This window comes from Acidisarcina sp. (assembly GCA_035539175.1).
Classification (GTDB): Bacteria; Acidobacteriota; Terriglobia; order Terriglobales; family Acidobacteriaceae; genus JANXZS01.
Genome location: DATLIY010000007.1, coordinates 346,029 through 807,401, shown reverse-complemented (window position 1 = coordinate 807,401; position 461,373 = coordinate 346,029). Strand labels below are relative to the sequence as shown.

The window sequence follows — 461,373 nt, the reverse complement described above, 5'->3', positions numbered from 1 at the left end:
ACCCGTGACCAGGCCGACTTCGCTCTTCTCGTGAACCTGCGAGTCGCGGAATTTAGCCACTCCGAGAAACGACGAGACATTTTCCGCGGTGATCTCTTCCTTATGCTTCAGTCCGTTCTTGATGACCCGGCGAACCACTTTGCGGCAGATGTTGCCGATCTCGCGCTCCAGATTTCGCACGCCCGCCTCGCGAGTGTAGGAGCGAATGACCTCCACGATGGCATCGTCGGTGAAGACGATGTTCTTGTCGCTGAGGCCAGTAGCTTCGCGCTGCTTTTTCACCAGGTACTGCTTGGCGATCTCCAGCTTCTCCGCCTCCGTGTAGCCATGCAGGCGCAGGATCTCCATGCGGTCCTGCAGCGGGCCGGGGATCGTGTGCAGCACATTTGCCGTTGCCACGAAGAGAACCTGCGACAGATCGTACTCCACGTCGAGGTAGTGATCCTGGAAGCTGGTGTTCTGCTCCGGATCAAGGACTTCCAGCAATGCCGATGCGGGGTCGCCACGAAAATCGGAGGCCATCTTATCGACTTCGTCGAGCATGAAGACGGGATTCCGCGTGCCAGCCTTCTTCATGGACTGGATAATCTGGCCGGGGAGCGCCCCGATATAGGTGCGGCGATGACCACGGATTTCGGCTTCGTCGCGCACTCCACCGAGCGACATACGGACAAATTTGCGTCCAGTGGCCTTGGCGATGGACATGCCGAGCGAGGTTTTTCCGACGCCTGGAGGGCCAACGAAGCAGAGGATGGAACCCTTGGGATTCTTGACCAACTGCCGCACGGCGAGGAACTCCAGGATGCGCTCCTTGATCTTCTCCAGGCCGTAGTGATCCTCATTCAGGACCTTTTCCGCATGATCGATGCTGCGCGTCTCTTTGGACTTCTTTTTCCACGGCACGGCGAGGAGCCAGTCGAGGTAATTGCGCGAGACAGTCGATTCCGCGGACATGGGCGGCATGGCTTCGAGCTTCTTCAGCTCAAGGATGGCTTTTTCAAAGACGTCCTTCGGCATGCCGGCGAGCTCGATCTTCTTCTTCAGTTCGTCGAATTCGCTCTTTTCGCCGCGGCCCAGTTCCTTCTGGATGGCCTTGATCTTTTCGTTGAGGTAGTACTCTTTTTGCGCGCGCTCCATTTGCCGCTTCACGCGGGACTGGATGCTGCGGTCCATGTTGAGCTTTTCGATCTCCATGTCGAGCACGTCGGCAACTCGCGCGAGCCGCTCGGCGGGGTCGAAGATATCGAGCAGTTCCTGCTTCTCTTCAATCGAGAGCTGGAGATTGGCCGCGATGGTATCCGAGAGCTTCGCCGGCTCGTCCATGCGAACGGCGGCAATCATGGTCTCGTAGTTCAGGGACTGCTGCAGCTTGACGTACTGCTCAAAAAGAGAGGTGACGCGCTGCATTAACTGCTCGACCTGCGGAGTCATCTCCAACTGGACAGTGCTCACGCGCACCGTAGCCACGAAGAAGCCATCGGAGTCGGAGATGTTCAGCGCCTTGGCGCGCTCCAGACCCTCCACCAGAACCTTGATGTTTCCATCAGGCATCTTGACGCTCTGCACGATGTTTCCGATGGTGCCTACGTTGTAGATGTCTTCGGGGTGGGGATCATCGACGCCGGCATCATGCTGGGTCGCGAGAAAAATCTTGCGATCTCCGGCGAGAGCTTCTTCGAGCGCGCGAACGCTGGATTCCCGGCCAACCACGAAGGGCGGCATCATATAGGGAAAGATCACCATGTCCCGAATGGGCATCATGGGAAGCTTTCGAATGTCGTTTTTCTCTCGTGCTTCTTTGGCCTGTGTCACGCCGTTTCCCTTTCGCTTTCCATTTTAGATGTATCAGGGGCTATCTCGATGCGGGGTCCTCGGCACGAAACGTAACTCATAAAGAAAGAAGTATTTCATACGCTACTCCGCTCTCGCTCGCTGTCATAGAGGGAGAGTGGAGAAACAAAACATGAATCCCAGGCTTGGCGAACAATGCCGGTGCTGAACCAGACTTTTTTGAACCAGTCTTTTCCTAACCAGCCTTCTCCAGAACGGTAACGGAAAGGTCACGTTTGGCCACCATCTCAGCGGTGATCTCGAGTTCCTTGACCTTCTTGCTGCTCGGCAAGTTGTACATCAGGTCGAGCATCAGTTCTTCCAGGATCATGCGCAACCCGCGTGCTCCTACCTTGCGGGCCAGGGCCTCGCGGGCGATGGCTCGCGCAGCCTCTTCGGTAAAGGTAAGCTGCACATCTTCGTATTCGAAGAGCCGCTGGTACTGCTTGATGATTGCATTACGCGGTTTGGTCAGGATTTCAACCAGGGCCACTTCGTCCAGCTCGTCGAGGATGCCGATCACGGGCAGACGGCCTACAAATTCGGGGATCAAACCGAACTTGATGAGGTCCTGGGGCTGCGCCTGGCGGAGCAGCTCCGCGTCGCGCTGATTGCGGGCCGAAGCGGCCTCCACTGTCTCCTTCTCGGAGAGAGCCTTGAAGCCGAGGGCCTTCTTGCCGATGCGGCGGGCGATGGCCTTCTCCAGCCCCACGAATGCTCCTCCGCAGATGAAGAGGATGTTGGTGGTATCGACCGGCGTAAATTCCTGATGGGGGTGCTTTCGTCCGCCTTGCGGGGGAACGTTGGCGACGGTGCCTTCGAGAATCTTCAGAAGAGCCTGCTGCACTCCTTCGCCGGAGACGTCGCGGGTGATCGAAGGATTCTCGTCCTTGCGGCCGATCTTGTCGATTTCGTCGATGTAGATGATGCCTGTCTGGGCGCGTGCCACATCGCCGTCGGCTGCCTGCAGCAGCTTGAGGATGATGTTTTCCACGTCTTCGCCTACATAGCCTGCCTCAGTCAGGGTAGTGGCGTCGACGATGGCAAAGGGCACATCGAGCATCTTGGCCAGCGTGTGGGCGAGAAGGGTCTTTCCGCTGCCCGTAGGGCCGACCAGCAGGATGTTGGACTTGGAAAGCTCCACATCGTTGCCGCGTGTGCGGTTCATCTGGATGCGCTTGTAATGGTTGTAAACAGCGACCGCCAGCTTCTTCTTGGTCTGCTCCTGGCCAATGACGTACTCGTCGAGAAACGCTTTTACCTCCTGCGGCTTGGGCAGGTGGGTGGGCGCAGCGCCCGGCTGCGTCTCGGTGCGATCATCTTCCAAAATGGAGTTGCAGACGGCGACGCACTCATCGCAGATGTAGGCACGTGGATAATCGCTGGGCGATGAGATTAATTTGGCTACGGCGTCCTGCGATTTATGGCAGAACGAGCACCGTAGTGTGTCGTCAGATCCCGTGCGCGTTTTCATGCTGCAACTCCTTTGGTCCCATTTGTTCTTTTCTTTAAGATCAGGTGCGGGGCCGGTCGATGATTTCGTCGATGATGCCGTATTCCTTGGCTTGCGGGGCATTCATGATGAAATCGCGCTCCACGTCCCGTTCAATTCTTTCGAGCGATTGCCCGGTGTGCTTGGACATCAGGCGGTTGGTGATTTCGCGAATGCGAAGAATCTCGCGAGCATGGATATCGATGTCTGTCGCCTGACCGGAGAGTCCTCCCATCGAGGGCTGGTGGATCAGGATGCGGGAATTAGGGAGAGCAAAGCGCTTTCCCTGCGTTCCCGACATCAACAGGAAGGCTCCCATGCTGGCCGCCTGACCGATGCAGTAGGTCACAACGTCGTTCTTGATGAACTGCATGGTATCGTAAATCGCCAGGCCCGCCGTGATGGATCCGCCTGGCGAGTTGATGTAGAGCTGAAGATCCTTTTCCGGATCTTCGCCGGAGAGAAACAGCATTTGAGCAATGATGAGATTGGCGACCTGATCGTCAATCGGGGTGCCCAGAAAAATGATGTTATCGCGGAGCAGGCGGGAGTAAATGTCGTAGGCGCGTTCGCCTCGGCTCGTCTGCTCAATCACCATGGGGACTAATGCCATCTTCTCTTACTCTCGCTCTCCGGAGCCGACCGCCCCGGCGGATAACGTGGAGTCAGGAGCAGGCCGTAATTCTGGGCCTGCTCAGGCAAATACGCGCTTCTGCAACCCTAAGACACCAACCTGTCGTAGAGTGTGTTTCCTGTCTTTTCTCTTCGTAGTTGTTCCCGGATTCTAGCGAGGCTGCCGTCTTCCGTCAAACGCGTGCGCAGGCTTTCCACGGGTTCGCGCGTCTGCAAGGAGAGGATCTGCAACTCCTGCTCGACATCTTCGGGGGTAACCTCAATCTTTTCTTCGTCCGCAATGCGATCCAGGACCATTGAGCCCTTGACCTCGTTGCGGGCGGAGTCATGCTGAGCCTCCCGCAGGCGGTTGAAGTCAAGCTTGCGCATGTCCTCGGCGCGCATTCCCTGCTGGGCAAGGGCGCGAAGACCACGATCGAGCCGCGCGTCCACCTGCTGCTGGATGAGGGTCTCGGGAACCGGAAAGTCGAATTTGGCGATGAGCGCTTCGATCATCTTGTCCTTCGCTTCGGCTTCCAGGCGGCGACGCTTCTCATTTGCCATGTGCTCGCGGAACTTCTCGGCGAAGGCATCCCAGGTCTCATACTCGCCGAGTTCCTTGGCGAAATCATCATTCAACTCGGGGAGAATCCGCTTCTTGATTGCCTTCACCTCGACGTCGTAGGCAACGGTCTTGCCCGCCAGGTTCTGCTCTCCGAAGTCCTCGGGGTAGGTAACCTCGAACTTCAGCTCCTGTCCGGGCTTGGCTCCGCGGAGCGCGTCGTTGAAGGACGGAAGCGTATTCTTGCCGCCAACCTCAATTACGACGTCCTCGCCCTTGACCGGCTCGGCCGGGGTTGCAGGCTGTTCATCGCCCGCCGGCTTGAAGTCTCCGTGGAAGGAGATCTGGGTCCAATCGCCATCGACCAGGGCGCGGTCCTCGGATACCGGTTCCATGGTGGCGCGTGAGTCACGCAGCCGCTCGAGCTCCGTCTGATACTCCTCTTCGGTCAACTCCGTCTCCGGCTTGGCAATCTTCACATCCTGATAGCCCTCGACGGAGAAGGTTGGCAATACCTCAAAAGCAGCCTTGCAGTGGATGGGCTCGCCATCGACCACGGTTAGCGAGGTAACCTGCGGCTGCGAGACGGGCTGAAATTTTTCCTTCTCGACGATTGCGCGGAAGCGATCCGGTACCAGGGCTTCCATGACGTCCTGCCGGATCTGATCGGCAAAGCGGGTGCGAATCAGCGACTCCGGAACCTTGCCGGCGCGAAAGCCGGGGATGCGTGCCATCTTCTGATAGCGCTTGGTCACGCTGCGGAAGGTCTTGCTGACTTCGTCCGCGGGGACTTCGATATCGACTTCGCGGGTGCAATCGGGGTTGAGCACCGGACCATGCGAGTGCTGGTGGTCATGGCCTTCGTGCTCGTGACCCTCATGAGAGTGAGCAGCCTGGTGCTCCGCTTCAGCATTGGGGGTAGGTTCGGGATTTGGTGTTGTATCGAGAGTTTCAGTTGAGCTCAACGTGTGCCTTCCAGATGCGCGCGCCCAACCTTTTGAGAATTTGCATCGCGGCGCGTGGGCCGCATCACGAGAGAGATGCGGGTTGGGCGGTCTATTACCCATGGTAAGTGGCTTTGGGAAGAGGGTCAAACCGCAGCCTGAGGGAAACCGGGGTGAAACCGCGCATTTCAAAGGAGAACCCGCCCGGAATGTATCTGCCCATCGATGGGGGAATGGATGGGTTGCCGGAGGGAGCGGCTGGAAGATCGAAGGATGGAGCGAATGGCAGGGGGAGGAGCCGATCGACCGGCTTGCCTCCCCGCTGTCCGAGAGGTTACTTCGCCGGAGTGAAGAGTTGCAGGCGAACCTTCCAACTGGTGGATTGGCCGGGCTTAAGTGTAACCATGCCGGTGTCCATTCCCTTCCAGACCTTGCTGAACGGGTCGCCGAAGTTGTACTGCTCCTCGACCGCGATGAAGGATTTCTCCTTCGGTGCATAGACCTGGATGGTCTTGATCTCTTTCGAGAGCCCTTGAATGTGGATGCCATAGCTGGCAGCCGGATCGATAACATCCACAGTCGCCTGACCGTTGGCCCACTTCAGATGAGCAAAGTTGTCGTCGAGAAACTGATCATCCAGAGCTTTGCCGTCGGGGGCGTTGAAGTCATAGGGAGTGCCTTTGACGGGGATCAGCTTTCCGGTAGGAAAGACGTCGTCGTAGTTGTTGACCTGTGCATAAACGTCGGCGGGAATATGCAGGCGAGCCTGCTTGCGGTCTCCGCTGGGCAGGTTGAAGTAGGGATGCCAGCCAATGGCCATCGGCTCCGGCTCCTTGCCAACGTTCTTCGCCGTGATGGTGGTCTCGACCGTATCGTCTTTGAGCACGATGGAGAAGTTCAGATCCGTCTCCGAGAGCCAGTGCCCACCAAAGTTGCCGGCATGGATGACGCCGGTAACAGTGGAGCCATCCGGGCTGATCTGCACGTCCTCTGTCTTGTCGGCAAGGATCAGGCCATGCATGGCATGCGGCTCCGCACCGGGGAGCTTGCCCTTCCAGTTGGCAGGCAGAGTGATTGTCTTGCCGTGCCAGGAGGTGGTTATCGTCTTGCCGTCTGCCGAGAGCGGTCCGCGAATACGGTTGGGGTAGGGGACAAGAAAGGCTCCCCCAAGACTGAAGCTCTTGTTGCCATTTTCGTCGGCTTCATTTCCGTTCAGGATGGTGGCAGCTTCCGCCAGGGAAGGCGAGGTAAAGACCTCGACCTCTCCTTTGCCAGGGATGCTCGCCTTGATCTGGTAGAGGTTCATGCCTCGTCCGGGCAGGATCGTCGCACTCAGAAATTCGGGCTTGGTGCCATTCGAGGTAGGCTTGCGCTCTAACTTCACGATCTTCTGGCCGCCCATCTCCATGGGCTCGGCGAGGGCAAGGGGAGAAGTTGCCGGTTTCGTGGGAGGTGGGGTTTGTGTGCAGCCGACGGTGAACAGGGTGGCTGCTGCCAGGGCAACAACAATTTGTGTGCGGATGAAGCTCATGCGCATGGTTCTTGTCCTTCGTGTGTGAGGTATATCCCGTAATGCGGGACGTTTACCCGGAGAACAAAAAGTAGCTCCCGGGAAGCAGCGCTGGAAAATCGACCTAATTCTACGCGTCAGAACGGAATGCCGCATCTGCTGGGAAGGGAACGATAGAATCAGCCCATGGCCGCAAAATCCCGGGGTACTGTCAACGCCGCTCCGCGCACATTGGAGGAGTTGAACCAGCACATTATCGCCTGCGAACGTTGCCCCCGCCTGCGTGAGTACTGCCAGCACATCGCCGCGGTAAAGAAGAAGGCCTACAGGGACTGGGACTATTGGGGACGTCCGGTTCCTTCGTTCGGAGACACGCGGGCGCGAGTGATGATTCTGGGCCTCGCGCCGGGGGCACATGGTTCCAACCGCACCGGCCGGCCCTTTACCGGGGATGGCTCAGGAGACTTCCTGTATCCGGTGCTCTATGAGACGGGCTATGCTTCGCAGCCGAAGGCTACATCCCGCGACGATGGAATGAAGCTGCGCGACCTCTGGATCAGCGCCACGGTTCGCTGCGCACCCCCTGGAAACAAGCCTTTGCCGGAAGAGATCGCCAATTGCTCCAGTTACCTGGACGAGGAGATTGCTCTGCTCTCCACACTGCGCGTAGTGGTTTGCCTGGGGCAAATCGCCTTCCATGCCTACCTGAAGTTTCTGGTTCGAGCCGGAGAGATTGCGCGGCGCTCCGCCTTCACCTTTTCGCATGGAGCCGAGTATGTGTTTCCCGATGGCAGGTGGCTCTTGGCCAGTTATCACCCCTCGCTGCAAAACACGAACACAGGCCGGTTGACACGGCCGATGTTCGCAGCAATCTTCAACCGGGCTCGAGAGTTATCCGCCAAGTGAGGCAGGGAATTGCCTGCGTCGATGCGGAATGAGGGCATCTTGTGGCAGTGGGAACGGCATCCACTCAAGGGAGTGTGTAGCCGGAGTGCGGAGGAAGACGAATGATAACGATTTTGATTGTCGTGCTGCTGCTGGTGCTGATCGGGGCCTTTCCATCATGGCCGTATAGCCGCAACTGGGGATATTACCCGAGTGGTGGAATTGGACTGATCCTGGTCATCGTGGTTCTGCTGTTACTCCTCCACGTCATCTAAGAAGTCTGAGTCTCCGAGATTATGACCCTCTGAAGGTGAGGAAGAATCTTTGTAAATTTCTGATTCTATGGAGCGGGAGACCGGGATTGAACCGGCGACATCCAGCTTGGGAAGCTGGCGTTCTACCACTGAACTACTCCCGCCCAAAATCGCTGAGCTTTAGAAAGTATCGCTCGCACGACTCGAAATGGCAATTCCCCCGGTCTGCGGAGGTCGGCTTGCAGAGTTTAGTCTGCAGGATTCAGTCTGCGGAGTTCGAGATTGCCTACAGCTTCATGCCTCGTAGTGGGGAGGCACAATCCTCAGCGGACACCTATACTGATCCAGAGGAAAATCTGGGCGGCATGCTGCATGCTATGGGGTGGCAATCGGTTTTGAGGTCAGGACAGAGGAAGCGTACTCTTCGGTGGCGGCTCTCATGGCCGCTCGGCATAGTTCTCTCCATTCCCTGCATCTTCTTTGCGCCGCAGGGCGTTGCCATGGCGAATGCGCAACCGTCGCCAACTTTAGATGCTGGCCTGCTGAACATCCGCACGCTTATTTCTGGCGGGAAGTATTCGAACGCAGAGGGAGCGTTACACGAATACCTGGTGCAGAAGCCGGATTCGCCAGAGGCGCACACGCTGCTCGCCTTTGTTCTGTTTCATGAGGCAAAGGCGCAAGCCTCCCTGGACGAGTACACCAAGTCAGCCAGGCTGCGCACGCCAACAGCGGATGACCTGAGGATTGTCGCCCTCGACTATGTACTGCTGAACGACTACGAGGACGCCTCCAAATGGATGGCGCAATCGCTGGCCTGGAAGGGAAGCGATCCCGAGTCGTGGTACGAAATGGGGCGCATCAAATACACGCAAAACCGTTTTCAGGAATCGATCGAATGCTTTCAGAAGTCGCTTCAATTATTGCCGCGCAGCGTGAAGGCAGAGAATAATCTTGGCTTGGCGCTGGAGGGTTTGAATCGTAACGACGATGCCATTGCTGCCTACCGTCAAGCGATTGCGTGGCAGGAGAACTCCGACAACCCCAGCGAACAACCCCTCATCAATCTTGCGATTGTTCTGGTGAATCGCGATCAACTGGCAGAAGCGCTGCCCTTGCTCGTACGGGCCCAGGTGCTCGCACCCAAAGAGACGAAGGTGCATGAGCAGCTGGGGCGTCTCTATCTCAAGCAGGAGCAGCTGGACAAGGCTCGTGCGGAGATGGAGACGGCGGTGGAGCTTTCTCCGGGCACGGCGGGACTGCACTTTCAACTGGGGCAGATCTATAAGAGATTGGGCTTAACCGATAAGGCTCGCGCGGAGTTTGCCAAGGTGGGGCAGCTTAGCGGCGGCCACTCCTCCCCTGATCCTAAGGAGTAAGCGATGCTCGAGGAGACAAGCCAGCTCGATCTGGTAACGACTCTGCTGCGAACGGAAAGCACGCTGGCGCTTGCCACGGCGGATGAGTCTGGTGGCGCAAGCATCGCTCCGTTGTTCTACATCGCGGATGAAGCGCTTGCTCTCTACTGGATCTCGTCCGGCACAACCGTACACAGCAGGAATCTGGAGAGGGATTCCAGGGCCTCGATCACGATCTATCACTCGACCGAGCATTGGGAAGAGATTCGCGGCGTGCAGATGCGCGGCTGCGCCATTCCCGTGCGCGACGAGGAGCATAGGGAGTCGGTGATCGACTTGTACGTCAATCGTTTCCATTTAGAGGCGAGCTTTCGGGAAGCGATCGCGCAAAGCACTCTCTACAAATTTTGTCCTGAATTCCTGCGGTATATCGACAACGCAAAGGGATTTGGTTACAAGTTCGAACTGATGCCTGGCAGCGATGCACAGGGCACACCATGCAAATAACTCATCCGGGAGGCTCATGTCTGCAATTCGAAAGGTGCTGAAGTTAGATCCGCGTGACAACGTGCTGGTAGCACTGACTCCGCTGATGGCGGGCGAAGCTGTGAGTTTCGCAGACAAGGAATATTTTCCGGCATCCGCGATTCCGGCAAAGTTCAAGTTTGTTGAGCGCGACATACCTGCGGGTGGAGAGATTGTCATGTACGGCGTTGTGGTGGGTCGAGCGAGAGAGCCTATCCCCGCGGGAGGCTTGCTCACCACACAGAACCTGCAGCATGATTCCGGAAAACATTCGCTGCGGAGCGCAGCGTACAAGTGGAATGCGCCGGATGTGTCGCGATGGGCGGCGCAAAAGTTTTATGGATATCGGCGCACCGATGGCCAGGTAGGCACGCGGAATTACTGGCTGGTGATTCCCCTGGTATTTTGCGAGAACCGGAACGTCGAGTTGCTGCGCGAAGCCTTCGAAGAAGAGCTGGGCTATGGCAAGGCGAATCCTTATCGCCTGCAGGTGAGGGAACTGATTCAGCGCCGCAACCGCTTCGCCGGGGAGATGCGACAGGAGGCAGCATCGAGTCCTCTCTTTCCCCATCTGGATGGAATCAAATTTCTGTTTCACCAGGGAGGCTGTGGCGGGACGCGGGAAGATGCGCGTGCGTTGTGTGGCTTGCTGGCCGGATACATCCATCATCCCAATGTTGCAGGGGCAACGGTACTGAGCCTGGGTTGCCAGAACGCGGAGGTCTCCATCCTGCAGGAGGAACTGCAACGGCGCGACCCGCAATCCACAAAGCCGGTGTTGATCTTCGATCAACAGGCGACGGGCCTTGAATCGACGATGCTCACGCGCGCGATTGAGAAGACCTTCGGGGCACTGGAAGAGGCAAATGCCGTTGAGCGCTCAGCGGCCCCGCTCGCGGCTCTCACGCTTGGCCTGAAGTGTGGCGGGTCGGATGGCTTCTCCGGCATTTCTGCAAATCCTGCGATCGGACACACATCAGATCTGCTTGTGGCTCTTGGCGGAAAGACGATTCTTTCGGAGTTTCCGGAACTCTGTGGCATGGAGCAGAACATCATCGATCGCTCGGTGAATGAGCAGGTCGCGAGCCGTTTTGTTGCATTGATGACCAGCTACGCCGCACGTGCCAAGGCCGTACATTCCGGGTTCGACATGAATCCGTCGCCGGGAAATATTCAGGATGGGCTGATCACGGATGCGATGAAGTCCGCCGGGGCAGCACGCAAAAGCGGAACCTCTCCGGTCATGGATGTGCGGGATTTCCCCGAATATGTAACTACCGCTGGATTAAATCTTCTCTGCACCCCAGGCAATGATGTGGAGTGCGTGACGGCGCAGGTAGGTGCAGGCGCGAACATGGTTCTTTTCACAACCGGGCTTGGTACGCCGACCGGGAATCCAATTGCCCCGGTGATCAAGGTCTCGACCAACAAGAACCTGGCGACGCGCATGAGCGATATCATCGATCTGGATGCGGGAAGCATTCTCTCGGGAGAGAGCACGGTCGAAGATATCGGTGCTGCGCTGCTGGATACTGTGCTCGAAGTGGCCAGCGGACGCCAGCATACCAAGGCAGAAATGCTGGGGCAGAACGACTTCATCCCCTGGAAGCGCGGCATCTCGCTTTAATCGCGGCATCTCGCTTTAATCTAAGCGGCGCGAGGTCCGTGAAGACCTCGCGCCGCTGGACGCATGTTTCCTTTCAAGCGGATCGTGCCAGCTAAAGGGTTTCCTGCGTTGCGCTCTCAAAGGTCGTGTCTTTTACACCCTTCGTCTGGAGAACGCTGAAGTTCCGAACATCCTTGAGGGCGAACTTCGGTACCGACGCAGCCTCTGTACTGCGGATGCGGAAGAACTCCGCTCCATCGACGTCCTGAAGCACAAATGCCGGGCGCTCATCGAGCGAGGCCGCCACGATGCGAACGTTTGAGATGTCGATATTTTTTGCGTGGCGAATGTAGAACCCTTGCGAGGGCATGTCCCCAAACATTTCGGGGTCAGGATAGGCCGCTTCTTTCTCTGGCGGATTGAGCGCAGCCTGCGCCTTTGTGCCTCCACCGCGATGCTGCAAATAAATATTCGAGATGGTTACGTCTTCAATCGGATGCCCGGGAATGCCGCTGATGATGCAGCCGAACTGGGAAGCCGCATTGGAGCAGACGATATTGCTGATGAGAACTCTGCGCAGAGCGCCGACCTGTGTGCCCTTTGGCCCGCGCAGCCTGCTGCCGAGACGCAGGAAGATGGGAGCCGAGTTGATGTCGCGCATGGTGATGTTGGTAATGGACATATCTTCCAGCAGCGCACCGTCCTCGCTCTCCAGTGCCAGCCCCTGGCAGCCTTCGAAGACGCAGTTGGAGACGACGATGTTCTTGAAGCCGCCATTCGATTCGGTTCCGAACTTGATGCGTCCGGTACGAAAAACTTTAGCTGCCGGGTCCAGGCGCTTCCATGTGCCGTCCAACATGCTTCCCAACTCATAAGCCGCGGTTACATAGCAATTTGTAATTGACACGTTTTCCGTAGCCCGGTTGTAGCCCAGCGCAAAGCTGCTCTTGGGGACGATGGCGTCGTCCCAGGGAGAGTTAACGGAACAGTTGGAGACACGCACATTGCGGCAGCAATCGATGTCCATTCCATCGCGATTGGTATCGATGGTGAGGCCATCGATGGTGAGATTATCGACGCCGGTGGCCAGAATGCCGAACCACCCTCCCTGGAGAATCTGGAAATCCTTCAACAGTACGTTGTGGCAAAGCTTCAGGCTGATGGCCTTGTTGCCCACTCCAGGCTGGCCTGAGACCGGGCCAGGGCCGTAGCCTTTGCTTAAACCGCGGCCCCAGATTCTGCCGGGACCGAGGATGGATATATCGTGCAGATTCTCGCCCCAGATCAAGCTATCGTGCCAGTGATTGTGGCCCGAATCCTGATACTCCTCCCATGGCTGGCGAGGTTCCGCGAGATCGTATCCCCCGGCTTGCCCGGCAGCAGGAGGCTCCGCGGCGATGAGGACCGCACCCTGATCGAGATACAAGGAAATATTGCTGCGCAGACGAATCGAGTAGCAGAGGTAGTTGCCTGCAGGGAAGAAGACGGTTCCGCCGCCACTCTTCTCCGCAGCCTCAATCGCAGCGTTGACGGCGGTGGAGTCGATCGCATGGCCATCGCCTGCCGCGCCAAAGCTGCGCACATTCAAGAAGGATGCATGCTGAGAAGCTGTGCCTGCTGGAGCTTGTCGAGGCATCGCGTGAGTCATCTGGGGGCTGGCGGCATCGATGGCCGCTCCTGCTACCCCTGCTCCAACCATACCGATGAATCTTCTGCGGTCACTCGACAACATCCTCTTGCTCCTTGGCTAGTTTTTATGTGCAGCGTGATTCCAGATGCGGCCTTCGCGGTAAGAAGAACGAAGGGCCAGTTGCGGTCTACTTCTGATCTGAGTTGGTTCAGGGAAAGAAGTTACGCGTGAGGGAATGATAGATGGCGAGCATCGTAACCGCAACAGCAGCAGGGAGATCGCAGCGGGATGCATTCTCTTTCATTCCCGGTCACGGCATGTTTCCGGTTAGCGTCTGCAGGCTTGCCAGTGCCAGATGGTAGCGAACCACGCCGTCGGCACGCGAAGTCTCGGCAAGGATCACGGCGTTTTGCGCGTCCACGACCTCAAGCGCGGTAGCTTCGCCGGCGCTGTACCTCAGGTTGGTCAGCCGCAGGCTCTCCCGCGCGGTATCTACGCTCTTCTGCAGGGAGACGAGGGCGTCTCCCGAGGTCCGCATCTCCGCGTAGAACTCCTCCAACTGCGCCAGCAGCCGGCGCTGGGTAAAGTTGAGGGCGGTCCTGGCCGCATTGCGCCGCAGCTCTCCCTGCTTGACGCGGTCATGGGTTGCCAGCCAATCCCATACCGGGATATCGAGAGTCGCGGTTGCGGAGTAGCCAAGGTTCCGAACGCCGTCAGGGCCATTTACCGCGAATTGCGGAGCGTCGATGCCATAACTGTAGTTCAGCGACAACTCTGGCAGGTACGCGGCTCGTGCGAGCATTACCTCCTGATCGGCAGCGTGAGCCGCTGCGATTGCGCTCTTCAGTTCAGGATTGTTTCGCGAGGCCGCAGCCTCCACTTCTTCGCGGAGCGGCGCGGGCGGAGGCTGATCGGTGTCATCCGCCAGTTTGTAGGGAGTGCGGGGATCGGGGAAGAGCAGCACTCCAAGATCGAGGCGCGCCTTCTGTGCAGCCAGCGTGGCATCGGCGAGGTCCCGCTCTCGCTGCTGCGTCTGCAGGCTGGCCTTGACCACGTCCGCGTGCGCCACTTCGCGTCCTGCCTCCAGTTGTTGCGACAGCGTCAGGAAGTGCTGTGCCTCGGCGGCTGCTAACGTCGCGATCTTCTGCTTCTGATCTGCCGCCAGCAGCGTGTAGTACGCATTGACAACATTGGCAATCAATCCTCGCCGCGCAACTTCCAACTGTGCTGCCGCCTGGGCAGAGAGAGCTCCAGCTTTCCGGAATCCTGCGATTCCCTGCAGACCGAAGGTTTCGTTGACCTGTGCCTGGCTGACGTACTCGTGCGCAGCGTTGTTGGCGATGAACCTGGGGGTAGTCGGCGTGTTGGCCTGAGTGCTGCTCTGGGCCGTGGATGGAGTGTTGGCGGACAGGGAACTCGGCTGGGTATAGATGTATTGATTGTGATAGACGACCGAAGGGAGAAGCGCGGCGCGGGCTATCGAGCGGTCCAGCGCTGCGACGCCGTGATCGGCAACGGAGGTAGCAAACGCCGGATCATTCGCCTGGGCTCGGCGGATGACTTCTCCAAGCGTGAGGACGGCCGGTGAAGCATCGACTGTGGGGGCGCGTAATGGAGCGGTCTCTTGTCCCAGGCCACGCGAGAGCGGCATCAAGAGCAGAAGGGCCACGGCAAGCCAGCGATTCTTGTCCAAATGGATGGTTCCCTCAGTGCTGCTCCTCCAATGTACAACGGGATGCCAGACAAGCTTGTCCATGGAAGACAAGCCGGCGGAAGGCGAAGACGGAAGAAACCCTCGGGAGCGGGAAAGAGTGCTGCACCAGACGACCGTAACAGGCGACCGTAAAGGGAGAATTCTGCGGCCCTGAATCTGCAATCCTGAAAATCTGCAACTCCAAAATCTGCAACCCCCGGGAAGGAAACCGTCATCTCAATTTAGAGATCAGCAAAAAAGGACGCACTCCGAGGAGGAATGGATGAATACGTTCAAATTCTGGGCAGTCTTTGCAGTCGGTGTCGCTGCGGGCGCTACCGTGGCGCTCATCTATGCTCCGCAATCCGGAGCGAGAACCCGCAAGCAGTTGAAACGCAAGCTCGATGATGCCGCCGATTACGTGAAAGGCGTGGGAGAGGACTTCGGCGATCGGGCTGGCGACGCGGTGAGTCGCGGCAGAGATGTCGTAGATGACTTGGTAAGCTCTGCACAGAAGGCAGCGCAGCAAGCTGCCAGGCGGGTTACGGACTTCTCTTTGTAGCGCCTATCCTGGTAAACGCATATTTTCGCAATCAAATAAGGAAAGGCCCTGCCATCTCGACAGGGCCTTTCCTTTTGCGCATCCGCACTCTAATTGCTGAAAAGCAGGATGCCGGTTGGTTTCTCCTCGCCCACATTCGTGACGGAGCGATAGAAGAGCTGGTTGTTTTCGAGGTAAACCTCAAGGAACGCCGGGCGCTCCGAGATGCCGCCCGCGATGAGGGCCTCGGAGAGCGGATCTTCCACGTAGCGCTGTAACGCGCGACGCAAAGGACGAGCCCCATAGGTGCGATCCACCAGAGTCTTTTCCAGGATCCACTTCTTGGCTTCCTCCGTTACCGAAATGGTAATGGCCTTCTGCGCAAGATTCGTATTGAGCTGCTGTACCAGCAGTTCGAGAATCTGGATCAGGTCCGCATCCGACAGCGACATGAAGATGATGACTTCATCGAGGCGGTTGAGGAACTCGGGGTTGAAGGTTCGCTTCACCTCGCTCTTGACCATCTCCTCGATCTTGTCCATCACCAGGTCTTCGCGGTCGGACTGGAAGCCCAGGCCCTGCTTCTTCTGCAGGTGCCGGGCGCCGATGTTCGAGGTCATGATGATGATGGTGTTCTTGAAGTCAACCGTATTTCCCAGACCATCGGTAAGCTGCCCATCCTCAAAGACCTGCAACAGGATGTTGAAGACATCCGGGTGCGCCTTCTCGATTTCGTCGAGCAGCACGACAGAGTACGGCGACCGCTTGACGCGTTCGGTCAACTGACCGCCCTCCTCGTAGCCCACATATCCCGGAGGCGAGCCAATCAGCTTGGAGACAGAGTGCTTCTCCATGAACTCCGACATATCGAAGCGGATCAGGGCCTTCTCGCTGCCAAACAGGAACTGGGCAAGCGTGCGCGCCATCTCCGTCTTGCCCACACCGGTGGGGCCAAGGAAGAGGAAGGAGCCGATCGGCCTTGCGGGGCTCTTGAGTCCGGCACGCGAACGCCGGATGGCCCTGGCCAATGCCGAGATTGCCTTGTCCTGCGAGATAACGCGCTTGTGCAGCTCTTCTTCCACGCGCAGCAGCTTCTGCGTCTCCTCCTCTTTGATGGAGGTAATGGGAACGCCAGTCCAGCGGCTCACCACATCTTCAATGTCCTCGCGGCCGACAATTCCGGCGGTCGAGTCATCGAGGTGGTACTTGTCGCGCAGTGCGCGCAGGTTCTCGCGCTCCTTGCGCTCTTCGTCGGAGTAGAAGCGTGCCTTCTCGAATTCGTGGTTCGCAATGGCGTTCTCCATGCGGTGGACGATGAACTTGATCCGCTTCTGGACCTCGGTAATCTCCTCCGGCAGGGAAGTCTGGCGCAGCTTGACGCGAGCGCCTGCTTCGTCGATCAGATCGATCGCTTTATCCGGCAGGAAGCGATCCGGGATATAGCGGTTCGAGTGCGAGACGGCAAAGGTAATGGAGTCATCGGTATAGCTGACCGCATGAAACTTCTCATACCGGTCCTTGATGCCCATGATGATCTGCACCGCATCTTCCTCGTTGGGCGGTGGCACCTTGACGGCCTGGAAACGCCGTTCGAGGGAGCGATCCTTCTCAATAGATTTGCGATACTCCGCCGGAGTCGTGGCGCCGATGCACTGGATTTCGCCACGCGACAGCGCAGGTTTAAGAATGTTGGCGGCGTCGAGCGAGCCCTCCGCCGAGCCGGCGCCGACCAGCGTATGCAGTTCGTCGATGAAGATGATGGAGTTCTGATTCTCCATCAGCTCCTTCATGATCGTCTTCAGCCTTTCCTCAAACTGGCCGCGATATTTGGTGCCGGCGACGATGAGCGAGAGGTCGAGTGCCAGCACGCGCTTATCCGCGAGGAAGCTGGGAACCTCTCCATCGGCGATCTTCTGCGCCAGTCCTTCTACGATGGCCGTCTTGCCCACGCCTGGCTCCCCTATGAGCACAGGATTGTTCTTGGTGCGGCGGCATAGAATCTGAATCACGCGCTCCAGCTCCAGATCGCGCCCTACCAGCGGATCAAGCTGGTTATCCATGGCCGCTTGCGTCAGATCGCGGGAGAACTCGGCCAGCAGGCTGGACTCGCGATTCCGCGCCGACGGAGGAGCTTTCTCCTGCGTAGCGCGTGCAAGTTCCTCGCGAATGGCCAGCAGCTTCAGCCCGCGCTCGTGCAGGATCTCGGCGGCAAAGCACTTCTCTTCGCGCAGCAGGCCCAGAAGCAGATGTTCGGTTCCAATGTGCTTGTGGGAGAGCCGCTCCGCCTCTTCCGCCGCATAGGCGAGCACACGCTTGCACTCATTCGACAGCGGCAGGTCTACCGAAGTAGAGACCTTCTCGCGAATCGTCGTGTGACCCTCGATCTGCTTGCGGATGGACTCGACCGACGCATGGGAGCGGAGAAAGCGGTTGGTCAGCGCCTTATCCTCGCGCAGCAGGCCGAGGAGCAGGTGCTCGGTCTCAATGTATGGGGAGCCAAACTGGCTGGCCTCATACCGGGCGAAGAATATGACGCGACGGGCCTTTTCTGTATACCGTTCGAACATGTTTTCCCTTCACTGAGAGCTAACCCCACTGCCGCTACCGTTTCGGGCGCAGATCCGAATGGCAGCGTATACAGCAGCGAAAGCTCCAATTTCCTGCCTGTCTCTTTGCGAACAGCTATTTCGCTCAAAAGAGACGATTTAGGTTGGCTGCCGGTAGCCTGGTTTGGCATTTCCGGTCGCCTGTCCCAGGAGAGATTTCCCCTGGATCAGGCGGTTTTAGCCTTCCTGCCTGCCCTGCATCCTTCTGTTCTTTAAGACGCAGTTCGAACAAAAACGGTTCAAAGCCGACTTTGCTCCGCATTAAACCTCGAGCGGAGACACTTCTTCCATCTGGCCCTTTTCCAGCCGTAAAACCCTGGAACATCGCCGCGCCAGGGCCAGATTGTGAGTGACGATCAACGACGTCAGGCCGTGGCTGTGGTGCAGCCGCTCAATCAGGTTAAACACCGTTTCCGCGGTTTGGATGTCCAGATCTCCGGTTGGCTCGTCGGCAAGGAGGAGTTTTGGACCCGTAACCAGGGCCCGGGCGAGCGAAACCCTCTGCTGCTCGCCACCGGAGAGCTCTCCGGCCCGGTGACTCGCCCTATCTCCAAGATCGACCTCATCCAACCATTTCTCCGCGCTTCTGAAGGCATTTGCCTTCGATTCTCCCCGGGCCAGCAGCGGCATGGCTACGTTCTCCAGCGCTGTGAACTCGGGCAACAGGTAGTGAAATTGCCAAACGTAGCCAATTTCGCGGTTGCGGAATATCGCTGCCTCTTTGGCGGACAGTGACGCCAAATGATTTGAGGCGCAGTATACGTTACCGCTGGAAGGGGTATCAAGCGCTCCGAGCATGTGCAGAAGCGTGCTCTTGCCGGCGCCGGACTGCCCCACAATGGCGAGCAGGTCGCCTTTCCGCACCTCAAAGCTAACGCCATCAAACAGAACCAGCCGGCCGCGGCCCGTGATGTACTCCTTGTGCAATGCCTCCACGCGCACCAATGGAACCAGATCGGTTATCAGGCCAGGGGCCAGTGGAAGGCCGGATTGCGAGGCATTGACAGAGGATGAAGCGTCCATACTCTCTATTCTAATCGGCAGAAATCGAGAGGGGACCGTCCGGATGGTGAACTATCGTGCTATTCGTAATTCTTATTCGGGCCATTGCTATTCGTAGCGGAGCGCTTCCGCGGGTGCAATTCGCGCTGCGGAGGCCGAGGGGTAGAGCGTGGCCAGCAGCGATACGGAGAGCGAGACGACGGCAACAATCAAGCCATCGATCCAGCGCGCAGCGAAGGGAAGATAGTCGATGGAATAGACCTCGGCAGAGAGATGGATGAAGCGGTAGTGCCCGCCGATCCAGGACAGGGAGTATCCCAGGGCCAGGCCAATCGCGGTTCCCAGCACGCTGATCAGCAATCCCTGCAACAGGAAGATGCGCCGGATCTGCGCCGGCTGAACGCCAAAGGACATCAGGACAGCGATGTCGCGCGTCTTCTCCATCACCATCATGGTCAGGGCGATGAGGATATTGAGCGCAGCCACGCAGACAATCAGGCCGATGACGATAAAGGTGACAATCTGCTCCAGACGCAGGGCACGGAAGAGCTCGCGGTTCTGCTCCATCCAGTTGGTCGTCAGGAAGCCGGGGCCCGCCGCTGCCTCGATCTCTTTGCCAACACGGTCGGCGTGGTACAGATCATCCACCTTAAAGGAGATAACGGATACGAGGTCTGGCTCTCCAAAGAGAGCCTGCGCGTCTTTTAAGCGCAGAAACGCCATACTGGAGTCGTATTGGTAGAAGCCGGAGTGAAAGATGCCCACCACGCGAAAACGCTGGTACTTCGGCACGATGCCTAATGGCGTGAGCTCGCCCTGAGGGCTGGTCACCATCACCGACGAGCCCACCTTTACATCGAGAGTATCGGCCAGATCGTAGCCGATCACCAGCGGCGGTTCGCTGCGGTTGCCGGGCTGGTCTTCGGCTGTCAGGGGTGCGTCTGCCTGCTCCAGCGGCTGGGTGCTGCCTGCCGTCACCTTGTCGAGCAGGTCGCTGACCGTGCGTTCCTGCTCGGGCAGAATGCCCTTGACCAGCACGCCTCCCGAGCGGGCTCCGCGGGAGATGAGAACCTGGCCATAGAGTCCGGGTGCGGCGGCGGTGACATGCTTCAATTGCCGGAGCCGCTCGGTCAGTGGCCGCCAGTCGCGGATGCCATCGCTCTGCACGCGCATCAGTTCAACGTGGGCGGTGGAACCGAGCAGGCGGGCCTGCAGATCGCGGCGCATTCCATTGGTGATGGCGAGAGCGATGATGAGCGAGGCGACTCCCGCCGCTACTCCCAGGATGGAGATGACGGTGATGACTCCGACCACCGCCTGCCGCCGCTTGGCTCGCAGATATCGCGCCGCAATAAAGAGTTCAAAAGACATTCTTGCTCAGACCAGTTTCCAGACAGCGTTCTCAAAAAAATCAGGCAGCACTTTCTAAACCTTACGATAGCCGCTTAACGCACCACAATCTTTGCTGCTGTTCCATTCTCTCTCCGGTCATAGACGCGAACCGTGAGGATGTGTTCGTGAGCAGCGCCGCTGGATTTGTCGTCCGTCAGCTTCTTGTCGGATGAGGCCAGATCGGCGAGCGAAGGCACGTTGGCGCGGAAGTCGTAGTGTTCGCGAAGCGAGTCGGACAGAGCCCCCACCGGCTCCAGATACTGCCAGGGCCCCGCATCTACAGAGTACTCTGCGTGTCCGATGGCGGTGGTTGTGTCGGCTGCGTCCAAAGTGGCATGGATGGTGTTGCCCTCAAGCTTTGCCGCGAATCCTGAAACTACCGGTGGCGCCGTGTCGACCAGGAACAGGTCGCTCTCCCGCTCGCCGCGCAGGTCTTCGCCGGGGTTGTGCGAGGGGGTGTCCCGGGCCACGACTTTGATCCGGTACGCGCCATCTGGCACCGTCGCTGTGTCAAATGAGAGATAGCGGTCGGTCACGTTCCGCTTCAGCAGCAGCCATCGCTGTTCCTGCTCTCCGCGATAGTAGACATCAAAGACCATGTCATCGCCGTTGTCGTCGTGTGCTGCCCATCTGGCGGTGATGGCCGTGCGATCCTTGACCGCGGCAAGAGGCGCCGTGCCGGGATCCGGGGAGAAGCTGACGATGTTGCTCTGCACCGAAGGAAAGGTAATCGAGACGGTGGTCGAAGGCTGGGCCTGGGCCTGCGGATTGACGCGTGCTCCTTGCTGCACAACGATTTCGTCCACCACCGGCGCGACGTTCACTGGCAGGTAGTTGAGGGTGACCCTTCCAAGATGCGCCCCGGGACGCATTATCGCCTTCCACTGCACAAAGCGCGCCGAAGGCACTCCGATCGTAGCCTGGTCCGGGGCCACTCTCTGCCACGGGCTCCAGCCGCGCTCGGGGTTTTCCACGTTGCCGCTCCGCGCGTACAGGTCGAACTTGCCGGGTGTAGCGTCTTCTGTCTCCGCGCGTCCCCAGCGAGAGAAGAGAGCAGCGTCGAAGACATCGCTCTGGTAGGTGGCCTCGGCTGCCGGCGCTTTGTCGATGCGGTACAGCTTGCCGATGTTGCTGGTGGCGACAAAGAGGCCGCCGGGCGCATCTGCGAATCCGACTGCCTGCGATGCCTTCAGATGCGCGATATCGGCGTACTTGCCGCGATCTTCTATGCGATAGATCCGTCCGCGATTCCCGCTCGCGGCCAACAGGCCCTGGGGCGTCGAGCGGACCGCGTAGACGATGTCGTCGCGGCTCGACCACAGGGAGCGTGGGGCTCCGGAGACAGGCACTTCGAAGATCTCTGTGCCATCGGGAATGATGGTGTTGCCGTTGAAGGTCTGAATGGATCCCGGCTGCACCAGGGTGATGGTGGTGCTGACGACGGCATTCCCCTGGACGGGTAGCGGAGGCAGGCTGCTGCGGTTCTTATCGCCAACGTTCGCGGCATAAATGGTGCCAGAGGGGCTGACAGCCAGCGCGGTAATCTCCCGGCGGGGAGCATCGAAGAGTACGAAGCCCTGACCGGCCTTGTCGACGCGGTAGATGAGTCCGCTGCCGTCCGAACCGGCGATCAGGCTGCCGTCGGGCGCGAAGGCCAGGCAGCGGATGTGCGGCTCGTCACTCTTGAAAAAGAGCTCCGCCTTGGCAGATGGTTTCGCAGGATCCCAGCGGTAGATCGCGCCGGGTCCGCCCGTGGCGATGTAGAGCCTGCCCTGGGCATCGAAGGCCATATCCCAGATATAGCGGGGTTTCTCCTGCGTTGTCTCCGGATCAAAGATGACCTTGGCGGTTTCATCGTTCGCGGCTTTGCCTTGTCCCGCCTGGAGCCGATAGATGCGGCCTTTGGGCAGTGTCGCTGCATAGACCGCGCCATCCGGCCCTACGCGCACGGATTGCACCGAGAGGTCCTTGGTCTCGAAGAGGGTGGTGAGCTTTCCGCCGGGGCTGATCTCAAGAACGGTAGCGGGTGCGCCGGTGCCCAGATAGGCATTGCCGAGAGGGTCGGAGCTGATCGACCAGATGTAGGTCGAGGGCGTCGTCAGCAGTTCGTGCGCCTCGTTTCCGGCTTCCAGGACGCCATCGTTGCGGATCGTCACCGATTGCGGCGTGCCCTTCTGAAACTCCTCAAAGCGGGATTGGGTCCATTGCTTCGTCCCCTGAGCCAGCGAGCGGCAGGGAGCGGAGAACAAGGGTGCAAGGAGAAGCAGGGCGACGGAAGGGACCAGCGAATTTCGCATCATGCTGATTGGAGTCTACTAGAGCGGCGAGCCCGCAAGTGGCGGAGTCAGCCGGAACGGGTAATCCCGCTGCCTGCTGACTCGCTGCCCTGCATGCGTCAGCTGTTTATCAGAACGGCACGATAGCGTACCTGATTCTTTTTCACCCGGGCGATGGCGTCGTTGACCTTGGCCATGGCAAAGCGCTCTGTTTTGGCCTGGATGCCGTGACGTGCGGCTACATCCAGCATTTCGCGCAGCATCAGGGGGCTGCCGATATTGCTGCCGGCGACGCTCTTTTGCCCCGAGATGAGGGGGAATATCGGCAGAGATGCCGGCTTTTCCGGAGCGCCGACAAAGCAGAACGTGCCGGTGGGGCGAAGAGCCGTTACATATGCGGACCAGTCCTGATCGGCATTGGTCGTGGACAGAATGAAGTCGAAGGACCCGGCCAGGGCCTTGAGCGACTTGGTCTCCCGCGTGTTCACAAAGTGATGCGCGCCGAGTTCCAGCGCCTCTGCTTCCTTTGAAGCGGAGGTGGAGAGAGCGGTGACCGCAGCACCGAATGCGCGGGCAAACTGGATGGCCAGATGGCCCAGGCCGCCAATTCCAATCACTCCAACTCTGGAAGAAGGGTTGACGCCATGAGTCCGAAGCGGATTGTAGACAGTGATCCCGGCACACAGCAGCGGCGCGGCGTTTTCACTCTGCAGCTTTTCCGGCATAGGAATGACGAAGCGGCTGTTGATGCGGATAGCGTCCGCATAGCCACCGTTGCGGTGGACGCAGGTAGCCTGGCTCTCTAAGCAGAGATTTTCCTTGCCCTGCAGGCACCACTCGCAGATGCCGCAGGAACCCGACTGCCAGCCAACGCCGACACGTTGCCCGACGGAGAGCGTCTTGACGTCCGCGCCTATGGCGGAGACAGAGCCGACAATCTCGTGGCCGGGGATGAACGGGTATTCACTCATCCCCCAATCGTTGTCAATCAGATGGATGTCGCTATGACAGACCCCGCAGTGGGTTATCTGAATCTCAACTTCGTGCGCCTTCAAAGTACCAGGCGAATATTTATAAGGCAGTAGTTCAGCGCCGGCAGCGTGTGCGGCAAATCCATTTATAGAACCCATGTCAATTCTTCCAGCCCTCAGTGAGTGGAGCGCTCTTTAGCAACCCCTGAAATTATCCTAATAGCCATTGTGAGAGAGCCGGTGCTCAGTTAATCAATATGCAAAGAAATAACTTGCTGACCGGTGAGCACGGCATCCACTGGTATTGATGTTACCGGAATTGCGGATTCTCCGTTAAGCGTCATTTCATGGGCGGATCGGAGGGGTTCCAGCACATTCGCCATGGAGATCGGGAGTTCCGGAAGGGTTCGCCCTTCCAGCAGAGCCTGCGCGCCGGGCATCAGCAGGGTGACGTAGAGACGGTCATTGGCACGTATGCCCTCGATCTGGGCAATGGTCGCGTTCATATCGAGGGGGTGGCTTCCGGTGAGAGCTGGCTGGGTGATGCGGTCGAGAGCGGCGCTATCGCTCACCAGTAAGCGTAGCGGTCCGCCAGGCAGCGACACGGGCAGCTTGACGGGAATCCGAATGTTCCGCGCGGGCCCACGATAGGGGCGCACGGTCGCCTCTACCGTGATCGTATCTCCAGCGTGAACCTCCTGGGTTGAGGTGCGCGCGGCTTCCAGCTGCAGAGTCCGCCGCTCGGGAACAGCTTCGACGTTCAGGGTTACGCCGCGAATTTTGGCTTGCCGGGTGGAGTTGCTGTAGATCTCGCTAAAGCGCTCGCCCACCATAACGGCCGCGCTCAGGTTGGCAGGCCGGTTCTCAGCGGGCGCTATCCAGCTATCCAGCGGAACCGGGGCGTAGCCGTCCAGATCGACATTGCCCCGGAGATGGAAGCTGGTGTCTCCGCCAACGCTGTTGGAGTCCAGCAATGCCTGGTAGACGGAAACCATCAGCGCGGAGGGCGTAATCTGCGGCTGATCGATCACCTCGAAGTGCAGCTCGCGCGGCCGGTCCGTACCGTGAATGGAGACGGTGACCGGAACCATGCTGGCGTTGCGGTGAAAGACTCCGCGGATGGCCGAGTGCCGGTCGTCCGTGAATGCGCCGACCGTCTCCGTGGTGTTCACAATCTTGAATGCGTTGAGGGGCGAGGGAAGAGTCGCCAATACCACGGCCTTGGTCATGGGAATGGAGACGGAGCCGAATTGCGTGATGGGATGTCCGCACGCCAGCAGTTGATCTTTATCGACATAGGTAACGGTGCAGGTCGCGGCTATCTGCAGGTCGCCTTGCACCAGCAGGGCGCTGACGGCCGAGCCGGGGACGATAGGCTCCGGTTGCGGCTGCGTGGAGGCACCGCCTCCCACTCCGGCGACCGGCATCATGCCGGTTCCGGAAAAGCGATCCTGCCAGAGCTTGATGGCCTGCGGGCTGAAGCCGGAGAGGACCAGCGGAGTTTCAATCGGAACAAATCCCTGCGACGCCACAACCGGGCTGGCGGCGTCGGGATGCGAGGCGCTGGAATCGTCGCGCACCTCCAGCATTTGTGCGATTGGGGTAATGCCGGCAATGGGTTCCTTGCTGAATTCTCCGATACGATACGAGAGTGCCCCGAGCAGTTTGCCATCCACGTAGACCGGGCTGCCGCTCATCCCCGCTACCACGCCGGTGTACTCTGGTTTGGTGCCGTGGAGTCGCGCCAGGATCATATCCTTGCCGGGTCCCAGTGCTGCTTTCAACACTCCGAGGATCTCGACATCCATTGCTTCCGGTTGCGTCCCCTCAAAAACCGTGTACGCTACTCCTCGCAGACCACGATGCACCTGGTCCAGGGGATAAATGCCTGCATTCGAAGGCGGTGGAGCGGAGGGTGTCTGCGCCAGCAAGGCAGCAGATTGCAGGAGGCCTGCGGCAAGAATCAGTCGGCATGTTTCCTTAATACGGTTTCGCACGTCTACAGAGTAGCTGTTACCGCGTCTGCCGCATAGGGCAGCGCCTTCCAATGCATCCTGGGGTTGTTTATGACATCGATTATCTGCTGCCGTTCCTGGACCTTACGCAACCGTCGCCCAGCCGTATCGCGCCAGGTCATCTTGCTGGTGCTGGTAGCTCTGCTGCTCCTGCCATTCGGGCTGCTTCCCGGCCGTGTCGCGGCACAGACTGGCCCGGCCAGCCAGCAGCCGCAAAAGCCGGAAGATCAATCGAGTCCGGAAGCGGGCGGCCCAGGCGGCGATTCGGGATCGATTGCCATTCCGAAGAAGAGGCCGGCCCCCGAGGAGGCTCCCGCACCCGTTGAGCCTAAGGTGAAGAATCCTCCGGGCATGGGCGCGTATTCGCTGCACGTCGATGTTCCCGTTGTCACGGTCGACGTCGGAGTAATCCTGCAGAAGACACACCAGTTCGTTCCCAATCTGAAAGAAGAGAACTTCCGCGTTTATGAGGATGGTGTGGCGCAACCCCTGGTAGGTTTCCAGCGGACACAGGCGCCCATTACCGCCTTGCTGCTCTGCGAGTTCGCGGCGAACAGCTACTACTTCATCTGGGATATGCGGAACGCAGCTTACAGCTTTGCCGAGCAATTGAAGCCCGACGACTATGTCGCGGTGATGACCTATGACATGCACACCCAGATCCTGACCGACTTTACCCAGGACAAGAGGGTGGTCTACAACTCCTTGAACTCTCTCCAGATTCCCGGATTCAGCGAGACGAACATGTTTGACGCGCTCTATGAGTCGCTGGACCGTTTGAGCCGCATTGAGGGGCGCAAGTACATCGTCCTCATCGCCACCGGCAGGGACACCTTCAGCAAGATCAATCTCGACAAGGTCCTGCAGAAGATCAAGGCGACTCCGAACGTCACCATCTTTACCGTGGGCACAGGGCAGGCGGCTCGTCTTATGGCGGAATCCCGCGGAATGATGGGGCCGATGGGCCAGCTGGATTTCCTGCAGGCCGACAACCAGATGACCACCTTTGCCCGGATGACCGGTGGCATGTCGTTCTTTCCCCGCTTTACCGGCGAGATGCCGGATATTTTCCACACCATCAACGACACGATTCGCAACCAGTACCAGTTGACCTATAAGCCGACGAACTCGAAGCAGGATGGAACCTACCGCAAATTGCGGGTGGAACTGATCGATGGCGAGGGACAGCCGCTGCGCATTCAGGACGAGAAACACCATCCGCTGAAGTACGACGTCATTGCCCGCGATGGCTACCGCGCCAAGCCCAAAGTCGATTAAGCTGTCTCGTTCAACGCGTCCCGTCGAGCCGCAGGATGGTGATCTTTTCTGGGGGATTCGTCTCATGCGCACTACGCTTTGCTCTGTCTTGTTGACCGCGCTCTCGCTGGGGAGCATGCCGGCAATCGCGGCCGCCGCGACGCCTCACACCACCGATCCGAATCAGTGGCAGGCGAGGATGGAATCGGCGCTGCCTCTGATGGGACATCGCAACTGGATCCTGATTGTGGATTCCGCATATCCTCTGCAGACCTCGCCGGGGATCGAGACCATAGAGACGAATGCGGATCAGATGGAAGTGATCCGCGCGGTGATGAGCGCACTGGGCAAGTCCCCGCACGTCCGATCCAATATCTACATGGATGCAGAGTTGCCTTTCGTCCCGGAGAAAAGCGCTCCTGGTGTGACGGAGTACCGGACACAGATCACACAGCTTTTCCATGGGCAAAACATTCAGACGCTTCCGCATGACCAGATCATCGGGAGAGTCGCGGAGGCAGGAAAGTCGTTCAAGATCCTGGTGCTGAAGTCGAAGATGACTATTCCCTATACGTCGGTATTTCTGCAACTGGACTGCAAATACTGGAGCGCGGAATCGGAAAAAGAATTGCGCGGGAAGATGATCGACGCTGGTTTGAAGTAAGCCGCAACTGGACCTGCCCTTGCATCGGTGCGCCCAGCATGGCAGCATGAGGATTCGCTCGGAGCGCGATACACGCCATGCCGCAGCGTTGGAAAGAGGAGCAGGAGATGGTACGAGGAACAACCATGGGACGAAACATGCGGAGACTTGGAACAGGCGCGGCTGCCTGCGTATTGCTGCTGCTTGCGGCAGGATGCCAGTCCAAGACGGCTGCCACCAAGGAAAACTTTACTGCAGCACTCAACACTTACTATGCGAGCCACGACGACTGCCTGTTTCCGGGTGGGCTGCGCTTTCCTTACGAAGTGAGTTCCAAGGGTGGAACCACGGACGGGCCGGTGACCGCGAAGCAATTGGATGCTTTGACGGCTGCGGGAATGCTGGAGAAATCCGATGACAAGGAACTGCATGTGAATCGCTACACGCTGAGCGTTGCGGGGGCCCGTGCAACCGCCCGCTTCTGCTATGGCCATCGGGTGCTGACAAGCATCGACAGCTCGACCGAGCCGGTCAAGGTAAACGGCTTTCCTGAGACGCAGGTGGAGTACCACTACACCCTGATGGACGTGCCAATGTGGGCAAAGGCGGAAAGCATCCAGAGCGTGTTCCCGGAGCTGGGCAAGGCAGTGAAGGGAGAGGGCCAGGGCAAGGCGAGGCTCTCCCAGACCATGGCTGGCTGGCAGGTACCGGAGTAGGGCCGGCACAAACCTCGGCGGCTGTGAGGGGCTAATCCAAGAGGGCGCGGCTTTTCTTTCCAAAGAAAGGAAGGCCGCGCCCTTGCTGTTCTAAAGGGTGTGTTGCGCGGTGCTGTTGCGCGGATGCTGTGCGGTCTAACTATCGCGCAGGCTGCGCAGTGCCGGATACAGTCGCTGGTAGATCCGATAGCCTGCGTCGTAAGCACGGACGGCATCAGCATCGGGCTCGACGCGCTCTGCTACCTGCAGAGTGGTGGTGCAGGCAGCATCTGCCGTTGGCCAGACCCCAATCCCGACACCAGCGAGCAGCGCCGCTCCGAAGGCTCCGCCCTCCTCGGCAGCAAGGATCTCTGCGGCGTGGTTGTAGACGCTGGCCTGGATACTGCGCCAGAGCGGACTGCGCGCTCCGCCCCCTCCAAGCCGCACTCCCTTTACCGGAATGCCCAGGTCCGCAAAGAGCGTGAAGCTGTCACGCAGCGAGTAGGCGACGCCCTCGAGCACAGCTCGTGCAAAATGTGCCAGCGTGTGACTGGCGGTAACGCCGATGAAAGCCGCGGTTGCCTGTGAGTCCAGATGCGGGGTTCGCTCGCCCAGCAGATAGGGTGCCCACAGCAGGCCGTTGCTGCCCGCGGCAACCGTGGCAGCCATCGCCGTGAGTGTGTCGTAATCCGTGTCCGACGCAAAGGTATCGCGAAACCAACGCAACGACAGCCCTGCGGATTGCGTCACTCCCATGACGTGCCAGCGCCCGGGAACAGCATGGCAGAAGGTGTGCAGCCGACCCCGGGGATCGCGCACGGGACGATCCGTTGCGGCGAAGACCACGCCCGAGGTGCCGATGGTTGCCGAAACCGAGCCCGGCATCAGAATGCCCATGCCGACAGCGCCTGCCCCCTGGTCCCCTGCGCCGGCGACCACTGGCGTTCCTTGAGCCAGCCCGAGCGTCGAAGCGGCTTCCGGGGTTACATGGGCGCATACCTCCGTGGACTCGAAGAGCTGTGGCAGCCACGCCTCCGGGATGCCGGCAGCCCTGGCCACAGTGGAAGACCACTTCCTGTTGGCAACGTCGAGCAGCAGGGTGCCGGAAGCTTCCTGCACATCCATGGCAAAGGCTCCGGTGAGGCGATAGCGCACGAAGTCCTTGGGGCAGAGGACGTGGCGAATCGAGGCGAAGACTTGGGGCTCGTGGTCCTTGATCCAAAGCAACTTCGTGAGGGTAAAGTTGGGGAGCGCAGGATTGCAGGTCAACTCAATCAGGTGTTCGCGTCCCAGTTGCTGGTGCAGCCAATCGCATTGGGCTTCGGTGCGCTGGTCACACCAGATGAGCGCTGGCCGCAGCACCTTGCCATCGCTGTCCAGCACCACGGCACCGTGCATCTGGCCAGTCAGGCCGATGGCGTCGATCTGCTGATTGGAGTTGCCGCTGGCAACGCGCGCTGCCGCGAGAGCGCCGGAGATAGCTTCCTGCGCCGCATGCCACCAGTCCTCCGGGTCCTGCTCTGCCCATCCCGGCTGCGGCGAGCGGAAGGGGGCATGCTCGCAGGCCGCAGCGGCGATTACCTTTCCCCGCTCGTCTACGATGAGCGCCCGAGTGCCGCCTGTGCCGACGTCAATTCCGAGTAGCCACACCCTGATTCTCCTAAATGGTTGTCATAAATCGGTTTTCTATTGCCAGCAAGCATACCATCGGTGGGGAAACTCTCGATGCTGGAGGGAGTTAGCAATTCGTTATACCCCAAAAGTATTACCGTGCGTACATCAGGTTGTATAGACCGGCGAGATAATATCGACGAGTGTAATTGCTACCTGGGCGGACACGTAAAAGTTACCAGATAGTAATCAAGGTAATATTTCGAGGCTCTGCATGCGACGCATTTTAATCATCGACGATGAAGCGGATATACGGGAAGTGGCTGCGCTTTGCATGGAACTATTTGCGCAATGGGAGGTAATCAAGGCCTGTGATGCCTGCGAGGGAATGGAGCGGGCGTTGCAAGAGCAGCCCGATGCGATTCTCCTCGATATGAAGATGCCTCACACGGATGGGCGTGCGACTCTGGCCATGCTCAAGGGCAATACGGTCACGGCCCATATCCCGGTCTTACTGCTTACGGCTCAGGCCTTGACCTCGGAACGGCGGCAATTGGAGGCGCTCCCCGTCGTGGCTGTGCTGACCAAACCATTCGATCCCCAGACGCTTGCGGAGGAGATCGCCAGTGCCCTGGGATGGAACCGCCAGAAGCCAGTGCAGCACTGTGCGATCCCTGCGAATAGTTTGCTTATCGCGAATTAGGGTCCAGGCGTACTCCTCTATCCACTGTATTCTCAACTCAATAGAAGCGGATTGCCACCCTTCACTTTAGATGGAGGGGGCTAGCAGGCGGAGCAGGAAGAAGATAGCTACACCCGCGAAGAAGATCAGCGCCATTCGAATACCAGGTTCGCGGTTCACCTCGGGAACCAGGTCTGTAGCCGCCACGTAGATAGCAACTCCCGCCGAAAGCGGCAACCCGGCGCGCACCCATGCAGGGAAGAAGTTGATCAGCAGAACTCCGGCGATAGTAGTGAGCGCCAGCAGCACGGAGGAGTAGAGCGCCATGGGCCGGCTGCGCCCGCTGGCCAGCATGACAGACGCCACGGTGAACCCCTCCGGTACCTTGTGCAGGAAGACAGCAAAGAAAAGAATCCAGCCCAGCCAGGACGAGAGCGCGAAGCCGGAGCCGATGGCAACTCCGTCGAAGAGCGCGTGGATTGCCAGCCCGCCTGCAACCGAATAGCTGGTGCGCTGGGAGAGGAATTCGCCGGGATGGGTCTCCTCTCCAAAGTGAAAATGCGGCGTAATCGTGTGCTCAAGAAAGTGGATGGCGCAGTAACCGCCCAGCACCAGCACCGGGGCCCATCGCTCCGAGAGATGAAAGCTCTCGGGAATCATCTCCAGGAATGCCGCCGCGATCATAAATCCTGCGCCAAGTGCAACAAAATAGCGCAGGTAGCTCTTCTCCATGTTGGCGCGGACCAGCACCACACCGCCGAAGATATCGGCGAGTGCGGCGCAGGCTCCGAGAGTGAGAGAGAGCAGAAAGTTGGACATGAGACGCGAGACTTTCAGTGACCGGGGTTAGTGACTTGGGTTGAGCGACATGGTTTCGGGGTCAGCATTCCGGGTCCGGACGCTATCCGCTGTGCCGGATGTGCATTACGTCGCCATCCTGAACCAGGTAGTCCTTTCCTTCAAGGCGCAGCGTGCCATGCGAGCGTGCCGTGGCTTCTGAGCCTTCCGCCAGCAGCGTGTCCCAGTGGATGGTTTCCGCGCGGATAAAGTGCTTTTCCAGGTCGGAGTGAATCGCCCCGGCAGCCTCCTGCGCGCGTGAGTTTACGGGCACGGTCCAGGCACGGCACTCGTCCTCGCCGACGGTGAAGAAGCTGATGAGGCCCAGCAGTTCATACGACTTGCGAATGAGCCTGCGCAGGCCGCTTTCCTTCAATCCATAGCCTTCGAGGAAGTCCGCGGCCTCCTCGTCTTCCATCTCCGCCAGCTCGGCTTCCACCTTGCCGCAGATGGCGGTGGCGCCAGCCGAGGGCCGCGAGGCGACTTCGTCCAGTTTGTACTTGGTGACGGCGGCATCGAGGTCCGCGCCGAGGGTGGTGCTCTCGGAGATATTCAGCACGTAGAGAATGGGCTTCTGCGAGAGGAAGGTGAAGCCGCGAATGAGCTTCTTCTCTTCGGAGGTCATTTCCAGCTCGCGCAGGGGCTTTTCCTCCTCTAACGCAGCCTTGGCGCGCAGCAGCAGGGCCTGCTCCTTCATGAGCTCGTCGGTCTTCTGCTTCTTGAGGTCCTTTTCCAGTCGCTCCAGGCGCTTCTCGATCTGCGTCAGATCGCTGACCATCAGATCGAACTCGACGTTTTTAATGTCGCGCAGGGGATCGATCTCGCCGACGTGAGGAATGGAGTCATCCTCAAAAGCGCGGAGGACGTGGATCAATGCATCCACACTGCGCAGGTTTGCGAGCAGAGCGGTCTCCTTGAGGGCCTCTTGGCCGATGGCGGCCACGTCGGCGTACTCGACCGTCGCGTAGATCGTTCGCTTAGGGTCGTAGAGCTCGGCGAGTTTTGCCAGCCGATCGTCGGGGACGGTTGCAATGCCGATATGCGCTTCGCGCGAGAATGCCTTCTCCTCGACCTTGGCGCGGGTGAGGATCTTAAAGAGGGAGGTCTTGCCCACCTGGGGCAGACCGATGATGCCAGTTTTCATGGTCTTCCTGGAAGAGGTTCAAGTGCTTAGTTCCATTCACCATGATACAGGGATATGGCGCCGGGACTCTCTCTCCGATCCAGTGTGTCCGCTTGCGCAGGGTGACTATGCCTTCTTGCAAGCGGTAGGATCCGCCGCAAGCACGCCAACCAGTACCAGGCCTAAGAAGAGAACGGCTTCCTCAACATGCTCGGAGGTCTTGTGCAGGTGCTGGAAGGCGACGCGCGCGGGATCGTCGAGAGCCGCTGCATTCACGCTGCCGCCCGCTTCCACGCGATATGTCTCCATGCGCGGGATGATGCCGAACTGCGATACGGCGGTGAGCGAGAGCATCACCACAAGCAGCGTCAGCGCGATGCGCAGGCTTCTGCGAGAGAGCATCGCGAGCCGGCTGGCGGCCACGGTGAGAACCAGCAGCAGCACCCCGGCGACCAGGCCCTCCCAATGCAGGATACGCAGGCAGGTGCCAACGATGCGTCCGGCTGTGTGGGTATCTGGCGAGAGTGTCGTAAAGGTGACGGCGGCCAGCCCAGGAAAGAAAAGCTCCGCCCCGATCCAGACAGTGAGACAAAGAGAGATGAGCGTACGAACCAAAGTCTTCATGCAGGGCTGATTGTACTGCGATCTTGCCAGAAACACTTGAACCCTGCCGGTTCCGGTGCAACGGAGGCGACAGGGTTCAGGAACGAGGATCAGGGATGGGGTTTACTGAGGTCCGGGGCCGCCCAGAACCGAGTCTCTGCCGATCAGCCGATGGATGCGCTGAGGAATTGGCGGATGGGTGGAGAACAGGCTGGCGAAGCTCACACCGCTCAGCAGCGGGGCGACGATAAACATATGCGCGTTGGAAGGCGATGCCTGCAGTGGCAGGCGTTTGGAGTACAAATCCAGCTTCTCCAGCGCGCTGGCCAGGGCATAGGGATTCTCGGTAATGTGGGCTCCGGTCGCGTCGGCCTCATATTCGCGGGAGCGCGAGACGGCGAGTTGGATCAAAGTGGCGGCGATGGGCGCCAGGATGAGCATGAGGAGAGCACTCATGCCGCCGCCGCGATCGCGGTCGTCGCGGCCACCGCCTCCGCCAAAGAGCGTGGCGAAGTAGCCCATCCTGGAGAGCATGGTGATGGCTCCGGCAAGCGCCGCTACGATGGAGCTGGTGAGAATGTCGCGGTTGCGCACATGGCCCAGTTCGTGGGCCAGAACGCCCTCCAGCTCATCATCGTTGAGCAGGGTGAGAATGCCATGCGTGACGGCCACGGCAGCATGGTTGGGGTTGCGTCCGGTAGCGAAGGCGTTCGGCGATTCGCTCGGGATCACGTAGATCTTCGGCATAGGCAGGTTGACGCGCTGCGTCATACGCTCGACTACCTGGTATACGCGAGGCAGCTCTTCGCGCGTGACCGGCTGTGCGCGATACATGGCGAGCGCCAGCTTGTCCGAGTAGAAGTAGCTGAAGAAGTTCATACCCAGTGAGACCGCGAAGGCAAGAATCATGCCGTTGCGGCCTCCATAACGGGCACCAACCAGCACCAGCACTACGGTCATCAACGTCAAAAGAAAAACTGTCTTGAGTGTATTCATAAACTTCGGGTCTTACCCCTGACTTTCCTTACTTGCTACGTTAGACGAGTCTGCGCCGGGAAAGATGCGGCGGCAAGTTCGCCTTGCAAAAAGAGGAGCCCGAAGGCTCCTCAGAATGGAACTGCCTATACTCAGGCCTTAGTCTCCCTGGCGAGCCAGAGCGCGGCGCAGGACCGTCTCCAGAGCACCTTTGAGCTTGGCGTAATCCGCGTCGGAGAGGTGTCCTTCCAGTCGCTCCGTTTCGAGAGCGAATAATTCGTCCTTCAGCGCTGCCAGCGTGGAGTTCTGGGATGCCGCAGCTGCGCCCGCTGGTGTGCTGGCTGAAGCAGTGGTAACCCGGGCAGATGTGGCCGAAGGAGCCGGCACCGGCAAAGTGGAGGGCCTGCGCAGCAGAAATCCTGCGGCGATCGCCAGGACCATCGAAAGACCTCCGAGAATCCACCAGCGATATTTGTTGATGGGGTCTTCGCCACCTACGGGAACACCCAGGCCGCCGCCTGGACGATTATCTCCACTGGCGGCGCCGGGAGCAGGCATCGATGCTCCGGTGCCGTCGGCGCTGCCGCCACCCGCCTGCGAGTCCGCACCTTGCGCTTCGCGGGGCATCGAACCCGTTCCAGAGACAGTGAATTCAAGCGGCTGCCCGGGAGCGACGTTTTTTGCGAGGAAAGTCTGCGCGGTTACATCGTCGTTGACGGGTTGGAAGGCAGCGGCATTGGCCGGGGTGAACTTCATGCTCTTGGGGAGCATGATCGCGACATTATCGGCCGCCATCGACTGCCGGACTGTGAACTTATAGCTGCCGGTATAGGGCAGGCTGTAGCTGAGCTGGAAGCGCGTCTCGCCGGGCCGAATCGGAAAGGCAAAGGCATAGTGGCCCTTATCTCCGAGAGGCACGGGAGAGGAGGAAACCGGCATGCCGTTGGGCGCCATCGCCGCCGAGCCCTCAATCTTCGCGTCCGCCGGCAGATAGATCTCGTAGGCGTGATCGCTGAACTGCGTGCGGGGGGGGGAAGACTGGTTCTTTACGAAGTAGTTCTCCGTGATTTTCAAGCCGGAGTTATCGGCCTCCACGCGCACGACATCGGCCTCCGTGGAGATGCCCTCGACCTTGGGGGCGACGTCGAAAACATCGATCTCCACAGACTGCGTCCCTGGAGGGGCCTGCTTGAAGTAGGAGCCCTTCTGATGCTCGACGCGGATGAGGTGCGGGCCAGCGTCCGGCAACTCGAAAGTGAAGTGACCCTTGGCGTCGGTCTTCGTCCGGCTGGTCTCTGTCATGCCGCCCTGAAGCTGCATCAGGACGACGTCATCGCCGACAGCAGGCTTATTCAACGTCTGGTTGGTCACCGTTCCGGTGAGAGAGGCCGCGAGAGAGGACAGCGGGCTGGCGAGGAAGAGAGCAACCGCAAGGGCGGGAAAGAGGGATCGAAGAGGCTTCATGGTTTCCGTTGATTCTAAATGGTTGAGTGACTAGTATCGCGCGGCAAAACCGCCAAATTGAGATGCTGCCTTTCCCTTAGAGGGGCTGCGCCATCCGGATGGCATCGATCTCGGCGAGGATTCCAGCAGCCTCGTTTTCCAGGGTGGCACGCTGAGCGGCATAGTCCTCTTCCGGGTACTTGCCCGCGTGATACTCAAAGTTCAGATCTCGCAGGTTGTCGTAGACTACGTCGCGCCGCTCCTCCAGAAAGTCGAGCCGGCTCTTTTGGACCTGTGCCTCCACATGCCGTTCCGGCCAGAAGACATAGCCGAAGAGGGCGATGAGCAGAAGTCCGCATGCAATGGTGCTCATGGGCGGGAATCTCCTTGGAACTCGTCAGTGTCGTGGCGAATGCGGTCGCGCACGCGTTCAAAGCCCGGCGTGGCAGGCACGTGCGGCATATCGACGGTGCGCAGCTTCCACTTGCGAACCAGCAGCACGGTGGCAAACATGCCGAGCAACAGCACCGCAAAGGGCATGATCCAGGCGACGCGGTTGAAACCCTGCGAGCTGGGTGCGGCCAGCACGGTTGGACCGTACTTCTGCACAAAGGACTGGAGGATGAGGTTGTCGCTATCCCCCCGATCGATGCCGGCCATCAGCTCGTTGCGCATGCCTTCGGAGGCCGGGCAGCCAACGTGATTGCACTCCAGCAGCACCTGGTTGCAGCCGCAGCTGCAGATCATCCTGTGCCCGAGATCGTTGAAGCGGCTCCCGGGATTGGACGCTCCCATGGAAAAGATGACCAGCACAGAGAGCAGGACCACCTGAACAACGCGCAGCGCCGGGCTGGAGAAACAGCTCGATTTCTTCATTAGTCCGCTCCTCGCAAGGCGGCTGCAGCTTCCGCCGGTGCGGCCGCCGTTGCGCGGCTTCTCTGGGACGCGAGCGCCGCGGTCAGGTTGGGCATGAGGGCGACTGCCGTGCCGAAGACCACGATGGCTACGCCGATCCAGATCCACATAATCAGCGGATTCAGAAACGCCTTGATGATGGGAAGCCCGCTATCGGGATTCTTGCCCTCGTAGACGAGATAGAGATCCCACATGGGCGTGGAGTGATTTGCCACCATCGTCTGCGTCTGCTGGCTCGCCTGGTAGAATCGCTTTTCCGGCGCAAGCTGGAACTGCTTCTTACCGTTGCGGTAGACATCCATCAACGAGTATTCGGTGTCGTAATTCGCATTCGTTTCCTGCGTAAAGCTTTGGCAGACAAGGTGGTAGGGGCCAAGATCCATACTCTGACCGAAACCGAGCTCCTTTTCCACGCTGCGATTGAAGGCCGAGCCTGCCAGGCCAATGAACATCACGACAATGCCGAAGTGAACGATATAGCCGCCGTACCTGCGTGTATTGCGGCGGGTGAGCTGCACCATGGAGGCGATGAGGTTCTGTCCCGTGTGCCGCTGAATGACGGCGGCTCCGCGGACAAACTCCGCCGCGATTGCAGTGATGACCAGCGCCGACAGCGAGAAGCAGACCAGGGAGTAGAAGGAGCCTTGATCCTCCCAGAAATGCACACCGCACAGGGTGAGGACGATGGCCGTGACGATTGCGGCGATGCCGGGCACAACGAAGTTCTTGCGAAGGCTCTTAAACGAGGAGCTGCGCCAGGCCAGCAGGGGACCGACGCCGGTCAGGAAGAGCAGAAACATTCCAATGGGAACAGCGACACGGTTGTAAAAGGGAGCGCCGACCGTGACCTTGGAACCTTGCACATACTCCGACAGAACCGGAAAGAGCGTGCCCCACAGGACGGTGAAGCAGGCGGCGAGCAGCACCAGGTTGTTGAAGAGGAAGCTTGACTCGCGGGAAACCAGCGACTCCAGCTTATGCTCGGTCTTCAGGTGGTCTCGCTGCAGCACAAACGTGAAGGTGCAGACAACCAGCGTGAGCACCAGGAAGCCGACAAACCAGTTGCCGATGGAGGATTGCGCAAAGGCGTGAACGGAGCTGACGATACCGGAACGGGTCAGCAGTGTTCCGAGAATCGAGAGCAGGAAGGTGGAGAAGATCAGCCACACATTCCAGTTCTTCATCATGCCGCGCTTTTCCTGCATCATGACCGAGTGGAGGAAGGCGGTGCCGGTAAGCCATGGCATCAGCGAAGCATTCTCCACTGGATCCCAGCCCCAGTAGCCACCCCAGCCCAGTACGGCATAGGCCCAGTGCATTCCGAGCACGATGCCACAGGTGAGGAAGACCCAGGTGACCATGGTCCAGCGCCGGGTGATGTGGATCCACTTTTCGCCGGGATAGCGCATCATCAACGCTCCCAGTGCAAAGGCGAAGGGCACGCTGAAGCCGACGTATCCGAGATAGAGCATTGGCGGATGGATGACCATCTCGGGATATTGCAGCAGCGGGTTCAGGCCAAAGCCGTCTGCGGGAATCTCTCCGGGAACCAGGGCAAAGGGAAGCGCCGCAAAGTTCAGCAGGAGCAGGAAAAATACCTGAATGCCCGCGAGAATCGTAGACGCATAGGCGGTAAGGCGGACGTCCACCTTATGCCGCAGGCGCAGTACGAATCCATAACCAGCCAGCAACCAGGCCCATAGAAGCAGGGAGCCTTCCTGACCAGACCAGAGCGCGGCAAATTTGTAGGCACCGGGCAGCGCGCGGTTGGAGTGATGCAGGATGTAAGCGATGGAGAAATCGTCGGTGAATACTGCGTAGAGGAGTGCCACGGCTGCGCCAGTGATGGCGATGAAGCCGGCGATTCCTGCGCGACGGGCGGTTTCTGCCAGTCTTTCCGGCGAAATGCGACCCTCGGTGCCCGTGGAGAGTTGGCGCAGAGCGATCGTCCCCGCGATCAGGTTATAAGCGCAGAGCACCAGTGCGAGCAGAAGAGCGAAACTACCAAATGCCGCCATAGGTTTCGATTTCCAAATGAGTATCGCTTCCGATTGTCGCATTCCCGGACGGGCACCGCAATCCTACCAAGGTTGGAGGCTCGAGGGAGAAACGGCGCAGTGGCGAGGGGAACGCGGAGGAGACCAGTTTAACTCAATGCTGAGAAGGATTTAGGCAGTGCGGCTCATTGGCTCGTCGAGCAACTCTCGGGAGAGAGAGATCAGCGCATCCGGAGGGAAGGGTTTATTGCGAAAGACCACGTTCATGCCTCGGTACTCCTCTTCCGCATTGGGTAAGCCACTCAGAATCAGGATCGGAATAGTGGAGTAGGCCTCGCGGATTCTGCGCACCAGTTCGGGGCCATTCATGCCCGGCATCAGATGATCGCTGATGATGAGCCCCAATCGTTGCAGGATCTCGGGATTTTCCAGTAAAGACAGCGCCTCGAATCCATCTGTGGCGACGGCGACTCGCTGGCCTGCTCGTTCCAGAATCGCTTTGCGAGTCGCGGCCTGGACCGCGTTGTCATCTACCAGGAGAGTGATACGTTTCATCGGCAAGGCTTCAACTACTTCCTAAGGGAAAGATGCGTCCTGCAGAAATCGGTTGCATTTACGGCTAAGAATTTTTACTGAAATTTTAGCTGAAATGCAATGTCAACGTAATCTTCGCAATGCGGCGGATTGCTCCTGCGAAACCGCTTGAATACATCTCTCCCTATGGAATTCCCAGTTTGTGCTGCATCTGCTCGAGGGTGTAGCCCTTTGTTTCCGGGTAGATAAAGAGCACAACGAAGAATTGGACTACCATCATGGCCGCGAAAAAGATAAAGGGGTATGCACCGGAAGTGCTAGCCATGCGGGGAAATTCAAAGGCTATCAGGGCATTCATGATCCAGTGGGCAGAGCTTCCGATGCTCTGACCCTTGGCGCGAACACGGTTGGGAAAGACCTCTCCTATATAAACCCAGATCACCGCCCCCTGGGACACGGCGAAGAACCCGATGTAGGCGATGAGCAGCCACAGCAGGGCGCCAGCATGCTGATGCGTAGCAAAAACATAGGCGACACCAGAAAGACAGATGCCGGTTCCAGCCGCCCCGATCAGCAGGAGAGTTTTGCGCCCCACTTTATCGATTACGGACATGCCGACGAAGGTGAAGATCAGGTTTGTGAAGCCGATCGCTACTGCCTGCAGATCGCCGGAGAGCTTACTGAATCCAGCCTGCTCGAATATCTGGTTCAGGTAATAGAGAATCGCGTTGATTCCCGCGAGCTGGTTGAACATGCCAATGGTGATGGCGAGAAAGAGCGGCAGCTTGTACCTGGCGGCGAAGACTGGCTCGGATTTGGCCTCCCGCTCCAGGTGGATCGAGTCCACGATCTCGCGGAGTTCGGCCTCGGATTCCGGAGAGCCCATCATCTGCAGCACGGAGCGGGCCTCATCGATGCGTCCCTGGGTGACCAGCCAACGGGAGCTGCGCGGGATGCCAAAGAGCAGGACGAGGAAGAAGAAAGCCGGTATGGCAGCAACGCCCAACTGCCAGCGCCATTCGTTGGCCCCAAGGTTCAGGGTTCCGATGACATAGTTCGAAAAATAGGCCAGCAGAATGCCGATGACGATATTGATCTGGAACATTCCTACGAGGCGGCCGCGCAATTTTGCGGGGGCCAGCTCCGCGATGTAGACAGGGCCCAGAACCGAGGAGCCTCCGACGCCAAGACCGCCAATAAATCGGAAGATAACCAGTGCCGGCCAGTTCCACGCGAAGGCGCAGCCAAGAGCCGATATCACATAGAGGATGGCTGTGATGCGCAGGGTTTCGCGCCCACCCAATCGCTGGCCGATGGCACCGGCGCTCATAGCGCCAACAACGGTGCCCCAGAGTGCGATGGAGACGGTAAGACCAAGGCTTTTGGGCGTGAGGTGGTAGACCTGCGTGAGGGAATGAATGGTGCCGGAGATAACAGCGGTGTCAAAACCAAAAAGAAGGCCACCGAGAGCACCTACAAGGGTGCTCTTGATTAGATACCGATTCAACATGTCTTGAGACTCCGCAAATGAATGTAACAGAACGGTTCAGCGGGCCCTGACAAATAACGGCAGAAAAGGTGGTCTCTTAATCGGCAGAAGCAGTGTTTTTTCTCAGCTGAAGAGGAATTCCCTGGTGCGCAGATCCTTGATGGTGTCGCGAAGACGAGCGGCCTTTTCGAACTCGAATTTCTTGGCGGCTTCGCGCATATCGGACTCCAGCTTGTTGATGTAGGTATCCAGCTCCTCCTGCGTTTCGAAGTCAGGCAGGTCGGCGTTTTCTTCGGTCAGGTCGGCGTATTCGGTCTTCAGGATGTTGACCAGCGACATATCGATGGGGCGCAGGATGGAGGTGGGCGTAATGCCGTGCTCCTCGTTATAGGCTCGCTGCACTTCGCGGCGGCGATTGGTTTCGCCGATGGCCTGGCGCATGGAGTCGGTCATCTTGTCGGCATACAGGATCGCTCGCCCGCGGATATGGCGGGCAGCGCGGCCGATGGTCTGGATGAGAGATCCGGAGCTGCGCAGGAAGCCCTCTTTGTCGGCATCCAGAATGGCGACAAGCGAGACCTCGGGAAGATCCAGGCCCTCGCGCAGAAGATTGATGCCAACGAGCACGTCGTACTCGCCCTTGCGCAGATCGCGCAGCAGACGGATGCGTTCCAGCGTCTCAATCTCCGAGTGCATGTAGCGGCAGCGCACGCCCACCTCGGAGTAGTAGCTGGAAAGATCCTCGGCCATGCGCTTGGTCAGCGTGGTGACCAGCACGCGCTCCTTCCTGGCCACGCGGTCGCGGATCTCGGCGAGCAGATCATCGATCTGGCCGCGGACAGGGCGAATCTCGACCTCGGGATCGACGAGGCCCGTGGGCCGGATGATCTGCTCCACGACGACACCGGCGGACTTCGTCAGCTCGTAGGGGCCGGGCGTTGCCGAAACATAGATCACCTGATTAGTGCGGGTGTCGAACTCCTCAAACCGCAGGGGGCGGTTGTCCATTGCCGAAGGCAGACGGAAACCGTAATCCACAAGGTTCTGCTTACGGGAGCGGTCGCCATGCCACATTCCATGAAGCTGAGGAACGGTGACGTGGGATTCGTCAATAAAGAGCAGGTAGTCGCGTGGGAAGTAGTCCAGCAGTGTCGGAGGCGGCTCGCCGGGCAGACGGCCGGAGAAGTGCCGGGAGTAGTTTTCGATGCCATGGCAGTAGCCGACGGACTTGATCATCTCCAGGTCAAAGCGCGTGCGCTGGTGGATACGCTGCGACTCGACCAGGCGGCCTTGTGACTCCAGCTCTTTTTCCCACCAGGCGAGTTCCTCAAGGATGGAGGAGACTGCCTCGCCCTTGCGCTCCGGCTGAACCACATAGTGCGACTTGGGGTAGATGGGCAGGCGCGCGTATTTCTGCCGAACCGTACCGAAGAGGGGATCGATCTGCGACAGGGAGTCGATCTCGTCGCCAAAGAGCTCAATGCGGTAGGCGTTCTCGTCGTAGGTGGGGAAGACTTCAATGACGTCTCCCCGAACGCGAAAGGTTCCGCGGCGGAAGTCGTTGTCGTTGCGTTCGTAGAGGATCTCGACCAGTCGCCGGGTAATGTCTTCGCGGCGGATCTTCTGGCCTTTTTCCAGCAGCAGCAGCATTCCGAAGTAGGCCTCCGGCGATCCCAGTCCGTAGATGCAGCTTACCGAGGCGACAATGATGGCGTCGCGGCGTTCAAAGAGGGAGCGGGTGGCGGAGAGGCGCAGCTTGTCCAACTCCTCGTTGATCGTCGCCTCTTTCTCAATATAGAGATCGCCTGCGGGGATGTAGGCCTCGGGCTGGTAATAGTCATAGTAGGAGACGAAGTACTCGACTGCGTTCGAGGGGAAGAACTGTTTGAATTCGTGGAAGAGCTGGGCGGCGAGCGTCTTGTTATGCGCCAGGATGAGAGCCGGACGGTTGAGCCGCTCAATCATCTTGGCCATGGTGAATGTTTTGCCCGAGCCGGTAACGCCGAGCAACACCTGGTGTTTTTCGCCCGCCGCCACGCCGGAGGTGAGTTCTTCGATGGCGCGGCCCTGATCCCCGCGGGGCTGGTAATCACTGACGAGCTGAAAGTCCATGTCTGTCTATGTTAGATGCTCCCCGGCAGGGAAGGGCGCAAAGGGGATCTCTTCTTCAGCGGGGAGGGGTGGGGTAGTAGACCTGGCGTCCCCGGATGAGCCAACGTGCGAATAGATAGAAGACCCAGATGATCCCCGCGATGACCAGCAAAATCGGCAGGAAGATGACGGGCGGGAAGATAACCCTGTCGCCGCCGATGGCGTGACTCTCTTCGCCGTGAAGGCTGCCGCCAAAGATGACGAGGTCGTGGGCGATGGAGGAATCGCCGTCGAGCGATACGTCACCGGCGAATACAACGACGTCTCCCCCGGCGCGCTCTTTGAGATGGAGATTGCCGCCAAACACGACGATGTCGCCATGAACCGGGCTTTTGGCGTCTACCGAACACAGGAAGCAGACCAGGTCGCCTGCCGATTCTCCCTCGGAGATGACGATGCTGTTTCCGAAATGAACGATGTCGGCTTCCGCCGAGGCGGGCAAAGTGCAGGCGGCAAACAGAAAGACGACGGCCAACCAGCGCTGAAGCATGGCGCGGATCTCCTTGTGACAATGCAGCACACTGGTTATACGCCAGCCAGGGGCGTTGAGTTCCACAAAGAAAGCTGGTAGCCGAAGAAATTACTACTTCGACGAATCGCCTGTCAGCGCCGGAACCCAGTCGAAGGCGCTGTCCACGAGGCAGTCCGGTGGATCAATCTCCAAAGTGTGCGGCGACAGGCCGAATTTGCAGCCCAGCACCCAGGCATCAGCATTGCGGCCGGTGAGCACATCCACGTTGGAGTCACCGATCATGAGCGTTTGCTGCGGCGTAACGTTCGCTTCTTGCATCAGGGCGAGCAGTCCGGTTGCGTCGGGCTTCTTGGTGGAGAAGCTGTTGCCGCCGTAGATCCGGAAGAAGTAGGGGCCGAGCCCGAGAGCTTCGCAGATCGCCTGGGCAGGTCCGACGGGCTTATTCGTCAATACGGCCATCGCGCGCGGCGCTCCGTTGGGAGCGATCTTAAGAGCCTCAAGGGATTCGAGCACCCCGGGGTAGGCGTAGGTATTGTCCAGCTTGTGCTCGCGGTAATAGTCCAGGAAGAAAGTGATCGCTTTCTCCAGGAAGATGGCGTCGTCTGGATCGCCCAGCGCGCGGCGTACCAGCATGGAAACACCGTCGCCGATGTAGCTGGAAATTACGGAATCAGGCAGCGGGTGCCTGCCGAAATGCCGCAGCATCCCGTTGATCGAATTGCATAGATCGGTACCCGAGTCTACCAGGGTTCCGTCCAGATCGAAGACGAGAAGGCGGAGGGAATCCGTGGGTACGGGGCGCAGGAAATGAACCATGTACCCAGTCTAAAGGATTGCGGTCCACTCCAAGGCGAGAACCGCGGAGCACGCCACTTCCGCTTCGGAAGGGATGAGACAGGGCCCCGATGCGCCGGGACCTCAATGAATATGAATGCTGCCGGAGCCGGTCTCTACGCGGACAACCGGGCCGCCGCCGTTGACCTTGCCGGTGACGTGGTGCCGGTTGGGGCTGCCTTCGGCGGCGAGCGATACATCTGCTCGGATATCGCCGGAGCCGCTGGATGCATCCAGGTTGAACGCGGCATTGCCGGTTGAGAGCGTCACGTCTCCGGAGCCGGTTCCGACCTTCCAGCCTGAGGAGGGCTTTCCGCTGACCTCGATGCTGCCGGAACCCGTCTCGGCTTTCAGGCCGCCATCAATATTTTGCAGATGAATGTCACCGCTGCCGGTGCCCGCCTTTACGTCTCCGCTGCCACTCTGGCTGGCGGTGATGTTGCCGGAGCCGGTTTCGAGCGAGAGAGTTCCGCTGATGCCATGGGCCTCAATGTTGCCGGAACCGGTGCTGAATTTTACGTTCTTTCCGACATCGGTGATCCGGAGATCGCCGGAGCCGCTGTTGGCGCTCAGCGCCGTTCCGCGCGGAGCGGTGACGTCGTAATCGATGGAGACATTGTTGAGAGAGTGGGATTCCTTGCCAACGCGAATGATGTTGCCGGTCTGGTCGATAGGCGGATGGCCGACGACCTCGTTCACCCGGTCTTCCGCGCTGCGGCTTGAGCCAAACAAGCTCCAGTTCCCGCTGGATTTAACGTGGCCGATGATGTGGACCTGATTATCCGAGCCGGGCGTGACATGGATGTATCCCGAACCCGTGGAGATCTCGAGGAAGACGTTCCCGTTTACGTTCAGGGTCTTGTCGAAGGTGCCGTCTGCTGCGAATACGCAAGCGGGCACCAGGAGCAGCGCGGCTGCGGTGATCGCCGGGATTGCAAGGGAAATCGAGGGACGCATGGTCTTCCTTTCTCTTCGAACCAGTACAACCAAAGAATTGGTGAAGCTAAGAATCGGGTTTATTGCTGCAACACGACCGAGTCGCCTTCCTTCAGCCCCTCCAGAATCTCCGTCCTGCTGCCGTTCGAGATTCCTGCCTTCACCGGGACGCGTTTCTTGCCTTCCTTGGCTGCCGGGTCCGGCACCTCGACGGAGGCTCGCTTCTGGTTGTCGTAGACAATGGCGTTCTCCGGTACGGTGAGGACGTTCTTGTGCTCTTCGATCAGGATCTCGGCATTCGCGGTCATCAGGGCCTTCAACTCTCCGCCGGGGTTGTCGATGGAGACGCGCACTTCAAACGTGGTTACGTTGTCCTTTTCAACGCCGAGTGGCGCGATCTTTGTCACCTTGCCGTTAAAGACCTTGTCGCGGAAAGATTCGACCTTGATGCGCGCAGGCTGGCCCAGGTAGACGTGAGCGATGTCCGCCTCATCGACCTTGCCCTGCACGTAGACCTGCTGGGTGTCGCCGATGGTCATCACCAGGGTCGCCGTCGAGCCCAGCACCAGGATGGAGCTGACGGCATCGCCAATCTCCACGTCACGGGAGAGGATCACGCCATCCATGGGAGAGGTGATGGTGGTGTAGCTGAGCTGCTCTTCGAGTTGCTTCAGGCTTGCCTCGCTCTGGGCCACCTGTGCTTTTGCCTGCTTCAGGCGCGCCGTGTCGACCGAGATTTGGGCATGGGCAGCATCCCGTTTGTTCAAGGCAGCTAGGTAGTCGCGGTTGGCATTGTCCAGCACCTGCTGCGAGACGACGCCTTCTTTGGCCATCTGCTGGTTTCGGTCGAGGGTGCTTTTGTAGAGCGGAAGATCGGGGGCGGCGGCATTGACCTTGTCCTGCTCAATGTTCGCTTCATAGGTGGAGACGTTGGCCTCTGCTGCCTGCAACTGCGCCCGCTGCGCCGCTACCTGCGCCAGAATCTCCTGCTGGTCCAACTGGGCCAGCAGGTCGCCTTTCTTCACCACCTGGTTGATGTCCACGTAGAGCCGGGTCACAATGCCGCTGGCCTTGGACTTGACCTCTACCTTGGTAATGGGCTGGATCTTGCCGGTAGCGACGACGCTCCGGGCGATATCTCCGCGGGTAACTTTGCCGAGGCGGTTGGGATCGATCTTTGTCCCATGGCCACGCGCCACCAGCACTCCGCCAATGACTGTTATGAGCACGACTCCGAGTCCAATCCAGAGCCAACGTCTTTTTGGTTTGCGTGCAGCCACTTCAGCCCCCACCCGGATCATAGTCTGCCGCCAGGATCGAAATACACCCAGCGGGGCATTGGCAGATAGTACGCACATCCCGCGCGGGTGGTTCCCGGCTGACTGCACTTTTCCGGCTCAGGAGCGGGCACGCCGCGCAGGGCTGGGAATCCGTTTGCCGTCAGGATGCTAGACTCGGAGGCGAAATGCTTGGATTCCTGCTCTTCCGCGTCTTCTCCGTGGCCGTGTTGATTCTGGCCAATGGATTCTTTGTGGCGGCGGAGTTCGCGCTGGTCAGCGTCCGGGAAACCCGCATTGAGCAATTGATCGCTCAAGGCAGGCCGGGGGCCAGGGCCGTCCGCCGCCTGCAGGACAATCTGGATGACTTCTTGCCGACGGTGCAGTTTGGCGTCACCCTCTGCAGCCTGGCGCTGGGCTGGGTTGGCGAGCCGGTGGTGGCAGACATTTTTGTTCACTGGATGCGAGGGATCCCGCATTCCGGTGTCTACGCCCACGCCGTGGCTGTACCCCTGGCCTTTGGACTGATTACCTACCTCCACGTTCTGCTGGGCGAGCTGGTACCCAAGTCGCTGGCGCTGCGCAAGGCGGAGGATCTGGCGGTTGCCGTCTCCGGACCGATGGAATTCTTCATCGAAATGACGCGCCCGGCGGTGCAGTTCATGAAGCGTTCGGCGCATATCGTGTTGACGCTGTTTCGCGCTCCCATGATGCAGGAGGGCGGAGTACACTCGCCCGACGAACTGAAGCTGATTGCGACCGCGGCGCGTCGCATGGGCCTGTTGCCCGAGTTTCAGGAGGCGATCATCCATCGCGCCGTGGAGCTGAACCAGATACCCACGCGCGAGATCATGACGCCGCGCCAGCAGATTTTTTCTCTCCCCGCCGATATGCTGATTGAAGAGGCAAGCGCGCGCGTGGTGGACGATCAGCACTCGCGCATCCCGGTGTATGACCCGACGCGAGGGCCGGAGTACATCATCGGCGTCGTCTACTCCAAAGATATTGCACGGCTGATGCATTTCCGAATGTCTGCACAAACACGATTCGCGCGAGCACCCTTTAGCGACCTGACCCTGCGGCAGGTGATGCGTGACGTGCTGGTGGTTCCGGAGACCAAGCCGGTGGTGGACCTGCTGAAGGAGTTTCAGGAGCGGCGCCGCCATCTCGCGATCGTGGTGGATGAATACGGCTCGACCGTTGGGCTGGTGACGGTGGAAGACGCGATTGAGCAGGTGATTGGCGAAGTGGAAGACGAGTTTGACGAAGCGGCCAAAACCGTACTGACCTCGGCTTCCGGAGCCCTGCTGCTGGATGGCGGCGTGAACCTGCGCGATCTGGAGACACAGATGCACTGGCACTTGCCGCGAGAGGGCGGAGTAGAGACTCTCGCCGGATTTATGCTGACCCGCCTGGGCAAGATTCCGCGCGGCGGGGAGAAGGTCGATTTTGAGGGGCGCAGGCTGACCGTTGTCGAGATGAAGGGAAACCGCATCAGCAAAATTCGAGTGGAACGCCTTGTGCCGGAGAAGGAATCCGTTGCGAAGGATGCTGCCGGGGAGAGCGAAGGTTGATGGCTGCCTTGCGCTCGATGCTGGCGCGAATCCTGTACACGATCCCGGTGATATGGCTGGTGGTGTCGATGGTCTTTCTGCTCATCCACCTGGTGCCGGGCGATCCAGTTCAGCAGATGCTCGGCGAGGGCGCTACCGCCTCCGACCTGGCGACGCTGCGCCATCAATATGGCCTGGATGTGCCGCTTGGTCAGCAGTATCTGCACTACTGGCATGGTGTGCTGCATGGAGATCTCGGTCGATCGCTGCGCTTGAACGACTCAGTGACGCATCTGATCGTCGCGCGCTATCCGTACACATTGCAATTGACGTTGCTGGCACTGATCCTGGCGCTGCTGCTCGCCGTACCAGCGGGCGTGATGGCCGCTCTGCATCGTGGAGAGTGGCGCGACAACGCAATCGGAGTGGTCAGCCTGCTGGGGCTCTCCTTTCCCGGCTTCGCGCTGGGGCCAATTCTTATTTTGCTGGTGAGTATTCGCCTGGGCTGGCTGCCCGTCTCGGGATCGGGGTCGCTGGCGCATCTGGTCTTGCCGGCGTTCACCATGGGCGCAAGTCTGGCCGCGATTCTGACCCGCATGGTCCGGACGGCGATGCTGGAAGAGCTGGGACAGGATTACATTCGCACTGCGCGGGCCAAGGGGCTCCCGGAACGGACAGTGGTCTATAAGCACGCGCTGCGCAACGCCATGATTCCGGTATTAACGCTGGTGGGGTTGCAGTTTGGCGCTTTGTTAGCGGGAGCCATTGTGACGGAGACGATCTTCAGTTGGCCGGGGTTGGGGCGGCTCACCGTATCCGCAATTTCGAATCGCGACTACGCACTGGTGCAGGGATGCATCCTGGCCATCGGGCTCACATACGTGCTGGTGAATCTGCTAACCGATGCGCTGTACGTCGTCGTCAATCCTCGCATCCGCTCTTAGACGCCAGCGATCCGCGGCTAGAGCAGCGTGACCAGTTCGGGCTGGATGGTATTGTCGCGGATGATCAGGAAGCCCATGGATACGGGGAGCGAGAACCGGCGTGGGCCGCAACTTCCGGGGTTGAAGTAGAGGACCTTTCTGCGATACTCCGCTGCCGGGCTGTGCGAGTGCCCGTAGACGACGGCAGCAAAGCCCGCCGTTGCGGGATTCAGATCCAGCGTGTTGATCTCATGCAGCATGTAGACATTTTGGCCGTTGAGCTCGCGGATCTGGATGAGAGGAAGCGTGCCACAAGGGCCGCGTCGATCGATGTTGCCGCGCACGGCGGTGACCGGAGCAATGTATTGCAGGCGCGAGATAATTTCAGCGTCGCCCACATCTCCTGCGTGCAGAATGTGGTCGCAGCCCGCTAAAGCCGAAAGCACCTCGGGCCGCAACAGGCCATGTGTATCCGAGATGACGCCGACCTTCATGGTTGAGCTCTCTCTCATTTTTCAGCCTGTGATGTGGCTCGCGCAAAAAACTTGCGAGATCATAGTCCGATGCTCAAGCGTGTCCTGGGGTCGAGATAGTCGCGGAGCGCATCCCCGATGAAGTTGAAGCTCAGCACGCAAAGCATAACGGCAATCGCCGGAAAGACGATCATGTGCGGGGAATCGAAGAGGTGCGAGCGCGCGTCGTTGAGCATGGATCCCCAGCTTGCGGCGGGAGGCGGAACTCCCAATCCCAGAAAGCTGAGGGTGGCCTCGGCGAGCACCGCTCCCGCCATGCCAATGGCCGATTGGACGATGATCGGCTGCAGGATGTTGGGGAAAATGTGCCGCGAGAAGATGCGCAGATCACTGGCACCGAGGGCGCGCGCCGCTTCCACAAATTCACGTTCCTTGACCGCGAGCACCTGTGCCCGCACCAGCCGGGCGTAGCCCACCCATCCACCGATGGAGAGCGCCAGCACGAGGTTCAGCAGTCCCGGTCCCAGGAACGCCACAAACGCGATGGCGAGCAGAATCCCGGGGAGGGCGAGAAACGCGTTCATCAGGAAGATGTTGATGATCGTGTCCAGCAATCCACCGTAATAGCCTGCCAACCCGCCAAAAATAAGCCCCAGGAAGAGAGAGCAGCTCACGACCGAGATGGCGACTACCAGAGAAATCCGCGAACCGTAAACGACCCGCGAAAGAATGTCCCGTCCCAGTTCATCCGTGCCGAACCAGTGCGTGTGCGAAGGAGGCGCCAGCCGCGCGTTGAGGTCAAGCGCCGCAGGATCCGCAGGGGCCAGCCAGGGAGCGAAGAGAGCGCACATGACGAAGAGCACGAGCAGGAGAAGACCGGCGATTGCCAGCGGCTGGTGTCGCAGGGTGCGGGTGATATCGCTCGTAGCCAATTCGAGACGTCCTTTAGGGTCCAGGCAATGCCACTTCCGAAGTATCCAAAGCAGGCCCGGGACACGGTAAAAGTGGAATTGTTCTAAGAATAGCGCGCCGCTGAATTCCTGCGAGACAAAGTTCCTGTCTCAGTGTTCGATCGATAGACAGGCTGCAAGGTATTCCATCGATAATTCTTTGAGAAACGGTGAAAATTTTGAAATCACGATTCCTGGTCTTTGCGTGCATTGCGGCGTTTGTGCTGGTGGCTGGCGGCTGCGCTGTGGCGCTCGGGCAGATGAGCGCAGAGCGGCGACTGCTGGAGCTTACGAACCAGTCGCGCGCGGAGCAGGGGCTGGGACCGTTGCGCTGGGACCGGAATCTGGCAGCAGCAGCGCAGCAGCATGCGCAGTGGGTGGCGCGCTCATCCGAGTTGTCTCACCAATATCGTGGTGAGCCTGAGCTTGCATCTCGCGCATCGAGGGTCGGTGCACGGTTCCAGGAGATTGCCGAGAACATAGCCGAGGGCCAGAGCGCGGACTCGCTGCACGACCAGTGGATGCACTCTCCTCATCACCGTGCCAATATTCTCGATCCCAGGCTGGATGCGATGGGGGTCGCCATCGTCAGGCGAGGCGGAATTCTGTATGCCGTCGAAGATTTTTCCCGCAGAGTGGAGAATCTCGGATCGCAACAGGTTGAGGAGCGAGTCGCAGCCCTTATCGCCAATCGCGGAATTTCGCCCAGCGGATCTCGCGAAGCTGCGCGGGCCACCTGCGCCATGGAGCATGGAAACGCGGGCGGGACTCGGCCCGGCTTCGTGATGCGCTGGGAGGGTGCGGACCTGAGCCGTTTACCGGGAGTGCTGGAACAGCGCATTCGGACCGGGAGGTATCACCGCGCAGCCGTGGGCTCATGCTCCGGCGGCCAACAGGCTTTTGCCAGCTATCGCGTCGCCGTGCTGCTGTATTAGTGAGCGGCCAGCCTTACTTTGTAGGTTCCATTTGCAGCGCGTTATTAAAACGATTGAAGTAGTTGAAGAGGCCAATTGCGGCCATCAGCTCCACGACTTCTCCTTCTTCATAAAACTCGCGTACCTGTGCAAATTCAGCGTCGCTGATGTGGGTTGAATCCAGCGTCATCTTTTCGGCCAGTCGCAATGCGGCTTTCTCTGCGGGAGTAAAGTCGCTTCGCTGTTCGAAGTTTGCCAGGTCCTCGACCTGCTCCGGCGTCCATCCGAGCTTTTTCGCGATGATCGAGTGGGAGGCGAGGCAATATTCGCATGCGTTGAGCTGCGAGGTTCGCACGATCACCAACTCCTTTAGCTTGGTGGAGAGCGTGCCTGTAGTCAGAATCGCCTCAAAATGCGCAATCATCGTCTCCAAGATCTGCGGCCGATGCGCCATGGTGCGAAACATATTCGGAACGTTGCCGCGGGTTCGCATGTAACGGTCGTAGATGGCTCCGGTTGTTTCCGATACATCGTTTCTACCCAGGCGTGAGATTCGTGGCATCTTCCGTCCTTTCTGTTGCAGGGATCAATGAGAGGAATGCATCTCCGCAGCGGCGAGAATGGCATCGAGCGCGGAGCTCTGATTTGCGGCATTTGCCGCATCGAATGGGCCAGCCCAGTGCTGGCCAAAGTGATAGCTTGCATCGCGCGCGTTGTTCCAGATGCTCTGCGCATTGGTGTCTACGAACGAGCGGTACGTGCTATTTGGGAACGCGTCGTTGAGCGCCATCAGGTTCCGCACGAAGATGCCTTTGAACTGGGGAACGTCGCCTCCGCCATGTGGGCCGCCCGGCTCCCGGAGAACACCATTGGCATCCGGAAGCTGCGCCAGTGTCGCGCCGGCGATCTCCTGTGCAATCCGGGGCAATGCCGGGTCTCCATGAGCTCGATTCAACTCCACTAACCCGCCGAGGACCACGCCCTGGTTGTAAGACCAGGTGTTTTGCCGGTTGTTCACGCAGGCATTTGGATGGGTTGAGTCCAGCCCATCATTGACGAGGTGCTGTGCGTTGATCATGCCCGAGCGCTGGAACCAGTCCCATTCCTTGACGGCCCACGCCAGGTAGTGGGAGCGATCCTTTGCGCTGGCCGCGCGGTTGGCCAGATGCGCGGCGACCGAGAGAAACAGCTCATTGGCGATGGCATTCTTGTAGTGCTTCTCTTTGCTCCACCAGATGCCGCCTCCGCAGGTGTTGGTTTCCCATCCGCCTGCCATATCGGTAAAGATCGTCGCGGCCATCTCCAGGTATTGTGGATTCCTGGTCAGGTCGTAGGCATCGATCCAGGCAAGCGCCCACCAGCCTTCATCGTCGTAGTAATCGTTCAGGAAGTTTTTGCTGGTTGTTTGTGCCGCCGTAAAGGTGTTGGCAATCGCAGGCAGATACTTTTGCGACCCACTGACTCGCGAGTAATTCACCAGGACGGTGATTGCATTGGCGGAGTTCCACCACCCCGTCGTCTGATACAAGCCCGTACCCTGGACATACCAGACCTCGAGTGCCTGCATCCCAAGAGTGGCCTGCTCCGTATAGTTTGGTTTTGAGGAAGAGGCAGATGTCTGTGCCGGGACCATCGGCGAACAGAAAAGAGCAACCAGGCAGACTAGCAAGATAGAGATGAGTTTCATGGGCACTGTCCATATTGACATGATTCGCCGCCGAGGAACGGGAGAGAGTTATGCTGACGAAGTTTCGGTGTGGCTTCCGAGCCGGCGCAGTGCGTTTGAGAGTGGGGGAAGATGAAGGATGTAGCGGTAATTGGCGCGGGGTTAGCGGGCCTGGAGTGCGCACGGCTGCTCGAAGAGGCTGAACTGGACGTCACTCTGCTGGAAGCTGCGGATGCTCCCGGTGGGCGCGTGCGCACGGATGTTGTCGATGGCTTTCGGCTTGATCGCGGATTTCAGGTTCTGCTCACGTCGTATCCTGAGGCGAAGCGGTCCCTCGATTATTCGGCTCTCTCGTTGAAGGCGTTTCGCCCTGGCGCCATGGTGTGGCAAGGAGGCCGTTTCCACCGTTTTGCAGATCCTTTGCGAGAGCCCGTAGCAGCGCTTGGCTCTCTCTTTGACCCGGTGGTTCCCATGATGGACAAGATCGGCATCATGCGACTGCGCCGCGACATGGCGCGGTGGAAAAACATGGAATACTTCGAACACCCCGAGCGCACAACCCGGGCGTTCCTGCGGGACTTCGGCTTTTCCGATCTCGCAATTGAGCGCTTCTTTCAGCCGCTCTTTGGGGGAATGTTTCTGGAGCACGAGTTGGTGACCTCCAGCCACTTTTTCGAGTTTCTGTTTCGCATGCTTTCCTCGGGTTCCGCGTGCGTGCCTTCTCTGGGGATGGAGGAGATTCCGCGGCAACTGGCTGCGACCCTGTCGCCGGGCACACTCATTACTGGTGCCTGCGTAAAGACGCTGAAGCGGTCCAAGGGACGGTTTACCGTGGAGGTGGAAGGAAAGGCTCCGGTGGAAGCGCGCGCCATCGTGCTGGCGGTGGATGAGCGCGCCGCAAGGCTGCTTCTATCGCAGGGCAATGGAGAAGGCAAGCTAGGGGCGCCGCGCGAGTGGAATGCGACCACCACGTTCTACTATGCCGCGGGGCAGGCTCCTGTTGATGAGCCGATGCTGATGCTGAACGGTGAGGGATCGGCTGCGGGTCCAGTGAACCACCTTGCCGTGATGACGGCAGTCTCTAAATCCTATGCTCCCAGCGGTACGCATCTGCTTGCCGCGAACGTCGTGGGCGTCGCGCCGGATACCGACGCGGAGATTGCAGCGCTGGAGCAGGAGGTGCGTGCACACATGACGCGCTGGTTTGGGCAACAGGTAGGGAACTGGCAGATTGTCGGCGGCTATCCAATTCGCTACGCAGTGCCACGGCAGCAGATGGCAAGGTGGGAGAAGGCCGATACTTCCGTGCAGTTCGGAAGTGGAACGGATCGAGGCGCCAGGATTTACCTATGCGGGGACTACCGCGAAACCTCGTCGATTCAAGGCTCAATTGCCTCGGGGAGGCGCGTGGCGGACGCCCTCATTTCCGCACTGAAGAAGCGCACCACATCTCAATAGCATCGGCACCCGTACCGCACAAGGAGCACAGGACGCAGAGTAGGGCACGCAAGTATCGGGCAAGGGCGTCTTCGAATCACAGGATGGGAGAATGAGCGGGAACCCTTCCTGCGTGCGCCACCTCTGCGTGAGGAGCTGGATATCGTCGATCAGCAGTCGATTAATTGTATTGAGAGATATGTGTCGCGGACGCTCACCTTTGCGATAGCGCAGGAACAACGGGCGGATGGAGCAGCGGCGCTTTTCGCTCATCGCGCTTTTGCTCTTTTTTGACTCACTTTTCTCCCACCCTTGACTTGTTTTTTGAAGCAGGACTTTTGACGCGGAACTGGGGTTTTGATATAACCTCTTAAGACAACTGCGCAATTCCCGCCAGACACTCCTCAGTAGCTCAATGGCAGAGCATTCGGCTGTTAACCGAAGGGTTGTAGGTTCGAGTCCTACCTGAGGAGCCAATAAATCAAGCACTTACAGCCTCCCTCCCAATCGACTTCGCCGAACTTCGCCGAATTTCATTCAGACCTTTCAGATTCCTCCCCTTCAAGCCCAAACGATCTTCCGGCATGCTCCAATCGCCGAGCACCGCTGACGTGCGCGAGTTGACCGCCGCAAGAACGCTATGTTCGATTGTTTGAACGTAGACATCCCCCGTGGTTTTGATGCTCGCGTGCCGCAACATGCCCTGCGTGTCCTTTAGCGTGCCGTGCTGCTGCATGTCTGTTCCCAGTGTCCGCCGCATCACCTGAAAGGTGACGAGCCGGTCTGGGATACCCAGCTTCCGGGCGATTGGACGGACACGCCAGCGGAGGAAATTCTTCCCCCAGCGCGGTACCGCCTGCCCCTTCCGTTCCCCGCGTCCGAATGTTGGGAACATCAGAGCCTCCGGCGAGGAGTCTTTCGAGAGCCGTCGCCAAGCCTCGATCACAGGCCGAACTTGCTCGGGAACCGGGATCGGAGCCTTGCTCTGCTTCGTCTTCAGACGACCGGCGAAGAACTGTCCCTCGTAGGCCGTCCCGTAGGGCAACAGCGCTTCACCCGTCCAGGACTTCCATTGCAGCCCCATTACCTCGCTCGCGCGAGGGCCACAAAAGATCCCTATCTGAAGCAGACATAGATCGTGCATATCCTCAACAGCGTTGACCAGGCCCAAAATCTGTTCCTGCGTCATCACTGGTTTTTCGACCGTTTTGGTCTGAGGCATGTTCACGTCTTCTCCGGGGTCTTCCGCGAGGAACTTTTGCTTGCGGGCCATCGCCGTAATCGCGCGAATGTTCGAAAAGCAGGATCGAACGACAGATTCGGAATACTTCTCCGCCATGCCGTTCAACCAGATCTGAATCTGAAAGGAATCCAGCTTGGCGAGCGGAACGTCCCCAAACCTCTTGATCACGTACCGTTCAAGTTGATCGGTGTTGGTTTGCTTGTATGCCGGGCTCCATTTGCCCTGGCGCATTGGGATGTATCGTTCCTTCACGAACCAACGGAACGTCACAGCTTCCTCTTGCTGAACGCGAGGTATTTCAGAGAGAATCCCGCATTCTTTCAGAATCATCTCTCGCAAGAGCTGCTCTGCCTTCCATTTCGGATTGCCGGCTTTGGGGCAGATTGCAACGTTGCGATGCTTGCGGACCTCCTTCCCTTCGTTGTCCTGTCCGTAGATCAGGTACTTCCCGTACCACATCTTCACCTTCTTGCCGCTGGGGTAGACGGTGCCCTTCTGGTACTTCATTGCCATGTGGTTCTCCGATTTCTGCTTCTGGTCCTGGTCGTGGAGAACAATTCAATTGTTCACCAAACTAGGAGCGACGGGAAGAGGGTTGCGTATTTAGTTCGGCCATAAAGATTGCGACATCGGCGGCACGATAGCGAAGGAGCTTTCCGAGCTTTACGCCGGGAATCCGCGGAGACCGTCTCGTTGTGTGGTCGCGGATGAACCGTTCCGATACGCCCAGCTTGGCGGCCACCTGGCGCGCATCGAGCAGACGATCATCTTCTCGATCTGACGTGGCAACTTCTTCCAACTCGGGTTCGGATGTGGTCGATTGCATTGCGGTTCGGGCCGTGGCAGTTGCCATGGTTCACCTCAGGCAAGTCAGCAGATTTGCGTCCATCGGCATATCGAAAGCTGTAACTCTTCCAGCCCTGATATCCGACTCTGCAACAAGCCTCCTGTGATCTCGATTCTTTGTCCAAGACTTTGCACCAATAGCACCATTGGTTTTCTCTATAGCGCTCGCTACTCAGCCGACAACAAGTGGGTACCTGAAGGTGCCCGATTGACAGTCTTGATTCATCCAAGGGACTCTGATTACGTCGCTGATTTCCACAGGGGCCTGCGCGATGTGCTTCTGCCAAACCCTCAGCCCAGGAGATCAAACCCGTGTCGGACCTTCTTGAATTCAGGCTTCTCAAGTTCATAGTCGCGATTGCGGAAACGGCCAACTTTACGCGGGCTTCCGAGCGCCTGTTCCTGGCCCAACCAACACTCAGTCAGCAGGTCATCGCTCTCGAAGAAGGGATCGGAGTTCAGATCTTTGTTCGACGGCGAGAAGGGGTCAGTCTGACGCCCGCAGGGCAGATGCTCTTCGCCTATGCGCAGGAAGCGCTGGAACTGCGAGACGAAGTTGTGAGCGCCGCTCGCGCGATGGATCGCGGCGAAATACCGGTCCTACGCGTCGGCTTGTCGAGCTTTATCAATCCAGACTCCGTGCAATCATTGCGGCAGGCGTATGCCCGCCTTTTTCCTGACAGTCCGATCCAGATGGCGGGTGGCCATCCAGTCCAACTACTTCACAGAATGGAGGAGAGATCGCTTGACGCAGCGATTATGCCGTTGCCCGTGACGGGTGCGAATTGGGTCGTCTCGCATGTCGCATCCGATCCTCTCGTAGTCTGCATGAGGGCAGATGATTCCTTGGCGTCAAGCCGAGAGGTGCAACCATCTGAACTTGCCGGTCGGCTGAAGGTATTTCGCGATCCGGAGACTCATCCTGCTGCACACCATCGACTGATGGAGATGCTGCTGGAAATCGGGATTCGCCCGGAAGCGTCCTGCCTCGCGGCCACGCCAGCAGACATTCAGATGATGGTTCAAAGCCGGTGCGGTTTGGCTCTCATTGATGAAAGAACTGCGTTGCCTTCTGACCTCACTTCCAGACCAATTGCAGGAGCACGGTGGACGGCCGACACGGCGTTCGTACATCACGGGAGCGCCAATCATATTGCGCTCTCAATTCTTCTTCGGCACCTTCCCAAAGCTAAACGGATACCGCTACGAAAAATGCCGGTTCAGCAACGTGCATTGAAATCGATTCAACTGGAACTGCTAGCGTAATGTTCTGCCGAGGGTCGTTGTGCCGATCCGTGAGAGGCAAGGAAGCGATTATGTCAAAAGTGATTGGGCCTGATGTAATCAGCCGAGGTTCGACTTCCTTGATCAGAACACCAGCCGATCCTTCTTCAATATTCTGCACGATGATATGACGGATCAGAGATCACGGCGCTCATTCAGGTCCACACAGCCCAGGGGCACACGGACCTTTCGAAGACGAACTTTGTGCTAAGGATTCAAGGTGTTGAGCATGAGCACCATTTGTGCTTCGATCTCGTCTCGCCTCTCTCCAAAGTGAGCTTCCCTGTGATCGTTGGGACAGAGCGCCATCACGTTCGTGACCCTGTCTTCACCCTCATTGGCCAATGCAATCACGTGATGCGATTCCAGGTAGCGTGTTCCGTCGGGCTTCACGAAACCGAGCTTTCCACAAAATTCACATCTTCCATTGGCCCGCAGCAAGACTGCTTCACGCACCCCGGGATCACGCGAATACGTCCACACTTCCGATATTGATCGATCTGGTGTGACCGAACCGAGATCGTCGATTGCATTTGACTTGCTCTCGGCGTAATCACCTATAAGTCTGAGATATAGGAGATTGCCCGGATATAGATTCTCTACAAATTGCCATGCCCTTACGGCTCCTTTGTCTCCCAGATCTTCTAGCCCCGTTGCTATGGCTTGAAAGTCAGCCGCCGTAAATTTATGGTTCTGAGACCTCTGAATTATGTTCTGCCGTTGAGCTTCATCGAATTCTCTCGCGAAGGCGGCCGGATTGACCTCGCCTGTTTGCGAGCGAACAGCCACAATGGCGACAAGCGGAACATCTGCGAGACACGCCGCGGCATCAAGAAGATTGCATGTGGATGCCATGGCGCGGGAGTTGTCAGCAGGACGGCCCATGGTCACTGCCAATCCTGAATAGGTCAGCAATTCATTTTTGGCTTGGCTACTGGCGATAATCTTGAGTATCTTCCGCGCGTCCTGACGCTGTATACCTGCCATTGGCCACCTAATTACGTTTCGCAGAACTACTGCCTTGGGACCCTAGAATTGGAGCTTTTTCGCCACTTCGACGATTCACCTTTGATTTGTGCTGATATAGTTCTACTTCTTCTCCTGAGACGAGAATGGCGTCTCCTGGCGTTCGGCCTAGTAAGAGGTCATCAAAGCTGCTCCCCCTAAACCGTGCGGTTGGGGTTTTGAACGTGATATCTTCGCATATCACATGGGCATATCGGGCTAAACCGGCTCCGTATAAGCCGTTCTTCCCGCGTGGGAATGTTTTGAATCTGACGGTATTATATTCCGGCTGCAACAGCTTGCTAAATGCCTTTTCAGCATCCGCAGATGCCTGCTTCTCTGTGAAAGGCATCGGTGCGCCAAAACTTGAGAAATCGTCTACTTCGTCGAAGGCGCGAATAAAAAGCGGGTCGGACTGAAAGAAAAACAGGTAGATTTCATCAGTCAATCGAGCGTCTGGGACATACTGAGTTTCATTCGAGAGAATCGCTACCCGTTTGTGATGGGCGTTCGCTAGAAGGCGATCGTAACTATCCTGATCCGTGGATATTCCCACATAATGCAGATCGTATTCGGTGAACTCTCTGTAGTTGTCCAATCCTTTAATTCGCGGATCGCCCCGCCACTTGGACCAGAGCAATGATTCGGTTGAATACCACCAGACCACCTCTCCGATCTCTTCACCCTTTTGGGGCTTGAGGGAGCAGCGCACGTGTTTGTCACCGACGTCGTAATATAGGGTCTTGCTACTTCGAAGATCTTTTTCTATCGAGAGTTCTACCTCGGATGTCGCCACCCCTGGAATTTCGAACTTGAAACGAATTCCTTGCCCGCCGAACACTCCGAATCCTAGAACATTTTGCTTGTCCCAAACGAATTTGGCTTCTCGGCGTTGACCGATCATATAGAGATCACTGCGCCTGAGCATTTCTTCCACTTCGCTATCCTTCTTTAACCATTCGCCTTCTTGATTTGAAACAGGCGGGTACACAAGGCGCAGTGCATTCAATGCGGATTTCATGCTCCCATACTATCGAGAGGCAATTAATCCAGCCAAACGGGCTCTGCTCCAGCAAAAACGTCAACCAGAACCACAAGTCTTCGGTCTATGCCAAATCCCTAGTCTCTGAGCGGGAAGAGACAAACAGCTGAGTGCCTATGGAACACCGGAAGGATTCCCACTTTGCTGTTGCCAGATCGGCATACAGCATCGGTCATTGGCTAGAGCAATAGCACTATAGATAAGAAGTCTTGGACGGAATTTCCCAGTGGCATTACCTTCCGAAACATGACGGCCAACACCAGTGCCGTCCGGAGGAGCAAATGCCCCAAACATCCCACCCCGTTCTCCCGATACAAAAACAGAGTGAACGCTTCATCTCCAAGCCAATTCCGTACCGTCTCGCACGCCTATTCGCCCCCTACCTGTTTGCGGTGGCGATCGCCACCGCAGCCCAAGCCCAGGGAACTATGGACTTCTCTGGCGCGCAAACACTCATGTCAACCTTCAAAACGTTCGCGATGTACGCTGGCGCTGTCATCTGTCTCGGCGGCCTCATTTTTGCGGGAATCCGCATGATGAGCGGTCGGTTCCAAGACGCAATTCCTGGTCTCTTCGGCGCGCTGTTCGGCGCCGGAGTGCTCGGATGGGGCGCAGGATGGATCGGGTCTTTGACCGGTCAGTCCATGTGAGGTGCGCCCATGACCAAGCGGGGAGAGCCGTTACCGATCAATCAGGCGCTTAACCGGCCACGAGCCAAGCTCGGATTGGACCTCAGCGCATGGATGGCGATTGTTTTCGTCTGCGTAACGGTTTTCCTCCTTGGGTTTCGTCTTCTGGCGATGATGGCGTTCCCCACACTAGCAATAGCAGCGTGGCTCATCGTCCGCAAACACCCAAAGATGTTTCAACTCTGGGGCCTGAGCCTCAGCCAGAAATCCTACTATGACCCGCGCAAATACTGAACGCGCCAAATTCGTTCCGTGGTTCGCAAAGGCCGGTGCCGCTTGCAGCATCGTTCCGATTGCGCGCTTCATTGGCCCGAATATGTTCGCCCTTAAGGGCGGGGGCTACGGATGCCTGTTTAAGCTCACAGGCATCGACGAAGAGAGCTTGACCGATCAGGAACTCGAATCTCGGATGCGTTCAATTGAAGGCGCGTTGCGGGGACTCCTGCAGGATTCGTGCCTGTATCAGTACACGCGCGTGATGTCCGGCTACGAATTGCCACGACAGAAGGCGTATGGCAATCCCGTCACGCAGGCGTTCGTCGATGATCGCCTCACTTTTCTTGAGAAGAACGCTGGATTTAGACGCATTGACCTTCACTGGTGCCTCACGCTGGAGCCGTCCAAACTGAAAGCCTTCGAGCGCAAGCCGCAGGAGAACTCCGCGGTCACTTCGCGGATGCTTGCAGAGCTTCAAAAAGCGGCAACGACCTTGGAGGCGCACCTCGGCAGCCTATTGGGGCTGCGGATGCTGGACAAGGTCAGAGCGTTTCAGTTCTTTTCCTATCTCTTCAACCTTGAACAATGGACGACGCAGGCACAGCTCCGCGACGATACAGGTGTAGACCGCCAGATCGTCAGCAATCCCGTCGCATGGCACAGCGATCATCTGCGCGTAGGCAAACGGCACGTACAGATGTTCTCGCTCAAGACAACTCCGGAGGCGTCGAGGCCATGTCTCTTCTCCGGTCTGTTGACGCTCGATTGCGACAGTGTGCTGTGCTCGACCTGGCGGCCGAAGTCAACAGCCGCCGCACGGCACGAGATAGACGCACAGGAGAAGTTCATCTCGTTTTTTAAGGTTGGTGTCTTGGCGCGTGTGATGAGCGGGCGGGATACGGCTTCGCTTGAAACGGGTGCCGGAGCGAAGGCCGCCAACAGCAGTGTCGATGATTTGAGCCTTGTCATCCGCGAACTGGATAAGAAGGCGCATGGCGAATATTCGCTGCGCCTGTTGCTTGCCGCCGATAGCCCGGAACAACTTCGCAATGCCGCGCCGGCCGTACATCGGATCTTCGTCGATGCACGAGCGCAGGTGATCGAAGAGACGCTTGGCAACCTCTGTGCCTTCTATGCCATGTTCCCCGGCAACGGGAAGTTCAACGTCTTTCCGATGTGGCTTTCCGAGGAGCATCATGCGCGGCTGTCGTCGGTGTTTGCGCCACACATCGGCCATCTGCACTCGGACGATCTCGACTCCGAATACCTCAATGTGTTCGAGACACGTACACGGACGCCGTTTTTTCAGGATGTGTACGTGGACGGAGTGCGCGTGATGCTCATCATCGGCCCGACCGGCTCGGGGAAGAGCGTGATAGGGAACGCGACCGTCGCGCTGGAGCAGAAGTACGGCGGCTTTACGTACATCTTCGACATCGGAGGCAGCTACGAAAGCGTAGTCGACCTGTATGGTGGGCGTGTAGACCGCATCGGCAAAGACGGGCCTCGCGTTGCCCCTTTCGCTTTGGAGCCGACTGAGGCCAATGTCAGATTTCTCTTCAGCTTCATCAAGCTCTTGTTGACGAATGGCGGCGCGGAGTTGGAGCCGGAGGACGACGACGTAGTCCACAAGGCGGTTCAGGACATCTACCTGCTCGCCCCAGAGAACCGCCGACTCTCTAACCTCTTCCTCCCGAAGAAGCTCGACCGCTACTTGTCGAAATGGGTCGGCAAGGGCGTCTACGGTGCAGTCTTCGACAACGTTGAAGACAGTCTGTCACTGTCCCGCGTGCAGTGCTTCGACTTCCAGGGAGTGAACAACGAGCAGAATGCGGACCTCATTGAGCCGGTGATGGTCTGGCTGCTCCATCGCATCAACGATGTGCTCTACGATCCCGCGAACCTCGGAGTGCCCAAGCACGTCCTGATCGAGGAAATCTTCTCGTCGATGAAGAATCGCCAGCTGCTGGAAGCTGCTCTCGCGTCCATCAAAACCGTCCGTAAGAACCTTGGCGGCGTCACGATGATCGGACAATCCGCAGAAGATCTCGGTGAGAACGCCGACAGCATTGTGAACTCCTGCACGTCGTTCCTGTTTCTGAAAGACGCGACGTTCAATCGTAAGCGGTACGCCGATCTGTTCAAGATGACGGAACAGCAGCTCGCTCTCTTCGAGAGCTTGCAGGAGCGCGAAGCGCTCTACATGCGCCGCGATAGGCTCACAAAAGTGTTTGTTTTCAATCTCGACTCGCGCAGCTATGCGACCTTCACCACCAAGCCAAAGGACCGGGTCCGCCGGTCGAAGCTGATCGCAAAGTACGGACTCACCGAAGGGATTGCAAGATTCGCTCAGGGTGAGTCTGCCTAACCGAAAGGACCACAGGGAAATGAGACCACCGATCATCATCTTCATCGCTTGCGGACTCGGGTTTTCTGCAACCGCCGCCTTTGCCTCCGGCCCCGGCGCTCCAGATGCCAAGCACCTCCAGCCCAATGCGCCGCGCACGATCACCGTATCCGAGGCGGACACGCCCCCTGTGATTCGCGCTGGGATGCTCCAATCGACGCTGATCCTGCTCCCGGCGGAGGAGAAGGTGGCTAACGTCTTTGCCGGCGACACAGTGGATTGGGTGTTTGACGGCGGCCATGTCGCAAGCCGGTTTGTCAGCATCAAGCCGAAAATCGCGGGGAGCACGACGGACGTTCATATCGTCTCGGACCACGGCAACGAATATACGCTCCAGTTGCGGGAGGTGTCCGGCGACGACGATCCACACTTCGACTCCAAAATCTTCATTACACCCGGTGACAAGGCTGCGAAGGACAGGCTAGCCGAGATGCCTGTTTTTGTGCCCGCCGCTGAACTGGAGAAGGTGAAGCAGGAGACAGCCGCAGCGCAGGCGGCTCTGGACGCCACGCTGAAAGCGGAAAAGACACAAGAGGAGGCGTACCGCAGCAGATACCCCGGATCGCTCCACTTCGACTACACGTGGGACAAAGCAAAAGGCAAAGAGCTTGGTTTGCAGACGATTTGGCGCGATGACAAATTCACCTATTTGCGTGGTCAGTTTCAGGAGACACCCGCCCTGTATGAGGTGAAAGACAAGAAACCGTCGCTCATCAACTTCGATTTCTCGAACGGGCTGTACACGATTCCGAAAGAACTGGATAACGGCTATCTCGCCATCGGCAAACAGAAGGTCGAGTTTCATCGCACCGAGGAGGCGAGGTAGCCATGTCGGAGCTGAATCAGAACATCCCTGCAACTGTCCCCCAACAGCCGGAGTCGAAGCCTCCGCTGCGACGGAGTATGCCGGTCATAATCGCCCTGGTCGTCATCATCGGGCTGATCGGCATCGCGAATCTTTCAAGTCTGTTGAGCGGCAACAAGAAGAGTGCTCCCACGAGCGCGTTGCCCATGCGCCCGACAGCTCCGAACGCGCAGCAGGTCAGCAGCTTTGAATCACAACAGCAGTTGCAGGCGCAGCGCGATGCCGAGGCGCGGCAGCATCAGCAAGAACTCAATGCAGCCCTGCGGCAACTTCAGGAAACCGAAGGCGTTCCCGGCCCAGAGGCCGGCGGTGCGCCGCCGATGACCGCCGCACAGCGCTCAGCCATTTATGGTGACAGTCCGAATGCTCCTCAGCACACGTCGAACATGTCTCAGGCGCAGGCCGAAGCCAAGCAGAAGCAGCTTGCCAAGGAAAAGCAGCAACAGGATGCAATCAATAGTGACACGCTGGCGATTGATTTCGAGCGCACTGGCCCAGCGACAGCGACGGTAGATACCGATCAAGGAACGGCTCCGCTCGGCGCTGGCAGCCCAGGGAATGAGAAGCCTGTCAGTGATGGAAGCAAGGCTGACAACAAGGGCAAGGCGATGGCCGGGTACGACTTCGACACCTATGAAGGTCGCCTTTATCGCATCTTCGAGGGGACAGTGCTTGAGGGAGTGGTGACCAACCACATCGACGGAGGCTTCAGCGGCCCCATCATGGTCTCGCTCACGACGGATCTCTACTCCCACGACCATCAGCAGCTTCTTTTGCCGCAAGGCACGCGGCTGCTTGGCGACGTGCAAAGCGTCGGGAATGCACAACAGCGCAAGATGTTCGTGACCTTCCACCGGGCAATCTGTCCCGATGGCTTTTCGCTGGAGTTTGCCAAATACATCGGCCTCGATCAGATCGGCACGACGGGACTCGCCACAAAAGTGGACCACGGCTATTTGCAGGCGTTCGCCGCTGCCGCCGCTATCGGTGGCTTGGGCGGGTTGGCGCAGATCGGTAACGGCGGCAGCGTTCTTGATCCTTCAGTGCAGATTCGGAATGGAATCTCAGAACAATCGGCCGTCGAAGGCGAGCAAGTGTTGAATCAGTTCCTCAACCGCCTGCCGATCATCACGCTCAAAGAAGGCTCACGTGCTCGCGTCTACATCGGCACGGACCTGCTAATTCCATCTTACGCAGAGCACCGCGTCGATCCGACCCTTTAGGGAGGGATCTGCAATGAAGGACCGCCACGTACACATGATTCAGTTTGATCGCGCCTACAAAGTCTCCGGGATTATCAGTGCGATCATTCTCTCCCTGTTGTTCCTTGGGACAGGTACTGGAAGGAACACCCTCGCGTGGATCTGCATCCGGTCCACCGAGGCTGTCACGAACGCGCAACATATCCGCGCACTTTCCCTGGACAGGTTCGACCCGACCTGCCCGCAGTGCATGTAGTTCAACTCAACCACAGGAGGCTCTATGAAAGTCACACTGACAAACCGGCGCAAATGGCTTATCGGGGCGAGTGCAGCTCTGCTCTTCACCGCCACACCCGGCTTTGCTCTGTTTGGAATGGGAGACATCGTCTTCGACCCCACCAGCTACGGAAGTCTCGTCTCCCAACTCACCACATTGCGGACGCAGTACACCATGCTGAAGAACAACATCACCCATTTCTCAGTAAAGCGACAGTGGCAGACAACGCTCCATGCTCTCGAAAATGTGAATGTCGCGAACATGTTTGGTGAAACCTCGGGTATGAGCGTCGCACTCAACACCAACTCACCGTCGGCGTCGAGTACGGCATGGAAAGCCGCGACTGTGGTCCTGAATGGCGGTGCTCCAGCGTACCTTGCTATCCATTCCCTTGGCGGCTCTCGCACCTCACAGCTTGCCTTGATTGAAACCTCGGATTCGGTCTCTCCCGACTGCCTCACTTCTGTGGGGCAGTACCGCAGCGAGAGAAGCGGCAACCTCGCAGCCAACAACGCGCTGCTCTCGCAACAATTTGACGGCGGCGACAGCTCAAACAGCGAGGTCCAACAGCTCAACCTTCTGAACGCTGCGGAAGCGCAGAAAGCCGCTGAAATGCAGGCCCAAGGGAGACTGCAAGCCTGCCTGGCCTCACAGATGACGCTTACGAATATGGAGCGTCGCAACGCCCACGTCGAAGACCTAAACACCGCTGTCTTCGTGCAGCAGCAGCGTTCAGTCAATGACACCAGCGCATCCAACGAAGGTAGGACCTGGAGTACCTATCTTCCATAAGGGAGGCGCTCATGCTGAAAGCGATCAACACCAAAATCCTGCTTGCGATCCTTGCGGCTCTTACCGCTATTGGGGGCGCAATCACCTATCAGCGGCATGAGGCGGCGAAAGCCGCCGCCGCTGCCGCGAAAGCCGCAGCTATCCTTCAGCAACAGCAGAAGGAGTCCGAAGAACGGAAGGCCGAAGATGAAGCGTTTCGTCGGCGCGTAGAGGCGGACAAGAAAAAGCACAATTCTGCGGCCGCAAAAGAGGGCAAGACTTGGCAGAAATACATTCCCTGATTGTCATCGAGGGGAGGGGCGATATGGTTTCCGTGGCTCTATTGGCGCAGGCGCTTCCAAGCGCGAGTTCCGGCGTAGATTGGCTCTATCAATTCACCAACAATCTGACCAATCTGACGACGCAGAACGGTGGTGCGCTTACGCAGCTTGGACTCACGGAGCTGGCTTGCATTTCGCTCTTCACCCTCATCAGCATGGTCGTGAATTGGAATACCCAGACCATGACATTGCGTTTTCACGCGCAGCCTATCCATGCGGGTGACCTGGTGAACTTCTTGGTTCGCCTCACCGTTTGCTGCCTGCTCGAAAATTACTGGGTGAATCCGTTCCCGGGCGCGAGTTTCGGTATCAATCACTTCTTTTCGTACATCGCGCAGGCGATGGTTGCGGCGTTCGATCAGAACTCGCTCGACAACCTGCTCCAGCTACTCAAGACCGCTGGCGACAATACCGCGATGCCATCGCTGATGGCCCCGGTTCAAATCCTCTGTTATTTCGTCGTGCAGGGACTACTCGGCATCGCATCCGCCATCCTATTTGTGATCAATTGCAGCGCGTTCATCCTTTATGGAGTCACGGCGCTATTCGGTCCGATCTTTGTTCCATTGTTGATGACGAAGACCTTCCGCGCGAAGTTCTTCCACTTCCTCGATGTCCTGATTAGCTTTGCCATGATTCGCGCTGTGGCAGCCGCCTTTATCTTCGTGTGGGGCGGGTTCATGAATGCTTTCATCCAACAGACATTCAACGGAAATTACTCGATTGAGATGTGGCTCGCCAATCTCATTCCGTGCATCATGGTATTCATCGCCTTCATCATCAACATGCTCTACATCCCGAGCATGACGCAGGCGATCTTCGGCGGGGCCGCCGGCCTTTCCGAGAACATTACCAAGCTGGCCGGAAGCGTAGCGTCTACGGCAGTCATGAGCGGAGGCGGATAAACGTGTTCACTTTTCTTCTTCGTGTAAAGGCGATGCACCGGCTGGGCCTTGCCCGGCCATTCAGATACATCCTGTTGGCGGTGCTTGTCGGCTGTCTCGTCGCCGGGGCAATCTACGCCTATGTCGTCCTAAACGCAGTGCAGGAAAGGAGCCATCATCCCCATGTCCACGAGCCAAGCAGCCCATGAACGCGCCACGTTGACACCAGAGCACGCACTGCTCACGGATCAGATCGGCAACGAGGTTTATTCCTCACATTATGCCGAGCGCAAAGCCTACCGCCTCATCCTTACTTGTGGAACGGTTCTGCTTTGCGGTTCAATGTGGTTCAACTTCTCTCTCGCCCACCGTCCTCTCGTGAATCGTTACATCCGCATCGACGAGATGGGCCGCGCCCAGGCGATTCAGTACAGCGATTTGAACTACAGTCCTCGTGAGGGAGAGGTTCGCACGTACGTCACCGATTGGGCGAATTATCGCTATACGATCAACCGCGACACTATCGCGAAGAAATACCCGCTCAACTATTACTTTCTGTCCGGCAGTCTTGCCTCGCAGTTGATGGCCGACGACAACCAGAATCACCTTGTCTCGCAAGTAGCAGGCGGTCAGATTGAGCAAAGTGATGTTGAGGTGAAGAACGTAACCATCACCTCCATGTCGCAGGAGACGATACAGGGCGCAATCCTGGCGCGCGGCACGGCTCTGTTGGCACTGGATAAGCTCTACTCCCCGAGCCATTCGAGGGAGCCCAGGACCGAGCATTGGATGCTCAGCCTAACCTACTACCTGAACCCAAAACAGGTCAGCGATCAGGCCAAGATCTACCCGCAATACGAGTTCATCAACCCGCTCGGTTTGACGATCACTGAGTTCCATGAGAACCGAGTCTCAGTCGATCCGCTTGCGCCGGGTGCCTTGTCCTCGGCCACAGCAAGGATTACCTCGCCAACGGCAGGAGCACCGCGATGAGCTATGAGCTGATATTGCCGTTCTTTCCCGAGGAGCTGCGGACACTCTTGCTGGACCCGTCCATCTCGGACTTGATGATTAACGGAACGACAGGAATCTATGCGGATCGGGGTGGCGTGATCGAGAAGATTACCCTTTCCACGCCCTACACAAATGACCGTCTGCAGGCTGCGATTGAGCGTGTTGCCCGCATCCTTGGACAGGACCTGACCAGTCAGAATCCGATCCTCAATACACGCCTGCCGGACGGCTCCCGGGTAGCAGTCGTGGGCTCTCCATCTTCCATCAATGGCCCAACCCTGACGGTCAGAAAATTCAATCGGTGGTTCACTTCGGACGAACTCATCAAATCCGGCAGTTTGCCGGAGCAGATTCGTGACTCCGTAGCCGGCATGATCGCAGAGCGGAAGAATGGCATCATCAGCGGCGGGACGGGTTCAGGTAAGACGACTTTGATGAAAGCGCTGCTGGATCATGTCCCCTTGCATGAACGGCTCATCGTTATCGAGCAACCTGCCGAATTGAAACTGACACATCCGAATGCGGTTCGCTGGGAAGCGGTCGAGGCAATTCCTGGCCAGGTTGCCGTGACTCCGAGCCAGCTCGTCGCCGCTGCCATGCGCCATCGTCCCGACCGGATCATCATGGGCGAGATCCGGGATGAATGCGGCTATGACCTCCTGCAAGCGATGAATACGGGACATGGCGGAACGCTCTCGACCATCCATGCAAAGAGCGCATGGGATGCTTTGAATCGGCTCTCCGATCTTGCCCTGAGTGCTCACCCCAACCTAAACCACTCGTTCATCCGTTCGGAGACGGCAGAAGCGATCGATTTCGTCCTGTACTGTGAGCGCGATCATCTAGGCCAGCGCCGTGTGCGAGAGCTTATCGCTGTCAGAGGGTACAGCCATGCGGAACAGTCCTTTGAGACAGATGAACTCTATCGTGCTCCCTCGGCGGCAGCGGCGGCATGAGGTGAGGATTGGACCCGAATCGTCATGGTACTTCTCACAGACAAATCGCAGCCGAATCTCTCGACCGGAGTGGGGGTGCTTGAGCATGACGAAGGCCAGCTGAAGACATCCGCATTCGGGGTCCACTTGCGGCTCTCTGCGGGAACCTTGGCGAAAGTGAGCGGGCCGCATTTGCCGGTTTGCAGCATCACCATAAAGCGCATGAGCAGGATTGTTCAGGCGGGTGTCTCCCGTATGTATCCCGCTTTCTGCGCGGTCACTGCTTCGGGGTCAATCCGACGCCCGGCGGCAGGCTTGTTCTTCTGCTTCGGCTTCCACCCAACCGCGCAACAAACGCGCGCAGGGGCCCGGCATTGCGCCGCCTACGGTTACGGTTTCCGGCTGTGCCGGACCCTCCGTAAATGCAGAACTTCGGCCTTGGGAGTCGGACCCACTCGCTAGGCTTCGCCAGGTGTGACCCGAGCAGATCGGGAATCTCAAAACGGAGACACAATTATGTACCTGAACAAAGTAATCCTCATGGGCTTTCTCGGCGGCGATGCAGTTGTTCGCACCGGCAAACACGACAAGCAGTTCAGCACGCTCTCCCTTGCAACCAAGGAGTCCCGCAAGGACAGAGAGACCGGCACGTACAACGAGCGCACCGAATGGCATAGCCTCATCGTCTTCGGCAAGTTGGCCGAGTTCGCCGGCAAGCTCAAGAAGGGCGCCCACATCCAGATCGAGGGCAAGATTCAGCACTCGGAATACAAGGGCGTGAAGACCGACACGATCCGGGTGACATCCATCCTCAAGCTGGACCGCGCGGAACGGTCTGCCGCAGAGGAAGAGTTCGATGAAGCTCCCGACGAGGACGCGGCCGCATAGGCCGCTCCCTCACGTGAGAAGCCCGGCCTGCGCCGGGCTTCTCTACTGCCCAAGCCCAACACAATCTTTCTCATGAGAAGTGCCACTATGAGTCAAATCGCTGCCGGTTTCCTAAGACGCTGTTTTGGCCCCGATGAGACCGTTGCGATCCTGATTAGAAATCAGAATTGCGCGGCTCCGATGCAACGTGTCGTGCGAGTGGAGCGTGTCTTGGAGACCCGCTATATGGCATGGCTCTCGTACGAAAACCAGCATGGCCGCAACAACATCTATGTCACGGCGAACCCGCTGCGGCCTGGCAGCCGGAGGCGCACCAAAGCGTGCATCTCTTCTGTCCGGCATTTGTACCTCGATATTGACGAGGATGGGGACGTGCGCCTCGCTGCGCTTCGGGCATCCGAACTGGTGCCGCCGCCCACCTCAATTCTCTCAACATCGCCTAACAAGTATCAGGTGCTTTGGCGGGTCGAGGGCTTCGACTTTGCGGGGCAAGAACAGATGCTCAAACTGCTCTCTATCGCCTTCGGTGGCGATCCCGCTTGCACCGATTGCAACCGCGTTCTACGCGTCCCTGGATTTCTGAACCGTAAGTATGATCCGGCGTGCCGAGTCGAAGTTGAATACCCGGACGATTCCGTCTGGACTCCAAAGGATTTCAGGCTAGAAGCCGGCACTGTCAATGCGTTGCTGATCGCGCGGGAGAATCCACCCAGCAATGCACAATCGAGGCACAGCAACTCGGAGAACGATTGGGCATGGGTTTCTCGCGAGCTTGCCCACGGCAAAGATGCAGCAAAGCTGACCCGAGAACTGGCCTCACGCCGCCTAGATAAGCCAAATCCTCTGTACTACGCCCAACGCACCGTCGATGTCGCTTCGGCTCAACTATGGATCATTGAAGGCATCCGATTTGGCGACGTCATCACGATGCTCGAATCACGCCGACGCTTCGAACTTCCCGCTGCCATTTGCTCAGCTCGTGCGCGGGAGATTGCGACTACGGCAGAACGCATGATTGTCCGCAGAAAATCCGCTTGATTTCAGACCCAAAGGAGAACCCAATGCCACTACTAGAAGTAACCCAAACTCGCCACGTTTGCGCTTCGATTCGCCTCACTGATTCGACGGCTTTGCTCGTCGATCAGTACGCGGCTTTTATCAAGGCCCCGGCAGACAATGTTGTTGAGGAATCGCTGAAGCATGTGTTTGCCAAGGATCGCGATTTTCAGGACTACCTGAAGTCGCCTCAAGCGCAGAGGATCACGCCCACGCTTCGAGTGCGCCGAGCCAACGCCAACGACGGCGCGGAAGCGACTACGAAGAAGCCGGTTTCTGCGGCTCCATTGGCACCCCAAACTACGGCGGTTGTGGCGGGATCGAAGGCATGACCCTCCATCTACATCTGTGGCGATATGGAAGCGGTGCTGCGCACCGGGTGTATCTCGACACTCCACCCCTCACAGGGTCATGCAGGGTGCACTTGGGTGCACCTGTTTAGAACCAGCCACATAGCAAATTCAGGTGCACCTGGGTGCACCTGAGATTTCGAGGTAATTTATGGCAATTCTCGACCCGGAAAATGTCGCAATTTCCGAGGACGACAGCGCGGCCAATCGCGTATGTCCAGTGACGGTGAAGCTCACCCAGGATGAGCATCGGGAGGTTACAGACCACGCGGAAGGATTGGGGCAGGCCCGCAGTGAATGGATGCGGGATGTGATCCTCCGCGAGTTGCGGAGTGCCTCTGCCGATCCACTCTTGGAGGAAATCGTAGGCATACGCCTTCTGCTCATCAATGTCCTCCGCCCGCTCGCAAATGGACAGCAGATGTCTCCCGAAGCATTCGACAAGCTGCTCGAACATATCGGCACTCGCAAAGTGGAGATCATTCAGAAGATGGTCTCGGCGCGGAGGAGGTAGCCATGCCAAAGACAATTTGGGGTCGCAAAGAGACGATCATCTGGCCGCAGAACAAGCCCATCTATACCTATACTGCGATCTTTGTGGCGGTCGTTCTCACCGTGCTTTTGGTGTTTGGATGGCTCCGGTTTTTCTCCGCGCCATTGCAGTGGTTCTACATGCCGGTATATGCGCGTACCTCGGTCCTTGGAGCTTTCAGCCGGACGCATCGTAGCCAGTACCGGATGCTATTTCTTAGCGGCCACGGACTGAAGCCAGGGCCGGTGATGAATGGGGATGTGGTACACGGAAAGACACCGGAACCAGATGGTCGCGACCTCCCGCTGGCGCTCTCGACCACGGCACTTCAGCGTGGTAACGACCTGCTCTTTCGCGGGCCGATCCGGAGCTACCAGGATGCCAAGCTGCATGAGTACCTGAAGGCCGCCGTCTTTAACGGACGGGAGCTTTCGGCTCTTGTCAAACCGCCTGCGTTTCTCGGTGCCGGAGTCTTTCTTCTCCTGCTGCCGTTCGCTGTCGCACTCGATTTGAAACGGCAGAAAGCACTGAAGTACGGCCGGCGTTTGAAAGGCCCGGAGCGACTGACGCCCCAGGAATTCAACAAGACTGTGAAGGGCAGCGGGATCGGCTTCAAGACCGACGGGATGAAAGAGATGATTCGGATTCCGGCCAAGGCCGAAGCACAGCACATGCAGATCATTGGCGATACCGGAGCGGGTAAGTCCGCGATGCTCTTTCAGGTGCTCCGGCAGGTACGTGGAAGGGGTGATTCGGCTATCGTGTATGACCCGGCACGGGAGTTCGTGAAGCGATTCTACGACCCATCGCGGGGAGACGTGATCCTGAATCCGCTCGATAAACGGTGCCCCTATTGGGGACCGGCCGAGGAACTGCGCAGCCGCTCCGAAGCAAAGGCGTTGGCGGCCTCGCTCTTCCAACCGCCGCAGGATCGGAAGGGCGAGTTCTTTATCGAATCGCCGCAGAAGATCTTCGCTTTTCTCATGGCCTATGGGCCGACTCCGGACGAGCTAGTCCAGTGGATGTCGAACCCCGATGAGATAGACCGCAGGCTCAAGGGTACCGAGCACGCGCATCTGATCGATCCCAAGGCCCACCAGCAGAGGGCTGGTGTTCTCGGCTCTCTCGGCCTTGTTGCGGACAGTCTGCGATTGCTACCCAAAAGAGAGGAAGCTAATGGTGCATGGACGGCTACCGAATGGGCGGAGAAGCGGCAGGGGTGGATCTTTATTACATCGCTTCCAGCCGAGCGCGAAGCCTTGCGGCCTTTGCAGAGCTTGTGGATTGACTGGTTGGTTTTGCGATTGCTGAATGAACCCACCAAAGACCAGAAACGGGTCTGGTTCGTCATTGATGAGCTGGCGAGCTTGCAGAAGTTGCCGCAGCTTCACACGGCAATTACCGAAGGGAGAAAGGGGCGCAACCCGGTCGTGCTTGGCTTTCAGGGCAAGGCGCAGCTGGAGTACTTGTATGGGCATTTGGCGGAAGTGATGCTGTCGCAACCCGCGACGAGCGTTTGGCTCACGACGAAGGAGCCAAATGCCGGAGAGTGGGTCTCGAAATTCATAGGTAAGGTCGAAATCGAGCGGCTGCGCGAGACGCACTTCGACGGCACAAGAGCAGGGCGCAATTTCACCATTGATAGACAGGTTGAGCCGCTGGTACTGGAATCCGAAATCTCCGGTCTCCCCGACTTGCACGCATTTATGAAGTATCAAAACTATGTGACATATTTCTCTTTCCCGTACTTCGATATGCCGGAGGTGGCCGAACCCTTTGAGCTACGCGAACGCCAGGACGACAAGCTGCCATACGATCCCAAGGCAGTGCGCAGCACTAGACCGGAGTCGGAATTGAAGCAGGAGCCGGAAACCGCTACGCCCGCGCCTGAGCCAAATGAGCCTTCGACCGCGAAGTCAATTCAACCCGACCTCATAGCGATTCCCGATACCCATGAGGAACACGTCGCAGTTCAGGACGGATGGAGTCTCTAATGCTGAACATCTCGAAGCCGCTCTCTGCAAGCCAGGCTCAGACCTACCATGCCAAGGAGTTCACCGCCGCCGAGCAGAACTACTGGAAGCAGGGCGACACCATTCAGGGGGAATGGCACGGCAAGCTCTCGGAGGAGTTCGCGCTGGCGGGGGCCGTTGGCGCGGAGGAGTTCGCTCGTCTCTCCCAAGGCCAACATCCACAAACCGGCCATCAGGTGGTCCTCCATCGGACTGTCCATGAATATAAGAATACGGACGGCAAGATGGTTTCTCCAGTCGAGCACCGCGCCGGTTGGGACGCGACATTCTCAGCGCCGAAGTCCATTTCACTGACAGCCCTGGTCGGCGGCGACGAGCGTGTGCGCGAGGCACATCGGGAGGCTGTCAACGTCGCACTGAACGAATTGGAGAAGTACACACAGGCGCGGATCGGCGGCAATAATCCCGCCGAAACCACCGGGAAGTTTGCCGCTGCCAAATTCGAGCACGATACCGCTCGTCCCGTCGATGGATACGCCGCGCCGCAGCTCCATACGCATGTCGTCATCTTCAATATGACCGAGCGTGAGAACGGCAAAATGCGGGCGTTACAGCCACACTCCTTATTTGAGAGCCAGCAGTTCGCCACCGCTGTTTACCAGTCCCATCTCACATACAAGCTCCGCGCACTCGGTTATGAAATCGAGCCGGGAAAGAGCGGAGCACCAGACATCAAGGGCTACACGCAGGAATACCTTGATGCCTCTAGTCCGCGTCGCCAGCAGATCGAGGAAGCTCTCTCTCGCAGTGGTTTCACAGGCCCCGAGGCCGCGCAGATTGCCGCCCATAACACACGCGACAAGAAAGTCATCCTCTCGCCGGATCAGATCCTGGCCGCGCATAGACAGATCGCCGAGGAGTTCGGCAATCAGGCCGCAAGGGTTGTCGCCGTAGCCAAGGAGCGCACGATGGAACAGGCCCAGGAGCGACCGGAGCCGGTGCGCCATCAGCAGGTGCGTGAAGCCATCACCTTTGCCCGCGATAAGAGCTTTGAGCGCGAAGCCGTCATCGACGAACGCGCTCTTTATGTCGATGCTTTGCGTCGGGGGATGGGCGAGATGACTTACCCTCAGGTCCGCGCCAATTTCGAGGCGCGTGTTGCCTCCGGTGAGTTCAAGCAAGTTCCTGCAAACGCGCATGAGGCCGGGCGCAGGTTCACCACTGCGGCAACTATCAAGGCAGAGAATGAAATCGTCGAACGGATACAGGATGGACAAGGGCGCATGTCGCAGATCATGCCAATTGAGAGCGCGGTCCCTCTCGTAGACTCACATCCCCATTTCAATGCTGCGCAGAAGAGAGTTGTCGAGGAAGTTCTCACCTCGTATGACCGCATACAGGGATTGCAGGGGCGAGCAGGCTCAGGCAAAACGTCGGTTTTGGAGACCATACGTCAGGGAGCCGAGCAGAACGGCTACTCCGTGGAAGGTCTTGCGCCGACATCGCGGGCTGCCAAGCAACTTCGCGACGCCGGTATTATGGCGGCTACATTGCAACGCTTCTTAGCAGGCGGCGGTCCGCAGGCCGCCGGCGATCCTGGGAACAGGCATCTCTACATGGTCGATGAATCCTCTCTGGCATCGACGCAACAGATGCGCGACCTCCTGAACAAGATCGAACCGCAGGATAGAGTCCTGCTAATTGGGGATTCGCGCCAGCATCAGGGAGTCGATGCGGGAAAGCCTTTCGAGCAGTTGCAGCAGGCAGGCATGAAGACTGTACAGCTTGACCAAATCATGCGCCAAAAAGATCCTGAATTGCTGAAAGCCGTCGAGCATCTGTCCAACCACAAAACCGCTATCGGTGTCGAACTCCTAGCGCAGCAAGGACGCATCACAGAAATTGTTGACCCAGAGCAGCGTGTTGCGGCGATCGCAAAACAGTACGCGGCGCACCCTGGAAAGACTCTGGTCGTTTCCCCCGACAATGCTTCGCGACGGGCCATCAATCAGGCGGTGCGGCAAGAATTGCAAACGCTTGGCATCGTTGACGGAACTGATCATTCTGTACGCGTTCTCGTTCCCCGCAACGATATGACCGGGGCTGATCGCGAATGGGCCGCAAGTTATCAGCCCGGAGACGTCCTGCATTACGTGCGCGGCAGCAAGGAGCACGGCATCGAGGCCAGAAGCTACGCCCAGGTTGTCACCACGAACCCGGCAGAAAATCTGATTGCCGTGCGAAAGCAAGACGGCAAGCAAGTGACCTATAACCCATCACGGCTTCGCGGCATCGCCGCTTACCGTGAAATTGAGCGAGAGTTTGCCGTAGGAGACAAAATTCAGTTCACTGCACCATCGAAAGAGTTGCAGGTTGCCAATCGTGATCTCGGCACCATTCAGAGTATCGGAGAAAATGACGATATAAGCGTCCGAATGGAAGGTCCGAAAGGCGGGGTTATACGGTTCGACGCCAGCGAAATGCGTCACTTCGATCACGGCTATGCCGTGACATCACACAGCTCGCAAGGACTCACCGCAGAGCGTGTCTTGGTCAATATGGACACGGAGGTTCACCCCGAATTGATAAATTCGCGCTTCGCGTATGTCTCTGTCTCACGCGCCTCGCACGACGCACAGATTTATACCAACAATGCGGCCAATCTCGCTGAGAGTCTGAACCGCGATGTGTCCAAGGCCTCTGCTATTCATTTTGGCACGAGCCAAGTTTCAGTTGCGGGCGCACGGAAGGCGGCGTTAACAGAAACGCGATCTGTTGGCCTTGGATTAGCTCTATAAGGTTAAGACAAATAGTCTCTCGATGACCGGGTAAATGTGATCTATCTTTTTATTCCTGGCGACGCGAACTCAGGGAAAACCGAAACGATTTCCCAATGCCCCTGAGCCCCGTTCGAGCCATCGATCAACTTGTCGCTCAGGTGGCCGAATTATACTGTGGAGGCCAATACTCATCCACCACCGACGGAGTCATCGCGGCATTCTCCCACTTTATTTTTCTGCGCAGGCCGAAGGTTACTCGGTGTTCTCGGTCATAAACGTCCAGGTAACGCGCATAGCCGTAAATGTGAATAGTGAATTCGCCCGACACCATTCGCTGAGAAAGCTCGCTCATGTTGTAGTCAGTTTCTATTTGCACGAAGTGACCTATCGAATCATTGGGGACGAGCAAGCGAGTAGCAGGAGCCTGCTCCTCCCCATACTTAGGCTCTTCTCTAGCGGGAGATCCATACTCCTGCAATACAGCTCTTGCTGATATTGCCTGGAGCTGAGCTGGTGTGACCCCAACATTTTTAATGGCGAGCTTAAGCTCTCGCACTGCCCGCTCACCCTCGATCTTGATTCTGTTTCGATAAGAGTTCACGTCCAAGGGTTCAGGTTTCACGAGAAGCCATGCTCGTTGTCCCTTTAGCACAGCTTCTGCATTCAGCGTAGCCGCCTTCGTTTGCCGGTAGAGGAAGAACACCGATGCGAAGCCACCACATGCGACAAGCACGTTAAACACAAAAGGCAGCCAGAAGTGCCATGAGTTGTCGTTGAGGAGCGAAACTGAATAGACCGGTGCGCTTGCCTGACTCGCCCCAATTGTGGGTTCAGGCGCAGCCATATCCTTCCGCACAGAACTCGATTGAGCAACTGCCAGAACTACCCCGAAGGCCAACAAACAGAGCAGCGCAACACGCTTCATTATTTCCATCCAGAACAGATCAGATGTGTGCCATATTGTCCTCTTGAAGCATAACCGGAACCGCCTCCATTTCTCCATTGGCGATACGAGGCTATTCAGCTGCCACATTCAATTGGCCGCGGTTCGCAAAATACCTGCCTGTTTGCCTTTAGTACGCGATCTATGGAGGCTGTCATGCTATCACGAGTATTCGTCAGTTCATTGCGTAGTTCGCTGGACCGTACAGCGTAACCAACAGTTTTCCATCGTCGCCGGTCATTGCTTCTGTGTGCCACCCAGTACAGTCGAACGGCATCGATATCCGACCCACTGGCCATAAGTTACTGTTGCAGACCATTCCTGTGCTGTCCGCCTTAGGAATGACTCTCACGAATGTCTTTGGCGGTAGAGGGACTCCATTCCATTGAACATCGAGAGACATTTGCAGGTGCTTCCACTCCCGCGGCGAATCGATATCCTCTCGCGTTACAAACCGATTCCACAACAAGTGCTGGTCGTTGCTATCCCAGAAGTCCCTTTGTGCCAACAGTTGTTCATTTTTCGAAAGCCAAAGCTTCGCTCCGAGTATGTCCTTGAACTGAGCCGTCGCCCTCTCGGTCGCCCAGATAGCGGCGGTCCGCGAAGCCAATCCAAGCTGGCAAAGAAGCGCCGCAGAGTGACTGCTTACGCCATAGGTCAATGCAAGTGCGGGGCCTTCCCCAAGCTCGGTGAACCGGGGATGCGCCATCGCAATTGCCTGCACGCGCACGGCCTCTGCGGCCCATACCAACTTGAAGGATATGGCATCTTGCAGGAAGACCTGTATTCGATTGGCGTCATGCCCCGTCCGATCCTTCAGAATCTCTGCCGCCGGGACTCCAGCGATCCATTCTTGAAGGGCAGTTTCCCAGGATTCCGGCAACGTCCTTACGCCGAAAAACGCGTGCCTCAGCACAACTTGCGCAAAATGGACGGCAGCTTCGCCTGCCAACTGCGCGTCACCGGCTACAAAGGCTGAGTGCAAATCTGCCAGACTGTCAATCAATCTATCGCGATGGTTGTCAAGAAACAGACCTGGTTCCATGCCAAGTCCCGAAGCGTACAGTGCCGATCGCTGTTGGGCCGAGGTCCGATTCCATAGCCACGTCGCCCGCGAAATCAACACATTCCGTTCAACCGACTGCGTCGGCTCATTATGCCGATTGAGCGTCCTCCTCCAAAGAGATCCGTTGAGCGTTTCGTCCAGAAGAGTGGCGATCTGAGTAACATCGGCACCGAGTTGATCGATGGTGGATAGGATTGCTACATCCAAGTCGGCAAGATCAGCGGATAAACGCTGCGTCGTCGCCTCCGACTCATCCTCCTCTTCGTCATTCGACTCAGAAAGACGCGGGTCATCCCAAAGTGCCGGATTGTTCAGAATGTACTCTGAGAAATTATTCGGATGGACCCCAAGCAAGGAAGCAATTCGATGAACCAAATTCATAACAAGACGCGCGAGTCCGCTTACAAGGCGCTGTCCAGTCGATTCCTTGATGAGGTGGGAAAAATCCCTATGCAGGCTCTCTCTCTTGCTCGCGTCAAAACTCGGAAGTACCGCAATCCCATCGAGATCGACGAACGCTCTCCCAACTCTCCCGAGCACATTGGAGAACTCAGCCTCCGGGATACATTTCCACTGCCCCTGCTCGTATCGTTGAAGAGATCGGAACACAAGAACACTGCACGACAGATCGAGGCCTTGAGCGAGCGTTGGCGACGCGATCACAACGCGGAGCTTTCGTTGATGGAGAAGCTGTTCGATAACACTCAGAAACGGCCTGGGAAGTGCTCCGTGATGGATTCCAATGCCCGCCTGAAGCGCACTGTATGCACAATGAGACTCGCCAAGCCATTCACGCCCAATCGCAGCGGCGAACTCAAAATCGGACGCCGCCAATGGATGAACGTGGTCCAAATAGCCTTGTTTCGATGCCTGAAGAAATGCCTTCGCCAAACTCTCGGTCTGTTTGCGGACGGGACAGTACACGAGAACGGAATGGCCATCTCCCGCGAACGCATCTACTGTCGCGACATGAAACTCCGCTTCGTCGTTCGGAAACTTCTTGCGCCGACGTCCTTTCGCTGCACGGATCTTTACGAAATTCGGTACGAATGCATCTTCTTCCCGGAAGTTCAACCATGCCGACTCAGATGATGTCGCCCAATCTAGCGTCGCAATACGCTGGCGGGTGGGACGCCACGAGACCTGAACCGGAGCGCCGGGCTCATCGCTGCGTAGCCACTTCGTGAAATCTTCGAAATACGGGTCTTCTGCGTTGAACATTGCGGACAGACAAACAATGCGCCTCTGCTGGGCGTCGCCCCTGCGCAGCAGCTTTTGAACTAACGCCTCGTACCGGAGTTCGCGACTTCCAAGGCCAATCATATGACCTTCATCGAAGACAATCAGACCAACATCGTTTAGTACATCTGGATCTTGACGCATCGCGAAATCGAGTTTTTCTGGCGTTGCAACGACGATACTTGCACTTGCCAGGGTTTGTGAGTCCGCTATCGTTGCGCCGGCCGCGCCGTACAACGAGGTTACAGTAAATCCAAGCGGCACGAAGGAACGAGCCAATACGCGTTCAACCTGAGCCGAAAGAGCGCGTAGAGGCGTCACATAAACCACGCGCTTTCGGCTCGCTAGGGTACACAGGATGCAAAGTTCGGCGATCCGCGTTTTGCCAGCACTCGTCGGAAGAGCAATCACCAAATCGTCGGTTAGATCGATCGCTCGTTTTGCTGCATCGAGCTGGGACGGCCACAATTCCATTTGAGGCGGACGCCTTACGCTCATCTGAGCGATGAAATTCGAGCGTAGTCTCGGCCAATCCTCCTGCCCAGCGCTTGGGCCTTCCAGCGGCAAACGTTGATGCAGGTTCGAATCCCAAAGATCTTCCAGAAGATGCAAAGTGAGCGTTGCGACCCACCAGGTCGACAGTTGGCCGCTCTGAGCAGACGCGGCGACAAGCCGCCTCAGCAAATCTATCGCGCTCTCGAATAGCTCTCTGTTCCCGAAGAGCAATCCCGAGTCCGCTGTCCCAATTGCCCAAACGTAGGCATTCGTCGCAGCAATAACAACTGCCTCATCCGTATCGAACGCGTCGTCCGCGTTCAATAGACGCGCCGCGATCTGGTCGTCGCTCCTGGTTGCGTCGGAGAACCAGCCGATCACCTGCTCCCGAAGGATGCTCATATCCTTCCGCAGAATCAAGGCCAGACAACGTTCCTGAGTAGACAGGTTCGCCTCTAGCGCCGGGACTGGCAGCATGGAGTACGAACGGGCAGCATAGCCTGCCAAGTAAAATGCGGTCGCGCTGACCACCAGATGCCTGCCTCTGTCTCGACTCTCGCCCGTATCCCTGCGCACCGCCGACTCGATCGCTTCCGCCGCGACACGAAAAGCATCCGATGTCAGGAATGCGGTGCCCGGTTCGCGTGTTCGATTTGCGTCGCGCAATTCGAGAGCGAGGACCAGCACCCCATAGCCGAAATCCAATAGATCAAGAGTAAGTGAAGGAGCGAACGCGGGAGCCCCAAACGGCAACACTCCGTCGCGCCAGAGAAGCCCGCGGGCCAGGCCCTTAGCCAAGAGTCGTCCCCGAGCCGTCGGGGCAATCAACTCGTTCAATCGTTCGACAATCGTCTCGACGTTATTTGCCATCTACGGTGTAGACCGCCTTCATGAAGTCTGCATAAGCCGATAACCTAATAGCCGCGTGTTGTCGCTGTATGCCATTGACCTTTGCCTTAGGGCATTTTGCGAGAGATGGAGTCGGATCGTTGCCGCCAAGCGCGAAAACCATCTGGATGAGATTCTTGGCTGGGAGCGGGTCCTTGGTCTGAAGCTCGCTCCACATCTTTGCTTCATCGTCCCTATTATCTTCAAACAATCGCTTCGTGATGAATGCTAGAGTAGATGGGTTAGGTCGCCCGTCGAAGCCATCAAGGCCATTGCTGGCTTCGGTGACGGCACTGTCACCGAATTGATTCCGGCTCTTGCATTCACATTTGAGAATCCTGCGCGGACTGCTTGTGTAGTTGAGACCGAGTACATCATTCCCATGCATCGGCATCTGTCGGTCGCTCTTCCATTTCAGCTTCTTAATCGGGGCAGTGAATTCCGTCTGCGAGTTTACGTATTCCGTAGCCAGCAGTTCTCCCAGATCGCCAGATTGTGTGCGCTTGTTCGTGGGGAGACTATTTTTGAGGACGGTGGAGGCTTTCTCATAGCCGCCTAACTTTAGGACGGTCACTTCTCCAACGAAGTGGTCCGCCATAAGAGGTCTCAGTAATTCTAGACCGATCTCCTGGCCGTCCTTCTTTTCGACAAAGTAGTCGATCCCCGTGCCAGACGGGGAACCAGGCTCCAACCATTTTGAGAATAGGTCGCTTGGCACAGGCACATCCTGCTTAGCATAATAGATGCGTTGCCGTCCATCTTATTGTAATCAGGGTAGATATGCCAAGTTTTCGTGCGGTGCGATACGAATAGTCGCTCTACCCGGAACCTGGGAAGTCTGAGAATGAGGTATAGAGACAGTGACCGACTCAACAAATCCTGATAAGGTCTATATCCCTTCAGTGTTTGGTTAGATGATGAGAATGCGATTCATCCTCGAACTCACCGACAACTGACTTCCCGAACTTGGCCCATCGATCATTCTCAATCAATGTGGATCGAACGACCTCGATGTCCTCTGTGTCACCGAGTTCCCTTAGCGCAGATTTAACCGACTCGGCAACTGACCGCGGCATCCATGGACTCAGATACACACGATCGATACAAGAGAGCGGAATGTCGATATCGACATAGGATCTAGGTTTGCCCTGATCCTCAAAGATCACACGGTATTCCGATTCTGGCTTGAACGGAGCTCTTTTCATAAAGGGAAGGTTAGTGATACCTTTCGAAGTTTGCGCGAGTTCACTCAGGGGAATGTATGAAACTCGCCTCCCTCTGATCCCGCCGTATTGATTCAACTCTGCCAAGAGCTCTTCTTTGTGGAAGCTGATGCATACGCCACTCGAACCAGCAGCGAACACGCTCCAATGGTGATAAGTCTCGGTCTCCTGAGAGAAGCAGACTGCTAATAGGGTATCGAGCTGCTTCTTCTCCTTATACAGGCGCATAAACAGTGAGTCGTTCCTATCATCCCAAGTTTCTGGATCAAGAAAGGTCAGCGCCTTCGTAGAGAGGAGGTGTATGAGAGACGGCAGATTACTATAGCGTCGCAAGAATTTCTTAGTCAGTGTCATTCGACTCACATGTAGAAACTGTAGCGCGGTTCGATCCGCTGATTATCCTGGCAGTGTTTGAGGACATTACCTACACTCTGTGCTGCCGTGAGAGTTAGAGGCATACCGCCGTCGAACTGGGTGCTATTCCAATTCATCTTCGTCAACGCCAGAATCTCTCTTGCATGACCCAGCGGCGTCTGGTCTCCTGCGGCGATCTTGATAGAGACTGGTTTGGGAACGTACATGCCAGGATATGTTTCAAAGAACGGCACACTCCCTTTGGTATAAAGCACTCCGCTCCGGCCGCTTGTCTGGAGAAAGGTGCCGCGCAGTGGCGGGTAGACCCCGTCTCGGTATAGACGGATCTCCGAGTCATTAACATGGATGAGGTCGTAGATGTCGATGCGCGCCTCCTTGATAGCCTTCCTGGCTCCGGCTTCCTCCTCCTGAGAAAAAGGGGAACTCTTGTGGATGACCACGCGAGCCGGCAAAGTGCGATGAACATCACGGTACTTTGCTAGGGCATCGGTGATCAATGCCTGACAATCGTCTCCAGACAGGTGCGGCTGCCTGTCGTCCTTCGAGAGCGAGGCAGACCCGCCGCGGACGACAACACCCTCTCCAAGTTCATTAAAGACCTGGGCCATGCTGGTGGTGAGCCGCGATCGGTCCAGACTTTCAAAAAAACTAATGCCGACGAAGCAAGCGGAGAACTGGGAAGGGTCGCGTACCAGACGCCACGGCGTGCCCCCAGCTTTGTAATACAAGGCTGAAAAGATATTCCAAGCACGGGTTGCTTCATCCTGTAGGGGGCGGGGTATGCCAGTCCGCTTGAGTTTCCGGGCTTTTGATTCATCGTAGGTGCTGGGCAGAATCAGTTGGATGGGAATCCGCCATTGCATCGTTCTCGCCTTAAGCAGATGATGAAGGTCTTTCCGCCCCGGACTCTTCCTCTCTTCATAGAGCATTTCCAGAAGCTCTACTGGGAGCGCGCACATGATGACATTGGGATTGCTGTTTTCCGCCAAGAATTCCACTTCTTTGATGAAAAGATCGACCGCTCTTTCGACTCGGTCTGCGATAGTAGCCTCATCGGAGACTGTCTCCAAAGAGGTGTTGGTAAGCGTCCGCGCGAGCGAGGCATCCGTAACGAAGGCGCAGCAGAACGAGCTTGTCGAAGAAATGGGCGGAAATGGAGGAAATAAATTGGGCTGCTTCGTTTGTTTCTGTGTCACGCCTTGAGAGCACTTTTCGATCCAGCGAGTGGTTCCTTCAACGGTCTCCGTCGTGCCGATCAGTCCTATTCTGACTTCCTTCGGCGCGCGCGAAGACTGAAGATCAAAAGGGCCATAGTCGCGGATGCCGAAGCGGATATCGACATGACGATTGCCGCCACCGAATTCGAGTTCCGGTTCTTCGAGAATCGTAAGATTCATAGTTCTAGCTCTGCCTGCTCCTCTTGATCTTCGGCAAAAACGGTCTCTTGGCGATCTTTCTCTTCCCGTTTTACCCAGTCCGCATCCTCGAAGCCGCTATCGGCGGTGAACTGCATCAAGGGATAAAACTTGAGCAAGTTGTGGCGGCTGAACAACGTGTCTTTTTGGAGAAAGTCGGCCCACATGAACACCTGGCCGTGTACTGCCTGGTTGTTCTCCAATCGCTTGATGCCGCTCAGAGCGTCCGCGCTGAATCGACTATCTCGGTAACCGTCTTTAGTGAATCGATAGGTTGGCGTGATTTGCAGAAACCAGTTTCCATCCAACTCCAGAAAATGCCCAAAGAAGGCCACATGCCGGAAGTACGAGGTGCGCTCAGGATCGAGTTTGGATTGATACCGCTTGAACACCTCACGGCTGGCGTTCTTGCGTCTGCTGCGGTACTTCCGCTTGCGGTCGCTCAGATCATCGCTGGCCCGGTGAAAGTAAAACTTGTCCATATTGGAAAAGTGGATGTCATCTTCACGCAGTTGGTCCTGCAACGTGACGTTCAGCAACTCAACGAAGAGCTTTTTTCTGTCCGCGTCGTGCGTCATCGACCATTCGAAGGTAAGATCGCTTTCGACTGTGCCGACATCGACGATATCCTGCCACTGCGTAGCGGAAAGATCATGAAACGAATACACGACGGAGCCATGAATGGTGAATCCTCGACAAACATCTCGCCCAGATGGCTTGGCGAGACTAAAGAGATGGTCTAAGGCTTGCTTCCGGGCTGGGAACGTTGTGCGGGCATGGTAATACCGCTCCGGAAACTGGGCCACCGGCAACAAGTCCGTGAAAATGGTCTCCTGTTTTGGGGTCGTTCCCAAATATAGGCCGCCATCGTCGGGGAGAGCCAGCTTGCGGAGGTCGTGCTCGGCAGTTTGGTCGAAGCCGTGTTGAGCTTTCACGAAGCGCATCTTGCGCGAGGCCCTGCGAATCGGATCGGAGAAGTAATCCTTTACCGAGAGCCAGTACGCTTCATCCGTTCTTGGCCGCGAATAGACCAGGATTACGGGGAGATTTCCTTTGAGCCAATAGCGAAGGTCCCGTTCACTACATGTGTAGGTCAACTCAGTTGCGGTCTCACCCTCAAAAGCGCCATCGGTAGCTTTGCTTTGCACGGAGAGGATCAGATTCGTGACCTCGGCGTTTTCATTTCGAATCTCTAAGCGGCCGTCAATGCCCGCTTCAACGCCTCCACTCGGGTACCAGAGATAGCCCATTTCCAAGATGCGCCGCTCGATGAGGTTAACTCCTCGCGCGCCGATCATGTCTGAATTCCCGATCTTCTTTGGGAGAGTCCGAATCGGTTTTACCATCTCTGCCTCCGATTTAGTTCATTTTATTGCACAAGTTTTGTTGCAGCTCTAAAAATCCAACTAGTTGTGATCTTTACTTGAGCAGACAATGCCGGGAGGAGGTCTCCTCCCGCACTGCGACTAATGTTGCGTTCTACGCTCCCCACCTCTGCGGGCCTGTTCCTGCCCGCAACGCCGGCCCTCAAATCCATGCGGAGAAATTCCTAAATTTCTTCTTTCATCGAGTGCCCCCGCTTCATGCGGCTTTATGGCAAAGCCGGTCGGAACCCGTCAAGGGTCTTCGCTGACGCTCGATGAACGGCAACAAACGCCGCCCTTGACCGAACCCGCCTCGCCCCTGCCCGCCGCGCAAGACATGAAGCGGGGGCACTCAACAAAAGAAATTTGGTTGAGAGCCAGAGGCGAAATGCCCTCCTTCAGAATCTTGCCCCACGCGGGCACCACAGGAGAGCGAACATCATGTCCATCACCAACAGCGCAGCCACCCACCACGCGCCGCACAGGAAAAATGCGGCGCAGCCTATCCGCAGCGATTCGCCCTATCAGGGGCGCACGGCGCAGAAAGATAACCCCACGCAGGCCATCATCCGGCAGGCCGTGGACTTCCTCATTCAGCAAGTGCAGGAGGGCAAGAGCGAAACCTTGACCGTGTATCTGGCGGCAATGTCGCGTTTCCGCAATTACAGCTTTGGCAACATCCTCGCCATTGCACGGCAGAGGCCCACCGCAACCCGCGTCGCCGGTTACGGCGCATGGAAGGAGCTTGGCCGGTTTGTGAAACGCGGCGAGAAGGGCATCCAGATTCTCGCGCCCATGACCGGATACCGTCGCAGGAAAGACGGTGCGGAGCGGGAGAACGACGAGAAGCCGCACCCCGTTCTTATTGGGTTCCGCGCGGTTCACGTTTTCGATGTTTCGCAGACCGAAGGCGCAGACCTGCCAGAGTTTGAAATCGCCGTCACTGGAGAAGTGGGCGATTATCGTGACCGTCTGCGGAATTTCCTCGCAGAACGGGCTATCGAGCTTGTTTACAGCGAAAACATCGCCCCAGCGTTCGGCGTCAGCTACGGCGGCAAAATCGCCCTGCTACACGGCCAATCCCAAGCGCAGGAGTTCGTGACGCTGGTACATGAGGCGGCGCATGAGCTCTTGCACCGGGCCGAGCGGCGCACCTTCACCACGCCCACAGTGCGCGAAACGGAAGCAGAGGCCGTGGCCTTTGTTGTCGGCCAAGCAATCGGCTTGGAGATGGGAACCACGTCAAGCGACTACATCCAGATGTATAGCGGCAATGCCGCGCTCTTAGCCGAGAGTCTTGAGGTCATCCAGCGCACGTCCGCTGTGATTCTCAGCGCCTTGCAGCCGCCTGTAAGCAACGAGACGCAGTCAACCGCGCCCGCCACCGATGCACTAGAGGAGGTGGCGTGATGCAGACCTTGCTTCGCATCCTAGAGCGGGCCGGAGGCTACCGGCCTTCGCTCTACCTCAAGATCGAGAACGCGCCCTATATGGCCCTTGTGATCGAGGCCGCAGGAGAGCCGGGGCCGCTCGGACTGCCCTCAATCTCCGTTGCCCACTACGGCGAACAGAACGGCGACCTGATGCGCGACCCGGAGATGTGTTTCGAGCTAGTCAAGCCTCTTGGCTGTGATTTGTCTCTTGACCCGTATTACTGGCGCAACGACTACGTCGGCGTTGAGCAGTGGTCTCGCAATCTCGTGCGCGGGAACTATGTTGCTCTTGTTGAATTGCACGACCAGCATCAACGCTTTGCCGCCGGGTGGGACAAGAACCTCAAGTTGCAGGGGTTTGCTGACGCCTTCATGGACAAATCTATTCGCGGCTAGTCCTCTCCATGTGCGGAGCGGAACAGCTAGCGTGTCTTCGCTCCGCGTGTCCTCATCCTTCAACCGCTCGAAAGGAGCTTGTCACCATGACCACTACGGCTATCAACACTCCCGAATACCGCGATGTGCCTCTCGCGTTGCTCGTTCCATCTACCACCAACCCCCGCCGCCGTTTCGACGAGGCGTTTCTAAGAGAACTGGCCGCCAGCATTCAAGCGAATGGCGTTCTGACTCCGCTGCTGGTTCGGCCCAAGGACGAACATCTCGAAATCGTCTTTGGCGAACAGCGTTACCGCGCCGCGCAGATTGCTGGAGCCGCAACCATTCCGGTCCGCATCCGCGAGATGACCGACGCGCAGGTGTTAGAAGCACAGCTTGTCGAGAACCTTCAGCGGCGCGATGTTCACCCGATGGAGGAGGCGCAGGGTTTTAAGGCGCTTCTCGATTTGGAGGAACCGAAGTACAGCATCGAACTCATCGCCTCTCGCACGGGTAAGTCGGCGGTGTTTGTGGCAACCCGCCTCAAGCTGGTTGACCTCATCTCGACTGTGGTCGACGCGTTTTACAGGGACGAGATCGGCGTGGGACACGCGCTGCTTTTGGCACGGCTCCAGCTCGGCCAACAGGAACAGGCCCTTGCCGCCTGCTTCCGCGAGGATTGGGCGGGCGGCGGCAAGGCCAAACGCATCCTGCTTCCGGTCCGTCAACTGCAAAGCTGGATTGAGCAGAATGTCTTGCTCCTCCTTAAAGACGCGCCCTTCAACAAACGTGACGCGCAGCTTGTCCCGGCGGCGGGCAGTTGCCTCGAATGCCCGAAGAGCACCGGGCATAGCAAACTGCTATTTTCGGATTTCGGTAAGCAGGATGCTTGTAGCGATCCTGCCTGCCATCAAGCCAAAGTCAGTGCCCACATCGCAAAGACGATTGCTGCGAAGCCTGAATTAGTACAGATCAGCACGGCCTACGGCGGCCAGAAGGAAGGCAGTCCGGTACTCCCACGCAACAAGTACACCGAGCTTCACAAGCCGACCAGCAAGGAAGACGCCAAGCGTTCTGAGTTCAAGGTGTGTAAGTACACCGCCGACGCCATCATCACGGAAGGAACCGGCATCGGCACCTTGCAGAAGGTGTGTGCCAATCCTTCCTGCCCGGTGCATCATCCGAAGCAGCAGCGCAGCCGCGAAGACGAGAAATGGAAGGCCGAGCAGGAGAAGCAACGGAAAGAGCAAGCCATCGCCAATGCGACGGGCCTCCGCGTACTCGCCGCTGTGAGCGCTGCTGTTCCTGTCCGTCTGATGAAGCGTGACCTGCTTTTCATTCTTGAGAAGCTGGTCAGTGTGATGGATGAGCGCCGCGTCGAGTCCCTTGCCCGGCAGCACGGCATCCGACAGAAACGTGATGACGGAGGCATTGCAAAAACGTTCAGTGCCTTCCTTCGCCGCGCCGACGAAGGGACACTTTCACGGATGCTGGTAGAGGGGGCCATCATGCTTGCCGCGACGAAAGCGAATCCGGCAGTGGTTCTGCGTGATGCCGCCGCCGCTTATAAGGTGGATACTGATGCCATTGCAGCCAAGGTCAAGCTGGAGTTCGCCGCGAAAATGAAGAAGCAGGCTGCGCGAAAGGAAATACAGAAGCCGCCCGCCAAGATCGCCAAGAATGCCGCAGCGGCTTAACAGGAACCAATTGAAGCAACTCGCGGAGCCTGAAACCCCAGGCTCCGTTATTTTCTCCTCGTTACCCGTCTTCCCGCCCTCATTTGCGCTCCATAATAGCCGGAGGCCATGTTTTTCCCACCCGACGGGCAGGCACCTTCCCACGCCACGGCTCAAGGTGACGCGAAGCCAATTGCAGATCGATCATCCGGTTGCCTCCAAGCCACCTTTACACGAGAAAGCTGGATGAGCGACACTTTGACCTGTAATTCATTTGAAATCTTGGCTCGAAGACTGTGCGCTAGCTACATGAAACCCCACGGATGACGACGTAAGAGCCAAAGGGACTCAGCTCGGGTCGCGCCTTGAGGAAGAATTTTGTCGAACTTCAGTGAGCGAGTCTCCTTTATCTGGTCGGTTGCCGACCTGCTTCGTGGCCCTTATAAGCCTGCACAATATGGCAAGGTGATCCTGCCTCTAACGGTTCTGCGCAGGCTTGATTGCGTCCTGGAGCCTACCAAACAGAAAGTCTTGGACAAGGCGGCATCTCTCAAGGCAAGCGGAATCAAGGACATTGAGCCTATTTTGAATAAGGCTGCTGGGCAGAAATTTCACAATACCAGTAAATGGGACTTCCAGAGGCTCAAGGGCGATCCGGATAAGATTTCAACCAATCTGGCCCACTACATCAAGACCTTTTCCTCAAAGGCGCGCCAGATCTTCGAGTTTTTTGAATTTGAGAAGGAAATCGCCAAGCTGGCAGAGGCCAACCGGCTCTACCTTGTCGTTTCCAAATTCGCCGAGATTGATCTTCACCCGTCCGTCGTTCCCAACTACGAGATGGGTTTGATCTTCGAGGATCTGATTCGGCGTTTCAATGAAGCTTCGAATGAAACAGCCGGCGATCACTTCACTCCGCGCGAAGTGATCCGTCTTATGGTCAACCTGCTCTTTACTCCAGATTCCCAGGTTTTGCGGACTCCAGGCACCATCCGGACGCTGTACGATCCGGCCTGCGGAACCGGCGGCATGCTCAGTGTGGCGGAAGAGTTCCTTCGCGAGTTAAATCCGGACGCCAAGCTGGAAGTCTTCGGCCAGGACTACAACAACGAAGCCTTCGCCATTTGCTGTTCCGACATGATGATCAAGGGGCAGCATTCGGACAACATCAAATTTGGGGACAGCTTTACTCAGGACGGACTCGCCGGAAAGAAGTTCGACTACCTGCTTGCTAATCCTCCCTTTGGTGTCGAGTGGAAGCCGCAGGCGGATAAGATCGTTGCCGAGCATGAGGAGAAGGGATTCGATGGCCGGTTCGGTCCCGGCCTTCCCCGCATCAACGATGGTTCTCTCCTCTTCATCATGCACATGATTGCGAAGATGAAGCCGGAAGGGTCGCGCCTAGCCATTGTCTTCAATGGCTCGCCGCTCTTCACCGGCGACGCCGGATCGGGTGAAAGCGAGATTCGCAAATGGATCATCGAGTCGGATTGGCTTGAGGCCATCGTCGCGTTGCCGACCGAGATGTTCTACAACACGGGCATCGCCACCTATATATGGATACTCACCAACCGCAAACGCCGCGAGCGCCGCGGCAAGGTTCAGCTCATCAACGCAACCGATCTTTATGTGAAGATGCGCAAGAACCTCGGCAATAAGCGTAACGAACTCTCTAGCGAGAACATCGCGGAGATTGTCGATTTATATGGCGACCTCACGAAAAATGGCCGCTCAAAGCTCTTCGACAATCGAGACTTCGGCTTTCACCAGATTACGGTTGAGCGTCCGCTCAAGCTGGCATTCCAGGTTACGCCGGAGCGCATCGAGGCACTCAAGGAAGAGAGCGCCTTCCAGAAGCTGGCAACCACCAAGAAGAAAGGCCGTGAAGGCAAGAGCGAGATCGAGGTCGGGCAAGCCCTCCAGCGTGAAATTGAGCAAATGTTGAAAACGATGGACGCTTCCGTCGTGGACAAGAGCCGTTCCGTGTTCGAAGAGCGTCTGGTTTCTGCTATCGACGAAGCCGGGATCAAGATTCCCGCGCCGTTGCGCAAGGCCATCTTCAATGTCATGTCGGAGCGCGATGAATCTGCCGAGATTTGCCGCGACACGGACGGTAACCCAGAACCCGACACCGAACTGCGCGACCACGAGAACGTCCCGTTGAAAGAGAACATCCACGCCTACTTCAAGCGTGAGGTTCTGCCGCATGTGCCAGACGCTTGGATCGATGAGTCGAAGACCCGCGTCGGTTACGAGATTCCCTTTAATCGCCACTTCTATGTGTTCAAGCCGCCGCGCCCGCTCGATGAGATCGACGCCGAGCTGAAGGCCGTCGCCGGCCGCATCATGACTATGCTGGAGGGACTAGCCGAATGAGCAAAATCCTCGATCCCCGTAACGGCGCTCCCGAAGAGCAGGGATTCGTCGAGATTCTTCGTTTGATCGATGCTAGTAGAGGCCGTGTGATGCAGGCCGTCAATACGGCGCTCATTGACCTTTACTGGCAGGTGGGTGAGTCCATCAGTCGCCGTCTGGCCACTGCCGAATGGGGCGAAGGCACCGTGGACCGGTTGGCTACGTTTATCGCCATTCAGATTCCTGGCCTGCGTGGATTCTCTCGAAGTAACCTCCTTAGAATGAAGCAGTTTTACGAGACCTACCGGAATGATCAAATTGTCGCACCACTGGTGCGACAATTGCCGTGGTCCCTTCACCTCATCATTCTGGGCCAGAGCAAGCGGCCGGAAGAGCGCGAGTTCTACCTTCGCATGGCCGTTCAGGAGCATTGGTCAAAGCGTCAGCTCGAACGCCAGTTCAAAGCCGCGCTCTTCGAGCAAGCGGTTCTCAATCCGCCAAAAGTGTCGCCAGTGGTGGCACAAATTCATCCCGAGGCGATCTCCATCTTCCGCGACAGCTACACCCTTGAGTTTCTCGGCTTGCCGCCGGAGCACTCAGAGGCCGATCTGCATCGCGGTCTGATTGCCCGCATGAAAGACTTTCTGCTCGAACTCGGGCGCGACTTCTGCTTTGCAGGTTCGGAGTATCCCCTGCAGGTAGGCGGTCAGGACTTCGCTCTCGACTTGCTCTTCTATCACCGGGGCTTGAATGCGCTCGTCGCAATCGAACTCAAGGTGGGCCGCTTTGAGCCTGAGTACTTGGGCAAGCTCAACTTCTATCTGGAAGCCTTGGACCGCGACGTGCGCAAGCCGCACGAGCGGCCCTCCATTGGCGTCTTGCTCTGCGCCAGCAAGGACGATGAAGTGGTCGAGTACGCGCTCAGTCGAAGCCTTAGCCCGACGCTGGTCGCCGAATACCAGACCATGTTGCCGGATAAACAACTTCTCCAGGCCAAACTCCACGAGTTCTACAGGCTCAATGCCGCGGAAGGAGAAGAGGCATGAAGCTGCCACGCTACCCGAAATACAAAGACAGCGGCGTGAAGTGGCTGGGGCAGGTGCCGGAGCACTGGGAGATTAAGCGCCTAAAGCGCTGTGTTCGATTGGTGACTAAGCGGGCGACAGAGCAGACAAACCCAATTGCGCTTGAGAACCTTGAAAGTTGGACTGGCAAGTACGTTCCTAGCGACGCCACCTATGAAGCAGAAGGAATTGCCTTCGGGGCTGGCGACATTCTCTTTGGCAAGCTGCGCCCTTACCTAGCCAAGGCATATTTGGCCACTACGGCAGGTGAAGCGGTCGGAGACTTCTTCGTCATGCGGCCTAATAAGTCCGTTCGAAGTGACTTCCTGAAGCACTTCATCTTGACGAAGAATTCTATCGATATCATTGACGGTTCAACCTATGGCGCGAAGATGCCAAGAGCAAGCTGGGATTTTCTCGGAGGTATTCCAATCCCTGTGCCTTCTTCCGATGAACAGGAGTCAATCTCTGAATTCGTGCGTATTGAGACTGCCAAGATCGATGAGCTGATCCTCGAACAGCAACAACTTATTGAACTGCTGACGGAGAAGCGGCATGCCGTCACCTCCCAGGCCGTTACCAAGGGCCTCGATCCCGACGCGCCCATGAAGCCATCCGGCGTCAAATGGCTAGACGAAGTACCAGCACACTGGGAAGTCTACCGACTTACAACTCTCTATAGAGAAATCATTGAAGCCGGAAACGATGAACTTCCGATTCTCAGCGTATCGATTCACAGTGGCGTATCGGACCGGCAGCTCGATGAAGACGAAATGGACCGAAAGGTCAATCGCAGCGAGGATACTGCAAAGTACAAGAAGGTTCTGCCGGGCGATCTCGTCTACAACATGATGCGCGCGTGGCAAGGGGGATTTGGCACGGTGACAGTGCCCGGGCAGATAAGCCCGGCCTACGTGGTAGCGTGTCCCAAAAGCGATTTCCATACTCGATTCATTGAACTGCTTTTGCGCACACCGCAGGCCATTGAGGAGATCAGGTGCAATTCATATGGCGTGACTGATTTTCGTCTACGCCTTTACTGGGACAACTTCAAGATCATTCGTGTTGCATTGCCTCCGAAAGAGGAGCAAGAGAAGATTCTTGCCCGCATTGAAAAGATGCACCAGAAGTTTGACCAGCTCATTGAAGCATCGAACTCGTCTATCGCATCGCTACAAGAGCGCCGTTCTGTCCTTATCTCCGCCGCCGTCACCGGCCAAATCGATGTGCGCAACTATTATCCCGAGGAGGTTGCCACCGTATGCCAGTAGACCACAAGGAAAAAGCCTTCGAGTCTGCAATTGAGCATCATCTGGTTACCAGCGCCGGCTACGTCAAAGCCGAGCAGGGCAACTTCCATCAGGAGCGCGCGCTCGACCCGACGCAGTTCCTTCCCTTCGTCCAAGAGACGCAGCCAAAGACCTGGGAGCGGCTGCGCAAGCTCTTGGCCGAGCGTACTGACGAAACACTGCTCGATGATCTAGCCAAAGCAATGGACACGCGCGGCTCGCTCGATGTGCTGCGCCATGGTTTCAAGTGTTATGGCGAGCCGGTCAAGGCCGCCTACTTCAAGCCAGCCACGCGCATGAATCCGGACGACCTGGCACTTTACCAGAAGAACCGCCTCACCGTAGTCCGCCAACTTCTCTTCAAAGCCACGAGTTCGCAGGCGCTCGACCTGGCGCTTTGCTTGAATGGAATCCCCGTGGTTACCGCTGAGTTGAAGAACCCGATGACCGGGCAGAGCGTTCAGAACGCAATGTGGCAGTACCGAAACGACCGCGACCCGAATGACCTGATCTTCCAGTTCAAGAAACGCGCGCTGGTTCACTTCGCAGTCGATCCCGACCTCGTTTATATGACCACGCGGCTCGCAGGCAAATCGACTTACTTTCTGCCCTTCAACAAGGGCGACGGCATGGGCGCTGGCAACCCTCCTGCGGCAGAGGGCAAGTACAAGACTTCGTACCTGTGGGAGGAAGTCTGGCAACGCGATAGCCTGCTCGACATTTTGGGCCGCTTCATGCACTTGGAGGTCACGCAAGCGGAAGTCGGCGGCAAGAAGATCAAGAAAGAGACAATGATCTTCCCGCGCTATCACCAGCTCGACGCCGTACGCAAGCTGGAAAGCACTGCTCGTGTGGAAGGCGTAGGTGCAAATTACCTGATTATGCACTCCGCCGGCAGCGGCAAGAGCAATAGCATCGCGTGGCTGGCGCACCGCCTCTCGAATCTGCACGGCGAAAATGATGAGCGCGTCTTCGATTCGGTGATTGTCGTAACGGATCGCCGCGTTCTTGACCAGCAGTTGCAGAACACGATCTATCAGTTCGAGCATCAGAGCGGCGTCGTGCAGAAGATCGACGAGGACTCGACGCAGTTGGCGGAAGCGCTCAAGTCTGGCGTGCCCATCATCATCACCACGCTTCAGAAGTTCCCCTTTGTTACAGACAAGGTTGTGGACCTACCTAACCGCAAATATGCGGTCATCGTGGATGAAGCGCACAGCTCGCAAACCGGCGAAGCTGCGGCGGAATTGAAGGGCGCGCTGGCGGGAAATGCCCTCAGGGAGAAAGCCAAACAGGAGGCAGAGGAAAGAGGGCTCGCCGATTACGAAGAAGAAATCGTTAAAGCGATGGTGAAGCGTGGCCGTCAGCCGAATCTGAGCTTCTTCGCCTTTACAGCTACACCGAAGTACAAAACGCTGGAGACCTTTGGCCGCAAAGACGAGAGCGGCAAACCGCAGCCATTTCATGTTTACTCCATGCGGCAAGCCATCGAGGAGAAATTCATTCTCGATGTGCTCCGGTATTACACGACCTACAAGACGTACTTCCGGTTGATCAAATCCATTGAGGACGATCCAAAGCTGGACAAGAAGAAGGCTGCCCGTGCGCTCGCGCGCTTCGTCAGCTTTCACCCATACAATCTGGCTCAGAAGACGGAAGTGATGATTGAGCATTTCCGCACGTTCACCAAGGCAAAGATTGGCGGACGCGCAAAGGCCATGGTGGTGACCGGCTCTCGGGAGCACGCTGTCCGCTACAAGCAGGAATTCGACAAATACATCGCAGAGAAGGGCTACCACGATATCAAGACTCTGGTCGCATTCTCGGGAACGGTGGAGCTCGACACCGGAGACGAGTACTCCGAAGTGGCGATGAACAACGGAATTCGTGAAAGCCAGTTGCCCAAGGAGTTCGCGAAGGATTCGTACCAGGTCTTGATTGTTGCAGAGAAATACCAGACCGGTTTCGACCAGCCGTTGTTGCACACGATGTACGTAGATAAGCGCCTGGACGGCGTGCAGGCCGTACAGACTCTATCGCGCCTGAACCGCACGCACGCCGGCAAGGAAGACACGTTCATCCTCGATTTCGTCAACGAGGCGGAGGACATCAGGCAAGCGTTCAAGCCGTACTACGAGATTCCGGCAATCGACCAACAGGTTGATGTGCAGCAGCTGTATGGGCTCCAGAAGAGCCTAGCCGATGAGCAGATTTACTGGGCGAACGAAGTCGAGGAGTTCGCAAAGGTCTTCTTCAGACCAAAGCAATTCCATTCGCAGACCGACCACGCGGCGATGCATCGCATTCTGAACGGCCCTGTAGAGCGGTTTGAAGCACTGACCGAAGAGAAGCAGGAGCAGTTCCGTAGCAACTTGGTAGCGTTCCGGAACCTGTACTCGTTCATGTCGCAGATCATCCCATTCCAAGACGCCGATCTTGAGAAGCTCTACGCGTTCGTTAGGTTGCTTGTGCCACGGTTGCCCAAGCGTGGCATTGGGCCGGCCGTGGTGCTTGAGGATGAGGTGGCCCTTCGGTTTTATCGTTTACAGCAGACGAGTGACGGCTCCATTGCTCTTGCGGCCGGCGAGCGGGGAACCGTTCCCGCGCCTACGGCAGTCGGCACGGGCAAAGATCGTCATGAACAGGTCGAGTTGTCTCGATTGATTGATGTCGTTAACGAGCGATTCGGGACTGACTTCAAGCCGGCTGATCAATTGTTCTTTGAACAGATCAGAGAGGAAGCCATATCCGACACCTCAATCCAGCAGGCCGCTATGGTCAATTCGCTGGAGAACTTCGGATACGTCTTCGACAAGGCGCTCGAAGATAAGTTCATCGATCGCATGGACCAGAATCAGGAGATCTTTGCTCGCTATATGAACGACAAAGACTTCCAACGTGTGGTGGCCGATTGGATGCGGAGACAGGTTTACGACGAAGTGCGTGCTCAGACATCAGAGGGTGTACCCGCAGCGGAACTGCGTCCTTAAATCAACGCTGAACTGGCACTGGGCTGGCCGACTCTTCAGTCTGTAGACCTTTCAAATCAATGATGTGGCTGCGATTGTACCGCGAGCAGTTGTCTGGATTTGAACTTTCTGACATGATTGACAGCAAGTGAACGGGTTCTGCTATGCGAGTTGCTCTTCCCCCAAGCCTTCGCATCGCTTCCGGTTTGCTTTTGGCCGCCCTGCTGAGCATTGCCGGGTATCAAGTCTTCCTGCGCACTTCTCATTCTCCAGAGGCGCTGCTGAAGCGAGCCGACGATTTGTCATGGCTCAATAGCTGGATTGTAGCGGCTCCACTCTATCATCAAGCCGAGCTTGAATTCGTCAAAAAGGGCGATACGTCACGGGCTCTCTATGCGCATGTCAGCCAGGTAATGGCGCAGAGCGAATCTTCCAGGACAATTCCAAGCCAAATTGCGGAATTACGAGGCGACCTGAACCGCCCCGAAGCGAGCGATCCGGAAACCCGTCTGCGCATTCTTACAATTCTGGGGATGCTGGAAACGAATTACGACGCCGGCATGGCCCGCGATACCTGGTCGCAGGTTGAGTCGATCTCAATTCGGCGGCAGCATTATCTTCTCGCCTCGCGCGCGATAGGTGAACAGGGAATCGCGGCGTTCTTGCTTGGCGATCTTGCGATGGCGAAGAAGGATGTTGAGAAGGCATGGATGGTGGCGAAAGTCGCAGATCCAGCAGCCCACATCCGTTATGCGAGCATGTACGGCACCGGCCTCGTTGAACTTCATAAATACAAAGAAGCGCTCGGCCCGCTGAATGAAGCGATCGACGTCGCCAGCAAAACTCGTGATGCCGCTTATCCGTCGATTGCCGTCAATGCCAGAATCGAGGCGCTCAGCGGCACCGGGCAAAATGACGAGGCACTTGCGCTCGCAGGTGACGCGATGAAGAAGATTTCGGAGCTTCACTTGGCAGGTCACCTGTATGAGCTTTATCAAGTGCGGGCACGTGTCTACGAGGAGAAGAACGAATGGAACGAAGCGATATCGGACCTCAATCAGTCAGTTCAGTATGCAAAACAACTCTCATATTGGCGTGGGATCACCCAGGCGGGCGGCTTGCTTGCGGAAGCATATCTGCACCAAGGCAATCTCCAGTCCGCTTTAGCAGCCATCAACGAAGCCATCGATGCAAACAGGCAAATCCCAGATGAGCTGTACCAGGTCCCCAAGAATCTGGCGATCAAAGCACAAATCCTTGCGCGGCTAGGCGATATCCGAACCTCCAACGACCTCTATGAAAAGAGCGCAGATTTGCTCGATGCGCTTCTCGGCAAAGTTCCAACTCCCACAATCGAGCGGCAACTCTTGAGTGACCTCAGCACCGTGTATTCCGGTTATTTTGCCTCGCTGTGCAATCAAGACAGGATTGCCGGCGCATTTCGAGTCATCGAGCGAGCCCGTGGCCGCGTCGAAGCGCAGGGCCTTTCGGAGCACGCGCCCGTTGTTCCACAGCAACCGACGCCGGCTGATCTTCGACTAACCGCGCTTAACCTCCAGTTGCTCAACGCGGATGACCCGGTTAAAAGGTCGAGTTTGCTTGAAGAGATATACACCGCTGAGCAACAGCTCGGTGGGCAAGTCAGCCAGAGCATCCCCACTCCAGTTTCTCTGAGTACGCTGCAGAAAGATTTATCGTCGTCCGATCTCTTCATCGAATATGTCTTGGATAATCCAGCGTCATACGCATTGGCGGTGACGAATGCTACGGTTCACCGCTACGAATTGCCAGCCAAAGATCAGATCGAGCGGGATTCAGGACAGTACCGTTCTGAGATCATCAAACGAGGAGTTGACCCCGCACTTGGCGCGAAGCTGTTTGGAGAACTGCTTGCCCCAATCGAGGAATACAAGCAGAAAGCCCATCTCATAGTGGTTCCGGACGGGAAGTTGCATCTGCTTCCGATCTCAGCCCTGAAGGATTCGGGCCAATATGTTCTGGCTTCGCATGTGGTCAGCGTGGTGCCATCTGGTTCGGTGCTGGATAAGCTGCAGCACCGCAGAATTCGAACGGAGCGAAGGGAACTCCCATATGTCGGAGTGGCAGCTTGGATATCCAAGCCGCCACCGACGACTCTACTTGCCACCATTCGTCGTGCGGTCTCGGGACCAGAGAGGCGAGAGCTGGTCGCACTGCCCGAAAGTCGCAATGAAGTGGAGACCATTGCAGGCGATCTTCCGAAGCCCAGCACCGTTCTCCTTGGAGATGACGCGACAAAAACGGCATTCGAACGGCTACCGCTCAATCAGTATGCGGTCATTCACCTTGCGCTACACGGCTATGCCGATCCTGAGTTCCCCGACCGCTCAGCCCTCGTCTTTGCGCCGCGTTCCTCACCCGCGGACGACGGCCTGCTCCAAGTACGGGAGATTCGTACTCTGTCACTGAACACCGACCTCGTGACATTATCGGCTTGCGATACAGGAGTTGGTCCGGTAGGCGAAGAGGGCGTGGCGAACATCGTCAACGCGTTCATTGAGGCGGGCGCTCAGAGCGTGGTTTCGACCCTGTGGGAAATGGAAGACCATTCCACTGCGCAACTCATGATCGCCTTCTATGGAAACCTCAGCCGTCGAGAGACGAAAGCAGAAGCGCTGCGAGATGCGCAACTCCGGTCCCTGAAGTCAGGAGACGCACCATACTTCTGGGCGGGTTTCGAACTGGATGGCGAACCAAGAGCAACCCTCTTTGCCGATTCGATATCAACATCCTCGTTCAGGAGTGGTCAATGACAACAAATGTCGCTGCCGTCGCGCAGGTGCCAATCGAGCTTTCGGTTGAAAAGAAGCACAACATTCTCGAGAATGTCCTCAGCGCTTTGCAGAAGCGGTTTTACTCGCCCGAGAAGTTGAATGCAGACTGGCAGGCAGCAGTACAAAGGCACCGGGCCACGATAGAGTCCGCTCCTACCGCTGATGCGTTCGAGCAAGCTGTGGGCGACCTACTGAAAGAACTAAATGCCTCTCACCTTGGATTCTTCCATCAGAGCGCTCGGCGGGCATCGAGTCGCGCTGCGCTCAGTGCTACCTACTTGGCCGACGAAACGGGTTACGGAAAGCGGTGGATTTTTCAAGATGTTCACAGTGGAGGGGCGGCGGCCATTGCGGGCATTGAGCCAGGCAATATTCTCCTGACTGTGGAAAGGCAAGAAATCATTCCCCCGGAGCACCCGGTATTCCCAATGGGCAGGCAAACGAATGTCGAGCTAATCGACAATCAGGAAAACCGGCGGACGGTGATGGTGGACGTAGCCAAACCGAAAGGCAAGAAACTCCATTTCATCGAACCAACGCTCGTCGAAGCGCGCGTGATCGGAAAGGGCATCGGCTACCTGAAGGTAGCCATGTTCCCCGGCATGGTGGGGGTCGTCGTCGCCAATCAGATATCCAGCGCAATCGTAGATTTGGGTATGATCGACCGACTCATCATCGATCTTCGGGGGAACACAGGCGGCGGCATCGGTGCGCTCCGCGTGATGGGCCTTCTAACACCCGACAAGATTCCGGTCGGTTTCGCTCTCAACCGCCGTCGAAAATCCGCCCACATCGAATCCGAGAAGTTAGGATTCCCTCGCTTCTCTCGCATCCCTGACTCTACAAAGAAGCTCTGGCCACTTGCGCTACGTTTCGCGGGTCCGATGCTGGCAAAGAAGCCTATCGTCCTAGAAACCGAAGGACTAGGCGTGAAGCCATTCCATGGAAAGATCAATCTGCTCGTCAATCGCCATACAGCCAGCGCGGCTGAAATGGTTGTCGCCTTTGCACGAGAAAACAAGCTCGCAACCATCATTGGAGAAAGGACAGCTGGCCGCCTGCTCTCGGCTACATCTGTCAAGGTGGGGAGTGGCTTCCGTCTCGCAATGCCAACAGGTGCCTACCACACATGGAAAGGCTGCATCCTCGAAGGAACTCCTATCGAACCGGACTATCTGATTGAATTCGACTGGCAAGGGCGACGAACCGGCAATGACCGGCAACTTTGCTACTCTACTGAGAGCTTTCAAAACGCACAGAGCCGGAGAGTCAGACAAGAGCTTGGTGACGCTGGGGCATCGAGCAACTAGATTGTACGAATTGCCAGCGTAATGTGCAGGATGACATCTTTAACCTTCACGTTCTGCGAATATTTCATTTTGGTAGCGATGGTTGGTGTAGACGATGGCGTAAATGACAGGGGTTGAGCGCTTGATCCCACCGCAATTGCCCACTCTCCAATAGGGCTAACATTATGAAGTGACAAAGAGCCTACAGTGTCGGGCGCACGTTGGCTATCCAAACGCTGTACTCGTCCTATTCTTGTCGCTGGAGCTGCGCTCTGATCGAGTGTTGCGCTCGATCCATCTAGATGGACGACAGTTCCTCTCTGCGGAACTTTGACTAATGACTGAAAAAGAGCATTCGCGTCGTCAGAGTCAACCGTTACACTGATCCCCCTCAAGCGGACGTGTGCTTGAGAAGGAAATTGGCCGAGAGGTATGGTGAGATTCCATTTTCCACCCTGTTGATCGGTATCGAGGCCATCCGCCCACTTCGAACCCACTAGGCTGCGTACGGAAAGTGGAAGAATATAGTTTTGCTCTTGGGCACTAAAACGCAGCAGCCATTCCATTGCCGCCCGAACCGATATCAAGGTGGAATCGAAAATGGAATTCGAATCAATCGCAGGAAAACTGTAACCGTAGAGTTGATCCAATCCCTGCTTGATTGCTGGTATACGGGCTAATGCATTCTGAAAATCTTGCTTGAATCGGTCTTGTAAGACAGTGCGTCGCTCTTCGAAATTGATCAGGCCACCCTGATCTGTGAAAGCTTTGAATCTCATCGCGTTTATTCTTCTCGCCGCTTCGGTTCGGCTACGCCGAAAACCGATATCGACGTTATCGTAAGCAGCTTTGGAACATGCGGCAGTTGCTCGATCCCACGAGGCCCACTGATTGGCTTCTGCAATTGCAGCCTGCATTCGGGCTCCTGCATTGGGAAGATCACTGGGAAGGGCGTTTCCGGACAGCCCCTTGCTTGCGATCTCGGCGACATTATCAATTATCCGTTGCTGCGGATCAGGATCAGTTTCGCATTGAGCGATATATTCTCCGGTCGACTGAATTGATGGAAATGCATAATAGCCGCTTGTAACTTCGGCGGCGTGGACATCATCGAGATCAGAGAACTGTTGCAATTGAAGCTGAGTTGCAAGGCTCTTCTCACCGAGCCCTTGCCATTCGGCACGTGTAGCAATGCCTCTTTCAAGCAAGACAGCCACTTGGCCCAGCAACTGCTCGACTTGGTGGTAACGAAACTCGGTATTGGGGGTTGAAAGTGGTTTAATGCCATCGTCGATCCTTAGGCTGCGAATCCCTAATTCTCTGATCTTCTTTTTATGCTGTGCTAACGAATAGTCCGGATCCAGATTCTCTAGGGGGGCAAAAGGATCGACGGGTGCTCCAACAGGAACGAATGAAACTGGGCCGGCCCAGTCTTGGTTGACCCAGGGAGTGAAATTCTGGGGTGTTGGAACGCCGCTAGGAATCTTCGTCTTTAGGAGCTGACTCTTGCGATTCGGGGCCGCCTGCGCAGCCGCGATCATTGCTAAAAAACCTCTGCGAGAGATGCCATTCGACATTCTTTTCCTCCTCTATTTCAATGTGTTCAGTTGCTGCCGATCGTCATTCGCCATATTGGGAGACGGACTCGGAAATCCCGTGGGTGTATGGCTTGCATCCTCGGAATCGATCGCGTTTTCGATTCCCATCACTGAACTGGATCTGGTTAGTAGATCGTCGAGAGCTTCGCCTACCTGGAATCCAAACACGAAGCCCGGCTCAAGAAGGGAGTCTGCTCCGGCGATGGCTCCAGGTATCCCTCCCACCATCCCTCCTGCGACAAAACCTACCAATCCGCCGACTGCGGCTCCTGCTACCCCGGCCCTAAGGCTGTTCATGTCTGGCACGAACACACTTGGAATATCGGTGTGGCCCGTAGTTAATCCTGCAATCGATTGGGTCAATGGGTAGAAACCCAGCGCATCAGGCGCAAATTGCTTGTCGAAACCTCCGAACGCACCTGCAAATTCAGGATCCTGTCGATCTATTAGATGGAATCCTTGTGGGGTTTCGGAGAACTCATCGCCAATCTTCGGCAATGTAAGAGGTCCATGACTGGAATCATCGTCTCCTGAGCTTTGCTGGTTTACAGAAACATCTGTGTCATCTTGGCACGCCACCGGAGTGTTGTTGCCAGACACACTCGTGTCGTCAATGAAGGGATCGAAAGTTGAATCATCTGGATGGGACGAAGATTGGTTTGAGGAGCCTGAAAGTCCTAGCCAAAAACCATCGTCGTCATACTCATCGTCGTCGAAGAGCATTGATAAGAGATTCATACCCAACTCCCTTTAACTTTAGAAGCCCGCGATGGGTGTACCCCGCGGAATTGCTGCAGACGCGGAGATGCCTGCTCCGCGCGGTAGATCGTGCAATTTGGTAATAGGCTCCTCGTGAGAGGCAGTGACTCGGCTATAAGAATCTAGCTGCGAGATTTATAGAACTATCGACATGTATGCAGGATTGTCAACTCGAAGAGCAGTTCTACAATTTTAGAAACGACAGCGAACGTCATTTGATCTGAAGCGGGTAATAGTATGCGGCCTGATCCTGTTCGTGCGTGGTCGAAAGGAAGTATTGGCCAGCCTGGGCTTTGCTCAAGTCGATGCGGGTTGTAATTTGCTGCTTGTCGCCCGTTGTCGCGGTGGGAGCAAGACCCTCCGCGAGGAGACCATTGCCGCTCTGGTCGCGAGTGATCGCGACCAGATACTGCCCAGGAGCGCTATGCCGCGGCAGCACAATAGTGAGATTGATGTGGGCGGCGGGCAACGATACAGCTTGCAATTGGCCTGGCTGTTCGCCGCGAACGGTTCCAGCGTCCCAGAGATCCACTGTTTGAGAAACGGCTATCGCATTATCCGTCGTCGGCGTGTGACGGGTTGTGTATATTCCAACGAGCGCTGCGGTCACGAGAATGGCGCAGGAAGCGGCAACTGCGGCAATCATGACTTTCCGCCGACGCGAGCGCTGCTCTTGTCGAAGTGCCAGAAGCCGGCTCATGCATGTGGGGCAGGTTGCCGCGTGGTCGACACGAGGATCAGAAAGCAATATTTTGGGGGATCTTCGTGCCAAGTCCCGGAGAAACTCCTCGCCAGGACATGGGCCTGAGGGAGTCGTTTCCCCTGCGAGTACTCTTCGCTGATGTTGCTGCGCAATCCATTGCTCAAACCGGCCCTCAGCGTCTGAAGACCGGCGCCAACTCAGTCGCATTTCGGGGATTCTCCGGGTCGGGATAAATTTTCAAGCAGCAACCCCAACTCACGGAAGTATGCCTTGCGGACCTCCGAGTAGTCCATTTCCAAGTCACTACCTATCTCTCGCCACGAATAACCGAGCCAGCGCCGATTGATAATGCCTTGAGCAAATGGCGACAGTTTGGCGAAAATCTCGCTCGCGTAGATGCGTTGCTCGATTTCTGGCTGAGCCGCACAAACCGCTTCGAAGTCCGATGCCGAGCCGCTTGGGCGTTCGCGCCTTTGCTTGAAAGCCAGGTGTTTCGCTTCGCGGCGAATCTCGCTTTTTACCCGAGCGTTTACCTTAGCCGAGCTGGCATCGGGATGACGGGAAATGTACTCGGTCGCGTTTCGGATGGCATGCTCCATCAGATCATGGGCGACATGGGCGTCATTGAGGAATGTCCAGGCACACAGCAGAGCGTAGGGCCAGGCTGCGTTAGCAGCGGCCTCCAAAACCTGATCAGAAGCAGGGTGTCCGGTCGTGCAGGCCCAACTCCACGTCAGCACTTGCCAGCTGCGACCATTAGGCGGCATTCGGGAGCATTTGCCCGGAGGGGGAGGAACCACCAGGTACCCGTAGTATAGGCCAGATTCTCGCAAAAAACTTCAATTTCGCCCCCACACTCGGCCCTCGAAAATGCCTTTAGTAGCCGCAGGGCTTCTGGCGTGCAGCGGACAGCGACATCACGAGCAAGCGAAGATCTTCTTCGGGAAGATGACCGCGTTTTGCCTGAGCGTCTCCTAATTGGCACTCAGACTCCGACGGTGTTCGTGATCGATCAAAGGGGAAGGCAAGCGAACAAATTCTCGCTGTGCGAGGAGTTGGCCGCCCGGTCCGCGATCACCTTGGTTGAAGGGAAGTGGAGGGTGCCGATCCTTCGACATCTTCAGAATGGCCCTACACATTTCGGCGAACTTAAGAGACGGCTTTCGCCGGTCTCAAAGAAAGTGCTCAATCAGCATCTTCGGCAGATGGTGAATCACGGACTGATCATTCGGACTGAGTACGCCGGAAAAGTGCCGCGGGTAGAATATGCCCTGGCGAATCCTCTTGGATATGCGCTTTTGGACCTGCTCCAGACAGTAGCCAACTGGACGGAGCTGGTTCTGAGTGGCCGAGATCGATAGTAAGAGGTCCCTTAGCCAAGGAGATTGGATTTGCGGCAGCACCTCGATTTCAAACCGTTCTGTCCACGACCAGGTTTCCAGAAGCGGTTAGGCTGGCATTTTGACCGTTGGCCAAGTTGTTATGAGGGGCAGCTTCGCCGAATTATTCGCCGAATTGCGCGCCGTGGAGGCTCCAATCACTCCGATCGCTCCTCTGTACTCCATTGAAAACACGTGTACTCCGACGTTTATCATTCGGCTGTTAACCGAAGGGTTGTAGGTTCGAGTCCTACCTGAGGAGCCAATAAATCAAGCGCTTACAGCCACCCTTCCTTCAGTGCTTGGTCCAAGCTGGTCCAATTGAGTTTCGACCTTGACGGTTCTCCTGTTCGGAGCTGCGTCGCTGATCAGTGTCTCCTTCCCATCCAAAATTGCAGGTTTCCAGTCCGCGAGGATTTGACCTTGTGGCAGAACTAGAACGATCAAACGAGGAATGAACGGATCTTTATTGTGACCTGAAGAAGAATCGTATCGCTCCACTACAGGGAATGGACCGTCTTAAACGCGCGTGTGCAAGCCTCAAGAATATGGAAACCCTCTTGCAGCGTCCCGGTATCGAACTGCTCACCTTCGTGATCCACAGCGTTACTCACCATCGCGATAGAGGTGACCGCAATGCCTCTGGCGGTGCCAAACGCGAACAGTGAAGCGGCCTGCATTTCGACTGCAAGAACGCCTTCAGCGGCCCAATGGTCCAACTGAGCCTGTGTTTCTCTATATGGAGCATCTGTCGTCCAGACTTTGCCCGCACGGACAGGCCATCCTGTTGTATTCAATTCTCGCTCGATTACGGCTGCAACATCCTTAGCTGGGCAGGCGATCTCCTTACCTGCCGGCACGTAGTGAAGCGATGTCCCCTCATCACGGATTGCGCTGGTCGCAACCACTAGACATGGCACCGGCAATTCGCGTGAGACGCGACCGGCTGAGGTCAACCCTATGATCAACTTCGCACCGGCCGTTGCCAGTTGTTCAGCAATCAGTACCGCGTAAGGTCCGCCAATTGTGCGCGGGATGATTCCGCACGTTACCCCTTCAACGGCGAGCGAGTACATTGTGGTGTGAAAACAGGGCCAGGAAGGGAATGGCTTCGCCAGACCCTGAGCGATAAGCCAGTCGGTCAGATCACCGTCAAATTCCAGTAAACACAGCTCTGGAATTGGTCCTTCAGGAATCTGCCGGGAACGGCGGACGCTCTCAATCAGGTTGTCCGGCGTAAACACGCTCGGTTGATCGACCGGATGGTTCAGCAGAGGTAGTTTGTCCATTCGCTTCCTTCTCTCTTGACAATCTTACCAATACTATTCAAGTATTTCATTGAATACTCATGAAGAGATCTAAGCAGCTTTACGAGCAGCTTGCACGCCTCGGCAAGGCAGTTGCCAGTCCTGCTCGACTCGAATTACTTGACCTGCTCTGTCAGGGGCCGAGGTCTGTAGAGATCCTGGCCAAAGAAGCAGGGTTAAGCATTGCCAACACATCGCAGCATCTACGCGTTTTGCATGGTGCGCGGCTGGTGGAAAGCGAAAAGGCAGGGCTGTTCGTGACCTATCGGTTAGCGGATCCCGCGGTGTGCGACTTTTTTCAATCGCTCCGATCATTGGGAGAGAAGCGGCTTGCTGAGGTTGACGCGATTCTTCGGCGGTTCAGGGAAGCCCCAGAGACTCTTGAGCCCGTCGAAAAGGACACGCTGCTCGATCGAATCCGGAGCGGAGAGGTCATTCTGCTGGACGTGCGTCCAGAGGAGGAATACCGCGCAGCACACTTGCCCTTTGCGATTTCCGCGCCCCTCAGGGATCTCGACTCTGTTCTGGGCAAGTTGCGCCGCCGCAAACCAATTGTGGCCTATTGCCGGGGGCCGTATTGCGTTCTCGCAAAAGAGGCCGTCAAGATTCTGCGAGCCAAGGGGTTCCGTGCATTCCGTCTTGAAGACGGTGTCCCGGAATGGCGTGCGCAGGGACTTCCGGTTGTTATTGGAGAGGCTTCACGATGAACAACAATCGGAAGCAGACTGTCGTGATCGGCGGCTCATTCGGTGGCATCAATGCCGCGTACTACCTGGCACCGATTCGCTACGATTTGCCTCCGCTCGATTTTGGATGGTGAGTGGGAACAAGAGAAAGAAAGGAAAGCGGCCATGAATTATCTCGTCATTTTGAATGATGCACCATACGGAACGGAACGCAGCTATAACGGACTTCGTCTCGCGGGATCACTAGCAAAACAGGAAGGTGAAGCAGTGTCCATATTCCTGATCGGCGATGCCGCAAGTTGCGCAATCGGGGGACAGACCACACCAAACGGGTACTACAACATCGAGCGCATGTTGAAGGCCCTTGCGGCCAAGGGCTCGCAGATTGGCATATGCGGAACCTGCATGGATGCGAGAGGGATTCGCCAGGAGATGATCGTCGAAGGGACGAAACGAAGCACCATGGATGAACTCACACAATGGACCATGAAGGCAGACAAGGTCCTCGTTTTTTGAAACAGCCTGTGGCCCGAGAAGCGGACCATTCTGATGCCAAGACATTAAGACCGGACTCCTACGCACGCTGGCGATCTTCTCTTCTTGGCAGCATAACGGAGCGAATCGAGCAGGAAGCGATTTTAGCTACCGCCGGCGAACTCAGAGGTCTCTCTGTTCTCGATGCCTGTTGTGGAGGCGGAGCATATTCGCTACTGGCTTGGAGACATGTTGCGAGAGTCACTGCGATCGACACGTCGGATGCAATGCTTGAAGCCGCTCGCGTTAGTGCACTCGTTGAAGGAGCTACGATTTCTTCTGCTCACGCGTCCGCGGAGAGTCTGCCCTTCGCGGGCGAATCATTTGATGCTGTCTTTATGGTGACGTTGCTATGCCTGGTCAATGATGCATCGCTTGCGCTCGGAGAAGCTCACCGTGTTTTGCGGTCCGGAGGCAGGCTCATCGTCGAACTCGGAGCATACAGTCTATGGGCACTGAAGAGGCGGCTCAGTGGCTGGCTCGGCAATTCATTTTGGAGGAAAGCTCACTTTTGGACTGCGCACGAACTGCATGGGCTGATCGCCAAGGAAGGTTTCAAAGTTGAATCAACGAGAGGCAGCATCTACTATCCACCCATTGGCTCTGCCGCTCGGACGATGCGCGGCGCTGAACATGTATTGAGCCATCTAGGGGCATTGGGTGCCGCATTCCTGACCGTAAGAGCAGACAAGGTGTAATCCATATGAGTGACGGCATGAGCAGAATCTATCTCGACTTCAATGCAAGCACACCGTTGGCGCCTGAAGTGCGTGCAGCGATGGCTCGAATCCTTGAGGAGCCTTACGGGAACCCATCCAGCAACCACTGGGCCGGCAGACCGGCGCGACAGGCAGTGGAAGACGCCCGCGCCCAGGTCGCCCATTTGCTGGCTTGCAAGCCGAGCGAGATTGTTTTTACGAGCGGGGGCAGCGAAGCCAACAATCACGCCCTCAAGGGCGCGTTCTTCGCGGCGGCCCGGCGTGATGTTCACATCATTACGACGCAAGTCGAGCACCCGGCAATCATCAATCCCTGCCGATTCCTGGAGAGGCTCGGGGCCAGCGTGACCTATCTTTCGGTTGATGGATATGGCCGCGTAAACCCGGACGATGTCCGCAGGGGATTACGGCCTGAAACCATTCTGGTTTCAGTGATGCATGCCAACAATGAAGTGGGCACTATTCAACCCATAGCGGAGATTTCGCAACTCATTCGCGACACCGGGATTCTGCTGCATACGGACGCTGCTCAATCGGTAGGCAAGATTGCATGCAATGTCACGGAATTAGGTGTCGATTTGTTATCCGTGGCAGGGCACAAGCTGTATGGTCCCAAGGGAGTTGGTGCGCTTTATATTCGCGAAGGGGTTTCCATCGAGCCACTCATCCACGGCGCAGGCCATGAGAGCGGCCGGAGAGCCGGAACCGAAAATGTGTTGTTGAACGCAGCTCTAGGCGTCGCCTGCGAAGTGGCAGGAAACTGGATAGGTATGGAGCCGGTGAGGATTCTCCGCGACTACTTCTGGGAACGGCTTCAATCGGCATTTGGCGAAAGAGTGGTGATGATTGGCCATCCGACTGAGCGTTTGCCGAACACGCTGAACGTTGGCTTCGTCGGGTATGCCGGCGCTGACATTCTCAGCCGGATGCCGCGGGTTGCCGCCTCGACCGGATCAGCCTGCCATTCTGGTTCAGTCGAATTGTCACCTGTATTGCAGGCGATGAGGGTTCCACCGGAAATCGGAATGGGGGCAATTCGTTTCAGCCTTGGTCGCGGAACGACTCAGACGGAAATTGATGCAGTCATGAATGATCTCGTTGGAGTTGTACAGCGTTAAGGAATTGAAGCCGGTTTAACCGCAGTGGTTGCGGATATGAATCGAGGGCAACACCAAGGCCGTCACGATGATGGGGTGCCACTGCGAATCTAATAATTATGCCAACTGAGCGAGCCCTTGATAGGTGTATGTCATGGGACGTGGCCCGACAGTGTAGAAAGTATTCAAGGCCGTTACGCGGAACCCCGCTGCTGAAATGAGGTCGTCAACCTTGCGGTTCAGATGGCATCCACCCGCAATGAGCCTCCATGCGGGAGTGAGCCGGTCCTGCCAAGCCACTATGCCGGAATCGCGAGATAGGCCGTGCTCCATAAAGAGAAGCTGGCCGTCCGGCTTGAGGACTCGTTTCATCTGGCGGAGTGCCTCATCGGGGTTCGGAATGGAACAGAGAGTCCATGTCATGACAATCGTGTCGATACTCGCGTCCGGCAGCGGCAATTCCTGTTCGGCTGATTGGCTGAGGAATTCAACATCCACGTGGCCGCTTACTCTCTTCTTCGCTATATGCTGCAGTTCAACAGAAGGTTCAACGCCGAACACGCGCTTTACCTGCGCTGAATAGAATGGCAAGTTCAAACCGGAACCGATGCCAATCTCTAGCACGTCCCCCTTTGCTTGAGGAATCCAGGCCGCACGAAGACGTGTGGCCTCCCCATTTCTCATCGCGAGGTCGATCAAATGCGGCAGAACGTATCGAGAGTAAAGGACCACAGAATCACCTAAAAGAAAATCCTAACTTATCGAATCCAATGGCCGACCAAAGCACGTATACCGAGTATGTGGCCAGAAGATGCAAGCAGGCCCAAATGATATAGAAAACCGCGCCGATCTTTGAAGCTGCTATGGAACTCTTTGTTTGTTTGTGCCGGATCCCTCGAAATCCGACTCGGGCGGCCACAAAGCCGCCGTCGACCGGCAAATCGATTCCAGTAATGTAGCTGCTCTCGTCCGAAGCCAGGAGCACCGTTGCGGAAGCAATCTCCTCAGGCTTCCAGGGGGCACTCGCATGCAGCACAGATGCGGAACCTGTAAAGCAGATGCTTTCAGGCAGCTGGACGTCGCGATCGTGCCCCACGTCTCAAGACATGGGGCACGATCGCGACCTTAGCTCTTGTTACTCTTTGAACAAGTGAGACGCGTGCGTGACCGCTGCGCCCGCACGCATTGCAGCGGCAACCATGGCTGTTTCTGTGAGCATCGCGTCATTTGCGCCGGCCTGGCGCGCTGCTTTTACATGCAACTCAATGCAGTAGGGGCACTGCGTAGTCAGCGCAACAGCCACCGCCGTCAACTGCTTGTGCAGAAGATCGATGGCGCCGTCTTTGAACGCCTCTTTATCAAAAGCCCAAAAGGCCTTCATCGTTTCAGGTGCATTCTCATCGAGTTTCTTCAGCCGAGTGAGATTTTTCATATCAAACATGCGAGTAGCTCCATTCTTGGTTTTGGGCGCTCCCGACGTTGAGAGGTGTGGGGAGCGCGGCTGGTTACACGCTTCAGGGCATCAATGTGACCCCAAAACGCACGGGAATGGCGAGATTTGATCCGACAAAATTCCCATTTAGAAATGTCATCGCTTCGGCAGAGGTTGATAGCCACCACACTGGGTGTGCCCCTGTGTCCTCCGCTTCATTCACTCGCCTCTGTTTTCCAAAGGGAGAGCCTTGTAGCCGAAATAGCAGATCAGGTAGAGCGATACCCCGAGCGAGATGACATCCTTGTAGAGGAACAGGATCCGGCCCAAAGAAGCATAACGATCATGCCAAGGCTGGTCACAAGGAAAGGAGCGTTATGGTCGTATATCCATGCGGCCAATCCGGTTAGGCTACGTTGAGTTGATTTAAAAGGCGCGGTCGAGGAATCCTGAGAAGGCGCGGCGGCAACCTGGTTGTCGATGTTGAGTGCGATAACGGGATCGATACGGGACATATTCTTCTCCAATCTTGGGTGGCGCTTCTGCGCGCTGCGCAGGAAAGCTTTTTCTGAACGTGAGATGAGACGCATGGTCGGCATAGAGCGGCATTGAGATATCTTGTAGTCTCAAATGGATTGATTTAACTCAGTCGACCGATTCCGCCGAAGTCAAGCAAGCGAAACGGGCGTTGAGTCGCAACATCTCAAATCCCGCATCAGGAGACCGACGGAGGGTAGCTGCGATTTCAACCCGTGGCTACCCGGACGGTTATGCGTTCCAGCCGCCGTCCACGGTCAGGTTCTCGCCGTTGATGAAAGCTGACTCCGGATGAGCGAGGAATGCGACAGCAGAAGCAATCTCTTCCACGTGACCGTAGCGCCCAACGCTGGTCCGCTTTTTCGCGACCTCCGAATTGGGGCCGTCGGCGGGGCTCAATTCAGTGTCAATCGGGCCAGGTTGTACGCCGTTGACGGTAATTCCGCTAGCTCCCAACTCTCTCGAGAGTCCGCGCGTGAAGCCATGAACTGCAAATTTCGTTGCGACGTACATGGTTGCGCCCGCGAACGGTGCGGCCTCCCCGACGCAAGATCCGATGTTGATAATTCGCCCCCACTTTTGCGGAATCATCCGGCGTGCAGCGTCCTTCGACAACGCGATGAGCGACCGAACGTTGAGATTGAAACGCTTGTCGTAGAAGTCTTCGGCACCCTCCACGAACGGCCCGAAGATCACCGATCCTGCATTATTTACGAGAATGTCGAGTCGACCGCCGAAAGAGCCGCCGAAAGCCCGGTCGATCGACGCGGCTAGCGCGTTGACCCCCTCAGGAGTGCTCAGATCTGCGCCACGGCTTCTGCTTTACCGCCGGCATCGCGGATTTCCTTGACGACCTTCTCCGCACGATCGCGACTGGCCGCGTAATTGACGATTACGGACGCGCCCTCGGCGGCCAAACGGATAGCGATGGCAGCTCCGATTCCGCGCGATGACCCTGTGACGAGTGCAATTCTGTTTTCTAATGGTTTTGACATCCCTATTCTCCTGTCCTGGTTCAATCGTTAGAATTGTCTTTCTAGCGATGAGATGGGACGGATTGTCACATGGAGTCTCGTTGGGATACCTTATAGTCTCATATGGATCGGCTCGCACCCTTCTTCGAACGGTTCTCCCTCACGGCTCGGATGTTTTATTCGGGACTCTTGTGCGGAAGCTCCGCGGATCAAAGCGAACATGCCGCATATCTTCATGTGCTCAAAAAAGGAAGACTGAAGGTCACACGGCAAGACGCTCGTCAGATCGTCATTGATACACCGAGCATCCTGTTTTTTCCCCGTCCTCGCTTTCATCGTCTTCACGGGCCAGAGCAAGAAGGAGTCGAGCTCGTATGCGCGACGATCGAATTCGGCGCAGGGATGCTGAATCCTGTCCTCGCGTCGTTTCCAGAACCGCTTGTGCTTCCGCTCGACGCTCTTCCTGAACTTGGACCGACGCTGCAGCTTTTGTTTTCGGAGGCTTTCTCTAAATTGCCGGGCCGCCAAACTGCCTTAGATCGATTATTCGAATATCTCTTCGTGCTACTCATCCGATCGGCAATGAATGCACATCTAGTCGACAGCGGAGTTTTGATGGGACTCACCGATCTGCGTTTGAGCAAGGCGATAGAATGCATGCATAGGCATCCTGAAACTTCCTGGTCGCTGGAAGAACTTGCTCAACGCGCCGGTATGTCCCGGGCGCGTTTTGCCGCTTATTTTCGGGAAGTCATCGGCATGACACCGTTTGATTACCTGACAAATTGGCGGCTGGGGGTTGCCCAGACAATGCTGCGTAAGGGCAACTCGCTAAAGCTGATCGCATCCGCCGTGGGATATACCAATGCGACCGCTCTGACGCGAGTCTTTACGCAACGCATAGGAATTTCTCCTTCTGAATGGCTCGCTCGGAACCGGGAACACAAAGAAGAACCTTCTCCGGCTTAGTACTGGCGAACGCGGTTCAGTCCAGCGATCTCCCGCTGCTCGTCAACAAGTGCGTTATCGTGCCATCTGTCGATATAAAGATTGCAGTAGCGACAGCGGAGGAGAAGATATTGAGGACTTTTGTCATGGCAATCGCTTCGCGGAAGGACGATCGAAATAATCCTCAAGAGGATGAGCAGCGTTCCCGCCTGTCCTGACCAGGCCTGACTTGGATCCATCCCTTCTCGATCATGAGAGAAAGGGTCCGCGTCAGCATCGTCCTATCTATTGCAAAGCCAACTCAGCCGTTTCGGATTGGTTTCTCCGGTCCTTCCAATCGCCGTAAGGGGGCCGAATTGAGTGGTTTCAAGTCCCGTCTTCTGTAGTTCGCGGTCATAGATGCGCGTTGTGACGCGGGTGAGACGGTGCAGATTCTGGCATGCTTGTGCTACAGACGCTTACAAAGCGTGTGCCATTGTGCGATGTGGGAAGCACCACCCATCTTCACGCTTGCAGTGTCGGAGTGAGCGTCCTGGCTTCTAACACGTGCACCACCTTTGCTGCCGAGACTGGCTGCGAGAATAAGTAGCCCTGCAGGATGTCGCACCCGCCTTTGCACAGGGCTTCCATCTGGCTCAGGGTCTCGACGCCCTCGCCCACTACGCGGAGCCCAAGCACCTGAGCCATCGAGATAATGGCCTCTATGATTGGCAGGGTGCCCTCCGATTGGTCGATCATTTCAACAAACGAGCGGTCGATTTTCAATACGTCGATGGGGAGTCGATGCAGATAGCTGAGGGATGAATAGCCGGTTCCGAAATCGTCGATCGCGATGCGGACTCCCAACTTCTTCAGTTTCTTCATCTGGCGCGCCGATTCGGCAAAGTCCTTCATGACGATGCTTTCCGTCAGTTCCAGTTCCAACAGCGACGGCATAACACCTGCATGGGCCAAAATCTCCGCCACTTCCTTAGAAAAGCCTTCGCGGACGAATTGAAGTGAAGAAATATTAACCGCTACGGGCACAACCGGGTAGCCAGCATCCTGCCAAAGGCGTATCTGGCGGCATGCCTGCTCCAATACCCACCGGCCGAGCGGCAGAATCAACTGCGTTTCTTCGGCAATGGGAATAAAGCGCGACGGCGGGATGCTTCCTAACTCGGAATGCTCGAGCCGCAGCAGCGCTTCCAATTTGATGACTTCACCTGTGGCCAGGCACTGCGGTTGATAAGCGAGGCTGAATCCGCCGTGTTCGAGGGCGCGCGCCATCTCGGTTTCGAGCGCCAGCCGCTCGACACGCTCCTCGTTTAGCACGGGTGTGAACGAGCGCACACCAACACCGCCGAACTTGGCCTTATACATGGCTACATCGGCTCGCTGCTCGAGAGTGTCGGCCGAATCACCATCCTCGGGATAGAACGAGATACCGACGCTGGCGGTCACGCTGAGTTGAAGGTCGTTTATAACGACGGGTTCGGATAGAAGGGTCAGCAGTTCATTTGCGACCTGTTCAGCCGCCTTCCGGTTCTCCATTCGTTCCATCACGATCATGAACTCGTCCCCGCCCATCCGTGCCACGGTGTCACAGGAGCGTATACCAGAGGTCAGGCGTCGGGCGACCTCTTGTAATACTTGGTCGCCGGCGGTGTGGCCGTATGTGTCATTGATCTGCTTGAACTTGTTGAGATCCATCCAGAACACGCCCAAGCCTTCGCCGCTGCGCCGAGACCGCCGAATTCCATCCTCCAGACCTTCCTTGCCCAATCGCCGGTTCCCCAATCCGGTCAATGGATCGTGGTAGGCGCGATGAATCAACTCCTCATTCATGCGTTGCCGTTCCAGAATCAACGACGCCATCTGGCAGCTCATCTTCAAGAGCTCAATGTCGGCTTCCCTGGGAGGATAGCGGAGCAGGGTGTAGATCGTCATTGTGCCCACGGGCTTACCTTCACGCAGAAAGGGGGCCGACCAAGCCGATTGAGCGCCATTGGCCCGCAGAAGTTCGATCCAAGGTCTATGCTCCTGGTTAAGATCGGGAAGCACGAAGACTTCCTCTCCGTTCAGCACCGCGATCTCGGGAGCATCCGTGATCTTCGCAGCGATACGATCCAGCCTTGCTGCCAAGGTTGAGGGCAGACGGGATTGCGCAGTCAGCTTCAGAGTCTCCCCATCGAGCAGGTGCAATGCGCAGGCCCAGGTCGAGCGGTGGGTGGCCACTGTTTCGACCAGGGTTTCGAGTATCGTTTGCGTCGGCTCATCGCAGGCCAACATCTCGAGTACCTGGTTCCGTCCGCGGTTCAACTGCTCGGCCCGGCGCCGCTCCTGTACTTCGGTTTGCAGTTCCGCCGTGCGCTCCTTCACGCGCTGTTCCAGCGTATTGCGCTCCCGGCGCAGTTCTCGTTCGGTCTCTTCGCGAGTCGTCACTTGAGACTGTATGGCGCGTTGCAACCATGCGACATAAATCACGGTCAACAGGATCAGCAGGAGCGTGGTCGTTTCCAGAACCTCGGTCCAGCCGCCATAGCGCGCTTCCAGTTGAAGCTGCTCAAATTCGTGCGCTTCGAGCGTATCCGCTTCTTCGCCGAGTCGCCGCATCGCGGCTAACAAATGCGCTTGCGCCTGTCGCAACTTCCGCTGGCCAGCATCTTCCGGATGAGGGACGCTTGCCTCCTGAGCCAGTTGTTGCGCTTCGATCGCGACGGTCTGCAAACTTGCTTGCGTCAGATCCGTATCCGAGCCGTCAGTAGCCGGACCAAGCGGCCACTGGGCCGTAACGGCCTGCGCGTCCTGAGCCAACTGGACAAGCACTTTGGAAGTATTCCCATCTTGAGGTGCTATGCCCTCGATGGATTGCAGCTTCTTCGCGATCGCTTCCACTCGCTGGCGATACGCGCGTAACTCCTGATGCCGAGCCAGTGAGTTTCTGTACACGCGATGGACCGAAGAGGTCATCCATAGCGCGCTTATCGCTACCAGGATCTGTACCACTACCAAGGTGCGAAACACGCGAATATGGAAATTGCCAGGCAAAGCTCCCCCAATGGAGATGGTTATTTAGTGAGCGGTTGAATGTGCGGGTGATTCCACTTTGTCTATCGGCAGATGATCAGCGGTGAAATGTTAATATTACGTTTTTTTAGGTTTGGAATACTGCTGCTGAATGTCGGCGTTAGACATCATCCGGCGACAGAGTTCTGCTTGACTCCAAGGGAACGCGATTTTATAGTCCAAACATCTGGTGTTCGGGAAGGCGGTGCGAGTCCGCCACTACCCCGTAACTGTAAGCACCGAGAACTGAGCAGGGAAGAACCCAGCCACTGGAAGTAGAGCTTTCGGGAAGGCGCTCGAGTTCGCTTGAGGTGTAAGTCAGGAGACCGGCCAGATCATTTCCGGGCGAATCCAGCTTCGATGGGAGAGTTGGAGAGCAATCCTCGCGGTCTGTTCACCGCATTGAAAGCTGCCTGTTAATCCCGCTTCGCCGAGGCACAAACGTGTCCGGTCAGAGGCTACATATGCAGGAATCTCACCGAAATTCGGTGACGCTCGTACTCGGTGGAGTACGCAGCGGCAAAAGCAGCTTTGCGCTTCAAATTGCATTGAGCGCAGCGAGTGTGACGTTTGTGGCGACGGCTCGCGTCTCGGACGACGAGATGCGTCGCAAGATCGAACGCCATCGCGGTGAAAGGCCTTCACATTGGCGCACGCTGGAAGTACCGGTGAATTTGGCTGGCGCGATCGCGGCTGAGGAAGATGCCACCGAACTGCTGGTGATCGATTGCCTCACGCTGTTTGTCGCGAACCTGATGGAAGCCTACGGCGACGACATAGACGCTATTTCAGCTGCCATGGATGTATTGTGCTCCGCGTTGCGCAAAACAAAGTGCCGCATCGTACTGGTTTCGAATGAAGTAGGCAGCGGTATTGTTCCGGCATATGCTGCGGGGCGTCAGTTTCGCGATCTGCTCGGCGAGTTGAATCAGCGCGTGGCCGCTGTTGCCGATGCTGTCGTGCTAATGATTGCAGGCTTGCCATTGCCGGTTAAAGGACGCATCGAGGGATTGCAATGAGAGGCTTTCTCATCGCCGGTCCGGCAAGCGGAGTGGGGAAGACAACGATATCGCTGGCCATCGCCGCAGGCCTGGACGCTCGCGGATTCTGCGTGCAGGCGTTCAAATGCGGTCCGGACTTTCTGGATACTGGGCACTTGAGTGCGGTCACAGGCCGCCCGGCCCTGAACCTGGATGGCTGGATGCTCGATCGCGACGGCATTTGCGAAGCGTTTGCTGAGGGCAGTGCGGATGCGGAGATCGCGATAGTCGAGGGCATGATGGGCCTTTTCGATGGCATCTCCAGGGAGGGTGAAAGTGGCAGTTCGGCAGAGATTGCGAAGATCCTCTCGCTGCCGGTGATCCTGGTCGTGGATGCTTCAAAGAGCGCGCGCAGCATCGCCGCCGTGATTCGCGGATTCGAAGGGTTCGATTCGGAACTTCGCTTTGCCGGCGTCGTCCTGAATGGCGTCGCTTCCGATGGGCACTATCGCTTGCTGGCGGATGCCGTTGTCCGGAACTGCACAACGCCTGTTCTTGGCTGGGTGCCACAGCAGCAATCGGTGCACATTCCGGAGCGTCACCTGGGATTGCATACGGCTGCTGAAATCGACTGGAACGAGAAACGACGTGCGCTCGAGATTCTTGCAAAAGAGCGATTGAACCTCGATCTCCTGTTGGGGCCCGAATTTCAGTTGGAAGCACACAAGGTTTCTGTGAGTACGGCGAATGCAGCACGCAGTGCAGCCAGCAATATAACCATCGGAGTGGCTCGCGATGCCGCGTTCTGCTTTTACTACCAGGACAACCTGAATCTGCTGGAACGTGCAGGCGCGAGACTTTTCGAGTTCAGCCCGTTGCAGGATGCACACCTGCCGCCAGCGTTGGACGCGCTTTATCTTGGCGGCGGCTACCCTGAGCTCCACGCAGAGCAACTGAGTTCGAACGCGGCTCTCCTAGAGGAAATTCGAAAGTTCGCTGTTTCGGGCCGTCCTGTATATGCGGAGTGCGGCGGAATGATGTATCTGGGCGAGCGGCTGCGCACGTCCGACGGGCAGGTGCATACGATGGCCGGCGTGCTTCCTCTCGAAACGGAGATGACCGAAAAGCTGGTGCGCTTTGGCTACGTTGAGATCAATCTGCTGCAGGACTGCCTGCTCGGAGCGCGTGGCACAGTTCTGCGGGGCCACAGCTTCCATCATTCACGATGCACGAACACCCGCGACATTGGCCCAGCTTTTCAGGCCCGGTACACGCTTGCCAATGCGACAGACGAGGAGGGATATGCCCGCGCGAACATATTTGCGAGTTACATCCATTTGCACTTTCGCGGTGCTCCTGAGATTGCGAAACGTTTTGTTGTCTTAGCGAAGCAGGCGGCAAGCCGCATAGCGGAGGTGCGATGAAGCGTCTGCTGTTACTACTATTGCTGCTGGTGTTCTTGAGTCCTGCAACGTGCGTGGCTTCGCGAACGCTGACGGACGAACTCGGACGTACCGTGGTGGTTCCTGACCATCCTCACAAGCTGGTTTGTCTTGCGCCCAGCATCGTGGACGACGTGTATAGCCTTGGAGCGGGATCGGATGTAATTGCCGTTTCTGAGTACACCACCTACCCGGCCGAAGCTGCGAAGAAGCAGACCATCGGCGCTCCGCTCAATCCTTCGCTCGAAAAAATTATCGCGCTGCACCCGGACCTGATCCTGGGCACGGGAGGCATGAACCGAATCCCTGCGATCGATCAGCTTGCCCGTTATGGGATTCCGGTGTTCATGGTCAATCCTCACGGGATCGATGGTATTCACAAATCGATTGCGAGTCTTGGAAATGCGTTGAACAGGCAATCGGAAGCGGCAGCTCTATTGCGTGACCTGGGAGCGCGCGAACAGGCGGTGCGCGTACGCATTCACGGCAAGCCGCTCGTCCGGATATTCATGCCTGTTTGGTATGACCCGATAGTGACAATCGGCAGACATGCATTCCTCACAGAGCTGATAGAGGTGGCAGGCGGAAGTTCGATTACAGACGATATCGCGCAGGAGTGGCCGCAGGTAAGTCTCGAAGTAATTCTCGCTCGCCAGCCCGATGCTTTGCTCTTGATCAGGAATTCGAAGTTCTCGCTTGCCGAACTAGCAAACAAGCCGGGATGGCAGGCGCTGAAACCCGTGAGAGAGGGGCGCGTTTTTTACGTGGATCAACGCATTGAGCTGCCAAGTCCGGCCGCGATCTATGCGATGGAGGACTTAGCCAAACAGCTTCACCCATAGGACGGTTAGTGATCCGTCTGAAACCAATAACATTCAACTCGCAGAATGTCGGGAAGCGCGGTGCAAATCCGCCACTACCCCGTAACTGTAAGCGTGGAGAATCTGTCCGGAATGCCACTGGAGACACACTCCGGGAAGGTGGACAGGTTCGAGGAAGCGCAAGTCAGGAGACCGGTTCTGCGCAATACATTCCGAGGGGAATTTATGATTCGTGTTCGACGATTTTCGTGTTTGTCTTTCGCTCTCTGCCTCAGCATGAAGCTGGCCGCACTCGGTGGCAGTGCGTCGATCTCCGGCACCGTAGTCGATCCCACTGGCGCCGTTGTCCGCGGAGCAACCGTCGACGTGTTGGCGCACAACACCACAGTGGTGGCGGTGACAACAGATGAGAGCGGGCACTACACCGCCGCCGTTCCGTCTGCGGGAACCTACGAGGTTCGCGTTCTTGCGCCCGGTTTTAACGCGAGTGAATCCGAGGCTGTTGTTTCTGCGAGCTCCGAAACAACCGTCCGCAATATCATGCTGCGCCTGAATCGCTTGTCTCAGGAGGTGACCGTTACGGCTACGGCCATTCCCACGCTCGAATCGCATCTGGGGGCCGCCGTAACCGTGCTGGGTGAGAACCAGATTGGCGGCACGGATGAGGTTCAGGAGCCATTGCGTTGGATTCCCGGCGTACAGATGGCGCAATCCGGGCGGGTCGGTGGAACCACGGCACTCTACATTCGCGGTGGAAACAGCGATGCCAACAAGGTGCTCATCGATGGCATTCCGATGAATAACATCGGCGGCTCGGTGGAGTTCGCCGATATCTCCTCCGCAGCTCTGAGCCGGGTGGAAGTCCTGCGCGGCCCCAACAGCTCCGCTTATGGCGCCGATGCCATGGCAGGCGTCGTGAGCCTGACAACGCGCTCGGGTTCCACTCCTCTCCCGGAGATCACGTATATCGGAGACGGCGGCAATTTTGCGAGCTTCCGTAATGAAGCCAGCGTGGGAGGGAAGTGGAAAACGGCAGATTACTTTGCCGACTTCTCGCGGCTCGACACTTCGAACGATCTTCCGAATGACCGCTTCCACATTGCTACCGCCAGCGGAAACGTCGGCTGGAACCTGTTCTCGAACTCCAGCCTTCGCGCCACGCTGCGCCACGATCAGCTTGCGGGAGGCCAGCCCAACGCGGTTCTCCTGTATGGCATTCCCGACGATGCCAAGCAGGTGAACGAAGACTCCTACTTCGGCGCTACATTCGAAACCCAAACCACCGCGGCGTGGCACAGTCTGGTCCGTTACGGAGGACTGCGGCTCCGGTCCAATTACACCGACTTTGCGCCAACAGGAATTCCCCAGTATCAGGACAGCGTTACCTACGCCAGCTGCACTCCCCAGACAGATCCTAACTGTGCTGTGGCGGACTATCTCGGCGCGCCCGTGACGATTCATGGTGCGAATGGCTACACCGTATCGGGACAGGCCATCTTCCAGTATCCGATGCAGTATCCGTACAGCTATCCGATTTCAACGGATCGGGACCTCGTGCAGGCGCAGTCGGACTATCGCGTTCGTCCTCATCTGCTGGCGCTGGTCGGGTTTGAATATGAAGATGAACGGGGCTACTCGGGAGGACGTTCCAACTCGATCGAGCGGAGAAACTCGAACTACACGCTCTTGTTTCAGGGCGACATCAAGGGCAGGCTCTTCTACACGATGGGTACCGGTGTTGAGAACAACGCATTGTTCGGCGTGGTACCGACCCCGCGCGCTTCGCTCTCGTATATGTTGAGACAGCCGATCCAATCCGCACTACTGGGTGGAACCCGCCTGCGTGCCAGCTTTGGCAAAGGCATTAAAGAGCCGAGCATCTTTGAGCAGACCGATTCGCTGCACGACCAACTGGCAGCGCTGCCGAATGGTTCGCAGATTATCTCGCAATATCACGTGGGGAAGATCGGACCGGAGTGGTCGCGTACATACGATGGCGGTGTTGACCAGGAACTCTTTCACGGACGAGCCAAAATAGGAATCACCTACTTCCATAACCAATTCACAAACGGTATCGAGTACATTCCCAGCGAGGGGCTCATCCAGCTAGGTGTCCCGTCGTCTGTGGCTAAAGCCGCAGCATACGGGGCAACTGTCAATTCGCAGGCATTCCGCGCACAGGGCGTTGAATCCGAGGCACAAGTTCAGATTCTTCGGGACCTGTTTGTGCGCGGCGGCTACACATACCTGGATGCGGTGGTCGAGCGTTCGTTCAGCTCCGACGCCATCGGACCAACCTACAACCCGAGCTTCCCGACCATTGCCATCGGCGCCTACTCACCTTTGATTGGATCGCGTCCGTTTCGCCGCGCACCGCACTCCGGCTACTTCGGCGTCAGCTATGCGCATGGAAGGTTTTCCTCGCAGATGACCGGAACGCTGGTGGGCAAGCGTGACGATAGTGACTTTCTTGCGTACGACGCAAACTACATGCCTACCATGCTGCTGCCGAATCGCAACCTGGATGGCGCGTACCAACGCGTCGATCTGAGTGCAAGCTACACGGTGACCTCGCATCTTCAGATGACCAGTCAACTCCAGAACCTGCTCGCGGAGCATTACAGCGAGTCGTTCGGCTATCCGGCTTTGCCGTTTACATTCCGCTCGGGTGTGAAGGTTACGTTCGGAGGTGAGTCCTGGAAACTGAGGTAGTCCGTTCAGAACAGGAGATAGACGAGCATCCGTCGAGCGTGCGTACGGGGGCAGTTTTGGCTGCCCTCGTGCTCGCCTTGCTGGCTACGATTGTGTTGGGAATTACCTGCGGAGCAGTTCGCGTCCCATTGCACAGCATCGTCCTCGCATTTCTGCACTCGCGTGCGCTGTCGCCGGATGACCACGTCATCCTGATGGAGATCCGGCTGCCTCGCATTCTTGCTGCTGCCATGGTGGGAGCAGCTTTGTCCGCGGCGGGACTGCTCTTTCAGGGACTCTTTCGGAATCCGCTGGCCGATCCTTACGTGATCGGCTCATCGGGTGGAGCGGTGCTGGGTGCGACGATTGGGATGGTGCTGCTGCCCCAGGTCACATGGCTCGGATTCAGTGCCATCGCGCTGTTAGCGTTTGCCGGTTCTGTGGCGACCATTGCAGTGGTGTATAGCCTGGCAAGAGTCGGCGGTACAACACAGGTGGTCACACTGTTGCTTGCCGGTTTTGCCGTCAGCACAATGCTGAGTTACTCGTCGTACTTCGTTGAGGTGCTGGATCGGGATTATGGCTTGGGATTGCGTGTGCTGGCGTCCTGGCTGCGCGGATCCGTGGGTGTTCCCCGATGGACGCAGCTTGGATTTATGGCGCTGCTGCTGGCAAGCTCGCTGGCTGCTGCGGCTATCCTTTCGCGACGGCTGAATACCCTGGCACTCGGAGACGAGTATGCGCAACAACTCGGGATCGATGTGGAGCGCATTCGGATCGGCATCATTCTTACAGGCTCATTGCTGGCGGCGGTGGCTGTCTCGCTGGGAGGGCTGATTGGTTTCGTCGGGCTCATCGTCCCGCATCTGGCACGCCTGGTCGCAGGGCCAGATCATGTGCGCCTCCTCCCTATCACGGTATTTACCGGAGCCGCATTTCTGGTTCTTACGGACACGCTGGCTCGCACTCTCCTGGCTCCTTCAGAAATTCCCGTCGGCATCCTGACGGCATTCCTGGGCGGCCCGTTTTTCCTCTATTTGCTGCGGCGAACGAAACGAGGATACAGCGTATGAAAGCTCTCCTCCGCTTCGAGCGCGTTTCGTTTCTCTACGGCCATCGGCGGGTGATTGCGGGCGCGGACTTCAGCCTGGAGCAGGGTGTATGTGCGGCGCTCATCGGGCCCAATGGAGGTGGTAAAACCACGCTGCTTCGCCTCGCCGCCGGCTTGCTGCGGCCATCCAGCGGCAGAGTAATGTTTGAGAACGAAGAACTCCAAGGACGCTCGTGCCGCGAGATTGCACAGCAGATAGCGCTCGTCCCCCAGCACCTCGACATCCCATTCTCGTTCACAGTTCAGCAGATAGTGGAGCAGGGCCGCACTCCATATCTGGGCCTGTTTGGCGGACTGAGTGCCCGTGATCGCAGGGCCGTTGGACGGGCCATAGAACTGACTGGTATCGGTCCGCTGCGATATCGGATCTTTAACGAGCTGAGCGGAGGAGAGCGTCAGCGTGTGAAGATCGCACTCGGATTGGCTCAGGAGCCGAAGCTCTTATTGCTCGACGAGCCCACACAGAATCTTGACTTCGGGCGGCAGATGGAACTGATGGCCCTCATTCGGCAGCTTCGCGCGCAGGGGATAAACGTGTTCGCGGCGGTGCATGACCTTGCGCTCCTTTCCGGCACATTCTCGTCGGTCATTCTGATCAGTCCTCATGACCGACTCCGGATCGGCCCCCCGGAAGATGTTCTTCAGCCCAATATTTTGGAGCGGGCCTTTCAATGTCCTGCTCCCAACTTGAACTTTGAATTCGGTGTCCATCCCAGAAGGGAATTCGTACTATGAAGCTTTCGCAACCTTCCACAGTCGAGCGCATTCGCGTCCTCGCGGAATCTATTCAGCCCCTCGACCAGGCGGATCTGGCAAAGGCCGCGCGTCATCTCGATCAGTTGACGAAGCCGTTGGGAAGCCTGGGGCAACTCGAGACGATCGCCGCCCAGTTGATTGCGATTCGCGGAGAAGGCGTCGAGCTTCCGTTGCGGAAAGCGATATACGTATTCGCTGCCGATCATGGTGTGGCGCGCGCCGGCGTGAGCGCCTATCCGTCTAAAGTAACCGCGCAAATGGTGATGAATTTTCTTCAGGGTGGAGCAGCGATCAATGTGCTGGCTCGACAACATGGAGCAGCGTTGACCGTGGTGGATACCGGAGTTGACGCGGATTTTGACGAGAGCCCCGGATTACGAGCCATGAAGGTGCGGCGAGGAAGCCGCAATTTTCTGGAAGAGCCGGCGATGACCGATGAGGAGATGAACGCGGCACTTAGCGCTGGGCTGGCACTAGCCGACGAAGCCCACACACAGGGAAGAGACCTGGTAGTCGCAGGAGAAATGGGCATTGGAAATACGACTGCAGCAAGCGCCATCGCGGCCATGCTGACGCAGTGTGATCCGGCGGAGGTAACCGGCGCCGGTACCGGGCTCGATGATGCTGGAAGGATTCGCAAGCTGGACGTAATTCGCCGAGCCCTGCGGAAGCATTTCCCGGAAGGCTCGCATGCGTCTGCCCTTGAGGTGCTGCAGTGCGTTGGAGGACTTGAAATCGCCGCGATGACCGGCTTTGTTGTGGGAGCGGCGCAGCATCGGATGATTGTGGTGTGCGACGGATTCATCTCTACCGCCGCTGCTGCGATTGCCGCAGCACTCGCACCAAACGTGAAGGATTACCTTGTGGCAGGGCATTGCTCCCAGGAGCCGGGGCACCGCCTTCTGCTGCGTCATCTGGGCATCGATCCCGTGTTGCGCCTCAACATGCGGCTCGGCGAAGGCACGGGGGCTGTTCTCGCATTCCCGATCCTCGAATCGGCGCTGCGCCTGTACTTCGAGGTCGCCACCTTCGGGTCGGCAGGCATAAGTGGGGCGAGCGCATGATCTGTCTCCTTCAGGACATCGCGCTTGCGGTGCAATTCATGACGCGTGTGCCCGTCCGCTTCAACGGCCTCGATCCCTCGCGATTGAGTCGTGCATCGGCATGGTTTCCGGCGGTTGGGCTGCTGGTGGGCGGCGTGGCTGCATTGGCGTACATGCTTGTAGTCGCGCATCTTGGGAGACTGCTGGCGGCACTCATTGCAGTACTTGCCATTGTGATGATTACTGGCGGTCTGCATGAAGATGGACTGGCCGACTGCGCCGATGCTTTTGGCGGAGGATGGACGCGCGAAGACAGATTGCGCATTATGAAGGACAGCCGCATCGGAAGCTTCGGAGCGCTTGCGCTCATCCTGTCTCTTGGCAGCCGTGTTCTGCTGCTGGCAACCATCCCTGCCGATGCGGTGATCCACTATCTGATCTCAGCTCATGTGCTCGCGCGGTGCACTCCTCTGCCTTTAGGCGCTCTGCTGAAATCCGCAAGGGGACCTGAAGGCCAGGGCGGCCGAATTGCGGGTGGAGTTTCCTGGTCCACGACGACATTTGGCGCAGTTCTAGGCCTGGCGCTTGCCTTCTGGTTTCTGCGTTCCCTGGCATGGGAGCCCATCGTTGCCGTCACAATCCTGACTGCTGCAAGCGGGGTCTACTATCAGCGTCGCCTTGGAGGAATTACCGGCGACTGCATGGGCGCCACGATCCAGCTTTCCGAGATTGCGGTATATTTTTGCGGAGCGTGGGTGCGATGAAAGCGTTCATTCTCATGCGTCACGGGGCAACCGACATGGCTGGGCGGTTTTGTGGGCACTCCGATCCGCCGTTGAACGACGGAGGACGGGCCCAGATCGAGCGCGCTGCATCCTTGTTGCACGTACCTCCGGAAGTGGTATATACCAGCGATCTTCTTCGCGCACGACAGTCAGCCGCCATCATCGCGGCGCATTTCGCTGTTCCCGTGAAGGTGCGTCCGGACCTGCGCGAAATCTGTTTTGGGCAGTGGGAGGGCTTGTCGTGGCAGGAGATCGAGCGTTGTTTTCCGGCGGAGTCGCGTGCCTGGGTAGAACGCTTTCCAGCGGGAGTGATTCAGTCCGGCGAAAGCTATAAAAACTTCCTCGATCGCGTGAAACGTGAGATGGCGTTTCTTATTGACCAGGCCGAATCGCAGGCGCTGTTAGCCGTGACGCATGGCGGAGTTATCCGAACAGCGTTGAGCGAAGTGCATGGTCTCTCCGCAGAAGAGGCGCATCGAGCCTCAGCTGAGTATGGCTCCGCCGTCGACCTCTCGCGGCTGCATTTGGGGGTGGGATGATTCGCGAGAACCTGATCCTCGAGATTGACACCTGGGGCTTCGATGAGAATCTCGACCGCCCCGTTTTTACTGAAGTGGTGGAGCGAGCGCAGGCGCATGTCGAGGAGGTTCTTGCATCGCTTCCTGAATGGAACTCGCGCGCGGCAGTCGTAGAGGATGTCCCGGAAGAAGTTCAGAAGGCTCTGACCCAAATTGCGGAACGCAGCGACTTGCAAGTGGAGTTGCAGGGGCTCGATTGGACGCTCGGCGTCGTGGATCTTCGTCGGCTTGTGAGCTTCCAGCGCCGATTAGTTCTGCGGCACGAGATCACGGAAAAGAAACAATTCGTGGACTGGCCGAAGCGCATTGAAGTGGCCTTGCCTCCGAGTCGCAGGTCGAGCTTCACTCATAGGTCGCACGGCACCGGTCTGACACTGACTTCAGAAAATCCCGATCTCACCGTGCGATTGCATGCGCTCTCCGAAGACGCGGAGACTTTTGGATTGAAGGTTCACCACGGCAGCCCCTTCATGGAAGTTGGTTGCTATAGAGGACGCTGGTTTCTTCGAGATGGCTATCACCGGGCATATCGTCTGATGCGCGCAGGTGTCTTTGAAGTGCCTGCAGTGATCGTGCACGCCCGCACTCTCGAGGAGTTGGGTGCAAATCAGCCATATTTTTTCCCGGAAGAGGTTCTCTTCAGTCATCGGCCACCGCTTGTCACGGATTTTCTATCCGTCGATTTTGTGGTGCGCTGGCGTCGTCCTCCAAGACGAAAGGTGATTCGCATCGAGATCAGGGAAGAGTTTGAATTGTCAGGTCCCGAAGATGGGCAAGGAGCAGAGTATGAGCATTGCAACCAAGCGCGGTGATACCGGCCAGACGAGCCTGGCTGGCGGAGTCCGCGTGTCTAAATCCGACCTGCGGGTGGAGACCTACGGAACGGTGGACGAATTGAATACGGTGCTGGGATTTGCGCGAAGCATCTGCCAGAACGCCGAGATCAAGGGATGGACGGAAGAAATTCAGCGTTCGCTTTTTCGCCTTGGCTCAAATCTGGCGACACCGCCGGATAGCAGGAAGCAGCCGCCGTTAATCACAAATGAGGATGTGAACTGGCTGACGGAAATGGTCCACAAGATCGAGGCAACTGAGGGGCTGATCTCCGATTGGTCTTTGCCCGGCGCCCATCCGGAAGCAGCGGCATACGAGATGGCTCGCACGGCTTGCCGACGAGCAGAGCGGACCGTGGTGCGTTTTATCGAGTCTGGCGCTTATGTCGACCCAAATGTGTTGGCGTATTTGAACCGGCTTTCCGATTTGATATGGCTGTACGGACGTTTGCTTGAGGTAGAAGCAGGCGTGGACTCAAGACTGCGCGATGCGCAGAATCCCGGAGCACGGTGGTCGAGGGCATGGTGATGAAGAACTTTTCGAGTGAGGAGCGGGCAGGCGTATATCGGGCCATCCGCGAGCGGCGCGACGTGCGCTCAGATTTTTTACCAGACCCGTTGCCGCAGGATCTTCTGCTTCGGTTGCTCGGGGCGGCTCATCAGGCTCCATCGGTGGGGCTCATGCAGCCCTGGCGCTTCCTCGTGATTGAGTCCCGCACTATCCGGGAGGAAATCTTCGAAATCTTCCAGGACGCAAGCGCGCAGGAGCACCAGACCTACTCTGGTGAGCGTGAGCAACTTTACTCTCGACTTACATTGCAGGGAATTCTGACAGCACCCGTGAACTTGTGCGTAGTTTGCGATAGCGATAGCTCCCGAGGCCACTCACTTGGGAGGCACACGATGCCTGAGACAGCGCTCTACTCGGCTGTCTGCGCAATTCAGAATCTTTGGCTCGCCGCGCGCGCCGAAGGAGTGGGAGTTGGCTGGGTGAGCATCCTTCACCCTGAGCGGGTGAAGGCAGTCCTGAAAATTCCTGCCTCGATGACTCTGGTCGGCTACTTCTGCATGGGATTCGTAAAGAACTTTGCGCCTGAACCGGAACTCGAGCAAGCGGGCTGGGAACGCAGGCTGAATCTTGAAGAGGTTCTCCGGCATGAAACGTTTAACCAGGCGTGGAGCGCGCTCCAGCGATGACGCGTACTCCCGCGATCATGGTGCTGGGAACCGGCTCGCACGTCGGCAAGTCTCTGATTACGGCGGCTCTCTGCCGGGCATTTTCGCAAGCGGGGTTTCGTGTAGCGCCCTTCAAGGCACAGAACATGTCATTGAACTCCGCTGCCACACCGGAGGGGCTGGAGATCGGGCGGGCCCAGGCATTGCAGGCTGAGGCCGCCGGCATACCCGCTTCGGTGCATATGAATCCCGTGCTCCTCAAGCCTTCCAGCGACACGGCGTCGCAGGTGATCGTGAGAGGAAAAATCTTCGCCCAATTCTCGGCGGAAGACTATTTCCACCGCAGGAATGAGGAGCTTCTCCCGCTTGTTCAAGATAGTTACGAGATCCTCGCCGCCCAATATGAATTGATGGTTCTGGAGGGAGCGGGTTCTCCGGCTGAGATCAATCTCAAGGACCGGGATATAGCGAACCTGCGCATGGCACAGTTGGCGCATGCACGCTGCATTCTCGTGGGAGACATCGATCGAGGCGGTGTGTTCGCTTCGATCTTCGGAACGCTTGCACTTCTTGAACCCGCCGAGCGAGACCTGATCGACGGATTCGTGATCAATAAATTCCGGGGCGACCTGCGTCTTCTTTTGCCCGGCATTCGCCAGGCCGAAGAACGTATTGGAAAGCCGTGCCTCGGGGTGATTCCATACATGCCAGACCTGCGCCTGGACGAAGAAGACAGCGTGGCGCTCGATTCATTAGGAAGAGCACGTTGGAGCGTGGATGACTCGCCTGAGCGGCGTTTGCGCATCGCAATCGTACAATTTCCGTCTATCTCCAACTTCACGGATTTCGATCCGATTCTGGCGGAGCCTTCCGTCGATGCACGCTTCTGTCAGAAGCGGGAAGAGTTGCATGCTGCCGATCTGATTATCCTGCCCGGTTCGAAACAAACCGTGAGCGACCTTCGCTGGATGCGAGCCAACGGATTGGGCGAGGCCATTCGATCAAGGTCGGATAGTGCATTGCTATTTGGGATATGCGGCGGCATGCAGATGCTTGGAGCCTCCATCGACGATCCATACGAAGTGGAAACGGAAGGAACGGAGCAAGGGCTGGGCCTGCTTCCGATCCGCACGAGAATGAATGCAGAGAAGGTCACGCGCGAAGCTGCCGGAGATCTGGCCGTCTCCAGCCTGTTTGGAGAATCGCTGGAATGCGCGACCGTGCAGGGTTATGAAATCCATGTAGGAGAAACGGAATATCTGGAGGGGGCGCTTCCGCTGTCTCGTATTTCTCGCAGCGGAAATATACGCGACGTGGTGCTGGATGGATGCGTAAGTCGAAGTGGCCGTGTGGCTGGCACCTACCTGCACGCGATCTTTCAGCAGGATGCATTTCGTCACGCCTTCCTGTGCGCTGCCCGCTCGGCGTGCGGTCTAGCACCAGCGAAAATGCTTGCATGGAAGCAGCTTCGGGAACGCGAATTTGAACGTCTGGCGCATACAGTTACAAGCTCTGTTGACATCAGCCGCTTACTAGGATTTGTCGGCTTAAAGTGGCCAGCCGATGCGCGAAAGGATAGATCATGCGCGTCGGGACACTAACGGCGTCGTATCTTCTGGATTGGGTACTCGGTGATCCCGAGTCTCTCCCGCACCCCGTGAGGGGCATCGGACATGTTATCCAAACCGGGGAGTGGATGCTGCGTGGCGAAGGACGATCTGCCGAGTTCGTTGGTGGAACTCTGCTGACGGGGGTTGTGGTCCTGGGGTCTGCATGCTCGGCATCGAAGCTGCTTAAAAACGCCAAAGGATGCAATGCGCCGCTTGGACGGGCTGCCGAGATTTGGCTGGCAGCAAGCTGTCTGGCCACGCGCAACTTGCTGGATGAAGCTGGAGCGGTCGTAAGGTTGCTCGATGAATCCGATCTCGATGCTGCGCGCCGGCAACTTGCGCGCATCGTGGGACGTGATACCGCCACTCTGAGTGCGAACGAAATTGCTCGCGCCGTTATCGAAACCCTTGCGGAGAGCCTGTGCGATGGAATCATTGCGCCGCTGTTTTATCTCACGCTCGGCGGTGTTCCACTGGCGATGGCTTACAAGGCAACGAACACGTTGGATTCGATGATCGGTCACCGCGATGAGAGATACGAGTGGTTTGGAAAAGCTGCAGCACGCCTGGACGATGTAGCTAACCTCGTTCCTTCTCGCATTTCCGCAATTCTGATCTGCGGAGCCGCAGCGCTTCTTTATCGCGGTAGGTATAAGCCCGCATGGAGAACCTGGTGGTGCGATGCGCGAAAGCATGCGAGCCCCAACGCGGGGCAGCCCGAGAGTGCTATGGCGGGCGCGCTGGGAGTTCAACTAGGCGGTGTGAATCAATACAGTGGTGCACGCGTTGAAACGCCTTTGCTTGGAGCCGGACTTCCAACCCCGGATGCCAGGGCAGCCCGCAGAGCCCTGCATATTACCGCTGTAGCGTCCTTGCTGGGCTTTGCTTTCGGCTGCCTCGCGCTGGCCAGGAGGAGCAATGGTTAGCCATTCAAGCACCGCTCTTCTCCCGGAACATGGTGGCCAGTTGCGCGCGATTGCGGCGCGGTTCTCCATTCCCGAGTCCAGGCTGCTGGACTTCAGCGCCAGCATCTTTCCGGATGGGCCTTCGCCCCGCGTACTGGAGGCTCTAGCCGATGCACTTTGCGATTTGGAGCGCCTCCGCGCATATCCAGATCTCGAATCGCATGAACTGCGTGCGAAACTGGCGAGCTATGCCGGGGTTTCCGTTCACAACGTTCTGGTTGCCCACGGCATGGTGCCGCTCCTCGCGGCTACGCTTCGCGCTATCGAAGCACGGAAGTGCATGCTTCCAGTTCCTGCGTTTGGGGAATACCGCCGCATCCTTCACCGCGAGGGTGTAATTCCCGAGACATATCGCCTCAAGGACGAAACGAATTTCCAGCCCGATCTGAAACAGCTCGTGATGCATTCCGCTGAGCGGGGATGCGACGCGCTCATCCTAACCAATCCGCATAATCCCACGGGCGCAACGCTTCGAAGTGATGAAGTGCACGTGCTCGTGCAACTGGCAGAGACTTACGGCATTCGCGTTCTGCTCGATGAAGCGTTTATTGATTTCGTTCCGGAGGAGAGCTTTTCTATGCACGTGCTGGAGGCGAACCATCTGATCGTTTTCCGCTCCGTTACCAAGTTCTTTGCGATGGCGGGACTGCGCGCGGCCTATATGCTTGCTCCGCAGCATCTCGTAGTGGGGATTTCTCGCCTTCTGGATCCGTGGTCTGTCTCAACGCTCGCTTCGATCGCGGCCATTGCGGCTGTGGAAGACACTACTTACATTGCGAGCACAGTTGCCCGCAACCAGAGCGAGCGAGAGGTGCTGCGTGCGGCACTCAGCGCACTGGGCCTGAATGTGTATCCGAGCCGGGCGAATTTTCTCCTGTGTCGCCTCGCCCACGCGCAGCGAAATCAGGATGTGTGGGAACGGCTCATCCTCGATCATGGAATCGTAGTACGGAATTGCGCCACGTTTGAAGATCTCGATGAAACGTATTTTCGTATCGCGGTGCGTGGAAGGGACGATAACGAGCGGCTCATTGGGGCTCTTGATGCCGTGTTGAACTGTCCTGCATAAACTCTGGAGGCAAAGTATTGGATCTGACATTCGCAGCAAAGTCTCAAGCGTTTCCTTCGCGTATCGTTTGCCTTTCCGACGAAGCGAGTGAATTGCTGTATCTCATGGGGGAACAGGAACGCATTGTTGGCGTCTCGGGTTTCTCCACGCGCCCGCCGGAGGTGAGGAGTAAACCGCGGGTGTCAACATTCCGGGATGCCAACTTCGAGGCCATCGAGAAGCTGGATCCCGACCTCATCATCACATATTCCGATGTGCAGGCGGAGATCACGAAGGAGGCGATCCAGCGCGGCCTCCCGGTGCTCAACTTCAATCAGCGGAGCGTCTCTGAGATCTTTGAATTCATCGCTTTGATAGCTCGCCTGGTGAACCAGCAGGACAAGGGAAGGCAGCTCATCGCCGCATATGAAATGGAGTTACAAGGTATTGCGAACGCCGCGGCAGAGTTTGCACGCAGGCCGCGGGTCTTCTTCGAAGAGTGGAACGATCCCATCATCAGTGGAATCGGTTGGGTAGAGGAACTGATCGAAATTGCTGGTGGTGAGCCGATCTTCCCCGAACTCCGCAAGGCTCCTAAAGCCAAGGACAGAGTTGTATTTCCTGAGCAGGTGATAAAACGAAACCCCGATGTCATCATTGCTTCTTGGTGCGGGATGAAGGTGAAGAAGGAGAGCATCTGTTCGCGCGCTGGATGGGATAAGATCCCGGCAGTTCGTAACGGGCACGTGTACGAAATACCTTCGTCCCACATCCTTCAACCAGGCCCGGCTTGCCTGACCGATGGAGTCCGCGAACTGCATCGCATCCTCGCATCTGTGACGATGAGTGCATCCTAAAGCAGTGACGGCGAAATGACTCTATGTTGTAGCGCAGCCTCCCCTTAGCAGACAGATGCTGCGGCTGAAGGCGCACGAAAGATTCATAATTTGTCAACGTTAAATCTTCCAGGCGCGGTTACACTATGGAGCGACGATGCTCCTTAAATGCGCTGCTGCCGCTTTTTTCTCTGTCGTATTTTTTGCTTCTGCATTCGCTCAGAATCCGGTTGCTCATCCGCATGAAGTTGTCCTGCCAAACGGCCGCGTAATTCAGCCAGAGGGCAAGTGGATCAAGCTCGCCCCCTTTCCGTTTGCGCTTACTGTTCGTCCGGATGGCAGGCAGATCGCAGCGCCTTCGATCGGGTGGCCCTTCTCGTTGAATGTGATTGATGATCCGTCTGGCGAGTCACCGGAAATACATCGGGTTCCCGCAAGAGATGACAACGATCCGACCGTTCAGGTCCACATGCAGGTGGCATATTCGTTGGATGGAAAGTTGCTCTATGATCCGACAGGCGATTCAGGCGCGGTAGACATCTACGCCTCCTCGGACTGGCGTCATATAGCGCGGATCCCGCTCGATGGTGCAATTGGCGGCATAAACTTCAAGGAGAGTTTTGCTGCGGCGGCTGTGCTGTCTCCCGATGGCAGGCTGCTCTATGTTCTGGACCAGGGAAACTGGCGCGTTGTGGTGATTGATCTTAGCAGCAACAAGCCAGTGGCTAGCATGGCTACAGGTTCGAATCCGCTGGCGATTGCGCTGTCCTCCAATGGACGCCGTCTCTACGTGGCGAATTCAGGATTGTTCGAATACCAGCTGGTAAGCGGGGCGAAGCCATCCGGCCTACGCTTTCCTCCCTTCGGTTATCCGTCGAAGGCCGCACGCGAGGGAACAATTGCTGAAGGGCACAGCGTCCCGGCTCTTGGCGATGAGAACAATCCGCGGGGCAGTTCACTCTGGACGTACGATGTAGCCACGCCACAGTCGCCGCGGCTGATGGCGGAGCTTCGTCTGGGAAGCCGCATTGCGGAAGGCCGCAATAACGTGGTCGGCGGCGCATCTCCTTCCGGCATTGCAACCAGCACAGAGCACGTCTATGTTTCGCTGGCACATGAGGATTCAATTGCCGTTGTCTCGCCCGATGGGGCAAAGCTCGAGCAGGAAATTGCTCTCTCGCCATTCACTGGTCGGCGCTACGAGGACAAGAGGGGCCGTCCGCTGCGTGGCGTAATGCCCTTCGGGCTTGCGCAGGCGGCGGGTAGGCTTTACGTCGCTGAGTCAGGCATCAATTCCGTAGCGGTGATTGATACAAATACAAATCATGTGCTCACACATATCCCCGTTGGCTGGTATCCGGCGGCAATTGTAGTTTCGCCCGATGGCCGATCTCTCTACGTCGTCAATAGCAAAGGGAAGGGAAGCGGGCCAAATATCGGACCAGACCTCACCCACATAAGCCGTCAGTACATTGGCGAACTGGAGTTCGGCAGCCTTTCTGTCATTCGATTGCCTGTGGCGGAAGATAGCTTTGCCGCTTCATCGGCTGCGGTCGTAAAAGCGAATGAAGCCTCGGTTGCAGAATCCAGGCCTCTGCCACGCATCGGCCATGTTTTCCTGATCATTCGCGAAAACCGCACTTATGACGAAGTCTTCGGCGATCTTGCAAAGGCAGATGGTGAGCCTAAACTCGCACGCTTCGGCCTGCATGGGTGGGCTGAGGAGGACCCGGCAATACATGATGTCTCTGTGACTCCGAATGCCCATGCGCTGGCCGAGCGATTTGCAACCAGTGATCATTTCTATGTCAATAGCGATGTCTCTGCAGACGGGCACCGCTGGGCCGTAGGCATTGCACCTGCTCCGTGGATGAACATTGCCTGGGCCTCAGGATATGGCGGCCGCCGGACCGGGAGTGCATCCAGCGAAGCGCCAGGGCGTCGTGCGCTTGGCGGCGGCGCAGACAGCCCCATGCCTGAAGACGAGCCCGAATTTGGGTCGTTGTGGGAACATGTTGCCGGAGCGGGCCTGCCGTTGATGAATTACGGCGAAGGCCTGGAGGTCGAGGGCAGCGATGAGCGTGAAGGCACGGAGCCGGAAGGCCAGCGTCTCTTCCTCAACGCTCCTGTTCCCGAGCCTGTTTTTGTTTCGACCGATCGTCACTATCCAACTTTCAACCTCGGCATTCCCGACCAGTACCGCTATGCTGAATTTCTGCGAGACTTTACGCGCCGCAGTAAAACGGGATATCGCGCGGCACTTACTGTAATCCGATTGCCGAACGATCACATGGCCAGCCCGCGCCCCGCAGATGGATATCCTTACCGCGTATCGTATGTTGCCGACAACGATCTCGCTCTCGGCAAGATTGTCGATACCATTTCGCATAGCGCAATCTGGAAGGATTCGGCGATCTTTGTCATCGAGGATGATGCGCAGGGCGGAGTCGATCATGTCGATGCGCATCGCAGTCCGGTGCTCGTGATGAGTCCCTACGTGCGCAAGGGATACATTTCGCATCGCCATACCAGCATGGCCAGTGTGCAAAAAACAATTTATGAGCTGCTACGTCTAGGTCCGCTCAACCTTGAAGATGCGCTCTCCGCAGACATGAGCGATATGTTCACTGATACGCCTGACCTTGCACCGTACCGCTTCGCCCCGTCCGATAAGCGTATCTTCGATTCGGTGCGCGCACGGCTTGCCCATCCGAAGACGGCTGCGGAGAAGGCGGAATTGCTTGACATGGACGATCCTGATGAGATCGCTCGCGAGTTTCACAGCAAACCACATATCTCCCATCCTGACTGAAGCGCTGAGAAGACTGGCGCAACCTCCTACCGCAAAAAATATTGTCCCGATTGTGTGTCGTGGCACAATTTGTAAAATTCCTGTCACGCATCTGTGAAAGTGTTAGTGCTGTTAGACCACTCCGCTAACCAGACGTGAGTTCCCCTAACCTCGAAAGAGGTTTTCTCACACCAACCTATAAATACAGCCATTTTGAGAAGTGCAAGTAATTCCAGGAGATCTGTGACATCTATGAGAAGTGTATTTACCGCTAAGTCTTCTTACGCGTTCTGTAGGAGCGCGCTATTCGCTCTAGCAACCGCTTTGTTGCTGGCACCCGGCAACCTGCCAGCGCAATCTACGCAGGGAAGCATTCTCGGCACTGTAAGAGACACGGCCGGCGCTGTGGTTCCAAGAGCGACGATTATTCTGAAGAATCTAGACGAAGGCTCGATCCGCACTACCATATCCAATAGCATCGGCGATTATCAGTTTGTAGATGTGAAGGCCGGGCACTATACCGAAGAGGTTTCCTCTGGCGGATTTCAAAAATGGTCGGTAACGGGTCTTGTCCTCGCCGTTCGTCAGCAACTCCATTTGGATGCATCTCTTACTGTAGGAAGCGTTCAGCAGGAAGTTCAGGTTTCAGGAGACACAGTCAGCACGATCGACACGGAAACGCCGTCGATTAGCGCCGTATACTCGAACGCTGATGTGTCCAACCTGCCGGTCAATACGCGCGCCAGCGCTGCCGGCACAAGCGCATTGAACATCGTCGGCACTCTGCCCGGTGTGCAGGCTGACCACGGCGACTTCGCACTGCAAGGCGGCTTGCCGTTCCAGACAGAGGTCTCCGTAGACGGCATTACCATCCAGAGCTCGACGGGCAATTCGCCGATTTCCGATGCCTTTCCTTCGAGTGAATCGATCTCCGAACTGCGCGCGGATGGCGCTCAGAACAATGCCGAGTTTGGTCAGCCTGGCGAGATTACGGTGACTACCAAGGGCGGCGGAAACACAATTCATGGATCGGCGTTCTGGTATCACCAGAATGCTGCTTTCAATGCTATTCCATATACCAATCCAGTCACCACGAAGAAGCCGAAACTCATCGGCAACACGTATGGCGCGAGCTTCGGAGGCCCGGTTGTGATCCCGCATTTCTACAATGGACACAACAAGACATTTATCTACGGCGCTTATGAGGGATGGCGGCATCCAGCTCAGACGACAGAAGCTTTCACTGTTCCCAGCACGCTGATGAAGCAAGGCAACTTCTCAAAGTATTCTTCTGCGGGATTCACGGGTCTCACCAATCCATTTACAGGCGGAAGCTATGGGAAATCGCTGCCTTCGATCAACCCGGCTGCGCAAAAGCTGCTCTCGTTTTATCCAGATCCGAATGTAGGCGACCCCACAGCTTATGTAGATGATGGGACAGCCAACTACATCGCTAATAAAGACAGCAGCGGTCACTCCGATCAATTCGACATTCGTGGCGATCAATACTTCGGCGCAAACCAGAAGTTCCTTCTCTGGGGCCGTTTTACCTGGAAGAACTTTCCTATCAGCCAGCCTCAAGCGCTTACCGTTCCTTCCGCTCAGAACGCAAACCAGTCACGGGTTCTGAAGATCAGCGCAAACTGGACCATTACGCCGCAAATCATCAACGAAGCCGGCTTCGGTTTTACGCTTTTCAGTTCTGGGCAGACCGACAGCTTTGACGGAAAAGCCTTCACGGAAGGGCTTGGTCTGAATGGGTTGCAGAACCTCTTCTACAACGGCATTCCTGAACTAGACTTTAACAATATCAGCGCACTGAATGCCGACCGTTTGACCTCCATCAACAAGTCGCGCACATTTGTTTACACCGATGCGCTGACGTGGTCGAAGGGAAATCACATATTCAAGTTCGGCCTCGATATCCGGACCCTCGAAGCAGTCACTCCACTGGGCTTTAATGGCTCTGACAACTATGGAACCTTTCAGTACAACACCCAGGGTAGTGCCGGGCTATTTACTGGCGTTGATTTTGCAGATTTCCTGTCAGGCCTGCCGTACCAGACGTTCTATGACGCAGTGCAACAGGATAACGACGGATCGTCTGTGCATTATCACTTCTTCGGCCAGGATCAATGGAAGGTCACTCCAAACCTTACGCTGAGCTACGGCGTCCGTTATGAGCTGCACCCAGGCTACAGCGACAAGGGTGGTGACATCGGCAACTTCGATGACAGCCTGGCGCTCGCTGGCCGTGCCATCTATCCGAACGGCAAGTCTCGTCTGTTGGCGCAAAGTTTCCTCGCAAGCGCCAACGCCTGCGATCCGGACGGCGTGAACTACACAAACTCGGCGGTGGTTAACGGTGCGCCTTGCATGCCGGTGCTTGGCAACAGTCAGGCGGGCTATCCTGGCGGGCTAAAGAAATATCCGCACCTTCGCTTTATGCCTCGCTTCGGTTTCGCGTGGCGCCCGTTCAACAATAACAAGACAGCCGTTCGCGGCGGCTTTGGTATGTACAACATCACATTATTGGGCGCAAACTTCTATTCTCTGACCGGCACATTGCAGGCGCAGACTACCCAATACACCAACACTCTGGATTCGACATCCCATAAAGTCGGGTATCAGTGGCCGAACATCTATGCAGGTGCAGGGAATGGCGGGTGCAGCAACTGCTATGGACAGGATTACTTCGGAACGGCAAACAGCACGAACTGGAAGGATCCCTACACTGAACAGTGGTCGTTTAGCGTTGACCACGATTTCGGCAGCGGTTATGCAGCTCGCCTCTCCTACATTGCCTCCGAAACGCATCAACTGGTCTGGGCGCCGGATGAAAATACTCTTCCGTTCTCCAGCACAATTTCGGCCAACAACCAACCGCTGAGCGCACGGCGCTTCCCGAACTGGGGGCGTATCAACAACCGCGCGACCGGTGCCAACGCAAGCTACCAATCTCTGCAGGCAGAGTTCGATCACCGCTTCCAGAGAGGGTTGCAATTGAACTCAACCTGGACGTACGCGAAGGCTCTTGCTGATAACCAGGGTCCTGCGAATACTGGCTTTGCCGGTGAGAGCGGAGGCGCGCGTGCTACTTCAATCCTTGACCGTGCGGCCGATTATGGCAATGTATATGGAACCAGGCGGCATCGCTGGAATACCACAGCGGTTTATGACCTTCCCTTTGGAAGGGGGCGCGAATTTGGCTCCGGCATGTCCAGAATGGCCGATTCCGTTGTAGGCGGCTGGCGTCTATCCACGATCTTCCTGTGGCAGACTGGGCCGTTTGAGTCGCCCTATTTCCCGAGTGGCCAGGGCGATCCTTCCGGTACTGGCTCAGGATTAAAAGGCACTGCATCTGGCTTTGATGGCGGCCACCGCAACCAATATCCAGATGTTGTGCCGGGTGCGAGCTATAAGCCACTTCATCGGACGCGCACGCAATGGGTCAATCCCAACGCCTTTACCTGCCCTGGTTATCCTGGCTGGACGCCGGGAACAGCCTGCACCACCGGCAGCGGCTCCGGTCCGGTTCCGAATCCAATCGGCCGCTTCGGAAACGCGCGGGTGGGTTCCGTTGTGGGTCCCGGTATGGTCAATCTTTCCGCGGGTCTCAGCAAGACCTTTTCCATCACGGAAGGGCTCAAGCTGAAAGCTGAAGGCACGTTTACCAATGTGCTGAATCACACCAACCTGAGCGATCCAAACATGAACGTCAGCTCAAGGAGCTTTGGGTTGATTACGAGTGCCGTCGGCTCAGACTTTGGAGGCGCCCGCTCCGGTCAGGTTTCCATGCGTCTGGATTTTTAAACTGCTGTTCTTCTGTAGAGAAAGCCTGCCTCCATGGCAGGCTTTTCTTTTGGGCATTGATGCTTCATTTTGTCATTGTTCAACAAGTGGAAGCGGCAATGTATCGGTACCGGGGGAAGCAGGATAGAGCCTTGTGTGAATAAATATGAAGCGATATGCATTCTTTCGGTGTTAGTATTTCGCCCATGCAGAAATACTGTCATCGTGACCGCCGCTATCTCTTAACGTGCGCCCTGCTTTGCAGCGTACTTCTCACTTCTTTTTCCTTTGCTGCTGAGGCGAAACATCCGGTCGCATCGATTCAGGACATGGAGACGCAGGCACATCGCGATGCGCGAATGAACTGGTGGCGGGACGCCCGGTTTGGCATGTTCATTCACTGGGGGCTCTATGCGGTTCCCGCAGGGACCTGGCAGGGAAAAGAGGTTCCCGGCATCGGCGAATGGATCATGCATGACGCCAGGATTCCTGTTGCCCAGTATCAATCATTGGCGCATCAGTTCGATCCGACTGGTTTCGACGCGCACCAGTGGGTGGCTCTGGCGAAGGCTGCGGGCATGAAGTACATCGTGATTACGGCGAAGCACCATGATGGATTCGCCATGTACGACTCAAAGGTGAATTCCTTTAACGTTGTTAGTGCAACGCCGTTTAAGCGGGATGCTCTGCGCGAGTTGGCGATTGAATGCCAAAAGCAGGGCATGCGGCTAGGTTTTTATTACTCGCAGGATCAGGACTGGACGGCTCCCGGCGGCGCAGCCTTCGGCGGCCACTGGGACAAGGCGCAAGATGGCGACTTTGCAGCCTATCTGCACAATAAGGCGATTCCTCAGCTTCGAGAACTGCTGACGAACTACGCGCCCTATCCGGTAGTCATCTGGTTTGATACTCCAACCAAGGACATGACTCCGGCACTTGCAGGTGAAGTGGTGTCTCTACTCAATAAATATCCAAACCTGATCTGGAACAATCGCCTCGGCGGCGGATATGACGGCGATACAGAAACGCCAGAGCAGACGATTCCTCCCAAGGGTTTTCCTGGCCGCGACTGGGAAACCTGCATGACCATCAACGATACCTGGGGATATAAATCCCACGACACAAATTTCAAGTCGACGGCAACCCTGCTGCATAACCTTATCGACATTGCCAGCAAGGGCGGCAACTATCTCTTGAATGTCGGTCCAGATGCCAAGGGCAATATTCCTCAGCCCGAAGTGGATCGTCTGCAGGCGATCGGACGCTGGCTCGACGTCAATCATGAAGCGATCTATGGCACAGGCCCAACCGCTTTCGGCGATGAAGACGGGTTCTACAGCGAGACGAAGAAGGATGAGAATGGCAAGCCCGCCTGGGTCGAGAAGTGGGACTGGCGTTGCACCACGAAACCCGGCAGGCTGTACATTCACATCTTTGAGTGGCCGCACGCGGCTTTCCACATCGATAAGGTGACGCAGCAGATCACCGGGGCCTATCTGCTGGCCGACGCGCAGCGCAAACCACTGAAGTTCACGCAGAAGGGCTCCGCTGTTGATGTAGTTCTACCGGCGCAGTCGCTTGATCCGCTGGCCACGGTTCTAGTGCTGGAAACGAAAAAGCCTTAGCTCGAAGAGGTGCCCAATTCACTCCGCGGATGGGCGGAAGAAAGACATACTTTCCGTCCATCGCAACCAAGGTTAAAAGCGCAGCAAAGTACCTTTGCAAGGGCCGAGGTCAAGCCAGCGTGCACTCCACGTTGTGCTCTTTCAGCATCTGTCGAAATTCAGGGTCCAAGTCCGTATCGCTCACGATCTGATCGATCTCGTCGAGGCTGGCGACGTGGATCATCGCATCGCGACCGAATTTGGAGTGGTCTGCAACGATGATGACCTTATGGGCCGCCCGGATCATCGCGCGGATGGATTCGACGATGAAGCTGTTGGAGTCGCTGATGCCGGCAGGGGTAATGCCTCGTATGCCGATCATGAGGATATCTGCGGAGACGCTATTCAGCATCTTCTCGCATACGGGGCCGAGTTCAATGCCGAGGCGGGGAAAGAGATAGCCGCCGGTTAACGTAACCTCAACCTGCTTGCTATCCCAAAAGACCTGGGCGACTGGGATCGAGTTGGTGACAATCTGGATCGATCGACCCTGCAAGTTCTTCGCAACCTCAACCACCGTGGAGCCGCCACCCATGATAACGGTTTGGCCATCTGCGACAAGCGAGGCGGCCACTTTCCCAATGCGGGCCTTTTCATCGCGGAAGCTTCCGGTCAACCGAGTGAAATCCATCAGTTCATCGCGAGTCTGGAGCGAAATCGCTCCACCGTGCACTCTTCGCAGAACTCCATTTTGTTCCAATTCGATCAAATCGCGGCGGATACTCGATTTTGAAGCTTCGAATTTGGAGCACAGCTCTTCAAAGTTCACAAATTCTTGTTGGGAAAAGAGTTCTCGAATTTTTCGGAGACGAAGCGCTTGCTGCATGGTCACTCCATCTTAGCGCAGGGCAGAGATGACTCCAATGCCTGGTCGGTTGACTGTGCTTGAAACGATGCTCTATAGTTCACCATTATTCACAGGAAGCCAATGGAAACCCTGCAGTCTACGGTTATCTCAACCATCCTCCGCAAAGCCGTGTTGGAGTGCTTTGCCGCGCGCGAGAGTACTTCAAGCGCCTCGGACGAACCTCAACAGCTCTTTCAATCTCCCGCCGTAAACGCGCTGAAGGAAGAGATCCTCGCCGCCGGACGGAAGCTTTGGGAGCGCCAATATGTTGACGGCAATGGAGGGAACATCTCGGCACGTGTGTCGTCCGACTATGTTCTGTCCACTCCCACGCTTTGCAGCAAGGGAGATTTGCGGGTTGAGGACTTGTCCCTTGTGGACATGGAGAACCGGCAGATCTGCGGCAGGCGGCCGCACACCAGCGAGATCCTGCTCCATCTGGAAATTTACAAGACCGTGCCCGAAGCGAAGGCGGTGATCCATTGCCACCCCCCTTACGCAACTGCGCATGCGGTGGCAGGCGTAATTCCGCAGGGCAATCTTGTCCCGGAGCAGGAGGTATTCGTTGGTCCTGTTGCTTTGGCTGAGTATGAAACACCAGGCACGCTGCAATTTGCGCGGACCGTTGTCCCTTTCGTCAAGCAGCACAACACGATTCTGTTAAGGAACCACGGGATTGTCTGCTGGGCAGACACGGTGACGCATGCGGAATGGTATGCAGAAGTGCTGGAGAACTATTGCAAGACACTGATGATCGCCTCGCAACTGAGGACTCCTCTGCCTGAAATTCCGCCTGACAAAATCCGCGACTTGCTGGCCATAAAGAAGAAGCTCGGCTTGCCGGACAAGCGATTTCCGTTGGAGCCGACGCCGACCGAGGATGCCGCGCCGAATGGCAACTATGGGAAACGCGACATTCCCCCCGGGAATGGCAAGCCTCATTCGATGAGTGATGCGGAGATCAATCGGTTGACCGAACAAATGACTTCTCTCGTGCTCTCGTATCTCGAGGACGAGAGATGACGGCTACAGCCAATTATGTCGCCGTCGATCTGGGAGCTGCCAGCGGAAGGGTCATGGCCGGACGCTGGGACGGGCGGCGATTTGCGATGGAAGAGCTGCATCGCTTTCCCAATGGCGGCGTTCAAGTTGGAGAGCATCTCTATTGGAACGTGCTCGGTATCTGGTCGCAGATTCAGATTGGCCTATCCCAATATCGCGGGCGTTTCCCGGAGTCACCGCTCGGCATCGGTGTAGATGCATGGGGGGTTGACTTCGGATTGCTGGACCGGTTCGGTCGCCTGCTTGCGAATCCTTCTCACTATCGCGATCGCCGCACCACTGGCGTCCCAGAAAAGGTTTTTGCGCGTGTGCCGGAACAGCGGATTTTGGCTGAGACCGGTGCCCATACCATGCAAATCAATACGCTGTTTCAGCTCTACAGCATGGTCGAAGCCAACGATCCTCTTTTGGCCGCTGGGGAGCGGTTGATGATGATTCCGGATCTCTTCACTTACTTCCTCTCCGGCGACAAGATCATCGAGTATACGGAGGCGACGACGACACAGATGTTCTCGCCGGCCCGGCATGATTGGGCGCGTGCGATGCTTGACGAACTGGGCATTCCCACTCGCATTCTTCCGCAGCCCACTCGGCCTGGAACAGTGCTCTCTCCAGTGCAGGGGCAGCTACTCAAAGAGTGTGGCCTGCAGCATTCCTTCCCGGTCATTGCCGTCGCTTCCCATGACACATCCAGTGCCGTCGCTGCGATTCCCAACATGAGCGAGGACAGCGTTTTTCTTAGTAGCGGAACCTGGAGCCTGATGGGCGTTGAGTTGCGGGAGCCCGATACATCGGAGCGCGTGTTGCAGTTGGGTTTTACCAACGAGGGCGGTGCAGACGGCTCCTTCCTGCTCTTGAAGAACATGACGGGACTATGGATTGTGCAGGAGTGCGTACGTCAATGGAAGACGGAAGGCTCTGACTATAGTTGGGCTGCCCTGACGGCTCGCGCAGGTGCCGTGCGAGCATTCCAATGCCTGATTGATCCTGATGCGGAAGAGTTTCAGGCTCCTTGCGATATGCCTGCCGCGATACGCCGCTACTGTCTGGATTCCAACCAGCCCGTGCCCGAAACCGTGGGTGAGATTGCGCGCTGCGCATTCGAGAGCCTGAGCCTGAAGTATCGCTCTGTCCTTGACTCGCTGGAATCGGTAACGGGAAGGGAATTCCGAACGATTCGTATTGTGGGTGGCGGCTGCATGAATCAGCTGATTTGTCAGATGATTGCAGATGCCTGCTGCCGGCAGGTGGTTAGCGGACCCGTGGAGGCCGGGGCGCTGGGGAACGTGCTGCTGCAGGCTATCGCCAGGGGACAACTCGCAGATGTACACAGTGGCCGTTCCGCTATAGGGGAGTCGGTGCAATGTTCAACATTCGATCCTCATCCATGCAGTGGATGGGATGAAGCGTATGCTCGCTTTCGCAGGCTGGAAGCGGATGGATCCAATCGTGCCGCGGCTAAAACTACGGCAGGCTGAAGAGACGGCAAAGGAGTCAGTCCATGGCAGGATACGTTGTTCCGGAGTTAGAAACACCAGCTCCCGTGGGAGCCAAGGAAGTGCTACTGGTTGCCAGCGGAGATTTGCGCCAATCCGCGAACCAGGTTTGTTGGCCCGCACAGTCGGCGATGGAAGCAAAGCTGACCGAGGCATTCCGTGCCGAGGGATTCACATTGCGCCGTGCCCATGCTTACGATGCAGGCCTGAAGCACGGCTTCATTTACAACCAGCGCATGGGCATGGACGTCTTCACGCATATTCCTTCGGATGCTCCTCTGGTAGTCGCCGAGGCTGTGTGGCAATACAGCAACCACGTTCTTGCCGGCTTGTTGAGCCATCGCGGGCCGATCCTTACGGTAGCGAACTGGTCAGGGGAATGGCCCGGATTGGTCGGAATGCTGAACTTGAATGGTTGCCTGTATAAGGCAGGTGCAACGTTCAGTACTCTATGGAGCAAGAACTTCGATGACGAAGACTTTCGCAAGGGTCTGCGGCAATGGCTGATCGAGCACAAAGTGGATCATGATCTGAGCCACGTGCATGATTTTGACGTGTCGGCTGCACCTGCAGCAGAGCGCGAACTGGGGCGCTCGCTGGCGAAGCTGCTCCAATCGCGCAAGGCAATTCTGGGTGTCTTCGATGAAGGCTGCATGGGCATGTATAACGCAATCATCGAAGATTATCTTCTCAATCCACTGGGTGTATACAAAGAGCGGTTGAGCCAGTCTGCGCTGGTCGCCGCCATGCGCGACATCTCCGATGCCGAAGCGCAAAAGGTTCGCACCTGGATGGATGAGCGCGGCATGACCTTCAAGACCGGTCCAAACGAAGCAACGGACCTGACCGACGCGCAGATCCTGGCGCAGTGCAAAATGTATATCGCCGCGATGCGCATTGCCGCTGACTTTGGTTGCGATGTCATTGGCATTCAGTATCAGCAGGGCCTCAAGGACATGGTTCCGGCGTCGGACCTGGTTGAGGGCCTGCTGAACAATGCGGAGCGGCCTCCGGTCTTCTCAAAAGATGGACGTGAGCTCTACGCAGGGCAACCGCTGCCGCACTTCAATGAAGTGGATGAAGGCGCCGGCCTGGATGCTCTGATCACCAACCGCGTCTGGAACTCCATGCAACTGGATCCTGCGACCACGCTGCACGATGTTCGCTGGGGTGAGCATTATAAGGGGCAGGGCATCGACGACTTCGTATGGGTATTTCAGATATCGGGTGCAGTGCCTGCGTCGCACTTGAGTGGTGGATACGCCAAGGCAGTAAGCGAGCGCCAGCCGCCGATGTTTTTCCCCCTGGGCGGAGGCACGCTGAAAGGCGTCTGCAAACCGGGGCCAGTGGTCTGGAGCCGCGTTTTTGTGGAAGGTGGACGGGTGCACGTAGACATGGGCCGCGCTACGGCAGTCGAACTACCTGCCGAAGAGACCGAGCGTCGCTGGCAGGCTACGACGCCACAATGGCCCATGATGCATGTAGTGCTGCATGGAGTCTCGCAGAGCCAGTTCATGGCCAGGCATCACGCTAATCATGTGAGTGTGGCTTATGCTCCCACACCGCAAATTGCCGATCGTGCGCTGGCTGCGAAGGCCGCGATGTTTGCCGAGCTTGGCGTTCAGGTGCATCTCTGCGGCATTTGAGCAGAGCACCTGGCAAAGTAGTTGTTGTTTTTACAAGAGAAGAGAGCGGCCTGCGCGCCCGCGTCAGGCATGGGCTGCTTTCTGGCGGCCACTCCGGCTGCGCAACATGGATCTCCCGCCGACACTAATGCGGCAACGTGCGGACGTGATCAGCGGCAGAAGCTTGCTTCGTCGAACGACTTTCGCGCTTACCTCGGAATTGGCGATGCGAAACGAGTGGATCTCGTTGCGATACACTGGGCCAGTGGTCTCATCGAAAAAGTAACTCTGCCCGCCGTGGATCGGATCTTCACCGTGGCTGAGGGAAAAGGCATCGTGCAGGAACTCTGCATTCTGTGTTCTTCTGGAAAGAGCACCGCTGCGACTCCAAAAGGAAACAGGGATCTCCGCAAGCCATGACGCTGACTGCGGGAGCGATGACGTTGGAGCCAAGCCCTCATTGGACGCGCGGGGGACCGGGAGCAGAGAGTTGAGTCCACACTGACTCTCCCAATCGCAATCCCCAAGGTGGATAGAAGATGACCCGAGGACAGACAGTAAAAGCAGTTCTAACGGACAGCCACTTCGTAATACCAATAATAGTCTTGTTGATCGGGCTCGCTCTTTTGGTCGTCCTACACTAGAGTACTTCCAGTCTCTGGTTGATCTTGTTGCGACTACCCGCCTTAGGCGCGCGAAAGGACCAACTGCACATTAAGGTGTCCTGAATGAAAGAAGTACTTCAAGTCAACGCGCCGGATACCAGGTCGGCGCTAAAGAGGTTCGCTTCTACCCACACGCTAGGCGTTTTTTGCGGACTGGCCGCGGGCGTGTGGCTGGGAGCTGCTGAGGCCCCTACAAAGCTTGTGAATTCAGGATTCTCTCCATTCGCAATTTCGCTTTGCATGGTTGCGGGTGTCTTCATTGCAAGGTGGACCTTCCCAACGCTTCTGAAGGGAACGCGCTCGGTATTCGCAGATCTGGGTGACAACAAGCACCTCATTCCCTGGGCGATTCTGGCGGGTGCGCTTTGGGCGGTGGCAAATACGCTTACTGTTTTTGCTATTCGGGACGTCGGCCTGACGATTGCGTTTCCCTTGTGGAATACAAATTCCTTGATCGGCATTTTGTGGGGCTGGCTTTTGTTCGGCGAACTCAAGCACGCGGACAGAAAGAACGTGGCGAAGGTAGTCCTCGGCGCTTTGGCCATCGTGGTAGCCGCGATCATGCTTGGATTCAGCACGATTCATCATGGCGCAGCTCCTGCACCGCGCGCAGTGAGCGGCATTCTGGCCGCCATAGGAGCAAGCCTGTTATGGGGAACCATGTATGTGCCTTATCGCAAGGCTTACATCAGCGGAATGAATCCCCTCTCCTTTGTCACCGTGTTTACGGTCGGCGAGTTGGGCACGGTTTTCGCACTGGTTCTCGCTCTGGATGGCGGCCTGCATTCTCCGGTTTTTCATCTGGCGCAAACCAGGCATATGCTCTTCTGGCTATTTCTGGGAGGCTTCGTCTGGGTAATTGGAGATCTCTTTCAGCAGTACGCAACGAAGTATCTAGGAATTGGGCGCGCCATACCGCTCTCGAATACAAATCAGTTATGGGGACTTGCCTGGGGAGCTCTTGTTTTTGGAGAACTTGCGGGTGCGGATTGGCATCATAAATTGCTAGTGCTTCTGGGTTCCAGCGTGATGATTTTAGGTGCTCTGGCAATCAGCACGGCGGTGGCGACAGAGCGCGAGCACACCTCCACGAACGATGCCCTGATCCGCGAATGCCGAAGATATGATCTTGACTATCATCAAGTGCTCCGCGCATACAGCGAATCGGTGAACCGGAGTGATCGGCGGGACTGGTGGGATTACCTGATCGTTGCAACCGCGATTGGAACGTTTCTGTGGCTGGGGTGGAAGGCATCCATCCCTCCATTGGCGATGAACCTCCGGTGGGTTCTCGTTTTGACATTTGTTTTAGTGCTCACTCTCGCAGGCTTTGCATGGGAGATGTGGAGGACAACCAGAAAGTCGTCTTAACCTGTGTGAGCTGAACTTCGCGATGCACTGACATTGGCGCTGAGCGCTTCTCACATGGTTGAAAGCTATCAGGATGCAGGTCAGCCTGAAGGGAGAACCGAAATGAGTGCAGCTGCTCCAATGGATTCAAAGCCGCTCAAGAATCTGGACGAATGGGATGACTTCCTGGAAGGCCGATACAAACAGGGGAAGACGGAAGAGGAGTTTCGGCAGTACGATGCAACTGCCAATCCTGAAGTCGCCGAGTTCTATCGGCTCAACCATGAGAACCAGACTGTCGATTACGTGCTTGGCAAGGAAAAGCAATACTTTGGTTTGACGCGTGGCCAGAAGTCGATATGGGAGGCAGCCGAATATCTGAATACGCTTGTGGATGACAGCGATCCCGATACGGACCTGACCCAGATGGAGCACTTGCTGCAGACCTCGGAGGCGATGCGTCGCGACGGGCAGCCGCGCTGGATGATCCTTACCGGCTTTATTCACGATCTGGGGAAATGCCTTTGCCTCTATGGCGAGCCGCAGTGGGGAGTGGTTGGCGATACGTTTCCAGTGGGCTGCGCGTGGTCGGATACGATCGTGTTTCGAGAATACTTTCAGAAGAATCCCGATGCGTTGAATCCCGCATACCAGACCAAGTATGGGATGTATGAGCCGAACTGCGGTCTTGAAAATATCCATATGTCCTTCGGGCACGATGGTTATATTGCCGAAGTGATGAAACCTTATTTGCGCGACGAAGCGCTCTCCATGTTGCGCTTCCACTCCTTCTATCCCTGGCACAGCCACGGCGCGTATACCCACCTTACGAATGAGAAGGACCGTGCAATGTTGGAGTGGGTGAAGAAGTTCAATCCCTACGATCTTTATTCGAAGGGGCACGCGAAGCCGGATATGCGGCAACTAAAGCCCTACTACGACGACTTATTTGCGGAGTTCCTGCCGGAGAAGATCGCCTGGTAGGCAGGCGGATGACGGAATACCTTGCAAAGCAAAAAGGCATCTCGCGAGCTGTTGCGAGATGCCTTTTTTAAACTAGATGTGCGGAAGTTCTGGCGGCTCTGGTGTTTTAAGTGCAGGGGGAGAGCGCCGTCTTCTCTTCAGCGGAGGTGCGGAACTGGGCGGGCGTTGTTTGCCGTTCTTCTTCTCTCCGGGAGATTCGATCACCGCGCGCATCCAATAGTTGCCCTGCGAGTCGACCTCAATACCGTGGACCTCGCGCTCAAACCCGGGGAAGCGCTTGCCGAACTCCTCCATTGCAAGGATGAGCCGAATGACGGGGCTGTCGATGCTGCCTAACCGCTCCCCCGGCATGCTCATGGGAATGCCCGGAGGATAGGGAACAAGCATCACGGCTGCGATACGCCCGGCCATGTCGGTAAAACGGATCTTCTCCGTCTCATTTCGTAACAGTTTCTGATACGTTTGCGCTGGAGTGAGTACCGGGTCGAAGTCCTCGTCGCAAGCTTCCCCTACCAGGCCGGGAAGATTGAGTTGAAGCATTGCGGCATGCATTTCGTCGCTCAGATCCTTGAGCGTGGCATTGCGGTAACGCGCTGGATATTTGGAGACGAGTTCAGGAAGGGCCTCTTCCAGCGGGGCTTCGCTGTCATAGAGTCGCTTGAACTCAAACAGATTTTCCAGCAGGCTACCCCACTTTCCCTTGCTCGTTCCAACCGAGAACAAGACCAGGACGGTGTAGTCGCCGGTGCGCGCGATCTCGACTCTGCGGCCATCCAGGAACTCAGTAAGAATGGCTGCGGGAATTCCAGAGTCGCTTACCTGCCCCTGGGCGTTGACGCCGGGCATGAGAATCGTGACCTTGGTTGGGTCAAGCATGCAGTACTCATCGGCGATATCGTCTGCCTGGAAGCCGTGCCATGGCTCGCCCGGCTTAAGAGTCCAGCAGCTTGGGTCCGTGCCGAGCAGGAGATCAGGCGCTTCCTCAAAGACATAGGACTGGCCATTCTGCGGGTCCGTCACCTGGTCCGGCTGAAAGAGTCGAAAGAACCAGCCGTCTTCTGCCGAGCGCAGACGATGAGCGATGGAAGACATCGCTTTGCGGAAGCTGATGGCATCCTGAATCGTCTCATACATCAGCGTTGGACCGGCGGGCTCATCCATCATGGCGGCGGCCACGTCGAGCGATGCGATGAGCGGATAGAACGGAGAGGTTGTGCCGTGCATCATGAACGACTCATTGAACTGGTCGAAATCCAACGGCGCACGCGGGCTCAGTTTTACGTGGACCATGGACGCCATGGAGAAGGCAGCCAGCATCTTGTGCGTAGACTGTACGGCGAAGAGGGTAGGGCGTTCCGGCATGTCATCAGGAACGTCCATGGCGAATCGCCCACTATAGATTGGGTGAAACTTTGCGTAGGCGTACCAGGCCTCGTCGAAGTGGACACGCGGCACGCTCTGCGCCAACTCAGTCACTACGCGGTTGACGTCGTAGCAGAGCCCGTCATAAGTGGAATTGGTGACAACTGCATAGGTCGGAGTCTGGGATCTAGCGCCAGGGGTGATGGGACTCTTCTCAATAAGCTGGCGGATAAAGTCCGGGCTGAAGCGCTTGAGGGGGACAAGCCCAATCATGCCATAGCCATTGCGCGTAGGCTTTAGATAGACGGGGCGCGCTCCGGTCACCGTCAGCGAGTGGCAGATGGATTTGTGGCAATTCGCATCGGCGAGAACGATATCGTCCTGCGCGATCACACCATGGCCGACAATCTGGTTAGAGTTCGACGAGCCGCCGAGAACGTAAAAGGTCCAGTCTGCGCCAAAGATGCGTGCAGCGTTGCGCTCCGATTCTCCCGGAGGCCCAATGTGATCGAGCCACGAACCCAGTGGTGAAGTAGAGATGCCCAGGTCGGAACGCATCAGATTCTCGCCGAAGAAGCGATGGAACTCCATGCCGACAGGATGCTTGAGGAAGGCCACTCCGCCCATGTGCCCCGGGGCGTCCCACGAATAGGCTCCCTGATCGTTGTACTTCTTCAGTTCGCGGAAGTATGGCGGCAGGAGCTGCTCGTTGTAGCGCTCGACAGCGAAATCGACGCGGCTGGCGATGAAGGCGGGCGTGTCGCCGAAAAGATGAATATACTCATGCACCTGCTTGACGACTTCCAACGGAAGTTCGCTGACCAGCGTGCGATCGGCGATGAGAAAGATCGGAACTTTCTTATTACGCCGGCGCACGGCACGAATGATCTTGAGAGCCGCACGCTCATCGAACTGGTTATCGGCCAAATCCCAGTCCAGGAGAATAGCGCTGTGCGAGGGATCCGACTTTACCAGTGACAAGCCGTCTTCGGGTGTCGACGTGCGAACGACCTCATATCCTTCTCCGCTGATTGCGTCGACCAGGCGCTCCATGGCGCGATCCGATACAGAGTCAGTGCCACCTACCTCACTGGCAATTAATAGAACCCAACGACCTTCGCTCATGCTTCTCCTACTTCACTCCTTAATGGTACAGCGAGGATTTTTCCCCGTATTTCGATTATGTTAATGTGCGGATTTTGTGCGTGCCTGCGTCTTTGGCAGAGAGCGCGCATCGACTGGAAGGATGCATCCCGGTGCGGCCTGGCGGCGTTCGCGCCGGAGCTTGGTTCCCTGATAAGTGTAGCGGAAAATAGACTCCCGTCCACAGGACGTGGCAGGAATTTGCTGGAAGGCAAGAGCGCCGTCGGGCCTGCCTGCTGTTCCCAGGCAGACCCGACGGCGCAACTGCTTTAATTTGCGTGTCTCTTTTTGCCTGCCATCTCGAAGTACTCTTCGATTTCCTCAAGAGTCTTGCCCTTGGTCTCCGGCAGGAAGAAGGCCGCGGTGATCAGATACACCACTGTAAAGGCCGCGAAAAGAAAGAACATGGTGGAGTAGCCATACTTGCTGACGACGGGTAGAAAGATGGCTGCGAGCGTGGTGGAGACCATCTGGTTGATGACCAGAGCGATGCTCATACCGTTGGAGCGGATGCGCGTAGGCATCAACTCCGATAGCGCAAGCCACACGCATACGCCCGGGCCGAGCGCGTAGAACGCCATAAATGCATAGAGGCCAATTGCCACCATCCAGCCATGCCTGGCATCGGGCACGCGACCGATCAAAGCCCGTTCAATCTTGAGCGGCGCAGTACGCGCGGCGTTGAGGTCCGCGAAAGGGTTCTTGAAAAAAGCTTCAATCCTGTTCGTTGGCACACAACTGGCGCGGGTGACCTGAATGGGAGCTCCGGCTGGATCATCGGAGCGCACAAATGTGGTTGCGGCAGTGAAGTCTCCGTAGGAATAAATGACGGCGAGGGACGCATGGTCGGCGTTGACCTCGCCGCCGGTGTACCCCTTGGCGGCAAGCAGTTTGTTGGCTTCGTTCTGGTCAAATCGCAGCGTGAGTTCCTGGCCTGGGCCAACCATCTGCTGAACAATATTCTGGCAATCGACGTTGGATTTTTCGGTCTTTAAAAATAATGTACCAACTACGGTTACAGATAGGGTGATGCCCACGGTGCCTAGAATCATCAGGAACCTGCGACCCTTTCGATCGACCAGGGTCATGCCCACAATCGTCATCAGGAAGTTCACCATGGTGAGGATGACATATCCCCAGTGAGCGCGGACATCGGAGAGACCGCTCTGCAGCAGGATGCCGGTGTTGTATCCGATGATGGAGTTGACGCCAGTGGCGGTGTTGCAAAAAAGGATGACGCAGGCCAGCACAAACGGGATTACATATTTTCTGCGGAGGAGCGAGTCTTTGACCGCCCCGGCTGCGGACTTGGAACGCGCGGCGAGTGCGGTTTCTTCCATCTCCTTGATCTCGACCTCAGCCTGCTCCGGGCTGCGGGAGCGCAGGAGAGCGGCGTAGGCGAGTTCTTTTTTCCCGTGCTGGAAAAGCCACCGCGGAGACTCTGCAACCAGGAAGCTGCCAATGACGAACAAGAGGCCGGGAGGAAGGGAAACCCAGAAGATGCGGCGCCAGGCCTGATCCTTAAAGGCGAGGATGCTGGCGGCATCGGAGACGCGGGCAACGGCCTCCACGCGATAGCTATAGTAGATTCCGATCAGAGCCGCGGCGACGATTCCGAGGGTAAGCAACCACTGGAAGATACCGGTTCCTTTTCCGCGGGTGGAAGCGGAGAGGCACTCAGCGAGATAGAGGGGAACGACGACCCCGATAAGTCCGCCGCTGATGCCCTGCAGGAGCCGGCCGAGAAACAGTGGGCCATATCCGTGAGACAGCGCGATCATGGGGATGCTGAGAACAAACGTGAGGCCGCTAAGGGCCATGAGCGTCTTGCGTCCCATCCAGTCCGCCAGCAGGCCGGCAAACAGGGTGGAGATTACGCTGCCCAGCAGCACCGCCGCAACAATGATAGAGAGCTGGCCGGCATTGAGGCCCGAAGTAGCTTCGAGGTAGGGGAGGGCTCCGCCAATAATCCCGACGTCAACTCCATACAGAAGACCTCCAAGCCCAGCAACGAGCAGGAGGAAGCGGTTGTAGCTTTTTTTCTTGCCATCGAGGGCAAACGAAGCAATCTGTGCGGAGTCGAGAGAGGTCATAGAGATATAGCGAAGCTCAATTCGTGGCTAGGGAGCAAGGATTCACGAAACGAAATACCTGCCAGGCCACGGTAGCAGCCTGGCAGGTATGTTGATCCCGAAGCCTCGGGATCGCACGTTTCATCGAGGACTGACTGCTTCAACAAGAGTAGCAACTGCAGGCGCGATTTTGTTCAGCAAAACAGCTTGCGGTTTCTGGGAATTCTTCAGGAATGCCATCTTCTGGTCCCGCTCAGCGGCGGAGATCGACTGATGGTTCTGCAGTTGATCCAGAGACTGCAGACCCATCTCCGCGACCTCGCGCAGGTTTGCGGATAGTGGAGAGAGTTCCTTTGTCAGATCCGAAAGCGGCAGGATGGGCTGAAGCTTTGCGTCATTGTCACGCCAGGTAGTGAGAGATTCACGGGCCTGTTGCCAATCCTGCGGAGTGGCGTTGCCTGCCACGAGCCGCTGCACAAGGGCGAGGAAGCGGCGTGCTTCGTCGCTCTCAGGCGGTACGGCATCGACCAGGTGATTGAGTGGCGTGAGGCTTGTATAAGGAGTGAGCGCCCCACGCGAATAGCCCTGGGGAGGCTGTACCACGCTGGCCAGAACCCGAAGCGGAGCCGGGTCAGCATTGCCGGCCATGCGACGCAGCATCAGGTCGGAGATGGACTTTGGCTGAAGGCCGTAGTACTCCAGCTTTTGCGAGACGATATCGAGCCGCCGATACATGGAAGCGACATCCTGAACGTCCTGCGGGGACCACAGCCGTTCAGCAATGGCAGCGGTTCGTGGCCAGATCCGGGTATCCATGTTTTCTGGAGTGACGTACTCGGACCACATCGCTGCTTCACCTCCAAGGATGTGGTGTTGCTCCTCGGGTGTGAGCGATGCGGCGGCTCCGGCCAGCGGATCGACCGCGTAGTGTTGGGCTGCGGATTGATTCAGGTCGATGTAGTAGCCAGTGGAGAGCAGGGTACGATAGCCGCGGTGCGCTGCGTCTGCCAGCGACTGCGGACCGCGCCAGGATTGGATGACAACATCTTTGGGCGTGTCGGGCTGGAGCACTTCGTCCCATCCCTCCATGATCTTGCCGTGCCTGGCGACAATCTTTTGTATCTTCCCGGTGAAGTATGCCTGGAGCGTGGCATTGTCCTTCAACTGGTGAGCCTGCATGAATCTCTGGATGGAGGGGTTCGCATTCCACTCCTTGCCATCGCACTCATCTCCGCCGATATGGAAGTAGGCATCGGGAAAGAGTGCAGCCATCTCACCGATAAATCCGTCCAGGAAGTTATAGGTGCTGTCGCGGGTGGGGTCCATGGCTGGATCGAGGACGCCCCATTGGCGAGCGGTCGTGTAGGGACCCTTGCCACTGGCCAGTTGCGGATAACCGGGAAACCATGCCGTTGTGTGGCAGGGCATATCGAACTCGGGAACCACGCGGATACCGCGATCGCTGGCATACGCGATCAGGTCGCGAATCTGCGCCTGGGTGTAGTAGAGGCCGTCGGAGCCATCCTGCTGCAGAAGGGGATACTTGGTGCTTTCGACGCGGAAGCCCTGATCTTCAGATAAATGCCAGTGCAGGACGTTGAGCTTGACGGCTTCCATACCGTCGAGATCGCGCTCCACGACATCGAGGGGCATGAAGTGACGGCCGGAGTCGATCATGAGACCACGCCAGGGAAATCGCGGGCTGTCGTGAATCTCTACCGCCGGCACCACAAATCCCGTTGGAGAAACCTGAACGAGTTGCAAAATGGTCTGCAGGCCGTGGAGAACGCCAAGGGGATTCGCGGCTCGAAGGTGGACTTCTGACGGAGAAACCGTCAATTGATAGGACTCGTCCTCGTCGAGCTTTTGTACCTTGGCCGATGGACCGCCAGTGCTGATAAAGATGTTGGGCTTGTTCTGCCGCGTACCCCACATGGGAATCCCGGTCTCTGCGGCAAGGCGATCGAGAAATCGCTGCTGCGCGTGAACAAGGCGGGGCTCGGTGTATCCCTCAAGCTTGATTCCCAATGAGCCATCGATGGGGAAGGCTCCAGTGCCGACCTGAGCATGCTCAGGAAGCGGCATGATGGAAAGGGTTGAAGACGATTGCGCATGAATTGCAGGGTGAGCGCTAAGGCATAAAAAAAGACAAAGGCCGACGAACGCGTGAAAACGTAACCGAACGGTAGTCAATGTAACAACCCCTCTCAATCTTAGAGCCGATGTGCTGCTGCAGGTGATATGGAATTCACGGAACTAAGCTTTTCCAATCGGTGAGCCGTTTCGTTTCTTCCACAACCCGCGTGTGAAATCCGGGAACTTGACCGGCGCGCTGCCCTGGCCGACCGAGAGCGTGCTGAGCGGCCCCGGTGCCGACCATGCCGCCGCATCGTAAACGTCGAGGTCCGGCACAAGTCCATTCCGCATGCATTGCAGGAGCCGGTAGACCATGACGAAGTCCATTCCGCCGTGACCGCCGAGTTTGCGGGCGTTCTCTCCCTCCTGCTTCCAACACGAATTCTCATACTCGGACTTGAAGGCATCGATTGAGCCCCACGCTTCTCCACCCGGTTGCCCATCGAAGTAGATGCGCGGCGGATAGTCCGCAAAGACGCCCTTGGTGCCTCCAATCACGTTGATCCGGTCATAAGGGTGCGGGTTGGAGACATCATGCTTCAGCGTAATGGTGAGGCCACTCGCAGTCTTAATGAGCGAGGTGTTCAGATCGCCGGTAATGTATTTCTCCGCCTGCCTGGGGTCTCCCGGCTGCAGATGCGACTTGCGATATTCGTCGAGTCCGCGCTGTGGGCTGCTCATGGAAACCATGTAGCTGAAGAGGTCGCCGCGGTTGACTCCCATGTAGTTCGCGACGGGGCCCAAGCCATGCGTGGGATAGAGATTGCCGTCGCGCTGGGTGTGTACGGTGCGGCGCCACAAGCCTTCTCCCTTGCTGGAGAAGAGTTCGTCGCGAAGGTCGTGAAGGTATGCGGCCTCGCCGTAGAGCAGATCTCCGAAGCGCCCGGCGCGAACCATGTTCAGGATGAGAGTCTCGTTATAGCCGTAGCAGCAGTTCTCCAGCATGATGCAGTGGCGTTGGGTCTTTTCGGACGTATCGACCAGCTTCCAGCAATCCTCGATGGTGGTTGCGGCTGGAACCTCGACGGCGGCGTGCTTGCCGTGTTCCATCACGAAGACGGCCATCTTGACGTGCCAGTTCCATGGAGTGGCAATGACAACCAAATCGAGATCTTCGCGCGCAGCCAGCTTTTCAAATGCCAGGTCGCCATCGGTGTAGAGGGAGGGAGACTTCTGTCCGGCCTTTTCTACGAGCGACTGGGCGTTCTGCGCCTTTTCCGCGACGACATCGCAGATGGCGACGATCTGGGCGTCTGCTGCCAGAAAGTCCTTCAGGAGCGAGGTTCCTCTGTTGCCGGTTCCGATGAAGCCAACCCGAGGATTGGCGGCGGTGAAAGGCATATCGATGACGGATTTCGATCCAGGTGCGGATTTCGATGCCGGATGGGAGGTGGCCGCACTGGCTTGATTCAAGCCAATTGCCGCGGTTGTCATGGCGCCGAGTTCTAGGAAATGTCTGCGGGAAAGCAAAGAGCGAGAGCCTGCATCGTGACCATCCATTCCTCATTCTCCGAAAGTAAAAATAAAATGCTGTTCGACGTATTTCGCCAACTGCAGGCCCGCCGCTTTCAACGGTGCCATTTCGCGTTATGCTGGATTGCTTTCCAGGTGCTGCTATAGACTTGCGTGAAAAAAAATACTCGAACTTCACACCTAATTCTCATGCGAAGTATAAGGCAAGATAACGATAGCACTACAGAAACAAAAAGATACAGGACAATATTTGCGGGAGCGGTGGACGAAAGCAGATGCTCCCGGCTATTGGGCTAGATGGATTGCTTCCAATTGGGCCCTTCGAGGATAGACCTATGATCCTATCGCGGGAGACGCCGGAGATCGAGGCGCCAAACCAGCCAACATCAGGCAAACCAATTTCAAATAAACCAACGCCAGCCGAGCTGCGCACCGCGGTACAGGCTCCGGTCGCTCGCAATGTTGCGGTGGATGCCTACCGGGGCTTCGTGATGCTGCTGATGATGGGTGAGGTGCTGCATTTCTCCCAGATCGCGCACTCTTTCCCGGGAAGCACGATCTGGCGATTCCTCGCCTACAACCAGAGTCACGTGGAGTGGGCAGGATGCTCGCTTCACGATTTGATTCAGCCTTCGTTTACGTTTCTGGTTGGGGTGGCACTTCCTTACTCCATCGCCAGCCGCAGGCGCAAGGGAGAGAGCTTTCAGCGCATGCTCGGCCATACATTCTGGCGTGCGCTGGTGCTGGTGTCGCTGGGTATTTTCCTGCGCTCGATGCATAGCTCCCAGACGTACTTTACCTTTGAGGACACGCTGACCCAGATTGGGCTAGGCTATCCATTCCTTTTTCTGCTTTCGTTTCTATCGCCGCGCAAGCAATGGACGATTCTAGGAGTAATTCTTGGAGGATATTGGCTGGCGTGGGCGCTGTATCCCGCTCCCGGCCCGGGATTCGACTATGCGGCGGTTGGCGTTCCTGCAGGCTGGCACCACAACTTTTCCGGCTTTGCAGCGCACTGGAACAAGAACAGCAACCTGGGCGCTGCGTTCGATCAATGGTTCCTGAACCTGTTTCCGCGCGAGTCCCGTTTTGTAGACAACGGCGGCGGCTACTTGACGCTGAGTTTTATTCCTACTCTGGGCACGATGATTCTGGGACTGGCGTGGGGTCGATGGTTCCGCGAGTCTGCTCCGGCACTCCCAATCAAGCGCTTCATCGTGGTGGGAGTTGCCTGCATTGCTGCATCCCTGTTGCTGCATGCGCTGGGGATCTGCCCGATTGTGAAACGTATCTGGACGCCGAGCTGGGTCCTGTTCAGCGGAGGGGTCTGCTTCCTGCTGCAGGCGGCCTTCAGCGAGCTGATTGATGGGAAGGGTTACCGCAAATGGGCATTTCCGCTAGTCGTCGTTGGCAGCAACTCCATTGCGGCCTACCTGATCGCTGACATGGCGGAACCCTTTATCCAGAGCAGCCTGCTTATCCATCTTGGGCACGGTGTATTTCAGATACTCGGACCTGCGCTTGAGCCGCTGCTGCTGGGCATCGCTATCCTCGGTATCTACTGGCTGTTTCTGCTGTGGCTCTACCGGCGCAAGATATTCTTACGAATCTGAAGGGAAGCGAGATTGCGTTGCCATTGACGCTCCCCTTCAGGCTGCTTCGTGAACAGTGATGAGTGAGTCTGGAGCTACTTCTCACCTTGCATTGCCGACGGAGGCTGCACGTTGCCGCGGCCGGTCAGTTGGTGGATCAGATAGATCTCCTGCTGACGATAGGGTTTCCCATCCTCATGGAAGATATCGTGGAACCATACGTCGGGTTGGGTGAGCACATAGGGTCTTTTCCAGGAGTCCCAGGGAAGGTACGTCTGGCTCTTGCCGGCAACGAATCCCCAATTGATCATGGCGACATTTTCATGCTTTCCTATCGGCAGAATCGTGTCGAAGGTGCTGCCTGCTCCTCGAGCCATGTACTCGGTGCAGATGATTGGCCGATGGTAGGACTTGAGTTCCTGCACCTTGGCGGCAAAGTCTTCCGGCCAGCCATAGTTGTGGAAAGAGATGACGTCGGATTCGGCAAGCTGAATCTTCGTCATTGCGCTTTCCTTGTCGGGGTGGCTCCAGTCGCCTTTCCACACTCCACTGGTCAGTGGCTGGGTCGGGTGCATCTCGCGCGCCCAGGAGAAAGCCTGCGGCAGAAGAGCTTCCACTAACTGGGTCTTATTTTTGGGTTCATTCACTCCGGCGTTTCCATTGTCGGGTTCGTTCCAGATGTCCCAACCCAGGATGCGGTCATCCTTGGCGAATGCGCCGACGACGCCTTGTACATATTCCTTCAAATGCGGATAGGTGGAGGGATCCATCAGGGACTTTGCGCCCGGGCTCTGGACCCAGCCTGAGTTATGCACTCCGGGGATTGGCGGGTGCTGCGGCCCTAGTTTGGGATTGGACTCCCAGCAGGAGTCGAAGAGGACGAACAGGGGCTTGATGTGATGCCGGGCAGCGATCTCGAGGAAGGTATTGATTCGCGACTTGAAGCCAGGTGCATCTTGCGTCCACAACTGGTCCTGCAGAAAGACGCGCATCGTATTCATGCCGATCCCTTCGGCCCATCCAAGCTCCTTATCGATCTCGGCGGGATCGAAGGTGTCGGCCTGCCACATCTCCAGCTCGTTGATGGCATTTTGCGGGACGAAGTTGCTGCCTACCAGCCATGGCTGCCGGGCATACCATGCCGCCGCCTTTTCCTCGGTCCAGCGCTGCTGACCTGGCTGCTGGGCTAGGGCGGATGCGCTTGCCGCCATCACTACGAATGTTGCGATCCACTTACCGACGTTCATTACTATCTCCTGTTTCTGTGTGCGTGCTCTTATGCGTTGTAGTGCTACGGCGCTGGAGCGGAATTGCATCAGCTTCGCAGTTGCGGAAAGGCGGTAATCCGAAGCTTTGCGGCTGCGTAGGGAACCAGCGTGATCTTCTCTTCAGGCTGCGGACTGGTGACCGGGCCTGGCGGTACGGGATTGGCTACGCCGTCCTCGGCTCGCCATGCAGGCAGCTTGCGCGCTCGGGCCTCTATCTTTACGGGTGTTTCCTTCAGGCTGAAGGGTGCTGCCCCGACGGGTAACTCCTGAACCGGCAGCGAACTCACATTCTCCGCATTTACATCGAGGGCGTAGTTCCATTGCGAAGCGGGAAAAACCTGCCAGTCCGCGGTCAGCCCGCGGTCCTGCAACTTGACCCAGCTCTCCGCAATGGGGAAAGAGAAGACCAGCGGGCCTCGCTCGACCGAGATGGAATCGTTGTAACCGCGGACGAGACGAAGAGCCGCAGGGAAGACAAGCTCTACCTGATCTCCGGATTTCCATGTGCGGTCGATCCGCGCAAAGCTGCCTGGCGCGGGAGCCGGTTCGGATCTTCCATTGATCTTGAGGACTGTGCCAGAGGCCCATGCGGGGATGCGGAGGCTGAGAGGGAAGCGAGCAGTAGTGGCTGGGTTGACGGTAATGCGGATCGTGTTGCGAAAAGGATACTCGGTCTCTTCCTGCAGATGGACACGGACTCCGGCTGCTGTAGCGTGGACTTCGCATGGCGAGTAGGCGGTCGCAACCAGGCCGTCATCCGGCGATGCCATCCAGAGGCTGGCTGCAAACTTTGGCCATCCCTGATGAAAGTTGGCGGTGCAGCAGCCAAAGTTGGGTTCGAGCCCGAAGAGGTTGGATTCCGGGCCATCCGTTGTCCAGGGTTTGCGATGGAGGCTGCACTCTACCTGGTTGGGCTCCTGATTATACTGGTGTGCCCACATGTCATCGGTAAAGGTGCCAGGCAATGCGTTGAACGCGATTTTTTCCAGGCGGTCGCCGAGCGCTGCATCTCCCAGGATGGCGAGGGCTTGCTCAAGCGAGAACATGGTTTCGACCACGGTGCAGAGCTCCGATCCCTGCGAGGGATTGAGTCCGGCAAAATGCTCGTCGCAGGAGAACATGCCGTTGGGCAGGCCATGATATGCATCGAGCGCATGAAGCTGGCGTTGCAGGGCATGGCGGTCCTCGTCGCGGTTGGAGACAAGGGACCAGACAGGAGCGGCTTTGATGGCCTGTCCGTTGTTGACCCCGTGGGTGGCGAGCGCGAGATCGCTCAGGCCGCCGCCACTGTTGAGCTTGATGAACTCCGGTGTAATCGGCTGGGTGTACTTGAAGTCCGCGAACTGAGCCTGCCAGTCGTAACCCTGCTTATGGAGCAGTTGCAGCAGGTCCAGCAATTGTGGATCACCGGTGCGATTGTAGAGCCAGACGACGACGAGGGCATTGTCCTGCCAGCGGAACCTGCCCCAATCCTTCAAGGGACGGGCGGGCAGAACGGAGAGCTGATGCGCACAGTAGCGAGAGAGTGCGGGGATGACGCGGGGATCGCCTGTCGCTTCCTGATACTGGGCCAGCGCCTTGAGCATTACCATTCGCGGCCACCAGTCGTTATTGCTCTTTGGGCCAAGCATGCCATCAGCGGCCTGATTCGTCAGCGTCCAGTCAACAAATCTCTGCGCCTTGGCCTTGAGCCGCTCATCGTCGAGCAGATAGGCCAGCGGTATCAGCCCGTCGAGGAAGTAAGGGCCGCGCTCCCAGGACTCTCCGGTGCCACCGAGCCATCCGCTGTTGCTTCCCACGTCGCTCCATGTCTCGTCGAGGTGGCCGCCGAGTCCATTGGCCTGAATGCGCAGTTGATCGCGCAGCCATCCGATTGGCCGCACCGAACCAAGGGGAAGCGTATAGAAGGCATTTTGCGCAAGTGGGGCACGGTTCCTGACAACTGAGGGAGTGCGTGACTCCTGCTGCGATGCCGAGGCCAGTGCGGATGCGGTGCGACTGCTAATTGCATGGGTAGATACATCTGCCCCTGCAAGTGCAAGGAGCTTTAGCAAATTACGCCGTTCCAGCGAGGGCATGGCTACTCCGGGGAGAATTGGAACAAAGACCGACGTGGTTTAGTGTCACCCGTATAGGGCGCAAGGTCCATAGTTCACATGTTCTATGACCTGCCGCAGCGCAGAGGCTGGATGGGTTGTGGACGCGGCTCTTCCTCACCTGCCGCAGCAGTCGCAAACGAGAATGGAAGCTCCGTAGAAGGAGGTCTCAGTCGTCGACGTCGATGATGCCGCGCTGAATTGCTGTGGTTGCGGCTTCGGTCCGGTCGGAGACTTCGAGCTTCTCGATGATGCTGTTGACGTGATTGCGAACCGTGTTGTCGCTGATGCCGAGCGCGTGCCCAATCTGCTTGTTGGTCGGGCCCTTGGCAAGCATCTTGAGGATTTCGAGCTCCCGCGAGGTGAGGTTGGTGCGCATCATTCGCTCAGCAAGGCGCGAGGCGATATCGCTCGGGAAATAACGCTTGCCTGCATCGACGGCACGGATGGCGTCCACCATCTGCCGCAGAGAGGTGTCTTTGAGCAGGTAACCTTGCGCGCCGGCCTGAACCGCGCGATAGATGTCCTCGTCCGTTTCAAAACTGGTGAGGATGATGATACGAGTGTTGATGCCCGCACGCTTGATGGCGAGCATGGTGTCCACTCCGCTCATGCCGGGCATACGGAGGTCAAGCAGCAGCACATCGGGAGTGGCCTGCCGGAGCATGTCGAGCGCCTCTTCGCCGCTGGAGGCGGAGCCGATCACGTTCAGCTCAGGCTGCGTGCCAAGCATGCTGGTAAGTCCGGCGCGGACGACCGGGTGGTCATCCACGATAAGAATTTGGATGGGGCTGCCTGGTAGTTTCGGCATTGGATGGGTACTCCCTAAGAAATTTCCATAAGAATTTTGGCCATGAGGCCAGGGTGAGGCGGGGCGGCAGCGGCGCGACGACCCGCACCGTTGTGCCTTTTCCCGGTTCGCTGAGGATCTGAATCGCGGCGGAGATGAAAGCGGCACGTTTCCTCATGCCACGGACGCCGAAGCCCCGCAGGTCGCCGCCCGGCGTGAAGCCGACGCCATCGTCTGCGAGCAGGAGGTGAACCATATTCTTCTTGAATTCAACCGAGATTGTAATGGTCGAGGGGTGGGCATGGCGGATGGAATTGGCGATTGCCTCCTGTCCGATACGGTAGAGCGTGTCTGTAAGGCGCAGTGGCATTTGGCGGATGTCTCCACTGCTGGACGTGACGATTTTGACGGCGCCTCCGGCGACCATGCGCCGCGCACAGATCTCCAGAGCCGTAAGAAGATCTCCCGACTCAAGCGACTCCGGGCGCAGGGTGGCGATGCTGCGTCGCGCCTCCTCGTGGCTATGGCGAACCAATGCGCTGGCAAGGTCGAGTTGCTGATGCGTGGTGGGCAGTTCGCTGGGAATGCCATTGCGAATCGCTTCCAGCTGGAAGCCAATGCCGGCAAAGCTTTGCGCGATGGTGTCGTGCATCTCATGAGCAAGCCGTTCGCGCTCTTCAAGCACTGCGCGCAGACGCCACCGCTCTGCACGGCTGTAGAAGAAGTTGGCCACCAGGGCGAGGAGAAGAATCGCGATGGCAATTGCGATCACATTTCCCGCGCTCCACCATGGCGGTCCTGCCAGCACGTTCATGTCGTCGGTGGAGCGCAGCAACAGAACGAAGGGAGTAAGGTTCTGCGTGTATGCGGGCGAAACCACACAGACTCCACGCAGTCGGAGCAGGCTGTTCAGCTTGAGCTTGCCAAAGACGGACTCGCCGCGGCCGCGATTCATAATGGCGCGAAACGATTGCGGACCCGCATCGAAGTCGTAGATGAGAGTATTGTCCGGGCCATAGCTCTTGGCGCGCAGGCGGCCTTCCACCTCGATGAAGGTTGCGTCAAAGGCTCCGGTAGCGGCCTGGGAGGCGGCGACGGAGACCGCAGGCATCGGCGCGCCCTCCCACAGCACCCGCACGTTGGCGTGCTCCAGTGCGGAACTGAACGCTCCGGGAGTTACCTGCCCGGTCACTTCTACCTCGTCGCCAACCTTGAGGGGTGGCGCAGTGGGGTGGGGAACCGAGATGCCACCCGTCGAATCCTGAATGTAAAGCGCAGGCGAGGTGAGGATGACAACGCCATGCACCGTAGCTGTGGTGGGTTTAGCCCAGGAGACGAGCCGCAGACTGCTGATGGGCTGTGTCCGCAGATCGGAACGGAGCATGTCCGGGTCGCCGTGCGGAGTAGCGGAGTAAAAGCCGGGGTGCTCGGGGTTCTCTCCCGTAGATGGTAGAACCGCGGAAGCTTTACCGAGCGGGGCTCGAGCGAGCATCGCGACCAGGTCCTCACGTGTCGCCGGGCGCACAACTACGTTCCGCCATACTCCTCCGGAAGAGAACGAGCGTAGGCCGATCCGTCCGGAGCTGGCGCAATCCTTATCCTCGATGGCTACCGTGGTGGGGTCTGCCTTCGAGGGAATGTCGGCGGTAGCAACGATCTCACATCCATAGACAAGCACCTTCAGGTGATACCACTGCAATGCATGAACCTTGGTTTGCAAGGAGTTCAGCCGGACAACATCCTCCATCCATCCATGGGCCGCACGTCCGAGAACCAGGGAGTTGTCAAAGTTTCGCACCCCTGCATAGTAGCCAGAGTAGGCGTCCACCCCCTGCTCTTCGTTGCTGGAGCGAACGATGAGACCCGCATCCCCGGCGAGGCCCAGCAACATCACATCTGCCTCAACGGAGTAATCCCGCCAATAAGGAGAGCCCGTGATCAGCTTGGCTCCGCGCTCATCCGAATCGTTTCGCATGGAGCCGTTGACGACCGCCCATGTGCCGCCGAATGCCGTCCACTCATCCGCCTCACCATTTGCGAAGGAATCGTGGTAAGGCAGGCCGCGTTTCGGACTATGCAGGTGGGCCCACACGCCAATACCGGCCAGCAGGAGCGTAGTCGCAAGCAGCGAGGCAACCAGGATTCCACGGCGGCTTATGGTGGGCAGCTTCACGGCGTTGTACTCCAGTTCCAGTGCAGAGCGCCCGGCCTCCAGTCCATGGAGGTCATTTCGCGAACCTGCGGAGAGTCGGCGTTTTCCCGCGTAACCAGTAACGGCTTCAGCGTGGTAAGCGGAGGCACTGTCTTCCCGTGCAGTTGGGCATCGATGAGCTGGACCGCCCGCCTGCCTATTTCAGGATTGTTTTGCAGGATGACAGAATCCAGCGCCGGATCCTGAAACGCAATCACATCCGGATCGAAGCCGATTACCTTGATGCGGCTGTGCGGCTGTGCATCGACGGCCGATATAGCTCCGCGAGCCGACGTCCACATAAGGGCGACAATCGCGTCCAGATCGGGATTGGACTGCAGGGTTTGCTCCGCAATCTGCTGTTCGCGAGGCATGTTGAAGGAGCCCATAAGCTTCTGGACGACACGAATGTCCGGATAGTTTTCTGCCAGAAACTGTTCCAGGCTGCGTGCGCGGGTCATGATTCCGGCAATGTCCGGGTTGATGCCCAGGATGGCAATGGAACCATGGCCGTGGAGCAGAGTAGCCACCCGGCGCGCGGCAATGCGCCCGCCCTCCTCTTCATCATTCAGAATGTAGGAGAGCCTGCCGCCAGGTTCCATCGGCAGAGGGGATCCAACAATGACCGTGGGAAGCTTACGCGAGGTCGCGCGACGGACGGGTGTAATCAATGCCAGTGCCTGATCGGGAGCGAGCACCAGTCCCTGGTAGTTTTCTCCAATAACCCGGCCCACCATGGCAATCTGTCCTCCCACGTCGTCTTCCCGCATTGGCGCGTTCCAATAGATGCGCACTCCAAGATCCGCGGCGGCTGCCTCGGCGCCACGATGCATCGGTTCCCATTGCATGCTGGCCGTGGTGCGTGGAATGACTGCGATGGTAACGCGTGCGGGTTCACGGCAGCCCAGGCCGGGCAGCAGAGAACTACAACTCAACACTGTCCAGCATAATGCTGTCCAATAGGACTGGCGACGGCTCCGCCGCTCAGGAATTTCGTTGCTGGCGGATACTTCCATGAGGTGTGAGGGTGAGTTTACTCTGCCGGTTTCGCGATGGGCAAGGACCGCGTAAACCCTGGTTCATCTGGACTATGCAAGGGTGAGCGCAGGCGGCAGCATCTACTGCAAAGCCGGGGAAGAGAGCACAGCTTGGATTTCGTGCTGCTCTTCCCCATCTGTGGCTATGAGTGTTCCGCGTCGCTACCTGGTTGCGTCCGCCGACTCCGAGATGGGTTCGGCTTGCAGTTTACGAAGGTAAGTGATGATCTGCCAGCGTTGCTGCTCCGGCAGGGAGCTCCACGACGGCATACCTTTCCAGGGCTCACCGTTCTTCAGAATCCAGGCCAGCTCACCATCGGTTGCATGGGCGATCCGGGCGCTCCGCAGGCTTGGCCGGTTGTAGCGGCCAGTGGCATTTTCGCCATGGCACCGGGCGCAATTGTCCGCAAAAAGATTCCTCCCTGCGGCAGCAGCTTCACTTTGGCCCGCATAGGGATTGACGCGTTTGCGATCCGCCGGAGAGACCTTCTTAAGCCAGGAACCATCCGCAGCCGCCAGCAGCAGCGTTGTAGAGAGCAGCAGGACAGCAGTTACCAACCATTTCGATTTCATTGTGCAGCCTTTCGACGGAATAGATCGCGGAACTGCTGGATCTCGTAGGAAACCTTGAAGCGCCACAGAGCACCGACACTGTTATCGTTCAAGCCAAACTGGGGCGAGAATCCGATGGTTGGCCCATGTGGAATGTTGAAGTCAACGGTGGGGCCGGCGTAGTGAGAGGTGTCGTGCAGCCCAAAGCTATACCGCTCGCCGAGGCCCCCATAGAGTTCAGCCCCGGCGGTGAAGTTCTGTCGGCAGAGGACACATTCATGCGCGCTTGCTGACAAAGCCAGAGGGCGGCTGGCGCCGAGGGCATAACCAAATTCCCATGGGGAATTGGAGAGGTTCTTCTCGGCGATGATGTTTTCCGAGACGTTCCAGCCCTTGAAGTCGCTGGAGAGGATGAGCTTCGCTTCAATTTCACGCTTCACTTCGGCGCGGCCCTCGGCATTCCTGCCCTGGAGGTCGGCGCGGGTATCGTGTCCGACGACTTCCAGCAGGCTCTTATCGGCACCGTTGATGTCTTCAAACTCGAGATAGAGGACGGGGTTGATGAAGTGCTGGCTCGGCAGGGGACGGACGCGGTTTTCCCAGCGGACGCCGGTGAAGATGGTCGAATCGCTGCCTCGGGTTTGTCCGGCTAGATAGACCTCGGTGGTCCAGTAGGCGGTGGCGCCGTATTCGAGTTCCAGCGTGGAGCTGGTAAAGGAATGCTGGTCGGGAGTTGCAACCAGGTTCTTGTCTCCGATTTCGAGGTTGCCCGGCTCCTCAAGCACCGACGAATACGTGACGAAGTAGGGTGGCTCCGCCGCCTGGGCGACGCGGCTCACGGAGAGGAGCGCAAGCGCGGCCAGCAGTCCCATCCGTAATCCGCGGAAGAGACATGGAGACCCACCTGTGTGGAGCGATTTGTTGGAAGTTCCTGCAGAAGTTCGGGTTGGTGAAGAAGTAAAGGCGTCACACGCACGAGGCCGTGTGAGGGAAGCAAAACAATGTACAGGCCAGCCCATCAGAATCCTTTCCAGGGCCGAGGCTGACGCATCCTATAATCTGGATGAGTCGCCAGCCTTCGGGTTGTCGATTTCCCGGCCCTGGCGGCGCTTCGCCAAAAGACAGCCGTCAGGGTCGCTAGTCGGTTTTCGTTATTACGGCTACGTAGTTACAGACTTTCAACTTCCAATCCTCTTGAATTAAATTTCTTTGGACCAGTTGTTCCTTGATCCTGACAAGCCTTGCAGTAGCCGCCGATCTCAAGGCGCGCAGTCTGTATTGCAAATCCTGACCATTGAGTCACTTGCTGTTTGAGCTGGTCAAAGAGGGGACTGGAAACTTCTTCAATCTTTCCGCAGTTGAAGCAGGCCAGGTGCAGATGCTCCCGCTCGGTACGGGCTTCGTAATAATGCTTCTCTCCCTGCAAATGCATCAGGTCGAGCTCGTCGATTAACTGCTCCTTTTTGAGCAGTTCCAGCGTTCGATATACGGTAGCGCGGTCTACCTGCATGCGCTTGCTGGCTACCTCCCACAATCCAGCGGCATCCAGGTGCTCTTGCGCCTCCTGCAGGATCTCGAGCAGGACCCTTCTCTGCTCGGTAAGCCGAAGCCCACGGGAGCGGAAGGCGGAGGCGAGATCGCTCGATCCTTTTTGCGTCACCTGTTGCGACTGAGTCGCAACAGGTGACGCAAGACTTACCGAATTGAAGGTATTGGATATCGATGTACGACTCATTTAGTCTGAGTTCAGGCTAACACAGGCCCTCAAAATTCGCACCCAGAAAGAGCATTCAAGGGTGTGAGGAAAGTTTTCATCGGGCTGATCCTGTCGCGGTCAATCGCCCCCTTTTCCCTCTTGGCAGCGGGTGAGTGGCATGCTATGTTCACGCTCGTCTCTGAACGTAAATGTGGCGCGTTTTCACGACGAGCGTTCACGAGGACGGACTGCCGGGCCCCGCAACCATTTCCACCTGGGAGGGGAAAACCATGGCTACGATTCCTGATCCTGCGCAGCAGCCTGCTGTGGAGTTTATCGATTCGGCGAAACTTGACGAATTTCTGCAGAAGTTTGTCGGAGACCTGGGGGCTGCGATGAACGCATCTCTCGTTTTACTTGGCGATCAACTGGGGTTGTACCGTGCAATGGATACGGCGGGCCATCCGCTGACCCCTGCGGAACTGGCCTCGATGACCGCAACCGATGAGAGGTATGTGCGCGAGTGGCTCAGTGCCCAGGCAGCCGCCGGATATGTGCAATACGATCCAACGACGCGTCAGTTCAGTCTATCCCCCGAGCAGGCGTACGCATTAGCCAGGGAAGACAGCCCGGCATATGTTCCCGGAGCGTTCCAGATTGTCTCTGCCATGATCAAGGACGAGCATAAGGTGACGGAGGCATTTCGTTCCGGAACGGGGGTGGGTTGGCACGAGCATCATCCTGCCTTGTTCGAGGGGACAGAGCGTTTCTTCCGCCCGAATTACGCGGCGAACCTTGTTTCGAGTTGGATTCCGGCGCTTGAGGGAATGGCCGACAAACTCGCTCACGGAGCGGTAGTGGCCGATGTTGGCTGCGGGTATGGCGCTTCCACGATCCTGCTGGCACAGGCGTTCCCTAACTCAAAGTTTCTTGGATTTGATTATCACCAGGCATCGATTGAGCGGGCGCGGGAGAGAGCGCGACGCGCAGGAGTGGGAGATCGCATCCAGTTCCAGGTGGCCACCGCCAAGAATTATCCGGGCGACAGTTACGATTTGGTGGCCTTCTTTGATTGCCTGCACGATATGGGCGATCCCGTGGGCGCTGCGGAGCATGTGAGGCAGTCGCTCGGGCCGGAAGGCACGTGGATGATCGTAGAGCCCTTTGCCAACGATGCGTTGGAAGACAACCTCAATCCCGTGGGGCGCATATTCTATGCTGCCTCGACGATGATCTGCACGCCGGCCTCGAAATCGCAGGAGGTGGGCTTGGCGCTTGGGGCTCAGGCGGGAGAAGCGCGGATTCGTGAGACTGTTTTGAAGGGGGGATTCAGCAGCTTCCGGCGTGTGGCTCAAACACCCTTTAACCTGGTCTACGAAGCGAAGGCCTGAACGTCCCGATTGCAACCTGGCTCAACCTAACTCACGTGGATGACGGGCCGGTGCTCAGGATCCGGAACGGCGCGGCGCAACACCTCGTGGGCAACGGGTGCGGCGTCTCCCTCGCCGAGAAAGATGAAGTTCAAGAGATTGAGCAGGGGATTGCCCTCGGTCCACTTAAAGTAGGCATGCGGAATTCTGCCGCTTCTTCTTTCCAGGTAGATCAGCAGAGCGGCGAAGGCATTCGCGACGACGGGACTCTTGGCGTGGAGAACCTTGTGCTTCCCGATCCGCGAACCGTGGACGGTAAGAGTGTCCTGGAAATCGGAGGCGTCTCCACGATCCACCTGGAAGAAGTAGATGCGCGCGCCATCATTCAGGCCATTGTAGTGGCGCACCTTGGCCTCGATTAGATCGAGATCGTCCTCGGTCTCTGGTTGCGGTCTGCGCGCGACGAGCCGGATTACCTGATCGTGGATGCCTCCCAGCAGCTCCTCGGCTTCCTGGTCGAGATGGATGCCGGTGATGCGTAACTCCGTGGACCGCAGAGCCCGCGAGACGAGCGACGAGGCGATCATGGCGCCGATGAAGAAAGACGAAATCTTAATGCCCTCGGGCCGCTCCTGGATGTTGAGCGCGGTTGTGTAGATAAAGGTGAGGGAGATGAGAAGAAATGGCCAACGCTGACGCTCCTTCCATACGGAGATGGTCACGGCTATAGCCGCTGAGGTGATCAGTACCAGTACGCCCGTAGCATAGGCGCCTCCCTGGGCGTCCACGTTGGCGTGGAAGAGCAGCGTGACGGTAAACGCGACAGCCATGAAGACAAGTACCAGGGGCCGCGAGGCGCGCGCCCACTCTGGCGCCATGCCGAAGCGAGGCAGGTAGCGCGGGATCAGGTTCAGTAGCCCTGCCATCGCCGAGGATCCGGCAAATGCGAGGATGAGGATGGTGCTGAGGTCGTAAATCGATCCAAAAACATTGCCCAGGTAGAGATGTGCGAGGTACGCGAGCGCGCGGCCATTGGCCTGACCTCCGCTTTGAAAGTCGTCGGCGGGGATGAGGAGAGTCGTGACGACGCTGGTCAGGATAAGGAAGATGCTCATCGTGATCGCGGCCGTCGACAGAAGCAGCCGCGTATTTCGTATGCGGTCGGCTAGATCCTTCCCCTCGATGAGTGGCATCACAGCGACTCCCGTTTCAAAGCCGGAGAGCCCCAGGGCAAGTTTGGGGAAGAGAATGAGGGAGAGCCCCAACATTGCCAGCGGATTGCCATGATGTGCGAAGAGGGCATGGGTCCAGTTGGAGACGGCCTGAGGATGACGCATCACCTCCCATAAAGCCACAATGGTGACGATCGCATTCAACGCCAGATATGTGGAGACAAGGGCGACCGCGATATTGATCGCCTCCTTGAAGCCTTTGAGAAAGATCGCGCCAAGGATGGAGAGCAAGACGAGAGTGATGCCCATCTGACTCTTCATCCATTCCGGGGCGAATGGATTATGCGTGAGATGCGCGGCTGCATCGGCAGCGGAGAGCGTCATGGTGATGATGAAGTCTGTCGTGGCAAACCCGAGCAGGATGAGGATGAACACTTTTCCCTGCCAACTGGGGAAGAGGTTCTCGAGCATTGCCATACTGCCTTGTCCATTCGGGCTGGCCGCGGCCACACGGCTGTAGACGGGCAAGGCGGCGAAGAGAGTTACCAGCACCAGAATCAAGGTTGCGAAAGGCGAGAGCACCCCGGCTGCGAGAAATGCAATGCCTGGCTGGTAGCCAAGGGTCGAGAAGTAGTCGACGCCGGTAAGGCACATGACGCGCCACCACGGATGCACGGTGTCGGGCTTACCGTGGAGGGTTTGCGGCAGGCGAAGATCAGACAACAACCAATCGGTGAAACCCAATCCGGGTGACCGCCCTTTCGAGGGAATGGGCGAAGACTATCCGCCACTGCAGAGTAACACTGATACGATGCAGGTTTTGAATCGACGATGGCAACAGATTCTGCGAGAGTGAGGCAATCCACCGATGTCGTCGCTCATCTAAGAGCGGGTACGCACAGGGGGAACTGTGGGCTTTCAGCCAATTGAAGATTATGGCGTCATCGGAAATATGCGCTCGTTGGCCCTGATAGGTACAAATGGATCGATCGATTTTCTCTGTTACCCGAACTGCGATTCCCCCACTATATTTGCTGCGATTCTCGATCCGGAGAAGGGCGGCTGTTTCTCGATCTGTCCTCTGTTGAAGGGCCATCGCACACGGCAGCTTTACTTGCCGGACACCAACATTCTGTTGACGCGCTTTCTCGCTTCGGACGGCGTGGCGGAGTTGACAGACTTCATGTCGATCTTGAGTGAAGATACGTCGCCGAATGAAGTGGTGCGCATGATTCGAGTGGTGAAAGGCTCGATTACTTTTTCCCTGCGGTGCGATCCCAAATTCGACTACGCGCGTGGAACCCACTCGATCGTTGTAGCAGGGTGCCGTGCGGTTTTCACGCCTTCTTCAGGCGCCTGCCCGCCAATGTCGCTCTCCGCAACCGTTCCCCTGGAAGAGAAGCAGGGCGAGGCAGTTGCATCCTTTACGCTCAAGGCCGGGGAGACGGCAACGTTTGTTCTGGGGGCGCTGCGCGATGAACCGGACCACGTCGATCTGCCAAGCGTGACCGCACGATTCAATGCGACGTCTCACTATTGGCGCACCTGGATTGGCAATTCAAACTACACCGGCCGCTGGCGCGAGATGGTGAACCGTTCCGCACTGATGTTGAAGCTGCTGGTGGATCGGAAATACGGCTCGCTGATTGCTGCTCCCACGTTTGGGCTACCGGAAGAAATTGGTGGCGAACGGAACTGGGATTACCGCTACACGTGGCTGAGGGATTCTTCATTCAGCCTGTATGCGCTGATTCGGCTGGGATTTGTCGAGGAGAGCGAGGCCTTCATCCGCTGGCTTAAGGACCGCCTGGGCGATGATGCGGAGCGCGGCCCTCTGCAGGTGATGTATGCCATCGATGGCACCAAAAAGCTCGAAGAAATCACGCTCGATCATCTGCGCGGCTATCGCGATTCCAGGCCCGTGCGCATTGGGAATGCAGCGTATCAGCAACTGCAGCTCGACATCTATGGAGAGATGCTGGATTCCATTTATCTTGCGAACAAGTATGGCGATGCAATCTCGCATGAAGATTGGGATGATGTGAAGCGCATCCTTGCCTGGCTCGAGAAGAACTGGGAGCGGCCGGACAATGGCATTTGGGAGGTGCGCGGCGGCCCGCGGGAGTTTCTGCACTCACGCCTGATGTGCTGGGTAGCGTTTGACCGCGCCATCCGTCTGGGCCAAAAGCGTTCGCTTACTGCGCCTTTTCCGGGTTGGATTGCGGCACGGGACGCGATCCATGATGAGATCTATAAGAGCTTCTGGAACGAGAAGCTGGGAGCTTTTGTTCAGTCGAAGGGGTCGGACCAGTTGGATGCCGCAGTACTGTTAATGCCGATGATGCGATTTATCAGTCCGGTCGATCCGATGTGGCTTTCGACTCTGGATGCGATCGAGCGCAACCTGGTGGAGGACACGCTGGTCTATCGCTACAATGACGCGAGCAGTCATGTAGATGGGCTGCGCGGCCGCGAAGGCAGCTTCACCGCCTGCTCATTCTGGTATATCGAGTGCCTGGCGCGTTCGCACAAGTTGGACAAGGCTCGACTGCTCTTCGAGAAGATGCTGGGATATGCAAACCACGTTGGTCTTTATGCCGAGCAGTTGGGCAGCAGTGGCGAGCACCTGGGAAATTATCCGCAGGCTCTGACGCACCTGGCTTTGATCAGCGCCGCGACATATCTTGACCGGAGACTTTCGGGGAAGGAAAACACCCAATGGCGCTGAGGCGAAGCTGGCGTATGAATTCAGTCACGGTTACAGATTTCCAATTGTAACCGTGACATATCTAATCCTCATCGCGAGGCTCGTAGCATGCCCTGCCATCCCTGCAGAGTGACTTATGCACGAAGTGTTCGTCGGGACCGGATTTTCCCATCGTCTTCAGACACCAATAGGTCGTCGTAGCTCCCGCCGTGCTCTCCAGCTCTTCGATGTCTTCCCCGAAGGCTCCATAGGACGACTTGCTGCGCAGGCACCTGCATTTGGTAGTCGTCACCATCTCGCTCATGCCATTCCTCCTATTGCGCTGGGATCGCGCTTCAACTGCCCGGATGCCAGCAGGATGGTGCGGTAAACGACCGTCTGGAAGAGCTGCACTTTATAGCCATTCTGAGCAAGCGGTGTTGCCGCAGCGACGGCAGCTTTTCCAGCGGCGCGCGCCGCTGCTTCATCGATAACTTTGCCGGCCAGCATGGCTTCCGCCTCTTTCGCGTGGAGAGGTGTGGGGGCGGCGACTCCCATCACGATCGAAGCGCTGCGGCAGGTATTGCCATCCATTGCCAAGACGACACCCGCGTCGGCAAGCGGCCAGTCGAAGCTTTCCTTCTCGCCATACTTTTGATACGCCGAACGCGTTCCAGCGGCAGGCGCGGGAAGAAGGATCCGAGTGATCAGTTCGTCGGGGTTCACCACGGTTTCACTCAGCAGGTTGTCCTCGGGACGAATGTAGAACTCATTGAGCGGAACGGTGCGCTTGCCTTTCTTGGAGGTGAGCTCAACCTGCGCGCCAAAGGCCATGAGTGGCACTGCAGTCGAAGAGGGATGCACCATCGCGCATGCCTGATTGTTCATGATCGCGTGGTACTGGTTCTCGCCCTTTTGCGCAAAGCACTCGTCACCACCCTTTCGCAGGCAGTTGAAGTCGGAGGAGCGGAAGTACCAGCATCGCTGGCGCTGCATCAGGTTGCCTCCGACCGTCGCCATGTTGCGTATCTGCGGAGTTGCGGCGTGGCCGGCCGCATCGGACAAAGCGGTGTATCGCGCGTGGATGACAGGATGTTCGGCAATCTCGGCGAGAGTCGTGAGAGGGCCGAGGCTCAGACCCTGCTCCGATGCATCGATGCCGCGCAGCTCCTGTACCCGCCGGATGTTGACGAGCTGGGAGGGAGAAGCGATGCCGTCCTTCATCAGGTCCAGCAGGTCGATGCCGCCGGCCTTCGCGACCGATCCCTGCTTCAGGTGATCGAGCGCTTCTCCAACGGTGGTGCAGTCAACGAACGCGAAGCGGTTCATGCGTGCATCTCCTGATTGGTTTTGCCGAGCGCGGCAAGAACGCGCGCCGGGGTCATCGGGATCCGTCGCATGCGCACGCCGGTGGCATTGTAGAACGCATTGGCAACAGCGGCCGCGAGAGTGATAATGCCTGCGGATTCGCCAATTCCTGAAGCATCGGTAGAGCTTTGCGCGATGTAGTTCTCAATCAGGATCACGTCGATCTGCGGAACCTCGCGCGCGCCGAGGATCTTGTAGTTTTCAAGATTCGTGTTGAGCATGTGCCCCTTGCCGCGGTCCATGATGCGCTGCTCGAAGAGTGCATAGGAGATGCCCTGAAGGATTCCGCCGTTGATCTGGTTGATCACCCCGAGCGGATTTATCGGGCGGCCACAATCGTGGACTCCGAGGACGCGCTCGACGTGGACGCGGCCAGTCTCCGTATCGACAGCCAACTCGACGTAATCGACGCCGCCATAGGTGAGCCTGTCCCGTGTGTAATCGGGAACGCGTGTGGCGCGCGCGGAGATTTCGTCCGTGGGCATCTTTGCTGCAGCCTGCCGCAGGGTGTAGGAGCGGGAGGGATCGGAGGTTACGCTGACGCGCCCATCGGCAATCGTAAGATGGTCGGCAGAGACGCCCAGCGAAGGCGCAATCGCGGCGAGAAAATGCTGCTTTGCCTGAAGTGCGGCGCTGCGTGCCGCAGGAGAGATGGAGCCGGTGGTTACGCTGCCGCCGGAGTCAGGACCGATCGGGTAGCGTGTATCGCCGATGCGGATGACGACGCTCTGGGGCGGGATGCCGAACTCCTCCGCAACAACCTGCGCCAGCATTGTCTTGGTGCCACCACCGATGTCCTGAACTGCAGACATCAGCTCGATCGAGCCATCTTTGGATATGCGAACTTCGCAGGAGGAATTGAGATTGACGAAGCGATACCAGACAGACTGAGCGATCCCCATGCCGCGTTTGATTGGACCTGCATCGGCGCCTGCGCGGTGACGATTGCGCCAGTTGCTCTTTTCCAGAATGATCTGGCGTTCGACTTTGCGGGCAGGGCTTTCGTCGATTCGGCTGCGATATTCCAACGGATCGAGATCGAGCTTCTCGGCAAGCGCATCGATGGACTGCTCGAGCGCGAAGCATCCCTGGGGATGGCCGGGAGCGCGAAAAGCTGCGCCAGGACCGGCGTTGATGAAAACGTCGTACTCCTCGGTCAGCAGATTAGGAGACTTATACATGTTGGTTGCCGGGCCGGCGGTGCCTGCTCCGGTGCCAACCCCGGCTGTGCCATAGCTGGTGAGCTGGATTGCGGTAAGGGTGCCATCCCGCTTGGACCCGATCTTTAATTTCTGGTGGGAGTCCGGGCGGTTGCAGACGATGTGCTCCTCTTTGCGATCCAGCATCAGGCGGACAGGAGCCTTGGCTTTCCGCGAAAGCTCGACAGCGACGACGCCTTCATTTCCCCCTCCAAACTTAGCGCCGAATCCGCCACCCATGTACTCGGTGATGACGCGAACTTTGCTCTTGGGGAGCTTGAAGACCTCTGCAAGTTCATTGCGCACGCTGGACGTGCCTTGGGTGGAGGCGTAGACCGTCAATTCCTCGGGCTTCCAGTCGGCGACGACACCGTGGGTTTCAAGTGCGCAGTGTGTCTGGACCTGCGTGTAATACTCCTCTTCCACCACGATGTCGGCTTCCGCGAATCCGCGAGCCACATCGCCGACACTTTTGCGGGCGGGGCCGTGGACATTGCCGACCTGCGGCACGTCTTTGGGGCCTCCTCCGCCGCCTGCGGTGCCTGCCTGGTCGGCAGGACCGGGGTAGACCAGCGGAGCATCGGAGGCACGCGCGGCATCGCGATCCACGACAAACGCCATGGGTTCATATTGAACCTTGACCAGAGCGGCAGCTTCATTTGCAGCGGCTTGCGACGTGGCTGCAACCGCTGCCATGGGCTGTCCGGCGTAGCGCACGATTGGATAGCGGGAAGGCATTTCCTGGGAGGGATCGCGCAGTTCCGCACTGCGCATCACATGCTGGATCACGTGAACAGCGCGAACCCCGGGATAGCTCTCCGCAGCCGAGGTATCGATGGAGAGGACACGCGCATGGGGAACCGTAGCGGTGACCATCTTCGCGTAGAGCATCCCAGGCAGATGAATGTCCGCTGTGTACTTGCCAGTGCCGGTTACCTTCGCGGCTCCGTCATAGCGCGGCGTCGGTTTGCCTATGAATTTCAGGTCAGCATTCGCCGGCATGGGAGGCGGCTCATTCGCGGGGACCTGGCGTTCTATCTGCGAAACGCCAAGCTGGGGAATGCCGTAGAGAAAGCTGTCGGTCCGCTTCGCCCCTTGAGCCTGCTGGTCAGGCGTGGCAGTGGCGGAATCGGCCTGAGCATCCTTCTTTACTGCTGTTCCTGTCGGCTTTCCTGTTGCACCCGGCCCTTCGGACTTTTGCAATTCGAGCGCTTCGTTCTCCATATCAAGCTCCCTTGCCATCGCTGGCGGAAACCGGCTGTGTGAGTGCGTGGCGTTCCTGTGCTGCTTCGAGCGTAGCAGCAAAGACTTTGGGATAGGTCCCGCATCTGCAGAGGTTGCCGCTCACGGCCTGCTTTACGTCGTCGAGGCTGGGATTTGGATTACGCTCCAACAGTGCTGTGCAACTCATCACCATGCCTGGAGTGCAGAAGCCGCACTGCATGGCGTCATGTTTGACGAAGGCTGCCTGCACGGGATGCAGGTGTTCGGGGTTGCCGATTCCCTCGATGGTCGTCACCTTCCGCGTGCCAACATCGATGGCAAGAGTCATGCAGGAGAGGGTCGGAACCTTGTCCAGCCACACGGTACAGGCAGAACAGGAGCCGCGGTCGCAGACCACCTTGGTCCCCGTGAGGCCGAGACTGTCGCGGAGCGCTTCGGCCAGAGTCATGCGCGGTTCAACAGAGATCGAGTGGGGAACGCCATTTACATGGAGGACGATGGGGACAGCGCCGGGACCAACTGCGGAAGGGCTATTGGCGGAGTCTTTCAGATCTTTGGTAATGGCATGGGCGGATTCAACCACGGTGCTGGCGGCGGTGGCACCGGCAGCCTTTAGGAATCCTCGACGTGTGATTGCATGCGTATCGGTGTCGGACAAGGGAAGCACCCCCTGGGCTACTCAGATTGATGGAGTAATAATACGGTATGTATCGGGCGCGCGGAAGGCTTGCCCCTGCTTACGACCCTGTGAAACTCCGGTTCGATCTGGCAGAAATTCCGCGGACTTGCTTTAGAGGTGGATGGTGAAGGAGTTGGATGAGCTTTTGGCTGTCTACAAGACAGCCCGGCGCGGCGGAGAACGATGCCTGCTGGCGACGCTGGTACGAGTGGAAGGATCCTCCTATCGCCAGGTGGGAGCACGCATGCTGCTGACCTCCGGAGGCACTCGCACGGGGGCCATCAGCGGCGGCTGCCTGGAAGGGGAGATCCAAAAGAAGGCATGGTGGATGACAGAGCAAGGGCCTGTCATCGAGCAATACCGTACCTGGACCGAAGATGGAATGGGGATGCCATACGGTCTGGGATGCAGCGGAACTCTGCACGTTCTGCTGAAGCGCGTGGATGACGAAGATGCCGCGTGGCTGGAGGGTCTCGATCGCCTGCGCAGCGAGCGGGAATATGCAGCATTGGCGACCGTGCTGAGCGGCCCCCAACTCGGAGAGCAGTGGCTCTTCCCATCGCAGGATGAGAGAGTGAGGCGGGGAGGAGAGGCTGTAGAGCAGGGCTTGCGGCGGGTAGCGGCGCAGGCCAGTTCGGAGTACCTGCAAGCGGATGGAGTGGAAGTTCTCCTTGAGGCATTGCCGCCACGTCAGCGGCTGATTATTTTTGGCGCGGGAGACGACGCAAAGCCGCTGGTGAAATTCGCGCGGGTGCTGGGGTGGGACGTAACCGTGGCCGATGGCCGCGGACACCTTGCCACCTCGGCGCGATTCCCCGATGCGACCAGCGTGGTATCCGCACCGGCGGCGGAGTTGCCGCAGAGATGCGGAGTTGACGAGGATGACGCGGTGGTGGTGATGACTCACAGCTTTGAGCAGGATGAGGCATTGCTCCGCGCCTTGCAGGCACAACCGCTGCGCTATGTGGGGCAGCTTGGACCACGGCAGAGAACCAGTCAACTGTTGACGAACATTGCCGGAGAGACTGCCTCGCCATTGGCCGGGCGGCTCCATTCGCCCATCGGGCTGGATATTGGAGCACACACACCGGAGACGATTGCGCTGGCGATCATCGCCCAGGTGCAGTCCGTTTTGAGCAAACTGGCTTTATCCTCCGCGGCAAAGCCGAAGGAATCCGCAATGGGTATCTCCGCATGAAGTTTTTCTGCGAGGAACTGAATCTGCACATGGCTGCATTTTGCCGGAGCGAGCGCGAAAGATGACAGACTGTGCTTCCATCCTGCTGGCTGCCGGAGGCTCCTCCCGCCTCGGCAAGCCCAAGCAGCTATTGCAGGTAGATGGGGAAAGCCTGTTGCGCCGGACCGCGCGCTTCGCTGTGGAGGCGGGTTGTTCCCCCAACATCGTGGTGCTGGGTTCGTCTGCCGCGACATTGCGCAGGGAACTGGATGGCCTCCCGGTTGAAATTCTGATCAACCCGGATTGGAGAACAGGAAAAGGCTCGTCGCTGCGTGTTGCCATGCGCTCGCTGCTCCAGCGCTCGCCGGTGCCGGCGGCCGCGCTCTTCCTGGTATGCGATCAGCCACGTATCAGCGTGGAACTGCTGCGGACGCTCCTGGCAAAACAAAGCATGGAAGGAGGCTCCATCGTTGCCTCGCGTTACGCGGGAGTTGGCGGTGTTCCCGCGGTGTTCCCTTCGGCATTCTTTCCGGAGCTGGCATTTGTCCAGGGGGATCAGGGTGCGCGGCAGATTCTGCCCCAGCATGCGGTCGAGACCAGCTATGTTGATTTTCCGCAAGGAGAGTTTGACGTGGACACTCACGCGGACGAACTGGCGCTGAAACAGACGGCGAAGAAAAGCTAAGCCTTGCTCCATCGCAGAGAACGAACCTCACACACTGAACAGTGCGAAAAAACTAGACATCGCATAACTCCACGGCCTGGCGTAACGAAGTGAGCGGCTCGCGCGTGGGAACGAATTCATGGGCCACGTAGCCACGGAACCCGGAAGCGACGATGCCTCGCATGACTCCGTCCCACTGGACTTCCTGATTGTTGTCCAGCTCATGACGGCCGGGAACGCCGCCGGTGTGGAAGTGGCCGAACCATTGGATGTTCTTCTGGATCGTCCGGATCAGATCGCCTTCCATAATCTGCATGTGGTAGATGTCATAAAGCAACTTGACCTTTGGCGAATTCACCTCCTGCACGACGCCGACTCCCCACTCCGTGCGGTCGCACATATAGTCTTTGTGATCGACCTTGCTGTTCAGCAGTTCCATGCAGATGGTGACGTTGTTGTCCTCGGCAATTTTCTTCAGGCGATTCAGCCCGAGGATGGTGTTCCGCGCGCCTTCTTCATCCAGCATGCCGTCGCGATTGCCGGAGAAGGTGATGACATTGGGCACGCTTGCTTTGGAAGCCAGCGGGATATTCTTGCGGAAGGCTGCTTCAATCCTGGCATGGTTCTCCACGCGATTCAGCCCCTTGTCGATCTCGCCCCCGCCTGCGTAGCCCATGGTGCAGATCAAGCCGTAGCGCCGGGGAACCTCAAACTCGTCCGGTTGCAGCAGGTCGATGCCCTTCAGACCGATGTGGGCAGCATAGGCGCACAGGTCGTCGAGCGGAATCTTCTGGTAGCACCAGCGGCTGACAGACTGATGGATGCGGTCTTTTCTGCGAACCGGCGCGGTGTCTTTGGACCATGACATAGACGTTGAGCAGGACGCTGCTGCGCCTGCGAGAATTCCTTGCAACATACCACGACGCGAGATATTTGACATGGCTGCTGCTAAGGATGAAGCAGAAGGGCTTCTCCTGTCGAGTGCTGGCGAATCCTAAAACGGGATGTCGTCGTTCGGTGATTTTCGGCAGCGTGGCCGTAATCTTCCGCGAGGGCAGAGGGGCGCTGATCGAACGATGCCCAATTCGAGCTACGGGACTATCTTCGTTTCACCGCTCTCCTATTTGGACGCGACGACTATTTCTGTACCGAGGCATGGGCGGCGCGAGCGGCGCCCTGCAATGCTCCTCGCCGTCCGGGAGCGTTGACCAGCGCGGTCTCGAATGCCCTGGAGGCTGAAGCGAAGTTGCCCTGTTCAAGGAATAGATCTCCGAGCTGTTCGCGGGCGGGAATTATCGGTCCGGGAGTGACAGGGAGTTTCTCGATTCCGTCTTCGTCGTCGGCTGCTCTGCGCAGGATGGCAGCGGCTTCATCGGCTTGGCCCTCGGCCTGGGCCGACCAGGCGAGCACTTCGCGGGTCATGATATTGACCTGAGTTGCCCAGTAGGCGGTTCCCGATGCGCGAAGCCTAACTTCGATTTGGCGCAGCGTCTCGGCCTGACTGCGAGCCTCTTCGGGATGGCCGTCGCGGGCGAATCCGAGCCCGCGCGCCCACACGGCGGCTGCGAGAACCTGCGGCAGAGCGGAGGCGGGCGGTAAGGAAACCTTCTCTGCCTCGCTCCATTGGCGCCGTTCGACGGTGTAGCGGATGGGCATCACAGTTGCGGCGTAGCCTGACTTGAAGTCGCCCATGTCCAGATTTTGCATTGACCTTAGCTGCTGGATAACATGGGCCGCCTCCTGATCGCGTCCACTCTGCAAGTAGGCATAGATGAGGTAGTCCATTGCGTGCAACTCTTCGCCGGTATCACCCTGCTGATGTGCCGCAGCTCTTGCCGCGAGGTTGGATGCGATGGAGTCATCCCACATACCGAGACGAGTGAAGATGTGTGAAGGCATATGCAGCGCATGCGGAGCCGAGGGCGCGATCCTGGAGTAAGCCCGGGCGGCTGCGAGACCGCGGGCTGCGAGCTCCTGGCTGTCGTAGGCATGGATGAGGTAGTGCGGGATTCCAGGGTGATTGGGATGTTCGCGATAGAGAGGCTCAAGCAGAGCGGCGGCTTGCTTCTGCTTGAAATGAGTCTTGTCGGTTGGGGATGTGTTGGAGAGCAGCGCGAGCGCGTAGAAGACCTGAACCTCAACGTCTGTGGGATTCGCTGCCACCAGATCGTGCATCGCCACTTCGTAGTTTGAGGCGCGTGTGCTGTATGGAATGGCGGGATCGTTGAAGATGAGGCCGAGTGCGTGGATGAAACCGCGCTCGCGTTCGGTGGCTGCGTTGAGCATTTCGGCCCGCCTGCTCTCGCTCTGGGCGACAGCGATGCCTTCGGTCGGAAGACGCGGCTCCCATAGCTGATGGAAGTGGGTCATCGCGATGCCCCAATGGGCAATTGCACAGTGAGGGTCTTGTGCGGCCACGCTGCGGAAGGCATCTTCAGCGGGTCTGTATGCGAAAGAGTGCAGGAGCGCGACCGCGCGATCGAACTCCTTCTGGACTCCCGGTTGGCAGGAGGTCGGGAACGACACCGTGCCCAGTTTTTCAGCCACAGGGTGGTCATGTTTTTCCTGCGCTGCGGAAAGAGCCGGAAGGAGAAATGCCAAAATGAGGATTCGCTGCATCATTTCGGTCTCCGCGATGACGTTCCGAATCCCTCTGATTTTACGATACAGAGCCGGCGATGCTGGAATGATAGGAGGGTTCCCCCCGGCCAGAGGGGTACAAGGCGTGCTGGGCTTTCCTTTCGGGGGGAGTTGAGCAGGGCGGAAGTGGTCTGCCCGATCTTCTATGCCAGCGTGAGAATTAGTGGAGCGAGGTGAGGGGGAGAGGTGGAAGCTCGTAGCGGTTTCCACTCCTCCCCTCGGATTGTTGCCCGTCTGTCGCACTGCAGGGCGCTGGCGGCCAATAGCCGCGTCAGAAAGGAATGTCGTCGTCGGTGATTTCGGCGGCGTGGCCGTAATCTTCCGCGGGGGCCGAAGGACGCTGGTCGAAGGATGCGGTATTCGAGCTGCGGGCATAGCTTCCGCCGCCGCCCTCGCCTTCTCCCCGGCCGCTCAGCAGGGAGAGATCGGCAACGATCACCTCGGTGCGATACACCTTCTTGCCGCTCTCCTTATCGTCCCAGGAGCGCGTGGTGAGTTTGCCTTCGACGTACAGTTTGGAACCCTTCTTCACATAGTCGCGGATAATTTCGGCGACTTTGCCATAGGCGGTCAGATTGTGCCACTCCGTCTTGTCCTGCCATTCGCCGCCCTTGTCTTTGAATCGTTCTGTCGTGGCGATCGAAAAATTTGCGACAGCGGAGCCGCTGGGGAGAAATTTCACCTCGGGATCCTTGCCTACGTTCCCCAGAAGAATGACCTTATTTACGCTCTTTGCCATGACCGTTCCATCTCCATTGAATGAGAAGAATATCAGAATTGCTTCAGTGGAAGGCGAGGGGACTGGATTCAGCCGCGGCTGCGTCGTTTTCTCATCCACTTGGCGGCTCCAAGCAGGAAGAGCATCGTTCCAAAGGGCAGGCACATCATGGTGACGATCAGCGAGAGCCAGCCTGCATTGGTGCTTGGGCCTTGTGGGCCGATGCCGCCAAAGACGGTTTTCGTGAGCACGGCAAAGAGGGCGCCTGCAGCCAGCGTGCCTGCACCCCAGCGCAAAAGCTGCGCGGTTCCGTCATCGCCCGGATCCGGAATCCGAGGGTTGTTCCCTGATTCGTCTATGTTCACTCTTCTGTTTTACCGTACAGCCGCCGCAAGCATGAAGTAGACCACAACGCCGGTCACCGAGACGTACAGCCAGATAGGCAGCGTGAAGCGCGCGATCTTGCGGTGCTGCGGGATGCGGCCACTCAACGAAAAAAAGAAGGTTGTAAGGATCATCGGCAGAACCACCACCGAGAGCAGCACGTGAGTCAGCAGGATGAGCAGGTACACCGTACGGATGGTTCCATGGCCGGGATAGCGCGTATCGCCGTGCAGAGCATGGTTGGTGATGTAGCTGACCAGAAAGAGCGATGAAAAGACGAAAGCCGTGATCATCGATGCGCGGTGAGCCGCGATATTCTTGCGCAGGATGAAGCCGAATCCAACGATCAGGGCGACGGCGCTGAGGCCATTGAGCAGCGCATTGAGCGCCGGCAGAAAGCGAAGCCGGTTCGCGAACTCTGCCGGCGCGTGGTGCACATAGATCAGCCAGAGCAGAAAGAGGACTGCCACGGCGCTGACGGCCAGAATCGCTGCGACGGGCTTGTGGGTACTCGATTCCGTAACTTGCATGGATTCCCTGAAGTACCGGCCTCTTAGGCTGCAGGCTTGTTGGTCCTGCGGTTCACAATTGCCCACGACGTCCCGAAGCTCAGTAGGCAGAAGCCCACAGTCACCGCCAGATTGACGGAGAGAGGGAAGTCCGTGGGAGTCGCCGGGAAGAGCGCATTCCGCAGCGCGTCCACGCCATAGGTCAATGGATTCAGGTGCATGACCAGGCGCAGCCATCCCGAGGAGCCGCTCGCGGGAAAGAGCGATCCGGAGAGCATCCACAGCGGCAGAAGGATGAGATTGACGACTGCATGGAAGGCCTGGGGAGAATCCATCGGCCACGCGATTGCAAAACCCAGGGCGGTGAGCTCAAAGCTCATCAGCAGGGTCACCAGCACCGCGAGCCCAACAGTTTCGACCGTCATGTGGACACCGATCAGCGGCGCAAAGACCAGCAGCACGACTCCCTGGACGGCGGCAAGAGTGGTTCCGCCAAGCACCTTGCCCAGCACAATGGCGGAGCGGCTGACGGGCGCAGCCAGCACCGAGAGAAGGAAGCCCTCATTGCGGTCCTGAATGAGAGACATCATGCTGAAGATCGAGGTGAACAGAACGATTAAGGCTACGGAGCCGGGGAAGTAGAAGCCGAAGGATTGCGATGAGTCGCTGCTTCCCGTACGGAAGTTGTGCGCGAAACCCGAACCCAGCAGGAGCCAAAAGAGAAGCGGAGAGGCGATGACGCCAACCACTCGCGCTCTCTGGCGGAAGAAGCGGACAATCTCCCGCAGCCACAGCGAGTAGGACGGAAGCAGAATTCCGGGCGTGGAGATCTTTGCCGGTGTTGGTGCGGTATGAGCAACGGTGGCCATGGCTAGTTTTCCTCTTCTTTGGCTGCGGATGCGTCGCTACCAACTTCATTCCAGAAGCGGTGGCCAGTGCGCTGGATAAAGACGTCTTCCAGGCTGGGCTTGGCGATGGAGATGCCGTCAATCTGTCCGGGGAAGGCCTCCACCACATCGGTTACAAAGCGGTGCCCCTGCTCGCGCTCCATGCGGATGGTGTGGCCGAGGACAGATGCCTGCACGCCAAAGCGGTCGCGAATTCCATCAGCAACAGCACGCGCTACGTTTTCATCGCGCGTTTCCAGGCTGATGACGTCGCCGCCGATCTGCGATTTGAGCTCGAACGGCGAACCGAGGGCGACCAGCTTGCCCAGGTTCAGGATGGCTAGGCGGTCGCAATGTTCGGCCTCTTCCATCATGTGCGTCGTGACGAGGACCGTAACCCCATCCTCATCGCGCAGGGTGCGCAGATACTGCCACAGGTCGCGGCGCGCGCCGGGGTCAAGACCGGTGGAAGGCTCATCGAGCAGCAGAACGGAGGGCGAATGGATCAGCCCCTTTGCCAGCTCCACGCGCCGCTGCATACCGCCGGAGAGAGTCTCAACCATATCCTTTGCGCGATCGCGCAGCCCGACGCGGCCCAGCACCTCGTCGATCCGCGATTTCAGATAGGCTCCGCTCAATCCGTAGAGGTGGCCCTGGTGCTTCAGATTTTCCGAGACCGTCAGCTTGATGTCGAGACTGCTTGCCTGGAAGACAATCCCGGTCTGCTGGCGTACGCGATTGGGCTCCGTGCGGACGTCGAAGCCCTGAATGCGGGCGTGTCCGCTGGAAGGCACCATGAGGGTGGACAGGATCCGAAAGAGGGTCGTCTTGCCGCTGCCGTTTGGTCCAAGCAGCCCGAAGATCTGGGCGCGTTCCACGCGGAAGCTCAGATGATCCAGAGCCAGGCGGGTGCCATAGTTATGCGTCAGCTCGTCCAGTTCGACCGGCGCCAGAGAGCTGGCCGATTCGGGAGAGGTGGTTCGCGGGTGTTCACTCATTGTTGCCATGCGGATCATCTCTTTCCTGATGCATTCAACATCATCGCAGTAAGCAGGAGCGGCAGGTAGATTACGCTCACTTTCAGCAGGTCGCGTGCATACATGCGCGATTCGATCATGCTTCGCGCACTGGTTATCTTGGAGAAGCGGATGGTGTAGGCCAGGTAGACGAGGCCGAGAAAGGCAGCCACCACGCCATAGGCCATGCCGGTCATGTGGAGATACACGGGCATAAGGCTGACAGGAATCATCAGTACGGCGTAAACCAGCGCCTCGAATACGGTGGATTTGCCGTTGGGATGCACCACAGGCAGCATACGGATTCCGGCGCGGGAATAGTCGTCGCGGTACATCCATGCAATGGCCATGAAGTGAGGAAACTGCCAGACGAAGAGAATGGAGAAGAGCGCGACCGCCGGCCATTCAATGGTTCCCCGTGCAGCGGTCCAGCCCAGCAGCGGCGGCATGGCGCCGGGGAAGGCTCCGATAAAGGTGGCGAGCGTCGTGTGGCGCTTCAGCGGCGTGTATATGGCGACATAGGTGAATGCGGTGAGGAGTGTGAGCGTTCCGGTGACCGGATTGGTGTTCACGGTGAGCCACGCGCCGCCGGCGGCGATGCAGCCCATCCCCAGTAATATGCCGTGCGCCAGGCTCATGCGGCCAGCGGCCATGGGTCGTTGCGCGGTACGCAGCATGCGCGCATCGGTCTTGCGTTCAATCGCCTCGTTCAGTGCGCCCGATCCGGCGGAGACCAGCGCAATGCCGATCAGCGTATCTAGAAGACCCCGCTGTACGCTGCTGATGCCCGACATCATGGATCCCAGGTAGAAGCCCGCCCAGGCGGTGATAACCACCATGGTGGTCACGCGGAATTTGAACAGATCGCGATAATCGGCGATTCTGGAGGCGGTTTCTCCTGCGGCAGGGGCATGCAGAGCGTGAACGGCATGGCCGTGCGCGGGCACCGGGTCCGCATTCGAGGCCGCAGCTAACCCGACCACTGGCAGGCCATTGGGTTCCTGTGTGATTGGGATCACGAGCGAAAAGTCCTTCCCGGCGAGAATACCAAAGGGGTGAAACTACCGTGATTGCCTGTGCAGAGGAAGGTCTGGCAGCAAACCAGACGCCTGAGGGGGAAACCTCCTGCACCATTCGAATCCTGCATCCGTATTTATATGATACCAAGCCGCCCTGTCAGGATGCAGGTTTGTGATGGGCCGGATCGACGCATGCTTGTTATCGTCCTTCCTGAGACGTGGAGTCCGGGAGCGTGGTGTCGCGCTGGACCAGGTATTCGTCCATGAGCACGGTCACCAGCACGGCGGTCGGCACAGCGACCAGGGCGCCCGCCACACCTGCAACTGCTGCGCCTAGCAGCAACGCGATGAGCACGGACGTTCCGGCCAGACCCACGCTGGACCTCATGATCTTCGGAATGAGGTAGGAGTTCTCAAGCTGTGCCCAGACAACATAGAAGATCAATGCCCCGACCACGTGGCCCCAGGAATCAATGCTGGCGACGAGCAGGACAAAGGCCATCGACACCAGGGCTCCAGCGACCGGGATAATGTTGAAGAGTCCCATCACTACGCCCAACGCGTAGGCATACCGGATGTGGAGCAAGAGGAAGACAACCGTACTGAAGACGCCAAGAATCGCCATCAGGGTACCCTGGCCAAGCAGCCACTTTCCCATGCGCAACTTGGCGCGGCGCAAAGTGCTGTCCAGCCTTTGGCGGGGTTGCAGCGGAACCAGGGACAGAGCCCACCTGTAGGCATCTTCGCCCTCGATCATGAAGTAGACCGTGAGCACCACCCCGGTGAGGACACTGGCCAACACGCCTGCCCAATTGCGAATGGAGTGGAAGACATACGTGGCGAAGCCGGATGCAAGGTCCCCCAGTTTGCTATAGAGACTTTGCAGGTCGAGATGATGAATAAAGGGTATGCGCTGGGAGCGTTGTATGAGATCGGGCATGCGTCCGGGCAGCTCCCGCGTAAACTCCTGCAGATCGCGGACGATGGGTGGCAGCGCATAGGAAACAAAGAGAATCAGCGCACTTATAGCCAGCACAAGGAGAAGCAGGATGGACTGGGCGCGGCTGAGGTGCCACTTGCCGAATTTTGTCTTCATCAGCCAGTTGACGACGGGCATCAGCACCACGGCGAACAGCGCGCTGACATAGACGAGGAGGATGACGTCGCGCACTACCCAGGCCAGGGCCAGAGCCAGTGCCAGCGCAAAGGCAAAGACGATATTGCTGCGCGCAGACCGGTGCGGGGGCGGAGGATTCAACCTTGCTCCATTGGGACCGACGAGGGAATCACGCTCCGGAGAATCACGCTCTGGAGGGGCGCTCATAAGGATCGGCCTTTGGAGTGCTCCTGGGGAGTGCCAGTGGAAGACTCCGGCAGTCGTTCGAGGAGTACCTGGACGACCGCGTTCGGGGTAAGGCCCTCGGTGTTCACCGTGATGTTCGCACTCTGATAGTGGGGCAGCCGGCGCTCAAATCGCGCTGGAATGGCATCCAGGTCCTGCAGGAGCGGACGAACTCCGGGCATCGAACTGCAGCGGCCAAGCATGGTTTCGAGCGATGCAGACAGGAAGACGGTGCATGTATTCGCCGAGGACTGGAAGAGGGCGCGGGTGGCGGGGTTTTCGATGGCGCCGCCGCCCAGGGCGACGACGACCTCTTCAAGCTGCATCAAGCCGGCGACTGTTTCTGCTTCCATCCGGCGAAAGCCTTCCTCGCCATATCGGCTGAATAATTCCGCGATGCTGAGACCGCTTTGCGTTTCGAGCACCTGGTCCGCGTCATGGAAGGCCCAGCCAAGATGACGGGCGAGGAGGGAGCCAACCGTACTTTTGCCGGCGCCCATGAACCCGAGAAGCACGATGCGTGACGGCTTATTCAAAATTGGGTCAGAAGATTGCATTCCCTCGCATTATACGAAGGATGAGGATACAAACTACGGGAAACGGGCCCAGGATGCGAGTGACTACCCCCGACTGCCTATTCGGGGCGCCGGTCGATCGCTGTCCGGATCTTTGTCCACACTGTCGGGCTCGGGTCATGGATCGGCAACAGCAGTTTTGCCTGCTGTGCGATATATTGCAGGTCACGAACCAAGGCCGCGCAGTTCTCGCATGTTTGCAGATGGGGATGCTGTTCCAGGTCTATCCCGGATTCGAACAGCTCCGGCAAATGCTGCTGAAATTCGCTACAGGTCATGTCTCTTCCATCGTTTGTTTTAGGCATCTCATTCACAGAGTTGCCTCCTTCCGCTGACCGGATCGCAAAAGGTCGCGGAGTTTCATCCGAGCCTTGTGAAGTTGCGACTTGCTGTTGCCGATCGAGCATTCCAGCATCGCGGCAATCTCGTTGTGCTCGTACCCTTCCACGTCGTGGAGCACAAAGACCAGCCGGTATCCCGGAGGAAGATTTTCCACAGCTCGCTCGAGCGTAACACGGTCCAGAGAGCCGGACAGGATGAGGTCGCGCGCTCCAATGTCTTTCCGTGGGCCATCTTCCTGGGAAGGTTCGAGCGTCTCTTCAAGGGAAACCTGGGGCAGCCCCTTTTTGCGGAGATGCATCAGTACCACGTTGACCGCCAGGCGGTGCAGCCAGGTAGAAAACGCGGAATCGCCCCGGAATGTTCCGATCTTGCGGTAAAGCTGCAGAAATGCCTCCTGCGTCAGATCTTCCGCCTCGGCTACATTACCGAGCATGCGGAGACACAGGGAGTAGACACGTCGCTTATGCAGAGAATAAAGGGTCTCAAAAGCATGGGCATCACCAGCTTGCGCTTTTGCAATGGCTTCCGCCTCGCCTGCTATCGGAGGATTGCGACGCATATGGTGATTCGGGTTTTTCTGGGGAGCGACGCTCACCGGCGCCTCCTTGGTTGGAATGCGAGGTTTTCGAACAGTCGGGATGTCTTTCTCGCAGTCTACAGCCATAATCATAGAGTGGTCTCACGCCACATGAGAAGCGTTGTGCAGTTCTAAGGTATGAGGTTGTTGCAGCGCAAAGCGTTGCCTCAGACCGATTTCTGCCGCCTTTGCGCGGACATCTGCGACGTCAAACGCCGATAAAGCGAGCATAAAGGCTGCGTGCCACCATCGTATCCGTGGTTCCCTGGACGATGGCGCGCCCATCGCCGAAGAGCGTGATGGTGTACTCCCCCCGCTCAAAGCGCAGCAGCAGATCGTTAAATCGCACGTTTCCGTGGGGGCGCAGCCTGGCTTCCATTTCAGCAAAGTCTACGGGGCGGGAGTGCTCATGGATCTGGACGGAATTTCTTCCGCACAGCGTAATGTGAGCGCGTCCTTCGCCGCGCAGATGGGTAAAGTCGCGATCGACGCAGACGCTGCAGTCCGGCCGCGGCTGGGCGGCCGAGACCTCCGCGCGCTCACTTGACCATAGGTCATGGGAGAGCAGGGTCCGGCGCATCCTTTCCGGCTTGCCTACCAGGAATTTCAGGGCCTCCGTCACCTCGATGGAGGCGGCAAGGTTGACAGCCGTGTTCAGGATTCCAGCGGTATCGCATGTCTCGACCGGACCGGTTGGCGACTTGGGAAAGAGGCAAGCCAGGCAGGCAGTCTGCCCCGGAAGGACGTTCATGGTAACCGCGTAGCCGCCTACCGCGGCAGCGTAGATCCAGGGCCGGTTTTGCTCTACCGCAAAGTCATTGATGAGATATCGGGTCTCAAAATTGTCGGTCGCGTCCAGGATAAGCTGTGCATCGCCGATCAATTGATGAATATTCGTGGGGACAAGATCGGCGACCTGCGCATGAACGGTTATTTCGCTGTTGAAGAGGGCGATTTTGCGTCGCGCGGCCTCGGCTTTGGGCAGGGCGGCCTCGGCATCGGCCTCGTCAAAGAGCACCTGCCGCTGCAGGTTGCTCGATTCTACAAAATCGCGATCTATGATGGTGAGCGTGCCTACTCCCGCGCGCGCCAACAGGCTGGCCGCGGCGGCTCCGGTGGCTCCGCACCCTACCAGGGCGACACGTGCGTGGAGGAGCTTGGTTTGACCTTCCGGGCCGATGCCCGGGTAAAGCACTTGCCGGGAGTAACGATCTCCATGCAAATTCGCCGATGAGTGTTGAGACATGACGTTCCCTCATTAGTATAGAGAATCAGTGCAGGGAAGTGTCGAAGGATCATCCGGCGGCTGCTTCCTGTGCTCGGCCTGGGCTTAAGAAAAGAGACAGGCTGCATCTCATATTGTCATTGGACAAGACGCCACGTCGGGTAAGGGGTTGGATTGTTTTTTTTGAGGACATCGAGAGGAATCGTTCGCAAGGCCGGCAGAGCCATTCTCGCCGGCATCCTCTGCTTTTTCCTGAACGTTTTTCCACTGGGATCGATAGCTCGAGCCCAAGGTGCTTCCCCAGAGGATTCGCCAGCCTCACGTGGAGGGAGTCCGCCGCCGCGTGCCGTGAATGCCGTTCCGGCTTCCATCCGTGAATTTGCTTCCGATCCGGCTGCGGAGTGGTCGCATCCGGGCACGACCGGCCAGGCGAATGAGGATCCCGTCGCGCAAACAGTTGCACCCCCGGCAGTCGCAGCCCCGCCGTCCAACTCCAATAACAGCCTGCGCGCCTGGCAGGGACAAACGGTGACGGGAATCGAGTTTCGCGGTGTGGAGGCAGCCAAGTTGGAGCCATTGCCCTCGACACTGGCTCAGCACATTGGTAGTCCCCTCGATCCGGAATTGGTCCGCCAGAGTTTGCGGCGCCTGTTTTCCACCGGGCTATACAACGGGATTGAGGTATTGGGGATTCGCTCGCCTCAGGGCGTCGTGCTGATCTTTCAAGGCACCCCTCGCTCCTTTTTGGGGCGAATAGAAGTAAGGGGCATCCGGAGCGACCAGCTCACCACGCAACTTGTGAGTGCTACCAAGCTCAATCCGGGCACCATCTTTAGCCAGGAAAAGTTGCAGCAGGCAGATAAGCTGTTGCAGCAGACCCTCTCAGAAAACGGCTATTACGAAGCACAGATCTCCCGCACCGAAGATCCCGAACCTGCAGATCAGCAGACAAACGTTATCTACACAGTCGTGTTAGGGAAGAAAGCGCGTGTGGGGGATGTCAAGGTTCAGGGCGATAGCGGGATGCCGATAGAGACCTTTCGCAAGAAAGCGAAGTTGAAGAAGGGATCGAAGGTAGACCGCAATACAGTCAGCCGGGCACTGTCGAATCTGCGTAAGAATTACCAGAAGAAGGACAGGCTTGAGGCCGATGTCACGATGCAGTCCAAGGAGTATCAGCCGCCCAAGAGGACCCTGGATTATGACTTCAATGCGAACCAGGGCCCCGTCGTCAAGGTGGATGTGAAGGGCGTGCACCTCAGTGCGGGGAAGATCCGCAAGCTGATTCCGGTCTATGAAGAGGGAGCCGTCGATGAAGACCTGTTGAACGAGGGCGACAGGACTCTGCGTGACTATTACCAGCGCCAGGGCTATTTCGACGTTACGGTAACGCATACGATCTCGAATCTGGATGCAGGGCACGCGCAGGTTACTTTCAATGTGGTGCTGGGACCGCTCCACCGCGTGGACTCCGTGGAGCTTGTCGGAAACAAGTACTTCAGCAGCGATACCCTGCAGGAGCATTTGACCGTGCACAAGGCCGACGTCTTCGCCCGTCACGGGCTGTTCAGCCAGTCCCTGGTGAATGCCGATGTAGGCAGCATCTCGGCCATCTATCAGATGAACGGCTTCAGCAAGGTGAAAGTGTCGTCGACGATTGATGATACGGACGATCACATGACAAATCCGAAGGCCGTTGCTCATCTGCGTGTGAAGTACGAGATTGAGGAAGGGACGCAGCAGAAGATTGGACGCTTTGACATCGAAGGCACCCAGAAGGTCTCGGTAGAGCAACTGCGCCCGTTGTTGAATACCCAGGTGGGCCAGCCCTATTCTCCGCAGAACGTTGCGGGAGACCGCGATGCCATCCGAGCCTACTATCTGGCCAATGGCTTTGAACGGATGCAATTGCAGGTTCAGCAGAAAGATGATCCCGCCAACTCCGCACTGGTAGATGTGACGATGAAGATCACAGAGGGAGATCAAATCTTTGTGAACAAGGTGCTCATCTCCGGTTTGCGCTACACCCATCCGGAGGTGGTCGACCGCAAAGTTCAGATTCATGCAGGCGATGCCCTGGACGAGAGTGCATTGCTGGAAACCCAGCGCAGCCTCTACGATCTGGCTTTATTTAATGAGGTCAGCACTGCCATTCAGAATCCCGATGGCCAGGAACTGCGTAAGAATGTGCTGCTGCAACTGACCGAGGCACGCCGCTGGGACATCAACTATGGCTTTGGCTTCGAGGCGCAGACAGGGACGCCCTCGCGGGTTTGCCCCACCACAGGATGCAAGCCCGACGGCAAAGCGAGTGTGAGCCCCAAGGTTCTCTTTGATCTGACGCGTATCAATCTGCACGGGCGTGACCAGTCGATCTCGCTCCGGACGTCCTATGGCACGCTGGAGCGGCGGGCCACGGTGATCTGGGAGACTCCGCACCTCTTCAACCATCCAAACTTCGACATTTCGTTATCTGGCGGATATACGAATAGCCAGGACATCACCACCTATGCTGCATCGTGGCTGGAAGGTTCCTTCCGCGTGACGGAGCATTTCCTGGGAGAAAATAGTAAGTTTAGCCGGGCGAATACTCTGATTTACTCGATGACATTCCGTCGCGTAAAGGTGGACCAGAACAGCATCCAGGTGGCGCCGGAAACGATCCCGCTTCTTTCGCAACCCGTGCGTGTCGGCGGTCCGGGATTCACCTGGATTCGGGATACGCGCGATCAACCACTCGATGCGCATCGCGGCACGTATAACAGTCTGCAGGAGTTTGTCGCTAGTTCGTCCTTCGGGTCGGAAGCGGACTTCAATCGCGTGGATTACACAAACTCCAGCTACTATCAATTTGGCAAGCGGCACTGGGTGCTGGCGCGCAATACCCGTTACGGCTTCGAGAACCCATTTGGCCGGCCGGATCTGCAGGCGATTCCACTGCCGGAGCGGCTCTATGCTGGTGGCGCTTCCTCGCATCGCGGCTTTGCTATCAACGCCGCCGGGCCGCGTGATCTGCAGACGGGTTTCCCCATCGGCGGACAGGGAGCCTTCGTGAATACAACCGAGGTGAGACTGCCCAATCCAACGCTGCCTTTCGTCGGCACCAGCCTCGGATTTGTGCTCTTTCATGACATGGGAAACGTTGTGGAGACGCCTACCAAAATCTGGTCCAGCGCCATCCGCGTTCGTCAACCGCATCAGGATGCATGCCGGGTGCTCACCACGTCGAGCACTTCGTCCTCCTCGGCGTGCAGCTTTGACTACTTTTCTCATGCGGTGGGGCTTGGAGTGCGCTACCACACTCCGATCGGCCCGGTGCGGCTGGACTTCAGCTACAACATGAATCCGCCCATCTATCCGGTAACCTTCAATAGCACCGCCCGTAATTTTCAGCCGCATGTCGGGCAGGCTTCGCATTTCAACTTCTTCTTCAGCATGGGGCAAAGCTTTTGACTGCGAAACGACATCTCGCGAGGCTCGGCCTGCTGGGGGTCGCGCTGGTGCTTGGCTCGTCCGGCGTTTTGCGTGCGCAGGCTGCGCCAGCCGCAGAGACGAAGCCAAATCCAGAGACGAAGCCCGCCGCGGAGGGAACCCCGGTCCTCTTGGATCACGTGATCGGCATCATCAACGGGGATGTGCTGCTGGAGAGCGATGTTCAGGAGGAGGTGCGCTACGCCGCCCTGCAGCCCTATGCATCTGCGGCAGGGGATGACTCCCGTATGGCTGCCGCGGAGCGTCTGGTTAACCGAACCTTGATTCTGCAGCAGATGAACGATCCCCAGCAGCGTCTGAAAGTGCCGGAACCAAGTCAGCAGGAGGTGCTGCAACGGGTCGATGAGCTGAAGAAGCAGATACCAGCTTGCGTGCGCTATCACTGCGGGACAGCCGAAGGATGGCACAACTTTCTTGCAGCCAACGGTTTTACCGAGCAGCAAGTGGAGGCTCGCTGGCGCGAGCGCCTTAGAATTTTGAAGTTTATCGAGGCGCGTTTTCGCGCCGGTATCCGGGTCCCCCATTCCGAGATCGAAACCTATTACGAAAAGCACCTGCTCCCGCAGTTTGAAAAAGAGAAGGTCACCCCTCCGCCGCTCAATACAATTGAGTCGCGGATCGAGGAGATTCTGTTGCAGGAGAAGGTCAACGTGCTGCTGCAGGATTGGCTGAAGAGTCTGAGGGATCAGGGGGATGTGCTCGTCCTCGATCCCAGCTACGGCATCAGGAACCCGAGCGGGCAGGACGATCCAGGAGGTGTGGCATGAACGCCCCGCCAACCCCTGATCCTCAGCCCGTGGATCTGCCGCGCCGCAGATTTCCCTGGAAACACGTCTTCGCGATTACCGGCGGAGTGCTGGCGCTGATCGCTATCTGCGTTGTGCTGCTGGCCTGGTTTGCCAATTCGGCACAGTTTCAGGATCGCGTGCGGCGAAAGGTGATCGCGACCATCGAGCAGGCAACGGGAGGGCATGTCGAACTGAAGTCCTTCCGCTGGAGACTGCTGCACCTTGAACTGGAGGCCGATGACCTGACCGTTCATGGGCTGGAAGGCCCGGGAGAGATCCCCTATGCGCACGTCGACAAGCTGCGGATTCGGGCAAAGATTCTTGCCTTCCTGCAACCGAAGATCGGGCTCAATCTGCTCGTCGCCGAGCACCCTGTCTTTCATCTGATCATCTATCCGGACGGCAGCACGAATCAGCCCAGGCCCAAGGTGGTTTCTGCACCGGGCAAGCCGATCAAGGACACGCTGTTTGATCTCGCGGTCGATCGCACGGAGATTGCTGACGGATGGGTGATCGTCAACCAAAAGAAGATCCCCTTCGACCTGGCCGCGAAGGACCTTGGCGCCACTGTTGCCTATGTGCCTGCCGCGAATGGCAAGGATCGCTACATTGCAAATGTAACCGTTGCAGATCTTACCGCCCACCGTGGCAAGGAGCCCCCGATTCGCTCCAACCTCGATCTCAACCTCGAACTCGGGCGTAACTCGGCCCAATTGAATGCTCTTCACTTGAAGACGGGTCCGTCCCTGCTGGAAGCGTCGGGCGGGATCGAGGATTTTGCCAATCCGCAATGGCACTTCGCCATGACAGGTAAGATCGACGTCCGCGAAGTGGAGTCACTGACAGAGGTGGAAGGCCTTGGCGGTGGAATCGCGACTCTTCGTCTGAAGGGGCAGGGCGGTCGGAGCAAGTTCGTGGTGGAGGGTGACACCAATGTTCAGGGCGCCACCTATGCAACCCCTTATGTAACCGTGAGAGGTGCGAATGCCACGACCAGGATCCACGCGACAGAAGAAGAACTGCTGCTGACGGACGCGGTAGCGACGCTGGATCACGAGGGCGAAGTGCAGGGTAGTTTGCGGCTCTCGCATTGGCTGGGGACCGCGTCTCCGGCTGTGGAAGATAAGTCTGCCTCGCCTCGGAATGGGCATGCGGTTTCTGCGCCATCCAAGCCTCAGCCTATGACGGGCACTATACGGGCCAGACTATCTGGCATTACGTTGCGAGAGATTCTGAAGGCTACGGCAGCGCGACGCTATCAGGATCTCGGTTTCGACACGGCGGTTTCCGGCCCGGTGGAAGTGGATTGGGTAGGGGGCGGAGACGATCTGACCCTGAAGGCGAAGATGACGATGATGCCGACGCGGAGTGCGGCCAAGGGAGAGGTTCCGGTGTCTGGCATGGTAGATGCGGAGTATTTCAATCGCCATGGCACGGTGGAGATTCAGGCGCTGGAGGCGCAGACGCCCGGCACGCATCTGAGCGTGAAAGGGTCGCTTGGCGTATATCCCGAGAGCCGGACTTCTGCGCTGCAGGGTGACCTGGTCACGAAGAATCTGGGGGAGTTTGACCGTACCTTGAACGCCCTGGGGCTGGTGGCAAACGGCAAACATGGCGTGCAGGCCTTGCCCGTTGAGTTGCAGGGACAGGCGGAGTTCCACGGCCAGGTAACGGGAACCATCTATGAGCCGATTGTGAAGGGCCACGTCGTTGCTACGAACTTTGCGACAGTTCTCCCGGCGCCTGCTGCGAGCGGATCGACTCCAGCACGTGCTACTTCAGGACCTGCTGCTTTGCTTGGTACAGCAACGACCGCTCCTCCCGCGGCTCCCGCCGGGCAGCAAAAAATCCAGTGGGACCGGCTGGACGCGACGGGAGAATATTCGCTGGAGCAGATTTCGATTCAACAGGCGACAATCGCGCGCGGTCATACGGTGGTGCATGCGACTGGCTCCATCCGGCCGCACCGCCTCAGCCCGCATCATGTGAATTTCGACGAGCAATCGGCGATCAACGCTACCCTTGGGGTGCAGGATGCGGATGTGACCGATGTGCTTGCGATTGCAGGGCAGCAGCAGGTTCCCGTCACCGGCAAATTGACCATGGATGTTCATGCTGGCGGAACGCTTAATAACCTGAATGGCGGCGGTCATCTCTCGGTCAAGGGTGGCGAAATCTATGAGGAACCGTACCGCAGCCTGAATGCCGACCTGGGCTTTGCCGGTCGCGAGCTTGCTATCCGGAAGCTGACCTTCTCCCAGAATGGCGGAACAATCACAGGGGATGCGGCCTACGACCTGGGATCGAAGCGCTTTCGAGCGGATGCGAAGGGGCAGGGATTCGAGCTTTCGCACTTCCGCCGGATCCAGCGCCAGAATCTCGGACTTACCGGAAAGCTTACGTTCGAGGCGCATGGTTCGGGCGCGATCGACAACCCGACGATCCACGCCAATGCCCATCTGGCCGATGTTCTTTTAGACAATCAGAAACTGGGAACTCTGGATGCCGATGCCCACGCGGAGCATGGATCTCTGTTCTACACCGCCAACTCTCAACTCGCAGGCGCGCAGATGCGTATCAACGGCCAGACCGAGTTGCGCGATGGCTACATGACCCAGGCGAAGCTGGTCTTTACCGGGCTGGACATCGATCCGATCCTGCGCTTTGCCAAAATTCAGGGGCTTACCGCGCACTCTTCGATCCAGGGGCAGGCGACCGTAAGTGGCCCGCTGAAAGAGCCGAGACGCCTGAATGGCGAACTGAGTGCGAGTCAATTTGCTGTTTCGCTGGCGGGCGTGCCGCTGGCGAGCGACGGTCCCATCCATGCTGCTCTCAAGAACGGAATTCTGACGCTCGATCCGCTGCATATTACCGGGGAAGACACCAATCTGCGCGCGCAGGGAAGCATGAGCGTTCTCGCAAACGGCGAAATGAAGTTGCACGGGGATGGTGCCGTCAATCTAAAGCTTGCGCAGACTCTGAATCCCGATATTGCTTCTTCAGGGCGGGTAGATTTTGTCGTCGATGCGCGGGGAACGCTCGATCGGCCAGATTTGAGCGGGCAGGTGCGCTTTACCAATGGCGTCGTGACGCTGCAGGACCTGCCAAACGGACTGAGCCAGATCAACGGCACGCTGCAGTTCAACCAGGATCGGTTGGACGTAAAGAGCCTGACCGCGCAGACGGGCGGGGGACAGTTGAAGATTGGCGGATACATCACCTACCAGCAGGGCCTCTACGGAGACTTGACTGCCTCAGGGAAGAATATTCGCATGCGTTACCCGACGGGAGTCAGCTCGATGGGCGATGCCAATCTTCGGCTGCAGGGATCGCAAAAGGATCTGCTCCTGAGTGGCAACATTTTGATTACGCGCTTCGCCATCAATCCCAACCTGGATATCTCCGGACTGGTGGGCTCGGCTACGAGCGTGGCGCCTCCGCTGGATCCGAATGCGCCTTCCAATCATGTGCGTCTGGACATTCACATCACCTCGGCGCCCGCTCTCAATTTCCAGAATAGTTTTGCGAAGCTTGCGGGAGATGTGGATCTGCGCGTGCGTGGCACGGTTGCTTCCCCTTCGGTGCTGGGGCGCGTCAACGTGACGGAAGGCAGTGCGAACTTTGCCGGCACCCAATATCAGCTGCAGCATGGCGACATCTACTTCACAAATCCGGTGCGCATCGATCCAACGATCGATCTGGATGCGACGGCCCGAGTGGAGAACTACGACATCACGATTGGCCTGCATGGCACGGCGAACAAGTTGAATGTGACCTATCGCTCGGAGCCGCCGCTGGCGCAGTCGGACGTGATTGCACTGCTCGCGCTTGGACGCACGCAGGAAGAGCAGAGCATGTTCACGCAGCAGCAGCAGAATGCAGGTACAAACTCCACCACGAATGCACTGCTGGGTGGCGCATTGAACGCCACAGTCAGCAACCGCGTGCAGAAGCTATTCGGTGTGGGCAGCGTGAAGATCGATCCCACGTTTGTTGGTTCGCTCGGCAACTCAACCGCCCGCATTACGGTAGAGCAGCAGGTTTCAAGAAACGTTACGCTGACCTATGCCACTAACGTCAACAGCACGGCGCAGCAGTTGATCCAGGCGCAGATAGGCATCACGCGGAACGTTTCCCTGGTTGCCGTACGCGATGAAAACGGTGTTTTCAGCATGGTGGTCAAGGTTCACAGGCGCTATCGCTAGTTACAGGCAACCCTCGCCATAGCAAACATATTTTCATGGCGTTGCATCCATTTTGCGGAAAATCCAGTCTTTACTATCAGCGGTTTCGCGGTGTCGTGCCCTGCATCGTACCGTTGGTGACTTTGAAGCTACATGGCAGCAGCACCGCGAGCGATGGCTTTGAGGAGAAAGCTCGATATGACCAAAGTAAGAATTGGATATACGGGTATATTGGCGGTGTTTCTATGGATTGCTCCGATAGCTGTTCCGGCACATGCAGCAGCTATCGCTGATGAACAGGCGAGTTCTGCTGCGGGACAGAATGACAGCCAGATTCAGACGGACATCAATAAGCAGTTAGGCAAGTCACGGTTTCAAGGGATTCAGGCCACGGTGCAGAACGGCGTCATTACGCTGAGCGGTACGACCTCCCTCTACGAATACAAGCAAGACGCGGATAAGAAGGCGCATCACGTGAAGAACGTGGTCGCGGTTCGCAACCAGATCGAAGTGGGTGGCAAGGAGATTTCCGATCAGGAGTTGGGACAGGCTTTGGCAGAGAAGCTGCAATATGATCGCGTCGGTTACGGAAATGTCTTTAATGCCATCAAGGTGAGCGTGCAAAACGGAGTGGTGACCCTGGGGGGCAGCGCTCGCACGCCGATGGATAAGGACTCCGCGCTCTCGCTGGTGAGCAATTACCCGGGCGTGAAGGATGTAATCGACGATATCGAAGTGCTGCCGCCGTCGCCGATGGATGACAGGATTCGTCTTGAGGTCGCGCGTGCTGTGTATGGTTACCCCACGCTGAACAAGTACGCGATTGACCCCGCCAAGCCGATTCGTATTGCGGTGGATCGGGGCAACGTGGAACTCTATGGCGTCGTGGATTCGCAGGCAGATAAGGACACGGCGTTCATTCGCGCCAATGGGGTTCCCGGTGTCTTCAAGGTGACGAACAACCTTGTTGTGGCCAATCAGCCAACGGAAAAGAAGAAGAAATAAGCAGCGCCGCCGCTGCATCGCACAAGCGCCTCTACCCATTGGATAGAGGCGCTTGTGTATAGAGCGACCTCTCACCCGGCATTTTGCAGCGAGAGAACCTCCGGTAAACTATTGACTGGAGAGTACCAATGACATTTTTCCGCAGCGTCGGTGTGACGCTGGAGATGATCAAGTGGGAGCACTCGGTTTTTGCGCTCCCATTCGCCCTTACAGGGGCGATGCTGGCTGCCGGTGGAATTCCCCATCTAGGAACGCTCGGGTGGATCATTGTCTGCATGGTGACGGCTCGCTCGGCGGCAATGGCTTTCAATCGCTGGGCCGATGCCGATCTGGATGCGGCCAATCCCCGGACCAAGGCGCGTGCGATTCCAGCGGGACTGCTGGGGCGCGGGTTTGTTGGCTTGTTTACTGTCGCAATGGCGGTGGCTTTTCTGCTGGCGAGCGCGCAGCTGAATCGGTTAACACTGCTCCTGTCGCCGGTGGCGCTGGGGATCGTGCTGTTCTACTCCTATACCAAGCGTTTCACCCGCTGGTCGCACCTTTTTCTGGGGCTCTCGATGGGGATTGCTCCTGCCGCCGCATGGATTGCAGTGCGTGGTACGCTTGACCCGCGAATCCTGTTGTTGACCGGTGCAGTGCTCTTCTGGGGCGGGGGATTTGACGTGCTGTACGCCTGTCAGGATGCGGAGCATGACCACACCGTGGGACTAAACAGCGTGCCCCAGGCATGGGGAATAACGGCGGCATTCTGGGTTGCTCGCACAATGCACCTGATCATGCTGGCGCTGCTGGTCTGGCTGATTCATGCCTTTGCTCTCGGCTGGGTTGCGAAGGCGGGTCTTGTCGTCGTCGCGAGCCTGCTGCTTTATGAGCACCTGATCGTCTCGCCGCGCGATCTGCGCCGTCTGAATGCGGCCTTCTTCACAATGAACGGGATCATCTCCATGCTGTTCTTTGTGTCGGTGGCAGCGGATCTTCTTCTTCACCACTAGGCTTTTTGAAAACGGCCCAGGGCTCATCCGAGCGCTGGGCCGCTGTTTTTCAGAGCACTTGTGGGCTATGCGGATTTGCGTCCGTGCTCATCCAGGCCAGTCTTGATCTTGTCTTTCAAGGTGTTCGCGGCATCTACGGCCTTTTCGCGAACCTCAGTGGCCTTTTCCGCTACCTTGCTGCGCTGCTCGCTTGCGGCATCGTGCGCCACGTCCTTCGCTTTGCCCCAGGTCTCTTTCGCTGCGCCTTTTACCTGCTCGGCTACACCCTTGTTCGCCATCTCTTCGTTGCCGACCGCTTCGCCGACCTTCTCCTTGATGCGTCCGGTAACCTGGTCCATCTTTCCGGTAATCTGGTCTTTGTTCATGTTGCGGCTCCTTGTACTTCATGCTTCGCGGTTGTAGGAATTACGATCTTCCCGGTATGGGACTTTAGAGTTACACGCTCGGGCGCCGACCACTGATCAGTTGGATGAGCAACACCACGATGGCAAGGATCAGTAGTATGTGAATGTACGCGCCTATCGCGTGGAAGCCGATCAAACCGACGAGCCAGAGGACCAACAGAATTACAAAAATCGTCCAGAGCATTTCTAATTCTCCCTCCGTAGGTTTTTCAAGCTACGGAGTGATAAGGTGCGATCTGCGCGCGGTAGGTTGCCGGTTCTCGGCAGATATAAGGAGAGACTTGATTTGATGAGGATAGCGATCCAGGGAGAGCCCGGCTCTTTCAGTCACGAAGCTGCATTAAAGATGGAGCCTGAGGCAACCATTGTGCCGTGCTCACTCTCGTCAGAGGTGTTTCGACGTGTAGTGGAGGGGCACGTGGACGCGGCAGTGATCCCGATCGAGAACAGCCTGGCGGGCCCTGTGGTGGAGCACTACGATCTGCTGCTCGCGCATGATGTCACTATCGAACGCGAGGCGCTTCTGCGCATACGTCATAACCTGATCGCGATGCCCGGCAGCTCGATCGAAGAGATTCGCAGAGTCTCCTCGCATCCGGTTGCGCTGGCGCAATGCCGCCACTTCCTTGAGCAGCACCAGCACATGGAGGTGTTTCCGTTCTACGACACCGCGGGAAGCGTCAAGCAGTTGATGGAACAGCGGGAGACTCACGCGGCGGGCATAGCCAGTCAAATTGCTGCGACCTACTATGGCGCGGCCGTTCTGGCAGCGGACATCGAAGACAACCCGCAAAATTTCACGCGCTTCTTTTTCGTGCGCCCAACTGCAAAGGTCCAGCCGGACCCTAAGGCAAACAAGGTGAGCCTTGCTTTTTCCGTAGCGAACCGTCCCGGCACTCTGGTGCAGGCTCTGCAGGTCTTTTCTGCCCACGGCACCAATCTGACCAAGATCGAATCCCGTCCCGTTCCCGGACAGCCTTGGCACTATGTCTTTTACGTGGACTACCAGATCACGGCTCCCGGCGACACCAGGGTGCCGATGGAGGAACTGCTTCACCACTGCTCGATGGTGAAAGAGCTCGGCTCATACAGGCATTCTGAGCAACCCGCCTGAGCCCTCAGTCATCCCTCCCCGCACAGGAGTTTTGATCCCACTATCTTTTCTTGCCGATAACCATATGCAGCCGGGGTAGCGGGCGCGCTATTATCCTCCGCATCTGAGATAGAAGGCATGGCACTTTTCTCAGATATTCCCCACGTCCCCGCCTTACAGGTAGCTGTGCATCGTTCCAGGGTGGTCTGGGCACGGACAGTGGAAGTATAGGATTCCAAACGAGTTGAGAAAGACTTCCGGTTAGAGCACGAGAGATTGCGACTTTTAAAAATATGCTGCGTCTAATAGCTAATAACTTGATAGAGGTAGACTCATGGCGAGTGATTTCCTAAGTATTATCCAGCCGAGCGATCCGAAGCAGCGGGAGGACACCTCCGCCCGCGTGCTGCCGATCCTGCCGGTGCGGGACACCGTGCTCTTTCCGCACGCAGTATTACCGCTTACGGTGGGACGCGAGAGTTCGATTCAGCTCATTCAGTCGCTGGGAGAAGAGAAGACCATCGTTGTGGTCGCACAGCGAGATGCGCGCATGGACTCGCCCGAACCCGAAGATTTGTATGGTTACGGAACGCTGGCGACGGTCCACAAAGTGGTCAAAATGCCAAACCAGAGCCTTTTTGTCTTCACGGAGGGCGCGGAACGCGTCAAGCTGGGCCAATTTACCCAACTGGAACCCTTCATGATGGCGAGTGTGGAGCCGGTTACGGTCGAGCCGCTGGCAAAGAACTCAGAAAATGAGGCTTTGCAGCGCAATGTACTCTCCCAGTTCCAGCAGATTGTGACCGTGTCCCCGACGCTTTCGGACGAGTTGCAGACCATTGCGATGAACATCGAGGATCCGGGGCGTTTAGTGGACTTTATTGCCTCCTCGCTGCCGTTTCTGGCAACGACAGATAAGCAGGAACTGCTTGAGACTCCGGACATAATTGCCCGGATGGAGCGGATCAATAAGCACCTTGCCAAGGAGCTTGAAGTGCAGCAGTTGCGCAACAAGATCCAGTCCGAGGTTCAGGACCAGGTGCAGCAGTCGCAGCGTGACTATTACCTTCGCGAGCAACTCAAAGCCATCCAGAAAGAACTGGGCGAGATGGACGAGGGGCAGAAGGACGTCGATGAACTGCGGCAGAAGATTGAATCGGCGGGCATGCCGGAAGATGTGAAGAAGGAAGCCCTGAAGGAGATGAACCGCCTGGCGCGGATGTCTCCCATGGCGGCGGACTATTCGCTGACCCGCAATTACATTGAGTGGCTGGCCATGCTGCCCTGGGCCAAGTCGTCTGGCGGCGAGGTGGATATCCTCAAAGCCAAGCAGATTCTTGATGAGGACCACTATGACCTCAAGAAGGTAAAGGACCGCATCCTCGATTACCTGAGCGTGCGCCGTCTGAAGCCAGATATGAAGGGACCGATCCTTTGCTTTGTCGGGCCTCCGGGCGTGGGCAAAACCTCGCTGGGGCGCAGCATTGCACGGGCGTTAGGGCGGAAGTTCGCGCGTATTTCGCTGGGCGGTATGCATGATGAGGCGGAAATTCGCGGGCATCGGCGCACCTATATCGGCGCATTGCCGGGCCAGATTATCCAGGGAATACGGCGGGCGGAAACCAACGATCCCGTATTCATGCTGGATGAGATCGACAAGCTGGGCCGCGACTTCCGCGGAGATCCGTCGTCGGCATTGCTGGAGACGCTCGATCCGGAGCAGAACTCGACCTTCCGGGACAACTACCTGGATGTGCCGTTTGATCTGTCGAAGGTCCTGTTTATCTGCACAGCAAACATCCTTGATCCCATTCCGGAGCCACTGCGCGACAGAATGGAAATCATCGAATTGCAGGGGTATACGGAAGAAGAGAAGGTGCACATTGCCTTCCGCTACCTGATTCCCCGGCAGACAAAGCAGAACGGTATTACGCCGGATCTGATTGAATTTCCCGAGGAGAGTGTCGCCTACATTGTGCGTCACTATACGCGGGAGGCTGGCGTCCGCAACCTGGAGCAACTGATCGGCACGGTGTGCCGTAAGCAGGCGCGCCGGGTCGCGGAAGGTTCCAAGGACAAGCTGGTGGTAACCCGGGAGATTGTGCAGGAGTTCCTGGGCGGCATCAAGGTTCGCGTCGATACGGAGCTTGCGGAGCGCACGAAGCGCGCCGGAGTTGCCGTCGGCCTGGCCTGGACCCCCGCGGGTGGAGATGTGCTGTTCATCGAAGCCAGCAGGATGAAGGGCAAGGGCGGATTTACCATGACCGGCCAGATCGGCGAGGTGATGCAGGAATCCATGCAGGCCGCGTTGACCTGGGTACGTTCCAATGCGAAGTCCGTGGGGCTGGACGAAGACTTCACCAAGGACATGGACCTGCACATTCACGTGCCGGCGGGTGCGATTCCCAAGGACGGACCTTCCGCAGGCGTGACGATGGCAACGGCCCTTGTGTCGCTGCTAACGGACAGGCCCATTCATCCGCTGACGGCGATGACGGGTGAGATCACGTTAAGCGGCAATGTGCTGCCGGTGGGCGGCATTAAGGAGAAGTTCCTGGCCGCGAAACGTGCCGGGGTTCGCGATGTGATTCTGCCGGCGGAGAACCGCCAGAACGTGGAAGAGGACCTGACACCCGAACAGATCTCGGGGGTCACGATCCACTACGCCAGCCGGATCGAAGATGTGCTTGCCGTTGCGCTGCCCACGACAACCAGCGAGGAGCGCAAGGACGAAGAGGTTCGCGAAAGCGTTTTGAGCCACGCTGACGCGTAAGGCGCACGCGGCTTGCAAAGGATGCCTGCTAACCAGCAGGCATTTTTTGCAGGTGCGCGGGCACACCACATTTTTGCGATTTCGATGGCATGGGATTTTCTGGGATGACTCTACATCCCCTGGGGAATGGCATCCAGAGGCGTGGGGAGTGCGAAAATGTATTAAGAGGGCTGCGATGGACGCGATTGCTGCTGATCTGCTGAAGAGCGTTTCCCAGAGTACCGACCGTGGCGAGCTGGAGTGGGTACAGACCGAGCCAGGGATTTACCGCGCTCCCTTTGATGAGAAGCTCACTCTCAATCTGTTCCCCTACGCAGACTATCCCACCGACGAGAAGGCATCCCTGACGTTGACCGAGGGCTCCATGCTGGTGCTGGACATCTCGCCTGAGACAGAGCTGGAGCTATCGGCGCTGCGTGTTCTCTATCGGCGGGTCGAGATATGGGTCCAGTTGAACCGTAACAACGGGTAAGCCGCTTCGCCTACTTTGCAGGGGCGTTTTCCGCTGGTGCGGCATTCGGGTCCTTCACGTCTACCAGCTCCACGTCGAAGATCAGATTGGATTTCGCCGGGATCGGGCCGTTTGCCCTGTCGCCATAGGCCAACTGGTAGGGGATAAAGAGCCTGCGTTTACCACCCACCTTCATGCCCTCAAACCCAGTATCCCAGCCACTAATGACCCGGTGCTGCCCCTGCTGGAACTGGATCGGTGCTCCGCGATCGACGGAGGAATCGAATTTGGTGCCGTCATAGAGCCAGCCGGTGTAGTGGACGAAGTAGATCATCCCGGGTTCGGCAGCCGCTCCTGTACCTGCCACGACGTCAATGTAGCGCAGGGCATATTCCGTGTGCAGCGTTCCCTGTGCCGCAGGAATGGAGGCGGGCAGCTTGATCTCGTCAGCCGTGGATTGAGTTGACTTGGCTGCTGCGCTCGCCGATCGCCTTTGCGCGGTGGCGCGATGGGTGGTGGATCGATGCGGTGCCGGCGCCGTCGTCTGGGCTGGAGTCTGCGCTGGCAGGGCGAAGAGCGAGATCAGGCCCAGAAGGACCAGACGAGACAGGACGGGACGGGGCAGGACGGGACGGGGCAGAATCAAGCCTGCCGATGAGAGAGAAGATTTTAAGCTGTGCATGCGAACGTGATGGTAGCACGGCACGTTTTACCATTAATGCGATTTTTGCTTAATTCTTAATGGCAATCTTTGCTTATTCTCCATGACGATTTTTACCCTGGGGCATTCGACGCTGGCGATAGAGGACTTCCTGCATGTCCTCAGGAAGAACCACGTGCGGCGGCTGATCGACGTTCGATCGATACCCCGCTCCCGCCACAATCCGCAATACGAGCAGCAGGATCTGGCGGCATCGCTGGGAAAGGCGAAGATCGAATACCACTGGATGCCGGAGCTGGGCGGCCTGCGACACACGCGGCGCGATTCCATCAACACCGGCTGGCGGAACGCCAGCTTTCGCGGCTATGCCGACTACATGCAGACGGAGGAATTTGCCGCCGCCATCGAGGACCTGATCGAGCAGGCGAAGACGAAGCAGTGCTGCATCCTTTGCGCGGAGGCGGTGCCGTGGCGCTGTCATCGCTCGCTGATTGCTGACGCGCTCACCGCCCGCGCGGTTCCCGTAGAGGACATCCTGTATGACGCGAAGGGAAACAGCAAGCGAAGCCCGCACCGGCTTACGCCCTTTGCCCGGATAGAGGGGATCCGCGTGTGGTACCCGCCGGAGAATGACCTCTTCGCCTCTTCGCCGGCCGCTGGCGAAGCGTGAATCGCTTCACTGCACATCGTCACAACAGGTCTTCCCATCACGTCTCGGGCACAACTGCTGCGTCCCGGATGTAGATTCGTGTACATCTTCAGTAGAGCTTCGTCTAATGCGCAGGTATGCTTTTCTTCATGCAGGTACGCGTTCTCTATTTCGGCGCACTCAAAGACGTTTTTCATCGCGAGGGAGAGGCGGTATCTCTGCCCGCGGGGGCGACGGTCCGCACGCTGCTGGACCACTATCGATCTGTCGCGCCGGAGCAGGGCGGTTTCTGGAATTCTCTCGCCGTCGCGGTCAATCAGGAGTACGCGCGGGCAGACCAGGCACTTGCAGAGGACGATGAGATTGCCTTGCTGCCTCCAGTTTCGGGCGGCAGCGGACTTCCGGGCGGCAGCGGACTTTCGGGTGGCAGCGGACGGGGCCTGCACGTCGCGCTGGTGCGCGAGCCCATCGATACCGCAGCGCTGGCGCAGGCTCTCCGGCAGGGAGAGGATGGTGCGGTCGTCGTCTTCGATGGCATCGTGCGGAACCATACTCGCGGTCGGCGCACCCTCCACCTGGTCTATGAAGCGTATGAGGCCATGGCGATCGAACAGATGCGCAAGCTTGCCGCCGAAGCCTGTGAGCGATTCGCGATCCGCGATGTTACGGTCGTTCATCGGCTGGGCCAGCTTGGGGTGGGGGAGACGAGCGTCGTGATCGTGGTCGCCTCCGCGCATCGTGCCGCCGCCTTTGACGCCTGCCGCTGGCTCATCGATACCCTCAAGAGCACGGTGCCCATCTGGAAGAAGGAGTTCTTTGAGGACGGCGCGGTGTGGGTTGCGGGCGAGCCATTTCCGGACAGTATCGTGCCCGGGCAGATAAAAAGTCAGCCAAGCGGAGCAATGAGCGAATGAGGTTCTGCCTGTGGGCCGTGATTCTCTGCATCGCGACGGTGCCTCTGGCGGCTCAGGAGGGCACCTCATCGACGACGATCCGCGTCAATGTCCACCTGGTGAACCTCTTCGTGAATGTGACGGATGCTCACGGCGCGGTTGTGGGTGGTCTGCAGAAGGAGGACTTCTCGCTCACCGAGGATCACGTGCCGCAGAAGATTGCTGTCTTCGAGCGGCAATCGGAGATGCCGCTTGCCATCCTGCTGGCCATCGACACCAGCGGTAGCGTGCATAAGGATCTGCCCCTCGAACAAAAGGCGGCGCGGCACTTTGCCCATGCGCTGATGCGCCCGGTGGACCAGATGGGGCTGATTGAGTTTTCCTCCGATGTTCGCGAGGTGGTTCCGTTTACCAACCAGGTAGGTCGTATCGATCGCGGATTGGAGAACCTGCGAATGGGGCCGGCAACGGCGCTTTATGACGCGGTGTACCTCTCCGCGCAGAACCTGATGGGGAGAAGTGGCCGCAAGGTGCTCGTCCTCATCTCAGACGGCGGAAATACGGTGAACGGGGTGGACTATGCCAAGGCTCTGGAGCAGGCTTTGCGCTCCGAGGTGATGGTGTACAGCATCATCGATGTGCCGATTGCAGCCAGCGCGGGGCGCGACCTTGGAGGCGAACATGCCATGATTACGCTCTCGGAAGAGACGGGCGGCAAATACTACTACGCAGAGGGCATGGATATGGAGAAGGCTTTTGACCAGATCTCCGACGATCTGCGCACCCAATACCTGCTGGGCTACTATCCCGTGCATCGTGTGGCGGACGGAGCCTTCCGCAGGGTTGAGGTATCGGTGAAGGCTCCGGAGGGGACTGGTTACAACGTGCGGCATCGGACGGGCTACTACACGACCAATCCCCGGGAAACGCAATCGCTCCCACGGTAGAAGTGAAGCCCCCACAGTTACAAGCGCACTATGGCCGGAGGCCGTCGAACAGGGTCTCTTCCTCCGCCGCACTATGTATTCTTACGGCTACTCTACGCGTCCTACTCCACGTCCAGCGTCCAGATGAGCAGCATCGCCGTGTTGTCATCGACAGCTGCGAGGGTCGCTGTGTCCTGCATCGTGCGTACGGCTAAACCGAACGATCCTCCCTGGGCAGGATCGACGGAGAGCTCCTTCACGAATTTGCCCTCTCTTGTGAACTCAACGATCTCGCTCGGCTGATTTGGATCGGGATTGATGCCATCGTTGTTGGTGACAAGGAGGTGGCCATTCGGAGCCATTGCCAGCCCCAATGCACCATGCAGATGAACATTGTCCTCATAGATGATGGATCCTCTCCCCTGATCCTCGTCCCGTTCGGCCGCATTGCGCACCGCGAAAACCGCATTGTCGCCGGTTGAGGCAACGAACAGCACATCCTGCCGAGCGTCGTACACCAGGCCCGTGGACGCGACAAACAGCGTCACCGGATCACCGCGATGGACATACCCCGAGGCAATGGTCGTTGCGTGCAACAGCATCAGGCCGCTGGAGCTTACTTTGAAGTTCAACCGGCTGACCGTGCCGGTCAGTGCATTGGTGACAAACGCAATCGCAGAGTCTCCGCGGTCCACCAGCGCCATATCCCACGGACTCTGGATCCAGGGGCTGGTGATCGTCTGCATCAGCTTGCCCTGGTTATTGATCACCAGCAGAGAGCCGGGGCCTGCCGTCGCTGCGGTGCCGTCCGCCGTCGGAGCATTGCCGACAACCACGAATCCCGCCTGCAGCGTTCCCAGCGCCGTGGAAAGCCCCAGCGGCGCCTTTCCCTGGAAGAACAGGGCCGGCGAACCATTCGCCGCAACCCGGACGATGGTCGTTCCCGTACCTTGCAGATTCTGGCTGTTGTTGAAATTCGAGACCAGGATGTCCCCGGTCTTTAACGGGCCGGATCCCGTCTGGAAGTTGCGCGGGACAAACGCAACCCCATAGGGATTTACATCGCCATTGGCCGGTACGGTGGAGACGACTCTCACCGGGCTTGGTAGAAACGCATCGTTCCTGTCGGCGCCCTGGTTGTTTTGCGCAAAGCCGATCCCTGTTGTCGCACTGGCCAGCAGCGCGACGGCTGCCATGGTTTTGCGCCAGCCAGCCTTGTTGCCTGTCCGCAGTGTTTGGGTCTCCATTTTCAGTGTGGGTGCCTCCATTTTCCGGTGGGGGAGCGATTCATGGATCTGCATGTTGTTTTTCTCCTCTGGGCACATTTCTGCCTTGAGTGAGCGAGGCCCGGGGAGCGATCTCTCAGCAGCGAACGAAACAATAGTCCACTCGCATCGGCAATGTCTGCGGAAACGGCTCAGTTTTCCGGTGTTCGTTTCCATCCGCTCAACTCCAGTTCTTTTGGCGAAGACAGGCTATTCTTCCGGGGACAACTTGCTGCATTTGCATAGGGGAGGGCACTACGGCAGCAGTTGAAGCCAGGGCACCCCGCTGGCCAACCCGCTCATCTTGGTTACAATGGAGGCATGGCTCTCGAAAACGCATCGCGTCGTCGGCCCAAGTCGCCTCCCCCGGGAGACACTGGGCAGGAAGCCCTGTATCTGCGCTTCCTGAGTGAAAAGCAAGTGCCGGTCGTGGTGAAGCTGCGCGATGGTGAGAGCGTGCAGGGCTGGATCGAGTACTTTGACGACCGCATGATTCGCCTGACTCGCGAGGGTAAGCCAAACCTCTTCATCTATAAGCATCAGATTCGCACCATCACCGAGCATGCGCGCCGGGAGAAGAGAGCCGCGCGCAACGCAGCCAAAGCCCATGAGGACGCCATTCCCGGGGGAGCTCTCGTCGAAGGGCAGGAAGCCGGGAAATGACCTTATTACCGAAAGATGTCGATTTTTCCTTTGTCCGGCTGGCGGCCCCCATTGCGGTGGAGGCGGGCGAACTAGTGCGCAGCTTCTACCAGAATGGTGTGGCAACCGAATACAAGGGCGAAGTGGATCTGGTCACCGAGGCCGACCGCTCCTCCGAACGGCTGATTCGCGAGAGAATTCGCCAGACGTTTCCCGAGCACGGCGTCTATGGCGAAGAGGGAACTCGCGACCGCATGGAGGGCCAGTACCGGTGGTATATCGATCCGCTGGACGGCACCACCAATTTTGCCCACCGCTTCCCGGTCTTCTGCGTCAGCATGGGGCTGGAGCATCGGCCGCCCGGGCTTGCCGAGGGTCAGGATGGCCAGATGGTCGCCGGGGTCATCTACGACCCCATGCGGGCTGAGCTGTTTGTGGCGGAGGCGGGGCGGGGCGCCTACCTGAACGGAGAGCGCATTCATGTGTCTCGCGTGACGGAGCTGGCGGAGTCGCTGATGGCAACCGGGTTCCCCAGCCGCAAGCGGCATGACAACCCCAACATTTACTTTTACCAGCAGATTACGCTGCGCTCCCATGGCGTACGCCGGGCAGGGTCGGCGGCTCTTGACCTCGCCTATACCGCCTGCGGACGCTTCGACGGTTACTGGGAATTCAATCTGAACCCGTGGGATACCTCGGCGGGAGCCCTGCTGGTGACCGAGGCGGGGGGCGCAATCACGCGCTTCGATGGCAGCCCATTCCGCCTGGACAGCAAAGAAGTTCTGGCCAGCAATGGTCTGATTCACAAAGAGGTTATGGCTCTTTTCCAGGAGATGTTTGCCGGGCGGGAGCTGGAGCCCATCCCTACGCCCGCAGAGTTTGCGGCCCGCCGTGCGAGCCGCGAAGCGGGTTTGACGAAATGAATATCCTGGCCTGGGCCGTATGCCATGGCCAGAACAGAGGTAGGCTGGCAGCATACTCGTGCTGCTACAATTCAGGTGGAATTTAGCTCGAACGGAGACGGCTTCTATGGCATATGTGATTGCGGAACCCTGCATCGGTACAAAGGACACAGCGTGCGTTGACGCATGTCCAGTTGACTGTATTCATCCAAAGAGGGACGAACCGAAGTTTGCAGATAGCGAGATGTTGTTTATCGATCCCGTGGAATGCATTGACTGCGGCGCCTGCGTACCGGCTTGCCCGGTCTCCGCGATCTTTGCCGGCGACGATCTGCCCGAGAAGTGGGCACACTTCGCTGAGAAGAATGCAGCTTTTTACGGACGCTAGTTTTTTGCGAGTAGCACAGGCAACGCGCAGCTTTAGAGCTGCGCGTTTTGTTTGCGGAAGGATACCGGTTTGATTGCGCACCAGGCTGAAGCAATTGTGCTCCGCACCTGGCCTTTGCATGAAGCAGATCAGATCGTTTCTCTCTTCACCCGGGACCAGGGGAAGATCAAGGGCGTGGCCAAGGCTGCCATGAAGTCGCGGCGCCGCTTTGGAGGCGCGCTTGAGCCGATGACCTATGTCCGCGCCAGCTACGCCGAGAAGCCCCGGCAGGAGCTGGTCCGGCTGGATTCCTGTGAAATTCTGAGCTCGCCGCTCTCGCAGCCGGTGGATTACGCGCGGGCGGCAGTGCTGGCCTTCTTCAGCGAAGTGCTGGAAGACACCCTGCCCGACCACGATCCGCAGGAGACCGTCTTTCGCCTGCTGCTGGCCGTGCTGGAATACACCCGGGTGGAGCAGCCCTGGATGCCGCTCACCTACTTCGCGCTGTGGGTGACGCGACTGATGGGCTGGCTGCCCGATCTATCGCGCTGTGTGGTGTGCGGCGTGCCGCTTGCGGGTGCCCCGGCTTTCTTCCACGCGCAGGCAAATGGCTTCTTCTGTGCGCAGCACAAGCGCGGCGGCTACAGTCAGATCTCCCCCGATTCTCATGCCCTGGCTCTGCGAGTCTTCCGCTCGCCCATCTCCGGGCTTGCGCCGGAGCCCTGGCCGCGCCATCGTGCGGCGGATCTGCGGCGCTTCGCTCTGCAGTCGCTGGAGCGGAACATGGAGCGCAAATTGACCACCGCATCCGTTCTCTATCGGCTTGGCGGCTGATGGCCAGCCGCATCATTTAGAATCTCTTGTAGAAAATCTACTTGTCAGAGAGTTGCAGGCGTGGCCTCGATTGTTTCCTCCAGGAACCAGAACTCCTCCGCGACAGGCGCTCCGCGCGTGCCGCTTACCTTTCAGCAACTGCTCTTCCGTCTGCAGAGCTTCTGGGCGGAGCGCGGATGCGTGCTGCAGCAGCCCTACGATGTTGAGGTTGGCGCGGGCACGATGTCGCCAGACACGTTTTTGCGAGTGCTGGGGCCAAAGCCGATCAGCATCGCTTACGCGCAGCCCTCGCGCCGCCCGGCGGATGGGCGCTATGGCGAGAATCCGAATCGCCTGTTCAAGCACACGCAGTTTCAGGTGATCCTCAAGCCGCCGCCGGTCAATATCCAGGAGATCTATCTGGAATCGCTGGGAGCGATTGGCATCGATCTGCGCGAGCATGACCTCAAGTTCGAAGAGGATAACTGGGAGTCGCCAACCCTGGGCGCGTGGGGCATTGGCTGGCAGGTGATGCTGGATGGGCTGGAGATTACGCAGTTCACCTACTTCCAGCAATGTGGCGGCATCGACCTTGACCCTATCTCGGGCGAGATTACCTATGGGCTGGAGCGCATCGCGGCCTTTCTGCAGGATGTCGATTCCATCTACGACATTGTGTGGGCGCACGACGCCGCAACCGGGCGGGCGGTGACATACGGCGACGTCAGGCTGCAGGAAGAGCTGCAATTCTCGGTCTATAACTTTGAGTACGCCGACATCGAGAAGCTGTGGGAGCATCTGCGGCTGTATGAGGCGGAGTGCCAGTCGCTGCTCGATCAGTCGCGGCAGATTCCGGAAGATGCAGACCCGGCTACGCGGCGTCGCTTTCCGCTGCTGGCTGCCTATGACCTTTGTTTGAAGTGCTCGCATCTGTTCAACCTGCTGGATGCACGCGGCGCCATTTCGGTGACGGAGCGCGTCGGCGTGATTGCGCGTATTCGGGCGCTGGCGGTGGGTGTGGCCAAGGCATATGCGCAGCAGGCGGCCCCGGACGCTGCTTGAACCGGCAGGGCTTGCGCGTTGCCGGAACCAACGATTTTTTTGACGCGGGAGCGCGTTCGCTCCTGAGGGGAAGCGATCTCCCCGGAAAAAGATAGAACTCGAATGGCTGACTTTCTTTTGGAAATTGGACTGGAAGAGATTCCCGCGCGGATGATTGCCGCGGCGCTTGCGGATCTTTCTCATCGTGTGGAAGCGCTGCTGGTGCGCGAAAGGTTGCTGCCGGAGCAACATGCGGCGGTGCTGACGTATTCCACGCCGCGCCGCCTGGCGGTGCATGTGCAAGGCGTGCTTGCCAGGCAGCAGGACATCGAAGAGCAACTCACTGGTCCCTCGTGGAAGGTGGCCTTCAAGGATGGAGCGGCGACTCCCGCTGCACTCGCCTTCGCGAAAAAGGCCGGCGTGGAAGTTGGCGAGCTGACCAAACTGACGAACGCCAAGGGCGAGTACGTTTCGGCCACCGTCAAGCGTTCCGGCCGCGCAGCGGTCGAGGTGATTCCCTCGCTTCTGCCGCAGGAGATCGCCAGCATCTACTGGCCGAAGAATATGTATTGGCGCGCGGGAAAGCCGGAGCGCTTTGTGCGCCCGCTGCGCTGGCTGCTCGCCCTTCTCGATGGAGAGACGGTGCCGGTGGAGTTTGCCGGCATTACCGCCTCCAACCAGAGCTATGGCCACCGCATCCTCCACGGCGAAGCTCCAGTGCCAATTGCCAATCCAGCGAGCTACGTTGCAGCGCTGGACGCGGCCAAGGTGATGGTGAGCGTGGAAGCCCGCATCCATCGCATTCGCAAGGCGCTGGACGCAGCAACGCGTACCGTGGCCGGAGCTCGCTGGCGCGAGGATGAACCGCTGGTGGATACCGTCGCGAATCTCACAGAGTGGCCCTCGGTGCTGCTGGGCAGCTTTGAGCAGGAGTACCTGACCCTTCCCGAGGAGGTTCTGGTAACGGTAATGCGCGACCACCAGAAGTACTTCGCGGTGGAGAGCGCCGATGGCAAACTGGCTCCCTATTTCCTCGCGGTGCTGAATACGGAAGGGGATCCTCAGGGGCTCATCCGGCATGGCAACGAGCGGGTGCTGCGCGCTCGCTTTAACGATGCGCGCTTCTTCTGGAACTACGATCAGAAGATCTCTCTCGATGGCCGGGTGGAGATGCTGAAGTCGGTCACCTTTCAGAAGGATCTCGGCAGCTACCTGGCGAAGACCGAAGCAAACCTGCGCTTGGCGGAGAGCCTGGCGGATGTGGCCGCGCAGGGGGGAGTATCCCTCAACAAGTCGGAGCTGCTGAAGGCCGTACGCCTGGCGAAGACCGATCTGACCGCAGAGCTGGTAAAGGAATTCACCGAGCTGCAGGGAATCGTCGGCGGCCTGTATGCGCGGGCTCAGGGCCACGGGGAAACCGTAGCGCAGGCGATTTACACGCAGTACATGCCGGCGTCGATGGAGGACAGAATCCCCGGCAGCGTCGAAGGACAGTTGCTGGGGCTGGCGGACCGCATGGCCACCGTCGTGGACATGTTCGCGATCGGCCTCGAACCCACTGGATCCAAGGACCCATTCGCGCTGCGCAGGGCGGCGAACGGAGTCATCAAAATACTGGCGGAGTCCGGGCTGCCTGTCCGCCTGTCGCAACTGCGCGAAATTGCCGTCGCGGCATCCCACCAGCCGAATGCCGCCGGGGCTTCGGATGCCGTCCAGCAGTTTCTGGCGGAGCGGCTGGAGTTCTATCTGCGGGATGTGAAGGGCTTTGCGTATGACGTGACCAAGGCCGTGCTGGCCACCGATCTTACGACGGTTCCAGATGCAATCAGCCGCGTGGAGGCGCTCACCAATGTTCGCGGCTCGGAGGATTTTGTCGCTATCTCCGGGGCATTCAAGCGCATCAAGAACATCCTGCGGCAGGCTGCGGAGAAGGGGGAGACCATCACCTCCACGGTTGAGGCAGCGCTGCTCGAAGATCCTGCGGAGACCTTACTGGCGACCGAGGCCGCTGCACTGGCGCCGCGCGTCGAGGCTCTTCGTAACAGTCAAAGTTACAAAGAAGCGCTGGAGCAGATTGCAACCCTGCGGCCCGCCGTGGATGGCTTCTTCGACAAGGTGATGGTGATGGCTCCGGATGCACAGCTACGCCGCAACCGTCTGGCGCTGATCGCCTCCGTGCTCCATGGATTCTCGCGAGTTGCGGATTTCAGCGAGATTGTCGCGAGCTAGGAGACTCTGGAACAGGCCGTCTGGTTTCGAGCGACGTCAGGGTTCGAACGATAGGAGCCGCCGATCCGTTCGCTCATCCGCGCGAAAGCTCATCCGGACTATGCAGGCGGTTGCCGATTTTCGATAGATGCACCAAATCATGGGCCTCCAGCGTCTAAACTGACAGCATGGCAGATCAGATCTATCTCAGCCTCTGGTTTCCGAACTTTCGCCTGGACGCTCTTGCTCCGGCGATAATTTCGGTGCTCAAGCAGTTCCCGCTGGTGGGGGGCGCGTCCACCGTCTCCGCATCCGCCGTTTATCCCATCTCGTGGAACGAGGCTCCAGTTTTTCAGCATATCTTTGTCGATTCAGAGGGGGCAGGCTTTCCCGAGGCTGTGGCCGAGGCGATTGATCTGCTGCACGATGATTTTGCCTATGAATTCGAGATCAAGTGGGATCTGTGGACGCCGGTGGCGGAGGGTGGCCTCGACATGATGTGGAGGAAGGAGCCCGCTGTCGTCCGTGTCGTGGGCTTCGGGCCGGAGTTCGATGAAGGAGCCTATGAGCAGAATGGCCATATACGCGTCGATCTTGGGCTGGACAGCTACTTTTTGCATGAGGATGTGGAACTCGATCCCGAGGGAGCGGAATATGTGAAGCGCAACGTGGCGCAGTTGGTGGAGCTGACCAACGCCATCCAGGCCAACTGCGGGATCAGTAGCCGGTTGCTGTGGTCGGAGTCGGGAGAAAACCTTGCTCAGAAGCTCGTAGCCAGGCTGCAGAGATTGAACTAGGAAGTTGAACGGAAAGCTTGAAACCAGGTGTCCGGTGCCTGCAGGGAAGATGAGAAGATGGCTTGAATGCGCATAACGGTAGAAAGGCTCCGGACCGGCATCGTCATACTGGCAGTTTTGCTGGTAACGACGATTCTTCTCTTTTTCGGGGCTGCGCGTTTTGCCCGGCGTCATCTGGTGCGGGATCTGCCTGAGAAGCTGGGAGTTCATGTTCAGTCGTCCGCCCAGGGATTCACCTTTTCGAAGTCGCAGAAGGGGCGCACGCTTTTTACCCTGCACGCGGCCAAGGCCGTGCAATATAAGGGCGGGGGACGCGCCACGCTGCACGACGTCAGCATCATCCTCTACGGCAAACAGGGAGATCGAACCGACCGGATCTATGGCTCGGATTTTGAATACGATCCGATCAAGGGGATAGCCCAGGCCAACGGCGATGTGGAGCTGGACCTGCAGGCGCCGGCCCCCACCGGTTCCAACAAGGCGCCAAGCAGCGACCACGGCCCGTCCACGATCCATGTGAAGACGAGCGGCCTGGTCTTCGACAAGAACACCGGCATCGCCTCAACGGATAAGACCGTGGAATTCCGCTTTCCGCAGGCGGAGGGCAAGGCTACCGGGGCGAATTACGACTCTCAGAAGGGCGAACTGCTGTTGTCCAGCGCAGTTGAGCTCAACAGCAGCCTGCGCGGCAAAGCCTTTCTTCTTCACTCCAGCCATGCACAGTTTCTTCGGGATGCGCGCCAGGCCATCTTATGGAATGTGGATTCGAAATACCTGCAGGGGCGGAGCGAGGCCGATCAACTGACTCTGTATTTTCGTCCGGATGGTTCGGCGGAGCACGCGGAGGCGCGCGGCAATGTACATCTGAAGACGGACGATGGCCGGGAGTTGATGGCGCAGAGCGGTTCCATAGTGCTGGACCAGAAAAGCGAGCCGCAGAGCGCGCACCTGGCTGGCGGAGTCCTCTTCCATTCCGAAGATGCAGAGCGCCGCCTGCGGGCAACCGCGGGAGAAGGTACGGTGCAGTTTGGCAGCAAGGGAATGCTGCGACACGCGCAACTGCGCAACTCCGTCAGCATGCTTGAGGAGCAGATCCGGCTGGCTGGCGATCCCAAAGGCTCGGCAAATCGCCAGGTTCGGGCAAATCAGCTGGATATGGATTTTGTCGCGGATGCGAATCGTCATTCGAATCCGGTGCGCTCCCTGGCGACCGGTAACGCCGTGGTCGTGCTGCATACCAACCGTTCCAATACGCCGCCAGAGAATGAGACTTTGCAGGGGGACTCGCTGCTGGCAAATCTCGGCCCGGGTATGACCCTGACCAGCCTGGAGGGGAAGGGGCACACGCGTCTGACGGATGTATCCGCGGATGGCGCGACCCAGACCAGCACCGGCGATACGCTGCTAGTGAAGTTGCAGCCGGATAGGAAATCGCGGCCGGCGATGGGGGAGAAGGCCGGGGACAAGACCGCCAGGCCGGGGTCGCCAAATTCTTCCGCAATTGAGATTCAATCCGCGCTGCAGCAGGGTAACGTGGTGCTGACGCAGACTCCGGGAAAGCAAAAAGGCAAGGCGGAGCAGCCTGCGCTGACAGCGAAAGCTCAGCGAGCCGAGTACACCGGCAGCAGCCAGGTGCTTCGGCTGGATGGATCTCCTCGCATTTTGCAGGGTGGCCTGGAGATTACGGCACAGACGTTTGAGGTAGCGCGAGCCAGCGGCGATGCGTTGGCCGAGGGCGATGTGAAGGCTACCTACCAGCAAGGACCTAATCAAGGCCCCAATCAGGGTCCAAACCAGGGCCCCGGCCAGGGCTTCAGCGGAGCGCCGGTTGCCTTTGGCGGCCAGGATCCTGTGCATATTGTGGCCGATCGGGCCAATCTGCTGCGCGCCTCGGGCGATGCGGTCTTCCGTGGCCAGGCGCGGCTTTGGCAGGGAACCAATTCGATTGCGGCGCCGGTGATCGAGCTCTCTCGTGCGCAGCAGACGCTGAAGGCGCACGGCGATGGGGCTGGAGGCAAGGGGCAGGTGAATGCGGCGTTCCTTAGCCCTTCCAGCGCGGGCAAGCAGCAGGGCGTGGTGCGCCTGCAGAGCCGCGATCTGGTCTACTCCGATGCCGAGCGTAAGGCGGTCTTCCGCGGCAAAGTGATCGCGCAGGATGGGGCGGGAACGATTCGCTCGGACGAGACCGAGGTGGTGCTGGCGCCGGGCCAGCAGGCCCCGGGACAGAAAAGCAGCGGGATGCAGGCGCAGGTCGATCACCTGACTGCAACCGGACACGTGAGCCTGGAGCAGGCTGGCCGCAAGGGGACTGGAGAGCGGCTGGCCTATAGCACCCAGACCGGCTTGTTCGTGCTCGCGGGCACGCCCTCCGCTCCTCCGCGGCTGGTGGATCCCGAGCGGGGAACCGTGACGGGCGCCGCGTTGATTTTCAATAGTCGCGATGATAGCGTCAGTGTGAGTGGAGGAAAGTCGGGCGCCGTCACCGAGACGCGCGTTCCCAGGTAAATGCAGAAGCTTTCGACCGACGAAATCAGCAAGTCGTATAAGGGCCGCCAGGTCGTGCGCGGGGTCAGCCTCGAGATTTCGCAGGGCGAAGTGGTTGGTCTTCTGGGGCCAAACGGCGCGGGCAAGACGACCACCTTCTACATGATCGTGGGGCTGCTGGCGCCGGAGGGTGGCCACATCCTCGCCGATTCGACCGATATTACCCGCGTGCCCATGTACCTGCGCGCGCGCCAGTATGGCATCAGTTATCTGCCGCAGGAGCCCTCGGTATTTCGCAAGCTTACGGTCGAGGAGAACATCCTGGCGGTGCTGGAGGCGCAATCGCTGTCCTGGGAGATGCGCAGGAGCCGTACCGAGAAGCTGATCGATCAACTGAACCTGGGGCATATCCGGAAAACCCGCGGTTATGCGCTCTCCGGGGGCGAACGCCGCCGGGTGGAGATCGCCCGTTGTCTTTGCATTCAGCCGTCCTTCATCCTGCTGGACGAGCCATTTTCAGGAATCGATCCCATTGCGGTTCTGGACCTGCAACAAATCATCTTTGATTTGAAGGCGAGTGGTATCGGCGTCCTGATTACCGACCATAATGTTCGGGAGACGCTTTCGGTGACGGATCGTGCCTACATTATCAACGAGGGCAGGATCTTTAAAGCCGGGACGCCCGAGGAGTTGGGGCGCGATTCCGAGGTTCGCCGTATCTACCTGGGCGAAGGATTCTCGCTCGCATAGCATTTATATTGCCACTCGTGATTTTCGGGCATCCCTCTTGCGTAGAATGTACGTGCAGGTTGGTTGAAAGGTATTGAACAGCGAAGCCTATGTCTCTTTTGCAGCCCAAGCTTAGTTTAAAGGTGTCGCAGCGACAGGTCCTGACCCCTGGCCTCATGCAGATGGTCAGCGTTCTGGCGCTGAACAAGCTCGAACTGAAAGAGATGATCAACGCCGAAATCGTGGAAAATCCGGTTCTGGAAGAGCTGGACGAGAACGTCCCTCTGCTGGATGAGGTAGCCGGCCGCGAGGCGGAACGCGAGCGCTCGGTAGAGGAGGTCGCCGCGGATGCAGCCAAGGACGAGAAATCCGATCCCTTCGAGGAGATCGACTTTGGCTCATATTTCCAGGATTACCTCGACCCCGGGTATCGGACGCAGAGCAATTTTGAGATTAGCGACAAGCCTTCTTTTGAGAACTTCCTGTCGCAGCCCAGCACGCTTACCGACCATCTTTTCTGGCAGCTTGGTTCGCTGAGTCTGTCCCCGGCGGTGCGCGAGGCGGCCGAATACCTTATTGGCAACCTCGATGAGGATGGATACCTGACGGCCACCGACGAAGAGCTGCTTGAGGGCTTTCTTCGCGAGACCCTGGAAGGGCAGGAGGCTCCGCTCGATCTGTCAAAAGAGGCCTCGCAGCCACATGGCGGCCCGGGCCTGGCAGCGGCTCGATCGAATGAAGCTGTAACTCCGGCTCCGGACGCGCCGGGTGCGAATGGAGCGGCTCCGCGCACGGGGAAACCTATGGCAAAGGAAGCCGTGCTGAACCATCCAGAGGCCGCGAACGCGCGCAGACGCCTCAAGGCCGCTCTTGCCATTGTGCAGGGGCTGGATCCTGTTGGAATTGCGGCGCGCGACCTGCGTGACTGCCTGCTGCTTCAGGTTCGTGCGCAGGCCGCGGAGTTTGACGCAGTCTCCGCGGAGCACCAGTCTGCGGCGAAACGAGCTGCGGCTACTGAAGCGCAGGAAATTCTCCCCACGGCTGAGGAAGAAAGCACCTCTTCGGAAGCATCCGTGGAGAAGGCCGCGGAAGAGGTCGCGTCTTCTGCCGCCGATTCTGATATCGAGTGCCGTAAGAAGCTCTTCGAGTGCGTCACGAAGATTGTGGAGTCGCATCTGTCGCTGTTACAGAAGCGGGATCTTCGTGAGCTGGCAAAGGCTGTGGGCAGGCCCCTGGAGCAGGTTCAGCGGGCATTCGAATTCATCCGTACCCTCGATCCACGGCCCGGGCAGCGCTATAACCGCTCCGATGCAAGGCTGATTGAGCCGGATGTTGCGTTCGTCAAGCGCGGCGATGAGTACGTCGTGGTGATGAATGAAGAAGATCTGCCGACTCTCCGCCTGAACCAGGGGTATCGGAAATTGCTTTCGCAGGATGGAACCGAGAAAGACGTGAAGGATTACGTCAAGGAGCGGTATCGTTCGGCGCTGCAGTTGATGCGGAACATCGAGCAGCGCAAGAACACCATCTTGCGTACCTGCGAGTCGATCGTCCGCCGGCAGCAGGAGTTTCTCGAGTATGGAGTGGAAGCCCTGAAGCCGATGATGATCAAGGAGGTCGCGGAGGAGATCGGAGTGCATCCCTCCACCGTCAGCCGGGCCGTCAGCAGCAAATACGTCCACACCTCGCAGGGGGTCTTTGAGCTGCGCTTCTTCTTTTCGGAGGGCGTGAATGGACCGGAGGGCGCGGGCACGCCGCTGATGCTGCTGAAGCGCAAGGTTAAGAAGCTGATTGAGGACGAGGATTCGCATAAGCCGCTTACCGACGATCAGATCGCGCACCTGCTGCAGACCCAGGGCATCAACGTGACACGCAGAACGGTTGCGAAATACCGGGAAGATATGCACATCCCCAGTACGCACCAACGTCGCGTCCGGGATTGATGTAGAATCGCCATCCTTATTTAAATTTTTGCGTCCGGAGGTAATGATGCAAATTGAATACACCGGCAGACAGGTAACAATCACCAAACCCCTGCGCGCGATGGCGGATGAGGGGATTGAGAGAATCAGCAAAATCCTTGGCAAAGCGACCAGTGCTCATGTGGTGCTTACCGCCGAGAAATATCGTCAGATGGCGGAGGTGACGGTCAAGACGCGTCTGCAGACGATTCTGGGTGCGTCGGAATCGACCAACCTGGAGATCGCTCTCCGTGAGGCGCTGGAGAAGGCCGTGAACCAGGCGATCCGCTACAAGGAGCGCGCGCGCGACGGCAAGCGCCTGCCAAAGGAAGAGAAGCATGCAGCGGAGCCGGAACTGGCCCGCTCGCGGCGGCCTAGAGTACCGGCAGCCCCGGCGAAAAAGACGGAAGAGAAGCCTGTTTCCAAGGCGAAGGGCCGCTCCAAGCCTGTTCTGGCAGTCACGGTCCATTCCTTTCCGGTGCGGGTTCCTATTCCCGAACCCCATGTCGTCCGCTCGACGGATTCCGTGGCATTGCGCCCCATGACGCTTGAAGAGGCGGTCAAGGAGGCAGAGTTCCGCGATCGCGACGTATTTGTTTTCCGCGACCTGGAGGGCACGGTGATGGTCCTGCACCGAACCAGGGATGGCAAGATGGAGTTAATCGAGGCTCCATAGCGCCCGTTTCCGGCACAGGCGTTCGATAAGTTCCAAAATCTGGCGGGACAGCTCTTCCTTTATAGAAGCGCTGTTCCGCCAGCGGCGTTTCCGCCGGCCTGCGAGGAGAAATCTGGCGATTTTCTTTGTTTTCTGTATCAATTTTCTCCATTTTCTGTATTGATTTTCTTTGAGTTGATCCGCTGACTACGGTTACTCTGGACCTCATTGATGGCTACGGCAGGAGGAAACTGCGTCCTTCTGGGGATAGCGGACGAACTCCAGCCGTGAAACACTGGCTCACTGCAAAGAGGCAATCCATCGAATCTTTGCTATGGCTTTGACGTTGAACGGCTTGGACGCCTTGGACACTTTTTCGTTTCTGCCGGATCATTCCGTGCTGGAGGCCCTGCCTTGCTGCGTTCTCATGCAGCATGGTGGCCGGATTGTCTATTGCAATCCGTCTGCGCGAGCCCTGCTCGGGCTGGAAGAGGGTGCGGCGGTAGACCTGCCGGTGTCCGAGGTCCTGTTGGGTGCCTATCCCGGACTGAAGCTTGCGCAGGAGGGACCAGCGAACGGGTCCCGAAGCAGCCTGAAAGCCCAGGGCGAAGGCGCTGCCAAAGATGGAGGCGAGGAGCGGCCGCCGTCCAGCAACCGGACAAGTTTTGAATGCGTTCTTGCCGGGGTGGGCGGTCACCTGATTCCGGTCTGCGGCAGCTACGTGGTTCTAAATACTTCAGAGTTGCTGATCCTGATTGCGGCGTTGCCGCTGGCCTCGGAGGATGGGACTCCCAACCGCTCCACCTTTCTGGAGGAGTTGCTGGACAGCTCGCCGGAAGCCACCGTAATCACGCACGGATCGCGAATTCTGCACGTAAACCCGGAATTTGGGAGACTCTTCGGTTACAGCGAGGAGGACGCCCTGGGAAAGACCATCGAGGATCTGATCGTTCCGGAAGGCAGGGCCCACGAGTGCGAGATCCTGACCCACTCGGTCGATGTTCATGGCCGGGCATCGATGGAGACGGTGCGCCAGCACCGGAGCGGAGAGCTGATCGATGTTTCTATCCTGATGGCTCCAGTCGTGATGCTGGGAGAGCGCGTCGGCTACTTCGCGAGTTACCGCGACATTCGTGAGCAGAAGGCGATTGAGGCCCGGCTCCAGCATGATGCGCTGCACGATGCATTGACGGGCCTGGCCAACCGCGCCCTCTTCCTGGACCGCCTGGAGACGACGATTGCCCGCAAGCAGAGGCGTCCCGATATGAACTATGCGGTGATGTTCTTCGACCTCGACCGGCTTAAGTACATCAATGACACGCTGGGCCATGCCGGCGGAGATATCGTCCTGATGACCATTGCTGACCGGATGCGATCCTGCTTCCGTCCGCAGGACACGGTGGCGCGATTTGGCGGAGATGAGTTTGCCATACTACTTGAGAATGTGACCAGCTTCCTCGACGTGAAGCTGATCGCGCAGCGCATGCAGCAGGAGATCAGCAAGCCGATCGAGGTATTCGGCCATCAGATTGTAGTAAGCGGCAGCACCGGCATCGCCTTTGGAACGGCGCAGCACACCAAAGCAGACGAGATCCTACGCGACGCTGACTTTGCCATGTATCGCGCCAAGTCCGATGGCGGCGGCAGGCACGCCGTCTTCGACGACGCCATGGAGATGCATGCCAGTGTTTCTATCCATCGGGAAAATGAACTGCGGCGCGCATTCGATGAGCATCAGTTCGAGGTCTGGTATCAGCCTGTCTACCATCTGGAGAGCGGGGTCCTGGAGGGCTTTGAGGCTCTGCTGCGGTGGCGGCGTCCGGGTGGCATTCTCTATCCTCTGGTGGACGTGCTGCCGCTGGCGGAGCAGACGGGGCTCATCCTTCCCATCGGTCACATGGTGATCGAGCAGGCATGCCGCCAGGCGCGGAAGTGGGATGAGGCTATGCCGGATTCCTGTCTGAGCACGAGCGTTAACCTTTCTCCCCGGCAGTTCAATCAGCCTGACCTGGTAGATATGATCGCGGAGGCGCTGAAGCGCAGCGGAGTGGCGCCGGGACGAATTCGGGTGGAGATTCCGGAGCGGGCCATCCACCAGAATCCCGACATAGCCGTAGGCGTCTTTCAACGGCTGATGGACCTGGGAGTGAGCGTTGCGCTGGATAACTTCGGCGCCGGCCTTGCGTCCATGAACTTTCTCGTGCGGTTGCCGATGGACCTCGTCAAGATCGACCGGCGGCTGATCGCCTACCTGCCCTCCCCGGGTCGGGATGCTGCGCTGCTCAACACCCTCTTCGACCTGGGACGGGCTTTGCGCGTGCAGATGCTGGCGGAAGGGGTGGAGACCAGGCAGCAGTTGCAGGCGCTCCGCAAACTGGGCTGTGACCTGGGTCAGGGGCATCTCTTCTCTCCTGCGGTCCCGGTGGAGGCCGCGGAAAAGATTGCTCAGGCGGGTCAGTGGTCGGCATCGGGCCAGGCGACGCCCGATCCTAAATCCCTCTGGTAACAGGGCAATGCTAGGATGTGGCCATGCCGCGCAAAATGAAACCCGCGTCGAAAAGAGTCGCTGCCAAGGCTCGCAAACACAGACCGAAGGCCTCCGATCCGGCGCTGTCGGAGGATTCGCGGGAACTGGTCATCCTCACAGGCATCTCGGGGTCGGGTAAGGCGTCTGCGCTCAAGGCATTTGAAGACATGGGATTTTACTCCGTCGACAATATGCCGATGGAGCTGATTCCGCGCTTCGCGGACCTGGTTCGCCAGTCCAGTGAGATTACCCGCGCGGCGATTGTCGTTGATGTGCGCGAGGGCCAGACGCTCGATCGTTTTCCCGCCCTGCTGCGCGAAGTGCGCCGGCTGCTCCCCACGCGAGTTCTGTTTCTGGATGCCTCGGATGCGGTGCTGCAACGTCGTTATTCGGAGACGCGGCGGCCGCACCCGCTGGGGAAGAAGAAGTCGGTAGTGCTCTCCCTGCGCTCCGAGCGCAAGCTGCTGGATCCGGTACGGAATCTGGCAGACATCACCCTGGATACGACGAACTTCAATGTTCACGAGCTTCGCGCTTCCATCCAGGGAAAATTCGAGCACGGCAGCAGCGACAAGGACTTGCTGATCTCCTGCGTCAGCTTCGGCTTCAAGAACGGCGTGCCGCTGGATGCGGACCTGGTCTTCGATGTACGCTTTCTTCCCAATCCTCATTTCGTGCCGGAGTTTCGCCCGCTTACCGGCAAGCATCCCAAGGTTGCCGCCTATATCCGGCGCTTTCCGCAAACGGCGGAGTTCCTGGATCGTACAACCGACCTGCTGCTCTTCCTGCTGCCGTATTACATTCAGGAAGGGAAGAGCTACCTGACGGTTGCCTTCGGCTGCACCGGCGGCCAGCACCGCTCCGTAATGATTGCGGAAGAGATGCGCAAGCGGCTCAGCAAGGAAGGTTACCGCGTGAAGTCCACGCACCGGGATATGCCACGATAGGGCAGGAGAGCGGTCAGCGGGCGAGCCCAGGAAGCGGCGGAGGACCGGGGCAAGCGCAAAGCTGGCGGCTGGTTTGCTGCTTGTTCGCTGACTGTGACGGGGATGGGTACAATAATGCAATGATCCGGAGACCTGAAGAGAGACGCTTCCTCGCGCATAGCGATGGAAGCACGGAAGGATGCGCCCGTTGAAGTCCCTTCTGCGTCTGCTACGGTATCTTGGCCCGTATTCCGCGCAGGCGTTGCTCGCCGTCATCCTGATGGCCGCCGTTGGCCTGCTGGACGCCTTTCGCCTGCTGCTGGTGCGTCCCATCTTCGATCGCGTCCTGAACCCCAATACGCCGAGTGATCAGATCATGCTGTTCACCGTGCCCGGAACCCACTACCATCTGGATCTGCGGCAACTGATCCCTTCTTATTTTCATAATGAGTGGACGGTGGTTGCGGTTGCGCTGGTGGGCTCCACGCTGATCAAGGGTTTGTGCGACTATGCGGGCACCTACCTGACCAATTACGCCGGTTTCGGCATGATTACCGATCTGCGGGATGACCTCTATGACGCCATCCTTCGGCGCTCCGTTTCCTTCTTTCAGAAGCACACCACGGGAACGATTCTCTCCACTCTGATCAATGACATCGAGCGCGTGCAGTATGCCATGTCCTCGGTGCTGTCGGAGTTCTTGCAGCAGGCCTTCACGCTGCTGTTCACGATCGGGGTGGTCGTTGCCTACGGAGGCAAGCTGGCGTGGGTGCTGCTGGTCTTCGTGCCGGTCGTCATCACTTCGGCGCGCAGGATTGGACGCGAGGTCCGGAGGACGACGCGGGGCGGTCAGGACAAGCTGGCCGAGATCCAGAACATTCTGCACGAGACCATCGTCGGAAATGGCATCGTGAAGGCGTTCAACATGGAGTGGTGGGAGATGAGGCGCTTCAAGAAAGCCGCCCGCCGCCTCTTCCGCGCCAACCTGCGATCGGTTCGCGCCCAGGCCATCAGCTCCCCGCTCATGGATTCGATTGGCGCCGTGGCAATCGCGCTGCTGCTGTGGGTGGGCCGGGGACAGATCAAGCATGGCAGCATGACGGAAGGCACATTCTTCGCGTTCATCATCGCCGTCTTCAAGCTCTATGATCCGGTCCGCAAGTTCGCGCTCTTCAACAACAGCTTCCAGCAGGCGCTCGGCGCATCCTCCACCATCTTCGAGTTCATGGACTCGCAGGACGATGTGCGGGAGAAGCCGCATCCGGTGGTGTTGAAGGGCTTTCACGGGTGCATTCAATTTGACCACGTGGACTTCTCCTACAGCGACGACGAGGGTGAGAAGGAAGTTCTCCACGACGTGAATCTTGAAGTGCGCGCGGGCGATGTCGTCGCGCTGGTCGGCCCGAGCGGCTCCGGGAAGACGACCCTGGTGAACCTGATTCCACGCTTCTTCGACGTTACCAGCGGGCGGCTGCTGGTCGATGGACACGATGTCCGCGATGTAAGCCTTGCCTCGCTTCGCGCGCAGATTGCCAAGGTAACGCAGGAGACGATTCTTTTTAACGATACGGTGCGGAACAACATCGCCTATGGTCAGCCGGATGTTCCCATGAGCCGCGTGCTCGATGCTGCCAGGGCCGCGCTGGCGCACGACTTCATCCTTCGCCTGCCGGAGGGTTATGACACGATCATCGGAGAGCGGGGATTCCGGCTCTCAGGCGGCGAGCGGCAGCGCCTGGCCATTGCACGCGCCCTGTTGAAGAATGCACCGCTGCTGATTCTGGATGAAGCGACCTCGGCGCTTGACACCGAGAGCGAGTTGCTGGTGCAGACCGCTCTTGCCAACCTGATGACGGATCGGACTACGGTGGTGATCGCGCATCGTTTATCGACCGTGCGGCGCGCCACGCGCATCGCCGTGCTGGAGGACGGGCGCGTCACCGCAGTTGGCCCGCATGAGGAATTGCTGCAGATTTCGCCCACGTATCAGCGTCTCTACCAACTGCAATTTGCGGATGCCGGCGACATTCCATTGCACGAACCGCAGCCGATCGACGAGTAGACAAATTTATGACCGACAACACCACCAGCCCCGAGCCGAAGAACGAAACCCGCGAGCGCTCTAGCAGAACCCAGCCGGCGTCTTCCTTGCCGGTACATTCGATGACGGGCTTTGCCCGTATCTCCGGCCGCGTGACGGATGGCCTGGGCTACACCCTCAGCTTGAAAAGCGTCAATCATCGATTCCTTGATCTCCACATGCGCATGCCTGCAGGCGCGGATGCGCTGGAGATGCGGTTGCGGAGGACGCTGAAGCAGCAGATTCTTCGCGGCCACGTCGAGGTGACGCTGACGCTCGATCGCACCTCGCGGTCGGAGGCGCAATACGACCATGCTCTTGTTGCCGCCTATGTCGCGGCTATCCGCACGGCAGCCAGGGAAAACGCGCTGACCACAGAACCGGATTTGAACGCAATCTTCCGCCTGCCGGGGGTTTTCTCCGCCGACGTGCGTTCGGAAGTGGACGAGACGCAATTGCTGGAGGATGCCGTTGCCGCGCAGGTTGAGCCGGTCGTGGCCGTGCTCAACGAGATGCGGGCCCTGGAGGGCAGGGCTTTGGTGGAGGAGTTGCGCGCCGGGCTGGATCGTCTGCGAGAGCATGTGGATGCCGTCTCCGGGCTGCGGCAGGACGTGCAGAATGCGTACTTCGAACGCCTGAGCGAGCGGCTGGCTGCCCTGGTTGGTGGCTCCTTTGAGCGGGACAGGATCCTGCAGGAGGCCGCATTGCTGGCCGAGCGCAGCGATATCGAAGAAGAGGTAGCGCGTCTGCGCACGCATATCGACCATTTCCATTCCATGCTGGACGCGGGTGGCGAATTGGGAAAGAAACTTGATTTCCTGCTGCAGGAGATGAACCGCGAAGCCAATACGCTGCTCTCGAAGACGAGCGGTGTCTCGGGCAATGGCCCGGGCATCACGGAGCTTGGCCTAGGCATGAAGTCGGAGATCGAAAAGGCGCGGGAGCAGGTGCAGAACCTGGAGTAGAACTGCCCGGAGTAGCTTCTGAGCAGCAAGTTGCAAGTGGAAGGCGGGATCAAAACTTGGCAGGTATTCTGTTCATCATTTCAGCGCCCTCGGGTTCGGGGAAGTCGACGCTGGTCAATCAACTCCGCACCTTCGCAAGCGGGCTGGAGTTCTCCGTCTCCTACACCACGCGGGCCCCGCGTGGATCGGAAGAGGGGGGACGGGAGTATCACTTCACCACGCGCGAAGAATTCGAACGCATGATCGCGGCAGGGGAGTTTCTCGAATACGCGGATGTGTTTGGCAACTACTACGGTACGGCGCGCAGCTCGCTGACCGATGCCGAGCGCGACGGCAAGGATCTGCTGCTCGACATCGATGTGCAGGGTGCTACCCAGGTGCGCGAGAAGATTCCCGATGCTGTCAGCATCTTTGTGATGCCGCCAACGCCGGAGATTCTGGCCACGCGTCTGCGCAATCGAAGCCGCGCGGAGGGCCACATAGACGAGCAGGTAATTGGGCGCCGTCTGGCAAAGGCGAGACAGGAAATTGAGAATTATCGCCAGTACGGTTATATTTTGGTCAACGACATACTGGATCGTGCGGTCGAAGAATTGGCAGCCATTGTCTCCTCGGAGCGTATTCGCAGGAGCGGCGGCACGATCGATACCGAAGCAGCTCGGCAGATAGCAATCGCCGAAGCTTGCCGGCAACGAAATTCGATGGAGCGGCTGAGGCCGGTTTTAGCCTCATTTGGGCTCGTGGAAACAGAGCCGCAATGCGTCCCCAATCGAACCACGTTAGATTCCTAGGAGGCGATTCTTATGAAGCTCGAGCAAGGATTCGACAGCAGTTATAGCTATGTTCTCGTAGCAGCCCGCCGGGCACGCCAGTTGCAGTGCGGATCTCAGCCCCTGGTGCCAACCCGCTCCAGTAAAGCCTGCAGGGTAGCCCAGGAAGAGATCGCAGCGGGCAAAGTGGGATACATCAAACCCACTCCCATCCATAAGCCGGAGATCGAAGCTGCCACCATACCGATCCTCGCGGACAGCTAGGATCGCGAAGCCCGGCCGTTTTTGAGGGGACTTGTTCCGCCAACGGAAACGAAGCGGTTTCTGCAGAGTCACGTGCGGGCGGCGCGCGGTACAATCACCCTATGAAGGTCACTGTTGGAGTCTGTGGCGGAATCGCTGCCTATAAGGCTGCCGAACTGGTTCGCGCACTGCAGCGCCAGGCTCTGGATGTACACGTTGTTATGACGGAGGCGGCGCGGGAGTTTATTCAGCCGCTTACCTTTGCGTCCCTGACGGGGCATAAGGTCATCACTGGGCTATGGTCCTCAGGATCGGCGGAGTCCGATCTGGATGCGGCAATTCAGCACATCTCCGAGGCGCAGTGGGCCGATGCGCTCGTGGTTGCTCCGGCGACTGCGAATGTCCTGGCTAAATTCGCCCACGGAATCGCGGATGACTTCCTCTCGACGATGTACCTTGCGACCACGGCGCCGGTGCTCGCCGCACCTGCGATGAACGTCAATATGTGGCAGCATCCGGCCACTGTCGCAAACCTGGAGATATTGAGGAATCGCGGCGTGCAGGTCATCGAGCCGGGAAGCGGATACCTTGCCTGCGGCATGATTGGCGATGGCCGGATGGCGGAGCCGGAGATCATTGCCGAACAAGTATTGCAGACCCTGAATCGCCGCAACGATCTGGCGGGCGAAGTGGTCCTGGTGACCGCCGGCGGAACGCGCGAAGCCATCGACCCCGTGCGTTTCCTGGGAAACCGATCCAGCGGAAAGATGGGCTACGCTGTTGCGGAAGCGGCACAGAGCCGCGGTGCGCGGGTCATTCTTGTCTCCGGGCCTACGGTGTTGCAGCCACCTGCCAACTGTGAAGTGATCCCCGTGGTGACCGCAGACGAGATGCGCTCCGCCGTGCTCGGGCAACTGGACCAGGCAACTATTGTGGTTAAGGCTGCAGCGGTGGCGGACTATCGTCCTGTCGTTCGTGCCGAGCAGAAGCTCAAGCGCAGCGGCCCTCTAACACTCGAACTGATTCCCACAGAAGATATCCTGGCGGAAGTGGTGCGGCAGCGCAGGCCGGGAACGCTGGTGGTGGGATTTGCCGCAGAGACGGAAAATGCGTTGCAGTTCGGTCGCGACAAGCTGCTGCGCAAGGGCGTGGATGCCATTGTGCTGAACGATGTTGGGCGTCCTGGCGTGGGCTTTGACTCCGACCGCAACGCGGCGACGTTCCTGACGCCGCAGACCGCGATCGACTTCCCTGAGATGGCAAAGCGCCATCTGGCGGACCGGATTCTAGACGAGACCCTGGCGCTGCGCCGTCCGCTCTCTGTCATTACCGAGACGGGCGCCCACGTCGCGCCGCGGGATTAGGATGCCTGTGAATCCGCCGGACTCAGGACAGGATCGGCAAGCACAGCTGGCCGCACGCGTGCAGTACTATCGCGATCTTGGCATCTTCGACTTTTATCGCCGGGGAGAGCCGCTGGCGGAGTCGCCGCTGCTTGAAGCGGCGGCAATCGAAGCCGTCTCCGCGACTGCCGTTCCCATCTCTACACATGTTTCTGCAATTTCCAGTGTCGCAACCATTCCAGCCGTAGTTGAGGAGCACGAGATTCCTGTACGCAAGCCTTTCCCCGCCGCACCCGCGATAGCCGCTGCCGTTTTGCCCGCTGACCGCGCCCAGGCCCTCGCCGTCATCCAGCAGGAGATCGGCGAGTGCACCCGCTGCGCACTCTCCGAGGGGCGCAACAAGATCGTCTTCGGCGACGGAGACCCGAATGCGCGCCTGTTCTTTGTAGGCGAAGGGCCCGGAGCCGATGAAGACGCCCAGGGCCTGCCCTTTGTCGGCAGAGCCGGCCAGTTGCTGAACAACATGATTCATGCCATGGGGCTCAGCCGTGAGCAGGTCTACATTGCAAACATCGTGAAGTGCAGGCCACCGGGGAACCGAGTGCCGGAGCCCGACGAGGCGCACACGTGTTCTCAGTTCCTGTTTCGGCAGATCGACATCGTGCGTCCCGAGGTGATCGTTGCCCTGGGTGCCACAGCGGCCACTTATCTGCTGGGCGCGAAAAGTCCGCTGAACAGCCTGCGCGGCCACCTGCACTCGGTGCGCGGTGCGCGGTTGATTGTGACTTATCATCCTGCCTATCTGCTGCGCGATCCCCGGCAGAAGAAAGAGGCGTGGAAGGATCTGCAGATCGCTATGCATGAACTGGGGCTTAATCCGCCAGCCAAGGGGGAGTAAGGCAGGAATAGCGACATGGCTGAGGGAACAGGGATCGGAGCTGTCCGGTTGCCGATGGCGTGCTTACAATTTCGGTCTCTGCGGTTTCGAGCTTCTGCCGGAGAGCAACGACAACTCATTCTTCAGGATGAACCTCTACGGCTGTTCCCTGAGTCTTTCCTCTGATGCCTGCCTTCTGCGATATCGCTCTTCCCGTGCCGCTTGATCGCACCTTTACGTATGCCGTAGGGGAGCAGGCGGGCGTGCCTGAGGTGGGCTGCCGCGTTGTAGTGCCGTTCCGCAACGAGAAGATGATCGGCGTTGTCACGCGGCTGCATGATGAGCCGCCTCCGGTAACGGCCAAGCCAATCCAATCCGTGATGGACGCGGAGCCGGTGCTGTCTGCGGAGTTGATGGAGCTGGCCCAATGGGTCAGCCGCTACTACATTGCTCCGCTCGGGGAAGTGCTCCGCACCATGCTGCCGCTGATGGCGGAGGTGCGCACGCACGTGCTCTATCGCATGGGGGATGCGGGCCGCAAAGTCCTCTATGAGAGTTCGCAGCAGGGAAGCTCCCGCCGTTCGCGACTGCCGGAGGAGGAGCAGGACACCGAATATCGCGTGCTGAATTTTCTGGAGCATGGCGAGGCGGTTCGCATCGGCACATTGCGCTCGGCCACCTCGGCCACGGCCGCGTTGCTCTCAGGGATGGCGCGCAAGAAGTGGATCGTCCGTGAGACCGCCGCGGCGCAACGCGATGCTCGCAGGCTGGTTCGCTACGCCGTGTTGGTTCCTGCTGGCCCGGAGGCCGCGACGCGCCTTCCCCGGCTCAACGAAAATCAGCAGCTAATCCTGGCCGAACTTGCTGGAGCGGGCGGTGAGTTGGCGGTGAGCGAGCTGCGCGAACTTGCTGTGCCGAACTCAACCCTGGCCACGCTGGTGAAGAAATCCCTGGTGCGTATTGAGGATCGGCCCGCGGAGTTTCACCTTTCCAGGGTAGGGTCGGCGGCTCCGCATACGCTGAACCCGGCGCAATACCTCGCGTTGCAGGAGATTTCGGCGCCGCTGGCCAGTGGCGGTTTCCGGCCCTTCCTGCTGCATGGCGTTACCGGCTCGGGCAAGACCGCTGTGTATCTTGCCGCAATGCAGAGAGCGCTGGACTGCGGACGCTCGGCGATCCTGCTGGTGCCGGAGATCGGGCTGACGCCCGCGATGGCCGCGCAGCTTCACTCTGCGTTCGGCAGCCATGTTGCGCTGCTGCATTCCGCGCTGACTCCCGATGAGCGCTCCGAGCAGTGGCATCGCATCCGCAACGGAGAAGCGCAGATCGTTGTAGGAACCCGCTCCGCGGTCTTTGCGCCGGTCGCGAATCTCGGCCTGATTGTGGTGGACGAGGAGCACGACTCCAGCTACAAGCAGGAGGAGACGCCGCGCTACCATGCCCGCGATGTAGCGGTTATGCGGGCCAAGCTCGCCGGGGCAACAGTGGTGCTGGGGTCGGCCACTCCGTCGCTGGAGTCGTGGCAGAACACGCTGCGCGGCAAGTACACGCGCATCGAGATGAAGGAACGAGTCGCCAACCGTCCGCTGCCTGCAGTGGAACTGGTCGATATGCGGCGCGAATTCCAGGAGACTGGCCAGGAGAGCATCTTTTCACGCGCGCTCATCCAGCAGACGCAGGCAACGCTTGACCGCGGAGAACAGGTCATCATCCTGCTCAATCGGCGCGGCTATTCCTTCGTGGTGATGTGCCGGGCGTGCGGAGAAAAGCTGGACTGCGAGAACTGCGCCATTGCGCTGACCTACCACAAGCAACTGCCCGAGGGCGATGCCCATGCCCACGCCGGTCAGCGGCTGGAGTGCCACTACTGCGGCTATCGGCGGCCCGTGCCGAAGGTCTGTCCCAAGTGTGAGAGCGAGCATCTCTATTTTCTAGGTGCTGGCTCGCAGCAGGGTGAGGAACGGCTGCAGGAGATCTTTCCAAATGCGCGCATCGGCCGCATGGACCGGGATACCGTGCGCGGCCGCTACGACATGGAGCGGCTGCTGGGCAAGCTGCACTCCGGCGAGATCAACCTGCTGGTGGGCACGCAGATGATCGCCAAGGGCCACGACATCCACGGTGTAACGCTGGTAGGCGTCGTGGGAGCCGACTTTGCGCTGACGCTGCCGGATTTCCGAGCCGCTGAACGAGTCTTCCAGCTTCTCACCCAGGTCTCCGGACGGGCAGGGCGCGGAGAGTTGCCGGGAACTGTGCTGGTGCAGACCTACCACCCGGATCATTATGCAATTCACTTCTCATCAGGGCATGACTACGACGGCTTTGTGAGGAAGGAGTTGCAGTACCGCAAGTGGATGCACTATCCACCCTTTGGCGTGCTTGCCAACATCATGATCCAGAGCCCGCGACTGGAAGAGGCAGCGGGTTGGTCGTCCAGCCTGGGGAAGTGGCTCCTCTCCACGCCGCTGGAACACATCCGCATCCTCGGTCCGGCGGCGGCGCCTATCGTGCGCCTCAAGCGGATTTACCGCTTCCACCTGGTGCTCAAGGCAGACAATCGTCCGGCGCTGGCTCGAGCGCTTCGGGCCACTCTGGCGCAGGCGGAAGCGCAGGGGATTCCTCGCAAGGCGCTGATCCTGGATGTTGACCCAGTGAACCTGATGTAGTCGGGGACCTATTCTTCCGGCTTGGCGGCGGTCTTTTCCTTGTCGTCCAGCAGGTGAAGCTCCTTGCCGGGCTTGAAGCGCACCGCCTTGCCAGGCGTGATGGTCACTTCCGCGCCAGTGCGCGGATTGCGGCCGATGCCCGTCTTGCGTGGCCGCACGTTAAAGACGCCAAAGCCTCGCAGCTCGATCCGATCTCCGGCAGCCAGAGCCTTCTTGAGGCTTTCAAAGACCGTGTCGACCGCGACCTCTGCCTTGTTGCGCGGTAGGCCGGTCCTCTCGATTACGTGATGAATTATGTCTTGTTTAATCAACGTATTCGCCTCACGGTTTCAGTAGTGGTTCTCGATATCGCCCACTTGCGCTGATGCTAGGGAACTTTGCCCGGATTGTCAACGCAGGCAGTCTCTCGTAAGATGCAGTATCCGTTCAGATAGCATGTAACTGAGGCCGGAGAGCCTTATCCGGCGATGTCAGATTTTCAAGTTCAAGGAGAAGCATGTCGATTAAGAGTGACCGTTGGATCCGGGAGCAGGCGCTGACCCACGCCATGATTACCCCGTTCAGTGAAAAGCAGGTTCGGGAAGGGGTCATCTCCTACGGCCTGTCTTCCTATGGGTACGACCTGCGAGTTTCCGACGAATTCAAGATTTTTACCAACGTCAACAGCGCGATCATCGATCCAAAAAACTTTGACGAACGCTCGTTTGTCACCGTCCAGGCAGACTCGGTGATTATCCCGCCAAACTCGTTCGCATTGGCCCGGTCGATTGAATACTTCAAGATCCCGCGCGATGTGCTGACGATTTGCGTGGGCAAATCCACCTATGCCCGCTGCGGAATCATTGTGAACGTGACGCCCTTTGAGCCGGAGTGGGAGGGCTACGTAACGCTGGAGATCTCGAACACCACGCCGCTGCCGGCACGCGTTTACGCCAATGAGGGCCTGTGCCAGATTCTCTTCTTCCGCTCGGATGAACCTTGCGAGGTCAGCTATGCGGATCGTAAGGGCAAATACCAGAACCAGCAGGGAATCGTGCTTCCGAAGCTGTAGTCCGCTCCGCAGCCAGGCATTCTTCTCAACCAATCGGCTTGCCTCTTCAGAGGTAAGCCGATTTTAACTTGTGCGGAAATCAGGCCGGAAGAAGGCAAATTGCGGGAATTCTGGATGAGATTCGCAGTAGCAAGAAAGGCACTAGAAGATGATTACCATAGTGCATGGTACTTTCGTGCCATTGTTGCGTTACCTTGGGAGGGCTATACCAGTTGTAGAAACAACGCAGATCTGGGGAAGGGGCTTCCCTCTGATAGCGGTAATCCGCTTCTGGGAAAGCCCCACTTTTTTCCTCTCTCCCCTCCGCATACCCTGCCCATCGATCCTGCATCCTAACTAGCTTGAGCGTGTTACGAGCATGCAAATGCCGCGTGGGATAATCAGGCGCAGCCCTTGCATCGAAAATACGAGGGAGTTGGCTTGAGTGCAGTCGGCACCCAGAGCCGGATCCAGGAGAGATGAAAGATGAAGAAGATAATAGCGCTACTGTGTCTAGCAGGGGTAATGCTGCCCCTGTCTGCCAACGCCGCCAGCGACAAAGCCACGATTGACCAGCGTCTGGCCAATGCGAAGTCGGTGATGGATCAGATCATGGAGACGAGCGACAAATCTATCCCCTTGAACATCCTGCAGATGGCGACCTGTGTGGGCGTCATTCCCGGTCTGAAGAAAGGTGCGTTTGTGATCGGCGGTGAGTATGGTCGGGGTGTAGTTACCTGCCGCACTGGACACGGCTGGAGCGCTCCTGCATTTATTACCCTTGCCGGCGGCTCATTCGGCTTCCAGATCGGCGGTCAATCGACGGACTTGGTTCTGGTTGCAGTCAACGATAAGGGTTTTCAGGATCTGCTGAAGAGCAAGTTCAAGATCGGTGCCGACGCAGCGGCTTCGGCTGGCCCGGTAGGGCGTAATTCGCAGGCCGCAACGGATTGGAAGCTGAGCGCCGAACTACTTACATACTCTCGCAGCAAGGGATTGTTTGCCGGTATCGATCTGAATGGCGCGTCGGTCAGCCAGAGCGATGACGACACCATTGCCTACTATGGTCATGGCCATACCGCGGAGTCGATCCTGAAGGGAGAGGTTGCCGTTCCGGACAATGCCAAGCCCTTCGTTCGCACGGTAGCCAAGTATTTCGTCCAGGCACAAAATACCAAGTAGCCGCTTCTTAACGGGACACAGGGGCAGAGGCCACGAGGCCTCTGCCCTTTTCCTTTCCAGAGCAGGGTTTCAGTCCGAGGATAGCTTGTGCCGTCGCCTTTCCTCGTTTGAACCGTTACACTGGTCCCAATCTTGTCGATACGTGAAAAATTGGAGCTGGCGGCGGTCTGGATCCTTGTCCGCTTGTTGAGACTGCTGCCGCGCCGTGTGGCCCGCCGCATTGGCGCAGGCATTGGCGCAATTGCGTTTCGCATCCTTGGGCGCCTGAGGAGCGTTGGGCGCCAGAACCTCGGCATCGCATTCCCGGCGATGGCTGCCGAAGAGAAGGATGCGCTTTTGCGCCGCCTGTATCGCAACCTTGGCTGGCTGCTCGCCGAATTCTGCCAGATGCCGCGCTATACCCGCGAGAATACGCGCAGTTTTCTGCGCTATGAAGGGCTGGAGAACTACCTGGCCGCGCGTGAGGCAGGTAAGGGCGTGCTGGTGCTGACCGGGCATCTGGGCGCGTGGGAGCTCTCCAGCTTTTACCACTCGCTGATGGGGTATCCCATGACCATGGTCATCCGGCGTCTGGACAATCCCGGGGTGGATCTGCTGGTAAATCGAATTCGCTGCCTGCACGGCAATCATGTCGTGGACAAGGATGATTTTGCGCGCGGGCTGCTGACCGCGATGCGGCGCGGCGAAACAGTGGGTATCCTGATGGACACGAACATGACTCCTCCCCAGGGGGTCTTTGTCGATTTTTTTGGCCGGGCTGCATGCACCGCCTCTGGATTAGCGCGTGTGGCGTTAAAGACGGGCGCTGCCGTGCTTCCTGGGTTCCTTCTGTGGGAGGAGTCGGAGCAGAAGTATGTGCTGCACTTTGGCAAGATTCTTGAACTGCAGCAGACGGGAGACGCCGAGCAGGACATTCTCGCCAACACCGCACTCTTTGCACGGGTTACGGAGGAGTATATTCGGCGCTATCCCGATCAGTGGCTTTGGGTGCATCGCCGCTGGAAGACGCGGCCCGAGGGCGAGCCGCCCATCTATACGAGATAACCCCGTTGGACCAGATAATCCCGCTGGCTGCTTTGATCCGCAGATGGTGATCTACACTTCTTTAGGCATCTACGACTTCACCCCAATGGCCCGGAATACTTTATGAAATCACTCTCTGAACTCGCAGCTCTGCTGGATCTCGAGCTGCAGAATGGCGCTGGCAATCCCGAAATTCGTTCGGTATCCAGCAGCAAGACCGCAGGCCCGAATGCGCTGGTATTCGCAGAGGATGAGGAGTCGTTGCAGACGGCGTTCTCCTCTGGCGCGGCAGCAGTGCTGACCACGGCGGCGCTCGCAGCGCAGGTTCCGGGAGGAAAGCCGCTTCTGGTTGGGAAGCATCCCCGGCTGCATTTTGCGCAGGCAGCCGCTTTGCTGCGTGAGGGGCGGCGCTGGACCGGGATTCACGCCTCCGCTGTGGTCGCCTCGAGCGCAAGGCTTGGAGCGGAGGTGAGCGTCGAGGCTGGCGCCGTGATCGGAGAGGACGCGAGCATTGGTCGCCGCAGCAGCATCGGCGCGGGAGCGGTGATCGGCCAGGGGGTGGTGATCGGCGACGACTGCAGAATCTATCCGCGAGCCGTGCTCTATCCGGGAACGACGCTGGGGAACCGGGTGGTTGTGCATGCGGGAGCCGTGCTGGGAGCGGATGGGTTTGGCTATGTGCGCGATCCCGTAACGGGTGAGTATCTGCAGTTTCCGCAGCAGGGAACGCTGGTGCTCGAAGACGGTGTAGAGATTGGCGCCAACACCACGATCGACCGCGGCGCACTCGAAGAGACGCGCATCGGGCACGGCACCAAGATCGATAATTTGGTTCACATCGGGCACAACTGCCGCATCGGCTCCGATGTTGTGATTGCCTCGCTTACTGGGATCTCCGGGTCGTGCAGCGTCGGCGATGGAGCGATGCTGGGCGGCCAGGTCGGCATGGGGGACCACTCCAGCGTTGGGGACGGCGTTATCCTCGGCGGCCAGGCGGGCGTTTTGCCGCACAAGCATCTGGTTGGTCCAGGAGTGCTGTTCTGGGGAACTCCGGCTAAGCCGGTCAAGCAGTATCTGCGGGAGTTGGCTACGCTGGGACGGCTGACACGAAAGGGGCGGGAGTAGCAACATGGCAGTGGTTGTCGTGGGAGGAAATTCGCGCAACATCGGGAAAACTTCAGTCGTTGCGAGCCTGATTGCGAGCCTGCCGGAGATGCACTGGGCAGCCTTTAAGATTACGCAGCATGGCCACCAGATCTGCGACGGCAAATCGTTGCGCTGCGATTGCGTATCCGCACAGCACACGGCCTCCTTCACGGAGGAGACCAACCGCACCTCCGGCAAGGACAGCGCACGATATCTGTATGCCGGCGCGGCGCGGTCGTTTCTTGTACGCACGCACCCCGGCAGCCTGCAGGATGCGATGCCGCGATTGCGCGCCGAATGCGCAGCGGCGGAGAACGCCATCATCGAATCGAACAGCGTGATGGAGTTTCTCCACCCGCATCTTTACCTGACGGTGCTCGATCCCGGCACGGTGGACTTCAAGGCGTCGGCCAATCTGTTTCTTGAGCGTGCCGATGCAATCCTGTGGCGATCGAATAAGCCGGTGCGGCGTCAAAACCTCTGGCCGGCAGAAGTCTACACTCTGATTGAAACGAAACCGCAGTTTGTCCTCGCAGCACCGGATTACCAGTCCGTGGAGCTGCTGGCCTTTGTGCGCGAACGGCTGGCCGGTGTGGCGTCGTTCCCCAGAAGTCGAACATAGGGGCAAATATGGCGAGGTTTGGAACGTAGAGGGGTTGGAGCATAGTAGGCAAGGCACGGCGAGGCCCAGGAACCGCAGAGAAGCACGGCGCGCTAGGTGTCGCTGGGGAACGGCTCCGTTTTCATCGAACCATCTTTCTGTTTGAGCAGGATCTGCACCTTGCCTTCGGCGGCTTCCAACTCCTGCTTGCAGGCGCTGGACAGGCGCACCCCGTCTTCAAATAGCTTGATGGAGTCCTCGAGCGGCAGGTCTCCCCGCTCGAGTTGATCGACGATGGTTTCCAGTTGCTTCAGTTGCTCTTCAAATGTCGCCAACGCAGTTCCTCTTTACTGTGGGGAGATGGTAGAGATTGGATCGGGCACGGAGGGAAGCACGGCTGCAATCACCTCCGCGGCGGCTGAGTAGCGTCCAAAGGGCGCGCTGACCTGTGTGCCTTCGACCATCGGTCGTACCTCGGCCAGCATCTCCTGCGCGATGCGTATGCCCTCGACCCGCGATAGCTCCGGCGTGTCCGCTTTCTGCATCCGCGCCATGATCTCATCCGGCATGGAGACGCGCAGATCGTTCTTCATGAACTCCGCATTGCGCAGGCTGGTGAGCGGCCAGATGCCCGCGATGACAGGAATGCGGAAGCTCTCAATCCGCTTGAGAAACTGTTCCAGCAGACGCAGATCGAAGACGGGCTGGGTGATTGCGTACTCGCCGCCCGCTTCCACCTTGAGGGCAAAGCGTCGAATTTCGTTCTCGATGTCGGGAACTCCGGGATTTGCCGCCACCGCAATGGTGAAGCCGGTAGAAGCGCCGATGGGGTTGCTTCCGATATCGAGGCCGTGGTTCAGGCGGCGTACGATGTTCACGAGCCCGATGGCATCCACGTCAAAGACAGCGGTGGCATCGGGATAGTTGCCGAGCTTGGGTGGATCGCCCGTCAGGCAGAGTATGTTCTTCAGGCCGATCGACGATGCGCCGAGCAGGTCGGATTGAATACTGAGCAGATTGCGGTCCCGGCAGGTGTAGTGCAGGATGGTCTCAATGCCGGTGTGTTGCTGAATCTGGATGCACAGGCTCTGCGCGCTCATGCGTGCCGAGGCGCGCGGTGAATCGGGGACATTGATGGCATGCACGCCGAGCGCCGCCAGCAGACGCGCACCCTCAATCTCCTTGGTGCAGGAGATGCCGCGTGGTGGAACGATCTCAACCATAGTTACAAATTCGCCACGGCTGATGAGGTTGCCAATAAGCGAACGCTCGGCCAGGGGCGCCGGCGTCGTTTCGCTCACGATCGGCTCCTTCGCAGAGCCGGTGGTGCTTACCTTTTGTGCGTCCACGGCCCGGAACGCGGACTTCATGGCGCGGATATGGTTCGGCGTGGTGCCGCAGCAGCCGCCAATGAACTGCACTCCGGCCTTGAGATATTTGCGTCCAAAGCTGGCCATGTATTCCGGCGAGCAGAGGTAGATGTTGCGGCCCTCGATGGCGCGGGGCATTCCAGCATTCGGCATGGCAGCGAGCGGCAGATCGGTAACCGCAGCCATGCGTTCGATGGCGGTCAACACGGTGGCCGGGCCGACGCTGCAATTGCATCCGATCGCATCGGCTCCCCATTCCGTCAGACGTGCGGCCGCGGTCTCGGGAGTCGTTCCATCGAGGCAATTGCCATCTTCGTCTATCGTCATCATCACCAGCACGGGGAGATCGGGCGCGACCTCGCGCGCAGCCCGGAGAGCCTGCTCCGCCTCATTCAAGGCTGGCATGGTCTCAATCGCCAGCAGGTCAACACCGCCTGCGACCAATCCTCGAATCTGTTCGGCAAACGCAGCACGAGCCTCGTCCAGTCCCACCTTCCCGAGGGGTTCGAGCACCTGGCCCAGCGGCCCGATAGAACCTGCAATAAAAGCTCGCGCGGCTTGCTTGTCCTCGATCTGTGCGACAGCCTTGCGAGCCAGCATCGCGCCCGCCTTATTGATCTCAAAGACGCGATCCTGCAATCCATAGCGCTGCAGCCGGAAGGAGTTTGCACCAAACGTGTTGGTCTCAATAATCTCCGCGCCAGCCTGCAGATACTCGTCGTGGATGGTGCGTACCAGTTCCGGGTCCGACAGGTTCAGCTCATCAAAGCAGCGATTGATGAAGATGCCGCGGGAGTACAGAGCGGTGCCCATGGCACCATCGCACAGAACCGTGCGGCTTTCGAATATGTCCTTCAGTCGATTCGTCATGAGGTCGCTTTCCCTGGGTGGGCCTGTGATCCAATTTACAGCGAGCGGCCTTGCGAGGAAACCTTGGCTCCGAAATGGCGAGCGCGGTGCGCAGACATTCCCAAGGGTTATCCCGCGGCGTGCAGGCGTGTCCGGTCCGTAACTCCTTAAAATGACGGCCCTCGCCTCTTCTGGAATAGCCACGTCTGCGGAGCCTGCTGCAACATCGTGGAGGGCTTCGCCGCCACTGGCTGTCGGCAGCGAAGACGATCCCTTCGCTTTGTTATACTTAGTTTTCTCGGTTTGTCCCCTAGTGGGTGAGGTCTAAAGGTTTGAATAAGAGAAGTGGACTCCTTGTCTGGCTCTGTGCAGCGCTGTGCTGTGCTGTTTTTCTCATAACCGGCTGCGGTAACAACTACTATTTTGCCGGGCGCACGTTGCCTCCCAGCAGGCTGAAGAATCGCGTGCTGGTCGCGATCCAGAATCCTGGCGCCTTCAATAAAGGTGAGCTGATGTTTGTAGATGCCTACTATGACATCCGCCACAGCTACGACGACAAGATTCCGCAGTTCTCCATCAGCGGGTTTGGCGGCGCGCAACCTGCCACCATTCAGAACATACCGGAGCACCAGACCGGCGCGATCTACAACTCCGGCGATGGAAGCCTCGTGCTCGCGGATTATTCGACCGAGGCTGCGCAGTCCGGCTTGCCTGGGCTGTCCGGACCATCGTCCAGCATCTTCATTACGCAGGACCTGAAGTTTGTCTATGCGGCCAATCAGCAGTCTCATGTGCTTACCGTTCTCGATCGCGTAGGCTCCAGGAGCTATTACCTCAATCTGCCCGGTATCTTCCGTATTTCGGTAAATCCGGCGGGCACTACGGTCCTGGCTTTTGTGCAAAACAGCAATACGGTCTACAGCGTGGTTCACCTGCAGGCGAATGAGCCGGGCCCATCCAACGCGGTGGACTGCGAACCGCAGAATCTGCCGATCTATTGCGTCGTTCCGGTGGTGAATAAGGCAGGCGCTCCGATTCAATTTGATCGCCCGACAAAGGCTGTCTTTTCTCCCGATGGCAGCACAGCCTACGTCCTCAACTGTGGACCGGAGTGCGGTGGCAGCCAGTCCAGCGTCAGCTACCTGCCCACTGCGGGCGTGATCGTCGATAGCGGCAAGGGACCCATACCGCCCGGTTCCGGCCTGGATTTGACGGGCACCGTTCTGATACCCGGTGGAGCGACGAACGCCCTGGCGGACGGCAACACGTTGTATCTCGCCGGACAGCAGTTGCAGCCGGATGGGCTCTTCTCCGGCAATCTCACGGTGCTGGATGCCGCAGGGCAGAAGGTCACCGGACAATACGGAATTGCCGACGGCACGCATAGCAAAATGATTCTGGCGGACGACAATACGCTATGGATCGGTTCCACGCTTTGCCAGGAGGGCGAACGCTATCTCGGCAGCGCCTCGACCTCGGCGGACAAGGCCAAGGGCTGCCTGGTGAAGTTCGATACCGTGGCGAAGACCGTGCAGTTTGATTCCTTCAAGGGCGACCTGACCGGGTTGGCGGCAGTGACTTTGCTGCACAAGCTTTACGTCGCCGAGGGCGGGCAGATTCACATCTACTCGACGGTCGATGGCCATGAACTGGATAACTCTCAGGTGACGGTTACGGGCACGGTCTACGATGTGGCCTACATGGACGCCGGCAGCAACGGCAATAACACGACGTATTAGTAGCGTCGGGCGCGGATGGCAACCCGCGCCCGAATCCCTGCAATCCAGCGGTTTTCTTCTCCATGACTGAAGATTTTTCCGCCGATGTTCTCGCCATTGCCGCACACCGCGACGATGTGGAGCAGACCTGCGGCGGCACGCTGCTGCGCATGGCGTCTCTGGGACTCCGTACTGCGATTCTTGACCTGACGCAGGGAGAAGCAGGCACACGCGGCACGGCGGCGGAGCGCGGAGCGGAAGCGCAGGAAGCGGCGCGCATCCTGAATGTCGGCTGGCGTGAGGCCCTGGACCTGCCCGATTGTCGCGTAGAAAATAATTTTGAAAATAAACTGAAGGTGGCGCGGGTTTTGCGCAGGCTTCGGCCGCGGGTTGTGATCCTTCCCATCGGGCAGGGCCGCCATCCGGACCACTACACCACCTCGACGCTTGGTTATGAAGCCTGCTTCCTCTCCGGCCTGGCGAAAATCGATACCGGCACTGCGCCGCATCGACCTTTCAAGATTGTGTATGCCAGCCTCTACGCGGATGTCCGCCCCAGCTTCGTAGTCGATATCACGGACTTTATCGAGCAGCGCTTCGCCTCCCTTTTGGCCTATCGCTCGCAGTATGCGAATCAGTCTCAGGGCGGCGGGTTATTTGTGCCGGAGGAGGAAATTCGCGAACGAACCTTCTCCGAGGCGCGACACTACGGGCTGCTGGGCGGTGTGCGGTATGCGGAGCCATTTGTCCAAAAAGAAGTTGGATTGGTCGACGACCTGACGCTTCTCCCCGTGCAATCCATATAGAGGTGTCTGTCATCATTCCATTTAGCCGATTGTTTTGGTGAAGAGCATTCGGATCCCCACGGCGATGAGCGTGGCAGCAAAGATGCGGCGCAGCATCAGCTCCGGAATATGCTGTGCGCTCGCTCCTCCAAAGTAGGCGCCTACGGTAAAGCCTGCGGCCAGCAACAGGCCGGTTTTCAGGTCCGCATTGCCGGTTTTGTAGTATTCCAGGAAGGCGAGGATGCCGACCGGCGCCAGCATGGCTGCGAGGGAAGTGCCCTGGGCGCGGTGCTGGCTCATGTGGAAGAAGTAGACCAGCGCGGGAACCATAAGAATGCCGCCGCCAAGTCCGACCACGCCGGAGAAGGCTCCCACCAGCACTCCAATCAATAAAGCAAGCAGAGTCATCACGATCCTGTCCTTCAGGCCCCGTCCGGTGGCCGCAAATCCAGCTGGCTCGATCTTAATGGAGGAGCCGGGTGGAGGCGGTGGCCAGCGGTAGCCGAAGCGCTCCCCTCCCGGTAGTATTCATGAAACGTTTGCAATTCCTTCGCCGGGATGCGGTACGCTGTTGGCATCCTCGCATAACCTGTAACTTGTTGCTGTACACTCTGAAACAAAAAAATTGCGAGGAATGAGGGGCCAGGGTTGAGCCAGACTGTTTTCGTTCTTGAGGATGATACGGACATCTCCCGTCTCGTACAGCACCATCTTGAGGCCGCCGGATTCACGGTTCGCGTCTATGGAACCCCCGCCAACGTCGTTGCGGATGCCGAACGGCAGCCCCCGGCGCTCTTTCTGCTGGATATCATGGTGCCCGGCGGAGATGGGCTGGATGTTTGCCGCCGTCTGCGAAGCCATGCTGCGTTGAGCACCGTTCCGATTATCTTTCTTACTGCCCGTGCAGGAGAGAATGACCGAGTGCTGGGCCTGGAGCTGGGTGCGGACGACTACATCACCAAACCCTTTGCCACCCGCGAACTGGTTGCCAGGGTTAAAGCTGTGCTGCGGCGCTTCGAGCGTCCCACATCTCCTTCTGTCATCAGCTTTGAGGATGTGAATATCGATGCGAGCGCCATGCAACTGCGGGTTCGCGGAGAACTGACGACGACGACGGCCACGGAGTTCCGCCTTCTGGACTACCTCGCCAGGCATCCCGGACGCGTCTTCAGCCGCGATCACCTGCTGGATGCGGTATGGGGAGATGCCCGCTTTGTCACGCCGCGGTCGGTGGATGTATACGTCCGCCGCATTCGCGAAAAGATTGAGACAGATCCGGAAAATCCGAGATATCTGAAGACGGTTCGCGGTGCCGGATATCGCTTCGAGGTTCCTCGCCTCGCTTGATCGGCGTTTTTGAGGGTGGCAGCGTGGCGGCATCCGCCGATCGTGCGCCGCTGCTTGCAGAAAACGCAGGTGCTTCGGGCGGTCGCAGGCTTACACTGTCTGTGAAAACGCTCCAGGTTGGATCATGCGGTACATGAGGGCCTGATCGCAGGCTCCGGGATGGGCGGGGAACACCGTCGTGAGTGGAAGGGTCTTTACCAAGCTGCTATTTCTGTTCGTCCTCGTTCTCTTGCTGGGGACGGCTATTCTCGATTTCTCTCTGCGCCGCATTGTGGAGCATTCGCTCCACGAGCAGGCTGAGCGTTCGCTGGTCACTAAGGCGAGGCTTGTCGCCAGCGAGCTTCGCGCGGAAGATCCATCCGCCAGCCTGGAGGAAAGGGTTCGCCAGCAGGCCGGAGTCGCCGGCGCGGCAGTCACCCTGCTCGATGGTCAGGGGCATCTGCTGGCCCAGTCGGTGCCATCCCGGGAGTCGAGCCCGGCGCAGGTCAGCGTCACATCGGCGGAAATCCGAGACGTAATCGAACGCAAGCGGCAGACGGGCCGGTCGGAACGCGATGGAATGCTGTACGTTGCTGTCCTGGATCGTGGCAGGGATAGCGGCAGGTCTGGGGCAGACGGCGATCGGATCGTGGATCTTGCGTATTCTCTGGGCGAGGTTTATAGCGTCCTGGGAGTGTTGCGTCGCGATATCCTGCTGGCCTCCCTGCTATCCCTTGCCTTCGCCATACTGCTTTCCGCACTGCTGGCGCAGCGTATCTCGCACAGGCTTCGGCGAATTGTTACCTTTGCACATCGCATTGACTCTGGGGACCTGACGGCGCGCGTAGAAGAGGGCAGCCTCGATGAGATTTCCGAGGTAGCGCATGCGCTGGATGCAACCGCGGCGCGCCTGGAGAAGAGCTTCAACGACCTGCAAAGCAGCCGCAGGGAGCTGACCGCCCTGATGGACAGCATGCAGGAGGCGGTTATCGCCGTTACATTTCAGGGGCAGGTGAGCTGGTCGAATGCCGTAATGCGGCGTATCGCTCCCCACGCGGTCAGGGAGGGAGAATCCCTGGTGCACACCATTCGCGACCCCGAAGTGCTTATCTGCGTGGAAGGCGCTCTGCGCAATCGGGCGGTCACGAGGGGACGCGCCACCTCCGTTGCCCCAGGCAGGATCTTCGAGATCAGCGCTGCACCCACACCGGGCGGCGGTGCCGTTGCCGTGTTGCACGATGTGACCGAAATTGAACGCGCCGAGAAGACCCGCCGGGATTTTATCGCCAATGTTTCCCATGAGTTGCGGACCCCGCTGACCTCGATTTCCGGCTATGTGGAGACGCTGCTCGAGGAGCCCAGGATCCGCGAAGACCAGGCGCGCGAGTTTATGACCATCATCCTGAAGAATGCAACGCGGATGAATCGCCTTACCGAGGACCTGCTGGCGCTTGCCAGCGTGGAGTCGGGCGACTACAAGGTTCGCCCGCTTCCGGTGAAGGCGTCAGCGCTGGTGGAGGATGCCATTGAATCACTGGCCGGGATGGTGATCGATTCCGAAGTGATGATGGTGGAGGGGGAAAGTACAGAAGCCCTGGTGCTGGCAGATGCGGATGCCCTGAATCAGGTTTTCGGCAATCTGATTGAGAACGCGATGAAGTATGGCAAGTCGGGCGGCCGTGTTGTCGTCGGAGCGCGCCTGCGGGAAGATGTTGTGGAGTTTCTAGTGCAGGACTTTGGCCCTGGAATCGCTTCCGAGCATCTCAATCGTATCTTTGAGCGCTTTTACCGGGTGGATAAAGCGCGATCGCGAGAGTCGGGAGGGACCGGACTTGGGTTGGCGATCTCCAAGCATATTGTTCTGGCGCATGGGGGGACCATCTGGGTCGAGAGTGAACTGGGTTCGGGCGCGACTTTCATCTTCACCCTGCCACTCGCAACACCGCGCTCCACACAGCCAGGCGTGGAGATGGAAGGGGAGAAGTAGGTTTATTTTCTTTATCTTGGCGGCAACAAGGTAAGGCTTTTCCTTGCTTTTTCACGTGAATGTAAATCGCTGTTAACAATTCGATCCAAGAATGAATATGACTTCCTATAGGGGGGAATCAGTGAGCAAGAAATTTTTTCTTGTTGCGGCACTTACAGTGTTTGCAGCGACTTCCAGTTTTGCGCAAAAGATTAACGGAGCCGGGGCTACGTTCCCATATCCGATTTATTCTAAATGGTTTAGCGAATACAGCGCGTCGCATCAGGGCGTCCAGATCAACTATCAGTCCATCGGCAGCGGCGGCGGTATCCGCCAGGTTACCGTGGGCACTGTCGACTTTGGCGCCAGTGACGGCCCAATGTCCGATGCTCAGTTGGCTGAGTCCAAAGTGAAGCTGCTCCATATCCCAACCGTGCTGGGTGCCGTTGTTCCCATCTACAACCTGCCCGGTGTTGGACAGGGGTTGAAGTTTGCTCCTGATGTTCTGGCGGAGATCTACCTGGGAAAGATCACCAACTGGAACGACTCTCGGATTGCGAAGGATAATCCTGGAGTGAAGCTGCCGAACCAGGAAATCTTTGTGGTTCACCGTTCGGACGGCAGCGGCACGACGTATATCTTCACGGATTACCTCTCCAAGGTGAGCAACGACTGGAAGAGCGGCCCGGGTAAAGGCACCGCTGTGAACTGGCCGAAGGGTATCGGCGGCAAGGGGAACGAGGCGATCGCCGGTATGGTTCGGCAGATGCCAGGTGCGGTGGGCTATGTTGAGCTCATCTATGCGCTGCAGAACAAGATTCCTTATGGCGCGATTCGCAATGCGGCTGGGAACTGGGTCAGCGGCAGCATTGCTGGCGTGACCGAGGCTGCGGCCAGCGTCAAGACGATGCCGGCAGACTATCGTGTATCGATCACCAATGCTCCTGGCAAGGAAGCTTATCCCATCTCAAGCTTCACCTGGCTCTTGATTCCGGTCAAGGCCCAGGATGCAGCTAAGGGTAAGGTAATCAAGGACTTCCTGCAGTGGATGCTCGATCATGGGCAGTCGGAAGCAGCTGGCCTTTACTATGCACCGCTTCCCAAGTCTGTCGCGGACAAGGTTCGCGGAACCATCAACGGACTGCAGTAAAAACGCTGAGAACTGGTTACGGGGCATCCGCCCGTGCGGATGCCCCGTATTTTGTTGTAGGATCAGGCGAGCCTGCTCGAAGTTCGATTGTGCCTCCAATTGGCTGATTTCTCAGTGCGTTTAACCTCCTGTTTACCTGAAACAGGTAGCTTTGATAGTGGTGAAAATTAGATTTCAGGAAGTTCCTGTGGCCGGTCAACCGGAAACACCTCACCGAGCGGACCTGACCGCGTCATCGTCGGACTCGCGGCCATCGCCATCTGCAGTGAGGAAATTTTTGCTCGGCCGCGGGAATTCGGCTTTCGCGGACGGCTCATTTCGCTGGCTCATGCTGCTATGTGCCTGCAGCATTTTTGGGATCGTCGCTTTGATTGCCGTCGAACTGGTAATGCGATCCAAGTTATCGATCACCAAGTTCGGGATGGCATTTTTTATCCGCCAGGCATGGGACCCCGTAAGCGGTGACTTCGGGGCTTTACCGTTTGTTTATGGGACGCTGGTTTCCTCGTTTGTAGCGCTCCTGCTGGCCGTACCTCTGGCGATCGGTCTGGCAATCTTTCTCACCGAGATGTGTCCACGGTTCCTGCGCGCGCCGCTCGCATTTATCACTGAGCTGCTGGCCGCGATTCCCAGCGTGGTCTATGGACTGTGGGCTATCTTCGTCCTGGTTCCAATTCTGCGGGAGCACGTAAATCCGGTGCTCGCCAAGACCCTCGGCTGGACGGGGTTTTTCAGCGGTCCAAATTTTGGCATCGGCATGCTGGCCGCCGGGGTAATTCTCGCGATTATGATTCTGCCCATCATCTCCTCGCTCACGCGGGAGGTGATGACCGCTGTTCCGCAAAGCCAGCGCGAGGCGGCGTTGGCGCTGGGTGCGACCCGCTGGGAGATGATTCGCATGAGCGTCCTGCGGAATGCGCGCATCGGAATTGTGGGATCGATCATTCTGGGGCTTGGCCGCGCTCTCGGCGAAACAATGGCTGTCACCATGGTGATCGGCAATCGGCCCGATATCGCCAAGTCTCTCTTTGCACCCGCCTACTCCATGGCCGCAGTGATCGCCAGCGAGTTCACTGAGGCAACGGACGATTTGTATCTGAGTGCCCTGATGGAGATTGGCCTGGCGCTGTTCATAGTGACGATCATCGTCAACGCCCTGGCCCGCCTGCTGGTATGGGCAGTTACCCGGGGCGCGCCTGCGCGTGTCAGCTAGCGAGAAACCTATGGCTCAAAGGTCCAATCCGAGCGCCGCGAACCGGCTATGGCGCGATGCGGTGAATAACATTGCCACGGTACTGGCCGTTGTAAGCACGATTCTTGTGGTTACTCCGCTGGTGGCTATTTTCGTCTATCTACTTTACAAGGGCGCTCACTCGCTCAATTTCGCTTTCTTCACGCAGGCACCCAAGCCGGTTGGCGAGGCGGGCGGCGGCATGGCGAATTCGATTCTTGGTTCGGCCATTCTGCTTGGCGTCGGCAGCGTTGTCGGTGTCCCTATCGGCATCGGCGCGGGCATCTTTCTTGCGGAGTTTGGCCGAGGGGGACGACTGGCGAACACAGTTCGTTTTACCGCGGACGTCCTGAACGGAGTGCCCTCGATTGTGATGGGCATAGCGGTCTATTCGCTGATAGTGTTGCCGCAGAAGCATTTTTCTGCCCTCTCGGGAGGCGTGGCGCTCGGCATCATGATGATTCCGACGATCACACGTACCACGGAGGAGATGCTGCTGATGGTGCCGCACGCGATTCGTGAGGCCGCGCTTGGCCTGGGCGTTCCCAACTGGCGTTCCGTGCTGTCGATTACCTTGAAGACCGCATCTGCAGGAGTCATTACCGGATGCATGTTGGCCTTTGCGCGCGTGGCGGGAGAGACGGCTCCTCTGCTTTTCACCGCATTTGGCAACCAGTTCTGGAGCACCAATCTTAACGAGCCGATCGCCGCGCTACCCCTGCAGATCTTTGTATATGCCATCTCTCCCTATGACGAATGGCACCGATTGGCATGGGCCGGAGCGCTGGTACTGATCGCACTGATTGTGGTTGCGGTCTCGCTCGTGCGTTACGTGGCGTCGCGCGGCATATTGAAAGGGGCGAACTAGTGGGTGTCGGGATTCAAGTCACCGATTTGAATGCATGGTATGGATCGAATCATGCACTTCTCTCGATCAACATGAACATTCCTGCCAATCACGCGACAGCGCTGATTGGCCCATCGGGATGCGGCAAATCGACGTTTGTTCGCTGCTTGAACCGCATGCATGAAACGAATCCATCGGCACGCGCTACCGGAGAAGTGCGCATCGGCGACATTGAGATTTACTCCGAGGCATCTCCGGTTGAAATCCGGCGTCGTGTCGGCATGGTCTTCCAGCGCCCCAATCCTTTCCCCACCATGTCAATCTACGACAACGTTGCATCCGGACTGCGGCTGAACGGCTTCCGCAACAAGCGCGTGCTGGATGAAGTCGTGGAGCGCTCGCTGCAGAGTTCGGCGTTGTGGGATGAGGTGAAGGACGATCTGCACAAGAAGTCTGGCGCCAGCCTCTCCGGCGGCCAGCAGCAACGGCTTTGTATTGCGCGTGCTCTGGCGGTCGATCCCGAGGTGCTGTTGATGGATGAGCCGGCCTCGGCGCTCGATCCCGTATCCACCGCAAAGATTGAAGACCTGATCTTTCAGTTGAAGACGCAATATACGATCGTCATCGTCACGCACAACATGCAGCAGGCAGCGCGTGTTGCGGAAACGACCGGCTTCTTTCTGCTGGGCAAGCTCGTGGAGTTCGATTCGACGCACAAGATTTTTACCAATCCATCCGACAAGCGCACCGAGGATTACATCACAGGCAGGTTTGGATGATACGGCTCAGGTTTCAACAAAGCCTTGACGACTTGAAGGAAAAGCTGCTGGTGATGGCGGGGATGTCCGAGCAGGCAATCCAGCGTGCCATTGAGGCATATCGCACTCGCGACATCTCGATCTGCGACCTCGTGGTGCGCAGTGAAATGGCAATCAATCGCCTGGAGCGCTCCATCGACCAGATGGCCATCGACCTTCTTGCGATGGAACAACCTACTGCCATCGACCTTCGATTCATCCTGTCGGTAATCAAGATTAACGCGGATCTGGAACGGGTAGGCGATGCTGCGGTGACGATCACCGAGCGTGTCCGCGACTTGCAGGCGTTTCCTCCTGTGGAGCTGCCGGTGGATATCCAGCGCATGGCCTCGCTGGCCGCGGGAATGATCCGCAAAGCGCTGCAAGCCTTTATTGAGGCGGACGCTGAGCTGGCGCAGACCGTGCTGACGATGGATGACAGCGTAGACAAGCTCAACGAAAATGCGTTCTTTGCGCTCTCCAACGTGATGAAGGAGAAGTCCTCGCTGGCTCCGCAGGCGCTGAACGCGCTCATGATTTCACGCAGCCTGGAGCGCGTTGCCGATCACGCCACGAATATTGCGGAAGACGTGATCTTCTGGGTGCGAGGCGCGGATGTGCGCCACTACCTCAGTACGAGTGAGCGCCCGCGAGAGAAGGATGAAGGAACGGAGCCAGCCTAGAAGAGTTCCGGCTGGACAGTGTTCCCGGCATCAGGCAGACCAGGACACGAGCTTGCGAAGCAAGGGGTAATAGAGGCCCAGTTTGATCCGCGTCGTTGGCCCATTCAACAGACGCAACACTTCCGCGTAGGCCGCAAGCTGCGGCTCGTACTCCTGCTTCTCTTTCGCAAGAAACTCGGCCAGGCCACTGGCGCTGTGGCTGGCGGTTTTATAATCCATGATCCAATAGACGTCCGCGCCTGGGGCGGCAACGTCTTCTCCAGCGCGAAAGACGCGGTCAATGCGCACATTGCGCAGGGAGCCCTTCACCCATCCGCTCCATGAAACTTCATTCCGCGCTTCCAGGTGGGGAGAGAGTATCCACCTTCCCACCTCGTCGTCCAGCGCCTCAGAGGCTGCGCGGATGACTTCGCTTGCGAGGGAGGACGCCTGCGCGCTCGAGACTCCCTCTGACCGAAGCTTATTCTCAATCGCAGGCCGCCATTCAGCAAGGCTCTGCTGACAGCGAAGAATGGCTGTGCCTTCGGCGAGGGTTCGTGCGATTTTTTCAAGGAGTGCATGCACGGCGACACCGAACGCTCGTGCCCGGATGGAGCCTGCCGGACGCTCAAAGAGAGTCTCCGGGGAACTATCGGAAGAATATGTCGCAATGACAGGTACATTAGTTCGGAAATCTTCCGGAACAAAGCTTTCCGGCAACCGCCGAAGAGTAGCGGGCTGCTCCTCAGCGGCTGCCAGGTCGTAAACGCCAGGCAGCGGAGACTCTGAAAGAGGCGGGAAGGGAAGCAGGTTGTCGGGCGCGGGTGTTGCAGACTGCTTCTCTTGCCATGCTTGTAGAGCTTGAAGAAAAGGTGCTTCCAGACTCGGCCATGCAGTTCGCAACAAGCTGTTGGGGCTTCCAGCAGTAAGCGAATAGGTGACTTCCTGCGTCTTCTTATCGGTTTTCGCCTGAATGAGCGCGGTTCCCAGCAGGTGTAACTCGCGCCGGGCGCGTGTGCAAGCTACATAGAAGAGCCGCTTCTGTTCTTCGTCGAGGCGCATCTTCTCCTGCTTCTTTACCCAGGAGTAGAGCGAGTCCGCCTCCTTCCCCTTTTCTCCGATGGGCGCCACCAGAATCTCGCTGTCTCCCTCTTCCGCGTATGTTTCGTCAGACGCCGGAATCGAGCGCTCCAGCCACAATAGCAACTTTGCCTTGTCTCCATTGGGCTGGCGGTCCAGGCCTGGCACGATCACGATGTCGAATCCAAGTCCCTTTGCCTTGTGGATGGTCATTAACTGGATGCCTGCCGATTCGCTCGACTCCGGATCAGGCTGAGCAAAGAGCCGCGTAAGCCGGTCTCTCAGCTCTTCCCCCAGGCATCCGATGCCGTCGGCATCCATCTTTTCCAGCATGCTGAAGAAGACCTGTGCATTCTCATACGCGATGGCGTCCACACACTCATGCCCGCCAAGGCTGTGCCATACGCGTTCCAGCCACACGGCAAGAGGCTGCGAAGACGATTGGCGATAGCGCTGCTCTAGAGCCGCTTCAAGAACCATGTGGGTTCGGCGGGCTCGCTGCTGTCCATCCGCACTCAACAAGCCAATGCGCGTTCGCAGCAACTGGAGCACTGGAATCTTCGCCAGGAGCTTGTCGTCCGCGCCGCAGAGCTGATGCAGATCTGCGAGCGTAAGCCCGCACCATGGCGCGCGCAGCACTGCGAGCCACGCCACCCTGTCCATCGGGTGCAGCAGGGCCTTCAGCAGTGAGGTGAGGTCAAGCACCTCCTGCCGGTCACCGAGGTTTTCCATCTCGACGGCACGAAAGCGGACGCCGGATTGGCGCAACTTCTCCGCCACTGGCAGAAGGTGATTGCGCGCGCGAGATAGGATGGCAATTGTGTAACTCTTATTGTTACGTTTCGCTTCGTCGATTTGTGCAAGATGCGCTTCGACAATGGTGAGGATCTGGCTGGCTTCGTCTTCCTGTGCCTGCTGCCGGGCTTCGATGGAGACACGGCCCGAGGCCGGTGGTGCGATAAGATTCGGCAGGATGTGTACGCTGTCGGGAACGAAGGCGGGATCGCTGGCTTCCGACGGGGTGAACTCCACCGAAGCCGCATCCGGGTTGGAGCCTTGCGCGAAGATGGGTTCGAGAAGTTCGTTGAGGCGATCCACCACGCCACGGTGCGAGCGAAAGTTGGTTGTGAGTTGCAGGTTTTTCAGTGGCAGTGCATCCGGACCGGAGCCTAATCCGTGCAGGCGGGCATGGTGAAAGAGTTCGACCTCTGCCTGACGAAATAAATAGATCGACTGCATCGGATCCCCAACCAGGAAGCAGGTGCGGCCCTCACCCGGCAGCCACCCGCTCACCAGCATCTGCAACAGCTCCTGCTGGCTGCGAGAGGTGTCCTGAAATTCATCCACCAGCAGGTGCCGCACTTGATCGCTGGCAGCCAGCCCGAATTCAGTCGGAGTTTCGCCCAGCACCTCGTCGCGATACCGCAGAACCTGCGCGGCTGCGAAGCTAATCTCGACAAAATCCACAGTGTTCTGTTCGGCGAAGATGACACGCAGCTCCGCGGTGGCCTGCCGCAGCGTGAGGAAGAGCCGGGAGAGCCGCACCCACTGCTCCTCGGTGTAATGCGCGGGCGGAAGGCTATCGACCTCGCAGAGTGCCTCATGGAAGCCGGGGATAGCCTCCAGCCGGTGCACGAGTGCGTGGAATCTGTTCTTTTCCGACGCGGAATCGGCGAGGAATCCTTCAGCGATAGAAAGTCTTTGACGCCAGCTTTGGCCGCCCGTCAACAGAAAAGCAGAGACCGCCTTCCAGGCATCTACATCTGTTTGCGCGTGAGAAGGGAAGCCGTCAAGGGCAGCAAGAGCGGCGATCCTCTTGAAATTGTGCTTGTGTCTGATACATTCCGGCGATTGCAGGTTTCGGCAGGAAAATGCGGCGAGTTCTGCTAAGTCTTGGCCATTCTCACCCGCTGCCTCGAGCATGCCGGTGAGCCTCTCCAGCACGCGTCGAATTGCGCGGGCCATGGGCTTCTCCAGCTCCTGACGCACGGTGCTCTGCCAATCCTCGTCCTCGTTGAAGACGAATGCGTGCCGCCATTGATCGCGACGAGCCAGCATATTCGCGATCAACTGTTCGCACTCTGCGAGTCCGTTATCGCGCAGTTCGAGCAGGGTCTGGATGGCCTCGGTTAACTGCCTGTTCGATCCGCCAAGTCTCTGCAGGGTACGCCGTGCCGCAAGCGAATACAGCGCTCCCGCGGCCTCGGTAGGCTGAAAAGTTCCACCAAGCCGGGCAAGCAGTGGCGTTCGATGCGCGAGCGAAAGGCAGAAGGAATCGATGGTCTCAATTTTGAGCAGTTGCGGATTGCGGAGCAGATCCCATCCCTGTCTTTCAGCATGGCGCAGCGCCCGCCGCGCTGGTTCCAGCGCAGGATCGCTCTCATCGCTCATTGCGTGTTCCATGCTTTCCAGGATGCGCCGCCGCATCTCCGCAGTGGCCGCGCGCGTGAAGGTGATCGCGAGGATCTGATCCGGTGAATCGACTTCGCTCAGCAATTGCAGAAAGCGTTGCGTCAGCAGTTCGGTCTTGCCCGATCCGGCAGGGGCCTGGACGATGCAGGAGTCGCTTGTATCGAGGGCCTCAGCGCGCGCCGCGGAGTCCACGTAGCGCGTAGCTTCCGACTCAATCATTCCTCTCATCCTCCCCGTTGCTGTTCCCGGAATATGTGGTGTCCACTGCGAGGTGCGGCACGGCGGTCTCCGCCACTCGACAGAGTGCGGGAAACGCACAGTGCTTACAGGTCTGCGGATAGCGCTTGGGATCTACAGAGGCTTCGCCGCGCACGAAGCCATTCGCCAATTCGAGAAGGTCTTCCTTCCAGGCATTTCTCATCGTCTCGTCGAGAGGCTTCTTCACCAGCGCTGCTGTACCGCCGAGATGAGCGAACAGTTGCTCCTTCGGATTCTGTACGTGTCCGACGAACTTCATCTTTCCAGCGCGAATCTGGGCGAAGACAAGGCCCTGAACATCTTCCAGTCCGCCATACGTGGCATAGAGGGGGAGTTGTGGCTCCTCCAGCCGGGGCACAGTCCACTGTGAGGTGGAGACTTCGCCGGTTTTATAGTCGATCAGCAGGCGAGTCGCATCGCTCAGCAGATCAACGCGATCCATGCGCAGATCGAGGCGCAGATCTCCCACGTAAACATCCTTCATGGCCTTTTCGCACGCCTCCACGGTGAAGGGTTGGCGATCGGCCTCATACATAAGCCAGGAGGTAAGGACCATATGCAGCCGCTCTTTTTCCGCCTGAAGGTAGGTCGTGGTCCAGGCGTCTGCTTCCTGCGTGGCGGGATACCGTTTGAAGACCTCCTCGATATGCGTTGTCAGCATTGCGTCCAGCGTGTTGCCGTGGATTGCAGAGTGCAGATCGCTCAGCGAGTGGAGCCGGCCTTCTGCCGGTGCTTGAGACCAAAGCCGCTCCAGCACGGAGTGAAGCAGGTCCCCTCGCTGCAACGCGGATAAGCCCCATTGCACCTCTTCCAGTTCGCTGGCAAAAAGCCTGGCTGCTGCGAAGGACTGGAAGGGACACGCGGACTGACGCTTGAGAACAGCGAAGCCGCCAACCGTTCTGTCGCTCGGCCAGGGAATTCCGGCGCTGTCCGGGACCTTCTCCGTACGATCCAGAGGCGGAGGTTCTGATTCGAGCGCGAGTTCCGCGCGAAGTTCATCCGAAGGCAGAGCCTCGGGGCATTCTGGCAGCTCACGCAGCAGCGTAGAGGGCCGCAGAGCCCCGTCTTCATTCTGCCCGGAGTAGCTGAAGATCGAGACAGGCGCGCTCGAAGCTACGCGCAGAGTTGTGGTCCGTGCGAGATCCCAATCCGTTGCGGCGGTGGAGTGCGGCATTCCAGCAGCGCGCTGGACTGCAAGCGGAAGCAGGGGATGCGGCCTCCCACTTCGCGGCCAGGTGCCTTCCTCCGCGCCAAGGAACCAGACCGCGTCAAAGCTCTGGCCTGAGGACTCTGCTGGTCCCATCACCTGTACCTGCGCATCCTGTGATTCGGGTGAAAAGATGGCTTCGGTTGCGTGTCTTTCCAGAAACGACAGGAATTCCCTGTAGGAAAGGCGATAGTCGTCAAAGCCAAGAGTGGCCATGCTCTCCAGCAGTCGTGCCCATTTCTTGCGCGCCTGAAATTCGATACTGTCGGGTTCCGCAGGCCCCGGCCATCCGGCGGTGGAAAGCATGGCCTGTGCCAGTTCCGTCCACTCCAGGGCCTCGCGGGGGCGATCTACGCGAGCAATCCGCGACATGTTGCTGAGGCGCTGCACCAGCTTCTTTCCCGCATCGTTCGCTTGCTGCTGGCGTTGCTTTGCGAAGTTGGAAAGGCTGATCTCCTGCTGCATCAGGCCCGATCCTCGCAGGCGGAAATCGATTTCAGAGAGCAGAAGGGGGTCTGTATCCGTAACTGCGACAAATCCAGATAACAGCAACCAGGATAGCTCCTCGGCCATCAGCGGAGAGTCGATCCAGCGCAGCAGGAGGAGCGCCGCGCGTACTACAGGAAGCGTTGCCAGCGGCACGCCGAGCGAAAACTCAAAGGGCAGGGATGTTGGTTTCGCCAAGATGTTCATCGATTCCGGGGCAAGCATGCGGCGAAAGGTGCGCTCGATCTCTCCCCGAGCAGCTTCAAGGTCAGGGACAATTACGGCTATCCGAAGTGAGGGATCTTTGAGGAGCAGCTTTCGCAGCCATGCTGCGCAGGTGGCAATTTCGTCGCGGCGGTTCTGCGCCAGTATCAGGCGGGGAGGTGCAGCAGCTTCAGGCGACACGAGCCTCGTAATTACGGAGCCCATCTCCTGGAGCGCATCCAGCAGCTTCTGTTGTCCGGGCGTGAGCCTGTCAAAGCCGAGGAGACGTATCTCCGGGGGCACGGCGATGCTCCCCTTATGGATCTGCTCGGCCAGCGTGGCGGTGAGTTGGCTGTGGCTGATGGCGCGACGTCTGCGGCACTCTCCATCAAAGGCGAAGGCCCAGCGGCGGAATGCCTCAGGGTCGCTCAGGGAGTCCTCTCCGCGGGTCGACCAGGGAAACTGCCGCCGTCCCTGCGCATCGTAATCCGATAGAAGCGAGTATGCCTGTTGCGCGAGAGCCGTTAGGGGATCCACGGAAACCACCAGCTTCGCTTCCTCCTGCGACTGCACCACGCGCTTCCAGAGCCAGCGCTCCTGCAGGGAAGAGAGCAGGAGAGGCGCATCCTTAATTGAGAACGCGTATTCCGCCCAGAGCTCGCCCAGCCAGCCTGACCAATCGGCCACGGTTGGCGAGGCCCATGCCTGGGCACCCCGGAGCCTCTGCCAATCCGCATAGGCGCGCCGCAAGGTGCGAGCGGCGCGCGGATTTGCGGTGACGACCAGCCCTCCACCGGCCAGATACTCCAGAACTTCGACAGCAGGATCCATGTCTGCTTTATACTCTCGCAGGTTCTGGAAATTTGCAGCATGTGGCAGTGTAAACTGTAGCGTGAATCGCTTTCCCATACTGGTTTTATGTCTGGCTGTTCTGTCGCTTGGCGTTTTCAGCTCCGGCTGTCGCAAGGGGCAGCCGGCGGCTAGCTCGTCCGCGTCTTCGGGAGCACCGTTCAAGACTTACAAGCTGCGCGGCAAGGTGGTATCTATCGATGCTGCCCGGAGCGAGGTGACGCTCGACCATGAGGCGATTCCCGGCTTCATGTCGGCGATGACGATGCCCTATAAGTTAAAGGATCCCACGATCCTGAGCGAGTTCCATCCCGGGGACACGATAACGGCAGACATTCTGGTATCCGATCAGGACGTGCTGCTGGACCACGTCGTCATCGTTGGGCAGGCAAAGCCGGATTACAAGCCGGCAGCCATGTATCACATTCCCAAGCCCGGCGATGAGGTGCCCGACTTTAAGTTTCTCAACCAGAGTAACCGTCAGATTCATCTGGCAGAGTTTCACGGCAAAGCCCTGCTGGTCACCTTCATCTATACGCGGTGTCCGCTGGCAGACTTTTGCCCACGCATGAGCCGGAATTTCGCGACGATCGATAAGGCTCTTGCGGGGGATCAGGCGCTCTATGCGAAGACCCACCTGCTGAGTGTGAGCTTTGATCCGGACTACGATACGCCGCAGGTTCTACGCAGTTACGGCGGCGCCTACACGGGCAAGTACACCAACGAGACGTTCAGTCACTGGGACTTTGCCGCTCCAGCGAAGGCCGAACAGCCGGAGATTACGAAGTTTTTTGATGTTGGCGTGGCGCCCGAGGCAAACAAGACCATTACACACTCGCTTTCTACCGTGCTGATTGGACCGGATGGCAAGGTGGCGCAATGGTATCCCGGCAACGATTGGAAGCCGGAGGACGTAATCAAAGACATCCGGCAATCCCTGCAGGCGCATAGCTAACAGGCGCATTGCCAGGCGCCGTAGCGTGCCCGAAGCAGCAGGCCAATTCTTCCACCCTTGCGCCCGGTCCTGTTACGCTGAAACACTGAATCGACTTAAGACGTTCGTGCATCTCTATCGGTACTCAGTTTGTAGAGGATCATCGCGGGTTTCGCTGATGGTCCGGAGGCAAGTTTTCTTCATAATGGTCTGGAGGCAAGTTTCTTCATGGCAAAGGTTACGGTGGTTTTCGGCATTCTGCTCATACTGCTTGGCGTTATAGGTTTTGTTGGCACAGGAAGCACTCACTACACCGCCCTGATTCCATGTGCGTTCGGCGTCCTTCTGGCAATCTTTGGATTGCTGGCCAAAACCCCCGATGCTTCCCGGCGCAAGTTGTTCATGCATATCGCGGTGACGGTGGGACTGCTTGGGTTTCTGGGTACGGTCAAATCGGTTGTGAACTTCTTCCAGATGATGCAGGGACAGCCCTTCCCCTATCCGGCGGCAGTTGAGGCCAAGGCTGCCATGGCCGCTCTCACATTCGTCTATGTTGTGCTATGTGTGCGCTCGTTTATCGCGGCGCGCCGCACGGGGGTTGTCTAAAAATATGCGTCCTTCCACCATGTCGATGCGGGCCGAGCGCAGTATCAGCGGTCGTGGGTCACATGGTGGAGGGGACTCGCCCGAAAAGAAGCACAAACCCAACCTGCGCAAGGTCGTGCCGGAGATATGGAAGCTGGTTCGATCGCGCCGCTGGATCCTGCTGCTGGGCTTGATGCTCACCGGGTTGAAGAGCGTTACAGGGCTGGTGCTTCCGCTCTCCACAAAGTACCTGATCGATACCGTGCTCAAGAGCGATGGCAGCGGAGCAGGCAAACTGCCCTGGCTGGTTGCCGCGGTCTTTTCCGCCACGGCTGTGCAGGCGATGACCTCGTTCTCGCTGACGCAATTGCTGTCCAAGGCCGGGCAGCGGATGATTGCCGATCTTCGCAAGCAGGTGCAGCAGCACATCGGGCGGCTACCCGTGAGCTTCTACGATGCCAACCGTACCGGCACGCTGGTCTCCCGCATTATGACGGACGTTGAAGGCGTGCGGAATCTGATTGGCACGGGCCTGGTGGATTTCGTCGGCGGCCTGCTCACCGCGCTCATCGTCTTCGGCATCCTGCTGTATAAGAGCCAGCGCATCACGCTTATTGTTTTCTCCGTGATCCTGCTCTTTGTCTTCGTGCTGCAAAAGGCATTCAAGATTATTCGTCCTATCTTCCGCGAGCGCAGCAGGATCAACGCCGAGGTTACTGGCCGCCTGACAGAATCGCTGGGTGGTGTGCGCGTGATCAAGGGCTATCACGCAGAGGATCGCGAAGCCGGCGTCTTTGCGCAAGGTGTGCAGCGCCTGCTGGATAACGTGATGAAGTCACTGACTGCTACCAGCGCCCTGGGTTTTGTCTCGACTACGGTGCTGGGGATAGTTGGCGGCCTGGTGATGCTGCTCGGCGGACACCAGGTTCTCAATCATCAACTGACGACCGGCGGATACTTCCAATACACGATGCTGCTGGCGTTTATGATCGCTCCGGTCTTTCAGATCGTGAATGTGGGCACGCAGATCACGGAAGCAATCGCAGGGCTCGACCGCACCATCGAAATTCTGAACGAACGCCAGGAGGACGCCGATCCGGCACGGACGGTTGTTCTGCCAACGATCCATGGCGAGGTTGCGTTTGACAATGTGAGCTTTGCCTACGATCCGGAGAAGCCGGTCCTGCATGAGGTCTCCTTTCTCTCGAACCCGGGTACGGTGACTGCGCTGGTCGGCTCGTCCGGCTCGGGCAAGTCCACGATCATCAGCCTCATCTGCGCGTTCCACACACCCAATGCCGGAGCGGTGCTGATCGATGGAGTGGACCTCTCCACGGTGAAGCTGGATAGCTACCGCAGCCAGCTTGGGGTAGTGCTGCAGGATTCCTTCCTGTTCGATGGATCGATCCGCGACAACATACTTTTCTCGCGTCCCGATGCGACGGAAGAAGAGTTTCTATCCGCCTGCCGCATCGCGCGCGTCGACGAATTCGCAGAGCGTTTTCCGGAGAACTACGACACAATTGTCGGGGAGCGCGGCGTCAAGCTCTCGGGAGGACAGCGTCAGCGGCTGTCCATTGCGCGCGCCATCCTTGCCGATCCGCGCATTCTTATACTCGATGAGGCTACCTCGTCGCTCGACTCGGAATCCGAGGCGATGATCCAGGAGGGGTTGAGCTACCTGATGCGGGGGCGCACCACCTTCGTAATTGCGCACAGGCTCTCGACGATCCGCCGCGCCGATCAGATCCTGGTGGTCGAGGCGGGGAGGATTGTGGAGCGCGGAACCCATGAGAGCCTGTATGCGCTCGGTGGACGCTACTACGACCTCTACACCCGGCAGCATGGGTTGGAGACGAATCTCTTCCTCGCTCCTGGTGAGGGAGATGCAGTGCCGGAAGAGACGAAGTAGCTCCTGCTCTCGCGGCACTGCGCGTTCTCACCCCAGCTACGCCACTCCTAATTCGCGCATGAGGAATGCGTAATCGAAGGCGATCTCCTTCAGGTAGTCATAGCGGCCGCTGGCGCCGCCATGGCCTGCGCTCATGTTGGTGTAGAGCAGCAGAGCGTGGCCGCCGGTGTCGAGCGTGCGCAGCTTCGCCACATATTTCGCCGGCTCCCAATACATGACCTGACTATCGTTCAGAGAGGTTTTGACCAGCATTGCGGGATAGGCGGCCTGCCGCAGGTTGTCATAAGGGGAGTAGCTGAGCATGTACTCGAACGCAGGCTGCTCATTGGGATTGCCCCACTCCTCGTACTCCGGCACCGTCAGCGGGAGGGAAGCATCCAGCATCGTGTTCATCACGTCGACAAAGGGGACATGCGAGACGACGGCGCGGAAGAGTTCGGGCCGCATGTTGGCGACGGCACCCATCAGTAATCCACCGGCGCTGCCGCCTTCGATCGCAACTCGATTCGGGTCGCCATAGCCCTTCGCGGTTAACGCTTCCGTCACCGTAATGAAGTCGGTGAAGGTGTTTCGCTTCTGCATCAGCCGTCCGGCGTCATGCCATGGCTTCCCCATGTCTCCGCCGCCGCGAATATGCGCAAAGGCAAGCACAAATCCGCGATCCAACAAGATCAGGCGGTTCGAACTGAAGCGAATCGGCAGCGCATATCCATACGAGCCATAGCCATAGACCCACAGCGGATTGGCGCCGTTGCCCTTTTTATCTTTGCGATAGACGATGGAGACGGGAATATCGACTCCGTCGGCGGCCTTGGCAAAGATGCGCTCGGATTGGTACAGCGACCGGTCGAAGCCGCCGGGAACCTCCTGCTGCTTGAGGAGGGCCGAGGTTCCGCTGAGGACGTCATACTCGTAGACCGACGCGGGCGTTACCAGCGACTGGTAGTTATAGCGGTATTTCGTCGTGTCGAACTCGCGATTGATGTATGGGTCTACGCTATATACCGGTTCCGGGAAGGAGACTTCCGCCGCTGGTCCAGTGGACAGGCCCGCATCAGCGAAGCGAAAGACGCGGAGCGTCGGCAGGCCGTTGCTGCGCTCCCACGCTGCGTAGAAAGACGCGAATACCTCAACCTCTTCCAGCATCACATCGGGGCGGTGCGGCAGCATCTCTGTCCAATGTTCGCGTCCCGGCTTGTCAACGGGCGTGGTAACCAGCCGGAAATTTCTGCCAGCGTCGTTGGTGCGGATGTAGAAGATGCCATTGCGATGATCGGCGTAGTACTCCAGGTCATCTTCTCTCGGGTGGATGAGCGTCCATGCGCCCTCGGGTGTTCCGGCGGGAAGAAACTGCTCTTCCGTCGTGGTGTGGCTGCCAGAGGCGAGGATGATGTACTGGCCATCGCAGGTGCGGCCGGCACCGATGTTGAATCGTTCATCCTTTTCTTCGTACACCAGCACATCCTGCTCGTGGGGAGCGCCCACAACATGCCGGTAGAACTGGTATTGGCGTTTCTGCTCCTCATCCTCCACCGAGTAGAAGAGGGTTCGATTGTCGTTCGCCCAGACGATGGAGCCAACGCGCTCCACGCGATCGGCGAGCGTCTCACCCGTGCGCAGGTCCTTCACATGGAGCGTGTACTGGCGGAAGCCTGTCGTGTCGGTGGAGTAGGCAAGCAGGTTGCCGTCATCGGATACGGTAAAGACATCCACCGCCATAAAGTCTTCATTCTTTGCCAGCTCGTTGACGTCGAGCAGTACCTGCTCCGGCGCCTTGTCTCCCTCCTGGCGCGACTTGCGGCAATAGATGGGGTACTGGAGCCCCTGCTCCGTGCGCGTGTAGTAGAGGTAGCCGCGCTCCGGGAAGGGAACCGATACATCGGTCTCCTTGATGTGCCCCACCATCTCGTCGTAGAGCTCCTTCTGCAGATTCTCCGTCCCTTGCATGATGGCGTTGGAGTAGGCATTCTCCGCCTCCAGATAGGCGACGACTTCAGGGCTCGATTTCTCGCGCAGCCAGGCATAGTCATCGACCAGCGTGTGGCCATGGAGAGTGGTTTGCTTCGGTTCGCGGCGGGCAACCGGTGCAGCGTCTGCTTTAGCGTTTGCTTGGGAAGTAGCGGTCTCGGGTGTGCTCATAGCTGAGGCAAGCATACCCCGCCCGGCGCTTGCCGTGTAGTGGTCCGCGCAGAAAAGGGAGCTTAGCCGCGGATCAACAACTGCTGATGCTCCGTGAAGACCCTGCCGGTGATCAGGTAGCTTGCCGTGAGGCAGGTAATAGCGGCGGCAGAGAAGATCGTCGTGATGACCACAAACTGGTAAAGCGCAGCATAGACAGGCGATGAGCCGGAGAGAATCATTCCGGCCATGAGGCCCGGGATCCACACAATGCCCAGCGAGCGCACGTTGTCGATAGAGGGGATCAGGCTCGCCTTGTACGCCGCCTGCAGGTAGCGAATCGACGCCGCATCAGGTGTCGCTCCAAGAGCCAGGGCCGATTCGATCTCGCCAACATGGCTCTTTAGTTCCCCGCGAAATCGATCCAGAAAGAGTGCCTGGGTATTCATAGTGTTGGCGATGATCATGCTGCCGACCGGGATCAATATGGTGATGCGCAGCGGAATGACGCCGAGGGCGACCATGATCGCGATTACGCTGCCCGCACCGACAAAGATGGAAATCAGCGCGAGCGTAAATGCCCGAGGGATGCTCTTCGCCCTGCGGCGCACGATGGTCGCAGCCGCGATCATCATGATGCTCAGAACGATCAGGGAGGTCCACTGCGGTCCATGCAGCAGGGCGGCAAGAATCGCGCCCACGGCGACGACTTGCGCAATGCCGCGCAACAACGCCAGCGGCAGATCGCCGAGCATATCCACGCCGCGCCGCCGGGCCAGCACCATGGCCAGCAGCGCGATCACCGCAGCGGCGATGCACTCGGCGGCGCCCAGGCCCAACTGGCTATGGAAAAAGTGACTAAGCATGGAGCAGCTCCTTTGCATTGCCGTGCGCGGTCACGCGGCCAGCCTCCAGCATCAGGACCATATCTGCCATTCGCCGGGCCTGCGCCGCATCGTGTGTTACCCATACGCAGGTGAGGTGGCGCTGCCGGATGAGCGACTCCAGCAGACTCTCCACCGCAAGTTTCGAAGCGTCATCCAGGGCTGACGTCGGCTCGTCGAGCAGGAGCACCTCTGGCTTGTTCGCCAGCGCACGAGTGATGGCAACTCGCTGCGCCTCTCCTCCAGAGAGCGTCAAGGCGTCATGATCCGCAAAGCCCGCCAGACCCACCTGCACCAGCAGGTCCGCAACCGTCGCATCCGGAAGGTCGATGCCTTGCTGCTTCGGCCCAAACCGTACGTTGTCCGCGATCGTACCGGGAAAGAGGAAGGCTCTCTGCATCACCATTCCAACCTGCCGCCGTAACTCGCGCGGAGGAATTTCCCGATAATCCTTTCCATGGAATAGAACGGAACCGCCGGTGGGCTCGTCCAGGCGATTGAGCAAACGAAGAAGCGTGCTCTTGCCCGCGCCGCTCGGTCCCACGACAGCCAGCACTTCGCCGCGCGTTACAGGAAAGCTCACTCCACTGAGCAGAATTTTGGCAGGCTTCTCTGCCGTCGCGGGTAACACACGGCTTAAGTCAATACACTCCAGCACATTGGGAGAGGAACTCATAGGCGCAAGGTCAGTCTACACGGAGCGCAGCCTGCCAGGTTTCCCATCGGATAGCGGAGAGAACAGCGGGCATCGTCGCGGTGATTTTCTGTATCTCACCTCGATAGGACAGGTGGTGAAGGATGAGCTATAACTGGATTCCGCGTGGCCTGCTGTGGTTTGCCGCGTCGTCCCTTCTATCGGCAGGGATAGCGCTCGGCCAGATGCAGGGACCCCCGACGCAGGGACCGCCGAACAGCGCCTCTCCCGGAATCGGTCAAAGACCCGGCATGGATGAGAGTCGGCCCTCCACCGAGACAGAAAGCTTCTCGCAGCAGCAGATGGATCAGAAGTTTGTCCATGATGCGCTGCAGGGCGGAATGGCTGAAGTAGCTCTCGGCAAGCTCGCAGCGGAGAAGGGCAGCAATGACGACGTGAAGAAATTCGGTCAGCGTATGGTCGATGACCATACGCGGCTTGGTGAGCAGATGAAACCAGTCGCGCAACAGATCGGTGTCAAGATTCCGACGACTCTCGCCAAGCAGGACAATGAATTGCTGACCAAGCTGCAGGGACTCTCCGGCAGTGACTTCGATGCGGCTTATCTCCAGGCGATGGTGAAGGACCACAAGAAGGATTATGCCGAGTTCCAACGTGAGTCGGAGTCTGCGGTGATTCCGGCAGTGAAGGACGCAGCACAGAAGGGCGCTCCGGTAATCAAATCTCACCTCGATGAGGTGCAGCAACTGGCCAAATCGAATGCGGCATCTTCGGGCGTGACCAGGAAGTAGGCGCTCGATAATAACCAGGAAGACGCTTGATAATGTATAGCGATTCCCCGGATGCGAGCCGCCGCCAATAGGTGGTGGTCCGGATTTCTGGGTACAATAACGGCACATGATGCGGTGCCGAATCAGCACGACTCTGTTCTTATTGCTATTTCTTTGCTCTGCCGGACTAGTGGCATCCGCAGAGCGAATTGAAGATCTGCCTCAACCCACCGATTACGTCAGCGATTTTGCCCACGTCCTGTCTCCCGCGACGGTGCAGGCTCTCGATCGGTACTGCCTTCAGGTGGATCAGCAGGCGCATGCCCAGATTGCTGTAGTCACCGTTAAGAACCTTGACGGCGGGGATATCGACGATTACGCGATTCGCCTCTGGGACAAATGGAAGATTGGCGGCAAGAGTACGGATCGCGGCATTATGATCTTGCTCGCCACCGAGGACCACAAGCGCCGCATCACGACGGGCTATGGACTCGAAGGCATCCTGCCCGATGGCAAGGTGGGAGATATCGGCAGGCAGATGGTTCCTTATCTGCGCGCCAATGACTTCGATTCCGCCGTTACTCTTGCGGTGCAGCAGGTTGCGCAGGTGATCGCTGCGGACGCAGGCGTCACCATTCAGGGCGCACCTCGTCGAGGGCCGCCGCAGCCTATAGGCAAGCCGCTGAGCCTGGGGCAAATCCTTCTCTTCGCAATTGTCATCTTCTTTGTTCTTGCCCTGCTCTCCCGATTGGGTGGGGGAGGACTGCTTGGCTTCCTGCTCGGCATGTTGCTTGGCGGTGGAGGCAGAGGTGGCGGTGGTCGCTGGGGCGGCGGTGGCGATGGCGGGGGTGGAGGTTTCGGCGGGTTTGGCGGCGGCAGCTCCGGGGGCGGAGGTGCCAGCGGAGACTGGTAAGCTATTCAAGCTTGGCTTTTGTTTTTTGATTCCCCACAGTGTTGGTAACCCGGTTCTCCAGATCGGATGATTTGGAGCAAGGAGAATGTAGCTATGAAGCGCGGGCTTTGGATCGGTTTAGCCGTAGTAGGTGTCATCTTTATCGTGTTGCTGCTGATTGCCGGCAGCTATATCAGCGCGAAAAACCAGATGGTGGCCAAGGATGAGGCCGTCAAGAGCGCCTGGTCGCAGGTGGACATTGTGCTGCAACGCCGCGCAGACCTTATTCCGAACCTTGTCGAAACGGTGAAGGGCTACGCTAAGCAGGAGCAGACCGTCTTCGGCGATATCGCCAATGCGCGCGCCGGCTTGCTGAATGCCCGCGATCCACAATCCAAGATCGAAGCAAACGGGCGCCTGGATTCGGCCTTCGGGCGGCTGCTTGCCTTGTCGGAGAACTATCCCGAACTGAAGTCGAACCAGAACTTTATGCGGCTGCAGGATGAACTGGCCGGAACGGAAAACCGCATCTCGGTAGAACGTCGCAGGTACAACGAGGCACTGCAGGACTACAACACCTTCATCCAGCAGTTTCCCAACAGCATATGGGCGGGTATTGCAGGCTTCCATCGTAACCCGGCCTACTTCCAGGCCAGCGAAGGCTCGCGAGCCGTACCAACCGTTAAGTTCAACCAGTAACCGGCTATCTCACAATCCGAAAATAAGTAGAGCCCCGCGATGGTATGCGGGGCTCTACTTATTGGATTACTGCGACGCCGTTTCCGGAAAGCCTGGCCTACTTCTCGGCGTTGAGAGTGACCGTAAAGGTGTCCTTTGCCTCCCACTCTGCGGTCGCGCCTTCGGGATACCGTACGCGGTACATCGTCGCGTTCAGTTGCTTTCCGTCATAGACGAACTTTACATAGTGGTAATTCGGAAAAGCCGGATCGCGATAAAGATCTGCCGCTGTGCGGGCGATGGGATACGGCTTTGCGCCGCCTCCCCCGGAGACGAGATAGACGACGCCGTTTTGCAGGAAGCGCTGATAGTTATGAATGTGCCCGGCGATCACCAGAAACTTGGCAGAGGACCCTGCGGCGGTCTTTTCCAGCAGCGTCGCAAGTTGCCGCTCGTTGGCGCGAACATCGTGCGAGGAGTCGCCCTGGATGGAGTCGGCTACCGGCGGGTGATGCAGCGATACAAAGACAAACTTCGTCTCCCGCGGAAGATGGCCGAGTTGATCCTCCAACCAGCTTCGTTGGCGGCTTCCCTCATCCAGCGATAGATTCGAGTCGAGAGTGAGGATGTAGGCATTCGCCATTTCTACCGAGTACCAGCGGCGTCCCTTCAGCTCGGGGAAGGCGTGCCACCAGTTCTGCGGTTCCAGCGCCTCCGGTCCACGCAGTTCATGGTTGCCCAGCGCAGGGTAGACGCGGATCCCGGCTTCTCGCCATGGAGCTGCTTCTTCGCGGTACACATCGTAGTCATTCGCAACGTTGCCGTTGTAAGGAACATCGCCGGAGAGCAGCAGTGCATCGGGATGCTCCCTGGCAATCTGATCCACAAGCCAGCGCCGTACCTTGGGGTTGGTGGCTTCGGTGTTGCTGGGATCGGTGAAGCGCATATCTCCATATGCAATCAGCGACCAGTGTTTCGCGATCGGATCGCTTGGTACGCGAAATGTGGAGCCCGACGCACTGCGCAGGCTGTTGGTTGCGGCGTTATCTGGCGGAACCGCTGTCTTCTGTCCGCTCTGCGTAATTGCAGGCCGATAATGAGCTACGGCGACCGCGAGAAGAACCGCGGCCGCCGTGTAGAATCCAAACTTCCATTGCATAATGGGGAACCTTCAGGCGTGGAGTCCTGGCGTTTTATGCGTGCGGAACAATTTCAAAGCGATGAGGACGCGGTTGCGCATCCGCACGCTGACGTGCCTCCGCGGTGGGCAGAGCGAGACGCAGAGCTTCAGCCGTCTTGGATGCCTCGGCTGTTGCCGAAACGTTGATGATCTTGAAGCGCGATGCTTCTATCTCATTTTTCTTTTCGGTATCGACAGCCACCAGGCGCGCCTGTTCCAGCATCGGTGTTTCCAGCGTCGCCAGGTTGACGCCTGCGCTCAACTCCTCTGAAGAGAAGGACGCAATCTTTCGATCGTCGATCAGCAAATCGTAGTTTCCCGTGGGCAGCCCGCGCACTTGCAGCATCTGCCGGTCTAGGGTAGAAACCAGGTCGGAGAGCTTCACGGTGAGGGCAAGCACGGGGTCAACCTCTGCGGGCGGGAAGGGCAACGGCAGAGCTTCATCCAACTGTGTCCAGCTAAGCCTTCCTTTTAGGCGTCGCAGATCCGTCACGCTTGCATTCTGCGCTTCGGCTCCGGACTTGGAAACTGCGGCGAGGGTAACGGAACTTACCAGCGACGGTGCGCTCCATCTCTTCAACAGCGCCTCAGCCATAAGCCAGTGGCCGCCTTCGGAGGGGTGCACGCGATCCGGCAGCAGCAGCGTAGCGAGATCGGGGGAGTTTTGGTTCAGCGTCTTCAGGAAGGAGGTGACGGGAGCATTCAAGTCTGCGACTGCAAGATTCTTTTCCTGCCCAAGCTGTGCGATGGAGTCGCTGAACTTGAGCAATGCGCCGTTGTAGCCGCCGGGAAACATGGGGTCTCGCGTTACATCGTCATAGGGGCTGGGCTGGATGAGCGTGATGCGTGCCTGGGGCAGCGTCTTCTGAATGGAGTCGACGATGTGCCGGTAGCCTGCGCTGAAGGTGGATGCGATGCCGGGCTGAGACGGACGATAATAGCCGTCGTTCATGCCGAGCATGATCGTCACCACGTCGGGCCGCTCCGCAAACACATCGCGTTCGAGCCGCAGATCAACTGGTCCAGCCCAGCCACCGCTGACTTTGTCCCCGCCTACGCCGGCATTCCAGAAGGTAACTTTCCAGTGCGGGAAGCGCGTCAGAAGATACTCTTCAACGTACTCTGTGTATCTCCGCTGTTCGGTGATGCTATCACCGTAAAAAACCACACGATCGCCATCGCGAACTGAGAAGCTTGATGCGGTGCTGGCCGCAGACGGTGCCTGCGCGATGGCTGCCAGTGAAGATGCTGCGATGAGTGCTACGGCGGAACACAACGACGAGATACGACTCACAATTCCTCCAGAACTTCCTGCATTCCAATTCGCTGAAGCGAAGGTTGATAGCCATCGTACAGGAAGGGCGGAGTGAAGTGGAGACCTCGCCTCCGGTCAAAGCGGCGAAGTCTCATTGCGGGAAGCGCAGCTTTCGCGCAGAGAGGGAAGGCATCTGCAGGCCTCATGCATAGGCAGCAGTTTCCCCCTGCCTGCCTTGACGCTGCCGCGCCACTTCCTGCAGATATCCGCTGGCCCGGAAGGCTTTCAACGGATCTTCCGGAAGGCCGCGGGCTCTGCGCCAGTCTTTCAGGAAGGGACGAACATCGGTTGCAAAGGCGTCTTTGTAGACGTTCTCCGCATCGATGATCTCCTGATGCTCGCGATGGTATTCCAGCGCCTCGTGGTTCAGCAGTGCAGCCTTCGCATAGAGTTCCTGCGCCGTTGTCACGGTCTGGATCATTGCCTCAATCTTGTTCTTTACATTGTGGCTCTGGTCGATCATGTAGGCGATGTCCGCCCTGGTGTTCGTCTCCCATTCGAAGTGTGCAATCTCCGCAAAGATGCGGAAGACTTGATAGGGATCAATCGAGCCGAGCGTTAGATCGTCATCAGCATAGCGCCGGTCGTTGAAGTGGAATCCGCCGAGCATGTTCTCGCTCAGCAGCCATGCCACAATCTGCTCGATGTTCTGCGAAAGGTAATGATGCCCCACGTCTACCAGCACCTTCGCCTGAGGGCCCGCGTGGCGAGCGTGCAACAGAGACATCCCCCAGTCGGCAATGTCGGTGTGATAAAAGGCAGGTTCAAAGGGCTTGTACTCCACCAGCATGCGCTGCCCCGGATGCAGATGCTCATGCGCCTGCCGCAGGCCCTCCTCCATCCACTGCTTTCGCTTGCGGATATTGGACATGCCTGGATAGTTCGATCCATCCGCAAACCACAAGGAGATATCCCGGCTGGCAAGCGCCGCGGCGAGGTCAATGGAATAGAGAATGTGCTCCAGCGCCTCGGCGCGAATCTCCGGCCGTTCGTTGCACAGGGATCCATGCTTATACGCCTGACGCTGAAACAGATTGGGATTGATCGAGCCCGGACCGACGTCGTATTTGGCGCTCAACTCCAGTACCGAAGAGATCGAGGTGCCTTGAGGAAGATCCCACTCCACATGCAGCGCCATGGTAGGGCACTTGCCGGTAAAGATGTGGACCTGACTGGCATCTGCGAACTTCTCTTCGAGAGTGGTAGCAGCCGTAGTCTGCAGGTATTTTCCAAATCGCGTGCCGGTGTTTGCAAAACCCCATGAAGGCACTTCGATTGCAAATTGATTCATCGCCAGTTCGAGGGCGTCGGAGTATTCCGTCATGACTTCCCCTTTTATCTTCTTGCTGCGCTTAGCCAAGGTTGCGCGCTCTAAGATTGCGCCTAACTATAGCAACCCTGCGTAGCAAATGTGAAATAAGTTCAAATGTAAATCAGCGGCAGGCACTTTCCAGTTGCCGCACATGAGCTTTCACCTCCACTGCGCTCACTCCTGCCGGCGAGCCCTTGGCCCGCAGCGCAGCCTGTTGAATCGCCAGGTTGCCCATCGTGGAGCTTTCGGCGAATCCGGTTGCTACAGGAAGCCCGCTGGCCCTTTCCGTCAGGTCATTCAAAAGCGCGTTGCGGCTACCGCCTCCCACAACATAGATGCGGTGAATCTGCTTCCCGGTCAGCGCAGGGATTTCTGCAAGAACCTGCGCATAGGTTGCCGCCATATTCTGCAACAGCACGCTGGTCACCTCGGGAGCATGGTCCGGATCGGCAGGCAGGGTTTCAAAGCCAACCGCTGTCAACTGCAGATTGATGCGGGATAGTACGTCGCCGGGCAGCAGCAGGCTGGGCTCATCGATGTCGAAGCGGAGAGCGGATGGGGGAAGGAGTCGAGCGGCTGCCACCAGGTCTTCGACCTTCCACTCCTTTCCAGCGGCCTTCCATGTCTCGATGCACTGGCGCAGCAGCCACATGCCGTTGACATTGCGGTGGAAGCAGATCTCTCCGCCTGTCGCGCCCAGGTTCGTGAACTTTGCGGTGAACGCTGCCGGTGTTGTGCAGGGAGCGGGCAGCAGAGCGCCAACGAGAGACCACGTTCCTGAACTGATGTAGGCCCAGTCCTCGCCCTCGGCGGAGATTCCAGCGATTGCCGAGGCTGTGTCGTGGCATGCAGGCGCAATGATCTGAGTGTGTGCGAATGCAGGCAGCTCTGACAGCGGCCCGCGGAGTGGCCCGAGGATCGTGCCCGATGGAACGATCGGCGGAGCCGCCTCCAGCGACAGCCCGAGCAAGTGGAACAGCTCCGCGGACCATTTTGCTGAGCCACACTCGACGAGTTGCGTGTGCGTTGCGTTGCTATACTCCGCTACCCGCACCCCGGAGAGCAGGTAGAGGATGTACTCCGGCAGATTCAGCCACGGTGCGTTTGTGGGGATACCCGCGTCATTATCCGCCAGCAGTTGGAAGAGGGTGTTGATACGCAGAGGCTGGACGCCGGTAAGTCGGTACAGGTCTTCGCCGTCGAGCCGCGTGCGAACCCAATCCTCAGTTGCGAAGGTTCGCGGATCGCGATAGCAGTAGGGCTTGAAGAGGGGACGTCCGTCGGTTCCCAGCCGCACGTAGTCTACCGCCCAGCCATCTACGCCAATCGAGGCGATCCCTTCGGTTGCGATTGTGGCGCATTTACGCAGGCCCTCCTGTAGTCCGCCCCAGATGGAATCCAGATCCCATCGCAGGCTGCCATGCCTATCCTCGGCAGAGTTGGAGAAGCGGTGCACCAACTCCACGCTGGAGCAGCCCTTGCGGTGGCGAAGCAGGCTGACGCGGCAGCTTTCGGCTCCCAGGTCGATTGCGACGATTGCCCGGCCGTCGATAGCCTCTGGCAGCGCAGGTTCCTTTTGAGCGCATTGGCTGGTCAAGTTAGACCCCAAATCTCAGCCGATTCCCAAAGACCCGACTGCATGCTCAGCCTTCCTGTTGCAAGGATTCCCGCGTGACGCTGCGGTGATAGGCGTAGTTATACGGCGCGACCGTCTGCCCTCGCAGGATCGCAAGTCCGAGCGAAATCAATTCTGGCCCATACTTTTCGACTTCGTGGGAGATGGAGCCAATGAAGCAGCTTCGCGGCGCTGCAATTTCGCTCAGAGCCTCGGGGATGCAGTCCTGACCCACGATGGCAAGGTCCTTCTCGCGCTTCAGCTCTCTGGCTGCCTGCAAGGCGCCGAGGGCAACCGTATCGTTGGTCGAGGCTACCAGGATGTGCCGGTCCTTCGGGTGCCGGCGCAGAAAATCCAGCACAATCTTGTAGCTCTTTTCGCGGAGCCCACGTGCATCCAGGCGGACAAAGCACTCCACGGGGATCTCCGGAAGCTGCTTGCGAACTGCCTCAAACGCGCCTGTGATGCGGCTCTGAACCAGTGGGCCAGCTTCCTCGAGTTCGAGACCGATCACCCAATCCACCTGAGATTTCCATTGCGTGATGGCATGCTGCGCCAGAATTTCTCCTGCCTCAAAACCGACGCGGTAGTTATCCACACCAAAGTAAGTAGAGTGGGGATGCGGCATTTCAACCGCAATGAGCGGAATGCCGGCGCCTGAAATCTTGTCGGCGAGGATCGGCGCCACTTGTTGATCGGTCTGGAACTCGATCGCCAGATCCACATGCTGGCCCACGAGTTCATCCGCATTGCGCAGAGCCGTCTCCGTATCGTAGCGGTTGTCCAGCACCAGCAGATCTACACCTGCGGCAGAGGCAGCAGACTGCAGGCTCGCTCGCACCGCCTCGGAGAACGGCATTTCGGAGGACTGCGCAGCAAAGCCGAACAGAATCTTCTTGGGGCGGGAGACCAGACGATAGAGCCCATTCTGCGTCTGCGCAAGATATCCACGATGCACAAAGGTCTTCAGAATGCGGTAGACGGTTGTCTTGGAGATCCGGGTTTGCTGATAGATAGCCTCAAGCGAAATCGGCTCCTTCTCCCCTTGCATAAGCTCGAGGATGTCGAGCGCTTTGGATAGGATGGGTACAAGATACAGCCGCTTGGGTGCTTTCTTTACCAAGATTCTTCCGCCTTGCATGCGCGATCCGCGCAGTGAATCTGTGCGGGATCAACAAGCGCGATCTCGCAAATCACGTCTCAGCATAGACTTGCCGCGAGCGGAAATTCAATAGAAAAACATCTCCCGTACCGGAGACTGGTTTTGTATGTACTGGATTGGATTGGATCGCGTCTAGAAGTCGATATGGCCGCGCAGTCCGGGAATCACTGCGGGGCCGCGGTCGCGATTGTAGCCCGGGTTCGCAATAATGGAGAGCTGTGCTGCCGCATACAGGCCTCGCCAGACATGTACGTTGTAATAGCTTTCGCTGATGAATTCGCGGCCGTAATTGAGGCGTCCGTCGCCGAGTAGAAAGCCAAGTCCTCCATCCGCCAGGTATTCGCGGTGGTCCTTGCTCAGTCCGTTGCTGACGATCGCCGAACCTATCCTGTCGTACTTCCTATTCCAGCTATCTCCAGTGAGGTCCATGCCAATCGCGATCGTGTTATTGATCTCGGTATAAGCAAAAGACTCGTGGCGACCCTCGTTCCAGCCGGTACGGAGAAAGGCGCGCAGGTGCGCGGGCAGTTCCTGTTCGATGTTCAGGCCAAAGCCCTGTTTCAGGGTTCCCTGGTGGCGCGAGCGGGTGACGTCCGGCAGCGGGGTCGCGCCTGCTTTCCATGCGTTGATTGCCTCGACGTAGCTGCCCATGTTCGCATGGTTCAGGTAGGCAATGGGCCGAATCGTGGTTGCCCATCCCTTGCGCCATTCCGGACGAAATTCAATCTCCAGATTTTCTCCACGCGCGACGGTCAGGTTCCACTCCAGGTCAATGCCGTTGGCAACCTTGGGCATCAGAGCCTCGCCGAATCGCACGCCAAACCTGCGGCTCTGGTACTCCAGAATCGCGGCGTAGGTATATCCGCGCGTATCCGCCGCGTAATCGTAGGCGCCGTTATTGTCGATTGCCCAGTTGGTGAACTGCAGGTGGCTGTCGCTGCCCACCGCGTTCGTGTCGAAGAAGTCCACCATGCCCATCTTGCCCGCGCGAAATTCCAGGCGGCGGGAGGGTACGGAGCGTGCGAGGGAAAGGGGTGTAGGCTCCACCTCGGTGCGCTCGCTGCTGAGGTGGATGGTCTGATGCACCATCACCCGCGACATATAAATCCCTTGCCCCAGCGCCGGATTTCGGACCACGTCCAGATTGGTGAATCCGGCCAGCCCTAAAGCCTGGCTTAGTCCACCACCGCCCGTCTCTTCCAGATCGAAGATCACCTCAGTGGAGTGCGGCAGGCGAACGCCGGTATAGAGCGATAGCACTCGCGAGCCGGCCGTCTCGCCTTGCCCGATAAGGCTGTTCGTTCCCTGGTAGGGAGAGTGGAAAGGGCCATGCGCCTGAAGAATAAAGTTCGCCTGTCCCGAGATCCATATCCGGTCGGCAATCAGGTGAGGAAACATCGCCGTTTCTTCGTGGTCATCCTGCTCGGCAGCCTTCGGTTTTCCTTTCGGCACGGACTCTCTGCCGGGGTCGCTCGCCGGTGCCAGGGAGTCTGTGACGTACGCGTTGCTCCCATGCGTCGGCGGGGCGTCGGTTTGCGGACGCGCGGCGACAGGCACGAGGCAGAGAAACAGCGCGAGCAGCAGAAATCGAGTCAAACATATCTCCGGAGAGGGATTCTTTCAGTCAGGACGCAACCCTCCAGTATGACTGATCTGCGTTAAGAAATAGAAAAGTTAAGAAGCATAAATTCATTTGCGATTAAAAATTCGTTTGCGAGCCTCGCAGCCCGCGCGGCCAGAGGAACGGACTTACAGAGCATCCGGCCGGCGTAGACTTACAAGAAGATATGAATCAGCAATTGGCAAGAGGAGTTGCGCCAGACGCGATCGAGGTCCGTCCCACAGACCGCGTCTTTGTCCTGACGGGAGCCGGGATCAGCGCAGAGAGCGGATTGAAGACCTTCCGCGATGGCAACGGGTTGTGGGCCGGGTATCGAGTGGAGACGGTGGCCACTCCGGAAGGCTGGGAGGCCAATCCCGAACTGGTCTGGCAGTTCTATTCGGAGCGCCGGAAGGAAGCGCAGGCAAGTCAGCCCAATGCTGCACACCATGCCCTGGCCGAATTGGAAGAGAAGATCGGCGACCGCCTCTTTCTCTGTACTCAGAATGTGGACGACCTGCATGAACGCGCCGGTTCGCAGAATATGGTGCACATGCACGGTGAGCTCTTCCAGTCGCGATGCGAGGCGGAGTGTGGTGCCCCAGTTATTGCAGACCATAATTGTTACGAATCGCTAGGCGAGATTCCCCGGTGCGCGTGCGGTGCCCGGCTGCGGCCTCACATCGTCTGGTTTGGAGAGATTCCGCTGGAGATGGCGCGCATTCAGCAGGAGATTGACCGCTGCTCCATTTTGCTGGTCGTCGGTACGTCCGGTGCGGTATATCCCGCGGCGAGCTTTGTCCATTGGGCGAACATGCGCTCCGGAGACCCGGTCCGCACGTATTATGTCGGCCCGGAGGAGCCAATGAATGCAAAGGCATTCACGCAAATCCTGCTGGGCAAGGCAGGGGAGAAGATGCCTGGGCTCTTCCGGGTTCTGTAAACATCACAGTGAGATTCTGCGATTTAGCTCTCGGCAGGTATCATCACACTAGCAGACTGTTCCCAGGAGACCCTTAGCCGGCATGACGAAGAATCCGCCCATAGAAAAGAATCCGCCCGCAGAGAAGAAGATCACGCACCTGCCAACCGGCCACACGCGCAGCTCCGGCAGCCTCAAAATCGCGATTCTCGGCTTTGGCACAGTTGGCGCTTCCGTGGCGAAGATTCTATGCGAATTGAAGCCCAAGGGCCTGGAGCTAACGCACATCTTCAACCGCGGCGTAGCGCGGAAACGCGTGCCGTGGGTGCCGCATTCGGTGCAGTGGACCGAGGATTTCCAGGATGTGCTGGCCTCCGGTGCGGATGTGGTCGTCGAGCTGGCTGGTGGCCTCGATCCTGCAGGGGAGTGGGTGCGCAAGGCGCTGACGGCAGGCAAATCCGTAGTCACGGCGAATAAGCAGCTCATCGCGCACCATGGCGTAGCATTGGAGAAGCTGGCCAGCGCACGCGGCTGTCATCTGCTCTATGGCGCGGCAGTTGCAGGAGGTATTCCGGTCATTCCCGGCCTGCAGTATGGACTCGCGGGCGATCGTCTTACGCAATTGCAGGGCATCTTGAACGGCACCTGCAACTTCATCCTCAGCAAGATGGAGGAAGGGGCGGAGTTCCACCCCGTACTCTCCGAGGCGCAGGCGCTGGGGTATGCGGAGGCCAATCCCACCGAGGATGTTGCTGGCTACGATGCACGGGCCAAGCTGGTGATCCTGATGCGGCTTGCGATGCGGGCCGATGTGCACCCGGAAGAGGTGCCATGCCGCTCGATTACCGATGTCTCCGCGATTGATTTCACTTATGCCCGAGACCTGGGCTGCACCATTCGCCAGATCTCCCGCGGGCAGTTGCACGAGGAGGGTGTAGTGGCTACGGTTGGTCCCATGCTGGTGCCGCGCAGTTCGCCTCTGGCATGGTCGCGCGGAACCGAGAACATGGTGATTGCCAGCGGACAGTTTGGTGGGGATGTCGTCTTCTCCGGCCATGGCGCTGGCGGGCACCCGACCGCTGTGGCCGTTGTATCGGATCTGCTGTCGATTGTTCACGGATCGAGCCTGGTGGACCTGCCCAGCCGTAAGGCTACAGTGGGAGGAGAATTCGTGGTGCCGCATTACATCCGCTTTGTGGTGGATGACCGTCCCGGCATCATCTCGGAGATTGCAGCGAGCCTCGCCGAGTTCGAAGTGAACATCGACGCAATTCTGCAGAAGCCGGGCCATCCCAAGCACAATCTTCCATTTGTCGTTACGGTGGAGCCATGCGGTAGCTCCGCCCTCAAGAAGGCTTTTGCCCGCATTGCGAAGATGGATTGCCTGCGAGAAGTTCCTCTGGACCTGCAGATTCTCGAGAGCTGAAATTTCCTCGCGCGCGCATTCCAGGCTGCAGGACTACTCCTGCAGCCTTTTCTCTTGAACGCAACCTGCTAGCTGCGCCTGGCGTTCTCCGCGGCTGGCCCAGTGGATTCGCGCACAATCAGCTCTGGCTGCATGACGATCTCGCTCGGATAGGGCTTCTCAGGATGGGCGATGCGTTCCAGCAGCAGTTCGGCGCCGGTGGTTCCCATCTCGCGCAGGGGCTGGCGTACGGTCGTCAGGCTGGGACGGTAATATGCCGCGCTCACGATATCGTCGAAGCCAATCACTGAGATATCCTCCGGCACTCGCAGTCCCGCATCCTGAATGGCGCGTATTGCGCCAATCGCCGCAATATCGTTGAAGCAAAACACGGCGGTGAAGTCGAGGTTGCGGCTCAGCATCTCCTTCATTGGCAGATAGCCAAGCTCTGGCGAAAAACTGCTCATCGAGAGGCGTGTGGTCAACTCGGGCAGCACTGGGAGCCCAAGCTCGCGGCTAACCGCAATGATGCCGCTCCAGCGAAAGTCCGAGTCAACAATGCACTCCGGTCCGCGCATGAACGCAATCCTGCGATGGCCCAGTTCGTAAAGATACCGTAGCGCAAGGGCAGCCGCACGGTTGTGATCCAGCACGATATTGGTAACGCCAGCTACCTTGCGGTGCGCGGAGATGGCAACCACGGGCACGGACGATTGCTCGAATTCCACCGGCGTGTTGAGTAGAAGAAAGCCATCCACCGCCCGCTCCAGCAGCATCCGTGGATACTCCGCGATCAGATCTGGATGCCAGTAGTGGCTGGCCGTGAAGTAGAAATAGTGGGAGCGGATCAGATATTGCTCCACCCCGCTCATCACCAGGGTAAAGTAGCCTTCGCTCAGATCCGGGGCGATAACGCCCACCGACATGCTGCGGCTCTTGCGCAGGGACCGGGCAAAATAGTTGGGCCGATACTTCAGCTCCCGCGCCGCATCCATCACCCGCTGCTGCGTCTCCTGGGGAATGGACTTTGCCGCGGGCGAGTCGTTCAGGACCAGGGATACAGTTGTTTGCGACAGATCAAGGTAGGCCGCCAATGTGCGCAGGTTGACGTGCCCAGTCTTCTTCTCTGCTGCGGGCTTCTGTTTCGCGGATGTTTTCCTGGGGGAACGCTTTGTTTTAAGAGAATCGCTTTTCTTAGCCATGGACGATCTTTCCGGTCAATGGATAGGGTATCTTACTGTTCCGTTGCCCGCTTGAAAACCTTAGGCGATCGAGACCTCTTCATAAGTCCCTAAAACTTTGCGCATCGCGCTACATATTTCGCCTACAGTAGCGTAGGCGCGCACGCATTCAAGTATGGCAGGCATGGTGTTGGCCGCGGAGATTGTTTCTCGTGCGGATTGTGGCTGCTCCTCCAGCGTGCGGCAAAGCGCATCCAGGGTGCGCTCCACGGATTCATTGGAGCGCTTCATTCGCAGATTCTTCAGCTTCGCGGTCTGCGCCTCGCGCACCTCCTCGCCGATATACAGGATCGGCTGCGGCGGCTCGTCCACCAGGTAATCGTTCACTCCGACGATGATCTTTTCTCCTGCCTCAACCGCGCGCTGGTACTGGTAGCTGGCCTCGGCAATTTCCTTCTGCGGGAACCCCTGTTCGATAGCCTTCACCATGCCGCCCATCTCGTCCAGCCTGTCGAAGAGGTCGAGCGCCCCCTTCTCCATATCCAGCGTCAGCCTCTCCAGAAAATACGAGCCCCCCAGCGGATCAGCGGTGGCCGCCACACCGGATTCGTAGGCAAGAATCTGCTGCGTACGCAGCGCGATGCGCGCCGCGTTTTCTGTGGGCAGGGCGAGCGCTTCGTCAAAGGCATCCGTGTGCAGTGACTGCGTGCCGCCGAGCACCGCTGCCAGTGCTTGCAGAGCAACCCTCGCGATATTGTTCTTGGGCTGCTGCGCCGTCAGCGAGACTCCGGCCGTCTGGGTATGGAAGCGCATCCACCAGGAGCGCGGATTCTTCGCATGGAAGCGCTCCGTCATCAACCTGTGCCAGAGCTTGCGGGCCGCCCGGAACTTGGCTATTTCCTCGAAGAAGTCGTTGTGCGAATTGAAGAAGAAGCTGAGCCGGGGCGCAAAATCGTCAACCAGGAGGCCGCGGCGCAGCGCCCATTCCACGTACTCCACGCCGTCATACAGCGTAAAGGCAAGCTCCTGCAGCGCCGTCGAGCCGGCCTCGCGAATGTGGTATCCGGAGATCGAGATGGGATTGAATCGCGGCGTGAAGCGCGCGCCAAACTCCAGCGTATCCACCACCAGCCGCATCGATGGCGCCGGCGGAAAGATGTACTCCTTCTGCGCGATGTACTCCTTCAAAATATCGTTCTGCAGTGTCCCGGAGATGTTGTCCCAGTCCGCACCCTGCTTCTCCGCAACCACCAGGTACATCGCCCATAGGACGCTGGCGGGCGAGTTGATGGTCATCGAAACCGTGATCTTTTCAAGATCGATGCCGTCGAAGAGGATCTCCATGTCTTCCAGCGAATCGATGGCGACTCCGCATTTACCTACCTCGCCCTCGCTCTGCGGATCGTCGGAGTCGCGGCCCATCAGCGTTGGCAGGTCGAAGGCCACGGAGAGCCCGCTGCCCCCATTCTCCAGCAGATATTTGTAACGGAGATTGGTCTCTTCCGGAGATGCGAAGCCGGAAAACTGTCGCATCGTCCACAGCTTGCCCCGATAGCCCGCAGGATGAATGCCTCGGGTATACGGCGGTTCTCCCGGCAGCCCCAGATATTTGGATTGCGCACTGGACCAATCTGCCGGCAGGTCTGCTTCCGTGTAGAGGCGTTGCACCGGCTGCCCGGAGATGGTGGTGAATCGCGCATGGCCCTGCGCGTCCACGTTGATGCCGGTTGCCGCCCCAATGGGCCGCTCTGGAGACCGCGCGAGAGCAGGATCCAGCGTGTTCGCAGTCCACTCTTTCACGCCGGGGGAGTGGTCAGGCGCAACGGATACATTCTCGGCAGCCTGTTTGCCGCGCGACCGATCCGATGTGCCATGCGCCATGGTATTCCTCGTCTGCATTTGGCCAATTCGCGAAAGGAGCAGACCGCCTGCCGAAAATCCACCTCAGCATAGGCCGCAACACACAGATACGGCAAGCGCCCAGGATTTTCGGTTCAAGCTGAGTCACTACCGGACTTTCGGGAGATTTGCCAGGCCTTGGCGTACTTCCAACTGATGTAGGCGGAGTGATAGAGGTGCAACAGGAGGCCCTCGCGGCCATCCAGAAAGCCCAGGCGAAAGAGGTAGTTGTAGGCGAACGTGGCCGCCGGGTTCAGCAGCACATGGTTCACAAAGGCGGGCAGGCTCCGGCTGGCTTTTCCCGCAGAGCTGGCCATCTCGGCGCCCAAACTGCTGTAGCGGTTCATGTGCTCGATGTAGTCCTCGAGCGTGGGATAGCTATGGTGGTAGAGGCTCCCCTGCAGCGAGGAGGCGTCGAGCGCGATATTGCCGGCCAATTGCATGGATTCATGCACGGTGCGCTCTTCAAAGACGCAGGCACCGCGTGGAAAGAGGCGCAGCTTGCGGTCCGGGAAATAGCCGCCATACCGGATCCAGCGGCCAAGGAAGTGATTGCGGCGTGGAACAGAGTACGCCCGGCCGGGTGCATCGCCCGAGAGCATCGCTTGAATCTCAGTCGCCAGCTCCGCGCTTACTTCTTCGTCCGCATCCAGCGAAAGCACCAACTCGCCGGTACACTTTGCGATTGCCGAATTTTTCTGTCCGGCAAATCCCTTCCACTCTTCCAGAAAAACCTTTGCACCGTGGTCGCGGGCAATCTCCACCGTGTGGTCGGTCGAGCCGGAGTCGACGACGATCCGCTCATCTGCCCATCGCACGCTTTCGAGGGTTCGTGCGAGATTGGCCTCTTCGTTTTTCGTGATGATCGCGACCGAGATTGTCTTGCGCATCGCGTATCAGGGCAAGGAAACGGGTTCGATTCCCATGTGTTCGCTGATCAACCGGGCAATCAGTGGTTTCAGCGCCTCGCCCGTCTTGGGCAGGATGAATGTACCGCTGGCTCCATTCCAATCCAGCTTGAAGCTGGTCGAAAGGGCCGAGATCCAAATCTGCTGGACGGGTGCGTTGGGCGTGATTACGAACTTTCCGGCAGGATCCTCGAAGACGATGTTCAGGACGCCGTTTTGCTCATCGACTTCAAAGCCAACCTGTTCTTCGGCGGCGAAGAGGCTCTTCGTCAGGGATTCAATGGCCTTATCGGCGTGGCGCCGGAATTCCAGCTCTTCGATCATCTGCATATTCTAGCAAGCGGGTTTATGCGGCTGGTTTCAACAGGTTAGATTATGGATTCTCGCGTTGTACATGATGTGCATCTTAAAGAGATGAGATGCTAATAGGGATGAAATCGCGGCTCTTGTTTTCCTGTCTCGCTGTTTGCGTGTTGCTCGTTGCAACCCTGACGGCTTTTGCCTCGGATGCGGTCCTTGTCCAATCCCCACACGACCTGATAAAAGACGTGGTCTACAACGAACTGCAGGATCGCCAGAGAGAGACATTTTGGCAGTACCACGTCGAAAAACAAGTAGCGGCAGAGAGCTTCTCGGCGGTCCAGATAGATACCAAGGATGGCCCTATCAGCCGCATTCTGAAGAGAAATGGCAAGCCCCTCACTGCCGACGAGCAGCGGCTGGAGGAAGAGCGGCTCACACGCCTTCTGAAGGATCGCGTCGAGCGGGCACGCGTCAAGCAGCACTATCAGGAGGACGAAGATCGGCTCGAGCGCCTGATGAAGTTAATGCCTGATGCCTTTCTCTTCGAGTTCGACGGTATGGACGGCGGTCTCGAGCGGTTGAAGTTCCGGCCAAACCCCGCCTTTAATCCTCCAACGTATGAGGCACGCATCTTCCACGCTCTTGGCGGAACGCTCTGGATCGACACGCAACAGAAGCGATTGGTGCATCTAAAGGGCTCAATTCTCGATCGCGTCGATTTTGGCTACGGGTTGCTTGGCCACGTGGAGAAGGGCGGAACCTTTGAGTTGAAACGGCAGCAGGTGAGCGAGACCCACTGGAAGAGCGCCTTGATCGATGTCCATGTGACGGGCCGCGTCATTTTCTTCAAGACCGTCAGCAAGAGTCAGACCGAGATCCGTTCAGACTTCAAGCCGATTCCCGAGGAGACTGACCTGGAGCAGGCACGGGCGATGCTGGATCACGCGGAGGCAGCAAGCTAGCGGGAGAGCTGGGGCCGTCGATCCAGGGAGCGCAACAGGCTGTCGCATACGCGCTCCACGTCATCTTCAGTAATCCGGTTGTAGAAGGGAAGCGCGATGCAGCGGGCTGACTCCGACTCTGTGACCGCGAGGCTGGCGCTGCAATTGCGAAAGGATCGGTAGGCCGGCTGGAGGTGGATCGGAGCGAAGTAGCGCCCGGACGCAATGCCATCCGCGGCCAGATCTTTCATGACTCCATCGCGGTCCGCGTGGGTAAACTGCGGACTGAGGCGCAGTACATAGACGAACCAACTGATCCTTTGGTTTGCCGCTCGGTTTGCCCGTTGGTTTGCTGGTGCAGCAGCAGGCAGAATCAACCGGGAGTCTGCCGCAAGGCGCTGCCGATACTGCGACGCAACCTGCTCGCGCCGCGCAAGGATCGTCTCGATCCGCTTCATCTGTTCCACTCCGAGCGCACAGTTCATCTCGGAGATGCGGTAGTTGTAGCCGACCTCGCTATGTTGGAACCAGTCGTCGGAGTCGCGCCGCCCCTGGTTGCGCAACGCCCGTGCCGCTGTCGCAATCTCGCCGTTGTTCGTCACCAGCATTCCGCCTTCGCCCGTCGTGATCTGCTTGTTGGGATAGAAGGCAAAGACGCCGGCATCGCCCAGTGGACCGACCTTCTTGCCGCCGTACTCCGCACCCAGGGCCTCGCATGCATCTTCGATGACGCGGAGGTGATGGCGTCGGGCAATATCGAGGATGGCCGTCATCTCGGCGGGCACGCCGAAGGTATGCACCACAAGAATCGCCCGGGTTCGAGGGGTGATCGCCGCTTCCACCTTTGCAGGATCGAGATTGAGGGTTATGGGATCGATGTCGGCAAAGACCGGCTTGGCGCCGACATAGCGAACTACGTTGGCCACCGCGACAAAGCTGAACGACGGAACGATGACTTCATCTTCCGGGGCAATCCCAAGCGCAAGCATGGCCAGGTGCAATGCGCTGGTGCCGGAGTTTACCGCTACCGCATAGGCCGCATCGACATACTCCGCGGTGCTGCGCTCAAACTCGGCCAGCACAGGACCCAGGCTCAGGCGCGGGCTGCGAAGCACTTTCACCACCGCATCGATCTCCGCTTCGGTGATGTCCGGCGCAGAAAGAGGAATCTCCCTCATAGCGCTCGTTCCGGCGCATGCTTCACCAGCAAGGTGGGGCCTAGTGGCACAGTAGTGAGCACCTCGACAATCCTGCGCGAGGCTGTTCCTTCGCCATACGGATTCGTCATGCCATCGAGAGAGTTACGAAAGGCCAGGCTGCGTGCCTGGAGGATTGCCTCTCGAATGGAGCCAGCGTCCGGTGCGGCATCGATCACGTTGCGCGCACGCTCGCGTCCCTGTTGCCTCATCCCCACATTGACCGTAGGAAGAGCAAAGGAGGCAGTCTCCATGATGCCGCTGCTCGAGTTGCCCACCAGCGCATCCACGTGGCGTAACAGGCTCCAGTAGGTAAGGGCATCCATGTTGGTGAAGACCTTTCCCTGTCCACGATGGCGAAGGAAGTCATGAGTGCGCTCAATGAGAAGGCGGCTGCCAGCGTCCGCATTGGGATAGCAGAACAGAATCTGCCCCTCGATCGACGCCAGTGCTTCGAACAGCGCATCCGCTTCTACCGTGGTATCGCGCAGGATCGTTACCGGATGATAGGCGACGAGCAGCGTCGGCTGCGCCAGATTCACCTCCAGCCGCTGCTCCAGCGCCTGGCGCGAATAGAGCTTCTGGCGTGTGAGGTGGTCGAGCGAAGGCGCTCCTGCACGCTGCACGCGCCACTCTTCCTCTCCCATGGAAAGAACGCGGGCACGCGCTCCATAGGTGGATGTGAAGTGGATATGGCTCATCTTGGTGAGGGCGTTGCGCACCGCATCATCGATAGCGCCTTCACTGATCTCTCCACCCTCGATGTGCGCGACAGGAATTCGTAGTGCAAGAGCAACGGCGGCGGGAGCAAGCATCTCGTAGCGATCCGCAATAAGAAGAAGCAGGTCGGGCCGCATCGTACCCAGCAGGTCGGCCAGGCTCAGTGTCGCCAGGCCAATCGTCTTCGCCATGCCTACATCGGTATCCGAGCTAAGCAGGCACTCAATGCGTCCTGCGATGGGGAAGCCATCCCTCTCGATCTCGCGGATAGTCATACCAAACTCGGGAGAGAGGTGCGACCCCAGCGCGATGACCTTGAGGTCAACATCCGGGTGCGCGCGCAGGTCGTGCATCGGCCAGTACAGATGGCTATAGTCGGCACGCGAAGTCGTTACTACCGCAATCGTTCGTTTCATAGGGAAGTTATCGAAGTGCTTCCACGGTGGAGTTATATTCGGGAACCAATTGGCGAAGAGCCGCTATCAGCCGGTCTTCGTCGTAGTCTTCCGTGGCGCGTTGCAGTTCGTGGATGGTGTCAGCCAGCAGTTCCTGCGAGAGAGCCGGTCCGCTGAGGACGCTGAATTCTCCCTCTTTGAGAGCGGTCGAATGTTCCTCGGCAGTCATCAGTTCCTCGACCATCTTATCGCCGGGACGCAGACCGGTATAGAGAATGCGGATGCCCGTCTTGCCTGCGCGTTCGATCATTGTTTGCGCCAGGTCGAGAATCCGTATCGGCTCGCCCATCTCCGGTACAAGGATCTTTCCGGCTCGATCGAGAACAGCTGCTTCGAGAATCCTGTTCACTGCCTGCGGCAGCGTGACGAAGTAGCGGCGCACCTCGGGATGGGTTACGGTAATTGGGCCTCCGCGCTCGATCTGTTTTTCAAAGAGCGGCGCAACGCTGCCCTGCGAGCCCAGCACGTTTCCAAGACGAATGGAGATCATGTGGGTGCGGGGCGTATTCCTGTTGAGCAGGACAAGCTCTGCCACGCGCTTCGACGCGCCCATCACCGAGATTGGATTGACCGCCTTATCGGTGGAGATAAGGATTAGTTTTTCCACGCCGCAGCGCGCCGCAGCAGCCGCCAGCGCATGCGTGCCCACGGCATTGTTCGCGACCGCTGCAAAGCGATTCTGCTCCATTAAAGGGACGTGCTTGAAAGCCGCCGCGTGATAGAGGACGTCTGGCCGAAAATGCGCGAAGTGATGGTAGAGCAGCCGCGAATCGCCGATGCTGCCAAGGATGGGAACGAACTCGGGCGGCCGTCGTTGTGACTCCGCCAGTTGCGAAAGGCGCATGGTGACGCGGTATAGCGCATGCTCGGAGAGCTCCAGCAGCAGCAGGCGCCGAGGCCGAAGTTGCAGTATCGCCTCGCACAGCTCTGAGCCGATAGAGCCGCCTGCCCCGGTAATGAGGATCGTTTTGCCTTCGGTCTCTTCGCGGATCCGTTCCCAGTCCATCGCGCTGCGGCTGCTGCCGAGGAGTTGCTCGAAGTGGGGGCCGTGTTGCGTTCTGTCCATCATCTGGAATGTTTCTGATTATAGGAGTTGCGGCACCTCCACGTGCAGCGATCGCCGGCGGCGGGGCAGAGAGCGCGCCTGCATTGAGTAACTTGGTTCCATCAGCGTGGTCCTGCCGCACGGCAACCACGCCGCAGAGATAATGACGTTGTGGCCAGCGGAAGCAATCCGGACGCGCGCAATCCCGTGCTCCTTCGCGAGTACCTTAACTTTCTGCGCGTGGACAAAGGACTGCGGCCGCTCACCTGCGAGGCCTATGAGCGGGATTTGACGATGTTTTGCGAGTTTCTCGAGTCCTCGAACGCGACGCTGGCAGCGGCCCGGCAGGGCGATGTCATGGGGTTCCTCGAACACCTGAAAAAGCACGGCGTGGAATCGCGTTCCGCGGCGCGTAAGCTCTCCTGCCTGCGTGGCTTCTATCGATGGATGTTGCTCGATAAGCGAATCAGCCACGATCCGACGGTGAACCTGGAGTCGCCCTCCACCTGGAAGGTGCTGCCAAAATCGCTTGCCGAGTCGGAGATCAGCACCATGCTGGACCATGCTGCGCTGGCCGCGGCCCATCCACAAAGGGACGGCGTGGCGCTGCGCGACGACGCGATTCTCGAACTCCTGTATGCCGCCGGCCTCCGCGTTTCGGAGCTGACCGATCTGCGGGTGGAGGATGTGTCGCTGGAAGAGGGACGGGTTCTGGTGCGGGGCAAAGGAGACAAGGAGCGCGTGGTGCCCATAGGAGTCGCAGCCGTCCGGGCGCTGAAGGTGTATCTCGAACAGGGGCGCCCGGAATTGGTGCGTGGCAGCCGCAAGCCGGATGCTACGCGTCTTTTTCTCTCCGTACGCGGGCAGGGGCTGACGCGGCAATGGATCTGGCACATGGTGAAGGCTGCCGATTCGCATGCCAGTCCGCACATGCTGCGTCATAGCTGCGCCACGCACATGGTGGAGCACGGAGCCGACCTTCGCACGGTGCAGACCTTGCTGGGCCACGCCGACATCGCCACCACGCAGGTGTACACGCACGTGGCGCTCAGTCGCCTGAAGGCGGTTCATCGTGAGCACCACCCCCGGGCGCGGCGACTCCCTCCCTCTGATGGGACAACGCAATGACCACGGATTCCAAAGCATCCTCGCTGGTGGGCGAGTTTCTCTCCGCGTTGGCGTACGAGCGTAACGTATCCGCACACACGCTGCGCGCATACGGACGGGAGCTCCATTCCTTCGCGGATTATCTGCAGGAGCATGGTGCGCGAGAGATGCGCAACGTCGAGCATCCGCAAATTCGCGCCTATCTGGGCACGCTCTACGACCGTGGTTTGTCGAAGGCTTCGGTGGCGCGGGCGCTGGCGGCGGTTCGCGCATGGTTTCGCTGGCTAGCAAAGCGAGGATTGGTGGAGCAGAATCCCGCCGCGCTGGTTGCCACGCCGAAGTTGCCGCGGCATCTGCCCCGTGTGCCGAACATTGAGCAGATGAACCGCGCTGCCGACCACATCGGAGCCGAGGCGGCCGCCTGGCCCGAGCGCGACCGCGTGATCTTCGAGCTTCTATACGGCTGCGGCATCCGAAATGCAGAACTTGTAGGCATCAATCTCAGCGATGTCCACTGGGCTAATGACGCGATCCTGGTTCGGGGCAAGGGGCGAAAGGAGCGCTACGTGCCGTTGGGCGATGTGGCCGCGGAGGCCGTGCGCGCCTATCTACCGTTGCGGGAGGCGAGGCTTGATGCGGCCAAAAAGACGACGGATGCGCTGCTGCTGGGAATTGACCTGCGCGGCAGCGGACGCTTGACCACGAGGAGCGTGCAGCGCATTGTCAAGCGGTTGGCGATCGCCCAGGGGTTGCCTGCCGAGGTCCATCCCCATACCCTGCGCCACGCCTTTGGCACCCACATGCTGGAGGAGGGGGCGGATCTGCGGGCCATTCAGGAATTGATGGGCCACGCGCGGCTTTCCACCACGCAGCGCTACACGCAGCTCACCACCAACCAGATCACCGCGGTTTATGACCGCACCCACCCCCGAGCCAAGTAGGGGGGACTTGGGCTAACTCACGGGGAATGCTGAAAATAGGGGAGTTTCTGCAGGTTTGAGCCGGGCGCGGTAGCCAACTGCTGTCCGGAGGCAGCAGCAAATGGCCCGGTGCACTAAACTAGATTAGGTATAGCGTCAGCAGAGCGTGCGCCCGACCTTGGACCTGGGCGCAAGTAGCAAGAGACGCCATCGCAAAGGACTCATCCATTGATCGGCAGTGTACTGACAAAAGTTTTCGGAACCAGCAACGAGCGCGCCGTCAAGCGGCTTCTCCCCGTGGTGAACGAGGTCAACGCGCTGGAGCCCTCCGTGGAACCTCTCACCGACGCGCAGCTTCGCGCCAAGACGGAGGAGTTCCGCACGAGGATCAAAGCGCGGCTCGAGGGCATTGAGGACGCGACCGAACGCAAGGAAGCGGAGAAGCAGGTGCTCGATGAGATTCTGCCGGAGGCCTTCGCGGTTGTGCGCGAGGCGGGCCGGCGCGTGCTCAAAATGCGCCACTTCGATGTGCAGATCATTGGCGGCATTGTGCTGCACCAGGGCAACATCGCCGAGATGAAGACGGGCGAAGGCAAAACGCTGGTGGCAACTCTACCGTGCTACCTGAACGCGCTGGCAGGCCATGGAGTTCACGTGGTTACCGTGAACGACTATCTGGCCAAGCGCGACGCCGAATGGATGGGCAAGATCTATGAGTTTCTTGGCCTTACGGTTGGCGTTATCGTGCACGATCTGGACGATGCCCAGCGGCGTGAGGCATATGCCGCCGACATTACCTACGGCACAAACAACGAATTCGGCTTCGACTACCTGCGCGACAACATGAAGTTCGAGCTGAAGGACTGCGTGCAGCGCGGGCACTACTACTGCATCGTCGACGAAGTGGATTCCATCCTGATTGACGAGGCGCGTACGCCGCTGATCATCAGCGGGCCGACGGATCAGACAACAGACAAGTACGTCCGCGTCAATCGCATCATTCCATCGCTTGAGGCAGGCGAAGAGATTACGCGTGGCGAAGAGAAGATCCTGACCGGCGATTATGTCATGGATGAGAAGCATCGCACGATCAGCGTGACCGATGAGGGTTGGGAAAAGATCGAGAAGCTGCTCGGGATCGGCAACATTGCCGAGGTGGAGAACTGGGAGCTGAAGCACCACGTAGAGACCGCCATTAAAGCGCACGCGCTCTACAAGGTTGATGTGAACTACGTCGTCAAAGATGGTGAAGTCATCATCGTGGACGAGTTTACCGGACGCCTGATGCCTGGACGCCGCTGGTCCGATGGGTTGCACCAGGCTATCGAGGCGAAGGAGGGCGTGAACATTCGTCGCGAAGATCAGACGCTCGCGACCATCACCTTCCAGAACTACTTCCGCCTCTATTCGAAGCTCTCCGGCATGACGGGCACGGCAGAGACGGAAGCCGCGGAGTTCGACAAGATTTACAAGCTCGAGATCGTTGTGATCCCCACCAACAAGATCATGCAGCGGGTGGAGAACCCCGACGTTGTGTACCGCACGGAGAAGGAAAAGTATCATGCCGTCGCGGATCAGATCGCGGAGCTGCATGAGAAGAAGCAGCCGGTTCTGGTGGGCACAACCTCCATCGAGAAATCGGAGATACTCTCCGGAATTCTGCAGCGCAAGGGCGTCAAGCATGTCGTGTTGAACGCCAAGTACCACGAGCGCGAGGCAGAGATTGTGGCCCAGGCCGGACGCCTCGGCATGGTCACCATTGCCACCAACATGGCAGGCCGCGGAACGGATATTCTGCTGGGCGGCAATCCGGAGTTCATGGCGAGGCAGCAGCTGGTGAAAAAGGGTCAGGCACGCGCTGTCAGCGCCGGTGAGGGCGCAATCTCTCCCAGCGCCGGACCGGGAATGACACGCTTCTACTATCAGGGGCAGGAGTTCGAGACCTCACAGGAAAACTGGGACAACACCCTGGCGCAACACGCTGCTGCCGCCGCAGAAGATCACAATGCCGTGGTTGCAGCAGGCGGGCTTTTCATCCTGGGCACGGAACGGCACGAGTCGCGACGGATCGACAACCAGTTGCGTGGCCGCGCAGGCCGTCAGGGCGATCCCGGAGCCTCCCGCTTCTATCTCTCGCTCGAAGATGACCTGATGCGCATCTTCGCCAAGGAATGGGTCTCCACCTTGCTGCAGCGGCTCGGGATGGAGGAAGGCGTACCGATCGAGTCGGGCCTGATCTCGCGGCGCATCGAAGCGGCGCAAAAGGCCGTGGAAGCGCAGAACTTTGAGTCGCGCAAACACGTGCTCGAGTACGACGATGTGATGAACAAGCAGCGCGAAGCCGTCTATGGGCTGAGGAAACAGCTGCTGGAGAACATCGAACAGAAGGAACTCATCCTCGAGGACTACACCGCCGGAACACTCAGTGCGATTCTCGACGCCAATGCGCCGGAAAATGTGCACCCGGATCAATGGGATCTGAATGCGCTGAAGACAAAGCTCATCGAGCAGTTCGGACTGGACCCGGTAGCCGAAGGCGTAAAGGCAGCGGAGCTAAGCCGCCACGAGCTTGGGGATGCGCTCTTCGACAGACTCAAGGCAAAGTACGAGAGCAAGGAGCGAATCCTTGGCGAGGAGGGGATGCGCTTCCACGAGCGCATGGTGATGTTGAGCGTTCTCGACGGCCTGTGGAAAGACCACCTGCTGGCCATGGATCACCTGAAGGAGGGCATCGGGCTGCGGGGCTACGGGCAGCAGGATCCGCTGGTTGCCTACAAGCGGGAGTCCTTCGATATGTTTGAAGCCATGATGACGCGCTTTCAGGAGGACACGGTCCGCTATCTCTTCCTGATGCAGATCGTGGGTTCAGACGGTCAGCCGGTGACTGAGGTGCCGCAACCGCGCACGCTGGACGAGCAGCAGCTCACGTTGAACGGTCATGGCGCCGCGCCGCCGGAACCGGTGCAGGAAATTCCAGTGCCGGTACGGCAACACTCGACGACGATCGACCAGCTTGAACAGGAGTTTGAGCGCAAGAAGAAACGCGAACTGGAGGCGGCTCGGCAGGCAGGTGGGGGAACGACGGGGGAAGTAGCCCAACGCCGCTCCGGAGAAAAGGTTGGGCGGAATGATCCCTGCCCCTGCGGCTCCGGCAAGAAATATAAAAAGTGCCATGGAGTGGACGCTTAATCTCCCTGGTACCCTAAGACTGCAGAGGGCCTGCCAGCAATCGCTGACAGGCCCTCTGTTTTTGGCTAGCGCGCGTCTTTGTGCACGTCTTTACCTTGTATCGCAGCGAAGGTCAGGTCGTTGGCCTTGCTGCCAGTCTGCTCCTTCCACACGTCGAAGAGGCGTCCGTAGCTCAGCGTCAGCAGTTGGCTCAGGTCGATCCCCAATTTTGTTGCTGTGGCGTCGATCCAGTCGGCTGGGCCTTCCAACTCGGCAAAGACGCCGATGGGCGTCTCGTCGAGCACGCAGTGTCCCCTGTCATCGGCCCACTCTGCCCGCCATTTTTCGTAGGTGAAGGCTGCCTGCAGGCCCAGGTGCTCCAGGATTGCGGCAATAGCTTCGCCATCCTCCACCTCGGTTTCGATTTCGATGCGCTGCTTGTGGCGAGCTTCGGGAGAGTTGTTTGGCGGCAAGCGTTTATTGGTCACGACCCACTTGGGTCCATACTCGCGGATTCTGAGGATTTCGCCATTGGACCGCAATTTGCGATCGGGCGTGTCATAGAGCACGTTGCGCTCAAAGGTGCGTGCCGTCACCTTGTGGAATTCCAGCGCCGCCAGCTTTGCTTCAAGGGCCTCGCTGTCTGCGACCCGGAACTTGACCTCTGTTTCAATCGATTGCATAGGGGCGAGTATATGTCAGGAAGAGCGGCAGGGGAATGTCACCGGGCCAATCCGGAACAGCGGCGCGGGGGCATGATAGAGCGCCGGGGCATAATAGATAGAACGACTTTGAACGCGCGAAAGCCAGAATAGATGAAAACTCTGCGATTGGCGGTCGATGCCAGCGACCTGCATTCGGAATTGTCACAATCATCCTTGCAGAAGGCTGCCTCCATCCTGCGTGGTGGTGGAACTGTCGCGTTTCCCACGGAGACAGTCTACGGGTTGGGCGGCAACGCATTGGACGCCTCGGCAGTCACCGCGATCTTTGTCGCCAAGCAGCGCCCCCGGTGGGATCCACTGATTGTCCATGTCTGCGATGAGGCTATGCTGCGACGTGTGGCGGGTAGCCTCCCGGATGCGGCCGATCGTCTGCGGCGCTCCTTCTGGCCCGGGCCGCTCACGCTGCTGGTGCCGCGCGCCGGGGAGATTCCCGCGCTGGTGACGGCTGGGCGGGAGCGGGTTGGCGTGCGCATGCCTTCTCATCCCGTTGCGCTGGAGTTGATCCGCCTCGCCGGTGTACCCATCGCCGCGCCGAGCGCAAACTCCTTTGGACATACCAGTCCCACTACGGCGCAGCATGTTCTGGACGACCTGGAGGGCCGCATCGACGCTGTGCTGGACTCGGGGGAGGCGATTCATGGCCTGGAGTCCACGGTGATCGATGTATGCGAGGATCCCCCGGTCATCTATCGGCCAGGAGTGGTTACGCTGGAGCAGATCCGCGAGCTATGCCCGGGAACAACGCTCTTTGAACCCGTAGCGGCTGCTGGCGAACCCGAATCTCTGCCCTCTCCCGGGGTGGGGTTGCGACACTACGCGCCACATGCCCGGCTGGTGCTGGTCGGCGGCACCGGACAGCAGCAGAGGCAGGACTTCGCGGCAGCCGTAGCCGACGCCGATTGGAGAGGGGAGCGCATCGGTCTTATGCTGCCGGAAGGCTTTTCCGTCGATGCGGGGAAGATGGCGGTCTACCGCTGGGGGCAGTGGACGAACGAAGAGGAGTTGGCTCGCCGCTTGTTCGCCGGACTTCGCCAGTTGGATGAAGCAGGGGTGACGGTGATTCTGTGCCCGTTGCCGGAGGCGACAGGCATCGGGGTTGCCATCCGCGACCGATTGCAAAAGGCCGCTAAATAGGCGAGTAGACTGCCTCAGGGTTGAGCTTCACTCGCCTTGTAGAGATACTTCACACTGGATTTGTAAATGAGCGTACGGCCCGCGTTGCGTATTTTAATGGCGTTGCGGTCATACCACTCAATGCAGCCCTCAATCCGCTCACCGTCTTCCAGGACAAAGACCATCGGCGTCTGCGACTGCATTTGCTTCTGAAAATAAAAGGCTTCTGCGTGCGAAGCATCGTGCCAGCCGGGGTTATCGTGCGCCATCTGGTGGGTCAGCATGGGCGACTCCTCCCGCCGCACGAATCGTCTGCCGCCGGCAGCGCGCTCCGGCAGGGTGGGGCGAACCAGTCTGCGTGGCCCGGCTCCAGACGTGGATGCGGGCGAGGTGGCTTTCGGCTCCTCAGGAGCCGGGCTGGTAACAAGGGGGCGGATTTCCTTTGCGGCTGGAGACGTGAGTGGGGCCGGATTCCGCATAATGAATCAGTTTGTGACTCTGGTGTTTGGATGCCACCTTAGTCGAACGAGTTTGGGTTCATGCCAGGCTGGGCCGGGCATGACTCTCCCTCCAAACTAGGATTGCCTTTCCTAATTCTGAGTTTCTGCGAGTATGGTATCCCGGCTCTGGCGGCCGCTCCAGAGAAATCGCGAGTCCTCGAAGGAAATTCGAAGTGGGAGTAACCGCGCGGGCCGCAGCGTCAGGAGGAGGCGAGCTCCGTCGCAAAGGCATCCAGCGACAGCGAGCGCAGCAGGTTCCGCCGCATTCCAGCCTCCACCTGGTTCAACCCTCGTGCCGCAGCGTCGATCCAGCCGACACTGACGCTGGCGCTGAGGCGGGTGAGCTCTGGCAGCAGATCGATGTTGCGAACCAACCCGGCAGTGCCGGACTGAAGCAACAGCATATCCTCCAGCAGGCTGGCGAGGGCACGGAGCAGCGCCGCGGTCTTTTGCTGGCCCTCGGCACCTGCGCGGTAGGTTTCGGTCATGCGGAAGAGGGCCGAGTGGTCGGGTTCGGCGAGGGCATTCTTGACGATGACCAGTGCATCCTGCCGGCTGGCCATGTAGCCTGCCAGGTCGAAGCCCAGGGCCCGCCCTACCGCGCCCTCGGCAAGCCGCGCGATGAGCGCTCTCTGGGGTGCCTTCCACTCCGGATGCCGCTGCGCAAGCAGGGCCTCAATCGTTTCGGTTGGCAGGGCGCCCAGGCGGTAGACGATGGAACGGGAGCGAATGGTCGGCAGCAGCTCGCCGGGGTTTTCCGCCAGCAGAAAGATGCTGGCATACGCAGGGGGCTCCTCCAGAACCTTCAGCAGGGAGTTCGCGGCTTCCTTCATGAATGCTGTGCTGGTGAAAATGTAGATCGCGTGCCGGGCGTCGGAGGGAAAGCGGTACATGCCGTGGATCACGCGCCGCACCTGGCCCATCTTGATGAGCAATTGCGGCGGGTCCGGTGGTACCACGAGGATGTCGGGGTGTGTCTGAATCAGGATGCGCGTCTCTTTTTTGTCGGCGTCGCGCATCTCTTCGCGAGCGGAGACCGCTTCCTCGATCCGCGTATCGAGCGGTTGTGCTTCCGCGATGCGCAGGCAGTTCGCACATTCCCCGCAGAAGTCTGGCAGACCATCCGATTCCGGCTGGCGCAGGCAGTTGATGGCCTGCGCGAGCATCAGGGAGAGAGTATATTTTCCTGAGCCCCTGGGGCCGGCGAGGATCAAGGCCGGGGGGATGTGTCCCGCACGAATCCCTTCGCGCAGGTGTCGAACCGTTGGTTCATTTCCCCAAAAATCGCTAAAACCCAAGCTCGAATCTCCTGTAAATGAGACTAGCAGAACAGGCAGCAGCGGGCATGTCGCTGGACGTTGAAGAGGTGGCGGAAGCGCCTGCCGTTTAAGATATATACACAGAACCACCTCGAAAGGCGTGCATCTGCGCACGCAAGGACGCATGGATTTGGACCCTCAGGGATCGGACAGGTCGTACTAGGTATGGCACGCAAGAAGGCTGTCATTATTGGCGCGGGCCCGGCAGGGCTCACGGCCGCACTGGAGTTTCTACGGCGGTCGGAGATTGAGCCGATTGTGCTCGAAGCCAGCCAGGATATTGGGGGGATCTCCCGAACCGTGCAGTTCAAGGGCAACCGCATGGACATCGGAGGCCACAGGTTCTTCTCCAAGAATGACTGGGTCATGAACTGGTGGGCGGAACTGCTTCCAGTGCAGACAAATGGAGCCTCGAATACGATGCTCCATTACCAGAACAAGGAGCGCAGCCTCTCCGCACAGCCGGAGGGAGATGCCGCGGGCAGTGAAGACCTTGTGATGCTGGTCAGGCCGCGCAAGAGCCGCATCTATTTTCTGCGGAAGTTCTTCGATTATCCCGTGACGCTCACGGCGGCTACTCTGCGCGGTCTTGGCCTGGCTCGCACGCTGAAGGTGGGAGCCAGCTATGTACTGGCCAAGTTCCACCAGCGCAAGCCGGAACGGAGTCTAGAGGACTTCCTGATCAACCGCTTCGGTCGTCAGCTCTATCTCACATTTTTCAAGTCCTACACGGAGAAGGTGTGGGGCATTGCGTGCAACCAGATCAGCGCGGAGTGGGGAGCCCAGAGGATCAAAGGACTTTCTCTGACGACCGCGATTGCGCATTTCCTGAAAAAGGCTCTGCAAGGCACGGCAAGAGAAGGCAGTCCGAAAGATATTTCGCAGAAGGGGACGGAGACTTCTCTGATAGAGCAGTTCCTCTATCCGAAATACGGCCCGGGCCAGTTGTGGGAGTATGCGGCTTCTCTGGTGCGGCAGAAGGGCGGGTCTGTCCTGCTGGGCTGGCGCGTCGATAAGGTCGTGACGGAGGGCGATCGGGTGATCGCCGTGGAGGCGACCAGCAAGGAAGGGGAGCAGCGAAGGTTTGATGGAGATTATTTCTTTTCAACCATGCCGATACGCGACCTCATCCATTCTCTCGATGTGCCCGTACCCGATGAGGTGCGCGAAGTCAGCGATGGGTTGATGTACCGCGACTTCGTTACCGTGGGATTGCTGGTGAAAAAGCTGGCGGTTACCGAGCCGGACGGATCTCCGCTGAAGGATACGTGGATCTACATTCAGGAACCGGATGTTCTGCTGGGCCGGTTGCAGATCTTCAACAACTGGAGCCCCTATCTGGTTGCCGATCCCGCCACAACCTGGATCGGGCTGGAGTATTTCTGCTATGAGACGGACGATCTGTGGAGGATGCCGAACGACGAGATCCTAAAGTTCGCAATCGGCGAAGTCGAGAAGATCGGCATGGTGCGCCGCGAGGACGTGCTGGACGGGCATGTGGTCCGCGTTCCCAAAACCTATCCTGCGTACTTCGGAACCTATGACCGTTTCGATGTGATCCGTGACTACATAGATGGGTATAAGAACCTGTTCCTGGTGGGCAGAAACGGAATGCATAAATACAACAATCAGGATCACTCCATGCTGACGGCTAAGACGGCGGTGGACAACATTCTTGCGGGCGTGACGGAGAAATCCAACGTCTGGGAGATCAACACCGAGCAGGAGTATCACGAAGAGAAGAAGTAGAGACTCCCGGCGGTCCGCATCGAGCCATTGTCATGGTCAGAGTAAGCGTCTGGACCTGCCGTGAGAGGCAGGTCCAGGTGTGGTGAGGCTTGTGTTCGGCGAGGCCTTGTGCGGTGAGGCCCGGGGGGCTACTGTGCGGCGGGTGTCGCCACCCTGGCCGCAGCCGGCGACGCAGTCACTGGAGGCGCAGCAGCCGGAGCTGAAGCAGGCGGTGTTGCGGTAGCAGGAGTCGAAGTCGCCGGAGTTGCAGGCCACGTGACGATATCTACCGCCGAGGGATCATCGCGCAATTTGAGGTACAGTGTGCGCGTGTGCGAGGCGGGCACGACGAGCGTCTGGGCGACAAATCCTTCCGGAACCGAAACGGCATCGGTAAAGTCCGGACTGGTGCTTACCGAATCGATAAGAAACAACTTCTCTCCGGTGATGGTGCATTGCCGGGTGGCTGCCGCCACACAGTGAATGTCTTTCAGCGTAGGGATGCGCACCAGGTTCGCGAGCGGCTGCCAATCCCCGGTGGTTCCGTCGCCGGCGATCGGACGCATCTTCAGTGGTCCAAAGGCGGAAGGTCCGAGATGCCGCATCGGATCGAGCACGGCCAGCTCTGTGCTGGAGTCCTGCAGGGTCAGGTTCTGGTTTGCGACCGATAGCATCACGCGAAACGATTCGTCGAGCGTAGCCACTTCCACCTTCTGCTGCGGCGAAAACGTCTCCGGCACCACGGCTTTGAGGAAGAAGCTCAGGCGTGACTCCTGGGGCACCTCATCGGGGCTGCTGAGCTTGACCAGCGCTGTAGCGGTGGGCGAAGGATCGACCTGCACGCTTTTACTGATCAATTTAACGTGAGGGCGCGGCGGAGCAATTTTGGTGCTGAGTACCAGCACGCGCGCGTCCTTCAGGGTGACCTTCGCCTGCATCGCATCGCCGGACTTGAGCGTAGCGGCGGCGGCTGTATCCTTGGTCGCAATCTTCAGCTCATCCTGTTGATTCGCACGTGACAGGTCTCCCGGAGCAAAGTGAACGCCCTGCAGATCTACGTCCATCACCTGATCCAGCCGGGTTCCTTTCAGAGTGCCTTCCGTATCTCCCGCATGAAGCGTCAGCGTGTCGAGGCTGCCTGCCTCGGCATAGGTATGCAGCGTAATTTCATCGCTCACACTCTGCCTTCCGTACTTCTTGATCATCATGACGACGGAGCCGGGCACAGCATTTTGCAGCGGCACCTGGACTTCGAGTTCGTCGGGTTTTGTCACCTTCCATGAGGCATCGACTTTGCCCCCTTGGGCGTCGCGAATCGCCACGCTTTCCACGCAGGCGGCCTGTTCCGACTGCAGGTGAAGTTCGTCCATCCGTCCAACGATCAATGCGCTGGCATCTTTTGAGGCCACAATCCATCGGCCGCCGACTTGAGAACTGCGCAGTTGAAAGGTAGGTCCTTCAAAGGGCTGGAAGCCCCAGAAGCCGTGCAGCGTTCCGGTCAGATCGCCGTTGAGCGAGTTCGCCGGAATGGATCGGGTATCCACCACAAGGCCGCCTCGCGTCGGGTCTACCTTGGCGGGGAGGTCGATTCCGTTTCCGCCCGCGGTCCTTGTCTTCAGATGAAGCGTGAAGTTATGCGCCATTTCGCTGGCAAAGACCAGCGGCGCGCCATCAATGGGGAGAACCAGATCGGGCTGCTCGGCGCAAAAGACCTGTTTGGGCTCAGCCGGGCGCAGCGGCGGAAGCGGCGACGGGCCCACCGGCGGCAATCCGACGACGAGCACCGACTTGGGATTGCGGAACGATGGAGGGTTGTTCAGTCGCAGATTCAACTTGTCGCCCGTGGGAAGAGCAAGCGCCGGAATGTATTGATATTGCGCCGTGTGGGTGGAGGCGAGGATTCGCACCGTATCCACCACCGCGCCGACATAAGGACTCAGCGCTCCAGCGCCTGCTGTCGGCATATAGGCGATGTGCGAGACGAGATCGACGGTGTTTCCTGAAGCGATTCTCGCCACCATCGTTTCGGTGTGCGCATCGTCCAGGACAAGCTCATCGGTATTTTGCGTCAGGCAGGGAACCTGTTGTGCGCTCGGCTTGTCAAAGCACTCGTGATCCAGCTTGATATTGAGGCTCCTGGCCAGCAGCACGGTGCGTTGTTTCAGCTCCGCGGGTTCTTCGGAGAACTCCCGCAGCAGGTTCATATATTTTTCCAGCCGCATACGATCCAGGCTCGCCTGCTGCAGATCCTGCGCAGAGCGGACAAAGGCGCCGGGCTTGCCGCGCACTGCATTGCGCAGTGTATTGAAGTCGCCACCCGTTTCTGGGGCGAGAAAGACAACGGCCTGCTCGGCTTCAGCTGGAATAGTGATAAAAACGCCTTCTTCGCGGACTGATTTCGTCCAGGTCTCCACCTTGGTGAACCAGTTGGCCGGTGGAGGATTGGTGGCTCCGCGCAGAAAGGCGACTATCATCACGTAATGTGCAGATTGGCTCTCCGGCAACTGGGGATGAATCCACAGCCGGTCGCCCGGCATGAGGTTTGGCACATGAGAGATCGGCAAGGTTTCGCCGGAACGCTGGACGCGCACATCCACCGCAGGCCCGGCGAGGTCGAACGCGGCCGTCTGGCAGTGTGCAAAACTGATCGGCAGTAGCAGGACTGTCGCCATCAAGCTCAGCAAGGGAAACTTCAAGGCCATACTCCTAATTTAAGCCAAATTGTGGAAACGGGAGATGAAAGTGGCCAGCATGGTAACCCCTTGCCCGCCGGATTCGTCTCCCGTTTGTCCTGATGTTTCAGTCACTTGGCCGCTGTTTTTTTCGCCTCGCGGGCCGCTGTAACTGGTGATGCACGCGGAGAGAGGAGCGGTAGCAGCGTGATGCGCTGTCTTTGTTATATTTAGGAGGAATTCCGCTGCTCCCAGATCTCGCTCGGAGCGCGAAGGTCGTGCTCGTCCCCTTCATAGCGTGTTGAGGTTGCAGGAATCGTCCGGCACTCCGGGGCTCAGGAATGTTTGCCGTCAGGCGCAAACGAAAATGGGACCCAAAATGGGGCCAAGGAGTTGTAATGAAGATCTGTTTCGTCGTCTTTGGATTAACGGGCCGAGGCGGCACTGAGACGGTAATCCTGAGCACCAGGCGGGAGTTTCTCCGCCGTGGCCATGAATGCATGCTGGTTCTGCTGGGCGGATCGGATGATCGCGCATGGCTTCAGGACGTTCCGGCAATTGAGCTGGGGTCTCCCAGTACGCCGCGAATTCTCCGATACCTGCAGTACGCGTTCCGGCTTCCTTTCCTGTTGAAAGCATTCAATCCTGACGTCATTTTCGCAGTCAACTCCAACGGAGTGTCGTTCATCTCCAAATTGCGTCGGCTGCTTCGGTTGCATGCCGAGATCATCTTCTGGCCTCATTGGCCATTGGGGCCTTCGGAGGCCGAGGACATGCGTCTGGCGGATTATCACTTCGCCATAAGTTCGGGCTATGCGAGGTTGCTGTCGAAGATGACGGGGGACGAAAGACACATCCACACCGTCTTCAACGCGATTGATATCGAGGTTCCGCCGGTGGGGCGCTCTAGTACACCAGTCTTTCTGAATGTTGGGAGATTGCAGATTCAGCAGCAGAAGTGCACCGATGATCTGCTTCGAGCCGCGGCAATGCTGAAAGGGGATTTCCTGCTTCGCATTGTAGGTTCGGGAAAGGACGAGCCAGCGCTGCGCGAGATGGCAAACGACCTGGGCATAGCAGACAAGGTGCAATGGCTGGGGTGGAAGACCGATCCGTGGGCAGCCGCCGGGGATGCATCCGCGCTTGTCCTGTGTTCCTCCTGGGAGGGCTTACCGACAGTGCTGACTGAGGCGATTGCGAGAGGGTTGCCTTGCATCAGCGGCGACTGCCCGTCAGGCCCCGAGGACATCATTGTTCAGGGCAAAAACGGATGGCTTGTACCTCCGGGCGATGTTCCGCAGCTCGCCGCGGCCATGCAGCATGTAATCGACCATATGGACGCGTTGCCTTCTCCGGAGTCCGTGAAGGCGACAGCCAAACGTTTCGCCGCAGAGCCAGTGGTGGACCGCATGATCGCGGCGATGCAATTGGAGCGCTCCTCGCGCTGAATCGTGCGAACACTTTGCCGGTAGTCTCTCGGTTACTATAGAGACAACGACTTCCGGATCGTGCATTCTTGTCGCGGGTCTTTCAGCAGGGATGTGCGGAAGGCGGGAATCATGCAGCGCCACATCTTTCGAGGAGAGTGTTTTGGAATCATCCGCAGCAGCCAGAGTTCAGGTACTTCCTCCTTTCCGACTTGCGCCACTTTTTGACAAACGCATCTGGGGCTTTCAGGATCTGGCTCCATGGTTCGATTACAAGACCTCCGGCGATCCGATCGGCGAGGTTTGGCTTACGGGCGATAACTGCCTCGTGGATACGGGCTCACTCGCCGGAAGGTCTCTAAAGCAGGCCACCGCCGACCATGGTGCAGCGATCTTAGGTGCGCAGCATGCCGGTGAGGATTTTCCACTGCTGATCAAGATGCTCTTCCCCAAGGACAAACTCAGCGTGCAGGTGCATCCTGACGATGCCATGGCGCAAAAGTATGGCGAGCCCCGCGGGAAGACGGAGTGCTGGTATACGCTCCAGGCCGATCCCGGCGCGAGCGTTGCGCTTGGGCTCAAGCCGGGTGTCTCCAAGGAGCAGGTTCGCAGCGCGATTGCGGATGCGACGCTTGAGGATCTTTTGGTCTATGTTCCTGTCACCAAGGGCGACTTGATCTTTGTGGACGCAGGCACAGTCCATGCGATTCTGCCTGGTTCGGTGCTGCTCGAAACGCAGCAGAATAGCGACACAACGTATCGCCTTTACGACTATGGCCGGCCGCGCGAACTGCATCTGGAGAAGGGGCTTGAGGCAATCCGCAGCGACACGCGCGCGGGAAGAGTGGCTCCCCGGCAAGAGGGCAATCACACCCTTCTGATCAACGAAAGGTACTTCCGCGTGGATCGTTTTGTGGTTGAGGGCGCGATCAGCTCCGACGCTCTGGCACAGGACCACAAGAAACAGTTGCAGATACTATTTGTCGCCGATGGCGCGGCAACGGTTTCCGGAGAAGGATTTGATTCGTTCCCATTGAGCCGTTGCCAGGTGGCGGTCATTCCGGCATCGGCTGGTGCGTGGGAGCTGGAGAGTAAAGGGAAGCTGGAACTTATCCGCATGATTCCGCAGAATGAGGTTTCCGCGCGATGAGCTGTCCCATCCTTCGCTTTCGGCATCGCCAGAAGGCATCGTTCCCCATGCGCTCGAAGAGGTGCTGGAATGTCTCCAGACTTTCGTAGCGCGGTTGCCGCCTACATCAGGCGCGAGGCGATGCCGGAGGAGAAGTACGGGCATCAGCCACGCGTCTACGCCCTTACCCGGCTGATCGGTGAGGGGCTGGAGTACGACGATGACGTGGTGTACGCGGCAGCCTGGCTCCATGACCTGGGAGTCTTTGTAGGGCACCGTCCGGAGGATCCGCAGAAGCTTGTTCAGTGGGATCACGTTGCCTATACGGTCGAGAGGATACAGGGCATTCTTGAAGATGCGGGTTTTCCCGCGGATAAGGTTCCCGCGGTGATTGACGCCATTCGTACCCATCAACCGGAGGATGATCCAAAGACGATCGAGGCCACAATTCTTCGCGATGCAGACATCCTCGAGCAACTGGGTGCCATCGGAATTCTTCGTGGAGTAAGCAAGATAGGACGCGATACCCGTTACAAGACTTTCACTTCCGCTGTAGCAAACCTGCGCCGCTCTTTGCAGGATCTGCCTGCCAGGCTGCGCCTGGAAAGTGCGCGCAATCTGGCCGAGCCCAAAGTGCGGATCCTGCGGCAGTTTCTTGAGGCGGCTGACCTGGAAGGTAAGCCTGAACTTTTTTGAGCTGTGGGCGCGCAGCGTGCTTCACTTGACCTTGGCGTGTGTTTCTCCCGGAGACTGAATTCTGCGCACAACCGTGGAGCAGCGCGCGATGTGCAGGAAGACGGAAGGCACAGGCAACTACATATTTGCTGGAAGGCATGAAGGATGAAGACGAACGTAGCTGAGGATCACGAAGCGCTGGCAAGTGATCCACAATTCCGAACCATCCTGGGGATTCGTTTTTTCAATGGCGATGGACCTCAGGCGATTCGCAAGATTGAGCACGGTGGATTGGTCCTTGTTCCTTCAGGACCGGGGCTGAAGACTCTTCCTTATGACCAGCCCTATCGCGAATCGCTGCTGGATGCCGACCTTGTGCTTCCCGACAGCGGGCTGATGGTTCTGTTGTGGAACATGCTGGAGCGGGATTCTTTGCGCCGTCTCTCGGGCCTGGAGTATCTGCGGGACCTTGTCGAGCAGCCGGATTTTCGCGCTCTGCACGGCACTTTCTGGGTGATGCCGAGCCGGGAAAGTTCGGAGAGAAACCTGGCGTGGCTGCGTGGGCAGGGAATCGAGATAGCTCCTGAGGATGTTTATATTGCGCCGCGCTATGGAAAACCCATTGAAGATCCGGTGCTTGTGGAATTGCTGAATCAGCGGCGGCCTCGACATGTCATGCTGACCGTAGGCAGCGGTGTGCAGGAGATTCTTGGTCACTATCTCAAGCGGAATCTCAGTTACCTGCCTGCGATCCATTGCATTGGTGCAGCTATTGCTTTCCTTAGCGGGGATCAGGTCCACATTCCCGTCTGGGCGGATCGTATGGCGCTGGGCTGGCTGCTGCGCTGTTTGTGGAAACCGCAGCAGTATGTTCCGCGCTACTGGGATGCCCGCAAACTTGTCCCATTAATGCTTCGTGAGCGGCACCGTATGCCCAGCGCGTGACGGAGCTGTCTTTTTGCTCTTCGACTTATTCATTTGAAACTACGGTCCTACCTTCACATGGCGAGAAAACTGAGAATCGGCTTTGTAGCGGCGCAAGACGCTCTGGACATCAATGGCTTCTCGGGAAGCACCTTTCAGATGCTCTCCCACATTCGCCAGCAGGATGTCACTGTGGAGGTTTACAGCCCGCTCGATCAATCGATCAAGTATTTGCTCGCTCCCGTGAAGGCTTTTGCAAGGCTGCGCAAGAAGACCTGCACGCTGGAGCATTATCCGCTGGTTGCCAAATCGCTTGCCCGGCAGATACATCGGCTCCTACGCGAACGTCCGGTGGATGTTCTGGTCGCGAGTAGCTCCATGCCTATCTCCGCGCTGGAGTGTGAACAACCCATCCTCTTTTGGACCGATGCCGTTTTCCACGATATGTATGGGTACTACGCAAAGTCATTTGCCAATATGACAAGCGCAGGCGTGGAGCGGGCCAAGAGGACGGAGGAGGCGGGACTGGCGCACGCAACCTATGCTGTCTACGGCTGTGATTGGGCGGCCAGGACTGCGCGGAAGCTTACCGATCCAGAGAAAGTTCGGGTATTAACATTTGGACCGAACCTGTCCATCGAGCACACCGCCGAAGATGTGAAGCAGTGGGCAGAGGCTCGCAGAAGAGAGCGGCCTCATGGCTGCAGGCTCCTCTTTATCGGGGTGGATTGGTCGCGGAAGGGTGGTGCGATTGCCGTGGAGACAGCGCGGATATTGAATGAATCCGGGCTTCCCACCACGCTTACTGTTGTGGGAACTTCTCCGGCGGAAGCTACACCGGATTATGTTGAGACGCTGGGATTCATCAGCAAATCCACTCCCGAGGGACGAGCGCGTCTCGCACAGCTTTTGCGGGAGGCGGACTTCTTTATTCTTCCCACCCAGGCGGAGGCCACTGGAATCGTCTTCTGCGAGGCCAGCGCCTTTGGGCTTCCCGCGCTTTCGTATGCGACGGGTGGTGTGCCCGATTATGTGCGCACAGGCGCTAACGGAGTATGCCTGCCAGTAGGAACTCCAGCCGAGGGCTTCGCATCTGCCATTCGCGGAATTCTGCAGACCCCTGATGAATACAAGGCGCTCTGCTCCAGCGCGTTTCACGAGTATGAGAGCCGCCTGAACTGGGACACCTCATCGCGCGCGCTGGTTGACTTGTGCCGCAGCGCGTATGAGCAACGCCAAAATGGCGAGAAACGGATTCTTACGTTTTAGGCGAATCTCGCAGGTGCTCTCAGACTTACCGCGTGGCTAAGTCCGGTCCAAACGATACGCCATGTTCTTGTAATGCCTCTCCGATTATGGTCCGGGCAACAAATACCGACGCCAGCGGAGATAGATGGCCATAATCTACGACCATCAATTCCTGCGTATTGGGAACGCGCTCCAGACAGCCGCCATTCTTGCAGAGTCCATTCAGAAGAGAAACGTAGATCAGATTTGTGGAGCGTCCATATCTAGACTGTAGTTTCATCTCTGTCGTGAAGATTCGAGTGTCTAAACCTGCGTTGTTATAGCCGGGATCTTTGCCCCAGAAGTTTTGTACAAAGACGAGTGGCAACGATGGAAGCCACTGTGCGTCCGGTCCTATCAGCACTACGGAACCGGCACCCAGACTATGCAGGCGAGTGGCGAGACTATCCCAATCCGTGTGCTCCTGCTCATCCGCCTGCGCAAGGATGACGATCCGTGGCTTCAGTCGCGCAACCTCCTGCAAAGCATATTGGTTCGAGATGTCGCACGCATCTGCCGGAGTGTTGCTCTGCCCGCCTGTGATGCTCGGGTTACACCCGGAGGTAGTTACCTGCGCAAGCCGCGGGTTTCCATCGAAGAGATTTCGCAGGCCTGCAGAGAGAGCTGCTGCGTGCGAGTCCCCCCAGAGAAATGCAGATTGATGTACAGGAACGTCCGTGCAGGAAGCTGCAATGCTTCGCTTCCGAGTCTTCCTGTCCCAGTCATAGAAATCACATTCGGAGTGATAGATCGCATCCAGCCCGTGATCGTGCAGCTTTTGATAGTGTGCGAGAAAGATGAGCTTGGGATTCCTGTTGATCGCTCGCGTCGGCAGACCATTCAATCCGTAGGATAGAAACCCGGCACCTGCGATGAGAATCATGCAGGCACTTAAGCCTATAACCTTTGCGCGGCTATGCCCGCCGAAGCGGATCGGTTTCTCAACGAACCGATAGGTGAGCCAGGAAAGCAGGCAGGCTATCAGAAGCAACCCAACGCGAACCTTTGTAGCGACTGGACCAAATGAGACGATTTGCGCGAAGGAGAGCAACGGCCAATGCCACAGATATAGAGGAAAGCTAATCAACCCAAACCACACCAGAACAGGGTTTGTAAGTAGCCGGCGATTCAACCATGCTTCTGGCCCCGCAGATAGGATCAGGCAGGTGCCAATGGTGGGCAGCAAGCCCCACCATCCAGGGAAGAAGCTTGTACTGGTTAACAGCGCGATAGCAAGACTGAGCAAAACGAATCCCAGAAAGGAGCGGATATTTGCAAGTCTCTCCGTTGTTATGCGGGGAAACAGTCGTTGAGCGATAGAGTGAAGCGAAGATGTCTTGTAGAGAACTACATAAGACAAGATGCATCCCAGGCCCAGCTCCCAAAAGCGCGTGAAGGGAAGATAGAAGGCAGCAGAAATATCGGAACGCATGATGTAGATGCTCAGCGCAAACGAGACAAGAGTGAGTGCTGTGGTAAGCACCAGCAAGTTGGCGCGCAATTTCCAGGCGAGATAGATCAGCAGCGGCCACACAAGGTAAAACTGTTCTTCGATTCCCAGCGACCACAAGTGGAGAAGTGGTTTCATCTCCGAAGAACTATCGAAATAGCCAGCCTCGCTGAGGAGCGCGATGTTAGAGAGGAAGCCTGCTCCGGCGGCAATATGTTTGCCTAATTGCGAGTAGGGAAGTGCCGCCAACGAGAACCAGCCAAATGCATAGCAGCCCACCAGCAACAGAATCAGAGCGGGGAATATCCTCTTGATGCGGCGTGCATAGAAGGTCTTGAAATCAAACGCATCCTTGGCAAGGCTTTCAAAAATAATGCTGGAAATCAGAAATCCGGAGATAACAAAAAAGACGTCGACACCGATGTAGCCTCCCTGTATATGTCCAGGGAAGGCGTGGAAGCCTACCACTGCAAGAACCGCAAAGCCGCGAAGTCCGTCGATGTCTGGGCGATATCTAGGGTGGACGAGTGGCGGATGGATATCGTCAGCGAGGAGCGACTTGTCTTTTGTTAAGTTCAAAATCAGTCAGTGTGTCCTCAGCGGTTATTGCAGTTATTACGATCGGCTCGCGTCGCTATGCGGGAATACTCGATTCCGGATTGCCGCGCTGCAGCGCCGTTCGATGGAACAGCGAGCTATATTTTTTTGCAACGACAGCCGGCGCAAGGTGCTGCTCAAACCTTTGCAGTGCGCTTGCCGCTAACCTGGTTCTAAGTGTGGCGTCATCGCAGAGGTGCTCGAGGCTTGCGGCCAGGTCTGCTGCATCTCCACTGGTGACGATACCCGCTCTGCCATAGTCAACGATCTCTCGTTGAACTTCCCAATCCGGCACTACGGGAATCGTACCCTGAGCCATCGCTTCTAGGTATACCAGTCCATAACTCTCAAAATAGGATGGCATCAGGAATACATCGCTATCGCGCATCAACTCCAGAACCTGCGCGTGAGTTACCGCACCAGCGACGTGCAAATTCGGGAGCGAGGGTGCCGCAATCGTTCCATCCGTCTGCGCAGAGATTACGGTAAGGTGAATCTGCTTCTGGATGCTAAGGGGCAGGCCTTCCATTGCAGCATAGACTCGCCCTAACCCTTTTCGCTGTGCTTCATGCCCGACGAACAGGCAACGCAGCGGCCCCGATCGCTCTATCTTTTCCTGCATGCGACTCGGGTCAATGGTTTTCACATTTGGTAGAAAGAATGGCACGGCGACAAATTTGTCAGCTATCTCGGGAAACCACTGTCCCAGCCTCTCCCGCTCTGCTTCCGTGGAAACCTGTACTGCGGCAGCTTCGTGGAAGCCACCCTTTTTCACCTCATATTCAATATCGAGTTCGTTCTGCGAGACACCTCGGGCCAATGTCATCGCGGGATCGAGGATCGAGTTCTGCCATACCACAGGAATACCGCTGGCGTTCCGGGGAAAATCGTCGTGGCAAAAGACCACATGGCTTCCGCTCCGGGCAAACTCCTTTTGGTCGAGAACAGAGTGAGGATCTTCCGCGAAGGGAAGCCTCAGCTTCCGATAGAGAACGTGCCGCGCATATCTGGCGTTCACGTGAAAGGTCGTCGCATTGGATTGTGCAGGATAGAAGGTGCAGTCCGGCTCGAATTCGTGGATGCGAGGAATGGAGAAGCGAGTGTAACGCCAGTCCGTGTTTCGCGGGCGCAGAAACCACTTCGGCGTTTGGATATATACCTTCGTACCTTCACCTGTCATGACGAGCCATTCCTCGTTGTCGTTTCGCGCAGTGGTCGTGCCATGCAGCCGCATCCTTGATGCAACCAATTCTGCTGTAACTCACTTTTTATATTGCCAGCATCGACGGTTCTGGAGATAGCTCTCTGCTAGATTCTCCCGGGATTTTTTGAGAGAAGCGGATAGCGCCAATCCGCCTTCCAGAAGGTCTCCTCCATTTACAATGAAGTATGAGCCAGATCCTCACTTCCGCTGAAGTTTCAACGGTTGCCCCTCAATCAGTCGCTTCTCGATTGAAGACTCATATCCCGCAACTGGATGGAGTCCGCGGTATCGCGATTCTCCTCGTGTTGTTGTGTCATATGGGGGCCATCGTCCGTGATACTTCGATTGCTCCTTATCTGGAGTTCGGATGGGTTGGTGTCGACCTCTTTTTTGTCCTGTCTGGTTTTCTCATTACGAGAATTCTTGTAGGCACCAGGGATAAGAGCGGCTATTGGTGGAGGTTTTACTCGCGACGTGGGCTGCGGATCTGGCCGCTTTACTACGCCTTTCTATTCGTGAACGCAGGATTGATCGTTGCCTCCAGTCATGTCGGATTTTTAGAACGCATCATCCATTCTTCGGCTAACCTTCGGGCTCATCCTTTATCCATCGCGACGCCATGGGTTCTGTATCTTGTCCTGGCGCAAAACTTCTACCCGGCAACTCTGTTCAGTTTCAAAGACTTCACATCCATAACCTGGTCCTTGTGCATCGAAGAGCACTTCTATGTTGTTTGGCCGCTGCTGGTAAGACGGCTATCCATTCCCAGGCTTCGAGTGATTCTGGTGTTGCTGCTGCTCCTGTCGCCTATAGCCAGGCTGGTAGCGTTCCTGTCCTTTCACGGAGGGAATTATGACGTCTACTACCAGATGGTGAATCGTGTTACCCCGTTTCACCTGGATGGATTGATAGCTGGATGTCTGCTGGCACTGTCGTGGAATCCGTTGGAACCACGGAGGTATGCCAGGGTTTTCGTGGCATTGTTTTTAGGTGGCGGCATCGTTTCTGCTGTGTTGTTGCGCTTCGTCAACCATGGCATTGCCTTTTCATTCGTATTCTCGTGTCTTGCGGCCCTGTTTGCCGGCCTGGTTGGTCTGGCGCTGATGGGCTGGCAGTTGCGCTTCTTTTCCAACTCAATTTTGCGTTATATCGGAACGATCAGTTATGGACTCTATCTGATCCATCCCACGGTCTTCCTCATATTCCAGAGCCATAGTATTTATTCAAAACTAGGCATAACAAACAACCTGGCAGTAGTGGAGCTAGTAGCTGCCGCCATTGCTATCGCCTGCAGCTTTGCGTTGGCCACGCTCTCGTGGAGATATTTTGAGAGTCCTATCCTCAGACTAAAAGACAGGCTGACATCGTAATCCCCGCTTCCAGTTAGCAGCCAGCTAAAGGTGTCTACCGCGCAAGATGTGGATTTGTGCGACCAGGACCGGCGAACCGCCAGGGTTGAGCCTGTGGCTGCTGAACCTGTACCTTTGCTGGCCGGGCGCTGGTCTCCAGGAGCGTGAAGAAAATGACGAGGATGATCGACTGGTCCATGCGAACCGTATAGCCGAACGGAGAGAACAGAATACTCCAGAATTCAAGAAGGACGATGTAGGCGAGATAGGGCGACAAGGGTGGCTGCACGGTCACCACTCTCAAGAGGGCCTTGCCATTCAGATAGAAAATATAAATCCAGAAGACGGCGCCGAGAAAGCCCGCCCATACCCACGCTTCCATCAGGTAGGAATGGCACGGAATCAGATCGCCGATGAACTGGTCTTTCTGTTCCGCAGGGGCCTCGTCGTCGGTATAACCTGCCGCGTCTTCGATATCTGCCAGCATCAAATTGTACTTACGATCTGCAGCCCAGGATCCGTGCCCCAGGATGGGGCTATCCACCACTGCTCTCCATGAGATAAGTGTCTCGGGACGCCCGCCGACCAGCATGCCGAACTTCCCGCGCGACTGTTCCTCATATTTCTCCAGCGCCCGATCGCCAAGCGCGCCGTGTGAAGCAAGATACGAGTAGGTTTTGGTCGTGGCAAATGCAACCACCCCCACTAGAGCGAGCAGTACTACTACGTGCATCGGGAACTTCGGCCTAAGTCTTCGCGCGCTGGGTCGAGGAGCAGAGCGCATATACAACGACGGTCCGTTTCTCCGCCTTGCAAATGCGGACAACGGAAGGATCAGCACGCTGGAAGCCATGATGATCAGTGTTTGCGAGCGAAAGTTCTGTGACAGATTCACCCCTGCAATCCCGATCATCAGAAGAAACGCAATCCCATACTGTCGTTTAGCGTAGAAATAGGAACTGGTGAGTAGAATTGTGGGGATTACAAAGGTGGAATAGCCGAACTTCCAGGCTCCAGCTTCATCAAGCCAGAATCGATTGAAGAAGTAGAAGGCAAGGGCATTGCCCAGAATCTGGCCAATGATCAGGAGAATGATGCGTCTGGTGTTCTTGTAGGCAAGCGCTGAAACAACACTCAGATCGATGGCGAAGAAGACGATTGCCGCGAAGCCTCGGGCCGCCAGGCCGAAGTCGGTATGCCGATAGAAATCCGTCACGACCTGGGAGAGCAGCCACAACCCCATCAGGGTAAAGATTGTTTTGCTGTAGCCTCTCCAGATGCGCTTCCACGCCACCAGCAGGCAGGGGAGAACCACGAGAAGCGTCATGACTTCTCCGCCGGGAAGCGCGCCGATCAGCGTGATGGACGTGAAGTTGGCAAGCGGAAGCGCGAGGCAAAAGAGGTCTATGGCATAAGAACCCGGCGTCCTGGCCTCAGCACCTGGGCTGAACCCAGTGATTGGCCGGAACGCTATGCGTCCTTGTCTGGAATAGGTCCCTGAGGAAGTTTGCATTCGATGCCAGTCCTATTCTGCGGAGTCCTCGCCCCGATTCAGCTCTGAATCGGGGCGTGTCGAGACTCTATTGCTCGTTTTGCTCACCGCGATAGGTGTAGTAATCGTTGTAGGAGCGTCCGTAGTACTCAGCATAGTCGGGGGACTTGTAGTCCACGGCATTCAGGACGGTTCCCAGCAAGTTGGCGCCAGACCGGAGGAGCAGATCGCGGCCTCGCACGGCAACGTTCGAAGTAGTTTCGCCATAGCGCAGGACTAATGCCACGCCATCGCTGAGAGGTACAAGAATCATCGCATCCGCCACGGTCAGGATGGGCGGCGTATCAATCACGATGAAATCATATTGCGAGCGCATGGAGTCGACGAGATTGTGCATCTCTCTGGCCCCGAGCAATTCGGCTGGCATGGGAGCAATGGGACCCGCCGGGAGGATCTGCAGAGAAGGAATTTTGGGATACTGGTAGAGGGCCTCTTCAGGCGCGATCTTGCCACTCAATATGGAGGAGAGACCGACACGGTTCGCAATCTTGAACCGCGTATGAACCGAGGGGCGTCGCAGATCGGCATCGATCAGCAACACGCGGGCTCCGCTCAACGCGAGAATGATAGCGGAGAGGGTGGCCACCGAGGTCTTGCCTTCGGCGGGCTTTGAGCTGGTGACCAGGATGACCTTGGGCGGACTGCCGGGCCGCGACAGCAGCAGGGAAGTCCGCAAGGCGCGATAGGATTCGGCGACCTGGGACCATCCTGATTCGACGCCGGACGTCGCACTTGCGGTGAATGCGTCGGGAAGAATGTCTTTGCCCTCGGCGGCCGGGATCACGCCCAGCAACGGCAGCCCCAGCTTTTCTTCCACGTCGGAGAGCGACTTGATATTCGTGTCGAGCGCGTAGATCAGCAGCGACAACAAAACACCAACCATGAATCCGCCTAGAAATCCAACGCCCAAGTTAAAGGTCTTGCGCGGGCTGCTGGGATAGTCCGGAGTATCGGCTGGATCGATCATGCGGATACTTGTAGAGTGCAAGCCGGCGATGATGCCTGCTTCCTGGAGGCGCTGCTCTAACTGGTCATAAAGGGTGCGGTTCGACTCGTATTCCCGGCGGGCGAGCGAGTACTCCACGACTTTTGAGTTGGTGTCGTAGGCGCGCTGCTTCTCGGCATCGAGTTGCGCCTTCAGGTTGGCTTCATTCCGGGAGGAAGCTTCAACTTCCTTCTCGGCATGCTTCAGGATGGTGTTTTCCGAATCGCGTATGGCCTGGTCAACCTGCGCCATCTCGGCGCGGAGCGAGACGATGCGCGGGTTGGCGTCACCATATTTGGCATGCATGGCCGAGTATTCATCTGCCAGCTGCGTTCTGCGCGCGCGAAGCTGAGAAATGACTTGATCGTTGCTCAAGGTATCCAGAACAGCGGGCGAAGAGCTCTTCATCGCGATCAGGCGAGCTTCCTGCATCATTCGGTCGGATTCGACCTTGGTTAGATCGTTGTTCAATCCTTCCAGCCGTGCGAGGGCGATGCTCTGCGTCTGATCGATTCCAACAATGCCAATCTGGTTTTGCATGGAGAGCATGTGTTCCTGGCTCGCCTGCAAACGGCGCTGTAACTCTCCTAGCTGCGCCTGCAGCCATTTCGAGACCTGCTCCGTGGCCTGGTAATTGTCTTTGAAGTTGTGCTCGACGTAATTGTCGATAAGCCTGTTACAAATCTGGGCCGCCAGCGCCGGGTTCGGAGACAAAAAGCTGATCTCCAGAATATTGGTATGTCCGGAGCGCGTGGCAGTCAGTCCCGCCTGAAAGGTGGAGATAAGAGCGTGACGGTCCAGCCTTTTCGATAAATCCCAGGCGCGGCCCGGCGGATGCGGCGCGAAATCATTGTTCTGGTCGAGGTTCAGCGATTGAATCGTTTCCAGCGCCAGGGTCGAGCTGCGGAGAATCTGAATCTCCGTTTCCAGACGCGCCGAATCGATGTAGGAGTCGCCCCCACCCGTCTGATCGAGCCTGAACTGGTTGGCGCTATCCTGGGTTAGCTGGATCTGTGCAGCCGCACGATAGATGGGAGTGCTGCGTGCATTTTTGTAGGCGGCGATCCCTATGCCCACCAGCGTACAAACCGCCACCACCCATAGATATTTCTTGGCAACACGCAGCAGGCTGGCGAGCGAAATCTCCCGGCCTGCCGCCGGCATCCATGGACCACCGTCGCCATAGCCAGCAGAAACGGGCTCAGCAACGCTAGAAGTTTGATCAGGATATTGAATCATTCTGCTGAAAAACCCCGATTGCCTTGAGTAGATACAGTGCTGTGGTCGGAGATAGAGGGAAGGAAATAGCCCATATCTAAATGGTTCAGCTTCGCAGACTGCAATTCGAAGAATTTGCTACTAAGTACGAGGTAGACCTCAGCCGAAGAGGGTTTTCCCATGTAAACATATCTCATTATATGGGTAGTCAACATCCTTGACCAACCCTGCGATCGAGCGCAAACTCCAGCAATGAATCTGCCCACCGGGCCGGGGTGTATTGGCAGGAGAGTTCGTGGCTGGCCCGCGACATCCGCTCCTGCCTTTTCGAGTCCATATTGCTGACCCGGTTCATCACTTCCGCCAGATTGGCAACGTCGCCGGCATTCACAACAAAACCGTTGTAGTAGTTGTGCACCAGATGGGGAACTGCTCCGACGTTTTGGGTGGCGACAAGAATCAATCCTGCAGCGGTGGCCTCATTGACCACCAGTGCCCAGGGCTCGAAGATGCTCGGCAGCAGCAGGCATCCGGCGTTTGCCATCTGCTGGGGAAGGTCCGCGGGCTGAACGAATCCCTTCAACTGGATGCCGGACTTATCTGCAAGCAACGACTGCAATGGGCCAACTCCGCATACGATGAGCGGCCAGGGGTCCTGAGTTGTCTGCCGGTATCTTTCGTAGGCTTGCGCCAGAGTCACAATCCCTTTTGCTTCAATCAGTCTGCCGACAAAAATGAAGGCATGGGGCAGCGGGGTTCCGCGCTCCATCCTCTTCTGGTATACGGCGGCGAACTCCGGTTGCTCGCAGGAGAGCGAACCGAGCAGGATGTTGCTGAGAGGGAAGCCCAGCCTGCGGGCAAAATTCGCCTGATGATGGCCGGGAACCCAGGCTGCGTCTGCCATCGGCAGTACATACCGGGCCGAGACGATTGTCCCCAGCCGCTGCCGCAGGGTTCCTTTCCAGTAATTGTCCATAGTCATCAGGCGCAGACAGCGCCCCTTGAGCGGCTTCATAATACGGCGGTAGATGGGAACGTGCCAGCCCGCCACGACAACCACATCTGGAGAGAAGGCTTCCAGCCGGGTGTGCAGGCGGTCGAAGTCGCGCTCGTCCCGCCATACCACCTCGTTCTTCATCCAGGCGAAAAGTCCTTCTTCGTACGGAGCCTCGCTGCTGGTCGCTTCATGCGCTACAAAGAGCTCCACTCCTGGACGGCTGGCCAACTCTCGCAGGCAGGCGTTCAGATAGCCGGAGAGGCCGGTCCAAAGTACCGCAACTCTCACTGGGGCCTCCCCTGAATGCGATAGCGCAGGGTATGGACCAGTTCCCCAGGATCTCGCAGAAATCGCTCTGCCCTGTACCACAGGCTGAGGAGGGCATCGCTCTGGCGGCGGTCTCGCCCCCGAAGCTGGCGGAAGATGCGTGCCGTATCCGCTGCATAGATCTGCTCCGCACTCCTTGAGCCTGTAATCGATGCTCCGTGGATGCGAAAAATGCTGAGGTCTTCGTGCAGGAATCCGACCCGAAATCCCTTCGCCACCATATTCACAAAGAGTTCGCCATCCCAGCAGGAACGGTTTTGCAGATTAAATCCTCCTACAGCCTCAAAGGCTTTGCGGCGAAAGAAGGTGGATTGCTGCAGCCACGTAGCGCCGCCATAGATAAACCTCGATGGGGTAAAGGCTGTAGCTTTTACCCGCCGGACGGGTTTTCCTGCATGGTCTGCGATGAAGCCGTCGCCCATCAGAATGTCGTACTCCGGGTGGCTCTGCCAGAAGTCCGCGACCTTGCGCAGAGCACCGGGCAGCAGCAGGTCATCTCCGTTCAGGAAGCCGAAGATATCTCCTGTTGCACGTGCGAATCCCTTATTTAGCCCGTCTGCCGCACCGCGATCGGGTTCGAAGACCTTGTGCGCGATCTTGTCGCCATATCCCTCGATAAGTTCCCGGCTGCCGTCATTCGAACCCGGTTCGACGACGATGTACTCAATCTCTGGATAATCCTGATTGAGAATCGAGTCCATTGCCTCCTGCAGAAACTCGCGCTGCCGGAAAGCCAGTGTCACGATGCTGAATTTCATTCCTCACACTTCTCCGTTTCCCTACCAGGCACGCAACGCCGCCGTTAACTAATATCGCACAGGCTGGGTTACGAATTAATCTACTGCCGGTGATCGGTTAGATGCATGTCGTCACGATGTTTGTTTCGTTTCCAGTTCCTGGGTCTTGAGAACGATCATGTACTCGTAAAAAGACTGCAATACCGCGTAGGTAAAGCCGGCTTTTCCATCGAGCAATCCGCGCTTTCCAAAGTAGAGGATGGCGAATTTGATGAGAGGGCGTGCGGGTAAGCGGTAGAACAGCTCCTTCTGGTGGAAGCGCCTCTCGTGAAAGTTCGTCTCGGTAAATGCCGCTTTCAGGCTGAAGGGCCGGTTGGCCTTACGATTCTCGATGATCTGTTGCGCCTCCATTGTGGAGTAGGCGTTATGCCGATTCACCCAATGGCTCAGCCCTTTGCTGAAGGGGTAGTGATCGAGAAATCCGCCCAGCGTGCCCGACGACCCATCCACCACCGAGACAGGATTGATGCGTCTCTCATAGTGCAGTTTTTCTGGGCGAAAGAGGCGCAGATAGTATGGCGATGCTTGCACGTGCTTCAGCCAGGTCCCCAGGAAAAAGTCGCGGCGCTGGATCTGAAACGCCACGTGCCCGCCCGGATCTTTGACGGCTTGCAGCACATTCGCGACAAGCTCTGGCGTGGTGCGCTCATCGGCATCCAGATGCAGCACCCAGGGGTATTTGAAGGCAATGTTCCTGAGGGCCCAGTTCTTATGAACCGATTCGTCTCCGCCGAAATATTGGGGGTCCTGCGCTGGACGCACCGTGACCCTGGCTCCCGCGGCCTCGGCAATCTTTACGGTGCTGTCTGTGCTGTTGGAGTCATAGACGTGGATATCGTCGCTCCACGCTACGGACTGCAGGCACCCAGGCAGATCTTTCTCTTCATTCTTGGTGGGGATGAACACCGAAACCATTCAGCAGGAGCTCCGTGTGGATTGAGAGACGCATCGAAAACAGCATGACGATTCTAAACCTTGAGCGCTCCGGGCAGTCTCCAGTACCATCAGAGGACGCGAACGCGGCGAAGCGGGGGTTCATGACGCAGGAAAGATTGGATTCTGGAACAGCGGCAATCGATCTCGCGAGCTATCGTCATCCCCGGCCCTTCAGCTATCTTGTGAAACGCGGCCTGTGGGCATGCTTCCAGCTTCCTTTCTGGTCGGCGACGCCTCGCGCACTGACGAAATTTCGCATCGCGCTGTTACGGCTCTTCGGGGCAAAGATCGGCCGCAATTGCCGCGTCAACTGTGGCGTAAGAGTGTGGGAGCCCTGGAATCTTGTCATGGGCGACTATGCTGTGCTGGGAGATTCGGTTGAGGTGTACAACCTTGCGCCGATTGATATCGGCTCCAACTCCGTCATCTCGCAAAGAACCTATCTCTGTTCGGCAACCCATGACTACACGGACACCAGCTTTCCTCTGTATTCCAAGCCAATCCGCATCGGATCGAGCGTCTGGGTTGCCGCAGGGGCATTCGTGGGCCCCGGCGTGACCCTGGGCGATGGAGCCGTGATTGGCGCCTTCTCCGTGGTCACCAGAGACATGCCGGAGTGGATGGTGTGTGCCGGCAATCCATGCCGCCCGATCAAACCTCGTGAGCTGAGGACGAAGATGGAATAGCCGGACGATTTATGCTCAACAATTCATGCGCATTATGTTCAATAATTTATGCGCAACATCTGGCGTGAAAAACGTCTGCCGGCTGGCGGATTGCATCTAATTTCAAATGCTTGGCCTAAAATAAGGCGAGCACCGAGTCGCTTGCACTATTAGCAGGCACGATACCGGTCATGTTTTGCATGCAAACATAACAAAATAGGAGTGGTGAAGCTTGAAGAAAGCCCTGATTACGGGAATTACAGGACAGGATGGTGCTTATCTTGCGGAGTTTTTGCTGAAGAAGGGATATGAGGTCCACGGCATTAAACGGCGGACGTCCCTGATCAATACCAATCGCATCGATCATCTCTATACGGATCCGCATGAGGAGTCGAAGAGGCTCTTCCTGCACTATGGCGATCTAACGGACTCTTCGAGCCTGATCCACACCGTCGAAAAAGTGCAGCCCGATGAGATCTATAACCTCGCTGCCCAGAGCCACGTGCAGGTGTCTTTTGAAGAGCCTGAGTACACGGCGAACTCGGATGCGCTGGGCACGCTGCGGCTGCTGGAAGCGATGCGAATCCTGAAGCTGGGCGGCAAGACCCGCTTCTACCAGGCGTCTACGTCGGAGTTGTACGGTCTGGTGCAGGAGACGCCGCAGAAGGAGACGACGCCCTTCTATCCGCGCTCTCCCTATGGAGTGGCGAAGCTCTATGCCTACTGGATTACGGTGAATTACCGCGAATCCTATGGCATGTATGCCTGCAACGGCATCCTCTTCAACCACGAGTCGCCGCTGCGGGGTGAGACCTTCGTGACGCGCAAGATTACCCGGGCGATGGCTCGCATCAAGCTGGGGTTGCAGAAGCGCCTCTACCTGGGCAACCTTGACTCGCTGCGCGACTGGGGACATGCCCGCGACTACGTCGAGATGCAGTGGATGATGCTGCAGCAGAAAGAGGCTCGCGATTACGTGATTGCGACCGGAGTTCAGTACAGCGTTCGCGACTTTGTCACGCTGGCTGCGGAGAACCTCGGGATTGCTATAACCTGGCAGGGTTCAGGGGTAGACGAGACGGCCACGGATGACAAGGGGAACGTGATTGTGGCGGTCGATCCGCGCTATTTCCGCCCCGCTGAAGTTTCCACATTGCTTGGCGATGCCTCCAAGGCACACAAGGAACTGGGCTGGGCTCCGAAGATCGAATTCCGCACCCTCGTCAAAGAGATGGTGACGGAAGATCTCAAGTCCGCCGAGCGGGATGCGCTCGTCCGCAAGCACGGTTACGCAGCCTTCGAGCAGCACGAATCGTAAACGATCCGTCACTTCGCGGGTTCCTGAGTAGAGCGGCCTTTCCTAAGGAAAGCCGCTCTACCGGAATAGAAATCAGCGATCCGCGAAATGCCAGACGGAGCCCTAAAGGAGCAGGGAGTTGGAAAAGAATAGCCGAATCTATGTTGCCGGACACCGAGGTCTGGTTGGCTCCGCGATTTGTCGCGCGCTTGAGAGCCAGCACTATCACAACCTGCTATTGCGCACGCACTCTGAACTGGACCTGACCGACGCTGCTGCTGTGCAGGAATTCTTTGCGAGCGAACAGCCGAAGTATGTCTTTCTCGCGGCTGCCAAGGTCGGCGGCATTCTGGCCAATGATACGTATCCGGCGGACTTCATTCGTGAAAATCTGCTGATCCAGACAAACGTAATCGATGCCAGTTATCGCGTGGGTGTGGAGCGTCTGCTCTTTCTCGGGTCGAGCTGCATCTATCCCAAGATGTGCCCGCAACCCATGAAGGAAGAGCACCTGTTGACCGGGCCGCTGGAACCAACAAATCGCCCTTATGCGCTTGCCAAGATCGCGGGGATTGAGATGTGCTGGGCCTACAACCGTCAGTATGGCACCCGGTATCTCGCTGCCATGCCCACCAATCTCTATGGGCCGGGAGACAACTTCGACCTGAAGAACTCGCATGTGCTGCCGGCTCTCATCCGCAAGGTAGTGGAGGCCAAGGCGCACGGTGCAGAGAGCATCACCGTCTGGGGAACGGGCACTCCGCGGCGCGAGATGCTCTATAGCGAGGATCTGGGCGAGGCTTGTGTCTTCCTGATGAACCTTTCGGACGATGTATACGGAAGCTTGCTCAAGGAAGACGAGCCGCCGCTCATCAACATTGGCACCGGAGAAGACCTGACCATCCGCGAACTGGCCGAACTGGTCTGCAAGGTTTTCGAATATAACGGAAGGCTGGAATTCGACAGCTCGCGCCCCGATGGAACTCCGCGCAAACTGATGGATAGCGGCCGCATCCACAAGCTCGGCTGGCATGCCAGGACGAGCCTCGAAGATGGAATCCGGCGCACCTACGAGTCGGCCAGGCTGCAACTGGTGTCGATGTAAATTACCGTTGCGCCTATATGGAACCCCTCAAGCGTCGCCTTCCTTAGCGGAATGGCGGCGCGGGGATTCTACTCAAAACTAGACAGACTGCGGCATTGTCCGGGAAGCATCCACGATCCCTTCGAGCGTCTGCATTAGAGATGCCGAGACCGTGTGGATGTCAAAATACCTCTGGAAGCAGGGAAGGCAGCGACTGCGCATCTCCAGCCGCTCGGTCTCTGAGAGCCGGCTCCACAGCGTCAGCGCTTTTTCTACGCCGGAGCGCGTATCGGTGGTCACGAACCCGGCCTGACTGGACTCGACCTCGCGCCATATATTGACCTGATCCGATAGCAGGACCGGCAGGCCGCATGCCAGGGCCTCGGCAACCACAATGCCGAAGTTCTCCTGGTGCGAGGGCAGGGCGAAGACCTCGGAGGCCGCCAGCGCACCCCACTTCAACTCTCCCTGCAACATTCCCGTCCAGGTCACGCGATCCTGAATCTGGAGCTGGCTGGCAAGCTGCTGGAGCGTTGGGCCCCATCCATCGAGATCGGGACCTGCCATAACAAGCTGCCATGACGGGTCCGCAGCCAACGTCGAGCTGAAGGCTTCGAGCAGGAGATCGCAGGCCTTTTTGGGATGCAGACGGCCCATGAAAATCAAGAGGCGCTTCTCGCGAAGCTGCGGAAAGCGGTTCAAAAACGCCTCTCGCGCCGCCGGAAGAGGAAAGGGAGACTGCTTTGTGCCCAATCCCACGACCAGCTCATGCGCCTTATAAAGGAAGAACGACTGGCGAGCCAGCACCTTCTCTTCCTCGCAGGTGAACATGACTGCCTTGGCATCGCGCAGCAGGCGGTATTCGCTCCAGGGCCAGAACAACCACTTCTTCAGGTGCTTGAGCGGAAACCGCCGTTTGAAATAGGGATCGAGCATACCGTGGGTAAAGGCGGTATAGGGCGTCGCCTGACCATGTAGTGCGCGCCACGAGGCAAAAGTGTGATATTGCCACAGGCCATGCACCAGCACGATGTCGTACTCGTGATGATGCTCGCGGAGCCATGGATAGAATGCGCTGGAATACGCATACTTGGTGCGCGATGGCCCCAGTGTATGCACGCGCACCGGAAAGGCGAGCGCATCCGCGAAGCCCGGGGGATCGAGGGTGGCTACTTCGACCTGGTGACCAGACTTCGTCCAGTCCTCAGAAAGCATTCGAACGCTCTCCAGGACGCCACCCAGGCCCACAGCTACCGAGCTGATAATTTGCAGCACGCGCATGCGGAATCCTGGGGGCTATGGTTGCTGGAGACGATATGCGCCGACCGCGGTAGCGAAATTCAACGCGGCAGGAACCACGATATTCACACTAGCCTTGAGCGCGCTTCCAGGAACATAGAGGATATCGTCGCTGTTGAGCGTAAAGTCCGGGGCCTTGCCGCGAAGTATTGCTTCGACGTCGATGACACGCACCTTCCGAGTTCCTTCCTCGGTCCTCAGCAGGACGGTCTTCTTTGCCGACGAGGCGGGCTTTACACCGCCAGCCAGTGCGATCGCCTGGGATACCGTGGTATGCCGCGATGCGCAGAGGGGAAAGGAGCCCGGCTTCACCAGGTTTCCACCCAGGTAGACAACGCCGCACTTGCCGACCAGCACCGTCTGTCCAGCCTGAAGATAGACGCGGGTGGCGGGATTCTCCTGAAAAGTCGGGTCCCAGACGACGCGCTGAATCTGGTTCGCTTCCGGGCCGGTGACCTCGATAACATGCGCGGCCAGGTCCGTCGGTCCCCCTGCGCGAGTCAGCACATCGATCAACCGATGTTTGCCGCTGACCGGATAAATCCCAGGCGATCGTACCTCGCCTGCCACGGTCACTCCGTTGGCCGCCTGCTGCACGGTTACCAGGACATTGGGGAATTGCAGGTAATTGCGGGTCTTGAATTCATTGGCGAGTGCCGCGGCGGCCTCTGTCGAGGTCAGTCCGGCAATATGAAACACGCTAAGAAGCGGAACCGGGATGTCGCCGGATTGGGACACCTGTGCCTTCACCGAGAGCTCCGGAGCATCGTATACCTGCACTTCCACGGTATCTCCCGGCAGGATTGGGCCGTCTCCCAGCCCCGCTGGAACACCAAATGATCCCAGAGGAGCCACCGCAGTGGGATTCTGGGGGGCTGAGGTGACAGATGGAGCTGCTGCAGGTGCGGCGGATCCGCCGACAGCCTGTGCCAGGCTCTTAGGCGAACTCGCGGACAGCACCATCATCGTCGCCGTGAGCGAGCAGAGGACGCTGAACTTGAAACGATCTCCCCACGTGCGCGCGGTTGCCGCGCTCTTCGCAGGCCACACCGGTTGAGGAGTATAGCTGAGGGAGATAGATGGTTTCACAGGCAACATGATTGAGAGAATAACACTTCCAGGGGACGGGGATGGCTGCGTCACCAGCACGTCTCGAGGACGCGCAGATGCAGGCAGCGAAGCCCTTTTGAGGGCCTACATCGGAGGGGAGAATGAGCTAGCCCGGCGTCCGGGCTAGCTCGTGCAGTCTAGTGGAATCGAAAGTAAGCGCCGCCACTGATCTGGTACGGCGAATACGTGATGCTTCCATTAATAACCGGGGGCTTCTTTTCGCCTGGGCGGAACACATTTCCGGTACCGACGTTCCAGTCCTGGTATTGAAAGTCGACGATACGCAGCCCGAACCTACGCTTCAAACGATAATCGACACCGCCGCCAAACTCATATGCCCTGCCGCTCCTGCTGCTGATGCCGGCTAATGCTTCTTCGGTCCGGTTCTTGCTATAAGAGATGCTTGCATACCCAATATGAAAATCGGCGTAGGGGCGGAAGCGCCGGAATCGGAAATGCCATTCCGGTCCGAACAGGTAGGTGTTTTCACCCACGATGCCGCCTGGCACAATGCTGATGCGTGCGGCGACTGCAGGCTGGCCTAAGTGCAGATTGCCGAACCGGTAATCTGCACCGAACGTACCTCCATAGGTATAAGGTTGATCGTAGTCGGGGTGGTTGGCCGTGAACATACCAAAGACGTTCGCCTGGTTACCGCCACCTCGCGCTGCGGCCGTAACCTGACCGATCGCGTGAATGGTCCCCATAGTAAAGAGAAACAGGAGTACGAACATCGGCATTTTAGAGACAAGTCGCATGTTTAGTCGCCCATCATCAATGTTGGATTTTGCGGTTCGCTAACCGTGCTGTACTGATTCGAGACACTTTCCAGGCACGAATATCGTCAACTCAAAGTCATAAATGCCCTTCACCTTGGAACCTGTTGTCCCGATAGTAACCTAGTGCCAAGGAGAATTTTGGAAGGATCCCCGATCACCTGGCCAATTTCCAGTGGGGGTACCTAATCTGCAATCCGATACGACGGAGACTAAATTAAGGCTGTTTGGGGACACCAGGCAGGCATTTATGCCGGCTCGGTAACCCAAGTGGTTAGGAACACGGAACGATTCCGGAAATCTGGGCCCAATCCTTGTATTGCGACTGGGGATCGATAACTACAAATACTACAGATTTGGAACCGGTTGAATGCCCCAAATTGGTTACTGAGCCCCGGTTACTTAACCAAGAGTGTATGTCAAAACGTTATCGAAGTCTAAACATTTCAACGTACGCCCGATTCAGGTTTGCGCTGTCAGTTTCCCTTATAGAAGTTAAATGAAGATGAAATGGATCGGAATTGCAGCTTTTCAGTATCCTCGCCGCAGGGCCGAATCCGCTGGTTTATAATTTCTTACGCACCCTAATATAGATGCGAAAGATTCCTGCGGTGTTGGTTAGTTCCGGTCATTTGTTCGAACAACTTAAGACACTCAGGCAAAGGTTTTACCCACACAATGATTCGCTTTCTCCAAAGAGACAGTCGCCTGATCAAGGGCATATTCATAGTCATTATCGGCCTGGCCGTGATTACGATGGTCATCACCTTGGTCCCTGGTATCTTCCAGGACTCCTCGGGTGCAGCAGATACCTACGCCACCGTGCATAGTGGCGGTCTGTTCGGCCGCGTCTTCGGGCCCTCCACTGAGATCACCAATGCCCAGGTACAACAGGCGGCTTCGCGGCAATTGCAGCAGCAGCGCCTGCCCGATTTCGTGCTGCCTTTCATGATTCAGCGCGTAGGTCAGGGGCTGATCCAGCAGGCAGTCATGCTGTTGGAGGCGGATCGTCTCGGTTTGAAGGTTACGGACGAGGATGTCCGTCAATTCCTGCACACCGGTCAGTTTGGAATGGTCCTGTTTCCCAATGGCCAGTACATCGGGGATGACAAGTATGCAGCGCTCATCCAGGACAACTTTGGCATATCGCGCGAAGATTTTGAGAAGCAGCTGAAGAAGGAAATCCAGATGAACCGCCTGCGGGCGATGGTGACTGGCAGCGCCACCGTCTCCGACGGTGAGGTTCGCGACGCCTACCGTCAGCAGGGAACCAAGATCAAGTTCGCCTATGCCGTGCTGAATGGCGATGACCTGCGCAAGCAGATCAACCCCAGCGACAGCGAACTGCAGGCATTCTTCAAGCAGAACGCCGCGAAGTATGCCAATGCCGTTCCGGAAGCCCGTAAACTGCAGTACGTCGCCTTTGGCGAGGGGCAGGTTCCCGGCGGAACGCCGCAGGTGAGCGCAGCGGAGATTCAGCAGTACTACAACCAGCACAAGACTGAATTTGACGTACCCGAGCAGGTAAAGGTCCGCCATATTCTTATCAAGACGCCCCCTGGAGCGGATGCGGCAGCAAACTCCGCGGCCCTGCAGAAGGCTCAGGCGATCCTCAAGCAGATCAAGGCAGGGGCGAACTTTGCGGATCTCGCCAGGAAGAACTCCGACGATCCGGGCAGCAAGGAGCAGGGCGGCGAGCTCGGCTTCCTGAAGCGCGGAGCTACTGTTCCCGAGTTCGACAAAGTTGCTTTTTCGTTGAGCGCAGGGCAGACGTCGGACGTGGTAAAGACTCAGTTCGGCTACCACATCCTGCAGGTGGAAGAGAAGCAGACCGCTCATACTCGGACGCTGGATGAGGTTCGTCCGATGATCGAGGCGACTCTCACGCGTCAGAAGGAAGCGCAGTTGCAGCAGAATCTGGCCTCGCAACTGGCCACCGAAGCACAAAAGAATGGCCTGCAGAAGACTGCGGACGCGCATCATCTTCCGCTGGTAACGACAGACTATCTGGAGCAGACTGCGGTCATCCCCGGGCTGGCTGATGGATCGAAGATGCTGACACAGGCATTTGGCGTGAAGTCGGGAGCGGCTCCGCAAGTGGCCACAACCGGCGAAGGCTATGGAATCTTCCAGGTTACAGCGGTCAGGACTGCTCACGCGCCAACTTTCGACGAGTACAAGGCGCACATCCTCGAAGATTATCGGGACCAGAATCTGCCCCAGTTGCTGGCCAGCAAAACCACGGCGCTGGCAGAAAAGGCCCACACTGAAAACGATCTGGAAAAGGCAGCCAAGGAGCTGGGCGCAACTGTAAAGACCAGCGACCTGGTGGGGCAGGATGCGCAGGTTCCCGAAATAGGGCAGCTTGCATCGGCCGCCCCTGCGCTCTTCAAGTTGCAGCCGGGCGCGATCAGCACCCCCATCAATACGGGACGTGCAGGCATCGTGGCAAAGATCATCGACCGCGAGGAGCCGACGGCGGACGAGATTGCGAAGAACTTCCCGCAGACCCGGGACTCTCTTCTCGATCAGAGGCGTGAAGAAATGTTCGCGGTCTTTGTGACGACGCTTCAGGAAAAGTATCAAAAAGAGGGACGAATCCGGTTAGCAAAGAAGGCGCCTAACGCGGCGTTGCCGGGTTCCCCCAGCTAGAAGTCCTAAGCAGCAGATACAGCAGCACACACTCGGGCTCGCGATTTGGAATCTTTCTCCGTCGCGGGCCTTTTCCTTTTGACCCATGTGCGGAACAATACCCCCATGCCCTTTGAGCGCTCTTCCGGACTTCTGCTGCACATTACTTCTCTGCCTTCCTACGGTGGTATCGGTGACATGGGGCCTGCGGCCTATGCCTTTGCCGATTTTCTTGCTGCGTCCAAACAGCGATTGTGGCAGGTGCTTCCGCTGGGGCCGACGGGCTTTGGGAATTCGCCGTATGCCACCCTCTCCGCTTTTGCCGGCAATCCGTTGTTGATCAGTCTGGAGCATCTTTCCGATTGGGGCTGGATTGCGGGAGAACGGCTGGCAGGGATGCGCGGGCGTTCTGGAGAGGTGGATTTTCACGATGTGGAGCGGACCAAATTACCTCTGCTCGACGAGGCTGCTCGCAACTTCCTCACGCACAAGAAATCCGAACAGTGGAAGCGCTTCGAGCAATATTGCCGGGACAATCAGGATTGGCTGGACGATTACGTTCTCTACGCTGTGCTGGCAAGGAAGTTAGGGACCAATAGCTGGAAGGCATGGCCTGAGGAGTATGCGCAGCGGCATCCGGAGGCACTCGAAAAGCTGCGGAAGGACGCAGCCGAGGAACTGACGGTGCTGCGGATTATCCAGTTTGCTTTCGACGAGCAATGGTCTGCCTTACGCGACTACGCACTCAAACGGGGAGTGAGATTCATCGGCGATGTTGCCATCTTCGTGAACTACGACAGCGTGGATGTTTGGACCAACCGCGATATCTTCGAGCTCGACAAGGATGGCTGGCCGATACGCGTCTCCGGTGTGCCGCCGGATTACTTCAGCAAGACAGGGCAGCGCTGGGGCAATCCGTTGTATCGCTGGGACGTTCTGGAGAAGCGCGGATTTGACTGGTGGGTGAGCCGCATTCGTCGTGCGCACTCGCTCTATGACGTGATTCGCCTGGACCACTTCCGCGGCTTTGAGGCATATTGGGCCATTCCGGCGGCGGAGGAGACGGCAGTCCATGGAGAATGGGTTCCGGCTCCCGGCGAGGCGCTGTTTGCGCGGCTGCGCGAAGCTCTCGGGGATCTGCCTTTTATCGCCGAAGACCTGGGCTTGATTACGCCGGAGGTAGAGCGCCTTCGCGAGCAGTTCGGAATGCCGGGTATGCGCATTCTTCAATTCGGCTTCGGAAACAAGGGCGCGCATAATTATCTTCCGCACAAATACGTAACAAATACGGTTGCATATACAGGAACGCATGACAATGACACCTCGCGCGGCTGGTGGGAGTCCTTGACGAATGAAGAAGAGAAGGCTGCGGCCATCGCATATCTCACTCCCGGAGACGACGGGCCCGTATGGTCGATGATTCGCGCCATCTCTACGTCCGTCGCGGATATCTGCCTGATCCCGGTGCAGGATGTTCTCGATCTGGGATCCGATGCGCGCATGAATACGCCATCCAGAGCTGATGCGAACTGGTGCTGGCGATGCCCCGAGGGCGTTCTGACGGAGTCGCTCGCAACGCGGCTTGCGGCGCTTACCGAGGTCTCGGACCGGGACGCTGCTTCCAGCGAAGCACTGAAGGAAGACAGCCACTAAGGTGTGCTGACGAGTAGCGCGACAGGGAAGTGCGCGAAGACGCTGCTCAGGCGCAGAGTATGATCCTTGTCTGCGCTGAAGGTCTCGCCGGTAAGTACATTGGTGTACTCGTTCGCGGCACCATCGGGCAGAGCGAGGGCCGCTTTTCCCCAGGCGCCTCCCAACGGCATCTGCACTTTGCCGTTCATCATGGAGCAGGCAAAGCGGGGGACGACGGCGATCACGCTCTTCCCGGTTTCGCTGCTGCTTCTGAGGAAGGATATGGTGTGCTCGGCGTACTTCGGTTCCGTGACGGAAATCGCAACATAGGTTCCTCGCTGAAAGATCGCAGGCTCCTGCTGCCGTAACGCGAGCGCGCGCTGCATCGTCCAGAGCTTGATTCGCCCATCGGGCAAGGTTCGCAGCAGTTCCTCGCACACGTGGAGTGCACCCTGTTCGCGAGCCATCTGATCGAGCGAATCCAGGTAGCGGTTTCGCAGGTCGTAGTCAACGGGCCTGCGGTTATCCGGATCGACCAGCGATAACTCCCAGAGCTCATTTCCCTGGTAGAAGTCAGGAACTCCGGGAGACGCAATCTTGAGCACGATCTGGGCCAGGGAGTTGATGGCGCCGAAGATCTGCAGCACCGGCAGGATCGAAGCCAGCGACTCGACGAATCGTGTCTCGCTGCGTCGGCCGGAGGGTACGAGGATGTCGTGCAGGAATCCCTGTACCGCCTCGACATAGGCGGGATCCGGATTGATCCAGCTTAGATTGACTTTGGCTTCACTCAGCGCCTTCGTGGCATACTCCTGCAAGCGGCTCAAGAAGTTGCTGCGATGTTCGGGAGTTGTCATCTGCCAGGGCCAGCTTCCCGCGATGGTCTGGTAGAGCATGTATTCTTCGTTGGCATCAGGCGCCACGCGCCCATCTTCAAGCGTGCGCTTATAGCGCGCGTTCATTCGCTGCCAGCGGCGTACCATTGACGACCACTGTATGGGAAGTTCGGAGAGCACATTCAGCCGGGCGCGCACATCCTCGCTTCGCTTGGTGTCGTGGGTGGAGGTGGGGAGCATCGAATCGGGGGAGTTCTCCAGGCGCTCACGGTTGCTGGAGTGGAAGGTGTCTACCGGGATACCGAAGACTTTTATCGAGCCTCCTACCTCGTTTGCGGAGAGGAAGCGGTTGTAGACATAAAACGCGGTATCCTCCACGCCCTTGGCCATCACCGGCCCGGTAAGCTGCTGGAACTTGAGAGCGAAGTAAAGCTGGCGATCCTCGACCCGCTCCTGCTGCGGCGTGCTGTTGAATCCTCGCAACAGCAAGGTCTCTCGCAGAAAGTCAAAGGCGGAGGCATCGATGCTGGCATTGCGGCGCTTTGCGCGGCTGATGGCGTAGTGGATGAATGCGCGATCACGATCCGTGTACTGGCCGCGGTCGTCGATGTAGGTGCGATAGACAGGGAAGCAGGCGATGGTTTCGCGGATGACGATTTCAAGAATGTTGTCGGTGAAGTCGCGGGCGCGGCGATCTGTCGATGCGAGCCGGCTGAGCAGGTTGGTCAGCACGTAAACCTCGCTGGCAAGCGCGGTTTGCATCACCTGCAATTTTGAGCGATAGATGATTTCATCGGGACGTCGCGTCTCCCCCAGAATGCGGGTATACGTTTCGTTGAAGGCGCGCTCGTTCCTGGATTGGATGAAGACTTCATTGACGAGGAAGATAAAGTCGTAACCCGTGGTTCCACTTACCGGCCACTCGCGCGGAATGTATTCGCGCGGTTCGAGAATCTTTTCGACGACGACATAGAGAGGCCCGCGACTGCGTGTCCAGTCATAGCCGCGCAGTGCTTCGCGAATCGAGAGCTCGATGCCATTGGGCGCGGTTGGTTCGCTGGCGGATTCGCCGGCGCACTGGCTGGCAACATAGAGCAACTGCAGCCGGATAAGGTACTGGCGCGGGTTGAACATGCCATCGCAGTGATCGATGCGGAGTCCCATGACCTGATGCTGCGCCAGCAGCTTCCGCACCAGGCAGTGAGTTTCGGCGAAGACCACCGGGTTCTCCATGCGCAGGCCGACGAGGTCATTGATGTCAAAAAAACGGCGGTAGTTAATCTCCTCTGCGGAGACCCGCCAGAAGGCAAGCCTGTAGGGCTGCGCCTCCAGCAGGGTATGCAGCCGGTCGAAGCTTCGTGGATCGTTTTCCACTCCGTTGATCTCTTCGATCGTGCGGAGAACGATGGGCTTGATCTCAGGAGATTGCAAAGCTTCTCTGAGCCGGGGATTCAACTCGGCGAGCTGCTTGCGGCGTTGTGCGGCGAGCGTGGGATCGGCCGTGTCATGCGGAGGAATATGCTGCAGATCCTTGAGTAGATCGCGAAAGGACTGCGTCAAAGGGGAGTCGGCCTCCTCCGAAGCAGGAAATATCAGTGGCAGAGTGCGCGGCGAAAGCGGAATGGTCTGGTTGAAGTAGTGGACCTGGATGCGTCCGTCGTCGAGGCCAAGCTGGATGCGCTTACTTTCGAGCTCCTCTCCATATTGCCGGCCAAGGATGGGGAGAAGCAGCTTGCCCTGCATGTCGGGTTTGAGAGGTGTCCAGTCGATATCGAAGTATTCGGCATACTGCGAGGATCGCCCATTCTCCAACACGTCGCGCCACCAGTGGGAATCATTTCCGACGCCCATGTGGTTGGGAACGATGTCGAGCAGCAGGCCCATGCCGGCTTGCTGCAGCGATGCGGAGAGACGCGCGAAGCCCTCGTCGCCGCCGAGTTCGGGATTCAGGCGATCATGCCGCGTGATGTCGTAGCCATGCAAGCTGCCGGGGCGTGCCTCAAAGATTGGTGAAGCGTAAAGAGCGCTGATGCCCAGCCGCTTCAGATAACCAACCAGGGCCTCTGCATGCCGGAAGGTGAAGCCAGCATTCATCTGCAGTCGGTAGGTGGATAAGGGCGCGTGAACCTGGCTGGCGACAACCTGATCGATGCAATCTCTCATTCGCACATCTTTCCCGCTCATTGCGTGTTTGGGTTGCTCTCCGGAGGCCTGGGCGACCAGGGCTGGGGGAACGGAGACGAGGCGCCCTGTTTCCCTCGTTAGGATGCAGAAAGCGAGAACCATGTTCTTCTTGCGTGGCTGCCGGGGCGCCCGTTCGTGGGTGGACCTTTACGAATCGGCGCGGACGCCTGAGAATGGCTACATAGATACTTAAAATCTCGGGGGCAAGATGCCACTTTCCGGTGAAGCAATTCGTTTGATGAATTATGTCGATGACGTAACGACCACGTTGCGTCGGATCCTCGCGCTGGCGCCAACCCTTACTCCAGAAGAGCGCAAGCGGCTCAGCGAGTACCTGAAGAACACCGACCCCAGCGTTGACAAGGTTGTTGCCGTACTGGACTCGAAGTAGACCGTGAGCAACCTTAAAACGATCTCGGTAATTGGAGCCGGTCCTTTGGGCCGGAGGCTCGCGTGGCTCTCTTCCCGGGCGGGGTTTCGAACCATTCTGGAAGACGTAATGCCGTGGAATATGCGTCAGGCCGTAGCTCACCTGGAGCAGCTCCAGTCAAGGGACGGTGGCACGGCAACGGCCAGTGCAGGTTCCGGTTCGCTGGAGTTTGCCACCACGCTCGATGGTGCGGTTCGCACTGCCGACCTGGTGATCGATTGCGTTCCTGACGAACTGGAGTCGAAGCTCGAGATCTTCAGCCTGCTGGACCGCATGGCGCCTCCGCATACGATCTTCGGAACGCCGACGGTCGCGCTCAGTATCGGGGACCTTGCCTCCTGCACCTACAGGCCGGATCAATGCGTCGCTTTCCAGCTCAAGGCGGTTTTTCTTGGCGAGGCGGAGTTGCCGGAATCGATTGAGATTGTCCAGACAACCAGGACGCGGCCCGACGTGGTCGCGACTGTGCAGGCGTTCTGGGCAGCCCTGGGCCATCGAACGACGGTCCGCACGGACGAGTGGAGAGAGCTTTCGCCCGCGCCCCAGCCCACGAAACAATAACTTCCAGGTAGACCCGGCTGTGGGGAAACAGAACTGCAGGGAACCAGGAGCGGCGTTTTCGCGTAGATCCGTACAGTGCTATGCAGAGTCCAGGAGACACTCTCGGGCAGGTCTTCCGTGCGATTTGGTCCTCGAAGTTGCGCTCCTTTCTCACTATGTTCGGGATTGCGTGGGGCGTCGGCTCGATGCTCCTGCTCATCGGCATGGGGGAAGGGTTTCGCTCGGGCCAGCGCAGGCAGCTCGCCAAGCTCGGCAACGACCTCATCATGAACTTCGGGGGAACCATTCCGGCTCTCCCCAACCAGCACACGGGGATGCGTCGTTACCGGCTCACGCTGGGAGATGAAGCCGAGATGCTTACCTCGCCGGAGATACGCGATGCAACGGCGATGCTGACGCGCAACGACATCAAGGAAGTCAGTCAGTACGCAAGTGCCGGGGGACAGGTCCTGGGTGTGCAGCCGAATTTCCCACGAATCCGCTTTGTCCCCATCAAATTCGGTCGTTTTGTAGATCGCTCGGATCTGGATGAGCGCCGCAGGGTCGTCGTACTGGGGCGGAAGAATGCGGCGCTGCTCTTTCCTGGACGTCCCGCAGTGGGTGAGTCCGTCACTCTGAATGGCGCGCGGTTTCTGGTGATCGGCGTTGTGGACAACATCAGCCGTGGCAACAACGACTTTGACAACCAGAAGGTCTATATTCCGCTGAGCACGATGCTGGAGATGTTCCCGATCCTCGGAGACAATCTTCCCGCCGACGCCGTGACCTCGATCCAATACCAGCCGCGCCTGCGGGGCGAAAATGCAGCGGCGACTGCCTCGGCGCATGCGATTCTCGGCCGGAGACATGGCTTTGATCCGTCCCTGACGGAAGCCTTCGACGAGTGGGACACCATCAAGGAAGAGCACATCATTGGCAAGATATTCGATGCCATGGACGTATTCCTCGGTGGGGTAGGGATCGTGACGCTGGCGCTCGGGGCGGTGGGCATCATCAACATCATGCTCGTTTCGGTTAGCGAGCGAACGCGGGAAATAGGTTTGCTCAAGGCGATTGGAGCCACGAATACCAGCATCCTGATGCAGTTCTTTCTGGAGGGGGTGGTTCTGACCGGCGTCAGCGGCCTGATAGGGATTGCCGGAGCAGCAGCGCTGATGGCCATGCTGCAGAAGGTCGTTGGCGAAGGCTTTCAGGGCTTTGATCCTCCGCGGCTGGTGCCATGGTCGGCGGCGCTGGCTCTGGGTTCGCTGGCACTCAGCGGAATTGTTGCGGGACTTTACCCGGCGCGCAAAGCCGCGATGCTGGAGCCGGTAGAGGCGCTGCGACGCGAGTAGATTGCGGAAACACCATCATCCTGTAGAGATGCGAAGACGAGATAGGAGCAGCATGGTTCGCGACATACTGGGTCAGGCCTACGAGGCCATGATCTACAACCGGAGGCGCACCACCATCACCATGATCGGCATGGCGTGGGGTATTGCCACGGTTGTGCTCCTGCTGGCCTATGGAGCCGGCTTTGGACGCGCCTTTGAAACGATCTTTGCGCAATTTGGAACTCGCCTGATCGGCGTGTTTCCCGGCACTACCGGCGAGCAGGCTGGAGGAACCAAGGCTGGCGTGAAGGTGCGCTTTACTCAGGACGACGTCGAGCGCCTGCGGGCCTCTGTTCCGGGGCTGGAGCACATCGTCCCCATGGTCTCAAAAGATGTGACAGTGCAGAATGAGCTGCACAGCTTTACCTGGTCCGTGAACGGAGAGTGGCCGGACATCAGGAACGTGATGGTGCTCGACCTGGAATCGGGCCGCTTCTATACCAACGAAGATGAATCCCAGCGGAATCACGTAGCAGTGATTGGTTCGGAGGCGAAGACGAAGCTCTTCTCCGGAGCCTACGCGCTCGGCGAGCGGATTCGGCTGAACGGCACGGGCTACACCGTCATCGGCGTGCTGAAGCCGAAGATGCAGGAGGGCGATAACGACAACAATCGCCAGATCTATGTGCCGTTCAGCACCATGAGCGATCTCAAGGACACCAAGTATCTGGACGGCATCTGGCTGAGCTACACCGGCGACCACATGGCGGCGGAGCGGGCCGTACGCAACACCCTGGCGGAGTTGCATCGTTTCCGCCCGTCGGACCGCAATGCGATCTTCGTTGCCAATCTGATGGAACAATTGAAAGAGTTCCGCATCCTCTCGGCCGGTCTGCAGGTTCTGCTGACGTTCATTGGCGCGCTCACCCTGGGAATCGCCGGAATCGGGCTGATGAACATCATGCTGGTTGCCGTGCAACAGCGCACGCGAGAGATTGGCGTGGAGAAGGCTCTGGGCGCCAGAAAACGTCACATCCTGCTGCAGTTTCTCGCGGAGGCACTGGTGATTACCAGCATCGGTGGCGCGGCAGGCATTGTGCTGGCGTATACCGTTTCGATTGTCGTGGGGCGCATTACTTTCTACAGCGCCATTGCCACGAATGCGGAAGCCGCAGATATTCAGTTGCTCATCTCGCCTGCGATTGTCTTGGTGGCCACCGGCATCCTTGCGCTCGTGGGGCTGGTAAGCGGCATGATCCCCGCCATTCGCGCTGCAAATCTGAACCCCATTGAGGCATTGCGGTATGAGTAGTCAGCCGTAAAGTCCAGAGAGCCGGTCAGCAAAGGCGGTTGAGGATTCGCTGACTGGGCAAACTAGCTGTTTTTTGACCTGAACTGGCTGTGTTTATTTCGCGCCCATCTCGCGGAGGATGTGAATGCCGGAGCTGGCACCGATGCGCGTCGCTCCCGCCTCCAGCATCGCGTGGGCCTCGGCCAGCGTGCGGATGCCGCCGGATGCCTTTACTCCGCAACGTGTTCCGGCCACTCCGCGCAGAAGGGCAATGTCTACGGCATTCGCGCCGCCGGTGGAGAAGCCCGTGCTGGTCTTGAGGAAGTCCGCGCCCGCACCTATGGCCAGCTCTGAGCCGCGGATTTTTTCTTCCAGGCTCAGCAGGCAGGTCTCCAGAATCACCTTCACGATGGCTCCCGCATCATGCGCTACTTCGACGACTCCCTGTATGTCCTGCTGCACCAGCGTATTCATGCCGGATTTCAGCATCCCGATGCTGATTACCATATCCAGCTCGCGAACACCTTTGCGCAACAACGCGACGGCCTCCTCCCGCTTACTGCTGGAGAGGGAAGCACCCAGTGGAAATCCGACGACAACGCCCACTGGAACGCCGGTTCCTGCCAGGGCGGACTGTGCCTCAGCCGCCCAAACCGGGTTGACCATGGCGCATGCAAATCGGTATTCGACGGCTTCCTCGCACAACTTCAGAACCTGATCGCGGGTAGCGTCGGGCTTCAGCAGGGTGTGATCGATGATCGCGGCCATATGGGGCCACGCCGACAGGGCATGGAGAGTGAAAGCTCTCGAGTCAAATCCTGAGTAGTCAGAAGATGCCTCAGGTTCGATAGACTTTGTTGCCACGCATCTACTCCTTGGCCCCGGCCAGGCAATGACCTCCGGGGAGAGAAAACGAAATGTTGCCCTCTACTCGGGATGGCTGGGGAGAAGAACGCAGATGTCCGGCAAATTGCGGAACCTTTCCCCGTAGTCCATGCCATAGCCCACCACAAACTGGTTTGCAATGCTGAAACCTATGTAGTCGGCTTCGATCTTCTCCAGACGCCGGGTGGGCTTGTCGAGCAGAGTTGCTATGCGCAGAGACTTCGGATGGTGCTGAAGAAACAGATTGCGCAGGTAACTGAGTGTGAGGCCTGTGTCGAGAATGTCCTCTACTACAATGATATGTTTCCCCTCGATAGGGTTGTCCAGATCCTTGATGAGCTTGACGGCTCCGCTGCTGCGCAAGCCCTTGCCGTAACTGCTAACTGCAACGAAGTCAAAGGTGCAATCGACTCCTATTGCACGAGCGAGGTCAGAAAGAAACAACGTCGCACCCTTCAGTACGCCTACCATTACGATGCTTTTGCCTGCATAGTCGTGGGTAATCTGTTTGCCCAGCTCCTGGATGCGGGCGTGGATCTGATCGCGATTGTAAAGAACTTCGAGGCCTGAGGGCGTTTTGAAGGGAGCAGAGGGGGAGGTCGTCATGGCTGTCTCCAGTATCTCCAAAAGCGCTGTACAGGACTATACTCAATAGATCAATAATCATGTACCCATTCCTTCATCTTGGCCCACTCTCGATAGGAACTTTCGGCCTAATGCTCTGGCTTGCGGCTGTGTGCGGCTGCTGGGTCCTGCATAGGAATTTTGTTCGCTGGGGCATTTCTGCGGACGCAATCGGCATCGTGGCGGTGTCCACGGTGGCGGGGGTTGTCGGCGCGAAGCTCTGGCACGTGCTGGAGACTCCGCAACTCCTGTTTGCCAGCCCACTGGCGCTGCTGTTCGACCGCTCGGGTTTCGCCTGGTTTGGCGGGCTGGTCGGGGGGATTCTGGCGCTGCTGTGGCAAGGGCGTGTCTACAAGGTGAGTCCATTGAGGATGCTGGACTTATGTGCTCCCGCTGCAGCCATTGGCTATGCTGTGGGACGCCTGGGCTGCCTGACCTCTGGCGACGGGGACTACGGCATCCCGACGAATCTGCCATGGGGCATGAGCTTCCCCAATGGGCTTGTGCCGACCACGCAGCGCGTGCATCCTACGCCGATCTATGAGCTGATTGCTGGACTTCTGATTGGCTGGATCCTGTGGCGTCGCGGGGCCACAAAAAAGCCACTGGGGCAGTTGACCGGCGAGTACCTGGTGCTGACGGGTATTGCCCGATTCATGGTCGAGTTTATCCGGATTAATCCCCGCATTTATTGGGGCATGAGCAATGCTCAGCTTGCCAGCCTGGGCTCGGTGATCGCCGGCGGGCTGCTCATCGTGTGGGCAGAGCGTCGTACGAAAGGAATCGCTGTACCTGCTGCGAGTGCGGCCGTGGCTCCGCGAAGCTAGGAAGCCTGCAGGTCTGTTTACAGACTCTTCAGGAAATCCTTCGCCTGCTGGAGCTCAGGAAAAAGCTTCTCCTCGGCCTGGAACTCGCGGCCGTGGACACAGCGGCGGCCGCCACGGACTTTTACAGGATGCTTCAGGTGAAGCATCTCGTGGAAGAGCAGATACTCGATGGCAAACCGCGGAGTATTGGGGCGATCGAAGATCCGGCTGACGACGATCGTGTTGTGTGCTGAGTCGTAATGGCCGAGGGAGCGGCGGGCCGTGTGTCCGCTCCAGGTCAGCAGGGGACGCCCAAGCAACCCGTTAAAAAACCTGGCATTCAGGCCCTCAAAGACCTCTTCCAGGTTGTAGTGGTTGCCTTGCGCGCCGAGTATCCTCTTTCGGCCGCGTGATTGGCGGATCAACTCCGTCTGGCGTAAAACTGCCTCGCTCGATGTGAAGCGACGGTAGCGGTCCGCGTGCGCGGGCTCGATGGGCCTGCGGTAGAGCTTGGCCAGCAGAATGTGAGCAATCGCGGTTAGAACAGGCTCCGGAGCACCCTCCAGAAGATCGGAGAGATGCACGCGAATACGCCCCTCCCGCAGACGGATCGTGGTGTTCAAGCTGGTAAAGCGGTAGAAGCGGACGTCGAAGGGCGGTATCGGGGCACGCGGACGCAGCACGCGATACTCCCGTTCAAACAAACTGAAAAGCTCGGAATTCACTCTTGCCTGAGCCTAGCACATTTCGCGATGTCATTTCGCGCGCTACCAGTGGGGCAGGCGCTCACTCCGGTTTTGCATCCTTCTTCTTATTCTTCCCCTTCAATTCCGCGAAGTATTGTTCCTGCTCGGCCAGCATCTTCCTGGCCTCGTCATTGGCGCTGTCCGCGGCGTCCAGTGCGGTCTTTCTCGAGAAATCGTAGGCGCGATCCGGAGGTGCCTCCTTGAGCACGACGGGCCATTTGCCACTGGTCTCGATGACTTCCTTCAATGTCTTGCGAACATCGGCATGGGTCTTCGAGTAGACGTCCAGATTGTCCTGCAACTCGTCGACCAGCCTTGTAAACTCCTCGATCAGGATGCGAAGTCTTGTGCCGTGGCCGCGGTCCCTGGCATCTGTCGATAGCTGATGAATGGCCGAGGTTCTCTGCTCGATAAACTTCAAGTAGAGCTTGATGCGCTCCGGCGGCCGATCCGCATACTCACGGATCTGCTCTGTCTCCCTGTCGGTGAGAGGGTCCTGTTGGCTTTGTGGCCACATGGGAACCGCGGCGAGGAAGAGCATCAGCATGTATGTCCAGCGAGGCATGAATCCTATCTTCCCACCAAGGCGGAGTTGGCTCCAATGCCGTTTTCATGGCTTCCTTGGGATGACAAGATCTTAACGCGACGTCTCCGGCTTTGCCACGCCTCCGGCTTTGAAGACCGTTAACTACCGCTATCCACCGGCGTCTGCTTTGGAGACAGTTGCATGCTGGAGCACGCCGAAATACTTAGTGCCGAAATACCTGGAGCATCAACTCTGATTCCACCTGATCCAACCGCTTGAGCGTAGCTTGCAGCTTGGGGCGGTCATCCGGCGAGGCTCCATAGAGTATCTCCTTGAGCCGGAAGCTGGTGTGACGCATCAGAATTTCCGCGTTCTTCAGGCGTTTCGTATCCTCTGCGATCCCCATGTGAATCTTGTCGGCGTATTGCTGCACGGTGTTCAGCGTGACGTCCGCCATGTCCACATCCCCGGCGGCGAGTTGCCGGGCGGCCAATTCCGTCATCTGGTGGACAAGTTCGGCGTAGAGGAAGCACTGTTCGCGAGGTTGAGCTAGAGCTGCCCTTTGAATGAGAGCCGCAATGGCTTGTTGATCCGATGGTTTTTCATCGATTGCGAGGGCGCAGGAAGGGGAAAGCGCCCATGTGAGTGATATCGAGCAGAGGAGAGCGAATCCTGGCATGAACCGCATGACGCACCTCCTAAGGTGCGACGGTCACAAGCGTTAACGCGTATAGCCAAGAGCAACCAGTCGGTGTTTGGCTTGCCACTCCTGGTCGGGGAAGTTTCCATGTGCGGCTGCCAGAAATTTCTGGTAAAACTCAACCGCTGCCTTCTGTTGATGCAGGTTATCGTATGCCGTTGCCCTTAGAAAGTAGGTCGCTGGGGTTTCGGCTAAATATTTTGACCTCATCGACAGTGCATCAAGGGTGGTAGCGTACTGCTTTGCCTCAGAAGATGCAAGTGCTAATCCTGCCCACGCGTCACCATCCTCGGGCCTGATTTTCACTACTTTTTGATATGCCGCAATCGCGTTGGGATACTTCTGCAGGTGGAGAAGGCATTCGCCCTGTCCGGACAGGAGATCGGCGTCGTTGGGAGCCTGGGCGAGCAGCTCCGTGTAGATGGCATCGGCTTTCGCGTAGTCCGCGGTACGGGAGAGCGTTTCGGCAAACATTCTGCCTACGACGGGGTCAGCGGGATGTGCCTGGTGGAGCCTTTCGAGCGTGGCAATGGCCTGCTCCGGCTTGTTCTCGGCCAGCAGGGTGGCTGCCCATTGTCCGTTAAGAGCCGGGTCGTCCGGGTCACGGTCCAGCGCACTTTGCAGAAGGGGTTCTGCCTCGGCGTACTTCTTCTGCGCCAGCAGCAGGTGAACCAGTCCGGCGATGGCAGGGGAGGATTCCGGATGAGCCGCCAGCACGCGCCGATAGGCGTTCTCCGCGATCTCCGGATCGTTGCTGGCCTCGGCAATCTCCGCTGTCAGCAGGGTATCGTCTGTGGATTCCGGACTGATCTTGAGAGCCTGCAGCAGCGCGGATTTTGCCTTGGCGGGATCTGACGTGCGGTCCAGTTGCGCCAGGGCACGCCAGGCCCGCGCCTGCAGGTCGGTGTTGGGAATGGCCGGCTCCAGCAGCGTTGCGGCCTCGACATAGGGCCGTGCCTCGTCGGGCTTGCCGTTGCGCGCCAGCAGCAGTCCCAGGGCAAGCTGTGCCTCCATTTGTTTCGGATCAGCCGCGATGGCCTGCTTGTAGGCGGCTATTGCCGGATCGTTGTGATCGCCCAATTCCTCCACATATCCGAGGTCAAAGAGCGCCTTTGCATCCGAGGGATGTTGCTTCAGGTAGTCATTGAGGGCTGTGCGAGCGCCCACCAGATCCTTTTGCGCGATCTTCTCTTCCATGCCAGACAGTCCACTCGCAGCGGGAGCGGATTCTGCCTCGTCCGGCATATGCGTTCCCGGCGGCAGCGGGGACTGTTGTCCCAGGGCGATTGCCGGAGCTGCCAGCAACAGGTTGAAGAGGAAAATTCGAGAGAGATTCTTCACATTACACCACCACTTCGGTTGCTGGTTGGGTTTGGGGAGCAAGCATGCGGGCGAGCCAATGGCCGGTGTGGGATTGCTCGCACTGCGCAACCTGCTCCGGCGTACCGGTGGCTACAATCTGCCCGCCGGCCGCTCCGCCCTCCGGTCCAAGATCGATGATCCAGTCCGCGGACTTGATGATGTCCAGATTATGCTCGATGACCACCAGCGACCCGCCGCCATCGATCAGCTTGCGAAAGGACATCAGCAGTTTGCTGACATCGTCGAAATGCAATCCGGTCGTAGGCTCGTCCAGGATATACAGTACGCGGCTGCGGACCTTCTTCGCGGCGCTGCGCTCGCTGTTGGAGCGCCCGTTGGAGAGGTGCGCGGCCAGCTTGACGCGCTGCGCTTCTCCGCCGGAGAGCGTGGTGGCGGACTGCCCCAGCCGCACATAGCCCAGCCCGACCTCTTCGAGCACGCTCAGCTTGTCCACAATGCGGGGATGACCGGCAAAGAAGCGCAGAGCCTCCTTCACCGTCATGGAAAGAACCTCATGGATATTGCGGCCCTTGTACTTGACGTCGAGCACGGATGATTTGTAACGAGTACCGTTACATTCTTCGCAGGGCAGCTCAACATCCGCGAGGAATTGCATCTCCACCGTCACGGTGCCGTCGCCGTTGCACACATCGCAGCGGCCACCCGGCACATTGAAGGAGAAGTGGCCGGGCGTATAGCCGTGGCGCTGCGCCTCCGGCTGCGCCGCAAACAGCTCCCGAATGCTGTCGAAGGCCTTGATATAGGTAACCGGATTCGAGCGCGGAGTCCGTCCGATGGGCGTCTGATCGACGAGCACAATGTCATTGAGCCGATCCGCACCCTTGAGATCGCGATACAGCCCGGTCGGATCTCCACCCTCATTCTTGCCGAGAGCGTGCGATACGGCACGATAGAGAACATCGTGTACCAGAGTCGATTTGCCGGAACCCGAGACCCCTGTAATACAGACCAGCATGCCCAGCGGGATTTCGCAGTCGACGCTCTTCAGGTTGTGAGCGCGCGCGCCCCGCAGCAGCAGGCGTTCCTGGCCAGGTTCGCGGCGGCGCGATGGTACCGGAATGGTGAGGTGTCCGCTCAGATAGCGGCCCGTGATGGAGTCAGGATTCTCTTCAACCTCGGCGACCGTACCCGCGGCCAGGAGACGCCCGCCGAATTCGCCCGCGCCCGGACCAAGATCGAGCAGGTAATCCGCGGCGCGGATCACGTCGGGGTCGTGCTCCACAACGAGGATTGTGTTGCCGAGGTCGCGCAACTCCTCCAGGATGCGAATCAGCTTCGATGTGTCGCGAGGGTGCAGGCCGATTGACGGTTCATCCAGCACGTAGAGCGCTCCGACCAGCCGCGAGCCGAGCGACGTGGCGAGCTGGATGCGCTGCGACTCACCTCCTGAGAGCGTCGAGGCAAGGCGATCGAGCGTGAGGTAGTCCAGGCCGACTGCGTCGAGGAAATGCAGACGCTGGCGAACCTCGCCCAGGATGCTGCCTGCAATTTCGTGCTGCATCGGTGTCAGCTTCAGCGAGCCGAAGAACTCGTTGGCAGCAGAAATAGTGAGCGAGGCGGCCTCGCAGATATTCTTTCCCGAGAGCCGCACGGCGCGAGCCTCGGCACGCAGACGCTGACCTTTGCACTCCGGACACAATGCATAGCCGCGATATTTGCTGAGCATGACGCGAACGTGCAGTTTGTACTTCTTGCGCTCCAGATAATCAAAGAAGCCGCGTACGCCGGCGAAGGACCCCTTGCCGTGGAGCACCGTATCCTGCTGCTCCAGGCTGAGGTCGTGCCAGGGAACATCGAGCGGCAAGTCCAGGGACTTCGCCGAGCGCTTCAGTTCTGTGTAGTACGGACGATACTTGGGCCGCGTCCAGGGATCGATTGCGCCCTCTTCGAGTGTCTTCGATTTATCGGGAATGATCAGGTCCAGGTCGAAGTCGATCGTATTGCCAAAGCCCTGGCAGCGCGGGCAGGCTCCATAAGGATTGTTGAAGGAGAACAGGCGCGGCTCTGGCTCGCGATAGATGCGGTGGCACGTCTTGCACTCGAAGACCATGGAGAAGCGCAAGCGCTGACGATCGGCGCCATCCTCTTCGCGGGGAACGATCTCATAGAGAATTTCGCCGGACTCGCGATAGCCGATCTCGGCCGCGTCCACGATACGCGAGCGATTCTCTGGAGACACGACGATGCGATCGACAAGAACGAAGACCGGCAGTGTGAAGTCGAGATCCAGCAGCGACTCTGGCGTCGAGAACTCGAAGATAGTGTTGTTCTGGTAGAGACGGTTGAAGCCGCGGCGGCGTAGTTCAGCGAGTCGCTCCTTTAGCGATTCGGAGAGCGTCTCCGCTGGCTTCTCTGCTGCCTTGCGGCCGCGCTTTGGCTTCGGTGCTTCGGTTGGCGCAGCAGGCAGTGCAGACGCAACTGGGAAGATTGCGTGCAGCCGCGTACCTTCGCCCAGGGCCAACACCGCAGCGGCAATCTCATCCACGCTGTCGCGCTTCACAATGCCGTCGCATGCAACGCAGTGCACGGTGCCGCAGCGCGCATACAGCAGGCGCATGTAGTCGTAGATCTCGGTTGCGGTGGCGACGGTGGAGCGCGGGTTGCGCGTGGAGTTCTTCTGCTTGATCGCGATGGCCGGAGCAAGGCCGTCGATCAGATCCACATCCGGCTTCTCGATCCGCTCCAGAAACTGCCGCGCATAGGCCGAGAGCGACTCGACGTAACGACGCTGCCCCTCGGCATAGATGGTGTCGAAGGCAAGCGAAGACTTGCCCGAGCCCGAGACTCCGGAGACGACCGTCAGCTTTCCGTGGGGAATGTCGCAGTCGATGTTCTTCAGGTTGTGGGTTCGCGCTCCGCGAATAATGATCTGATCGGTCAAATGGATATCCTGGGGTTCATACGTCCGCGGCGTCTGGAGGCGGTGTCTCCATGCCAGCAGCCATACTCGTCCACCTTCAATTATAAGGATCGGCGAACGCAAATTATAAGGATTGGCGCAGTCAAATGGCCGATTGGCCGGGAGGGGAAAGCAGTGGCGCGGGAGCGGCACGCGCCACCTATGGGTTCGGCCGACCGGTTACGCCGACTTGGCGTTGCGGAAGGCATCCAGCATCAGCAGGATAGCGCCGATGACAATGGCGGAGTCCGCCAGGTTGAAGTCCGGCCAGTGGTAGCGGACGATGTAGACCTCGAGAAAATCCACCACGGAGGCGAAGCGCACTCGGTCGTAGAGATTGCCGATGGCTCCTCCAAGAATGAGGGACAAGGCCAGCGCAGTCAGCGTGAGCCGCCGGCCGATCTTTAAGAGAAAGGCAAAGACGGCCACCGCAGCCAGCAGGGAGAAGCCGACCAACATCCAGCGAACCCGCTCCGGCGAGAGAGAGTCCGCGAACAGGCTGAAGGCCGCGCCGGAGTTGAGCACGTGGGTGATCCGAAAGACGCGCGGGATCACCGGGATCGCATGGCCGATCTCAATGTGCTGCGTCACCCAGATCTTGGTCAGCCGATCGAGGAGCACCACCAGGGCCGAGAGGGTATACAGCGGGATGCGCCAGTCGCGCGGTCGCGATTGGGTCACGCGTGAGCCTCCTCAACCGGCGGCGTAATGCCCATCTCGGCGAGTGCGGAGCGACAGCGTCCGCAGACGTGCGGCCATGCTCCGTAGGCAGCGACGTCGGGCATGTAGTTCCAGCAGCGGTCACACTTTTCTCCCTCTGCCGGAAGCACATCTACCTGCGTGCTGGCGTCGGATGCCGCGAGCGTCTGGATCTGCACCTGGGAGACATTCAGGACTTCCTTTAACGCCTTCTCATACCTGGACAGCAATGCAGCGATGGGGGCGGAGACCTTCAGAAGCACCTTTGCCTCCAGTGCCTTGCCGATGCGCTTCTCCTTGCGAGCTTCTTCCAGCGCCTTGAAGGCGTCCTCGCGTACTGCGAGAATCTGTTGCCAGTCAGCGAGGCAGGCGGCGGTGTCTCCGGGCGCAAGCTCTTCCGGCTTGGGGAACAGCGCCAGGTGCACGCTCGGCTCCCGCTCGACCACAGGCGGCAGATAGCTCCAGACTTCATCGGCAGTAAAGCTGAGAATCGGAGCGACAAGCCGAACCAGGGCCTCCGCGATCTTCCACATTACGGTCTGTGCCGACCGGCGTGCAGGACTTGCCGGAGCGAAGGTGTACATCCGGTCCTTCAGCACATCCAGGTAGAGCGAGCTGAGGTCGACCACCGCGAATTCATTCAACGCCATGTAGACGCGGTGAAACTCAAACTCCTCGTACCAGCGCAGTACCTTTTCCGTGACCTCGCGGGTGCGTGCCAGCATGTACTGGTCCAGCGGCTCCATCTGCTCAAAGGGCACAGCATCCTTTGCCGGATCGAAGCCGTGCAGATTGCCCAGCAGAAAGCGGAAGGTGTTCCGCAGTTTGCGATAGTTGTCGGCAACCCGCTGCATCAGGTTTTCACTGGCGGCCACATCTTCGCGGAAGTCCACCGAGCCAACCCACAGGCGCACAATCTCTCCGCCCAGGCGCTTGGCAATATCCACGGGATCGACGCCATTGCCGAGCGATTTCGATAGCGGGCGCCCCTGCTCATCGAGCGTCCAGCCGGAGGTGGCAACCATTTTGTAAGGAGCCGCTCCCTTGACTGCGACCGAGGTCAGCAGGGAAGAGTGGAACCAGCCGCGATGCTGGTCTCCGCCCTCGGTGTAGAGGTCTGCCGGCCAGCGCAGCTCCGCATCGGCTTCGAGCACCGCATGCCAGCTTGCGCCAGATTCAAACCAGACATCGAGGATGTCCATTTCTTTGTGGAACTCGCTTCCGCCGCAGCCATCCTGCGAGCAGATGGTTCCCGCGGGCAACAGCTCTGCCGCCTCATGGATGTACCATGCGTCGGCTCCTTCCCGCGCAAACAGGTCCACAATGCTGCGGTTGACCGCTTCGTTCACCAGGGGCTTGTTGCACTTGGTGCAGAGGAAGACGGCGATGGGGACTCCCCAGATGCGTTGGCGCGAAATGCACCAGTCCGGCCGCGTTGCGATCATGTTGGAGATGCGCTCTTCGCCCCACTTCGGATCCCACTTGACGCGCTTGATTTCGTTCAGAGCCAGTTGGCGGAAGGTGGTTTCCGAGCCGTCGGGCTGCTTCATCGGCGTCTCCATGCCGATGAACCACTGCTCCGTGGCGCGGAAGATGATGGGCTTATGGCAGCGCCAGCAGTGCGGATAGGAGTGCTGAATATCCGATCGTCCCATGAGGGCGCCGCGTGATTTCAGCAGCTCGATGATCGGCTCGTTCGCCTTGAAGACCGTAAGGCCGTCGTACTCCGGCAGTCCACCACGGATGTGTCCGCCATTATCGACGTGGCACTCCTGGCTGAGGCCATAGCGGCCACCGGTGTAGAAGTCGTCCGCGCCATGAGCCGGGGCAGTGTGGACGGCGCCGGTACCTTGCTCCGTGGTTACGTAATCGGCATTGACCCCGAGGATCGAGCGATCCAGGAACGGATGTTGGAAGGTGGCATACTCCAGCTTCGAACCCTTGAAGCGGGCTACTTCGACCGCATTCTGCAGCCCGAGAGCCTCCCGCGTGGAAGCGGCCAGGGCTTCGGCTACCAGGTAGGTCTGTCCATCCTGCTCGATCGCGAGGTACTCAAACTGGGGATGGAAGGCAATCGCCAGCGAGGCGGGCAGCGTCCAGGGCGTAGTTGTCCAGATGATGGCGTTGACTTTTTCCCCTGCCAGCGCCGGGTCAATCGCCGCCGGATCGCTGGTGAGCGCATAGCGGACGTAGACGCTGGGGCTGGTGTGCATGTCGTACTCCACCTCGGCTTCGGCCAGAGCGGTACGGTCCTGAATGCACCAGTAGACGGGCTTCAATCCCTTGTAAACAAATCCCTGTTCGAGGAACCGGAAGAGGAGATCCACGATCTTCGACTCGTACTGGATGGTCATTGTGGAGTAGGGATTGCTCCAGCGGCCAAAGACGCCAAGGCGCTCGAATTGCGACCTTTGCAGGTCGAGATATTTCTGAGCGTACTCCCTGCAGGCGCGGCGCACCGAGATGGCGGGCATCTCCAGCTTCTTGCGGCCAAGCTGCTCGTCTACCTTGATCTCGATTGGTAGGCCGTGGCAATCCCAGCCAGGGACGTAGGGTGCGTCGTAGCCGGCCATGGTCTTGGACTTGACTACAAAATCCTTCAAGGATTTATTGAGCGCATGACCAAGGTGGATGGGCCCGTTGGCGTACGGCGGTCCATCGTGCAGGATATAGGTTGGCGCGCCTTGCCGTGCGTGGCGAATCTGCTCATACAGATGGGTTTCTGCCCATCCCTTGAGACGGACAGGCTCATTCTGCGGCAGATTGGCTTTCATCGGAAAGTCGGTCTGAGGAAGGGTAAGGGTCGCCTTGAGCTCCGGCGGAGCGGACATCGTATCTCCCATAGGTAAGGTGGAACGGTAAAACTCTATTGTAGCTGGCGCTGAAGATAAAAAAAGAGGGTGATAAAAGGTGACCCAATGGAGACTTCCGCCGTCTAAGGATTTGGAGAAGCCTGAAGACCCGATCGAGAGCGGACAGGGCCACCAAGAGCCCCGTTGAAGAGCCGAAAATGGGATCCGGAGACGACCGGACCAAAAAAATCCGGCAGCGTAAACGAGACAAGCAGCCTAGTGGTCGTCCATAATGAGGAGATGCGGAGGGTCACTTTTGTGGCTTTCCAGCACAAGTACATATGGGTAATCAGGTATTGACACCTCCGCAGTTGGATCCCGAACAGCCACAGGATGACGGACAGAACCCTGTCGAGCAGTTGTTCGAAGCAGATGGCTCGATGTGGAGTTCTCTGGTCTCCAATGTGCGTGATGCCTTCGCCCCCAGGAAGCAGAAACCCCTCCAATTAAGCTCGCACGCGGTCGCTGTGGCGGATCCTCTGGCCCAGCCTCCCTTGTGGAAAGAGATGAGGGACAACGTCCTCGACATCTTTTTCCCGCGGAAGCTTCCGCCGCTGGAACTCACGTCCAAGCCAATTGCGGTCAAGGAGATCCTCGCGGAGAAGAGGAGTCCTGCCTCCAGCTTCCTCTCCTTTGTCATCCACGTGGTGGCCATCACGATCATCGGCCTGCTCCTGATTAACAACATTGTTCACAAGCCGGTGCGTAAGCCCGCGATGAACCTGACAGATGTGGATGTGAAGCCCTTTATCCCCATCACACCCAAGAACAGTCAGGCCATGGGCGGCGGTGGCGGCGGTGGCGATCACGATATTGTAGATGTTTCCAAGGGCAAACTGCCCAAGTTCGACAAGCAGCAGATCACCCCTCCTCAGATCGTTCGCAACGAGAATCCAAAGTTGCCCGTACCCCCCTCTGTGGTGATGCCAAACATCAAGCTGCCTGACGCGAACATGCCGAACCTGGGCATGCCGTCGTCCAACCAGGTAGCGCTGGCGTCCAATGGCTCCGGCAGTGGCGGCGGAATGGGCAGCGGCAGCGGTGGCGGCCTCGGCAGCGGTTCCGGCGGCGGCATTGGCGCTGGCTCCGGTGGCGGTTATGGTGGCGGCGTTTACCACGTAGGCGGCGGCGTCTCCGCACCTTCGCTGATCTACTCGGTCGATCCGGAGTTTTCAGACGAAGCGCGTCGCGCCAAGTATCAGGGCATCTGCATCGTGTCGATGATCGTCGATGCTCAGGGCAACCCGCAGCATATCCGCATTTCGCGGCCACTCGGCATGGGGCTGGACCAGAAAGCCCTGGACGCAGTGCGGCAGTATCGATTCAAACCAGCATATTTCCAGGGGCACCCGGTACCAGTAGAAATCAGTATCGAGGTCAACTTCCGCATTTACTAAAGGCTTCGGTAAGTCGGGATGAGGGCGGGGCATACGTGCTTCGCCCTCTTTCCTTGTATGCGCCCTCTTTCATGCGCCCACTTTCTTTGTGCGCCTCTTTCTTTGTGCGGAAGTGTCCCGCACCATTTGTCTCAACTCCCATTTACCAGTAAACTCAAGATGCAGCAGTTGATCCGGGATCTTCGCCCTGCAACCGGCGGGGCTGTTACCTCGAATGCCGGAAAGAACAACTGATTTGCCCACAGCGGAGAGGTGGCAGAGCCCGGTTGAATGCACCTGACTCGAAATCAGGCATACCTTTACGGGTATCGGGAGTTCGAATCTCCCCCTCTCCGCCAGCATCCACACCCATCTTGCTGATTCCAGAGAAACGCACAAAAGCCCCATCAGCTAAGGGCCGCCTTCCCCATGAGGCCGGGCCAATCGATCGACGATAATTGACTGTTTCTCAAGGAGTATGGGCGCAATTGCGTCCCCCTCAAAGGGATCTGCTTGGCGACTCTACCGGGCTGTCATAGTATTCCGATTGAGGTTTTTCATGCTGACGCGTCGTTCGTTTCTGCAGTCCGCGAGTCTCGCTGGTGCGGCTCTCTGGTCCCGTCCTTTGCTTTTTGCCGGGGAGCAGCAAGAGCCGGCTCTTCTGAAGGAATTCGGTTATGGAGACGTGGAGCTTGCTCCCGGACTCGCGCAGACACAATTTGTTCAGACGCAATCCGTACTGATGTCCCTGAATGATGACAGCCTGCTGAAGCCGTGGCGTCTGCGTGCCGGATTGCCTGCACCTGGGCCGGATATGGGAGGCTGGTACGACGAGGTTCCCCTGGATAAGACGCCAAGCGGCGGCCATGGCTTTGCGCCCGGGCACTCATTCGGTCAGTGGATCTCCGCCCTCTCGCGTGGATACGCCGTGGACCGCGATGCCCGTACCCGCGCGAAGATTGCCAAGCTGTTGGATCTTTATGCGCCTGCCATTTCGGGCCGCTTTTACACGAACTTTCGCTTTCCGGCCTATGACTACGACAAGATGGTGATCGGGCTGTTGGATGCGCACAGGTATGCTGGCTTGCCGCAGGCACTGCCGCTTCTGGATCGCACGACGGACGCTGCGCAGCCGCATCTGCCGCCGCATGCGCTCGATCGCGATGCCGTCCAGAGGCAGTGGCGCGCGTCGATAGGCGAAAACACCTCGGACGACTACACCTGGGACGAGTCCTACACGCTGCCGGAGAATCTTTATCTCGCGTCGCAGTCGGGAGCGGGAGAGCGATATCGGCAGATGGCAGGCCGTTACCTGCTCGATGAAACCTATTTCGATCCTCTCTCCGAAAACAGGAATGTTCTCGCCGGGCACCATGCCTACAGCTTCTGCAATGCGCTGAGTTCCGCGATGCAGGCCTACATCGTGACCGGCAGCAGGAAGCACTTGCGCGCGGCGAGCAACGCGTTTGACATGATCACCGCAACGCAGAGCTTCGCTACGGGCGGCTGGGGACCTGATGAAAGCTTCCGCGCGCCGGAGAGCGGCGATCTCTATGCGAGCCTTGCCCACACCCATCACAGCTTTGAAACGCCATGCGGCAGCTATGCGCACTTCAAACTGAGCCGCTACCTGCTGCGGGTGACAGGCGATGGCCGCTATGGCGACAGCATGGAGCGCGTCCTGTACAACACGGTGCTGGGCGCGAAGCCTTTGCAGAGGGATGGGCGTGCCTTCTACTACTCGGACTATAGCTCGGCGGGCAGTAAATCGTATTTTCCCGATGCGTGGCCCTGCTGCTCTGGCACGCTGCCGCAGGTTGCGGCGGACTATCGTATCCTTACGTACCTCCATGACGCGGATGGCGTCTATGTGAACCTCTACCTGCCGTCTACCGTCCAATGGACCAGCGCGAACGGTGCGCAGGTCGCTTTGACGCAGGCAGGGAATTACCCGCTCGAAGGCAGGATTGCGATGAACCTGAGGCTGTCGCGCCCCTCGGAGTTCGCCTTGCGGCTGCGGATTCCCGCCTGGAGCACCTCCGCAGAAGGAGCGACGATCCGCGTGAACGGCTCGCGGCTTTCTGCGCCAGTCCGTTCCGGGTTCGCAACGTTGCGCCGCAGATGGAGAGATGGCGACCGCATTGCACTGGATCTTGCCCTGCCGATGCGCCTTGAGGCCATCGATGCGAAACATCCCGGCACCGTCGCACTGGTTCGCGGGCCGCTGGTGTTATTCGCCGTTACGGAAGGGACACCCCGCATTACACGCCAACAGCTGCTGGCTGCGCAGAGGGTTCCAGGACAGGATGCCTGGCAGGCGGAGGCCGCTTCCGGCGGATTGCGGTTGCTTCCTTTTACGGCGATCGGCGAGGAGCGCTATACCACCTATCTGGACGTCAGCTAGCACTGCAGGCATTTGGGAGCAGGAGGATTCTGGTATCTTGTACCCGTTCCAAACACCGTCGGCCCGTCAGCATATATCGTCAACCAAGGAGCGAACTATGGAGTTGAATCCGTATCTTAGCTTTAACGGTCAATGCGAGGCAGCGTTCAAGTTCTACGAGCAGAGTCTTGGCGGCAAGATCGAAGTCATGATGAAGTATGCGGATTCGCCAATGGCGAAGGATACGCCCGCGGATCAGCTCAACCAGATCATTCATGCACGCCTGACGGTGGGGGAGCAGGTATTGATGGGTTCCGACGTTCCGCCCGAGCGCTACTCGGCAACCCACGGGATATCTCTGAGTCTGTCCTTCACGGATCCGGCGGAGAGCGAAAAGGTATTCAACGCATTGGTGCGGAAGGGCACCGTGCAGATGCCCCTGCAGGAGACTTTCTGGGCCGTCCGTTTCGGCATGCTGGTGGACCAGTTCGGTATTCCCTGGATGATCAACTGCGAGAAGCGCGCCTGAACCCTCGCTGACGGGGCGACTGCAAACCTCTCCATCTTTGGGATGACGGGCAAGCCCCGTAATCCGGTGCGGGTTCGCGCAGAATCGCGCATATGGACGGCTGTCAAGCTATCTGATACCCTGCGGACACGCCAGGATATTGCTTCTATGCTCCAACCAATAGCTACACAGCGCCTTTACCAACAGGTGGCCAGCCGTATTGAGGACCTCATTGCCAGCGGAAAGATCAGCGCCGGCAAGCGCCTTCCCTCGGAGAAGGAGTTGGCGCGGCAACTTGGCGTGAGCCGTCCCACCATTCGGGAGGCCATGATCGCGCTGGAGATCTCCGGGCTGGTTGAGGTTCGCACCGGGTCCGGCATCTATGTCAGCAAGCACACACCTGCACGGGCTATCATCTTGGACTCCGGCCCAGGCCCGTTCGAACTTCTGAATGCACGCCTGCTTATCGAAGGAGAGATTGCCGCCAATGTGGCGGTGCTGGCTACACCAGAAGACGTCCAGGAAATTGGGCAGACCATTGAAGAAATGGAACGGGTGATGGAGGAAGGTGGTCATGGTAGGGACGCCGATCAAGCCTTCCATAAGCGAATTGCGTCCGTGATGGGCAACAGCGTTCTAACCGGCCTGGTGGAGACGCTGTGGAGCAACATGTTCAACCCGATGTTTACCAAGCTGAGCGAGCGGACCGGATTGCTGAGGAATCAGGAGGCGACGGTGCGCGACCACAAGGCCATTCTTGCTGCCATTGCAACCGGCGATGCTCTGGGAGCGCGAACCGCCATGCGGCAACATCTGCTGCGCGTCAAAGAGACTCTCTCCGGCGAGCATGAATCTGCATCGGTGGGTGCTGCCGACGAGGCTCGCACCGCCAAGGTACGAGCGAAATAGCCCGGAATCCTGCAGGAATCCCGTTTTTCGATCCAGTTAGTCAGGTAAGGCTGTCTGATAGGTCAGTGGCCGTTGGTCTGCGAATGGGTTGTGGCTCTGGAGCCTTCGCTTCGCTCAGGATGACGAAGCGGTCAGGATGACAAACGAAGCGGTCAGCGTCGGCGAATCCACTCTACAGCGTCGAAGGGGCAGCTACTCCTGATGGAGTAGCTGCCCCTCACGTTTGGTCACGCAGCCCGGATAGGGGACCGGGCTGCGATTGGACCTGGACCCTTCCAGGTCCGCGATTAGCGCTGGATTCGCGCCGATCCACCGCGAGCGAAGTCCCTGACCTGCTCCACGGTTGCCATCGTTGTATCGCCGGGGAAGGTAGTGAGCAGCGCTCCGTGAGCCCATCCCAGCTTGATCGCTTCTTCGGGAGCCTCTCCGCTGAGCAGGCCATAGATAAAGCCTGCGGCGAAGCCATCGCCACCGCCTACGCGATCATAAACATCCAGCTCGCAGGTGGGAGCGAATACGGGAGTTCCATTTACCCATGCCACCGCGCTCCAGCTATGACGATTGGTGGAGTGGGTTTCGCGCAGGGTCGTGGCCACAACCTTCACCTTCGGATAACGCGCGGTCACGCGCTCGATCATGGAGAGGAAGGCAGCGGGATCTAGTTTGGAACGCGCAGCTACCTCGGGACCGGCAAAGCCCAGACCCTTTTGCAGGTCTTCTTCATTGCCGACGAGTACATCCACGTTCTCCACGATGGCTCCCAGGACTTCCTGAGCGCGCTCTGCTCCGCCCCGGAACTTCCAGAGCTTCTCGCGGTAATTCAGATCAAACGAGCAGATGACTCCAGCGGCCCGCGCGGCTTTCATGGCTTCAATCACCAGCTCTGCCGTGGTATCGGAGAGCGCGGCAAAGATGCCGCCGCTGTGGAACCACCGCACTCCTTCTTGAAAGATCGCAGACCAATCAAAGTCGCCGGGCTTCAGCAGCGCTGCCGCCTCATTGCAGCGGTTGTAAAAGACCACGGGGGCGCGCACGCCAAATCCCCGGTCGCTGTATACCGTCGCCATGTTGGGGCCATGCGTGCCATCGTGCGTAAAGGTGCGGTACAGAGGGCGCACGCCCATGGCGCGCACGCGCTCCGCAATCAGATCGCCAACCGGGTAGGAGACCATGGCGGAGGCGATGCCGGTCTGCAGCCGAAAACAATCGGAAAGATTGGCAGCGACATTGAATTCGCCGCCGCTTACGTGGACTGCAAGGTCATGAGCTTTGCGAAACGGGATGATGCCTGGATCGAGCCGGTGGACGAGAGCACCGAGCGAAAGAAAATCCAGTGTGCCTTTTTCTGCGATCTTAAATCCGAGATCCATTTGAGTCTTTCTCCTTAGTCGTTCACTCCCGAATAGGACGGCTGGTCCCTTCGGGCGGTTTTCAAAGTCAATGTCTTGCGGCGGCGCTACGACACCGTCTGCATTGCTGCTGTAGCTTGCGATTCGGACGCGGCGGCCGGGTGCTTCAGGCGGAATAAAGTCTCTCCCGCGTGGGGAACCAGCTTGATGCCCTCCTGCTCACGGTTGCGCCAGTCGTCCAGGTTGATACTCCGCGGATCGAGATATCCGAGGTTGATGCGGCGGCAGCGCTCCTCGGGAATGCCGGTGGCCAATGTCACATGGATGCGCGGCGTCTCAATGCCGGTTGCGGGGTCGTACGTTCCAAGGCCCTTCAAATGTGTGGAGTGGGCGAGCACGCCGCCAGGGTAGTTTTTGAATTTATCCCACTGCTTCAGAAAGTAGTCACGGCAATGGTATCCAACTTCATCGAGCAGCTTGCCGTGGGTGTAGCTAACCTCAGTGATGTGCGGGCTGTAGATGATCACTTCGCCGCCGTCTTCGACCGCAGGCTCCATCTTGTACATGCCCTTTGCGCCCGTCCACAGATCGTCGTACATCTCGGGCATTACCGAGAGCACACGCCGGAACGGCTTGTCGACATAGACGATGTGCTTCTTCGCGGAGAGCTTGGTTGCGGCGGCCCATGCCTCTTGCGTCGATCCGTAATAGAGACCTGCCACACCCTCATACGTGACGACGAGCGCGATGAGCGAGGTGGGGCGGGGAATCATTGCCGCCGCACGATCGATCACAGCCCGAACCGGCGTGTAGTCGGTCCCGATGATCTTGTAGTTGGTGATGACCGCGCCAAGCCAGTGTGTGAAGTTGATAATTTCCGAGCCGGCGATGCCAGGGAAGAAATACTTATTGCCGCCGGAGAAGCCTGCTACCTCGTGCGGAAATACCGGGCCGCAGATCACGAGATGGTCATAGTCAAGAATCAACTTATTCAAACTAACCGGCACTTCCTTCGCCACCAGTCCGCCGGTGAGGTCGGAGATGTCCTTTGCCGGTATGGATCCGAAGTTGACGAAATTTGCCGGGTCTTCCCAATGATGGTTGAAGATGTGGGTTTCGCCGACCTTTTCATCGACAACTGGCTGGCCAACCAGCTTGCTCAGATGCTCGTCCGTCATTGCCTGGTGAGTGCCGAGCGCGACCAGGTAATCAAGAGCCTTGGTTCTGGGGCGCAGCAGCTCCTGAAATGCTTCGAACATCTGCGGCATCGGCATCGTGCGAGTGCCGTCGGGAATGATGATCAGGACCCGCTTGTTATCCAATGCAAGCGAATCCACAGCGTCGGAAACGACCTTTCGTATCTCGTCCCTGGTCAGATAACGATCCGCATTTCCTATTCCGTTAACCACAGTACCTCCAAACTCCGCGACGGCCCCAGGATGCAATGCCGCAGCGGCAGGCCATTTCCAGCCTCGAGTTTTCTTCTCATGGTCCTTAAGAGCCGCAATCGGGGAAGCGGCTCCAATCCTCAAACCGTGCGGACTTCTTCAGTGCTCGAGTGCAACGCTGGTTTGCTGAACCCTCGCGCCTGCTGCACAATCGTCCGATACTTCCGTGCATTTTCCGTGATGCTCTCTGGCCTGCCTGCCTGGATTGCCTTGGCATCGACCAGATCACTGCCAACTCCCAGCGCATAGGCACCCGCCTCGAGAAACTCGCTTGCCGTGGCCAGCGATACGCCGCCGGTGGGGATCAGTTCAATCTGCGGCAGCGGAGCTTTGAGCGCCTTGAGATATTTTGCTCCGCCCACCGCGCTGCAAGGGAAAACCTTAACCACATCGGCGCCCGCCTGCCAGGCGGTGACCACCTCGGTCGGCGTCAGCGCGCCGGGAAGTACCGCGATTCCATAGCGCTGGCAGATCTCGATCGTCTTCACATTGAGCGAGGGACTCACGATAAATTCCGCCCCCGCGAGCATGCAGGCGCGCGCCGTTTCCGGATCGAGCACGGTTCCGGCACCGATCAGCAGGCGATCTCCCGCCTCCAACACCAGCCGGCGAATCACCTCCACCGCGCCGGGGACCGTCATCGTGATTTCCAATACCGTGATGCCGCCCGCCTCGAGAGCGCCTGCCAGGGCAAGCGCCTGTTCCGATGAACTTGCACGCAGTACCGGCAACAGTCCTGCATCGTGAATTCGAGCCAATACCTGAGCCTTCGTCATCAACGTCCTTATTTTGCTGTACAGGTTCCTGTTTCTACCGATTCACACCGCTGGCAAGATAGCCGCCATCCACCACGAGGATTTCGCCGGTAATAAAGCTGGCTGCCTCGGATGCAAGGAAGACCGCGGCGCCGACCAACTCCTCAATCTTTCCAAAACGGCCCATCGGGCTGCGGGTAAGGATTTCCCGGCCCCGATCCGTTCCATCCAGCAGCGCTGCATTCAAAGCGGTGCGGAAGAATCCGGGTGCAATTGCATTCACCATCACTCCGTGGCGTGACCACTCCACCGCCAGGGACTTCGTCAATTCGCCGACAGCCGCTTTGCTTGCTCCATAAGCTGTGACCTCAAACAAGCCGAGAAAGGTCGAGATCGACGCTATGTTGATGATGCGTCCGTAACCCCGGCTCAGCATGTGCTTGCCAAATACCTGGCAGCTCCGCATCGTTCCGGTAAGGTTCGTGTCCAGGATGTCGTTCCATGAGTCTTCGGGGAAATCGAGACTGGGTGCACGCTTCGTGATGCCTGCGCAATTCACCAGGATGTCGACTTTGCCGAAGGAATTCAGTACCGTGCTCGATAAATTCTCGAGCGAATTTCTATCGCGGACGTCCGAAGTGATTCGCAGGGTCTTGCGCCCCTTGGCTTCGATTTCAGCGGCGATCGCTTCCACCTGATCCTGCCGTCGCGCGGATGCAATTACATCGGCTCCCGCTTCGGCCAGGCCCAGTGAGAGTGCATGGCCAATTCCAGTAGTACCTCCGACAACAACCGCGGTTCTGCCTTCCAAAGAAAAAAGTGAATTTCCCAACGTACATGCTCCTTCTGCTGATCTGGATTTCGATTTTTGGTTTGCAGAACTATGGCGTCCTGCGCAACCGATGCTTAAGCATCGGTTGCGGCGCGGCCTCGATTATGGCTGAGTTGTGGAACCATTACCTGGAAGAAAAGCATGGCTACCAGATAACTGCATCCACAAATCACGAAGAGGGTGGAGTAGTTATGCGTACGATTGAGCATATAGCCGGCGAGCTTGGCGAAGACCGTACCGCCGAGCGCGCCTGCTGTTCCGCCAATTCCAACCACCGTAGCAACCGAGCCTGCGCGGAAGAGGTCGGATGGCGTAGAGAATATGTTGGCCGACCAGCCCTGATGGGCCGCCGCCGCGACGGTGATCACCGCAACGGTGATCCAGAAGTTTGGAATGTGGCTTGCCATGACAACCGGCAGAGCGAAAACCCCGCAGATGGCCATTGCGGCCTTCCTGCTGAAGTTCACCGTATGTCCGCGCTTCATCCACATTCCGGAGAGCCATCCTCCAAGGATGCTGCCGAAGCTTGCACCAAAGTAGATGATGGTCAGAGGAATGCTCATCTGCTTGAGCGACATATGAAACTGGCTGCTGAGAAACTTCGGTCCCCAGAATAGATAGAACCACCACGCAGGATCGGTGAGAAATTTACCGGCGGCAAAAGCCAGCGTTCCGCGATCCAGCAGCAGCGAGGTAAAGGAACGCTGCTCGGTCAACTCTTCCAGTTGAACGGCGCTCTGCGTAAGTAGTTCGCCATGCGGCCGCAGGCGATTGTAGGGAAAGGCCATCCAGAGGATCAGCCATAACATGCTCAAGCCGGCGGTGAAGACGAATGCGTAGCGCCATCCCCAGCGCAGGGCGATATAAGGAATCAGGGCAGGAGCCAGCAGGGCGGCGAAATTGGTGCCGGAGTTGAAGATTCCCGTCGCAAGGGCGCGCTCCTCTTTTGGGAACCACTCGGCCACCGCCTTCAACGCGGCGGGAAAGTTGCCGGACTCACCAATACCCAGAAAGAAGCGGGCAGTTCCGAATCCGACGACGCTGTGGACGAATGCATGTGCCAGCGAAGACAGGCTCCAGATGCCGACAAACAGACCGTATCCGCGCCGGGTGCCAAAGCGATCGACGATGCGTCCGGAGAGCAGGTAAGCCAGGGCGTAGGCGAAGGTAAAACTCGCCACCATGTTGCCATAGCTGTTCTCGGTCCAATGCATATCTTTTTCCAGCAATGGAGCGAGAATGCCCAGGACCACGCGGTCCATATAGTTGGTTGTGGTGGCCAGAAAAAGCAGCGCGCAGAGGACCCAGCGCATGCGGTTGCTGTTGTCCTTAGGGCGGTACATCACGCTCTCGTCGACGCTCTGCGCCTTGTTCATTCGAATTCCTCGCCGTTGTGGATCCTGTGTTATGGGCCGCAGGTCACAGACCCCTCTCAAGACCGTCTGCTCTTTGGTTTTGCAAAATTAGCGCGGGGGAGCAGGAAATGGATGGGTGTGAAGTATCTGTCAGGCAACCTTACAGATGACGGTAGCAGTGGGGTTGTGGAGCTGTCAATTTGCGCCAGAGGTGAAAGTTGTGGCGTAAAGACCACGTTCCTCAAGGTTTCCACCGTGCTCCGAGCGATAGGAATTGTGCCCGTAATGGATAGGCTATCGTCAACGATTTTTAAATGTGTAAGATAGCTTGACATACCCATATCTGCGTCGTAGATTTCCGTGCATGATCCAGACAGCGAGTCGACGTGGCTTCCTTCGTGGAGGCGCCCTGGCAGCAACTGCCGCGCTTCTCTCTCCTCATGCATCCCTTGCTGCAGCTAATGACAGCAATAAGAAAGAGTCATCATCTCCCATTCGGCTCGGAGTAGCGAGCTTCTCCCTGAGAAAATTTCAACCCCAGCAGGTTATCGCGGATCTCAAACAATTGCGAACGCCCTACCTGAACGTGAAGGACTTCCACCTGCCGATGGGCACTCCCGCGGAGATCAAACAGGCAGCCGCAGTCTATCGCGATGCCGGAATCGAACTGACCGCGGCGGGCACCATCTACATGACAAAAGATGACGATGCCGACATGCGGCCCAAGTTCGAATACTGCAAGCTGGCGGGAATCTCGCTGATCGTGGCGGGCCCCACGCGGGAGACGCTTCCCCGCATCGAGAAGTTCGCCAAAGAATATGACATTCGAATTGCGATCCACAATCATGGCCCCGAGGATAAGCAGTTCCCCTCGCCCCTGGACTCGTTGAAGGCCGTACAGGGGATGGACCCGCGGATGGGCGTTTGCCTGGATGCAGGACACGCCGAGCGCGCCGGAACAAACGTGGTGGACGCCATCAAGCAGTGCGGACCGCGTCTCTTCGACATGCACATCAAGGACCTGACGGACTTCCATAGCCGGGATAGCCAGGTGGCGGTCGGCGAAGGGCTTATGCCGATTCCTGCTATCTTCAACGCGCTGATCGAGCAGAACTACAAGGGCTGTGTGGATCTGGAATATGAGATTCATCCAGACGATCCCATGCCGGGCATGATGGAGAGCTTCGCTTACATGCGCGGGGTTCTTGCCGGAAGGAACGATAAGGCCTAGGGCCTGTCGGCTTCAGGACGAGCTTCGGAATAGATGGAGGGGAGAAGAGATGTCGGATGTGAATCGCCGTAGTTTTCTGGTTGGGGTGGGTGCTGCTATGGCTGCCGCCGGGCTTTCACCCTCGAAAGCCATTGGTTCGGAGATTGCAAAAATGTCACGGTTGAAGTCTCCCTTCAGGATCGCGGTTATCACGGACGAGATCTCTCAGGACTTCGACCATGCCTGCGCTGTGGCATCGCAGGAGTTCGGCATGCAGTGGGTCGAGTTGAGGGATCTGTGGAAGAAGAACATTCTTGCGCTCGACGCGGCAGAGATCGCCGAGGCGCGTCGCATCCTGGCGAAATACCAACTGCGCGTGACCGATATTGCCAGCCCGCTCTTCAAGGTGGACTGGCCGGACGCTCCGCTGTCGAAGTTCAGCCCGAAGCATGATCAATTCAACGCCGCCTTCACTTTCAAAGACCAGGATCACGTACTGGACAAGAGCATCGAGTTGGCGAAGGCCTTCCAGACGGATCGCGTCCGGGGCTTCGATTTCTGGAGACTGGATGATCCTGCTCCGTACCGCAAGGCAATCAATGCCAAGTTGCAGGATGCAGCAGAAAAACTGGGCAGGCAGGGACTCATCTTTATTTTGGAGAACGAGATGGCCTGCAATACCGGTACAGGGGCGGAAGCCGCAAAGGTGCTGGCCGCGGTGCCTTCGCCACACCTGATGCTGAACTGGGATCCAGGAAATGCGGCTGCACTTGGCGAAACTCCTTTCCCCAATGGCTGGGACCTGTTGCCGAAGAATCGTATTGGTCACTGCCACTGCAAGGACACTGTAATAAAGTCCGGTGGCGGTTACGAATGGGAGCCGGTTGGTAAAGGCGTCATTCATTGGGCGGAGCAATTCAAGGCATTGAAGGCGATGGGGTATCGCCATGCCGTGAGTCTGGAGACGCACTGGCGTGGAGCAGGTACACCGGAGGAATCGTCCCGCCAGAGCTGGGCTGGAATGAAGGTTGCGTTGGAGACTGCCGGCGCATTGGTTTGAAAAAACAGTAAGAAGGGGTTAGGGAATGAATCGACGGGAATTCGTGGGTGGCATCGCAGCCGGTGCTGCGGTAATGGCGGCATATCCTTCAGCGCGTGCCTTGGGAGCCAACAATCGCATTCGCTTTGGCCTTATCGGCGCTGGCGATCGTGGGACACAGGATCTGAAGGATGCGCTTCGGCAGCCGGATGTGGAATGTGTAGCAATCGCTGATGTCTATTCGCGGAACCGCGATCGGGCAAAGACTCTTGTTCCCGGTGCCGAACTGTATGACGATCCGCGGCGCCTTCTCGAACGCAAGGACGTGGATGCTGTCATCGTAGCCACTCCGCTGCATCTCCATGCAGAGCATATGCTGGCCACGCTCGCCGCGGGCAAGGATGTCTATTGCGAGAAGACCATGACGTGGAACATTGCAGAGGCTGAGGCCTGCCTGAAAGCAGCGCAGAACTCCAAGCAGGTGGTGCAGCTTGGCTTGCAGCATGAGAGCGACGGAGATCTGGCCGACGCGCGGAAATGGATCGACGACGGTCTGGTCGGCAAGGTTGCCCTGGTCGAGGCATGGATGAGCCGCAACACTCCGCACGGCCATGGACAATGGGTGCGCCCTGTCCCCAGCGATTGCAATCCCGATCACGTCAACTGGAATCTCTTCCTGGATGGCCGGCCCAAGTCAGAGTTTGATGGGAACAAATTCATCAACTGGCGGCTCTTCTGGGAGTTTTCCGGCGGCAACATTACGGAGAACATGGTTCATCAGATTGCCTGGATCCAGACAGCTCTCAACCTGAAGGAGCCGGAGGCCGTGACCATGTCAGGCGGTGTCTTCTCAGAGAAGGATGGCCGCCAGGTTCCGGACACGATTGCGGTCACGATGGAGTATCCCGAGACGATTGTGCTGTGGCAATCCACCTTCAGCAATCACCACTTCGGCCTGGGAGAGAGGATTCTCGGCAGCGACGGCACCATCGAGCACGTCAGCGGCGCGACGGATATGGTCACCGGAAAATATACCTCGGGCATCAACTACTATCCTGAGAAGCTGAATCGGCCCAATGGCGTAAACCTCACTGGAGAATCGCAGAGCAAGGATCACATGGCGAACTGGATGGAGTGCATCCGTTCCAGGAATCAGAAGACGAATGCGCCGGTGGAGGTGGGCTACAACTCAGCTATCGCCGCACATATGGCCAATCTCGCATATCGCGAGAAGCGCCGCGTCACCCTTGCCGAAGCAAAAACCACTAAGCAGCCGTACTAAGTCCCACCTCCCTGGCGGATCCGTTGTTCGATCCGCCAGGGAAGACCGCAGAATGTACGATTCCCGAGGTGCGAGTGCAGAAAGACCACTCCAGGCTTGCGATTCCGGCCTGTCGATCCACTCCACCACCGCAGCTCCGGCACAGAATCTCCAACGTTCCAATCGCTCCGATTTCCGCGCAGTCTGATGGCGTTTTGCCCGTCGGAACAGGTTGCATTACGCCGTCAAAGGGGGGCCGTCGCGCTTTAAGTTTGCCGGGGATAATTCAAGGAACAAAGCTAGATTGAGAGTCGGAAAGCGACCTTAAAAACGTTTGCGCAGGATGCGATGTAAACGGTTGTATTTAAATACAGATAAATCCCGTAAGGAATTGATTGACAGTCATCTATCGCAAGCCGTAGTGTCTTCTCCGCGGTAATGCTAATTGGTTCAACAACAAAACCTAAAGAACTGGCGACATAGCCCTGCCTGAAGTTCGGGCTCGAGCTGCCAGAAACAAGCAAGAACCGGAAGTAGCTTTTTGGGGAGGTACAACGTATGAAAGCTTCAAGGTGCAAGGCACTATTGCTCTTGGTGTGCGCTTGCGTGGGGTTGATGATCCCGGCCAGCAGTTTCGGCCAGGCTGTCTATGGCTCCTTATACGGCACAGTTACCGACAACACTGGCGCCGCTATTCCGAATGCAACAGTTACTGTTACAGACACCAATAAGGGAACCAGCGACTCGATCCAAACCAATGCTTCCGGCGAGTATCGCGCAGAGCATCTGATCCCAGATCTCTACAGCGTGAAGGTCGTGATGGCCGGATTTAAGAGCTCTGAGACAAAGGGCATTCAGGTTTACGCCGACCAATCCTTGAAGGTTGACGCGCAGCTCCAGGTAGGTGGATCGACCGAGAGCGTTGAGGTCAATGCGGATGCCATCCCACTGCTGAAGACGGACCGCGCGGATGTCTCGACCACCTTTACCCAGAGGGAAGTTCAGGATCTACCTATTGGCGATCGCAATTTCACGAACCTGCAATTGCTCCTTCCCGGTGCGCAGCCGTTAGGTTGGAGCCACGCAGCCGACGAGAACCCGCAGGGCAGCAAGCAGATCCAGGTAGATGGCCAGGCCTTCGGTGGAGTGGCGTTTGAGCTGGATGGAACCGACAATCAGGATCCGATCCTGGGCATCATCGTCATCAATCCGCCAATGGATGCTCTATCGGAAACTAAAATCACCACGCAGAATTTCGATGCGGAATTTGGCAAGGCTGTTTCGTCCATCGTGACGGCGCAGACCAAGTCGGGCACTAACAAGTTCCATGGATCTATTTTTGATTTTCGCGAAAGTGCGGCGAATCTGGCCAGAGACCCCTTCACGCAGAATCCAGGACCCGACGGCAAGATTACGAACACGATCTTTCCTTCAGCCTTGAAAAATCAATTCGGCGGTTCGATCGGCGGTCCGATTCTCAAGGACAAAGTATTCTTCTTCGGTGACTACCAGGGCGTACGTCAGAAGGTTGGTACATCGGCCACTATGACGGTGCCTTCGAAGTACCTGATATCCACTTGCCTCGGACAGCAGACCAGTCCCAGTGGTATCGCCGGATGCGACTTCAGCGAATACGTGGCTGCAGGCGCCACTGCGGGAATTTATCAAGGAGGTCCTTCCCGTTATCCGTCCGATGTGATTCCAGCCTCGCAACTTTCACCGCAGGCGCTGGCATTGCTGAAGCTGCTGCAACCCTATGCTCCGAATACCCAGGGCAATCTCAATGGGTTGAAGAGCAACTTCGCGGGTAGCGGCACGGGCCTGTTCAATGACAACCAGTGGGACGTCCGCGGTGATTATCAAGCGAATACCAAGACGCATGTGTTTGGTCGCTTCAGCCGCTTTACCAGTGTGCTTTCGGGCAAGACTCTCTTTGGCGCCGCAGGCGGTGCAGGAACCGGCCTGGGCAATTATGGTGGCAACTCCTCGGGTGCGGATGACAGCGTTGCGCTCGGCGTAGACATCGCCGTTACCTCAACGCTGCTGACGGACGTCCGGCTCGGCTATTACCGCTACAACGTGATCGACAGCAAGTACGATGCCGGCACGCCGTTTGCGAAGAACCTGGGCATCCCAGGCCTGAACTTGGACACTACAACGACTGGCGCTCCCGGGTTCAACATTACAGACGTCGGCTCGTTCGGTGGTCCCAGCAACTCTCAGGCTGCCGGTGCGCAATACGGGTCGGGCCTCAACATCACGCGCTGCAACTGCCCACTAATTGAAAAAGAAGACCAGGGGCAGATCGTCAACAATTGGACCAAGATTATTGGTAACCACTCGTTGAAGTTCGGTGCGGATATCCGTTACGCACGCAACCTTAGATTCCCCAGCGACAATGACCGTACTGGTCTGCTGTCCTTTGGCACTGGCCCATCATCGAATGGCGTGGCCGGTTCAGGGACAGGGCTTGGATTCGCGACGTTTGTGCTGGGCGACGTCACCTCTTTTGGCCGCTATGTAAGCACCAAGACAAACGCGAAGGAGTTTCAACCGCGAGACTTCTTCTACGTCCAGGACACCTGGCGCATGACCAATGCTCTTACCGTGAACTACGGCCTGCGGTATGAGTACTACGCACCAGAAAGAGTGAACGGAACAGCCAACGGCGCATTGATGGATCTCAAGACCGGATACCTTCACGTCGCTGGAGTCGGCAAAGTGCCGCTCAATATGGGATGGAGCCCGGCAAGCTTCCCGCTCAATCCGCGTGTTGGAATTGCATATCAGCTCGATCCAAAAACTGTGATCCGCATGGGTTACGGGCGGAGCTTCGATATCGGCGTGTTCGGATCCATGTTCGGTCATGTGGTTACCCAGAATCTGCCGATACTGGCCACTCAAAGCCTGAACACCGGGTCGCCAACGGGCTCCGTATTCAAGCTGTCGGATGGTCCCGTAGCCGCAACCTTCCCAACTGTTCCTTCGAACGGGTTGCTTCCCGCTCCCGGATATGCAGTCAGTCCGAAGGCTCGTCCCACCACCATGCGCATGCCAACGGTGGACGCATGGAACCTGAGTGTTCAGCATTCGCTTACGCCAACGTTATCGGTAACTCTGGCATACGTTGCCAACAAGGGAACGCACACACTAAGCGCCGGGGACGGCAACAACACAAATCCAAATGAAGCTGCCATCAACCTGCCGCCGCAATACAGCGTGACCGGCAATGCGTTGCACTTCGATCCTCTTGTTCCATCTGCGGATAATCCGGCGAATGGCGTGGTAGCTCCTCGCTCCAACGGCATCATCGGAATTTCGGCAAACGGTGGCACGTCGAATACAAACTACCTGTCCCGCTATTACGGCCTATCCTTGCCAGCCTGCCAGGATCCGGCTTATGCTGTTCCGCTCGATCCGGAGCACGGCATCACCCCTGGCAGATGTGGCTGGACAAACGGGATCAGCTACTACGGCAACGACCAGGATAGCCATTTCAGTGCTCTCCAGGTTACTGTCGCTAAGCAGATGTCGAAGGGACTTTCTCTCACTGCTAACTATGCATGGCAACGCGGTATCGACTATGGGAACCAGTTTGTCACCTGGCAAAGGAATGCCCAGAAGGGACGCAACAACGATATCCGCGAGCAGCAGCTTGTCCTGTATGGCTTGTATCAGCTGCCATTCGGCCGCAACAAGCAGTTCGCTTCGAATGTTCCGGGTGTCGTCGATGAAATCATCGGTGGGTGGCAGATCAGTCCAGTCATGAACTGGTCCAGCGGCCTGCCATTTACGTTGTCGGATTCAGGCTGCAAGATTCCAGGATCGGTGCCGTGCTATCCCAATGGCAGTGGTAAGAACCTGAATGTCAGCCTGGGCGGTTACAATGCCCAAACCCATCGCCACAAATTCTTTGACGCACCGAACGGTTCGCTGCCGCCCGGGTTCACCTATGCGGCTTTAGACACAATCGGTACGGCTGGACGGAATGATGCTTTCGGACCGGAGTTCTTCAACACGGATCTCGCTGTGCAGAAGAATTTCCCGATTTACGAAAGTGTTCTTGCCCAGTTCCGCATGGATGCGTTCAATGTCTTCAACCACATCAACCTCGCGCTGCCAAGTGGCACGCTCGATCAGGGACCGCAGTACATCAGCAGTCAGGCGCCTGGGGCCTCCCCACGTCAACTCCAGTTCTCTTTGCGTGTGCAGTTCTAACGCTCAAGTGAACTCGAACCTGAGCGAGGGGAGCATCTGCTCCCCTCGCTCTTTTCATGCGCATGCCTGGGCGAATAGGATGGAGTTTGTTTTTCTCACTCGCTCTTGAGGCCGCATGGCAGGATTCGGCAAAAACATGCCTCGAATAACTCGTAAGGTATCTGTCTCTGCACTCTTGGCGACATTGGCCATCGCTGCGACTTCAATCGCAATGCAGAGTTCAGCCGCCGCAGGTTGGAGTCTAGGCCCATTCCTCAGGCCATCGCAGGGAAACCCGGTGATGGCTCCGCGACCGGATAGCCTGTTTAACGACCCGATACGCAAAGCTCCTGTCCAATGGGAGGCGCTGCATACCTTCAATCCCGGCGCAGTCGTTCGCCAGGGCAAGGTATATGTCCTCTATCGCGCGGAAGATAATACTGGCGAACTCGCAATCGGTGGGCATACATCCCGCCTTGGCTTGGCGGAGAGCTCAGATGGCATCCACTTCCAGCGCCGCGCGGTTCCAGTCTTCTATCCCGTGAACGATACGCAAAAGGAGCGCGAGTGGCCTGGAGGAGTGGAAGATCCGCGCATTGTAGAAGGTGAAGACGGAACCTATGTGCTGACCTATACGCAGTGGAATCGAATTACCTACTCCATCGGCATTGCAAGCTCCAAAGACCTGCTCCACTGGGAGAAACACGGTCCCGCCTTTCTTTCGGCGATGGGTGGGAAGTATGCAAATCTGAAATATAAGTCGGGTGGCATCGTAACTAGATTGCAGGATGGGCGTCTTAAGGCCGCAAAGATCCACGGAAAATACTGGATGTATTGGGGAGAAGGCGAGGTCCACTTAGCTACATCTTTGGATCTGCTTCATTGGACTCCGGTGGAGGATGCCTCCGGTGAGTTAGTCGCTGTGCTGAAGAAAAGAGCCGGGCATTTTGACAGCGGCTTTCCCGAAGTTGGTCCGCCGCCCGTTTTAACCAGAGAGGGAATCGTGGTTCTCTACAACGGCAAAAATGATCCCGAGTCGGGAGATCCCGCTCTGGGCGCCAATGCCTATGCCGCGGGGCAGGCACTCTTCCGCAGCGACGATCCCGCAAGGCTGGCCGCACGAGCCGACTCTCCCTTTCTGAAGCCGGAGATGCCGTACGAAAAGACAGGCCAGTATGTCGCCGGTACTACCTTTGCCGAAGGGCTGGTTGCATTTCAAGGAAAGTGGTTTCTCTACTATGGCTGTGCAGACTCTATGGTAGGAGTTGCTGTGGCACCAATGGCAGATCAGCCAAAGCAGGTAAAGCGATGATGGAACGCGGCCGTTGCGGCAAGGCAGGGAAGCGGGCTTTCCTCGGAATACGCGTGTCGTTTTTCTTCGCATTGCTCTGCGTGTCTGTCAACAGCATGCCGGGGCAGCAATCGTCTTCTGCCGCAAGTGGGGCAGCGGGAGAGGCGGATCTTCCTGCCCTGCGCGCATTGATTGATAAGGGCCATGTGACGGAGGCGCTCCGGCAGCTTGACCTGCTGGCCGCGCGGCATCCTGAACCGGCAGGCGTGGAGCGTCTGCGCGGTGTCGCGTTCTATGCGCAGAATAAATTTCCTGAAGCAGACCGCGCGCTTGCTACGGCTCTGCAGCAAGATAGCAAGGATGTTGAAGCCGCGGAGATGCGCGGTCTTACTCTCTTTCGCCTGGGGAGATCTGCCGAAGCCATACCTGTTCTTGAAGGTCTGCACACCTGGTCGCCCAACACAAAGGTCGATCCCAGTTATGTGCTGGCGCTGTGTTATATCGATGTGCGTCGCTACGACGATGCGCGGCACGCCTTTGCGCGTCAGTATGGATTTGAGCCGGATTCGGCAGCAGCCTACCAACTTGCGGGGCGCATGTTGTTGCGTCGCGAGGTCTTGCCGCCGGCGCAGCAGTTTGCCAGGAAGGCCGTCGAGTTAAATCCCAATCTGCCGCTGACTCATCAACTGCTTGGTGAGATATCGCTCGCGAATCAGCAATTGGCTGAAGCCGTTACAGAATTCGAGAAAGAGCGGGCTCTCAATCCGCTCTACGGTGGAATCTACGATCGTCTTGGGGATGCGTATACTCGCTCCGGTGACTATCAGAAAGCTCAGCAGGCGTTAGAGCAGGCCATGCTGCTCGAACCCAACTCGACGGGACCGTTCATCCTCATGGGCAAAGTGCTGCTCAAACGTCAGGATCCCGCAGGTGCTACGAGTTATCTGGAGCGAGCGGCCCGCATGGACCCATCGAACTTTATGACGCATAGCCTGCTGGGGCAGGCCTACCGCATGATGGGCCGAACCGAAGACGCTGATCGCGAGGCCGCACTGGGGCAAAGGCTGCAATCCGGGGGGAGGTCCGTTCAAGACCCCGCTCGTTGATGACGCGATCCTACTTCGTGCCGGAGCTTCCGCGCAGCGCATCGGACTTCAGAATCTTGCCGCCTTCCTGAATCACATAGAGCCGATTCGCCGCAAGGTCTTTCAGCGCATCTGTGTGTCCCGATGGCCATGAGATCTCGACATCAGCTTTGGTCGACGTATCCAGTCCAAAGTGAATTCGCAAATCATTCTGTGAGTAGTAGCTGCCTCCGCTGCGAACCTCTTCAATCTGCACCACTGGCTTCTTACCCTCGGATAATTGCCCGGTCACTTTGATCTTTGCGCCAATACCCGTGCGGTTCGACTTCGTTCCCACGGTTCGAATCTTGATCCAGTTGCGGTTCAGGGTAGAGTCGCAACGCAGGAGCTGCGGGTAGGCGTTCACGCAATTCACCACGATGTCCACGTCGCCATCATTATCAAAGTCGCCGAAGGCGCAGCCTCGCGCGGGGGCTGGTTCTTTGATTCCCGGTCCGCCAAGTGCGGTTACGTCTTCAAACTGCCCATTGCGCAAGTTGCGATAGAGATACTTCTGCTGCGCATAAGGAGCATCTACCTGCGTACCATCTACCTCGGGATACACGTGGCCATTCGACATCAGGATGTCCAGCCAGCCATCGTTATCCATGTCAAAAAAGCCCACGCCCCAACCCAGAAGCCGTGTGTTCAGGCCCATTCCGGCAAGGTAGGTGTGATCCTCGAATGTCCCGTCCCCGAGGTTCTGGTACAGCGAATCCGTATCGCCGGCGAAGTTTGTCTTCACAATATCCGGCAGACCATCGCGGTTGAAGTCTCCGATGGAGACTCCCATGCCGGCCTGCGGCTTGCCATCCGGCGAGAAGGCTACACCCGCTTCAATGGCCACATCCTTGAAGGTGCCATTCCTCTGGTTCATGTAGAGCGTCGCCGCGGTCGAGTCATTGGCGACATAGATATCCGGCCATCCATCGTTATCCAGATCCGCCACCGCGACACTGAGTCCATAGGTGCCAATGGTGTCCCACATGCCGCTCTTCTGCGACACATCGGAGAAGGTTCCATCCCCGTTGTTGTGGTACAGAATGTTCTGCGCGCCCTGTAACCCGGGAGGTCCGCATGCTACCTGGATGCCCTTGTAAGTGCAGCCAGCAGCCTCAGGAATCGGAGCCGTCTTAATATCGAAATCGATGTAGTTGGCGACGAACAGGTCCAGGTGGCCATCGCGATCGTAGTCCAGAAATGCGCATCCCGAGTTCCAGTGGGTCCGCGATTGCAGCAATCCCGCCTTCTCCGTCACATCGGTAAAGGTTCCGTCGCCGTTGTTGCGGTAGAGTGCGTTCTGGCCGTAGTAGCTGATGAAGAGGTCGTCCCATCCATCGTTGTTGTAGTCGCCCACGCAACAGGCTTGCCCCCAGCCCGCGCGGGCCAGTCCCGCCTTCAGCGTAACGTCGGTGAATGTGCCGTCGCGATTGTTTTTGAAGAGATGGCACACCGGCTCCTGGCCTTTGGGAAAGCCCTCAATACGAGTGCCGTTCACCAGAAAGATATCCAGCCAGTCATCGTGGTCATAATCGTAGAAAGCTACGCCGCATCCGGTAGTTTCTAACAGATACTTGTTCCGGTGTTCGCCGCCAAAAATAGTTTTTGCGTTCAGCCCCGATTGCCGGGCGACATCCAGAAAGCTCACGCCCAGGGGCGTGCCTGCCACCGGAGAAGGAAGTACTTTGGGAACGGGACGAGGCTTGGCATCGTAGGTGGGACGCGCGCCTATCTGCTGCCCCATTGTCTGGCCCATAGTTTGCCCCATGGTCTGGCCCATCTGCGGCGGCATGGCCAGCGCCAGGACGTCTTCCAGGGAGAGCACCAGAGCCGTGCTGGAAAGTGAACGAAGGAACCCGCGGCGACTCCAGATCAAAGGCTCTACTCCCCGACTACCAAGGCTAAACCAAAAACTCCATCTGCAAGCACCATGAGTATATGGGACGCAAATGACTCCTACAATCTTCGACAGGGGCCATGCCGGAGCGGGCTTCGACCGCACTGCAATCCCTCATCGTGGCTGGGTTTCTTTATGGCGTCTTGCCATCGGGATCCAGGGTGTCTGCCTTATTTCTCTCCACAGCAGCGTCAGCGCTCTTGCCCTGCGCCTGAAGAATCATTGCTAGCTCGCGATGCACCGCTGCGTTGTTTGGATCGGCTGCGACTGCCATTTGCAACTGCTGAAATGCTTCCGCAAGTTGCCCTCGCTGGCGGAGCAACTTGCCACTCTGCAGTGCAAAGGAAGCCCGTTGATGAGCGACGGCTACGCGGCTTAAATCCGCGGCTGTCTTGCGTTCTGCTGCTGCCGCTGTCTTGTCTCCCTGCTCGGCAAGAATCGCTGCGAGCGTGATATGCGGGCTTGGCTGGCTCGGAAGGAGAGCGATGGCGTGATGAAGAGCATCGATGGCCTTCGCCGGCTCCTCCATCTGCTTATAGACGCTCCCCAGGATGGACCATGCATCTCCGTTCCCCGGCCGTAAGGCGAGCGCTTTCTGCAGTTCTCGCGCTGAGTCTTCGAATTTGCCCATCTGCATGTAGAGGATACCCAGAGTGTAGGGCGGATCAGGAAGACTGGGATCTTCCTTTGCAGCAAGCTCAAACTCGGGGATCGCATCTGCAATCCTATCTTTGAGCTTCAACGCCAGTCCCAGGTCGTAGTGTAGCTGGGGACTCTCGGGCGTGATGGCCAGGCCCGCCTGGAAGTGTTGAATCGCTCCATCCAGATCGCTCTGCTGCAGTGCTGCGACCCCCATATTCTGGCGCAAGACTGGGTCCTTCGGATTCAAGCGAAGCGCACGCTGATAGATAGGAGTCGCCTCCTTGGCCTTGCCCGACTGAACCAACGCGAGCCCCAGGTTTGTCAGAGCGGCGGCGTCTTCCGGTCGCGCGGCCACGACTTGTTGCAGCAAGGGCAACGCTTCCGGAATGTCGCCATGACTTTGAAGAGCGAGAGCGAGGTAATACTTTGCATCGATCGATTTTTTGTCCACTTCCACCGCGTGACGTAGCCGTGCGATGGCAGGATCATCGTCGCCCGCAGACTGCAGTGCTTTGCCAAGTTGCAGATTTGCTTCGAAGTCGTCAGGGTTGAGATGAACGGCGGTGGTTAGCTGCGTGACTGCTTCCTGGAGCCTCCCCTCCTCCAGAAACAACGATCCGAGATGCGCATGGAAAGCAGCCGAGTTTTCGTCGCGCGTGATTGCTGTGGTGAATTCGCGCTCTGCTTCGGGAAAGCGCTTCTGTTCCGCGAGGATAGTGCCGAGGTTGTCGTGCAGCACGGCGCTGTCGGGAGCCGCAGCAACCGCCTCTCTCAGCTTGCTTTCTGCCTGTGGAGCATCTCCGGTGCCGTCCAAAGCCCGCGCATAGATGGCCAACTCGTCCGGAGAGAGCGTCACGTTTCCTGCTGTCAGCCCGCGGAATAGCTCTACCGCTTGTGGGTAGGAGTTCTGCCTGCAATAGGCCGTTGCCAGGTTAATCGTGGCGGCGGTGTCTTTGGGGTCAATTTTGTGGGCCTTCTCCAGTTCGGCAATGGCGCCCGCTGTATCACCTTCCGCCAGCAGGACGGCCCCAAGGGCGCTGTGGCCTGCTGCGATTTTGGGCGCAAGACGCACAACCTTCGCGAACTCCGCGTGCGCCTTGGCCAGGTCATTCCGTTGTATTGCCGCTGTTCCCGCGCGGAAGGCAACGCCTGCGGATTGCAGGGCCGGAGTCTGGTTCGAAGTAGCGTTCTGCGCAGATGCGCCCGGCACTGCTATTCCCGCCATCAGCGCGATCCATAGGAGCCTGTTCATGACATCGCGATTGTATCTTTTGAGGTGGGCCTCTGCTCTCGAATTCTCCGTGACCGCGTCGCGTCCAGCCTTATGGGGTTGATAAAGGCATCCGCCCCACCTAAACTCCTATGGCAGGATGCCGTTGCTCTTTTGCTGCGCCCTATGATCTTCCTATTGCATTGAGCCCATTATTCTCGTGAGTTGAGCCCATTATTTTGAGTGTGAACCTGGAGTCCGTTGTTCGTCACCGTAGTCGAATCTGCCGGATCGCTGCCTTTCTGTTGATTGCGTCCACCAGCATTCTGGGATCCCTCCTCCTTCGAGCACAGGTGGGCGCGCCAACTCCCGCCCCGGCGGCGGCTCCATCCGCTGACGGAGTGAATGGCGATTTCACCGACATTACTGCAAAGTCCGGCGTTCACTTTCGCAACATGTCCACCCACACTGCGAAGAAGTACCTGATTGAGACGATGGGTTCTGGCGTTGCTCTGTTCGATTACGACAACGATGGGTTGCTGGACATTTATTTTGTGAATGTTGCCCCGCTCACCGACCCCACTCCCAAGGGCTCCATACCGCAAAAAACCGGCCCCGAGTACTGGAATCGGCTGTATCACCAGAAGAAGGATGGCACGTTTGAGGATGTAACCGAGAAGGCCGGATTGCAGGGTGCCGGTTACGGGCAGGGCGTGGCCGTAGGCGACTATGACAACGACGGGTATGAGGATCTTTACGTTACCTCCGCTGTAGGCCCGAATCATCTCTACCACAACAACGGCAACGGGACATTCACCGATATCACCGAAGCCTCGGGCACGGGCGGCCCTGGCATCTGGTCCTCCAGTGCGGCCTGGGCGGATCTCGACGGCGACGGCCTGCTGGACCTGATCGTTACCCGATATATGAAGTGGGACTTCGACGACATCTGGTGCGGCGAACATCGGGAGGGCTTTCGCGGCTATTGCCATCCGGACATTTTTGAAGCTGCGCCGCCGCTCGTTTTCCACAACGATGGCCATGGGCACTTCACCGAGGTGTCCAAAAAGATCGGGCTGGACGTGCCCGGTAAAGGCCTCGGTATCGCCATCGCGGACTATGATCGCGACGGCCATCCAGATGTCCTCATCGCAAACGATGCCATGGTGGAGCATCTCTACCACAACAAGGGGAACGGGACCTTTGAGGAGGTGGGCCTGCTATCGGAGATTGCTGTGGATGGCGATGGACGCACCTACTCCGGCATGGGCGCGGACTTTGCCGACTACAACAACGACGGCTGGCCCGACATCGTCATCACCGATCTCGCGAATCAGAAGTATGCCCTTTACCTGAATAACGGCGATGGCAGCTTCACTTACGCCAGCCATACCAGCGGCATTGGTAGCATGACCCTGCTGCACTCCGGCTGGGGAATCAGCTTTATGGACTATGACAACGATGGCTGGAAAGACCTGATGATTGTCCAGTCCCACGTGATGGACAACATCGAGATGAGCTTCCCCCAATTGCACTATCCGGAGGCCATGATGCTGGCGCGCAACACCGGCAAGGGATTCACCAACGTCTCTGCCGGTTCCGGCGACGTCTTCCAGCACGCCTGGGTCAGCCGTGGTCTCGCCGTCGGCGATATTGACAACGATGGCCGCCTCGACGCCGTTATCAGCACCAACGATGGTCCGGCGTACGTGATTCACAACGACACGCAGACCAGGAATCATTGGCTTCTGCTGAACCTTGTGGGGCACACCAGCAACCGCGATGCAATTGGCGCGGAGATCAAGGTCACCACGCCGCATGGCAGCCAGTACGTCACTGTCTCGACTACGGGCAGTTATCAATCCTCAAAGGACAAGCGTGCGCACTTTGGATTGGGTTCCGATGCAGTCGTTCCATCGATCGAGATTCGCTGGCCCAGTGGAATCAAGCAGGTTCTGAAAGACGTCAAGGCCGATCAGATTCTGAAAGTAGACGAGCCCTCCCAGCCTCCCGTTGCCGCCACGACGGCAAAGCCCTGAATGCGCCTGCCACCAGAAACGAACACGCGGGACTGATGCGCCAGGAATTATTATTGGAATTAGGGAAGGGAATCATTGCTATTGTTCTCAACCGCTTACTACGTTTGCAGCCCGCCCGGACGGAGCGCCGTCAGGATAAGCATTCCTTGACTGTGGCGGGACGACATCCCTATACTTTCGACATGGGTTTTCTACGAATGATGCCGGTGACTCTCTGTTGCACGTGTACCCACGTGCTGAGCCGGTGTACCCTTCGTTAAACCTCTTACATCTATAGATTTCAAGAGTCCAAAACGAAGCCCGCGCACAGCTTTAAGCTGACAGCGCGGGCTTTCTATTTTCTGAGGGTAAATATGGCTACGGAAGTTCCGGTAAAAGAGACGAAAGCACAGCGGATGGAGCGGTTGAAGCGCGACAAGAACCCCTGGGAGGCCCTGGAGGAGATACGCGCCTTCGCTCGCGATGGCCGCTCCAGTGTCCTGCCGGAGTGGGCCAGTGTCTACTTCAAGTGGTGGGGCATCTACACGCAGGGAGATGGCGTGGGTGCCGTTGGCGGAGTGGGTGGAGAGGGCAAGGCCACCGAGTACTTCATGATGCGTGTCGGCATTCCCAACGGGCTGCTGACTTCGGCGCAGCTCAGCGTCATCGGACAGCTCACCAGGAAGTACGCCAACAACCTTGCCGACATCACGGTCCGCCAGAATATCCAGTTGCACTGGCTCACGATCGAGTCACTGCCCGCCGTGATTGAAGCTTTGACCGCCGTCGGGCTCTCACCCAAGGGCGCCTGCGGAGACGTCGTTCGCAACGTCACCGGTTGCCCTCTGGCCGGAATTGCAGCCGATGAGCTGATCGATGCCTCGCCGCTCGCGGTGGAAGCTGCCCACATGCTCACCGCCAATCCCGAGTTCTACAACCTGCCACGCAAGTTCAAGGTATCCGTTACGGGCTGCCCGGCGTGGTGCTGCTATCCGGAGATTAACGACGTTGGCCTCACCGCGGTGCGTCGCGGCTCAGAGGTGGGCTACAGCCTTCGCGTCGGCGGCGGGCTCTCGAAGGAGCCGCATCTTGCCGTGAAGTTGAACGCCTTTGTCCGGCAGGATCAGGCCACTGCCGTCATCCACGGTGTTACGGAGATCTTCCGCAAGCAGCAAGGGCTGCGCCAAAGCCGCGACCGAGCTCGCCTGAAGTATCTCTTCCTGAAAGAGGGATGGACCCCGGAGAGCTTCCTTACCGAGCTGGAATCGCAAATAGGCTTCCGCCTCGATCCCGCCGTCGAGGAGCAGGTTCCACTGGACATCTACCGCGACCATGTCGGCATCCACCCGCAGAAGCAGCCTGGGCTCAGTTATGTGGGGGCCTCCGTGATTGGCGGCCGCATGACCGGGGAACAGCTTGAGCAGGCCGCCGAGCTGGCAGAGCGCTTCGGCTCCGGCGAACTGCGTGCCACCGTGATGCAGAACTTCGTCATTGTCAACGTGCCCAATGCGCGAACCAACGAGCTTGCGCGGGAACTGAATCAGATTGGCCTGCGTGTGGAGGCGAGCAACTTCTACCGCGGCTCCATTGCCTGCACCGGTACACAGTTCTGCAAGCTCGCAGTTACCGAGACCAAGGGCTTCAGCCGCTGGCTGGTCGATGAACTGGAAGACCGGCTGCCCGGCTTCGATCAGCAGATCAAGCTGAACGTTACCGGCTGCCCCAATGGATGCGGCCAGCACTGGATCGCGGATATCGGGCTTGAGGGCAAGAAGATCAAGCACGAGGGCAAGCTTACCGACGCCTATTACTTCTGCCTGGGAGGAGCCGTGGGCCAGCACTCCGGCACTGCGCGCCCAGTCGGCTACCGTTGCCCTGCAGATCAGGTGCCGGAAGCCATTGAGCGACTCCTGCGTGTGTATCTGCGCGAGCGTCTGCCGGAGGAGAGTCTACGTTCCTACTTTGCTCGTCATGCCGATGAGGATTTGCGCGGCCAGCTCGCCGGCGCTGTTGTGGAAGCGGCGGTGCGCGATGTGCCCGCTGGTCGCGTGCCGCATGGAGTCGCGGAATGAGTCTTCTTCCAGTCTTTCTCAAGTTGACCGCACGGCGCTCGGTTGTTATCGGCGCCGGTGAGGTCGCTCTGGGTAAGATCCACAGCCTGCTGGATGCGGAAGCCGCCGTGCAGGTGATTGCTCCCGAGGCGCTGCCCAAGATTCAGGAGCTTGCCAACGCAGGCAGGATTGTCTGGCTGCGCCGCGCCTTCGATGTCCACGATGTGGACGGAGCATTTCTGGTCATCGCTGCTACCAGCACCGCCGCCGTCAATCAGGTGGTATATCGCAGCGCGGTCGAGCGCGGCATCCTGTGCAATGCGGTGGACGATCCTCCGCACTGTGATTTTTATTTCGGCTCCGTCGTCCGGCGCGGCGATCTGCAGATCGCCATCTCAACCGCGGGAGAAAGCCCCGCTCTGGCGCAGCGCCTGCGCCGGGAGATCGACGAGCAGTTACCGCAGGATCTTGGTCCCTGGCTTGCGAGCCTCGGCCAACTGCGCCGCGAGGTTCTGGCCGCTTATCCCGCGGGCGAGGAACGCAAGTTGCTCCTCCACCAGCTTGCGCAGCGCCCGGTTTGCGAACTGGCTGCATGCCCCACGCGGCAGCTTGCCTTCAACTCGGCTGGACGATCGGCGGTGTCCGAATGAGCGCTGCGAAGAAGGGAACTGTCTATCTTGTCGGCGCCGGTCCCGGCGATCCTGAACTGCTGACCGTCAAGGCTTCGCGTCTGCTCGCGTCCTGTGACGTGGTTCTGCACGATGACCTGGTGCCAGCCGCTGTGCTCTCGGTCGCCAATCGGCGGGCGTGGATCCTCAACGTAGGCAAGCGCTGCGGCAGCAAGCGCGTAACGCAGGAAGAGATTAACTTCCTGATGATCGACCAGGCGCGCAAGGGGCAGTGCGTGGTTCGCTTGAAGATCGGCGATCCTCTCGTATTCGGTCGCGCGGCGGAAGAGATGGATGCCCTGCGGGAAGCAGGCGTGGCATGCGAAGTTGTTCCCGGTATTACCGCGGCCTTTGCTGCAGCGGCCTCCATTCAGTGCTCGTTAACGGATCGGCGTTCCGCATCCTCTGTTCTCTTCTCCTCCGGCCACCATGCAAATGAGCCGGAGCCGCAACCTCGCGCGACGCACGACGCGACGCGCGTTGTCTATATGCCTGGGCGCGACCTTGCGCCGCTGGCCTCCGAGTGGCGTCGGGAGGGGCTGCCGGAGTCGCTGCCCTGCATCGTCGTCAGCCGCGCGGCGCAGCCAGACCAGCAGGCACAGCGGACCACGTTGCACGAACTCTCCACTATCGAGCCGGGGCCTACGCCGGTGCTGGTTCTTGCCGGCTCTGCTTTGGCGAACGCTGTGCTTCCCGCCTCGGTGGATCTGCTCTTTGCCGCTGCATTGTCCGGCGGCGTCGCACTGCCGCTCCCTTCGTTGGAGAGCTGACTCGCAATAGAAAAGACCTCCTTAGTGGAGGTCTTTTCTTCCTTCCGAATTCGCCCTGCTGCGGTTTACTTCGCCAGATGCGCTCCAGCCTTTTGCGCGTCTGCTTCGGTCATAAATTCGCCGTTCTTCGTCGCGCCATAAAAGCGGTCGTCGCTCTTGTGGTAGACCTTCGTATTTTTATTGACCCATACCATTCCCTTGGCCTTCGCGTCGGCAATCTGAGCAGGAGTAGCGGTCGCCGCAACCGGTTTCGCAGCAGCAGTCTTCGCAGCGCTCTTTGGAGCCGTGGCCGCTGGTGCAGCCGCAGGGGCGGGGGCAGGCTTGGCAGCAGCAGGTGTGCTTGGGGCAGCAGCAGGCGTGCTTGGAGCAGCAGCCGCAGGCGCTGCAGCACCCTTCTCAGCCGCAGCCTTCTTCTCGGCTCTCTTCTCGGCTCTGGCGGCCTTCTTCTCCGCCTTCGTCATTGGTGGATTTGCAGGAGTTGTCTGGGCAGCCGGTGCTGCGGCTTGATATGCCAGAGCGGGATTGGACAGTGTCAGGCCGCCAAACATCGTAGCAAGACCCAGAATCGCGGTGAACTTCTTCATCGAACTTCCTCCGTGGGTTAGTGAAGCGGTCGCATTCGTCAGCAAGAGGCTCGGCGTCTCCGGTATCAGATGCATTCACCTATTCGCTAGCAGAGAGTTATTTACTCCGCTACTAGATGGAAAGTCAATGGGAAAGAATGCTTGTCTGTCCTTGCACTTGCAGGCAAAGCAACTCATAAATGGCTGAAACGCGGCGCACCCTCCTCACTGAACCAAAAGAAAAAGAGTCCGTCATCGTGACAGACCCTTTTTCTTAGTTGCATTGTTTCGTTGGAAAAAACCTAGTCTCCGGGCAGCCGGAAGATTCGAATTCCCCCGTCCGCCCGGAAGTCACTGGTTTAGCGGGTTCCTCCCAAAGCATGCGGATTGAAAGCGCGCTCTTCCTCCACCGCGGCCTGGGCTGCGGCCAGACGTGCCGTCAGCAGGCGATACGGAGAGCAGGAGACATAGTTCAGGCCGATCTTGTGGCAGAACTTGACCGACTCCGGTTCGCCGCCATGCTCGCCGCAGATGCCCACCTTGATGTTCGGGCGGGATGTGCGGCCCTTGGTTACGGCACCACGCACAAGCTGGCCGACGCCGTCCTGATCGAGCACGGCAAACGGATCCTGCTTGAAGATTCCAGCCTGCATGTATGCCGGCAGGAACTTGTTGATGTCGTCGCGGGAGATGCCGAAGGTCGTCTGCGTCAGGTCGTTCGTCCCGAAGCTGAAGAACTCGGCTTCCTTGGCGATCTGATCGGCTACCAGAGCAGCGCGCGGCAGCTCGATCATCGTGCCTACCATGTAATCCACCGTGATGCCCTTATCGGCGAAGACCTCCTCGGCAACACGACGGATGATCGCGGCCTGGTTCTTCATCTCTTCCACTGTGCTGATGAGTGGAATCATGATCTCCGGATGCACGTCCTGGCCTGTCTTCTTGACCGACACCGCGGCCTCAAAGAGAGCCCGTGCCTGCATCTCCGTGATCTCCGGATAGGTAATGCCCAGGCGGCAACCACGAAGACCAAGCATGGGATTCGTCTCGTGCAGTTCTTCCACGCGACGCAGAAGCAGGTGCAGCTCCTTCAGCTTGGGCGAGCGTGGCTTGGTGACTTCCAGCTTGGCGATCTGGACCAGCAGGTCTTCGCGCTTGGGCAGGAACTCATGCAGCGGAGGATCGAGCAGGCGAACCGTGACCGGTAGGCCGTGCATCGTCCGGAACAGGCCCTGGAAATCGGCTCTCTGCATCGGCAGCAGCTTCTTCAACGCGGCCATGCGATCTTTCTGGTTGTCTGCCAGGATCATCGCCTGCATGTGCGGCAGGCGGTCTTCGGCGAAGAACATGTGCTCCGTGCGGCAGAGCCCGATGCCCTCGGCGCCAAACATCACTGCCTGGCGCGCATCGCGAGGAATGTCGGCATTGGCTCGAATCCGCAGTTTGCGCCGCGGGTCCACCCAGGACATGAACTTGACCAGGTCCGGATCATCGGGCGATGCCGGCAGCGTCTTCAATCGGCCGCTAATCACGCGGCCCGTAGTGCCATCCAGAGAGATCCAATCCCCCTCCTTGAAGCACTTGCCGCGGACTCTCATCTCCTTCTTCTTTTCGTTGACGTCGATATCGCCGGCTCCGGCAACGCAGCACTTGCCCATGCCGCGCGTCACCACCGCGGCATGCGACGTCATGCCGCCTCTCGAGGTCAGAATGCCGGCGGCCACTTCCATACCGGCGATGTCTTCCGGCGTGGTTTCGCCGCGCACCAGGATGATCGAGCTCATCTGGCCTTTGTGTGTAAACTTCACGGCATCTTCTGCGGTAAATACGATCTGGCCGACGGCAGCGCCCGGCGATGCCGGCAGTCCCGTGGCAAGCACGTCCACCACAACACCCTTCTCATCCAGGCGCGGAACCAGGAAGTCATAGAGCTGGTTCGGCTCGACGCGGAAGATGGCTTCCTCCTCGGTGATTAGCTGCTCGCGCACCATGTCGATTGCGATTCGCACCGCAGCCAGCCCCGTGCGCTTTCCGTTGCGCGTCTGCAGCATGTAGAGGTGGCCGTCCTGAATCGTGAACTCAAAGTCCTGCACATCGCGATAGTGCTTTTCCATCTTCCAGGTCAGCGTGCGAAGCTGATCATAGACATGCGGCATCAGGCGCTGGAGCTCGCTGATCGGCATCGGCGTGCGTACGCCGGAGACCACATCCTCACCCTGCGCGTTCATCAGGAATTCGCCGAAGAACTCGCGCTCGCCCGTCGCCGGATTCCGCGTAAAGCCAACGCCCGTACCACTGGAGTCGCCCAGATTGCCGAAGACCATCGCCTGAATATTTACGGCTGTCCCCAGCATGTCGTCGATGTGGTTGATGCGGCGATAGGTCTTGGCGCGCTCGTTGTTCCAGGAGCGGAAGACCGCATCGCGCGCCATCACCAGTTGTTCGTATGGATCCTGCGGAAAGTCTTTCTTCGTATGCTTGCGGATCAGCTTCTTGTACTCGGCAATGACCTCTTTCAGCGCATCAGCCGTCAGTTCGGTGTCCTGCTTGGCGTGCATCTTTTTCTTGATGCCGTCAAAGATCTCTTCAAACTCCTGTTTTTTGATGTCGAGCACAACGTCGCCGAACATCTGGATCAGGCGGCGATAGGAGTCATATGCGAAGCGGGGATTATTGCTCTTTTTGGCCAGCGACTCGACCGATTTGTCGTTGAGACCGAGATTCAGAATTGTATCCATCATGCCCGGCATGGAAAACTTTGCGCCGGAGCGTACGGAAACCAGAAGCGGATTTTCTCCTTCGCCCAGCTTCTGCCCCTGCAGCTTCTCCAGCCGCGCCAGGGACTTGTTCATTTGCTCATCGACGTCGGGGCTCAACCCGCCCTTCATGTATTCGCGGCAGGCTTCCGTCTGGATGGTGAATCCCGGAGGTACCGGCAAACCGGCGTTCGTCATCTCCGCCAGTCCCGCGCCCTTGCCGCCCAGCGCTTCTTTCATTCTTCCGTTGCCCTCTGCTGACCCCCCGCCAAAGAAAAACGCATACTGTGTCTTCTCTTGCGAAGGGCTGGCTACAGCCACGACTTTTTCTTCCGTCATCACGCTCATTCGGAACCTCCGTTCCAACTGCTGCTTTCTGGTCAAGTCGAACAACATGCCTTTTGGGCAATCTCTGAATGAAGATCTCGATCGTTGGCCTCTACTGGGAATCTCGCGGCCCGCCGGGTCTGGAGACTTCTAGAAAACATCGGATTGTTAGCCTTGGGTATAACAACAAGATGTGTCGGCTGTCACAGACATACGTATTTCTCAATTGTTTTTCTTTGGGCGTCCAATGGGCATGTCCTTGCTCCTGCATGTCTTGGGTGGGATGGATTTTTATCCGCTCTCACCGCGAAATTTGTAGCGATCCTGAAGTTTCTAGCCCGTTTCCGGGCCGAAGCGCTCGGAGTGTGCCGACGCTCTGGTGGCTTGCGGCAGCAGCAGGTCCTTCGCTTGGCTCAGGATGACAATGGCGCTGTGGGGGTGACAAGCAGGTCCTTCGCTGTGCTCAAGGCTTGGGGGAGGGAGAACTTCTTTTAAAGGGAGGATTCTAGAGGAAGAATTCCTAGGGCGCGATTCACGCCACAGCCTAGGTAGCTGGGCCGGTTTGCTGGTGGATCAGCCCGGCCCAGGCACACACACTACTTCAAATGTGTCGATTATGCAGCGGCATTGCAGAGCAGGATGGAGTCAAGCCCGAACAGTTGGAGAATCTCCCGCGTGCGGCGCGTGGGATTGATAAGCGATAAAGTAGTTCCGGCTTCTTTTGCTGTGCGGCGCAATACAGCCAGCGTACCAACTCCTGCGGCGTCGATCGCCTGCACTCCCGACATATCGAGAAGGATGCACGACGTCTGAATCAACGGCAGCACCATCTCCAACAGTTCGGTTTCGTTTCCCCGGATCAGCCGCGGAGGGCATGTCAGGATACTTGCCCTCGCACGTGGCGTCCGCAGGCTGGATATGGGGCATTGGATTGCCATTCTTGAGGTCTCCTTATAGTTTCTGCCTGTTGATTAGACGTGGGAGGTAGGGCTGCAGACTCATCTCATTCTTTGCATCCCGGGGTTTCTCAAGAGTCACCTCATACTGGATACTGGTACGTAAAGATGCACTCCCCAGGTTCCATTTCGCAGGGTTCCATTTCGCAGCAATTGGCAGCGCTTGCGATTGAAGCGGGATTCAGCGCCGCAGGCATCGCGGCCGTTCCCGCCATCGGCTCAGAGGAGCACGAGAGAGACGCTGCGCGCTGCGAAGAGTGGATTGCCAGCGGTGCTTCCGGAGAGATGGAGTATCTGCAGCGGCGCAATCCAGAGGGCCAGCTTCTGCGATCCTCGTTGCGCAACGCATTTCCCTGGGCCCGTTCCGTGATCGTCTGCGTGACGAACTACAATGCCGCCGCGCAGCGCTCCATCGATGCGGCGGAGGGGCAGCAGGGGCGCAAGGATCTGGGATGGATTGCCCGCTATGCGTGGACCAGCCGCCGCGAGCCGGACGGCAGCATTGTCCCCAGCGATTATCACCGCGTTCTGCTCAAGCGTCTGCGGATCGTCGAGGCGGGAATGCAAGCGCTGTGTGGGCCATTTGAATCGCGCTGCTTTGTGGATACCGGGCCGGTGGTGGAGCGGCTCTTTGCCCGTTACGCGGGCGTTGGCTGGACCGGCAAGAATACCTGCCTCATCAACCAGAAACTCGGCTCCTGGCTGTTTCTGGCCGTCATTGTCACTTCGATCGAGCTGCCGCAGGCGGAGCATCCCCGGTTGACGGAGGACCGTTGCGGCAGTTGCCGCCGTTGCGTGGAGGCATGTCCGACCAATGCGCTGGCAACGCCCTACCAGATGGATGCCAGCCGGTGCATCTCCTACCTCACCATCGAAAAACGCGGCGAGATCCCAGTGGAGCTGCGGCCGCATATTGGCCGCCAGGTCTTCGGTTGCGACATCTGCCAGGACGTGTGCCCCTGGAACCGCAAGGCTCCCATAACCATCGACGATCAACTCGCTCCACGCCCCGAGCTCATCAACCCGGCTCTGGACTGGTTGGGCGGGATGAATGAGGCAGACTTCGAGCGCACCTTCAACGGCTCACCTGTGAGGCGCACCAAGTTCAGCGGACTCCGGCGCAACGTCGCCATCGCAATGGGCAACAGCCGGCTGCATCGGTTCCTGCCCCGTTTGCAGCAGTGGGCTACAGACGAAGACCCCGTTCTGGCCGAAACTGCGAGATGGGCTATCGCTCAGATTCAGGGGAGCCGTCCTGCGGAAGACAAAAATCTCTCCTGAAGCGCCGACCAGGGAGCGGGGAATCCGCTGTCATGCGTCTTGGGAGCAGGCACTCCCCGCGAGGCTGATCGCGGGGGCCTTGTGTCAGATATAAAGAACCGTTAAGCGTGGCGGGTTACATTCGCCGCATTCAAGCCCTTGGGTCCCTGCAGGCACTCAAACTCGACTCCTTCGCCTTCTTCCAGAGTCTTGAAGCCATTTTCCTGGATCGCGGAGAAGTGGACAAAGACATCCTCTCCTGTCGAACGCTGGATAAACCCATAGCCCTTGGCCCCGTTAAACCACTTCACAACACCTTGCTCTTTCACCGGTACTCCTCTCTCCCTCGCAAAACGCCTTCGAAAGCAGCCTGAAAAACCTGGCAAGCCGCCGGAATCGTTGAAGATCAACGCGCCGGCGGCTCAGGTATATTCCGAAAACTCTCGCGGGCAAAAACCAGAACATCAAAAGCGGCCTCTCAAATGTACAAACCGTTTCTTTCCGCTAAAAAACGTGCTCCTGTTATGGCAGGAAATAAATCGGGATGCAAGCAAAAAACGAGGGAAGGTTATGATTCAGTTACGGTTACGAAGTCCACTGCGCAGCGTCGTCTACCCCCAATAGGGCATTGGACCGGCTCCCATCGCCTGATACCATCAAGACAGCAATGCAAAAGTCATCCGTTCGCCCCGCTTCCGATGCGGAGGAGCGGGTTCTCCCCTCCGCACATCCCCCAGTGGCCCCATCTCCGGACTCCGGTCTGTGGGGGCAGATTGTCGCGTTGGTACGGTATCTCGTACAGAGCGAGGTGCATACCTATGCCTTCAGCGTTGCCGCCTGCGCCTTGCTCTCGCTGTTCCCATTCATCGTGATGATGTACACGATTGCTCAATATGTCTTTCACTCGCAGGGAATGTGGCGGGTGATCGGCGATATGATCCGCTTTTTCCTGCCTACCACCCACTCGGACCAGGAGTTTGTGGTCAAAAACATGGGGCTGGTGGTCAGCGGACACCACCATATCGCCCTTATCTCCTTGGTTACGCTCTTCATCTCCTGTACTGGAGTCTTTCTCCCGCTGGAAGTCGCCTTGAACCAGGTTTGGGGCGTGGCCAAGAGCCGCTCGTATCTGGCCAACCAGGTGATCTCTCTCGGGCTTGCCGTGCTCATGGCCGCGCTGGCAACTACCGTGGCCGTACTCAACGCAACCCAGCGATCCCTGCTGGCGCTCCTCTTCTTAGGCCACACGGACAATATTCCCTTTCGCCTTGCGGCGCTCTCACTGCTTGAGGTCACAACCGTTCTTGCCAGCATCGCCATGTTTTTCTTTACGTACTGGCTGCTGCCCAATCGCAAAATCCCCGCTCTTGCGGTGCTTCCCACCGCCATTACCACCGGCCTCATCTGGGAGTCGTGCAAGTTCGCATACATCTATGCGCTGCCGCATCTCGATCTCCGTTCCGCCTATGGTCCCTTTGAGACCTCGGTTGGCATCATGATGTGGGCCTATGTTTCCGGTCTTCTGCTGCTGGGCGGTGCGCACTACTCCGCATCCCGCTATGCGCGCAGGCTGGCCTCCCAGGCGCAACTGGAAGAGCAGAGCAACGTAGTAGTAGCGTAGAGCACACTTCTCACGGGACATGTACCGGGCGATTTCCGGCTTGCGTCTACGGCGGGAGCAGTGCTCCTGCAGTCCTTTCGGTGCCAGAGGAATCGGGCGGCAGAACCGTCTGTTGCCCCGTCCCTTGAACCTCTAAATGCGCTAAACTCAGCCCAGCTATGGCCAGCGTCTTCAGCTCGATAGAAGCAAGAATCTACCGTGTCTTTGACCGGCAGCCGCCTCAGGGAAGGCTCCATCGCGCCGCGTTCTGGCTCCTGATCGTCTACCTCGTCCTTTGCGCTACGGGGTTTCTCCCCGGCATTATTGGAGGTTTTTCACGCGGCCTCCGCGGCTGGGTGCTCTTCGCTCTGGCGATAATTTCCCTGTGGCTGGGGGCGAGAGGGCTCTCCCGCAATATGTTGTGGAAGGTCCGCAACCGCCTGATCGTTACCTACCTGCTGATGGCGCTTGCGCCTATCGTGCTCTTTACGATTCTTGCGTTGGCAGCGGCGTATGTGTTTTCCGGAGAGTTTGCAATCTTCGCGGTCACCTCGGAGATGCATAGAGAGCTGGCGCATCTTGAGGCGGAGAACCAGGCGTTTGCCATTCATGTGAGCCACGTGCTCGATGACAATCCCGGGATCAGGTCTGTCAGTCTGCCGGAGAGGAATATCCAGGGCAGGGACCACATAGAGCCAGGTCTGGAGATGGCCGCCTTCCGGGATGGCAAGCGAGTCCCGCTGGACGGGGTCGCAAATGGGGCGCAAACACTGGAATCCCCGGCATGGGCCTCCAATGGCTTCAGCGGCATTGTGGTCGATAAGGGCAGCCTCTATCTTCGCGCATTCCACTCGATCAGCTCCGGCGGCCACGAGACGGTTGTGATTACCAGCGTGCCGCTCAGCAAAGAGAGCGCCGATCAGATCGCAACCGGTCTGGGCATGGTGACGGTTCTGCCTTTCTTCGATCTGGGGGAGGAGGGCACAGGCAGCGACCGGGCGACTGCGAGTAGCGGCAAACGTTCCGGCTTCAAGTTCAACGGTGAGGATCTGGGTGATACCGGTCCAGCTACCGGCCGCGTCACCGGAGGCAAGCCTCCACGGGCGGAGCACTTCTACGATATTGCGATCGATTTCTTCGCTCCTCTCAGCACAACCGATTGGCATACCGGACAGCCGCATTTTATCGGCATCCTGGTGAACTCCGAGCCGACCCTGCTGTATCGCAGACTGGTGATCACATCCCTGAAGGGGCAAAGCATCTTCCAGACGCTGCTGATTGGCCTGGCGATCTTCTTCGGCATGCTGGAGCTGGTTGCCTTCATCATGGCCGTGCGCCTGAATCGCACGATTACTCAGTCCGTACATGATCTCTATGAGGCGACGCGAGAGGTGGATCGCGGCAACTTCAGCCATCGAATCCCTGTCCGGCGCAAGGATCAGCTCGCCGCTCTCAGCGGCTCCTTCAATTCCATGACCTCCTCGCTGGAAGGGCTGCTGCAGGAACAACGCGAAAAGGAGCGCCTGCAGAACGAACTGGATATCGCGCAGGAGGTACAGGCCAATCTATTTCCTCGCGATGATGTCTCTCTGCCCAGCCTGGAACTGCACGGCATCTGCCGTCCGGCGCGAACCGTCAGCGGCGATTACTACGACTTTCTGCTCTTTGGCAAGAGTGGAGTCGGGCTGGCACTGGGCGATATCAGCGGCAAGGGCATCTCCGCCGCGTTGCTGATGGCCACCCTGCACTCCGCCGTGCGCGCGTATCGCTTTGCTGGCGAGGAGCTGGTACACGAGGGCGTTCGCGCGTTGCATGCTGCGCAAGCCTCCAGCCTGGACGGGGCGAAAGGTGTGGAGGAGATCGATTGCGGGGAGTGGTTTGAGTCGCCGGGAAAGATATTGGCCCTGTTGAATCGTCACCTCTATCGCAGCACGCAACCGGAAAAATATGCGACCTTGTTCCTGGCGCACTACCAGAGCGAGAGCAGCCGGCTGACCTACTCCAATGGAGGGCAACTGCCGCCGCTGCTTCTTCGTCGCGACGACTCCGTGGTGCGGCTGGATCGTGGTGGCACCGTGGTTGGCCTGATCGACGGCATGACGTATGAAGAGGGCTCTGTGCAGATGAAGCACGGCGACATTCTCGTTGCATACAGTGACGGCGTGACCGAGCCCGAGAATGATTTTGGAGACTTCGGCGAAGACAGGCTGATCGAGATTGTGCGCCGGAACCGCTACCTGCCGCTTCCCGTCATCTGCGAACAAGTCATGCAGGCTCTGCGCGACTGGATTGGCGCACAGGAACAGCCAGATGACATCACTCTGGTTCTGGCAAGGCAGGTATAAACGGGTCCCATTTAGCGGGCGGATGTTAAGCCGACTTGCTAAACGAGACCCGTCTTTGCTGACCTGTTGCTTTTAGCTGACTTTGAAGGCCTTCACCGCGATGGCGTTGGGATGATTCCCCGCGGGCAGCATGGTGAAGAGAGTGCCGATGATGGGCACGCCCTTGGGTGTATAGCTGAGAGTTCGAACTACCGATACATCGCCGGAGCGCGCATTCACCGCGAACAGCAGGTGGCCTGCCGCCGAGAAGGCGAGCGCATCCGGGCCTCCGCCTACGTGCACCGTATTGATCAGCTTGCCTTCATCCACGCTGTAGACGCCGATGGTATCTGCGTTGAAATTGCTGATCCATAAGGTTCCGTTGTCGGCGCTCACAATGCCGCGCGCCGGATGAGCCCCGACGGTATAGGCTCCGCCCACTTCATTGTTGGAGGTAGCAATCTCCGAGATTGTGTCGCTATCGAAGTTCGAGGCAAAGACCTCGCCGCCATCTGGCTTCAGCGCCAGGTCAACCGGGCTGCGGCCAACATCGAGCAGCGTGAGCAGGCGGTCGCCCTTGCCCGCATAATTTCCGGTCGCACGAGCCAGCGCAATCGCCATCACCTGATGACCGGCGGAGCAGGTCACGAAGGCTTTGGACGAATCCGGCAGAATCGCGATCGAGGTCGCACCGGGACAATTTTCAAAGACCCGCCGCACCTTGAGGCTGTGGGCATCGACCACCGTTACGCTGTTGCCGCCGCGGTTGCTCACCACCAGCGAGTCCCCATCGGGGGAGATGCGCGCGACGCCGGGAGCCTCACCGGTGCCGACGACAGCGATTTCTTTTCGTGCGCTTAGATCGATGACCGAGACGTTATTCGAGCCCGCATTGGCGACGTAAGCGCGTTCCCCTGTGGCATCCACATCGATGAAATAGGGGGAGCGATGCACCGGGATCGTCGCGGCGACGCTGTTGTTCATCGCATTGATCACGCTGACGGTGCCGCTGCCCGTATTCACGACATACACTTCGTTGCGCCGGGGATTCGCTGCGACGCCGGTTGGTTGCTCCCCCACGGCAAGCACGCGGTCCTGGCGCAGATTCACCAGATCCAGCACGGTGACGGTAGCGCTGCCGCCGTTGGTGACGTAAGCGTATTCGCGGTAATTGGCGGGATACTGCGGGAAATCATGACGCCTGCAGCCGGCGATTCCCAACATCAAAAAAAGCGGGATCAGGCGGTACGCGCGCAGCGTACCGATGAGGCGGCGAGAGCGGCCGCCTTTGGTCGTGGAGTGGATGACCCTATCTTGCAGCAGGATGAATGGCTCCGTTGTCTACAGCGTCCAGCTTCTCTATTTGAATGCCGCGAGTCAATGAGCGGTGGACCACCGGAGCGATCTGCCCCACCTCGTTGATGAGCTCCACGAGCTGCTCGGGATAGATGGATTGCGGCCCATCGGAGAGAGCTTTTTCGGGCTGGTTATGGACTTCGACGATCACGCCATCCGCGCCCACCGCGATGGCCGCGCGGGAGAGGGGCAGCACCTTGTTGCGCTTCCCGGTTCCATGGCTGGGATCGACGATGATGGGTAGATGGCTGAGCCGCTGCACCGCGGGCACAATGCTCAGGTCCAGCGTGTTGCGGGTGTGGTCGGCAAAGGTGCGCACGCCGCGCTCGCAGAGGATCACCTGGTAGTTGCCCTCGCTCATGATGTACTCGGCCGCCATGAGGAGTTCTTCGAGCGTGGCCGACATCCCGCGCTTCAGCAGGACAGGCTTTCTGCAGCGCCCCGCCTTCTTCAGCAGGGAGAAATTCTGCATGTTGCGGGCGCCGATCTGGATGACATCCGCGTACTGCTCGACCAGCGCAAGCGTCTCATGATCGATAGCCTCGGTGACGATGCGAAGACCGAAGCGCTCGCGAATCTCGGCCATGATCTGCAGCGCCTCCTCGCCCAGTCCCTGGAAGGCATAAGGTGAGGTGCGCGGCTTGAAGGCGCCGCCACGGAAGAATTGCGCGCCTGCGTTCGCCACCGCTTCCGCTATGGCAAAGGCCTGCTCGCGCGTTTCGATTCCGCAGGGGCCAGCGATAATCGCCAGGTTGCGTCCGCCGATGGTGGCATTGGTGCCGGGGAAGTGAATGACCGTGTCTTCTTCCTTCGAATCCCGGCTGACCAGCTTATAGGGTTTGCTGACGCGGATGACTTCGGCAACCCCGGAGAGCTCTTCCAGATTTCCGCGATCGACCTCACCCTGGTTGCCCGTGATACCAATCGCGGTGCGCTGCGCTCCAGGGAGGGGATGTGCGCGGAATCCCAGTTGCTCAATGTGATTGCAGACCGCCTGAATCTCTTCCGGCGTCGCCTGCGGCTTCATGACGACTAACATTTCAGATCACCCTTACGTGCCCAGGGTATCGGCTGCGCTCGCTGGGCAATCGCGAAGGCGAAGCCTATGCCAGACTGGCATATTTCTTACTTAACTATGTCACCTCTCTGGATAGGCGGGGGTGCGCTTCTCGTCTTTTCGCACGGCGGCCCACTTCAGCCCCACCCAACTGAGGTATCCAAGCTGAATGACCCAGGTTATGACATATGCGATCACCAGATGCTGATGAGCCAATGGACCCTCCTTAAGGGGTTACTTCCAGGTTGGTATCGAGGGCACGCAGGGCGGCATGCTGTTCAACGCGCTGCCTGCGCCGCTCCACCGCATAGCGGAAAGCCAGGATGATGACTCCCCATGCCAGCCATGCCAGAACATTCCACCACAGGGCAGTGGCCATGCTCGGCGCGAGGCCGGAGTTTTCTCCTCCACCCATCACAGGTGCCGGGTGCTGCGTACGCCACCAGCGCGTCGACATATAGACGATCGGCACGTCCACATAGCCGAAGATGGCCAATACCGCGGCGAGCGTCTGCATCTGCGGTCCAGCAGCAAAGCGGCGCAGCAGCAGGTAGCTGACATACACCAGCCACAGCACAAGGGTCGTTGTCAGGCGGGCATCCCAGGTCCACCAGATGCCCCATACCGGACGAGCCCAGAGCGGACCGGTGATCAGCACCACCGTGCAGAACACCACGCCCACCTCCGCGCTGGCCAGCGCCAGTGCGTCCGCACTCAGAGCGCGCGACGGGGAATTCCGCCGGGTCGCCAGATAGACAATCGAACTCACGAAGCTGACGAAGAAGAAAAGGAACGACACCATTGCCGATGGCACGTGGTAATAGAAAATTCGCTGGATGTCGCCCATCGTCGCTTCCGTGGGAGCGACATAGATCGCCTGGTAGAAGCCATATCCAAGCAATCCCAACGTCATCAGAATCAAGAATCCGCGTAGTAGCTTCATGCGCTTTTCCCCATTGAAAACTAGTTCAGTTTACCGCCCTTGGTGCATGCGGCGCATGTGATTTCAATCACCCCCGCAGTATCCGATCCATCCGAAGACGGATGGACTGCCGGTCCAGTCCCTCGGGAGCAGACTCCAGAGGCAAGTTAGGTTCTACTCTGCGTGCAGAATCGTCTCAAACAGCAGCAGGCAGATTGTTGTAAAGATCACGTCGTATCCGGCCAGCATCTTCATCCAGAGATCCGGGTCCGACTCACCCGTAAGGATGGCGGTGCACGCCTGCACCATCGCCAGCATCGCCGGAATAAAGATAGGAAAGAGGATCAGCGGCAGCAGGAGTTCCCGGTTGCGGCTGCGAATGGAGAGTGCGGCAAAAAAAGTCCCGTTGACCACCAGCGCCCAGGTTCCCAGCGGCAGCACGACGGCCAACAGCCATCCTTGCCCTAAAGCATGCAGGTTGTAGAACATAATGAACAATGGTGCAAGCAGTACTTGCACTACGCTGACAAAGAAAAAATTGGCGATAACCTTGGCCAGAAAGAGCGACGATGCCGGTGCCGGGCTCATGCGCTGCGCGTCCAGAACGTGGTGCCGAAGCTCGCGGGCCCAGGCCTGGTTCAGCGCCGTTACCGAGGCAAACAGCGTGGCTACGCAGAGAATACCGCCTGCGATCTGTCGCGAAACCGCGATGGTGGGGTCAAAGGCCAGGCTGAAAAGGACGACCACCAGCAGGGCAAAGAAGAGCATCGAGTTGATGGCATCCTTCGACCTCCACTCGATGCGCAGGTCTTTCGCCAGATGTGTCCATAGGTACGGCTGCTTCAAGCGGTGGGCCCTTCTTTCGTAAGCGCTGCCACGGTGGCCTCAGCCGCGCGGAGATAATCGGCCGGAGCCAGCAGCAGTTGCGTGCCGCGCACCCCTGCTGAAACGGAGATTGTGTCGAACATCTCTATCGTCTCATCGACAAAAACAGGGAAGGCTTTTTTCGCGCCAAAGACGGTCACGCCGCCCCGGATGTAACCCGTAAGGTGCTGCACATCTTTGAGGGGAACCATCTCGGTCTTGCGTGTTCCGGCTGCCTTGGCCAGCTTTTTGAAGTCGAGTTCGGCATCGCCGGGAATCACAGCGAAATAGTGCTCGCCCGTTCCGGAGGCGGTCAGCAGCGTCTTGAAGACCTGTTCGGCGGGGAGACCGACCTTTTTGGCGACGGCGATGGCCGAGAGATCCTCGGGGTCGACCTCGTAATCGCGCATTTCATAAGCGATGTTGAGTGAGTCCAGCAGGCGTGCCGCGTTGGTCTTCACCGGTGCGCCTCCGCCAGCAGACGAGGCCCTTCCTGCGTGGAGACGAGGCGGCCAGACTGCAGGGTCAGGAAGTAGTCGGCAATCGGTTCAGCCAACTCGCGCTGATGCGTGGTGAGGAGGATCGTCCGGTGCCCGCTGCGAAACTGTGCCAGCAGGGAGATCATCTGCCGGGCGCTGCCTACATCCATGTTGGAAAAGGGCTCATCGAGTAGCAGCAGCTCTGGCTGTGAAATCAGCACGCGGGCGAGGGAGGTGCGTTGCCGCATTCCCTGAGAGTACTGCCCGACAGGGCGTGTCAGCGAGGGGTCCAGCCCCACGGAGCGCAAAGCATCGGCTGGAGCCAGACAGGGTTGATCGCGGTACAGGTTCGCGAAGTAGGCAAGATTCTCGGTAGCCGACAATTCGTCGTAGAGCATCGGCGCATGGCTCATGTAGCCAATGCGGCCGCGCTGCAACTGCGGGGTTGAGCCTGCGCCTGAGGAGGAGAAGATGAGGACCTTGCCGAAGCTGGGGTGGAGCAGCCCGGCGAGGATGCGCAGCATGGTCGACTTACCGGCTCCGTTTTCGCCGAGAAGTACGTAACAGCGGCCAGCCTCAAATTCGGTTGAGACCTGCCGAAGTGCCGCGAAGGTACCGAAGAGTCTGGAGACATTCTCCAGACGAGCAATGGAAGGCATTTCTGCGAGTATACGGAGAAAACGCCAGACTGCGAAACCTGTTGGCAGTCCGGCGTTCTGCGGAAAACTACATGGAGGCGGTGCCGGTCGGCGCTGGAGCCGTCGTTTGCACGCCGGGTTTTGCTCCCGGTGCGGGCGCGTATTTCGAGGCGCACTTGGCCTGCAGTTGGGTGGCGTGGAAGACGCCATCGCGGCCATAGGTGCCTACGGCCAAAGCTTGCGCGTCGTCCTTGAACGTATCCGGAGGTGGCTCCGTTCCCTTGTAGGAAACGCGTATGTGCTGGTCGTTTTCGACCAGATCAAAGGTGGCATTGGTGCCGTTGCGCTCGATTGAGCCCGGGGCCACACTTCCCGCTACCCGCAGGTGCCGGGTGTACGCTTTGTCGCCAAGCCCCTGAAGTTCCTTGATGGTAACGTAATAGCTCTTGTTGGCTTGAACGCCGCTGACCGCCAGGTAGCTGATGGTGGCCAGAATGATGACAATCGCGGCAGCGATCCGAATGCCGTGCGCTTTGTTTTGCATAGAGAGATTCACCAACCCCTAGTCTAGCTTATGGAGTTGGTGTCCTATGGTCAAGAATTCAGGGGCCAAATGGGATCACTCATTTCTGGGTTCATGGGATGCGGCATAGGCGGCGGGACAAACCACCACTACGAGAAAAGCCAAGACATAAAGAAAGAAATGCATGGAAAACCTCCCAACGACGGGGACGGGCTTGCTCTAAATCAAAGGCTTGCGCCGTTTCCCCGGCGAATCAGGGTCTCCCATATTCCTCCTCGCATGCCATCCCCAGACTGGAGGAGCATGCGAACATCCAGGGCAGGTCATGATGCCACGAAAGTTGCAGGACAGATGCGGCGGCGGCAAGATGCGGGGCCATGAAAAATCCCTGATCCTGGGCGGTTGCGCCATCGAATATCCTGCTGCCGGCTAGTCCAATCCTCGCGCTATACTGGAGCAGATTGGACCTCATCAGCTTTTGTCGATTCGATCACCTGACTTAACTCAACAAGAGGTGGAAATGAGCACCAACGGCAACCACACACACTCCCCGATCAATCCCAATTCCACCGACGAGATTCTGAAGCCGCGTTCTGAGTGGATTGTCCGGCGCAAGCAGGAAGCCGCCCGGACCGGCGACACCAATATGTCGCAGATGCACTTTGCCAGGCAGGGAAAGATCACCGAGGAAATGAATTTTGTCGCTCAGCGCGAGAAGATCTCGCCGGAGCTTGTACGCGACGAAATTGCCGCTGGCCGGCTTATCATCCCCGCCAATATCAACCATCCGGAAGTGGAGCCGATGGGGATTGGCATTGCCACCCGCTGCAAGATCAATGCGAACATCGGCAACTCGGTCGTAACGTCGGAGATTGCGGAAGAACTTCGCAAGTTGCACGTCGCCGTTCACCATGGCGCGGATACCGTAATGGATCTCTCAACGGGCGGAAACATTCCCGAGATTCGCGAGGCGATCCTGCGGCACTCGATCGTGCCGATTGGAACGGTGCCCATCTATGAGGCGCTGGGGCGGGTGAAGAAGCCCGAGGATTTGAACATCGATGTGTTCCTTGAGGTGATCGAGGAGCAGGCACAGCAGGGCGTGGATTACTTCACCATTCATGCCGGATTGCTGATCCAGTATGTGCCCATGGTAGCCCGGCGTATCACCGGCATCGTGAGCCGCGGAGGATCCATCCTGGCGCAGTGGATGACCCACAACCACAAGCAGAACTTCCTCTACGAGCACTTCGACCGGATTGTGAAGGTGATGGCCAAGTACGACGTGAGCTTCTCCCTGGGAGACGGCCTGCGGCCCGGCTGCATCGCCGATGCGAGCGACGAGGCGCAGTTTGCCGAACTGGCTACACTGGGCGAACTGACGAAGAAGGCATGGGAGAGCGATGTCCAGGTGATGATCGAAGGCCCGGGCCACGTGCCGCTGGACAAGATTGAAGAGCAGGTGACCAAGGAGGTTGAACTTTGCTCCGGCGCTCCCTTCTACACCCTGGGACCGTTGGTAACAGACATCGCGCCGGGCTATGACCACATTACCAGCGCAATCGGCGCGGCGATCATCGGCTGGCATGGCGCCTCGATGCTGTGCTACGTCACTCCCAAAGAGCACCTGGGGCTGCCCAACGAAAAGGACGTGAAGGACGGCATGATCGCCTACAAGATCGCCGCTCACGCCGCGGACGTTGCCCGGCATCGTCCAGGCGCCCGCGACCGCGACGACGCCATCAGCTATGCGCGTTACACCTTCGACTGGGATAAGCAGTTTGCTCTGTCGCTCGATCCGGAGACGGCCCGCGCGATGCACGACGAGACTCTACCGGACGAGTACTACAAGGAAGCTGCCTTCTGCTCCATGTGCGGCCCGAAGTTCTGCTCGATGAACTGGTCCACCAAGGTAGATGAGTTCAACAAGACGGAGTATGGGCTGGAGAAGGCAAATCTGACCCAGTTGGTGACCCTGCAGGCGGAGAAGTTGAGCGCGACGAAGTAAATGAAAGTTCGAAAGAAGATGAAAATGCCCTCGCTTCGGCGAGGGCATTTTTGTAGCTGGCCTTTGCGGCCAATCATTGAAGTAATCCTTGAACGAATGACGAGCGGACCAACGGCGAGCCTAGGCCGTGGTCTGGGCACAGAATTCGTTGAAGGCCCGAGCCAGCTCCTGCGCGATCTCCTGCGCCGTGCTGACCTCAATCGCGGAACGCTGCATCAGGTAGACAAGCTTTCCGTCGCGAAGAATGGCGATCGCCGGGGAAGTGGGCGGATTGCCTTCGAAATAGGAGCGGGCGCGTTCCGTGGCTTCGCGATCCTGACCTGCGAAGACGGCAATCGACTGATCCGGAACGACTGTGTTCTGCAGCGCGAGGCGGACGCCGGGGCGCATCTTGCCTGCGGCGCAGCCACAGATTGAATTGACAACGACCATCGTCGTGCCTGTTTGCGCCAGCGCCTTATCCACATCCGGCGCCGTGCGCGCTTCCTTAATTCCGGCGCGCGTCAGTTCCTCGCGCATCGGAATCACCATGATCTCTGGGTACATTTGCTTCTCCTCCGGCTGAAAGCCATCGACCGTTCTCACTATCTAGAGCTACCGACTGTCCTTATTGTAAGACGCACGGCTGCTTCTAACGATTCAAGGTGTACCCTTCTACAAAATGCAATTGAAAGAACACGTAGCTCTTGCCCCCTACACTACCTTTCGCATCGGTGGGCCGGCCCGTTGGTTTGCAGAAGCCGCAACAGAGGCAGACATCCTGGAAGGCGTAGCTTTTGCGCGAGGGCGCGGCGTGCCGCTCTTCGTTCTGGGCGGAGGCAGCAACCTCCTTGTTTCAGACGCCGGTTATCCCGGTCTGGTGCTGCATATAGGGTTACGGGGCGTGGAGTCGCTGGGGGAGGGGGTCTATACCGTCGCCGCTGGAGAGGACTGGGACTCCTTCGTATCGCAAGCGGTAGCTGCCGACTATGCCGGGTTGGAGTGCCTGGCGGGAATTCCGGGCAGCGTCGGCGGCACTCCGGTGCAGAACGTGGGAGCGTACGGTCAGGAGGTTTCGCAGACCATTGTGTCGGTTCGAGCGCTGGACCTGCGCTCCGAGACCTTTGTGGATATCCCCGCATCCGCCTGTGGATTTGCCTACCGTCGCAGCATCTTCAACGGATCGGAGCGCGGGCGGTACATTGTCAGCCGGGTTGACTATAGACTTACAAAGCATTTAGAACCATTAATTACCTATCCAGACCTCAAGCAATACTTTCAGGAAAAGAGGGAGGCTCCGAGCCTCGCGGAAGTTGCCTCGGCGGTGCGGGAGATACGGCGCGGCAAAGGGATGCTTCTGGTTGATGGCGATCCAGACTGCGTTAGCGCGGGAAGTTTCTTCAAGAATCCCGTAGTGGCAGAGGCGGTTTTAAGGGCCATTGAGAAGCGGAGCGATGTGCCGGTTCCGCATTATGGCGCCGGGCCGGGCCATGTCAAAATCCCAGCGGCCTGGCTGCTGGAGCATGCCGGGTTTCCAAAGGGATATATCTTAGGGCGGGCGGGGATCTCCAGCCGGCATACGCTGGCGCTGATCAACCGAGGAGGTGCGAGCGCAGCGGAGGTGCTCGATCTGCGCGACCGGATCGTGGCGAGCGTGGAGTCACAGTATGGAATCCGGCTGGAACCGGAGCCTGTGCTGGTCAGTTAAAATAGCTTAAGTGTTACATGAATAACGCGATGTAACCTATTGCAAATTATTGCTATACCTTCGGATGTATGTGAAGGTTGCGGAGCAGCCGATTGCGCTCTTCGGCTAGCACTTCGTCGGCGGACCCCTGCGCAACAACCACCCCTTCATGCATCACGATGACCTCTGCCGCAGTCTGGAAGGCTTCGGCCAGGTCGTGAGAGACATAGAACGCCGGAATATTTCGCTCGTCGAGCCAGGCGGCGAGCCGGGGCAGGACGCGCTCCTTCAGCGTGGCGTCCAGGGCGGAGAAGGGCTCGTCGAGCAGCACCATTTGGGGCTCCGGCGCCAAAGCCCGGGCAAGGGCAACGCGCTGTTGCTCTCCGCCAGAGAGTTGCGCGGGTCTGCGGTTGGCGAGTGATTCCGCCTGCAACAGGCTGAGCATCGCTTCCACCCGCCGTTGGCGCTCGGCCAAGGGCAGTTTTCGCAGTCCGAAGGCCACGTTCTCTGCAACGCTCATGTGCTGAAAGAGGGCGGACTGCTGGGTTACGAAGCCGATGCTTCGCAGTCCCGGTGGCAGGAAGATGCCCTGGGCCGTGTTTACCAGGGTGTTGCCGCGAAAGAGGACTGAGCCGCGATCTGGCCGCGTCAGGCCGGCGAGGAGGCGCAGAACGCTGGTCTTGCCAGCTCCGGAGGGAGCGAAGAGTACGGTCCAGGGCGCCCAAAGGCTGAATTCGGCACGGAGCGAGAAGCTGCCAAGGCGGCTCTGAAGTTGCGCGGTGAGGAACGGCCGGGTTTCGGTGCTCACCTTTTCTCTGCTGTTCTGGGCAGCGCTTCCCCGGTCAGGCATTGGACGCTCCGCTTCGCCGCCAATAGAGCAGCAGCAGGGCAACAAAGGAGAAGAGCAGGAGCACCAGCGCGGTGCGATTCGCCTGCGCGTAGGCGAAGTCCTGCACCTGGTCGAAGATGGAAATCGACAAGGTACGCGTAGAGCCCGGAATGTCGCCGCCAATCATCAGCACAACGCCAAACTCGCCGACGGTGTGCGTAAAAGCCAGAACCGCGGCAGCCAGGACGGAGCGGCGTGCGAGGGGAAGAAGGATATGCAGTAGCAGGCGGAGTGGGCCCGCTCCCAGCAGCACCGCGGCGTCGATCACGGACTGATCGATTGCCGCAAAGCCGGAGGTCATCGGCTGCAGGGCGAAGGGGAGGCTGTAGAGGACGGATCCAACCACCAATCCAGCAAAGGAGAAGGTGAGCTGATGGCCGGTCAGGGCTTCATAGTAGCGCCCAGGAGCGGTGCGCGGCCCCAGCAGCACCAGCAGGTAGAAGCCTAGGACGGTGGGCGGCAGGAGCAGGGGCAATCCGGCGAGCGCTTCGACCAGAGGTTTCCATCGGGCACGGCTCAGCACCAGCCAGCCGGCCAGCGGAATGGCCACGACCAGCAGGATCAGGGTCGTGGTAAAGGCGAGCCGGAAGGTCAGCCAGAGGGCTTGGAGGTCCATGGAGCTATCTCACCGGCTTCAGCCCCCGGGCTGCCAGTTGGTTGCCAACGGCAGGCGAGAGCAGGTACTTGAGAAAGCGATGGGCTGCATCGCGCTGGCTGGACCGCCGAACCACGATGGCGCCTTGCACGATGGGAGGATAGGAGCTTGCCGGCATCTCAAAATAGCTGCCCGAGCTTCGCAGGCGGCCGGTGAGCGCGGAGGTGAGCGAGAGCAGGCCGGCGTCGGCGTTTCCCGAGTCCGCGAACTGTGCCGCCTGAGAGATATTTTCCGCGGTTACCAGTTTGGGTTGGAGGGTTTCGGCAAGGTGGAGGCTGGCGAGCGAGGCCATGGCGGCTCTTCCATAGGGAGCGTGTTGCGGATTGGCGATGGCCAGCCTCTTCAACTGAGGATCCCGGAGGGTATCCAGAGACGGATGAGGGAAGCGGGAGTCTTTTCGGGTCCAGAGGACAAGAGTGCCCTGGGCGTAGGGCACTGGGGCTTCGGAGTCCGCCAGTCCGTCCGCGATGAGCTTGCGGGGAAGGGCAAGGTCGGCGGAGAGAAAGAGATCGAAGGGCGCTCCGTTCTCAATCTGGGCGGCCAGGGTGGAGGAGGACTGGTACGACGCTTCAAGATGGGCTCCGGTGCTCTGCTGGTACGCCGCGATCACTGCAGGCAGCACCGGCTGCAGATCGGCAGCGGCGGCAATCCGCAGTGGCTGCTGGGCATGGAGCCCGGTGGCCAATGACAGGGCCAGTAGGATCGCGATCCTCTTCAGAGCTTTCCACGTCACTGCGGCGGCCGCTCCTTTCATCCGCTTATTCCCTGGCAGGTTCTCTGCGGCGGTGATTACCAGCATAGCCGCATGACGGCTTTCTTCGAAGACGACAGGGGGCGGCAGAGGCAATTTCCGTTCATCATCCGGCAGATTGCTGCTAGGCTAGCCATATCCATGATTGAAAGTCTCTATCAACTGCGTTGCATTGGTTGCGCCAGCATTGTTGCCCGTGACCAGATGCCAAGTAATTTCCGCTGCCCCCAATGTGGGGAGCTGTACGAGGTGGAGTATCCGGGATGGAGCCAGGGCGCAAGCACTGTCCAGCCCAAGTCCTGGACGCCGAACGCAAGCGCCTTGCGCTGGCTATGGAAGGAGCGGCGCCACTCGACCGAGCCGCTGGACCAGAGCGGCGTGTGGCGCTTTCGCGAAGTCCTGCCGATCCTTCAGGATTCCGCCACAGCCGTGACGCTGCGGGAAGGCAACACTCCGCTTTACCCCATGCCGCGCTGCGGAAAGAGTGCGGGAGTGGAGCGCCTGCTAGCAAAGCATCAGGGCATGAATCCGACAGGGTCCTTTAAGGACACGGGAATGACGACGGCCCTCTCGATAGCCCGCGAGCGCGGCTATAAGTGGGTAGCCTGCGCCTCTACCGGGAACACCTCGGCTGCCATGGCTGCCTATGCCGCGCGCGCCGGGATGAACTGCCTGGTACTGATTCCCGAAGGGAAGATTGCCTGGGGCAAGCTGTCGCAGGCAATGGATTACGGCGCGCTCACCTGCCAGCTACGCACGGATTTCGACGGATGCGTCAAGGTGTTGGCCGAGGTGGTCCAGCGGGCGCCGGTATATCTGTTGAACTCGGTGAATCCCTATCGGCTTGAGGGCCAGAAGACTCCCGCATTTGAGATCGCCGAGGAGCTGGGTTGGGATGTTCCGGATCATCTGATCGTTCCCGGCGGCAACCTGGCCAACTGCTCGGCGCTGGGCAAGGGATTTCTGGAAATGCGCCAGCTTGGATTGACGACCCGGATTCCGCGGATCTCTGTAATCCAGGCACAGGGCGCCAATCCTCTCTACCTCAGCATGGAGCAGAACGGCGGAAACAGCCTGCAGCCGGTGGAAGCGAAGACCCGGGCAACCGCAATCCGGATCGGGAATCCCGCTTCGTGGCGGAAGGCGGTTCGCATTCTGCGGGAGACGGGCGGATCCTGCGAGCAGGTGAGCGAGGCGGAGATCGCGCTGGCCAAGGCCGAGATCGGCCGTGAAGGTATCGGCTGCGAGCCCGCATCCGCAGTGACCCTTGCGGGCCTCAAAAAACTGGTTCGCCAGGGCAAGGTCGACTCGTCGGAGAGCGTCGTGCTGCTGCTGACGGGGCACACGCTGAAGGATTCCGATTACACCATCGACTTCCATCGCCGCACGCTGCTGAAGCCGGAGGAGACGGCGGGACTGGAGCCGGAGCTTGCCAGGTTTGAGCGCGGTACGCTGACGCTCGATCCGTCGGCGGACGCCGTTCTTAGCACGCTGGAAGAGTGGATGGGCAAGTGAATCCTGTCGTTCTGGACCCTAACAGCCCTACCTTAAAGCTGCGGTTGCCGGCCACCTCTGCCAATCTTGGGCCGTGCTTTGATGCTGCGGCCCTGGCGCTCTCGCTCTATCTGGAGATCGCCGCAACGCGCGCCTCGGAGTTCTCATTGCAGGCCTCGGGGCGCAATCCTGAGATCTGCGGAGAGTTGCGGAATAACCTGCTGATCCAGACATATCGCAATACGCTTCTGGCCGAGGGGCGGGAGCCGATTCCGCTGGCCTTGGAGATGAACAACGGCATTCCTCTGGGGATGGGCTGCGGCTCGTCGGCTGCGGTTCGGCTGGCGGGGGTTGCCCTGGCCGCGCATTTTGGCCACCTTGGCTGGAGCGGGGAACGGATTCTTGCCGAGGCCTGCGATCTGGAGGGACATCCCGACAACGCCGCAGCTTGCTGGCTGGGCGGATTTGTGGCCGCGACCCGCGAGGAGAAGCGGGTGTATGCGGCTACGCTGCCGCCTCCGCCAGGCTGGGGAGCGCTGCTTCTGCTGCCGCATGAGCCACTTGCGACTACCTCGGCGCGAGCTGTGCTGCCAGAAACCTATTCGCGCGAAGACGTAGTCGCCAATCTGCAGCGCGCAACGCTGCTCACCACGGCATTTGCCGATGGAAGAGGAGAGTTGCTGCGCGTTGCCATGCAGGATCGGATTCATCAGCCTTACCGTGAGGAGATCTGCCCTTTGCTGCCTCTGCTGACGCCACTGGCGGGGCGTTCGGGGATTCTCGGTGTAGCCCTCAGCGGCGCCGGACCTGCCGTTCTTCTGCTGGTGGAGGAGCGGGCTTTGCCCGAGGCCAGGGCGTTGGCGGGCGAGACGACCCAGGGCATCCATGGCTTGGAACTGCTTTCCTGTCAACTTGAAGTGAGTGGTGTCGCCTATCTGTGAGGGCGGAGAGCTTGCTATTGGTTCAGTTAACGATACAGGTTACCTTGGATTACTCAAGTTTGGTTTACAGCAGGCGCAATGCGCGCTACCTTCGCGACGTGGGCAGTTCTGGGGGAGGGCTGCTCTAGCGCCCGTGATCTGAAAAGGTCCGGGCGCTTTGTCTTGCCCGCGTAGTGCTTTCGCAACGAGCTGCGACTTTCCATGCCCTTCCGCATCTATTCAATGAAGCGGGTACACTACAGGTCAGAGAGTTTGAAGGAGGAACATGGCGGGTCAGGGGATTTTTGAAGTAAGCGATGCAACATTTGATCAGGAGGTCCTGAAATCGGATCAGCCGGTTCTGGTTGATTTCTGGGCAGCCTGGTGTGGTCCTTGCCGCGCGTTGGCACCGACGGTGGATGCGATTGCATCCGAGTACAGCGGAAAGCTGAAAGTCATGAAGATGGACGTGGATAAGAATCCAGCTACACCGGGTCGTTATGGTGTCCGCGGAATTCCCGCACTGATTCTCTTCAAGGGTGGACAGGTAGCGGACCAGATCGTTGGTTTCGTACCGAAAGATACGATTGACAAGAGTTTGAGCCGCGTTCTGGCGTAAGACATTTCGCAGGATCGATGAAAAAAGCCCGGCGGCTCGCCGGGCTTTTTTCATGCCGGGATAGTTGATGAGTCTGATTCCTCTTAATACTTGCGGAGCATGCCGAGGACCCGTCCCTGAATGGCGACCTGGGAGATGGGGACGTAGATAGGCTCCATCTCGGCGTTCGAAGGTTGCAGGCGTACCACGTTGCCCTCCACATAGTAGCGCTTGAGCGTCGCCTCGGAGTCGCGGACGAGAGCGACAACGATCTCCCCCTGTCGAGCAGTCGCTGTCTTTTCTACCAGAACGAAGTCGCCGTCTACGATGTGTTCGTCGCGCATCGAGTCGCCGCGGACCTCCAGCGCAAACACGTCACGGTTGCCGATGATATCCCCCACGGAGATGGTTTCGGCATTCTCGATTGCTTCCACCGGCAGGCCGGCGGCGATGCGGCCCATCAACGGCAGTCGATCCGCTCCCCGGGATTTGCTTCGCGGCGGCAGCACATCGATCGAGCGGCTGCGGTTATGCGAGCGCTGCAGCAATCCCTTGTTCTGCAGGTTGGTGATGTGTTTGTGAACCGTGGCCAGGGACTTCAATTGCAAGGCGCGGGCAATCTCCTCAAACGAGGGAGAGTAACCATTGCGCTGCACAAATCCGGAGATGAAATCGAGCACTTCTTTTTGTCTTCTGGTGACAGCCATCCCCGCATTATAGCGAACAAAAAGCGAATCACAAAAAGTCTTTCGTAACGTTACCGCGAGGAGGCGATACGGGAAGAAAACTCGTGTCTTTTCTGCATGCTTACCCCTGAAAGGGATCCTTCTTCTCCGTCTCTACGCCCCATTTTGGAACGACTTACACTTTGCTTCCCGTCTGCGGAATGCACCTTTTTTCTTCCCTCATCTTTTCTTGAGTCCCGGCGAAGAGTGAGTGAAGGTGGAGGTGCGCAACGGTAGTAACCCTACCAGCGACGCGGAAGTAATGGGGTCTGAATGATGCGTCTGTTGATTGCTGAGGATGATAAGGCATTGGGGCTCTTCCTGAGCCGTGGGCTGGAGGCGGAAGGACATGAAGTCCGGCGGGTGGGGGATGGGCAGGCGGCCATCGATGCTTTCCTGGAAGACTTGCCGGATCTGACCATCCTTGATCTCAATCTTCCGCGCAGGGATGGAGAAGAGGTTCTGCAGAGTATCCGTGCTCAGAATGCGGAGCTTCCGATTCTGATCCTGACCGGACGGCCGGAGATCGAGACGAGAATTCGCTGCCTTGACCTTGGCGCTGACGACTTCATGCTGAAGCCATTCTCGCTGCAGGAGTTGCGTGCCCGGTGCCGGGCTCTGTTGCGCCGGCGTCGCGAGGTGCGGCTGACGCTGCGCTGCGGAGAGCTGGAGCTGAACCGTATGGATCGCGTGGTCACGCTGCACCAGGAGGCGATTCTCCTGACCAACAAAGAGTTTGCCTTGCTGGAGTACCTGTTGCTGCATCGCGGCCGCTGCGTTACTCGAACCGCGCTCCTCGAAGAGGTATGGAAGATGGATCCCGCAGTGGGCACAAACGTCGTTGACGTCTACATCAACTACCTGCGGAAGAAGCTGGGGGATGCTCTGCACGGTTCTCTTATCCAGACGGTCCGGGGGCAAGGGTACTGCATCGCGGCAGATACGCCAGCGGGCCGGCAGGCAGATCGACCCGTGACTCCACATCTGCAGCAGGCTTCCACGGCGCGGGTGGCTGAGTTAGCCATGGCAGCGACCGGAGCGTGAGAAGTTTGGATGGCTTGCCGCCACGCAACAGCCGTGGCCAGCAAACGCGATCAGCAAGCAAGACCAGCAAATGTAACCAGCGTAAGTACAAAAGCTGAGCAGCAAAAGTAGAACCAGCAAAAAGTAGAACCAGCAAAAGTAGAACCAGGAGAAAAGCAGCATGACCATACTCTCGACAAAACCTGCCGTTCGCACCGCCGTTCTCGCCAGCTCCGATGTTTCTTTCCGGCGTCGCGTCAGCGAGACTCTGACCGGGCTGCGCTGGCAGGTTCGCGAGGCAGGCGGAGGCGCGGAAGCGCTCGCCGAACTGGATGCGAATCCCACTGAGGCTCTGATTCTGGACTCCTGGCTTCCTGACCTGGAGATGGAGGAGTTTGTCGCCGAGTTTCGCCGTCACCATCCGGAAGTCGATCTGGTCACGGTGAATGGGGAAGAGGGCGAGGACGGAACCACGCGCAGCCCGCGGCGTCATGAACTTCTGTATGCCATCCGCCGGGGTCAGGATGCGGATGGAGCCATCTGGAACAGTGCGCCCGTGATCGAGCCTCTGGAGACACGCCGCACGCCCCCGCAGCCGGTAGGCCGGGCAGTTTCCGTGGTATGGAGCGGCTCCCTGCCAACCGGGGAGACGGTTGCTCCGGCCCGGAGCAACAGCGGTAGCCAGCGGTTGCCGGAGCTGGTGGGAAGTCACCCCGGCATGCTCGAAGTAGGCCGGCGGGTTCGTCTGGTTGCGCCGCGCCGCACGCCGGTGCTGATTGAGGGGCCGACAGGTACAGGCAAGGAGCTGGTGGCTCGCGCGGTGCACCGCATGAGCGATCGGGCGAACCGCCCGTTTGTCGCTTTGAACTGCGCTGCTATCCCCGAAGCCCTGTTGGAGGCTGAGCTCTTTGGCCACACGCGCGGCGCTTTTACCGGAGCCGTACAGGGGCGCACCGGCAGGATTGAGGCGGCTCATGGAGGCACGCTGTTTCTGGACGAGATCGGAGAGATGCCGCTGGTGTTGCAGTCCAAGCTGCTTCGCTTTGTGGAGTGCGGCGAGTTGCAGCGGGTAGGCGAGAACGAGCCGGTGCGGGTGGACGTGCGGGTGGTGGCGGCAACCCATCAGCCGTTGGCAAGGCTGGCGGAGAAGGGCGAGTTCCGCTCCGACCTCTATTATCGCCTCGCGGTCTTCGTGGTGCGCACGCCGGCGCTGCGGGATCACCTGGAAGATCTGCCGCTGCTGGTGGAGCACTTTCTGGCAAGGCTGGCGCTGGATGCTCCGGCCAAACGCCTGGGTGCGGCGACGCTCGAGAAGCTGCTGGCGCATCGCTGGCCGGGCAACGTGCGCGAGCTGGAACACGTGCTGGAGTGCGCCACCATCCTCGCCGAGGAGCGCCCGGAGATTCTGCCGGAGGACATCGAATTCGGACTCGCGCCGGAGGCGGCAGGACAAGCATAAGAGTTCCCTTAGACTTGCCGCTCGCAATGCGGAACCTCCCTTGCATGACTCTGTTCCGGAAACCGGCAATCAACTAGCAGCAAGAGGTGAGAAGAAATGCAGATCACAACTCCGCTTAGCGACCAACTCGGAAAGTACCTGGACCTCTCCAGCCTGCAACTGAAGCTGACAGCGGAAAACATGGCGAATGTGGATACTCCCCGCTACCGCGCCAAGGGGATCGACTTTGCGTCGGAGATGCAGCGCTCGATGTCGGAGGCACTCGCCGCCCGCGAGGGTGGAAGCACGGCAGCCAGCGAGCCTGTGGTGCGAAACGTGGATGGACTGCTCGAGCGTCCCGATGGCAACAACATCTCGATGGATCGCGAAGGCCTGAATATGGCGGAGGCGCAGTTGCGCTTTCGTACGGGGGTAGAGCTGCTGCGGCGGGAGTTCACGCGGGTGCAGAGCGCGATCCAGTCCGACAAGTAGTGCTCCGCAGCGGAGACGAAAGGAGACCAGGGATGAATTTGTTTGGATTGATGGAAGTGAGTGGCTCGGCGATGAAGGCCGAGCGCATCCGCGCCGAGGTGGTTGCCTCCAATATGGCCAATGCCGACACGACGCGTACCGCGGATGGCGGCCCTTACCGGCGCCAGCATGTGGTGTTTGCCGCCGCGCAACCGGCCAGCTTTGCCAATGAATTGAGCGGACAGAGTCTGACGCCGGGCTTGAGCCCCATGCCGTCTATTTCCATGCCAACGCTTTCGATGTCGTCGAATCCCATGTCGGTTCCGATGCTGTCGATTGCGCCCAGTGCGAGCCAGAGCGTTCCGGGCGGAGTCGATGTATCCGCCGTCATCTCCGATCCGGTAGCCACGCAGCGGCGGTTCGATCCCCAGCACCCGGATGCGGACAAGGATGGATACGTGGCGTATCCCGATATCAACCCATTGACCGAGATGGTAGATCTGATGGGCGCGACGCGGGCCTACGGATTGAACAGTTCGGCGGTGCAGGCGACCAAGGGGATGATTACCGCCTCGCTAGAGATTCTGAAGTAGCAGGTACAGGCAGACAACACGCAGGTAGCGAAAGGAACGATGTATGCAGAGTGGAATTCTTCAGACGATTCAGTCGAGTGTGATGCAGGCGGGTTCGTCGGCAGCGGCGTCCACCGTCTCTCCGTTGACGCCCGGTGCCTCGGGCGAGGCGCCTCCGTTTGGCAAGCTGTTGCGGGATGCCATCAGCAACGTGCAGCAGCTGGAGAGTAGCGCGGCACAGACGACGCAGGCGCTGATGCGCGGCGATGGCGTGGATATTCATGCCGCGATGATTGCCACGCAGAAGGCCGATCTGGCATTTGATCTTGCCCTCGCAGTTCGCAATAAGGCCGTGACCGCCTACCAGCAGGTCATGGGAATGCAGTTCTGATAGGTCGTAGATTCCGGCAGGGAAGAGCCAGGCGAGCGAACAGGCGATGGATGAGAACCGGCAATTAGAGACAGTTCGGAGCGAAAAGGCGCTGGAGGAGCGAGCCCGCGAATGGGTGGGATCGCTGCAGGAACGCTTTTTGCGCTTCACCCCCCAGCAGCGGCTTGCGTTCGCTGGAGTCGCCGCAGTGGTGCTGGCCACGCTGATCGGCCTCGTATGGTATGGAACGCGACCCGATTGGCGCACGCTGTATGCCGGGCTGGATCCCCAGGATGCGCGCGAGATGGCGGTGCAATTGACCGCTGCGGGAATTCCTTTTGATGTCTCCACCGATGGAGCGACGCTGCGCGTGCCTGCCGATCACCTGGATAAGGCGCGCCTGCAGACCACGGCGAAGGGCGGTCCCAAGAGCGGCCGCATGGGCTTTGAGCTGTTCGATAAGCCGAACTGGGTGGGCTCGGAGTTCGACGAGAAGGTGAACTATCAGCGTGCACTCGAAGGCGAGCTGGAGCACACCATCAACACCATGGATGCGGTGCAATCCTCGCGTGTTCACCTGGTTCTGCCGCATGACTCGCTGTTCAGCGAGCAGCAGCGCGCTGCCAAGGCATCGGTGGTACTCAAGCTCAAGCGGCGTTCGCTGAACAATGATGAGGTGGACTCGATCCGCAACCTGGTGGCCAGTGCGGTGGACGATCTGCGCCCGGACAACGTGGTGCTGGTGGATGCGGATGGGCATCTGCCGCTGGGTCCACGGACCGCGGACGCGCAGAACGAAGCCCACGAGCAGGCGTTGACGCAGAAGTTGATTGACACGATCGAGCCGGTTGCGGGAGCGGGGAACGTGCGGGCCTCGGTCAATGTCGAGTACGACCATACCTCCGCCGATGAGGTGGATGAGACCTACGACCCCAATAGTTCGGCGACTCTCTCGATGCAGCGGACCGAGCAGAACGTGGGCCCGCAGGCGACCGTTTCCGGCGTTCCTGGAACGGCGAGCAACGCGCCCAATACGCAGCCGCCGCTGTATCCGCAGCAATCCACCAGTCCGCAAAGCATGCGCCAGGAGAGCGGAACCTATGGCGTCTCCAAAAAAGTGCGGCACACGATCGATGGCGGCGGCAAGGTGCGGCGTATTACCGCAGCGGTGCTGATCAACGACCGCATGGTGAGCGCGGCAGTACGAAATCATCCGGCGGTGTGGCAGGCCCGCAACCCGGACGAGATCCGCCACATCGCGGAGCTTGCGCAGGCGGCCATCGGCTTCGATCTGCAGCGGGGCGATCAGGTCTCAGTGCAGAACATTACCTTCCAGGACAACCAGGTGGCTCCTCCGGGGGCAATGGAGCGGATCTGGCAGACCGCGGGCGGGGCTCAGCCGCTGCTGAAATATGGTTCGCTGCTGCTGGCGTTTCTCGCGCTGCTGATCTTCGTGATTCGTCCCGCAGCCCGCAGCCTGAAGCGTCCAGAGATTCCCGCGAGTCTTCCTGCTCCAGCGGCGGAGGCCGCTCTGGAAGAAGGAGGCGAGGAGATGGCGCTGCCTCCGCTGGATCCGGCTACCGAGAAGCAGAAGCAGCGCGCACAACTCATTTATGAGCAGGTCGCCAGTCATTTGAAAAGCGAACCGGCGCAGGCCTCCCGCCTGCTCCAGGGATGGATTCACGCCGAATGAGCCAGGCAACGCAGGAAAAACCAATGGAAAAAGAACTGCCGGCAACTACGACGGCGACTACGATAACCAGCCTTACCACTCCCTTGCCGGGGAAGCCCGCTGCGCCCCGGCTAAGCGGGATCCGCAAGGCGGCGATCCTGATTGTGGCCTGTGGAGATGAGCTGGCCAAGCTGATCTACCAGAATCTAAGCGAGGCAGATGTCCAACTGCTGACCGAGGAGATCTCGGATCTGAAGAATATCCCAGCGGAACTCTCCATGCAGGTGGTGGAGGAGTTTTATGAGCTGATCGAAACGCAGCAATACATGATGCATGGGGGCATCGACTACGCCGCGAAGCTGTTGACGGACACCTTTGGGAAGCAGCGGGCCGAGGATATGCTGGCGCTGGTGAAGCGGGCGCAGGAGGCCAACCATGGAAACCTGGCCATGCTGCAGAAGGTGGACCCCGGACAACTCGGCAAGTTTCTCGAGGGCGAGCATCCGCAGACGATTGCACTGGTGCTGGCCCATCTCGATCCTAAGCGTGCTTCTCAGGTGCTGGACAACCTGACCGAGGAGCAGAAGGTCAACGCCATCCGCCGGCTAGCGCAGATGCGCGAGTTCTCACCGGAGATGGCGCAGAAGGTAGCTCTGATCCTGCACCGGCGGCTGGAGTCGGTGGGCGACACAGTTCGGAAATCGTATTCGGGCTTCAAGGCGGTTGCTGATCTGCTCAATCGTCTGACGACAGAATCGGCAAAGAAGATTCTCGATCATATGGAGGATACCGAGCCTGAGCTGGCGTTGAACATTCGCAAGCTGATGTTCACCTTCGAGGATCTGGTGACGGTGCCTTCTGCGAGTATCCGCGAGATCACTTCGGGCGTAGATAAGAAGCAGCTGGTTCTGGCGCTCAGAGGAGCGCGGGATGACCTGCGCGCCCATGTCTTCAAGTCGATGTCGTCGCGGGCCGTGGAGATGCTGAAGGAGGACATGGAGGTTCTGGGGCCGGTGCGCAGCCGGGAGGTTGCTGCCGCGCAGCAGGAGATTCTCAACCTGGCGCGCAAGCTTGAGGCGGAAGGCAAAGTGATCCTGAAGGTAGAACAGGGCGATGACCTGCTGGTTTAGTGACAGGGTTTAGCGAAACGGTGTAGCGGATGGTTTCGCAGGACGGTGCGGCAGCCACGATGGAGAGAGACGAGATGGGCGGAATGTTGCAGGATGTGCAGGTTCAAATTCGCAGGATGGAGTATCGGCCCTTTCAGCCAGTGGGAGCCGAGGATCGGGTGGCGGACGTCGTTCTCGAAGCGCCGCCCAGCCGCGAAGAGCTCGATGGGCTGCGGCTGCGCGTCCGGCAACTGGAGATGGAGCTCGAAGACGTCCGGAATGCGCAGCAGAGCCTGGTGGCCGCCACGGAAGAGGAGGCTCTGACGCGAGGGCGGGAGGCGGCTGCGGCGGACGCCAACCAGACGGTCATCCACATTGGCGAACAGATGCAGCTCGCACTGAAGAGCTTTGTCGAGGAGCGGGATAGCTACTTTACCCGGGTGGAGCACGAGGTTGTGCAGCTCGCGCTGGGAATTGCTACGCGCATCCTTCACCGTGAGTCGCAGATCGATCCGCTTTTGCTCTCGGGTGCGGTCCGGGTGGCGCTGGGGCAACTCTCGGAGAGTACCGAAGCCTGCCTGCGCGTACCTGCCGCCGAGCTGGCGATGTGGGAGGAGATGCTGCGGCTGATTCCGAATCTTCCACTGCGTCCCAAGGTGAAGGGCGAAGAGGGATTCGGGCCGGAGGAGTGTGTGCTGGAGACGAGGCTTGGGTCGGTGGATCTGGGAGTGCGGGCGCAACTGGCCGAGATTGAGCGCGGCTTCTTCGATCTGCTGGATCAGCGTCCGCCGTCGCGGACGGCGGAGAATCAGGATCCCTCTGGGTTGCACGCAGACCGGCTGAGCGAGTAACGAGGCGGCTCGATGGCATTGCTGGAGAGGTATTTTGCGCGGTTGCAGCGCCGTACGCCCTGGAGATGGCGGGGGCAGGTGCTCGAATCCGTGGGACAGACGATTGAGTCCGAGGGGCCTCTGTGTTCGGTGGGGGAGACCTGCGAGATTCTGGATGGCGCCGGGCGCAGGCATCTGGCGGAGGTGATTGGCTTCCGCGGCAGCAATGTGCTGTCCATGCCGCTCGAGAGCTCGGATGGAATCCGGTATGGCGATCCGGTGACAGGCTTGGGTACGACTGCGCAGGTAGAGGTGGGCGACGCGTGGATGGGCCGGGTGCTGAATGCGCTCGGCCAGCCGATCGATGGCGGCCGTCCTCCGCGGCTGTCGGCGCATCGCTCAATTGAGGGCCAGGTGCGCAAGCCGCTGGAGCGGGTTCCCATTAAGACTGCGCTGGGCACAGGCATCCGTGTGCTGGATGGTTTGCTGACCGTTGGCCGGGGTCAGCGCGTCGGCATCTTTGGCGGCTCTGGCGTGGGTAAGAGCACGCTGATCGGCATGATGACGCGTAACACCGAGGCTGACGTGACGGTAGTTGGCCTGGTGGGAGAGCGCGGCAGAGAGGTTGTCGAGTTTCTGGAAGACAATCTGGGGGAAGAGGGGCGCATGCGCTCCGTGGTTCTGGTCTCTACCTCGGACGAATCCCCGTTGTTGCGCCTGCGCGCCGCGATGGCGGCGACGACGATTGCGGAGGCCTTTGCCGCCGACGGCAAGCATGTGCTGCTGGTGCTGGATTCGCTGACGAGATTCGCCATGGCCGCTCGCGAAATCGGTCTGTCTGCCGGGGAGCCAGCAACCGCAAAAGGTTATACGCCCTCAGTGTTCACGCGGCTGGCCAAGCTGGTGGAGCGGGCGGGGCAGTTCGAGCGCGGCAGCATCACGGCTTTCTATACGGTGCTGATGGAGGGCGACGATCAGCAGGATCCGATTGTGGACGCGGTTCGCTCTCTGCTCGACGGGCACGTAGTACTTTCGCGGGCGCTGGCATCGGAGGGGCTGTACCCTCCCGTCGCGCTGCTGGACTCCATCAGCCGGCTGATGCCCGCGGTGGCGGGTAGCGAACATCGCGAGCACGCGGCACTGGTGCGCCGGATGATGGCAGTCTTTGCCCGCTCGGAAGATCTGGTTCGCATTGGAGCATATAAGCCGGGCAGCGATCCGGAACTGGATCGCGCCATGCGCGCGCGCCCGCTGATCCGCCGTTTTCTGGAGCAGTCCTCGCAGGAGAGAGTGTCACTCGATGACGTCCTTGGCCAGTTGAGTGCGCTGGCGCATGCGCTGTAGCGCCGCCCGCTCAGGAGCGGGAGAGCCGGGAGAAAGAGAGGATCTGGAATGTCGCAATCCCTCCATCGAATTCTGCGGCTGCGCGAGCAGAGCGAAGAGATTTGCCGTGGCGAGTTGAAGCGAGAGATGCTGCGGCTGCGGGCGGTGGAGCAGGCGATCCAGGCAAGCAGGGACGAGTGCCGGGCCAGCCGCAGCGCGGTGTTCCATGCGCTTGCCGGCAATGCGGGACAGGACTGGCTGCTGGCGGAGAGCGCACGGGAGCTTGCGGAGTGGCGGATTCGCAGCCTGCAGCCGCAACTGGAACAGCAGCGCCAGAGAGTGGAGGAGTTGCGCCAGCGATTTCTGGAGTGCCGCAAGGAAAAGCGCCAGGTTGAGCAACTGATCGAGGTCGAGAGCGCTGCTGCGAGAGCGGAAGAGGCGCGCCGTCAGCAGAGTGCTCTGGATGACTGGTACGAACAGGGGAAGCGCCGCAAGAGGTTCTCGCGCAAGTAGCCAGAGATGTTTCCGGAGCAGCACGACCCTTTCTAAATTTGTGCTAATCTTCCCCGCCCGAAGCTGGCAAGCAACCTGCATCCTTCGTCCCCGTGAGAATGGCGACGAACCTTCCGGAAGCAGTGACTGCACCAGCGACCATGCCAGCGATCGTACCTGCGATGGCGGCAACAACAGCGGCATCTAAAGTATCGGCAACAGGAGTGGTGCGGGCAGACTCGGCCCGCTCCGCGGCAAATGCGGATGATTCGAACGGGCAGCGCGGCTTTTCCGATGTGCTTACGGAGAAGGTGGCTGCGGAAGCGGGGACGGCTCCTGCGCTGGCGGGCGGCGCTGGCAAGCAATCGTCGGCGACTGCTCCAGGCAGCGGGTCATCCCTTCCTGAATCCTCTCTTTCTGGGTATTCGGTGGATGGCTTGAAGCAGGAGGCAGCGGTTCTTCCCGGCGGTGTGATTGCTGGGAAAGGAAGCCGCGGCATCCAGGCTTTCGGTCTCGACGGTGTCCAGCTGCGCGAGGTTTCGACGACTTCGACCGGAAAGAGCGATGCAAAAAATGATCTAGAGAATGATTTAAAGAATGATTTAAAGAATGACCTAAAAGATGGTCAGAAAGATATTGCGAAGGCTGGCGCGAGGGATGACTTAAAAAGTGACGCGAAGAATATGGAGAAGAAACGCGCATCGCTGGATGCCTCCACCTCCTCTTCGCTGGGCATTCCTCTTGTAGCGGATCTCATTTCCGGTACTCTGCCGACGGCTACGCCTGGTATAGCCTCCGGTACATCCGCGAAAAGCGCGGCTCCCGGCGCGCTCACTTCCGGTGTTGCGCCCGGCAAACCCGCGCTCGCTCAGGCAGGCGCCTCGCAATACGGAGCGGCCTCTCTTGGCGAGCCATCGCCTGCGGTTGTGGTGCAGGCGGGCAGTCAATCCGCAGGCGAGAGTGTCCCCGGCTTTCCGGCTGCGTTTCAGGGATCTGTTGGATCGTTAAGTACGCAAGTGCCGATGAAGGCTGCTGCGGATTTAGTTCAGCCGAAAGACATCCAGTCGACGAAGGATGCGCAGCCGACGCAAGCGCTCTCAGCGCAGGCTGCAAGCTCTACAGGTTCCGCACCGGCTTTGCAGGCGAAGACTGCAGTCGCCGTGGCGAAGGCGGCCGGTGCGCAAGGGATACTCCCCGGCCATTTGCAGGCGGGCAGAAAGGCAAGCGCTGCAGAGGTTACCGCCGCGGTAGCCGGCGAAACCAGGGATGTCGCGGCGAATCCTGCGGCCACTGTACAGGCCGCTCCTGGTGTGAGCCCTGGTGTAAGTTCCGGTGCAAATTCTGGCGCCGCTGCAATGCCTTCCGGAGCGTCTGCGACGGCATCGGCTTCTGCGCGGGCGATGGCCAGCGATCCTTTTACGGCGATGGATGGCGGGATGCCGGAGCCGCAACTGATGCACGCCACGCATCAGGAGGTGGCGGTCGGCTTGCACGATCCCACGTATGGGTGGATGGAGATCAACACGCATTTCGCAGGAGGGCAGGTGAATGCATCGTTCACCACGGCATCCAGCGAGGCGCATCACGTGCTGCAGACGCAGCTTCCGGCGATGGCGGAGTATCTCTCGAGCCGGGATATCCAGGTGGATCACTTTTCGTTGGCGGGGAATTCTTCTCAATCTCAGGGTTTCTCCGGAGGGGGAGACGCCCCATCGCAGAGCAACGGGCAGGGGCAGCCGCGGACAGAGCAGGCGGCACCTGTGCGGCGAGAGGCTTTGGCTGCAGAGAGTATGGGCGTATCAGGCGGCGAGCGTCGAGGGGCGTCGCGCATCGACATCCTTGCTTAGATCGCTTGATGGACAGATGTCGTAGGCGGCGGAGTGGACAGTTAGGCAGTAGACAAAAGATCGACAGGGCAAAAGGGGATTCTTCCCCGAGGAGAGATACAGGGCATGCAGGTAGGAGAGACACAGAACATTCAGACCACGCATCCGCTGACCGCAGCAACGCAGGCAGCGCAGACCGTGAAGGCAAATGCTGCATCCGCCTCCACATCAACCTCCAGCAATACAGCGAACATCACCTCAAACGACTTTCTCACGCTTCTGGTGGCGGAGATGAGGCATCAGGATCCGACTGCGAACACCGATCCCAACCAGTACATCAATCAGTTGGTGCAGGTGAACAGCCTGCAACAGCTCATCGAGATCAACACCGCTCTTGGCGGCAACAACACCACATCCACGACAGGCAGTTCTGCCGCTGTGGCGAACGCTCTCAGCCGCAACCACGCAGGCGCCAGCGAAGTTCCGACGGCCCCGCTCGCGACCACGGCGAAGAGCCAGTCCTGAGCCGATACAAACCGATAACCACGGAGGATTCTCATGCCATCGTTTTCCATTCCACTGACTGGTCTCGAGGCGGATTCGACTGCCCTGAACACCATTGCCAACAATCTTTCCAACATGAACACCACCGCCTACAAGGCGCAGAGCGCCAGCTTCAGCGATCTCTTCTATCAGCAGATCGGAAGCGCCGGTTCGGGGGATCCACTGCAGCAGGGCGCCGGAACGCAGATAGCTTCGATCAGCAGCAACTTTACTTCGGGCAGCACGAATAGCACCGGCAAGGCCACGGATGTCGCATTGAATGGGAATGGGTTCTTCGTGGTTCAGGGAAATGGCGGGCCCGAATATACGCGCGCCGGCAACTTCCAGCTGGACTCCTCGGGCAACCTGATCACGCAGGCGGGGCAGAGAGTGATGGGCTATCCGGCTGCAGGCGGCGTCGTCAATACGAACGCGCCGCTGAGGGCGATCAACATTCCCGTGGGACAGGTGGAGCAGCCCAAGGCGACGAGCCTGATGTCGATGACTGCGAATCTGGATGCATCCGCAGCCGCAGGAACGCAGGTTCCGGGACAGATCACGCTGTACGATTCGCTGGGCGTGAGCCACCTGGCCACCGTGACCTTCACCAAGTCTGCCGCTGCTGCGAACCAGTGGGGCTATCAGGTTTCGCTGCCGGCTGCGGATCTGCCTCCTGCTGCTGCGACAACGATTGCATCCGGCTCGTTGACCTTCGACAGTCAAGGTGCACTTAAAACGGTGAGCGACAGCGCCGGAACACAGATCGCGCCCGTCACCGCAGGCGGCGTGACGACCTATCCCCCGGTCTCGATCAGCAGCGTGCCGCTAGCTGATAGTGCGGCGCCTCTCTCCTTCAATTGGCAGCTCTTCGATAGCAATAGCGTGGGAACGATCACCCAGGTTGCTGCCGCCTCCGGAGTGGCAAAGACCACGCAGGATGGCTACATGAGCGGTCAGTACCAGAGCTTTTCCATCGACTCGAAGGGCGTGCTTTCGGCTACCTTCGATAACGGCCAGCAATCGGTGATCGGTCAGCTTGCGGTGGCCTCGGTTGCCAATGAGCAGGGGCTGAGCCGTATAGGCGAGAACAGCTTTGCTGCCACCAGTGCCTCTGGTCAACCCAGCGTGGGAGTCGCGGGAGCGGCGGGGCGAGGCACCATACAGGGGGGCGCGCTTGAAGCCTCCAATGTCGATATCTCAACCGAGTTCTCCAACCTGATCATCGCCCAGCGCGCCTTCGAGGCGAACTCCAAGGCGATTACAACCTTCGACACGGTGACGCAGCAGACGATCAACATGATCCGCTAGTTCCAGAAATTGACAGGATCCTGATTCTTTAGCCCAGGCGATCCATGGGATTCGCTGGCTAAAGAGGAGCAAAACTGCACGCAAGCGGGATGTGCCACTGCATCCCGCTTTCTTTTTCCTTCCTGAGAGCCTCCTAATCTTCTTGTCCCGATTCCGGTCATCTACCTGCACTTCTTCTCTGCAAACACACGAGGAGAAGCCATGAGTTCCACGGAAATGCAGAGTGCCGAGGAGAAGCCTGACCAGGTTGCCGGGGACGACTCCAATGCCGCTCTGCTGGTGCTCGAAAAAGAAGAGGACGAAGAGCAGTCCGCGGCAAAGACACGCGCCGAAGCAGCACAGAATTTGCAATCTGCATTAGCGGTTCTGCCAACGCAGCTGGATGTGTGCGTCCCTCTGCCCTCCTTTCGCGTATCGGACCTGCTCGCGCTGGAACCGGGGCGGGTGCTGGTCAGCGAGTGGGGAAGCATGGAAGATCTGCCGCTGAGCTGCGGGCAGGTGCAACTGGTGTGGACAGAGTTCGAAGTCGTGGACCAGAAGATCGCCGTCCGGGTGACTCGGCTGGTTTGAGGAGCAAGAAAAGAATGTCGTTTGCGGATGCAATCCGAATGGTCTCTCTGCCGCAGAAGCGGGCTGGCCTGCTGTCGCGGCTTAGCGAGACGCTGGGCTGGCTGTTTTCGAAGATAAAGCCGGCGGCCCTTCATCGCCCGCGGGAGCTTCACGTGGAAGAGCGGCTGGCCTTCGGGCCGAAGAAGAGCCTGACTGTCGTTCGCTGTGGTGCGCAGCGTTTTCTGGTAGCGAGCGGAGCGGACACCATCACCGCGGTGCTGCCGCTGGATCGAGGAAGCCGGCGCGTTCGTGCGGTGCGCAGGGTAGCCGGGAGGAAGTGGTGAACCTTCCGCTCCTCGCGTTTGCGGCTGCTCCGGTCCCGCTGCAGAGTCTGCCTTTGCTCGATGGCCGTATGACGTCAAACAGCTCGGTCCCATGGACGATCATCTTCGGGCTCACGATGATTACGCTGCTGCCGTCGATTCTGCTCTCGATGACGCCGATGGTGCGTCTGCTGATCGTCTTCCACTTTTTGCGGCAGGCGCTGGGGACGCAGACCGCGCCGAGCAATCAGACGCTGATGGGCCTGGGGCTGATGATGACCTGGTTCCTGATGCAGCCGGTGGTTGTCGCGGTGAACCAGCAGGCGATTGAACCCTACCGGCAAGGGCAGATTACGGGCTGGCAGGCAATCGATCGAGGCAGCGAGCCGCCGAAGCACTTCATGCTGCGATACGCGCGAGAGAAGGATCTTGCTCTCTTTACCGCAGCATCGCAGACGGCGCGCCCGGCCAGGGCGGAGGATCTTCCCATGCAGGTGGTGATTCCCGCCTACATGCTCTCCGAACTGAAGGCCGGCTTCCAGATTGGCGCGGTACTTTTTCTGCCCTTCCTGCTGATCGATCTTGTGGTGGCGTCGATCACGACCGCCATCGGCATGTTCCAACTGCCTCCGGTGGTGATCTCGACTCCGCTGAAGATTCTGCTCTTCGTGATGGTGGATGGCTGGAATCTGCTGGCGGGTTCGTTGCTGAAGAGCTTTTAGGGGACGGAGAAAAGACGCGGATGCAGCAGAGAACAGAAAGCGAGCGCATGTGAGTCCCGATCAGGTAGCCGAACTGATGCGGCAGTTGTTGAAGGAGGCGCTGATTGTGAGCGGGCCGGTGCTGCTTGCGGCGAGCGCGATCAGTTTTCTTCTCAGCCTGGTGCAGACCCTGACCTCATTGCAAGAGCAGACCCTGACGGCGGTGCCTCGCATGTTGATCGTGGTCGGACTGCTGCTGGTGGGGATGCCGTGGTTTCTCAAGCGGCTGATCGTCTACACGCTTTCGTTGTTTGGAGATTTTCACCGCTACCTGGGCTAGTCCTGTCGGGTAGTCGTGGCAGGCAGGAAAGACAGGGAAGGAAGGGAAGAGCGCGATGCAGGAGATGATGACCCATCCGGACTGGAGCCGATTTCTTTCGGCGATGGTGCTGGTGCTGATGCGCATCAGCGGCCTGATGGTCTTTGCGCCGGTCTTCTCCTCGCAGGCAATCCCTGCGCGGGTGAAGGCGCTCTTTGCGTTCTTTATCTCCATTCTGCTGGCACCAGTCGTCGCCGCGCTTCCGATGACGCATGCCGAACTGGGCATTCTGCCGGTGCTCGGCGAGCTGGGTGTCGGCCTGCTTTACGGACTCTCCCTGGCGTTGCTGAATGAGTTGCTGATATTTGCTGGACAGGTAATCGGGGTGCAGTTCAGCTTCTCGCTGGTCAACCTTCTCGATCCGAATTCGCAAGTGCAGACGCCCTTGATAGGGCAGATGTTGAGCTTGTTCGGAAGCATGGTGGTGCTGGCCTCGGGACTGCATCGGACGCTGCTCGCCTCCGTTATGCGGAGCTTTGCCGAGGCTCCGATGGGAGCGGTGTTTCTGGATGCGCGCACCGGTACCGCATTGGCCGGGATGGCGGGCGGGGTCTTTCTTGCAGCTTTGCAACTGGCGGCTCCGGTACTTGCGGCGACGCTTCTGGTGGAGTTCGCGATCTCGTTACTGGGAAGACTTTCGCCGCAATTGCCGGCGCTTGCGCTTACCGTTCCGGCGAAGACGATGGTTGGCTATGTCGTACTGATCGGATCTCTGGCGCTGTGGCCGCGCTTCATCGAAACGCGCTTTTCCGCGTTGCTGGACTCGGCGGAGATGCTGGTCCGGCATTGCGTGGTGAGGAGCTAGGATCGCATGAGTTCGGACCGCACCGAGCAGGCATCTCCAAGAAAGAAACAGAAAGCTCGCGAGAAAGGCGACCTGCCACGGAGCCGCGAGCTGCTATCGGGCTGCGGAATGCTGGCTGGCGTTCTACTGCTGGGGTCGGTCGCGCCGCGCTGGGTGGAGACATGGACGAGTAGTTATCAGCAGTTCCTGCTGCTGGGCCTGAAGGCAGGCTGGGACCGCGACCAGGGCGTTGCCGCGGTACTCCAGCTTCGCTCGGTGGCGCTCGAGCTTCTCTCTCCTTTGCTGCTCTTGTTTGCCGCAGTTACAAGCGCGACGCTGGTGGCAGGAATCGCCCAGGGGGGCGGGCTCAGCTTTCATGGCGAAGCGCTGCAACCTAAGTTTGACCGGCTGAATCCGGTATCCAACCTGAAAAATATCTTCTCTCTGCGGGCAACGGCCCGGCTGGGAAAATCGCTGATCCCCGCGCTGGCGCTGAGCGTGCTTGCCTATCAAAAGATCCGGCATCAGGACGCGATGGCAGCGCTCAGCCTGGTACGGCTGCAGACCATGTTTGGTGATGTCTACAGCCTGCTGATGGATGCTGCATGGATCATTTTTGCATGGGCGGCAGTCGACTTCGCGATCGAGTGGCGCAGCTGGGAGCAGCGCCTGAAGATGAGCAAGCAGGACATGCGCGACGAGTACAAGGAGTCGGAGGGCAATCCTCAGATCCGCAGCCGCATTCGTGGCCTGCAGCGGCAGATGCGTCACCGCAAGCTGCGGGAAGACGTTAGTAATGCAACCGTTGTGATTACAAATCCCACGCACTTTGCGGTTGCTCTCAGCTTTGACTTCGACACCATGGAGGCTCCCCGGGTTCTGGCAAAAGGACGCGACCTGATCGCGGAGCAGATGAAGAGCGAGGCGAGGTGGGCGGGTGTGCCGATCGTGGAGAATCCCCCACTGGCCAGGTCGCTCTATCGTTCGGTCGAGCCCGGCCAGCCGATTCCGTTCGATCTGTATGCAGCGGTCGCGGGAATCCTTGCATTCCTCTATCGGCAGGAAGTGGAGGAGAGGATGAAGCGGCAACGTGCTGCTGAGGCTGCGGCACAGACAAAGGCGCAGCGCGCGGCTCCGGCTGCGTCGCCCAGCGGTTCGGGAACCCGGTCCACGGATGGAATCTCCACCCAGGAGAAACGCGGAACCGAGACCTCTTCCGGCAGCGCAACCGAAATCGATGCTACCGAAATAGACACGGCCGGGACACATACAACCGGGGCACATGCAACCGGGACAGATAAAACCGGGACAAATGACACCGGGACAGATACAGAAACGCAGCCTGATGGCAATCAGTGGAAGAGGGACGAGCGATGAGTACAAATGCTATGGCGGCTCCGACGAGGATGCGGCCAGCAGCACAGGGATCTGGAACCGCTCCTGGAGGAAAAGGCGGATGGGGTGCGCGCCTGATGAAGCTGGCCCGCGACCTGATGTTGCCGGTTGGGGCGATCAGCGTTGTCTTCGTCATGCTGGTCCCCATGCCGGCGATTCTGCTGGATCTCTTGCTGGCTCTTTCGCTGGCCGCTGCGGTTCTGGTGTTTCTCTCCGCCGTGCAGGTTCGCCGGGCGGTAGATTTTTCGGTTTTCCCGACGCTGCTGCTCCTGCTGACGCTCTTTCGCCTGTCGCTGAACATCGCCTCCAGCCGCCGCATTCTGTTGCATGGAAGCGAGGGCACGGCGGCGGCCGGTCATGTGATCGAGGCCTTCGGACAGTTTGTCGTTGGCGGCAACTATGTGGTCGGGTTCGTACTGTTCCTGGCGTTGATCGCGATTCAGTTTCTGGTAATCAGCCATGGCGCGGTGCGAACTGCCGAGGTCACCGCTCGCTTTACTCTCGATGCGCTGCCGGGTAAGCAGATGGCGATCGATGCGGATATGAACGCCGGCCTGATCGATGAGGCCACGGCCCGCAAGCGGCGCGGGGAGATCGCCCATGAAGCGGAGTTTTACGGCGCGATGGACGGAGCTGCCCGCTTCAATCAGCGGGATGCCCTGGCCACGATTCTGATCACCGCGATCAACATTATTGCCGGGCTGCTGATCGGGGTATTGCAGCAGGGCGTGGATCTTGCGGAGGCAGTCCGGACCTACACGATCCTGACGGTCGGCGATGGACTGGTGACGATGATTCCTTCGTTGCTGGTGTCGGTCGCAGGAGGCATTGTGCTGACGCGCGCCTCCTCCTCCGGAAGCCTGGGTGGAGAACTGGGCACGCAGTTGTTCTCGCGTTCGAACACTCTCTACATTGCCAGCGGAGTTCTGGCCGCAATGTGTTTGATTCCCGGACTGCCCAAGCTGGCGTTCCTTCTGGTGTCGATCGGGCTGGCGCTGCTGGGCCGATCGATTGCCAGGCGCTCGCTGGCCGCTGCCGCGGTGCAGGAGGCCGAGCCGAAGAAGGCCGATCCGGTGCAGAGCGACAACATGGCTTCGCTGCTGCGTATGGAGGATCTGAGCCTGGAGATCGGCTTCCAACTGATTCCGCTGGTGGATGAAAAGCAGGGAGGTCAGCTTCTGGGACGGGTGCGTACGCTGCGCCGCCATCTTGCCACGGAGCTCGGCTTCCTGATTCCTCCGGTGCACATCTCCGACAATCTACGGCTCAAGCCACGGGAGTATGTCTGCTCCCTGCATGGAATCGAGATGGGCCGCTGGCAGACGGAAGGCAATGCGTTGCTGGCCGTCTCGGGAGATCCGCATCGCCTGCCGCTGCCGGGGCGGGAGACACGTGAGCCTGCCTTTGGAGTTCCGGCGCTGTGGATTGCTCCGGCGTTGGAAGATCAGGCAATTGCGGCAGGCTACTCGGTGGTGGATCCCATCACCGTGATGAGCACGCATCTCGCGGAGCTGATTCGCCAGCATGCCCATGAGCTGCTGGGGCGGCCCGAGGTCAAGCGCCTGATGGATTCGATGAGCGAATCGCACCCCAAGCTGGCCGAGGAGCTGGTGCCCAAGGTGATGACGCTGGGCGAGGTGCAGAAGGTGCTGCAGCAACTGTTGCGTGAGCAGGTATCGATTCGCGACTTCGGCACCATTCTGGAAACCCTCGTCGATGTGGCACCGGCGAATAAGAGTCTGCCCTACCTGGTGGAGTGTTGCCGGCAGGCTCTCAGCCGCCGACTGGTTCGCCCGCTGCTCGATGCGGATGGATCGCTGCCGGTCCTGCTCTTCGACCCGGCAATCGAGGAGGAGCTGCTGAGCTACTTCGGAGCCGATGCCGGCGCGCGTCAGCTTACCGATGGACTCGGCAGAAGTACACCGCTGCTGAAGCGGGTGGTCGATTCTTTGAAGGGTCTAATCGGTTCCCAGTCTTCCTCGGCACTTCCCGTGCTTCTTTGTCCGAGTCCGGCGCGCTATTACCTGCGCCGCTGGCTGGAGCCGCTGGTGCCGCGAGTGACGGTGGTGTCTCCCGCGGAGATTCCGCCGGAGACCAGGCTGCGAGCGGTGGGCACGATTCGATAGCCGATTGCGGCGGGTAGCGGAGGAGGGAGAGGTATGACGTACATGAACATGAAGCACGGGAACTATGCTGAGGGCGTCGAAGCGGCGATGGGGGCTTCTCCTGCAGGAGTCTTGCCGCCAGCGTTGCGTTCCTCGGCAAACCCCACAACTCCCGAGAGGGCGTCGGAGGCTGCCTGTGCCCAGGTCTACAGCGGCGGGGCAGGTAAGGAAGCCGAAGAGGCCGCCACGCAGGAGGACTGGCTGCTGGTCGAGCATCTGCCGATCGTCCGCTTTCTGGCGCGGCGCATTCACGAGCGGCTGCCGCAGCATGTGGAGTTGGAGGATCTGGTCAGCGCCGGCATGGTTGGACTGTTGGATGCTCTCAACAAATTCGATCCGGCCAAGAAGGTGCAGTTTCGCAGCTATGCTCAGTTCCGCATTCGCGGCGCGATCCTCGACAGCCTGCGCACACTAGATTGGGGTCCGCGCGATCTTCGCCGCAAGGGCAGGGCGGTGGAGGAGGCCATCCGTTCGCTGACGATGCAATTGGGCAAGGCTCCCACGGAGCAGGATGTCGCCGGCGAGATGCATATGGAGCTGGGAGAGTATCAGCAATTGCTCGGGGAGCTGAAGGGACTTGAGATCGGCACCCTGCACGTGGAGCGCTCCGAGGATTCAGGCGAAGAAGAGCTCGCGTATATTCCGTCGAAGCCGGAGGAGGATCCGCTCTTCCGCTGCCTGCGGGGCGAGATGCAGCAGAGGCTTGCCGACTCCATTGGCGAGCTGCCGGAGCGGGAGCGGCTGGTGATGACTCTCTATTACTACGAGGAGATGACGATGAAGGAGATTGGCCTGACGCTGGGAGTGGTCGAATCGCGGGTCTCGCAGATTCACGCCTCGGCGGTGCTTCATCTGCGGGCGATGCTTGCCGATCTGGCCTCGGCCACTGCCAGGCAATCTATGGGTCAGGCGAAGAAGAGCGGCCGCACCGCAGCCAGAGCGCGGTAGAAGAGCATAGGAAGGTTCCATGGAAAAAGTACTCAAGCAGGACGAAATCGACGCGCTCTTCCAGGCGGCAAACCTCCGCAAGACAGCCGCCAGGGTGGATGCAGGTTCGAAGCTTCAGGGATACAACTTCTCCCGCGCAGGGCAGATCAGCAACGAGCAGATGCGCGCCATCAGCATGCTCAACGACATGTTCGCGCGCAACCTCACGCACAATCTCGGGGTGTGGCTGCGCAGCAGCTTTCAGGTGAACCTGGTTTCGGCTGAGCAGTTGCCCTTCAATGAATTTCTGATGCGGATTCCCGAGGTGGCCTATGTTGGCTCTGTGCGCCTGGAGCCGCTGGGAGCGCTCTCGGTGCTGCAACTCGATCTGGCCCTTGCGCCTCCGATGATCGATCTGCTGCTGGGCGGCGAAGGCAGGCCGGGAGCCATACGGGAGCTGACCGATATCGAGGAATCCATTCTCGGCAGCGTGGTTGAGGTCATCTGCCGCGAATTGAGTTCTGCATGGCAGCCGGTAGGTCTGAGCTTCAATTTTGAGAAGCGTCAGATGCAGACGCAGATTGCCCGCATTATGCCGGTGACGGAGAAGACTCTTTGTCTGAGCTTTGAAATCCGCATGCCGGAGTCGAGCGGACTGCTCAATCTCGCATTTCCAGCAGTGGTCTCGAATACGATTCTGCGACGCCTGATTGGCGATTGGGGCAAACAGAGGAGACACTCCGCCGAGACCCGCCAACGGATTCGCGAACGATGTGCCATGATCCGCTTCGGCGCTGCGCTGCAGCTTCCGCCGGTGCGGATCTCCGCCCGCGACCTCGACAACCTGGAGCCGGGCAGGATCGTCCAGTTTCGGCTGCCTTCCAATCGACCCGGGGAGCTGCGGGTGGCAGGGGTCCCACTCTTTGAAGCGCATCCCGTGAGCCACGAGGAGCATCGGGGAGCGCACCTGACAGCTCTTCTCGCAGAACCTCTGCTGAGGCCGCTTCCATGAAGCGCCCAAATACCATGAAGCGCCGGAACGAATGGAAGCAAAACAATCGCGCGATACCTGCGCGGAGAGGATCCAATGACACCCTTTCTCGATAGCTGGTCCGAGCTTGCCGCTCCCATCCTTTCCCAGGCCCTGGAAGCCAAGGTCGTACTGGCACCGCAGGCCGCGGTGCCTCCAGGGGCAACTTTCGTCGTCTTTGGCGCAGCGGTAAGCGGCGCGATGGAGGGCCGCTTTCTCGTCAAGTTGGAGAAGCAGGCACTCGAATCGCTGCCCAGGCTTGGTGCCGATGCGGTGCTGACCCTGTGGCCGGAGCTCTTCGAACGGATCGCAACAGCGGTGGCCGATCAATACTCCAGCCGACTGGGCAGGGAACTGATGGCGCGCGCGACCGAGGAGCCGGACACTGGCTCGGCGGAGGGCGTGCCGTTCCTGCTCACAGTGGGCGAGCAGCCGGTTCCGTTATTACTGGTCGACGCCACTCGGCTCTTGCCACTCGAGGCCGCGCCAAGCCAGCCGCCTTCGCGGAGCCGCGAAAAGCAGGCCAGCGCAGCGGGAGATGGCGCACCCCGGCCATCGCAGCGGAGCGGGGGAGAGCGGGCCGCAGGAGGTCGCATGGATCTGCTGCTCGATGTGGAGCTCGAAGCTTCGCTGCGCTTCGGATCCCGCGAGATGCCGCTGAGCGCGGTGATGGAGCTGGGGCCGGGCGATGTTGTGCAACTGGATCGCCACGTGGCCGATCCGGTGGACCTGATCGTAGGCGACAAGATCGTGGCCCGTGGAGAGGTGGTGCTGGTGAATGGCAACTTTGGATTGCGGATCACGGAGGTTTCCGAGCCGCAGAAGCGTCTGGAGAGTATTCGATGCCTCTTTTAGAAAAAGCCGGACGGTGGGAGAAAGCCAAAAAGTATAGCGACGTGGCCGACCGTGTCTCTTCGCTGTTTCCTGTTTGCGCGAATCCCTCTTGTTCGACCAGTTGGCTGCATTTGTGGCGCCGCCGCCAGGTGCCCGTCTTTGCTGGCGGCTGGAGCTGCAGCGAGGAGTGTACACGGCAGCGCATCACTGTAGCCGTCCGGCATGAGATGGATGGCCAGCAGGCCGCGCCGGTCGAGCATCGTCACCGGGTTCCGCTGGGACTCCTGATGCTGGCCGAGGGCTGGATCACCCAGGCCCAGCTGAAGGCTGCCTTGCAGGCGCAAAAGGCAGCTGGCCATGGACGCCTGGGAAGCTGGCTGATCCGCGATGCCCATATCGAGGAGCGACTGGTGACCCGCGCGCTGAGCCTGCAATGGAATTGCCCGGTCTTCTCCGTGGAAGAACTTCCTGACCAGGAGATGGGAGCGGTCGTCCCCCGGCTTCTAGTGGAGGCCTTCGGGATTCTGCCGATTCGTGTGCGGGCTGGAAGGCTGCTGCATGTGGGCTTTGAGGATCGCATCGATCGCTGCGTGACCTTTGCCATCGAGCGCATCACGGGATTGCGCGTCGAGGCGGGACTGGTTAGCACCTCCGAATTTTTGCGCGGACACTCTCGCCTGCTTGCGGAAGGCCCTTTCCCCAAGGCTACCCTGATCGAAGCTGTCGATGCGAATGCCATGGTTCATGCTTTGACGCGCCTGGTGGAGCGGTCAAAGCCCTTTGAGGCCCGGCTGGTGCGCATGCACGATTGTTATTGGATGCGGATGTGGCATGGAGCGCGGGGCGCAGCCTTACCCGTGCGGCGCGAGGAGATCGAAGATGTGGTCTGCTCCATTGGTTCCACTCACTGAGCAGCCACTAGAGAGATGCGCCGGAACGCCGATAAAGGGAAATGGAGTACGAGGTTAAGGAATGAGTGATATTTGTGCCCTGATCGTCGACGATTCTTCGGTCATGCGGAAGATTGTGGAGCGCGGTCTTCGCCAGGCGGGTCTTGCGCTGACGACCGTGCTGGAGGCCTCTTGCGGAACGGAAGGGCTGGAGGTTCTGCGGAATCATCGGGTGGATCTGATCCTCTCTGACATCAACATGCCCAAGATGGATGGGCTGGAGTTTGTTCGTCTGCTGCGCGAACAGGATCTCGCTCCCGGCGCGCCGGTGGTGATGATTACGACCGAGAGCAGCGAGGAGCATGTACGGCAGGCGCTGCTGGCCGGAGCGCAGGGGTATATTCGCAAACCATTCACCGCGGAGCAGGTCAAGGACCGCGTGCTGCCTTTGCTGGAATCGGCATAACCTTCCATGCACCTTAGAGTGCGTTGAAGCACGAGTGCAAAAAAGAAAAGTTTGGAGAGCGGATGCCTGAGGTGAAGGAGAACGTGCAGTTGCTGGCGCTGGACGAGGCGGTCGAAGAGGTTTTTCGCGTGATGATGAACGTTGCGTGCGAGCCGGTGGAATCGAGTTCGGAACCGGCTTCGCTGACCGGTGAGATCATGACCGCTGTCGTCGGAATGGCGGGAGTGTTGAGTGGAACGTTTGTCCTGCGCATGGAGGAGGCGGTGGCGCTGGGCATGGCGGAACTTCTGACGGGAATGGAGTTTAGCGAAATCGACGGCACGGTGAACGATGCACTCGGAGAGGTGTGCAACATGCTCGTGGGTGCATGGAAGGGAAAGACTCCAGCGCTGGCGTCAGCCTGCATGCTCTCCGTGCCTACAATCGTCAGCGGAACCAGCTATCACATCTACACGCATCGGGCACCTCTGCATCTGGAGCGGAGCTTTGCTTTTCAGGGCAGGCGCTTCTGGGTGAGCATCCTGGGTGACTCGGCGCTGGAATAGGCCAAACGATCGTCCGCAGCCGCAAGCTGCTCCGCGGCGCAACGCTCTCATCGCACGCTCCAACCTCACGCTCTAAGCACTTTCTAATTTCCTCTCCTCGCCGCTTGGTCCCTGAAATGCAACTCTCAACGGCGAGGAGATTCAGCCTTGGACAGTGGCTACTACGCAGCGTATTCGGGTCTCTTGGCGCGCAGTGAGGCGCTTGACTCCGCAGCCAGTAATCTTTCAAACGCCAATACCACCGGCTTCCGCGCCGAGCGGGAATATTTTCGCGGCGCGGTGATGGGCCCGCATGCTCTCGAATCGCAATTGAACCGGACGGTGAACGACTTTGGCGTTCTCGGCGGCAACCAGTTGAGCCTGTCGCAGGGTGCGCTCACCAATACCGGGAATGCGCTCGATCTGGCGATCGAAGGGCAGGGATTCTTTGCGATCCAAACCAAGACAGGAATTCGATATACGCGCGATGGGGCCTTCCTTCGCGCCACCAATGGAACCCTGACGACCTTGGCGGGAGAGGCGGTGATGTCCGCGCAGGGCAAGCCTCTGCTGCTGCCTCCCGGAGAGATCAGCATCGGCTCCGATGGCGCTGTCTCTGTCGCCGGCGGGGTAGCCGGGCAGATCGGCGTCTATTCCTTCGCCAATGTGACGGATCTGACGCCGGAGGGCACGAATCGCTACGTGGCGGCTCAGAGTGCGAAGCCTGTTTTGTCGAAGGCGAGTCTGCATCAGGGGGCGCTGGAGTCTTCGAATCAGGATGTGATTCAGGGCAGCCTGCAGATGATTCTTGTGCAGCGGCAGGCGGAGATGATGCAGAAGGCGCTCTCCATCTTTCATACGGATTTCGACAAGACGGCGAGTGAAGATCTGCCGCGCGTCTAGACAAAGTACATCAAGCTACGAGGAGAAACGAAGATGATTCGAGCCCTATATACAGCGGCGAGCGGGATGAGCGCCCAGCAGATGAACCTGGATACGATCGCCAACAATCTCGCCAACTCTTCCACTGCCGGCTTCCGCCAGCGCCGTTTGCAGTTTCAAGACATGATTTATCAAAACCTGGTAACGCCGGGTGCCGCGCAGAGCCAGCAGACCGTCTCTGCCGGATTGCAGGTTGGCCTCGGGACCAGATCGTCGGCGACCGAGGTCATCATGACGCAGGGTGAGCTGAACAATACCAGCAATCCCCTGGACATCGCGATTACCGGGCATGGATTCTTCCAGGTTCTCCGTCCAGACGGCACGCTCGCGTATACCCGCGCCGGTGCCTTTCATCTGAACAACCAGGGAACGCTGGTGACCTCCGATGGAGATCCGGTGCAGCCGAACATCACCATTCCTCAGAACGCGACTGCCGTAACCATTACGCAGTACGGAGTGGTGAATGCCACCATTCCCGGGCAGACAAATCCGCAGCAGCTCGGCCAGATTCAGCTCGCGACCTTTGTGAACCCAGGGGGCCTGAACAGCATTGGATCGAATCTGCTGCAGGCAACGCTCTCTTCTGGAGACCCTGTGCTGGCAAACCCAGGAGGCATCGAGGGGCTGGGAACGCTGCAGCAGGGATATCTGGAAAATTCGAATGTTGATGTCGTGAGTGAATTCGTGCAGATGGTGCTGGCGCAGCGCGCCTATGAGAGCAATTCAAAGGTGATCCGCGCGGCCGACGACATGTATAGCCAAGTCAACAATATGGCGAGGTAATGGATGCCTGAGTCCAATCCCTCTTCGACGCCGGCTCTCGCGCTGCTTCCGGTTCTGTGCCTGCTCGTCGTGGCTCCGCGGTCTTCGCAGGCCGCGTGCCAGCCGGCGGCGGGCATGCAGCGTGGAGATAGCAGCGTGGTGCGTTCCATTGAAGATCCCGCGCTGGGGAAGAGTTGGGGGCTGCTGAAGGATTGTGCCCATCCCGGTGGGCCGGGCAGGCTGGTCGCCCTGGCCCCGCCGACGGCAGGCGCAGCGAAAGCAGGACAGGGAAATGCCACAGTAGCGGTGGCAAAAAGAGAACCAGTCGAGATCCATGCGGGCGAAACCATTGCGTTAGTCGAGGAGACCTCAGTGGTACATCTGGCGCTGCAGGCGATTGCACTCGAATCCGGCGCCAAGGGCACGCGAATCAAGGTGCGTCTGGTGGGGGGAGGCAGCGTGCTGACGGCCGCTGTGCTGGGACCAGGCCAGGCCGGACTCATCCCTGGGATCGAACCCTTTGCAAAGACGAATGAGGTTTTGCCATGAGAGCTTTTCTTGTAACTGTGACGGTTTTATTTTTCGTACAGCCGATGGCAATTGCCGGACACAACATTCTGCGGCCCAGTACGAAGCCGACGCCCCCCGACGTTGCATTGACCGCATACATTGAAAGGGTACGTGCCGAGAGTGCGGCGGAGGTGAGAACGCCCGGCTCGATCTGGTGCCCGAATGGCCGTATGACGCGCCTCTCGAGCGATATGAAGGCGGTTCACCTCCATGATGTTGTTTCGATTATTGTCTCGGAAAATCTGGCCGCATCCACCGATGGAGCCGTGAAGAACTCCCGCGGATCGAGTGCGAGCTCGTCGATCTCGGGATTACTCGGCAAGGTGTCGTCTTCGAATGCCCTGCAGAACCTGATCAATCAGAACTCGGCATCTGCGCTCAATGCGCAAGGGCAGAGCGTCACCAACTCCAGCCTGAGCACGACTCTCGGGGGCGAAGTGATGGATGTGCTGCCGAATGGAATGCTGGTGGTCCAGGCGGTTCGCCAGGCGACCTTCAACCAACAGACGCAGTTGATCCGTATGCGCGGGCTGATACGGCCCGAGGACATCAGCCCGAATAACCAGGTGCTCTCGACGGCCATCACCGATCTGGAACTTGAGGTCGTCGGCAAGGGCATCATCAACGACTACACCTACCGCCCAAACGTGATCGTCAGGCTTTTTCAGCGGTTACTGATCTTCTAGAGGACAGGTTGTGACTTTCTCAAACGCAGTTTTTTCTATTCCGGTTCGGGGAATCCCGCCACGCCGGCGGGCGATTGCATTGCTGTCGCTCGTTGCGCTCCTGCTCGCCGTGACGCCGTCCGCGGAAGTTCGCGCCGCTGAGGTGCGAGTGAAGCTGGCACGCGTGAAGGACGTAGCGACTATCGAGGGAATCCGCGATAACCAGTTGATCGGCTATGGAATCGTGGTTGGCTTGCGGGGCACCGGGGACAGCTCGCAAACCTACTTTCCCATGCAGACACTGATCTCAACCTTGCAGAGGATGGGAGTGACGCTGCCGCAATCCTCCAGTTCGTCTTCCATGCGCGTGCAGAATATGGCAGCGGTTTTTGTTGCCGCAACGCTGCCGCCCTTCAGCCGTCCGGGGAGCAAGCTGGATATCACCGTCTCTTCGGCAGGGGACGCGCGCACGCTTGAAGGAGGGCTGCTGCTGATGACGCCGCTCTATGGTCCCGATGGGCAGATCTATGCCGAGGCCCAGGGACCGCTTGTGATCGGCGGATACTCGGCGGGTGCGAACGGAAATTCCCGGCAATTGAACCATCCCACAACCGGACGTGTGCCCTCCGGTGGAATCGTGGAGCGTCCCGTACCGCTCGATCTGAAGCAGCTCCATGGCCTTTCGCTGCTGCTGAACGATGCGGATTTCCGCACTGCGGAGAGCATGGCCGGCGCCATCAACCGGGAGCTGGCCCGCCCCCTGGCGCATGCCGTTGATAGCCGCAGAATCGATCTGGCCATTGCCTCCACGGAAGATATCCCCGAAGTGCTGGCGAGAGTGGAGGCCGTGAATGTGCAGGTGTATCCGCGCGCCAAGGTCGTTGTCAACGAGAGAACCGGCACGGTGGTGATCGGCGGAGATGTACGGCTGCAGCCGGTATCGATCCTTCACGGCGGCCTCGCGGTCAACGTGACCAGTGATTTTGAGGTGTCGCAGCCAAACCCGTTCTCGGGAGGCACGACCCAGGTGGTGCAACAGACGACGGTGCAGGCGCAGGACAAGCCGGTCAACCGGATAGAGCTGAAGCAGGGTGCCACGGTGGACGATCTGGTGCAAAGTCTGCAGCAGATAGGGGCCTCGGCCCGCGACGTCATCTCCATCCTGCAGGCGATGAAGGAAGCTGGCGCACTGGAAGCGGAACTGGAGGTATTGTGATGGATTGGTCGGTTGCAGCAAAAATCGGCGCGCCCGAGGCAGGAAGGGCAGAACACTCCCGGCTGGCGTCCGCGGCTCATCAGTTTGAAGCCAGCATGATGAGCGAGTTGATGAAGCCGTTGCAGGAGGATTCCCTCTTTGCCGAAAAGGCGCAGGATGCCGGCGCCGATGGAGGCAGCGGCAACGCCCTCACGGGGTTCGCCTCGGAGTCGCTGGCGTGCGCGCTCTCCCAGCATGGCGGCCTGGGCATTGCTCGCCAGATCCTTGACAGGCTTGACGTTAAGCCCACAAAACATGCTGCACCGGCAGCCGCGGGAGTTTCGCTTCGGGGCGTCTGATTCTTTTAGCGGTTTAGCCGGAAATCGTTCAAGTTACTCCTCCAATCTGCCGATATTGTGGGGGGTAGGAGAGACGGATGAACATTAACGATCGATTCCAAAGTCTGCAACACATTCTCGGTAATGAGGCGGTTTCTCCGGCAGGGCGGAAGGGCGCCAAGGTCTCCACGTTGTCTCGCGAAAAGGTTGGTCTTGCGGCAGATGAAGCACACGTAAGTTCCGCCGCCAGCCTGGCAACACAAGCGGCAGCAGCTTCGGATGTGCGAATGGAGAAGGTGACCGCCATTCAGCAGGCCCTGGCTGCGGGAACGTACAAGGTGAGCAACTCCGAGGTAGCCGCCAGCCTGATCGATTCCATGCTGCAGCGATAGGTACGTGCAGGTTACGGCAACGCTACAGTGCGTCTGAAGAGGGAGTGAAACGATGGCAGCATTCACGCGAGCATCATCCGCACCAGCAGCATTCACACGAATGGAGCAGAGGGGGGAGCTTAAGGATCTCGGCACTCTCTCCGAGGAGCCGCGGCCGGAGCTGGATTCGACCTTGCGTGCCACTATCGAGGCGTTGACGCAGTTGGACGCGGATCGTCTCGAATCACTGGCCCGGGGCTGTGAGCGCATGACCGGACGAGTAACGACAATGGAAGCGACGAGTGCGCGCGAGTCACATCGTATCCTCAAATGCCTCCTGGAGCAGACGCGGCGCAATCTTCAATTGCTGCGACGGATTACCGAGCGCAGCGCCGAGGAATATTCGCGGCCCGCATGTTCGCAGCTCTGAAAAGTTTTGCAGCTCTGAAAGTTTTGCCGCTCTGAAAGTGTTCGCGACTCCGAAAGTTTTGCTTCTTGCCAATCAGGTTCGCTAGCCGTCCTGGAACGGCCAGGTCCATACCACTGCATTTCCGGAACCAGTATTCCGGGATCAACACGTCGAAAGGGTGATCGATGGGAACGTTGAATACAGCCTGGAATATCGCGACCGGAGCCTTGGCGGCGGATCAATCGGCGCTCAATGTTGTAGCCAACAATACCTCCAACGCGAACACGCCGGGCTATACCCGCGAAGCTGCAATCTGGCAGGAGAACGATCCCGTGCATCTGAGCGGGCTCAGCTATGGCATGGGAGTCTCGTTCACCGGCTCTGTTTCGCAGCGTGACCGCGTGCTGGAGCAGCGCCTGCAACAGCAGACACAGGTGACGGCAGCAGGCAGTGCGCGGCTTGCCGCTCTGAATAACGTCGAGGGAATCTTCAGCCAGAGTGGGTCGAGCGCATCCTCGAGCGGAATCGCTTCGGCGATCAGCGGCTTTTACAATTCCATGGCGCAGCTCGAGAGCGGTCCAAGCGACACGTCGCTGCGCCAGCAGGTGCTGAGTGCAGCCAATACGCTGGCGCAGTCGATTCAGAACGCGGCTGCCAGCCTGGGTCAGCAACGATCCTCGCTCGACAATCAGGCCAGCTCTCTGCTTAGCCAGGTGAACTCGCTCAGTCAGTCGATCGCTTCCCTGAACCGGCAGATCGAGTCGGGCTCTCCTTCCACCGATGCGGGAGTGCTGGAGGATCAGAGACAGCAGGATCTGCTGCAATTGTCGCAGTTGATCGGCATCCATACGATACCCACCGAGGGCAATGGCCTGACGGTGACCACTACCTCAGGCGCGGTGCTGGTGGCCAAGGATGTAGCGGTCCCGTTGACGGCCTCCTCCTCCGGCGGCGTGACCCATTTCTACTCTGGCACGACGGATATTACCTCGCAGCTTGTTGCAGGGGGCGGTCAACTCGGCGGCATGCTCGCGGTGAGGGACCTGGATATTCCAAATTTGCAAAGCTCGCTGGATCAGCTCGCCTATGGCATCGCAACCAAGATCAATTCGATGAACAGCGGCGGCTATGATGCGACAGGAGCCGCGGGGGGCAATATCTTCGCCCCGCCGGCGGCTGTAACCGGAGCCGCGCTGAATATGTCGGTGGTTTTGACCGATCCGAGCGGTATAGCTGCGGCAACGTCGAGTGGGGCAGCTACGGATAATTCGAATGCCATCAATATGGCCGATCCGATGAATTCAACGATCGCGCCCGGGCAGACGGCGACCAGCTTCTACTCCTCCTTTGTGACTGTCTTTGGCAGCAACGTAGCTGCTAGCAGCACGCAGAACACTGCGCAGCAGGCATCGCTGACGCAACTCCAGAACCAGCGGAATGCGCTGTCGACGGTGGACTTGAACGAGGAGGCCGCTGCCATGAGCAATCTGGAGCGATCCTTTCAGGCGGCGTCGAAGGTATTTTCCATCCTGAACTCGGTGATGGCCTCGGCGCTGAACCTTGGAGAGCAGAGCACGGTAAGCTAGGCCCGCCTCTACAGAGGGCTGGCACAAGATGTGCACGAGAACGCAGGCAGCAAGACAGGGAGAGAAGCAGCGATGCGCGTGAATCCGCTTTATGTTTCAAATCTTGTAGGGGCATTGGACCAGACAGTGGCATCACAGCAGCAGTTGACGCAGGAGCTGGCCAGTGGAAAGCGCGTCAACACGCTGTCCGATGATCCAGTAGCTTCCGGGCAGAATGTGCTGCTGAGCAATCAGATATCCCGGGATGACACCTTCACCCAAACGGCAAGTTCCGTCCATGGCATGCTCCAGGTGACGGATACTGCATTGGGCTCGGTCGTCTCTCAGTTGACCCAGGCCATCTCCCTCGCCACCTCGGCGAACAATGGGACCATGAACGCCTCGAATCTGCAGTCGATTTCCGCACAGATTGCCGGGATTCGCGATGAGGTCGTTGCACTGGCAAACACCAGCTATCTTGGGGTGTACGTCTTTGCTGACAGCAAGGGAACCAGCGCTCCGTTTCCCACCGCCACTAGCGGCTACCAGGGTGGCTCGACGACCAATAGCCTGGTGACTCCCAATGGGCAGTCGATCCAGTTGAACGTTACCGGGGACAAGATATTCACCGCGCCGGGCAATGACGTGCTGGGCACGCTGAATCAGCTTGTAGCCGATTTTGCAAGCTATCCCGCGTCAGCCACAGCCGTGGCGGATACCCAGAAGCTGACCAGCGTGCTGAATTACGTAAGCAGCCAGCGTATCGTGATTGATAACTCCATCTCGCGCCTCTCCGCCGCGCAGAGTGCCGCGCAAAGCGAATCCACGCAATTGCTGTCGGCGCAGACAGATCTGATCCAGGCCGATTACGCCAAGGTAGCCACACAGTTGAGCGCAGCTCAGACGCAGCAGGCCGCTCTCTCGCAGGTGATTGCCAAGTTGGGCAAGGGGAGTCTCTTCGACTATCTCTAAACCCAATCTGCCATCGCAGTTCTCTCGCTCATCTATACTTGCAGCAGGAGTGAGTGATGCTGGCGGCAGTGCGATTTCTATGGAATGCAACGCGGGGACATCGACTGGCGCCGTGGCGCAGTGAGTATCTGAAGTGGCGCGTTGAGACCTACTCCGGCATGAAGGCGGAGACGCTTGGCTTCCGTGAGATTTCCGGATTTGTGTGGGAGCAGAAATGGGAGCTGCTGCGTTTCCTGCACTGGATCGATAAAATGGATGCGGAGACGCGAAGATTGCGGGCGTGACTCTTTGCAATCCCGAACCGTACCCCTATGCGGCACCACTTCAGATTTCCCCTCCTTCAAGATAAGGATGCTGTGAGCCGAGAGGCCCGACTGATGAGTTGTCGAGCAGCCTCGCGCGCCTGCGCTATGCGAGCTTGGGGAATCGTCTTCCTTGCCGCAGTTTGTGTTGTCTCCTGCCTGGCTCAACCGGAGAGCCCTACCTTTCGCGTGAATACCTCGGTCGTGCTGGTTCCGACGCTGGTGGAGATGCACTCCGGCGATGTGGTCTATACCCTGAAGCCCGATGATTTTATCCTCGAAGACAATGGCGTCCCGCAGAAGATTCAGGTAGACGAGGACTTCGATCAGGCTCCGGTGTCGTTGATAGTTGCTATCGAGAAGGGCCGCACCAGTCTGCTGCAATTTCAGAAGATCAGCAGGATTGGTCCGCTGGTAGATCTGTTCCTGGGGCAGGGGCGTGGCGAGGCAGCCGTGGTTACCTTTGACAGCCAGCCCCAGTTGCTTACGGATTTCACGGATGATACGGAGGCAATCGGAAGGGACCTGCAGCGCCTGCAGCCAGGAGATGGCGGGGCAGCAATTCTGGATACGGTCAGCTACTGTATCGACCTGCTGGAACAGCAACCCAGCAACCGCCGCCGCGTCCTGCTGTTGATCAGCGAATCGCGCGATCATGGCAGCAAGCATGTGGATTCGCAGCAACTCATCGAACGCCTGGGCACCAGTAATACGCTTGTGCTTAGCGTGACCTACTCCGCGGCGAAGGCGGAGGTTCTGAACGATGTGAAGGGCGGGGGAGCCGCGGGTTCCACGATCAACATCCTGTCCCCGATGATGATGGCGATTGCTGCGGTTCGAAAGAACGTTGCGAAAGAAATCGCGGTGATGAGTGGCGGCGAATATGTGCCGTTTACCAGGGAGAAGGCCTTTCAGGACAGCATCGCGGAGGTGGCGAAGCACGCTCGAAATCGCTACCTGTTGAGTTTTCATCCGACAGATCGCACGCCCGGTCTGCATACGTTGCGGGTGCGGCTGGCGCAGGATTACGGTGCGCATGTTGTGGCGCGCACCAGCTACTGGGCGGCGAAGGACGAGGCTGAGCAGGGCCGATAGCCGGTTCTATACTTTCAGTCCGATGGACCGCATCAGTTCCAGCCCATTGCTCTTTGTAACTACCCCTTCGCGTAATTTGAAGTCGAATTTCATCCTTCCATTTTCCATCTCATCCTGAAAATGCACGTTATGGAGGCGATGATCCTGCGAGATATCGATCTCGGTCAGGGAGAGATCGTGAGTGCTGATCAACCCGATGGCGCCACGATCCATCAGCGCGCGAACGATTCCTTCTGCTCCAATGCGGCGATCGCTGGAGTTGGTGCCCTGCAGCAGTTCATCCAGCAGAAAGAGCAGGGGCGGAGGCTGTTCCGCCAGGTCATAGATCTGGCGCAGGCGGGTGATCTCCGTATAGAAGCGTGAGTTTCCCTCCTGCAGCGAATCGTGAATGGCGATGCTGGCGCCGACATGCAGCGGTGTCAGTCGCAGGAGTCTGGCGCGGACGGGCGCGCCAGCCATAGCCAGCACCGTATTCACACCGACGGCACGTAATAGAGTGCTCTTCCCGGACATATTGGAGCCGCTTACGATGAGCGCACGTGCCGGCTCCACAATACTGACCGTATTGCGAACACACTTCGCTGCGGGTATCAGCGGATGGCCAAGCTCTTCCGCGTGGAAGGATGCCGCCCCGCTGATGAGTTCGGGGAAGGAATTCTCCGGGTGTTCGTAACTGAAGGCTGCCAAGGAGAGGAGGGCCTCCATCTCTCCAATGGCGCTGAGCCATGTCCGGACAGCGTGCCCATGATCGCGCCGCCATGTTTCGGCGGCGTAGGCTGCCTGAAACGAGTACATCAGCGGGACATTCAGGATGCGGAGAAACCAATTCTCCCGCGACTCGATGTACTGCACAATGTTTCGCAATCGCGCGATCGCCCGCGAGCCTTCCAGATGATGGGAGGACAGCGCTGCGGAGAGGGTCTGCAGCCTTGCCGCAACGAAATGTTGGCGCTCGAGCCGGGCCAGCAGGGTGGAGAGCAGGTTGAGGTCTTCAAACTCGCGCTCCGTACCGGCCAGGGCTTCCTCGGTCTGCTTGCGGAAGACAAAGAGGATGCCGCCCTCTATCGCCACGGTGGCCAGGAATGGGGACTTCACATCCCATGCCGCCCAGAGAACCGCCGTGGCAACAGCAAGAAGGGCGAGCAAGAGGGCGAGCCATCGCAACCATTGCTGAGGCAGACCATTCGGGGATTCCGCCCACTGCAACAGGGCTTCGGGATGAACTCCGGCGCGGGAATCCTCGCTGAGCACGGCGAGGTCTTCGCGCAGATTGAGTTGCGGGCGGAGTTCCTGAATGGCCGCATGCCGCTCGTGGATCGCGTCCACCGTCGACGGGGATAAGAGCCATTGTGCCAGCGTGTCTTCGCCCATGCGCGTGCGGGCGATGGAGAGGAGCTCAAACAGGCTGCCCGCTCCAAATAAATCGAGATCGGCGGCATAGATGTGATGCGGATCGCGAAAGCGCTCGCCCTGTTGTCCTGTGCCAGCCCAGCGATCTTCGATGCGAGCCAGTCCGCTGCGATACACCGATGCGGCCCTCTCCGCGAGAGCCCGCCTTTGGAGCACGCCCGAGTGATACGAGGCGATGCCGGCAAATGCGGCGATTGGCAGAAAGAGCCACCATGGCGAGAAGAGATGCCGTCCAAAAGAGAGCCACGCCGCGAGAAGAGTTGCGATCGCGAGCAGCAGTCGAGTATTCCCGAGCCGAATGTGAAGCTGATCGAAGTGGGCGATGCGGAGTTCACAAGCCCGCAGGCGCTGACCGTATTCTTCTATTGGGGGCGATGGCATCGGGTGATGTACCTTGTTATCTGTAAGTTACCGCGTTGAATTTCAGGGGAGTCCGGGAGCGTTGCCGGGGTGCGATTTTCGCCTCCTGTTTGATTTTGCAAAATTGCAGGGTGGACACGGCTCATGTTACTCTTGGTCAGACACTTAGAGAGTGGACTAGAAGAAAAATAGAGGAGTACGCACTTTCGTGCTGGCACCTGCAAAGAAAATCGACATCATCACGCGTTTTCGCACTCACGACTCCGATACCGGAAGTCCTGAAGTGCAGATCGCTATTCTCAGCGAGCGCATAGGCGAACTCACCGAGCACTTCAAGACGCACAAGAAGGATCACGCTTCGCGGCGTGGACTATTGATGCTGGTGAGCAAGCGCCGTCGCCTGTTGGATTACTTGAAGACCAACGACTCTGACCGCTACCGCGATGTGATCGGGAAGCTGGGCATCCGCAAGTAAGCAAGCGAGAACCTTGTCCCCAAACCTTACGCGACGAGATTGGGTAATGCTGGCCAGATCTCTGGCTGGCGTGTATGGCGCGACATACGCCGCAACGGACGATCCGGAGTATCCCGGAATCCGTGCGGCGGTTTTGCGTTTTGGAGCAAGAGCATGGCTCTGAGAGTGGAGCGAGCACGAACGCTCGCGGCAGTCCGCTCCCGAAACATCTTTTCGGCGCCCTATACATCCCTCTTTCCCGCGCGCATTTGGTGCTGGAAGTAATAGAAATGAGGAATTTATGAAGCAGGACGTCACAGTCGAACTTGCCGGTGGCAAGCGGCTGACATTTGAAACGGGCCGCATGGCCAAGCAGGCCTCTGGCGCTGCACTCGTCACCATGGGTGACACCGTCGTTCTGGGAACTGCAGTAGCCTCTCCGGATCCCCGGGAAGGCATCGATTTCTTCCCCCTTACCGTTGACTATCGCGAGTACGCATACGCTGGTGGGCGCATCCCCGGCGGCTTTATCAAGCGTGAGGGCCGGCCCAGCGAGCGTGAGATTCTTACCTGCCGCCAGATCGATCGCCCCATCCGCCCCTTGTTTCCTGAGGGCTTCCGCAATGAGACCCAGGTAATCGCGCTGGTTTTTTCGGCGGACAAAGAGAATGACCCGGACATCATCGGCATCAATGCCGCAAGCTGCGCGCTCTCGCTCTCGGATATTCCTTTCGGCGGCCCTGTGGGTGCCGTTCGCGTCGGTCTGGTCGATGGCGAGTTTGTCGTCAATCCGACCTATGCTGAGCGTAGCGCAAGCACGCTGAACATCACGGTTGTCGGCACCAAAGACGGCATCGTGATGGTAGAGAGCGGCTCAGAGGAAGTGAGCGAAGACACGGTGGCCGATTCCATCGACTTTGCCCACGTGGAGATCAAGAAGATCGTTGCCGCGATCGACGAGCTGGTGAGCAAGGCCGGTAAGCCGAAGCGCGTGATTCCTGCTCCGGAGTTCGATCAGGAATACTACGATGCCCTCTCCGCGAAGGTCAGGGATCGCTTGACGGATGCCCTCGATACCCAAACACATCCCAAGGCCGAGAGCTATGCGCTTATCAAGGCCATCAAGGATGAGCTGGTGCAGGATCTGCCTGAGGGCGAGGCCGATGCCAAGAAGAAGCTGGCAAAATACTACGAACATCTGCGTGAAACCATCTTCCGTCAGCAGGTAACGAAGGATCGTATCCGTCCGGATCGCCGGGCCTTCGATGAGATTCGTCCCATCACGATTGAAGTGGGAGTGCTGCCGCGTACGCATGGATCGGCTCTCTTTACGCGTGGAGAGACGCAGGCGCTCGTGACCGCGACACTCGGGACTACCGATGACGCACAGCGGCTCGAGACCTTCGAAGGCGAAAAGAAGAAGCGCTTCATGCTGCACTACAACTTCCCGCCGTTTTCGGTTGGCGAGGTGGGCCGCATGACTGGCGTCGGACGCCGCGAAGTTGGACATGGAGCGCTGGCGGAACGCGCCATCTCCGCAGTGCTGCCCAATGAAGAGGAGTCGCCCTACACGGTTCGCGTTGTCTCCGACATTCTGGAGTCAAACGGATCGTCTTCGATGGCTTCGGTTTGCGGTGCAAGTCTTGCGCTGATGGATGCGGGGCTCCCCTTGAAGGGCGCTGTGGCCGGTGTTGCCATGGGCCTGGTGAAGGAAGACGAGAACTACGCGATCCTTACGGATATTGCTGGCGCGGAAGATCACTACGGCGATATGGATTTCAAGGTCGCAGGTACCCGCAAGGGCATCAACGCGCTGCAGATGGACATCAAGATCAGCGGCATCACCGGCAAGATCATGCGCGAGGCACTCGAACAGGCTCGCCGTGGACGGCTCTTCCTGCTGGACGAAATGGATGCCGTGCTGACCAGTGCCCGTGAGGAGCATTCGAAGTTCGCTCCCCAGATCCACACCCTGATGATTCCGACCGACAAAATTCGCGATCTGATCGGACCGGGTGGCAAGACGATTCGCGGCATCATCGAGCAGACTGGCGTGAAGATCGATGTGGACGACACTGGCCGCGTCAATGTCGCGTCCAGCGATGAGGCGGGTCTGGCGAAGGCGCTGGAGATTATCGGCAACATCACCGCCGTGCCGGAAGTAGGGAAGACCTACCTGGGCAAGGTTGTTCGTCTGGCGGAGTTCGGGGCATTTGTTGAGCTTTTCCCAGGAACCGATGGATTGCTCCACATCAGCGAAATCGCCGAGCACCGCGTCAAGGAAGTGAAGGACGAGTTGCGGGAAGGCGACCAGGTGCTGGTGAAGGTGCTGGGCATCGAAGGCAACCGGATCAAGCTGTCACGCAAGGCTCTGTTGAAGGAGCAGCGCGCCAAGCTCGGTTTGCCGGAGCCAACAGCGGCGGCGGCGAGTGAGGAAGAAGCAGGCGAAGCCCCTGCACCCCGCCGGCGTGAGCCAGTGGAGCGCCAGCCATCCTCCAACGCGAGCACGATCACGATTGAGGGCGGAGACGACTTTGAAGACGAAGCCCCTTTCGAAGAGGGTGACGACGAGCCAAACTTCAATCGCATCGATGGCGCGCCAGTAGGTGCTCCCCCGGCAGGCCGTGCTCCCGCAGGCGGACCGGCGGCGGGGCAGCGCAAGCGTCGCCGTCGCAGCCGGGGTCGTGGACCAGCAGGCAGTGGTGGTGGTAGCAATCGCGGACCGCGGTAAATAACCGGTAGTAGGTAAAAGAAGGGGGCTGCGCAAGTGCGCGGCCCCCTTTCTTTTGGTGGGTATGCGGATGGAGGATTTGCCACGCTGGGTAACGATTCAGATAACCAAATGACCCGGTTGAAGGTTACCTGCGAAACTCCTCTTTCGTGAGTTAAACTTGTTTGCGATGAGTGCGTCGATGTACATCGTCGTTCAGGGAGAAGACCCTGGTTTCGATATCTTCGTGAATGGGCACGCCCTGGCCCGCAACGAAGATGCCCTCGAGAAGCTGGCGGAGAAGCTTGGAGTGAAGCCGCTGCTCGAGTTCTTCTCCGCGGATCAGAACTCTATGGCTCTCCTGCTCGAGGAGGGTGCCGGTGATCCGGAATGGGCGAAAACCTTACCCCCGCCGCAATGGTTCTCTCCAGAAGATGGCTTGATTACAATTTGCACCTTGCTGGATTTTCTTCGTTCGTCCATGACGGCGCTGGGGAATGAGACGGCGGCTGTGATCGGCGAGCTGGATGAGTTTGAGGGCGTACTCCGCAAAACCGCAACAAAACATCTGCGTTGGCAGCTGGCTGTGAGCTGGAAGTAGTCTTATCTCCCTAAACGCTGTCGTCTTTGATGATGTGCTACATCTTGGATCGAGGGGACGTATGAATGCGATTCGCCGCTCTGCAGAGCTTTTGTCCCGCGGTAGGGTCTTCCGTCGTAGATTTTCTCGGCAATACGGAGGAGCCCAGCTCTTTGTCACCCCGGAGTGTGGTCTTCGATACCTTCGAAGCAACCTTGAATCGGTCGATACGTGCCTGCTCAATCTCGCCAAAGAATTAGTCCAACCCAACTCGGTGACTTGGGATATCGGAGCAAATCTGGGACTGTTTTCTTTCGCTGCGGCAGGGCTGGCGGGCTCTGCCGGCAAGGTATTTGCTGTCGAGCCGGACACATATCTCGTAGATTTATTGCGCCGCTCCTCGCGCCTCAAGAATGACGGCGCGGCTCCTGTTACGGTGATTCCATGCGCTGTGAGTGAGTCATTCGGCGTTTTGGATTTCCATATTGCGCAGCGCGCACGGGCGGCAAATTCTCTGTCGGTTTTTGAGGGAGGCCAGGGGGGTGGGGTGCGCGAAACCCAAAGTGTATTAAGCGTCACCCTGGATTGGCTGGCGACACAAATTCCTCCGCCGGATCTGATCAAGATCGATGCGGAAGGGGCTGACCTCCGAGTTCTTCGCGGGGCATCCCGGTTGCTCGACGAGCATAAGCCCGACTTGATCTGCGAGGTCTTCGAGGGAATTGCCGCAGAGGTAACCGCGTTTCTTTTCGATAAGGGATATACGCTCTACAACGCGGAGCTCCCACGGCGGGAGCGGCGGCCCTTAACTCAAGCGACCTATTCCACATTGGCGGTTTCGAGTCAAAAGGTACGCTCCACTGCGATGGCTTTTGATGCCTAGTGCCAAGTGCCAGGGAAACCGGGCGCCAGCACGATGAAGGATCTCTCTGAAGAGCAGAGCTGTGGGCGCGGCGCTAACCGGACCAGGCATTCATCTGCTTGCGCAGCAGTACGATTTGTCCCAGGTGATAGCTCGTGTGATCGGCGGCGAGCAGTACCTCGCGCAGTAGCGTCTGGCCGTCTCCCCACGGAATCCTGGCGAACAGATTCGATTTTTCATCTTTGATGAGATGTTCCAAGGACTGGAGCCCCCCAAGGACGGCAGCAACGGATTTATCCCATGCTTCTGCGTTGGCAGGAGATTCCTCTTTGGGCCAATATTCTTCCGGCCACTTAGGAGCCACATATTCGGGATTCCTGCAAAAATCCAGCAGATCATCCAGCGCAATACGGATGTGTTCCAGCAATTGCCAGGAGCTCCAGGGGGCTCCATTGGGTTTGAAGGACCACTTGTCGGCAGGGAAATCTTCCAGAACAGTACCCGCATCGGCGTGTGCACTTCCGCCGTGAAGCAGTTCGACCAGTTGTTCGCGCAGGATGCGATCTTCAGGCATGGCGACTCCTTTTGCTGATGGAATGCTTGGATCTAACTTCCGGTTCCAACGGTTTCCCGGCGGGTATTGAAGACGTTCCCCATGCGGCGGATCTGGGCTCCAACGCTGCGCAACTTCTCTTCGATGCGCTCGTAGCCGCGATCCATGTGGTACACGCGATCGAGGATCGACTCTCCGTCGGCCACCAGGGCCGCCAGCACAAGAGAAGCCGAGGCGCGCAGATCGGAACACATCACCGCTGCGGCGGAGAGCGGAGTCTTGCCGCGGACTGTGGCCGTGCGCCCATCGAGCTTGATATTCGCGCCCATGCGAATCAGCTCCTGAACATGCATGAAGCGGTTCTCGAAGATGTTTTCCTTAACGACGGAGGAGCCTTCGGCCTGCGTCAGCAGCGCCATGTATTGCGCCTGCATGTCGGTGGGGAAGCCGGGATACTCCTCGGTTGAAACATCGGTGCCCTTCAAATTGCCTTCGCTGCGAACGCGGATTGAATCTTCGCTGAGAATGTCGATCCGTGCTCCGCACTCCTCCAGCTTGTGGATGACAGCCGATAGGTGGGCTGGATTGCAGTTTGCCACGCAGAGATCTCCGCCAGTAATGACGCCGGCAACCAGGAAGGTGCCCGCTTCGATGCGATCCGGATTAATGCGATGGCGAGCTCCGTGGAGCTTCTCTACGCCCTGGACGCGAATGGTGGAGGTGCCTGCGCCCTCAATCCGCGCACCCATGGCTACCAGCAGCGCGGCCAGGTCGGTAACCTCAGGCTCGCGCGCACAGTTCTCCATCAGGGTTTCCCCTTCGGCCAGTACCGCAGCCATCAGCAGATCCTCGGTGCCGGTAACGGTAATCTTATCGAAGAGCAGGTGCGCGCCTTTCAGGCGTTCCGCGCGTGCCTCAAGATAGCCGTGCTGCTGCACGATGGTTGCGCCCATCTGTTCCAGGGCCTTGATGTGCAGATCGATGGGACGCCCTCCGATGGCGCATCCGCCGGGCATCGCGACCCGTGCCATTCCGGTGCGTGCGATGAGCGGGCCCAGCACCAACGAGGATGCCCGCATGGTCTTGACGATCTCATATTTGGCGACGGGGTCCGAGAGCAGGCGGCAGCTGATCGTGGTGCGATGCTGGGCGCGACCGTAGCCTAACTCGACCTCGGCACCCATGGAGACCAGGAGCTTGCGCTCCGTCTCAATGTCCCTCACCTGCGGTATGTTTTCCAGAACGACTTCATCCTCGGTGAGGATGGCGGCGGCCATGCAGGGGAGGGCAGAGTTCTTGGCGCCGCTTACGCGGATCGTTCCCAGCAGCGGGTTGCCGCCGCGAATTACGAACTTGTCCATGATCCTGCCGTTTCTTCTGTGGAATTTGCCGCTGAGACGCGAGCCTGGACGCGCGCCCGCGGAGCTACAGTTCGAGGGTTGTGTCTTCGATGGCGAGGCGGACGTTGCCGTCAGACCGGGCCAGGCGGCGGACTGCTTCGGGCTTATCCACGTTGGCCTTCAACATTACCAGGGCGACGGGAACGCTGCGTCCTGCCGACTTAATGGTATTTACCGCCGTCTCGCGATCGATATTGCAGGCGCGCATCAGGATATTGATGCCGCGCTCCACAAGCTTGGAGTTCTGCATGTGCACGTTCACCATCAGGTTTTCGTACACATAGCCAAGCCGCGTCATGGCCCCGGTCGTGATCATGTTCAGGATCATCTTTTGCGCGGTGGAGGCCTTCATACGCGTGGAGCCGGAGACCACTTCGGGCCCGACCTCTGCGACTACGCTGATGTCGGCAACAGCGGAGAGTGGTGTGTTGTGGTTGCAGGTGACGGCGGCTGTCACAGCGCCGCGAGCGCGGGCATAGGCCACCGCGGCGACCACGTAGGGAGTACGGCCACTGGCGGAAAGTCCCACCACGATGTCCTTACGGGTGGGGCGCCTTCTGGCAATATCGCGCTGGCCCAACTCCTCAGAATCTTCGTTGACTTCGACGGCGGATGCGAGAGCTTTTGGGCCGCCAGCCATGATGTACTGTATCTGCTGAGGAGCCGTCGAGTAGCTGGGCGGGCACTCGGATGCGTCAAGGGCGGCGATACGTCCGCTGGATCCGGCGCCAATGTAGATCAGTCGTCCGCCGTCGCGCAGGCTTCGCGCGACCGAATCAATCACCAAGGCGATCTCCGGCAGGGCTTTCTTCACAGCGCCGGCGATCTTTGAGTCTTCATGATTGATGATGCGGGCAATCTCGAGGGCCGATTTTGTGTCAAATCCCTGGGAGGCCTCGTTGGAGCTCTCTGTCGTGAGCCCCTGAAGATTGCTTAACGGATCCTGTGGTTTTCCTTCACTGCTGGAATCCGTGTGTGAGGTCATGATGCTAGCCATTGTGATTTGTTCCCCAACTCTGCCTAATTACAATTCTAGCGTCAACTTGTCTTGCCTTGAAGTTGAATTTACACGGGGAAACACCCTGGCAACGTTTTCAGGGACAAAACTCGTTACGATACCGCCAAGATAACGCCAATCTGTTCGTTAGGATCCCGCCAACCCGTTCACGATAGCGTCGTGAAACGCAGGGCGAACCTGCTTGATGGACTGGTTGGAACGGTCGGGCCAAGTGCGGTTCGTCAGCAGGACCACGGCAAGTTCGCGCTCCAGGTCGATCCAGATGGAGGTGCCGGTGAAGCCCAGGTGCCCGATGGAGTGCGGCCCGAAGTATCTGCCGGAGGAGCGAGGCTCCGCGGGAGTATCCCAGCCCAGAGCCCTGGATGTCCCCGCTGGAAACACACGCCGGGTTGCGAAGAGGGAGACGGTCTGCGGGTGGAAGACGGATGGTTCGGCCTTCGGTTCGAGGATTACTTTTGCATAGCTGAGCAGATCGGGTACAGACGAGAAGAGACCTGCATGGCCGGAGCAGCCGCCCAGTATAGAGCAGTTCTCGTCGTTGACCTCTCCCTGGAGGATGCGATGCCGGAAGGTAGTGTCGTACTCAGTTGGGGGAATCGAGGAGCGCCACTCCTGGGGTGGGCAGAAGCGCGTGCTCTGAAGGCCGAGCGGCGTAAAGACCTCCCGTCCGCAGAAGCTGTGCAGCGGTTCGCCGGCGAGAACCTCCAGCGCCTTGCCAAGCAGCAGGAAGCCTATGTCCGAATAGACAGCGCGCTCCATCGGAGCGGCTTCGAGCGGCATCTGCAGGCAGGCGCGCAGGAGTTCATAGGGGGTCGTAGCCGTTTCAAACAATTTTTTGTAGGCGGGTAAGCCGGACGAATGCGCCAACAGCATGCGGATCGTGACGTGCTGCTTCGGGCTGCCGGGCTGCTTCCCGATTACGAATCCTGGAAGCACATCGCCCAGTGGCATGTCGAGATCGAGCACGCCCCGGTCGTGAAGAATCATCGCGGCGGAGGTGGTGGCAATAACCTTGGTAAGGCTGGCTACGTCAAAGACCGTGCCGGGGGCGACCAGCGGACTCTCTTCTTCATAGGTAAACCGCCCCACGCCGTCCATCGCCACTACCTGGCCGTGCCATAGAACCCCGAAGGCAGCGCCAGGGAAGGCGTGCTCGGCAATTGCAGACTGCAGCACGGAGTAGGCTGCGGAGAAGCGGCTGCTCTGCTCTGCGGCGGAGTCTGGAAGATTTGCAGGATGCTGGGACATTGACGCCATTGCCCTTTCAGAGAACTCCCATGGTAACGCCTAACCCAAGGTGCGGAGCATGAAGCGCCTCATTTTTGTGAAAGGGCGCGATATCTGGAGGCGGCAGGACGGAGGAGTGGCTAAACCCGCTCGAGGCGGCTACCATGCGGGCCGTTGCGTCCGTCTATAGGTATAGAAAAGAAAGCAGAAAGCTGTCTTTAAGAGAAGGCAAGAATACGTCTATAAGAACGCATAAATCAGGTGTGCCAGGAGGATCCATGCGGGGACAAGCGGGCTGGTGGATGGCAGGGTTGCTGGCAATTTCGATCGCAGGAGCGCAGGGGCAATCCGTGCCTGCATCGGGAGATCCGGCCGCCCCGGTTGCTCCGGAATCCGCAGCGGCCGCCCCTGCAACTGCCCCTGCGAGCTATGTGGTTCCTCAAGGCACAAAGATTCTCCTCTCGCTTACGAGCGCAGTGAATACGAAGTCTGCCAAGCCAGGAGATGGCGTCTACCTGGTCTCGACCTTCCCGGTGGTTGCTGGCAATCGCGTCCTGATTCCCGCCGGAGTCTACGTTCAAGGGACGGTGGATCATGTGATCCGCCCTGGCCGCGTCAAGGGGCGGGCGCAGGTGGGAATGCACTTCACCTCGCTGATCTTTCCTAACGGCTCCGTGGTGGAGATTCCCGGAGTCGTGAATAGCCTGCCAGGGTCTGCCGGGGCAAAGGTGAAGGACGGCGAAGGTACTATCGAGCAGCCTGCCAACAAGGGGCGAGACGCGGGCACCGTGCTCAAGGGAGCAGCCATAGGCGCGGAGGGTGGCGTCATCGGCGGAGCAGCTACGGGAAACCTGGGCCAGGGTGTCGGCTACGGATCTCTCGCAGGAGCGCTGGCGGGTGGAATCTACACGCTCTTCCAGCGGGGTGAGGATGTGAACATACCCCAGGGCACGGTTGTCGAGATGTTGCTGCAGCGGCCGCTGATTCTGCAGGAAGAGAATCTGAAGCCCGGGAATGCTGTGGGGCAGCCCGCCTATATTCCATCTGCGCAACAACAGCCGCTGCCTAAGCCGCGAAAGCCATCGGGCATGCTTTGTCCGCTTGGAACTCTTGGCTGCGACTGAGATTGCACTGTATGCTGAAAGTATAGGCGGGAACAGATTTCCGCTGAGTAGAGAATGATGGAAGACAGTAGCTTCGACTCCACACCCCAAGCCCCAAACCCAGACTCATCCATCGAAGAAGCCGCTGTTTCTTCCGAGCCCGGGACGCCGCGCAACCTGCGGATATGGTTGCGCGACCTGCTGGTGTCGATCGCTGCCTCCGTGCTCATCATCACCTTCCTCTATCAGCCGGTAAAGGTAGAGGGAACCAGCATGCTGCCCCGCCTCGAAGATCAGGATCGGCTGTTCATCAACAAGTTCGTATATCACTTCGAGAAGATAGAGCGTGGCGACGTGGTGGTGTTCTACTACCCTCGCGATCCGGAGAAGAGTTACATCAAGCGCGTCATTGCGCTGCCCGGCGACGAGCTGCGTATCGACCGGGGCAGCGTTTTTGTCAACGGCAAGGCGATTTCGGAGCCCTATGTGCCGCGCCGCTACTTTGACGGGCGCTCGGTGGACCGAATGGTGATCCCCGCCAACGAGTACTTTGTGATGGGCGACCACCGCTCCATCTCCAGCGACAGCCGCGACTTCGGTCCCGTGGAGCGAAACCTGATCTATGGCAAGGCGGCGTTTGTCTACTGGCCGACGGGGAAGATGGGCGTGGTGCGCTAGGCGCATCTTCCGATTTGTTCCCGCACCACCGCATTGCTGCTCCGGCACTCTTGCCGGGGTGTGCGCCAAAAAATAAATCCTCCGAAATCGCAGGAAAATGGCCATCTCTGCCATGCAGGCCCAGTTCCTTGCTGCTTTGAGGGCGATTCTTTGGTAACATCGAATGAATCCACTCGACGGAGAAGCGATGCAGGCGATTCTTGCGCTCGAAGACGGGCGCATCTTCCGCGGTGAGGGCTATGGCGCCAAGGGTGAGTGTTCTGGCGAGGTGGTCTTCAATACATCGCTGACCGGCTACCAGGAAATCTTCACCGATCCATCCTATGCCGGGCAGATTGTTGTTCTGACCAACCCTCAAATCGGTAACTACGGCACCAATTCCGCAGACAACGAAGCGGCTCGACCCTTTATTGAAGGACTCGTCACGCGCGAGTTCTCTCCTATCAGCTCCAACTGGCGCTCGGAGCTGGTCGCCGACGAATATCTTGAGCGCTCTAAGATTCCCATTATCAGCGAGATCGATACTCGTGCCCTGGTGCGGCATCTGCGTACCTATGGTGTCATGCGCGGGGTGATTGCCACCTTTGAGGACGGCGCCACGGTTGACAGCGACGCACTGGTCGCCAAGGCTCGGGCCATTCGCAAGATGGATGGGACCGATCTGGCTAAAGTGGTGACGACAAAGGCCAGTTATGACTGGACCCCGACGGATCCTCGCAACCATGATTCCAGCCAGGACGCCAACCGCGGCTCCGTTGTATCCGCGGCAAAGGACGAACGGCCGGAACTGCACGTTGTCGCCTACGATTTCGGCATCAAGTACAACATCCTGCGCATGCTGACACGTGAGGGCTGTCGCGTGACGGTGGTTCCCGCGCAGACTTCTCCCGAGGATGTGCTGGCGCTGAATCCGGATGGCATCTTCCTGTCCAACGGGCCGGGAGATCCTGAGCCGGTGACCTACGCGCAAGAGAGCATCCGCAGGCTGGCAGGGAAGAAGCCCATCTTCGGAATCTGCCTGGGGCATCAACTGATCGGGCTAGCGCTGGGCGGCAAGACGTACAAGCTGAAGTTTGGACACCACGGCGGAAATCATCCAGTGCAGCACGTTCCGAGTGGCAAGGTGGAGATCACAGCGCACAACCACAACTTCGCGGTAGATCCTGACTCCATCAACCAGAGCGAAGTGGAATTGACGCATGTAGACCTCAACGACAATACGCTGGAAGGTTTGCGGCACAAGTCGCTGCCGCTGTTCAGCGTGCAGTACCACCCGGAAGCAAGCCCTGGGCCGCACGATTCCAATTACCTGTTTCATGACTTCCGCAAGATGATGGAGGAGTGGAAGAAGTGACCCACGCGGGCTTACTTTTCGCCACCCCGATTTTTCTCACAGCATTCCTTTTTTCTAAGACGCAGGTATGCGCGCTACAGAGCGGTGCGTACAGGCGTGGAAGAATCTGTGCGGGGGCGAAGGAAAGCCGCGCCGCGTTCCAGGCCGCGACTGAAGATCCGAATAATTTTGCTGGCCGCAGTAACCAACAAGGATTTGGGACGTAGATATGCCACGTAGAAACGACATAACGAAGATTCTGGTCATCGGCTCAGGGCCGATCGTGATTGGGCAGTCGGCGGAGTTCGACTACTCCGGGACACAGGCGTGCAAGGCGCTGAAGGCAGAGGGGTATGAGGTCGTGCTGGTGAACTCCAATCCAGCGACCATCATGACCGATCCCGAGCTCGCCGATCGCACCTATATCGAGCCGCTGACCAAGGAGTACGTCGAAGAGATCATCCGCGTGGAAACGCAGATGCTCAAGGATGAGGGGCGCACCGGAGTCTTTGCTCTGCTGCCGACCGTGGGTGGGCAAACGGCGCTGAATCTCGCCGTGGATCTGGCCGACGCAGGCATCCTCGACAAGTATGGCGTGGAGTTGATCGGCGCCAAGCTGGAGGCGATCAAGAAGGCCGAAGACCGTCTGCTCTTCAAGGATGCGATGACGCGCATCGGCCTGGATATGCCGCGCTCGGCGCTGGTGAACAATCTGAAGGACGGGCTCGAATTCGCAAGCAAGATAGGCTTCCCGGTAGTTATCCGGCCCTCCTTCACGCTGGGCGGATCGGGCGGCGGCATCGGCTACAACCGCGAAGAGCTGATGGAGATCCTGGCCCGCGGTCTCGATCTTTCGCCAGTCCACGAGTGCCTGATTGAAGAGTCGGTGCTGGGGTGGAAGGAATTTGAGCTGGAGGTGATGCGCGATCTCGCGGACAACGTCATCATCATCTGCTCGATTGAAAACATGGATCCCATGGGCGTCCATACCGGTGACTCGATTACGGTAGCTCCGGCGCAGACGCTGACCGATCGCGAATACCAGACGATGCGCGACGCGGCGATCCGTGTGATGCGTGAGATCGGGGTGGAGACGGGCGGATCGAACGTGCAGTTTGCGGTGCATCCAATGACCGGCCGCATGACGGTGATCGAGATGAATCCGCGCGTTTCGCGCTCCTCGGCGCTGGCATCGAAGGCCACAGGCTTCCCCATCGCCAAGATCGCTGCGAAACTCGCGGTCGGTTATACGCTGGACGAGATTCCGAACGACATCACGAAGATGACGCCGGCGTGTTTTGAGCCGACGATCGATTACGTGGTCGTCAAGATTCCCAAGTGGCAGTTTGAGAAGTTTCCCGGAGCCGATGAGAACCTGGGCCCACAGATGAAGTCGGTGGGCGAAGTTATGGCCATCGGGCGCACCTTCAAAGAATCGCTGATGAAGGCGCTTCGTTCGCTCGAAACCGGCAAGCGTCTTGGCGCAGAGGTGCTGGAGCCGCGTCGCTTAACGCAGCGGCTGGTGACGGCGCAACCGGAGCGGCTGACCTACATTCGCTATGCCTTCCGGCTCGGTCATTCGGTCCGCGACGTGGCGCGAATGACTACGATGGACCCGTGGTTTCTTTATCAGATCAAGGAGATTACCGACACCATTACCGAGGTCTCTGAGGCGGCTGCGGAGAATGTGTCACCGCGACTGTTACGGAAGGCGAAGCGCATGGGCATCTCCGACGAGCGCATCGCCGAGGTCTGGGGCACGCCGACTCACGAGGGCGTTGCGGTAGTGCGTGAGTTGCGCCAGAAGATGGGGTTGAAGCCTGTCTTCAAGCTGGTGGATACATGCGCGGCAGAGTTTGAGAGCATGACTCCGTACCTCTACTCCACTTACGACGAGGAGGATGAGTCCGCACCGACAGCGCAGCGCAAGGTCATCATCCTGGGCAGCGGGCCAAACCGCATCGGGCAGGGAATCGAGTTCGATTACTGCTGCTGCCATGCAGCCTTCGCGTTGAAGGAAGACGGCTACGAAACCATCATGGTGAATTGCAATCCAGAGACGGTTTCCACCGATTACGACACCAGCGATCGCCTCTACTTTGAGCCGCTCACGCTGGAAGACGTGCTGGCAGTGTATGAGCACGAGTCCTCGGGCGGCGCTGAGATAGGCATGATCGTGCAGTTCGGCGGCCAGACTCCGCTGAATCTTGCACTGCGTTTGAAGGCAGCGGGGGTGCCGATCATCGGCACATCTCCCGAGTCGATCGATCTGGCGGAAGATCGCAAGCGATTCGGCAAGCTGCTGCAGGACCTCGAGATTCCACAGCCGCCGGGCGTGATGGCGACCAGCGTGGATGAGGCTCTGGCAGGCGCGGAGAGCATTGGATATCCAGTACTCGTTCGGCCCTCGTATGTACTGGGCGGACGCGCCATGGTGATTGCATACGATGCCGCCGCTGTCTCACACTACATGACGCAGGCGGTCGAGTATTCCCATGACCGGCCGATCCTGATCGACCACTTTCTGGAAGACGCGGTGGAAGTGGACGTGGATGCGCTGTGTGACAGCGAAGACGTTGTCATCGCGGGCATCATGCAGCACATTGAGGAAGCAGGCATCCACTCCGGCGACTCCTCCTGCGTGCTGCCGGCGGTGGATCTTGCTCCGGCAACGCTCGATACCTTGCGCACTTACACGCGCAAGCTGGCGCTGGCCTTGGAGGTTGTGGGGCTGGTCAACCTGCAGTTTGCCATCAAGCGCGGGAGGCCGGGTGAGCCGGATCGTGTCTACGTGATCGAGGTTAATCCGCGTGCCTCGCGCACCGTGCCCTATGTTTCGAAGGCAACCGGTGTGCCTCTGGCAAAGATTGCGTCACGGCTGATGACAGGCCGCAAGCTGAAGGAGCTTCTGCCCGAGGTGGTTGCATCCGGCAAGGACCTGCAGACGGGAGCGCACTTCTTCGTCAAATCACCCGTCTTCCCCTGGAACAAGTTTCCTGGGGTGGACACCGTCCTGGGGCCGGAGATGAAGTCGACCGGCGAGGTGATGGGTGTCGCGGATAGTTTCGGAGAGGCATTTGCCAAGGCGCAACTCTCTGCCGGGCAGATTCTGCCGTCGAAGGGAACCGTGTTCTTCAGCGTCAACGACCACGACAAGCCCGTTCTGGTGGATCTTGCGCGGACCTACATGGATCTCGGCTTCCATATTGTTGCCACACAGGGGACAGCCGACGTGCTGCAGAGAGCCGGGTTGGTGGTGGATCGCGTCTACAAGGTCAAGGAAGGCCGGCCGAATATCGTGGACCTGATCAAGGGCAACCGCATCCAGCTTATCGTGAACACGCCGCGCGGGCAGGATACGTTCTTCGATGAGAAGGCGATTCGGCGGGCCGCTGTGCTGGCACGCATCCCGACAATTACGACCATAGCCGCCGCACGAGCGGCAGCCGAAGGCATCGCGGAGATGCAGCGCAACATCATGACGGTGAATGCCCTGCAATCGCTCCATCGGCGCGAGGTTGCTAGACAATAGAGCAAGTCATCAGAGCAAAGTCTTAGGGGTAGCAGGCTATCAGCGAGGCGTTCGGTGCAAAATCGAACGCCTCACCCTTTTTGGGGATTACATATCGAAGAAATGTGAATAGAATGTTAATTACTGGAGTGGGGGCAAGAGGATCCACTCTGCAACAAGGCGATACACGTGCAATCCCGGTGAGGAATCGGAAGTCACGGATGATACCGAGTAGAACGCACTGCGATGTGGTCCTAAGCCTTTTAGGATCAAGAGTTCTGTGGGTTTGACGCGCGCCTGAACTTTCTGGTCTCGCCACTCACAGACGGATGAAAACCTGTGAGAGAGCGAGGCTTCTAAAGAAATCTTCTTGAAGAAATCTGTCGGATGGCCCGCTCCTCCGCGAACTGGAGTCCAGATTCGGCTCCAAGGCGAATAGGAGGAGTGATGGAACTGTTTTCCGTATACCAATTGCGAGCGAACCGCCGTCCACAGGGTGTTTCCTGTGTATGGGTGCCAACTGGGAATGCCCGTCAGCCGCTGGTCTGTGTCTGGATCGATGCCGAGACGAAGAGCGTGGCTGGCAACAGCCGCGAGGCCGTGGCAGGCGGCGAAAGCCATTTAGGTTTGCTGGCCGCGTAAGCCTCACCTGAGCGGCGTCCAGCAAGCAATCCAAGCGAAGAATGCCCGGCGATTTGCCGGGCGTTTTTTTTGCTCCATTCGAGGATGCTTCGCAGGGGCTTTCAGTCTTCCCGGCAGTTCGCTTTACAATAAGGGAATGCTGCTAGAAGGCATTTTCCCCGCGCTTACCACGCCGTTTTATCCTGACGGCCAGATTTACCTTCGCAAACTCGAACAGAACGTGGCGCGCTACTCGCTCACCTCGGTGGCGGGGTTCGTCGTTCTGGGCTCTACCGGGGAAGCGGTGATGCTCAGCGACGAAGAGTCGCGTGAGGTGCTGCATACGGCACGCCAGGCCACCGCCGCTGAAAAGGTATTGCTGGCTGGGGTAGGGCGCGAGAGCGTCGCAGAGACACTTCGTCTGGCGGAGTTTGCCGCAAAGGAGCAATACGATGCGGTGCTGGTACGGACTCCCAACTTCTATGAGCCGCTGATGCCGGAAGCAGCGATGCTGAATTATTACCGCCTGATTGCGGATCGCTCTCCACTTCCGGTGGTGATCTACAGCATTCCCAAATTTACCCATTACGACATTCCGGTATCGTTGGTCGCGGAACTGGCGAATCATCCGAACATCATCGGGATCAAGGATTCCAGCGGAAGCGTGGAGCGCGTTCGTGCAGTCGTTTCCGCCACGAGCGAAGTGCGCAAGCGCACCGTGACGGTGACGCCGATTTTTGAGGCGGTAACGGCGCGGATGCTGGCGGTAGGCGAGGAAGTCAGCGGCAGCTTTGTCTCGGCAGAGCAGCTTGGCCAGGGATCGACAGTGCTTGCGGCGGCGCCGCCCCGAGCGCGCATGGCCACCCGCACCCGCGAAGTGGGTTTCCAGGTGCTGTCGGGTGCCGCGGAGACGACCTTGGAGTCTCTGCAGGCGGGCTCCAGCGGCGCGGTTCTGGCCATGGGAGCTTGCGCTCCTCAGTCCTGCCAGGAGATTTACACCGCGTGGAAGGACCGCGATCCGGTCCTGGCGCTTGGCAAGCAGGAACGGCTGTCCGTCGCCTCTGGACGTGTGGCGGGCACGCTGGGCATTGCCGGGGTGAAATATGCCTGCGAACTGAATGGCTACTATGGCGGACGGCCGCGGCTTCCATTGCTGCCTCTAACTGCGGCAGAGAAGGCGGAAGTCGAGGTCCTGATGGCGGATATGCGCAGTTAGGGCCTGTTAGCACTACATGAGCGGATGGCGTTGTGAGGAAAATCGCGCCAGACGAGGACGACGGCTGTGGCGCGATTCGCGTTATGAAGCAGGTCCTTCGCTTCGCTCAGGATGACAAAACTAAATGAGGCTCAGGCTCACACAAAAACTAAATGAAGCCCAGGTTCACACAAAAACTACTATGAGGCTGAGGATGGCAAAACTGAACGACGCTCAGAATGATTAAAACTGCCGATTATCCCGATTTCCTTGTCCTTCGTCTCTAGCAGACACCCGAGATGCGGCGATCCTCGCTCCTGAAACTAGAAACGCTGAAGCTCGAAAAAATCGGCTCCCATCGCCACCGCTCGAGTAGGTTAACCGGCCCTGAATGGTGCTGCCTGGCCGAGCGTTGCAGGAAAAAGATTCATCTCCTGAAAAATACTCTAGTCGTTTCGATGCATGGAGCTTTCCGCGATGCATAGTTTGCCCGCTCATTCCTAAATAGGTGCGGCATATATTTCTGCCGCGTTACTCTGCAGTTTAAGTGACTATAATCACAGAGTAGAGAGACCTGAAGGACGATCTTTCGGATTTTGGACTGAAGGGAACCCGCCAAATGGCGACAGGAGATGTAGTCCTGGGTACGACGAGCGTACACACTACGCAGCCAGACTCAGAGGTGCAACAAGCAGCGGCATCCAGACGTATCGTTAACGATTTCAGCATCCAGGTGGCTACAGTCAATGGCTCTGGATCGCAGTCAGCCAATAGCGTTTTGTTGAAGAGCATCTTCGGGATGGGCGTCCCGGTGAGCGGCAAGAATCTATTTCCTTCCAATATTGCCGGGTTGCCCACCTGGTTCACCATCCGAGCGAGTAAAGACGGGTATGTCGCCCGAAAGAAAGAAATCGACATCCTGGTTGCACTCAACCCGGAGACGGCGAAGCAAGACATGTTGTCGCTGCATCCCGGAGCGGCGGCTATCTACGAAGCATCCCTCGACCTGAAGCAATACCGCAGCGAAGATATCTCCTGCTATCCCGTTCCCTTTGACAAGCTGACCGCCGCCATTTGCCCTGAGGCCAAGCTGCGCAAGCTGGTCAAGAACATGGTCTACGTGGGTGTGGTTGCCAAGCTGCTCGGGATGGATGGAGCGGTTGTCGAGCACGCAGTCCGCAACCAGTTTGCGCGCAAGCAGAAGGCTGCTGACCTGAACTGGAACGCGGTCAAGGCTGGCTACGAGTACGCCGCTGAGAATCTGACCAAGGTTGATCCGTTCACTCTGGAGCGGATGACGGCAACGACAGGGAAGATCATCATCGATGGCAACGAAGCTACGGCCCTGGGCTGTATGTTCGCTGGCGTTACGGTGGTGGGGTGGTATCCCATTACGCCGTCGTCCTCGGTGGTCGAGGACCTGATCGATTTGTTGAAGCGCTATCGTGTCGAGCCGGACGGCAAGGCGACCTTCGCGGTGGTGCAGGCAGAGGACGAGCTGGCCTCGATCGGTATGGTGTTGGGAGCTGGCTGGGCTGGTGCCCGCTCGATGACCGCGACCTCCGGGCCTGGACTCTCCCTGATGACGGAGTTTGCAGGACTGGGCTACTATGCCGAACTTCCTGGCGTGATCTTCGACGTGCAGCGTACAGGACCTTCGACGGGTATGCCCACGCGCACTTCGCAAGCCGATCTTCTCGCGGTTGCATTTCTCTCTCACGGTGACACCAAGCATGTGTTTCTGCTGCCCGGTTCGGTGAAGGAGTGCTACGAATTTGCAGGGGCGGCCTTCGATCTGACGGAGCGTCTGCAGACACCTGTTTTCGTGCTGTCCGACCTGGATCTCGGTATGAACAACTGGATGTCCGATCCGTTCGAATATCCGGAGAAACCGCTGGATCGCGGAAAAGTTCTGACCGCTGAGGACCTGAAGCGGCTGGGTGGATTTGCGCGCTACAAGGACGTGGATGGCGACGCCATTCCATATCGCACCTTGCCTGGTACCGATCATCCGCTGGCTGCCTACTTCACCCGCGGCAGCGGCCACAACGATCAGGCACTCTACTCTGAGAAACCGGAGGAGTACCAGGGGATCATGGAGCGGCTGGCGCGGAAGTTTGAGACCGCTCGCACGCTGGTTCCGGCTCCTGTAGTGCAAACCGGCAAGTCCAAGATTGGCTTTATCGGCTTTGGCAGTTCTGATTTTGCCATTGTCGAGAGCCGCGATCAGCTCAGGAAAGAGCATGGCCTGGAAACCGACTACATGCGCATCCGGGCATACCCGTTTACCACCGCGGTGCATGAGTTCATCGCTTCGCACGATCGCGTCTACGTGATCGAACAAAACCGCGACGCACAAATGTTGAGCCTGCTCAAGCTCGACCTGCCAGCGGCAGAGACAACCAAACTTCGCAGCATACTGCACTTCAACGGGCTTCCGATGGACGCACGAAGCATAACCGAAGCGGCGGCAGTGCAGGAGGGGCTCTAAGAAATGGCAACTACAACTGTTACAAATGCACCGGCACCCAAGACTAACCGCCTTGGATTGCAGATAGTAGATTATCGCGGAGGCAAGTCGACGCTCTGTGCGGGCTGCGGACACAACGCAATCTCGGAGCGCATTATCGACGCGATGTACGAGATGGGCGTGCAGCCGGAGCGGGTCATGAAGCTCTCCGGTATCGGATGTTCGTCGAAGAGTCCCGCATATTTTATGGGACGCTCCTTCAGCTTCAACAGCGTTCACGGACGCATGCCCTCGATTGCCACTGGTGCCTTGCTGGCGAATCACACAATGACGGCGCTGGGCGTGAGTGGTGACGGGGATACGGCTTCGATTGGCATGGGGCAGTTCGCGCACCTGCTGCGCCGGAATCTTCCCATGATCTACATCATCGAGGACAACGGCGTTTATGGATTGACGAAAGGCCAGTTCTCGGCAACCGCCGATATTGGCTCCAAGCTGAAGACCGGCGTAATCAACGATCTTCCTGCCATCGATACCTGCGCCCTGGCCATCCAGTTGGGTGCAACGTTTGTTGGGCGGTCTTTCTCCGGCGACAAGAAGCAGTTGCTTGCCATGCTGAAGGCCGCAATCGCGCACAAAGGCACGGTGATGCTGGACGTGATCTCACCCTGCGTAACCTTCAACGATCACGAAGGATCGACGAAGAGTTACAAGTACATGCAGGCTCATGAAGAGGAGATTGCGGAAGTGGGCTTTGTGCCCAGCTTTGAAGACATCTCCGTGGAGTACGATGCGGGCTCGACCTATGATGTGACCATGCACGATGGTTCCCATCTGCGCCTGCGCAAGCTGCACGAAGGCTATAACCCAACCGATCGCGTCGCAGCCGTCTCGCAGCTGATGGAGTCGCACTCGAACGGCGAGGTTCTCACCGGTGTGTTCTATATCAATACCGAGAAACCGAGCTTTATCGAGCAGCTCAACCTGGTGAATGAGCCTTTGGGCACTCTGCCGCAGGAGCGTACGCGTCCTGCCAAAGCAGTGCTTGATGAGATCATTGCCAAGCATCGCTAGGCTGTCGGATCACTTCGTTGCGTAACGTTAAGCGTCAACAAATATGCCCTCGCGTGAAGCGAGGGCATATTTGCGTTCATCCATTTTCCTGAGCTAAACGCGTTCGATGGTGACTGTCTCCAGCACGACCGGCGTTGAGGGACGATCCTGTGCGCCGCGCCGGACCTTGGAGATCTTCTCGACGACATCGTAGCCTTCGACAACCTCGCCGAAGATCGTGTGCTTGCCGGTGAGCCAGTCCGTATTCGCGACCGTGATGAAGAACTGCGATCCATTCGTATTGGGGCCGGCATTCGCCATCGCCAGTTTTCCCGGCTCCTTGAAGTGATGCTTCGAACCCCTGGTCTCATCTTCAAAGCGATACCCAGGGCCGCCCATACCTGTTCCCATCGGGTCGCCGCCCTGGATCATGAAGTCAGGAATCACGCGGTGAAAGATGGTGCCGTCATAGAGCTTCTGGTTGGCCTTCTTGCCCTCGGTCGGGTGGTTCCACTCACGGGTGCCTTCCGCGAGCGAGATGAAGTTGGCGACTGTCTTGGGTGCATCCTGCTCAAACAGGCGGCAAACAATCTTTCCTTCGCTGGTGTTGAATGTGGCATAGGTGCCGGGCTGAAGTGACATGAAGATTCTCCTCGGAATCGTTGGGGAAGCGTTAAGGTTTTGCTGCTGGCGATGCAACAGGCGCCGCTGCGGGAAGGGGAGGCATCGCCTGGCCCTCCTGCACAATGGTGACCTTCTTCAGGACTACGGGTGTCAGCGGCTTGTCGCGAGCGTCCCTGGGGACGTTGGCAATGGAGTGAATTACAGGCATGCTCGCTTCATCGCATTGGCCGAAGATGGTGTGGATCTGGTTGAGGTGCTCGGTGGGTGCTTCTGTGATGAAGAACTGCGAGCCGTTGGTATTCGGACCCGAGTTTGCCATGGCGAGTCGCCCTGGAACATCAAAGTTGAGAGTGGGATCCAGTTCATCCTTGAATAGATAGCCCGGGTCGCCCATTCCCGTGCCCGCTGGATCGCCGCCCTGGATCATGAAGTCGGGAATCACGCGATGGAAGACTGTGCCGTTGTAGAGAGATTTGTGATGCATCTTCCTGCTGGTGACCGGGTCGGTCCAATCCCTGGTGCCCTCGGCAAGCGCGATGAAATTGGCTACAGTTTCGGGCGCCTGCTTATCGAAGAGCCGGCAGGTCATGCGTCCCAGGCTCGTGTCCAGCACGGCGGTGGGCCCGGTGGGCTGTGGGGAGACCTTCACCTGCGCTCCGGGGGCGTCTGGGAGTTCCGCTGCCGAGGGAGCCGGTTGCTGGCCCTGGGGAGGAGTGGATTCCTGGGCGCCGGCGGTATAGGCGAAGGCTCCGCATGCTAAAGCGATTGCCGCGAAAACACGAATAGCTCGTATGCTCATCTCAGGAATCTAGGGTAATTGATGTGCGGCTCCTGATGCCAGTCGTTAGGGGAGAGGAAAGCGGCCGACTGGTTCGCAGCCGCCAGGGAATTGGTCTACTTCTTCTCTCCTGGCTGGTGCTCGCCGATGCGTGGACGCTGCTCGGATTGAAGTTGATGGCTTACCGC

The 461,373-nt window shown here is 58.4% G+C and carries 387 protein-coding genes, 4 tRNA genes, 1 pseudogene and 2 riboswitches (2 of these 394 running past the window's edge); of the genes and pseudogenes, 225 read left to right on the top strand and 167 right to left on the bottom strand.

Annotated features, from left to right (window positions below; all coding sequences use genetic code 11):
* The 5 genes from lon (VM554_06110) to VM554_06090 form a co-directional block, all read right to left on the bottom strand.
* Positions 1-1,812, bottom strand: the 5' portion of a protein-coding gene (gene lon / locus VM554_06110) for an endopeptidase La (protein HVJ07937.1). The gene continues 606 nt to the left of window position 1, outside the view; 1,812 of the gene's 2,418 nt are visible here — the first part of the coding sequence; its start codon is at positions 1,810-1,812; the stop codon falls past the left edge of the window.
* Positions 1,813-2,026: 214 nt separating this feature from the next.
* On the bottom strand, positions 2,027-3,304 hold the full coding sequence (clpX, locus tag VM554_06105; GenBank protein HVJ07936.1) for an ATP-dependent Clp protease ATP-binding subunit ClpX: 1,278 nt from the start codon (positions 3,302-3,304) through the stop codon (positions 2,027-2,029).
* Positions 3,305-3,344: 40 nt separating this feature from the next.
* On the bottom strand, positions 3,345-3,935 hold the full coding sequence (clpP, locus tag VM554_06100) for an ATP-dependent Clp endopeptidase proteolytic subunit ClpP (GenBank protein HVJ07935.1): 591 nt from the start codon (positions 3,933-3,935) through the stop codon (positions 3,345-3,347).
* 107 nt (positions 3,936-4,042) lie between these two features.
* A complete protein-coding gene (tig, locus tag VM554_06095; GenBank protein HVJ07934.1) occupies positions 4,043-5,461 on the bottom strand; it encodes a trigger factor in 1,419 nt (472 codons plus the stop codon).
* Between the two features lie 313 nt (positions 5,462-5,774).
* Entirely contained in the window at positions 5,775-6,971 is a 1,197-nt protein-coding gene (locus VM554_06090) for an aldose 1-epimerase (protein HVJ07933.1), read from the bottom strand.
* 165 nt (positions 6,972-7,136) lie between these two features.
* Between VM554_06090 and VM554_06085 the strand changes: the two genes are divergently transcribed.
* Together VM554_06085 and VM554_06080 are read left to right on the top strand one after the other, a co-directional pair.
* Positions 7,137-7,856, top strand: a complete 720-nt coding sequence (locus tag VM554_06085) for a uracil-DNA glycosylase (protein ID HVJ07932.1) — start codon at positions 7,137-7,139, stop codon at positions 7,854-7,856.
* 101 nt (positions 7,857-7,957) lie between these two features.
* Positions 7,958-8,110 (top strand): DUF3309 family protein, encoded by a 153-nt coding sequence (locus VM554_06080; GenBank protein ID HVJ07931.1) that lies wholly within the window; start codon positions 7,958-7,960, stop codon positions 8,108-8,110.
* A gap of 68 nt (positions 8,111-8,178) precedes the next feature.
* Here VM554_06080 and VM554_06075 read toward each other — a convergent pair.
* Positions 8,179-8,253 (bottom strand) — tRNA-Gly (locus tag VM554_06075).
* Between the two features lie 75 nt (positions 8,254-8,328).
* Between VM554_06075 and VM554_06070 the strand changes: the two genes are divergently transcribed.
* The 3 genes from VM554_06070 to VM554_06060 are packed head-to-tail and all read left to right on the top strand — an operon-like array spanning position 8,329 to position 11,599.
* Positions 8,329-9,468: a tetratricopeptide repeat protein gene (locus VM554_06070; protein ID HVJ07930.1), complete on the top strand. Its 1,140-nt coding sequence runs from the start codon at positions 8,329-8,331 to the stop codon at positions 9,466-9,468.
* Positions 9,469-9,471: 3 nt separating this feature from the next.
* Positions 9,472-9,954 carry a pyridoxamine 5'-phosphate oxidase family protein gene (locus VM554_06065; protein HVJ07929.1) on the top strand — a complete coding sequence of 161 codons (483 nt, stop codon included), beginning with the start codon at positions 9,472-9,474 and terminating at the stop codon, positions 9,952-9,954.
* 16 nt (positions 9,955-9,970) lie between these two features.
* Entirely contained in the window at positions 9,971-11,599 is a 1,629-nt protein-coding gene (locus VM554_06060; GenBank protein HVJ07928.1) for an altronate dehydratase, read from the top strand.
* Between the two features lie 91 nt (positions 11,600-11,690).
* Here VM554_06060 and VM554_06055 read toward each other — a convergent pair whose 3' ends face one another.
* On the bottom strand, positions 11,691-13,310 hold the full coding sequence (locus VM554_06055) for a glycoside hydrolase family 28 protein (protein HVJ07927.1): 1,620 nt from the start codon (positions 13,308-13,310) through the stop codon (positions 11,691-11,693).
* Between the two features lie 208 nt (positions 13,311-13,518).
* Positions 13,519-14,901, bottom strand: a complete 1,383-nt coding sequence (locus VM554_06050; GenBank protein ID HVJ07926.1) for a TolC family protein — start codon at positions 14,899-14,901, stop codon at positions 13,519-13,521.
* A 283-nt stretch (positions 14,902-15,184) separates the two neighbouring features.
* On the opposite strand from VM554_06050, the gene VM554_06045 reads away from it, so the two are divergent.
* On the top strand, positions 15,185-15,463 hold the full coding sequence (locus tag VM554_06045; protein HVJ07925.1) for a YtxH domain-containing protein: 279 nt from the start codon (positions 15,185-15,187) through the stop codon (positions 15,461-15,463).
* Positions 15,464-15,552: 89 nt separating this feature from the next.
* On the opposite strand, the gene VM554_06040 is transcribed toward VM554_06045, so the two are convergent.
* The 6 genes from VM554_06040 to VM554_06015 form a co-directional block, all read right to left on the bottom strand.
* Positions 15,553-18,009 carry an ATP-dependent Clp protease ATP-binding subunit gene (locus VM554_06040; protein HVJ07924.1) on the bottom strand — a complete coding sequence of 819 codons (2,457 nt, stop codon included), beginning with the start codon at positions 18,007-18,009 and terminating at the stop codon, positions 15,553-15,555.
* A gap of 300 nt (positions 18,010-18,309) precedes the next feature.
* On the bottom strand, positions 18,310-19,071 hold the full coding sequence (locus tag VM554_06035) for an ABC transporter ATP-binding protein (GenBank protein HVJ07923.1): 762 nt from the start codon (positions 19,069-19,071) through the stop codon (positions 18,310-18,312).
* A gap of 87 nt (positions 19,072-19,158) precedes the next feature.
* Positions 19,159-20,421, bottom strand: coding sequence for an FtsX-like permease family protein (locus VM554_06030; GenBank protein ID HVJ07922.1), 1,263 nt, complete (start codon positions 20,419-20,421; stop codon positions 19,159-19,161).
* A gap of 74 nt (positions 20,422-20,495) precedes the next feature.
* Complete coding sequence (locus VM554_06025) at positions 20,496-22,742, bottom strand: WD40 repeat domain-containing protein (protein ID HVJ07921.1); 2,247 nt, start codon at positions 22,740-22,742, stop codon at positions 20,496-20,498.
* Positions 22,743-22,837: 95 nt separating this feature from the next.
* A complete protein-coding gene (locus VM554_06020) occupies positions 22,838-23,848 on the bottom strand; it encodes an NAD(P)-dependent alcohol dehydrogenase (protein ID HVJ07920.1) in 1,011 nt (336 codons plus the stop codon).
* A gap of 89 nt (positions 23,849-23,937) precedes the next feature.
* On the bottom strand, positions 23,938-25,686 hold the full coding sequence (locus tag VM554_06015) for a SpoIVB peptidase S55 domain-containing protein (GenBank protein HVJ07919.1): 1,749 nt from the start codon (positions 25,684-25,686) through the stop codon (positions 23,938-23,940).
* A 69-nt stretch (positions 25,687-25,755) separates the two neighbouring features.
* Between VM554_06015 and VM554_06010 the strand changes: the two genes are divergently transcribed.
* The 3 genes from VM554_06010 (at position 25,756) to VM554_06000 (ending at position 28,320) form a co-directional block, all read left to right on the top strand.
* On the top strand, positions 25,756-26,982 hold the full coding sequence (locus VM554_06010; GenBank protein ID HVJ07918.1) for a VWA domain-containing protein: 1,227 nt from the start codon (positions 25,756-25,758) through the stop codon (positions 26,980-26,982).
* 64 nt (positions 26,983-27,046) lie between these two features.
* Positions 27,047-27,625, top strand: a complete 579-nt coding sequence (locus tag VM554_06005) for an RbsD/FucU domain-containing protein (GenBank protein ID HVJ07917.1) — start codon at positions 27,047-27,049, stop codon at positions 27,623-27,625.
* 77 nt (positions 27,626-27,702) lie between these two features.
* On the top strand, positions 27,703-28,320 hold the full coding sequence (locus VM554_06000) for a hypothetical protein (protein ID HVJ07916.1): 618 nt from the start codon (positions 27,703-27,705) through the stop codon (positions 28,318-28,320).
* 135 nt (positions 28,321-28,455) lie between these two features.
* On the opposite strand, the gene xylB is transcribed toward VM554_06000, so the two are convergent.
* Positions 28,456-29,949, bottom strand: a complete 1,494-nt coding sequence (xylB, locus tag VM554_05995; protein ID HVJ07915.1) for a xylulokinase — start codon at positions 29,947-29,949, stop codon at positions 28,456-28,458.
* Positions 29,950-30,184: 235 nt separating this feature from the next.
* On the opposite strand from xylB, the gene VM554_05990 reads away from it, so the two are divergent.
* On the top strand, positions 30,185-30,613 hold the full coding sequence (locus VM554_05990) for a response regulator (GenBank protein HVJ07914.1): 429 nt from the start codon (positions 30,185-30,187) through the stop codon (positions 30,611-30,613).
* Between the two features lie 66 nt (positions 30,614-30,679).
* Here VM554_05990 and VM554_05985 read toward each other — a convergent pair whose 3' ends face one another.
* The 15 genes from VM554_05985 to VM554_05915 all read right to left on the bottom strand — a co-directional run bounded on the left by VM554_05985 (position 30,680) and on the right by VM554_05915 (position 46,130).
* The gene (locus VM554_05985) at positions 30,680-31,411 is read right to left on the bottom strand and encodes a ZIP family metal transporter (GenBank protein HVJ07913.1); all 732 of its coding nucleotides are present in this window, start codon (positions 31,409-31,411) and stop codon (positions 30,680-30,682) included.
* 82 nt (positions 31,412-31,493) lie between these two features.
* Complete coding sequence (gene ychF / locus VM554_05980; protein ID HVJ07912.1) at positions 31,494-32,573, bottom strand: redox-regulated ATPase YchF; 1,080 nt, start codon at positions 32,571-32,573, stop codon at positions 31,494-31,496.
* Between the two features lie 105 nt (positions 32,574-32,678).
* Positions 32,679-33,176: a DUF4149 domain-containing protein gene (locus tag VM554_05975; protein ID HVJ07911.1), complete on the bottom strand. Its 498-nt coding sequence runs from the start codon at positions 33,174-33,176 to the stop codon at positions 32,679-32,681.
* A 102-nt stretch (positions 33,177-33,278) separates the two neighbouring features.
* Complete coding sequence (locus tag VM554_05970) at positions 33,279-34,151, bottom strand: zinc metalloprotease HtpX (protein HVJ07910.1); 873 nt, start codon at positions 34,149-34,151, stop codon at positions 33,279-33,281.
* Positions 34,152-34,289: 138 nt separating this feature from the next.
* Positions 34,290-35,594 carry a carboxypeptidase-like regulatory domain-containing protein gene (locus VM554_05965; GenBank protein ID HVJ07909.1) on the bottom strand — a complete coding sequence of 435 codons (1,305 nt, stop codon included), beginning with the start codon at positions 35,592-35,594 and terminating at the stop codon, positions 34,290-34,292.
* Between the two features lie 76 nt (positions 35,595-35,670).
* Positions 35,671-35,946, bottom strand: coding sequence for a hypothetical protein (locus VM554_05960; protein ID HVJ07908.1), 276 nt, complete (start codon positions 35,944-35,946; stop codon positions 35,671-35,673).
* Positions 35,943-36,449 carry a cytochrome c-type biogenesis protein CcmH gene (locus VM554_05955; protein ID HVJ07907.1) on the bottom strand — a complete coding sequence of 169 codons (507 nt, stop codon included), beginning with the start codon at positions 36,447-36,449 and terminating at the stop codon, positions 35,943-35,945. Before VM554_05955 ends, VM554_05960 begins: the two co-directional genes overlap by 4 nt.
* Positions 36,449-38,506: a heme lyase CcmF/NrfE family subunit gene (locus VM554_05950; protein HVJ07906.1), complete on the bottom strand. Its 2,058-nt coding sequence runs from the start codon at positions 38,504-38,506 to the stop codon at positions 36,449-36,451. Before VM554_05950 ends, VM554_05955 begins: the two co-directional genes overlap by 1 nt.
* Positions 38,507-38,656: 150 nt before the next feature.
* Complete coding sequence (locus tag VM554_05945) at positions 38,657-39,040, bottom strand: response regulator (protein ID HVJ07905.1); 384 nt, start codon at positions 39,038-39,040, stop codon at positions 38,657-38,659.
* Positions 39,041-39,203: 163 nt separating this feature from the next.
* The gene (locus tag VM554_05940; GenBank protein ID HVJ07904.1) at positions 39,204-40,529 is read right to left on the bottom strand and encodes a sugar porter family MFS transporter; all 1,326 of its coding nucleotides are present in this window, start codon (positions 40,527-40,529) and stop codon (positions 39,204-39,206) included.
* Between the two features lie 102 nt (positions 40,530-40,631).
* On the bottom strand, positions 40,632-42,620 hold the full coding sequence (gene uvrB, locus VM554_05935) for an excinuclease ABC subunit UvrB (protein HVJ07903.1): 1,989 nt from the start codon (positions 42,618-42,620) through the stop codon (positions 40,632-40,634).
* Between the two features lie 55 nt (positions 42,621-42,675).
* Entirely contained in the window at positions 42,676-43,149 is a 474-nt protein-coding gene (locus VM554_05930) for a hypothetical protein (GenBank protein ID HVJ07902.1), read from the bottom strand.
* A 93-nt stretch (positions 43,150-43,242) separates the two neighbouring features.
* Positions 43,243-43,947: an HAD-IA family hydrolase gene (locus tag VM554_05925; protein ID HVJ07901.1), complete on the bottom strand. Its 705-nt coding sequence runs from the start codon at positions 43,945-43,947 to the stop codon at positions 43,243-43,245.
* A 102-nt stretch (positions 43,948-44,049) separates the two neighbouring features.
* A complete protein-coding gene (locus tag VM554_05920) occupies positions 44,050-44,922 on the bottom strand; it encodes a DUF4097 family beta strand repeat-containing protein (protein ID HVJ07900.1) in 873 nt (290 codons plus the stop codon).
* A gap of 59 nt (positions 44,923-44,981) precedes the next feature.
* Positions 44,982-46,130, bottom strand: a complete 1,149-nt coding sequence (locus VM554_05915) for an efflux RND transporter periplasmic adaptor subunit (GenBank protein ID HVJ07899.1) — start codon at positions 46,128-46,130, stop codon at positions 44,982-44,984.
* Between the two features lie 236 nt (positions 46,131-46,366).
* Between VM554_05915 and VM554_05910 the strand changes: the two genes are divergently transcribed.
* Positions 46,367-47,752, top strand: coding sequence for a hemolysin family protein (locus VM554_05910; GenBank protein ID HVJ07898.1), 1,386 nt, complete (start codon positions 46,367-46,369; stop codon positions 47,750-47,752).
* Positions 47,752-48,675 carry an ABC transporter permease gene (locus VM554_05905; protein HVJ07897.1) on the top strand — a complete coding sequence of 308 codons (924 nt, stop codon included), beginning with the start codon at positions 47,752-47,754 and terminating at the stop codon, positions 48,673-48,675. The genes VM554_05910 and VM554_05905 overlap by 1 nt, the downstream gene beginning before the upstream one ends.
* 17 nt (positions 48,676-48,692) lie before the next feature.
* On the opposite strand, the gene VM554_05900 is transcribed toward VM554_05905, so the two are convergent.
* The gene (locus tag VM554_05900) at positions 48,693-49,166 is read right to left on the bottom strand and encodes a metallophosphoesterase family protein (protein ID HVJ07896.1); all 474 of its coding nucleotides are present in this window, start codon (positions 49,164-49,166) and stop codon (positions 48,693-48,695) included.
* A gap of 41 nt (positions 49,167-49,207) precedes the next feature.
* Positions 49,208-50,059 carry an ABC transporter permease gene (locus VM554_05895; protein ID HVJ07895.1) on the bottom strand — a complete coding sequence of 284 codons (852 nt, stop codon included), beginning with the start codon at positions 50,057-50,059 and terminating at the stop codon, positions 49,208-49,210.
* Positions 50,060-50,256: 197 nt separating this feature from the next.
* Between VM554_05895 and VM554_05890 the strand changes: the two genes are divergently transcribed.
* Entirely contained in the window at positions 50,257-51,012 is a 756-nt protein-coding gene (locus tag VM554_05890) for a CAP domain-containing protein (GenBank protein HVJ07894.1), read from the top strand.
* A 13-nt stretch (positions 51,013-51,025) separates the two neighbouring features.
* On the opposite strand, the gene VM554_05885 is transcribed toward VM554_05890, so the two are convergent.
* Both VM554_05885 and VM554_05880 read right to left on the bottom strand, forming a co-directional pair.
* Entirely contained in the window at positions 51,026-51,553 is a 528-nt protein-coding gene (locus VM554_05885) for a carboxymuconolactone decarboxylase family protein (protein HVJ07893.1), read from the bottom strand.
* A gap of 24 nt (positions 51,554-51,577) precedes the next feature.
* Entirely contained in the window at positions 51,578-52,678 is a 1,101-nt protein-coding gene (locus VM554_05880) for a glycoside hydrolase family 76 protein (GenBank protein HVJ07892.1), read from the bottom strand.
* A gap of 111 nt (positions 52,679-52,789) precedes the next feature.
* Between VM554_05880 and VM554_05875 the strand changes: the two genes are divergently transcribed.
* Together VM554_05875 and VM554_05870 are read left to right on the top strand one after the other, a co-directional pair.
* The gene (locus VM554_05875; protein HVJ07891.1) at positions 52,790-54,115 is read left to right on the top strand and encodes an NAD(P)/FAD-dependent oxidoreductase; all 1,326 of its coding nucleotides are present in this window, start codon (positions 52,790-52,792) and stop codon (positions 54,113-54,115) included.
* A 380-nt stretch (positions 54,116-54,495) separates the two neighbouring features.
* Positions 54,496-54,570: transfer RNA gene (locus tag VM554_05870), tRNA-Asn, on the top strand.
* A 5-nt stretch (positions 54,571-54,575) separates the two neighbouring features.
* Here the strand turns inward: VM554_05870 and VM554_05865 are convergent.
* Positions 54,576-55,850, bottom strand: a complete 1,275-nt coding sequence (locus tag VM554_05865) for a tyrosine-type recombinase/integrase (protein HVJ07890.1) — start codon at positions 55,848-55,850, stop codon at positions 54,576-54,578.
* Positions 55,851-55,911: 61 nt separating this feature from the next.
* The gene (locus VM554_05860; GenBank protein ID HVJ07889.1) at positions 55,912-56,190 is read right to left on the bottom strand and encodes a helix-turn-helix domain-containing protein; all 279 of its coding nucleotides are present in this window, start codon (positions 56,188-56,190) and stop codon (positions 55,912-55,914) included.
* Between the two features lie 305 nt (positions 56,191-56,495).
* On the opposite strand from VM554_05860, the gene VM554_05855 reads away from it, so the two are divergent.
* Positions 56,496-57,449: a LysR family transcriptional regulator gene (locus tag VM554_05855; GenBank protein HVJ07888.1), complete on the top strand. Its 954-nt coding sequence runs from the start codon at positions 56,496-56,498 to the stop codon at positions 57,447-57,449.
* 225 nt (positions 57,450-57,674) lie between these two features.
* Here the strand turns inward: VM554_05855 and VM554_05850 are convergent, their stop codons facing one another.
* Positions 57,675-58,454 carry an HNH endonuclease signature motif containing protein gene (locus tag VM554_05850; GenBank protein HVJ07887.1) on the bottom strand — a complete coding sequence of 260 codons (780 nt, stop codon included), beginning with the start codon at positions 58,452-58,454 and terminating at the stop codon, positions 57,675-57,677.
* 7 nt (positions 58,455-58,461) lie between these two features.
* A complete protein-coding gene (locus VM554_05845; protein HVJ07886.1) occupies positions 58,462-59,493 on the bottom strand; it encodes a hypothetical protein in 1,032 nt (343 codons plus the stop codon).
* A 302-nt stretch (positions 59,494-59,795) separates the two neighbouring features.
* On the opposite strand from VM554_05845, the gene VM554_05840 reads away from it, so the two are divergent.
* The 17 genes from VM554_05840 to mobF all read left to right on the top strand — a co-directional run bounded on the left by VM554_05840 (position 59,796) and on the right by mobF (position 76,712).
* Positions 59,796-60,164, top strand: a complete 369-nt coding sequence (locus tag VM554_05840) for a hypothetical protein (protein ID HVJ07885.1) — start codon at positions 59,796-59,798, stop codon at positions 60,162-60,164.
* A 9-nt stretch (positions 60,165-60,173) separates the two neighbouring features.
* A complete protein-coding gene (locus VM554_05835; protein HVJ07884.1) occupies positions 60,174-60,437 on the top strand; it encodes a VirB3 family type IV secretion system protein in 264 nt (87 codons plus the stop codon).
* On the top strand, positions 60,418-62,787 hold the full coding sequence (locus tag VM554_05830) for a hypothetical protein (GenBank protein HVJ07883.1): 2,370 nt from the start codon (positions 60,418-60,420) through the stop codon (positions 62,785-62,787). Before VM554_05835 ends, VM554_05830 begins: the two co-directional genes overlap by 20 nt.
* A gap of 19 nt (positions 62,788-62,806) precedes the next feature.
* Positions 62,807-63,652, top strand: coding sequence for a TrbG/VirB9 family P-type conjugative transfer protein (locus VM554_05825; GenBank protein HVJ07882.1), 846 nt, complete (start codon positions 62,807-62,809; stop codon positions 63,650-63,652).
* A 2-nt stretch (positions 63,653-63,654) separates the two neighbouring features.
* Positions 63,655-64,914 carry a TrbI/VirB10 family protein gene (locus VM554_05820; protein ID HVJ07881.1) on the top strand — a complete coding sequence of 420 codons (1,260 nt, stop codon included), beginning with the start codon at positions 63,655-63,657 and terminating at the stop codon, positions 64,912-64,914.
* Positions 64,915-64,927: 13 nt separating this feature from the next.
* Positions 64,928-65,149, top strand: a complete 222-nt coding sequence (locus tag VM554_05815; GenBank protein HVJ07880.1) for a hypothetical protein — start codon at positions 64,928-64,930, stop codon at positions 65,147-65,149.
* Positions 65,150-65,173: 24 nt separating this feature from the next.
* Entirely contained in the window at positions 65,174-65,962 is a 789-nt protein-coding gene (locus VM554_05810; GenBank protein HVJ07879.1) for a hypothetical protein, read from the top strand.
* A gap of 11 nt (positions 65,963-65,973) precedes the next feature.
* On the top strand, positions 65,974-66,243 hold the full coding sequence (locus tag VM554_05805; GenBank protein HVJ07878.1) for a hypothetical protein: 270 nt from the start codon (positions 65,974-65,976) through the stop codon (positions 66,241-66,243).
* Complete coding sequence (locus VM554_05800) at positions 66,222-67,187, top strand: type IV secretion system protein (GenBank protein HVJ07877.1); 966 nt, start codon at positions 66,222-66,224, stop codon at positions 67,185-67,187. Before VM554_05805 ends, VM554_05800 begins: the two co-directional genes overlap by 22 nt.
* Before the next feature lie 162 nt (positions 67,188-67,349).
* Positions 67,350-68,159 (top strand): VirB8/TrbF family protein, encoded by an 810-nt coding sequence (locus VM554_05795; protein ID HVJ07876.1) that lies wholly within the window; start codon positions 67,350-67,352, stop codon positions 68,157-68,159.
* Positions 68,156-69,136: an ATPase, T2SS/T4P/T4SS family gene (locus tag VM554_05790; GenBank protein ID HVJ07875.1), complete on the top strand. Its 981-nt coding sequence runs from the start codon at positions 68,156-68,158 to the stop codon at positions 69,134-69,136. Before VM554_05795 ends, VM554_05790 begins: the two co-directional genes overlap by 4 nt.
* A 495-nt stretch (positions 69,137-69,631) precedes the next feature.
* A complete protein-coding gene (gene ssb / locus VM554_05785) occupies positions 69,632-70,003 on the top strand; it encodes a single-stranded DNA-binding protein (GenBank protein ID HVJ07874.1) in 372 nt (123 codons plus the stop codon).
* 72 nt (positions 70,004-70,075) lie between these two features.
* On the top strand, positions 70,076-71,041 hold the full coding sequence (locus VM554_05780) for a RepB family DNA primase (GenBank protein HVJ07873.1): 966 nt from the start codon (positions 70,076-70,078) through the stop codon (positions 71,039-71,041).
* 23 nt (positions 71,042-71,064) lie between these two features.
* Positions 71,065-71,391 (top strand): hypothetical protein, encoded by a 327-nt coding sequence (locus VM554_05775; GenBank protein ID HVJ07872.1) that lies wholly within the window; start codon positions 71,065-71,067, stop codon positions 71,389-71,391.
* A gap of 169 nt (positions 71,392-71,560) precedes the next feature.
* A complete protein-coding gene (locus VM554_05770; protein ID HVJ07871.1) occupies positions 71,561-71,923 on the top strand; it encodes a hypothetical protein in 363 nt (120 codons plus the stop codon).
* Between the two features lie 2 nt (positions 71,924-71,925).
* Entirely contained in the window at positions 71,926-73,935 is a 2,010-nt protein-coding gene (locus VM554_05765; protein ID HVJ07870.1) for a type IV secretion system DNA-binding domain-containing protein, read from the top strand.
* On the top strand, positions 73,935-76,712 hold the full coding sequence (mobF, locus tag VM554_05760) for a MobF family relaxase (GenBank protein HVJ07869.1): 2,778 nt from the start codon (positions 73,935-73,937) through the stop codon (positions 76,710-76,712). Before VM554_05765 ends, mobF begins: the two co-directional genes overlap by 1 nt.
* Positions 76,713-76,848: 136 nt before the next feature.
* Here the strand turns inward: mobF and VM554_05755 are convergent, their stop codons facing one another.
* The 6 genes from VM554_05755 to VM554_05730 all read right to left on the bottom strand — a co-directional run bounded on the left by VM554_05755 (position 76,849) and on the right by VM554_05730 (position 85,636).
* Positions 76,849-77,619: a hypothetical protein gene (locus tag VM554_05755; GenBank protein HVJ07868.1), complete on the bottom strand. Its 771-nt coding sequence runs from the start codon at positions 77,617-77,619 to the stop codon at positions 76,849-76,851.
* 193 nt (positions 77,620-77,812) lie between these two features.
* Positions 77,813-81,307 carry a DEAD/DEAH box helicase gene (locus tag VM554_05750; GenBank protein HVJ07867.1) on the bottom strand — a complete coding sequence of 1,165 codons (3,495 nt, stop codon included), beginning with the start codon at positions 81,305-81,307 and terminating at the stop codon, positions 77,813-77,815.
* Positions 81,297-82,043 (bottom strand): Hachiman antiphage defense system protein HamA, encoded by a 747-nt coding sequence (locus VM554_05745; GenBank protein ID HVJ07866.1) that lies wholly within the window; start codon positions 82,041-82,043, stop codon positions 81,297-81,299. The genes VM554_05750 and VM554_05745 overlap by 11 nt, the downstream gene beginning before the upstream one ends.
* A gap of 181 nt (positions 82,044-82,224) precedes the next feature.
* Positions 82,225-82,902 carry a hypothetical protein gene (locus VM554_05740; protein ID HVJ07865.1) on the bottom strand — a complete coding sequence of 226 codons (678 nt, stop codon included), beginning with the start codon at positions 82,900-82,902 and terminating at the stop codon, positions 82,225-82,227.
* Positions 82,903-82,907: 5 nt separating this feature from the next.
* Complete coding sequence (locus VM554_05735) at positions 82,908-84,320, bottom strand: hypothetical protein (GenBank protein HVJ07864.1); 1,413 nt, start codon at positions 84,318-84,320, stop codon at positions 82,908-82,910.
* Entirely contained in the window at positions 84,317-85,636 is a 1,320-nt protein-coding gene (locus VM554_05730) for a DUF4365 domain-containing protein (protein ID HVJ07863.1), read from the bottom strand. Before VM554_05730 ends, VM554_05735 begins: the two co-directional genes overlap by 4 nt.
* 507 nt (positions 85,637-86,143) lie before the next feature.
* On the opposite strand from VM554_05730, the gene VM554_05725 reads away from it, so the two are divergent.
* The 9 genes from VM554_05725 to VM554_05685 all read left to right on the top strand — a co-directional run bounded on the left by VM554_05725 (position 86,144) and on the right by VM554_05685 (position 100,986).
* Positions 86,144-87,112, top strand: a complete 969-nt coding sequence (locus VM554_05725) for an ArdC family protein (protein ID HVJ07862.1) — start codon at positions 86,144-86,146, stop codon at positions 87,110-87,112.
* Complete coding sequence (locus VM554_05720; protein HVJ07861.1) at positions 87,112-87,531, top strand: hypothetical protein; 420 nt, start codon at positions 87,112-87,114, stop codon at positions 87,529-87,531. Before VM554_05725 ends, VM554_05720 begins: the two co-directional genes overlap by 1 nt.
* An 8-nt stretch (positions 87,532-87,539) precedes the next feature.
* Positions 87,540-89,207, top strand: a complete 1,668-nt coding sequence (locus VM554_05715) for a ParB/RepB/Spo0J family partition protein (GenBank protein HVJ07860.1) — start codon at positions 87,540-87,542, stop codon at positions 89,205-89,207.
* A gap of 357 nt (positions 89,208-89,564) precedes the next feature.
* On the top strand, positions 89,565-91,562 hold the full coding sequence (locus VM554_05710; protein ID HVJ07859.1) for a class I SAM-dependent DNA methyltransferase: 1,998 nt from the start codon (positions 89,565-89,567) through the stop codon (positions 91,560-91,562).
* Positions 91,559-92,587, top strand: a complete 1,029-nt coding sequence (locus VM554_05705) for a PDDEXK nuclease domain-containing protein (protein HVJ07858.1) — start codon at positions 91,559-91,561, stop codon at positions 92,585-92,587. The genes VM554_05710 and VM554_05705 overlap by 4 nt, the downstream gene beginning before the upstream one ends.
* Positions 92,584-93,876, top strand: coding sequence for a restriction endonuclease subunit S (locus VM554_05700; protein HVJ07857.1), 1,293 nt, complete (start codon positions 92,584-92,586; stop codon positions 93,874-93,876). Before VM554_05705 ends, VM554_05700 begins: the two co-directional genes overlap by 4 nt.
* Positions 93,867-96,884: a type I restriction endonuclease gene (locus VM554_05695; GenBank protein HVJ07856.1), complete on the top strand. Its 3,018-nt coding sequence runs from the start codon at positions 93,867-93,869 to the stop codon at positions 96,882-96,884. Before VM554_05700 ends, VM554_05695 begins: the two co-directional genes overlap by 10 nt.
* A 185-nt stretch (positions 96,885-97,069) precedes the next feature.
* On the top strand, positions 97,070-99,655 hold the full coding sequence (locus VM554_05690) for a CHAT domain-containing tetratricopeptide repeat protein (GenBank protein ID HVJ07855.1): 2,586 nt from the start codon (positions 97,070-97,072) through the stop codon (positions 99,653-99,655).
* Positions 99,652-100,986: a S41 family peptidase gene (locus tag VM554_05685; GenBank protein HVJ07854.1), complete on the top strand. Its 1,335-nt coding sequence runs from the start codon at positions 99,652-99,654 to the stop codon at positions 100,984-100,986. Before VM554_05690 ends, VM554_05685 begins: the two co-directional genes overlap by 4 nt.
* Here VM554_05685 and VM554_05680 read toward each other — a convergent pair.
* From VM554_05680 to VM554_05665, 4 genes are all read right to left on the bottom strand, one after another.
* A complete protein-coding gene (locus tag VM554_05680) occupies positions 100,983-102,542 on the bottom strand; it encodes a hypothetical protein (GenBank protein HVJ07853.1) in 1,560 nt (519 codons plus the stop codon). The genes VM554_05685 and VM554_05680 overlap by 4 nt on opposite strands.
* A gap of 12 nt (positions 102,543-102,554) precedes the next feature.
* Positions 102,555-103,301 (bottom strand): hypothetical protein, encoded by a 747-nt coding sequence (locus tag VM554_05675; protein HVJ07852.1) that lies wholly within the window; start codon positions 103,299-103,301, stop codon positions 102,555-102,557.
* Positions 103,302-103,533: 232 nt separating this feature from the next.
* Positions 103,534-103,968, bottom strand: coding sequence for a hypothetical protein (locus VM554_05670; GenBank protein HVJ07851.1), 435 nt, complete (start codon positions 103,966-103,968; stop codon positions 103,534-103,536).
* Positions 103,969-104,222: 254 nt separating this feature from the next.
* Positions 104,223-104,765, bottom strand: coding sequence for a hypothetical protein (locus tag VM554_05665; protein HVJ07850.1), 543 nt, complete (start codon positions 104,763-104,765; stop codon positions 104,223-104,225).
* An 810-nt stretch (positions 104,766-105,575) separates the two neighbouring features.
* Here VM554_05665 and VM554_05660 point away from each other — a divergent pair.
* Positions 105,576-105,669, top strand: a tRNA-Ser gene (locus VM554_05660).
* 235 nt (positions 105,670-105,904) lie between these two features.
* Here VM554_05660 and VM554_05655 read toward each other — a convergent pair.
* Positions 105,905-106,693 (bottom strand): nucleoside phosphorylase, encoded by a 789-nt coding sequence (locus VM554_05655; protein HVJ07849.1) that lies wholly within the window; start codon positions 106,691-106,693, stop codon positions 105,905-105,907.
* Positions 106,694-106,752: 59 nt separating this feature from the next.
* On the opposite strand from VM554_05655, the gene VM554_05650 reads away from it, so the two are divergent.
* The 4 genes from VM554_05650 to VM554_05635 all read left to right on the top strand — a co-directional run bounded on the left by VM554_05650 (position 106,753) and on the right by VM554_05635 (position 109,768).
* Positions 106,753-107,418 carry a metalloregulator ArsR/SmtB family transcription factor gene (locus VM554_05650; GenBank protein HVJ07848.1) on the top strand — a complete coding sequence of 222 codons (666 nt, stop codon included), beginning with the start codon at positions 106,753-106,755 and terminating at the stop codon, positions 107,416-107,418.
* 144 nt (positions 107,419-107,562) lie between these two features.
* Positions 107,563-107,913, top strand: coding sequence for a DsrE family protein (locus VM554_05645; GenBank protein HVJ07847.1), 351 nt, complete (start codon positions 107,563-107,565; stop codon positions 107,911-107,913).
* Entirely contained in the window at positions 107,877-108,629 is a 753-nt protein-coding gene (locus tag VM554_05640; protein HVJ07846.1) for a class I SAM-dependent methyltransferase, read from the top strand. Before VM554_05645 ends, VM554_05640 begins: the two co-directional genes overlap by 37 nt.
* A 17-nt stretch (positions 108,630-108,646) precedes the next feature.
* Positions 108,647-109,768 (top strand): cysteine desulfurase family protein, encoded by a 1,122-nt coding sequence (locus VM554_05635; protein ID HVJ07845.1) that lies wholly within the window; start codon positions 108,647-108,649, stop codon positions 109,766-109,768.
* A gap of 96 nt (positions 109,769-109,864) precedes the next feature.
* Here VM554_05635 and VM554_05630 read toward each other — a convergent pair whose 3' ends face one another.
* From VM554_05630 to VM554_05615, 4 genes are all read right to left on the bottom strand, one after another.
* Positions 109,865-110,446 (bottom strand): class I SAM-dependent methyltransferase, encoded by a 582-nt coding sequence (locus VM554_05630; protein HVJ07844.1) that lies wholly within the window; start codon positions 110,444-110,446, stop codon positions 109,865-109,867.
* A 436-nt stretch (positions 110,447-110,882) separates the two neighbouring features.
* Positions 110,883-111,188: a carboxymuconolactone decarboxylase family protein gene (locus VM554_05625; protein ID HVJ07843.1), complete on the bottom strand. Its 306-nt coding sequence runs from the start codon at positions 111,186-111,188 to the stop codon at positions 110,883-110,885.
* A 759-nt stretch (positions 111,189-111,947) separates the two neighbouring features.
* A complete protein-coding gene (locus VM554_05620; protein ID HVJ07842.1) occupies positions 111,948-112,478 on the bottom strand; it encodes an SDR family oxidoreductase in 531 nt (176 codons plus the stop codon).
* Positions 112,479-112,513: 35 nt separating this feature from the next.
* Positions 112,514-112,711: an SDR family NAD(P)-dependent oxidoreductase gene (locus VM554_05615; protein HVJ07841.1), complete on the bottom strand. Its 198-nt coding sequence runs from the start codon at positions 112,709-112,711 to the stop codon at positions 112,514-112,516.
* 102 nt (positions 112,712-112,813) lie between these two features.
* Between VM554_05615 and VM554_05610 the strand changes: the two genes are divergently transcribed.
* Positions 112,814-113,659, top strand: coding sequence for an AraC family transcriptional regulator (locus VM554_05610; protein HVJ07840.1), 846 nt, complete (start codon positions 112,814-112,816; stop codon positions 113,657-113,659).
* A gap of 483 nt (positions 113,660-114,142) precedes the next feature.
* On the opposite strand, the gene VM554_05605 is transcribed toward VM554_05610, so the two are convergent.
* The gene (locus VM554_05605; GenBank protein ID HVJ07839.1) at positions 114,143-116,515 is read right to left on the bottom strand and encodes an EAL domain-containing protein; all 2,373 of its coding nucleotides are present in this window, start codon (positions 116,513-116,515) and stop codon (positions 114,143-114,145) included.
* Positions 116,516-116,857: 342 nt separating this feature from the next.
* A riboswitch (cobalamin riboswitch) is annotated at positions 116,858-117,036 on the top strand.
* 114 nt (positions 117,037-117,150) lie between these two features.
* On the opposite strand from VM554_05605, the gene cobU reads away from it, so the two are divergent.
* The 19 genes from cobU (at position 117,151) to VM554_05510 (ending at position 141,569) form a co-directional block, all read left to right on the top strand.
* Positions 117,151-117,705, top strand: coding sequence for a bifunctional adenosylcobinamide kinase/adenosylcobinamide-phosphate guanylyltransferase (gene cobU / locus VM554_05600; protein HVJ07838.1), 555 nt, complete (start codon positions 117,151-117,153; stop codon positions 117,703-117,705).
* The gene (locus VM554_05595) at positions 117,702-119,090 is read left to right on the top strand and encodes a cobyrinate a,c-diamide synthase (protein ID HVJ07837.1); all 1,389 of its coding nucleotides are present in this window, start codon (positions 117,702-117,704) and stop codon (positions 119,088-119,090) included. The genes cobU and VM554_05595 overlap by 4 nt, the downstream gene beginning before the upstream one ends.
* Entirely contained in the window at positions 119,087-119,950 is an 864-nt protein-coding gene (locus VM554_05590) for a helical backbone metal receptor (protein HVJ07836.1), read from the top strand. The genes VM554_05595 and VM554_05590 overlap by 4 nt, the downstream gene beginning before the upstream one ends.
* Before the next feature lie 26 nt (positions 119,951-119,976).
* Positions 119,977-120,145: riboswitch (cobalamin riboswitch) on the top strand.
* Between the two features lie 9 nt (positions 120,146-120,154).
* Positions 120,155-122,641, top strand: a complete 2,487-nt coding sequence (locus VM554_05585; protein HVJ07835.1) for a TonB-dependent receptor — start codon at positions 120,155-120,157, stop codon at positions 122,639-122,641.
* Positions 122,642-122,697: 56 nt separating this feature from the next.
* The gene (locus VM554_05580) at positions 122,698-123,693 is read left to right on the top strand and encodes an iron ABC transporter permease (GenBank protein HVJ07834.1); all 996 of its coding nucleotides are present in this window, start codon (positions 122,698-122,700) and stop codon (positions 123,691-123,693) included.
* A complete protein-coding gene (locus tag VM554_05575) occupies positions 123,690-124,466 on the top strand; it encodes an ABC transporter ATP-binding protein (protein HVJ07833.1) in 777 nt (258 codons plus the stop codon). The genes VM554_05580 and VM554_05575 overlap by 4 nt, the downstream gene beginning before the upstream one ends.
* Positions 124,463-125,551 (top strand): nicotinate-nucleotide--dimethylbenzimidazole phosphoribosyltransferase, encoded by a 1,089-nt coding sequence (gene cobT / locus VM554_05570; protein HVJ07832.1) that lies wholly within the window; start codon positions 124,463-124,465, stop codon positions 125,549-125,551. The genes VM554_05575 and cobT overlap by 4 nt, the downstream gene beginning before the upstream one ends.
* Complete coding sequence (gene cobS / locus VM554_05565; protein ID HVJ07831.1) at positions 125,548-126,294, top strand: adenosylcobinamide-GDP ribazoletransferase; 747 nt, start codon at positions 125,548-125,550, stop codon at positions 126,292-126,294. Before cobT ends, cobS begins: the two co-directional genes overlap by 4 nt.
* Positions 126,291-126,854, top strand: a complete 564-nt coding sequence (locus tag VM554_05560; GenBank protein ID HVJ07830.1) for a histidine phosphatase family protein — start codon at positions 126,291-126,293, stop codon at positions 126,852-126,854. Before cobS ends, VM554_05560 begins: the two co-directional genes overlap by 4 nt.
* Complete coding sequence (locus tag VM554_05555; protein HVJ07829.1) at positions 126,851-127,705, top strand: hypothetical protein; 855 nt, start codon at positions 126,851-126,853, stop codon at positions 127,703-127,705. The genes VM554_05560 and VM554_05555 overlap by 4 nt, the downstream gene beginning before the upstream one ends.
* The gene (locus VM554_05550) at positions 127,680-128,255 is read left to right on the top strand and encodes a cob(I)yrinic acid a,c-diamide adenosyltransferase (protein ID HVJ07828.1); all 576 of its coding nucleotides are present in this window, start codon (positions 127,680-127,682) and stop codon (positions 128,253-128,255) included. The genes VM554_05555 and VM554_05550 overlap by 26 nt, the downstream gene beginning before the upstream one ends.
* Complete coding sequence (gene bluB / locus VM554_05545; protein HVJ07827.1) at positions 128,255-128,923, top strand: 5,6-dimethylbenzimidazole synthase; 669 nt, start codon at positions 128,255-128,257, stop codon at positions 128,921-128,923. The genes VM554_05550 and bluB overlap by 1 nt, the downstream gene beginning before the upstream one ends.
* Positions 128,920-130,503, top strand: a complete 1,584-nt coding sequence (locus tag VM554_05540; GenBank protein ID HVJ07826.1) for a cobyric acid synthase — start codon at positions 128,920-128,922, stop codon at positions 130,501-130,503. Before bluB ends, VM554_05540 begins: the two co-directional genes overlap by 4 nt.
* Complete coding sequence (gene cbiB / locus VM554_05535; GenBank protein ID HVJ07825.1) at positions 130,485-131,438, top strand: adenosylcobinamide-phosphate synthase CbiB; 954 nt, start codon at positions 130,485-130,487, stop codon at positions 131,436-131,438. The genes VM554_05540 and cbiB overlap by 19 nt, the downstream gene beginning before the upstream one ends.
* Positions 131,431-132,546, top strand: a complete 1,116-nt coding sequence (locus tag VM554_05530) for an aminotransferase class I/II-fold pyridoxal phosphate-dependent enzyme (GenBank protein ID HVJ07824.1) — start codon at positions 131,431-131,433, stop codon at positions 132,544-132,546. Before cbiB ends, VM554_05530 begins: the two co-directional genes overlap by 8 nt.
* A 17-nt stretch (positions 132,547-132,563) precedes the next feature.
* Positions 132,564-133,382 carry a cobalamin-binding protein gene (locus tag VM554_05525; protein ID HVJ07823.1) on the top strand — a complete coding sequence of 273 codons (819 nt, stop codon included), beginning with the start codon at positions 132,564-132,566 and terminating at the stop codon, positions 133,380-133,382.
* 136 nt (positions 133,383-133,518) lie between these two features.
* Complete coding sequence (locus VM554_05520) at positions 133,519-136,173, top strand: bifunctional YncE family protein/alkaline phosphatase family protein (protein HVJ07822.1); 2,655 nt, start codon at positions 133,519-133,521, stop codon at positions 136,171-136,173.
* A gap of 231 nt (positions 136,174-136,404) precedes the next feature.
* On the top strand, positions 136,405-139,965 hold the full coding sequence (locus VM554_05515) for a carboxypeptidase regulatory-like domain-containing protein (protein HVJ07821.1): 3,561 nt from the start codon (positions 136,405-136,407) through the stop codon (positions 139,963-139,965).
* Between the two features lie 155 nt (positions 139,966-140,120).
* Positions 140,121-141,569, top strand: coding sequence for an alpha-L-fucosidase (locus VM554_05510; GenBank protein HVJ07820.1), 1,449 nt, complete (start codon positions 140,121-140,123; stop codon positions 141,567-141,569).
* A 109-nt stretch (positions 141,570-141,678) separates the two neighbouring features.
* On the opposite strand, the gene VM554_05505 is transcribed toward VM554_05510, so the two are convergent.
* Positions 141,679-142,434 carry a DeoR/GlpR family DNA-binding transcription regulator gene (locus VM554_05505; GenBank protein HVJ07819.1) on the bottom strand — a complete coding sequence of 252 codons (756 nt, stop codon included), beginning with the start codon at positions 142,432-142,434 and terminating at the stop codon, positions 141,679-141,681.
* 102 nt (positions 142,435-142,536) lie between these two features.
* Between VM554_05505 and VM554_05500 the strand changes: the two genes are divergently transcribed.
* The 5 genes from VM554_05500 (at position 142,537) to VM554_05480 (ending at position 149,637) form a co-directional block, all read left to right on the top strand.
* Positions 142,537-143,478: a class II aldolase/adducin family protein gene (locus VM554_05500; protein HVJ07818.1), complete on the top strand. Its 942-nt coding sequence runs from the start codon at positions 142,537-142,539 to the stop codon at positions 143,476-143,478.
* On the top strand, positions 143,475-144,995 hold the full coding sequence (locus VM554_05495) for a rhamnulokinase family protein (protein HVJ07817.1): 1,521 nt from the start codon (positions 143,475-143,477) through the stop codon (positions 144,993-144,995). Before VM554_05500 ends, VM554_05495 begins: the two co-directional genes overlap by 4 nt.
* Positions 144,996-145,018: 23 nt before the next feature.
* Complete coding sequence (locus VM554_05490) at positions 145,019-146,659, top strand: hypothetical protein (GenBank protein ID HVJ07816.1); 1,641 nt, start codon at positions 145,019-145,021, stop codon at positions 146,657-146,659.
* 707 nt (positions 146,660-147,366) lie between these two features.
* The gene (locus tag VM554_05485) at positions 147,367-148,674 is read left to right on the top strand and encodes a GRP family sugar transporter (protein ID HVJ07815.1); all 1,308 of its coding nucleotides are present in this window, start codon (positions 147,367-147,369) and stop codon (positions 148,672-148,674) included.
* Between the two features lie 102 nt (positions 148,675-148,776).
* The gene (locus VM554_05480; GenBank protein ID HVJ07814.1) at positions 148,777-149,637 is read left to right on the top strand and encodes an inositol oxygenase family protein; all 861 of its coding nucleotides are present in this window, start codon (positions 148,777-148,779) and stop codon (positions 149,635-149,637) included.
* 72 nt (positions 149,638-149,709) lie between these two features.
* Here VM554_05480 and VM554_05475 read toward each other — a convergent pair whose 3' ends face one another.
* From VM554_05475 to VM554_05460, 4 genes are all read right to left on the bottom strand, one after another.
* The gene (locus VM554_05475; protein HVJ07813.1) at positions 149,710-152,124 is read right to left on the bottom strand and encodes an Orn/Lys/Arg decarboxylase N-terminal domain-containing protein; all 2,415 of its coding nucleotides are present in this window, start codon (positions 152,122-152,124) and stop codon (positions 149,710-149,712) included.
* Positions 152,125-152,411: 287 nt separating this feature from the next.
* On the bottom strand, positions 152,412-154,235 hold the full coding sequence (locus tag VM554_05470; protein ID HVJ07812.1) for an MFS transporter: 1,824 nt from the start codon (positions 154,233-154,235) through the stop codon (positions 152,412-152,414).
* Between the two features lie 120 nt (positions 154,236-154,355).
* Positions 154,356-156,299: a family 20 glycosylhydrolase gene (locus VM554_05465; GenBank protein ID HVJ07811.1), complete on the bottom strand. Its 1,944-nt coding sequence runs from the start codon at positions 156,297-156,299 to the stop codon at positions 154,356-154,358.
* Positions 156,300-156,470: 171 nt separating this feature from the next.
* On the bottom strand, positions 156,471-157,784 hold the full coding sequence (locus VM554_05460) for a Gfo/Idh/MocA family oxidoreductase (protein ID HVJ07810.1): 1,314 nt from the start codon (positions 157,782-157,784) through the stop codon (positions 156,471-156,473).
* A 374-nt stretch (positions 157,785-158,158) separates the two neighbouring features.
* On the opposite strand from VM554_05460, the gene VM554_05455 reads away from it, so the two are divergent.
* On the top strand, positions 158,159-159,436 hold the full coding sequence (locus tag VM554_05455; protein ID HVJ07809.1) for a hypothetical protein: 1,278 nt from the start codon (positions 158,159-158,161) through the stop codon (positions 159,434-159,436).
* Between the two features lie 74 nt (positions 159,437-159,510).
* Here VM554_05455 and VM554_05450 read toward each other — a convergent pair whose 3' ends face one another.
* The 8 genes from VM554_05450 to VM554_05415 form a co-directional block, all read right to left on the bottom strand.
* Positions 159,511-160,662, bottom strand: coding sequence for a cellulase family glycosylhydrolase (locus VM554_05450; protein ID HVJ07808.1), 1,152 nt, complete (start codon positions 160,660-160,662; stop codon positions 159,511-159,513).
* 68 nt (positions 160,663-160,730) lie between these two features.
* On the bottom strand, positions 160,731-162,761 hold the full coding sequence (locus VM554_05445) for a beta-L-arabinofuranosidase domain-containing protein (GenBank protein HVJ07807.1): 2,031 nt from the start codon (positions 162,759-162,761) through the stop codon (positions 160,731-160,733).
* A 187-nt stretch (positions 162,762-162,948) separates the two neighbouring features.
* A complete protein-coding gene (locus VM554_05440) occupies positions 162,949-163,590 on the bottom strand; it encodes a response regulator transcription factor (protein HVJ07806.1) in 642 nt (213 codons plus the stop codon).
* Entirely contained in the window at positions 163,544-165,742 is a 2,199-nt protein-coding gene (locus VM554_05435) for a histidine kinase (GenBank protein HVJ07805.1), read from the bottom strand. Before VM554_05435 ends, VM554_05440 begins: the two co-directional genes overlap by 47 nt.
* Entirely contained in the window at positions 165,739-166,695 is a 957-nt protein-coding gene (locus VM554_05430; GenBank protein ID HVJ07804.1) for a substrate-binding domain-containing protein, read from the bottom strand. The genes VM554_05435 and VM554_05430 overlap by 4 nt, the downstream gene beginning before the upstream one ends.
* Before the next feature lie 264 nt (positions 166,696-166,959).
* On the bottom strand, positions 166,960-167,370 hold the full coding sequence (locus VM554_05425; protein HVJ07803.1) for a c-type cytochrome: 411 nt from the start codon (positions 167,368-167,370) through the stop codon (positions 166,960-166,962).
* Positions 167,367-168,221, bottom strand: a complete 855-nt coding sequence (locus VM554_05420; GenBank protein HVJ07802.1) for a hypothetical protein — start codon at positions 168,219-168,221, stop codon at positions 167,367-167,369. The genes VM554_05425 and VM554_05420 overlap by 4 nt, the downstream gene beginning before the upstream one ends.
* 296 nt (positions 168,222-168,517) lie before the next feature.
* Entirely contained in the window at positions 168,518-169,084 is a 567-nt protein-coding gene (locus VM554_05415; protein HVJ07801.1) for a Fur family transcriptional regulator, read from the bottom strand.
* Between the two features lie 251 nt (positions 169,085-169,335).
* On the opposite strand from VM554_05415, the gene VM554_05410 reads away from it, so the two are divergent.
* The gene (locus VM554_05410; protein HVJ07800.1) at positions 169,336-170,436 is read left to right on the top strand and encodes a class I SAM-dependent methyltransferase; all 1,101 of its coding nucleotides are present in this window, start codon (positions 169,336-169,338) and stop codon (positions 170,434-170,436) included.
* A 26-nt stretch (positions 170,437-170,462) separates the two neighbouring features.
* On the opposite strand, the gene VM554_05405 is transcribed toward VM554_05410, so the two are convergent.
* Positions 170,463-172,310 (bottom strand): hypothetical protein, encoded by a 1,848-nt coding sequence (locus tag VM554_05405; protein HVJ07799.1) that lies wholly within the window; start codon positions 172,308-172,310, stop codon positions 170,463-170,465.
* A gap of 187 nt (positions 172,311-172,497) precedes the next feature.
* Here VM554_05405 and VM554_05400 point away from each other — a divergent pair, with 187 nt between their 5' ends.
* On the top strand, positions 172,498-174,315 hold the full coding sequence (locus VM554_05400) for a glycoside hydrolase family 15 protein (protein HVJ07798.1): 1,818 nt from the start codon (positions 172,498-172,500) through the stop codon (positions 174,313-174,315).
* A 61-nt stretch (positions 174,316-174,376) separates the two neighbouring features.
* Here VM554_05400 and VM554_05395 read toward each other — a convergent pair whose 3' ends face one another.
* From VM554_05395 to VM554_05380, 4 genes are read right to left on the bottom strand one after another with little or no spacing between them, the layout of a single operon-like run.
* Positions 174,377-174,598: a hypothetical protein gene (locus VM554_05395; GenBank protein HVJ07797.1), complete on the bottom strand. Its 222-nt coding sequence runs from the start codon at positions 174,596-174,598 to the stop codon at positions 174,377-174,379.
* Entirely contained in the window at positions 174,595-175,602 is a 1,008-nt protein-coding gene (locus tag VM554_05390) for a xanthine dehydrogenase family protein subunit M (GenBank protein HVJ07796.1), read from the bottom strand. The genes VM554_05395 and VM554_05390 overlap by 4 nt, the downstream gene beginning before the upstream one ends.
* A complete protein-coding gene (locus VM554_05385) occupies positions 175,599-178,064 on the bottom strand; it encodes a xanthine dehydrogenase family protein molybdopterin-binding subunit (protein HVJ07795.1) in 2,466 nt (821 codons plus the stop codon). The genes VM554_05390 and VM554_05385 overlap by 4 nt, the downstream gene beginning before the upstream one ends.
* A 1-nt stretch (position 178,065) precedes the next feature.
* Positions 178,066-178,722, bottom strand: a complete 657-nt coding sequence (locus tag VM554_05380; protein HVJ07794.1) for a 2Fe-2S iron-sulfur cluster-binding protein — start codon at positions 178,720-178,722, stop codon at positions 178,066-178,068.
* 142 nt (positions 178,723-178,864) lie between these two features.
* Between VM554_05380 and VM554_05375 the strand changes: the two genes are divergently transcribed.
* Positions 178,865-179,941 carry an XdhC family protein gene (locus VM554_05375; GenBank protein HVJ07793.1) on the top strand — a complete coding sequence of 359 codons (1,077 nt, stop codon included), beginning with the start codon at positions 178,865-178,867 and terminating at the stop codon, positions 179,939-179,941.
* A gap of 61 nt (positions 179,942-180,002) precedes the next feature.
* On the top strand, positions 180,003-180,605 hold the full coding sequence (locus tag VM554_05370; protein ID HVJ07792.1) for a nucleotidyltransferase family protein: 603 nt from the start codon (positions 180,003-180,005) through the stop codon (positions 180,603-180,605).
* A gap of 52 nt (positions 180,606-180,657) precedes the next feature.
* On the opposite strand, the gene VM554_05365 is transcribed toward VM554_05370, so the two are convergent.
* From VM554_05365 to VM554_05305, 13 genes are all read right to left on the bottom strand, one after another.
* Entirely contained in the window at positions 180,658-181,524 is an 867-nt protein-coding gene (locus tag VM554_05365) for a TIM barrel protein (protein ID HVJ07791.1), read from the bottom strand.
* Positions 181,525-181,721: 197 nt separating this feature from the next.
* The gene (locus tag VM554_05360) at positions 181,722-183,206 is read right to left on the bottom strand and encodes a hypothetical protein (protein HVJ07790.1); all 1,485 of its coding nucleotides are present in this window, start codon (positions 183,204-183,206) and stop codon (positions 181,722-181,724) included.
* A gap of 289 nt (positions 183,207-183,495) precedes the next feature.
* Positions 183,496-183,963, bottom strand: coding sequence for a single-stranded DNA-binding protein (locus VM554_05355; GenBank protein HVJ07789.1), 468 nt, complete (start codon positions 183,961-183,963; stop codon positions 183,496-183,498).
* A 68-nt stretch (positions 183,964-184,031) separates the two neighbouring features.
* Entirely contained in the window at positions 184,032-184,307 is a 276-nt protein-coding gene (locus VM554_05350; GenBank protein HVJ07788.1) for a hypothetical protein, read from the bottom strand.
* 9 nt (positions 184,308-184,316) lie between these two features.
* Positions 184,317-184,856 (bottom strand): DUF420 domain-containing protein, encoded by a 540-nt coding sequence (locus VM554_05345; protein ID HVJ07787.1) that lies wholly within the window; start codon positions 184,854-184,856, stop codon positions 184,317-184,319.
* A 23-nt stretch (positions 184,857-184,879) separates the two neighbouring features.
* On the bottom strand, positions 184,880-185,704 hold the full coding sequence (locus VM554_05340; protein HVJ07786.1) for an ABC transporter permease: 825 nt from the start codon (positions 185,702-185,704) through the stop codon (positions 184,880-184,882).
* Positions 185,705-185,706: 2 nt separating this feature from the next.
* Entirely contained in the window at positions 185,707-186,729 is a 1,023-nt protein-coding gene (locus tag VM554_05335; protein ID HVJ07785.1) for an ATP-binding cassette domain-containing protein, read from the bottom strand.
* A 5-nt stretch (positions 186,730-186,734) separates the two neighbouring features.
* Positions 186,735-187,757 (bottom strand): heme o synthase, encoded by a 1,023-nt coding sequence (gene cyoE, locus VM554_05330; protein HVJ07784.1) that lies wholly within the window; start codon positions 187,755-187,757, stop codon positions 186,735-186,737.
* Positions 187,758-187,956: 199 nt separating this feature from the next.
* Positions 187,957-189,015, bottom strand: a complete 1,059-nt coding sequence (locus VM554_05325) for an AI-2E family transporter (GenBank protein HVJ07783.1) — start codon at positions 189,013-189,015, stop codon at positions 187,957-187,959.
* Between the two features lie 62 nt (positions 189,016-189,077).
* Positions 189,078-189,656, bottom strand: coding sequence for a shikimate kinase (locus VM554_05320; GenBank protein HVJ07782.1), 579 nt, complete (start codon positions 189,654-189,656; stop codon positions 189,078-189,080).
* 77 nt (positions 189,657-189,733) lie between these two features.
* The gene (locus tag VM554_05315) at positions 189,734-189,988 is read right to left on the bottom strand and encodes a hypothetical protein (protein HVJ07781.1); all 255 of its coding nucleotides are present in this window, start codon (positions 189,986-189,988) and stop codon (positions 189,734-189,736) included.
* Positions 189,985-190,611: a sigma-70 family RNA polymerase sigma factor gene (locus VM554_05310; protein HVJ07780.1), complete on the bottom strand. Its 627-nt coding sequence runs from the start codon at positions 190,609-190,611 to the stop codon at positions 189,985-189,987. The genes VM554_05315 and VM554_05310 overlap by 4 nt, the downstream gene beginning before the upstream one ends.
* 190 nt (positions 190,612-190,801) lie before the next feature.
* On the bottom strand, positions 190,802-191,839 hold the full coding sequence (locus VM554_05305; GenBank protein ID HVJ07779.1) for a ThiF family adenylyltransferase: 1,038 nt from the start codon (positions 191,837-191,839) through the stop codon (positions 190,802-190,804).
* Between the two features lie 162 nt (positions 191,840-192,001).
* Between VM554_05305 and VM554_05300 the strand changes: the two genes are divergently transcribed.
* The 5 genes from VM554_05300 to VM554_05280 all read left to right on the top strand — a co-directional run bounded on the left by VM554_05300 (position 192,002) and on the right by VM554_05280 (position 202,279).
* Positions 192,002-195,271, top strand: coding sequence for a POTRA domain-containing protein (locus VM554_05300; GenBank protein HVJ07778.1), 3,270 nt, complete (start codon positions 192,002-192,004; stop codon positions 195,269-195,271).
* Positions 195,268-196,077: a hypothetical protein gene (locus tag VM554_05295; protein HVJ07777.1), complete on the top strand. Its 810-nt coding sequence runs from the start codon at positions 195,268-195,270 to the stop codon at positions 196,075-196,077. The genes VM554_05300 and VM554_05295 overlap by 4 nt, the downstream gene beginning before the upstream one ends.
* Positions 196,074-200,303, top strand: a complete 4,230-nt coding sequence (locus VM554_05290; GenBank protein ID HVJ07776.1) for a translocation/assembly module TamB domain-containing protein — start codon at positions 196,074-196,076, stop codon at positions 200,301-200,303. The genes VM554_05295 and VM554_05290 overlap by 4 nt, the downstream gene beginning before the upstream one ends.
* Before the next feature lie 177 nt (positions 200,304-200,480).
* Positions 200,481-201,287, top strand: a complete 807-nt coding sequence (locus tag VM554_05285) for a BON domain-containing protein (GenBank protein HVJ07775.1) — start codon at positions 200,481-200,483, stop codon at positions 201,285-201,287.
* A gap of 128 nt (positions 201,288-201,415) precedes the next feature.
* Positions 201,416-202,279, top strand: coding sequence for a UbiA-like polyprenyltransferase (locus tag VM554_05280; protein ID HVJ07774.1), 864 nt, complete (start codon positions 201,416-201,418; stop codon positions 202,277-202,279).
* Positions 202,280-202,344: 65 nt separating this feature from the next.
* Here VM554_05280 and VM554_05275 read toward each other — a convergent pair whose 3' ends face one another.
* On the bottom strand, positions 202,345-202,644 hold the full coding sequence (locus VM554_05275) for a CsbD family protein (protein ID HVJ07773.1): 300 nt from the start codon (positions 202,642-202,644) through the stop codon (positions 202,345-202,347).
* A 70-nt stretch (positions 202,645-202,714) separates the two neighbouring features.
* On the bottom strand, positions 202,715-202,867 hold the full coding sequence (locus VM554_05270) for a lmo0937 family membrane protein (GenBank protein HVJ07772.1): 153 nt from the start codon (positions 202,865-202,867) through the stop codon (positions 202,715-202,717).
* Positions 202,868-202,972: 105 nt separating this feature from the next.
* On the opposite strand from VM554_05270, the gene pheA reads away from it, so the two are divergent.
* The 3 genes from pheA (at position 202,973) to VM554_05255 (ending at position 207,021) form a co-directional block, all read left to right on the top strand.
* Positions 202,973-203,797, top strand: coding sequence for a prephenate dehydratase (gene pheA, locus VM554_05265; protein HVJ07771.1), 825 nt, complete (start codon positions 202,973-202,975; stop codon positions 203,795-203,797).
* Between the two features lie 313 nt (positions 203,798-204,110).
* Positions 204,111-206,549, top strand: a complete 2,439-nt coding sequence (lon, locus tag VM554_05260; protein HVJ07770.1) for an endopeptidase La — start codon at positions 204,111-204,113, stop codon at positions 206,547-206,549.
* A 175-nt stretch (positions 206,550-206,724) separates the two neighbouring features.
* Entirely contained in the window at positions 206,725-207,021 is a 297-nt protein-coding gene (locus tag VM554_05255; GenBank protein ID HVJ07769.1) for a hypothetical protein, read from the top strand.
* 10 nt (positions 207,022-207,031) lie between these two features.
* Here the strand turns inward: VM554_05255 and VM554_05250 are convergent, their stop codons facing one another.
* On the bottom strand, positions 207,032-207,646 hold the full coding sequence (locus tag VM554_05250) for an FKBP-type peptidyl-prolyl cis-trans isomerase (GenBank protein ID HVJ07768.1): 615 nt from the start codon (positions 207,644-207,646) through the stop codon (positions 207,032-207,034).
* Positions 207,647-207,764: 118 nt separating this feature from the next.
* Between VM554_05250 and VM554_05245 the strand changes: the two genes are divergently transcribed.
* From VM554_05245 to VM554_05235, 3 genes are all read left to right on the top strand, one after another.
* Entirely contained in the window at positions 207,765-208,331 is a 567-nt protein-coding gene (locus tag VM554_05245) for a DUF488 domain-containing protein (protein HVJ07767.1), read from the top strand.
* A gap of 128 nt (positions 208,332-208,459) precedes the next feature.
* The gene (locus VM554_05240; GenBank protein HVJ07766.1) at positions 208,460-209,224 is read left to right on the top strand and encodes a molybdenum cofactor biosynthesis protein MoaE; all 765 of its coding nucleotides are present in this window, start codon (positions 208,460-208,462) and stop codon (positions 209,222-209,224) included.
* Complete coding sequence (locus VM554_05235; protein ID HVJ07765.1) at positions 209,221-210,150, top strand: VWA domain-containing protein; 930 nt, start codon at positions 209,221-209,223, stop codon at positions 210,148-210,150. Before VM554_05240 ends, VM554_05235 begins: the two co-directional genes overlap by 4 nt.
* Before the next feature lie 101 nt (positions 210,151-210,251).
* Here the strand turns inward: VM554_05235 and VM554_05230 are convergent, their stop codons facing one another.
* Positions 210,252-211,376: a hypothetical protein gene (locus VM554_05230; protein HVJ07764.1), complete on the bottom strand. Its 1,125-nt coding sequence runs from the start codon at positions 211,374-211,376 to the stop codon at positions 210,252-210,254.
* Between the two features lie 339 nt (positions 211,377-211,715).
* Here VM554_05230 and VM554_05225 point away from each other — a divergent pair, with 339 nt between their 5' ends.
* From VM554_05225 to priA, 20 genes are all read left to right on the top strand, one after another.
* Positions 211,716-212,057: an RNA chaperone Hfq gene (locus VM554_05225; GenBank protein HVJ07763.1), complete on the top strand. Its 342-nt coding sequence runs from the start codon at positions 211,716-211,718 to the stop codon at positions 212,055-212,057.
* Positions 212,054-212,959, top strand: a complete 906-nt coding sequence (locus VM554_05220; GenBank protein ID HVJ07762.1) for an inositol monophosphatase family protein — start codon at positions 212,054-212,056, stop codon at positions 212,957-212,959. Before VM554_05225 ends, VM554_05220 begins: the two co-directional genes overlap by 4 nt.
* Positions 212,960-213,065: 106 nt before the next feature.
* A complete protein-coding gene (locus tag VM554_05215) occupies positions 213,066-213,326 on the top strand; it encodes a ferredoxin family protein (GenBank protein ID HVJ07761.1) in 261 nt (86 codons plus the stop codon).
* A gap of 69 nt (positions 213,327-213,395) precedes the next feature.
* The gene (gene recO / locus VM554_05210) at positions 213,396-214,139 is read left to right on the top strand and encodes a DNA repair protein RecO (GenBank protein ID HVJ07760.1); all 744 of its coding nucleotides are present in this window, start codon (positions 213,396-213,398) and stop codon (positions 214,137-214,139) included.
* 60 nt (positions 214,140-214,199) lie between these two features.
* The gene (locus VM554_05205; GenBank protein HVJ07759.1) at positions 214,200-215,180 is read left to right on the top strand and encodes a glycine--tRNA ligase subunit alpha; all 981 of its coding nucleotides are present in this window, start codon (positions 214,200-214,202) and stop codon (positions 215,178-215,180) included.
* A 102-nt stretch (positions 215,181-215,282) separates the two neighbouring features.
* The gene (glyS, locus tag VM554_05200; GenBank protein HVJ07758.1) at positions 215,283-217,388 is read left to right on the top strand and encodes a glycine--tRNA ligase subunit beta; all 2,106 of its coding nucleotides are present in this window, start codon (positions 215,283-215,285) and stop codon (positions 217,386-217,388) included.
* A gap of 167 nt (positions 217,389-217,555) precedes the next feature.
* Positions 217,556-218,164 carry a hypothetical protein gene (locus VM554_05195; GenBank protein ID HVJ07757.1) on the top strand — a complete coding sequence of 203 codons (609 nt, stop codon included), beginning with the start codon at positions 217,556-217,558 and terminating at the stop codon, positions 218,162-218,164.
* Positions 218,165-218,230: 66 nt separating this feature from the next.
* On the top strand, positions 218,231-220,669 hold the full coding sequence (locus tag VM554_05190) for an LptA/OstA family protein (protein HVJ07756.1): 2,439 nt from the start codon (positions 218,231-218,233) through the stop codon (positions 220,667-220,669).
* Entirely contained in the window at positions 220,670-221,398 is a 729-nt protein-coding gene (gene lptB, locus VM554_05185) for an LPS export ABC transporter ATP-binding protein (GenBank protein ID HVJ07755.1), read from the top strand.
* A gap of 89 nt (positions 221,399-221,487) precedes the next feature.
* Positions 221,488-223,320, top strand: a complete 1,833-nt coding sequence (locus tag VM554_05180; protein ID HVJ07754.1) for an RNA polymerase sigma-54 factor — start codon at positions 221,488-221,490, stop codon at positions 223,318-223,320.
* Between the two features lie 43 nt (positions 223,321-223,363).
* On the top strand, positions 223,364-224,014 hold the full coding sequence (gene raiA, locus VM554_05175; GenBank protein ID HVJ07753.1) for a ribosome-associated translation inhibitor RaiA: 651 nt from the start codon (positions 223,364-223,366) through the stop codon (positions 224,012-224,014).
* Positions 224,015-224,357: 343 nt separating this feature from the next.
* The gene (locus VM554_05170; protein HVJ07752.1) at positions 224,358-226,499 is read left to right on the top strand and encodes an EAL domain-containing protein; all 2,142 of its coding nucleotides are present in this window, start codon (positions 224,358-224,360) and stop codon (positions 226,497-226,499) included.
* A 23-nt stretch (positions 226,500-226,522) separates the two neighbouring features.
* The gene (rapZ, locus tag VM554_05165; protein HVJ07751.1) at positions 226,523-227,467 is read left to right on the top strand and encodes an RNase adapter RapZ; all 945 of its coding nucleotides are present in this window, start codon (positions 226,523-226,525) and stop codon (positions 227,465-227,467) included.
* A 187-nt stretch (positions 227,468-227,654) separates the two neighbouring features.
* Positions 227,655-229,508, top strand: coding sequence for an ABC transporter ATP-binding protein (locus VM554_05160; protein HVJ07750.1), 1,854 nt, complete (start codon positions 227,655-227,657; stop codon positions 229,506-229,508).
* An 8-nt stretch (positions 229,509-229,516) separates the two neighbouring features.
* Positions 229,517-230,491: a YicC/YloC family endoribonuclease gene (locus tag VM554_05155; protein ID HVJ07749.1), complete on the top strand. Its 975-nt coding sequence runs from the start codon at positions 229,517-229,519 to the stop codon at positions 230,489-230,491.
* A 56-nt stretch (positions 230,492-230,547) separates the two neighbouring features.
* A complete protein-coding gene (gene gmk, locus VM554_05150; protein HVJ07748.1) occupies positions 230,548-231,282 on the top strand; it encodes a guanylate kinase in 735 nt (244 codons plus the stop codon).
* A gap of 12 nt (positions 231,283-231,294) precedes the next feature.
* The gene (gene rpoZ / locus VM554_05145) at positions 231,295-231,525 is read left to right on the top strand and encodes a DNA-directed RNA polymerase subunit omega (protein HVJ07747.1); all 231 of its coding nucleotides are present in this window, start codon (positions 231,295-231,297) and stop codon (positions 231,523-231,525) included.
* A 101-nt stretch (positions 231,526-231,626) separates the two neighbouring features.
* Positions 231,627-232,868, top strand: coding sequence for a bifunctional phosphopantothenoylcysteine decarboxylase/phosphopantothenate--cysteine ligase CoaBC (gene coaBC, locus VM554_05140; GenBank protein ID HVJ07746.1), 1,242 nt, complete (start codon positions 231,627-231,629; stop codon positions 232,866-232,868).
* A gap of 1 nt (position 232,869) precedes the next feature.
* Positions 232,870-233,745 carry a uracil-DNA glycosylase gene (locus VM554_05135; GenBank protein HVJ07745.1) on the top strand — a complete coding sequence of 292 codons (876 nt, stop codon included), beginning with the start codon at positions 232,870-232,872 and terminating at the stop codon, positions 233,743-233,745.
* Positions 233,746-233,909: 164 nt separating this feature from the next.
* Complete coding sequence (gene priA / locus VM554_05130; protein ID HVJ07744.1) at positions 233,910-236,390, top strand: primosomal protein N'; 2,481 nt, start codon at positions 233,910-233,912, stop codon at positions 236,388-236,390.
* Positions 236,391-236,398: 8 nt separating this feature from the next.
* Here priA and VM554_05125 read toward each other — a convergent pair whose 3' ends face one another.
* Positions 236,399-236,701 (bottom strand): HU family DNA-binding protein, encoded by a 303-nt coding sequence (locus VM554_05125; GenBank protein ID HVJ07743.1) that lies wholly within the window; start codon positions 236,699-236,701, stop codon positions 236,399-236,401.
* Positions 236,702-236,886: 185 nt separating this feature from the next.
* Between VM554_05125 and dcd the strand changes: the two genes are divergently transcribed.
* The 5 genes from dcd (at position 236,887) to VM554_05100 (ending at position 241,393) form a co-directional block, all read left to right on the top strand.
* Positions 236,887-237,441: a dCTP deaminase gene (gene dcd / locus VM554_05120; protein ID HVJ07742.1), complete on the top strand. Its 555-nt coding sequence runs from the start codon at positions 236,887-236,889 to the stop codon at positions 237,439-237,441.
* 465 nt (positions 237,442-237,906) lie between these two features.
* On the top strand, positions 237,907-238,602 hold the full coding sequence (locus VM554_05115; protein ID HVJ07741.1) for a lipid-binding SYLF domain-containing protein: 696 nt from the start codon (positions 237,907-237,909) through the stop codon (positions 238,600-238,602).
* 132 nt (positions 238,603-238,734) lie between these two features.
* Positions 238,735-239,646 carry a lysophospholipid acyltransferase family protein gene (locus VM554_05110; protein ID HVJ07740.1) on the top strand — a complete coding sequence of 304 codons (912 nt, stop codon included), beginning with the start codon at positions 238,735-238,737 and terminating at the stop codon, positions 239,644-239,646.
* Positions 239,647-239,748: 102 nt separating this feature from the next.
* Positions 239,749-240,750, top strand: a complete 1,002-nt coding sequence (lpxD, locus tag VM554_05105) for a UDP-3-O-(3-hydroxymyristoyl)glucosamine N-acyltransferase (protein ID HVJ07739.1) — start codon at positions 239,749-239,751, stop codon at positions 240,748-240,750.
* Between the two features lie 4 nt (positions 240,751-240,754).
* Positions 240,755-241,393 carry a hypothetical protein gene (locus tag VM554_05100; GenBank protein HVJ07738.1) on the top strand — a complete coding sequence of 213 codons (639 nt, stop codon included), beginning with the start codon at positions 240,755-240,757 and terminating at the stop codon, positions 241,391-241,393.
* A gap of 92 nt (positions 241,394-241,485) precedes the next feature.
* Here the strand turns inward: VM554_05100 and xseB are convergent, their stop codons facing one another.
* Positions 241,486-241,707 (bottom strand): exodeoxyribonuclease VII small subunit, encoded by a 222-nt coding sequence (xseB, locus tag VM554_05095; protein HVJ07737.1) that lies wholly within the window; start codon positions 241,705-241,707, stop codon positions 241,486-241,488.
* 12 nt (positions 241,708-241,719) lie between these two features.
* On the bottom strand, positions 241,720-243,612 hold the full coding sequence (locus VM554_05090) for a bifunctional homocysteine S-methyltransferase/methylenetetrahydrofolate reductase (protein ID HVJ07736.1): 1,893 nt from the start codon (positions 243,610-243,612) through the stop codon (positions 241,720-241,722).
* A gap of 311 nt (positions 243,613-243,923) precedes the next feature.
* Between VM554_05090 and VM554_05085 the strand changes: the two genes are divergently transcribed.
* Positions 243,924-245,330, top strand: coding sequence for a hypothetical protein (locus VM554_05085; protein ID HVJ07735.1), 1,407 nt, complete (start codon positions 243,924-243,926; stop codon positions 245,328-245,330).
* A 62-nt stretch (positions 245,331-245,392) separates the two neighbouring features.
* Positions 245,393-246,115: a bacillithiol biosynthesis deacetylase BshB1 gene (bshB1, locus tag VM554_05080; protein ID HVJ07734.1), complete on the top strand. Its 723-nt coding sequence runs from the start codon at positions 245,393-245,395 to the stop codon at positions 246,113-246,115.
* A gap of 21 nt (positions 246,116-246,136) precedes the next feature.
* Here bshB1 and VM554_05075 read toward each other — a convergent pair whose 3' ends face one another.
* A complete protein-coding gene (locus VM554_05075) occupies positions 246,137-246,502 on the bottom strand; it encodes a sulfite exporter TauE/SafE family protein (protein HVJ07733.1) in 366 nt (121 codons plus the stop codon).
* Between the two features lie 240 nt (positions 246,503-246,742).
* On the opposite strand from VM554_05075, the gene VM554_05070 reads away from it, so the two are divergent.
* From VM554_05070 to phoU, 7 genes are all read left to right on the top strand, one after another.
* On the top strand, positions 246,743-247,441 hold the full coding sequence (locus VM554_05070; GenBank protein HVJ07732.1) for a response regulator transcription factor: 699 nt from the start codon (positions 246,743-246,745) through the stop codon (positions 247,439-247,441).
* A gap of 178 nt (positions 247,442-247,619) precedes the next feature.
* Entirely contained in the window at positions 247,620-249,407 is a 1,788-nt protein-coding gene (locus VM554_05065) for an ATP-binding protein (GenBank protein HVJ07731.1), read from the top strand.
* Positions 249,408-249,528: 121 nt separating this feature from the next.
* Positions 249,529-250,536: a phosphate ABC transporter substrate-binding protein PstS gene (gene pstS, locus VM554_05060; protein ID HVJ07730.1), complete on the top strand. Its 1,008-nt coding sequence runs from the start codon at positions 249,529-249,531 to the stop codon at positions 250,534-250,536.
* A 328-nt stretch (positions 250,537-250,864) separates the two neighbouring features.
* The gene (pstC, locus tag VM554_05055) at positions 250,865-251,749 is read left to right on the top strand and encodes a phosphate ABC transporter permease subunit PstC (GenBank protein HVJ07729.1); all 885 of its coding nucleotides are present in this window, start codon (positions 250,865-250,867) and stop codon (positions 251,747-251,749) included.
* A gap of 10 nt (positions 251,750-251,759) precedes the next feature.
* Positions 251,760-252,635 carry a phosphate ABC transporter permease PstA gene (pstA, locus tag VM554_05050; protein HVJ07728.1) on the top strand — a complete coding sequence of 292 codons (876 nt, stop codon included), beginning with the start codon at positions 251,760-251,762 and terminating at the stop codon, positions 252,633-252,635.
* Positions 252,635-253,393, top strand: a complete 759-nt coding sequence (pstB, locus tag VM554_05045) for a phosphate ABC transporter ATP-binding protein PstB (protein ID HVJ07727.1) — start codon at positions 252,635-252,637, stop codon at positions 253,391-253,393. The genes pstA and pstB overlap by 1 nt, the downstream gene beginning before the upstream one ends.
* Entirely contained in the window at positions 253,390-254,094 is a 705-nt protein-coding gene (gene phoU / locus VM554_05040) for a phosphate signaling complex protein PhoU (protein HVJ07726.1), read from the top strand. Before pstB ends, phoU begins: the two co-directional genes overlap by 4 nt.
* Before the next feature lie 30 nt (positions 254,095-254,124).
* On the opposite strand, the gene VM554_05035 is transcribed toward phoU, so the two are convergent.
* Both VM554_05035 and VM554_05030 read right to left on the bottom strand, forming a co-directional pair.
* On the bottom strand, positions 254,125-257,784 hold the full coding sequence (locus tag VM554_05035; protein ID HVJ07725.1) for a UvrD-helicase domain-containing protein: 3,660 nt from the start codon (positions 257,782-257,784) through the stop codon (positions 254,125-254,127).
* Positions 257,777-260,551: a PD-(D/E)XK nuclease family protein gene (locus VM554_05030; GenBank protein ID HVJ07724.1), complete on the bottom strand. Its 2,775-nt coding sequence runs from the start codon at positions 260,549-260,551 to the stop codon at positions 257,777-257,779. Before VM554_05030 ends, VM554_05035 begins: the two co-directional genes overlap by 8 nt.
* Positions 260,552-260,612: 61 nt before the next feature.
* Here VM554_05030 and VM554_05025 point away from each other — a divergent pair, with 61 nt between their 5' ends.
* The 3 genes from VM554_05025 (at position 260,613) to VM554_05015 (ending at position 264,000) form a co-directional block, all read left to right on the top strand.
* On the top strand, positions 260,613-261,524 hold the full coding sequence (locus VM554_05025) for an SCO family protein (protein ID HVJ07723.1): 912 nt from the start codon (positions 260,613-260,615) through the stop codon (positions 261,522-261,524).
* Positions 261,525-261,731: 207 nt separating this feature from the next.
* The gene (locus VM554_05020) at positions 261,732-262,109 is read left to right on the top strand and encodes a hypothetical protein (protein ID HVJ07722.1); all 378 of its coding nucleotides are present in this window, start codon (positions 261,732-261,734) and stop codon (positions 262,107-262,109) included.
* A gap of 4 nt (positions 262,110-262,113) precedes the next feature.
* On the top strand, positions 262,114-264,000 hold the full coding sequence (locus tag VM554_05015; GenBank protein ID HVJ07721.1) for an ABC transporter ATP-binding protein: 1,887 nt from the start codon (positions 262,114-262,116) through the stop codon (positions 263,998-264,000).
* A 36-nt stretch (positions 264,001-264,036) separates the two neighbouring features.
* On the opposite strand, the gene VM554_05010 is transcribed toward VM554_05015, so the two are convergent.
* The 3 genes from VM554_05010 to VM554_05000 form a co-directional block, all read right to left on the bottom strand.
* Positions 264,037-266,139, bottom strand: a complete 2,103-nt coding sequence (locus VM554_05010; GenBank protein HVJ07720.1) for a S9 family peptidase — start codon at positions 266,137-266,139, stop codon at positions 264,037-264,039.
* A 62-nt stretch (positions 266,140-266,201) separates the two neighbouring features.
* Complete coding sequence (gene fetB / locus VM554_05005; GenBank protein HVJ07719.1) at positions 266,202-266,984, bottom strand: iron export ABC transporter permease subunit FetB; 783 nt, start codon at positions 266,982-266,984, stop codon at positions 266,202-266,204.
* Positions 266,977-267,678 (bottom strand): phosphate ABC transporter ATP-binding protein, encoded by a 702-nt coding sequence (locus VM554_05000; protein ID HVJ07718.1) that lies wholly within the window; start codon positions 267,676-267,678, stop codon positions 266,977-266,979. Before VM554_05000 ends, fetB begins: the two co-directional genes overlap by 8 nt.
* 122 nt (positions 267,679-267,800) lie before the next feature.
* On the opposite strand from VM554_05000, the gene VM554_04995 reads away from it, so the two are divergent.
* From VM554_04995 to VM554_04985, 3 genes are all read left to right on the top strand, one after another.
* Complete coding sequence (locus tag VM554_04995; GenBank protein HVJ07717.1) at positions 267,801-268,448, top strand: DUF4142 domain-containing protein; 648 nt, start codon at positions 267,801-267,803, stop codon at positions 268,446-268,448.
* 169 nt (positions 268,449-268,617) lie between these two features.
* The gene (locus tag VM554_04990; protein ID HVJ07716.1) at positions 268,618-269,340 is read left to right on the top strand and encodes a TPM domain-containing protein; all 723 of its coding nucleotides are present in this window, start codon (positions 268,618-268,620) and stop codon (positions 269,338-269,340) included.
* Positions 269,341-269,433: 93 nt separating this feature from the next.
* Positions 269,434-270,018, top strand: coding sequence for a LemA family protein (locus tag VM554_04985; GenBank protein HVJ07715.1), 585 nt, complete (start codon positions 269,434-269,436; stop codon positions 270,016-270,018).
* Positions 270,019-270,115: 97 nt separating this feature from the next.
* Here the strand turns inward: VM554_04985 and VM554_04980 are convergent, their stop codons facing one another.
* The 6 genes from VM554_04980 to VM554_04955 form a co-directional block, all read right to left on the bottom strand.
* Positions 270,116-271,156: a metallophosphoesterase gene (locus tag VM554_04980; GenBank protein HVJ07714.1), complete on the bottom strand. Its 1,041-nt coding sequence runs from the start codon at positions 271,154-271,156 to the stop codon at positions 270,116-270,118.
* Positions 271,157-271,190: 34 nt separating this feature from the next.
* Complete coding sequence (locus VM554_04975) at positions 271,191-272,471, bottom strand: SGNH/GDSL hydrolase family protein (GenBank protein HVJ07713.1); 1,281 nt, start codon at positions 272,469-272,471, stop codon at positions 271,191-271,193.
* 163 nt (positions 272,472-272,634) lie between these two features.
* Positions 272,635-273,816, bottom strand: a complete 1,182-nt coding sequence (locus VM554_04970; protein HVJ07712.1) for a TIM barrel protein — start codon at positions 273,814-273,816, stop codon at positions 272,635-272,637.
* A gap of 109 nt (positions 273,817-273,925) precedes the next feature.
* Complete coding sequence (locus VM554_04965; protein HVJ07711.1) at positions 273,926-275,401, bottom strand: FGGY family carbohydrate kinase; 1,476 nt, start codon at positions 275,399-275,401, stop codon at positions 273,926-273,928.
* A 46-nt stretch (positions 275,402-275,447) separates the two neighbouring features.
* Positions 275,448-276,542, bottom strand: coding sequence for a substrate-binding domain-containing protein (locus VM554_04960; GenBank protein ID HVJ07710.1), 1,095 nt, complete (start codon positions 276,540-276,542; stop codon positions 275,448-275,450).
* A 171-nt stretch (positions 276,543-276,713) separates the two neighbouring features.
* Entirely contained in the window at positions 276,714-278,177 is a 1,464-nt protein-coding gene (locus VM554_04955; protein ID HVJ07709.1) for a carbohydrate porin, read from the bottom strand.
* 191 nt (positions 278,178-278,368) lie between these two features.
* Between VM554_04955 and VM554_04950 the strand changes: the two genes are divergently transcribed.
* Together VM554_04950 and VM554_04945 are read left to right on the top strand one after the other, a co-directional pair.
* A complete protein-coding gene (locus VM554_04950) occupies positions 278,369-279,124 on the top strand; it encodes an NAD-dependent deacylase (protein HVJ07708.1) in 756 nt (251 codons plus the stop codon).
* Positions 279,125-279,206: 82 nt separating this feature from the next.
* The gene (locus VM554_04945) at positions 279,207-280,529 is read left to right on the top strand and encodes a homoserine dehydrogenase (GenBank protein ID HVJ07707.1); all 1,323 of its coding nucleotides are present in this window, start codon (positions 279,207-279,209) and stop codon (positions 280,527-280,529) included.
* Between the two features lie 68 nt (positions 280,530-280,597).
* On the opposite strand, the gene VM554_04940 is transcribed toward VM554_04945, so the two are convergent.
* From VM554_04940 to cyaY, 4 genes are all read right to left on the bottom strand, one after another.
* On the bottom strand, positions 280,598-281,710 hold the full coding sequence (locus tag VM554_04940) for a LacI family DNA-binding transcriptional regulator (protein ID HVJ07706.1): 1,113 nt from the start codon (positions 281,708-281,710) through the stop codon (positions 280,598-280,600).
* Between the two features lie 60 nt (positions 281,711-281,770).
* Positions 281,771-283,588, bottom strand: coding sequence for a methylmalonyl-CoA mutase family protein (locus VM554_04935; protein ID HVJ07705.1), 1,818 nt, complete (start codon positions 283,586-283,588; stop codon positions 281,771-281,773).
* Positions 283,589-283,683: 95 nt separating this feature from the next.
* Positions 283,684-284,478 (bottom strand): glycosyltransferase family 2 protein, encoded by a 795-nt coding sequence (locus tag VM554_04930; GenBank protein ID HVJ07704.1) that lies wholly within the window; start codon positions 284,476-284,478, stop codon positions 283,684-283,686.
* A 6-nt stretch (positions 284,479-284,484) separates the two neighbouring features.
* Positions 284,485-284,820, bottom strand: a complete 336-nt coding sequence (gene cyaY / locus VM554_04925; protein HVJ07703.1) for an iron donor protein CyaY — start codon at positions 284,818-284,820, stop codon at positions 284,485-284,487.
* Between the two features lie 95 nt (positions 284,821-284,915).
* On the opposite strand from cyaY, the gene VM554_04920 reads away from it, so the two are divergent.
* Entirely contained in the window at positions 284,916-285,761 is an 846-nt protein-coding gene (locus tag VM554_04920) for a hypothetical protein (GenBank protein ID HVJ07702.1), read from the top strand.
* Here VM554_04920 and VM554_04915 read toward each other — a convergent pair.
* From VM554_04915 to VM554_04905, 3 genes are read right to left on the bottom strand one after another with little or no spacing between them, the layout of a single operon-like run.
* Positions 285,758-286,918 (bottom strand): DegT/DnrJ/EryC1/StrS family aminotransferase, encoded by a 1,161-nt coding sequence (locus VM554_04915; GenBank protein ID HVJ07701.1) that lies wholly within the window; start codon positions 286,916-286,918, stop codon positions 285,758-285,760. The two genes, VM554_04920 and VM554_04915, sit on opposite strands and share 4 nt — an antisense overlap.
* Positions 286,915-288,072, bottom strand: coding sequence for a UDP-N-acetylglucosamine 2-epimerase (neuC, locus tag VM554_04910; protein ID HVJ07700.1), 1,158 nt, complete (start codon positions 288,070-288,072; stop codon positions 286,915-286,917). Before neuC ends, VM554_04915 begins: the two co-directional genes overlap by 4 nt.
* Positions 288,073-288,079: 7 nt before the next feature.
* Entirely contained in the window at positions 288,080-289,180 is a 1,101-nt protein-coding gene (locus VM554_04905; GenBank protein HVJ07699.1) for a polysaccharide biosynthesis protein, read from the bottom strand.
* 147 nt (positions 289,181-289,327) lie between these two features.
* Here VM554_04905 and xerD point away from each other — a divergent pair, with 147 nt between their 5' ends.
* The 3 genes from xerD to secA all read left to right on the top strand — a co-directional run bounded on the left by xerD (position 289,328) and on the right by secA (position 294,372).
* Complete coding sequence (gene xerD, locus VM554_04900; protein HVJ07698.1) at positions 289,328-290,284, top strand: site-specific tyrosine recombinase XerD; 957 nt, start codon at positions 289,328-289,330, stop codon at positions 290,282-290,284.
* Positions 290,281-291,204, top strand: a complete 924-nt coding sequence (locus tag VM554_04895; GenBank protein HVJ07697.1) for a tyrosine recombinase XerC — start codon at positions 290,281-290,283, stop codon at positions 291,202-291,204. The genes xerD and VM554_04895 overlap by 4 nt, the downstream gene beginning before the upstream one ends.
* Positions 291,205-291,411: 207 nt before the next feature.
* A complete protein-coding gene (gene secA / locus VM554_04890) occupies positions 291,412-294,372 on the top strand; it encodes a preprotein translocase subunit SecA (protein ID HVJ07696.1) in 2,961 nt (986 codons plus the stop codon).
* A gap of 65 nt (positions 294,373-294,437) precedes the next feature.
* Here secA and VM554_04885 read toward each other — a convergent pair whose 3' ends face one another.
* A complete protein-coding gene (locus VM554_04885) occupies positions 294,438-295,034 on the bottom strand; it encodes a class IV adenylate cyclase (protein ID HVJ07695.1) in 597 nt (198 codons plus the stop codon).
* 132 nt (positions 295,035-295,166) lie between these two features.
* Here VM554_04885 and VM554_04880 point away from each other — a divergent pair, with 132 nt between their 5' ends.
* Positions 295,167-296,210, top strand: a complete 1,044-nt coding sequence (locus VM554_04880; GenBank protein HVJ07694.1) for an L-threonylcarbamoyladenylate synthase — start codon at positions 295,167-295,169, stop codon at positions 296,208-296,210.
* 14 nt (positions 296,211-296,224) lie between these two features.
* Here the strand turns inward: VM554_04880 and VM554_04875 are convergent, their stop codons facing one another.
* Positions 296,225-296,668, bottom strand: coding sequence for a hypothetical protein (locus tag VM554_04875; GenBank protein HVJ07693.1), 444 nt, complete (start codon positions 296,666-296,668; stop codon positions 296,225-296,227).
* A gap of 221 nt (positions 296,669-296,889) precedes the next feature.
* Positions 296,890-297,987 carry a hypothetical protein gene (locus VM554_04870; GenBank protein HVJ07692.1) on the bottom strand — a complete coding sequence of 366 codons (1,098 nt, stop codon included), beginning with the start codon at positions 297,985-297,987 and terminating at the stop codon, positions 296,890-296,892.
* A gap of 186 nt (positions 297,988-298,173) precedes the next feature.
* On the opposite strand from VM554_04870, the gene VM554_04865 reads away from it, so the two are divergent.
* Complete coding sequence (locus VM554_04865; GenBank protein ID HVJ07691.1) at positions 298,174-299,757, top strand: NAD(P)/FAD-dependent oxidoreductase; 1,584 nt, start codon at positions 298,174-298,176, stop codon at positions 299,755-299,757.
* Between the two features lie 128 nt (positions 299,758-299,885).
* Here VM554_04865 and VM554_04860 read toward each other — a convergent pair whose 3' ends face one another.
* Positions 299,886-302,432 (bottom strand): hypothetical protein, encoded by a 2,547-nt coding sequence (locus tag VM554_04860; GenBank protein HVJ07690.1) that lies wholly within the window; start codon positions 302,430-302,432, stop codon positions 299,886-299,888.
* Between the two features lie 374 nt (positions 302,433-302,806).
* Here VM554_04860 and VM554_04855 point away from each other — a divergent pair, with 374 nt between their 5' ends.
* The 5 genes from VM554_04855 to VM554_04835 all read left to right on the top strand — a co-directional run bounded on the left by VM554_04855 (position 302,807) and on the right by VM554_04835 (position 307,832).
* Positions 302,807-303,856 (top strand): glycosyltransferase, encoded by a 1,050-nt coding sequence (locus VM554_04855; protein HVJ07689.1) that lies wholly within the window; start codon positions 302,807-302,809, stop codon positions 303,854-303,856.
* 142 nt (positions 303,857-303,998) lie between these two features.
* Positions 303,999-304,985: a type I phosphomannose isomerase catalytic subunit gene (locus tag VM554_04850; protein HVJ07688.1), complete on the top strand. Its 987-nt coding sequence runs from the start codon at positions 303,999-304,001 to the stop codon at positions 304,983-304,985.
* Positions 304,986-305,054: 69 nt separating this feature from the next.
* Entirely contained in the window at positions 305,055-305,660 is a 606-nt protein-coding gene (locus tag VM554_04845; protein ID HVJ07687.1) for an HD domain-containing protein, read from the top strand.
* A 144-nt stretch (positions 305,661-305,804) separates the two neighbouring features.
* The gene (locus VM554_04840; GenBank protein ID HVJ07686.1) at positions 305,805-306,584 is read left to right on the top strand and encodes a WecB/TagA/CpsF family glycosyltransferase; all 780 of its coding nucleotides are present in this window, start codon (positions 305,805-305,807) and stop codon (positions 306,582-306,584) included.
* Between the two features lie 57 nt (positions 306,585-306,641).
* Complete coding sequence (locus VM554_04835; GenBank protein ID HVJ07685.1) at positions 306,642-307,832, top strand: glycosyltransferase family 4 protein; 1,191 nt, start codon at positions 306,642-306,644, stop codon at positions 307,830-307,832.
* 25 nt (positions 307,833-307,857) lie between these two features.
* On the opposite strand, the gene VM554_04830 is transcribed toward VM554_04835, so the two are convergent.
* Together VM554_04830 and VM554_04825 are read right to left on the bottom strand one after the other, a co-directional pair.
* Positions 307,858-309,879: an acyltransferase family protein gene (locus VM554_04830; GenBank protein HVJ07684.1), complete on the bottom strand. Its 2,022-nt coding sequence runs from the start codon at positions 309,877-309,879 to the stop codon at positions 307,858-307,860.
* A gap of 55 nt (positions 309,880-309,934) precedes the next feature.
* Entirely contained in the window at positions 309,935-311,077 is a 1,143-nt protein-coding gene (locus tag VM554_04825) for a glycosyltransferase family 4 protein (GenBank protein HVJ07683.1), read from the bottom strand.
* A gap of 272 nt (positions 311,078-311,349) precedes the next feature.
* Here VM554_04825 and VM554_04820 point away from each other — a divergent pair, with 272 nt between their 5' ends.
* The gene (locus tag VM554_04820) at positions 311,350-312,471 is read left to right on the top strand and encodes an acyltransferase (protein ID HVJ07682.1); all 1,122 of its coding nucleotides are present in this window, start codon (positions 311,350-311,352) and stop codon (positions 312,469-312,471) included.
* Between the two features lie 34 nt (positions 312,472-312,505).
* On the opposite strand, the gene VM554_04815 is transcribed toward VM554_04820, so the two are convergent.
* The 5 genes from VM554_04815 to VM554_04795 all read right to left on the bottom strand — a co-directional run bounded on the left by VM554_04815 (position 312,506) and on the right by VM554_04795 (position 319,241).
* Positions 312,506-313,963 carry a hypothetical protein gene (locus VM554_04815; protein HVJ07681.1) on the bottom strand — a complete coding sequence of 486 codons (1,458 nt, stop codon included), beginning with the start codon at positions 313,961-313,963 and terminating at the stop codon, positions 312,506-312,508.
* A gap of 67 nt (positions 313,964-314,030) precedes the next feature.
* On the bottom strand, positions 314,031-316,151 hold the full coding sequence (locus tag VM554_04810) for a polysaccharide biosynthesis tyrosine autokinase (GenBank protein ID HVJ07680.1): 2,121 nt from the start codon (positions 316,149-316,151) through the stop codon (positions 314,031-314,033).
* Positions 316,152-316,413: 262 nt separating this feature from the next.
* On the bottom strand, positions 316,414-317,490 hold the full coding sequence (locus tag VM554_04805) for a glycosyltransferase family 4 protein (protein HVJ07679.1): 1,077 nt from the start codon (positions 317,488-317,490) through the stop codon (positions 316,414-316,416).
* Positions 317,487-318,287 carry a glycosyltransferase family 2 protein gene (locus VM554_04800; protein ID HVJ07678.1) on the bottom strand — a complete coding sequence of 267 codons (801 nt, stop codon included), beginning with the start codon at positions 318,285-318,287 and terminating at the stop codon, positions 317,487-317,489. Before VM554_04800 ends, VM554_04805 begins: the two co-directional genes overlap by 4 nt.
* Positions 318,288-318,398: 111 nt before the next feature.
* Positions 318,399-319,241: a glycosyltransferase family 2 protein gene (locus VM554_04795; GenBank protein HVJ07677.1), complete on the bottom strand. Its 843-nt coding sequence runs from the start codon at positions 319,239-319,241 to the stop codon at positions 318,399-318,401.
* A 44-nt stretch (positions 319,242-319,285) separates the two neighbouring features.
* On the opposite strand from VM554_04795, the gene VM554_04790 reads away from it, so the two are divergent.
* The 3 genes from VM554_04790 to VM554_04780 all read left to right on the top strand — a co-directional run bounded on the left by VM554_04790 (position 319,286) and on the right by VM554_04780 (position 322,329).
* Positions 319,286-319,948, top strand: a complete 663-nt coding sequence (locus tag VM554_04790; GenBank protein ID HVJ07676.1) for a WcaF family extracellular polysaccharide biosynthesis acetyltransferase — start codon at positions 319,286-319,288, stop codon at positions 319,946-319,948.
* 211 nt (positions 319,949-320,159) lie between these two features.
* Positions 320,160-321,245, top strand: a complete 1,086-nt coding sequence (gene gmd, locus VM554_04785) for a GDP-mannose 4,6-dehydratase (protein HVJ07675.1) — start codon at positions 320,160-320,162, stop codon at positions 321,243-321,245.
* A 118-nt stretch (positions 321,246-321,363) separates the two neighbouring features.
* Positions 321,364-322,329: a GDP-L-fucose synthase gene (locus VM554_04780; protein ID HVJ07674.1), complete on the top strand. Its 966-nt coding sequence runs from the start codon at positions 321,364-321,366 to the stop codon at positions 322,327-322,329.
* 78 nt (positions 322,330-322,407) lie between these two features.
* Here the strand turns inward: VM554_04780 and VM554_04775 are convergent, their stop codons facing one another.
* The 3 genes from VM554_04775 to VM554_04765 form a co-directional block, all read right to left on the bottom strand.
* The gene (locus tag VM554_04775; protein HVJ07673.1) at positions 322,408-323,589 is read right to left on the bottom strand and encodes a glycosyltransferase; all 1,182 of its coding nucleotides are present in this window, start codon (positions 323,587-323,589) and stop codon (positions 322,408-322,410) included.
* A 15-nt stretch (positions 323,590-323,604) separates the two neighbouring features.
* Positions 323,605-324,696 (bottom strand): SLBB domain-containing protein, encoded by a 1,092-nt coding sequence (locus VM554_04770; protein ID HVJ07672.1) that lies wholly within the window; start codon positions 324,694-324,696, stop codon positions 323,605-323,607.
* Between the two features lie 158 nt (positions 324,697-324,854).
* Complete coding sequence (locus VM554_04765) at positions 324,855-325,475, bottom strand: hypothetical protein (protein HVJ07671.1); 621 nt, start codon at positions 325,473-325,475, stop codon at positions 324,855-324,857.
* A gap of 696 nt (positions 325,476-326,171) precedes the next feature.
* Between VM554_04765 and VM554_04760 the strand changes: the two genes are divergently transcribed.
* Positions 326,172-328,145, top strand: coding sequence for a peptidyl-prolyl cis-trans isomerase (locus VM554_04760; GenBank protein ID HVJ07670.1), 1,974 nt, complete (start codon positions 326,172-326,174; stop codon positions 328,143-328,145).
* Between the two features lie 105 nt (positions 328,146-328,250).
* Positions 328,251-329,777: a 4-alpha-glucanotransferase gene (gene malQ, locus VM554_04755; protein ID HVJ07669.1), complete on the top strand. Its 1,527-nt coding sequence runs from the start codon at positions 328,251-328,253 to the stop codon at positions 329,775-329,777.
* On the opposite strand, the gene treY is transcribed toward malQ, so the two are convergent.
* Positions 329,774-332,755, bottom strand: coding sequence for a malto-oligosyltrehalose synthase (treY, locus tag VM554_04750; GenBank protein ID HVJ07668.1), 2,982 nt, complete (start codon positions 332,753-332,755; stop codon positions 329,774-329,776). The genes malQ and treY overlap by 4 nt on opposite strands.
* 259 nt (positions 332,756-333,014) lie before the next feature.
* Between treY and VM554_04745 the strand changes: the two genes are divergently transcribed.
* The 4 genes from VM554_04745 to VM554_04730 all read left to right on the top strand — a co-directional run bounded on the left by VM554_04745 (position 333,015) and on the right by VM554_04730 (position 336,392).
* Positions 333,015-333,167 carry a hypothetical protein gene (locus VM554_04745; protein ID HVJ07667.1) on the top strand — a complete coding sequence of 51 codons (153 nt, stop codon included), beginning with the start codon at positions 333,015-333,017 and terminating at the stop codon, positions 333,165-333,167.
* 3 nt (positions 333,168-333,170) lie between these two features.
* Positions 333,171-333,767 (top strand): 3-hydroxyacyl-CoA dehydrogenase NAD-binding domain-containing protein, encoded by a 597-nt coding sequence (locus VM554_04740; protein ID HVJ07666.1) that lies wholly within the window; start codon positions 333,171-333,173, stop codon positions 333,765-333,767.
* 80 nt (positions 333,768-333,847) lie between these two features.
* Positions 333,848-335,101 (top strand): ABC transporter permease, encoded by a 1,254-nt coding sequence (locus VM554_04735; protein ID HVJ07665.1) that lies wholly within the window; start codon positions 333,848-333,850, stop codon positions 335,099-335,101.
* 52 nt (positions 335,102-335,153) lie between these two features.
* Positions 335,154-336,392, top strand: a complete 1,239-nt coding sequence (locus tag VM554_04730; protein HVJ07664.1) for an ABC transporter permease — start codon at positions 335,154-335,156, stop codon at positions 336,390-336,392.
* A 93-nt stretch (positions 336,393-336,485) separates the two neighbouring features.
* On the opposite strand, the gene deoC is transcribed toward VM554_04730, so the two are convergent.
* Both deoC and hpt read right to left on the bottom strand, forming a co-directional pair.
* Complete coding sequence (deoC, locus tag VM554_04725; protein HVJ07663.1) at positions 336,486-337,235, bottom strand: deoxyribose-phosphate aldolase; 750 nt, start codon at positions 337,233-337,235, stop codon at positions 336,486-336,488.
* Between the two features lie 63 nt (positions 337,236-337,298).
* Positions 337,299-337,862, bottom strand: coding sequence for a hypoxanthine phosphoribosyltransferase (hpt, locus tag VM554_04720; protein HVJ07662.1), 564 nt, complete (start codon positions 337,860-337,862; stop codon positions 337,299-337,301).
* Positions 337,863-337,921: 59 nt separating this feature from the next.
* Between hpt and VM554_04715 the strand changes: the two genes are divergently transcribed.
* Entirely contained in the window at positions 337,922-338,707 is a 786-nt protein-coding gene (locus VM554_04715) for a prolipoprotein diacylglyceryl transferase (protein ID HVJ07661.1), read from the top strand.
* Between the two features lie 17 nt (positions 338,708-338,724).
* Here the strand turns inward: VM554_04715 and VM554_04710 are convergent, their stop codons facing one another.
* From VM554_04710 to ileS, 7 genes are all read right to left on the bottom strand, one after another.
* Positions 338,725-339,369: a SprT-like domain-containing protein gene (locus VM554_04710; GenBank protein ID HVJ07660.1), complete on the bottom strand. Its 645-nt coding sequence runs from the start codon at positions 339,367-339,369 to the stop codon at positions 338,725-338,727.
* A 103-nt stretch (positions 339,370-339,472) separates the two neighbouring features.
* Positions 339,473-339,997, bottom strand: a complete 525-nt coding sequence (locus tag VM554_04705; GenBank protein ID HVJ07659.1) for a hypothetical protein — start codon at positions 339,995-339,997, stop codon at positions 339,473-339,475.
* Between the two features lie 184 nt (positions 339,998-340,181).
* Positions 340,182-340,646: a hypothetical protein gene (locus VM554_04700; protein HVJ07658.1), complete on the bottom strand. Its 465-nt coding sequence runs from the start codon at positions 340,644-340,646 to the stop codon at positions 340,182-340,184.
* Positions 340,647-340,679: 33 nt separating this feature from the next.
* The gene (locus VM554_04695; GenBank protein HVJ07657.1) at positions 340,680-341,999 is read right to left on the bottom strand and encodes a tetratricopeptide repeat protein; all 1,320 of its coding nucleotides are present in this window, start codon (positions 341,997-341,999) and stop codon (positions 340,680-340,682) included.
* Between the two features lies 1 nt (position 342,000).
* Positions 342,001-344,922, bottom strand: a complete 2,922-nt coding sequence (uvrA, locus tag VM554_04690) for an excinuclease ABC subunit UvrA (GenBank protein HVJ07656.1) — start codon at positions 344,920-344,922, stop codon at positions 342,001-342,003.
* A 198-nt stretch (positions 344,923-345,120) separates the two neighbouring features.
* Positions 345,121-345,621 (bottom strand): signal peptidase II, encoded by a 501-nt coding sequence (gene lspA, locus VM554_04685; GenBank protein ID HVJ07655.1) that lies wholly within the window; start codon positions 345,619-345,621, stop codon positions 345,121-345,123.
* Positions 345,618-348,470, bottom strand: a complete 2,853-nt coding sequence (gene ileS / locus VM554_04680) for an isoleucine--tRNA ligase (GenBank protein HVJ07654.1) — start codon at positions 348,468-348,470, stop codon at positions 345,618-345,620. Before ileS ends, lspA begins: the two co-directional genes overlap by 4 nt.
* Before the next feature lie 302 nt (positions 348,471-348,772).
* On the opposite strand from ileS, the gene VM554_04675 reads away from it, so the two are divergent.
* From VM554_04675 to VM554_04655, 5 genes are all read left to right on the top strand, one after another.
* Complete coding sequence (locus VM554_04675; protein ID HVJ07653.1) at positions 348,773-349,888, top strand: energy transducer TonB; 1,116 nt, start codon at positions 348,773-348,775, stop codon at positions 349,886-349,888.
* A 246-nt stretch (positions 349,889-350,134) separates the two neighbouring features.
* Positions 350,135-350,226 (top strand) — tRNA-Ser (locus tag VM554_04670).
* Between the two features lie 200 nt (positions 350,227-350,426).
* On the top strand, positions 350,427-352,271 hold the full coding sequence (locus VM554_04665; protein ID HVJ07652.1) for a beta-L-arabinofuranosidase domain-containing protein: 1,845 nt from the start codon (positions 350,427-350,429) through the stop codon (positions 352,269-352,271).
* Between the two features lie 97 nt (positions 352,272-352,368).
* On the top strand, positions 352,369-352,779 hold the full coding sequence (locus VM554_04660; GenBank protein HVJ07651.1) for a VOC family protein: 411 nt from the start codon (positions 352,369-352,371) through the stop codon (positions 352,777-352,779).
* A 147-nt stretch (positions 352,780-352,926) separates the two neighbouring features.
* The gene (locus tag VM554_04655) at positions 352,927-353,667 is read left to right on the top strand and encodes a FadR/GntR family transcriptional regulator (GenBank protein ID HVJ07650.1); all 741 of its coding nucleotides are present in this window, start codon (positions 352,927-352,929) and stop codon (positions 353,665-353,667) included.
* Between the two features lie 287 nt (positions 353,668-353,954).
* Here the strand turns inward: VM554_04655 and VM554_04650 are convergent, their stop codons facing one another.
* The 5 genes from VM554_04650 to VM554_04630 all read right to left on the bottom strand — a co-directional run bounded on the left by VM554_04650 (position 353,955) and on the right by VM554_04630 (position 359,427).
* Positions 353,955-355,037 (bottom strand): sugar kinase, encoded by a 1,083-nt coding sequence (locus VM554_04650; protein ID HVJ07649.1) that lies wholly within the window; start codon positions 355,035-355,037, stop codon positions 353,955-353,957.
* An 86-nt stretch (positions 355,038-355,123) separates the two neighbouring features.
* Positions 355,124-356,425 carry a lactate racemase domain-containing protein gene (locus VM554_04645; protein ID HVJ07648.1) on the bottom strand — a complete coding sequence of 434 codons (1,302 nt, stop codon included), beginning with the start codon at positions 356,423-356,425 and terminating at the stop codon, positions 355,124-355,126.
* Between the two features lie 119 nt (positions 356,426-356,544).
* On the bottom strand, positions 356,545-357,240 hold the full coding sequence (eda, locus tag VM554_04640) for a bifunctional 4-hydroxy-2-oxoglutarate aldolase/2-dehydro-3-deoxy-phosphogluconate aldolase (protein HVJ07647.1): 696 nt from the start codon (positions 357,238-357,240) through the stop codon (positions 356,545-356,547).
* 34 nt (positions 357,241-357,274) lie between these two features.
* Positions 357,275-358,051 carry a glucose 1-dehydrogenase gene (locus VM554_04635; GenBank protein HVJ07646.1) on the bottom strand — a complete coding sequence of 259 codons (777 nt, stop codon included), beginning with the start codon at positions 358,049-358,051 and terminating at the stop codon, positions 357,275-357,277.
* Positions 358,052-358,125: 74 nt separating this feature from the next.
* Positions 358,126-359,427, bottom strand: a complete 1,302-nt coding sequence (locus tag VM554_04630; GenBank protein HVJ07645.1) for an MFS transporter — start codon at positions 359,425-359,427, stop codon at positions 358,126-358,128.
* A gap of 544 nt (positions 359,428-359,971) precedes the next feature.
* Between VM554_04630 and VM554_04625 the strand changes: the two genes are divergently transcribed.
* From VM554_04625 to VM554_04600, 6 genes are all read left to right on the top strand, one after another.
* Positions 359,972-360,637 carry a sugar phosphate isomerase/epimerase gene (locus tag VM554_04625; protein HVJ07644.1) on the top strand — a complete coding sequence of 222 codons (666 nt, stop codon included), beginning with the start codon at positions 359,972-359,974 and terminating at the stop codon, positions 360,635-360,637.
* 49 nt (positions 360,638-360,686) lie between these two features.
* Entirely contained in the window at positions 360,687-361,676 is a 990-nt protein-coding gene (locus VM554_04620; protein ID HVJ07643.1) for a sugar phosphate isomerase/epimerase family protein, read from the top strand.
* 25 nt (positions 361,677-361,701) lie between these two features.
* Positions 361,702-362,937: a Gfo/Idh/MocA family oxidoreductase gene (locus tag VM554_04615; protein ID HVJ07642.1), complete on the top strand. Its 1,236-nt coding sequence runs from the start codon at positions 361,702-361,704 to the stop codon at positions 362,935-362,937.
* A gap of 594 nt (positions 362,938-363,531) precedes the next feature.
* Entirely contained in the window at positions 363,532-367,134 is a 3,603-nt protein-coding gene (locus VM554_04610) for a carboxypeptidase regulatory-like domain-containing protein (GenBank protein ID HVJ07641.1), read from the top strand.
* A 280-nt stretch (positions 367,135-367,414) separates the two neighbouring features.
* Positions 367,415-368,425, top strand: a complete 1,011-nt coding sequence (locus tag VM554_04605) for a glycoside hydrolase family 130 protein (GenBank protein ID HVJ07640.1) — start codon at positions 367,415-367,417, stop codon at positions 368,423-368,425.
* A complete protein-coding gene (locus VM554_04600) occupies positions 368,422-369,510 on the top strand; it encodes a tetratricopeptide repeat protein (GenBank protein HVJ07639.1) in 1,089 nt (362 codons plus the stop codon). Before VM554_04605 ends, VM554_04600 begins: the two co-directional genes overlap by 4 nt.
* A gap of 10 nt (positions 369,511-369,520) precedes the next feature.
* Here the strand turns inward: VM554_04600 and VM554_04595 are convergent, their stop codons facing one another.
* Positions 369,521-371,404 (bottom strand): CRTAC1 family protein, encoded by a 1,884-nt coding sequence (locus tag VM554_04595; protein ID HVJ07638.1) that lies wholly within the window; start codon positions 371,402-371,404, stop codon positions 369,521-369,523.
* Between the two features lie 154 nt (positions 371,405-371,558).
* Positions 371,559-373,292, bottom strand: coding sequence for a tetratricopeptide repeat protein (locus tag VM554_04590; GenBank protein HVJ07637.1), 1,734 nt, complete (start codon positions 373,290-373,292; stop codon positions 371,559-371,561).
* A 230-nt stretch (positions 373,293-373,522) separates the two neighbouring features.
* Between VM554_04590 and VM554_04585 the strand changes: the two genes are divergently transcribed.
* The 4 genes from VM554_04585 to cobA all read left to right on the top strand — a co-directional run bounded on the left by VM554_04585 (position 373,523) and on the right by cobA (position 378,784).
* A complete protein-coding gene (locus tag VM554_04585; GenBank protein ID HVJ07636.1) occupies positions 373,523-375,316 on the top strand; it encodes a CRTAC1 family protein in 1,794 nt (597 codons plus the stop codon).
* A gap of 353 nt (positions 375,317-375,669) precedes the next feature.
* Positions 375,670-377,367 carry a precorrin-3B synthase gene (cobG, locus tag VM554_04580; GenBank protein ID HVJ07635.1) on the top strand — a complete coding sequence of 566 codons (1,698 nt, stop codon included), beginning with the start codon at positions 375,670-375,672 and terminating at the stop codon, positions 377,365-377,367.
* Entirely contained in the window at positions 377,364-377,996 is a 633-nt protein-coding gene (locus VM554_04575; protein HVJ07634.1) for a bifunctional precorrin-2 dehydrogenase/sirohydrochlorin ferrochelatase, read from the top strand. Before cobG ends, VM554_04575 begins: the two co-directional genes overlap by 4 nt.
* Positions 377,993-378,784 (top strand): uroporphyrinogen-III C-methyltransferase, encoded by a 792-nt coding sequence (gene cobA / locus VM554_04570; GenBank protein ID HVJ07633.1) that lies wholly within the window; start codon positions 377,993-377,995, stop codon positions 378,782-378,784. Before VM554_04575 ends, cobA begins: the two co-directional genes overlap by 4 nt.
* Positions 378,785-378,849: 65 nt before the next feature.
* On the opposite strand, the gene VM554_04565 is transcribed toward cobA, so the two are convergent.
* The 3 genes from VM554_04565 to VM554_04555 form a co-directional block, all read right to left on the bottom strand.
* Complete coding sequence (locus VM554_04565) at positions 378,850-379,368, bottom strand: hypothetical protein (protein ID HVJ07632.1); 519 nt, start codon at positions 379,366-379,368, stop codon at positions 378,850-378,852.
* 338 nt (positions 379,369-379,706) lie between these two features.
* Entirely contained in the window at positions 379,707-382,451 is a 2,745-nt protein-coding gene (gene ppdK, locus VM554_04560; GenBank protein HVJ07631.1) for a pyruvate, phosphate dikinase, read from the bottom strand.
* A 593-nt stretch (positions 382,452-383,044) separates the two neighbouring features.
* The gene (locus VM554_04555; protein HVJ07630.1) at positions 383,045-383,368 is read right to left on the bottom strand and encodes an STAS domain-containing protein; all 324 of its coding nucleotides are present in this window, start codon (positions 383,366-383,368) and stop codon (positions 383,045-383,047) included.
* Positions 383,369-383,494: 126 nt separating this feature from the next.
* Here VM554_04555 and queG point away from each other — a divergent pair, with 126 nt between their 5' ends.
* Entirely contained in the window at positions 383,495-384,667 is a 1,173-nt protein-coding gene (queG, locus tag VM554_04550) for a tRNA epoxyqueuosine(34) reductase QueG (GenBank protein HVJ07629.1), read from the top strand.
* Positions 384,668-384,768: 101 nt separating this feature from the next.
* On the opposite strand, the gene VM554_04545 is transcribed toward queG, so the two are convergent.
* A complete protein-coding gene (locus tag VM554_04545; GenBank protein HVJ07628.1) occupies positions 384,769-384,975 on the bottom strand; it encodes a cold-shock protein in 207 nt (68 codons plus the stop codon).
* A 338-nt stretch (positions 384,976-385,313) separates the two neighbouring features.
* Between VM554_04545 and VM554_04540 the strand changes: the two genes are divergently transcribed.
* Positions 385,314-386,267, top strand: a complete 954-nt coding sequence (locus VM554_04540; GenBank protein HVJ07627.1) for a YihY/virulence factor BrkB family protein — start codon at positions 385,314-385,316, stop codon at positions 386,265-386,267.
* Between the two features lie 158 nt (positions 386,268-386,425).
* The gene (locus tag VM554_04535; protein ID HVJ07626.1) at positions 386,426-388,591 is read left to right on the top strand and encodes a SpoIIE family protein phosphatase; all 2,166 of its coding nucleotides are present in this window, start codon (positions 386,426-386,428) and stop codon (positions 388,589-388,591) included.
* Positions 388,592-388,663: 72 nt separating this feature from the next.
* Here VM554_04535 and VM554_04530 read toward each other — a convergent pair whose 3' ends face one another.
* The 8 genes and pseudogenes from VM554_04530 to VM554_04495 form a co-directional block, all read right to left on the bottom strand.
* Positions 388,664-389,794: a YncE family protein gene (locus tag VM554_04530; protein HVJ07625.1), complete on the bottom strand. Its 1,131-nt coding sequence runs from the start codon at positions 389,792-389,794 to the stop codon at positions 388,664-388,666.
* 85 nt (positions 389,795-389,879) lie between these two features.
* Entirely contained in the window at positions 389,880-390,965 is a 1,086-nt protein-coding gene (gene aroF, locus VM554_04525; GenBank protein ID HVJ07624.1) for a 3-deoxy-7-phosphoheptulonate synthase, read from the bottom strand.
* Positions 390,966-391,064: 99 nt separating this feature from the next.
* Entirely contained in the window at positions 391,065-391,199 is a 135-nt protein-coding gene (locus VM554_04520; GenBank protein HVJ07623.1) for a hypothetical protein, read from the bottom strand.
* Between the two features lie 10 nt (positions 391,200-391,209).
* Positions 391,210-391,929 (bottom strand): annotated as a pseudogene (gene ccsA, locus VM554_04515) (cytochrome c biogenesis protein CcsA).
* A 150-nt stretch (positions 391,930-392,079) separates the two neighbouring features.
* Entirely contained in the window at positions 392,080-392,751 is a 672-nt protein-coding gene (locus tag VM554_04510) for a heme exporter protein CcmB (protein ID HVJ07622.1), read from the bottom strand.
* The gene (ybaK, locus tag VM554_04505; GenBank protein ID HVJ07621.1) at positions 392,748-393,230 is read right to left on the bottom strand and encodes a Cys-tRNA(Pro) deacylase; all 483 of its coding nucleotides are present in this window, start codon (positions 393,228-393,230) and stop codon (positions 392,748-392,750) included. Before ybaK ends, VM554_04510 begins: the two co-directional genes overlap by 4 nt.
* Complete coding sequence (gene ccmA, locus VM554_04500) at positions 393,227-393,907, bottom strand: heme ABC exporter ATP-binding protein CcmA (GenBank protein ID HVJ07620.1); 681 nt, start codon at positions 393,905-393,907, stop codon at positions 393,227-393,229. The genes ybaK and ccmA overlap by 4 nt, the downstream gene beginning before the upstream one ends.
* Before the next feature lie 67 nt (positions 393,908-393,974).
* A complete protein-coding gene (locus VM554_04495; GenBank protein HVJ07619.1) occupies positions 393,975-394,430 on the bottom strand; it encodes a cytochrome c maturation protein CcmE in 456 nt (151 codons plus the stop codon).
* Between the two features lie 499 nt (positions 394,431-394,929).
* Between VM554_04495 and thiC the strand changes: the two genes are divergently transcribed.
* A complete protein-coding gene (gene thiC, locus VM554_04490; protein ID HVJ07618.1) occupies positions 394,930-396,417 on the top strand; it encodes a phosphomethylpyrimidine synthase ThiC in 1,488 nt (495 codons plus the stop codon).
* A gap of 120 nt (positions 396,418-396,537) precedes the next feature.
* Here the strand turns inward: thiC and VM554_04485 are convergent, their stop codons facing one another.
* Entirely contained in the window at positions 396,538-396,963 is a 426-nt protein-coding gene (locus VM554_04485) for a BrxA/BrxB family bacilliredoxin (protein ID HVJ07617.1), read from the bottom strand.
* Between the two features lie 115 nt (positions 396,964-397,078).
* Here VM554_04485 and VM554_04480 point away from each other — a divergent pair, with 115 nt between their 5' ends.
* Positions 397,079-398,104, top strand: a complete 1,026-nt coding sequence (locus tag VM554_04480; protein HVJ07616.1) for a UDP-N-acetylmuramate dehydrogenase — start codon at positions 397,079-397,081, stop codon at positions 398,102-398,104.
* A gap of 52 nt (positions 398,105-398,156) precedes the next feature.
* Here the strand turns inward: VM554_04480 and VM554_04475 are convergent, their stop codons facing one another.
* From VM554_04475 to modA, 3 genes are read right to left on the bottom strand one after another with little or no spacing between them, the layout of a single operon-like run.
* Positions 398,157-398,891: an ATP-binding cassette domain-containing protein gene (locus VM554_04475; GenBank protein ID HVJ07615.1), complete on the bottom strand. Its 735-nt coding sequence runs from the start codon at positions 398,889-398,891 to the stop codon at positions 398,157-398,159.
* A 34-nt stretch (positions 398,892-398,925) separates the two neighbouring features.
* Positions 398,926-399,588, bottom strand: a complete 663-nt coding sequence (gene modB / locus VM554_04470; GenBank protein HVJ07614.1) for a molybdate ABC transporter permease subunit — start codon at positions 399,586-399,588, stop codon at positions 398,926-398,928.
* Between the two features lie 4 nt (positions 399,589-399,592).
* Entirely contained in the window at positions 399,593-400,474 is an 882-nt protein-coding gene (modA, locus tag VM554_04465) for a molybdate ABC transporter substrate-binding protein (GenBank protein HVJ07613.1), read from the bottom strand.
* Between the two features lie 45 nt (positions 400,475-400,519).
* Between modA and thrC the strand changes: the two genes are divergently transcribed.
* The 3 genes from thrC (at position 400,520) to trxA (ending at position 403,411) form a co-directional block, all read left to right on the top strand.
* Positions 400,520-401,893, top strand: coding sequence for a threonine synthase (gene thrC / locus VM554_04460; GenBank protein HVJ07612.1), 1,374 nt, complete (start codon positions 400,520-400,522; stop codon positions 401,891-401,893).
* A complete protein-coding gene (gene thrB / locus VM554_04455; GenBank protein HVJ07611.1) occupies positions 401,890-402,813 on the top strand; it encodes a homoserine kinase in 924 nt (307 codons plus the stop codon). Before thrC ends, thrB begins: the two co-directional genes overlap by 4 nt.
* Before the next feature lie 265 nt (positions 402,814-403,078).
* Entirely contained in the window at positions 403,079-403,411 is a 333-nt protein-coding gene (gene trxA / locus VM554_04450; protein ID HVJ07610.1) for a thioredoxin, read from the top strand.
* An 83-nt stretch (positions 403,412-403,494) separates the two neighbouring features.
* On the opposite strand, the gene lexA is transcribed toward trxA, so the two are convergent.
* Positions 403,495-404,097 (bottom strand): transcriptional repressor LexA, encoded by a 603-nt coding sequence (lexA, locus tag VM554_04445; GenBank protein ID HVJ07609.1) that lies wholly within the window; start codon positions 404,095-404,097, stop codon positions 403,495-403,497.
* A gap of 291 nt (positions 404,098-404,388) precedes the next feature.
* Here lexA and VM554_04440 point away from each other — a divergent pair, with 291 nt between their 5' ends.
* The 38 genes from VM554_04440 (at position 404,389) to VM554_04255 (ending at position 437,245) form a co-directional block, all read left to right on the top strand.
* Positions 404,389-405,159, top strand: coding sequence for a response regulator transcription factor (locus tag VM554_04440; GenBank protein ID HVJ07608.1), 771 nt, complete (start codon positions 404,389-404,391; stop codon positions 405,157-405,159).
* A 160-nt stretch (positions 405,160-405,319) separates the two neighbouring features.
* Positions 405,320-406,597 (top strand): sigma-54 dependent transcriptional regulator, encoded by a 1,278-nt coding sequence (locus VM554_04435; GenBank protein ID HVJ07607.1) that lies wholly within the window; start codon positions 405,320-405,322, stop codon positions 406,595-406,597.
* Positions 406,598-406,693: 96 nt separating this feature from the next.
* Positions 406,694-407,068: a flagellar basal body rod protein FlgB gene (flgB, locus tag VM554_04430; protein ID HVJ07606.1), complete on the top strand. Its 375-nt coding sequence runs from the start codon at positions 406,694-406,696 to the stop codon at positions 407,066-407,068.
* A 32-nt stretch (positions 407,069-407,100) separates the two neighbouring features.
* Positions 407,101-407,640 carry a flagellar basal body rod protein FlgC gene (gene flgC / locus VM554_04425; GenBank protein HVJ07605.1) on the top strand — a complete coding sequence of 180 codons (540 nt, stop codon included), beginning with the start codon at positions 407,101-407,103 and terminating at the stop codon, positions 407,638-407,640.
* A gap of 43 nt (positions 407,641-407,683) precedes the next feature.
* The gene (fliE, locus tag VM554_04420) at positions 407,684-408,010 is read left to right on the top strand and encodes a flagellar hook-basal body complex protein FliE (protein ID HVJ07604.1); all 327 of its coding nucleotides are present in this window, start codon (positions 407,684-407,686) and stop codon (positions 408,008-408,010) included.
* Positions 408,011-408,056: 46 nt separating this feature from the next.
* Positions 408,057-409,682, top strand: a complete 1,626-nt coding sequence (fliF, locus tag VM554_04415; protein ID HVJ07603.1) for a flagellar basal-body MS-ring/collar protein FliF — start codon at positions 408,057-408,059, stop codon at positions 409,680-409,682.
* 23 nt (positions 409,683-409,705) lie between these two features.
* A complete protein-coding gene (gene fliG, locus VM554_04410; protein HVJ07602.1) occupies positions 409,706-410,791 on the top strand; it encodes a flagellar motor switch protein FliG in 1,086 nt (361 codons plus the stop codon).
* A 29-nt stretch (positions 410,792-410,820) separates the two neighbouring features.
* Entirely contained in the window at positions 410,821-411,621 is an 801-nt protein-coding gene (locus VM554_04405; GenBank protein HVJ07601.1) for a FliH/SctL family protein, read from the top strand.
* 12 nt (positions 411,622-411,633) lie between these two features.
* Positions 411,634-412,944 (top strand): FliI/YscN family ATPase, encoded by a 1,311-nt coding sequence (locus VM554_04400; protein ID HVJ07600.1) that lies wholly within the window; start codon positions 411,634-411,636, stop codon positions 412,942-412,944.
* Between the two features lie 48 nt (positions 412,945-412,992).
* Positions 412,993-413,436, top strand: coding sequence for a flagellar FliJ family protein (locus VM554_04395; protein ID HVJ07599.1), 444 nt, complete (start codon positions 412,993-412,995; stop codon positions 413,434-413,436).
* Positions 413,437-413,534: 98 nt separating this feature from the next.
* On the top strand, positions 413,535-415,262 hold the full coding sequence (locus VM554_04390) for a flagellar hook-length control protein FliK (protein HVJ07598.1): 1,728 nt from the start codon (positions 413,535-413,537) through the stop codon (positions 415,260-415,262).
* 105 nt (positions 415,263-415,367) lie between these two features.
* Positions 415,368-415,766, top strand: coding sequence for a flagellar hook capping FlgD N-terminal domain-containing protein (locus VM554_04385; protein HVJ07597.1), 399 nt, complete (start codon positions 415,368-415,370; stop codon positions 415,764-415,766).
* A 33-nt stretch (positions 415,767-415,799) separates the two neighbouring features.
* Positions 415,800-417,092, top strand: a complete 1,293-nt coding sequence (locus VM554_04380) for a flagellar hook protein FlgE (protein HVJ07596.1) — start codon at positions 415,800-415,802, stop codon at positions 417,090-417,092.
* Positions 417,093-417,293: 201 nt separating this feature from the next.
* Entirely contained in the window at positions 417,294-417,662 is a 369-nt protein-coding gene (locus tag VM554_04375) for a FliM/FliN family flagellar motor C-terminal domain-containing protein (protein ID HVJ07595.1), read from the top strand.
* Positions 417,663-417,676: 14 nt separating this feature from the next.
* Entirely contained in the window at positions 417,677-417,985 is a 309-nt protein-coding gene (locus VM554_04370) for a flagellar biosynthetic protein FliO (protein HVJ07594.1), read from the top strand.
* Positions 417,982-418,686 (top strand): flagellar type III secretion system pore protein FliP, encoded by a 705-nt coding sequence (gene fliP, locus VM554_04365; protein HVJ07593.1) that lies wholly within the window; start codon positions 417,982-417,984, stop codon positions 418,684-418,686. The genes VM554_04370 and fliP overlap by 4 nt, the downstream gene beginning before the upstream one ends.
* 49 nt (positions 418,687-418,735) lie before the next feature.
* Positions 418,736-419,005 carry a flagellar biosynthetic protein FliQ gene (locus tag VM554_04360; GenBank protein ID HVJ07592.1) on the top strand — a complete coding sequence of 90 codons (270 nt, stop codon included), beginning with the start codon at positions 418,736-418,738 and terminating at the stop codon, positions 419,003-419,005.
* A 64-nt stretch (positions 419,006-419,069) separates the two neighbouring features.
* Entirely contained in the window at positions 419,070-419,849 is a 780-nt protein-coding gene (locus VM554_04355; GenBank protein HVJ07591.1) for a flagellar biosynthetic protein FliR, read from the top strand.
* 6 nt (positions 419,850-419,855) lie between these two features.
* On the top strand, positions 419,856-421,205 hold the full coding sequence (locus VM554_04350; protein HVJ07590.1) for an EscU/YscU/HrcU family type III secretion system export apparatus switch protein: 1,350 nt from the start codon (positions 419,856-419,858) through the stop codon (positions 421,203-421,205).
* Positions 421,202-423,349, top strand: coding sequence for a flagellar biosynthesis protein FlhA (flhA, locus tag VM554_04345; protein HVJ07589.1), 2,148 nt, complete (start codon positions 421,202-421,204; stop codon positions 423,347-423,349). Before VM554_04350 ends, flhA begins: the two co-directional genes overlap by 4 nt.
* Before the next feature lie 33 nt (positions 423,350-423,382).
* Positions 423,383-424,336 (top strand): FliA/WhiG family RNA polymerase sigma factor, encoded by a 954-nt coding sequence (locus tag VM554_04340; GenBank protein HVJ07588.1) that lies wholly within the window; start codon positions 423,383-423,385, stop codon positions 424,334-424,336.
* A gap of 19 nt (positions 424,337-424,355) precedes the next feature.
* Entirely contained in the window at positions 424,356-425,327 is a 972-nt protein-coding gene (locus tag VM554_04335; protein ID HVJ07587.1) for a FliM/FliN family flagellar motor switch protein, read from the top strand.
* Between the two features lie 75 nt (positions 425,328-425,402).
* The gene (locus tag VM554_04330; GenBank protein HVJ07586.1) at positions 425,403-426,200 is read left to right on the top strand and encodes a FliM/FliN family flagellar motor switch protein; all 798 of its coding nucleotides are present in this window, start codon (positions 425,403-425,405) and stop codon (positions 426,198-426,200) included.
* A complete protein-coding gene (locus VM554_04325; protein ID HVJ07585.1) occupies positions 426,188-427,090 on the top strand; it encodes a hypothetical protein in 903 nt (300 codons plus the stop codon). Before VM554_04330 ends, VM554_04325 begins: the two co-directional genes overlap by 13 nt.
* A 61-nt stretch (positions 427,091-427,151) precedes the next feature.
* Positions 427,152-427,535: a response regulator gene (locus tag VM554_04320; GenBank protein HVJ07584.1), complete on the top strand. Its 384-nt coding sequence runs from the start codon at positions 427,152-427,154 to the stop codon at positions 427,533-427,535.
* Positions 427,536-427,597: 62 nt separating this feature from the next.
* Positions 427,598-428,080: a chemotaxis protein CheX gene (locus tag VM554_04315; GenBank protein HVJ07583.1), complete on the top strand. Its 483-nt coding sequence runs from the start codon at positions 427,598-427,600 to the stop codon at positions 428,078-428,080.
* 147 nt (positions 428,081-428,227) lie between these two features.
* The gene (locus tag VM554_04310; GenBank protein ID HVJ07582.1) at positions 428,228-428,962 is read left to right on the top strand and encodes a flagellar hook basal-body protein; all 735 of its coding nucleotides are present in this window, start codon (positions 428,228-428,230) and stop codon (positions 428,960-428,962) included.
* Positions 428,963-428,995: 33 nt separating this feature from the next.
* A complete protein-coding gene (gene flgG / locus VM554_04305; protein HVJ07581.1) occupies positions 428,996-429,784 on the top strand; it encodes a flagellar basal-body rod protein FlgG in 789 nt (262 codons plus the stop codon).
* 3 nt (positions 429,785-429,787) lie between these two features.
* Positions 429,788-430,312 carry a flagella basal body P-ring formation protein FlgA gene (locus tag VM554_04300; GenBank protein HVJ07580.1) on the top strand — a complete coding sequence of 175 codons (525 nt, stop codon included), beginning with the start codon at positions 429,788-429,790 and terminating at the stop codon, positions 430,310-430,312.
* Positions 430,309-431,019: a flagellar basal body L-ring protein FlgH gene (locus VM554_04295; GenBank protein HVJ07579.1), complete on the top strand. Its 711-nt coding sequence runs from the start codon at positions 430,309-430,311 to the stop codon at positions 431,017-431,019. The genes VM554_04300 and VM554_04295 overlap by 4 nt, the downstream gene beginning before the upstream one ends.
* A gap of 10 nt (positions 431,020-431,029) precedes the next feature.
* Positions 431,030-432,214, top strand: coding sequence for a flagellar basal body P-ring protein FlgI (locus tag VM554_04290; GenBank protein ID HVJ07578.1), 1,185 nt, complete (start codon positions 431,030-431,032; stop codon positions 432,212-432,214).
* Positions 432,214-432,552 (top strand): hypothetical protein, encoded by a 339-nt coding sequence (locus VM554_04285; protein ID HVJ07577.1) that lies wholly within the window; start codon positions 432,214-432,216, stop codon positions 432,550-432,552. The genes VM554_04290 and VM554_04285 overlap by 1 nt, the downstream gene beginning before the upstream one ends.
* Before the next feature lie 77 nt (positions 432,553-432,629).
* Positions 432,630-432,923, top strand: coding sequence for a flagellar biosynthesis anti-sigma factor FlgM (gene flgM / locus VM554_04280; GenBank protein HVJ07576.1), 294 nt, complete (start codon positions 432,630-432,632; stop codon positions 432,921-432,923).
* Between the two features lie 52 nt (positions 432,924-432,975).
* The gene (locus VM554_04275) at positions 432,976-433,332 is read left to right on the top strand and encodes a hypothetical protein (GenBank protein HVJ07575.1); all 357 of its coding nucleotides are present in this window, start codon (positions 432,976-432,978) and stop codon (positions 433,330-433,332) included.
* A 164-nt stretch (positions 433,333-433,496) separates the two neighbouring features.
* Positions 433,497-434,897, top strand: a complete 1,401-nt coding sequence (flgK, locus tag VM554_04270; protein HVJ07574.1) for a flagellar hook-associated protein FlgK — start codon at positions 433,497-433,499, stop codon at positions 434,895-434,897.
* A gap of 72 nt (positions 434,898-434,969) precedes the next feature.
* Entirely contained in the window at positions 434,970-435,848 is an 879-nt protein-coding gene (locus VM554_04265; protein ID HVJ07573.1) for a hypothetical protein, read from the top strand.
* 56 nt (positions 435,849-435,904) lie between these two features.
* Complete coding sequence (locus VM554_04260) at positions 435,905-436,132, top strand: hypothetical protein (protein ID HVJ07572.1); 228 nt, start codon at positions 435,905-435,907, stop codon at positions 436,130-436,132.
* Positions 436,133-436,225: 93 nt separating this feature from the next.
* Positions 436,226-437,245, top strand: a complete 1,020-nt coding sequence (locus VM554_04255; protein HVJ07571.1) for a VWA domain-containing protein — start codon at positions 436,226-436,228, stop codon at positions 437,243-437,245.
* Between the two features lie 6 nt (positions 437,246-437,251).
* Here the strand turns inward: VM554_04255 and VM554_04250 are convergent, their stop codons facing one another.
* Positions 437,252-439,036: a hypothetical protein gene (locus VM554_04250; GenBank protein HVJ07570.1), complete on the bottom strand. Its 1,785-nt coding sequence runs from the start codon at positions 439,034-439,036 to the stop codon at positions 437,252-437,254.
* Between the two features lie 187 nt (positions 439,037-439,223).
* Here VM554_04250 and rpsO point away from each other — a divergent pair, with 187 nt between their 5' ends.
* The 4 genes from rpsO to VM554_04230 all read left to right on the top strand — a co-directional run bounded on the left by rpsO (position 439,224) and on the right by VM554_04230 (position 443,642).
* The gene (gene rpsO / locus VM554_04245; GenBank protein HVJ07569.1) at positions 439,224-439,490 is read left to right on the top strand and encodes a 30S ribosomal protein S15; all 267 of its coding nucleotides are present in this window, start codon (positions 439,224-439,226) and stop codon (positions 439,488-439,490) included.
* Between the two features lie 280 nt (positions 439,491-439,770).
* Positions 439,771-442,200: a polyribonucleotide nucleotidyltransferase gene (gene pnp, locus VM554_04240; GenBank protein HVJ07568.1), complete on the top strand. Its 2,430-nt coding sequence runs from the start codon at positions 439,771-439,773 to the stop codon at positions 442,198-442,200.
* Between the two features lie 181 nt (positions 442,201-442,381).
* Positions 442,382-442,780, top strand: coding sequence for a hypothetical protein (locus tag VM554_04235; GenBank protein ID HVJ07567.1), 399 nt, complete (start codon positions 442,382-442,384; stop codon positions 442,778-442,780).
* Between the two features lie 91 nt (positions 442,781-442,871).
* Complete coding sequence (locus VM554_04230) at positions 442,872-443,642, top strand: FkbM family methyltransferase (protein HVJ07566.1); 771 nt, start codon at positions 442,872-442,874, stop codon at positions 443,640-443,642.
* A 73-nt stretch (positions 443,643-443,715) separates the two neighbouring features.
* Here the strand turns inward: VM554_04230 and VM554_04225 are convergent, their stop codons facing one another.
* The 4 genes from VM554_04225 to VM554_04210 form a co-directional block, all read right to left on the bottom strand.
* Positions 443,716-444,195, bottom strand: coding sequence for a DinB family protein (locus tag VM554_04225; GenBank protein ID HVJ07565.1), 480 nt, complete (start codon positions 444,193-444,195; stop codon positions 443,716-443,718).
* Positions 444,196-444,227: 32 nt separating this feature from the next.
* The gene (murA, locus tag VM554_04220) at positions 444,228-445,535 is read right to left on the bottom strand and encodes a UDP-N-acetylglucosamine 1-carboxyvinyltransferase (protein HVJ07564.1); all 1,308 of its coding nucleotides are present in this window, start codon (positions 445,533-445,535) and stop codon (positions 444,228-444,230) included.
* Between the two features lie 64 nt (positions 445,536-445,599).
* A complete protein-coding gene (gene murQ / locus VM554_04215; GenBank protein HVJ07563.1) occupies positions 445,600-446,571 on the bottom strand; it encodes an N-acetylmuramic acid 6-phosphate etherase in 972 nt (323 codons plus the stop codon).
* A gap of 147 nt (positions 446,572-446,718) precedes the next feature.
* Entirely contained in the window at positions 446,719-447,849 is a 1,131-nt protein-coding gene (locus VM554_04210; protein HVJ07562.1) for a serine hydrolase domain-containing protein, read from the bottom strand.
* A 248-nt stretch (positions 447,850-448,097) separates the two neighbouring features.
* Between VM554_04210 and VM554_04205 the strand changes: the two genes are divergently transcribed.
* From VM554_04205 to VM554_04170, 8 genes are all read left to right on the top strand, one after another.
* Positions 448,098-448,943 (top strand): hypothetical protein, encoded by an 846-nt coding sequence (locus VM554_04205; protein HVJ07561.1) that lies wholly within the window; start codon positions 448,098-448,100, stop codon positions 448,941-448,943.
* A gap of 54 nt (positions 448,944-448,997) precedes the next feature.
* Complete coding sequence (gene lepB, locus VM554_04200) at positions 448,998-449,600, top strand: signal peptidase I (protein HVJ07560.1); 603 nt, start codon at positions 448,998-449,000, stop codon at positions 449,598-449,600.
* A 163-nt stretch (positions 449,601-449,763) separates the two neighbouring features.
* Entirely contained in the window at positions 449,764-450,954 is a 1,191-nt protein-coding gene (carA, locus tag VM554_04195) for a glutamine-hydrolyzing carbamoyl-phosphate synthase small subunit (protein ID HVJ07559.1), read from the top strand.
* 208 nt (positions 450,955-451,162) lie between these two features.
* Complete coding sequence (carB, locus tag VM554_04190; GenBank protein ID HVJ07558.1) at positions 451,163-454,465, top strand: carbamoyl-phosphate synthase large subunit; 3,303 nt, start codon at positions 451,163-451,165, stop codon at positions 454,463-454,465.
* Between the two features lie 426 nt (positions 454,466-454,891).
* Complete coding sequence (locus VM554_04185) at positions 454,892-455,086, top strand: hypothetical protein (protein ID HVJ07557.1); 195 nt, start codon at positions 454,892-454,894, stop codon at positions 455,084-455,086.
* A gap of 136 nt (positions 455,087-455,222) precedes the next feature.
* Positions 455,223-456,281 (top strand): dihydrodipicolinate synthase family protein, encoded by a 1,059-nt coding sequence (locus tag VM554_04180; protein ID HVJ07556.1) that lies wholly within the window; start codon positions 455,223-455,225, stop codon positions 456,279-456,281.
* Between the two features lie 598 nt (positions 456,282-456,879).
* Positions 456,880-458,751: a 2-oxoacid:acceptor oxidoreductase subunit alpha gene (locus VM554_04175; protein ID HVJ07555.1), complete on the top strand. Its 1,872-nt coding sequence runs from the start codon at positions 456,880-456,882 to the stop codon at positions 458,749-458,751.
* Between the two features lie 3 nt (positions 458,752-458,754).
* Positions 458,755-459,804 carry a 2-oxoacid:ferredoxin oxidoreductase subunit beta gene (locus tag VM554_04170; protein ID HVJ07554.1) on the top strand — a complete coding sequence of 350 codons (1,050 nt, stop codon included), beginning with the start codon at positions 458,755-458,757 and terminating at the stop codon, positions 459,802-459,804.
* Positions 459,805-459,897: 93 nt separating this feature from the next.
* Here the strand turns inward: VM554_04170 and VM554_04165 are convergent, their stop codons facing one another.
* The 3 genes from VM554_04165 to VM554_04155 form a co-directional block, all read right to left on the bottom strand.
* Positions 459,898-460,425 carry a peptidylprolyl isomerase gene (locus tag VM554_04165; protein ID HVJ07553.1) on the bottom strand — a complete coding sequence of 176 codons (528 nt, stop codon included), beginning with the start codon at positions 460,423-460,425 and terminating at the stop codon, positions 459,898-459,900.
* A gap of 31 nt (positions 460,426-460,456) precedes the next feature.
* A complete protein-coding gene (locus tag VM554_04160; protein ID HVJ07552.1) occupies positions 460,457-461,206 on the bottom strand; it encodes a peptidylprolyl isomerase in 750 nt (249 codons plus the stop codon).
* 95 nt (positions 461,207-461,301) lie between these two features.
* A protein-coding gene (locus tag VM554_04155; GenBank protein ID HVJ07551.1) for a dipeptidase crosses the window boundary here: on the bottom strand, positions 461,302-461,373 show its 3' portion. 1,242 nt of this gene lie beyond the right edge of the window; 72 of the gene's 1,314 nt are visible here — the last part of the coding sequence; its start codon lies beyond the right edge, outside the window; its stop codon occupies positions 461,302-461,304.

Bases quoted from the DNA above. Each gene is read 5' to 3' on its own strand.
- clpX (HVJ07936.1), bottom strand. From the start codon at position 3,304: ATGAAAACGCGCACGGGATCTGACGACACACTACGGTGCTCGTTCTGC.
- clpP (HVJ07935.1), bottom strand. From the start codon at position 3,935: ATGGCATTAGTCCCCATGGTGATTGAGCAGACGAGCCGAGGCGAACGC.
- VM554_06090 (HVJ07933.1), bottom strand. From the start codon at position 6,971: ATGAGCTTCATCCGCACACAAATTGTTGTTGCCCTGGCAGCAGCCACC.
- VM554_06085 (HVJ07932.1), top strand. From the start codon at position 7,137: ATGGCCGCAAAATCCCGGGGTACTGTCAACGCCGCTCCGCGCACATTG.
- VM554_06080 (HVJ07931.1), top strand. From the start codon at position 7,958: ATGATAACGATTTTGATTGTCGTGCTGCTGCTGGTGCTGATCGGGGCC.
- VM554_06065 (HVJ07929.1), top strand. From the start codon at position 9,472: ATGCTCGAGGAGACAAGCCAGCTCGATCTGGTAACGACTCTGCTGCGA.
- VM554_06060 (HVJ07928.1), top strand. From the start codon at position 9,971: ATGTCTGCAATTCGAAAGGTGCTGAAGTTAGATCCGCGTGACAACGTG.
- VM554_06055 (HVJ07927.1), bottom strand. From the start codon at position 13,310: ATGTTGTCGAGTGACCGCAGAAGATTCATCGGTATGGTTGGAGCAGGG.
- VM554_06045 (HVJ07925.1), top strand. From the start codon at position 15,185: ATGAATACGTTCAAATTCTGGGCAGTCTTTGCAGTCGGTGTCGCTGCG.
- VM554_06040 (HVJ07924.1), bottom strand. From the start codon at position 18,009: ATGTTCGAACGGTATACAGAAAAGGCCCGTCGCGTCATATTCTTCGCC.
- VM554_06035 (HVJ07923.1), bottom strand. From the start codon at position 19,071: ATGGACGCTTCATCCTCTGTCAATGCCTCGCAATCCGGCCTTCCACTG.
- VM554_06030 (HVJ07922.1), bottom strand. From the start codon at position 20,421: ATGTCTTTTGAACTCTTTATTGCGGCGCGATATCTGCGAGCCAAGCGG.
- VM554_06025 (HVJ07921.1), bottom strand. From the start codon at position 22,742: ATGATGCGAAATTCGCTGGTCCCTTCCGTCGCCCTGCTTCTCCTTGCA.
- VM554_06020 (HVJ07920.1), bottom strand. From the start codon at position 23,848: ATGGGTTCTATAAATGGATTTGCCGCACACGCTGCCGGCGCTGAACTA.
- VM554_06010 (HVJ07918.1), top strand. From the start codon at position 25,756: ATGACATCGATTATCTGCTGCCGTTCCTGGACCTTACGCAACCGTCGC.
- VM554_06005 (HVJ07917.1), top strand. From the start codon at position 27,047: ATGCGCACTACGCTTTGCTCTGTCTTGTTGACCGCGCTCTCGCTGGGG.
- VM554_06000 (HVJ07916.1), top strand. From the start codon at position 27,703: ATGCCGCAGCGTTGGAAAGAGGAGCAGGAGATGGTACGAGGAACAACC.
- VM554_05990 (HVJ07914.1), top strand. From the start codon at position 30,185: ATGCGACGCATTTTAATCATCGACGATGAAGCGGATATACGGGAAGTG.
- VM554_05985 (HVJ07913.1), bottom strand. From the start codon at position 31,411: ATGTCCAACTTTCTGCTCTCTCTCACTCTCGGAGCCTGCGCCGCACTC.
- ychF (HVJ07912.1), bottom strand. From the start codon at position 32,573: ATGAAAACTGGCATCATCGGTCTGCCCCAGGTGGGCAAGACCTCCCTC.
- VM554_05975 (HVJ07911.1), bottom strand. From the start codon at position 33,176: ATGAAGACTTTGGTTCGTACGCTCATCTCTCTTTGTCTCACTGTCTGG.
- VM554_05970 (HVJ07910.1), bottom strand. From the start codon at position 34,151: ATGAATACACTCAAGACAGTTTTTCTTTTGACGTTGATGACCGTAGTG.
- VM554_05965 (HVJ07909.1), bottom strand. From the start codon at position 35,594: ATGAAGCCTCTTCGATCCCTCTTTCCCGCCCTTGCGGTTGCTCTCTTC.
- VM554_05960 (HVJ07908.1), bottom strand. From the start codon at position 35,946: ATGAGCACCATTGCATGCGGACTTCTGCTCATCGCCCTCTTCGGCTAT.
- VM554_05955 (HVJ07907.1), bottom strand. From the start codon at position 36,449: ATGAAGAAATCGAGCTGTTTCTCCAGCCCGGCGCTGCGCGTTGTTCAG.
- VM554_05950 (HVJ07906.1), bottom strand. From the start codon at position 38,506: ATGGCGGCATTTGGTAGTTTCGCTCTTCTGCTCGCACTGGTGCTCTGC.
- VM554_05945 (HVJ07905.1), bottom strand. From the start codon at position 39,040: ATGAAACGTATCACTCTCCTGGTAGATGACAACGCGGTCCAGGCCGCG.
- VM554_05940 (HVJ07904.1), bottom strand. From the start codon at position 40,529: ATGTTGAATCGGTATCTAATCAAGAGCACCCTTGTAGGTGCTCTCGGT.
- uvrB (HVJ07903.1), bottom strand. From the start codon at position 42,620: ATGGACTTTCAGCTCGTCAGTGATTACCAGCCCCGCGGGGATCAGGGC.
- VM554_05930 (HVJ07902.1), bottom strand. From the start codon at position 43,149: ATGCTTCAGCGCTGGTTGGCCGTCGTCTTTCTGTTTGCCGCCTGCACT.
- VM554_05925 (HVJ07901.1), bottom strand. From the start codon at position 43,947: ATGGTTCATTTCCTGCGCCCCGTACCCACGGATTCCCTCCGCCTTCTC.
- VM554_05920 (HVJ07900.1), bottom strand. From the start codon at position 44,922: ATGCGTCCCTCGATTTCCCTTGCAATCCCGGCGATCACCGCAGCCGCG.
- VM554_05910 (HVJ07898.1), top strand. From the start codon at position 46,367: ATGCTTGGATTCCTGCTCTTCCGCGTCTTCTCCGTGGCCGTGTTGATT.
- VM554_05905 (HVJ07897.1), top strand. From the start codon at position 47,752: ATGGCTGCCTTGCGCTCGATGCTGGCGCGAATCCTGTACACGATCCCG.
- VM554_05900 (HVJ07896.1), bottom strand. From the start codon at position 49,166: ATGAGAGAGAGCTCAACCATGAAGGTCGGCGTCATCTCGGATACACAT.
- VM554_05885 (HVJ07893.1), bottom strand. From the start codon at position 51,553: ATGCCACGAATCTCACGCCTGGGTAGAAACGATGTATCGGAAACAACC.
- VM554_05880 (HVJ07892.1), bottom strand. From the start codon at position 52,678: ATGAAACTCATCTCTATCTTGCTAGTCTGCCTGGTTGCTCTTTTCTGT.
- VM554_05875 (HVJ07891.1), top strand. From the start codon at position 52,790: ATGAAGGATGTAGCGGTAATTGGCGCGGGGTTAGCGGGCCTGGAGTGC.
- VM554_05865 (HVJ07890.1), bottom strand. From the start codon at position 55,850: ATGGCAATGAAGTACCAGAAGGGCACCGTCTACCCCAGCGGCAAGAAG.
- VM554_05860 (HVJ07889.1), bottom strand. From the start codon at position 56,190: ATGGCAACTGCCACGGCCCGAACCGCAATGCAATCGACCACATCCGAA.
- VM554_05850 (HVJ07887.1), bottom strand. From the start codon at position 58,454: ATGGCAGGTATACAGCGTCAGGACGCGCGGAAGATACTCAAGATTATC.
- VM554_05845 (HVJ07886.1), bottom strand. From the start codon at position 59,493: ATGAAATCCGCATTGAATGCACTGCGCCTTGTGTACCCGCCTGTTTCA.
- VM554_05840 (HVJ07885.1), top strand. From the start codon at position 59,796: ATGCCCCAAACATCCCACCCCGTTCTCCCGATACAAAAACAGAGTGAA.
- VM554_05835 (HVJ07884.1), top strand. From the start codon at position 60,174: ATGACCAAGCGGGGAGAGCCGTTACCGATCAATCAGGCGCTTAACCGG.
- VM554_05830 (HVJ07883.1), top strand. From the start codon at position 60,418: ATGACCCGCGCAAATACTGAACGCGCCAAATTCGTTCCGTGGTTCGCA.
- VM554_05825 (HVJ07882.1), top strand. From the start codon at position 62,807: ATGAGACCACCGATCATCATCTTCATCGCTTGCGGACTCGGGTTTTCT.
- VM554_05820 (HVJ07881.1), top strand. From the start codon at position 63,655: ATGTCGGAGCTGAATCAGAACATCCCTGCAACTGTCCCCCAACAGCCG.
- VM554_05815 (HVJ07880.1), top strand. From the start codon at position 64,928: ATGAAGGACCGCCACGTACACATGATTCAGTTTGATCGCGCCTACAAA.
- VM554_05810 (HVJ07879.1), top strand. From the start codon at position 65,174: ATGAAAGTCACACTGACAAACCGGCGCAAATGGCTTATCGGGGCGAGT.
- VM554_05805 (HVJ07878.1), top strand. From the start codon at position 65,974: ATGCTGAAAGCGATCAACACCAAAATCCTGCTTGCGATCCTTGCGGCT.
- VM554_05795 (HVJ07876.1), top strand. From the start codon at position 67,350: ATGTCCACGAGCCAAGCAGCCCATGAACGCGCCACGTTGACACCAGAG.
- VM554_05790 (HVJ07875.1), top strand. From the start codon at position 68,156: ATGAGCTATGAGCTGATATTGCCGTTCTTTCCCGAGGAGCTGCGGACA.
- ssb (HVJ07874.1), top strand. From the start codon at position 69,632: ATGTACCTGAACAAAGTAATCCTCATGGGCTTTCTCGGCGGCGATGCA.
- VM554_05780 (HVJ07873.1), top strand. From the start codon at position 70,076: ATGAGAAGTGCCACTATGAGTCAAATCGCTGCCGGTTTCCTAAGACGC.
- VM554_05775 (HVJ07872.1), top strand. From the start codon at position 71,065: ATGCCACTACTAGAAGTAACCCAAACTCGCCACGTTTGCGCTTCGATT.
- VM554_05770 (HVJ07871.1), top strand. From the start codon at position 71,561: ATGGCAATTCTCGACCCGGAAAATGTCGCAATTTCCGAGGACGACAGC.
- VM554_05765 (HVJ07870.1), top strand. From the start codon at position 71,926: ATGCCAAAGACAATTTGGGGTCGCAAAGAGACGATCATCTGGCCGCAG.
- mobF (HVJ07869.1), top strand. From the start codon at position 73,935: ATGCTGAACATCTCGAAGCCGCTCTCTGCAAGCCAGGCTCAGACCTAC.
- VM554_05755 (HVJ07868.1), bottom strand. From the start codon at position 77,619: ATGAAGCGTGTTGCGCTGCTCTGTTTGTTGGCCTTCGGGGTAGTTCTG.
- VM554_05750 (HVJ07867.1), bottom strand. From the start codon at position 81,307: ATGGCAAATAACGTCGAGACGATTGTCGAACGATTGAACGAGTTGATT.
- VM554_05740 (HVJ07865.1), bottom strand. From the start codon at position 82,902: ATGACACTGACTAAGAAATTCTTGCGACGCTATAGTAATCTGCCGTCT.
- VM554_05735 (HVJ07864.1), bottom strand. From the start codon at position 84,320: ATGAATCTTACGATTCTCGAAGAACCGGAACTCGAATTCGGTGGCGGC.
- VM554_05730 (HVJ07863.1), bottom strand. From the start codon at position 85,636: ATGATCGGCGCGCGAGGAGTTAACCTCATCGAGCGGCGCATCTTGGAA.
- VM554_05725 (HVJ07862.1), top strand. From the start codon at position 86,144: ATGTCCATCACCAACAGCGCAGCCACCCACCACGCGCCGCACAGGAAA.
- VM554_05720 (HVJ07861.1), top strand. From the start codon at position 87,112: ATGCAGACCTTGCTTCGCATCCTAGAGCGGGCCGGAGGCTACCGGCCT.
- VM554_05715 (HVJ07860.1), top strand. From the start codon at position 87,540: ATGTGCGGAGCGGAACAGCTAGCGTGTCTTCGCTCCGCGTGTCCTCAT.
- VM554_05705 (HVJ07858.1), top strand. From the start codon at position 91,559: ATGAGCAAAATCCTCGATCCCCGTAACGGCGCTCCCGAAGAGCAGGGA.
- VM554_05700 (HVJ07857.1), top strand. From the start codon at position 92,584: ATGAAGCTGCCACGCTACCCGAAATACAAAGACAGCGGCGTGAAGTGG.
- VM554_05695 (HVJ07856.1), top strand. From the start codon at position 93,867: ATGCCAGTAGACCACAAGGAAAAAGCCTTCGAGTCTGCAATTGAGCAT.
- VM554_05685 (HVJ07854.1), top strand. From the start codon at position 99,652: ATGACAACAAATGTCGCTGCCGTCGCGCAGGTGCCAATCGAGCTTTCG.
- VM554_05680 (HVJ07853.1), bottom strand. From the start codon at position 102,542: ATGTCGAATGGCATCTCTCGCAGAGGTTTTTTAGCAATGATCGCGGCT.
- VM554_05675 (HVJ07852.1), bottom strand. From the start codon at position 103,301: ATGAATCTCTTATCAATGCTCTTCGACGACGATGAGTATGACGACGAT.
- VM554_05670 (HVJ07851.1), bottom strand. From the start codon at position 103,968: ATGATTGCCGCAGTTGCCGCTTCCTGCGCCATTCTCGTGACCGCAGCG.
- VM554_05655 (HVJ07849.1), bottom strand. From the start codon at position 106,693: ATGGACAAACTACCTCTGCTGAACCATCCGGTCGATCAACCGAGCGTG.
- VM554_05650 (HVJ07848.1), top strand. From the start codon at position 106,753: ATGAAGAGATCTAAGCAGCTTTACGAGCAGCTTGCACGCCTCGGCAAG.
- VM554_05645 (HVJ07847.1), top strand. From the start codon at position 107,563: ATGAATTATCTCGTCATTTTGAATGATGCACCATACGGAACGGAACGC.
- VM554_05640 (HVJ07846.1), top strand. From the start codon at position 107,877: ATGGACCATGAAGGCAGACAAGGTCCTCGTTTTTTGAAACAGCCTGTG.
- VM554_05635 (HVJ07845.1), top strand. From the start codon at position 108,647: ATGAGCAGAATCTATCTCGACTTCAATGCAAGCACACCGTTGGCGCCT.
- VM554_05625 (HVJ07843.1), bottom strand. From the start codon at position 111,188: ATGTTTGATATGAAAAATCTCACTCGGCTGAAGAAACTCGATGAGAAT.
- VM554_05615 (HVJ07841.1), bottom strand. From the start codon at position 112,711: ATGTCAAAACCATTAGAAAACAGAATTGCACTCGTCACAGGGTCATCG.
- VM554_05610 (HVJ07840.1), top strand. From the start codon at position 112,814: ATGGATCGGCTCGCACCCTTCTTCGAACGGTTCTCCCTCACGGCTCGG.
- cobU (HVJ07838.1), top strand. From the start codon at position 117,151: ATGCAGGAATCTCACCGAAATTCGGTGACGCTCGTACTCGGTGGAGTA.
- VM554_05595 (HVJ07837.1), top strand. From the start codon at position 117,702: ATGAGAGGCTTTCTCATCGCCGGTCCGGCAAGCGGAGTGGGGAAGACA.
- VM554_05590 (HVJ07836.1), top strand. From the start codon at position 119,087: ATGAAGCGTCTGCTGTTACTACTATTGCTGCTGGTGTTCTTGAGTCCT.
- VM554_05585 (HVJ07835.1), top strand. From the start codon at position 120,155: ATGATTCGTGTTCGACGATTTTCGTGTTTGTCTTTCGCTCTCTGCCTC.
- VM554_05575 (HVJ07833.1), top strand. From the start codon at position 123,690: ATGAAAGCTCTCCTCCGCTTCGAGCGCGTTTCGTTTCTCTACGGCCAT.
- cobT (HVJ07832.1), top strand. From the start codon at position 124,463: ATGAAGCTTTCGCAACCTTCCACAGTCGAGCGCATTCGCGTCCTCGCG.
- cobS (HVJ07831.1), top strand. From the start codon at position 125,548: ATGATCTGTCTCCTTCAGGACATCGCGCTTGCGGTGCAATTCATGACG.
- VM554_05560 (HVJ07830.1), top strand. From the start codon at position 126,291: ATGAAAGCGTTCATTCTCATGCGTCACGGGGCAACCGACATGGCTGGG.
- VM554_05555 (HVJ07829.1), top strand. From the start codon at position 126,851: ATGATTCGCGAGAACCTGATCCTCGAGATTGACACCTGGGGCTTCGAT.
- VM554_05550 (HVJ07828.1), top strand. From the start codon at position 127,680: ATGAGCATTGCAACCAAGCGCGGTGATACCGGCCAGACGAGCCTGGCT.
- bluB (HVJ07827.1), top strand. From the start codon at position 128,255: ATGAAGAACTTTTCGAGTGAGGAGCGGGCAGGCGTATATCGGGCCATC.
- VM554_05540 (HVJ07826.1), top strand. From the start codon at position 128,920: ATGACGCGTACTCCCGCGATCATGGTGCTGGGAACCGGCTCGCACGTC.
- cbiB (HVJ07825.1), top strand. From the start codon at position 130,485: ATGCGCGTCGGGACACTAACGGCGTCGTATCTTCTGGATTGGGTACTC.
- VM554_05530 (HVJ07824.1), top strand. From the start codon at position 131,431: ATGGTTAGCCATTCAAGCACCGCTCTTCTCCCGGAACATGGTGGCCAG.
- VM554_05520 (HVJ07822.1), top strand. From the start codon at position 133,519: ATGCTCCTTAAATGCGCTGCTGCCGCTTTTTTCTCTGTCGTATTTTTT.
- VM554_05515 (HVJ07821.1), top strand. From the start codon at position 136,405: ATGAGAAGTGTATTTACCGCTAAGTCTTCTTACGCGTTCTGTAGGAGC.
- VM554_05510 (HVJ07820.1), top strand. From the start codon at position 140,121: ATGCATTCTTTCGGTGTTAGTATTTCGCCCATGCAGAAATACTGTCAT.
- VM554_05505 (HVJ07819.1), bottom strand. From the start codon at position 142,434: ATGCAGCAAGCGCTTCGTCTCCGAAAAATTCGAGAACTCTTTTCCCAA.
- VM554_05500 (HVJ07818.1), top strand. From the start codon at position 142,537: ATGGAAACCCTGCAGTCTACGGTTATCTCAACCATCCTCCGCAAAGCC.
- VM554_05495 (HVJ07817.1), top strand. From the start codon at position 143,475: ATGACGGCTACAGCCAATTATGTCGCCGTCGATCTGGGAGCTGCCAGC.
- VM554_05490 (HVJ07816.1), top strand. From the start codon at position 145,019: ATGGCAGGATACGTTGTTCCGGAGTTAGAAACACCAGCTCCCGTGGGA.
- VM554_05485 (HVJ07815.1), top strand. From the start codon at position 147,367: ATGAAAGAAGTACTTCAAGTCAACGCGCCGGATACCAGGTCGGCGCTA.
- VM554_05480 (HVJ07814.1), top strand. From the start codon at position 148,777: ATGAGTGCAGCTGCTCCAATGGATTCAAAGCCGCTCAAGAATCTGGAC.
- VM554_05475 (HVJ07813.1), bottom strand. From the start codon at position 152,124: ATGAGCGAAGGTCGTTGGGTTCTATTAATTGCCAGTGAGGTAGGTGGC.
- VM554_05470 (HVJ07812.1), bottom strand. From the start codon at position 154,235: ATGACCTCTCTCGACTCCGCACAGATTGCTTCGTTTGCCCTCGATGGC.
- VM554_05465 (HVJ07811.1), bottom strand. From the start codon at position 156,299: ATGCCGCTTCCTGAGCATGCTCAGGTCGGCACTGGAGCCTTCCCCATC.
- VM554_05460 (HVJ07810.1), bottom strand. From the start codon at position 157,784: ATGACAACCGCGGCAATTGGCTTGAATCAAGCCAGTGCGGCCACCTCC.
- VM554_05455 (HVJ07809.1), top strand. From the start codon at position 158,159: ATGATCCTATCGCGGGAGACGCCGGAGATCGAGGCGCCAAACCAGCCA.
- VM554_05450 (HVJ07808.1), bottom strand. From the start codon at position 160,662: ATGAACGTCGGTAAGTGGATCGCAACATTCGTAGTGATGGCGGCAAGC.
- VM554_05445 (HVJ07807.1), bottom strand. From the start codon at position 162,761: ATGCCCTCGCTGGAACGGCGTAATTTGCTAAAGCTCCTTGCACTTGCA.
- VM554_05440 (HVJ07806.1), bottom strand. From the start codon at position 163,590: ATGCCGAAACTACCAGGCAGCCCCATCCAAATTCTTATCGTGGATGAC.
- VM554_05425 (HVJ07803.1), bottom strand. From the start codon at position 167,370: ATGAAATCGAAATGGTTGGTAACTGCTGTCCTGCTGCTCTCTACAACG.
- VM554_05420 (HVJ07802.1), bottom strand. From the start codon at position 168,221: ATGGGACTGCTGGCCGCGCTTGCGCTCCTCTCCGTGAGCCGCGTCGCC.
- VM554_05415 (HVJ07801.1), bottom strand. From the start codon at position 169,084: ATGAGTCGTACATCGATATCCAATACCTTCAATTCGGTAAGTCTTGCG.
- VM554_05410 (HVJ07800.1), top strand. From the start codon at position 169,336: ATGGCTACGATTCCTGATCCTGCGCAGCAGCCTGCTGTGGAGTTTATC.
- VM554_05395 (HVJ07797.1), bottom strand. From the start codon at position 174,598: ATGAGCGAGATGGTGACGACTACCAAATGCAGGTGCCTGCGCAGCAAG.
- VM554_05390 (HVJ07796.1), bottom strand. From the start codon at position 175,602: ATGAACCGCTTCGCGTTCGTTGACTGCACCACCGTTGGAGAAGCGCTC.
- VM554_05385 (HVJ07795.1), bottom strand. From the start codon at position 178,064: ATGGAGAACGAAGCGCTCGAATTGCAAAAGTCCGAAGGGCCGGGTGCA.
- VM554_05375 (HVJ07793.1), top strand. From the start codon at position 178,865: ATGGTGAAGGAGTTGGATGAGCTTTTGGCTGTCTACAAGACAGCCCGG.
- VM554_05370 (HVJ07792.1), top strand. From the start codon at position 180,003: ATGACAGACTGTGCTTCCATCCTGCTGGCTGCCGGAGGCTCCTCCCGC.
- VM554_05365 (HVJ07791.1), bottom strand. From the start codon at position 181,524: ATGTCAAATATCTCGCGTCGTGGTATGTTGCAAGGAATTCTCGCAGGC.
- VM554_05360 (HVJ07790.1), bottom strand. From the start codon at position 183,206: ATGATGCAGCGAATCCTCATTTTGGCATTTCTCCTTCCGGCTCTTTCC.
- VM554_05355 (HVJ07789.1), bottom strand. From the start codon at position 183,963: ATGGCAAAGAGCGTAAATAAGGTCATTCTTCTGGGGAACGTAGGCAAG.
- VM554_05345 (HVJ07787.1), bottom strand. From the start codon at position 184,856: ATGCAAGTTACGGAATCGAGTACCCACAAGCCCGTCGCAGCGATTCTG.
- VM554_05340 (HVJ07786.1), bottom strand. From the start codon at position 185,704: ATGGCCACCGTTGCTCATACCGCACCAACACCGGCAAAGATCTCCACG.
- VM554_05335 (HVJ07785.1), bottom strand. From the start codon at position 186,729: ATGGCAACAATGAGTGAACACCCGCGAACCACCTCTCCCGAATCGGCC.
- VM554_05320 (HVJ07782.1), bottom strand. From the start codon at position 189,656: ATGCAATCTTCTGACCCAATTTTGAATAAGCCGTCACGCATCGTGCTT.
- VM554_05305 (HVJ07779.1), bottom strand. From the start codon at position 191,839: ATGTCTCAACACTCATCGGCGAATTTGCATGGAGATCGTTACTCCCGG.
- VM554_05290 (HVJ07776.1), top strand. From the start codon at position 196,074: ATGAACGCCCCGCCAACCCCTGATCCTCAGCCCGTGGATCTGCCGCGC.
- VM554_05285 (HVJ07775.1), top strand. From the start codon at position 200,481: ATGACCAAAGTAAGAATTGGATATACGGGTATATTGGCGGTGTTTCTA.
- VM554_05280 (HVJ07774.1), top strand. From the start codon at position 201,416: ATGACATTTTTCCGCAGCGTCGGTGTGACGCTGGAGATGATCAAGTGG.
- VM554_05275 (HVJ07773.1), bottom strand. From the start codon at position 202,644: ATGAACAAAGACCAGATTACCGGAAAGATGGACCAGGTTACCGGACGC.
- VM554_05270 (HVJ07772.1), bottom strand. From the start codon at position 202,867: ATGCTCTGGACGATTTTTGTAATTCTGTTGGTCCTCTGGCTCGTCGGT.
- pheA (HVJ07771.1), top strand. From the start codon at position 202,973: ATGAGGATAGCGATCCAGGGAGAGCCCGGCTCTTTCAGTCACGAAGCT.
- lon (HVJ07770.1), top strand. From the start codon at position 204,111: ATGGCGAGTGATTTCCTAAGTATTATCCAGCCGAGCGATCCGAAGCAG.
- VM554_05255 (HVJ07769.1), top strand. From the start codon at position 206,725: ATGGACGCGATTGCTGCTGATCTGCTGAAGAGCGTTTCCCAGAGTACC.
- VM554_05245 (HVJ07767.1), top strand. From the start codon at position 207,765: ATGACGATTTTTACCCTGGGGCATTCGACGCTGGCGATAGAGGACTTC.
- VM554_05240 (HVJ07766.1), top strand. From the start codon at position 208,460: ATGCAGGTACGCGTTCTCTATTTCGGCGCACTCAAAGACGTTTTTCAT.
- VM554_05235 (HVJ07765.1), top strand. From the start codon at position 209,221: ATGAGGTTCTGCCTGTGGGCCGTGATTCTCTGCATCGCGACGGTGCCT.
- VM554_05230 (HVJ07764.1), bottom strand. From the start codon at position 211,376: ATGGAGACCCAAACACTGCGGACAGGCAACAAGGCTGGCTGGCGCAAA.
- VM554_05225 (HVJ07763.1), top strand. From the start codon at position 211,716: ATGGCTCTCGAAAACGCATCGCGTCGTCGGCCCAAGTCGCCTCCCCCG.
- VM554_05220 (HVJ07762.1), top strand. From the start codon at position 212,054: ATGACCTTATTACCGAAAGATGTCGATTTTTCCTTTGTCCGGCTGGCG.
- VM554_05215 (HVJ07761.1), top strand. From the start codon at position 213,066: ATGGCATATGTGATTGCGGAACCCTGCATCGGTACAAAGGACACAGCG.
- glyS (HVJ07758.1), top strand. From the start codon at position 215,283: ATGGCTGACTTTCTTTTGGAAATTGGACTGGAAGAGATTCCCGCGCGG.
- VM554_05195 (HVJ07757.1), top strand. From the start codon at position 217,556: ATGGCAGATCAGATCTATCTCAGCCTCTGGTTTCCGAACTTTCGCCTG.
- VM554_05190 (HVJ07756.1), top strand. From the start codon at position 218,231: ATGCGCATAACGGTAGAAAGGCTCCGGACCGGCATCGTCATACTGGCA.
- lptB (HVJ07755.1), top strand. From the start codon at position 220,670: ATGCAGAAGCTTTCGACCGACGAAATCAGCAAGTCGTATAAGGGCCGC.
- VM554_05180 (HVJ07754.1), top strand. From the start codon at position 221,488: ATGTCTCTTTTGCAGCCCAAGCTTAGTTTAAAGGTGTCGCAGCGACAG.
- raiA (HVJ07753.1), top strand. From the start codon at position 223,364: ATGATGCAAATTGAATACACCGGCAGACAGGTAACAATCACCAAACCC.
- rapZ (HVJ07751.1), top strand. From the start codon at position 226,523: ATGCCGCGCAAAATGAAACCCGCGTCGAAAAGAGTCGCTGCCAAGGCT.
- VM554_05155 (HVJ07749.1), top strand. From the start codon at position 229,517: ATGACCGACAACACCACCAGCCCCGAGCCGAAGAACGAAACCCGCGAG.
- rpoZ (HVJ07747.1), top strand. From the start codon at position 231,295: ATGAAGCTCGAGCAAGGATTCGACAGCAGTTATAGCTATGTTCTCGTA.
- coaBC (HVJ07746.1), top strand. From the start codon at position 231,627: ATGAAGGTCACTGTTGGAGTCTGTGGCGGAATCGCTGCCTATAAGGCT.
- VM554_05135 (HVJ07745.1), top strand. From the start codon at position 232,870: ATGCCTGTGAATCCGCCGGACTCAGGACAGGATCGGCAAGCACAGCTG.
- priA (HVJ07744.1), top strand. From the start codon at position 233,910: ATGCCTGCCTTCTGCGATATCGCTCTTCCCGTGCCGCTTGATCGCACC.
- dcd (HVJ07742.1), top strand. From the start codon at position 236,887: ATGTCGATTAAGAGTGACCGTTGGATCCGGGAGCAGGCGCTGACCCAC.
- VM554_05115 (HVJ07741.1), top strand. From the start codon at position 237,907: ATGAAGAAGATAATAGCGCTACTGTGTCTAGCAGGGGTAATGCTGCCC.
- lpxD (HVJ07739.1), top strand. From the start codon at position 239,749: ATGAAATCACTCTCTGAACTCGCAGCTCTGCTGGATCTCGAGCTGCAG.
- VM554_05100 (HVJ07738.1), top strand. From the start codon at position 240,755: ATGGCAGTGGTTGTCGTGGGAGGAAATTCGCGCAACATCGGGAAAACT.
- VM554_05090 (HVJ07736.1), bottom strand. From the start codon at position 243,612: ATGACGAATCGACTGAAGGACATATTCGAAAGCCGCACGGTTCTGTGC.
- bshB1 (HVJ07734.1), top strand. From the start codon at position 245,393: ATGACTGAAGATTTTTCCGCCGATGTTCTCGCCATTGCCGCACACCGC.
- VM554_05075 (HVJ07733.1), bottom strand. From the start codon at position 246,502: ATGACTCTGCTTGCTTTATTGATTGGAGTGCTGGTGGGAGCCTTCTCC.
- pstC (HVJ07729.1), top strand. From the start codon at position 250,865: ATGCTGCTATGTGCCTGCAGCATTTTTGGGATCGTCGCTTTGATTGCC.
- pstA (HVJ07728.1), top strand. From the start codon at position 251,760: ATGGCTCAAAGGTCCAATCCGAGCGCCGCGAACCGGCTATGGCGCGAT.
- phoU (HVJ07726.1), top strand. From the start codon at position 253,390: ATGATACGGCTCAGGTTTCAACAAAGCCTTGACGACTTGAAGGAAAAG.
- VM554_05035 (HVJ07725.1), bottom strand. From the start codon at position 257,784: ATGATTGAGTCGGAAGCTACGCGCTACGTGGACTCCGCGGCGCGCGCT.
- VM554_05030 (HVJ07724.1), bottom strand. From the start codon at position 260,551: ATGGATCCTGCTGTCGAAGTTCTGGAGTATCTGGCCGGTGGAGGGCTG.
- VM554_05020 (HVJ07722.1), top strand. From the start codon at position 261,732: ATGGCAAAGGTTACGGTGGTTTTCGGCATTCTGCTCATACTGCTTGGC.
- VM554_05015 (HVJ07721.1), top strand. From the start codon at position 262,114: ATGCGTCCTTCCACCATGTCGATGCGGGCCGAGCGCAGTATCAGCGGT.
- VM554_05010 (HVJ07720.1), bottom strand. From the start codon at position 266,139: ATGAGCACACCCGAGACCGCTACTTCCCAAGCAAACGCTAAAGCAGAC.
- fetB (HVJ07719.1), bottom strand. From the start codon at position 266,984: ATGCTTAGTCACTTTTTCCATAGCCAGTTGGGCCTGGGCGCCGCCGAG.
- VM554_05000 (HVJ07718.1), bottom strand. From the start codon at position 267,678: ATGAGTTCCTCTCCCAATGTGCTGGAGTGTATTGACTTAAGCCGTGTG.
- VM554_04995 (HVJ07717.1), top strand. From the start codon at position 267,801: ATGAGCTATAACTGGATTCCGCGTGGCCTGCTGTGGTTTGCCGCGTCG.
- VM554_04985 (HVJ07715.1), top strand. From the start codon at position 269,434: ATGAAGCGCGGGCTTTGGATCGGTTTAGCCGTAGTAGGTGTCATCTTT.
- VM554_04980 (HVJ07714.1), bottom strand. From the start codon at position 271,156: ATGCAATGGAAGTTTGGATTCTACACGGCGGCCGCGGTTCTTCTCGCG.
- VM554_04970 (HVJ07712.1), bottom strand. From the start codon at position 273,816: ATGACGGAATACTCCGACGCCCTCGAACTGGCGATGAATCAATTTGCA.
- VM554_04950 (HVJ07708.1), top strand. From the start codon at position 278,369: ATGAATCAGCAATTGGCAAGAGGAGTTGCGCCAGACGCGATCGAGGTC.
- VM554_04945 (HVJ07707.1), top strand. From the start codon at position 279,207: ATGACGAAGAATCCGCCCATAGAAAAGAATCCGCCCGCAGAGAAGAAG.
- VM554_04940 (HVJ07706.1), bottom strand. From the start codon at position 281,710: ATGGCTAAGAAAAGCGATTCTCTTAAAACAAAGCGTTCCCCCAGGAAA.
- VM554_04935 (HVJ07705.1), bottom strand. From the start codon at position 283,588: ATGCAGACGAGGAATACCATGGCGCATGGCACATCGGATCGGTCGCGC.
- VM554_04930 (HVJ07704.1), bottom strand. From the start codon at position 284,478: ATGCGCAAGACAATCTCGGTCGCGATCATCACGAAAAACGAAGAGGCC.
- cyaY (HVJ07703.1), bottom strand. From the start codon at position 284,820: ATGATCGAAGAGCTGGAATTCCGGCGCCACGCCGATAAGGCCATTGAA.
- VM554_04920 (HVJ07702.1), top strand. From the start codon at position 284,916: ATGCTAATAGGGATGAAATCGCGGCTCTTGTTTTCCTGTCTCGCTGTT.
- VM554_04915 (HVJ07701.1), bottom strand. From the start codon at position 286,918: ATGAGGGAGATTCCTCTTTCTGCGCCGGACATCACCGAAGCGGAGATC.
- neuC (HVJ07700.1), bottom strand. From the start codon at position 288,072: ATGAAACGAACGATTGCGGTAGTAACGACTTCGCGTGCCGACTATAGC.
- VM554_04905 (HVJ07699.1), bottom strand. From the start codon at position 289,180: ATGATGGACAGAACGCAACACGGCCCCCACTTCGAGCAACTCCTCGGC.
- VM554_04895 (HVJ07697.1), top strand. From the start codon at position 290,281: ATGACCACGGATTCCAAAGCATCCTCGCTGGTGGGCGAGTTTCTCTCC.
- VM554_04885 (HVJ07695.1), bottom strand. From the start codon at position 295,034: ATGCAATCGATTGAAACAGAGGTCAAGTTCCGGGTCGCAGACAGCGAG.
- VM554_04880 (HVJ07694.1), top strand. From the start codon at position 295,167: ATGAAAACTCTGCGATTGGCGGTCGATGCCAGCGACCTGCATTCGGAA.
- VM554_04875 (HVJ07693.1), bottom strand. From the start codon at position 296,668: ATGCGGAATCCGGCCCCACTCACGTCTCCAGCCGCAAAGGAAATCCGC.
- VM554_04865 (HVJ07691.1), top strand. From the start codon at position 298,174: ATGGCACGCAAGAAGGCTGTCATTATTGGCGCGGGCCCGGCAGGGCTC.
- VM554_04855 (HVJ07689.1), top strand. From the start codon at position 302,807: ATGAAGATCTGTTTCGTCGTCTTTGGATTAACGGGCCGAGGCGGCACT.
- VM554_04845 (HVJ07687.1), top strand. From the start codon at position 305,055: ATGTCTCCAGACTTTCGTAGCGCGGTTGCCGCCTACATCAGGCGCGAG.
- VM554_04840 (HVJ07686.1), top strand. From the start codon at position 305,805: ATGAAGACGAACGTAGCTGAGGATCACGAAGCGCTGGCAAGTGATCCA.
- VM554_04835 (HVJ07685.1), top strand. From the start codon at position 306,642: ATGGCGAGAAAACTGAGAATCGGCTTTGTAGCGGCGCAAGACGCTCTG.
- VM554_04825 (HVJ07683.1), bottom strand. From the start codon at position 311,077: ATGACAGGTGAAGGTACGAAGGTATATATCCAAACGCCGAAGTGGTTT.
- VM554_04815 (HVJ07681.1), bottom strand. From the start codon at position 313,963: ATGCAAACTTCCTCAGGGACCTATTCCAGACAAGGACGCATAGCGTTC.
- VM554_04810 (HVJ07680.1), bottom strand. From the start codon at position 316,151: ATGCCGGCGGCAGGCCGGGAGATTTCGCTCGCCAGCCTGCTGCGTGTT.
- VM554_04800 (HVJ07678.1), bottom strand. From the start codon at position 318,287: ATGAAATTCAGCATCGTGACACTGGCTTTCCGGCAGCGCGAGTTTCTG.
- VM554_04795 (HVJ07677.1), bottom strand. From the start codon at position 319,241: ATGGTTTCGGTGTTCATCCCCACCAAGAATGAAGAGAAAGATCTGCCT.
- VM554_04790 (HVJ07676.1), top strand. From the start codon at position 319,286: ATGACGATTCTAAACCTTGAGCGCTCCGGGCAGTCTCCAGTACCATCA.
- VM554_04775 (HVJ07673.1), bottom strand. From the start codon at position 323,589: ATGCGCGTGCTGCAAATTATCAGCTCGGTAGCTGTGGGCCTGGGTGGC.
- VM554_04765 (HVJ07671.1), bottom strand. From the start codon at position 325,475: ATGCGACTTGTCTCTAAAATGCCGATGTTCGTACTCCTGTTTCTCTTT.
- VM554_04760 (HVJ07670.1), top strand. From the start codon at position 326,172: ATGATTCGCTTTCTCCAAAGAGACAGTCGCCTGATCAAGGGCATATTC.
- malQ (HVJ07669.1), top strand. From the start codon at position 328,251: ATGCCCTTTGAGCGCTCTTCCGGACTTCTGCTGCACATTACTTCTCTG.
- treY (HVJ07668.1), bottom strand. From the start codon at position 332,755: ATGAGAGATTGCATCGATCAGGTTGTCGCCAGCCAGGTTCACGCGCCC.
- VM554_04745 (HVJ07667.1), top strand. From the start codon at position 333,015: ATGAATTATGTCGATGACGTAACGACCACGTTGCGTCGGATCCTCGCG.
- VM554_04735 (HVJ07665.1), top strand. From the start codon at position 333,848: ATGCAGAGTCCAGGAGACACTCTCGGGCAGGTCTTCCGTGCGATTTGG.
- VM554_04730 (HVJ07664.1), top strand. From the start codon at position 335,154: ATGGTTCGCGACATACTGGGTCAGGCCTACGAGGCCATGATCTACAAC.
- hpt (HVJ07662.1), bottom strand. From the start codon at position 337,862: ATGACGACCTCCCCCTCTGCTCCCTTCAAAACGCCCTCAGGCCTCGAA.
- VM554_04715 (HVJ07661.1), top strand. From the start codon at position 337,922: ATGTACCCATTCCTTCATCTTGGCCCACTCTCGATAGGAACTTTCGGC.
- VM554_04705 (HVJ07659.1), bottom strand. From the start codon at position 339,997: ATGCCTCGCTGGACATACATGCTGATGCTCTTCCTCGCCGCGGTTCCC.
- VM554_04700 (HVJ07658.1), bottom strand. From the start codon at position 340,646: ATGCGGTTCATGCCAGGATTCGCTCTCCTCTGCTCGATATCACTCACA.
- ileS (HVJ07654.1), bottom strand. From the start codon at position 348,470: ATGTCCGCTCCGCCGGAGCTCAAGGCGACCCTTACCCTTCCTCAGACC.
- VM554_04675 (HVJ07653.1), top strand. From the start codon at position 348,773: ATGGGTAATCAGGTATTGACACCTCCGCAGTTGGATCCCGAACAGCCA.
- VM554_04665 (HVJ07652.1), top strand. From the start codon at position 350,427: ATGCTGACGCGTCGTTCGTTTCTGCAGTCCGCGAGTCTCGCTGGTGCG.
- VM554_04660 (HVJ07651.1), top strand. From the start codon at position 352,369: ATGGAGTTGAATCCGTATCTTAGCTTTAACGGTCAATGCGAGGCAGCG.
- VM554_04655 (HVJ07650.1), top strand. From the start codon at position 352,927: ATGCTCCAACCAATAGCTACACAGCGCCTTTACCAACAGGTGGCCAGC.
- VM554_04650 (HVJ07649.1), bottom strand. From the start codon at position 355,037: ATGGATCTCGGATTTAAGATCGCAGAAAAAGGCACACTGGATTTTCTT.
- eda (HVJ07647.1), bottom strand. From the start codon at position 357,240: ATGACGAAGGCTCAGGTATTGGCTCGAATTCACGATGCAGGACTGTTG.
- VM554_04630 (HVJ07645.1), bottom strand. From the start codon at position 359,427: ATGAACAAGGCGCAGAGCGTCGACGAGAGCGTGATGTACCGCCCTAAG.
- VM554_04620 (HVJ07643.1), top strand. From the start codon at position 360,687: ATGTCGGATGTGAATCGCCGTAGTTTTCTGGTTGGGGTGGGTGCTGCT.
- VM554_04615 (HVJ07642.1), top strand. From the start codon at position 361,702: ATGAATCGACGGGAATTCGTGGGTGGCATCGCAGCCGGTGCTGCGGTA.
- VM554_04610 (HVJ07641.1), top strand. From the start codon at position 363,532: ATGATCCCGGCCAGCAGTTTCGGCCAGGCTGTCTATGGCTCCTTATAC.
- VM554_04605 (HVJ07640.1), top strand. From the start codon at position 367,415: ATGGCTCCGCGACCGGATAGCCTGTTTAACGACCCGATACGCAAAGCT.
- VM554_04600 (HVJ07639.1), top strand. From the start codon at position 368,422: ATGATGGAACGCGGCCGTTGCGGCAAGGCAGGGAAGCGGGCTTTCCTC.
- VM554_04590 (HVJ07637.1), bottom strand. From the start codon at position 373,292: ATGGCGGGAATAGCAGTGCCGGGCGCATCTGCGCAGAACGCTACTTCG.
- cobG (HVJ07635.1), top strand. From the start codon at position 375,670: ATGGCTACGGAAGTTCCGGTAAAAGAGACGAAAGCACAGCGGATGGAG.
- VM554_04575 (HVJ07634.1), top strand. From the start codon at position 377,364: ATGAGTCTTCTTCCAGTCTTTCTCAAGTTGACCGCACGGCGCTCGGTT.
- cobA (HVJ07633.1), top strand. From the start codon at position 377,993: ATGAGCGCTGCGAAGAAGGGAACTGTCTATCTTGTCGGCGCCGGTCCC.
- VM554_04565 (HVJ07632.1), bottom strand. From the start codon at position 379,368: ATGAAGAAGTTCACCGCGATTCTGGGTCTTGCTACGATGTTTGGCGGC.
- ppdK (HVJ07631.1), bottom strand. From the start codon at position 382,451: ATGAGCGTGATGACGGAAGAAAAAGTCGTGGCTGTAGCCAGCCCTTCG.
- VM554_04555 (HVJ07630.1), bottom strand. From the start codon at position 383,368: ATGGCAATCCAATGCCCCATATCCAGCCTGCGGACGCCACGTGCGAGG.
- queG (HVJ07629.1), top strand. From the start codon at position 383,495: ATGCACTCCCCAGGTTCCATTTCGCAGGGTTCCATTTCGCAGCAATTG.
- VM554_04540 (HVJ07627.1), top strand. From the start codon at position 385,314: ATGCAAAAGTCATCCGTTCGCCCCGCTTCCGATGCGGAGGAGCGGGTT.
- VM554_04535 (HVJ07626.1), top strand. From the start codon at position 386,426: ATGGCCAGCGTCTTCAGCTCGATAGAAGCAAGAATCTACCGTGTCTTT.
- VM554_04530 (HVJ07625.1), bottom strand. From the start codon at position 389,794: ATGTTGGGAATCGCCGGCTGCAGGCGTCATGATTTCCCGCAGTATCCC.
- aroF (HVJ07624.1), bottom strand. From the start codon at position 390,965: ATGTTAGTCGTCATGAAGCCGCAGGCGACGCCGGAAGAGATTCAGGCG.
- ccmA (HVJ07620.1), bottom strand. From the start codon at position 393,907: ATGCCTTCCATTGCTCGTCTGGAGAATGTCTCCAGACTCTTCGGTACC.
- VM554_04495 (HVJ07619.1), bottom strand. From the start codon at position 394,430: ATGCAAAACAAAGCGCACGGCATTCGGATCGCTGCCGCGATTGTCATC.
- thiC (HVJ07618.1), top strand. From the start codon at position 394,930: ATGAGCACCAACGGCAACCACACACACTCCCCGATCAATCCCAATTCC.
- VM554_04485 (HVJ07617.1), bottom strand. From the start codon at position 396,963: ATGTACCCAGAGATCATGGTGATTCCGATGCGCGAGGAACTGACGCGC.
- VM554_04480 (HVJ07616.1), top strand. From the start codon at position 397,079: ATGCAATTGAAAGAACACGTAGCTCTTGCCCCCTACACTACCTTTCGC.
- modB (HVJ07614.1), bottom strand. From the start codon at position 399,588: ATGGACCTCCAAGCCCTCTGGCTGACCTTCCGGCTCGCCTTTACCACG.
- thrC (HVJ07612.1), top strand. From the start codon at position 400,520: ATGATTGAAAGTCTCTATCAACTGCGTTGCATTGGTTGCGCCAGCATT.
- trxA (HVJ07610.1), top strand. From the start codon at position 403,079: ATGGCGGGTCAGGGGATTTTTGAAGTAAGCGATGCAACATTTGATCAG.
- lexA (HVJ07609.1), bottom strand. From the start codon at position 404,097: ATGGCTGTCACCAGAAGACAAAAAGAAGTGCTCGATTTCATCTCCGGA.
- VM554_04440 (HVJ07608.1), top strand. From the start codon at position 404,389: ATGATGCGTCTGTTGATTGCTGAGGATGATAAGGCATTGGGGCTCTTC.
- VM554_04435 (HVJ07607.1), top strand. From the start codon at position 405,320: ATGACCATACTCTCGACAAAACCTGCCGTTCGCACCGCCGTTCTCGCC.
- flgB (HVJ07606.1), top strand. From the start codon at position 406,694: ATGCAGATCACAACTCCGCTTAGCGACCAACTCGGAAAGTACCTGGAC.
- flgC (HVJ07605.1), top strand. From the start codon at position 407,101: ATGAATTTGTTTGGATTGATGGAAGTGAGTGGCTCGGCGATGAAGGCC.
- fliE (HVJ07604.1), top strand. From the start codon at position 407,684: ATGCAGAGTGGAATTCTTCAGACGATTCAGTCGAGTGTGATGCAGGCG.
- fliF (HVJ07603.1), top strand. From the start codon at position 408,057: ATGGATGAGAACCGGCAATTAGAGACAGTTCGGAGCGAAAAGGCGCTG.
- fliG (HVJ07602.1), top strand. From the start codon at position 409,706: ATGGAAAAAGAACTGCCGGCAACTACGACGGCGACTACGATAACCAGC.
- VM554_04405 (HVJ07601.1), top strand. From the start codon at position 410,821: ATGGTTTCGCAGGACGGTGCGGCAGCCACGATGGAGAGAGACGAGATG.
- VM554_04400 (HVJ07600.1), top strand. From the start codon at position 411,634: ATGGCATTGCTGGAGAGGTATTTTGCGCGGTTGCAGCGCCGTACGCCC.
- VM554_04395 (HVJ07599.1), top strand. From the start codon at position 412,993: ATGTCGCAATCCCTCCATCGAATTCTGCGGCTGCGCGAGCAGAGCGAA.
- VM554_04390 (HVJ07598.1), top strand. From the start codon at position 413,535: ATGGCGACGAACCTTCCGGAAGCAGTGACTGCACCAGCGACCATGCCA.
- VM554_04385 (HVJ07597.1), top strand. From the start codon at position 415,368: ATGCAGGTAGGAGAGACACAGAACATTCAGACCACGCATCCGCTGACC.
- VM554_04380 (HVJ07596.1), top strand. From the start codon at position 415,800: ATGCCATCGTTTTCCATTCCACTGACTGGTCTCGAGGCGGATTCGACT.
- VM554_04375 (HVJ07595.1), top strand. From the start codon at position 417,294: ATGAGTTCCACGGAAATGCAGAGTGCCGAGGAGAAGCCTGACCAGGTT.
- VM554_04370 (HVJ07594.1), top strand. From the start codon at position 417,677: ATGTCGTTTGCGGATGCAATCCGAATGGTCTCTCTGCCGCAGAAGCGG.
- VM554_04355 (HVJ07591.1), top strand. From the start codon at position 419,070: ATGATGACCCATCCGGACTGGAGCCGATTTCTTTCGGCGATGGTGCTG.
- VM554_04350 (HVJ07590.1), top strand. From the start codon at position 419,856: ATGAGTTCGGACCGCACCGAGCAGGCATCTCCAAGAAAGAAACAGAAA.
- flhA (HVJ07589.1), top strand. From the start codon at position 421,202: ATGAGTACAAATGCTATGGCGGCTCCGACGAGGATGCGGCCAGCAGCA.
- VM554_04340 (HVJ07588.1), top strand. From the start codon at position 423,383: ATGACGTACATGAACATGAAGCACGGGAACTATGCTGAGGGCGTCGAA.
- VM554_04335 (HVJ07587.1), top strand. From the start codon at position 424,356: ATGGAAAAAGTACTCAAGCAGGACGAAATCGACGCGCTCTTCCAGGCG.
- VM554_04330 (HVJ07586.1), top strand. From the start codon at position 425,403: ATGACACCCTTTCTCGATAGCTGGTCCGAGCTTGCCGCTCCCATCCTT.
- VM554_04325 (HVJ07585.1), top strand. From the start codon at position 426,188: ATGCCTCTTTTAGAAAAAGCCGGACGGTGGGAGAAAGCCAAAAAGTAT.
- VM554_04320 (HVJ07584.1), top strand. From the start codon at position 427,152: ATGAGTGATATTTGTGCCCTGATCGTCGACGATTCTTCGGTCATGCGG.
- VM554_04315 (HVJ07583.1), top strand. From the start codon at position 427,598: ATGCCTGAGGTGAAGGAGAACGTGCAGTTGCTGGCGCTGGACGAGGCG.
- flgG (HVJ07581.1), top strand. From the start codon at position 428,996: ATGATTCGAGCCCTATATACAGCGGCGAGCGGGATGAGCGCCCAGCAG.
- VM554_04300 (HVJ07580.1), top strand. From the start codon at position 429,788: ATGCCTGAGTCCAATCCCTCTTCGACGCCGGCTCTCGCGCTGCTTCCG.
- VM554_04295 (HVJ07579.1), top strand. From the start codon at position 430,309: ATGAGAGCTTTTCTTGTAACTGTGACGGTTTTATTTTTCGTACAGCCG.
- VM554_04285 (HVJ07577.1), top strand. From the start codon at position 432,214: ATGGATTGGTCGGTTGCAGCAAAAATCGGCGCGCCCGAGGCAGGAAGG.
- flgM (HVJ07576.1), top strand. From the start codon at position 432,630: ATGAACATTAACGATCGATTCCAAAGTCTGCAACACATTCTCGGTAAT.
- VM554_04275 (HVJ07575.1), top strand. From the start codon at position 432,976: ATGGCAGCATTCACGCGAGCATCATCCGCACCAGCAGCATTCACACGA.
- flgK (HVJ07574.1), top strand. From the start codon at position 433,497: ATGGGAACGTTGAATACAGCCTGGAATATCGCGACCGGAGCCTTGGCG.
- VM554_04265 (HVJ07573.1), top strand. From the start codon at position 434,970: ATGCGCGTGAATCCGCTTTATGTTTCAAATCTTGTAGGGGCATTGGAC.
- VM554_04260 (HVJ07572.1), top strand. From the start codon at position 435,905: ATGCTGGCGGCAGTGCGATTTCTATGGAATGCAACGCGGGGACATCGA.
- VM554_04255 (HVJ07571.1), top strand. From the start codon at position 436,226: ATGAGTTGTCGAGCAGCCTCGCGCGCCTGCGCTATGCGAGCTTGGGGA.
- VM554_04250 (HVJ07570.1), bottom strand. From the start codon at position 439,036: ATGCCATCGCCCCCAATAGAAGAATACGGTCAGCGCCTGCGGGCTTGT.
- pnp (HVJ07568.1), top strand. From the start codon at position 439,771: ATGAAGCAGGACGTCACAGTCGAACTTGCCGGTGGCAAGCGGCTGACA.
- VM554_04235 (HVJ07567.1), top strand. From the start codon at position 442,382: ATGTACATCGTCGTTCAGGGAGAAGACCCTGGTTTCGATATCTTCGTG.
- VM554_04225 (HVJ07565.1), bottom strand. From the start codon at position 444,195: ATGCCTGAAGATCGCATCCTGCGCGAACAACTGGTCGAACTGCTTCAC.
- murA (HVJ07564.1), bottom strand. From the start codon at position 445,535: ATGGACAAGTTCGTAATTCGCGGCGGCAACCCGCTGCTGGGAACGATC.
- murQ (HVJ07563.1), bottom strand. From the start codon at position 446,571: ATGGCTAGCATCATGACCTCACACACGGATTCCAGCAGTGAAGGAAAA.
- VM554_04210 (HVJ07562.1), bottom strand. From the start codon at position 447,849: ATGGCGTCAATGTCCCAGCATCCTGCAAATCTTCCAGACTCCGCCGCA.
- VM554_04205 (HVJ07561.1), top strand. From the start codon at position 448,098: ATGCGGGGACAAGCGGGCTGGTGGATGGCAGGGTTGCTGGCAATTTCG.
- lepB (HVJ07560.1), top strand. From the start codon at position 448,998: ATGATGGAAGACAGTAGCTTCGACTCCACACCCCAAGCCCCAAACCCA.
- carA (HVJ07559.1), top strand. From the start codon at position 449,764: ATGAATCCACTCGACGGAGAAGCGATGCAGGCGATTCTTGCGCTCGAA.
- carB (HVJ07558.1), top strand. From the start codon at position 451,163: ATGCCACGTAGAAACGACATAACGAAGATTCTGGTCATCGGCTCAGGG.
- VM554_04185 (HVJ07557.1), top strand. From the start codon at position 454,892: ATGGAACTGTTTTCCGTATACCAATTGCGAGCGAACCGCCGTCCACAG.
- VM554_04180 (HVJ07556.1), top strand. From the start codon at position 455,223: ATGCTGCTAGAAGGCATTTTCCCCGCGCTTACCACGCCGTTTTATCCT.
- VM554_04175 (HVJ07555.1), top strand. From the start codon at position 456,880: ATGGCGACAGGAGATGTAGTCCTGGGTACGACGAGCGTACACACTACG.
- VM554_04170 (HVJ07554.1), top strand. From the start codon at position 458,755: ATGGCAACTACAACTGTTACAAATGCACCGGCACCCAAGACTAACCGC.
- VM554_04165 (HVJ07553.1), bottom strand. From the start codon at position 460,425: ATGTCACTTCAGCCCGGCACCTATGCCACATTCAACACCAGCGAAGGA.
- VM554_04160 (HVJ07552.1), bottom strand. From the start codon at position 461,206: ATGAGCATACGAGCTATTCGTGTTTTCGCGGCAATCGCTTTAGCATGC.